The 456,478-nt window shown below is 64.8% G+C and carries 409 protein-coding genes, 4 tRNA genes, 1 other RNA gene, 9 pseudogenes and 1 riboswitch; of the genes and pseudogenes, 182 read left to right on the top strand and 241 right to left on the bottom strand.

Annotated elements, in window-relative coordinates; genetic code table 11:
• Window positions 1–80: 80 nt before the first annotated feature.
• Window positions 81–536, bottom strand: coding sequence for a cupin domain-containing protein (locus tag WHZ77_RS03450; RefSeq protein ID WP_375312398.1), 456 nt, complete (start codon window positions 534–536; stop codon window positions 81–83).
• A 238-nt stretch (window positions 537–774) separates the two neighbouring features.
• Here WHZ77_RS03450 and WHZ77_RS03445 point away from each other — a divergent pair, with 238 nt between their 5' ends.
• The gene (locus tag WHZ77_RS03445) at window positions 775–1,329 is read left to right on the top strand and encodes a hypothetical protein (RefSeq protein ID WP_375312397.1); all 555 of its coding nucleotides are present in this window, start codon (window positions 775–777) and stop codon (window positions 1,327–1,329) included.
• Between the two features lie 9 nt (window positions 1,330–1,338).
• On the opposite strand, the gene WHZ77_RS03440 is transcribed toward WHZ77_RS03445, so the two are convergent.
• On the bottom strand, window positions 1,339–2,595 hold the full coding sequence (locus tag WHZ77_RS03440) for an aminopeptidase (RefSeq protein WP_014439471.1): 1,257 nt from the start codon (window positions 2,593–2,595) through the stop codon (window positions 1,339–1,341).
• A gap of 112 nt (window positions 2,596–2,707) precedes the next feature.
• Window positions 2,708–4,069, bottom strand: coding sequence for a 3-carboxy-cis,cis-muconate cycloisomerase (gene pcaB / locus WHZ77_RS03435; RefSeq protein ID WP_375312396.1), 1,362 nt, complete (start codon window positions 4,067–4,069; stop codon window positions 2,708–2,710).
• A gap of 315 nt (window positions 4,070–4,384) precedes the next feature.
• On the opposite strand from pcaB, the gene WHZ77_RS03430 reads away from it, so the two are divergent.
• Window positions 4,385–5,941 carry a winged helix-turn-helix domain-containing tetratricopeptide repeat protein gene (locus tag WHZ77_RS03430; protein WP_375312395.1) on the top strand — a complete coding sequence of 519 codons (1,557 nt, stop codon included), beginning with the start codon at window positions 4,385–4,387 and terminating at the stop codon, window positions 5,939–5,941.
• 51 nt (window positions 5,942–5,992) lie between these two features.
• Here WHZ77_RS03430 and WHZ77_RS03425 read toward each other — a convergent pair whose 3' ends face one another.
• Window positions 5,993–6,415 carry a GFA family protein gene (locus WHZ77_RS03425; protein ID WP_014439467.1) on the bottom strand — a complete coding sequence of 141 codons (423 nt, stop codon included), beginning with the start codon at window positions 6,413–6,415 and terminating at the stop codon, window positions 5,993–5,995.
• Between the two features lie 206 nt (window positions 6,416–6,621).
• Window positions 6,622–7,410 carry a methanethiol S-methyltransferase gene (mddA, locus tag WHZ77_RS03420; protein ID WP_375312394.1) on the bottom strand — a complete coding sequence of 263 codons (789 nt, stop codon included), beginning with the start codon at window positions 7,408–7,410 and terminating at the stop codon, window positions 6,622–6,624.
• A 133-nt stretch (window positions 7,411–7,543) separates the two neighbouring features.
• On the opposite strand from mddA, the gene WHZ77_RS03415 reads away from it, so the two are divergent.
• Window positions 7,544–9,094 (top strand): winged helix-turn-helix domain-containing protein, encoded by a 1,551-nt coding sequence (locus tag WHZ77_RS03415; protein WP_375312393.1) that lies wholly within the window; start codon window positions 7,544–7,546, stop codon window positions 9,092–9,094.
• 18 nt (window positions 9,095–9,112) lie between these two features.
• On the opposite strand, the gene irr is transcribed toward WHZ77_RS03415, so the two are convergent.
• Window positions 9,113–9,592 carry a Fur family transcriptional regulator Irr gene (gene irr / locus WHZ77_RS03410; RefSeq protein WP_375312392.1) on the bottom strand — a complete coding sequence of 160 codons (480 nt, stop codon included), beginning with the start codon at window positions 9,590–9,592 and terminating at the stop codon, window positions 9,113–9,115.
• Between the two features lie 177 nt (window positions 9,593–9,769).
• On the opposite strand from irr, the gene WHZ77_RS03405 reads away from it, so the two are divergent.
• The gene (locus WHZ77_RS03405) at window positions 9,770–10,081 is read left to right on the top strand and encodes a hypothetical protein (RefSeq protein ID WP_014439463.1); all 312 of its coding nucleotides are present in this window, start codon (window positions 9,770–9,772) and stop codon (window positions 10,079–10,081) included.
• Window positions 10,082–10,286: 205 nt separating this feature from the next.
• Here WHZ77_RS03405 and WHZ77_RS03400 read toward each other — a convergent pair whose 3' ends face one another.
• Window positions 10,287–10,916 (bottom strand): TetR/AcrR family transcriptional regulator, encoded by a 630-nt coding sequence (locus tag WHZ77_RS03400; RefSeq protein WP_375312391.1) that lies wholly within the window; start codon window positions 10,914–10,916, stop codon window positions 10,287–10,289.
• 210 nt (window positions 10,917–11,126) lie between these two features.
• Here WHZ77_RS03400 and WHZ77_RS03395 point away from each other — a divergent pair, with 210 nt between their 5' ends.
• From WHZ77_RS03395 to WHZ77_RS03380, 4 genes and pseudogenes are all read left to right on the top strand, one after another.
• Complete coding sequence (locus WHZ77_RS03395; RefSeq protein WP_375312390.1) at window positions 11,127–12,677, top strand: ABC transporter substrate-binding protein; 1,551 nt, start codon at window positions 11,127–11,129, stop codon at window positions 12,675–12,677.
• Window positions 12,678–12,776: 99 nt separating this feature from the next.
• Window positions 12,777–13,748: an ABC transporter permease gene (locus WHZ77_RS03390; RefSeq protein WP_014439459.1), complete on the top strand. Its 972-nt coding sequence runs from the start codon at window positions 12,777–12,779 to the stop codon at window positions 13,746–13,748.
• Window positions 13,745–14,584, top strand: a complete 840-nt coding sequence (locus tag WHZ77_RS03385; RefSeq protein WP_375312389.1) for an ABC transporter permease — start codon at window positions 13,745–13,747, stop codon at window positions 14,582–14,584. The genes WHZ77_RS03390 and WHZ77_RS03385 overlap by 4 nt, the downstream gene beginning before the upstream one ends.
• 2 nt (window positions 14,585–14,586) lie before the next feature.
• Window positions 14,587–16,205 (top strand): annotated as a pseudogene (locus WHZ77_RS03380) (ABC transporter ATP-binding protein).
• A gap of 17 nt (window positions 16,206–16,222) precedes the next feature.
• On the opposite strand, the gene WHZ77_RS03375 reads toward WHZ77_RS03380, so the two are convergent.
• Complete coding sequence (locus WHZ77_RS03375) at window positions 16,223–16,492, bottom strand: hypothetical protein (protein ID WP_375312388.1); 270 nt, start codon at window positions 16,490–16,492, stop codon at window positions 16,223–16,225.
• A gap of 337 nt (window positions 16,493–16,829) precedes the next feature.
• On the opposite strand from WHZ77_RS03375, the gene WHZ77_RS03370 reads away from it, so the two are divergent.
• From WHZ77_RS03370 to WHZ77_RS03360, 3 genes are all read left to right on the top strand, one after another.
• Complete coding sequence (locus WHZ77_RS03370; RefSeq protein ID WP_375312387.1) at window positions 16,830–17,003, top strand: hypothetical protein; 174 nt, start codon at window positions 16,830–16,832, stop codon at window positions 17,001–17,003.
• Entirely contained in the window at window positions 17,000–17,209 is a 210-nt protein-coding gene (locus WHZ77_RS03365) for a hypothetical protein (RefSeq protein ID WP_375312386.1), read from the top strand. The genes WHZ77_RS03370 and WHZ77_RS03365 overlap by 4 nt, the downstream gene beginning before the upstream one ends.
• Before the next feature lie 124 nt (window positions 17,210–17,333).
• Window positions 17,334–17,843 carry a PaaI family thioesterase gene (locus tag WHZ77_RS03360; RefSeq protein WP_375312385.1) on the top strand — a complete coding sequence of 170 codons (510 nt, stop codon included), beginning with the start codon at window positions 17,334–17,336 and terminating at the stop codon, window positions 17,841–17,843.
• Window positions 17,844–17,862: 19 nt separating this feature from the next.
• Here the strand turns inward: WHZ77_RS03360 and WHZ77_RS03355 are convergent, their stop codons facing one another.
• Both WHZ77_RS03355 and WHZ77_RS03350 read right to left on the bottom strand, forming a co-directional pair.
• A complete protein-coding gene (locus WHZ77_RS03355) occupies window positions 17,863–18,150 on the bottom strand; it encodes a hypothetical protein (protein ID WP_375312384.1) in 288 nt (95 codons plus the stop codon).
• A gap of 121 nt (window positions 18,151–18,271) precedes the next feature.
• A complete protein-coding gene (locus tag WHZ77_RS03350) occupies window positions 18,272–18,619 on the bottom strand; it encodes a hypothetical protein (RefSeq protein WP_375312383.1) in 348 nt (115 codons plus the stop codon).
• Window positions 18,620–18,740: 121 nt separating this feature from the next.
• Between WHZ77_RS03350 and WHZ77_RS03345 the strand changes: the two genes are divergently transcribed.
• The 4 genes from WHZ77_RS03345 (at window position 18,741) to WHZ77_RS03330 (ending at window position 23,524) form a co-directional block, all read left to right on the top strand.
• Window positions 18,741–19,061 (top strand): hypothetical protein, encoded by a 321-nt coding sequence (locus tag WHZ77_RS03345; RefSeq protein ID WP_375312382.1) that lies wholly within the window; start codon window positions 18,741–18,743, stop codon window positions 19,059–19,061.
• Window positions 19,062–19,284: 223 nt separating this feature from the next.
• The gene (locus WHZ77_RS03340) at window positions 19,285–20,010 is read left to right on the top strand and encodes an outer membrane protein (protein WP_375312381.1); all 726 of its coding nucleotides are present in this window, start codon (window positions 19,285–19,287) and stop codon (window positions 20,008–20,010) included.
• 168 nt (window positions 20,011–20,178) lie between these two features.
• Complete coding sequence (locus WHZ77_RS03335) at window positions 20,179–22,329, top strand: methyl-accepting chemotaxis protein (RefSeq protein ID WP_375312380.1); 2,151 nt, start codon at window positions 20,179–20,181, stop codon at window positions 22,327–22,329.
• Window positions 22,330–22,462: 133 nt separating this feature from the next.
• Window positions 22,463–23,524, top strand: coding sequence for an MBL fold metallo-hydrolase (locus WHZ77_RS03330; RefSeq protein WP_014439448.1), 1,062 nt, complete (start codon window positions 22,463–22,465; stop codon window positions 23,522–23,524).
• Between the two features lie 55 nt (window positions 23,525–23,579).
• Here WHZ77_RS03330 and aroQ read toward each other — a convergent pair whose 3' ends face one another.
• The gene (aroQ, locus tag WHZ77_RS03325) at window positions 23,580–24,011 is read right to left on the bottom strand and encodes a type II 3-dehydroquinate dehydratase (RefSeq protein WP_375312379.1); all 432 of its coding nucleotides are present in this window, start codon (window positions 24,009–24,011) and stop codon (window positions 23,580–23,582) included.
• A gap of 271 nt (window positions 24,012–24,282) precedes the next feature.
• Between aroQ and hemA the strand changes: the two genes are divergently transcribed.
• Together hemA and WHZ77_RS03315 are read left to right on the top strand one after the other, a co-directional pair.
• Window positions 24,283–25,512, top strand: coding sequence for a 5-aminolevulinate synthase (gene hemA / locus WHZ77_RS03320; RefSeq protein WP_375312378.1), 1,230 nt, complete (start codon window positions 24,283–24,285; stop codon window positions 25,510–25,512).
• A gap of 341 nt (window positions 25,513–25,853) precedes the next feature.
• Window positions 25,854–29,363, top strand: coding sequence for a NahK/ErcS family hybrid sensor histidine kinase/response regulator (locus WHZ77_RS03315; protein ID WP_375312377.1), 3,510 nt, complete (start codon window positions 25,854–25,856; stop codon window positions 29,361–29,363).
• Between the two features lie 121 nt (window positions 29,364–29,484).
• Here the strand turns inward: WHZ77_RS03315 and WHZ77_RS03310 are convergent, their stop codons facing one another.
• Window positions 29,485–30,156 (bottom strand): response regulator, encoded by a 672-nt coding sequence (locus WHZ77_RS03310; protein ID WP_375312376.1) that lies wholly within the window; start codon window positions 30,154–30,156, stop codon window positions 29,485–29,487.
• Window positions 30,157–30,498: 342 nt separating this feature from the next.
• Here WHZ77_RS03310 and WHZ77_RS03305 point away from each other — a divergent pair, with 342 nt between their 5' ends.
• Complete coding sequence (locus tag WHZ77_RS03305; protein ID WP_375312375.1) at window positions 30,499–32,124, top strand: MFS transporter; 1,626 nt, start codon at window positions 30,499–30,501, stop codon at window positions 32,122–32,124.
• A 73-nt stretch (window positions 32,125–32,197) separates the two neighbouring features.
• Here the strand turns inward: WHZ77_RS03305 and WHZ77_RS03300 are convergent, their stop codons facing one another.
• The 3 genes from WHZ77_RS03300 to WHZ77_RS03290 form a co-directional block, all read right to left on the bottom strand.
• Window positions 32,198–32,671, bottom strand: coding sequence for a secondary thiamine-phosphate synthase enzyme YjbQ (locus WHZ77_RS03300; protein WP_375312374.1), 474 nt, complete (start codon window positions 32,669–32,671; stop codon window positions 32,198–32,200).
• Window positions 32,672–32,804: 133 nt separating this feature from the next.
• On the bottom strand, window positions 32,805–33,326 hold the full coding sequence (locus WHZ77_RS03295) for a hypothetical protein (protein ID WP_375312373.1): 522 nt from the start codon (window positions 33,324–33,326) through the stop codon (window positions 32,805–32,807).
• Window positions 33,327–33,367: 41 nt separating this feature from the next.
• A complete protein-coding gene (locus WHZ77_RS03290; protein WP_375312372.1) occupies window positions 33,368–33,610 on the bottom strand; it encodes a hypothetical protein in 243 nt (80 codons plus the stop codon).
• Between the two features lie 75 nt (window positions 33,611–33,685).
• On the opposite strand from WHZ77_RS03290, the gene WHZ77_RS03285 reads away from it, so the two are divergent.
• From WHZ77_RS03285 to WHZ77_RS03265, 5 genes are all read left to right on the top strand, one after another.
• On the top strand, window positions 33,686–34,060 hold the full coding sequence (locus WHZ77_RS03285; protein ID WP_375312371.1) for an AtpZ/AtpI family protein: 375 nt from the start codon (window positions 33,686–33,688) through the stop codon (window positions 34,058–34,060).
• A gap of 110 nt (window positions 34,061–34,170) precedes the next feature.
• The gene (locus tag WHZ77_RS03280) at window positions 34,171–34,920 is read left to right on the top strand and encodes a F0F1 ATP synthase subunit A (RefSeq protein ID WP_041748016.1); all 750 of its coding nucleotides are present in this window, start codon (window positions 34,171–34,173) and stop codon (window positions 34,918–34,920) included.
• Between the two features lie 53 nt (window positions 34,921–34,973).
• Window positions 34,974–35,204 (top strand): F0F1 ATP synthase subunit C, encoded by a 231-nt coding sequence (locus WHZ77_RS03275; protein WP_007599451.1) that lies wholly within the window; start codon window positions 34,974–34,976, stop codon window positions 35,202–35,204.
• Between the two features lie 62 nt (window positions 35,205–35,266).
• Window positions 35,267–35,833 carry a F0F1 ATP synthase subunit B' gene (locus WHZ77_RS03270; protein ID WP_375312370.1) on the top strand — a complete coding sequence of 189 codons (567 nt, stop codon included), beginning with the start codon at window positions 35,267–35,269 and terminating at the stop codon, window positions 35,831–35,833.
• A gap of 5 nt (window positions 35,834–35,838) precedes the next feature.
• A complete protein-coding gene (locus WHZ77_RS03265; RefSeq protein WP_375312369.1) occupies window positions 35,839–36,324 on the top strand; it encodes an ATP F0F1 synthase subunit B in 486 nt (161 codons plus the stop codon).
• 251 nt (window positions 36,325–36,575) lie between these two features.
• On the opposite strand, the gene rnhA is transcribed toward WHZ77_RS03265, so the two are convergent.
• The 3 genes from rnhA to ispH are packed head-to-tail and all read right to left on the bottom strand — an operon-like array spanning window position 36,576 to window position 38,983.
• Window positions 36,576–37,028, bottom strand: a complete 453-nt coding sequence (rnhA, locus tag WHZ77_RS03260) for a ribonuclease HI (RefSeq protein ID WP_375312368.1) — start codon at window positions 37,026–37,028, stop codon at window positions 36,576–36,578.
• Entirely contained in the window at window positions 37,025–38,008 is a 984-nt protein-coding gene (locus WHZ77_RS03255; protein WP_375312367.1) for a homoserine kinase, read from the bottom strand. Before WHZ77_RS03255 ends, rnhA begins: the two co-directional genes overlap by 4 nt.
• Before the next feature lie 6 nt (window positions 38,009–38,014).
• Window positions 38,015–38,983: a 4-hydroxy-3-methylbut-2-enyl diphosphate reductase gene (gene ispH / locus WHZ77_RS03250; RefSeq protein WP_143843069.1), complete on the bottom strand. Its 969-nt coding sequence runs from the start codon at window positions 38,981–38,983 to the stop codon at window positions 38,015–38,017.
• A gap of 253 nt (window positions 38,984–39,236) precedes the next feature.
• Between ispH and WHZ77_RS03245 the strand changes: the two genes are divergently transcribed.
• A complete protein-coding gene (locus WHZ77_RS03245) occupies window positions 39,237–39,932 on the top strand; it encodes a DUF1013 domain-containing protein (RefSeq protein WP_375312366.1) in 696 nt (231 codons plus the stop codon).
• Window positions 39,933–40,044: 112 nt separating this feature from the next.
• On the opposite strand, the gene WHZ77_RS03240 is transcribed toward WHZ77_RS03245, so the two are convergent.
• The 6 genes from WHZ77_RS03240 to WHZ77_RS03215 form a co-directional block, all read right to left on the bottom strand.
• A protein-coding gene (locus WHZ77_RS03240) for an IS630 family transposase (RefSeq protein ID WP_375309229.1) occupies window positions 40,045–40,993 on the bottom strand; the annotation gives its coding sequence in 2 pieces (ribosomal slippage) (window positions 40,045–40,656 and window positions 40,658–40,993; 948 coding nt in all).
• Between the two features lie 90 nt (window positions 40,994–41,083).
• Window positions 41,084–41,830: an OmpW family protein gene (locus WHZ77_RS03235; RefSeq protein ID WP_375312365.1), complete on the bottom strand. Its 747-nt coding sequence runs from the start codon at window positions 41,828–41,830 to the stop codon at window positions 41,084–41,086.
• Window positions 41,831–42,013: 183 nt separating this feature from the next.
• A complete protein-coding gene (locus WHZ77_RS03230; RefSeq protein WP_375312364.1) occupies window positions 42,014–42,280 on the bottom strand; it encodes a hypothetical protein in 267 nt (88 codons plus the stop codon).
• Window positions 42,281–42,403: 123 nt separating this feature from the next.
• Entirely contained in the window at window positions 42,404–44,326 is a 1,923-nt protein-coding gene (locus WHZ77_RS03225) for a propionyl-CoA synthetase (protein ID WP_375312363.1), read from the bottom strand.
• A gap of 222 nt (window positions 44,327–44,548) precedes the next feature.
• Window positions 44,549–45,934 (bottom strand): tetratricopeptide repeat protein, encoded by a 1,386-nt coding sequence (locus WHZ77_RS03220; protein WP_375312362.1) that lies wholly within the window; start codon window positions 45,932–45,934, stop codon window positions 44,549–44,551.
• A gap of 98 nt (window positions 45,935–46,032) precedes the next feature.
• Complete coding sequence (locus tag WHZ77_RS03215; RefSeq protein ID WP_375312361.1) at window positions 46,033–46,809, bottom strand: tetratricopeptide repeat protein; 777 nt, start codon at window positions 46,807–46,809, stop codon at window positions 46,033–46,035.
• Window positions 46,810–46,890: 81 nt separating this feature from the next.
• On the opposite strand from WHZ77_RS03215, the gene WHZ77_RS03210 reads away from it, so the two are divergent.
• A complete protein-coding gene (locus WHZ77_RS03210) occupies window positions 46,891–48,468 on the top strand; it encodes a cation:proton antiporter (RefSeq protein WP_375312360.1) in 1,578 nt (525 codons plus the stop codon).
• A 65-nt stretch (window positions 48,469–48,533) separates the two neighbouring features.
• The gene (locus WHZ77_RS03205) at window positions 48,534–49,304 is read left to right on the top strand and encodes a hypothetical protein (RefSeq protein WP_375312359.1); all 771 of its coding nucleotides are present in this window, start codon (window positions 48,534–48,536) and stop codon (window positions 49,302–49,304) included.
• 69 nt (window positions 49,305–49,373) lie between these two features.
• Here WHZ77_RS03205 and WHZ77_RS03200 read toward each other — a convergent pair whose 3' ends face one another.
• The 5 genes from WHZ77_RS03200 to WHZ77_RS03180 all read right to left on the bottom strand — a co-directional run bounded on the left by WHZ77_RS03200 (window position 49,374) and on the right by WHZ77_RS03180 (window position 54,530).
• Window positions 49,374–50,180: an SDR family NAD(P)-dependent oxidoreductase gene (locus WHZ77_RS03200; protein ID WP_375312358.1), complete on the bottom strand. Its 807-nt coding sequence runs from the start codon at window positions 50,178–50,180 to the stop codon at window positions 49,374–49,376.
• A 49-nt stretch (window positions 50,181–50,229) separates the two neighbouring features.
• Window positions 50,230–50,607, bottom strand: coding sequence for a DUF1850 domain-containing protein (locus tag WHZ77_RS03195; RefSeq protein WP_375312357.1), 378 nt, complete (start codon window positions 50,605–50,607; stop codon window positions 50,230–50,232).
• Window positions 50,604–52,712, bottom strand: a complete 2,109-nt coding sequence (locus WHZ77_RS03190; protein ID WP_375312356.1) for a TRAP transporter permease — start codon at window positions 52,710–52,712, stop codon at window positions 50,604–50,606. Before WHZ77_RS03190 ends, WHZ77_RS03195 begins: the two co-directional genes overlap by 4 nt.
• Before the next feature lie 112 nt (window positions 52,713–52,824).
• Window positions 52,825–53,772 (bottom strand): TAXI family TRAP transporter solute-binding subunit, encoded by a 948-nt coding sequence (locus tag WHZ77_RS03185; RefSeq protein ID WP_375312355.1) that lies wholly within the window; start codon window positions 53,770–53,772, stop codon window positions 52,825–52,827.
• Window positions 53,773–54,050: 278 nt separating this feature from the next.
• Window positions 54,051–54,530 carry a hypothetical protein gene (locus tag WHZ77_RS03180; protein WP_375312354.1) on the bottom strand — a complete coding sequence of 160 codons (480 nt, stop codon included), beginning with the start codon at window positions 54,528–54,530 and terminating at the stop codon, window positions 54,051–54,053.
• A gap of 193 nt (window positions 54,531–54,723) precedes the next feature.
• On the opposite strand from WHZ77_RS03180, the gene WHZ77_RS03175 reads away from it, so the two are divergent.
• Complete coding sequence (locus tag WHZ77_RS03175; RefSeq protein ID WP_375312353.1) at window positions 54,724–55,041, top strand: hypothetical protein; 318 nt, start codon at window positions 54,724–54,726, stop codon at window positions 55,039–55,041.
• A 128-nt stretch (window positions 55,042–55,169) separates the two neighbouring features.
• Here the strand turns inward: WHZ77_RS03175 and WHZ77_RS03170 are convergent, their stop codons facing one another.
• Window positions 55,170–56,399, bottom strand: coding sequence for a hypothetical protein (locus WHZ77_RS03170; protein WP_375312352.1), 1,230 nt, complete (start codon window positions 56,397–56,399; stop codon window positions 55,170–55,172).
• Window positions 56,400–56,455: 56 nt separating this feature from the next.
• Window positions 56,456–57,085: an NUDIX hydrolase gene (locus WHZ77_RS03165; protein WP_375314652.1), complete on the bottom strand. Its 630-nt coding sequence runs from the start codon at window positions 57,083–57,085 to the stop codon at window positions 56,456–56,458.
• A 69-nt stretch (window positions 57,086–57,154) separates the two neighbouring features.
• Between WHZ77_RS03165 and WHZ77_RS03160 the strand changes: the two genes are divergently transcribed.
• From WHZ77_RS03160 to WHZ77_RS03145, 4 genes are all read left to right on the top strand, one after another.
• Entirely contained in the window at window positions 57,155–57,580 is a 426-nt protein-coding gene (locus WHZ77_RS03160; protein WP_375312351.1) for a PaaI family thioesterase, read from the top strand.
• A gap of 213 nt (window positions 57,581–57,793) precedes the next feature.
• A complete protein-coding gene (locus WHZ77_RS03155) occupies window positions 57,794–58,804 on the top strand; it encodes an aldo/keto reductase (protein ID WP_375312350.1) in 1,011 nt (336 codons plus the stop codon).
• A 13-nt stretch (window positions 58,805–58,817) separates the two neighbouring features.
• Entirely contained in the window at window positions 58,818–60,131 is a 1,314-nt protein-coding gene (locus WHZ77_RS03150; RefSeq protein ID WP_375312349.1) for a tetratricopeptide repeat protein, read from the top strand.
• A 204-nt stretch (window positions 60,132–60,335) separates the two neighbouring features.
• A complete protein-coding gene (locus WHZ77_RS03145) occupies window positions 60,336–60,917 on the top strand; it encodes a hypothetical protein (protein WP_375312348.1) in 582 nt (193 codons plus the stop codon).
• A gap of 35 nt (window positions 60,918–60,952) precedes the next feature.
• On the opposite strand, the pseudogene WHZ77_RS03140 reads toward WHZ77_RS03145, so the two are convergent.
• A pseudogene (locus WHZ77_RS03140) lies at window positions 60,953–62,500 on the bottom strand (oleate hydratase); the annotation flags it as partial.
• Between the two features lie 94 nt (window positions 62,501–62,594).
• Window positions 62,595–64,430 (bottom strand): AMP-dependent synthetase/ligase, encoded by a 1,836-nt coding sequence (locus WHZ77_RS03135; RefSeq protein WP_375312347.1) that lies wholly within the window; start codon window positions 64,428–64,430, stop codon window positions 62,595–62,597.
• Between the two features lie 329 nt (window positions 64,431–64,759).
• On the opposite strand from WHZ77_RS03135, the gene WHZ77_RS03130 reads away from it, so the two are divergent.
• Together WHZ77_RS03130 and WHZ77_RS03125 are read left to right on the top strand one after the other, a co-directional pair.
• Window positions 64,760–65,335: a cysteine hydrolase family protein gene (locus WHZ77_RS03130; protein ID WP_375312346.1), complete on the top strand. Its 576-nt coding sequence runs from the start codon at window positions 64,760–64,762 to the stop codon at window positions 65,333–65,335.
• A 127-nt stretch (window positions 65,336–65,462) separates the two neighbouring features.
• On the top strand, window positions 65,463–65,780 hold the full coding sequence (locus WHZ77_RS03125; RefSeq protein ID WP_375312345.1) for a hypothetical protein: 318 nt from the start codon (window positions 65,463–65,465) through the stop codon (window positions 65,778–65,780).
• A 31-nt stretch (window positions 65,781–65,811) separates the two neighbouring features.
• Here WHZ77_RS03125 and WHZ77_RS03120 read toward each other — a convergent pair whose 3' ends face one another.
• The 3 genes from WHZ77_RS03120 to WHZ77_RS03110 are packed head-to-tail and all read right to left on the bottom strand — an operon-like array spanning window position 65,812 to window position 68,478.
• Complete coding sequence (locus tag WHZ77_RS03120) at window positions 65,812–67,083, bottom strand: flavin monoamine oxidase family protein (RefSeq protein ID WP_375312344.1); 1,272 nt, start codon at window positions 67,081–67,083, stop codon at window positions 65,812–65,814.
• Between the two features lie 8 nt (window positions 67,084–67,091).
• A complete protein-coding gene (locus WHZ77_RS03115; RefSeq protein ID WP_375312343.1) occupies window positions 67,092–67,793 on the bottom strand; it encodes a RibD family protein in 702 nt (233 codons plus the stop codon).
• A 22-nt stretch (window positions 67,794–67,815) separates the two neighbouring features.
• The gene (locus WHZ77_RS03110) at window positions 67,816–68,478 is read right to left on the bottom strand and encodes an FABP family protein (protein ID WP_375312342.1); all 663 of its coding nucleotides are present in this window, start codon (window positions 68,476–68,478) and stop codon (window positions 67,816–67,818) included.
• Window positions 68,479–68,730: 252 nt separating this feature from the next.
• Between WHZ77_RS03110 and WHZ77_RS03105 the strand changes: the two genes are divergently transcribed.
• The gene (locus tag WHZ77_RS03105) at window positions 68,731–70,755 is read left to right on the top strand and encodes an ATP-binding protein (protein WP_375312341.1); all 2,025 of its coding nucleotides are present in this window, start codon (window positions 68,731–68,733) and stop codon (window positions 70,753–70,755) included.
• A gap of 309 nt (window positions 70,756–71,064) precedes the next feature.
• Window positions 71,065–72,207: a helix-turn-helix transcriptional regulator gene (locus WHZ77_RS03100; RefSeq protein WP_375312340.1), complete on the top strand. Its 1,143-nt coding sequence runs from the start codon at window positions 71,065–71,067 to the stop codon at window positions 72,205–72,207.
• Window positions 72,208–72,220: 13 nt separating this feature from the next.
• On the opposite strand, the gene WHZ77_RS03095 is transcribed toward WHZ77_RS03100, so the two are convergent.
• Window positions 72,221–72,499, bottom strand: a complete 279-nt coding sequence (locus WHZ77_RS03095) for a hypothetical protein (RefSeq protein ID WP_375312339.1) — start codon at window positions 72,497–72,499, stop codon at window positions 72,221–72,223.
• Between the two features lie 306 nt (window positions 72,500–72,805).
• Here WHZ77_RS03095 and WHZ77_RS03090 point away from each other — a divergent pair, with 306 nt between their 5' ends.
• Window positions 72,806–74,671, top strand: a complete 1,866-nt coding sequence (locus WHZ77_RS03090; RefSeq protein ID WP_375312338.1) for an asparagine synthetase B family protein — start codon at window positions 72,806–72,808, stop codon at window positions 74,669–74,671.
• A gap of 6 nt (window positions 74,672–74,677) precedes the next feature.
• Here the strand turns inward: WHZ77_RS03090 and WHZ77_RS03085 are convergent, their stop codons facing one another.
• The 7 genes from WHZ77_RS03085 to WHZ77_RS03055 all read right to left on the bottom strand — a co-directional run bounded on the left by WHZ77_RS03085 (window position 74,678) and on the right by WHZ77_RS03055 (window position 78,639).
• Window positions 74,678–74,938: a hypothetical protein gene (locus WHZ77_RS03085; protein ID WP_375312337.1), complete on the bottom strand. Its 261-nt coding sequence runs from the start codon at window positions 74,936–74,938 to the stop codon at window positions 74,678–74,680.
• The gene (locus tag WHZ77_RS03080) at window positions 74,913–75,323 is read right to left on the bottom strand and encodes a lasso peptide biosynthesis B2 protein (protein WP_375312336.1); all 411 of its coding nucleotides are present in this window, start codon (window positions 75,321–75,323) and stop codon (window positions 74,913–74,915) included. Before WHZ77_RS03080 ends, WHZ77_RS03085 begins: the two co-directional genes overlap by 26 nt.
• A 282-nt stretch (window positions 75,324–75,605) precedes the next feature.
• Window positions 75,606–75,884 carry a hypothetical protein gene (locus WHZ77_RS03075; RefSeq protein WP_375312335.1) on the bottom strand — a complete coding sequence of 93 codons (279 nt, stop codon included), beginning with the start codon at window positions 75,882–75,884 and terminating at the stop codon, window positions 75,606–75,608.
• Complete coding sequence (locus WHZ77_RS03070; RefSeq protein WP_375312334.1) at window positions 75,881–76,714, bottom strand: sulfotransferase domain-containing protein; 834 nt, start codon at window positions 76,712–76,714, stop codon at window positions 75,881–75,883. Before WHZ77_RS03070 ends, WHZ77_RS03075 begins: the two co-directional genes overlap by 4 nt.
• Window positions 76,711–77,667, bottom strand: coding sequence for an HPr kinase/phosphorylase (locus WHZ77_RS03065; protein ID WP_375312333.1), 957 nt, complete (start codon window positions 77,665–77,667; stop codon window positions 76,711–76,713). The genes WHZ77_RS03070 and WHZ77_RS03065 overlap by 4 nt, the downstream gene beginning before the upstream one ends.
• Window positions 77,657–77,962 carry a PqqD family protein gene (locus WHZ77_RS03060; RefSeq protein ID WP_375312332.1) on the bottom strand — a complete coding sequence of 102 codons (306 nt, stop codon included), beginning with the start codon at window positions 77,960–77,962 and terminating at the stop codon, window positions 77,657–77,659. Before WHZ77_RS03060 ends, WHZ77_RS03065 begins: the two co-directional genes overlap by 11 nt.
• Before the next feature lie 122 nt (window positions 77,963–78,084).
• Complete coding sequence (locus tag WHZ77_RS03055) at window positions 78,085–78,639, bottom strand: 2OG-Fe(II) oxygenase (protein WP_375312331.1); 555 nt, start codon at window positions 78,637–78,639, stop codon at window positions 78,085–78,087.
• 269 nt (window positions 78,640–78,908) lie between these two features.
• Between WHZ77_RS03055 and WHZ77_RS03050 the strand changes: the two genes are divergently transcribed.
• The 4 genes from WHZ77_RS03050 to WHZ77_RS03035 all read left to right on the top strand — a co-directional run bounded on the left by WHZ77_RS03050 (window position 78,909) and on the right by WHZ77_RS03035 (window position 84,257).
• Window positions 78,909–79,697, top strand: a complete 789-nt coding sequence (locus tag WHZ77_RS03050; RefSeq protein ID WP_375312330.1) for a class I SAM-dependent methyltransferase — start codon at window positions 78,909–78,911, stop codon at window positions 79,695–79,697.
• Entirely contained in the window at window positions 79,694–81,496 is a 1,803-nt protein-coding gene (locus WHZ77_RS03045; RefSeq protein ID WP_375312329.1) for an ABC transporter ATP-binding protein, read from the top strand. The genes WHZ77_RS03050 and WHZ77_RS03045 overlap by 4 nt, the downstream gene beginning before the upstream one ends.
• Window positions 81,497–81,754: 258 nt before the next feature.
• Window positions 81,755–82,954: a UDP-N-acetylglucosamine 2-epimerase gene (locus WHZ77_RS03040; protein ID WP_375312328.1), complete on the top strand. Its 1,200-nt coding sequence runs from the start codon at window positions 81,755–81,757 to the stop codon at window positions 82,952–82,954.
• 16 nt (window positions 82,955–82,970) lie between these two features.
• A complete protein-coding gene (locus WHZ77_RS03035; protein ID WP_375312327.1) occupies window positions 82,971–84,257 on the top strand; it encodes a hypothetical protein in 1,287 nt (428 codons plus the stop codon).
• A 20-nt stretch (window positions 84,258–84,277) separates the two neighbouring features.
• Here WHZ77_RS03035 and WHZ77_RS03030 read toward each other — a convergent pair whose 3' ends face one another.
• From WHZ77_RS03030 to WHZ77_RS02995, 8 genes are all read right to left on the bottom strand, one after another.
• Window positions 84,278–85,171, bottom strand: a complete 894-nt coding sequence (locus WHZ77_RS03030) for an NAD-dependent epimerase/dehydratase family protein (RefSeq protein WP_375314651.1) — start codon at window positions 85,169–85,171, stop codon at window positions 84,278–84,280.
• A 26-nt stretch (window positions 85,172–85,197) separates the two neighbouring features.
• Window positions 85,198–86,472, bottom strand: a complete 1,275-nt coding sequence (locus WHZ77_RS03025; RefSeq protein WP_375312326.1) for an O-antigen ligase family protein — start codon at window positions 86,470–86,472, stop codon at window positions 85,198–85,200.
• Window positions 86,473–86,521: 49 nt separating this feature from the next.
• The gene (locus WHZ77_RS03020) at window positions 86,522–88,345 is read right to left on the bottom strand and encodes a WecB/TagA/CpsF family glycosyltransferase (RefSeq protein ID WP_375312325.1); all 1,824 of its coding nucleotides are present in this window, start codon (window positions 88,343–88,345) and stop codon (window positions 86,522–86,524) included.
• Window positions 88,346–88,404: 59 nt separating this feature from the next.
• Window positions 88,405–89,712, bottom strand: coding sequence for a hypothetical protein (locus tag WHZ77_RS03015; protein ID WP_375312324.1), 1,308 nt, complete (start codon window positions 89,710–89,712; stop codon window positions 88,405–88,407).
• Entirely contained in the window at window positions 89,709–90,962 is a 1,254-nt protein-coding gene (locus WHZ77_RS03010) for a hypothetical protein (RefSeq protein ID WP_375312323.1), read from the bottom strand. The genes WHZ77_RS03015 and WHZ77_RS03010 overlap by 4 nt, the downstream gene beginning before the upstream one ends.
• Window positions 90,963–90,965: 3 nt before the next feature.
• On the bottom strand, window positions 90,966–92,003 hold the full coding sequence (locus tag WHZ77_RS03005; RefSeq protein WP_375312322.1) for a class I SAM-dependent methyltransferase: 1,038 nt from the start codon (window positions 92,001–92,003) through the stop codon (window positions 90,966–90,968).
• Window positions 91,996–93,789, bottom strand: coding sequence for an asparagine synthase (glutamine-hydrolyzing) (asnB, locus tag WHZ77_RS03000; RefSeq protein ID WP_375312321.1), 1,794 nt, complete (start codon window positions 93,787–93,789; stop codon window positions 91,996–91,998). Before asnB ends, WHZ77_RS03005 begins: the two co-directional genes overlap by 8 nt.
• A 94-nt stretch (window positions 93,790–93,883) precedes the next feature.
• Window positions 93,884–95,308 (bottom strand): hypothetical protein, encoded by a 1,425-nt coding sequence (locus WHZ77_RS02995; RefSeq protein WP_375312320.1) that lies wholly within the window; start codon window positions 95,306–95,308, stop codon window positions 93,884–93,886.
• A gap of 380 nt (window positions 95,309–95,688) precedes the next feature.
• On the opposite strand from WHZ77_RS02995, the gene WHZ77_RS02990 reads away from it, so the two are divergent.
• From WHZ77_RS02990 to WHZ77_RS02980, 3 genes are read left to right on the top strand one after another with little or no spacing between them, the layout of a single operon-like run.
• The gene (locus WHZ77_RS02990; protein ID WP_375312319.1) at window positions 95,689–96,921 is read left to right on the top strand and encodes a nucleotidyltransferase family protein; all 1,233 of its coding nucleotides are present in this window, start codon (window positions 95,689–95,691) and stop codon (window positions 96,919–96,921) included.
• Window positions 96,918–98,054: a glycosyltransferase family 4 protein gene (locus tag WHZ77_RS02985; protein ID WP_375312318.1), complete on the top strand. Its 1,137-nt coding sequence runs from the start codon at window positions 96,918–96,920 to the stop codon at window positions 98,052–98,054. Before WHZ77_RS02990 ends, WHZ77_RS02985 begins: the two co-directional genes overlap by 4 nt.
• Before the next feature lie 16 nt (window positions 98,055–98,070).
• Entirely contained in the window at window positions 98,071–99,192 is a 1,122-nt protein-coding gene (locus tag WHZ77_RS02980; protein ID WP_375312317.1) for a glycosyltransferase, read from the top strand.
• 1 nt (window position 99,193) lies between these two features.
• Here the strand turns inward: WHZ77_RS02980 and WHZ77_RS02975 are convergent, their stop codons facing one another.
• The gene (locus WHZ77_RS02975; RefSeq protein WP_375312316.1) at window positions 99,194–100,168 is read right to left on the bottom strand and encodes a class I SAM-dependent methyltransferase; all 975 of its coding nucleotides are present in this window, start codon (window positions 100,166–100,168) and stop codon (window positions 99,194–99,196) included.
• Window positions 100,169–100,618: 450 nt separating this feature from the next.
• On the opposite strand from WHZ77_RS02975, the gene WHZ77_RS02970 reads away from it, so the two are divergent.
• Window positions 100,619–101,020, top strand: a complete 402-nt coding sequence (locus WHZ77_RS02970) for a hypothetical protein (protein WP_375312315.1) — start codon at window positions 100,619–100,621, stop codon at window positions 101,018–101,020.
• Window positions 101,021–101,394: 374 nt separating this feature from the next.
• On the opposite strand, the gene WHZ77_RS02965 is transcribed toward WHZ77_RS02970, so the two are convergent.
• The 9 genes from WHZ77_RS02965 to WHZ77_RS02925 all read right to left on the bottom strand — a co-directional run bounded on the left by WHZ77_RS02965 (window position 101,395) and on the right by WHZ77_RS02925 (window position 107,361).
• Window positions 101,395–101,470, bottom strand: a tRNA-Phe gene (locus WHZ77_RS02965).
• 197 nt (window positions 101,471–101,667) lie between these two features.
• The gene (yacG, locus tag WHZ77_RS02960) at window positions 101,668–101,850 is read right to left on the bottom strand and encodes a DNA gyrase inhibitor YacG (RefSeq protein ID WP_375312314.1); all 183 of its coding nucleotides are present in this window, start codon (window positions 101,848–101,850) and stop codon (window positions 101,668–101,670) included.
• Between the two features lie 144 nt (window positions 101,851–101,994).
• On the bottom strand, window positions 101,995–102,624 hold the full coding sequence (locus WHZ77_RS02955; protein WP_015688969.1) for a Maf-like protein: 630 nt from the start codon (window positions 102,622–102,624) through the stop codon (window positions 101,995–101,997).
• A 146-nt stretch (window positions 102,625–102,770) separates the two neighbouring features.
• Window positions 102,771–103,238, bottom strand: coding sequence for a low molecular weight phosphatase family protein (locus tag WHZ77_RS02950; protein ID WP_375312313.1), 468 nt, complete (start codon window positions 103,236–103,238; stop codon window positions 102,771–102,773).
• A 5-nt stretch (window positions 103,239–103,243) separates the two neighbouring features.
• On the bottom strand, window positions 103,244–103,741 hold the full coding sequence (locus WHZ77_RS02945) for a UPF0262 family protein (RefSeq protein WP_151644879.1): 498 nt from the start codon (window positions 103,739–103,741) through the stop codon (window positions 103,244–103,246).
• A complete protein-coding gene (gene hisD / locus WHZ77_RS02940; RefSeq protein WP_375312312.1) occupies window positions 103,738–105,033 on the bottom strand; it encodes a histidinol dehydrogenase in 1,296 nt (431 codons plus the stop codon). The genes WHZ77_RS02945 and hisD overlap by 4 nt, the downstream gene beginning before the upstream one ends.
• Before the next feature lie 171 nt (window positions 105,034–105,204).
• A complete protein-coding gene (locus WHZ77_RS02935) occupies window positions 105,205–105,654 on the bottom strand; it encodes a DUF2948 family protein (protein ID WP_375312311.1) in 450 nt (149 codons plus the stop codon).
• A gap of 82 nt (window positions 105,655–105,736) precedes the next feature.
• Complete coding sequence (locus WHZ77_RS02930) at window positions 105,737–106,396, bottom strand: NAD(P)H-binding protein (RefSeq protein WP_375312310.1); 660 nt, start codon at window positions 106,394–106,396, stop codon at window positions 105,737–105,739.
• Window positions 106,397–106,422: 26 nt separating this feature from the next.
• On the bottom strand, window positions 106,423–107,361 hold the full coding sequence (locus tag WHZ77_RS02925) for an SDR family oxidoreductase (protein WP_375312309.1): 939 nt from the start codon (window positions 107,359–107,361) through the stop codon (window positions 106,423–106,425).
• Between the two features lie 82 nt (window positions 107,362–107,443).
• Here WHZ77_RS02925 and WHZ77_RS02920 point away from each other — a divergent pair, with 82 nt between their 5' ends.
• Window positions 107,444–108,097, top strand: a complete 654-nt coding sequence (locus WHZ77_RS02920; protein WP_375312308.1) for a TetR/AcrR family transcriptional regulator — start codon at window positions 107,444–107,446, stop codon at window positions 108,095–108,097.
• Window positions 108,098–108,109: 12 nt separating this feature from the next.
• On the opposite strand, the gene WHZ77_RS02915 is transcribed toward WHZ77_RS02920, so the two are convergent.
• The 5 genes from WHZ77_RS02915 to WHZ77_RS02895 form a co-directional block, all read right to left on the bottom strand.
• Window positions 108,110–108,934, bottom strand: coding sequence for an alpha/beta fold hydrolase (locus WHZ77_RS02915; protein WP_375312307.1), 825 nt, complete (start codon window positions 108,932–108,934; stop codon window positions 108,110–108,112).
• 123 nt (window positions 108,935–109,057) lie between these two features.
• The gene (locus WHZ77_RS02910; protein WP_375312306.1) at window positions 109,058–109,567 is read right to left on the bottom strand and encodes a hypothetical protein; all 510 of its coding nucleotides are present in this window, start codon (window positions 109,565–109,567) and stop codon (window positions 109,058–109,060) included.
• A 203-nt stretch (window positions 109,568–109,770) separates the two neighbouring features.
• Window positions 109,771–110,079: an EthD family reductase gene (locus WHZ77_RS02905; protein ID WP_375312305.1), complete on the bottom strand. Its 309-nt coding sequence runs from the start codon at window positions 110,077–110,079 to the stop codon at window positions 109,771–109,773.
• A gap of 213 nt (window positions 110,080–110,292) precedes the next feature.
• A complete protein-coding gene (locus tag WHZ77_RS02900) occupies window positions 110,293–112,011 on the bottom strand; it encodes an FAD-dependent oxidoreductase (RefSeq protein WP_375312304.1) in 1,719 nt (572 codons plus the stop codon).
• A 27-nt stretch (window positions 112,012–112,038) separates the two neighbouring features.
• Complete coding sequence (locus WHZ77_RS02895; RefSeq protein WP_375312303.1) at window positions 112,039–112,239, bottom strand: hypothetical protein; 201 nt, start codon at window positions 112,237–112,239, stop codon at window positions 112,039–112,041.
• A gap of 329 nt (window positions 112,240–112,568) precedes the next feature.
• Between WHZ77_RS02895 and WHZ77_RS02890 the strand changes: the two genes are divergently transcribed.
• Window positions 112,569–112,643: transfer RNA gene (locus WHZ77_RS02890), tRNA-Thr, on the top strand.
• Between the two features lie 818 nt (window positions 112,644–113,461).
• Here the strand turns inward: WHZ77_RS02890 and WHZ77_RS02885 are convergent.
• The 5 genes and pseudogenes from WHZ77_RS02885 to WHZ77_RS02865 all read right to left on the bottom strand — a co-directional run.
• Window positions 113,462–114,748 carry an MgtC/SapB family protein gene (locus WHZ77_RS02885; RefSeq protein ID WP_375312302.1) on the bottom strand — a complete coding sequence of 429 codons (1,287 nt, stop codon included), beginning with the start codon at window positions 114,746–114,748 and terminating at the stop codon, window positions 113,462–113,464.
• 10 nt (window positions 114,749–114,758) lie between these two features.
• A complete protein-coding gene (locus tag WHZ77_RS02880) occupies window positions 114,759–115,223 on the bottom strand; it encodes a cupin domain-containing protein (protein WP_375312301.1) in 465 nt (154 codons plus the stop codon).
• A 171-nt stretch (window positions 115,224–115,394) separates the two neighbouring features.
• On the bottom strand, window positions 115,395–117,302 hold the full coding sequence (locus WHZ77_RS02875) for an ATP-binding protein (RefSeq protein ID WP_375312300.1): 1,908 nt from the start codon (window positions 117,300–117,302) through the stop codon (window positions 115,395–115,397).
• A gap of 233 nt (window positions 117,303–117,535) precedes the next feature.
• Window positions 117,536–117,685, bottom strand: a complete 150-nt coding sequence (locus WHZ77_RS02870) for a cytochrome c peroxidase (RefSeq protein WP_375312299.1) — start codon at window positions 117,683–117,685, stop codon at window positions 117,536–117,538.
• Between the two features lie 169 nt (window positions 117,686–117,854).
• Window positions 117,855–118,121, bottom strand: a pseudogene (locus WHZ77_RS02865) (transposase); the annotation flags it as partial.
• A 122-nt stretch (window positions 118,122–118,243) separates the two neighbouring features.
• Between WHZ77_RS02865 and WHZ77_RS02860 the strand changes: the two are divergent.
• Complete coding sequence (locus tag WHZ77_RS02860) at window positions 118,244–118,759, top strand: bleomycin resistance protein (protein ID WP_375312298.1); 516 nt, start codon at window positions 118,244–118,246, stop codon at window positions 118,757–118,759.
• A 104-nt stretch (window positions 118,760–118,863) separates the two neighbouring features.
• On the opposite strand, the gene WHZ77_RS02855 is transcribed toward WHZ77_RS02860, so the two are convergent.
• From WHZ77_RS02855 to WHZ77_RS02840, 4 genes are all read right to left on the bottom strand, one after another.
• Window positions 118,864–120,303: an IS1182 family transposase gene (locus WHZ77_RS02855; RefSeq protein ID WP_375311387.1), complete on the bottom strand. Its 1,440-nt coding sequence runs from the start codon at window positions 120,301–120,303 to the stop codon at window positions 118,864–118,866.
• Window positions 120,304–120,402: 99 nt separating this feature from the next.
• On the bottom strand, window positions 120,403–120,915 hold the full coding sequence (locus WHZ77_RS02850) for a Crp/Fnr family transcriptional regulator (RefSeq protein ID WP_375312297.1): 513 nt from the start codon (window positions 120,913–120,915) through the stop codon (window positions 120,403–120,405).
• Between the two features lie 194 nt (window positions 120,916–121,109).
• A complete protein-coding gene (locus WHZ77_RS02845) occupies window positions 121,110–121,532 on the bottom strand; it encodes an MgtC/SapB family protein (protein WP_375312296.1) in 423 nt (140 codons plus the stop codon).
• Between the two features lie 179 nt (window positions 121,533–121,711).
• Window positions 121,712–122,875, bottom strand: a complete 1,164-nt coding sequence (locus tag WHZ77_RS02840; RefSeq protein ID WP_375312295.1) for a mandelate racemase/muconate lactonizing enzyme family protein — start codon at window positions 122,873–122,875, stop codon at window positions 121,712–121,714.
• Window positions 122,876–123,097: 222 nt separating this feature from the next.
• Between WHZ77_RS02840 and WHZ77_RS02835 the strand changes: the two genes are divergently transcribed.
• Window positions 123,098–124,105, top strand: a complete 1,008-nt coding sequence (locus WHZ77_RS02835) for an LLM class flavin-dependent oxidoreductase (protein ID WP_375312294.1) — start codon at window positions 123,098–123,100, stop codon at window positions 124,103–124,105.
• Here WHZ77_RS02835 and WHZ77_RS02830 read toward each other — a convergent pair whose 3' ends face one another.
• The 7 genes from WHZ77_RS02830 to WHZ77_RS02800 all read right to left on the bottom strand — a co-directional run bounded on the left by WHZ77_RS02830 (window position 124,106) and on the right by WHZ77_RS02800 (window position 129,345).
• The gene (locus tag WHZ77_RS02830; RefSeq protein ID WP_375312293.1) at window positions 124,106–124,651 is read right to left on the bottom strand and encodes a hypothetical protein; all 546 of its coding nucleotides are present in this window, start codon (window positions 124,649–124,651) and stop codon (window positions 124,106–124,108) included. It abuts the gene before it with no gap.
• An 80-nt stretch (window positions 124,652–124,731) separates the two neighbouring features.
• On the bottom strand, window positions 124,732–125,607 hold the full coding sequence (locus WHZ77_RS02825; protein ID WP_375312292.1) for an amidohydrolase family protein: 876 nt from the start codon (window positions 125,605–125,607) through the stop codon (window positions 124,732–124,734).
• 12 nt (window positions 125,608–125,619) lie between these two features.
• Window positions 125,620–126,012: a RidA family protein gene (locus tag WHZ77_RS02820; RefSeq protein ID WP_375312291.1), complete on the bottom strand. Its 393-nt coding sequence runs from the start codon at window positions 126,010–126,012 to the stop codon at window positions 125,620–125,622.
• A 26-nt stretch (window positions 126,013–126,038) separates the two neighbouring features.
• A complete protein-coding gene (hpaH, locus tag WHZ77_RS02815; protein ID WP_375312290.1) occupies window positions 126,039–126,842 on the bottom strand; it encodes a 2-oxo-hept-4-ene-1,7-dioate hydratase in 804 nt (267 codons plus the stop codon).
• Window positions 126,843–126,844: 2 nt separating this feature from the next.
• Window positions 126,845–127,705, bottom strand: a complete 861-nt coding sequence (locus WHZ77_RS02810) for a fumarylacetoacetate hydrolase family protein (RefSeq protein ID WP_375312289.1) — start codon at window positions 127,703–127,705, stop codon at window positions 126,845–126,847.
• A gap of 54 nt (window positions 127,706–127,759) precedes the next feature.
• The gene (locus tag WHZ77_RS02805; RefSeq protein WP_015688993.1) at window positions 127,760–128,377 is read right to left on the bottom strand and encodes a flavin reductase family protein; all 618 of its coding nucleotides are present in this window, start codon (window positions 128,375–128,377) and stop codon (window positions 127,760–127,762) included.
• 2 nt (window positions 128,378–128,379) lie between these two features.
• Complete coding sequence (locus tag WHZ77_RS02800) at window positions 128,380–129,345, bottom strand: Bug family tripartite tricarboxylate transporter substrate binding protein (RefSeq protein ID WP_375312288.1); 966 nt, start codon at window positions 129,343–129,345, stop codon at window positions 128,380–128,382.
• Window positions 129,346–129,475: 130 nt separating this feature from the next.
• Between WHZ77_RS02800 and WHZ77_RS02795 the strand changes: the two genes are divergently transcribed.
• From WHZ77_RS02795 to WHZ77_RS02785, 3 genes are all read left to right on the top strand, one after another.
• Complete coding sequence (locus WHZ77_RS02795) at window positions 129,476–130,267, top strand: IclR family transcriptional regulator (RefSeq protein WP_375312287.1); 792 nt, start codon at window positions 129,476–129,478, stop codon at window positions 130,265–130,267.
• Window positions 130,268–130,383: 116 nt separating this feature from the next.
• Complete coding sequence (locus tag WHZ77_RS02790) at window positions 130,384–131,679, top strand: O-acetylhomoserine aminocarboxypropyltransferase (protein ID WP_375312286.1); 1,296 nt, start codon at window positions 130,384–130,386, stop codon at window positions 131,677–131,679.
• Between the two features lie 4 nt (window positions 131,680–131,683).
• Window positions 131,684–132,466 (top strand): alpha/beta fold hydrolase, encoded by a 783-nt coding sequence (locus WHZ77_RS02785; RefSeq protein WP_143843014.1) that lies wholly within the window; start codon window positions 131,684–131,686, stop codon window positions 132,464–132,466.
• Window positions 132,467–132,472: 6 nt separating this feature from the next.
• On the opposite strand, the gene WHZ77_RS02780 is transcribed toward WHZ77_RS02785, so the two are convergent.
• Both WHZ77_RS02780 and WHZ77_RS02775 read right to left on the bottom strand, forming a co-directional pair.
• Complete coding sequence (locus WHZ77_RS02780; RefSeq protein ID WP_375312285.1) at window positions 132,473–133,426, bottom strand: aliphatic sulfonate ABC transporter substrate-binding protein; 954 nt, start codon at window positions 133,424–133,426, stop codon at window positions 132,473–132,475.
• A 21-nt stretch (window positions 133,427–133,447) separates the two neighbouring features.
• Window positions 133,448–133,663 carry a hypothetical protein gene (locus WHZ77_RS02775; protein WP_375312284.1) on the bottom strand — a complete coding sequence of 72 codons (216 nt, stop codon included), beginning with the start codon at window positions 133,661–133,663 and terminating at the stop codon, window positions 133,448–133,450.
• A gap of 391 nt (window positions 133,664–134,054) precedes the next feature.
• Here WHZ77_RS02775 and WHZ77_RS02770 point away from each other — a divergent pair, with 391 nt between their 5' ends.
• Complete coding sequence (locus WHZ77_RS02770) at window positions 134,055–134,786, top strand: SDR family NAD(P)-dependent oxidoreductase (RefSeq protein WP_375312283.1); 732 nt, start codon at window positions 134,055–134,057, stop codon at window positions 134,784–134,786.
• 163 nt (window positions 134,787–134,949) lie between these two features.
• Here the strand turns inward: WHZ77_RS02770 and WHZ77_RS02765 are convergent, their stop codons facing one another.
• Genes WHZ77_RS02765 through phnG form a run of 9 tightly spaced genes read right to left on the bottom strand, consistent with a single transcriptional unit; the run spans window position 134,950 to window position 141,931 of the window.
• Window positions 134,950–135,561, bottom strand: coding sequence for a pyridoxamine 5'-phosphate oxidase family protein (locus WHZ77_RS02765; RefSeq protein WP_375312282.1), 612 nt, complete (start codon window positions 135,559–135,561; stop codon window positions 134,950–134,952).
• A gap of 22 nt (window positions 135,562–135,583) precedes the next feature.
• Window positions 135,584–136,180 (bottom strand): phosphonate metabolism protein/1,5-bisphosphokinase (PRPP-forming) PhnN, encoded by a 597-nt coding sequence (gene phnN, locus WHZ77_RS02760; protein WP_375312281.1) that lies wholly within the window; start codon window positions 136,178–136,180, stop codon window positions 135,584–135,586.
• Entirely contained in the window at window positions 136,177–137,334 is a 1,158-nt protein-coding gene (locus WHZ77_RS02755; protein WP_375312280.1) for an alpha-D-ribose 1-methylphosphonate 5-triphosphate diphosphatase, read from the bottom strand. The genes phnN and WHZ77_RS02755 overlap by 4 nt, the downstream gene beginning before the upstream one ends.
• Window positions 137,335–137,345: 11 nt before the next feature.
• On the bottom strand, window positions 137,346–138,044 hold the full coding sequence (gene phnL, locus WHZ77_RS02750; protein WP_375312279.1) for a phosphonate C-P lyase system protein PhnL: 699 nt from the start codon (window positions 138,042–138,044) through the stop codon (window positions 137,346–137,348).
• A gap of 8 nt (window positions 138,045–138,052) precedes the next feature.
• The gene (phnK, locus tag WHZ77_RS02745) at window positions 138,053–138,850 is read right to left on the bottom strand and encodes a phosphonate C-P lyase system protein PhnK (RefSeq protein ID WP_375312278.1); all 798 of its coding nucleotides are present in this window, start codon (window positions 138,848–138,850) and stop codon (window positions 138,053–138,055) included.
• Window positions 138,843–139,751, bottom strand: a complete 909-nt coding sequence (locus WHZ77_RS02740; RefSeq protein WP_375312277.1) for an alpha-D-ribose 1-methylphosphonate 5-phosphate C-P-lyase PhnJ — start codon at window positions 139,749–139,751, stop codon at window positions 138,843–138,845. Before WHZ77_RS02740 ends, phnK begins: the two co-directional genes overlap by 8 nt.
• Window positions 139,748–140,851, bottom strand: coding sequence for a carbon-phosphorus lyase complex subunit PhnI (locus tag WHZ77_RS02735; protein WP_375312276.1), 1,104 nt, complete (start codon window positions 140,849–140,851; stop codon window positions 139,748–139,750). Before WHZ77_RS02735 ends, WHZ77_RS02740 begins: the two co-directional genes overlap by 4 nt.
• Before the next feature lie 2 nt (window positions 140,852–140,853).
• Window positions 140,854–141,462, bottom strand: coding sequence for a phosphonate C-P lyase system protein PhnH (gene phnH / locus WHZ77_RS02730; RefSeq protein ID WP_375312275.1), 609 nt, complete (start codon window positions 141,460–141,462; stop codon window positions 140,854–140,856).
• A gap of 4 nt (window positions 141,463–141,466) precedes the next feature.
• A complete protein-coding gene (gene phnG, locus WHZ77_RS02725; RefSeq protein ID WP_375312274.1) occupies window positions 141,467–141,931 on the bottom strand; it encodes a phosphonate C-P lyase system protein PhnG in 465 nt (154 codons plus the stop codon).
• 119 nt (window positions 141,932–142,050) lie between these two features.
• Between phnG and phnF the strand changes: the two genes are divergently transcribed.
• Window positions 142,051–142,779 (top strand): phosphonate metabolism transcriptional regulator PhnF, encoded by a 729-nt coding sequence (gene phnF / locus WHZ77_RS02720; protein WP_375312273.1) that lies wholly within the window; start codon window positions 142,051–142,053, stop codon window positions 142,777–142,779.
• Between the two features lie 102 nt (window positions 142,780–142,881).
• On the opposite strand, the gene phnE (WHZ77_RS02715) is transcribed toward phnF, so the two are convergent.
• From phnE (WHZ77_RS02715) to phnC, 4 genes are all read right to left on the bottom strand, one after another.
• Entirely contained in the window at window positions 142,882–143,730 is an 849-nt protein-coding gene (phnE, locus tag WHZ77_RS02715; RefSeq protein WP_375312272.1) for a phosphonate ABC transporter, permease protein PhnE, read from the bottom strand.
• The gene (phnE, locus tag WHZ77_RS02710) at window positions 143,727–144,611 is read right to left on the bottom strand and encodes a phosphonate ABC transporter, permease protein PhnE (RefSeq protein ID WP_375312271.1); all 885 of its coding nucleotides are present in this window, start codon (window positions 144,609–144,611) and stop codon (window positions 143,727–143,729) included. Before phnE (WHZ77_RS02710) ends, phnE (WHZ77_RS02715) begins: the two co-directional genes overlap by 4 nt.
• Window positions 144,612–144,685: 74 nt before the next feature.
• Window positions 144,686–145,621, bottom strand: coding sequence for a phosphonate ABC transporter substrate-binding protein (phnD, locus tag WHZ77_RS02705; protein ID WP_375312270.1), 936 nt, complete (start codon window positions 145,619–145,621; stop codon window positions 144,686–144,688).
• A 63-nt stretch (window positions 145,622–145,684) separates the two neighbouring features.
• Window positions 145,685–146,494, bottom strand: a complete 810-nt coding sequence (phnC, locus tag WHZ77_RS02700; RefSeq protein WP_375312269.1) for a phosphonate ABC transporter ATP-binding protein — start codon at window positions 146,492–146,494, stop codon at window positions 145,685–145,687.
• 174 nt (window positions 146,495–146,668) lie between these two features.
• Here phnC and WHZ77_RS02695 point away from each other — a divergent pair, with 174 nt between their 5' ends.
• The 3 genes from WHZ77_RS02695 to WHZ77_RS02685 are packed head-to-tail and all read left to right on the top strand — an operon-like array spanning window position 146,669 to window position 149,235.
• Window positions 146,669–147,328 carry a chloramphenicol acetyltransferase gene (locus WHZ77_RS02695; RefSeq protein ID WP_375312268.1) on the top strand — a complete coding sequence of 220 codons (660 nt, stop codon included), beginning with the start codon at window positions 146,669–146,671 and terminating at the stop codon, window positions 147,326–147,328.
• Complete coding sequence (locus tag WHZ77_RS02690) at window positions 147,325–148,518, top strand: alpha-D-ribose 1-methylphosphonate 5-triphosphate diphosphatase (RefSeq protein WP_375312267.1); 1,194 nt, start codon at window positions 147,325–147,327, stop codon at window positions 148,516–148,518. The genes WHZ77_RS02695 and WHZ77_RS02690 overlap by 4 nt, the downstream gene beginning before the upstream one ends.
• An 18-nt stretch (window positions 148,519–148,536) precedes the next feature.
• Complete coding sequence (locus tag WHZ77_RS02685; RefSeq protein ID WP_375312266.1) at window positions 148,537–149,235, top strand: DUF1045 domain-containing protein; 699 nt, start codon at window positions 148,537–148,539, stop codon at window positions 149,233–149,235.
• 194 nt (window positions 149,236–149,429) lie between these two features.
• Here the strand turns inward: WHZ77_RS02685 and WHZ77_RS02680 are convergent, their stop codons facing one another.
• The 5 genes from WHZ77_RS02680 to WHZ77_RS02660 all read right to left on the bottom strand — a co-directional run bounded on the left by WHZ77_RS02680 (window position 149,430) and on the right by WHZ77_RS02660 (window position 154,592).
• Window positions 149,430–150,368, bottom strand: a complete 939-nt coding sequence (locus WHZ77_RS02680) for a dihydrodipicolinate synthase family protein (protein ID WP_375312265.1) — start codon at window positions 150,366–150,368, stop codon at window positions 149,430–149,432.
• Window positions 150,369–150,491: 123 nt separating this feature from the next.
• Window positions 150,492–152,573 (bottom strand): methyl-accepting chemotaxis protein, encoded by a 2,082-nt coding sequence (locus WHZ77_RS02675; RefSeq protein ID WP_375312264.1) that lies wholly within the window; start codon window positions 152,571–152,573, stop codon window positions 150,492–150,494.
• A 122-nt stretch (window positions 152,574–152,695) separates the two neighbouring features.
• The gene (locus WHZ77_RS02670) at window positions 152,696–153,466 is read right to left on the bottom strand and encodes an enoyl-CoA hydratase (protein WP_015689021.1); all 771 of its coding nucleotides are present in this window, start codon (window positions 153,464–153,466) and stop codon (window positions 152,696–152,698) included.
• An 11-nt stretch (window positions 153,467–153,477) separates the two neighbouring features.
• On the bottom strand, window positions 153,478–153,939 hold the full coding sequence (locus WHZ77_RS02665) for a MarR family winged helix-turn-helix transcriptional regulator (protein WP_375312263.1): 462 nt from the start codon (window positions 153,937–153,939) through the stop codon (window positions 153,478–153,480).
• 44 nt (window positions 153,940–153,983) lie between these two features.
• Entirely contained in the window at window positions 153,984–154,592 is a 609-nt protein-coding gene (locus WHZ77_RS02660; protein WP_375312262.1) for a TetR/AcrR family transcriptional regulator, read from the bottom strand.
• A 142-nt stretch (window positions 154,593–154,734) separates the two neighbouring features.
• Between WHZ77_RS02660 and WHZ77_RS02655 the strand changes: the two genes are divergently transcribed.
• Window positions 154,735–155,982: an HlyD family secretion protein gene (locus WHZ77_RS02655; RefSeq protein ID WP_375312261.1), complete on the top strand. Its 1,248-nt coding sequence runs from the start codon at window positions 154,735–154,737 to the stop codon at window positions 155,980–155,982.
• The gene (locus tag WHZ77_RS02650; RefSeq protein WP_375312260.1) at window positions 155,930–157,543 is read left to right on the top strand and encodes a DHA2 family efflux MFS transporter permease subunit; all 1,614 of its coding nucleotides are present in this window, start codon (window positions 155,930–155,932) and stop codon (window positions 157,541–157,543) included. The genes WHZ77_RS02655 and WHZ77_RS02650 overlap by 53 nt, the downstream gene beginning before the upstream one ends.
• A 57-nt stretch (window positions 157,544–157,600) precedes the next feature.
• On the opposite strand, the gene WHZ77_RS02645 is transcribed toward WHZ77_RS02650, so the two are convergent.
• The 8 genes and pseudogenes from WHZ77_RS02645 to WHZ77_RS02610 all read right to left on the bottom strand — a co-directional run bounded on the left by WHZ77_RS02645 (window position 157,601) and on the right by WHZ77_RS02610 (window position 169,408).
• Window positions 157,601–159,262 (bottom strand): tannase/feruloyl esterase family alpha/beta hydrolase, encoded by a 1,662-nt coding sequence (locus tag WHZ77_RS02645; protein WP_375312259.1) that lies wholly within the window; start codon window positions 159,260–159,262, stop codon window positions 157,601–157,603.
• An 88-nt stretch (window positions 159,263–159,350) separates the two neighbouring features.
• Window positions 159,351–160,800 (bottom strand): annotated as a pseudogene (locus WHZ77_RS02640) (GntP family permease).
• Between the two features lie 3 nt (window positions 160,801–160,803).
• Entirely contained in the window at window positions 160,804–161,823 is a 1,020-nt protein-coding gene (locus tag WHZ77_RS02635) for a patatin-like phospholipase family protein (protein WP_375312258.1), read from the bottom strand.
• Between the two features lie 110 nt (window positions 161,824–161,933).
• Window positions 161,934–163,178 (bottom strand): phosphoglycerate dehydrogenase, encoded by a 1,245-nt coding sequence (gene serA / locus WHZ77_RS02630; RefSeq protein ID WP_375312257.1) that lies wholly within the window; start codon window positions 163,176–163,178, stop codon window positions 161,934–161,936.
• Window positions 163,179–163,455: 277 nt separating this feature from the next.
• Window positions 163,456–164,688, bottom strand: a complete 1,233-nt coding sequence (locus WHZ77_RS02625; protein ID WP_375312256.1) for a rhodanese-like domain-containing protein — start codon at window positions 164,686–164,688, stop codon at window positions 163,456–163,458.
• Between the two features lie 72 nt (window positions 164,689–164,760).
• The gene (locus WHZ77_RS02620; protein ID WP_375312255.1) at window positions 164,761–165,942 is read right to left on the bottom strand and encodes a PepSY-associated TM helix domain-containing protein; all 1,182 of its coding nucleotides are present in this window, start codon (window positions 165,940–165,942) and stop codon (window positions 164,761–164,763) included.
• 63 nt (window positions 165,943–166,005) lie between these two features.
• Window positions 166,006–168,243 carry a TonB-dependent siderophore receptor gene (locus WHZ77_RS02615; protein ID WP_375312254.1) on the bottom strand — a complete coding sequence of 746 codons (2,238 nt, stop codon included), beginning with the start codon at window positions 168,241–168,243 and terminating at the stop codon, window positions 166,006–166,008.
• Window positions 168,244–168,523: 280 nt separating this feature from the next.
• A complete protein-coding gene (locus WHZ77_RS02610; protein WP_375312253.1) occupies window positions 168,524–169,408 on the bottom strand; it encodes a dihydrodipicolinate synthase family protein in 885 nt (294 codons plus the stop codon).
• A 179-nt stretch (window positions 169,409–169,587) separates the two neighbouring features.
• Here WHZ77_RS02610 and WHZ77_RS02605 point away from each other — a divergent pair, with 179 nt between their 5' ends.
• Together WHZ77_RS02605 and WHZ77_RS02600 are read left to right on the top strand one after the other, a co-directional pair.
• Window positions 169,588–171,000 carry an FAD-binding oxidoreductase gene (locus WHZ77_RS02605; RefSeq protein ID WP_375312252.1) on the top strand — a complete coding sequence of 471 codons (1,413 nt, stop codon included), beginning with the start codon at window positions 169,588–169,590 and terminating at the stop codon, window positions 170,998–171,000.
• 6 nt (window positions 171,001–171,006) lie between these two features.
• On the top strand, window positions 171,007–171,672 hold the full coding sequence (locus tag WHZ77_RS02600) for a GntR family transcriptional regulator (protein WP_375312251.1): 666 nt from the start codon (window positions 171,007–171,009) through the stop codon (window positions 171,670–171,672).
• Window positions 171,673–171,720: 48 nt separating this feature from the next.
• On the opposite strand, the gene WHZ77_RS02595 is transcribed toward WHZ77_RS02600, so the two are convergent.
• Complete coding sequence (locus WHZ77_RS02595) at window positions 171,721–172,020, bottom strand: hypothetical protein (RefSeq protein ID WP_375312250.1); 300 nt, start codon at window positions 172,018–172,020, stop codon at window positions 171,721–171,723.
• 143 nt (window positions 172,021–172,163) lie between these two features.
• Here WHZ77_RS02595 and WHZ77_RS02590 point away from each other — a divergent pair, with 143 nt between their 5' ends.
• The 5 genes from WHZ77_RS02590 (at window position 172,164) to WHZ77_RS02570 (ending at window position 177,241) form a co-directional block, all read left to right on the top strand.
• Entirely contained in the window at window positions 172,164–173,030 is an 867-nt protein-coding gene (locus WHZ77_RS02590) for a 3-keto-5-aminohexanoate cleavage protein (RefSeq protein WP_375312249.1), read from the top strand.
• Between the two features lie 95 nt (window positions 173,031–173,125).
• Window positions 173,126–175,147 (top strand): YgiQ family radical SAM protein, encoded by a 2,022-nt coding sequence (locus tag WHZ77_RS02585; RefSeq protein ID WP_375314650.1) that lies wholly within the window; start codon window positions 173,126–173,128, stop codon window positions 175,145–175,147.
• Window positions 175,148–175,380: 233 nt separating this feature from the next.
• Window positions 175,381–175,800, top strand: coding sequence for a type II toxin-antitoxin system HigA family antitoxin (locus WHZ77_RS02580; protein ID WP_375312248.1), 420 nt, complete (start codon window positions 175,381–175,383; stop codon window positions 175,798–175,800).
• A gap of 272 nt (window positions 175,801–176,072) precedes the next feature.
• Window positions 176,073–176,531, top strand: a complete 459-nt coding sequence (locus WHZ77_RS02575) for an Rrf2 family transcriptional regulator (protein ID WP_375312247.1) — start codon at window positions 176,073–176,075, stop codon at window positions 176,529–176,531.
• Complete coding sequence (locus WHZ77_RS02570; RefSeq protein WP_375314649.1) at window positions 176,531–177,241, top strand: class I SAM-dependent methyltransferase; 711 nt, start codon at window positions 176,531–176,533, stop codon at window positions 177,239–177,241. The genes WHZ77_RS02575 and WHZ77_RS02570 overlap by 1 nt, the downstream gene beginning before the upstream one ends.
• A 7-nt stretch (window positions 177,242–177,248) precedes the next feature.
• Here WHZ77_RS02570 and styB read toward each other — a convergent pair whose 3' ends face one another.
• Together styB and styA are read right to left on the bottom strand one after the other, a co-directional pair.
• Complete coding sequence (gene styB, locus WHZ77_RS02565) at window positions 177,249–177,734, bottom strand: styrene monooxygenase NADH-dependent flavin reductase subunit StyB (protein WP_375312246.1); 486 nt, start codon at window positions 177,732–177,734, stop codon at window positions 177,249–177,251.
• Between the two features lie 24 nt (window positions 177,735–177,758).
• A complete protein-coding gene (gene styA, locus WHZ77_RS02560; RefSeq protein ID WP_375312245.1) occupies window positions 177,759–179,009 on the bottom strand; it encodes a styrene monooxygenase subunit StyA in 1,251 nt (416 codons plus the stop codon).
• A 106-nt stretch (window positions 179,010–179,115) separates the two neighbouring features.
• Here styA and WHZ77_RS02555 point away from each other — a divergent pair, with 106 nt between their 5' ends.
• The 4 genes from WHZ77_RS02555 (at window position 179,116) to WHZ77_RS02540 (ending at window position 182,761) form a co-directional block, all read left to right on the top strand.
• Window positions 179,116–180,045, top strand: a complete 930-nt coding sequence (locus WHZ77_RS02555; RefSeq protein ID WP_375312244.1) for a LysR substrate-binding domain-containing protein — start codon at window positions 179,116–179,118, stop codon at window positions 180,043–180,045.
• Window positions 180,046–180,075: 30 nt separating this feature from the next.
• Window positions 180,076–181,098, top strand: coding sequence for an LLM class flavin-dependent oxidoreductase (locus WHZ77_RS02550; RefSeq protein ID WP_375312243.1), 1,023 nt, complete (start codon window positions 180,076–180,078; stop codon window positions 181,096–181,098).
• Window positions 181,099–181,222: 124 nt separating this feature from the next.
• Window positions 181,223–181,657 carry a DUF2846 domain-containing protein gene (locus tag WHZ77_RS02545; RefSeq protein ID WP_375312242.1) on the top strand — a complete coding sequence of 145 codons (435 nt, stop codon included), beginning with the start codon at window positions 181,223–181,225 and terminating at the stop codon, window positions 181,655–181,657.
• A 27-nt stretch (window positions 181,658–181,684) separates the two neighbouring features.
• Window positions 181,685–182,761, top strand: coding sequence for a M48 family metallopeptidase (locus tag WHZ77_RS02540; RefSeq protein ID WP_375312241.1), 1,077 nt, complete (start codon window positions 181,685–181,687; stop codon window positions 182,759–182,761).
• Window positions 182,762–182,772: 11 nt separating this feature from the next.
• Here the strand turns inward: WHZ77_RS02540 and WHZ77_RS02535 are convergent, their stop codons facing one another.
• The 7 genes from WHZ77_RS02535 to WHZ77_RS02505 form a co-directional block, all read right to left on the bottom strand.
• Window positions 182,773–184,290 carry a hypothetical protein gene (locus tag WHZ77_RS02535; protein WP_375312240.1) on the bottom strand — a complete coding sequence of 506 codons (1,518 nt, stop codon included), beginning with the start codon at window positions 184,288–184,290 and terminating at the stop codon, window positions 182,773–182,775.
• 123 nt (window positions 184,291–184,413) lie between these two features.
• Window positions 184,414–185,559 (bottom strand): glycoside hydrolase family 5 protein, encoded by a 1,146-nt coding sequence (locus tag WHZ77_RS02530; RefSeq protein WP_375312239.1) that lies wholly within the window; start codon window positions 185,557–185,559, stop codon window positions 184,414–184,416.
• Between the two features lie 2 nt (window positions 185,560–185,561).
• A complete protein-coding gene (locus tag WHZ77_RS02525; protein ID WP_375312238.1) occupies window positions 185,562–187,715 on the bottom strand; it encodes a GumC family protein in 2,154 nt (717 codons plus the stop codon).
• Window positions 187,716–187,838: 123 nt separating this feature from the next.
• Window positions 187,839–192,107, bottom strand: coding sequence for an autotransporter domain-containing protein (locus WHZ77_RS02520; protein ID WP_375312237.1), 4,269 nt, complete (start codon window positions 192,105–192,107; stop codon window positions 187,839–187,841).
• A gap of 363 nt (window positions 192,108–192,470) precedes the next feature.
• Complete coding sequence (locus WHZ77_RS02515; protein ID WP_375312236.1) at window positions 192,471–193,505, bottom strand: tripartite tricarboxylate transporter substrate binding protein; 1,035 nt, start codon at window positions 193,503–193,505, stop codon at window positions 192,471–192,473.
• Between the two features lie 22 nt (window positions 193,506–193,527).
• Window positions 193,528–195,615 (bottom strand): acetate--CoA ligase family protein, encoded by a 2,088-nt coding sequence (locus WHZ77_RS02510; protein ID WP_375312235.1) that lies wholly within the window; start codon window positions 195,613–195,615, stop codon window positions 193,528–193,530.
• Window positions 195,616–195,618: 3 nt separating this feature from the next.
• On the bottom strand, window positions 195,619–196,410 hold the full coding sequence (locus tag WHZ77_RS02505; RefSeq protein ID WP_375312234.1) for an enoyl-CoA hydratase/isomerase family protein: 792 nt from the start codon (window positions 196,408–196,410) through the stop codon (window positions 195,619–195,621).
• Window positions 196,411–196,590: 180 nt separating this feature from the next.
• Between WHZ77_RS02505 and WHZ77_RS02500 the strand changes: the two genes are divergently transcribed.
• Window positions 196,591–197,367 (top strand): IclR family transcriptional regulator, encoded by a 777-nt coding sequence (locus WHZ77_RS02500; protein ID WP_375312233.1) that lies wholly within the window; start codon window positions 196,591–196,593, stop codon window positions 197,365–197,367.
• A 74-nt stretch (window positions 197,368–197,441) separates the two neighbouring features.
• On the opposite strand, the gene WHZ77_RS02495 is transcribed toward WHZ77_RS02500, so the two are convergent.
• The 5 genes from WHZ77_RS02495 to WHZ77_RS02475 form a co-directional block, all read right to left on the bottom strand.
• Window positions 197,442–199,274: a heavy metal translocating P-type ATPase gene (locus WHZ77_RS02495; protein ID WP_375312232.1), complete on the bottom strand. Its 1,833-nt coding sequence runs from the start codon at window positions 199,272–199,274 to the stop codon at window positions 197,442–197,444.
• A 115-nt stretch (window positions 199,275–199,389) separates the two neighbouring features.
• Window positions 199,390–200,091, bottom strand: coding sequence for a VIT family protein (locus tag WHZ77_RS02490; protein ID WP_375312231.1), 702 nt, complete (start codon window positions 200,089–200,091; stop codon window positions 199,390–199,392).
• Window positions 200,092–200,130: 39 nt separating this feature from the next.
• A complete protein-coding gene (locus WHZ77_RS02485) occupies window positions 200,131–200,697 on the bottom strand; it encodes a cytochrome b (RefSeq protein WP_375314648.1) in 567 nt (188 codons plus the stop codon).
• A 177-nt stretch (window positions 200,698–200,874) separates the two neighbouring features.
• A tRNA-Arg gene (locus WHZ77_RS02480) sits at window positions 200,875–200,951 on the bottom strand.
• Window positions 200,952–201,195: 244 nt separating this feature from the next.
• Window positions 201,196–202,695 (bottom strand): ATP-binding protein, encoded by a 1,500-nt coding sequence (locus WHZ77_RS02475; protein WP_375312230.1) that lies wholly within the window; start codon window positions 202,693–202,695, stop codon window positions 201,196–201,198.
• A gap of 349 nt (window positions 202,696–203,044) precedes the next feature.
• On the opposite strand from WHZ77_RS02475, the gene rpmH reads away from it, so the two are divergent.
• The 11 genes from rpmH to dapE all read left to right on the top strand — a co-directional run bounded on the left by rpmH (window position 203,045) and on the right by dapE (window position 212,633).
• Window positions 203,045–203,179 carry a 50S ribosomal protein L34 gene (gene rpmH, locus WHZ77_RS02470; RefSeq protein ID WP_008542748.1) on the top strand — a complete coding sequence of 45 codons (135 nt, stop codon included), beginning with the start codon at window positions 203,045–203,047 and terminating at the stop codon, window positions 203,177–203,179.
• A 27-nt stretch (window positions 203,180–203,206) separates the two neighbouring features.
• The gene (rnpA, locus tag WHZ77_RS02465; RefSeq protein WP_375312229.1) at window positions 203,207–203,659 is read left to right on the top strand and encodes a ribonuclease P protein component; all 453 of its coding nucleotides are present in this window, start codon (window positions 203,207–203,209) and stop codon (window positions 203,657–203,659) included.
• 17 nt (window positions 203,660–203,676) lie between these two features.
• Window positions 203,677–205,527 (top strand): membrane protein insertase YidC, encoded by a 1,851-nt coding sequence (yidC, locus tag WHZ77_RS02460; protein ID WP_375314647.1) that lies wholly within the window; start codon window positions 203,677–203,679, stop codon window positions 205,525–205,527.
• A gap of 136 nt (window positions 205,528–205,663) precedes the next feature.
• The gene (yihA, locus tag WHZ77_RS02455; RefSeq protein WP_375312228.1) at window positions 205,664–206,317 is read left to right on the top strand and encodes a ribosome biogenesis GTP-binding protein YihA/YsxC; all 654 of its coding nucleotides are present in this window, start codon (window positions 205,664–205,666) and stop codon (window positions 206,315–206,317) included.
• On the top strand, window positions 206,317–206,676 hold the full coding sequence (locus tag WHZ77_RS02450; RefSeq protein WP_375312227.1) for a DUF423 domain-containing protein: 360 nt from the start codon (window positions 206,317–206,319) through the stop codon (window positions 206,674–206,676). The genes yihA and WHZ77_RS02450 overlap by 1 nt, the downstream gene beginning before the upstream one ends.
• Before the next feature lie 113 nt (window positions 206,677–206,789).
• On the top strand, window positions 206,790–207,677 hold the full coding sequence (gene argB, locus WHZ77_RS02445; RefSeq protein WP_375312226.1) for an acetylglutamate kinase: 888 nt from the start codon (window positions 206,790–206,792) through the stop codon (window positions 207,675–207,677).
• A gap of 155 nt (window positions 207,678–207,832) precedes the next feature.
• Window positions 207,833–208,819, top strand: coding sequence for a DUF1036 domain-containing protein (locus WHZ77_RS02440; RefSeq protein WP_375314646.1), 987 nt, complete (start codon window positions 207,833–207,835; stop codon window positions 208,817–208,819).
• A 14-nt stretch (window positions 208,820–208,833) separates the two neighbouring features.
• Window positions 208,834–209,523, top strand: a complete 690-nt coding sequence (locus tag WHZ77_RS02435) for a pyrimidine 5'-nucleotidase (protein WP_375312225.1) — start codon at window positions 208,834–208,836, stop codon at window positions 209,521–209,523.
• 227 nt (window positions 209,524–209,750) lie between these two features.
• The gene (gene dapD / locus WHZ77_RS02430; RefSeq protein ID WP_375312224.1) at window positions 209,751–210,596 is read left to right on the top strand and encodes a 2,3,4,5-tetrahydropyridine-2,6-dicarboxylate N-succinyltransferase; all 846 of its coding nucleotides are present in this window, start codon (window positions 209,751–209,753) and stop codon (window positions 210,594–210,596) included.
• A 229-nt stretch (window positions 210,597–210,825) separates the two neighbouring features.
• Window positions 210,826–211,470: a DUF805 domain-containing protein gene (locus WHZ77_RS02425; protein ID WP_375314645.1), complete on the top strand. Its 645-nt coding sequence runs from the start codon at window positions 210,826–210,828 to the stop codon at window positions 211,468–211,470.
• The gene (gene dapE, locus WHZ77_RS02420) at window positions 211,467–212,633 is read left to right on the top strand and encodes a succinyl-diaminopimelate desuccinylase (RefSeq protein ID WP_375312223.1); all 1,167 of its coding nucleotides are present in this window, start codon (window positions 211,467–211,469) and stop codon (window positions 212,631–212,633) included. The genes WHZ77_RS02425 and dapE overlap by 4 nt, the downstream gene beginning before the upstream one ends.
• A 75-nt stretch (window positions 212,634–212,708) precedes the next feature.
• Here the strand turns inward: dapE and truA are convergent, their stop codons facing one another.
• From truA to def, 3 genes are all read right to left on the bottom strand, one after another.
• Window positions 212,709–213,446 carry a tRNA pseudouridine(38-40) synthase TruA gene (truA, locus tag WHZ77_RS02415; RefSeq protein ID WP_375312222.1) on the bottom strand — a complete coding sequence of 246 codons (738 nt, stop codon included), beginning with the start codon at window positions 213,444–213,446 and terminating at the stop codon, window positions 212,709–212,711.
• Window positions 213,446–214,381, bottom strand: coding sequence for a methionyl-tRNA formyltransferase (gene fmt, locus WHZ77_RS02410; protein ID WP_375312221.1), 936 nt, complete (start codon window positions 214,379–214,381; stop codon window positions 213,446–213,448). The genes truA and fmt overlap by 1 nt, the downstream gene beginning before the upstream one ends.
• Before the next feature lie 207 nt (window positions 214,382–214,588).
• Window positions 214,589–215,113, bottom strand: coding sequence for a peptide deformylase (def, locus tag WHZ77_RS02405; RefSeq protein ID WP_375312220.1), 525 nt, complete (start codon window positions 215,111–215,113; stop codon window positions 214,589–214,591).
• A 173-nt stretch (window positions 215,114–215,286) separates the two neighbouring features.
• Here def and WHZ77_RS02400 point away from each other — a divergent pair, with 173 nt between their 5' ends.
• Together WHZ77_RS02400 and WHZ77_RS02395 are read left to right on the top strand one after the other, a co-directional pair.
• Window positions 215,287–216,486, top strand: coding sequence for a DNA recombination protein RmuC (locus tag WHZ77_RS02400; RefSeq protein ID WP_375312219.1), 1,200 nt, complete (start codon window positions 215,287–215,289; stop codon window positions 216,484–216,486).
• Window positions 216,487–216,681: 195 nt separating this feature from the next.
• The gene (locus tag WHZ77_RS02395; protein WP_375312218.1) at window positions 216,682–218,046 is read left to right on the top strand and encodes an MFS transporter; all 1,365 of its coding nucleotides are present in this window, start codon (window positions 216,682–216,684) and stop codon (window positions 218,044–218,046) included.
• 81 nt (window positions 218,047–218,127) lie between these two features.
• Here WHZ77_RS02395 and WHZ77_RS02390 read toward each other — a convergent pair whose 3' ends face one another.
• The 5 genes from WHZ77_RS02390 to ffs form a co-directional block, all read right to left on the bottom strand.
• Window positions 218,128–218,562 carry a hypothetical protein gene (locus WHZ77_RS02390; protein ID WP_375312217.1) on the bottom strand — a complete coding sequence of 145 codons (435 nt, stop codon included), beginning with the start codon at window positions 218,560–218,562 and terminating at the stop codon, window positions 218,128–218,130.
• A 26-nt stretch (window positions 218,563–218,588) separates the two neighbouring features.
• Window positions 218,589–219,191 (bottom strand): recombination mediator RecR, encoded by a 603-nt coding sequence (recR, locus tag WHZ77_RS02385; protein WP_375312216.1) that lies wholly within the window; start codon window positions 219,189–219,191, stop codon window positions 218,589–218,591.
• Between the two features lies 1 nt (window position 219,192).
• Window positions 219,193–219,522, bottom strand: a complete 330-nt coding sequence (locus tag WHZ77_RS02380) for a YbaB/EbfC family nucleoid-associated protein (protein WP_151645054.1) — start codon at window positions 219,520–219,522, stop codon at window positions 219,193–219,195.
• A 24-nt stretch (window positions 219,523–219,546) separates the two neighbouring features.
• Window positions 219,547–221,364 (bottom strand): DNA polymerase III subunit gamma/tau, encoded by a 1,818-nt coding sequence (locus WHZ77_RS02375; RefSeq protein ID WP_375312215.1) that lies wholly within the window; start codon window positions 221,362–221,364, stop codon window positions 219,547–219,549.
• Window positions 221,365–221,459: 95 nt separating this feature from the next.
• Window positions 221,460–221,556, bottom strand: an RNA gene (ffs, locus tag WHZ77_RS02370) — signal recognition particle sRNA small type.
• 183 nt (window positions 221,557–221,739) lie between these two features.
• Between ffs and WHZ77_RS02365 the strand changes: the two genes are divergently transcribed.
• The 11 genes from WHZ77_RS02365 (at window position 221,740) to WHZ77_RS02315 (ending at window position 231,121) form a co-directional block, all read left to right on the top strand.
• The gene (locus WHZ77_RS02365) at window positions 221,740–222,594 is read left to right on the top strand and encodes a transporter substrate-binding domain-containing protein (protein ID WP_375312214.1); all 855 of its coding nucleotides are present in this window, start codon (window positions 221,740–221,742) and stop codon (window positions 222,592–222,594) included.
• Between the two features lie 122 nt (window positions 222,595–222,716).
• Window positions 222,717–223,379: an amino acid ABC transporter permease gene (locus WHZ77_RS02360; RefSeq protein WP_375312213.1), complete on the top strand. Its 663-nt coding sequence runs from the start codon at window positions 222,717–222,719 to the stop codon at window positions 223,377–223,379.
• Entirely contained in the window at window positions 223,376–224,182 is an 807-nt protein-coding gene (locus WHZ77_RS02355; protein WP_375312212.1) for an amino acid ABC transporter ATP-binding protein, read from the top strand. The genes WHZ77_RS02360 and WHZ77_RS02355 overlap by 4 nt, the downstream gene beginning before the upstream one ends.
• Window positions 224,182–224,937: an SDR family NAD(P)-dependent oxidoreductase gene (locus tag WHZ77_RS02350; protein WP_375312211.1), complete on the top strand. Its 756-nt coding sequence runs from the start codon at window positions 224,182–224,184 to the stop codon at window positions 224,935–224,937. The genes WHZ77_RS02355 and WHZ77_RS02350 overlap by 1 nt, the downstream gene beginning before the upstream one ends.
• Window positions 224,934–226,061, top strand: a complete 1,128-nt coding sequence (locus WHZ77_RS02345) for a muconate cycloisomerase family protein (RefSeq protein WP_375312210.1) — start codon at window positions 224,934–224,936, stop codon at window positions 226,059–226,061. Before WHZ77_RS02350 ends, WHZ77_RS02345 begins: the two co-directional genes overlap by 4 nt.
• Window positions 226,062–226,246: 185 nt before the next feature.
• On the top strand, window positions 226,247–226,666 hold the full coding sequence (locus WHZ77_RS02340) for an HIT domain-containing protein (protein ID WP_015689085.1): 420 nt from the start codon (window positions 226,247–226,249) through the stop codon (window positions 226,664–226,666).
• Window positions 226,667–226,676: 10 nt separating this feature from the next.
• On the top strand, window positions 226,677–227,621 hold the full coding sequence (gene nudC, locus WHZ77_RS02335) for an NAD(+) diphosphatase (protein ID WP_375312209.1): 945 nt from the start codon (window positions 226,677–226,679) through the stop codon (window positions 227,619–227,621).
• A 13-nt stretch (window positions 227,622–227,634) separates the two neighbouring features.
• Window positions 227,635–228,582: a sugar kinase gene (locus tag WHZ77_RS02330; RefSeq protein WP_375312208.1), complete on the top strand. Its 948-nt coding sequence runs from the start codon at window positions 227,635–227,637 to the stop codon at window positions 228,580–228,582.
• Between the two features lie 67 nt (window positions 228,583–228,649).
• Window positions 228,650–229,159: an Lrp/AsnC family transcriptional regulator gene (locus tag WHZ77_RS02325; RefSeq protein ID WP_375312207.1), complete on the top strand. Its 510-nt coding sequence runs from the start codon at window positions 228,650–228,652 to the stop codon at window positions 229,157–229,159.
• 143 nt (window positions 229,160–229,302) lie between these two features.
• Window positions 229,303–229,635: a hypothetical protein gene (locus tag WHZ77_RS02320; protein WP_375312206.1), complete on the top strand. Its 333-nt coding sequence runs from the start codon at window positions 229,303–229,305 to the stop codon at window positions 229,633–229,635.
• 16 nt (window positions 229,636–229,651) lie between these two features.
• Entirely contained in the window at window positions 229,652–231,121 is a 1,470-nt protein-coding gene (locus WHZ77_RS02315) for a methyl-accepting chemotaxis protein (RefSeq protein ID WP_375312205.1), read from the top strand.
• Between the two features lie 83 nt (window positions 231,122–231,204).
• Here the strand turns inward: WHZ77_RS02315 and WHZ77_RS02310 are convergent, their stop codons facing one another.
• From WHZ77_RS02310 to WHZ77_RS02295, 4 genes are all read right to left on the bottom strand, one after another.
• Window positions 231,205–232,704 (bottom strand): phosphomannomutase/phosphoglucomutase, encoded by a 1,500-nt coding sequence (locus WHZ77_RS02310; protein ID WP_375312204.1) that lies wholly within the window; start codon window positions 232,702–232,704, stop codon window positions 231,205–231,207.
• 188 nt (window positions 232,705–232,892) lie between these two features.
• Window positions 232,893–233,399 (bottom strand): TIGR02281 family clan AA aspartic protease, encoded by a 507-nt coding sequence (locus WHZ77_RS02305; RefSeq protein ID WP_375312203.1) that lies wholly within the window; start codon window positions 233,397–233,399, stop codon window positions 232,893–232,895.
• A 128-nt stretch (window positions 233,400–233,527) separates the two neighbouring features.
• The gene (gene hrpB, locus WHZ77_RS02300; protein ID WP_375314882.1) at window positions 233,528–236,002 is read right to left on the bottom strand and encodes an ATP-dependent helicase HrpB; all 2,475 of its coding nucleotides are present in this window, start codon (window positions 236,000–236,002) and stop codon (window positions 233,528–233,530) included.
• A gap of 142 nt (window positions 236,003–236,144) precedes the next feature.
• Window positions 236,145–237,461 (bottom strand): UDP-glucose dehydrogenase family protein, encoded by a 1,317-nt coding sequence (locus WHZ77_RS02295; protein WP_375312202.1) that lies wholly within the window; start codon window positions 237,459–237,461, stop codon window positions 236,145–236,147.
• Window positions 237,462–237,654: 193 nt separating this feature from the next.
• Here WHZ77_RS02295 and WHZ77_RS02290 point away from each other — a divergent pair, with 193 nt between their 5' ends.
• Complete coding sequence (locus WHZ77_RS02290; RefSeq protein ID WP_375312201.1) at window positions 237,655–238,722, top strand: acyltransferase family protein; 1,068 nt, start codon at window positions 237,655–237,657, stop codon at window positions 238,720–238,722.
• A gap of 46 nt (window positions 238,723–238,768) precedes the next feature.
• Here WHZ77_RS02290 and WHZ77_RS02285 read toward each other — a convergent pair whose 3' ends face one another.
• Window positions 238,769–239,362: a hypothetical protein gene (locus WHZ77_RS02285; RefSeq protein WP_375312200.1), complete on the bottom strand. Its 594-nt coding sequence runs from the start codon at window positions 239,360–239,362 to the stop codon at window positions 238,769–238,771.
• A 145-nt stretch (window positions 239,363–239,507) separates the two neighbouring features.
• Here WHZ77_RS02285 and polA point away from each other — a divergent pair, with 145 nt between their 5' ends.
• Window positions 239,508–242,549, top strand: coding sequence for a DNA polymerase I (gene polA / locus WHZ77_RS02280; protein WP_375312199.1), 3,042 nt, complete (start codon window positions 239,508–239,510; stop codon window positions 242,547–242,549).
• 146 nt (window positions 242,550–242,695) lie between these two features.
• Window positions 242,696–243,331 (top strand): LysE family translocator, encoded by a 636-nt coding sequence (locus WHZ77_RS02275; RefSeq protein ID WP_375312198.1) that lies wholly within the window; start codon window positions 242,696–242,698, stop codon window positions 243,329–243,331.
• Window positions 243,332–243,472: 141 nt separating this feature from the next.
• Here the strand turns inward: WHZ77_RS02275 and WHZ77_RS02270 are convergent, their stop codons facing one another.
• Window positions 243,473–244,099, bottom strand: coding sequence for a glutathione S-transferase family protein (locus tag WHZ77_RS02270; protein ID WP_375312197.1), 627 nt, complete (start codon window positions 244,097–244,099; stop codon window positions 243,473–243,475).
• Window positions 244,100–244,284: 185 nt separating this feature from the next.
• Here WHZ77_RS02270 and pyrE point away from each other — a divergent pair, with 185 nt between their 5' ends.
• Window positions 244,285–244,848: an orotate phosphoribosyltransferase gene (gene pyrE / locus WHZ77_RS02265; protein WP_375312196.1), complete on the top strand. Its 564-nt coding sequence runs from the start codon at window positions 244,285–244,287 to the stop codon at window positions 244,846–244,848.
• A gap of 258 nt (window positions 244,849–245,106) precedes the next feature.
• Window positions 245,107–245,886, top strand: coding sequence for a DUF2865 domain-containing protein (locus WHZ77_RS02260; RefSeq protein WP_375312195.1), 780 nt, complete (start codon window positions 245,107–245,109; stop codon window positions 245,884–245,886).
• 35 nt (window positions 245,887–245,921) lie between these two features.
• Here WHZ77_RS02260 and WHZ77_RS02255 read toward each other — a convergent pair whose 3' ends face one another.
• The 5 genes from WHZ77_RS02255 to WHZ77_RS02235 all read right to left on the bottom strand — a co-directional run bounded on the left by WHZ77_RS02255 (window position 245,922) and on the right by WHZ77_RS02235 (window position 252,166).
• Window positions 245,922–246,353: a hypothetical protein gene (locus WHZ77_RS02255; protein ID WP_151645098.1), complete on the bottom strand. Its 432-nt coding sequence runs from the start codon at window positions 246,351–246,353 to the stop codon at window positions 245,922–245,924.
• A gap of 118 nt (window positions 246,354–246,471) precedes the next feature.
• The gene (gene pdeM, locus WHZ77_RS02250; RefSeq protein WP_375312194.1) at window positions 246,472–247,143 is read right to left on the bottom strand and encodes a ligase-associated DNA damage response endonuclease PdeM; all 672 of its coding nucleotides are present in this window, start codon (window positions 247,141–247,143) and stop codon (window positions 246,472–246,474) included.
• 52 nt (window positions 247,144–247,195) lie between these two features.
• Window positions 247,196–249,772, bottom strand: coding sequence for a ligase-associated DNA damage response DEXH box helicase (locus tag WHZ77_RS02245; protein WP_375312193.1), 2,577 nt, complete (start codon window positions 249,770–249,772; stop codon window positions 247,196–247,198).
• A gap of 120 nt (window positions 249,773–249,892) precedes the next feature.
• Window positions 249,893–251,122, bottom strand: coding sequence for an ABC transporter substrate-binding protein (locus tag WHZ77_RS02240; protein WP_143842926.1), 1,230 nt, complete (start codon window positions 251,120–251,122; stop codon window positions 249,893–249,895).
• 117 nt (window positions 251,123–251,239) lie between these two features.
• A complete protein-coding gene (locus WHZ77_RS02235; protein WP_375312192.1) occupies window positions 251,240–252,166 on the bottom strand; it encodes a methyltransferase domain-containing protein in 927 nt (308 codons plus the stop codon).
• Between the two features lie 65 nt (window positions 252,167–252,231).
• Here WHZ77_RS02235 and WHZ77_RS02230 point away from each other — a divergent pair, with 65 nt between their 5' ends.
• The 4 genes from WHZ77_RS02230 to WHZ77_RS02215 all read left to right on the top strand — a co-directional run bounded on the left by WHZ77_RS02230 (window position 252,232) and on the right by WHZ77_RS02215 (window position 256,716).
• Window positions 252,232–253,269, top strand: coding sequence for a ligase-associated DNA damage response exonuclease (locus tag WHZ77_RS02230; protein ID WP_375312191.1), 1,038 nt, complete (start codon window positions 252,232–252,234; stop codon window positions 253,267–253,269).
• Window positions 253,266–254,951, top strand: a complete 1,686-nt coding sequence (locus WHZ77_RS02225; RefSeq protein WP_375312190.1) for a cisplatin damage response ATP-dependent DNA ligase — start codon at window positions 253,266–253,268, stop codon at window positions 254,949–254,951. The genes WHZ77_RS02230 and WHZ77_RS02225 overlap by 4 nt, the downstream gene beginning before the upstream one ends.
• Window positions 254,952–255,026: 75 nt before the next feature.
• Window positions 255,027–255,332, top strand: coding sequence for a DUF6460 domain-containing protein (locus tag WHZ77_RS02220; protein WP_375312189.1), 306 nt, complete (start codon window positions 255,027–255,029; stop codon window positions 255,330–255,332).
• A 34-nt stretch (window positions 255,333–255,366) separates the two neighbouring features.
• Window positions 255,367–256,716: an MATE family efflux transporter gene (locus tag WHZ77_RS02215; RefSeq protein WP_375312188.1), complete on the top strand. Its 1,350-nt coding sequence runs from the start codon at window positions 255,367–255,369 to the stop codon at window positions 256,714–256,716.
• A gap of 6 nt (window positions 256,717–256,722) precedes the next feature.
• On the opposite strand, the gene WHZ77_RS02210 is transcribed toward WHZ77_RS02215, so the two are convergent.
• Window positions 256,723–257,820 carry a quinone-dependent dihydroorotate dehydrogenase gene (locus WHZ77_RS02210; protein ID WP_375312187.1) on the bottom strand — a complete coding sequence of 366 codons (1,098 nt, stop codon included), beginning with the start codon at window positions 257,818–257,820 and terminating at the stop codon, window positions 256,723–256,725.
• On the bottom strand, window positions 257,817–258,161 hold the full coding sequence (locus tag WHZ77_RS02205; protein WP_375312186.1) for a DUF952 domain-containing protein: 345 nt from the start codon (window positions 258,159–258,161) through the stop codon (window positions 257,817–257,819). Before WHZ77_RS02205 ends, WHZ77_RS02210 begins: the two co-directional genes overlap by 4 nt.
• A gap of 180 nt (window positions 258,162–258,341) precedes the next feature.
• Here WHZ77_RS02205 and WHZ77_RS02200 point away from each other — a divergent pair, with 180 nt between their 5' ends.
• Both WHZ77_RS02200 and WHZ77_RS02195 read left to right on the top strand, forming a co-directional pair.
• Window positions 258,342–258,995 carry a helix-turn-helix transcriptional regulator gene (locus WHZ77_RS02200; RefSeq protein ID WP_375312185.1) on the top strand — a complete coding sequence of 218 codons (654 nt, stop codon included), beginning with the start codon at window positions 258,342–258,344 and terminating at the stop codon, window positions 258,993–258,995.
• A 130-nt stretch (window positions 258,996–259,125) separates the two neighbouring features.
• Window positions 259,126–259,878 carry a carbonic anhydrase gene (locus WHZ77_RS02195; RefSeq protein WP_375312184.1) on the top strand — a complete coding sequence of 251 codons (753 nt, stop codon included), beginning with the start codon at window positions 259,126–259,128 and terminating at the stop codon, window positions 259,876–259,878.
• Between the two features lie 16 nt (window positions 259,879–259,894).
• On the opposite strand, the gene WHZ77_RS02190 is transcribed toward WHZ77_RS02195, so the two are convergent.
• The 5 genes and pseudogenes from WHZ77_RS02190 to WHZ77_RS02170 form a co-directional block, all read right to left on the bottom strand.
• Window positions 259,895–261,538 (bottom strand): lysine--tRNA ligase, encoded by a 1,644-nt coding sequence (locus WHZ77_RS02190; RefSeq protein ID WP_375312183.1) that lies wholly within the window; start codon window positions 261,536–261,538, stop codon window positions 259,895–259,897.
• 149 nt (window positions 261,539–261,687) lie between these two features.
• Window positions 261,688–262,597, bottom strand: a pseudogene (locus WHZ77_RS02185) (transporter substrate-binding domain-containing protein).
• 92 nt (window positions 262,598–262,689) lie between these two features.
• The gene (locus WHZ77_RS02180) at window positions 262,690–263,280 is read right to left on the bottom strand and encodes an SCO family protein (protein ID WP_375312182.1); all 591 of its coding nucleotides are present in this window, start codon (window positions 263,278–263,280) and stop codon (window positions 262,690–262,692) included.
• Between the two features lie 24 nt (window positions 263,281–263,304).
• Window positions 263,305–263,499: a hypothetical protein gene (locus WHZ77_RS02175; RefSeq protein WP_015689122.1), complete on the bottom strand. Its 195-nt coding sequence runs from the start codon at window positions 263,497–263,499 to the stop codon at window positions 263,305–263,307.
• 106 nt (window positions 263,500–263,605) lie between these two features.
• Entirely contained in the window at window positions 263,606–264,130 is a 525-nt protein-coding gene (locus WHZ77_RS02170) for a hypothetical protein (RefSeq protein WP_375312181.1), read from the bottom strand.
• A gap of 266 nt (window positions 264,131–264,396) precedes the next feature.
• On the opposite strand from WHZ77_RS02170, the gene WHZ77_RS02165 reads away from it, so the two are divergent.
• The 3 genes from WHZ77_RS02165 (at window position 264,397) to WHZ77_RS02155 (ending at window position 267,113) form a co-directional block, all read left to right on the top strand.
• Window positions 264,397–266,055 (top strand): FAD-binding dehydrogenase, encoded by a 1,659-nt coding sequence (locus tag WHZ77_RS02165; RefSeq protein WP_375312180.1) that lies wholly within the window; start codon window positions 264,397–264,399, stop codon window positions 266,053–266,055.
• 136 nt (window positions 266,056–266,191) lie between these two features.
• Window positions 266,192–266,542, top strand: coding sequence for a RidA family protein (locus WHZ77_RS02160; RefSeq protein ID WP_015689125.1), 351 nt, complete (start codon window positions 266,192–266,194; stop codon window positions 266,540–266,542).
• A 205-nt stretch (window positions 266,543–266,747) separates the two neighbouring features.
• Window positions 266,748–267,113, top strand: a complete 366-nt coding sequence (locus WHZ77_RS02155) for a nuclear transport factor 2 family protein (RefSeq protein ID WP_375312179.1) — start codon at window positions 266,748–266,750, stop codon at window positions 267,111–267,113.
• Window positions 267,114–267,174: 61 nt separating this feature from the next.
• Here the strand turns inward: WHZ77_RS02155 and WHZ77_RS02150 are convergent, their stop codons facing one another.
• The 4 genes from WHZ77_RS02150 to WHZ77_RS02135 all read right to left on the bottom strand — a co-directional run bounded on the left by WHZ77_RS02150 (window position 267,175) and on the right by WHZ77_RS02135 (window position 269,776).
• Entirely contained in the window at window positions 267,175–268,026 is an 852-nt protein-coding gene (locus tag WHZ77_RS02150) for an amidohydrolase family protein (RefSeq protein WP_375312178.1), read from the bottom strand.
• 3 nt (window positions 268,027–268,029) lie between these two features.
• Entirely contained in the window at window positions 268,030–269,010 is a 981-nt protein-coding gene (locus WHZ77_RS02145) for an aldo/keto reductase (RefSeq protein ID WP_375314881.1), read from the bottom strand.
• A gap of 65 nt (window positions 269,011–269,075) precedes the next feature.
• Window positions 269,076–269,537, bottom strand: a complete 462-nt coding sequence (locus WHZ77_RS02140; RefSeq protein WP_375314880.1) for a GNAT family N-acetyltransferase — start codon at window positions 269,535–269,537, stop codon at window positions 269,076–269,078.
• 165 nt (window positions 269,538–269,702) lie between these two features.
• A tRNA-Gly gene (locus WHZ77_RS02135) sits at window positions 269,703–269,776 on the bottom strand.
• A gap of 173 nt (window positions 269,777–269,949) precedes the next feature.
• Here WHZ77_RS02135 and WHZ77_RS02130 point away from each other — a divergent pair.
• The 5 genes from WHZ77_RS02130 to WHZ77_RS02110 all read left to right on the top strand — a co-directional run bounded on the left by WHZ77_RS02130 (window position 269,950) and on the right by WHZ77_RS02110 (window position 272,879).
• Entirely contained in the window at window positions 269,950–270,528 is a 579-nt protein-coding gene (locus tag WHZ77_RS02130; protein ID WP_375312177.1) for a methylated-DNA--[protein]-cysteine S-methyltransferase, read from the top strand.
• Between the two features lie 9 nt (window positions 270,529–270,537).
• Window positions 270,538–271,377 carry a helix-turn-helix transcriptional regulator gene (locus WHZ77_RS02125; protein ID WP_375312176.1) on the top strand — a complete coding sequence of 280 codons (840 nt, stop codon included), beginning with the start codon at window positions 270,538–270,540 and terminating at the stop codon, window positions 271,375–271,377.
• A 55-nt stretch (window positions 271,378–271,432) separates the two neighbouring features.
• On the top strand, window positions 271,433–271,792 hold the full coding sequence (locus WHZ77_RS02120) for a VOC family protein (protein ID WP_375312175.1): 360 nt from the start codon (window positions 271,433–271,435) through the stop codon (window positions 271,790–271,792).
• Window positions 271,793–271,879: 87 nt separating this feature from the next.
• The gene (locus tag WHZ77_RS02115; protein ID WP_375312174.1) at window positions 271,880–272,275 is read left to right on the top strand and encodes an SRPBCC family protein; all 396 of its coding nucleotides are present in this window, start codon (window positions 271,880–271,882) and stop codon (window positions 272,273–272,275) included.
• A gap of 100 nt (window positions 272,276–272,375) precedes the next feature.
• Window positions 272,376–272,879, top strand: coding sequence for a hypothetical protein (locus tag WHZ77_RS02110; RefSeq protein ID WP_375312173.1), 504 nt, complete (start codon window positions 272,376–272,378; stop codon window positions 272,877–272,879).
• Between the two features lie 99 nt (window positions 272,880–272,978).
• Here WHZ77_RS02110 and WHZ77_RS02105 read toward each other — a convergent pair whose 3' ends face one another.
• The 5 genes from WHZ77_RS02105 to WHZ77_RS02085 form a co-directional block, all read right to left on the bottom strand.
• The gene (locus WHZ77_RS02105; protein WP_375312172.1) at window positions 272,979–273,683 is read right to left on the bottom strand and encodes a hypothetical protein; all 705 of its coding nucleotides are present in this window, start codon (window positions 273,681–273,683) and stop codon (window positions 272,979–272,981) included.
• Window positions 273,684–273,828: 145 nt separating this feature from the next.
• Window positions 273,829–274,595, bottom strand: a protein-coding gene (locus WHZ77_RS02100; RefSeq protein WP_339026611.1) for an IS5 family transposase whose coding sequence is annotated in 2 segments (ribosomal slippage) — window positions 273,829–274,271 and window positions 274,271–274,595 — 768 coding nt in all. Because the reading frame shifts where the segments join, the coding sequence is not laid out codon by codon here.
• A gap of 67 nt (window positions 274,596–274,662) precedes the next feature.
• Complete coding sequence (locus WHZ77_RS02095) at window positions 274,663–276,108, bottom strand: MATE family efflux transporter (RefSeq protein WP_375312171.1); 1,446 nt, start codon at window positions 276,106–276,108, stop codon at window positions 274,663–274,665.
• Between the two features lie 165 nt (window positions 276,109–276,273).
• Window positions 276,274–277,326 carry a hypothetical protein gene (locus WHZ77_RS02090; RefSeq protein WP_375312170.1) on the bottom strand — a complete coding sequence of 351 codons (1,053 nt, stop codon included), beginning with the start codon at window positions 277,324–277,326 and terminating at the stop codon, window positions 276,274–276,276.
• Window positions 277,327–277,516: 190 nt separating this feature from the next.
• Window positions 277,517–278,575 (bottom strand): 2'-deoxycytidine 5'-triphosphate deaminase, encoded by a 1,059-nt coding sequence (locus WHZ77_RS02085; protein ID WP_375314879.1) that lies wholly within the window; start codon window positions 278,573–278,575, stop codon window positions 277,517–277,519.
• A 157-nt stretch (window positions 278,576–278,732) separates the two neighbouring features.
• Window positions 278,733–278,812: riboswitch (SAM riboswitch) on the top strand.
• Between the two features lie 71 nt (window positions 278,813–278,883).
• Between WHZ77_RS02085 and WHZ77_RS02080 the strand changes: the two genes are divergently transcribed.
• Window positions 278,884–280,080: an O-succinylhomoserine sulfhydrylase gene (locus tag WHZ77_RS02080; RefSeq protein WP_375312169.1), complete on the top strand. Its 1,197-nt coding sequence runs from the start codon at window positions 278,884–278,886 to the stop codon at window positions 280,078–280,080.
• Window positions 280,081–280,222: 142 nt separating this feature from the next.
• Here WHZ77_RS02080 and WHZ77_RS02075 read toward each other — a convergent pair whose 3' ends face one another.
• The 3 genes from WHZ77_RS02075 to WHZ77_RS02065 are packed head-to-tail and all read right to left on the bottom strand — an operon-like array spanning window position 280,223 to window position 283,281.
• On the bottom strand, window positions 280,223–281,224 hold the full coding sequence (locus WHZ77_RS02075) for an SGNH/GDSL hydrolase family protein (protein ID WP_375312168.1): 1,002 nt from the start codon (window positions 281,222–281,224) through the stop codon (window positions 280,223–280,225).
• A gap of 12 nt (window positions 281,225–281,236) precedes the next feature.
• Entirely contained in the window at window positions 281,237–282,016 is a 780-nt protein-coding gene (locus WHZ77_RS02070) for an SGNH/GDSL hydrolase family protein (RefSeq protein WP_375312167.1), read from the bottom strand.
• The gene (locus WHZ77_RS02065; protein WP_375312166.1) at window positions 282,016–283,281 is read right to left on the bottom strand and encodes an OpgC domain-containing protein; all 1,266 of its coding nucleotides are present in this window, start codon (window positions 283,279–283,281) and stop codon (window positions 282,016–282,018) included. Before WHZ77_RS02065 ends, WHZ77_RS02070 begins: the two co-directional genes overlap by 1 nt.
• A gap of 196 nt (window positions 283,282–283,477) precedes the next feature.
• On the opposite strand from WHZ77_RS02065, the gene apaG reads away from it, so the two are divergent.
• The gene (gene apaG, locus WHZ77_RS02060; RefSeq protein WP_375314878.1) at window positions 283,478–283,870 is read left to right on the top strand and encodes a Co2+/Mg2+ efflux protein ApaG; all 393 of its coding nucleotides are present in this window, start codon (window positions 283,478–283,480) and stop codon (window positions 283,868–283,870) included.
• A gap of 813 nt (window positions 283,871–284,683) precedes the next feature.
• Here the strand turns inward: apaG and WHZ77_RS02055 are convergent.
• The 3 genes from WHZ77_RS02055 to WHZ77_RS02045 all read right to left on the bottom strand — a co-directional run bounded on the left by WHZ77_RS02055 (window position 284,684) and on the right by WHZ77_RS02045 (window position 288,073).
• Complete coding sequence (locus WHZ77_RS02055; protein WP_375312165.1) at window positions 284,684–285,691, bottom strand: Hsp33 family molecular chaperone; 1,008 nt, start codon at window positions 285,689–285,691, stop codon at window positions 284,684–284,686.
• A 250-nt stretch (window positions 285,692–285,941) separates the two neighbouring features.
• Entirely contained in the window at window positions 285,942–286,865 is a 924-nt protein-coding gene (gene argF, locus WHZ77_RS02050; protein WP_375312164.1) for an ornithine carbamoyltransferase, read from the bottom strand.
• Window positions 286,865–288,073: an aspartate aminotransferase family protein gene (locus tag WHZ77_RS02045; RefSeq protein WP_375312163.1), complete on the bottom strand. Its 1,209-nt coding sequence runs from the start codon at window positions 288,071–288,073 to the stop codon at window positions 286,865–286,867. Before WHZ77_RS02045 ends, argF begins: the two co-directional genes overlap by 1 nt.
• 451 nt (window positions 288,074–288,524) lie before the next feature.
• Between WHZ77_RS02045 and WHZ77_RS02040 the strand changes: the two genes are divergently transcribed.
• Entirely contained in the window at window positions 288,525–289,037 is a 513-nt protein-coding gene (locus WHZ77_RS02040; protein WP_015689154.1) for a GcrA family cell cycle regulator, read from the top strand.
• Between the two features lie 267 nt (window positions 289,038–289,304).
• On the opposite strand, the gene phoB is transcribed toward WHZ77_RS02040, so the two are convergent.
• The 10 genes from phoB to WHZ77_RS01990 form a co-directional block, all read right to left on the bottom strand.
• Window positions 289,305–290,012: a phosphate regulon transcriptional regulator PhoB gene (gene phoB / locus WHZ77_RS02035; RefSeq protein WP_008143479.1), complete on the bottom strand. Its 708-nt coding sequence runs from the start codon at window positions 290,010–290,012 to the stop codon at window positions 289,305–289,307.
• A gap of 22 nt (window positions 290,013–290,034) precedes the next feature.
• Window positions 290,035–290,751, bottom strand: coding sequence for a phosphate signaling complex protein PhoU (phoU, locus tag WHZ77_RS02030; protein ID WP_015689155.1), 717 nt, complete (start codon window positions 290,749–290,751; stop codon window positions 290,035–290,037).
• Window positions 290,752–290,762: 11 nt separating this feature from the next.
• Window positions 290,763–291,584, bottom strand: a complete 822-nt coding sequence (gene pstB, locus WHZ77_RS02025; RefSeq protein WP_015689156.1) for a phosphate ABC transporter ATP-binding protein PstB — start codon at window positions 291,582–291,584, stop codon at window positions 290,763–290,765.
• Complete coding sequence (pstA, locus tag WHZ77_RS02020) at window positions 291,581–292,426, bottom strand: phosphate ABC transporter permease PstA (RefSeq protein ID WP_375312162.1); 846 nt, start codon at window positions 292,424–292,426, stop codon at window positions 291,581–291,583. Before pstA ends, pstB begins: the two co-directional genes overlap by 4 nt.
• Window positions 292,427–292,430: 4 nt before the next feature.
• Window positions 292,431–293,420: a phosphate ABC transporter permease subunit PstC gene (pstC, locus tag WHZ77_RS02015; RefSeq protein WP_375314877.1), complete on the bottom strand. Its 990-nt coding sequence runs from the start codon at window positions 293,418–293,420 to the stop codon at window positions 292,431–292,433.
• A gap of 130 nt (window positions 293,421–293,550) precedes the next feature.
• Entirely contained in the window at window positions 293,551–294,564 is a 1,014-nt protein-coding gene (gene pstS, locus WHZ77_RS02010) for a phosphate ABC transporter substrate-binding protein PstS (protein WP_375312161.1), read from the bottom strand.
• A 144-nt stretch (window positions 294,565–294,708) separates the two neighbouring features.
• Window positions 294,709–296,007 carry an ATP-binding protein gene (locus WHZ77_RS02005; protein WP_375312160.1) on the bottom strand — a complete coding sequence of 433 codons (1,299 nt, stop codon included), beginning with the start codon at window positions 296,005–296,007 and terminating at the stop codon, window positions 294,709–294,711.
• 32 nt (window positions 296,008–296,039) lie between these two features.
• Complete coding sequence (locus WHZ77_RS02000; RefSeq protein WP_375312159.1) at window positions 296,040–297,095, bottom strand: lysylphosphatidylglycerol synthase domain-containing protein; 1,056 nt, start codon at window positions 297,093–297,095, stop codon at window positions 296,040–296,042.
• A gap of 423 nt (window positions 297,096–297,518) precedes the next feature.
• Window positions 297,519–297,821 carry a hypothetical protein gene (locus WHZ77_RS01995; protein WP_375312158.1) on the bottom strand — a complete coding sequence of 101 codons (303 nt, stop codon included), beginning with the start codon at window positions 297,819–297,821 and terminating at the stop codon, window positions 297,519–297,521.
• Between the two features lie 2 nt (window positions 297,822–297,823).
• Entirely contained in the window at window positions 297,824–299,218 is a 1,395-nt protein-coding gene (locus WHZ77_RS01990; protein ID WP_375312157.1) for an OmpA family protein, read from the bottom strand.
• A 166-nt stretch (window positions 299,219–299,384) separates the two neighbouring features.
• On the opposite strand from WHZ77_RS01990, the gene WHZ77_RS01985 reads away from it, so the two are divergent.
• Complete coding sequence (locus WHZ77_RS01985; RefSeq protein ID WP_375312156.1) at window positions 299,385–300,443, top strand: polysaccharide deacetylase family protein; 1,059 nt, start codon at window positions 299,385–299,387, stop codon at window positions 300,441–300,443.
• Between the two features lie 70 nt (window positions 300,444–300,513).
• Complete coding sequence (locus WHZ77_RS01980; RefSeq protein WP_375312155.1) at window positions 300,514–301,323, top strand: SDR family oxidoreductase; 810 nt, start codon at window positions 300,514–300,516, stop codon at window positions 301,321–301,323.
• A 235-nt stretch (window positions 301,324–301,558) separates the two neighbouring features.
• Here the strand turns inward: WHZ77_RS01980 and boxB are convergent, their stop codons facing one another.
• The 5 genes from boxB to WHZ77_RS01955 all read right to left on the bottom strand — a co-directional run bounded on the left by boxB (window position 301,559) and on the right by WHZ77_RS01955 (window position 307,830).
• The gene (gene boxB / locus WHZ77_RS01975) at window positions 301,559–303,010 is read right to left on the bottom strand and encodes a benzoyl-CoA 2,3-epoxidase subunit BoxB (RefSeq protein WP_375312154.1); all 1,452 of its coding nucleotides are present in this window, start codon (window positions 303,008–303,010) and stop codon (window positions 301,559–301,561) included.
• Between the two features lie 14 nt (window positions 303,011–303,024).
• A complete protein-coding gene (gene boxC / locus WHZ77_RS01970) occupies window positions 303,025–304,713 on the bottom strand; it encodes a 2,3-epoxybenzoyl-CoA dihydrolase (protein ID WP_375312153.1) in 1,689 nt (562 codons plus the stop codon).
• Between the two features lie 103 nt (window positions 304,714–304,816).
• Window positions 304,817–305,341 carry a DUF309 domain-containing protein gene (locus tag WHZ77_RS01965; RefSeq protein WP_375312152.1) on the bottom strand — a complete coding sequence of 175 codons (525 nt, stop codon included), beginning with the start codon at window positions 305,339–305,341 and terminating at the stop codon, window positions 304,817–304,819.
• A gap of 18 nt (window positions 305,342–305,359) precedes the next feature.
• Entirely contained in the window at window positions 305,360–306,178 is an 819-nt protein-coding gene (locus WHZ77_RS01960; RefSeq protein ID WP_375314876.1) for an alpha/beta fold hydrolase, read from the bottom strand.
• 110 nt (window positions 306,179–306,288) lie between these two features.
• Window positions 306,289–307,830 carry a benzoate-CoA ligase family protein gene (locus WHZ77_RS01955; protein ID WP_375312151.1) on the bottom strand — a complete coding sequence of 514 codons (1,542 nt, stop codon included), beginning with the start codon at window positions 307,828–307,830 and terminating at the stop codon, window positions 306,289–306,291.
• Between the two features lie 139 nt (window positions 307,831–307,969).
• On the opposite strand from WHZ77_RS01955, the gene WHZ77_RS01950 reads away from it, so the two are divergent.
• Together WHZ77_RS01950 and WHZ77_RS01945 are read left to right on the top strand one after the other, a co-directional pair.
• Complete coding sequence (locus WHZ77_RS01950; protein WP_375312150.1) at window positions 307,970–308,878, top strand: helix-turn-helix transcriptional regulator; 909 nt, start codon at window positions 307,970–307,972, stop codon at window positions 308,876–308,878.
• A 188-nt stretch (window positions 308,879–309,066) separates the two neighbouring features.
• Window positions 309,067–309,462, top strand: coding sequence for a group II truncated hemoglobin (locus tag WHZ77_RS01945; RefSeq protein WP_375312149.1), 396 nt, complete (start codon window positions 309,067–309,069; stop codon window positions 309,460–309,462).
• Between the two features lie 17 nt (window positions 309,463–309,479).
• On the opposite strand, the gene ybaL is transcribed toward WHZ77_RS01945, so the two are convergent.
• Window positions 309,480–311,210, bottom strand: coding sequence for a YbaL family putative K(+) efflux transporter (gene ybaL, locus WHZ77_RS01940; RefSeq protein WP_375312148.1), 1,731 nt, complete (start codon window positions 311,208–311,210; stop codon window positions 309,480–309,482).
• 62 nt (window positions 311,211–311,272) lie between these two features.
• Complete coding sequence (locus tag WHZ77_RS01935; RefSeq protein WP_375312147.1) at window positions 311,273–312,058, bottom strand: IclR family transcriptional regulator C-terminal domain-containing protein; 786 nt, start codon at window positions 312,056–312,058, stop codon at window positions 311,273–311,275.
• Between the two features lie 289 nt (window positions 312,059–312,347).
• Between WHZ77_RS01935 and WHZ77_RS01930 the strand changes: the two genes are divergently transcribed.
• Both WHZ77_RS01930 and WHZ77_RS01925 read left to right on the top strand, forming a co-directional pair.
• Complete coding sequence (locus WHZ77_RS01930) at window positions 312,348–313,706, top strand: Rieske 2Fe-2S domain-containing protein (RefSeq protein ID WP_375312146.1); 1,359 nt, start codon at window positions 312,348–312,350, stop codon at window positions 313,704–313,706.
• A gap of 193 nt (window positions 313,707–313,899) precedes the next feature.
• On the top strand, window positions 313,900–315,336 hold the full coding sequence (locus WHZ77_RS01925; RefSeq protein ID WP_375312145.1) for a glutamine synthetase family protein: 1,437 nt from the start codon (window positions 313,900–313,902) through the stop codon (window positions 315,334–315,336).
• A 75-nt stretch (window positions 315,337–315,411) separates the two neighbouring features.
• Here WHZ77_RS01925 and WHZ77_RS01920 read toward each other — a convergent pair whose 3' ends face one another.
• The 7 genes and pseudogenes from WHZ77_RS01920 to WHZ77_RS01890 all read right to left on the bottom strand — a co-directional run bounded on the left by WHZ77_RS01920 (window position 315,412) and on the right by WHZ77_RS01890 (window position 320,775).
• Entirely contained in the window at window positions 315,412–316,140 is a 729-nt protein-coding gene (locus WHZ77_RS01920) for an ABC transporter ATP-binding protein (protein WP_375312144.1), read from the bottom strand.
• A complete protein-coding gene (locus tag WHZ77_RS01915; RefSeq protein WP_375312143.1) occupies window positions 316,133–316,900 on the bottom strand; it encodes an ABC transporter ATP-binding protein in 768 nt (255 codons plus the stop codon). Before WHZ77_RS01915 ends, WHZ77_RS01920 begins: the two co-directional genes overlap by 8 nt.
• Window positions 316,893–317,837, bottom strand: a complete 945-nt coding sequence (locus WHZ77_RS01910) for a branched-chain amino acid ABC transporter permease (protein ID WP_375312142.1) — start codon at window positions 317,835–317,837, stop codon at window positions 316,893–316,895. The genes WHZ77_RS01915 and WHZ77_RS01910 overlap by 8 nt, the downstream gene beginning before the upstream one ends.
• The gene (locus tag WHZ77_RS01905) at window positions 317,834–318,751 is read right to left on the bottom strand and encodes a branched-chain amino acid ABC transporter permease (RefSeq protein ID WP_375312141.1); all 918 of its coding nucleotides are present in this window, start codon (window positions 318,749–318,751) and stop codon (window positions 317,834–317,836) included. Before WHZ77_RS01905 ends, WHZ77_RS01910 begins: the two co-directional genes overlap by 4 nt.
• 333 nt (window positions 318,752–319,084) lie before the next feature.
• Window positions 319,085–319,303: a hypothetical protein gene (locus tag WHZ77_RS01900; protein WP_375312140.1), complete on the bottom strand. Its 219-nt coding sequence runs from the start codon at window positions 319,301–319,303 to the stop codon at window positions 319,085–319,087.
• Window position 319,304: 1 nt separating this feature from the next.
• The gene (locus WHZ77_RS01895) at window positions 319,305–319,964 is read right to left on the bottom strand and encodes an acyl-homoserine-lactone synthase (RefSeq protein ID WP_375312139.1); all 660 of its coding nucleotides are present in this window, start codon (window positions 319,962–319,964) and stop codon (window positions 319,305–319,307) included.
• A gap of 83 nt (window positions 319,965–320,047) precedes the next feature.
• A pseudogene (locus WHZ77_RS01890) lies at window positions 320,048–320,775 on the bottom strand (LuxR family transcriptional regulator).
• 167 nt (window positions 320,776–320,942) lie between these two features.
• Between WHZ77_RS01890 and WHZ77_RS01885 the strand changes: the two are divergent.
• Window positions 320,943–321,119, top strand: a complete 177-nt coding sequence (locus WHZ77_RS01885) for a hypothetical protein (RefSeq protein WP_015689184.1) — start codon at window positions 320,943–320,945, stop codon at window positions 321,117–321,119.
• A gap of 269 nt (window positions 321,120–321,388) precedes the next feature.
• Window positions 321,389–322,267, top strand: coding sequence for a shikimate dehydrogenase (locus tag WHZ77_RS01880; RefSeq protein WP_375312138.1), 879 nt, complete (start codon window positions 321,389–321,391; stop codon window positions 322,265–322,267).
• Window positions 322,268–322,462: 195 nt separating this feature from the next.
• On the opposite strand, the gene WHZ77_RS01875 is transcribed toward WHZ77_RS01880, so the two are convergent.
• Entirely contained in the window at window positions 322,463–323,635 is a 1,173-nt protein-coding gene (locus WHZ77_RS01875; protein WP_375312137.1) for an ABC transporter substrate-binding protein, read from the bottom strand.
• Window positions 323,636–323,939: 304 nt separating this feature from the next.
• Here WHZ77_RS01875 and WHZ77_RS01870 point away from each other — a divergent pair, with 304 nt between their 5' ends.
• On the top strand, window positions 323,940–325,202 hold the full coding sequence (locus WHZ77_RS01870) for an NAD(P)/FAD-dependent oxidoreductase (RefSeq protein ID WP_375312136.1): 1,263 nt from the start codon (window positions 323,940–323,942) through the stop codon (window positions 325,200–325,202).
• 137 nt (window positions 325,203–325,339) lie between these two features.
• Here the strand turns inward: WHZ77_RS01870 and WHZ77_RS01865 are convergent, their stop codons facing one another.
• Window positions 325,340–326,551 carry an ABC transporter substrate-binding protein gene (locus tag WHZ77_RS01865; protein ID WP_375312135.1) on the bottom strand — a complete coding sequence of 404 codons (1,212 nt, stop codon included), beginning with the start codon at window positions 326,549–326,551 and terminating at the stop codon, window positions 325,340–325,342.
• Window positions 326,552–326,588: 37 nt separating this feature from the next.
• Entirely contained in the window at window positions 326,589–327,797 is a 1,209-nt protein-coding gene (locus WHZ77_RS01860; protein ID WP_375312134.1) for a cytochrome P450, read from the bottom strand.
• 83 nt (window positions 327,798–327,880) lie between these two features.
• On the opposite strand from WHZ77_RS01860, the gene WHZ77_RS01855 reads away from it, so the two are divergent.
• Complete coding sequence (locus tag WHZ77_RS01855; protein WP_375312133.1) at window positions 327,881–328,387, top strand: MarR family winged helix-turn-helix transcriptional regulator; 507 nt, start codon at window positions 327,881–327,883, stop codon at window positions 328,385–328,387.
• A gap of 367 nt (window positions 328,388–328,754) precedes the next feature.
• Here the strand turns inward: WHZ77_RS01855 and WHZ77_RS01850 are convergent, their stop codons facing one another.
• On the bottom strand, window positions 328,755–330,614 hold the full coding sequence (locus WHZ77_RS01850) for a feruloyl-CoA synthase (RefSeq protein ID WP_375312132.1): 1,860 nt from the start codon (window positions 330,612–330,614) through the stop codon (window positions 328,755–328,757).
• A 148-nt stretch (window positions 330,615–330,762) separates the two neighbouring features.
• On the opposite strand from WHZ77_RS01850, the gene WHZ77_RS01845 reads away from it, so the two are divergent.
• Together WHZ77_RS01845 and atzF are read left to right on the top strand one after the other, a co-directional pair.
• The gene (locus WHZ77_RS01845; protein ID WP_375312131.1) at window positions 330,763–331,269 is read left to right on the top strand and encodes a MarR family winged helix-turn-helix transcriptional regulator; all 507 of its coding nucleotides are present in this window, start codon (window positions 330,763–330,765) and stop codon (window positions 331,267–331,269) included.
• A gap of 193 nt (window positions 331,270–331,462) precedes the next feature.
• Complete coding sequence (atzF, locus tag WHZ77_RS01840) at window positions 331,463–333,268, top strand: allophanate hydrolase (RefSeq protein WP_375312130.1); 1,806 nt, start codon at window positions 331,463–331,465, stop codon at window positions 333,266–333,268.
• A gap of 191 nt (window positions 333,269–333,459) precedes the next feature.
• Here atzF and WHZ77_RS01835 read toward each other — a convergent pair whose 3' ends face one another.
• From WHZ77_RS01835 to ugpB, 10 genes are all read right to left on the bottom strand, one after another.
• Window positions 333,460–334,182, bottom strand: a complete 723-nt coding sequence (locus tag WHZ77_RS01835) for a GntR family transcriptional regulator (RefSeq protein ID WP_168213431.1) — start codon at window positions 334,180–334,182, stop codon at window positions 333,460–333,462.
• Window positions 334,183–334,186: 4 nt separating this feature from the next.
• Window positions 334,187–334,579: an oxalurate catabolism protein HpxZ gene (gene hpxZ, locus WHZ77_RS01830; RefSeq protein WP_375312129.1), complete on the bottom strand. Its 393-nt coding sequence runs from the start codon at window positions 334,577–334,579 to the stop codon at window positions 334,187–334,189.
• A gap of 12 nt (window positions 334,580–334,591) precedes the next feature.
• Window positions 334,592–335,986, bottom strand: coding sequence for an AtzE family amidohydrolase (locus WHZ77_RS01825; RefSeq protein ID WP_375312128.1), 1,395 nt, complete (start codon window positions 335,984–335,986; stop codon window positions 334,592–334,594).
• A 7-nt stretch (window positions 335,987–335,993) separates the two neighbouring features.
• A complete protein-coding gene (locus tag WHZ77_RS01820) occupies window positions 335,994–336,173 on the bottom strand; it encodes a DUF4089 domain-containing protein (protein ID WP_015689197.1) in 180 nt (59 codons plus the stop codon).
• Between the two features lie 26 nt (window positions 336,174–336,199).
• Window positions 336,200–337,969 (bottom strand): dipeptide ABC transporter ATP-binding protein, encoded by a 1,770-nt coding sequence (locus WHZ77_RS01815; protein ID WP_375312127.1) that lies wholly within the window; start codon window positions 337,967–337,969, stop codon window positions 336,200–336,202.
• Window positions 337,970–338,255: 286 nt separating this feature from the next.
• Window positions 338,256–339,155, bottom strand: a complete 900-nt coding sequence (locus tag WHZ77_RS01810; protein WP_375312126.1) for an ABC transporter permease — start codon at window positions 339,153–339,155, stop codon at window positions 338,256–338,258.
• Between the two features lie 9 nt (window positions 339,156–339,164).
• The gene (locus WHZ77_RS01805; protein WP_375312125.1) at window positions 339,165–340,178 is read right to left on the bottom strand and encodes an ABC transporter permease; all 1,014 of its coding nucleotides are present in this window, start codon (window positions 340,176–340,178) and stop codon (window positions 339,165–339,167) included.
• A 225-nt stretch (window positions 340,179–340,403) separates the two neighbouring features.
• Window positions 340,404–342,026 carry an ABC transporter substrate-binding protein gene (locus WHZ77_RS01800; RefSeq protein WP_375312124.1) on the bottom strand — a complete coding sequence of 541 codons (1,623 nt, stop codon included), beginning with the start codon at window positions 342,024–342,026 and terminating at the stop codon, window positions 340,404–340,406.
• A gap of 229 nt (window positions 342,027–342,255) precedes the next feature.
• Window positions 342,256–343,203: an aminoglycoside phosphotransferase family protein gene (locus tag WHZ77_RS01795; RefSeq protein ID WP_375312123.1), complete on the bottom strand. Its 948-nt coding sequence runs from the start codon at window positions 343,201–343,203 to the stop codon at window positions 342,256–342,258.
• A gap of 153 nt (window positions 343,204–343,356) precedes the next feature.
• Window positions 343,357–344,679 carry a sn-glycerol-3-phosphate ABC transporter substrate-binding protein UgpB gene (gene ugpB, locus WHZ77_RS01790; RefSeq protein ID WP_375314875.1) on the bottom strand — a complete coding sequence of 441 codons (1,323 nt, stop codon included), beginning with the start codon at window positions 344,677–344,679 and terminating at the stop codon, window positions 343,357–343,359.
• A 369-nt stretch (window positions 344,680–345,048) separates the two neighbouring features.
• Here ugpB and WHZ77_RS01785 point away from each other — a divergent pair, with 369 nt between their 5' ends.
• The 11 genes and pseudogenes from WHZ77_RS01785 (at window position 345,049) to WHZ77_RS01735 (ending at window position 357,906) form a co-directional block, all read left to right on the top strand.
• Entirely contained in the window at window positions 345,049–347,079 is a 2,031-nt protein-coding gene (locus WHZ77_RS01785; RefSeq protein ID WP_375314874.1) for an ATP-binding protein, read from the top strand.
• Window positions 347,049–348,793 (top strand): annotated as a pseudogene (locus tag WHZ77_RS01780) (DUF3369 domain-containing protein). The gene WHZ77_RS01785 and the pseudogene WHZ77_RS01780 overlap by 31 nt, the downstream one beginning before the upstream one ends.
• A 10-nt stretch (window positions 348,794–348,803) precedes the next feature.
• Window positions 348,804–349,541, top strand: coding sequence for a response regulator (locus WHZ77_RS01775; RefSeq protein WP_143842847.1), 738 nt, complete (start codon window positions 348,804–348,806; stop codon window positions 349,539–349,541).
• A gap of 329 nt (window positions 349,542–349,870) precedes the next feature.
• Entirely contained in the window at window positions 349,871–350,482 is a 612-nt protein-coding gene (locus WHZ77_RS01770) for a sigma-70 family RNA polymerase sigma factor (protein ID WP_015689209.1), read from the top strand.
• 309 nt (window positions 350,483–350,791) lie between these two features.
• Window positions 350,792–351,477 (top strand): annotated as a pseudogene (locus WHZ77_RS01765) (cytochrome c biogenesis CcdA family protein).
• A 30-nt stretch (window positions 351,478–351,507) separates the two neighbouring features.
• Entirely contained in the window at window positions 351,508–352,071 is a 564-nt protein-coding gene (locus WHZ77_RS01760; RefSeq protein WP_375312122.1) for a redoxin domain-containing protein, read from the top strand.
• 143 nt (window positions 352,072–352,214) lie between these two features.
• Window positions 352,215–353,624 (top strand): cytochrome ubiquinol oxidase subunit I, encoded by a 1,410-nt coding sequence (locus WHZ77_RS01755; protein ID WP_375312121.1) that lies wholly within the window; start codon window positions 352,215–352,217, stop codon window positions 353,622–353,624.
• Window positions 353,621–354,631, top strand: a complete 1,011-nt coding sequence (gene cydB, locus WHZ77_RS01750) for a cytochrome d ubiquinol oxidase subunit II (RefSeq protein ID WP_375312120.1) — start codon at window positions 353,621–353,623, stop codon at window positions 354,629–354,631. Before WHZ77_RS01755 ends, cydB begins: the two co-directional genes overlap by 4 nt.
• A gap of 271 nt (window positions 354,632–354,902) precedes the next feature.
• Window positions 354,903–355,877, top strand: coding sequence for a hypothetical protein (locus WHZ77_RS01745; RefSeq protein WP_375312119.1), 975 nt, complete (start codon window positions 354,903–354,905; stop codon window positions 355,875–355,877).
• A gap of 311 nt (window positions 355,878–356,188) precedes the next feature.
• Window positions 356,189–356,782 carry a L,D-transpeptidase gene (locus tag WHZ77_RS01740; RefSeq protein ID WP_375312118.1) on the top strand — a complete coding sequence of 198 codons (594 nt, stop codon included), beginning with the start codon at window positions 356,189–356,191 and terminating at the stop codon, window positions 356,780–356,782.
• A gap of 86 nt (window positions 356,783–356,868) precedes the next feature.
• The gene (locus WHZ77_RS01735) at window positions 356,869–357,906 is read left to right on the top strand and encodes an amino acid ABC transporter substrate-binding protein (RefSeq protein WP_375314873.1); all 1,038 of its coding nucleotides are present in this window, start codon (window positions 356,869–356,871) and stop codon (window positions 357,904–357,906) included.
• A 174-nt stretch (window positions 357,907–358,080) separates the two neighbouring features.
• Here the strand turns inward: WHZ77_RS01735 and WHZ77_RS01730 are convergent, their stop codons facing one another.
• Both WHZ77_RS01730 and WHZ77_RS01725 read right to left on the bottom strand, forming a co-directional pair.
• Window positions 358,081–359,220, bottom strand: a complete 1,140-nt coding sequence (locus tag WHZ77_RS01730; RefSeq protein WP_375312117.1) for an acyl-CoA dehydrogenase family protein — start codon at window positions 359,218–359,220, stop codon at window positions 358,081–358,083.
• 153 nt (window positions 359,221–359,373) lie between these two features.
• Entirely contained in the window at window positions 359,374–360,573 is a 1,200-nt protein-coding gene (locus WHZ77_RS01725) for an acyl-CoA dehydrogenase family protein (protein WP_375312116.1), read from the bottom strand.
• Between the two features lie 131 nt (window positions 360,574–360,704).
• Between WHZ77_RS01725 and WHZ77_RS01720 the strand changes: the two genes are divergently transcribed.
• Window positions 360,705–361,250 carry a carboxymuconolactone decarboxylase family protein gene (locus tag WHZ77_RS01720; RefSeq protein ID WP_375312115.1) on the top strand — a complete coding sequence of 182 codons (546 nt, stop codon included), beginning with the start codon at window positions 360,705–360,707 and terminating at the stop codon, window positions 361,248–361,250.
• Window positions 361,251–361,340: 90 nt separating this feature from the next.
• The gene (locus tag WHZ77_RS01715) at window positions 361,341–361,835 is read left to right on the top strand and encodes a VOC family protein (protein WP_375312114.1); all 495 of its coding nucleotides are present in this window, start codon (window positions 361,341–361,343) and stop codon (window positions 361,833–361,835) included.
• Between the two features lie 95 nt (window positions 361,836–361,930).
• Here WHZ77_RS01715 and WHZ77_RS01710 read toward each other — a convergent pair whose 3' ends face one another.
• Both WHZ77_RS01710 and WHZ77_RS01705 read right to left on the bottom strand, forming a co-directional pair.
• The gene (locus WHZ77_RS01710; RefSeq protein WP_375312113.1) at window positions 361,931–363,163 is read right to left on the bottom strand and encodes an MFS transporter; all 1,233 of its coding nucleotides are present in this window, start codon (window positions 363,161–363,163) and stop codon (window positions 361,931–361,933) included.
• Window positions 363,164–363,284: 121 nt separating this feature from the next.
• On the bottom strand, window positions 363,285–364,532 hold the full coding sequence (locus WHZ77_RS01705; protein WP_375312112.1) for an MFS transporter: 1,248 nt from the start codon (window positions 364,530–364,532) through the stop codon (window positions 363,285–363,287).
• A gap of 197 nt (window positions 364,533–364,729) precedes the next feature.
• On the opposite strand from WHZ77_RS01705, the gene WHZ77_RS01700 reads away from it, so the two are divergent.
• On the top strand, window positions 364,730–366,799 hold the full coding sequence (locus tag WHZ77_RS01700) for a prolyl oligopeptidase family protein (RefSeq protein WP_375312111.1): 2,070 nt from the start codon (window positions 364,730–364,732) through the stop codon (window positions 366,797–366,799).
• 202 nt (window positions 366,800–367,001) lie between these two features.
• On the opposite strand, the gene WHZ77_RS01695 is transcribed toward WHZ77_RS01700, so the two are convergent.
• On the bottom strand, window positions 367,002–367,682 hold the full coding sequence (locus WHZ77_RS01695; protein WP_375312110.1) for a DUF938 domain-containing protein: 681 nt from the start codon (window positions 367,680–367,682) through the stop codon (window positions 367,002–367,004).
• Between the two features lie 245 nt (window positions 367,683–367,927).
• On the opposite strand from WHZ77_RS01695, the gene soxX reads away from it, so the two are divergent.
• The 11 genes from soxX to WHZ77_RS01640 all read left to right on the top strand — a co-directional run bounded on the left by soxX (window position 367,928) and on the right by WHZ77_RS01640 (window position 378,204).
• Complete coding sequence (soxX, locus tag WHZ77_RS01690; RefSeq protein ID WP_375312109.1) at window positions 367,928–368,284, top strand: sulfur oxidation c-type cytochrome SoxX; 357 nt, start codon at window positions 367,928–367,930, stop codon at window positions 368,282–368,284.
• Between the two features lie 25 nt (window positions 368,285–368,309).
• On the top strand, window positions 368,310–368,789 hold the full coding sequence (soxY, locus tag WHZ77_RS01685; RefSeq protein ID WP_375312108.1) for a thiosulfate oxidation carrier protein SoxY: 480 nt from the start codon (window positions 368,310–368,312) through the stop codon (window positions 368,787–368,789).
• A 13-nt stretch (window positions 368,790–368,802) separates the two neighbouring features.
• Window positions 368,803–369,114, top strand: coding sequence for a thiosulfate oxidation carrier complex protein SoxZ (soxZ, locus tag WHZ77_RS01680; protein WP_375312107.1), 312 nt, complete (start codon window positions 368,803–368,805; stop codon window positions 369,112–369,114).
• On the top strand, window positions 369,114–369,977 hold the full coding sequence (gene soxA, locus WHZ77_RS01675) for a sulfur oxidation c-type cytochrome SoxA (protein ID WP_375312106.1): 864 nt from the start codon (window positions 369,114–369,116) through the stop codon (window positions 369,975–369,977). The genes soxZ and soxA overlap by 1 nt, the downstream gene beginning before the upstream one ends.
• Window positions 369,974–370,279 carry a hypothetical protein gene (locus tag WHZ77_RS01670; RefSeq protein WP_375312105.1) on the top strand — a complete coding sequence of 102 codons (306 nt, stop codon included), beginning with the start codon at window positions 369,974–369,976 and terminating at the stop codon, window positions 370,277–370,279. The genes soxA and WHZ77_RS01670 overlap by 4 nt, the downstream gene beginning before the upstream one ends.
• A gap of 54 nt (window positions 370,280–370,333) precedes the next feature.
• Complete coding sequence (gene soxB / locus WHZ77_RS01665; RefSeq protein ID WP_375312104.1) at window positions 370,334–372,079, top strand: thiosulfohydrolase SoxB; 1,746 nt, start codon at window positions 370,334–370,336, stop codon at window positions 372,077–372,079.
• A gap of 228 nt (window positions 372,080–372,307) precedes the next feature.
• Window positions 372,308–373,348 (top strand): MBL fold metallo-hydrolase, encoded by a 1,041-nt coding sequence (locus WHZ77_RS01660; RefSeq protein WP_375312103.1) that lies wholly within the window; start codon window positions 372,308–372,310, stop codon window positions 373,346–373,348.
• An 85-nt stretch (window positions 373,349–373,433) separates the two neighbouring features.
• The gene (locus tag WHZ77_RS01655; RefSeq protein ID WP_375312102.1) at window positions 373,434–373,592 is read left to right on the top strand and encodes a hypothetical protein; all 159 of its coding nucleotides are present in this window, start codon (window positions 373,434–373,436) and stop codon (window positions 373,590–373,592) included.
• A 140-nt stretch (window positions 373,593–373,732) separates the two neighbouring features.
• Window positions 373,733–374,941, top strand: a complete 1,209-nt coding sequence (locus WHZ77_RS01650; protein WP_375312101.1) for an MFS transporter — start codon at window positions 373,733–373,735, stop codon at window positions 374,939–374,941.
• A gap of 206 nt (window positions 374,942–375,147) precedes the next feature.
• Entirely contained in the window at window positions 375,148–376,863 is a 1,716-nt protein-coding gene (locus WHZ77_RS01645; RefSeq protein ID WP_375312100.1) for an amidohydrolase family protein, read from the top strand.
• 258 nt (window positions 376,864–377,121) lie between these two features.
• Complete coding sequence (locus tag WHZ77_RS01640; protein WP_375312099.1) at window positions 377,122–378,204, top strand: ISAs1 family transposase; 1,083 nt, start codon at window positions 377,122–377,124, stop codon at window positions 378,202–378,204.
• Window positions 378,205–378,236: 32 nt separating this feature from the next.
• On the opposite strand, the gene WHZ77_RS01635 is transcribed toward WHZ77_RS01640, so the two are convergent.
• Window positions 378,237–379,586 carry an MFS transporter gene (locus WHZ77_RS01635; protein WP_375312098.1) on the bottom strand — a complete coding sequence of 450 codons (1,350 nt, stop codon included), beginning with the start codon at window positions 379,584–379,586 and terminating at the stop codon, window positions 378,237–378,239.
• A gap of 145 nt (window positions 379,587–379,731) precedes the next feature.
• Between WHZ77_RS01635 and WHZ77_RS01630 the strand changes: the two genes are divergently transcribed.
• The 4 genes from WHZ77_RS01630 to WHZ77_RS01615 are packed head-to-tail and all read left to right on the top strand — an operon-like array spanning window position 379,732 to window position 384,330.
• Window positions 379,732–380,385 carry an ABC transporter ATP-binding protein gene (locus WHZ77_RS01630; RefSeq protein WP_375312097.1) on the top strand — a complete coding sequence of 218 codons (654 nt, stop codon included), beginning with the start codon at window positions 379,732–379,734 and terminating at the stop codon, window positions 380,383–380,385.
• Window positions 380,382–382,844 (top strand): ABC transporter permease, encoded by a 2,463-nt coding sequence (locus WHZ77_RS01625; RefSeq protein WP_375312096.1) that lies wholly within the window; start codon window positions 380,382–380,384, stop codon window positions 382,842–382,844. The genes WHZ77_RS01630 and WHZ77_RS01625 overlap by 4 nt, the downstream gene beginning before the upstream one ends.
• Window positions 382,834–383,916: a lipocalin-like domain-containing protein gene (locus tag WHZ77_RS01620; protein ID WP_375312095.1), complete on the top strand. Its 1,083-nt coding sequence runs from the start codon at window positions 382,834–382,836 to the stop codon at window positions 383,914–383,916. The genes WHZ77_RS01625 and WHZ77_RS01620 overlap by 11 nt, the downstream gene beginning before the upstream one ends.
• 27 nt (window positions 383,917–383,943) lie before the next feature.
• Entirely contained in the window at window positions 383,944–384,330 is a 387-nt protein-coding gene (locus WHZ77_RS01615; protein ID WP_375312094.1) for an MAPEG family protein, read from the top strand.
• Window positions 384,331–384,420: 90 nt separating this feature from the next.
• On the opposite strand, the gene WHZ77_RS01610 is transcribed toward WHZ77_RS01615, so the two are convergent.
• From WHZ77_RS01610 to WHZ77_RS01600, 3 genes are all read right to left on the bottom strand, one after another.
• Window positions 384,421–385,614 carry an ABC transporter substrate-binding protein gene (locus tag WHZ77_RS01610; RefSeq protein WP_375312093.1) on the bottom strand — a complete coding sequence of 398 codons (1,194 nt, stop codon included), beginning with the start codon at window positions 385,612–385,614 and terminating at the stop codon, window positions 384,421–384,423.
• 293 nt (window positions 385,615–385,907) lie between these two features.
• Window positions 385,908–389,072, bottom strand: coding sequence for an efflux RND transporter permease subunit (locus WHZ77_RS01605; protein WP_375312092.1), 3,165 nt, complete (start codon window positions 389,070–389,072; stop codon window positions 385,908–385,910).
• Entirely contained in the window at window positions 389,069–390,280 is a 1,212-nt protein-coding gene (locus WHZ77_RS01600; RefSeq protein ID WP_375312091.1) for an efflux RND transporter periplasmic adaptor subunit, read from the bottom strand. Before WHZ77_RS01600 ends, WHZ77_RS01605 begins: the two co-directional genes overlap by 4 nt.
• A 238-nt stretch (window positions 390,281–390,518) precedes the next feature.
• Between WHZ77_RS01600 and WHZ77_RS01595 the strand changes: the two genes are divergently transcribed.
• From WHZ77_RS01595 to WHZ77_RS01565, 7 genes are all read left to right on the top strand, one after another.
• The gene (locus tag WHZ77_RS01595) at window positions 390,519–391,673 is read left to right on the top strand and encodes an iron-containing alcohol dehydrogenase (RefSeq protein ID WP_375312090.1); all 1,155 of its coding nucleotides are present in this window, start codon (window positions 390,519–390,521) and stop codon (window positions 391,671–391,673) included.
• 19 nt (window positions 391,674–391,692) lie between these two features.
• A complete protein-coding gene (locus WHZ77_RS01590) occupies window positions 391,693–393,243 on the top strand; it encodes an AMP-binding protein (protein ID WP_375312089.1) in 1,551 nt (516 codons plus the stop codon).
• A 393-nt stretch (window positions 393,244–393,636) separates the two neighbouring features.
• Window positions 393,637–395,235, top strand: a complete 1,599-nt coding sequence (locus WHZ77_RS01585) for an ABC transporter substrate-binding protein (RefSeq protein ID WP_375312088.1) — start codon at window positions 393,637–393,639, stop codon at window positions 395,233–395,235.
• A 30-nt stretch (window positions 395,236–395,265) separates the two neighbouring features.
• The gene (locus WHZ77_RS01580) at window positions 395,266–396,213 is read left to right on the top strand and encodes an ABC transporter permease (protein ID WP_375312087.1); all 948 of its coding nucleotides are present in this window, start codon (window positions 395,266–395,268) and stop codon (window positions 396,211–396,213) included.
• Window positions 396,214–396,222: 9 nt separating this feature from the next.
• Window positions 396,223–397,116 carry an ABC transporter permease gene (locus WHZ77_RS01575; protein ID WP_375312086.1) on the top strand — a complete coding sequence of 298 codons (894 nt, stop codon included), beginning with the start codon at window positions 396,223–396,225 and terminating at the stop codon, window positions 397,114–397,116.
• Window positions 397,116–398,123, top strand: coding sequence for an ABC transporter ATP-binding protein (locus tag WHZ77_RS01570; RefSeq protein WP_375312085.1), 1,008 nt, complete (start codon window positions 397,116–397,118; stop codon window positions 398,121–398,123). The genes WHZ77_RS01575 and WHZ77_RS01570 overlap by 1 nt, the downstream gene beginning before the upstream one ends.
• Window positions 398,120–399,115, top strand: a complete 996-nt coding sequence (locus WHZ77_RS01565; protein WP_375312084.1) for an ABC transporter ATP-binding protein — start codon at window positions 398,120–398,122, stop codon at window positions 399,113–399,115. Before WHZ77_RS01570 ends, WHZ77_RS01565 begins: the two co-directional genes overlap by 4 nt.
• 105 nt (window positions 399,116–399,220) lie before the next feature.
• Here the strand turns inward: WHZ77_RS01565 and WHZ77_RS01560 are convergent, their stop codons facing one another.
• From WHZ77_RS01560 to WHZ77_RS01530, 7 genes are all read right to left on the bottom strand, one after another.
• Window positions 399,221–401,197: an acetyl-CoA carboxylase biotin carboxylase subunit gene (locus WHZ77_RS01560; protein ID WP_375312083.1), complete on the bottom strand. Its 1,977-nt coding sequence runs from the start codon at window positions 401,195–401,197 to the stop codon at window positions 399,221–399,223.
• Complete coding sequence (locus tag WHZ77_RS01555; protein ID WP_375312082.1) at window positions 401,194–402,810, bottom strand: acyl-CoA carboxylase subunit beta; 1,617 nt, start codon at window positions 402,808–402,810, stop codon at window positions 401,194–401,196. Before WHZ77_RS01555 ends, WHZ77_RS01560 begins: the two co-directional genes overlap by 4 nt.
• Before the next feature lie 142 nt (window positions 402,811–402,952).
• The gene (locus WHZ77_RS01550; RefSeq protein WP_375312081.1) at window positions 402,953–403,819 is read right to left on the bottom strand and encodes a 3-keto-5-aminohexanoate cleavage protein; all 867 of its coding nucleotides are present in this window, start codon (window positions 403,817–403,819) and stop codon (window positions 402,953–402,955) included.
• Window positions 403,820–403,974: 155 nt separating this feature from the next.
• The gene (locus WHZ77_RS01545) at window positions 403,975–404,775 is read right to left on the bottom strand and encodes a helix-turn-helix domain-containing protein (protein WP_375312080.1); all 801 of its coding nucleotides are present in this window, start codon (window positions 404,773–404,775) and stop codon (window positions 403,975–403,977) included.
• Between the two features lie 173 nt (window positions 404,776–404,948).
• Window positions 404,949–405,605, bottom strand: a complete 657-nt coding sequence (locus tag WHZ77_RS01540) for a glutathione S-transferase family protein (protein ID WP_375312079.1) — start codon at window positions 405,603–405,605, stop codon at window positions 404,949–404,951.
• On the bottom strand, window positions 405,605–406,768 hold the full coding sequence (locus tag WHZ77_RS01535; RefSeq protein ID WP_375312078.1) for an acyl-CoA dehydrogenase family protein: 1,164 nt from the start codon (window positions 406,766–406,768) through the stop codon (window positions 405,605–405,607). Before WHZ77_RS01535 ends, WHZ77_RS01540 begins: the two co-directional genes overlap by 1 nt.
• Before the next feature lie 123 nt (window positions 406,769–406,891).
• Window positions 406,892–408,028 carry an acyl-CoA dehydrogenase family protein gene (locus tag WHZ77_RS01530; RefSeq protein WP_375312077.1) on the bottom strand — a complete coding sequence of 379 codons (1,137 nt, stop codon included), beginning with the start codon at window positions 408,026–408,028 and terminating at the stop codon, window positions 406,892–406,894.
• 278 nt (window positions 408,029–408,306) lie between these two features.
• Between WHZ77_RS01530 and WHZ77_RS01525 the strand changes: the two genes are divergently transcribed.
• Window positions 408,307–409,857: a long-chain fatty acid--CoA ligase gene (locus WHZ77_RS01525; RefSeq protein ID WP_375312076.1), complete on the top strand. Its 1,551-nt coding sequence runs from the start codon at window positions 408,307–408,309 to the stop codon at window positions 409,855–409,857.
• Window positions 409,858–409,943: 86 nt separating this feature from the next.
• On the top strand, window positions 409,944–411,164 hold the full coding sequence (locus WHZ77_RS01520; RefSeq protein ID WP_375312075.1) for an ABC transporter substrate-binding protein: 1,221 nt from the start codon (window positions 409,944–409,946) through the stop codon (window positions 411,162–411,164).
• Window positions 411,165–411,170: 6 nt separating this feature from the next.
• On the opposite strand, the gene WHZ77_RS01515 is transcribed toward WHZ77_RS01520, so the two are convergent.
• Both WHZ77_RS01515 and WHZ77_RS01510 read right to left on the bottom strand, forming a co-directional pair.
• A protein-coding gene (locus WHZ77_RS01515) for an IS630 family transposase (protein WP_375309229.1) occupies window positions 411,171–412,119 on the bottom strand; the annotation gives its coding sequence in 2 pieces (ribosomal slippage) (window positions 411,171–411,782 and window positions 411,784–412,119; 948 coding nt in all).
• Window positions 412,120–412,293: 174 nt separating this feature from the next.
• Complete coding sequence (locus tag WHZ77_RS01510) at window positions 412,294–413,064, bottom strand: multiprotein-bridging factor 1 family protein (protein WP_375312074.1); 771 nt, start codon at window positions 413,062–413,064, stop codon at window positions 412,294–412,296.
• A 184-nt stretch (window positions 413,065–413,248) separates the two neighbouring features.
• Between WHZ77_RS01510 and WHZ77_RS01505 the strand changes: the two genes are divergently transcribed.
• From WHZ77_RS01505 to WHZ77_RS01485, 5 genes are all read left to right on the top strand, one after another.
• A complete protein-coding gene (locus tag WHZ77_RS01505; protein WP_375312073.1) occupies window positions 413,249–415,513 on the top strand; it encodes a marine proteobacterial sortase target protein in 2,265 nt (754 codons plus the stop codon).
• A 113-nt stretch (window positions 415,514–415,626) separates the two neighbouring features.
• A complete protein-coding gene (locus WHZ77_RS01500) occupies window positions 415,627–416,196 on the top strand; it encodes a class GN sortase (protein WP_375312072.1) in 570 nt (189 codons plus the stop codon).
• Window positions 416,197–416,348: 152 nt separating this feature from the next.
• Entirely contained in the window at window positions 416,349–417,329 is a 981-nt protein-coding gene (locus WHZ77_RS01495) for a glycosyltransferase family 2 protein (protein ID WP_375312071.1), read from the top strand.
• Window positions 417,330–417,677: 348 nt separating this feature from the next.
• Window positions 417,678–419,894, top strand: coding sequence for an acetate--CoA ligase family protein (locus WHZ77_RS01490; RefSeq protein WP_375312070.1), 2,217 nt, complete (start codon window positions 417,678–417,680; stop codon window positions 419,892–419,894).
• A gap of 135 nt (window positions 419,895–420,029) precedes the next feature.
• Window positions 420,030–420,860 carry an MlaD family protein gene (locus WHZ77_RS01485; protein WP_375312069.1) on the top strand — a complete coding sequence of 277 codons (831 nt, stop codon included), beginning with the start codon at window positions 420,030–420,032 and terminating at the stop codon, window positions 420,858–420,860.
• 2 nt (window positions 420,861–420,862) lie between these two features.
• Here WHZ77_RS01485 and WHZ77_RS01480 read toward each other — a convergent pair whose 3' ends face one another.
• The 9 genes from WHZ77_RS01480 to urtA form a co-directional block, all read right to left on the bottom strand.
• Window positions 420,863–423,844 (bottom strand): autotransporter domain-containing protein, encoded by a 2,982-nt coding sequence (locus tag WHZ77_RS01480; RefSeq protein ID WP_375312068.1) that lies wholly within the window; start codon window positions 423,842–423,844, stop codon window positions 420,863–420,865.
• A 373-nt stretch (window positions 423,845–424,217) separates the two neighbouring features.
• On the bottom strand, window positions 424,218–425,258 hold the full coding sequence (locus WHZ77_RS01475) for an aliphatic amidase (protein ID WP_015689269.1): 1,041 nt from the start codon (window positions 425,256–425,258) through the stop codon (window positions 424,218–424,220).
• A 55-nt stretch (window positions 425,259–425,313) separates the two neighbouring features.
• A complete protein-coding gene (locus WHZ77_RS01470; protein ID WP_375312067.1) occupies window positions 425,314–425,688 on the bottom strand; it encodes a zinc ribbon domain-containing protein in 375 nt (124 codons plus the stop codon).
• Window positions 425,689–425,780: 92 nt separating this feature from the next.
• A complete protein-coding gene (gene fmdA, locus WHZ77_RS01465; RefSeq protein WP_375312066.1) occupies window positions 425,781–427,010 on the bottom strand; it encodes a formamidase in 1,230 nt (409 codons plus the stop codon).
• Between the two features lie 27 nt (window positions 427,011–427,037).
• The gene (gene urtE, locus WHZ77_RS01460) at window positions 427,038–427,727 is read right to left on the bottom strand and encodes an urea ABC transporter ATP-binding subunit UrtE (RefSeq protein ID WP_375312065.1); all 690 of its coding nucleotides are present in this window, start codon (window positions 427,725–427,727) and stop codon (window positions 427,038–427,040) included.
• A 12-nt stretch (window positions 427,728–427,739) separates the two neighbouring features.
• A complete protein-coding gene (gene urtD, locus WHZ77_RS01455; protein ID WP_143842796.1) occupies window positions 427,740–428,495 on the bottom strand; it encodes an urea ABC transporter ATP-binding protein UrtD in 756 nt (251 codons plus the stop codon).
• 118 nt (window positions 428,496–428,613) lie between these two features.
• The gene (gene urtC / locus WHZ77_RS01450; RefSeq protein ID WP_375312064.1) at window positions 428,614–429,756 is read right to left on the bottom strand and encodes an urea ABC transporter permease subunit UrtC; all 1,143 of its coding nucleotides are present in this window, start codon (window positions 429,754–429,756) and stop codon (window positions 428,614–428,616) included.
• Window positions 429,757–429,775: 19 nt separating this feature from the next.
• Window positions 429,776–430,702, bottom strand: coding sequence for an urea ABC transporter permease subunit UrtB (gene urtB / locus WHZ77_RS01445; protein WP_375312063.1), 927 nt, complete (start codon window positions 430,700–430,702; stop codon window positions 429,776–429,778).
• Between the two features lie 132 nt (window positions 430,703–430,834).
• Window positions 430,835–432,094, bottom strand: coding sequence for an urea ABC transporter substrate-binding protein (urtA, locus tag WHZ77_RS01440; RefSeq protein ID WP_028149118.1), 1,260 nt, complete (start codon window positions 432,092–432,094; stop codon window positions 430,835–430,837).
• 168 nt (window positions 432,095–432,262) lie between these two features.
• Here urtA and WHZ77_RS01435 point away from each other — a divergent pair, with 168 nt between their 5' ends.
• Window positions 432,263–435,634: an ATP-binding protein gene (locus WHZ77_RS01435; protein WP_375312062.1), complete on the top strand. Its 3,372-nt coding sequence runs from the start codon at window positions 432,263–432,265 to the stop codon at window positions 435,632–435,634.
• Window positions 435,618–436,547, top strand: a complete 930-nt coding sequence (locus WHZ77_RS01430; protein ID WP_375312061.1) for a response regulator — start codon at window positions 435,618–435,620, stop codon at window positions 436,545–436,547. Before WHZ77_RS01435 ends, WHZ77_RS01430 begins: the two co-directional genes overlap by 17 nt.
• A 234-nt stretch (window positions 436,548–436,781) precedes the next feature.
• Here the strand turns inward: WHZ77_RS01430 and WHZ77_RS01425 are convergent, their stop codons facing one another.
• Together WHZ77_RS01425 and WHZ77_RS01420 are read right to left on the bottom strand one after the other, a co-directional pair.
• On the bottom strand, window positions 436,782–438,284 hold the full coding sequence (locus tag WHZ77_RS01425) for a flavin-containing monooxygenase (RefSeq protein ID WP_375312060.1): 1,503 nt from the start codon (window positions 438,282–438,284) through the stop codon (window positions 436,782–436,784).
• 125 nt (window positions 438,285–438,409) lie between these two features.
• Complete coding sequence (locus WHZ77_RS01420) at window positions 438,410–439,168, bottom strand: trypsin-like serine protease (protein ID WP_375312059.1); 759 nt, start codon at window positions 439,166–439,168, stop codon at window positions 438,410–438,412.
• Between the two features lie 109 nt (window positions 439,169–439,277).
• Between WHZ77_RS01420 and WHZ77_RS01415 the strand changes: the two genes are divergently transcribed.
• Window positions 439,278–439,913, top strand: coding sequence for an HAD-IA family hydrolase (locus tag WHZ77_RS01415; RefSeq protein ID WP_375312058.1), 636 nt, complete (start codon window positions 439,278–439,280; stop codon window positions 439,911–439,913).
• Window positions 439,914–440,017: 104 nt separating this feature from the next.
• On the opposite strand, the gene mtnA is transcribed toward WHZ77_RS01415, so the two are convergent.
• The 3 genes and pseudogenes from mtnA to WHZ77_RS01400 all read right to left on the bottom strand — a co-directional run bounded on the left by mtnA (window position 440,018) and on the right by WHZ77_RS01400 (window position 442,390).
• A complete protein-coding gene (gene mtnA / locus WHZ77_RS01410) occupies window positions 440,018–441,121 on the bottom strand; it encodes an S-methyl-5-thioribose-1-phosphate isomerase (RefSeq protein WP_375312057.1) in 1,104 nt (367 codons plus the stop codon).
• A gap of 18 nt (window positions 441,122–441,139) precedes the next feature.
• Window positions 441,140–442,014: pseudogene (locus tag WHZ77_RS01405) on the bottom strand (S-methyl-5'-thioadenosine phosphorylase).
• 103 nt (window positions 442,015–442,117) lie between these two features.
• Window positions 442,118–442,390 (bottom strand): phosphopantetheine-binding protein, encoded by a 273-nt coding sequence (locus WHZ77_RS01400; RefSeq protein WP_015689285.1) that lies wholly within the window; start codon window positions 442,388–442,390, stop codon window positions 442,118–442,120.
• A gap of 337 nt (window positions 442,391–442,727) precedes the next feature.
• Here WHZ77_RS01400 and WHZ77_RS01395 point away from each other — a divergent pair, with 337 nt between their 5' ends.
• The 7 genes from WHZ77_RS01395 to WHZ77_RS01365 all read left to right on the top strand — a co-directional run bounded on the left by WHZ77_RS01395 (window position 442,728) and on the right by WHZ77_RS01365 (window position 452,297).
• Window positions 442,728–443,945, top strand: a complete 1,218-nt coding sequence (locus WHZ77_RS01395) for an acyl-CoA dehydrogenase family protein (RefSeq protein ID WP_375312056.1) — start codon at window positions 442,728–442,730, stop codon at window positions 443,943–443,945.
• 40 nt (window positions 443,946–443,985) lie between these two features.
• Window positions 443,986–444,966 (top strand): amino acid--[acyl-carrier-protein] ligase, encoded by a 981-nt coding sequence (locus tag WHZ77_RS01390; protein WP_375312055.1) that lies wholly within the window; start codon window positions 443,986–443,988, stop codon window positions 444,964–444,966.
• Window positions 444,967–445,003: 37 nt separating this feature from the next.
• Window positions 445,004–445,879 (top strand): acyl-CoA acyltransferase, encoded by an 876-nt coding sequence (locus WHZ77_RS01385; RefSeq protein ID WP_375312054.1) that lies wholly within the window; start codon window positions 445,004–445,006, stop codon window positions 445,877–445,879.
• Window positions 445,880–446,076: 197 nt separating this feature from the next.
• Window positions 446,077–448,944 (top strand): PAS-domain containing protein, encoded by a 2,868-nt coding sequence (locus tag WHZ77_RS01380; protein WP_375312053.1) that lies wholly within the window; start codon window positions 446,077–446,079, stop codon window positions 448,942–448,944.
• Window positions 448,945–449,146: 202 nt separating this feature from the next.
• Window positions 449,147–450,124, top strand: coding sequence for a tripartite tricarboxylate transporter substrate binding protein (locus WHZ77_RS01375; RefSeq protein ID WP_375312052.1), 978 nt, complete (start codon window positions 449,147–449,149; stop codon window positions 450,122–450,124).
• 174 nt (window positions 450,125–450,298) lie between these two features.
• Window positions 450,299–450,784 carry a tripartite tricarboxylate transporter TctB family protein gene (locus WHZ77_RS01370; RefSeq protein ID WP_375312051.1) on the top strand — a complete coding sequence of 162 codons (486 nt, stop codon included), beginning with the start codon at window positions 450,299–450,301 and terminating at the stop codon, window positions 450,782–450,784.
• A gap of 4 nt (window positions 450,785–450,788) precedes the next feature.
• On the top strand, window positions 450,789–452,297 hold the full coding sequence (locus WHZ77_RS01365) for a tripartite tricarboxylate transporter permease (RefSeq protein ID WP_375312050.1): 1,509 nt from the start codon (window positions 450,789–450,791) through the stop codon (window positions 452,295–452,297).
• Window positions 452,298–452,383: 86 nt separating this feature from the next.
• Here the strand turns inward: WHZ77_RS01365 and WHZ77_RS01360 are convergent, their stop codons facing one another.
• The gene (locus WHZ77_RS01360) at window positions 452,384–454,078 is read right to left on the bottom strand and encodes an EAL domain-containing protein (RefSeq protein ID WP_375312049.1); all 1,695 of its coding nucleotides are present in this window, start codon (window positions 454,076–454,078) and stop codon (window positions 452,384–452,386) included.
• A 221-nt stretch (window positions 454,079–454,299) separates the two neighbouring features.
• Between WHZ77_RS01360 and WHZ77_RS01355 the strand changes: the two genes are divergently transcribed.
• Window positions 454,300–454,560, top strand: coding sequence for a hypothetical protein (locus WHZ77_RS01355; RefSeq protein ID WP_375312048.1), 261 nt, complete (start codon window positions 454,300–454,302; stop codon window positions 454,558–454,560).
• Between the two features lie 6 nt (window positions 454,561–454,566).
• Here the strand turns inward: WHZ77_RS01355 and WHZ77_RS01350 are convergent, their stop codons facing one another.
• The 3 genes from WHZ77_RS01350 to mtgA form a co-directional block, all read right to left on the bottom strand.
• Entirely contained in the window at window positions 454,567–455,214 is a 648-nt protein-coding gene (locus WHZ77_RS01350) for a hypothetical protein (RefSeq protein ID WP_375312047.1), read from the bottom strand.
• Window positions 455,215–455,370: 156 nt separating this feature from the next.
• Window positions 455,371–455,553 carry a 50S ribosomal protein L32 gene (gene rpmF, locus WHZ77_RS01345; protein WP_007598106.1) on the bottom strand — a complete coding sequence of 61 codons (183 nt, stop codon included), beginning with the start codon at window positions 455,551–455,553 and terminating at the stop codon, window positions 455,371–455,373.
• Window positions 455,554–455,715: 162 nt separating this feature from the next.
• Window positions 455,716–456,390, bottom strand: a complete 675-nt coding sequence (gene mtgA, locus WHZ77_RS01340; RefSeq protein WP_375312046.1) for a monofunctional biosynthetic peptidoglycan transglycosylase — start codon at window positions 456,388–456,390, stop codon at window positions 455,716–455,718.
• Between the last annotated feature and the right edge of the window lie 88 nt (window positions 456,391–456,478).

The following is a 456,478-nucleotide window of genomic DNA, read 5'->3' as shown; positions in this document are numbered from 1 at the left end:
CGAGAAGAGGGGCCGGGATGTTGATCCCGCCCCCTCTTCGTCGTAGCCCGCTGGGAAGCGTCCTTGAAACCTGAAAACGACTAGCCTGCGCCAAGCAGCGAGGCCGGGCGGCGCTCGCCGGCGGAGACGAACATCCGCTTGAGCCTGTTGACGACGCGGATCATGAAGCCGATCACGACGGGATTGGTCTTGCGGCAGAAAGCGATCTTCTTGACGTGGCCTTCGACATGCCATTTGGCATGCGCGCCGTCGCGGAAGAAAATGACGTCGCCGGGTCCGTAGCGCTTCGGCGGCATGCCGTCGCTCTCGAGCACGATCGATCCTTCCATGATCATGATCGTCTCGTCGATGTCGTAATACCAGTTGAAGCGACCCTCGGTGCACTGCCAGATGATGGTCGAGGCGGTGCCGTCATCGCTGGTGGACAGGATGTGCGAGCGCGATACCGGGTTGCCCTCGATGATCCAGGACGGTTCGATCGGCCGCAGCTCCAGGTCCACATTGCAGCTACCGATTTCAATCAATGCGCGCGACATCTACTTCCCCAGGAAATATAATATGACTGACCGGGTCTCGGCCCGGATTGTTCAAAAGATGTTGGGAACGCTAGTAGCCGGTTTTTAATTCTTTCTTACGCAGGCCCCGACAATCAGCCGCAAGTTGCAGATGCGAAGCGGTTAACGTCGCGATTCCCCTGCAAATTCGCGCACATGAACCCATCTTTTCCGGGGTGCGACAAAGTGCGCGGACGTGACCATCGAAGGAGCCATGCCGATGCCCCTTACCCCAGAGGTTCTGGCAGCCAATGACGAGGTCGTCGCCTGGCTCGGCAGCCTCGACGTAACTTTCGCGCCGGACGAGGAGCCCTGGTTCACCATCGACGGCGTCGAGAGCCCCCGGCAGATCGGCAGTGACGGCGCCGGCGGCGCGTTCGTGCTGCTGCCGTCGCAGAATGTGCTCTACGTCTCATCGGAAGGCCGCGCAGGCATTATCGCCGATACGTTCGAGGCGTTCGTTCAGCTCGTCGCAGCCCGTCCCTATTGGCTGGATATTCTCAAATTCTCCGCCGGAGGCGATCTTGAGGAAATGCGGCGCGCAGCGAATGCGCTGGAGGCGACACTCGACGACGAGGACGAGGTCAACGAGGCCCGCGAGGAAATCCGCAGGGGTCTCGACCTGCCGGAGGCGGACGATCCCGTCCGTGCGCTTTATGAGGCGGTCGCCGCGTCCGACGCCATCGTGCGGGCGACCGACGGCTGCCCGTTCACGACGCTGTTCAACCGCTTCAGCGTCGACAACAATCCGATGCTGCGCAACGCAGCGGCGTGAGAGAGAATTCTACTTTGCCCACTCGCCCTTGCGGAACACCGGCACCTTGCTGCCGTCGGCCAGAATGCCGTCGATGTCGGTCTCGGACGAGCCGATCATCCAGTCGATATGGATCAGGCTCTGGTTGCCGCCTTGGGCCGCGATCTGTTGCGGCGTCAGCTGGGCGCCGTTGACGAAGCACTTCGAATAGCACTGACCGAGCGCAATGTGCGAGGCCGCGTTCTCGTCGAACAGCGTGTTGTAGAACAACAGCCCGCTCTGCGAGATCGGCGAGGAATGCGGTACCAGCGCCACTTCGCCGAGCCGCCGCGCGCCCTCGTCGGTGTCGAGCACCTTGTTCAGCACCTCCGCGCCGCGCGAGGCCTTGGCATCGACGATCCTGCCGTCCTCGAAGCGCACCGCGATGTTGTCGATCAGCGTGCCCTGGTAGGACAGCGGCTTCGAACTTACGACATGTCCGTAGACGCGCCGGCAATGCGGCGTGGTGAAGACCTCTTCGGTCGGGATGTTGGCGTTGCAGCTGATACCGTTCTTGGACAGCGAGGCGCCGCCTTCCCATTCATGGCCGTCGGCGAGCCCGATGGTGAGGTCGGTCCCCGGTCCCGAGTACTGCAGCGCGCGGAAACGCTGGCCGTTGAGCCAGTTGGTGCGCTCGCGCAGCACCGCATTGTGACTCGCCCAATTGGCCGTGGCGTCCTCGCGATCGACGCGGGACGCGGCGAAAATCGCGTCCGCGAGCTTGCCGATCGCGACCTCTTCCTGATCGTTGGGAAACACCAGCTTGGCCCACGCTGCGCTCGGATAGGCGATGATGTTCCAGTTGGTATCGAAATTGACAATCTTCTCCAACGCCGGCTGATAGGCGATGGAATTTGCCTTGCTGGCGCGCGCGACCTTGGAAGCATCTTCACCCGACAACAGCATCGGATTGTCGCCGACGATCGCAAGCCGCGCGGTATTGTTCGAGAACGCTTTCGCCATGCCCTCGTAGAGCCAGTTGGCGGCCCGATCAAAGCTGTCGTCGTGGCCGTGGCGATAGCGCGCCAGCGTCATCTCCTCATCCGACAGGATCGGCGTCACGATGCCGGCGCCGGCCTTGTAGGCGTGAACGGCGATCCGCCGCACCAGCGGCAGCGCGATGGCGGGCGCCGTCAAGAGCAGATCCTGTCCCGGCCGCAAGCCCAGGCCCACCTTCACCGCGACCTCAGCCAGCCGGTCGAGTTTCACGGGATCAATGGGAGTGGCGGAATTGCGGTGGTCAGTCATGCGGGATCCTCTGCCGAAATCTTCCGTTCAATCTAAGTCTAGCATCGCGAGACACAAGTGCGCGAGCACCTTGCGAAATATGAAAGATACGCAATTTCGCGCATTTTGGTTTTCAACGCGTTGCCGATTTCAGCACCCGATCGACCATGGCGGGCGCAAGGCCGAGGTAATTTTTCGGTGAAGTCAGCGCATCGATCGTGGCGCGGTCGATGCGGGTCGAAACGCGGGAGTCGGACGAGAGCGCGTCCGCCAGCGTCAGACCTTTCTCGTTGGCGAGCCGGCAGGCATCATAGACCACGTCATGCGCCTCCTGCCGCCCGATCTGGGGCGCCAGCCCCATCATGACCGCCTCGGCCACGATCAGGCCGCGGCTGATGCCGAGATTGTCGTTCATCTTCGCCTCGTCCACGATGAGGCCGGCGAGCGCGAACTTCGCCTGGTGCAGCGCGCCGGCGGAGAGCACGAAGCTTTCGGGGATCGCCATCCATTCGGCGTGCCAGGGTCCGGTGGCGCGCTCGAAATCCTGCACCATGGCATCCAGCATCAGGCCGGCGTGCTGGCGCACCGCCTTGCTTGCTGCGAGCATCAACTCCGAGGAGATCGGGTTGCGCTTCTGCGGCATGGTCGAGGACGCGCCGCGGCCCTTGACGAAGGGCTCGTAGACCTCGGCGAACTCGGTGGAGGCCATGATCATGATGTCGAGCGCGATCTTGCCGAGCGAGCCGGTGACGAGCGCGAGAAAATTGACCGCCTCGGCGAAGCCGTCGCGGGCGACGTGCCAGGTCGAGGCGGGAACGCCGAGCTTCAGCTCGGCGCAAAGCGCCTCCTGCACCTCGAACCCCTTGTTGCCGAGCGAGGCGAGCGTACCGGCGGCGCCGGCGAACTGGCCGACCAGAACGCGCGGCTTCAATTGCGCCAGACGCTCGGCATGGCGATCGAACATCGCGAGCCAGATCGCGGTCTTGTAACCGAAGGTCACCGGCAGCGCCTGCTGGAGATGAGTGCGGCCGGCCATCGGCGTGTCGCGATAGCGCTTCGAGAGGTCCGCGAGGACTTTTCGCAGCTCGCTGATGTCGCGCTCGACGAGTTCGAGCCCCGCGCGCAATTGCAGGACCACCGCGGTATCCATGATGTCCTGCGTGGTCGCGCCCCAATGCACGTAGCGGCCGGCCTCGCCGCATTGCTTCACCATCTGATGCACCAAAGGAAGGATCGGATAGCCGACGATGTCGGTCTCCTGCCGCAACAGGTCGAAATCGAGCGCGGAGACGTCCGTCCGCGCCGCGATCTGCTCGGCGGCGTCCTGCGGGATCACACCGCACCTTGCTTCCGCCTTCGCCAGCGCGACCTCGACCTCGGCATAGCGCCCGACCAGCGCGACGTCGGAAAACACCGCGCGCATCTCGGGCGTACCGAATGCGTCGCGGAACAGCATGGAGTCGATCACGGTGGTCGAGGCGGGAAAAGCGGGCATGGGCGTTTCTTTGTGGTTGGCGTTTTTATGTGGGCGCAGCTTACGCAAGCGACGGTGTTCGGCAATGGACAAAGCCCGTTACTCCCGTCATTCCGGGGCGCGCCATTTGGCGCGAGCCCGGAATGACGAGGCAAATAATCCGCCTCACATCGTCGCATTCTCGCCGAGGTTGTATTCCTCCCCGAAAACGGCATGGCTGCCATCACGCGATCGTGGTGAACCCGGTCGACCGCTCGGTGGACTCACAGACTACAAGTCAAAGACCATTTTGATTTCATCATTGCCTGATGTCGTTGTGAGGACTGAGTTTTCGACGTGCAGTTCATGTTCCGGGACCACCTTCTCGATACCGATCGGCGCGAGCTGAGCCGCGAGCAGGTTCCCGTGGCCGTAGAGCCGCAGGTTTTCGACCTGGTCGTCCACCTCATGGAAAACCGCGACCGGGTGGTCAGCAAGGACGAGCTGATCGACAAGATCTGGCACGGACGCAGCGTCTCGGAATCCACCCTCACCAGCCGGATCAACGCGGCGCGCAAGGCGATCGGCGACAATGGCGCGAACCAGGCGCTGATCCGCACCATCGCACGCAAGGGCTTTCGCTTCGTCGGCGATGTCCAGACGCAGCTCGGCGCGGTGCCACCGGAGCTCGGCCGCCTCGCCCAGGCGCCGCAGGCGCTCGCGCTGCCGGACCGGCCTGCGATCGCGGTGCTGCCCTTCACCAATATGAGCGGCGACCGCGAGCAGGACTATTTCTCCGACGGCATCAGCGAGGACATCATTACCGCGCTGTCGAAGCTGCGCTGGTTCTTCGTCGTCGCGCGCAACTCCTCCTTCATCTACAAGGGGCGCGCGGTGCACATCCACGAGGTCGCGCGCGAGCTCGGCGTTCGCTATGTGCTCGAAGGCAGCGTGCGACGGAGCGGCGATCGCGTGCGCATCTCGGCCCAACTCAACGACGTCTCGACCGGCAGCCATCTCTGGGCCGAGCGCTACGACCGCGAGCTCGCCGACATCTTTGCCGTGCAGGACGAGATCACCGAAGCGATCATCGCCGCGATCGAGCCGCAGCTCTACGCCGCCGAAAGCTTTCGCGCCCAGCAGAAGCCTCCCGGCAGCCTGGATGCCTGGGACCTGGTGATGCGCGCGCTGTCGCATTACTGGCGTATCACGCGCGAGGACAATGCCGCCGCGCAGGCATTGCTCGAACAGGCGACCGCGATCGATCCGGCCTATGGCAAGGCGCTGGGCCTGCTCGCGACCAGCCATATCTTCGGCGCGCATATGGGCTGGGCCGACATGGCCGCGACCGTACCGGTCGCCGAACGGGCAGCGCTTGCGGCGGTGGAGGCCGATCGCGAGGACGCCTGGGCCCATCACGGCCTCGCCTATACCTATCTATTCCGCCGCCGCTTCGACGACGCGCTGGCGGAGTTCGAACTGACGCTGACGCTCAATCCGAATTTTGCGATGGCGCACGCCTTCTATGGCGTGACGCTGTGCTACGCGGGACGATGGCAGGACGGCGATGTGGCCGCGCGCCGCGCGCTGCGGCTCAGCCCGCGCGATCCGCTCGCGGCGATCTATTGCGGTGTTGCGGCCTATGCGCAGTTCATCGGCCGCAATTACGAGGCGAGCGTGCAGATGGCGCGTGAATCGATGCGGCAGCGCGCCGATTTCGTGGGCGCCCACCGCGTGCTGACCGCCGCCGCCGGCATGTTGGGAGATCCTGAACTGGCGGCGTCCGCACTGCAAGGCCTGCAACGTACCCAGCCCGGCCTCTCGCTCGCCTGGCTCACGCGCGAACTGCCGATGCTGCGCGCCGAGGATCGCGCGCATTATCTCGAAGGGTTTCGGCGCGCGGGCATGAGGTGAAGACTGTCTCCCTCTCCCCGCTGGCGGGGAGAGGGAAGAACGTAGTGTATGCTACTCCTGCATCATCTCGCCGCTGCCGCCGAACTCGGCCGGAAAATCCTTCAACTTCGGCAGGCCGTCGCGCATCGGCAGCACCGTCTCGGAATAGTTGACGTGGACGCCGGGCGTGAAGGCGAGCGTGGGGATGGTGGCGGAGAAGACGTCGATCAGGTCGAGCGGCGGATGGTTGGTCATGAGATGACCGCCGCACTTCTTGCAGTATTTGCGCTGGCTGAGCGGCGTCTTGGCGAAGGTCTCGACGTGCTGGGCACCCTCGGTGATGCGCACGGCTTCGGGCTTCCACAGGCTGAAGGCGTTCACCGGTCCGCCCGACCACGAACGGCAGGAACGGCAATGGCAATAGCCCATCGCCGCCGGCTCGCCCGTGACCTCGATCGTGACCGCGCCACAGAAGCAGTTTCCGACATGTTTCATTTGGTCGTCTCCGTTGATGAGGGTTGGAATTCCTCTCCCCGCTCCTGTTCGCCGAAATCGCGGCGACGAGGGATGCGGGGAGAGGCTTCGGGGTGAGGGGGAATCACCCCGATAAACGATGGAGGAGGAATCCGGCAAGATCAGTTACGCGCCTCAACGCCGCCGCGCGTCCTCCTTTCGGCGGACGCGACGGAAAGACGCGCGAACTATACTGACCTGCGCCAGGGAATAAGCATCGACACCCGTTGTTTGTACTGCCGGTACTCGTCGCCGAAAAGTTCGACGAGGTCGTGCTCCTCCAGCGCGATGCCGACGAAGATGTAGATCGTGGTCACGGTCGCGAACAGCAGATGGCCCGCGGTCATGACCGGCGCGGCCCAGAACGCGATGATGAAGCCGAGATAGATCGGGTGACGCACGAAATTGTAGAGCATCGGCGTCTTGAAGCGTGTCGGCGCCGCCTCCTTGCCGATGAGATGGTTGGTCACCTGATGCAGGCCGAACAACTCGAAGTGGTTGATCATGTAGGACGAGGTGAACACCAGCACCCAGCCCGCGAAGGAGAGCGTGACCAGCGTCACGGCGAGATCGGGGTTTCCGACATCCCATATGACCGTGGGCATCGGGCGCCACTGCCAGAACAGGAGCAGCAATGACAGGCTCGCGAACAGCACATAGGTGCTCCGCTCGACCGGCTTGGGCACGAACTGCGTCCACCACGCCTTGAAGCGCTGGCGCGCCATCACGCTGTGCTGAACGGCGAACAGCGTCATCAGCAGCAGATTGACGATGACGGCTTCAGCCGCCGGCGTGTCGGTTCCGGTGTCGATGGTCTTCGGCACCACCAGCCCCATGACGAAGCCGATGGCGTAGAGAATGGTGACGAAAAACACGAGATATGCCGCAATTCCGTACAGAAAGGCGATGAACTTGAAAATACGAGAGCCCGCAACCTCCGGGCCGATGGAATGAACATGGTGATCAAGTTGGGTCATAAGACGCTCCGTTGTGCCGAGGCATCGGCACTGTTTGGTCTTCGCACCATGCCGGATCGGACGGCCCCAGGCTTTCGCGGACGGTTGATTTTCGCCTGAGACGACTTTGATTTTTGCTTGAGACGACGGAAACGTGCGATTTCTCTTTGAAAACAACGTGCTCGACGGCGACCTGCGGGAGCTCACCTGCGGCGGCGCAGCCGTGCCGTTGCAGCCGCAAGTGTTCGATCTCCTGCTCTATCTGGTCGCGCAGCGCGCCCGAGTGGTCAGCAAGGATGACCTGATCAGCCAGATCTGGAGCGATCGCATCGTCTCGGATTCAGCGCTGAACAGCCGGATCAACGCGGCGCGCAAGGCGCTCGGCGACGACGGCGCGACTCAGCGGCTGATCAAGACCATCCCGCGCAAGGGCTTTCGTTTCGTCGGCGACGTCCGGGAGGAAGCGGCCCTCACGCTCGCGCCAGCCGAACCCGCCCCTCCCCCGGCGCGCATCGCGACGGACCGCCCGGGAATCGCAGTGCTCGCCTTCGAAAACATGAGCGGCGATCCCGCGCAGGAATATTTCGGCGACGGGATCAGCGAAGACATCCTCACCGCGCTGTCCAAGCAGCGCTGGTTCATGGTGATCGCCCGCAACTCGTCCTTCACCTACAAGGGACGCGCGGTCCACATCAGGCAGATCGCCGAGGAGCTCGGGGTCCGCTACGTCGTCGAGGGCAGCGTGCGCAAGGCCGACAACCGCGTGCGCATCACCGCGCAGCTCAACGACGCTACCACCGGCGGCCATCTCTGGGCCGAACGCTACGACCGCGAACTCGTCGACGTCTTCGCCGTGCAGGACGAGATCACCAACGCGATCGCCGCGGCAATTGAGCCGCAGATCCATGCGGCGGAGAATTTCCGCAGCCATCGCAAGCCACCCGCGAGCCTCGACGCGTGGGACCTGCTGATGCGCGCGCTGTCGCACTACTGGCGCGTGACGCGGCAGGATCATGGAGCGGCGCAAGCGCTGCTCGAGCGCGCCATCGCGATCGATCCGGACTACGGCCAGGCGCTGGCGGTGCTGGCGGCGAATCACATGTTCGGCGTGCATCTCGGCTGGGCCGAGCTTGCCGCGATCGCGCCGGTGGCGGAGGCCGCCGCGCTCGCCGCGGTGCGCTGCGACCACGAAGATGCCTGGGCGCATGCCGCGCTCGGCAGCGTCTGCTTTTCGACGCGCAGGCTTGCGGACGCGCTCTCCGAGTTCGAGCAGGCGCTCGCGCTCAACCCGAACTTCTCGCTGGCGCAGGGCTATTACGCGCTGGCGCTGTCCTATGCCGGACGATCCGCAGAATCGTTCGAGGCGGCACAACGGGCGATCCGGCTCTCGCCGCGCGATCCGTCGCTGGCGATCTATCACGGCATCGCCGGCTATGCGCGCTTCACCGAGCAGCGCTACCTCGAAGCGATCGCGCTGGCGCGCGAGGCGATCCGCCACCGCGGCGACCTCACCGGCGCCTATCGCGTGCTTGCGGTGTCCGCCGGCATGACCGGCGACAGCCTGCTCGCGGAGACGGCGCTGGGCGAACTCCGTCGCACCCAGCCCAACATCTCGCTGCACTGGATCGCGACGCAGCTGCCGTGGGCCAATGAAGCCGATCGCGAGCACTATCTGGAGGGGTTCCGGCGCGCGGGGTTGCGGTAGACGACCGTCATGCCCCGGCTACATCAGGCGCTTCCGCCGCAAATGGACGATGACGTCGAGCCGCGTGATCTCGTGTCCGGGAAGCGCGGCCGGCACCTTGGTGAAGGCGAGCCCGCCGGCGACGTCGACCAGGATATCCTCACCCTCCAGATAGAAGTGCGGATGCACCGATGTATCGGTGTCGAAGAACGACTTGATCCCGTCGGCGGCGATCCGGCGCAGCAGACCAGCATCGGTGAACTGGTTCAGCGTGTTGTAGACGGTCGCGAGCGACAGTCGCAGATTGGCGGCCATCGCCTCGTCATAGAGGCCTTCCGCGGTGACGTGACGGTGATCGCCGAGCAGCAGCATCCGGGCGAGCGCCAGACGATGACGCGTGGGCCGGAGGCCGGCATCGCGAAGCAGTTGCGCACAGCGCGCCGCGGCCTCGTCCGCGGGGGGGATGGCGAGGTCGTCTGAATCTGAATCCGTTTCGGGGAGGCTGGAAAGGACATCCATCGCCGACGCACTCGCACTTGACCGGGAACGCGAAGCTTGACGCGTTTCAACATCAGATCGCAGCAGCGGCGGCCAGGCTTTGATCCGGATCAAACTCGTAGCGGATCCGCCTCTGACCTATCGCAAGGCGGCCCGGCTCTTTCCCGGCCAGAATGACGTGATATTGATGAGGCTGACATGTCCAAGCCGGTTCCCGACAAGGCAGAGATCGCGCTCGAATATCCCGACAAGTTCTATGTCGGCACGTTCGAGCATTCATCGCGGTTCGAGGCGCGTCTCGACGGCAGCGGCGTTGCGCTGGTGCTGCAGCACCCGGGCGCGACAGACGAACGCAAATCGGTGCATCTGCACCTCAATTTCGGCCTGCTCGCCGGCATCCTGCGCGAGCTCGCGGGCAGCGTCGCCGCCCTCCCCAAGGACGACATCGCGCACCGTGAGCAACTCGTCGAGGCGCTTGCCGAATTGCAGCGGGCGCTGCGGACGTCCTGAAGCCGCGCCCTACTTCGCTTTCGCCTGCATCGGCTTCGGGGCCGCTGCAAGGCGTCGTCCGGCGCGATGTCAGAAGCCTCGGGCCGTCAGTGCCTCCGCTTGTAAACCAACTAGACGGTTTGTAAAATACGAAAATGGCCCCGTGGCGCATTTGGCCGCAGGCGCGGATTTGGGCAGTCGCTGGCAGGAATTCGTTAACGATGAATCAGCTGCGCTTGCGCGGGGGCGCGGCCTTCGCTGCGCCCGATTTCGCGGCGCGCGGGTCAGCCGGCTGTTCGAGGCCGGTCCACTGCTTGTCGTCGAGCAGACGCGAAAACAGCCGATCATGCTCCCCCTTGCTGAGCGGAGACATGCCGAACAGGCCGCTCAGCAGCAGGCCCCTCGCCGCCGCCCAGCGCAACAGCGCCAGATCGGGATCGGCCGCCTCGGCCTTGATCGCCGCAACACGCTTCATCTCGCGCTCGCGCGGCAGCGACATCAACTCCGGATTTTCGACCATGGCCGCAACCAGCGCCAGCGCCGCCGAATTCGGCGCACTGGCGGCTTCCCGCACGGTCGCAAGCTGGGTGGCAAGTTCGGGGTTCACAGACGTCGCGCCCACTTTGGCGTGATAATCGTTCGAAAACTCCTCGAAATGCGCCATCTGCCGATCGAGCAACGCCTTGAGCACCGCCTCCTTGGTGCGGAACTGATGCATCACGCCGCCCTTGCTCAGGCCGCTCTCGCGCGCGATCGCATCGAGCGTCAACCGGCCGGGCCCGTCACGCGCGATGATCGCGATCGCCGCCTCGAGCGCGGCGTTGCGGGACCGTTCGGAGCGTGTGGCATTGTCCATGGCCGACTTGTCTCCGCGGCAAGATCATGAATCAAGGGAAAACAGGACGCGCTGTACATTTTTTGTGCGAACGCTGTCGAGACTTTCATCTTGCGGCGTCGAATGAGACTGTGTGAGCCTCGATATCGGACGGGGACTGGGCCTGCCGTAGCTTTGCGCGCCATGACGTGCGAAGCGTTTGCGGCTGGTCTCGCTTGAGAAAGATACGACATGTCAAAACGAGTGTTGCTTGGTGTCCTTCTGGCTTGCGGCCTCACGGCCTCGGCACTGGCGCAAGAGCCGAAAACAGGGGGTGTGATCAACGCGGTGATCCAGCCCGAGCCGCCCGGCCTGATGCTTGCGATGATCCAGAACGGTCCGACCCAGATGGTGTCAGGCAACATCTTCGAGGGCCTGCTTCGCTACAGCCCCAAGCTCGAGCCGCAGCCGGAGCTCGCCGAGAGCTGGAGCGTCAGCGAGGACGCCAGGACCTATACTTTCAAGCTCAGGAAGGGCGTCACCTGGCATGACGGCAAGCCCTTCACCGCCGCGGACGTGCTGTTCTCGATCGAGATGCTGAAGCAGACCCACGCCCGCGCCCGCACCAACCTCGCGCAGGTCGACAAGGTCGAGGCGCCGGACGACTACACGGTGGTGTTCACGCTGAAGCAGCCGTTCGGCCCGTTCCTCGGCATCTTCGAAGTGGGCTCGATGCCGATGGTGCCGAAGCATCTCTATGAAGGCACCGACTTCAAGACCAACCCTTACAACAACGCGCCGGTCGGCACCGGCCCCTTCATGTTCAAGGAATGGCAGAAGGGCTCGTTCATCCGCTTGGTCAAGAACCCGAACTATTACGAGAAGGGCAAGCCCTATATCGACGAGATCTACTGGCAGATCATCCCCGACGCTGCCGCGCGCTCGGTGGCCTACGAGACCGGCAAAGTCGACGTGCTGCCCGGTGGCTCGGTCGAGAACTTCGACGTGCCGCGGCTGTCCAAGCTGAAGGACACCTGCGTCACCGGTGCCGGCTGGGAGTTCTTCTCGCCGCTGGCCTGGCTGTGGTTGAACAACCGCCAGGGTCCGCTCGCGGACAAGCGGGTGCGGCAGGCGATCATGTATGCGATCGACCGTGACTTCGCCAAGGACGTGATCTGGAACGGGCTCGGCAAGGTTGCGACCGGCCCTTCATCTTCGGCCATCAAATACTACACCGCCGACGTGCCGAAATATCCGTATGATCCGGCCAAGGCCAAGGCCCTGCTGAAGGAAGCCGGCTACAAGGGCGAGAAGATCCGCCTGTTGCCGCTCGCCTATGGCGAGACCTGGCAGCGCTGGGGTGAAGCGGTGAAGCAGAACCTCATGGACGTCGGCATGAACATCGAGACCATCGCCACCGACGTTGCCGGCGGCAACCAGAAGATCGGCGACTGGGACTATGACATCGCCTTCACCTATCTCTACCAGTACGGCGACCCCGCGCTCGGCGTCGGCCGCAACTACATCTCCAGCAACATCGCCAAGGGCCAGGTGTTCAACAACGTCGAGGGTTACTCCAACCCCGAGATCGACAAGCTCTTTGCCGATGGCGCCGTCGCGACGCCGGACTCCAAGCGCAAGGAGATCTACGAGAAGGCGCAGAAGATTCTCGTCGAGGACGTGCCGGTGGCCTGGATGCTCGAGCTGCAATTCCCGACCATCACCCGCTGCAAGGTCAAGAACCTGATCACCACCGGGATCGGCGTCAATGACGGCTTCAAGGACGCATGGCTCGACAAGTGAGCCCTGCTCTTTCACCTCTCCCCGCCCGCGGGAAGAGGTGCTCTAAGAGCACCCTCGCCTCCGCGGCTGCAGGTCACCCCACCGGTATGACTCTCTAATATGCTCTCCTTCGTCGCTCAGCGTGTCGTGAAGGGCGTGATCGTCCTGCTCGCGATCGTCGTCCTCAATTTCTTCCTGATCCGCCTTGCGCCAGGCGACCCCGCAGTCGTGATGGCTGGCGAGGCCGGCGCCAGTGACCAAGTCTTCGTCAAGCAACTGCGGGAAAAGTTCGGTCTCGACAAGCCGCTGCCCGAGCAGCTCTTCATTTACGTCAAGGGCGTCGTCACCCTCGACCTCGGTTTCTCCTTCCGTCAGCAGGCGCCGGTCGTGAAGCTGATCGCCGAGCGGCTGCCGGCGACGCTGCTGCTGACGCTGACGGCGTTCGCGATCTCGCTGATGCTCGGCGTGCTGTTCGGAACCTTTGCCGCGCGCTTTGCCGGAACGTTTCTCGATACCGCCATCACCGTCTTTGCGCTGATCTTCTACGCCATGCCGATCTTCTGGGTGGCGCTGATGGGCATCCTGCTGTTCTCGGTCACGATGGATTGGCTGCCGAGCTTCGGCTACGAGACCGTCGGCGCCAACCTCACCGGCTTCGCGCACGCGCTCGACGTCGGTGCGCACCTGATCATGCCGGCAATGACGCTCGGCCTGTTCTTCATGGCGACTTACACCCGCATGACGCGCGCCTCGATGCTGGAGGTCAAGCGGCTCGACTTCGTCAAGACCGCGCGTGCAAAGGGCCTCACCGATGCAGTGATCCAGCGCCGCCACGTGCTGCGAAACGCGCTGCTGCCTGTCGTGACGCTCGCCGGCGTGCATTCGGGCACGCTGATCGGCGGCGCCGTCATCACCGAGACCGTGTTCGCCTGGCCCGGCATCGGGCGTCTGATGTACGACGCACTGCTGCAGCGGGACTACAATCTGTTGCTCGGCGTCTTCGTGATCTGTTCGGCGATGGTCCTGATCTTCAACCTCATCACCGACCTGGTCTATCGCCTGGTCGATCCGCGCATCGAATTCGCCTCATGAAACAGTTCTGGAAATCGATGCTGAAGAGCCCGAGCGGCGTCATCGGGCTCATCATTCTCCTGCTCGCGATCTCGGTCGCGGTGTTCGGGCCGATGCTGTTCCCGAACTCGCCCTGGCGCATGGTGCAGCGGCCGTTCCTGCCGCCCTTCACGCTCTCGACCGTGCCGCTCGGCACCGATGCGCTCGGCCGCGACGTGTTCGCCGGCATGATTTTTGGCGCACGCGTGTCGCTGCTTGTGGGCTTGGTCTCCACACTGGTGGCGCTGGTCGTCGGCGTGCCGATCGGCGCCATGGCCGGCTATTTCGGCGGCAAGGTCGACGACGCCCTGATGCGCTTCACCGAGTTCTTCCAGACCATTCCGAGCTTCGCGCTGGCGATCGTGCTGGTCGCGATCCTGCAGCCGTCGATCTACTCCATCGTCGCCTCGATCGCGGTGGTCAGCTGGCCGCCGGTCGCCCGCCTCGTCCGCGGCGAGGTGCTGTCGCTGCGCACGCGCGAATACGTCCAGGCCGCCGTCGTCACCGGCCAGAGCAACACCTGGATCATCCTGCGTGAGATCCTGCCCAACGCGCTGTCGCCGGTAATCGTGCTGGCCTCGCTGATGGTGGCGACCGCGATCCTGCTGGAATCCTCGCTGGCCTTCCTCGGCCTCGGCGATCCCAATCTGATCTCCTGGGGCTACATGGTCGGCGCCGGCCGCACCGTGATCCGCCAGGCCTGGTGGATCACCGTGTTTCCCGGCGTCGCCATCCTGATCTCGGTGCTCGGCCTCAACCTGATCGGCGAGGGCCTCAACGACGCGCTCAATCCGCGCCTGTCGCGCGAGGGGCGTTGACCATGGCCGCGCCAGCCACCGTTTCAATCAAAAATCTGCAGATCGCGCTGCCCAGGGGTGCCGAACGTCCCTTCGCGGTCGACGGCATCTCGCTCGACCTGAGGGCCGGCAAGATCGTCTGCGTCGTCGGCGAGTCCGGTTCCGGCAAATCGATGTGCGCGCATGCGCTGATGGGCCTGTTGCCCGACACGGTCTCCACCACCTCCGGCGAGATCATGTTCGAGGGCCGCGACCTGCTCAAGCTCGACGAGGACGGCTGGCGCGATTTGCGTGGCCGCAGGCTCGCGATGATCTTCCAGGAGCCGATGACCGCGCTCAATCCGTTGATGCGGATCGGCGACCAGATGGCGGAAATGTTCGAGGCCCACGGCCTGCTGACGCCGAGAGAGCGGCGCGCCAAGGCATTGTCGCTGGCGCGCGAGGTCGGCCTGCCCGACCCTGAACGAATCGTTCGCGCCTATCCGCACCAGCTGTCCGGCGGCCAGCGCCAGCGCGCCATGATCGCGATGGCGCTCGCACTCGAGCCGGCCGTATTGGTCGCGGACGAGCCGACCACCGCGCTCGATGTCACCACGCAGGCGCAGATCCTCAAGCTGATCCGCAACCTGCAGCGCAACCGCAACATGGCGGTGATGTTCATCACCCATGATTTCGGGGTCGTCGCAGACATCGCCGACCAGGTCGTGGTGCTCCGCCATGGCAAGGTCGTGGAGGAAGGCCCCGCCGCGACCGTCTTCAACAACCCGCAGCACGACTACACCAAGGCGCTCCTCGCCGCCGTGCCATCGATAGACCCGCCGGCACGCCAGCCGCTAGACGACCAGGCCAGGGCCGTCGAGGTCATCGGGCTGGACAAGACCTACGTCACCTCAGGCGGCTGGTTTCGCAAGGACCGCCGCGTCGATGCCGCGCGCGAGGTCAATTTCAACATCCTCAAGGGCGAGACGCTCGGCCTCGTCGGCGAATCAGGCTCCGGCAAATCGTCGGTGGCGCGTCTGGTGATGCGGCTGATCGAGGCCGACCGCGGCACGGTGCGGATCGGCGAGACCGATCTCACCTCACTCTCGGCAAGGCGCTGCGCGCCGAACGTCATCGTATCCAGATGATCTTCCAGGACCCGTTCGCCTCGCTCAACCCGCGGCGCAAGGTCGGTCACATCATCGCCGACGGTCCGATCGCGGCCGGCACCGACCCGAAGGTCGCCTTCGACCGCGCCCGCGATCTCCTGAAGATGGTTGGCCTGGACGCCGGCGCGCTCGACCGCTACCCGCACGAATTCTCCGGCGGCCAGCGCCAGCGCATCGGCATCGCGCGCGCTCTCGCGCTCGAGCCCGAGATCATCGTCGCCGACGAAGCCGTCTCCGCGCTCGACGTCTCCGTCCAGGCACAGGTCCTGAGGCTGCTCGAGGATCTCAAGGCGCGCCTTGGCCTCTCGATGCTGTTCATCACCCACGATCTGCGCGTCGCCGCCCAAATCTGCGACCGCATCGCAGTGATGCAGCGCGGCGTAATCGTCGAACTGAAGCCGACCGCGCAGCTGTTCGCCGCGCCGGAGCACGCCTATACGCGCGAGTTGCTGGCTGCAGTGCCGGGACGCAAGGAACGCGCGCCGGCGGCGTGAGCAAGTAATCGCGGCCGCTACCTGGCCGGTGGATTGGTGTTATTCCAGGTGGGGACTGAGTTGGTGACGCCGACAGATGGCTGAGTAGACGTTCCGACCGACGGCGCCGTCACCGTCCCGACAGTCTGCCCGGAACTCCCGATCGTGCCTTGTTGTACCGGCGCTCCGAGGGGGCTGTGCGTGCTGTTTTGTGCGCCCGTTCCCGATGTCTGCGCGCTTGCGGCGAACGGTGATGCCGCTAATCCGATGGCGATGAGCGCGGCAATAGAACGTTTCGTTCTCGTCATGGCTAGTCCTTTCGAGGCGGTCCCTCGATTGCGTCGGCGGTTCGGTTGTCGAACGGCTCGAGCAATGAGCAATTCAATAACTTCACACAGGCGAGAATGTGCCGCATCGGGGCCTGGCTGCCGGTCTCAACACTCCGTTACGATGCCGCAACGGCACGCACCGGCCGTAGGAGGATGGCGCATCTGCGCGGTGTTCATTCCACCCGTAGTCGTACGGTCACGGGCATTTTATCCCTTGTGACTGCCTGAGCGGCGGCAAACGCGAAGCCCGCACCCCATATGCTAATAGATGATTTCCGTCATTTGATGATGGATCTGCCGATCTATTGGAGCCGACATGGGCCAGGTTATTCAGTTTGTCTCGAAGTCCGAACGCGAGCGTGTTCGCCTCATCAAGGAGGCACGCGCGATCTATGACAGCATCTTTCCGCCGGCTGACCCGGCCGGCGAACGGCGGGATACGGCGTCGATCGGCCGCGCGGGCGGCGGCGACGTGGGAAATCTGGCGTGATCAAGATCGTCGCGGTGCTGTGCAGCCTTTCCTCGCCAGCGAATTGTCACGAGCAGATCGTCACCACGTCGGAGTTCGCGAACGTTTCGATGCAGTCCTGCCTGATGGGCGCGCCGCAGCTCGCCGAGTGGATGAACCAGCATCCGGCCGAGCGCCTGGCTGGATGGCGCTGCGTGTTCGGTCAACAGACCGGCAGGGGCGCCTGAGCCCGGAGATCGTTCGACGGAAACAGCGCGCGATCCGGTTGGTCGCGCCGAGAGCTGCCTTTTGACTCCTTCGCCACCCTCATCATATGATCTTTGTCATCTTATCGAGAGTCTGGGGCGAGCGATGATTGACGACACATCCGGCAAGGCCATCGAGTACGGTGTCGTGCCCATCGACGTCATGGCATCGATGCCGGGGCTTGATTTCGTCCGCGCGATCTTCGCGCGGCAATTGCCCGAGCCGCCGATCATGCAGACGGTCGAGCCGTTCGACTGCACGGCCGAGCCCGGAATTGTCGTGATCCATAGCGTGCCGGGCCTGCGTCATTACAATCCGATCGGCTCGGTGCACGGTGGCTATGCCGCGATCCTGCTGGATTCAGCGATGGGGCTTGCGGTGCAGACCACGCTGCCGGCGGGCACCGGCTACACGACGCTGGAATTCAAGATCTCGTTCGTGCGCGGCATGAGCGAGGCCAGCGGCACGATCCGCACCGAAGGTCGCGTACTGAACGCCGGCCGCCGGGTCGCCACCGCCGAAGCGCGCATCACCGATACGAAGGGCCGGCTGCTCGCGCACGCGACGACGACCTGCCTCGTGTTCGGGATCGAGAAGGGCGGCGCGGAAGGCTGACGAGCGGCGCGATCGCTCATCATCGCGGATTGGTGTTGCTCCAGGTCGGGACCGCGTTGGTCACGCCCACCGACGGCCAATTGTACGTTCCGATCGATGGCGCCGTGACCGTACCGACCGTCTGTCCGGATGACCCGTAAGCGGGCCTCCCCTGCGTCGTCGCCGATCCGGCACTCCCATCGGCCGGGGCCACCGCACTCGTGTTGTAATATCGACCCGACCGGTGCTTCTTCGCATCCGCCGCGTAGGGCGCGGCAAGCAGTCCGGTCGTAATGAGTGCGGCAATGGCGAGTTTGATGCTTGTCATGCCTGATCCTTCCGTCGTTAAGGCCCCTTACGACATCTGTTCATTCGCCAGAAGACTTCCAGAGGCCTCCCGTTCATAACTCCGTGCACGCGCGAATATCCCAAGGCGACGCCTTACGCGTTCATCCCCGCTTCGGCCGGCGAGCATGGCGATCATGCCGCTCCTTCACGGTCGCGACCGAATGCATGAGCTCCTTGAAGGCGACGATCGCCCTGTCCTCTCCGAGCGCGCAATCGGTGCCGGATTCGAGATGCTCGATCACGGCCAGCAGCGCATCTCCGATCTGGCCGATCTGCTTGCCATAGCTGCCGACGTCGGACAGCAAATCCTTCTCGACCTCGGGCGCCGAGGATTGCCCGACGGTAATGTTGACGAGGCCGAACTGGCCGCCGGTTGGGCTGAAGAACGACGTGATCGGGCTGATGGACTGCACGACGTCCCCCGACAAGGGCAGCTTGAACACGGGCATGGGATGTCCCCTCGCTGACGCTGAACCGGCAGCGCGAGACTAGCACGGTCATGCCCGCCTTCGGATGGACCCGAATCAGCGCTAGTGCATTCACCTCAGCGACTTCGCGTATCGAGGTGACATGACGGGCCCTGAACTGAAGCAATTGCGCGCCGACCTGTCCGAGGTGCTCGGCCGGGAGCTCACCGTCGCCGACATGGCCAAATTGTGCGGCCTGCCGGCGGCGAGTGGTGCCGTCACGGTCAGGCGCTGGGAGGTCAGCGGCCCGACCGTCGAGGCGACCAAGGTGTTGCGCGTGCTGGCCATGGCCAGCGAGCGCTATCCGATCCTGGAGAAGTTTGACATCTTCGATCGTCACGACGTGCGCGAGGAAGACCGGCCCGCCAAGCGCGCAGCCTTCCGCGAGCAGATGCGCGATGAGGCGCGGCGGCGTCTTGGTTAACGAAAGGCGCGCACAAGTTACCCGAAGCTTGCGAAGTTAAGCCTTCCTTCACCACTTCTTAAGCCGACATTAAGTACAAAAACCATTTACAGCCCAATAAGTTAGGTTGGCTGTCGCTGTGCCACGGATGTGACAGCATTTTCGTCAAAAGCGAGCTATCTGCAAAACCAATGACGGCGCGGACGGCGCCTTCCGGGGACCTAGAGTGTTGGAGTTGAAGACCATGAAGAAGATTCTGTTTGCGACCGTCGCGCTGCTCGTGGTGGGCGCTGCTGCGCCGGCGATCGGTGCCGATCTCGGCAACCGCAACTACTACAAGGCGCCCGCGCCGGCCTATGCCGCGCCGATCTACAACTGGACCGGCTTCTACCTCGGTGCGCATCTCGGCGGTGCGTTCTCCAGCGACAACAATTTCAACGGCCTCTCCACCGGCAACAACGGCAACGGCCGTTTCCTCGGCGGCGTGCAGGTCGGTGCGGACTGGCAGTTCAACCCGAACTTCGTGGTCGGCGTCGAAGGCCAGTATTCCTGGCTTTCCGGCAGCGTCGGCGCGGTGTTCCCGGGCGGCGTCGCCTACACCAACGACCAGCGTGGCCTCGGCTCGATCACCGGCCGCGTCGGCTACACCTGGGGTCCCGGCCTGCTCTACGTGAAGGGCGGCTACGCCTATTCCGACAACAACGAGAAGGTGACCGTCGGCGGCGTGCCGACCGGCTTCATCATCGATGGCGACCACCGCAATGGCTACACCGTCGGCGCCGGCCTCGAATACATGTTCGCCCCGAACTGGTCGGCCAAGGCCGAGTACCAGTACTACAATTTCGGCGACGCGCATTTCACCGCGGGCCCGCTGGCCGGCACCGGCAACTTCACCACCGACGACCACACCATCAAGGCGGGCGTCAACTACCGCTTCAACTGGGCCAACTCGGCGGTCGCGCGCTACTGATCGCGCCTGACGAAAATCTCCTGCATCATCAAGGGCCGGCAATTCTGCCGGCCCTTTCTTTTTCGCTGTGCGGAACAGATGCAACCGATTGTGCAACTTGCGATTTTTTAACCCGAGCTGAGGATACTCCGCCGCGAAAATATAAAGATCACGAGTGGGGGAATTCCGATGGCGATCCGTATTGGTGGCCTTCTTGGCCGTCTCAAGCCTCGTTTCAAGATGCCAAGGTGGGGCGTGCGCGGCAGCCTGTTCGCCGCTTTCGCATTGATCGCGGGCATGGGCCTCGTGATCGCAGCCGGCGCCGGCTTCGTCTTCAATCATCTCGGCGCGACCATGATGGATCTGAGCGGCCGCGACATCCCGCGCCTCTCCGCCAGCCTCCAGCTCGCCTCGCAGAGCGCAACGCTCGCAGCCCAAGGCCCGGGCCTGCTGGCATCGCCATCCGATGAGGCGCTGAACGAGCGCACCAAGAGCGTGAAGGACATCCAGCAGCTCGCCATGGCCAAGCTCGGCGAGATCATCGAGCTCGGCGCCGACAAGCAGACCGCGACCGCGCTGCAAGACACCGCCAAGAGCATCGACGAGGCGACCCAGAGCCTGGTCTCGGCGGCCCGCGAACGGCTCGACACCGGCGCACTGCACGACAAGCAATACGAAGCGCTGCGCAAGGCCCAGCTCGCCTTCGTCGGCGCGGCGGGTCCGGCGATGCTGGACGCCCAGACGCGCCTCAACGCGATCCTCGGCGCGGCAGAAGTCTCCGCTGACGATGCCACCGAAGCCGCCCGCTCCGTCGCCCAAATATCGATGGTCTCCGCCAACGGCAATTTGATGGCCGCCGACATGATGGCGGCGCTCTCGGCCAACAACAGCGACACGCTGGAAGTGATCGAGAAGGAATTCAAGGCGACGCGCGACCGCGTCAAGTCGAACCTCGAGGACCTGCCCAAGGTGGCCTCGATGCAGGCGATGCGTGACGCCGTGCAGAAGCTGTTCGCCTTCGGCGAAGGCAAGACCGGCGTGTTCAAGATCCGCCAGAAGGAGCTCGACTCCATCGACTACGGCCAGACCATCCTGGACGAGACCCGCAAGCTCAATGTCGGCCTCGGCATCAGCGTGCAGCAGCTCGTCGAGGGTGTGCAGAAGGAGACCAACGCGTCGACCTTCCAGGCGCGTCAGGAAATCTCGTTCGCCACCACGGCCATGCTGGCGCTGGGCGCCTTGATGCTGGTCGGCTCGGCGCTGTTCGTCTGGCTTTATGTCGGCCGCAACATCCTGCGCCGGATCGGCGCGCTGCATCAATCCATGCAGCTGCTCGCGAACGGCGACCTCGAGACCGAAACCTACCGCTCCAAGAACCACAACGACGAAATCTCGGTGATGGCGAACACGCTGCAGGTGTTCCGCGAGAGCATGATCGAGGCCCGCGCGATGTCCAGCGAGCAGGACAAGGACCGCGCGGCCAAGGCCGAGCGTGCCGCGCGCATGGAAGCCAGGATCGCAGAGTTCGAGAGCACGGTGCGCAATGCGCTCGACAATCTCGCGCAGTCGGCCAATTCGATGCAGTCGACCGCGCAGAGCATGTCGAACACCGCGGACCAGTCCAACGCATTGGTGAACGCGGTCGCTTCCGCCGCGGAGGAGACCTCGGTCAACGTGCAGACGGTGTCGGCCGGCACCGAGCAATTGTCGTCCTCGATCGCCGAGATCAGCCGCCAGGTGGTCACCTCGGCGGAGATCGCCAAGAAGGCGGTCGACGAGGCCGGCGCGACCGACGCCACGGTGCAGAGCCTCGCCGACGGCGCGAGCCGCATCAGCGTCGTCGTCGACCTGATCCAGACCATCGCCTCGCAGACCAATCTGCTCGCACTCAACGCCACCATCGAGGCGGCGCGCGCGGGCGAGGCCGGCCGCGGTTTCGCGGTGGTCGCGTCCGAGGTGAAGAGCCTCGCGAGCCAGACCGCGAAGGCAACGGAAGAGATCCGCACCCAGATCGCCAGCATGCAGTCGGTCACGACCTCGGCAGTCGGCGCCATCCAGGGCATTGGCCGGATCATCGGCGAGATCAACGATGTCACGACGACGATCGCGGCCGCCGTCGAGGAACAGGGCGCGGCCACCCGCGAGATCGCCCGCAACATCCAGCATGCCGCCGGCGGCACCAGCGAGGTTTCGAGCAACATCGTGGGCGTCTCCACGGCATCCGCCGAGGCCGGTACTGCGGCGAGCCAGGTGCTGGGTGCCTCCGACGCACTCCGCCGCGAAGCCGACCTGCTGCGCGGGGAGATCGATGCGTTCCTCAACAACATGCGGGCGGCGTAGGCCGCCGCCCGCAGCCCGGGTGCCGAACGCAATCCGGGCTACGGAAAACGGCCCGGGAATGACCGCTATGCGGGCAGCGCCTCGCGTCCTTTTTCGGCTGGCGCGCCGCGCGCGGTGGGTTTAAGCCGATAGCATGAACGCGAAAACCGACACCGCGCAGTCCTCGGCCGAGGCACTGCGTTACCCCTGGGACCAGCATCCCGGCCCAGAAGAGGTCGTGGAGGTCAGGCCCGGCGTGCTGTGGGCGCGGCTGAAATTGCCGTTCCGCCTCAACCACGTGAACATCTACCTGCTCGCCGATGGCGACGGCTATGCGATGATCGACGCCGGCTTCGGCAACGAGGAGACCATCGAGGCCTGGACCAGGCTGTTCGAGGGACCGCTGAAGGGCGTCAACATCACGCGCCTGATCGTCACGCACTCGCACCCTGATCACGTCGGCCTTGCGGGCTGGATCGTCGACCGCTTCAACTGCCCGCTGGTGATGTCGCAGGTCGAATATCTGCAATCGGTCTATCACCAGAATCGCGGCACCGAAGAGCGGCGCGAGGCGCAGCGGCTGTTCTTCCGCCGCCACGGCATGGACGAGTCGCTCACCGAAAAACTGCTCGGCCGCGGCCAGGATTATCTCAAGCGTGTCTCGGTGCTGCCGCCGTCCTACCGCCGCATCTCGCATGGCGACGAGGTCGTGATCGGCACGCGCCGCTTCAAGGTGATCACCGGGGGCGGCCACGCGCTCGACCAGGTGATGCTGTATTGCGCCGACGACAAGCTGTTCCTCTCCGCCGATCAGGTGCTCAGCAAGATCTCGCCGAATGTCAGCGTGTGGGCGGTCGAGCCCGACCAGAACTCGCTCGGCGAATATCTGGCCTCGCTCGCAAGCCTCACCACCACCCTGCCCTATGACCTGCTCGTACTGCCCGGCCACGGCGTGCCGTTCTACGGATTGAAGACCCGCATCAAGCAGCTCGCCGATCATCACGAGGAGCGCTGCAGCCTGATCGCGGAAGCCTGCCGCGAGGTGCCGCAGACCTCGCGCGCCCTGGTGCCTGTCGTGTTCAACAAGCACGTGCTGGACGAGCACCAGATGGGTTTTGCCGCCGGCGAGCTCGTCGCCCACGTCAACTACATGATCGTCGAGGGCCGGCTGACGGCCGAGACGAAGGACGGCGTGCTCCAGTTCAGGACGACATGAGCGGTGGCGCCAATGGCCGGGCTTGTCCCGGCCATGACGATGTTGTGGAGCCAGCTCACTTCATGTTCGCGATCGCGTGCAGGGCCGCGATGTAGCCGAACGGCCCCAGTCCGCAGATCACGCCTGACGCCACGAACGAGATCTTCGAATGGCGGTGATATTCGTCTCTGGCGTGAATGTTGGAGATGTGGACCTCGAGCACAGGACCTTCGAACGTCTTGATCGCGTCCATGATCGAGACCGAGGTGAAGGACAGGCCAGCCGGATTGATGATGATGGCATCGGCGTCCTGCCGCGCAGACTGGATCAAATCGACCAGCACGCCCTCGTGGTTGGACTGATGGAAGGGGACCTTGAGCCCGAGCTTCGCGGCGGTTTCCTCGCAGCTCGCATTGACCTGCTGGAGCGTCGTCGTGCCGTAGATGTGCGGCTCGCGTATGCCGAGCATATTGAGGTTGGGACCGTTGAGAATCATCACGCGCTTCATAGAACGCTCCTTTCGAATGATAGTCTGCTGATTTGTCTGGCCGGGCCCACGGCAGGATGAGGCCACTACATCGCCCCTCGCGACACATACCGCATAGCAGCATGGCATAAGCCCGTGAGCTCTTTGATCGGGATCAAGTTTCAAATCGCACGATAGGGCATTTTGCCCAAATGCCCCTCGTGGCCAAATGTGGGATAGCGCATAGACATTGGAGCTGAAAACGCTCTAAAAGATGCGGCCCCTTGGTCCGGTTCCGTTGCAGGTTTTGCCGATGGATTACGCCCAGTTCTTCAATTCCGCCCTCGATCGTCTCCACTCCGAACGGCGCTATCGCGTGTTCGCCGACCTCGAACGTATCGCCGGCCGGTTCCCGCATGCGCTCTGGCATTCGCCCAAGGGCAAGCGCGACGTCGTGATCTGGTGCTCCAACGATTATCTCGGCATGGGCCAGCACCCGAAGGTGGTCGGCGCCATGGTCGAGACCGCGACGCGCGTCGGCACCGGCGCAGGCGGCACCCGCAACATCGCCGGCACGCATCATCCGCTGGTGCAGCTCGAGGCCGAGCTGGCCGATCTCCACGGCAAGGAAGCCGCGCTGCTGTTCACCTCGGGCTATGTCTCGAACCAGACCGGCATCGCGACCATCGCAAAGCTCATTCCGAACTGTCTGATCGTGTCGGACGAGCTCAACCACAATTCGATGATCGAAGGCATCCGCCAGTCCGGCTGCGAGCGCGTCGTGTTCCGCCACAACGACCTCGCCGACCTCGAAGAGAAGCTGAAGGCTGCCGGCCCGAACCGGCCGAAGCTGATCGCCTGCGAGAGCCTCTATTCCATGGACGGCGACGTCGCCCCGCTCGCGAAGATCTGCGATCTCGCGGAGAAGTACAATGCGATGACCTATGTCGACGAAGTTCATGCCGTCGGCATGTACGGACCGCGCGGCGGCGGCATCGCCGAGCGTGACGGCGTCATGCATCGCATCGACATTCTCGAAGGCACGCTGGCCAAGGCGTTCGGCTGCCTCGGCGGCTACATCGCCGCCAACGGCCAGATCATCGACGCCGTGCGCTCCTATGCGCCGGGCTTCATCTTCACCACCGCGCTGCCGCCGGCGATCTGCTCGGCCGCGACCGCGGCGATCAAGCACCTGAAGACCTCGAACTGGGAGCGCGAGCGCCACCAGGACCGCGCCGCGCGCGTCAAGGCGATCCTCAACGCCGCCGGCCTGCCGGTGATGTCGAGCGACACCCACATCGTGCCGCTGTTCATCGGCGATGCCGAGAAGTGCAAGCAGGCCTCCGATCTGCTGCTCGAAGAGCACGGCATCTACATCCAGCCGATCAATTATCCGACGGTCGCCAAGGGCACCGAACGGCTGCGCATCACGCCCTCGCCCTATCACGACGACGGCCTGATCGATCGGCTCGCCGAAGCCCTGCTGCAAGTGTGGGACCGACTCGGCCTGCAGCTCCGCGAAAAATCGTTGGCAGCGGAGTAGGCTTTTCTTTCGCCTCGCCCCGCTTGCGGGGAGAGGCCGGATCGCATCGCCAGATGCAATCCGGGTGAGGGGGGTCTCCGCGAGTCCAGCTATCACCGTCTCCGCGGAGAGCCCCCCTCACCCCACCCTCTCCCCGCAAGCGGGGCGAGGGAGCACAGGCAGCTCGCCCCCCCCCCGCTTAACGACAACCCCAGTTCCCGCCTCGGCACGGCATTTCGCTGTCGCTTGCGTGCGCCCAACGCGCTAGATTTGCTCGGAAATTTACTTGGAAAATGAGGTCGGGCGCTAGCGCGCCTTGAGAAGATCGGGCGCTACCGCGCCTTGGGAGAAGCACGCTCGCCATGCTGCACGACTGGGGCGTGATCGCCGCCGCCTTCGGCTATATCGGCTTCCTGTTCCTGGTGGCGAGCCATGGCGACCGCCGCTCGCCAGCCGGGCGAGGCCGCGCGTCCGGGTTGATCTATCCGCTGTCGCTGGCGATCTACTGCACCTCCTGGACCTTCTTCGGCTCGGTCGGCTTCGCCACTCGCACCTCGACCGACTTCCTGGCGATCTATGTCGGCCCGATCCTGATGATCGGCCTCGGCGCCGGCGTGCTCCGCCGCGTGATCCAGCTCGCCAAGGCCCACAACATCACCTCGATCGCCGACTTCATCGGCGCGCGCTATGGCAAGAGCCAGGCGGTGGCGGCGACCGTGGCGCTGATCGCGATCATCGGCTCGGTGCCCTACATCGCGCTCCAGCTGAAGGCGGTCGCGTCCTCGCTCGAAACCATCCTGAGCGAGGACCAGGCCTTCTCCCACATCCCGATCGTCGGCGACGTCGCACTGATGGTGACGCTGGCGATGGCAGCCTTCGCCGTGCTGTTCGGCACCCGGCAGACCGACGCCACCGAGCACCAGCACGGCCTGATGCTGGCGGTCGCGACCGAATCCATCATCAAGCTGGTCGCCTTCCTCACCGCCGGTATCTTCGTCACCTTCTGGATGTTCTCGCCGCACGAGCTGATCGAGCGCGCGATGAAGACGCCGGAGGCGGTGCGTGCCATCAACTATTCGCCGTCGATCGGCAACTTCCTCACGATGACGCTGCTGTCGCTGTGCGCGATCATGCTGCTGCCGCGCCAGTTCCACGTCAGCGTCGTCGAGAATTCCAGCGATGCCGAGGTCGGCCGCGCGCGCTGGCTGTTTCCGCTCTATCTCGTTGCCATCAACCTGTTCGTGATCCCGATCGCGATCGCCGGCCTCGTCAGCTTTCCGTTCGGCGCGGCGGACCCCGACATGTACGTGCTGGCGCTGCCGATGGAGGGCGGCGCGGATCTGCTCAGCGTCGCCGTGTTCGTCGGCGGCCTGTCGGCGGCGACCGCGATGGTGATCGTCGAATGCGTCGCGCTCTCCATCATGGTCTCGAACGACCTGATCGTGCCGCTGGTGCTGCAACGACGGCCGGAGGGACGCACCGGCGGCGCCGATTTCAGCGACTTCCTGCTGCGCTCGCGGCGGCTTGCGATCTTCGCCATCATGGTGATGGCCTATTTCTACTACCGCGCGCTCGGCAACACCCAGCTTGCCGCGATCGGCCTGCTCTCTTTTGCCGCCATCGCACAGCTTGCACCGAGCTTCTTCGGCGGGCTGCTGTGGCGGCGGGCGACCGCGCGCGGCGCCATCGGCGGCATGCTGGTCGGCTTCGCGGTGTGGCTCTACACGCTGTTCATCCCGAGCTTCATGGACACCTCGACGGCGGGCATCCTGCTGCTCCAGCACGGCCCGTTCGGGATCGAGGCGCTGCGGCCGCAGGCGCTGTTCGGCGCCGATTTGCCGCCGCTGATGCACGGCGTGATCTGGTCGCTGTCGCTCAACATCCTCACCTATGTGCTGCTGTCGTTGGCGCGCCGGCCGTCGTCGATCGAGCTCGTGCAGGCCGATCTGTTCGTGCCTAACACGCTTGCGCCGATCTCGCCGAGCTTCCGGCGCTGGCGCACCACTGTCACGGTGCAAGACATCCAGACCACGGTCGCGCAATATCTCGGGCCCGACCGCGCGCGGCATTCGTTCGAGGCCTTCTCCGCGCGGCGCAATGTGCGACTGGAGTCCGGGGCGCCGGCCGATTTCGAGCTGCTGCAGCACGCCGAGCACCTGATCGCCTCTTCGATCGGGGCCGCGTCCTCGCGCCTCGTGATGTCGCTGCTGCTGCGCAAGCGGACGGTGTCGGCGAAAGCCGCGCTGAAACTGCTCGACGATTCCCACGCGGCGCTGCACTTCAACCGCGAGATCCTCCAGACCGCGCTCAACCACGTCCGGCAGGGCATCGCGGTGTTCGACGCCGATCTGCAGCTGATCTGCTCCAACCGGCAGTTCGGCGACCTCCTCAACGTGCCCCCGCATTTCATTCAGTTCGGCACGCCCTTGCGCGAGATCCTGGAATTCATGGGCGTGAGCGATCCGGACGATCCGGCCGGGCGCGAAGCGATGATCGAACGGCGGCTCGCCGCCTACACCACCGAGGGCGAGCCCTATCTCGAACGCCTGCCGGAGCGCCACATGGTGATCGAGGTGCTCACCAACCGCATGCCCGGCAGCGGCTTCGTCATTACCTTCACCGACGTTACGCCCACCTTCGAGGCGGCCGAAGCGCTGGAACGCGCCAACGCAACGCTGGAAAAGCGCGTGCGGGACCGCACCGAGGAACTGACGCGGCTGAACTCCGAACTCGCATTGGCCAAGAGCGCCGCGGAAGACGCCAGCATCTCCAAGACGCGCTTCCTCGCCGCCGCCAGCCACGACATTCTCCAGCCGCTGAACGCGGCGCGGCTCTACGTCACGAGCCTGGTCGAGCGCCAGCACAGCGGCGAGGAAACACGGCTGGTCGAGAACATCGACGAATCGCTCCAGGCGATCGAAGAGATCCTCGGCGCGCTGCTCGACATCTCCCGGCTCGACGCCGGCGCGATGACGACCTCGATCTCGAGCTTCAAGATGGCCGATCTGATGCGCTCGCTGGAGATCGAGTTCGCACCGATCGCGCGCGCCAAGAATCTGGAGCTCGCTTTCGTGCCCTGCTCGCTGCCGGTCGAGTCCGATCGCCTGCTGCTGCGGCGCCTGCTTCAGAACCTGATCTCCAACGCGATCAAATATACCCCGCGCGGGCGCGTGCTGGTCGGCTGCCGCCGCCAGGGTCCCTCGCTCAAGATCTGCGTCTACGACACCGGCGTCGGCATCCCCTTGGTCAAGCGCGGCGAGATCTTCAAGGAATTCCACCGCCTGGAGCAGGGCGCGCGGATCGCGCGCGGTCTCGGGCTTGGGTTGTCGATCGTCGAGCGGCTGGCGCGCGTGCTCAACCACGGCATCGCCATCGACTCCAATACAGGCGGCGGCTCGGTATTCTCGGTGACGGTGCCGACGGCAAAGGCGATCACCCACACCGCCGCGGTGACCAGCGCGACGCCGCTGGCGCGCACGCCGATCTCGGGCGCCTTGATCGTCTGCATCGAGAACGACGCCGCGATCCTCGACGGCATGCGCACGCTGATGAAGGCGTGGGACGCCGAGGTGATCGCGGTCACGGATCCCGAAGGCGCGATCGCGGCCATGGAGGCCGCCGGCCGCCGCGTCACCGGCCTGCTCGTCGACTATCATCTCGACCGTGGCAACGGCATCGCCGCAATCCGCGACATTCGCCGCCGCTTCGGCGACACCATCCCCGCGATCCTGATCACCGCCGACCGCAGCCCCGCCGTGCAGGTCGCCGCGCGCGACGAGAGGATCGCGGTTCTCAATAAGCCGGTGAAGCCGGCCTCGTTGCGGGCGCTGCTGGGGCAATGGCGGACGCAGCAGATGGTGGCGGCGGAGTGAGGACGCAGACGCGCTTGACTGCCTGCTCCCGCATGATCCGTCATCCTGAGGCGTGAGTCGTGTGGTGCGACGCACCGCGGCATGCCTAGAAGGATGACTGGGGATTGGGAGCGGCCCGCCGCTACCCCGTCGGGGTGCCCTGCTTCCACTGTCCGCCCGCGATCTTCGCCGCGGCAATCACCGCCTGGGTGCGGCTCTCGACGCCGAGCTTTTGCAGGATCGCGGAGACGTGCGCCTTGATGGTGGCCTCGGAGACGCCGAGCTCATAGGCGATCTGCTTGTTGAGCAGTCCTTCCGACAGCATCATCAGGACCCGCACCTGCTGCGGCGTCAGCGTGACCAGGCGGTCGCGCAGGCGGGTCATATCGGGATCGGCGGCCGCCGTCAGGTCGATGTCGGCGGGAACCCAGACGTCACCGTCCATGACCTTGAGAATGGCGTCGCGCAGCGTCTCGACGCCGTATCGCTTGGGAATGAAACCGGAGGCGCCGAAGTCGAGCGAGCGGCGGATCGTGGCACCGTCGTCTGAGGCAGAGACGATCACCACCGGGATCGCCGGATATTGCGCGCGCAGATAGATCAGGCCGGAAAAGCCGGAGATGCCGGGCATCGAGAGGTCGAGCAGGATCAGATCGACGTCGGATGTCTGTTCCAGCAGCCGGGTCAGATCCTCGAACGATCCGGCCTCGTCGATCCTGGCCGACGTCAGGACGCCCGCTACGGCCTGCCGCAACGCATCGCGGAACAGCGGGTGGTCATCGGCAATGACGAGATGGGTCGAAGGAGCGTTCATCGTTCTCTTGCTGTGGTTCGCGACCGGCCGGCGAGTCGATGCCGCGGCGGGTCAATTCTTCCCTGACCGGCCGTGGCATGCAAGTACCGATTATCCCTTTGCCGCAAAGGGGTTAATCCCCAGCCTTCGCGGATGAGACCGGTGCCCGATACCGCACGTTCAGCTACGCGTCAGTGCGCAAGGCCGAAAGTCGTATTGGGGCGGGTTTCACGCCGATGTTACTTTGCGGTCAAGACCCAGGTTGATCCGGCATGCCCGGACATCTGGGGCGCGAGGAAACGATCTTTCGGGGAGCGACTCAATATGTCGACAATTGCTGTGTCTGAAACACGCGCGGGAGGGATGACGAAGGACGAACGGTTCGTCATTCTCGCCTCCTCGCTCGGTACCGTCTTCGAGTGGTACGACTTCTATCTCTACGGTTCGCTGGCCGGCATCATCGGCGCGCAGTTCTTTTCGGCCTATCCGCCGGCGACCCGCGACATCTTCGCGCTGCTGGCCTTTGCCGCGGGCTTCCTGGTGCGCCCGTTCGGCGCGATCGTGTTCGGCCGTGTCGGCGACATCGTCGGCCGCAAATACACCTTCCTCGTCACCATCCTGATCATGGGTCTGTCGACCTTCATCGTCGGCCTGCTGCCCAGTGCGGCGACCATCGGCATCGCGGCCCCGATCATCCTGATCGCGCTGCGCCTCGCCCAGGGCCTGGCGCTCGGCGGTGAATACGGCGGTGCGGCGACTTACGTCGCGGAGCACGCGCCGAACGGCAAGCGCGGCTATTACACCTCCTTCATCCAGACGACCGCCACGCTCGGCCTGTTCCTGTCGCTGCTGGTGATCCTGTTCACCCGCAGCGCGCTCGGCGAAGCCGAGTTCGCGGCCTGGGGCTGGCGCATTCCGTTCCTGGTCTCGGTGCTGCTGCTCGGCGTCTCGGTCTGGATCCGGTTGCGGCTGAATGAATCGCCGATCTTCCAGAAGATGAAGGACGAGGGGAAGAGCTCGAAGGCCCCGCTGACAGAAGCCTTCGGCAACTGGCAGAACGGCAAGCTTGTGCTGCTCGCGCTGCTCGGCGGCGTGATGGGCCAGGGCGTGGTCTGGTACACCGGCCAGTTCTACGCGCTGTTCTTCCTGCAATCGATCCTGAAGGTCGACGGTTACACCGCCAACCTCCTGATCGCCTGGTCACTGCTGCTCGGCACCGGCTTCTTCATCGTGTTCGGCATGCTCTCCGACAAGATCGGCCGCAAGCCGATCATCCTCGGCGGCTGCCTGATCGCGGCGCTGACCTTCTTCCCGATCTTCAAGATGATCACCAGCAACGCCAACCCGGCGCTGGAAAAGGCCATCGAGCAGACCAAGGTCGAGGTGGTGGCGGATCCCGCAGGTTGCGGCGACCTGTTCAACCCGGTCGGCACCCGCGTCTTCACCGCGCCTTGCGACACCGCGCGTGCCTACCTGGCCCAGTCGTCGGTCAAGTACACGACCTCTTCCGGCGCGGCCGGTTCGGGCGTGAAGGTGGTGGTCAACGGCAAGGACGTTGCCTACCCCAACGCCAAGGACGGCAACGCGGCGGTCCTCGCCGCCGTGCAGGCGGCCGGCTATCCGAAGACCGGCGACGCGGGCATCGTGAAGATGGCGCATCCGTTCGACATCTTCCGTCCGCAGGTGGCCGCGACCATCGGGCTGTTGTTCATCCTGGTAATCTTCGTCACCATGGTGTACGGCCCGATCGCCGCGATGCTGGTCGAATTGTTCCCGACCCGCATCCGCTACACATCGATGTCGCTGCCTTACCACATCGGTAACGGCTGGTTCGGCGGGCTCTTGCCTGCGACCGCCTTCGCCATCGTGGCCTCGACCGGCGATATCTATGCGGGCCTCTGGTATCCGGTCATCTTCGCGTCCATCACGGTCGTGATCGGCCTCTTCTTCCTGCCTGAGACCAAGGACGTCGACATCAAGGCGACCTGATCGACAGCAACGATCGACAACCCAACCGGCCGCGATCTCCGCGGCCGGTTTCGTTTTGGGCACTAGAGAAACATTACTGATTGCTGCCGATGAACTGCAGCACCACCTCGCGCCGGTGTGGGCGCATGCGGTGCTCGATCAGATAGATCGCCTGCCATGTCCCGAGTACGAGCTTGCCATTCAGCACCGGGATCTGAAGCGAGGTCCCCGTCAACATGGTCTTGACGTGGGCCGGCATGTCGTCCGGTCCTTCCGTGTCGTGCGTCCAGCCGGCATTCTCGGGCGCGAGCCGCGACAGCGCCGTGGTGAGATCGGCGAGCACGGACGGATCGGCGTTCTCCTGGATCGTCAGCGAAGCCGAGGTGTGACGGATGAACAGCGTCAGCGCGCCGTCGCGCGCGTGAACGTCCTTGATGAACTTCGTGGCTTCCGCGGTGAGATCGACGAAGTCCCGCCCGGGCGCCGAGACTGTCAGCAGAGACGAAGCGATGGTAGTGGCCTGCACCGACGATGGCGCCGAGCGGGTTACGGTTTTGCCTGATGCCATGAAAAGTCTTGCCTGATCAAAAGTTGCCGTCGGGTGGGCAAAGCGCAGCGTGCCCACCAATCAGTCTGTATTATGGATAGGTGGTGGGCACGGCGCTTTGCGCCTTTGCCCACCCTACGACATCTCGTACGTCCTAGATCTTCCCCGACACGTCCTTCTGCACGCGGTTGGCCATGTCGATCAGCCGGCGCCAGGCCTTTTCCAGGAACGACATCACGCGATCGACGTCCTGGTCGCTCGGCAGCGGAATCTCGATCTTGCGATCGCCCTCGGCGACCTTCGGCTCCGCCTTCTTCAGCGGGTCGGATTTCGGCATGGGCTCGTCGATCTTGCCCGACACGGTCGGTCCCGCCGCGAGTTGCCCCTTCAGCTTCTCGACCTCGGCCTGAAGCCGGCCGATCTCGGCGTCGAGCGCGGTACGTTCGTCCGGCACGGCATAGCAGGCCCAGCCGGCGTCATTCCTGGTGCAGGTCGACACCGTTCCGGTGCGGGTGTCGAGCCGCAGCACGCCTTCGGGGATGGGCGTCATGCTGTAGCGGCCGTTTTCGCTATCGGGGGCCGATTGCGCGGCCACGAGATCGCCGCTGGTTGCCATCAACGCGGCAAGCGCGGCTGCCGCAAGCCATGATGCTGTGGATGGTGTCGCAAGTCTCATCGCGCTCTCCGCCACGACGCGCAGGTGGCACGCCCGCTCTTCTACACCCCGGCGAGGCAATCCGCCGCCAAAAACGCGCATGTGAGATCAACCATCGCGGTGGCCTGTTTGATCCAGACAGCACGGCGAAATAGCGGCCGCATTTGCCGATCATGAGCAGAGCTGCTGCGGTGCGGCGTCACGCTGTGTGCAGTGCTGCCGCACACGCCAATATCGTCAAGAAAATCAGTCACATAATAGAAGGCGACGCAATCGTGACTTGGCTTGACTTGATTATGGGCCATCAGTATGGTCCGCGCGGCTTTTGAGGGTGGCGGGCGTAATTTCCATTCAGCCGCGGCGTTTCGGGTCTTCGTTGCATGACACAGGGCACGGGACACGGCGGGAATGGAGATCGCGATAGATCATCCGAGGAAGCTGCGCTTTCCGAACGGCTCGGAAATCTTGATCAGCGGTTGTCCGAATTACGCGACCGCCATATCAAGACCGAGCAACCCGCAGGTGACGGTGGAGACAGAGCGGCCAGAGCCTCGGCGATGGCGCTTGGTTTTCGGTTATCCTCCGAGTTGGTCGCCGGGGTCGTTGTCGGAGCGGGGATCGGCTGGGGTTTCGACCGTTTGCTGTCGACGTCGCCTTTCGGGTTTATCGTGTTCCTGCTGCTGGGCTTCGTGGCCGGCGTGGTGAATGTGGTGAGAACGGCGGGCGCGGGTCAAAACAGGCGCGGTGGTTCTTAGGCGATCCGCACAGGAGAGGAATGATCGTACCGGCCTCGCCGGTACGGGCCGGCCCGGCCGGCAGACCGAGACCCGCCGGCATTGCCCGGCAGACAAGAGATGCCGCGCTGATGAAAATCGACCCGATCCACCAGTTCAACATCGAGCCTCTCTTCACCCTGGGCCATATCGGCAATCAAACGATCGCCTTCACCAATTCATCGCTCTACATGCTGATCGCGGTGGCGATCATCTCGCTCCTGATGCTGGCGAGCGGCTCACAGCTGGTTCCCGGGCGCCTCCAGTCGGTCGCCGAAATCTCCTACGAGTTCGTGGCCTCGACCATCCGTTCGACCGCCGGCTCGGAAGGCATGAAGTTCTTCCCGCTGATCTTCTCGCTGTTCATGTTCATCTGCGTCTCGAACCTGATCGGCATCATTCCCTACACCTTCACGATCTCGAGCCATCTGATCGTGACGGCGGCCCTGGCGCTTCTGGTCTTCTTCACGGTCCTGATCTACGGCGTTGCCAAGAACGGCGTGAAATTCTTCTCGATTTTCGTGCCTCATGGTGTCCCCGGCTACATCCTGCCGCTGGTGATGTTCATCGAGATCCTGTCGTTCTTCCTGCGGCCGGTCTCCCACAGCGTCCGTCTATTCGCCAACATGCTGGCCGGCCACATCGCGTTGAAGGTGTTCGCTGGCTTCGTCGCCATGCTCGGCTTCTCGCTCGGCGCCCTCGGCTGGGTCGGCGGCGTGCTGCCGCTGGCGCTCACGGTCGCGCTGTACGCCCTCGAGATTCTGGTCGCGTTCCTGCAGGCTTACGTGTTTGCGATCCTGACCTGTATCTACCTCAACGACGCCATTCATCCGGGACACTGAGCGGTCCGGGGAATTTCCACCCAAAACCCAATCTTTCTTCCAAGGAGACTAAAATGGATCCGGCAGCAGCAAAACTTATCGGCGCGGGCATCGCATGCATCGGCATGGGCGGCGCGGGCGTCGGCGTCGGCGTGATCTTCGGCAACTACCTCGCCGCGGCCGTTCGCAACCCCTCGGCCGCTCAGGGCCAGTTCGGCAACCTGATCTTCGGCTTCGCCGTGACCGAAGCGCTCGGCATTTTCTCGCTGCTGATCGCGCTGCTGCTGCTGTTCGTTCCGCTCTGAGGACGACGTTCTTCGCGCCGCTTCGACCGAAGCGGCGCGCCTGACAGCAACAGGAGTACTCCATGGCTGAGAGTCATGGCGGGGCGAAGGGTCCAGCGGCGGGCGCCCATACCGAGGCTGACGGTGGTCACCACGGTGGCGGCTTTCCGCCGTTCGAGAGCAGCACCTATGCTTCGCAGCTGGTGTCGCTCGCGATCTTCTTCGTCGTGCTTTACGTGGTCGTGTCCAAGCTCGCTCTGCCGAAGGTCGGCGGTGCGATCGAGGCGCGTCAGAACAAGATTGAGGGCGACCTCGCCGAAGCGCAGAAGCTGAAGGATCAGTCCGAAGCGGCGCTGAAGGCCTACGAAAGCGAGCTCGCTGCGGCGCGCACGCGTGCGCAGGCGATCGGCAATGAATCCCGCGACAAGGCGAATGCGCAGGCGGACGCCGAGCGCAAGACGCTGGAAGAACAGCTGGCGGCCAAGCTCGCCGGGGCGGAAAAGACCATCGCCTCGACTCGCGCCAGCGCCATGAGCAACGTCCGCGCCATCGCGGCCGATTCGGCAGGCCAGATCGTGCAGCAACTCACGGGCGTCGTTCCGGATGCAGCGTCGGTCAATGCCGCCGTTGATGCGTCCTTGAAGGGTTAGTCGATATGTTCTTCGATCCTGAAACCTGGGTCGCCATCGCCTTCGTGATCCTGATGGTCCTGTTCGGCTATCTCGGGGTCTTCAAGAAAGCGATGACGGCGCTCGACCATCGCGCCGACCGCATCAAAGCCGAACTGGACGACGCGACGCGCCTCAAGCAGGAGGCTGCCAAGGTGCTCGCCGACTACAAGGCGCGCACCGCGTCGGCCGAACGTGAAGCTGCCGACATCATTGCCAACGCCAGGTCCGAAGCCGAGCGCATCGCGACCGAGGCCAAGGCGAAGATGGAAGACTTTGTCGCCCGCAGAACCAAGACCGCGGAGAGCAAGATCGCGCTCGCCGAGGCCCAGGCGCTGGCCGATGTCCGCGCCGCAGCCGCGGAAGCCGCCGTCCAGGCTGCCTCCACGATCCTGTCGCAGTCGGTCAAAGGCCAGGTCGCCGACGACCTGCTCGCCAAGGGCATCACCGAGGTTCGGCAGAAGCTGAACTGAGGGCGTAGGCCTCACCAATCAAAAAGCCGGCGCGATGAGCGTCGGCTTTTTTGTTTGCCGGTCCGGGCGTCGGAAAGTCGGTGTCATGCCTCGCGAAGGCGGGGCATCCAGTATGCCGCGACCTTTCTGTCGACCACTGACGTCTCTGGAATACTGGATCGCCCGCCCCAGTGCGCAAATGCGCACAAGGCGGGTGATGACAGCTGAGAATGAAGCGGCGTCCGCGACACGTCGACGCCCTACTCCGCCACCTACGTCTTCAACCTCGCCATCGCGACGCCATCCCGCGCCAGCTGATCCGCGCGCTCGTTCTCGGGATGGCCGGCGTGACCCTTGACCCAGTGCCAGCGCACCTCATGCGCCTTCAGCGCAGCGTCGAGGCGCTGCCATAGCTCGACATTCTTGACCGGCTTCTTGTCGGCGGTGCGCCAGCCGTTGCGCTTCCAGCCGTGGATCCAGCCGGTGATGCCCTGCCGCACATACTGGCTGTCGGTGTAGAGATCGACGGTGCACGGCTTCTTCAGCGCTTCCAGCGCGGAGATCGCCGCCATCAACTCCATCTGGTTGTTGGTGGTGTGGCGCTCGCCGCCGTTCAGCTCTTTCTCCTTGTCGCCGAACTTCAGGATCGCACCCCAACCGCCGGGCCCCGGATTTCCCGAGCAGGCGCCGTCGGTATAAATCGTCACATTGGGAAGCTCGCTCACGCGACAAGTCCCGACGGCATCAGCCCGTAGTCGCGCGCGCTGGAAACGCTCTGGTGGAAGCGCAGCTTGCGGACATATTCCAGCGGATCCTTCGGCTTGACCAGCGCGCCCTCGGGCACGTTGAGCCAGTCGACCAGCCGCGTCAGCAGGAAGCGGATCGCGGCGCCGCGCGCCAGCAGCGGCAGCGCGGCCTGCTCGGCGTCAGTCAGCTTTCGCACCCGGCCGTAAGCATTGAGGAAGGCGCGCGCCTTGGTGACGTTGAAGGAGTGATCCGGCTCGAAGCACCAGGCGTTGAGGCAGATCGCGACGTCATAAGCCAGCATGTCGTTGCAGGCAAAGGTGAAGTCGATGATGCCCGAAAGCTTGTCGCCCAGGAAGAAGACGTTGTCGTTGAAGAGATCGGCGTGGATCACGCCCTCGGGCAGATTGCTCGGCCAGATACCGCTCGAGAGATGATCGAGCTCATGGCCGAGAAACGCGCGCAGGCCCGGCTGCACCTCGTCGGCGCGATGTGAGGCTGCATCGAACAGCGGCCGCCAGCCCGCGACCGAGAGCGCATTGGCGCGCTTGATCGCGAAATTGGCACCGGCCAGATGCATCCTGGCCAGCCCTTCGCCGACGCCGGCACAATGCGCCGCATTCGGCTTGCGCGGCCAGACGCCTTCGAGAAAGGTGATGATCACGGCCGGCCGGCCCGATAATTCGCGCAGCGCCTCGCCGTCTTTCGCCTTCACCGGCAGCGGGCAATTGACGCCGTGCTCGGCCAGATGCGTCATCAGCGCGAGGAAGAACGGCAGATCGTTCTTCGCCACGCGCTTCTCGTAGAGCGTGAGAATGAACGATCCCTTGGTGGTGTGCAGCAGGAAGTTGGAATTCTCGACGCCCTCGGCGATGCCCTTGTAGGAGAGCAGGTCGCCGAGATCGTATTGCTTCAGGAAATCCGCAAGCTCGTCGGCGGCAACGTCGGTGTAGACCGCCATGAAGATTTACTCGGCGGCAGCTTCAGGGCGCACCTGGCGCGGCAGCGGGAAGAACTCGTTCTCTTCAGCGGCCGAGACCGTCTCCACGTGCAGCGTGTAGCGCTCGGCGAACGCATCCATGATCTCCTCGACGATCACTTCCGGCGCCGAGGCGCCCGCGGTGATGCCGAGGCTCGAGATGTTGCTGAACCGTTCCCAGTCGAGATCGGCGGCGCGCTGCGCCAGCACCGCGATCTTGCAGCCTTCGCGCTCGGCAACCTCGCGCAGGCGCTGCGAGTTGGACGAATTGGGAGCACCAACAACAATGAGCGCGTCCACTACCGGCGCCACCTTCTTCACTGCGAGCTGGCGGTTGGTGGTGGCGTAGCAGATGTCTTCCTTGTGCGGCCCGTTGATGTTCGGGAAGCGCTCCTTGAGCAGCGCCACGATCTCCGCGGTGTCATCGATCGACAGCGTGGTCTGGGTCACGAAGGCGAGGTTGTTCGGATCCTTCGGCGAAATCGTCTTGGCGTCCTCGGCGGTCTCGATCAGGGTCACGGCGCCGACCGGAAGCTGGCCGAGCGTGCCGACCACCTCGGGGTGATGGGAGTGACCGATCAGGAAGATCTCGCGGCCGCGCTTGAAATGGATCGCGGCCTCGCGGTGCACCTTGGTCACCAGCGGGCAGGTCGCATCCAGCGAAAACAGGTTGCGGGACGAGGCGTCGGCCGGGACGGACTTCGGCACGCCATGGGCCGAGAACACCACCGGGGCGGTGGTATTTTCCGGGATCTCGGCGAGCTCCTCGACGAAGATCGCGCCTTTCTTCTTCAACCCGTCGACGACGTATTTGTTGTGCACAATCTCGTGGCGAACATAGACGGGGGCGCCGTATTTATCGAGCGCCCGTTCCACGGTGTCGATCGCCCGGACCACCCCGGCGCAGAAGCCGCGGGGAGAACAAAGCACGATCTTGAGGTCTGGTTTGGCTGACATTGAGCGATCTCGGGACCGAATCACCTCGCCAGACAGGCGGGAAGCGGCCTTGGGATGAACAGGGCTTAGGTACGGGCTTACAGCGACTTCAGAGGGAATTGGGCCCCCTTTCGGGCGCTGTCAAGGCACTATCTATAGCAGAACCATTGCGTGGCTACCCCCTCCGGGCTTATATAGCGCGAATTCCCAGTCATCGCTGATGACCACCGGCTTCGCCTCCAGAGGGGTGGGCGAAGCACAAAGGAGATTTGCCATGAGCAACGCACCTCTGATGCCCAAGGCGACCGCCGTCTGGCTGCTCGACAACACCGCGCTGACCTTCGACCAGGTCGCCGACTTCACCAAGATGCACCCCCTCGAGGTGCGCGCGATCGCCGACGGCGACGCCGCCCAGGGCATCAAGGGCATGGACCCCCTCTCCAACGGCCAGTTGACCCGCGAGGAGATCGAGAAGGGCGAGAAGAGCCCTGACTATCGGCTCCGCCTGCAGGAGAGCAAGGTGGTGCTGCCGCCCCAGCCCAAGCGCAAGGGCCCGCGCTACACGCCGGTGTCGCGCCGCCACGAGCGCCCGAGCGCCATCCTCTGGCTGCTGCGCAGCCACCCGGAGCTCAAGGACGCCCAGGTCATGCGCCTGGTCGGCACCACCAAGAGCACGATCGCGAGTGTGCGCGACCGCACCCACTGGAACACCTCCCAGCTGACCCCGATCGACCCGGTCACCCTCGGTCTCTGCTCGCAGATCGAGCTCGATTTCGAGGTCGCGCGCGCGGCCAAGGAGAAGCCGATCGACACGGCCTATGGCGGCGCTACCCTGCTGCCGGCTTCCGAGACCACCAAGAAGGATGAGTACGAGCCGGCCGAACGCTCGAGCGACGACCTCAACGTCGACGCCGTGTTCGCCAAGCTCAAGACGCTCGGCGGCAAGAAGCACGAGGACGAGGAGGAATAAGACCCTCTCTTCCGGCTTGCTTTCGAATGCAAATGAAACGCGGCGGGCCACCCCGCCGCGTTTTTGTTTTGTGTCAGCACACCGGAGACGACACCGGTGAGACTAGAGCGTTTCATTTTTTGATAGAAGCGTATCCGGCATTAACGAAGTAGTTGCTGCATTCGCTGGGCAGAACGCTTCTGACGAGGTTGCCGATGTGGTCGCAGGCGTCGTCGATCGTGCGCTTCTGTGCGATGCGCATCCAGTGCTTGATCTTGGCGAAGACTTGCTCGATCGGGTTGAGGTCGGGTGAGTACGGCGGCAGGTACCACAGTCTTGCGCCGGCTTTCCGGATCATCTGCCGGACGGTCGGGGACTTGTGGCTACCGAGATTATCCATGACGACGATGTCGCCCGGTTTGAGCACTTTGACGAGTTGCTGTTCGACATAGGCGCGGAAGCTTTCGCCGTTGATCGGTCCGTCGAACACGCAAGGCGCAGTGAGCTGGTCAGAGCGTAGGGCACCGAGGAAGGTCAGGGTTCGCCAGTGACCGTGCGGCGCAAAGCCGCGCAACCGCTCGCCCTTGGATCCCCAGCCGCGCAACGGGGCCATGTTGGTCTTGATCCAGGTCTCGTCGATGAACACCAGGCGGCTTGGATCGAGGCGATCCTGCAAGCTGCGCCAGCGCTGCCGCCGCCGCGCGACGTCGGCGCGACCCTGCTCAAGGGCGAACAGTGTTTTTTTTGAAGCTGAGACCTTCGCGTCGCAGGAAGGTCCATACCGCATGGTGTGAGACTTTCACGCCTCGCGCGGCAAGCTCGTCCTTCAGCCCGTGCAGCGTTAGATGTGGCGTCTGCCTGATCCGCTCCACGATGAACGCTCGATGCGGCCCCAGAACCGGCTTACGGTGACCGCCCATCTTGCCCGGCGCCACCGAACCCGTCGCGCGATAGCGCTGCCTCCACTTCACGACGGACGACACTGCAACATCGAACCGGGCCGCCACAGCATGGCAACTCTCGCCGGATTCCACCGCCTTCACGGCTCGTTCACGAAGATCATTCGAAAGAGGTCGGACCATCTGATGCTGGCCTCCGATCCAGCCAGCATCTTGAATCACAAACCGCCGCCCGACGGAATCCCTCCCGATTCAATCAATCGATGAACCGCTCTAGAACTTGTAGGTCACACCGCCACCGACCAGCCACGGATCGATATGCGCATTGCCGGTAACCGGCAGGCCGCTGACGGTCGCGCTGTAGTCCGGACGCAGCCAGAGCTTCTTGACGTCGACGTTGAGACCCCAGTGCCGGTCGAGCATGTAGTCGAAGCCGAACTGCACGGCGCCGCCCCAGGCGTTGCTGACATGCAGATTCGTTGTGGTGGCAACGATCGCGGGCGGCCCGACGATGGCGGCCGGTGAATTGGCGGCGGAGTTGTTGAAGAACACCGTGTAGTTCACGCCGGCGCCGATATACGGCTTGAACGCACCGAAATTGTCGAAGTGATATTGCAAGGTCAGCGTCGGCGGCAGCAGCGTGGTCTTGCCGATCGGCAGGTTCGCCAGCGAGCCGGTGCCGCTGATCGAATGCCGCGTCACGCCCAGGATCAATTCGGCCGCGATGTTCTTGGTGAAGAAATAGCTGATGTCGAGCTCGGGCACGACCTGGTCGCTGATCGACAGCCCGGAGTTCGGCGACGACAGCGAGGGCACGCCGGCGACATTGACGGTTGAGCCGCCTGCATCCGGCAAGACGCCGAGCACGCGCAGGCGCACCATCCAGGGATTGAAGCTCTCAACCGGCGGCGGCGCCTTCTTGTAAACCGGCAAATCGGCAGCCTGCGCCGAGGCAAGAGCCCCCGCGAGCATCGCGCCAACCGTCGCAAGCCGCGCCAGCGTTCCTGTCTTTCCACTCATTGAATTCCCCTTCAGCCATCTCTCGCGCGCGTCGTTGCGCAACATCAGCGTCAGAGCAGAAGGGGGGCGATGAAGGATTTGACGCCGATCAAATCAGGACTGACGCGACACGATTTGGCTGCCGCGTTGCAGATGTGTCACGAAACACGAGAACGAATGCGCAGGATAATACCGTAGCCGGCGTCAGGGCCGCTCGGGATGGTTCAGCATATACTCGCCAAGATCGCGCTGGCGGCGGTCGGCGCGGGCAGTGGCGGCATTGCGCTGGACGTCACGATCCTTGCGGCAAGCCACGTATTCGGGCGTCCCCTGCGCATAGCCGCGGCTCTGGCACACCGCATCGTCATCGTCTCCGCCCATCGCCACCGGCGTCTGGTAGCGCGCGGAGCAGGCGGAGAGAGCGATGGCGAGCAGGCAGATGACTCCATACGGCGCAAGTCTGGCTGACATTGATCGGTCCCGTCTCATTCGTCATTGCCGGGCTTGACCCGGCAATCCATCGAAATCAAGGCAATTGCTTGCCCATTGATGGATGCCCGGGTCAAGCCCGGGCATGACGGCCGGAGGGTCAACTCACACCCGGCCCTTCAGCGCGTCGCCGATCTCGTCCAGCGCCTTGGGGTCCTCGATCGTGGCCGGCATTGTCCAGGTCTCGCCGTCGGCGATCTTCTTGATGGTGCCGCGCAGGATCTTGCCGGAGCGCGTCTTGGGCAGGCGGCCGACGGTGATGGCGAGCTTGAAGGCCGCGACGGGGCCGAGCTTGTCGCGCACCAGTGCGACGATCTCCTTCTCGATCTCGGCGGGCGGACGCTTCACGCCGGCCTTGAGCACCAGGAAACCGCAGGGCACCTCGCCCTTGATGGCATCCTTGACGCCGAGCACGGCACATTCCGCGACATCAGGATGCGAGGCCAGAATCTCCTCCATGCCGCCGGTGGAGAGACGATGGCCGGCGACATTGATGATGTCGTCGGTGCGGCCCATGACGAAGACATATCCGTCCTCGTCCTTGTAGCCGGCGTCCGACGTCTTGTAGTAGCCGGGGAATTCGCTGAGATAGGCTTCCTTGAAGCGTTGATCCTGATTCCACAGCGTGGGCAGGCAGCCCGGCGGCATCGGCAGCTTGATGACGATCGAGCCCATGGTGTTCGGGCCGACCGGCTTGGCCGCCTCATCCACCACATCGACCTGATATCCCGGCATCGGCACCGTCGGCGAGCCGTGCTTGACCGGAAGCAGGCCCAGGCCCACCGGATTGCCGGCGATGCACCAGCCGGTCTCGGTCTGCCACCAATGGTCGATCACCGGCACCTTCAACTGCTGCTCCGCCCATTCCACCGTCGGCGGATCGGCGCGTTCGCCGGCGAGGAACAGCGTGCGGAATTTCGACAGGTCATACTGCCGGATGAACTTTCCTTCCGGATCCTCTTTCCGGATCGCGCGGAACGCGGTCGGCGCGGTGAACAAGGCGACCGCCTTGTGCTCACTGATCACGCGCCAGAACGCGCCTGCATCGGGCGTTCCGACTGGCTTGCCCTCGTACATGATCGAGGTCGCACCGTGCAGCAGCGGTCCGTAGATGATGTAGCTGTGCCCGACCACCCAACCGATGTCGGAGCCGCACCACCAGACCTCGCCGGGCTTGACGCCATAGAGGTTGAACATCGACCACTTCAACGCGACCAGGTGTCCGCCATTGTCGCGCACCACGCCCTTGGGAATGCCCGTAGTGCCCGACGTGTAGAGGATGTAAAGCGGATCGGTGGCGGCGACCGGCACGCAAGGGGCCTTCTTGTCGTCGTTCATCGCCTTGCGGCGCAGGCTCGCCCAATCGTAATCGCGGCCGGGCGAGAGGTCGCAGACGAGCTGCGGACGCTGCAGCACGATGCAGGCCTTCGGCTTCACGCTCGCGAGCTTGATCGCCTCGTCGAGCAGCGGCTTGTACTGCACGATGCGACCGGGCTCGATGCCGCAGCTCGCGGACAGGATCAGTTTCGGCTGGGCATCGTCGATGCGGGTGGCCAGCTCTTTGGCGGCAAAGCCGCCGAACACCACGGAATGCACCGCGCCGATGCGCGCGCAGGCGAGCATCGCGACTACGGCTTCCGGCACCATCGGCATGTAGAGGACGACGCGGTCGCCCTTGGCGACGCCGAAATCCTGCATGATGGCGGCAAGCGCCTGCACCTCGGCCAGCAGTTCGGCATAGGTGAGCCTGGTGACCGAACTGGTCAGCGGCGAATCGTGGATCAGCGCGACCTGGTCGGCGCGGCCGCGTTCGACGTGGCGGTCGAGCGCGTTGTAGCAGGTATTGACCACGCCGCCGGTGAACCAGCGACCATAGACGCCCTGCGTGGCATCGAAGACCTTCTTCGGCGGCTCGATCCAGTCGATCTCCCTGGCCGCCTCGGCCCAAAACCCTTCCGGATCGGCCAGCGAGCGCGCGTGGACCTCGTGATAGAGACTCTTACCGTCGACGTTTCCCCGGACGTTCATGCAAGCGCTCCCGTTTCCCTTATTGCCTGGCCTTGACCTGACGGCAGGACAGGCGTCCCGCCATGACCCGGATCAAGTGCCAGCCTTGTTTGGGGGGTATTTTCCCGGGAACGGGCCGCGGTTCAAGCTGAAAAGGATAGCGCTTTTGGAGGAGTTCGCGGCTACCACCGCCTCGTCATGGCCCGGGCATGACGAATTCTGGGAGAGGTGAGACCGCCCGCTCTACCCATCCAGCGCATTCAGCCGCTGCAGCCGATCCTGCATGACCTTCCTCAGATCATAGCCCGGCCGGCCGAAGCTGGCGTTCCGGGTCGTGAGGAAATCGCGCTGAGTCTTGCGCAGGTCGCCAGCCGAGCGCTTGCTCGCGCCCTTCAACATGTGCTCATAGGTCTCGGCGATCTGGCGGTCGAGCACCCCGAGTTGCGGATCGGCGCAAATCACCTTCTCGACCTCGCGCCTGGCGGTGGCGCAATCGAACGACGGGCCGCTGCCGGAAACGGCATTCAGCGGACGCAGCGGCTCGGCGCCGAATTTCGTGATCTCCGCGATCATGGCGCGGCGGCCATTGGCCGCGTTGTCGTTCCCGGGATCGAGCCGCAGCGCCGTCTCGTAATCGGCCAGCGCCTTCCTGCGCTCGCCCATCTTCTTGTAGAGCACGGCGCGGTTGTTGTAGGTCTGCGCGAAATTCGGATCGAGCTTCAGCGCAGCCTCGTAGTCGCTGAGCGCCGCGCCGAGTTCGCCCTTGAGATGGTAGGAATCGCCACGGTTGGTGAAGAAGTTGGGCCTCGGCGCCAGCCGCAGGGCCTGGTCGTAGTGGGCAATCGCCTTGTCGTACTCGCCCATCGCGGCCAGCGACAGGGCGCGATTGTCGTAATATTCGGGGACCTTCGGATCGAGCCTGATCGCCTCGCCATCATCGGCGACCGCCTTGTCGAGCTGGCCGAGCTTCTTGTAGGCGGCACCGCGATTGGTGTAGCTGCGCGGCCGGTTTGGATCGAGCCGCAGCGCCTCGCTGAGATCGCGGACCGCCTTCTCGTTGTCGCCGCCGAGATAATAGGTCACGCCGCGGTCGGACCAGGCCTGCGCATCATCCGGCTTCAGCTTGATCGCATGGTCGTAATCGGCGAGCGCACGGTCGAGCCGGCGCTGATTGGTGTAGACGACGCCGCGCAGCTCGTAGGACTCGGCATCCTGCGGATCGAGCTCGATCGCCTTGCTGAGATCCGCCGCAGCGCGGTTGAGATCGCCGCCGGCCTCGCGCAGCAGGTCACCGCGCAGCCGCCAGGCCTTTGCATTCCTGCCGTCGAGTGCGATGGCGCGGTCGATGTCTCGCAGCGCCTGCGTCAGACCGCCCGAGGTCCGCGCATTGGCGTCGGCGCGCACCAGCAGCGCGGCAGCGCGATCGGAGGACAGATTTGAGGCCTGATCGATGATGGCGCCGCACGCCGGGATCAACTCGGCGGGAGCAGCCTTGCTGCCCATCACGCAATCGACGCCGGCCGAGGCCGGGGCGACAAGAACGAGGCTGATCGCCGCGCCGAGCAGGACGGCGCGAAACGGGATTTTGGCAAACGGGGAGGTTTGCGCGGAAGGACGCGTACCGCACATGGCGTAAGGCTCCGTGACGTCGGGTTTTCACCATTGTCGCGGCGGGCAAGGATCGGGTTCAATTCGGGCCTGTTGCGGACGAGAGGCGAACGTCGCCGCTAGTAGCCGTCCACCCCATTCAGCCGCCTCAAGCGGTCCTGCATCGCCTTCTTCAGGTCGTACCCGGGCCGCCCATATCCGGCATTGCGGCGCGCGATGAAATCGTCCTGTTCGCGCTGGAGCGCCCTCGCCTCTCCCGCGTTTTGCGCTTCCCGGATCACGCGCGCATGCGATGCAAATATCTCGCGGTCGAGATCGGCGAGCTCACGATTGCCGCAGATCGCCTTCTCCACGGCACGGGCCGCGCTCCTGCAATTGAAGCTCGGCTTGCCGGCAACCGCCATCTGCGCCCCGATCCGCTCCAGTTCGCGCGCCATCGCCTTGTGATTGGCCTTGGCCTTCTCGTGGTTCGGATCGATCTTCAGCGCCGCGCCGAAATCCTGCACGGCCTTCGGCTTGTCACCTTTCTTCAGCCAGAGTTCGCCGCGGGCGTTGAAGATGTCGGCAAGCGCAGGATCGAGCTGCAAGGCACGGCTGTCGTCGGCGATCGCGCGGTCGATCTGGTCGTGCCGCGCCAGCAGCGCACCGCGCGCGATCAGCGCCTTGATCAGGTCGGCCTTCGCCGTCTTCTCGTTGTCGATCACCGCTGCACAGGCGGAACTGGCCTTGTCCATGTCATCGGCAGAGGTCGCGGCGAGGCACGGCGCGATGTCGACCTGCGCGACGGCCGCCGGCTCGCCGCCGGTCGCGCCATAAACCGTGTCGTGGGCCGTGCTCAGCGAAAGCACCGAGAGCATCACGGCGCCCGACAAGTGAATGAGATTCTGAAAACGCATGCTTGTTGCAGTCGGAGCTCTTGCCTTGAGGCTTGCCTTGGGGCCGCACTATCCATCATACGGCCGGATAGGTGCTAGCTTGTGGCACAGCTCAAATCGGTTTCGGGGACTATCGTGTCGACATTCGAATGGATCATCGCGCTTCTGCTCGGCGCCGTTGCATTATCGGCGCTGGCGCGACGGATCAAGGTCCCCTACCCGACCTTTCTCGCCATCGGCGGCGCGCTGATCGCCTTCGTGCCGAACAGCCCGTCCTGGACGCTCGAACCCAACCTGGCATTGGCGCTTTTTGTCGCACCGGTACTGCTGGATGCCGCTTTCGACACCTCGCTGCGGGACCTGCGCAACAACTGGGTTCCGGTCTCGACCCTGGTGGTGGCCGCGGTCGGCCTGACCACGGTCGGCGTCGCCTATGTCGCGCACCGGATGATGCCTGACATGCCATGGGCCGCCGCGATCGCGCTCGGCGCCATCGTGGCACCGCCGGATGCCGCAGCCGCGGTCGCGATCCTGAGCCAGGTCAAGCTACCGCATCGCATGGTGAAGGTGCTGGAAGGCGAGAGCCTGCTCAATGACGCCAGCGCGCTCTTGATCTATCGCATCGCCGTCGGCGCGGTCGTCATGGAGCATCTGAAATGGAGCGAGGTCGCGCCGACGATTGCGCTCGCGCTGGTCGGCAGCGTCCTCGCCGGTCTTCTGGCAGGACGCATCATCCCGCTGCTCATGGAACGCGTGAAGGAAGCGCCCAGCGCCATCATCGTACAGTTCGCCACCACCTTCATGGTATGGATCGCCGCCGAGCATCTTGGCCTCTCCGGCATTCTCACCATCGTCGTCTACGCCATCACCATGGCGCGCACGGCGGGCGCGCGGATGCCGGCACGGCTCCGGGTGCCGTCCTTTGCGGTGTGGGAGACGATGGTGTTCGTGCTCAACGTGCTCGCCTTCATGCTGATCGGCATGCAGATGCGGCCGATCTGGGCACGGCTGGATGCCGATGTGCGCTGGGAGTATTGCGCCGCGGCAGGCTGGATCCTGCTCACGGTAGTCCTGGTCCGGCTGTTGTGGATCACCTTCTACCGCACCATACTCCGCGTGCTGATCGCGCACGATATCTATCACCCGAAGGATCCCAAGGCGGTTGCCTCGCCCAAGGGCGGCCTCGTCATCTCCTGGTGCGGCATGCGCGGCCTCGTCACGCTCGCCACCGCTTTTGCCCTGCCCGAGAACTTTCCTTATCGCGACTTCATCGTCTTCGTCGCCTTCGCGGTGGTGCTTGGATCGCTGGTGATCCAGGGACTGACGCTGCGGCCGCTGATCCTTGCGTTCGGCCTCAAGGACGACGATCCTGTCGGGATCGAGGTCGCGCGGGCGCGCACCGTCGCCTATCGCGCCGCGCTCGATGCCATCGAGGACGACCCGTCGGAGGAAGCCGAGATCCTGCGGCTCGAATACCGCGCCGTCCTGATGCAGGCGGACGACGATCCGAACGGCGGCATCACCAGCGGCGAACTGCCCGCCGATCCCCTGCGCCGCCGCGCCATCGAGGCCGCGCGAAAATCGATCTTCGACCTGCGCGCGACCGAGGTGATCGGCGACGACGCGTTTCATCGGATCGAGGAAGAGCTCGATCGCGCCGAATTGAGCGCGGGGGGATGATGTTTGCGAGCGCAAGCTCCGCCGGCGGGTTTGAACCAAATGCCGCCTCTCCAGACTCATCCCTCATGACGACCTTGACCGACGACCGTCGTGTCCGCGCGCGTGATGCGTCGCCTGCACGATATTTCTATCTCCATATGGCCCTGGCCTGTGCGGCCACCGCATTTCTCGGCTTTGCACCGACCTATTGGATGCCGCTCGCCAGCCGGACGTTGTCCGCGAGCCCCGTGATCCATTTTCACGGATTTTTGTTCTTCACCTGGTCCCTCTATTTCGTGATCCAGACCTGGCTCGCGGCCTCGGGCCGCGTGGTCAATCACCGCGCGCTCGGCATCGCCGGCGTCTCGCTCGCCACCGCAATGACGATCTTCGGCTTCCTCGCCTCTGTGACGTCGATGAAGCACGCGGCCGCGCTCGGGCAGGCCGACGCAGGCATCGCCTTCTCGATCGTTCCGATGAGCGGCATCGCGTTCTTCGCGTCGGTGTTCGTGCTCGCGATCATGAACACGCGCAGGCCCGAGATTCACAAGCGCCTGATGCTGCTCGCCGCCGTCTCGATCCTCGATGCCGCGATCGCGCGCTGGTTTCTCACCTTCCTCGCGCCTCCCGGACCACCCGGCCCGCCGCCGGTGCCGGTGACCATCGCGCCGGCCGTGGTCGCCTCGCTTCTGCTCGTCGTCGCCATGGTGCGCGACTGGCGCACCGAAGGCCGCGTGCACCCCGTCTACATCTACGGCACGCTCGCGATGCTGGCGGTGAAGGTGTTGAACTGGCCGGTCAGCGAGACCGCGGCGTGGCATTCGTTCGCCGGCGGGATTCTGGCGCTGGCGCAGTAGGCGGTCACAATCTCCGTTGTCGACCCGGACAAGCGAAGCGTAGATCCGGGACGACGGCGGAGATTGGAGCTACGCCCCCGCCTTGCATGTGATCCCGCCGTCCACCACCAGCTCGATCCCCGTCACATATTTCGATTCGTCCGATGCCAGGAACAGCGCCGCGTTGGCGACGTCCCAGGCCTCGCCCATGTGGCCCATCGGCACCTGCGCATCGCGCGCGCGCCACATCGCTTCGACGTCGCCTTTGGAGTAGCTGTTGGCAAGACCCGCCGAGTGCTCCACCATCGGCGTCTTCATCAGGCCGGGCAGGATCGCATTCACCCGCACATGGCTCTTCGCGAACTCGACCGCAGTGGAGCGCGTCAGCTGGTTCATCGCTGCTTTGCTGGCGTTGTAGCTGACATAGGAAATCCCGACATGGCGGATCGAGGCGATCGAGGAGATGTTGATGATCGAGCCGCCGCCCTGCTTCACCATCACGGGGATGACATGCTTCATGGCGAGATAGGCGCTCTTGAGGTTGACGGTGAAGACGCGGTCCCAGCTCTCCTCGGCGACCTCGACCACGCTGCCCATCTCGGCGATGCCGACATTGTTGTCGAGCACGTCGATGCGGCCGAAGGCCTTGAGGCAGGCCGCGACCATCGCTTCGATCTCGCTTGCGCGCGAGACGTCCGCCGTGAACGCCGTCGCCTTGCCGCCTTCGCCCGTGACGATTTTCGCGGTCTCTTCGGCCGCCGCGCCGTTACGATCGACGCAAAACACCTGCGCGCCCTCGCGCGCAAAAGTCACCGCGGTCGCTTTACCGTTGCCCCAGCCGGGCCCGATCGAGCCGGCACCCACGACCATCGCCACTTTGCCCTTGAGCCGATCCATCGCGTGTCTCCCGTGTTGTTGTTTTGTTGTAGCCTGGACTGCATCCAGGCTACGGATCGCTGCAGACCTTCATCGTCGTGACGTTAACACCGATGGGATGCCCGACAATCTCCGACAGCGTCCGGCACTTCCCCTCATGGCACAACCGCCATTCTCCCGCCGCGCCGGAATTGCCCAGCACCACCTCCTGCATCGGGGCGCGCTGCGGCTGCCATTGAAACCAGCCGTCGACGAGGCGCGCCTCCGGCGGCGGCTCCATGCCGGGGCCGGTGCCCTTGACGCGGGCCTGCACCAGTTCGAGACCGGCAGGGGTGACGCGCCAGTCTTCCTGCCAATCGACCTTCGCGATCGAATGCGTCCACACCAGCGTGAAGGCGGACAGCGCCAGCGCCTTCACGCCTCCGGCTGTTGCGAAGCAGAGGCTCACGCGGCTTCGACGACGGCCGGCGGGCGCTGCCGCCACTGCCACAGCACCAGCGCGGCGGCGAGCACGAAGCCCGCGGTGTCGCTGAAGGCGAATTCGCCGAGCAGGCACATCGCGGCGCCAAGCGCGACCAGACGTTCGAGCAGCGTCAGCCGCGTGAACAGGAAGCCGATTGCGACCATGCCGAACAGCGCGATTGCCACCAGCGCCTTGAAACTCGCCAGCGCCACCGCGCCGTAGAAGCCGAGCTTGGCCACCATGGGATCTCCGGCCTGCAGCATCAGCGCCGGCGAATAGACGAAGATGAAGGGGATGACATAGCCCGCGAGCGCGATGCGCATCGCCTCCCAGCCGATCTTGTCCGGGTTCTCCTTGGCGATCGGCGCCGCCGCGAGCGCAGCGAGCGCCACCGGCGGCGAGAGGTCGGCCATGATGCCGTAGTAGAATGCGAACATGTGGCTCGCGATCAGCGGCACGCCGAGCTTGGCCAGCGCAGGCGCTGCGAGCGCGGCGGTGATGATGTAGGTCGGGATGGTCGGAATGCCGGTGCCGAGCAGGATCGACAGCAGCATGGTCATGATCAGTGCCAGGAACAGGCTCTTCTCGCCGAGCCCAATCACCCAGCCGCCGAAGATGGTGCCAACGCCCGTCTGCGACATCATGCCGATGATGACGCCGACGATGGCGCAGGCCATGCCGACGGTGATCGCCGACTTCGCACTCTCTGCCAGCGCATCGCGACAATCGCGCAAGGCCTTGAACCCGCCGCGCACGAACGCCGTGATCACGATCAACCCGACGACGACGCTGGCGACCGGCACGATCTGCAGGCCGTCACGCGACAGCGCGGCGACGACGAGCGCAAGCCCGATCCAGAAGATGTAGCGGATCGCCACCGACGACGCGCCCGTCGTAATGGCGGTGCCGAGGATCAGCCCCACCGTCAGTGCGAGGCCCATGCTGCCGGCATAGAGCGGCGTAAAGCCTTCGAACAGCATGTAGACGAGGGCTGCAAGTGGCAGCACAAGATACCATCCCTTCACCAGCGCTTTCCACGCGCTCGGCGTCTCCGACTTCTTCATGCCGACGAGGCCGTACTTGCCGGCTTCCAGGTGCACCATCCAGAAGGCGGACGCGAAATAGAGGACGGCGGGGATCGCCGCCGCCTTGACGATTTCCGAGTACTGGACGCCGAGCGTCTCCGCCATGATGAAGGCGACCGCGCCCATCACCGGCGGCATGATCTGTCCGCCCATCGACGCCGTGGCCTCGACCCCGGCCGCGAACGCGCGGCGGTAGCCGAACCTGATCATCAGCGGGATCGTGAACTGGCCGACGGTGACGACATTGGCGACGCCCGAGCCGGAGATCGTTCCCATCATGCCCGAAGCAAACACTGCGACCTTGGCAGGTCCCCCGCGGGTACGGCCGAACAGGCCGAGCGAGACGTCGGTGAACAGCTGGATCATGCCGGCGCGCTCAAGGAACGAGCCGAACAGGATGAACAGGAAGATGTAGGTCGCCGACACGTAGATCGGCACGCCGTAGAAACCTTCGGTGCCGAAGGACAGATGCGTGACGATCTGGTCGAAATCATAGCCGCGATGGTTGAGCGGCGACGGCAGATATTGCCCGAAGAACCAGTAAAGCAGGCACGCGCCGCACATCAGCGGCAGCGCCGCGCCCATCAGCCGCCTTGTGCCCTCGAAGATCAGCACCGCCAGCAGCGTGCCGACCGCCAGATCGAGCTTCGTCGGATCGCCGTCGCGCGCGATCAGATCGGCATAGAATATCCACTGATAGAGACCGCAGAAGAAGCCAGCGCCGCCGATCACCCAGCCGAGCGCGCGGCCGGCGCCGCTCTTCGCGGTGAAATTGGCGATCAGGCCGAAGGTGAGCAGAACCAGGAAGCCGACATGGACGCCGCGCACCACCTGGCTCGGCAGATAGTTGAAGGCGGCGACATAGAGCTGGAAGGTCGCAAACGCGATGCCGATCCAATAGGCGAGCTGGCCCCACCGACCCGGACCGAAGCCTTCCGGAAAACCGTGCTCGAAATTGTCGAACTCGACTTTGATGGGCTCAGCGGAGCCCTCTGCCTGCAACATCGATAAGTCCCCGCGCCCTGAATACGTCATGCCCGGGCTTGACCCGGGCATCCATCGAAAGACGACTCTTTGAGAATGGATGGCCGGGTCGAGCCCGGCCATGACACCTGTATTACTTGATCAGCCCTTTTTCCTTGTAATAGCGGATCGCACCGGGGTGCAGCGGAACCGGGCTGCCGGTGGCGGCCGTCTCGAGCTTGATCTCCTTGCCCGCGGCATGGGCATTCTGCAATTCCGGCAGCGACTCGAAGATCAGCTTGGTCATCTGGTAGGCGAGATCGTCCGACACCGTCGAGTTGGTCACGAGGTAGTTGACCACGGCCGCGGTCGGGACGTCCTTGTCCTGGCCGGTATAGGTGTTGGCCGGAATGATCGTCGAGATGAAGGGCGGACCGATCTTGTCGACGGTCTCCTTCGGCACCGCGACCACCGTGATCGAGCTCGAGCTGGAGAGATCCTTCAGCGAGGCGACGCCAAGGCCGGCCGATTGAAGGGTCGCTCCCAGCTGACGGTTCTTCATGAGGTCGACCGATTCGGCGAACGGCAGATATTCGACCTTGCCGAGGTCCTTGTAGGTCATGCCGGCGGCGCTGAGGATCGCGCGGGAATTGAGCTCGGTGCCCGATTTGGGTGCGCCGACCGACAGGCTCTTGCCCTTGAGGTCCGCGAGGGTCTTGATGCCGGACTCGGCGGTCGCGACGATCTGGATGTAGTTCGGATAGATCGCGCCGATGGTCCTGAGCTTGTCGAGCTTGGTCTTGAAGCCCGCCTCCTCGTCGCCCTCCCAGGCCGCTTTCAGCGAGTCGCCCAGCGTGAACGCCAGCTCGCCACGGCCCTGCTGGAGCAGGATCAGGTTCTCGACCGACGCCTTGGTGGCCTGCACCTGCGTCTTCACGTTCGGAATCTTGTCGCCGTAGATCTTCCCGATCGCGACCCCAAGCGGGTAGTAGACGCCGGAGGTCCCCCCCGTCAGGACGTTGATGAAGGATTGCGCATGGGCGCAAGGTGCCGACGCCGCCAGAGCAAGAGCCGCGGCCACGCCAAAAATCGTCCGTTTCATGATTTTGTACTCCCCAAACCGGCGGGGAAGTTGGCCGGATGAGAGGTGCGGGTCAACCCATCCAAAAGACAAAACAGGACTGCGGTAAACGGCCGATCCGGCTCGACTTTTGGGAACCCGGCGGGTGCGGCGAGGTGGCGCAGCCGAGCGAACTTACGCGAGGATCAATCGCTCGCGCGGCAGGCTCGGTCACCCCTCCCGCTTGCCTGCGGGGGAGGTCGGCGCAACGCGCCGGGTGCACCCTCGCACAGTCGCTGGCAGGCTTTACCGGCAAGCCCTCACTGGAACGTCATGTCCAGGCACTTGGAGATGTCGGAACCGAGGCCGGAGGAGATGGTGATGCAGCCGCGGATCTTCTGCGCGGCCATGTCGGCGGCCCAGATCGAGTAGCCGCCGGGGCCGAAGAACGAGTTGGTGTTCGGCGGCTCGGTCTCGGTCGCGTCGAAATCATACTTGCCGTCGACCTCGAAGATGCGCGGCTTCTTGGTGCAGCCGCCGTCGGTCTGGACGTTGATGACTTCCTTATTGTCGCGGGTCAGCGCCAGCGAGACCTGGCAGCGGAAATATTCCGAGGTCTTGGTATTGAACAGATAAGTGTAGGACTTGCAGGTCGCGGTGTTCAGCTTGCCCGGAGCCAGGCCGCGGCTGCACGAAATCCGCTGGTTGTGGCTGAGCTGATAGTCATCGGCCCGGGCGGCCGGCACCAGCGCCGTCAGCAGCAGCGCGGCAGTCCCGCAAACTCTAATGACACGGCTCATTCGAATCATCCCCACCAATATTTTTCTCGAATTGCGTTCTAGACGGAAAGCGGAACATAGTCGCGCGGGGGCGAAGGGAAAATCACAAACTGCTGGCCAGGACGTGATGCGCTGCGGCGCTTTTGCGAATTGACCCGGAATTACCGTTCGTGATTTGTTCAAGCCGGCACCCCAATGACGGGGAGGATGGATGATGGCATTTTCAAAAAGGACATTTGCACTTGTTTCGATTGCACTCGCGGCCACGCTCGGCGCATTTGCCGCGCCAGCATGCGCGCAGGCACCGGCAACGCCGTGGGAGCTCAAGCCCGACATTGGCTACGCCTATGACAAGGACGGCAAGACCTTCTCCTACAAGATGGGCACCAGCAATGCCGGCGAACTCCTGAAGGGCGCGAAGAAGGTGCCGAAGGGTACGTTGTTCTTCATCGGCCACAACGGCCAGCTCTACATGCGCAGCGGCCCGTATCTCGAAGGCGATGGCAAGTTCAAGTTCGGGTCGGATCAGTAGGCGTTGGATCAGTAAGCGACGGAGCCTGTAGGGTGGGCAAAAGCGCGTTCGCACCGTGCCCACCATCTATCGGCGCGTCCGATTGAAGCCGTGGGGACGCTAGGCTTTGCCCACCTTACGGCAGCGCTCTAAAACGTAGCCGCCAATTCCCTTGCACCGGGTTTGCTGCTGTTGCTGTCCATCCGCGTATCCGTGATCGCGAGCAGCTTGGCCACCGTGTTGTGGCGGATCGCGACCGGGTTGCGCTCGTAGCCGCCGCGCTGGAAGAAATTCGAGGTCGGCACCTGCTCGCGCATGACCTGCGGCATCGTCACCATGTCGAGGCCGGTGCCGTCGCCGGTGAGGTTCATCATCTCGAGCTCGGCCGCGGTGAGCGGGCGGGTGTAACCCTTGGCGCGCGCGAACAGCACCGATGTCAGCAACTTGTGGGTCTGCAGCATCGGGCCGATGTCGATGTCGAGCACCATCGCATGCATGGCCCAGCCCTGCGCGGTATTGCCGATCTTCTCGTGCTCCGACCAGGTGTCGGGCACCGACTTCGCATGCGCCACCATCTTCTTCAGGACGGCGAGCTTGTGCTCGAGCGACTTGCGGGCCGGGCCTGAGGTCCGTGCCACCTTGTCGGAGAGCGCGCGAATGAATTCATGACCCTGCTCGGCGAGCAGCTCGACGCTGTTTGTGGTCAACAGCTGATTGTAGCCCATCGCGGTCGAGATCGCGCGTTTGCCGCCATGCTCGATGCCCGCTTGCACGTCGTAACTGCCGGTGCCGCCGGTCTCGAACGAATAAACCCGTACGGCCTGCTCGCGCGTCAACCCTGACGCCAGCGCGTAGCGCGCATAGACACGCTTGAACTCCAGCTCGGAGGCGGGCCGCTGCGGCGTGAACTGATAGAGCTCCTGCGCCGCGCGCAGCAGATCGGCCACCACGGGGATCGGCTTTCGGGCAGGTTTCTCCGGGGTTTCCTCCGGCTCCGGATTCACCGGGCGCTTCGGCCCGTTGTAGAGCGGCGGATGCTCCAGCACGTAATCATCCAGCGTCACCTGCTGTCCGCTGCGTCGCTTGGCGTTGCGGCCTTTCCGCTTCTCCGAGATCTGGCTCCAATAGGCGCCGGCCTCCTCGTCGAAAGCGGCGCGTGCGGCCTGATATTCCTGCAGCTTGCGGCGATATTCGAGCACCGCCGGCGAGGCGCCCCCGCCTTGCGCAAAAAACTGCGACAGCAGTTGGGCCTTGGCATCGCGAACGGCCGGCGGCAGCGCGTCGGTCCCGCCGCCGCGCGCGGCGGGCGCGAGCAGGAGGAGCGCGAGTGGAACCAGCGCCAAGGAAACTGTCAGGCCATTTCGAATCGATCGATGCATGCTGCCCTCTTAGCAGGCATCCGGTAACCGTCACGTTAACGCGCCGTTTACCATCGTCACTTCCAGGCGAACACCGGCTGTTCCAGCTCGGTGACGCGAGTGTGCCGGCCCGCGAGGACCTCGCGGAACTGGTAGATCAGCGCCGCCGTCGGCGCGTGAATCAGGCTCATCTGGTGATGGAAGCGGATCACGCGGCGCGCGCTTTCAGGGATGTCGGTGAAATCGAAGGCGTCGTCGTGCTCGATCGTCGCCAGAGCGATGCGGTGGACCGAAGCGACCTCATCCGGGTTGGGCTTGATCGCGACACTGTCCGCGGCCCAGACCACCACCGGCGTGATCAGGTAGCCGGAGCGGGTCGGATAATCGTCGAGCAGGCCAAGCACCGCATCGGTCGTGAGCTTGAGGCCGAGCTCCTCGTCGAATTCGCGCAGCGCCGCCTCGACCGGCGTCTCGCCGGCATCGCAACGCCCGCCCGGCAGCGCCCACTGGCCGCGATGGGCGCGCAGATGTGAAGCACGCTTGGTGAGCAGGAAGGCCGTATCGTCCCCGTCATTGGATTCAGTCAGCGCCAGCACCACTGCGGCACGCTTCAGCGCCGACGGCACAGCCGCGTCGGGCAGCCGTGCGAAGGCCGCACAGGCCTCTGCGATATTCCGTCTGGTGGCATCGCCGAAAGCTCTCATGATGCTTGACTACACCAGGACTGCATCTGATGAAACGAGGAGAGAGATACGCCTGCAGGAATGGACGGTGAGATGACGAACAAGGCCGCCGCAAGGCTGAAATCAGACGGCTGGACGATACTGGAGACCACCGGCTTCCTGCATCTGATCGGCCCCTTGTGGGAGCGCAAGTTCGACGGCCACTACGAATTCGCACTCGCGACCGAAGACAAGCACCACAATCGCCGCGGCATGGTCCAGGGCGGCGTCATGATGACCTTCGCCGATCGCACCTGTGGCATGGCCGCCCGCTACGTCTCGGGCAAGGAATACCTAGCGACGGTGCAGCTCGACACGCATTTCGTCGAGGCCGGCAAGATCGGCGACATCCTGATCTCACGCCCCCGCGTCGTGCGCACGACGCGCAGCCTGATCTTCATGAGCACAGAGGTCAGCGTGGACGATCGCTGCGTGGTGATGGCGAACGGGGTGTTCAAGATCTTGAAGGGGCCGGAGTAGGCTCCGCACCCACCGCTGTCATTCCCCGCGAAAGCGGGGAATCCAGTACGCCGCGGCCTCTCGGTTCAATCACTGCTGTCTCTGGAATACTGGATCGCCCGCGAAGCGGGCGATGACAGCTGAGAGGACGCATCTCTGGATTGCTTCGCTGCGCTCGCAATGACAGCGGTAGCTGGCTATGCTGTTCTCCATCAAGATATCGAGGACCCGCCCATGCAATACCGCCAGCTCGGCCGCAGCGGCCTGAAAGTGTCGCCGATCTGCCTGGGCACCATGATGTTCGGCGGCCCGACCGATGAGGCCACGTCAAGGCGGATCATCGCCAAGGCGCTCGATGCCGGCATCAATTTCATTGATACCGCGGACGCCTATTCCAAGGGTGGCTCGGAAGAGGTCGTCGGCCGCGCAATTGGCGACAACCGCCACGCCTGGGTGCTCGCCACAAAACTCGCCAATCCCATGGGGAAGGACCCGAACCGCGTCGGCCTGTCGCGGCGCTGGGTGTTGCAGGCCGCCGACGAAAGCCTGAAGCGACTCGGTACCGACCACATCGACATCTACTATCTGCACAAGGAAGACCACGCGACCCCTCTGGAAGAGACGGTGCGCGCAATGGGCGACCTGATCCGCGCGGGCAAGGTGCGCTATTTCGGCGTCTCGAACTATCGCGCCTGGCGCGTCGCCGAGATCTGCAACATCTGCGACCGGCTCGGCATCGACCGGCCCGCGGTGAGCCAGCCCTACTACAACGCCATGAACCGCATGCCCGAGGTCGAGCATTTTCCGGCCTGCTCCTATTACGGCCTCGGCATTGTGCCTTACAGCCCGCTGGCGCGCGGCGTGCTCACGGGCAAGTACAAGCCGGACACGGCTCCCGACAAGGAGACGCGCGCGGGCCGCAACGACACCCGCATGATGCAGACCGAATGGCGGCCGGAATCGCTGCGGCTCGCGCAGGAGATCAAGACCCACGCCGAGAAGAAGGGCATCACCGCCGGCCAGTTCGCGGTCGCCTGGGTGCTCAACTCCGCTTTCGTCTCATCGATCGTCGCCGGCCCCCGTACCGAGGAGCAATGGGACGGCTACATCAGTGCACTCGACTATCGCTTCACTGCGGATGACGAGGCCCTGATCGACCGGCTGGTCGTACCCGGCCATCCCTCGACGCCCGGCTACAACGACCCGGCCTATCCGATCGAGGGCCGCCGCGCGCGGACAGCTTGAGCCGGAGACGACGATGCCACTCGAAGACCGCTACGGCCTGCCGCTCTCGACCTCTTCGGATGAGGCCGCGAGCGCCTATCGCGAAGGTGTCGACCTCATGCTCTCGGGGTGGACCGGCACGGCCGAGACGCTGGAGCGCGCGATTGCTGCCGACCCCGATTTCGCCCTTCCCCATATCGCTCGCGCCCGCCTGCATGCGTTCTACCAGCAGGGCGATCTTGCTCGAGCCAAGGCGGCAACAGCGCGCGAGCTGGTCGGCAGGCGCGGCACCGAGCGCGAGCGCTCGCATGTCGAGACGCTGGCGCTCGCGATCGAGGGACGGCTACCGGAGGCGATCGCAGCGACGCTGAAGCACATCGACGCATGGCCCCGCGATGCCGTGGTCTTGTCGCTGCCGCTCGGCGCGTTCGGCCTGTTCGCCTTCTCCGGCATGGCCGATCACGACCGCGCGCGGCATGAGCTCTGCGAGCGCGTCGCACAGCACTATGGCGAGGACTGGTGGTTCCTCACGATGTCCGGCTGGGCCATGACCGAGAACGGCGACGTCGCGCGCGGCCGCGCCGTCACCGAGCGCGGCTTCAATCTGCGCCGGGCGAATGCCCACGCCGCGCACGCGGTGCTGCACGCGATGTTCGAGGACGGCTCGATCGAGGCGGCCGATCGTCTCGTCGACGAATGGATTCCGACTTACGACCGCGCCGGCATCCTGCACGGCCATATCCGCTGGCACCAGGCGCTTGGCGCACTCGAGCATGGCGATGCCGCGCGAGCGCTTGCGATCTATGCCGACGTGCTCCAGCCGGAGGCGACGCAGGCGCCGCCACTGAACATCATCACGGACGGCGCCTCGCTGCTCTGGCGTCTGTCGGCCTACGGCCACGCCGTGCCGAAGCCGCTCTGGCGCGAGGCCGATGCCGCCGCGCAAAAACTGTTTCCGAAGTCGAGCCTGCCCTTCGCCGACGTCCACATGGCGCTGTTCGCCGCGGCCACGCAGAATCGCGAAGCGCTCGCCGCGCGCCTTGCCGTGATCGAGCAACGCCTCGCTGACGGCAAGCTGCCGGCCGGCCCCGTGGTGCCGGCGATCTGCCGCGCGCTGGCGGCCTTCGCCGCCGACGAATACGCGGCGTGCGTGCGAACGCTCGCGCCTGTGCTCGCTGATGTCGTGCGCATCGGCGGTAGCCATGCCCAGCGCGAGCTGATCGAGGATACTTATCTCGTCGCCCTGATGCGCAGCGGCGAGCTGCCGCGCGCCCGCGCCATGCTGGATGCCCGCCTGCACCGGCGGCCGTCCCTCCGCGACACGCGCTGGCAGGCGGCGATGGGCTAGCGCTGCCACGAAAAAAACATCGGTTTGGCGGCAAGTGCCTGCTAAGGACGGGTTAGGGCGATCGGGGGCGAATCGCCGATGGGTGGTACCGTGGTATTGCAGGCTGGACCAGCAGCACGAACCGGATCTCAACCAATTTGCGGTTCGATGGTTGTCGGGCGGAACTTTCCCGCTTCCGTGGCCCCTTGGCATATGAGCCTGACGATGCGCCGCCTCAGCCGACCGGTACTGGTCGCCACCCTGATCGCGCTCGCAAGCCCTTGTTTTGCCGAGCCTTCCGCGCCGATCCCGGTCAACAATCCGCCCGCGCCGCAGAATTCCTTCATCGACCTGCTGGCGCTAATGTCCGGCCACTGCAAGACGCTGAAGGTGGCGGGGCGCGCGTTCGCCTGCAAGACGGTGGCCTACGCCCATGGCGACAAGGGCCGGGTCAATTTCGCCGTCGCCGTCGACGATCCCAGCGACGAAAATCACGTCGTCTCGTTCTCCGGCGAGAACGGCAAGCGCGCCGATGACAATTCCTACGAACTGCCGATCGACCGCATGCTGCTCAACTCCAAGGACCGCCCCAAGGTCGACGGCCTGCCGGTGCCGGCGGAGCAGGCCTCGACGGGTGTCTGCCGCCAAACAGGCAATTTCGCCGCCAAAAAGGTGAATGACGTCATCTGCTCCGCGACCGACAGCGAGGGCCGCAGCTACGAGCTGCTGTTCATCTCCGACGGCACGCCGGTGAGCGTGCGCCGCATCAGGCAGTCGTCACCGTCGATCCAGGATCCTTTCAAATAGCGCCCGTTCAAGTAGCGGCATCCATCACGCGAAGGCCTTTCCAGCGTCGCGAAAATCACCGAAAGCGACTTGTCGTGGCGGGTCACCGGCGGCACCGGGCGATCGACCTTCATGAGCTGATAGACCGCCGTCTGCGCCGCGCGCACCGAATATTCGACCGTGAACACGACGTCCTCAGGGATCTCGACGAACTGGCTGACGAAGGCGAGGTTCACCGAATTCGTGGGCACCGGCAACGGCCGGTCGGTGGCATTGCGCGGCATGAACATGCTGGTGATGTAGGGCATGCGGCAGGGAATGCAGATCGCGTTGTCGAACACGCCCGCATCGAAATTCAGGTGCCCGCACAGCTCCTTCAGGATATCCGCGCCGCCGCATTCGGACATCGGCTTGGCGACAAAATTGCCGATGCGGTCCGGATGCAGCGCGTAGCCCCAGAACACCTGCACGTCCTTCGGCTGGCCGGAGAAATGCGGCTGGTGATAGAGCACGACCGACAGCAGCCAGTTGGAATCCTTGAAGGTCACGAGGCCGCCGGTACCGGCTCTGTTGCCGGAAAACGCTTCCATCTTGTCGAAGAAGCGCGGATCGCGGCAGGTCACGGTGAACGACTGCCACCATGATTCAGGGATCGAGGTGTTGAACGCGTACGGATTGCCGAACTCGGGACGCCCCTTCGCGATGGTCTCCCAGAGCGCCCAGCCCTGACTGTCGGCCTTGGTCAGGCGTGGAGCCGGGTCGGTCATGGAGCCGAGGCTGGACGCATCGGTCATCGAGCCGTTCTGGAAGAACACGAGGTCGCCGTCATCGAGACGAACATTGGCGATGCGACTGTCGCGGTCGAGCACGAGATTGCGCACACGCACGCGACCGTTCTCGTCTTCGAGCGTCATGTCGGTGACGCGGGTGCCGCGCACGAACTGCACGCCCTGCCGCTTGAGCCAGTCGGCAAGCGGCCGCACGATCGAATCGTACTGATTGTAGACAGTGCGCTTGACGCCGGCGAGCGTCTCGATACGCGGGAATTCGCTCATGAAACGGTGCAGGTAGCGCTTCAACTCGACCGCACTGTGCCAGGGCTGGAAGGCGAAGGTGGTCTGCCACATGTACCAGAAATTCGACTCGAAGAATCCGGCCGACAGCCAGTCGGTGATGCGGCTATCGCCGAGCGTCTCCTCCGAGGCTTCGGTAAGCCGCAGCAGCTCGAGCCGGTCGCGTGCGGAAAAGCCCATATGCGAGACGTCGACCTTGAAGCGGTTGCGGTCGACCAGCCGCGCCTGCGAATGCGCCGGATTCTCCACGTTGAACGCGACGGTCTCGTCGCGCACGCTGAGGCCGGGACGTTCCAGCGAGGGAATATCCGACAGCAGGTCCCAGGTGCATTCGTAGTGATCAGTGGTCAGCATGCGCCCGCCACGCAGTGAATAGGCGCCGTTTTCAAGCTGCGCCCCGTCAAGGCTGCCGCCGACCAGCGGCTGCGCCTCGTAAATCACGATGTCGCGACCCGGCAGCTGTGCATCGCGAATCAGGAACGCCGCGCCCGCGAGCGATCCGATGCCACCACCGATGAAATACGCCTTCATGACTTGCCTCGATTGCAATTCGAATTTTCGCAGCGAGATTGCATGCGGGGCGGCGGCCGGGATTGCGCTGGATCAAGCGCCGTAGAAGCGGCGTTCAAGAGGACGTGAGCGGCTTCTTGGCGTAGATCTGCGCGATCTCGTCCGCAAAGCGATGTTCGAGCGCGGGGCGCTTGTTCTTCAGGGTCGGCGTGAGCAGGCCCGCCGCAATGGTCCAAGGGTCGAGCGTCCACCACACCGCGCGCGGCGTCGCGTAGGATGGATAGGCTTTCACCGCCGCCGCGATCCGCGCCAGCAGAGCCGCGCGCTCCGCTGCACCACCCTGCTTGCCGCTCGCCGCCAGCCTTTCTTTCTCCTGCACCCAGGCCTTTGCGTTGAGCACGACCAGAGCGGTGAGGAACGGCCGCTGCTCGCCGACCACCAGCGCCTGCTCGAACAGCGGATCGGCAAGGATCGCGGTCTCGAGGTCGACCGGCGCGATCTTCTCGCCGGTAGAGGTGACGAGGATGTCCTTGATGCGGCCGGTGATGGTGATGCGCCCGTTGTCGATGCGGGCCTGGTCGCCGGTGTGCAGCCAGCCGTGGGCGTCCTTGACGCGGCGCGTCTCGTCCGGCTTGTGCCAATAGCCGAGCATCACGCTGGGACCGCGCACCAGCAATTCGTCATTGTCGCCGAGCTTGACCTCGATGCCATCGAGCACATGGCCGACCGAGTGCGGATCGTTGTCCTCGATGGTGTTGACGGAGACCACCGGCGAGGTCTCGGTCATGCCGTAGCCCTGGAGCACGTCGAGCCCGAGTGACAGGAACAGGCGGATGACGGGCTCGGCGATCGGCGCGCCGCCGGAGACCGCGACCTTCAGGCGCCCCCCCAGCTGCGCCAGCACCTTGTCCGCGACGAGCCGCTTGAGCAGAGGCCAGGCCAGCCGGTCACGCAGCGACAGCGCGCCATGTCCCTGCCGCGCGTCAAAACGCCGGCCGCCAATGGCGAGCGTGAGATCGAGTAGCGCGCGCTCGACGGCGCCTGCCGTTGCGCGGTGCTGCATGATCAGCGCGTAGATGCGCTCATAGATTCGCGGCACCGAGATCAGGACCGTTGGCCGCACCTGCTTCAGATCCTCCGACAACAGCGGCACCGATCGCGCATAGGCGACGCAGGCACCGGCCGCGATCGGATAGTAGTAGCCGCCGGTGCGCTCGAACGTGTGCGAGAGCGGCAGGAAGGACAGGAAGACATCCTCGGGCGACGCCGCGATTCGATGCGCGATCGCCTTCACATTGGCGATGATGTTGTCATGCGACAGCATCACGCCTTTGGGCCGTCCGGTCGTTCCCGAGGTATAGACGATGGCGGCAAGATCGTCGGGATTCACCGCGACATCGGGCAGCGGCGGGGTCGCGCCCGGCGCTGCCGCGAGCCATTGGTCGAGCGCGACGATGCGCGCATCGGCCGCCGCGAGGCCAGCCGCATCCGCACAGACGATGCGCTTGAGATGGTCGAGGCGCTGGCCGGTGGCCACGATCGCCTGCCAGCGCGCCAGCGAATCCACGAACAGCAGCATCGCGCCGGAATCGGCGAGGATGTAGGCGACGCTGTCGGGATTGTCGACCGCATGCATCGGCACAGGCACCAGCCCGCGCGACAGCGCCGCCTGATCCATCGCGACATGCGGGATGCCGTTCGGCATCAGGATCGCCACCCGCTCGCCGGGCGCAAGGCTTTCCGCGGCCAGCGCCCGCCGCCAGAGTTCGAATTCGGCGTCGATCTCCTGCCAAGACTGGCCGACCCAGCGCCCCGCATCCGCGTCGAAATGGCGATAGGCCTCGGCCGCCGGAGTCGTCTTGATGCGCCAGCGCAACAGCTCCGGCAACGTCCTCACCCCCTCAAGCGCTTGTGCTTGACTGATCGGCGGTTGACTGAGTAGCGCTGGCATGACGTCCTTTCGCACTTGATCGATTCCCGGTGTATCTGGGACCTCGACCCTAGGCCAACCAGCCCTCGCTGCCTTGATCCTCAGCAAGGCCGCCATGCTTCGGAGCGTCATGGGCTTCCCGATCCGCATCCGTAAAGCACGGATATCCCGTAGCCAGGATGGAGTGCAGCGCAATCCGGGAAGGTCCATCCGGATGCCGCGGTCCCCGGATTGCGCTGCGCTCCAGCCGGACCACGAAGCTTTGTCGCGAAACGAGGGAAGATTGGCATTGTGCGCTTTCCCGGTCACCTCGCATACTGCCCGAGCAAGCAAGCCCGAAGGCCGCTCCCATGCCCAATCCCCTCCCCGCCCTCATCGTCGTCGACGTCCAGCGCGCGTTCGACGAGTGGGAGGCGGCGGGCAAGCGGCGCAACAATCCGGATGCGGTTAGGCGAATCGTCGATCTGCTGACCGCGTTCAGGGCGCACGGCGCGCCGATCTTCCACATCCGCCACGAAGGCACCAAGCCGAACTCGTCGTTCCTGCCGTCACGCTCCGGCTATGCGGTCAGGGACGAAGCTCGCGAAGCGCCTGATGAGGCAGTGATCGTCAAGCACGTCAACAGCGCCTTCATCGGCACCGATCTCGAAAGCCGGCTGCGTGCAGGCAATATCACCACGCTCGTGATCTGCGGCGCCACCACCAATCATTGCGTGGAGACGACGACACGGATGGCCGGCAATCTCGGCTTCGACGCAAGGCTGGTGCGCGATGCGACCTGGACCTTCGAGCGGACCGGGCCCGATGGCGACAAGCATTCGGCTGAAGATATCCACGCCATGACGCTGTCGAACCTCAACGGCGAGTTCGCGCGCATCGTCACCACCCATGAGGTGATCGCATCGCTCGACGCCGTGCGACAATAAATCGCGCGCCCTTCGATCATTCACACGGCGTTGATTGGAACTGATCTGCGTCGTTTCGACGCCCGCCTCAATCGGAACGTCAGCGACGCGATTCCGTTGTCACACCACATTCAACTGGAGTGATGACATGAAGTATCTTTTTGTCGCAATGGCTGTCGGTGCTGCGGCGCTCGCCGGCGGAACCACGGCCAATGCGGCGGACAAGGCCAGCGCGAAGCCAAACGCGTCAGCCGGCAAATCGACCGACATCAGCGCGCAGCACAGGCGCCACCACCATGGCCACCGCCATCATCACTGGCGCCAGCACTACGGCCATCATCGTCCGCACTACCGGAGCTATGGCCATTATCCGCGCCACCACGGCTACTATGGCGGCGGACCGTACGGCTATTACGGCGGCGGCGGTCCCGGCGTGACCTTCAGCTTCGGCGGCAGCCGCTGGTAGGAGATAAGGCCCGCAGAGATGCGGGTCTTTTTCATCCACGCAAGATCAGCCTCGCCGTCTCCAGCCCGCTCGCCAGTGCCGCTTCGACCGTGCCCATGTCGCTTCCGTGATAGAGCGCTTCGCCGGAGAACAGCACCGGGCCGTCGGCCCGCGCGAGGATCGTCTGCGCCGCACGCGTCCGCGGCGTCGCCCAGGAATAGGCGCCGCGTGCGAAAGGATCGTGCGCCCAGTTGGTCGCGGCAGCCGCCACGAGGTCGCGCGCGATCTCATCGCGCGGCAGGCCGAAGATGGCGGCGAGCGAGCCCAGCCCGGCATCGATCAGTTCTTGCGAATCGAGGCCGTTCAGATCCGCCGTCCGCGAGCCGCCGAACCAGCCGGTAAGAACGGGATGCTGATCCGGATACCGCGTCCACCACACCGGGATGGTCTGGTCCGACAGCAGGAAGGTCATGTCCGCGAGATCTTCCGGCCGCTCGCGCCACCATGGCCGCGTGAACCGCAGCAGGATCTTGATGACGCTGCCGAAACCGATGTCGTCCGCAGCCGCAGCTTTCGCGCGTGCGGCTGAGGGCAGGGCGATGTCGCGCAACAACGGCAGCGGCACGGTGAGGACGACGCGATCGCAGGCCCGCACGTCGCCGCCGGCGCAGCGGACCGCCAGCGCGCCCCTCTCCTCTGTGATCGCCAACACCACGCTGCCAAGGCGGATCGCAACGCCGTGCCTGCGGCATTCCTCCGCCAGAAAATCGATCAGCGCGCCATAGCCGCCGACGATGCGCGCCTGGGTATGGTGCCCGCCGTCCATCCATTCCGCGCGCAGCGCCAGCGTCGAGGCGCGCTCCGGGTCGGCGGCGTCGTAGCCCTCGACCATCCGCTCGATCGAATAGCGCAGCCGCGCATAGTCGTCGCCGGCAAAATGGCGGCGCAGGAAATCGGCGACGGTAAGGTCGTCCTTCAGCTGCCCGAGCACGGCATGCAACTCGGCCTCGTGCGGATCGTGGCGATCCTCACGCGCCAACATGGCGCCGTCGAAGCTCCATTGCTGGCCTTCGATCAGCTGCGACGACAACCCCGCCTCGCGCAGCAACGCGCGCGTGACGGGCGCATCGCCATGGATGAATTCGGCGCCGGCGTCGGCGGGGTAGCCGAATTCCGATGCCGGCAGCGGATGGATACGCCCACCGCAGCGCTCGCGCGCCTCCAGGATCGTCACCGATTTGCCCGCACGCGCCAGCGCGCGCGCCGTCATCAGCCCGGCCGCGCCGGCACCGACGATGACAATGTGCTCGGATTGCCCCGACATGCCGATGACTACTTGCTCACGTCGTTCTGGATAAGGTATCGCAGCAGCAAGACGCCGCCGCCAAGATCGCGCGTGCTCTCCAGCGTCATCGCGGTCAGCGGCGCGCGCTGCTCGCTGTCGGCTTCGGTCGAATCGAACACGAAGGGTGCGCCCCTGGCCCCATCGATCGCGGGGCTGAGGATCAGGTTGAATTCGTCGATCAGGCCGGCGCGCAGGAACGCGCCATTGGCGACGCCGCCGCCCTCGACCAGCAGGCGCTTTACACCGAGCTCGCGGTTGAGGATGTCCAGCGTCAGGGCCAGATCGATCTCGGACTTGCCGGCAAAGATATAGGACACGCCTTCGGAGCGGAGCCCGGCCAGATGCGCATCCGGCACGCTCTCGGTCAGCACCACGACGATCGGATCGCCGCCGATGTCCGAGCGGCCCCAGCCGATCTTGCCGTGCGCATCGAGCACGACGCCATAAGTCTTCGCATCGCGCCGCGCGATCCAGTTTTCGCGCGGAAACTCTTCGCGCGACGTCTCGGGATACGGCTTGCCCTTGGCGAATTCCGAGCCGGTGACGCGGCCGATCACCCAGGCATCGCCACCAAGCTCGTCATGGATCTTCTCGAACCAGTCGCCGCCAACGCCCTTCGGACGCCAGCGGCTGGGATGCGTGCGCCCATCCAGGCTGCAGGCCATCAGGCAGATGACGTAGGGCTTCATGCGAAATCTCCGGAATTCGTTTTCACGCGGCCGGCCCACCGCCTTTGGCGCGATCGTTCACGATCGCCGCGAGCGGATTGAGCTTCGGCGGCGCGACCATCTTGAGCGTGTTGCTGTCGTGATGATTGAACGGCGCGCCGCGGACGAACAACTCGGTCTGGATCAGATAGGTCCAGCTGCCGTCATCGTTGAAGGTGATGTCGCAGCGGTAAGAGTCCGTGCGGAAAGCCTGTTCGAGAAAATCGGTCGAGCAGATCCCGTAGGCGGTGTCGCCGCGCTTCGCCGTGACCGCGATCTTTCGATCGTCCGGCTTGGCGTTGCCGAACGCGAGCAGCACCTGCGCGCGCGGGATCGCCAGCGTCTGCATGATCAGCCCGGTCGCGGGCTCCCACAGCCAGTAGCCGACCTGGTCGTGGAAGGTGATGTCTTCCTCGGGCGTGTTGATGTGAATGTGATAGCGCAGCCCGTAGAGCAGCTGCGGCCCGTTGGCCTGCGGATCGATCGGGTCCATCCGGATGTGCTCGATGAAGGTACGGCGCTCCGGCCCCTCCGCCTTTGGATTGACGTCGATGCCCTTGTCCGCCTGCCAGACGCCGGCAAGACGGCGGAGCGGGCCGAGATTGGCGAGGCCGTCGGGCGAGACGTCCTCGGGTTCGGTGAAGATGTCGGCGGGAATGGGGAGCATGGGGGCCTCGCGTCGTTGCGGGGAGCAGCAATAGCACAAGGATGGCGCGAATCGACTGCAATGGAACCAGATTCCGCCCGGTGCGTTATCGGCCCTTGAGTAAGAGTCCTTGAATTGGGGCTCGATTGGGCAGGATGTTCAAGGGCACCTGCCTATGGTCACGCGTCGCGAGGGGGTCCGGTGCTGTCTGAGAGAGCTGCTCGGCAGTCAACTGATATGGGCTTCCTCGTTGAAGGGGGCGAGCTTGGCGCCATGATGCGCGCTCTCGACTGGTCGGCTTCGCCGCTCGGTCATCCCCGCCAATGGTCCCAGGCCCTGAAGACGACGGTCGGTATGCTGCTGGCAGCCCAGGCCCAGATCGTCCTGTTCTGGGGGCCCGATTACGTGGCGCTGTACAATGACGCCTACGCGCCGGGCATCGGCGCCAATCACCCCCGCGCCCTCGGCCGCCCCGCGATCGAGAACTGGGGCGAACTGTGGGACGATCTCGAACCGCTCCTTGCCGGCGTCCGCCAAACGAGAAGGACATTCGCCGCCAAGGATCGTCCGTTCTACGTCGAGCGCCATGGCTATGGCGAGACGAGTTACTGGGACGTCTCCTACTCTGCGGTGGCGGATGACGATGGCTCGGTCGGCGGTGTGCTCTGCATCGTTTCCGAGACCACCGAACGTGTTCTTGGCGAGAAGCAGTTGCGGGCGAGCGAAGCGCGCTACAGGGAGCTCAATGCCACGCTCGAGCAGCGCGTGACCGAACGGACCGCCGAGCGGCACCTGCTTGCCACGATCGTGGAAACCACCGACGGGCAGATTCAGGCCCTCGACCTCAACTATCGCTGGCTCGCCATCAACACGGCCTGCGCCGAGGCTTATGAGCGCATCTACGGCAAGCGGCCGAAGGTCGGCGATTCCTTGCATGAATTCCTCGCCGACCGGCCCGAGCATCTCGCTGCGACAACCGCGATCTGGACCCGCGCGCTGGGCGGCGAAGCCTTCACAAACATCGATGAGTTCGGCGATCCCAGGTTCGACCGCCGGGTGTTCGAAATGAAGTTCGAAACGCTGCGCGCGCCCGACGGTACGCGAATCGGCGCGTTCCTGACCGGGACGGACGTAACCGACCGCCTGGAGGAGCAGGCACGGCTCGCGCAGGCTGAGGAGGCGCTGCGACAGGCGCAGAAGATGGAGGCCATGGGCCAGCTGACCGGCGGCGTTGCGCACGACTTCAACAATCTGCTGACGCCGATCGTCGGCCTGCTCGACATGTTTCAGCGCAAGGGCATCGGCGGCGAGCGCGAGCATCGCCTGATCGCCGGCGCGGCACAGGCAGCCGAGCGTGCCAAGACGCTGGTCCAGCGCCTTCTTGCTTTCGCGCGCCGGCAACCGCTCCAGGCTGTTCCGGTCAACATCGGCCAGCTCGTTGCCGACATGGGAGATCTGATCTCGAGCACGACCGGGCCGCAAATCCAGGTGACGGTGGACACACCGGAAGGCCTTCCCGAAGCCATGGCCGATCCCAACCAGATCGAGATGGCCATCCTGAACCTCAGCGTGAATGCCCGCGACGCCATGCCCGACGGCGGCGGATTGCGCATCTCCGCCAAGGCACGGACCGTTGCCAGCGAGAACAAATCGGGCCTGGCACCCGGTGCCTATATCTGCATCTCGGTCGCCGATACCGGCATCGGCATGGACGAAACGACACTGGCCCATGCCGTCGAACCGTTCTTCTCGACCAAGGGTGTCGGACAAGGCACCGGCCTCGGCCTCTCGATGGTCCACGGCCTCGCATCGCAGCTCGGCGGCGCGCTGACGATCAGGAGCGCCGTGGGCGCGGGAACGACGGTGGAGTTGTGGCTGCCGGTCAGCCACGCGGCCGCGGCCGCGGTCGACACGGCCCCGCAACCCAAACTGCGGCCGCTCCCCGTCGGCACGGCGCTGCTGGTGGATGACGAGCCTCTGGTGCGCATGAGCACCGCCGAGATGCTGAGCGAGCTTGGCTACAGGGTCGTCGAGGCCGCCTCCGCCGAGGACGCGCTTCAGCGCGTTAGCGACGGACTGCGGCCGAACCTGCTCGTCACCGACCATCTGATGCCGGGCATGAGCGGGACGGACCTCGGCCTCGCGCTGCGCAATCGATATCCCGAACTGCAGATCCTCGTCGTCTCAGGCTACGCCAACAACGAAGGCATCACGCCGGACCTCTCGCGGCTGACCAAGCCGTTCCGGAGCGACGAGCTGGCGGCGAGTTTGGCGAATTTGGCGAAGGTGGGACGGTAGGGAATAAGCAGCCCGCTTGAGCGATCGTGTACAGCGCGGCTAGAGGAGCGAAAGCTACATCGCGTCTGCCACAATTTTAATCAGCCTCGCGCAGAACGCGTACTGGAATCGCGCATTCCGCGCGCGGCACGCCATCCGAGAAAATCATGCCAGGCGCGACAAGAGCTCGTGCTCGGGGTTCCCGCTTGCTCCGCGGAATCGCAGTGATAAGACCATGGTCTCAGGATTGTGAAATTCGCCATAGGCGATGAAGCCGCTCCGACTATAGCTTTCAAGTGACGTCAGTGATTTTCAAGCGAGTGGTTTGGAATGCAGCAGGCTTCGGTCGAAAAATTCTCGGATCTCATCGGCGGTATCTATGATTGTGTGATCACGCCTGAACGCTGGACCGGAATTCTGGACGACATCTGCACCGAGTTCGGTTTTGCCACCGGCGCGCTCTCGGTCGCCAGCCTCACCAATATGAAGGCCGTCGTCAACGCGGTCTCCGGGAGCGACCTTGCCCAGATGTCGCAGAACGGTATCGGCTACGGCGCCGACATCATCGCGCTCTGGGGCGGCGCCGAGCGCATTCAGCAATATCCGCTGGGGGAGCCGATCGTTCAATCCCAGGCCGTCCGACAGGACGTGATCGCCGGCAATCGCTATTATCGCGAATGGGCCCTGCCCAGGGGCCTGTTCGACGCAGTTGCCGTCGGCCTCGTTCGCGACAAGGCGATGGTCGGCAATGCGATCTTCAGCCAGCATGAATCGGCCGGATCCATTGACGATGCGCAGGTCGGCGGATTGCGCCTTCTGGCGCCTCACATCCGCCGGGCGGTGACGATCAGCCACTTCTTCGACATGAAGGCCGTGGAAGCCGCGACGTTTGCGGCAACAGTCGAGGCCCTGACGGTCGGAGTCATCCTGGCGGACGAAGATTCGAGGATCGTTCACGCCAACGCCGCAGCCACTTCCATGCTCGCGGCCGGTGACCCGATCGTCGATCGACAGGGCCGGATCGCCGTTCAATCCACGGCGACCACCGGCGCATTGCAATCCGCCGTCGCGCAGGCCGCGAAGGACGAGGCGACGCTCGGCCAGAGCGGCATCGGCATCCCGATCCCGCGCCCGAGTGGCGACCCCTTTGTCATTCACGTTCTGCCGCTGCGACGCAGCCACATGCGATCCGGCCTAATCCAGCGCGCCGCCGCCGCTCTGTTCGTGGCGTCCGCCTCCGGGCCGCCGCGAATGCCTCACGATGCGCTCAACCAGCTCTACGACCTGACGCCGGCCGAGATTCGCATCTTCGAGCTCATTTGCGAGGGACAGACGCGCGCCGCAATCGGTGAATTGCTCGGCATTTCCCTCAGCACCGTGAAGAGCCACCTGTTTCATGTCTTCGAGAAGACAGGGTGCCGGCGCCAGGTCGATCTGGTCAGGCTGGCGAAGTCGCTGACGTTTCCGGTGTAGCCGAAGACCGCTCTCAAGCCGCTTCGGACGCCGGTTTCGTACGTTGCTCGAGCACGCCGATCGTCGAGACCAGATTGTCGCGACGCGATCGAAGGTTGAGCGCGAGCAGCGGATATGTCGGCTCTCGCACGTCAAACACCCCGGCTCGGGCCTCTTCTTCGAGAATGTCGGTGTTCATGAGCCGGACACGCCACCACAAATCGGCGATCAGCGCATTGAGCTGGAGTTCTCCAGCCGCACCAGAACGGGACACTTTCTGCATCGTTTGCCTCAACCTGAAACGGCCCAGCATGTTGGGCGTGGGGTTGGCTCCAACTGAGCAAGCAGGATGCCAATGGCGGCACACGATCCGGTTCCGGAATTAACTGCACTCTCTCCACTATCCGCAGGCCAGACCCTTACGGACAAAGTCCCGATCTTTCCGTCCGCATGCAGCGTGGTGGGTTGACGGCAAGGCCGTGGAGATCCCATTGGCATCTGACCGAAGGCCCGCTACATCGAGCCGGGAAGCGGGACATCCCGGCGTCATGGATAACGTAGCAGGACACGCCTTGAGCCACTTCTTCGTCACCCCGTCCGGCCTTGATGGCTCCGCGGCATGACCATCGCGGGCGCGATCAATTTCACCAGTGATATGCCGGATCTGCCGCGCGTCCTGCGGGCCATGGCCCTCGGTCCAGCCAGGCCCCGCTGGCATCGCGAGACCGGTATCATGCTGGGAGTCTGCGACGACGCGGAGATTGCAGTCGCCGGGCCGATCGTCGCCCTGTTTCACGGCCGCCTCGACGACGTCACCGAGCCGGACGTCCCGCGCACCGGTCCGTCGGCTGCAAACATTGTCATTCACGCCTACCGACGCTGGGGGCTGGACTTTCCGCTGCGGCTGGTCGGCGATTTCGCCTGCGCCGTATGGGACGGCGAAACCAAACGCCTGCTGCTGGCGCGCGACGCGCTGGGATTCCAGCCGCTGCATTTTTGGCGTGACGGCAACCGGATCTTCTTCGCAACCGAGCCTCGGGGCCTTCTGACGCATTCGCAGATCGAGCGGCAAATCGACGAGCGCTGGGTCGCGCGCTCGCTGGCGCTGCTGCCGTATGACGGTGCGGGGACGCTGTATCGCGGCATCGACCGGGTGATCCCAGGGCATGTCGCTCTGTTCGAGCACGGCAACGCGCGACAATTGCGCTACTGGCGGCCGGAAGAATTGCGTCCCATCCGGCTCCCGCGTGACGAGGACTATGCCGAAGCCATCCGCGCGCTGCTGGACCAGGCCATCCGCTGCCGGATCGCAGGCGCCGCCACGGTCGGCAGCCATTTGAGCGCGGGCCTCGACAGCTCCAGCGTCACGGCACTCGCAGCGCGTCAGCTCGACGAGCGTGGGCTGCGGCTGTCGGCCTTTACTGCCGTTCCAATCCCGGGCTTCGATGGCAGCGCCTATCGCGATCGCATCTGGGACGAAGGCCCGCTGGCGGCGCGGGTGGCGGAGGCCTATCCCAATATCGATCATGTGCTGGTGCCCAACGAGGGGCCGGCCCTGTTCGATGTCCTCGATCAGATCGGCGATGCCTCCGGCGTCCCCGCCGTGAACGCGATGAATCAGATCTGGATCCATGCGCTCGGCGAGGCAGCCAAACGCCGCGGCGTCACAGTGATGCTCAGCGGGGACAAAGGCAACATGACGATCAGCTATGACGGCTTCGGCTACCTCACCCGGCTGGCGCGCGAACGCGATTGGATCACGCTTGCCGGGCATCTGCGGACGCTCCATCGCACCGGGACGTCGTGGCCTTCGCTCGGCAACCGGGTGATCGCGCCCTTGCTGCCGCCAGGCTTGCGCCGATTCCTGCGCCGGCTGTTTGGCCGGCCGGAACGAGGACTGCGGGAGCACTCAGCGCTACGGTCCGATTTCGCCGACCGCCTGGGCGTCCTGGAGGAAGCACAAGCCATGGCCTGCAATGTCAGCAATTCGGCCCTGGGCCGGCAAGATGTGCGACTCGCGGTTTTCGGGCGGACCGACGGCGCGATGGTTTGGCGATCTTACAAGCGCAAATTCGGCTTCACCCATTGTGATCCAACCGGCGACCGACGCCTGATCGAATTCTGCCTTGCCATTCCAGCCGAACAATTTCTGCTTCAGGGAGAGAGCCGTTCGTTGATCCGTCGCACGATGCAGGGAATTCTGCCCGACATCGTCAGGCTCGAGCGGCGCAAGGGGCTGCAAGCAGCGGATTGGTCGCGTCATCTGATCGCGGCACGGCCGGAGATCGAGGCTGAGATCGAAAGGCTGGAACGAAGCCCCCTGGCCAAAGCCAGTCTCGATCTGCCGCGCCTTCGCAGTCTGCTTGATAACTGGCCCGACGGTGGATGGCACCGGGCCAAGGTCGCCTACGACTACCGGCTGGCGCTGGCACGAGGATTGGCGACGGGGCGCTTCCTCCGCCGCTTCGAGGGCGGCAACGAGTGATCCCTTTCAGGAAAAATCGATTCCAGCATCGGGAAAGCCGCCAGGAAGGTTTTCCGCGTTGCTCGCAGGAGCGATGGTCAGTACAGGCTTGTGCCAATCCTTAACAGGGGCGTCGGCGCTCGGAACCTGAGCTTCGCAGTCCTGAATATTTTCGGGCTCTTGCACGGCAGTTCCCTCAAGGCAATTCGTGATCGCGACTTTACCACACCTCATGGGCGGCACCAACTGGATCGCACGCGCTTCAATCTTCCGGCGGAACGATGACATCGTCCTGCCCGGACCGGAAGAGAGCAATGGGCCGAAACAGCCCGGCCTGCTCGCCGCCGACCACGGTCCATCCGTCAGCAAGACGTAACCAGACATGCGCGTCCAGGCCCTGCTCCGATTTCCGGACGCCATAGACCAGATCGGCGGCGACACCTCGCCGCCCCAACATGCGCTGCGCGGCGATTGCCTGCTCGAAGCAGACCGAGCGCCACGGCACGCGTCTGGACGCGGCCAGAACAGCCCAGCGCACCCGCTTCGACAGCAGGTCTGGATCGCCGACCACCGCCGAACCGGCGGGGCGGGTGAGATCACGCGCAACGCGGGCGAAGGGTCGTAGCTTCAGGGTGACGGCAGCGAGGGCAAGTTCGCGGACGGCCTCGGCCAAAAGCAGAATTTCGCGGCGGTGAGCCCAGACTCTGGAGCGGACCGGGCGTCGCCCAATTGTCATAGCCCGGCTTCCGCACGGCCAAACCGTGATCGCAATTGATACGCTTGGCCTGCCGGCCGGGCCAAGGGCCCGCCGACGGCAACGGCAACGGTATCGATCACACACATATCGTCCGACACCAGCTCTTGGCCGCGCCGTATCAGGAAGTCAATTTCAAGCGCCGCCAGACGTCGCTGCCCATCTCGTCCAGCAGGACGCCACAGAGCGCGCCGCAACAGGTTACGAGTAAAAAACGCCCGCATCCGGCCAACCGCCCGGACTGTTTTCAGCGCTGTTGGCTTGCAAGATGATCATGACCGGCCTGTGCCATTCCAAAACGGGCACCTCCACAGCGGGTTGCTGTTCTGCCGCGCTATCAGGCTCCTGCATCGATTCATCCTCGTAAGACAAAGCTCCCTCTACGATATTATCATCGCCGGGAAAACAAAATTTGAAAAGCGGATCCGCGGCTCTGGCCATGCGGTACCCGAAGAAGGCGACGGGAAAAATCTCACTCAATCTTCGTAGCCGAGATCCCGCATCATGGAGCCATGATCCCGCAGAATGCGGTTCGCTTGCGCTGCCGTCAGCCGCTGACGCCACCCGCCGGCGGTACCTGCGCCGAAAAAGCGGTTCGGCGCTTCGGGCGAAGACTCACGAAAGCCTTCACGGATCTCGGCAGCCTGCAGCCTGTCAAAACGACCGGCGTCGATTGCCGAGGCCAGCAGCTCCGGCGGCGCGGATTGGCCGAAAGCCCGCGCGATGGCCGCAAATGTCGGCAATGGAGCGGCGAGCAAGTCCTCGTAACGCACGCGCGTGAGATTGAGCCCTGAATCGAGCCAGCTTGCGGTATGAGCGCTCCAGCTGGAGACGAGTTGCGGCAATTGCGGTCTCAAGCCCTGCGTGCTGTTGCCAATCGACAATCCGGGTTTCGCCATCCATGCAATCGCCTCGTCGACCGTGATCCCGTAATAGGTCGCGAACGACGGCGCGACGTCGCGGGGATCGCGGATGATCAGGACCACGGCCCCTACGGCCTCCCGCGGAAACGGTGGCTCGGCAGCCCCCGGCGCCGGCAGCCACGCGTCATGTGTCTTGATCGGAAATGATCGTCCCTGCGGCGAGACCGCCCGATGGGCAAGCGGTCGCAATCGGCGTTGCTCATCGGGCAGCAAATCGGACGTTTCGACTTCAAGCGCATTGTCGAAAAACGAGCGATCGGAGGCGATCGGTCCCTCCAGCGCGTTGATATTGAGCGAGCCATCGCCTCGCATGAGGGCCGTCAACAACGCCCGCACCCAAGTGTTGCCCGATCTCGGATAGGACGCGATCAGGTGCAACCCGCTCATGACACCGCGTCGTCCTCGATGCTCCGCAGCAACGAATCGAGCTCGGAAAAATCGGTCCGGCGGTTCAAGCGATAAATGTCGGCGGCACTCACAATCTGTCCAATGGCTTTGAAGAGTTCGCCGTCCCGTCCCCAGATGGCGGCCGTCCGCTTTCGATAGATCTGATCGTTCAGCCCGGCGACCGCGGTCATCGGAGACAGCTTTTCGATATCGGCTTGACCGCTGAGAGCCACATTCTGAGCGCGGAGCAGATAAACCGCTTTCAACGGCACCGGCGCGGTCTGGAAGTCGGCAGCTCCGGCGAAGCGCAGGTAATATTTGCGCTGACCGAAGCGGTTCGCCTCCAGGCCGTCCGATCCCAGACCCATGGCCTCCAGGGAATCCTGCCATAGTTTGACGCGCGGGAACGCCGGTCTCACGACCGGCCCTCCAGGAGCGCCGGTATCGATCACGCAGATATCGTCCGACACCAGCGTGTGGCCGCGCCGCGTCAGGGCGGCTGCCAGCGTGGATTTGCCGGCGCCCGACACGCCGGAAATCGCAATCCCCTTGCCACCGATCCGGATGCACGATGCGTGGAGGGGAACGAGACCACGGCGGTGCACGAGAAGGCCGAGAACAGTGCCGAACAGGAACGTGCGGATGTCGGGGGACTCCACGGCAATTTGCGGATCGACGACAATCTCGTGCGAACTGCGCAGCCAATAGCTCGCGACGCCGTCGATGGACAGGCGGGCCTGCCTCTGCGAATTGACCTGCAACAGCGGCGAGACATCGCGCGCGTCATCGAGCCTCGCCGGGACGGCGCCGATCCGAATCGTCAGATCCGGCTTCCGGTCGTCTCCGCTCCACGTCGCCAGTTCGGGAAGCACGAGGTCGGAGCGGACACGCCAGCCGCACAAGAACAGATCGCCGCCCGGCGCGGCCGTCGCTCTGACCGGCTCAGCCGACATTGATCAGCCGCTGATCGCGCATGGAGCCGAGCAGATCGAGAACGTCGGCTGTAATCTGCTCGCGATCGCCGCGGTAGTTCGCCGCCATGGCCTGGCAGAGCGTTTCGACGGTCACTGGCCGCTCCAGGCGGCGCCAGATGTCGCTGCCGATCTCGTCCAGCCCGCAATATACTCCAGCCTCGATACTCATCAGGATGAAATTGCCGTCAACTTCAGTGGCGAGGTGCTTCTGCGCCCGGGATATTGTGTCGGTAAGGCTCAAGGTGTTCGGCATACGAGAAACGCTGACTTTCACGGCATCGACAAAAACTGAGGACCCTTACCGTCTTCGTGCTGCAGATACAAATCTGGATTCGGCACACCAGCCAGAACCAGGCGAGCCTGACATCAACGGGTTGAGCCAGCCTTCGCGGCCTCTCATTGCGCCCATTGGTGGCGGTACCAGCAATTGATGGCAAAGCGGCTGTCCAGAAACGCACCGGACGGGCAGGACACCCGTTGCACCTCATGCGGTGCCCATGACGGAAACAGGAGGAGCGTATCCGGGCCCGGCGGCAGATCGACGAAACGTCGTTCGCCGTCCGCGGCGGGCGCCATCGCATACAGCCTCAGATCGCCGCCGCTAAATCCCTTGGGCCGACGGTGAAAATAATAGACGCCCGTCAAAGCCCGCGCCGAACGCGCGTGAGGGTCGTCCGTTGCGGTATCAATATGCTCCGAAAAGAAGGCGCCGTCGCCATGGGCCACCAGTTCAAGTTCCAGCGGGGCAAGATTGACCGCGGAGAGGCCGAGATCCCGGATGGCCCATTCGACGACACCGAGGAAACGCGCCTCGATCTCCGGACGTAGGTCACCAAAGTCCCTGAGCATGCGCGAGAGCCGAATGGTTTCGTTCACCCTGCCCTTGCTGATGCGTGTCGACACGAAATCGTTTTCGCGACGTGCTGCGTAAGCCAGCAACCGTTCGACCAACGCCTCTCCCATAAACGACTCGACTCGTCTGTAGGGCGGCGGCTGCTCGATAGCCCTTTGAAGTGCGATCAATTGCGACGGTCCCGACTGGTTGATGGCTGCCGCACATTGTGCTGAACCGCCTGTTCCGCCATCGCGGCGTCGCGTGCTCTCGTGGTTTTCGTCATTCGGCTTGGTCGGAGTTGAACGCCCGTGGTGTCTTCAATATCCACACACCCGCTTGCGTATCAATCCCGATCTGCCGATAGTCGGCTCGCGCGAGGGCAGGAATGTCGAAAAACACCGGACCTGACGGAGGGCCAAACGCAGCCCAAAAGCCGGGACTGCTTGCGTCCTTGCAGAGTTACGTTGCAGACCGGTCGCGACGAAGCCGAGCCAGGCTTTTCTTCCAGACCCTCGTTCCGCAGGACGATGCCCGCGTGCTGGATCTCGGCGGCGGCCGGGGACTGCATTTGGCACGTTACTATGGCCGCCTGAATAACGTCTGGATCGGCGATCACAGCCGGTCAAGCCTCGAACGGGCTCATCGGGATTTTGGCTATCGAACGATTTTGCTGGACGGTACGACGACGCTGCCGCTGGACGACAACGCGTTTGACATCATTTTCTGCTCGTCGGTCATCGAACACGTGACCGGCCCGAGGCATGAGGCGCTGGCGCTTTTCAAGACCGACGGCGCGCGGTTCGCAGCAGAAGCCTTCTCCTATCAAAAGCGGTTTGCGCATGAAATTCGCCGTTGCGCGACCCAGTATTTCGTCCAGACCCCCTATCGCTATTTCCCGATCGAGGTCCACTGCTGGATCCCTCTTGTCAGCCTGCTGCCAACGCATTGGCAATGGCGGGTGATCGATTTTTTCAACAAATTCTGGCCGAGAAAGCAAATGAGACCGGACTGGGCCCTGTTGGACGAGCGGCAGATGCGCGCGCTTTTTCCCGATGGAGAAATCCACCGCGAAAAATTCCTGATCTTCACGAAATCCCTCATTGCGATCCGGCGAGCACGCCCGGCCTCCGTCGCCACGACTGAGCACTCTCGCAACGCCTCCAGCGGCCCATGATCGCCATGCCTGCTTTTCTGCGCCTGATGGCGACGGTGCCGCGCGGTCGCCTCATCTCGCTTCTCGTCCTGATGGCCCTCAGCGGCATCAGTGAAGGCGTGGGCTTGATCCTGCTCGTTCCCCTGCTTGATCTTCTCGGATCGGCGGCGGCGACCGGAGCGACGCATGGCTTGGGCCGCCTGCTCGCGACTTCCGGCATACCCCTGACGTTGCAGAGCGTCCTGACACTCTTCGTCGGTGTGGTGATGGCCCGAAGCGGAATTCAGTTTGCGCGCGAACGGCTGGCGGCGCGTGTGCAGTTTGAGTTCGTCGACGCACTGCGCTGCGACTGCCTCGATGCGATACTCGATGCCGACTGGCGCTGGATCGTCGGGCAGCGGCAGGCGGATCACGCCAGCCTTCTGCTCACGGACATCAACCGTGTCGGCCTGGGCCTCAACGCCGGGCTGAGTTTCCTGGCCGGAAGCGCAATTGCGCTGGCCTGTCTTTCCACCGCGATCCTGCTGTCGTGGAAGATCAGCGCGCTCGCGATCGTCAGCGGCGGCGGCATTTTCCTCGTTCTCGCGCGTCACCGCCGTGCCGCACTGCACCTCGGCCAGACCCTGGGCCAGGCCAGCCGCGCCCTGCACGCGGACGTTCAACAAAGTCTCTCCGGCATCAAGCTCGCCAAGATTCTTGGAGCCGAGCGCCTCCAGGCCGAGGCCATTCTTTCCACCAGCCGGAACCTGCGGACCTCGCAATTGGCATTCAGCTCCGGTGCGAGCTTATCGCGGGCGCTGTTCCAGACCGCAGGCGCGGCGCTCGTGGCCGTCTATATCTATATCGGCCTGACCATCTGGCAGGTGCCGATGGCGGAGATCCTGACGCTGGTTGTCGTCTTCGCGCGGCTGATCCCGATGTTCGGCAATCTTCAGCAACAATCGCATCTATGGCTGCACGCCCTGCCCGCCTATGCCGAGGCCGAGCGATTGATCGCGGAATGCAAACGGGTCGGACGGCCGAGGGGCGGTCGCGACGACCCGGCGCTGCCGCTGCAGCGGGAGATCCGGCTCGACAGCGTGACGCTGTGCCATGATGGGCGCACGGAGGCCGCACTGACCGAGGTCTCGCTGCGGTTCGCGGTCGGAACCACGACAGCGATCGTCGGGCCATCAGGTGCGGGCAAGAGCACGCTGGTGGACCTCCTGGCGGGGCTTCTCGGTCCGGACCGTGGCACAGTGTCGGTGGACGGCGTCGAACTGACCGGAGCCTTGCAAGCGCGCTGGCGCAAGACCGTCGGTTATGTTCCGCAGGAACTGTTCCTTTTCAACGACACCATCTGCGCCAACCTGCTCTGGGCTCGGCCGACCGCGAGCGACGACGATCTGCGGCACGCGCTGAAACAGGCCGCCGCCGGATTCGTCCTGCAGCTTCCCCGGGGCCTCGATACGATGATCGGCGATGCCGGAGCACGTTTGTCCGGGGGCGAACGCCAGCGGATTGCGCTTGCCCGAGCGCTCCTGACGCGACCGGACGTGCTGATCCTCGACGAGGCGACCAGCGCCCTCGATTTCGACAGCGAGCGGCAGGTCCAGGCGGCGCTCGACGCCCTCCATGGGCGCATGACGATCTTCATCATCGGTCACAGACTGCTCGACCTCGACCGTGCCGACATGGTGGTGATGCTCAGCGGCGGCCGCGTCGTTGCCGCCGGACCTTGGAGCAGTGTCGTGCGCTCATCTGTCGCGCCTGGGCCGGACGCCGAATGCGACCCCGGCGGTGCATCGGCACCGGCATCTGTCGATCCTCCGACCAGATAGCTCCCCACGGCGAGCCGCCGTTCGAAACGACCTCAAGGCCGGACGCCGCACGTCCGCCTTTGTACCTGGCCTGTGGACATCGCCTTGGCCGCGTCCCGCTGACAAGGCCTGCATGACAATTTCCCGGCGGCGAGGGTCGCCGGACAGACCTCGCTATGCTAGCAACGACAAAACCCACTACGACTTGGCGATATTTACCACTTTGCCTCGGAATCAGCTGCGCTCATTATGCCCCTTGTGACTTTCATAGTCGGGACGGTGCCCGACATCATCAAGTCAATCGATGTTGCGCGAGAGTTGGCGACGAACGGGCTCAGCGTCTCGATCTACGATACGCTTCAGAACAGATCGGACGAATTCGAGCGGCATCGTGATGTCCGGATCATCCGGAGCAGCGTGGTGCGCGCCGAATGTCGTGACGATCTGGACTGGGTGGCCAGCTGTGCAGGCGAGATCGCCGAGCTCTGCGGCGATCTCGTCGTGGTCCAAGGCGATACTTACAGCGCCCTGGCCGGTGCCCACGGCGCCGTCAGGGCCGGCGCGGCGCTCGCTCATATCGAAGCGGGACTCCGCAGCCATGACCCGCTGAGTCCGTTCCCCGAAGAGATGAACCGCGTGTTCATTGATACGCAGAGCGACCTGCTGTTCTGCGCAACCCGGACCGATCTTGACGACCTCTGCGCGACCGCAAGCGTCGTCGACAAGAAAAGCTTTGTCGTCGGCAACACGGTCTGCGACCCGATCTTCCAGCACCGCGACCATCTGGCTTCGGCCGCGACGCGGCCGAACGGCGTTCTCGTCTCACTCCACAGGCGCGAGAACTACCGACATCGCGAGCAGATCCTGAAATCACTCTCCAGGCTCATCGCGAGCTTTCCCGAGACTGAATTTCGTCTGTTGAAGCGCGGTCTGCTGGCGACAAGCGAGGCTGCGGACTTCGGCGTCAACGCCACCATGATCGGCTTGACGGAACATCTGCATTTTCTCGAAATGCTGACTGGATCCCAGATCGTGATCTGCGATTCCGGTGGAATTCTGGAGGAGGCGGTGACGCTGGGCGTGCCGGTCGTCTGCCTGCGCCGGACGCTGGAGCGCGGTCGGTTGGTCGAGGGTGTCGACTGCATCGATCCGGCTGCAGTGGAAGGTCCGCAGCTGCCGCTGATGATCGAGCGCCTGCTGTCGCGGCAGCACGCCGATCGCGGCCCGCTGCGCGAAACATTTGGCGACGGCCAGAGTGCCAAGCGAATCGCGACACTCATTCTCGACCACCTCAACGACAGCATCGTTCGTGACGAAGGAGGCCGCACCGATCCGGATCGCGGCCAACAGGGGGTCCTCGTTCCGTTCACCCGTTCCAGGTCGGCGGAAAATCCGGGCCTCGCCAAGGAGCTTCGGACCGACCAGCGATCCCGCCGCTTCACCGCGACCGCCTCGGGAGCCGATGTGTGCGATTCCTGACGCCGGACGCCTGACCATGACCCATGATGGACAGCGCAAGACCGCCAACGAGGACGTCCTGCTCTCGGAGCTGGGGCGATCGGTGCTGCGCTTTTATCTGGACTTCGCAGCGCTGCTGGTTCCGCTCGCGTTGCTGGCGGCGCTGACTGCGGCGATCTACGTCCACGCAAAGCCGGTCTACGACGCCACCGGCCTGCTCGATGCACCGAAACTGTCGCTCGACGAATGGCGCCATCTCGGCCCACTGCTTCCAGACTCTCGCCTCATCAGCGGGACGTTCGGGCAACTCGGATGGCTCAACGGCGATGGCTCGGAAGCGACGCCGCATGCGGTGGCGGTGCGCAGGCGATTCGCGTCTCGGACTTTCTGGGACGGCAGCCTTCAGTACCGCAGCGCGTTGCGGCGCGAGGACGTGCGCGACGCGCCCGGCTCCGATCCGAAGGCCTCCACGACACTAGGCATCGATGTCGCGTTGCGGGCCCCCGGCCGCGAGATCGCGACCGAGCTGATGAGCGCGATCGCCCGCCACGTCGGTCAAGTCCTGTCCTGGTCGATGCTCGACACGTTCCTGCGCGATCGAAGGGATGCCACGGTTAGCCGGAAGGCGGAGCTGGAGGTCATGCTGACGAAGCTGAACTTCGCCGTCACGCAGACCGAGGCGCGCATCCAGGACATGCGCCAGCTCGTCGATGCGTTCCCTGATCTGAGGGACGTCGGTGGCAACACCATCGTCTCGCCGGAGAACGGCGGCGGCCGCTATCTGTCTCCGGCGGCCCAACTCGTCGCACTCAAATCGACGCAGATAGATCAGCGAGGGCAGATCACGACCGTACAACGCGAGCTCGATATCCTTCGGTGGTACGAGCAGTTCTTCGCGCATGCGGCTGCGCCGCCGGATGACGTTCGTTCCGGTTCGCGCCTCGCCGACTGGCTCGACGGCAAACGCAAGGCGTTCTTTTCCGCGCCGGCCGGCGCGGCGATCCAGGTCGACCAGGAGATCGCGTTCGCCATCGCCGAGGCGCGCACCCGCGGCGATCGGATCGTCTACGGCGCTGCGCCGATCGTCGACCCCCGGCCGGTCGCGACCCGGTCGCCGCTGCCGGTGGCGGGCGGCGTGTTCATTGCGGCGATGTTGCTGTTCGGACTGCTCTTGCTCATCTATCGCAGCGCAAGGCAGTTCGACGGCCCCTCCCGGACAGCGCCTTGGCTGGCCTCGAAGGACCCGCTCTTTGCATGGCTGCCGCGGCGACTGCGCGGCGTCCTGTTCCGCTACGAGCGGCGGTACCGAGACAGTGCACCCTAGCCAGGTCAGATGGTCGGCGTTCAGGCAGGCGCCATCTCCGCCAGCAAACGGTTCAAGATGCCCTGCAGGCCGAGCTGGGCGCGCCAGCCGAGCAGGGCGTAGGCCTTGGTGGGATCGCCCAATTGACTGGCACGATCGAAGCGGCGGCGGCGCTTTTCGTCGATCTCGATGCGGATGGATCGCCCCAGGCATGTGGCGAGACAGTTCACCAGACGCTCCACCGAGTGCTCCTCGCCCGAGCATAGATTGAAGACGTCGAGCGGCTCGGGCCGTGTATCCGCCAGGATCGCAAGCAATCCGCCGGCCACCTCATCGGCATGCAAATAGTCGCGGCGCGAGTCGAGATTGCCGAGTCTTACGAGATCCGCGTCCGCGTGTTCCAGCTGGGCAAGGAGATCGGGAAGCAGATGCGCATTCGGGTCGTCATTGCCGATCGTGTTGAATATCCGCGCGATGCGGCCGGTCGCCGCACTGCGCTCGCACCACAGCCGCAGCTGGCTTTCGTTGGAGAGTTTGGACAGGGCGTAATTGTCCATCGCCTGCGTCGGTGACGTCTCTTCCTGAAGCGGGCCGTCCGCCCATCGGTAGACCGCGCCGCTGGACGCCAGAACGACGCGTGCGACCCGGGCTTCGGACGCGGCAAGGAGCACGGTTTCCGTTCCCAGGACGTTGACGTCGAGGCATCGCCGCCGGTCGATCTCGCAGGTCGGAATATGATGGAGCGCCGCCAGATGCACGATCCCATCCGGTCGAAAATCGCCCATCAACGCCAGCATCTCGCGCTCCTCGCGGATGTCGCAGCGGTGCGCGACCGCTGCGTCGGCCGGCATCGGCAGCCCGCTGCTGAGGTCATCGACGATCGCGACGATATGGCCCAGGCCGGCGAGGCGGGAAACGAGGCGTCGCCCGATCATGCCGGCGCCCCCCGTCACGCACACCCTCATGATTGCGCCTCCCATGTGATCCCGGCAGCGCTTCCATCAGCACCGGGCTCGCTTGCCGGAGCAGAAAAGACCAAAGCTGCCGCCACCGAGATATGTAGCGCGAACCCGTAGAACGGCAGATAGAAATCAAACAGCCCGAGACCAAATACGACGACGAACCAAGTCAGCGCCCATCGGCGGCCTGTGTTGCCGGTCCTGCCGGACAGAGCGGGCAAGCCAAGCGTCATGAAAAGTGCGGTCATGGCGATGAGCCCCATCATTCCGGTTTCCGAGAGAATTCCAAGAACGAGATTGTGCGCATGCAGCTCACCACGCAGGAATCGTCCTCCGGTAAAATCCGGCGTCAGGAACTGAAACACGCCTGGGCCCAGCCCCCACCAGGGCCGCTCCGTCCAGGCCTCAAAGGCGCCTTGCCAGATGTATGTCCGGCCAAGCGAGAACATGGTGGCAAAACCTTCGCGAGATGCGCTCGTCAGTTCCTCATAGCGAAGCCAGATCGTTGCCGCGACCAGTCCGGCCAGCAGCGCCAGCACGGCAAGGGCGAGCCAGCGCTGGCGGCCCCGTCTCGTGACGGCGAACGCCGCCGCCAGCATGAGAAGCGGCACAATCGGATTGCGTGCCTCGGTCAGCAGCAATGTCGCCGCCGCGCCTGAAATCGCCGCGGCCAGATCCGGCATGCCGATCGCGCCTTCCGCGCGTAGCTGCGCCGCCATGACGGCCACGACCACCGCGATCGCGCCGAAGGTTGCGGGATGCTCGTAGAGTCCGATGATGCGCGGCATGTATTTGAGTGCATCGGAGCCGTGAAACAGGACGCCCAGCCGCGCGATCCAGTCGATGCCATAGCGATCGCCCAGCCCGACCGCGAGTCCGATCCAGAGCGCAATGATCAGCGCGCGGCCGGCTGCGGCCCGCAGATGTGGATAGAGCAGCAGGAAATTGAGGATGCACCAGAGCATCAAGAGCTGGGTCGCGTAGCGTACGGCAAATTTTGCCGCAATCGGGCGATGATCGGAGAGCGCGGTCGAGATGACGAGGACGCAGAGGCAGACAACGATCGCGACGAACGGAGCCCGCAGCCGGCTCGCGATGCCGTGCTCCCTGACGAGGAAGAAGACCGTCGAACAGAGCGCGACGAGACGAAGCGCCGTTGATCCGAGCGACAGCCCCTGCCCCTCCTCGAATGCGTTACCGATCACGACGTGCTGCAGGCAGAACAGCAGGTACAGAAGCGCAAGACCAACGGTCGCGGTGGTCTGTGGCACCATCATGGATGCGACTTTGGCTCTCGTGTCCGGCGCCATGTTCGAGAAGACCATTTCAGAGCAGCCTGGCCTTGGTCGCGGCAATTCGCTTTTCGAACCATGCGCGTGCCAGCAACGAGGCATAGATCACATTGGTGCGGAGATAGCGCATCGCCAGCCGTCGCGGCTCCAGGCACAGCCTGAACAGCCATTCCATTCCGATCTTCTGCACCGCGCGTGGCGCGCGCGGGAGCCGGCCCGACACGACGTCGAACGCGCCGCCGACCCCCATCGCAACGGGAACGGTGAGGTCCTCCCAGTTCTCGCGCAGGAATATCTCCTTTCTCGGCGAGCTGATGCCGATGAAAAGGAAAGCCGCGCCCGAGGCGTTGATCGCATCGACGACGGCGGCCTCTTCGTGCTGCTCGAAATAGCCGTCGCGCGAACCCGCAATCAGGAGCGAGGGCCAGCGCTGGTGCAGCCGCTGCGCCGCCGCATTGACGACCTCCGGCCGGGCGCCAAGGAGGTAGATCGATAGACCAAGCTTGGATGCCTGCGCACAGGCATCCAGCATCAGATCAATCCCGGCATAACGCTCGCCTTTGATTCCGAGAGCGGCGAGACCGAGCGCGATGCCCTTGCCATCGACATGAACGAGCTCCGCATCCCGGAGCGCCTGAGACAGATCCGGATTGCCGCGCGCGTCCACGAGCTTGGCGACATTCAAACCCTCGATCCGCATGCGCGGCCCTTGTCCCCGGCCGGCCGTTTCGGCGCGGCGCAGCAGCTCCGCGCTGTCGAGCAGATCGACCGGGCAGCCGAGAAACCAGACCCTCTCGTGCAGCGGGGCATCCGGCCTTCCGGCGACCGCCGGCACGCTCCCGGACTGGCCGCGCCGAAGGTGCGTTCCGTAGAGTTCGAGAATGAGTGACGTCCGGCGCTCCCATGTGAAGGCCTCCCTGGCGCGCTCGGTCACGTCTGACGGCATGCGTCGCCCCGCGATGTCCTTCACCGTCGCGGCCAATGCTTCGACGTCGCCCAATGGATAGAGCCCTTCGGTCCAGCCCGCGGCGGCAAGAATCGCCCGATTGGCCGGAATGTCGCTGGCGACCACATTGCAGCCCATCAGCAGCATCTCGATCAGGACCGTCGGGCCGCCTTCGGCCGCGGACGGCAGCACGAAACAGTTCGCACCCGCCGCCATCGCGGCGACCTCCACGTCGGGCACAAAACCGTGGAACCGAACACGTTCCGCGACGCCTGCTTGCGTTGCCAGCTTCCGAAGACGATCGCGATCCGGACCGCGGCCGACGATATGCAGCACCGCCTGCGTCAGGCCCTCGCGGGACAGCGCCAGGATGGCATCGTCGAGACGCTTCACCCGATCGAGACGCCCGACATACAGCAGCGACGGATCACCCTCCAGGCGCCGCGGCGGCGCCACCCGCGACAACACCGCCGTATCCAGCACGCAGTTCGGCAGAATGACCGGCGAACTCGCGGCCAGCGCACGGCTCCGCAACTCGTCGATCCAGAACTGCGCGAGCAGAACGACGGCGTGGCTTCGCGCAAGCAGGCGGCGTTCGACCGTGCGGTCCCAGAGCCATTTTGCGGCCTGCTTCAGCCCAGCGTCGTCATCGTAATAGCAATGCGGGGTGTAGACGAGGCGCTTGCCGCGCAGCCGCGCCATCGCCGCCGCAACTCCTGCAATGGGATTGCGGGAGCCGTGAACATGGACGATGTCGGCCCAGCCGACATGATGCCAAAGGCCGCCGAAAGCATCGGTCCTCACCTCATAACCCGGCTCTGCCTCCGCGGGGAATGCCCCCGGCGCAACGATGCGAACGTCGAAACCAAGCTTTGCGGCGGTGGTGGCAAGGCCGTGAATGTGCCGTGCCACGCCGCCTCCGCCTTGATGCGGAGCGAAGTCGCGATGGACGTGCAGCAGACGTGGGCCTCTCATGCCGCGGCCTCGGCAGCTGCATCCGGGCGCTCCTGCGCGCGCGACAGCAAGCGCATGGCGCCGCCGGTCAGCAACCAGAGCGAAGCCGACCCGGACACCGACAGCATATGATCGGAGGTGACCAGCGTCGTCGCGAACCCGATCATCAACCAGAAAACCGCCAAAGCGAGATGCGCCTGGTGCTCGCGATCGGCCCGCCAGAGGCGCCTCAGACAGACGGCATAGAAGATCAGCAAGGCGAGTGCGGCCAGCACTCCGCTTTGGTAAGCGACCGAGAAAACCGCGCCTTCCCCGCCTCCGACATTGGTGATGGCAGCCTGTGCGGCCACCGGCCCCTGCCTGCCGATGCCGTAGCCCAGAGCGGGGATCTGAAAAAGGCCGTCGATGTTGCGCTGGAACGCAGCCCAGTGTCCCGGGCTCGATCCATCCGTCTGATTGATCGTTGCGTCCACGACGTCTCGTGTCGCAAGGCCGATGACCAGCACCACGGCCGCGGCCGCGATCAACCTCGCCAGCGGATGACGCCTCGAGGCGCGACTCGTCAGGAGATAACCGGTCAAGGCGATCGTTCCGGCGAGCATCGCGCCACGGGTGCCGGACATCCAGACGCCGGCGCACAGTCCGAGCAGGATCAAGAGAAATATCAACACGCGCGACGCAGTGAGCCGGGCGGGCCCCGCCGCGACGACCAAGACCCCGGCAACGGCGAGAACCATGCCTTGCGCCAACGGCGCCGCGAGAAGCCCGGCGGCCCGGCGCGTCTGATCGAGATCGATGAAGAAATTATAGGGCAGGCCGGTCTCCGGTTCGGCTCCATAGACCATCCCCTTCACGTCGGCCATGTAGGCGGGAAACTGGATCGTCTGCGTCCAGAACTCGGTGTGATGGATGTCCCATGCCCCGAAAATGGCGCTGAGGCAGGCAATGATCACGAGACAGGCGACCAGGGCCTGGATGTCCGCGGGATCCCGGACGCAGTAATATCCGACGAGAAAGAACAGCATCGGGATCAATAGCGTGCCGAACGATCCGACCAGAACGCCAATTGGAACGCCGCTCTTTGCGCTCGTTGCCAGTGAAAGGAAAATGAGCAGGCCGTAGATCAGAAACGGCAGCAGCAGCGAGCGCGCGATCCGCACCGTCGCCAGGCACAGACATGCGGCGAGAATCACGGTCATGTCGCGGACCACACGGGCCCAGCCCACCTCCGGCAAGGCTCCGCCCTGATAGACCCACGCCGCGGCGAAATCCCCGAGATGAATCCACACGACGAGAACCAGAAGGTAAGCCCGTTTAACGCTCACGCCGTGACCTCCGGCAACCAGTCGTCACCGTAAGTGAAAGTGCGGTCAAGCCAGGCTTGCTGGGTCCTCATCAGCGAGGCCCGTTCGGCCGGATCGGCAAGCAGTCGCTCGATCAGGTCGCAGAGTTGATCCGGATTGTCGGCCACGACCGCGGGACGGCCCACCGACAAAGCTGCGTGTGAGGCTGCGACGGGCCAGTTCATCCCGATCACGAGATGCCCGTGCTGAGCCGCCTTGATGAGCGCGGTCGAGCAGAATCCCACCAGAATGGACGACGGCCCGGATTCGGCGCCGAACTCGCGATGCGGCGGCGGCCGGCACAGACCGGCGAGCCGCGTTCCCGCAAAGGGATGGCCGAGCCTGACCTCCTCCGGATGCAGCAGGATCGCAAAATGGCCGCGCCCGGACATGCGGTCCGCCAGACGTTCCGCCAGTTCGAGGAAATCGCGCGCCAGCGAGCGGCCGAAGACAGGCGTATGGGTCTGCGACACCAGCGCAACCGCGGCGGACATCTTCGTGCCCGGTCGCATGGCCGGTGACGGAAACGGACCAAAGCTGATGGCATCGGGCGCGGTGCCCTGAGCCACATAGGCCGCGCGGCTGCGGTCGCCCCAGACGACCTGGCGCGGGGCACGCGTCGGAAAGAACTCGTCCGTCGGCAGCCCGTGCTGGATGCAGACGCCGCGCCATCGGCCCGCCGCTGCATTTAGCGCGGCGACGCAGAACAGTTCGAAGTCGTTGTGCAGAACAAGTACACCGCCCGGTCTGCCAGCCAGGGCCCGCGACCAAGCCCCCTGCCAGAGCCGCAGCCGAAACAAGCAACAGCGGACCACGAATGCACGCTGGTCGGGACGGGTGAAGGAGATCCGGAACGCCTGACAGGCGTGGAGCCACGCTCGCGGCAAGGGGCGCTGCGGGCCGGAAGCTCCTGCCACGACAGCGCGAAGCCGTGGATGGACCATCGTACGATAGTCGATCCGACGCCGATCGAGATCGTCCATGAAGGGCTGCAGCGCGTCGAGGCCGCTGGACCCCGGCCGGCTGGCGATCACAATAACTGACGTGGACACGAACGCCTGCGCCTCGAGACCCAGGCACAGGACAGCATCGCGGAGCGCAGCCAGTGCCGCCCGCGCGGCCGGCCAGAGCCGTGATGGCCGCTCGCACGTAAAGAAGATCTCATGGCGGGCGCTTGAGGCTTCCTCGCCATAGCGATCCCGAAGCTCATCGACGAAATCGGCAAACCGCATCTTTCAAGTCCAGCCGACCCGGCGCAGCTCCCGCCACTGCCGAAAGCGCTGCAGCTCTCCGACCATCCCCGGACCGAACGTGGCCAGTGCGAGATGCTTTGCGGTGCGCCGCCAATGCCTCGCCGATGACGCCCGCCAGTCGACCCCATCGAGCCGTGCGTCGACCGCTCCGATCTCCTCCTGCATCGCGGCAAGCGCGGGCGCAGCAACGGCGGCGGTCGGCAGCTTCTCAATCTCGAGCCAGATGTTCTCCGCAAGGATTCCGCCATCGGGATGTGGACCGACATGCACGATCCGAAAGCCCGCCGCGCCGGCCAGCCGTGACAATGTCGAAACCGTGAAATAGCTGAGGTGAGCGGGATGGACGTAACTCGCGGAGAGCAATCCCTGCATCAGGTCCGGCACTTCGACGAAGGCCCGTCCTCCGACTTTCAGCGCGGTGTGGACGTCCTTGAGGGACGCAAGCGGGTCGGCCAGATGCTCCAGCACGTGGAACGCGACGACGACATCGATGCTGCCCGGAGACACGGCCTCGATGCCGGGCACGAAGTCCACGTTCGCGCTTTCCAGCAGCCGCCTCCGGTTGGCGACGTCGGGCTCGACGGCGGAAAGCCGGACGCCCTGCAGCGTCGCGGCGGCCCCGAGGAAAGCACCGAAGCCGGAACCTATCTCCAGCAGATGAGCCCCGTCCGGCAGATGCGGCGCGATTCTCGCGAGCCGAATTTCGGCAACCGGGCGATCACCCCGCCAGGCGAAGAAACGTCGTTCGCTGCGCCAGATCGTCTCGGACGGAAACAGCCGTCGATAATGCTCTCGATAGAAGAGGTCGAGGCTCTCGGGCGTGAAATCGGGCGCCAGGTAGACTGCTGCGCAGATGCCGCAGCGACGCAGCGTCTGGCCTCCACCGACATATGATTCCCGGCAGACGGTTCGCTGCAGGTCGATCGCTCCGCACGACCGGCACCGGCCGGTATCCATCGCCAGCGCGAGCCGCGCGGGGGAGACCAGACGAGATGACACGCGACGGAAGAGCTCAGACATAGACGCTTCGATACCAAAGGGCGACCGACACGGCCAGCCAGAACGTCGTGTGCAGATCGCCTGCGGCAGCGTCGCGCCGCAGCCGCGCGATATCGAGATAGGCACTGATGCTCTCCGGCACGTCATCGAGCATGTCGCGTATCGGCATGCGCGACACCAGGAACTGCTCGGCATGGCCAAAGCCCGTGGTCTTGTGCTGCCACACCACGCGGTCAGGAAGGTCGCGCGCAAAGGCCTGCCTCAACAGGACCTTGCCGTGCGTGTCACCCATCAGTCGCTGCACCGGCGTCACCAGCGCGCGCTCGACGAGGCGGTAGTCGAGAAAGGGCGAGCGCACTTCCACGCCGAACCGCATCGAATTCCGGTCGGTCATGCGAAGAATTTGGGGAAGACTGGTCGTCAATACATCGCGACGAAGCCTCTCCCGGACGCTGGAGCGCATGTCGTCCTGGAGTGCGGCAAGCCGTCTCCGTGACGCAGCCCATAGTGCATCCGAGATCAGGCCGACACTCGGGCGCCGCCGCCGCAAGAGCTTCGCCAGCGCGGGCAGAGGCAGATCCCAGGCCAACCTGTTGGCAACGAGCGAGGCTTCGATGCTGCTCCGAGCCAGCAGGCGCAACGCGGTCGGCAATCGCCCGGCCCGCAGCGCCTCGCGAATGGCGAAGGCCTGATAGCGCGACGGATAGCCACCGAACGTCTCGTCCGATCCTTCGCCTGAAATCACCACCTTATAGCCCGCTTCGCGCACCGCCCGGTATGTGCGGTAGCTGGCCAGGATCGATGGTGTGCTGAACGGCTCCTCCTGGACCCGGACGAGATCGTCAAGCTCTTCGGTCTCCGGAAGCGCCCGAACCTTGCGGACGTGATGGCGGTCCGCCGCTCCGAGCTCGCGCATCAACTCGGCCGCTGAAGCCGTCTCATCGAAGCGCGCGAACTCTTCGTCCCCATAGCCATACGTGAATGCACCGGCGAATGCGACGCGCGGCCGGCCATCGCAGGCGAGCCCGGTCGCCGTCAGAACCGAGCTATCGAGCCCACCCGACAGCAGCGTCACGGTCGGAACGTCGGAGCGAAGCCGCAACGCCGTCGCGTCACGCACCAGCTCACGCACATCCTTCGCCTCGAGCGAAGGCGCCTCGCCCGCACCCGGCCAGCGGTGATATGGCCAGGTCGTGATCGCACCATCCTGCGCGATGCGCCACACCTGTCCCGGCGTCACGGCGTCAATCCCCTGGAAGAACGTCTGCGACGTATGCTCCGACCGGCCGAGCGTCATGAAATCGAAGATGGCGTCCGGATTCGGCTCCGGATAGCCGCCTCGCATCGCGGCGATGGCCCGGATCTCGCTCGCCAGCATCAAGCCGTCCCGGGTCCGATGGACATAGAGCGGCTTCACGCCAAGCCTGTCCCGGCAGACGATCATGTCGCCGGAGGCGCGCTCCCAGATTGCAAGCGCCCACATGCCATTGCAACGCGCGAACAGGTCGCGGCCCCAGACGCGCCACCCGGCGAGAAGGACTTCCGTATCGCCATTGCCATAGAAGCAATGGCCCTTCGCCTCCAATTGCTCGCGGAGCTCGAGGAAATTGTAGATCTCGCCGTTGAAGACGATGATGTTGCCGGTCTCGGGGCAGATCATGGGCTGCGCCGCCGCCTGACTGAGGTCGAGGATCGACAGCCGGCGATGTCCGAACACCGTCACGGCATCTCTGTCACAAGCATGCAGGCCCTCGCCATCCGGGCCGCGATGCGCAATCGCATCCAGCCCACGCCGGGCAACGATCATTGCGGCTTCGCGGTGGTGGCCGCGGACTGCGATCAACCCGCACATCGGTTCCCCCGCACGGCAGGGACCGGATGCTTCCGCGCGCGGTCTCGCGTCACGGCAAAGGCTCCACGACAAGCGCCGACTGGCGGCGAAGCAGCGGTCGATCGCACGCCATGGCAATCACGACACCGACGAGCAGCAACGTGCTGCCGAGCCATGCCAGCTGATTCATGACGCCAAGTGCGGCGGACAGCAGTGAACCGCAAAGGGCCCAACCCGGCGCTTCCGGCATGATCCCGCAGCTTCTGAAGCAAGCCGCCGCAATCCCGGCCACGCCGATTACACGCGCCCAGAGTACACCATCGGCGGATGATTGAATTGCCCCCAGGAGCTGCAAGGCGGTGCTGATGGCAATACCGGTGAGGATGATCCTGGTCAATTGCCTCTCGAGGTGCCGCCCGATCAGCTCCGTCGCCAGCACGCTACCCACGAATGAAATGCATCCGGCCATCAGCGAGGGCAGCAGCAGGCTCGGATGAAATGCGACGCCGCCATCGGCGCGCGCCATCACGGCAAGCCACGGCAGTTGACATGCAACGGCGACGCCAATCGATATCAGCGCGAGCAGACGGCACGACCACGCGAGGCCCTCGCGTGTGCCCAGATGCGGCAACAGCAGCCTGTTGACCTGCATGAGGACGCCGGAGGCCCCATTGATGGCATGACCGAGCAGCAGCATCGCCGGCAGGAAATCCGGCGCGAGCCTCGCGACGAGAAAGGGCGTCAGGCGATCATGCAGCGCGCCGGCCACGCCCATCACCGACAGCCTCAGAGCTGCGGTCAACATCGCGCTGCCGGCACCGAAGGCTGGAAGCAGCAGCCGTGCCCGCCCGCCAAGACACAGCGCCACGACGGGCTGGACCAGAAAGCCGGCACTGACGATCAGACCCGCGCGAGCCGCCGAGCCGTCGGCACCGCCGACGACCCACCAGATGAGAAGCGCCGCCGGCCAAGGCATCTGCTGTACGATCAGTGACGGAATGCGCCGTCCTTGCGCCAGCAGCACGGACGTGAGGCTGGCAAGGCCAATGAGGCCCGCCGGAACAGTCGCTGCGAGATAATCGAACCCCTCGCCACCACGCCCATACAGGACGCTCCAGCCGGTGAGAGTGACCGCGTAGAGCGCAGCCGTCACCATGAGCCTGTGACCAAGCGCGAGCCGCCATTGGCGCTCCCAGCCCGCCGCGCCGGGCCTCTCACGCAGAAACAACGTGCTGTAACCGAGATCGCCGACGAAGGCGACAAGCAGGAAAACGAGATGCGAGAGCCCGATCCGGCCATAGCCCTCTGCTCCAAAATGCCGCAGCAGAAGCAGCTGGAACAATAAATTGCAGCACTGGCCTGTCGCGTAGATCGCGGCGCAAGCGGCAAACTCGCCCGCGCTCCGCAACGGCGGCAGGAAAGCCGGCCGCTGCCCGGCAGGCCCGAAGCGTTCCGCCAAGGGCTTCGCCGGGAAATCTGACTTGGACGCGTGCATCGATATTCCAGCTCTATCTTCGAACCTTTGGACAGACGCATCAAGAAACGAAATTCGGGCTGCAGCAGCAATGCAAACTGCCCGCGAACTGAGTTTCGCGAACGGACTGCCTTGCTTGTGTCGCGTCCGGCCTTGCCCTATGAAATGGCCTTGCGCAAGCGCACTTTCCCGTATGCGGCTTCGCGGGAACACGGAAAGTGCTTGCTTGCGACCTTCTGTGGAAGGTTCTTTCGATTTGCGGCTCGTGATGTGGCGTTGATGACCAGGAGATTGCAAAGGCCGGTCGTCGCCGGGAAGGCTGCCGCTGCGGACGCATCCTGCCGCAAGGGCTTTGGGCTGCAGATCCGCGCCACGGCGCGGGTTCCTCGAGCCTCCGCGGCATGACCCTCGTAACGATCCCGTCGTCCCAGCGCGCCGCATTCGATCTGGTGCTGTCCTGCGCACGCGCGCCAAATCGTCCGACGACCGCGCAAGCCGTCGACCAGGCAGCGCGTCGTGTCGAGGACTGGCATCAAGTGCTGCGCGTGACCCGTCGTCACCGCATCGCCGGTCTGGCACACCAGGCCTTGGCCGCGAGCGCGGCGCCCGTCCCCGATTTCGTGCGCGAGACTCTCGCCCGCCGGGCCGGCGCGATCGCCCGGGCCGGCCTGATGCTGGCGAATGAATCGATCAAGCTGGACGCGGCGTTCCGCGCCGCCGGCATCGAGGTCGGCTTTCTCAAGGGACCGGTGCTCTCGATGCAGCTGTACGGCGACATCGGAAGACGCCACAGCCGCGACCTCGATTTATTCGTCGATCCCGCAGACCTCACTGCTGCGACCGGCGTCTTGCAGCGCCTCGGCTACCGCGCGGCCGGCGGCATGGCCGTGGACGGCGTCAGCGACTGGGTTCAGCGCCTCAACCAGTGGGACTTCCGGCACGACGAGAACGGAACGCTGATCGAACTGCATTGGCGGCTTTGCCCCAATGCCGAGCTGGCCGGCCCGCTCGCCGCCACGCTCGTGTGGACCGATGCCGACATCGGCAGCGGTCGGACCATTCGCACGCTGAGCGCCGAACCGCTGGCCGCCTATCTCTGCCTGCATGGCGGGCTTCACGCCTGGAGCCGCCTGAAATGGCTGGCGGACATCGATGTCCTGATGAGCGTCGATCCGGGGGCGCCGCAGCGCCTGCTCGCACTGGCGGACCGGGTCGGCCTGCAGCGGCCGGTCGGACAGGCGCTTTGGCTGGCGTCGGAATTGCTCGATATGCCGCTCGACGCGGTCACGCGCGACGCGCTCGCCAACGACCGTACGGTGCGCAAGCTCGGCGAGGTTGCGCTCGATACGATCACGACCGGAGATGGCGCAACCGAACTGGAAGAGACCGCGCTGGGGACGACGCGGGTCCGGCTGTCCCATTTCGCGCTCGGCCGCGGCTGGCGCCATTGGCGGGCGCAGGCCCTCCTCGCGCTCGCGAGCGGCGAAGATCTCAAGCTGATCCGGCTGCCGAAACATCTGGCCTTCGTCTATGCATTGTTGCGCCCCGTGTTCTGGGCCATTCGCAAGGCAACGGCGCTCAAGGCCGGAGGCGCCCGGCCGGCCGCACGCCAGGACGAGCGAGCTGTCAGGTGAAGGTCATTCTCTCTGTCGATGCGATCAGGCAACCGCTGACCGGCGTCGGTCGCTACACGCTCGAGCTTGCCCGCCATCTCGCAGCCATTCCCGAACTCGACCTCACCTTCCTGCAAGGCGACGCCCTTCTCGACACGCTTCCCGCAGCGGCATCGGGCCATCCGCTCGTCCCTGTCGTACGGGACATGCTGTCCGGCTTCAGCCTGCCCACATCGATCTATCGCCGCTATCAGGGATACCGCCGAGCCCGCGCCTTGCGAGGTGAAACCAGCGCGCTGCTGCACGGAACCAACTACTATTTGCCTGCCTTTCCCGGGCGGAGCATCGTCACGATCCACGACGTCTCCGTGTTCACGAGTCCGGAATACCATCGGCCGGATCGGGTCCGCTACATGCACAAGGAAGTCGCCCTGTCCCTGCAGCGCGCCGAACTCGTCGTCACGGTCTCACAGTTCTCGAAGGCCGAGATCACGCGTGTCCTGGGGGTCGATGCCGATCGCATCAGGGTGATCCCGCTCGGCATTGGCGTGGATTTCCATCCTCGTGAACCAGCCGAGGTGGCCAAGGAGCTGAGCGCGTTCGCCCTGCAGCCCGACAAGTACTGCCTCTATGTCGGCACGATCGAGCCGCGCAAGAATTTGCGGACGCTGCTGGACGCTTTCGAGCAACTGCCTGCTCGGCGGCGCCTGCGATATCCGCTGGTCCTCGCCGGCTATCGCGGCTGGGAGAGCGCGGAGCTGCATGCACGGATTGCAAAGGCTGCGCGCGAGGGGTGGCTGACCTATCTCGGCTACGTCCCGGAACGGCAGCTTCCGGCGCTGATCGCCGGCGCGCGCCTGTTCGTCTATCCGTCGCTTTATGAGGGCTTCGGCCTGCCACCGCTCGAGGCCATGGCCTCCGGCGTTCCCGTGGTCTGCTCGGACGCCGCGGCACTCATGGAAGCGGTTGACGATGTCGCGCAGACCGCACCGGCGCACGACGCCGATGCGCTTGCGCGCGCGATTGAACGCGCGCTCGACGACGAAACCTGGCGTTCCCAGGCGAAATTGCGCGGCCCGGCCCGTGCCGCCGGCTTCCGCTGGGACCGCTGTGCGCAAAGGACGTGCGCGGTCTATCGGGAGCTGGCCGCATGATGACGGCCTATCTGCCGTGAAGGTCCTGCACTTCTACAAGACCTGCCTCCCCGACACGTTCGGAGGTGTTCAGCTCTGCATCGACCAGCTCGCGACGGGCCTCGCCCGCCGCGGCGTCGACGTCGATCTGCTGGCGCTGTCGACGAAACCCGGCGAGCTGAAGCCACTGGATCGAAACGGCTACCGCATTCACCGGGTCCGCCAAAGCTTCGAGATCGCCTCCACCGGTTTCTCGCAGGCCGCCGCGCGCAGCTTTCTGCATTTGATGCAAGACGCCGACATCGTGCACTTTCACTATCCGTGGCCGTTCATGGATATGATCCATTTGCTGCTTTCGCAGGGCAAGCCGAGCGTCGTCACCTATCACTCCGACATCATCCGTCAGAAGTACCTGCTCAAGATCTACAGGCCACTCGCCGACCGCTTCCTCCGGAAGGTCGATCGCATCGTCGCAACCTCGCCGGACTATCTGCAGACGAGCGCGGTGCTGCAGCGATATGCGGACAAGGTCCGCGTGATTCCAATCGGAATCGATCCGCAATCCTATCCCTCTCCCACGCCGCAGGCCGTGCAAGCGTGGCGGGAGCGGCTTGGTGAGGGCTTCTTCCTCTTCATCGGCGTGCTCCGATATTACAAAGGCCTCGAGTTCCTGATCGAGGCGGCGAAACTGACCGGACTTCCAACCGTGATCGCGGGATCCGGGCCGATGGAGTCTCGCCTGCGGCAGCAAGCTCAAGGCGGATCTCCCATCGTCTTTCTCGGGAGCCTGTCCGAAGAGGACAAGGCGGCCGTCCTGTCGCTCTGCGGCGCGCTGGTGCTTCCCTCTCACCTGCGCGCCGAAGCGTTTGGCGTCGCGCTGCTCGAAGGCGGGTTGCATGCAAAGCCCTTGATAACGACGGCGATCGGCACCGGCACGAGCCACATCAACCAGGCCGACATCACCGGCCTCGTGGTGCCACCTGCCGATTCGCAGGCGCTCGCCGCCGCCATGCGGCGTCTCAAGGACGATCCGCCCCTTGCGGCGCAGATGAGCCAACGTGCTCTCGAGCGTTGCCGCACGCTGTTCGGAGCGGAGGCGATGGCCGACGCCTATATCGATCTCTACCGCGACGTGCTCGCCGAGCGGGCCAACGCATGATCTAAGGCGTAATCGGCGGCGGGTTCAGCCCCCCCGCGATGGCCAGCTTTCCGAGCCGCCATGCCGATTTTGGGTAACCGTCGGTGAGCCGCCACGGTCGCATCTGCTGGCGTATCTGCTGGCGCAACCGAACCACATCGGGAGGCCGGGGAAGGCCGGGATCGGCGTCGCCAACGCGTGCGAAAACCCTGAGATTGGTCGGGTGAATGCCGTAGAGCTCCCGTTGCAGGGCGTGCACGCGGAAGCCATGCCGCGCCAGCAGCGCGGTCAATGTCGCACCCGTGAAATAGCTGCGATGCGACACATGCGCATATTGCAGTCCGATCTGCGACCAATCCTCCAGATCGGGAACCTCGATCACGAGCCAGCCATCGCGCGGCAGCCAGCCGGCGATCACATCGAGCGTTGCGCCGGGTTGCTCAAGATGTTCGAGGACGTGGAACATGGTGACCATCTGCGGCTGAAATGGCGCAGCGGCCGGCGATGCGAAATCGCCGGCAAGGATGCGGCCGCGCAGGCCGAGATTGTCTTCGCCATAACGTCGCTGCAGCGGGCCGGGCTCGACGCCCCAATAATTCCTGCTGCCGGCGTCGCGGCAGGCTGCCAGGAAGAAGCCATGACCGGCGCCGATATCGACGATGTCGTCGACCACACCCGCGACGCTGCGAATGGCATTGACGCGATAACCCGCCGCAAGGCGCGACTGGCCGAGCACGGGAGCCGAATAGGCTCCCACGCCCATCAGCCGCGGATAGAGATTGGCGTAGAAGCGAGTTGCGATGTCGCCCGAGAGCCCCCGTGCCAGATAGATCGCCCCGCAGTCCTCGCAAATCGACAGGTCGACGCGCAGGAGATATCGATCGCGGCGCAGCACGCGCAGCGGCTTGCGCGCGTTGCAGACAGGACAGGGCAGTGGCTGCAGCTGCCTGTCGAGGCGATACAGATCCGGCAGGAGGGAAAACGCTGGCTGACGCATGAATCTGGCGAGTGATTGGGCCCGCTACCGACCGGAACCCGCTCAGCGGCAGCTCTCGCCCAATAGAGTCCGCATCTCTTATCCGGTCGGCACGAGAAGCGCCACCGCGCCGCCTTGCTTTGCACTGGCCGGCGTCAGGAAGGTCACAAGGGCGGGGATGGAAGTCATGGTGCCCAGGGGCCGACCATAACTGATCCCCTAACGCATTGACACCACAGTCTATTTCAGACGCAAGAAAATTACCTACCCAGCTTCCTACCCAACAGGGTGTGGGCTGCCACGGTGCACTATGAAACAAATCGATACGAGATCGGGCCGCGCTCGTTTCGGCGATTCGGCGCGCGATAAACGACCTTCAATTCGAGCGTGTATTGAGTGCATTGCCGCCGCGGTACGCTATACATCAAAAAATGCGACCCGTTTCGCAAGACTTCTGACAGCGAGTACACGATGCACCGAATAGCCCTAAAGGGTGTTGCGATCGGAAACATCACCGACATCGTAGCAACGTACGTCGTGATGTTACCTTTGATGGTCTACTTCGCGATCTCGTCGGGATTACCTCCCGCCGAAATCCTCAAGGAAAGCACCGTCCTTTATGTCTCGTACGCCATCTTGGGCGGAGTTTGCTCCGTACTCGGCGGTTACGTTTCAGCCCGCATTGCTAAGCATGACGAACTGCTGAACGGGGCGCTTTCGTCGATCCTCTGCGTTGGCGGCGGAATGTACGCTGTGATCAGCGGAGGCGCGGCGGACGATTTATGGATGCATCTCGTTTTCTTGCCGCTGAGCCCAGCGCTAGGGGCCCTCGGCGGCTACCTGCGGTCGCGGCAAGCTGCGCGTATCGCTTGATCAAACGTGGCGCTGAGCGGAATGGCGCCTAGCACAAAAACCCGCCTCTGAAGCAAGTCCGGCGGGTGATGCGGCTCAAACGGCTGATTGACGTCGCGAAGAGCAAGCCTTTCGTCGGATGCACACGGTCTCGGAGTTTCCCCGCTGCTCGTGCAATCCTTAGGGTCTTCACTTGCAATTGAATCACAAAGCGGCGGCCCCGCAAGGGACCCTGTGCGAAAGGCGTCGAACCGGGAATCGAACCACCGCCCAGTCCTACCCAGACGATTTACAGGTGCTACCCAGATTCCTACCCACGATTGATCGCGCTGTGGCTTGTCATGGGCGCGCATAGCGCCCCTAAATCAGACGAACTGGGAATCGAACCAAGGACATGGTGCCCAGGGGCGGGATCGAACCACCGACACTGCGATTTTCAGTCGCATGCTCTACCAACTGAGCTACCTGGGCGTGCTCCAAGAGAGGGACCAAGAGAAGGTCAAGACCCATCGAGCGGGCGGTTTATAGTGGGGCGAAGGCTGCCTGTCCACCCGGCTTCGCCAAGAGGCTTCGCCGGGCGCAGCCCGGCTGTGCACAAGATGGGGCGGCCTCGCCGCGGCCGATGCCAGGACCGTCGGACCATCAATTAATGTATTGATATTGCTTATTTATTCTTCGCCATCGGCTTCGTCGTCGCGGCCTGGGATGACGTAGGAGCCCTTCAGCCAGCGGTTCAGATCGACGTCCCGGCAGCGCGGGGAGCAGAACGGACGGGTGGCCTCGGCCTGCGGCTTGCCGCAGATCGGGCAGGTTTTGTGGGGCCCGGCGGGCTTTTTGACGTGGTCGTCCATGGTCGCGGCAGCCTACACGAGGTGATCAGGTTCAAGGGCCTATCGGCAAACGGGTTCCCGCAGCGGACGCGCAAGCTGGCCGCCGGCCGATTCTACTGTGCATGGGGTTGTTTTCGAGACTTTTGTCCGGCGCGGCTGGCGCGCTCATATGGCTGTGGCGTTGAGCCAGCCGAAGCGGATCGGAAACCCCTCGCCGCCGAGCAGGGTCGTGGTCTCGTAGAGCGGCAGGCCAACGACATTGGTGTAGGACCCCACCATCTTCACCACGAAGGAGCCGGCTATGCCCTGCACGGCATAGCCGCCGGCTTTGCCGCGCCATTCGCCGGAGCCGATATAGGCCTGGATGTCGTCCTCCGACAGGCGCTTGAAACGGACGCGGGTCTCGACCAGGCGCTGGCGGAAGGCCTCGCGCGGCGTCACCAGACAGATGGCGGTGTAGACGCGGTGGTTGCGGCCCGACAGCAGCCGCAGGCACTGCGCGGCTTCGTCCACGAGGTTGGCCTTGGGCAGGATGCGGCGGCCCACCGCCACAACCGTATCGGCGGCGAGGATGAAGGCCCCGCGCAGCTCGTCGTCGAGCTGCACCGATTTCAGCGCCGCATCGGCCTTGGCGCGGGCGAGGCGATTGGCGCAGGCGCGCGGCAGCTCGCCCCGCTTCGGCGTCTCGTCGACGTCGGCCGGCCGGAGCGCGTCCGGCTCGATGCCGGCCTGGTTGAGCAGCGACAGGCGTCGCGGCGAACCGGAGGCAAGTACGAATTTGGGGCGGCCGAGCATCAGGTGATTTGGGGGATGAAGCAGGGGGTGAATTGCGCGCGGAACCTATCGGAAGGGGGCTGATTTCACAACCCGGGAACCCGAGGTTTGGTGATTCGAGGTTTCCGACACGCCTGTGCCCTCAGTCTGTGACGCCGGTGTTACGGCTACCCGCTCGCCGCGCCCGCCTTCGCAAAACGCTTGCGGATGCGCATCAGGAGCTGGTCGCAGACGTCGCGGTAGGCGGCGAGCTTCTGGTCGCGGGTGCCTTCGATGATGGTGGGATCCTGCGTCGGCCAGTATTCGACGTCCGCGGCGAGCGTGCGGGTCAGCTCCAGCGCCTTGTGGTGCGCCTCCGGCGAGAGCGTGATGATGAGGTCGAAATTCAGCCCCTCCCAATCCTCCAGTTCCTCGAAGGTCTGCGGCTTGTGGGCGGAGATGTCTTGTCCCAGCTCGTCCATCACCGCGACCGCGAACGGATCGAGCTCGCCGCGCCGCGCGCCGGCCGACTTCACGTAGAGGCCCTGCGGAAACATGTGCCGCAGCAGGCTCTCGGCCATCGGCGAGCGCACGCTGTTCATGGCGCAGGCGAACAGCACCGATTGCGGATTGCTTGCGCGTGGCGAACCCGCCATCGCGCTTAACCCTTCCAGTGCAGGACGGTAATGAGCGTGAACAGCCGTCGCGAGGTCTCGAAATCGACCCGCACCTTGCCCTTCAGCCGCTCCTGCAGCGTGCGCGAGCCCTCGTCATGGATGCCGCGGCGGCCCATGTCGATGGCCTCGATCTTGTCCGGCGTCGCGGTGCGGATCGCCTGGTAGTAGCTGTCGCAGATCATGAAATAGTCCTTCACGATCCGTCGGAACGGCGTCAGCGAGAGCAGATGCGCGACCACGGGCGTGCCGTCCTCGCGGCGGATGTCGAACATCAGGCGGTTGCCGGTGATGCCGATATGCAGCGTGAACGGACCTTTCCCGTCCGCGCCATCGGGCGCGAACAGGTTCTGCTCGATCAGGTCGTAGATCGCGATCGCGCGCTCATGCTCGATGTCGGGCCCGGAACGGCCGATCGATTCCTCGTCGAGGGTGACCGCGACGATGCGATTGGTCGAGTCGTCCTGTTCGGGCGGCTGGGTCATGACAGGTTGAGGCGCAATCCAATCGAGCGCGAATGGGCATCCAGCCCCTCCGCTTGTCCGAGCGTCATCGCGGCCGGACCCAGCGCACGCAGCTGGTCCGGACCGCATTTCAGGATCGAGGTGCGCTTGATGAAATCGTGCACCGACAGGCCTGAGGAGAACCGCGCCGAGCGCGCCGTCGGCAGCACGTGGTTGGAGCCGCCGACATAATCGCCGATCGCTTCGGGCGTATGCGCACCGAGGAACACCGCACCGGCGTTGCGGATCTTTGCGGCGAGCGCATCGGGATCTTGAGTCATGATCTCGAGATGCTCGGCGGCGATCGCATCCGCCAGCGGGATCGCCTCGCTCATGTTCTTCACCATGATGATCGCGCCGAAATCGGCCCAGGAGGCGCTGGCGATCACGGCACGCGGCAGCGTCGTCAACTGCGCCGCGACGGCCTTTTCGACATCGGCGGCAAGGCGCGAGGAATCGGTGATCAGGATCGATTGCGCGCTGGCATCGTGCTCGGCCTGCGCCAGGAGATCCGCGGCGATCCAGTCGGCATTGCCGGTGTCGTCGGCGATCACCAGCACCTCGGAGGGACCGGCGATCATGTCGATGCCGACCTTGCCGAACACCAGTCGTTTTGCAGCGGCGACATAGGCATTGCCGGGGCCGACGATCTTGGCGACCGGCGCGATCGTCGCGGTGCCGTGCGCGAGCGCGGCCACGGCCTGCGCGCCGCCGACGCGGTAGATCTCGCTGACGCCGCCGAGCCTGGCGGCGGCCAGCACCAGCGGGTTGAGCTTGCCGTCCGGCGACGGCACCACCATCACCAGGCGCGAGACGCCGGCGACCTTGGCAGGCACCGCGTTCATCAGCACCGAGGACGGATAGGCAGCGGTGCCGCCGGGTACGTAAAGGCCGGCGGATTCGATCGCGGTGTAGCGCCAGCCCAGTTCGACGCCGAGCGGATCTGTGAAGCGCTCGTCCTTCGGAAGCTGGCGGCGATGGTAGGTCTCGATGCGGTCGCGCGCGAGCCTCAGCGCGTCCATGGTCGCGACGTCGCAAGCCTTCACCGCGGCCTCGATCTCGGCGGCGGTGACGCGAAGGCCGGATGCATCCAGCGACAGCCGGTCGAACTTTGCCGTGGCCTCCAGCAGGGCGGCGTCGCCACGTTTGGCCACATCGTCCACGATGGCGCGCACGGTGGCCTCGACGTCGGCCGAGACCTCGCGTTTGGCAGCAAGGAAGGCCGCGAATCGCTGGTCAAAATCGGCGCTGCTGCGGTCGAGACGAACGGGCATCTTGGCTTGGCTTCTGCTGGTTTTGGGGGCGCGGCTTGGCTCACCGGGCCCCCTGCTCAATGGCGCGGCGGGGAAGCTGCGTCAACCCTTGGCGGTCAACCTCTGACAGCCCCCCTGGAAGGCAGCGTTCCGGCAACGGCTTGGGCCGGTCTGATTGGTATACTGGTCATCTCACCCTTCCCCCTCGATCCCCACTCCCGCCCCCAGCTCGTCCGCCCCGAGGTCCGTCAGCTCGCATTCCAGGCATTCGACGTCGAGGCGGATGGCGCCGCCCTGGGCGAACAACAGCAGAGCGCTACCGCCGGGCTCTTCGTCGCGGCCCTCCCGGGGGTGAAACTCGATGCCGACGAGGTCCAGAACCTCGTTCGAAGCGCCGAGGTCGATGTTGCGCGACTTGCAGGCGAGCACGCGGTCGAAGCGGAGCGCGGCAACCAGCCGGCGCGGCGCGGCCTCGCCGTCCAGCGTCTGCTCCCAGTCCAGCCGGCTCATGCCGACCACCAAACGCTTCTCGCTCTGCCGCCAGATGATATCGGCGGGCTGGACGCGGGCGTCCTGCACATGGGTCGAGATCACGGCGAGATCATCGGCATCGAGCGCGATCAGCTTGAGCTGGGGAGACATCAACGACACTTCTCCTCTGGGGCGGATACGGCTCAACGCGCGCCGACGCCGAAATTTCCGCGCAAACTAACGGGCCGGCGGATCAGAGGCTATTAATATCCTCCATCTCCAGCACCTTCCGGGGATAACCGGCCCGGGCTACATGGATCATGGCGCGGCCCATCTGCTCGGTCGAGGTGACGAGACGCGGCGAAATCCGGCGCAGCACCGACCAGAGCGGCCAGGTTGCGGTATAGACCGCCTGCACCCAGGCGGTCTTGGAGCGGATGCCGTGCAGAGGCTGGATCGCGCCGGGCCGGAACATAAAGGCCGCCTTGAACGGCAGCTCGAGCAGATCATTCTCGGTCTTGCCCTTGACCCGTGCCCACATCCGCGAGCCCTGCTCGGTGGAATCGGTGCCGGCACCGGTGACATAGGTGAAGGTCATCTGCGGATTGAGCCGCGCCAGCGTAGTCGCAGCGGCGAGCGTGAGGTCATAGGTGAGATGGCGATAGCGCTCTTCGCTCATACCGATCGAGGAGACGCCGAGACAGAAGAAGCAGGCATCGAAGCCTGTCAACTGCGACTCGATCGCCGAATAGTCCCAGAAATCGCCGTGCGTGATCTCGGTGAGCTTGGCGTTGCGCACGCCGGTCGGGCTGCGGCCCACCGCAACCACGCGCGCGATTCCGGGATCGATCAGGCACTCGCGCAGCACACCCTGCCCGACCATGCCGGTCGCGCCGAAGATGATGACTTGCATCGGGACGCCCCCAACGGTGTCGCGGCTCATGCGGCTGCCGCGATCTCGTCGAAGGATACACCGGTCAAGGTTGCCGAGACATCCCACAGCATGGCGGCGGCGGCAAAATCCTTCGCCTGCGACATGATCCTCGCCGCCGTGGGTGCCCCCTTCAATTCGTAGAACCAGTTCGGACCGTAATAGCCGCCGGGCTCTGCAGCCGGTGAGGTCGCCGCGAACAGGGTGGGCAGCGCGCCTTCGGCGGCAGACTGGCTGATGAAGGGTTGCAGCCACCGGCTCACGCGCCACTGGAACGTGTTGACGCCCGGCCCGTTCGAAATGAGATCGGTCCGCGCATAGCCGGGATGGGCGGCAAGGCTGGTCAGGCCCCAGCCGGCGGCGAGGCTGCGGCGCTGCAATTCTAGTGCGAACATCAGCATCGCCAGTTTGGACTGGCAGTACGCCCGCCACGGACGATAGGAATGTTTGCTCTGCAGATCGTCGAAATTGATGGCGCCGGAGCGGTGCGCGAGACTGGAGAGATTGACGACACGCGCACCCTTTGCGCGGCGAAGCTGCGGCAGCAGGTGCGCCGTCAGCACATAATGGCCGAGATAATTGGTGCCGAGCTGCATCTCGAAACCGTCCTCGGTCTGCTGCCGTTTCGGCAGCGCCATCACGCCGGCATTGTTGACGAGGAGGTCGAGTTGCTCGTTACTGGCGGCAAAGCGCCGGGCGAAATCGGCGACGGAGGCAAGGCTTGCGAGGTCGAGATGCTCATAGGCAATCAGGGCGTTGGGAAACCGCTCGCAAATGCCCTCGATGGCCCGCAGGCCCTTTGCGTCGCTGCGCCCGGTGAGTATGACAATGGCGCCGGCGCCCGCCAGCGCCATCGCCGTCTCGTAGCCGAGGCCGCCCGTCGCTCCGGTCACGACGGCGGTCTTGCCACTGAGAGAGGGGATGTCTGCCGTCGTCCAGTCGGTCATGCCATAACTCCGTTCGGCCTGGAAAAGGCCCGCGACCGGTCTAAATGTGCACTGAGTGCAATTTTGCAAGAGGTGAAACAATTTGAAGGTTTCGAAGCCCGCCGCGAAATCGGTCAGGAAGAGCGCTAAGCCCTTGCCGGCAGGAGTAAAAACCCCTGACGCCCCCGGCCTGCGCCAGCGCAAGCTGCAGGAGACCCGCGAGCGGCTGACCCGGGGGGCGGTGGCGCTGTTCCTGGAGCGCGGCTTCGAGGCCACGACCATCGACGACATCGCGGCCTCCGCGGACGTGTCTCGACGTAGCTTCTTCCACTATTTCGCCTCCAAGGAAGACGTGGTCGCGGCCTGGCAGGAGGGCGCGGCAAGCGCATTGATCGCCGAGATCGTCACGCGGCCCGCGGGCGAATCCATGCTGACGGCGGCCGAGAATGCGATTGCGGCAGCGCTCAAGCGGATCGACCCGGCGGAGGCTGCGGCGATGTCGCGGCTCAAGCGCGACAATCCCGCGCTTCAGGCCCGCGACCAACTGAAATACGAGAAGCTCGAGCGGGCACTCGCCGAAGGGCTCGCGCAGCGCGCCAGGACGAAAGCGGACAGGTTGAAGGCACGGCTCGTCGCGATGATCGCCACCGGCGCGATGCGCGTCGGCGGCGAGAGCTGGATTGGCGAAGGTGCGCGCGAGAAGCCGGACGTCTTCGTCAAGCGCACCTTCGATGCGATCAGGACGATCTTGACGTGAGGCGCTCTACCCTCACGCCTTGAAGAACGCGAGCAGGTCCGCGTTGATAGTCTCGGCGTGCGTGGTCGGCATGCCGTGCGGGAAACCCTTGTAGGTCTTCAGCGTGCCGTTCTTGAGCAGCTTGGCCGACAGCGGCGCTGAGTCGGCGTAAGGCACGATCTGGTCGTCGTCGCCGTGCAGCACCAGCACCGGAACGGTGATCTTCCTGAGGTCCTCGGTGAAGTCGGTCTGCGAGAACGCGACGACGCCATCATAGTGCGCCTTGGCGCCGCCCATCATGCCCTGGCGCCACCAGTTCTGGATCACCGCTTCCGAAGGCTTTGCGCCGGGACGGTTGTAGCCATAGAACGGGCCGGAGGCGAGGTCGCGGTAGAATCCGGTGCGGCTGGCGGCGAGTTGGGCCTGCAGACCGTCGAACACGCTCTTCGGCAGGCCGCCCGGATTGGCCGCCGTCTGCACCATCAGCGGCGGCACGGCCGAGAGAATCGCGGCCTTCGCCACCCGGCTCTCGCCGTGGCGCGCAATGTAATGCACGACCTCGCCGCCGCCGGTGGAATGGCCGACGTGAATCGCGTTCTTCAGGTCGAGATGCGCCGTCACGGCCGCGAGATCGTCGGCGTAGTGGTCCATGTCGTGACCGTCGGAGACCTGCGACGAGCGGCCGTGGCCGCGGCGGTCATGGGCGATGACGCGGTAGCCGTGGTTGGCGAAGAAGATCATCTGCGTGTCCCAGTCGTCGGCCGACAGCGGCCAGCCATGGCTGAACACGATCGGCTGCCCTGCCCCCCAATCCTTGAAAAAGATCTCGACGCCGTCCTTGGTGGTGATGGTGGGCATAAATGGCTCCTTCAGTGAAAATCGTGCCGGGGCCCGCGAACAGCGAGCCGGCAACATTGAGATGGGTGTGCGATGTCCGGAGTGCGATGCCGCGCACCGCCCGGGACGATGACAATCGGGCGATCAGGCAAACGCCATCGGCTTGAAGCGGCGCCAGGCGCCGATGGTCAGCACCACGAAGAACACGAGCACGATGCCCTGCACCGCGGCGAACACAGGACCTCCCGGTGGATTCGGCGGCACTGCGGGGGCGAGCGCGGCGAGGGCCGGCACCTTCAGGAACGACTGGATCACCAGCACGAAGACGTTGAAATAGAGCGAGATCATCGCGGTTACGATGTAGACCGGACGCCAGACGCCTCCAAGCTTCATGCCGTAGAGCGCGAAGCAGGCGATCGCGAGCAGCACCAGCGAGATGGTGCCGATGATGTGCGACGGCAGCAGTTCCTTGAACGGAAACAGGAAGCCGGTGGCGCTGGTGAGGATCGTGAACAGCAGGAAGATCGCGGTGAGGCCGGGCATCGGCTTCGAGCCGAGCAGGCCGAACATCACGACGAGGCCGGCGGCGATGGCGATCAGGCTGATGATGACATGGACCATCGTGAAGGCGGGCAGGCTCAATCCAAGCATCACGGCATCTCTCCTACTCTCAATGTTGAGATCGGAGGATTAGTATTACGGTCCTCATTGAATGGCTACATACGCAATGTCACAGGCTCGTGCGCAGCCATGCGTCGTCGTGCGAATCGACAAACGCATGGCTGAATTTTTTGCAGCGCTGTCACAAACGAGAGCAGTTTGTAGCGCGGGCGCTCAGGCCTTAGACGAAAGCTGGATCAGACTTCCTTGGTGTCGAAGATCAGCAGGTCGGCGCCGCCGCTGGCGAACTTCGGCACGTCGCCCGCCGCGGCCTTGCCCGCTTCGCTGCCGAAGGCCGCCTGGATGTCCGCCACGCTGTTGAAGGTGAGGACGGCGACCAGGTGGATGCCGGACGGCCCGGCAGGGGAACCGACCGGCCCGGTGCTGACGGCGTATTTCTTCAGACCCGGCAATTTCTTGGCGAGCGGAATGTGGGTCTCGGCATAATGCTTGTCGAAGGCGGCAGCGTCCTTGGGCGTCTTGTAGAGCACGACGAGTTCGGCCATTGAGTCCTCCCGTTTAGCGTTTTGTTTGTAGATCCTCATGGTGAGGAGCGTGCGAAGCACGCGTCTCGAACCATGCAGGCCCGGCTGTTGCAGCTGGGCCTCGATCCTTCGAGACGCCGCTGTCGCGGCTCCTCAGGATGAGGGGGATAGTCTGCATCAAGCGGCAAGATGGCAAGCCAAAATCCGCTTGCCATCTGCTTGTCTTGTTCTTGACTAGAGCGCCGGCTTTGCGGCGTCGCCGAGATAGCCGTGCAGGGAAGCCACGACCTGTGCGCCTTCGCCGATGGCGCCGCCGACGCGCTTGACCGAGCCGGAGCGGACGTCGCCGACGGCGTAGACGCCGGGCACTGAAGTTTCGAGCGGCGCGACGAGTCGCCCCTGGTTCTGCTCGGACTGCGCGCCTGTCACGACGAAGCCGCCGCGATCGAGCGTAACGCCGCAGCCGTCGAGCCAGGTGGTGGCGGGATCGGCGCCGACGAACAGGAAGAGATTGCTGATGTCGGCAAAATCCTCGTCATCAGACAGCCGGCTCTTCCAGCGGATGCGCCGCAGCAGCGAGGCCTCGTCACCCTCGAGCGATGATATCTCGGTGTTGAACAGCAGCTCGATGTTCGGCGTCGCCTCGATGCGCTCGATGAGATAGCGCGACATGCTGGCACCGAGACCGCCGCCGCGGATGATCATCAGCACCTTCTTGGCGTGACCCGACAGGAACACGGCCGCCTGCCCCGCCGAATTGCCGGCGCCGACCAGGGCAACTTCCTCGCCTGCGCACAGCTTCGCCTCGACCGGGGACGCCCAGTACCAGACGCCGCGCCCCTCGAACTTGGCGAGGTTCTCGATCTCCGGCCGGCGATAGCGCGCACCGCTCGCGACCACCACCGCGCGCGAGCGCAGGGGATCGCTGCCGTCGAGCGCCACTGAAAACGCGCCGTCCGTGCGCGTGCAGTCGAGCGACTTCACCGTGACGGGGATCATGATGTCGGCGCCGAATTTCTGCGCCTGGTTGAAGGCGCGCGCGGTGAGGGCCTGGCCGGAGATGCCGGTCGGAAAGCCGAGATAGTTCTCGATGCGCGCGCTGGCGCCGGCCTGGCCGCCGAAGGCGCGGGTGTCGAGCACGGCGACCGAAAGTCCTTCCGAGGCGGCATAGACCGCGGTGGCGAGCCCCGCCGGTCCGGACCCGACGATCGCGACGTCGTAGATGCGGTCGTTGCGCGGGCCACCGATCATGCCGATCGCGCGCGCGATTTCGGTTTCGCCGGGATTGCGCAGCACCGCACCGTCGGGGGTTACGACCAGCGGCCAGTCTTCCGGCTTGGGCGAATAACGTGCGATGACGTCGGCGGCGTCGCGGTCGCGCTCGGGATCGAGCAGATGATGCGGCTGGCCGTTGCGGGTGAGGAAGCTCTGCAGCCGCACCACGCCGGCCGAATGCGAAGGACCAATCAGAACGATACCGCCAACGCCGGCCTGGAGCAGATTGACCCGGCGCAGGATCAGCGCGCGCATGATGCGCTCGCCGAGCTCGGCCTCGGCGACCAGCAGCGCACGCAGGCGCTCCGGCGGCAGCAACAGCGTCTCGACCTCGCCTTCGGCGCGGCCGTCGACCAGCGCCGGCCGGCCGGAGAGCTGGCTGAGCTCGGCCAGAAACTGCCCCGGCCCCTGATCAATCAGCGGGGTGACATTGCCGAGCCCGTCGCGCTGGGTGATGGCGACATGGCCCTTCAGCACGACGAACATGCCCGGCCCCGGCTTGCCGGTCTCGAACAGCCACTCACCGTCAGCGTAACTGCGGACCTCGCCGAAATGGCGCATCCGCTCGATCTCGGCCGATGTCAGCGTCGGAAAGGTCTGTTCGGGGCGGGTGAACCGCGCCATCTGCGCGTCACTGTCAGCTCGTTGCGAATAGTCCTGCCCGCTTGCCACGTCCATGCACTCCAAAAATTCCAGCTGCCGGTTTCAAGCGCCGGTTTTGCCGGCGGCCCCCTCATTTAGGGAATCATCGTCGTTCTGCGAGGGGCCGTCGGCTGCGGAGCGTTCACGCGCCTGCAGCTTCCGCCGCTTCAGGTTTTCGCGCAGCGCCAATTTCAGGCGATCGTCCCGGGACGCTCTCGCCTGTCTCGATTCCGGTCTCGCGCTCTTGTCGTTCTCGTCAGCCATCACGGGTCCATACAGCGATCCGCGATAACTTGCCCAGGGAATGCGGCAGCTCAAGAGGCTCACGCCAATCCGATCGTGCGAAACTCAAAATGGGCCAGCTCCGGGACATCAGCCAACTGGCCAGATGGCGGGGGACACCGGAACCGAAATCAGCGGCAAAATCAGCCAAAAGTCGGTCGTTTCGCGCCAAAACGGGCGTTTTGGACCTGATATCACCCCGATTTTCTCGTTTGGTCGGGGCCAGCAAGCTTGCACAGGAGGGGGGCTTGTGGCAGATATCGGCCCGCTTGGTAGGCCCCCTGTGGCGGCCGATTCTCATCCCAGCACATGCTGCCGTAGCTCAGTGGTAGAGCACTCCATTGGTAATGGAGAGGTCGACAGTTCAATCCTGTCTGGCAGCACCATCCATCCTGTTAGGAACATTGATTTTATTGAAATTTCGGTCCTGAGCACCACACAAAAGTGCCACACAGACCAATGGTTTCTCTGAAGTTCTCAATGTCCCAACGTGCCGGCTCGACCGTTCCCCAATCCGAATTCGTGTTCCCACCAAGATCGTCGATCGACTACGCGGCAAGCGCGTGTTGCTCAACATCAGCACACCCGACGACTATCCATTCGTCCGGACGGTGACGATCGGAAGCGACGTAGCGTTTAGCCTCGGGATGGCCGACAGGACTATTGCGGAGGCGCGACAGGCCAACGCTCTGGATCATCTTCGCCGGTTGTTCGATCTGACCGAAGCGCTTCGTAGCTGACTCGGGGAGACGGCCCGCTGTTCGCGAGAAGTAGCTAAAAACGTGTTCTTGATTTTGTTCGAACGGTGGTAACCGACGAACGGGTCCAGCCGAATCACGCATGGCGGCACCGCCTCAAGTCAGTCAGTCAGTCGTAACCTTGGATTCGATCCGCGTGTCGTCGACGCCATTCAGGGCCACGCGGCCCGAACATCTGGCGAGGACTATGGCGACGTGTCTGTGCTCGCCATGGCCCGTGTGATCAACGCCATCCCCCGGATTGCAAAAGCGCCCCCGGCCTGAGTGGCTGAGGACGTTGATGGCCCGGATAGGCCAATTATGGCTTTACTCATAAGCGCCCCAAGCGGGCAGCGCTGATCTCTGCTCTACGCTCGACAGCGGCGGAATAGCGGACGTCCCTCAACCGGCGCTTTGGGACATGAACAGACATGCCACGCTCATGACACAGCAAATGGCTTGAGAACTCAGAGGCCGATCATGGCAGAGAGGGCGCCCACCCAGGCCGCCAGCGCGACCAATATCAATCCGGGGATCACGCGGACGGCAAAAGAGCCGCCACCACTGGTGCTGGCAAGGACCAGCTTGCTCATCGTGTTGGTCGATAGTGCGGTCAGGATCGGCAGAACTGCGTCGGCCGCGGTCAGCTTTCCTGATGCGACGAGCGAAGCCACCGAGATGGCTGCTGAATGCGTATCGACGAAGCCGGCAAGCGCGGCGGCCAGAACAATGCCATTCTTGCCGAACCACTCCTGCAGCGCGGCCGAGGCAACCATGATGCAGGAAAGGGTCAGGGCGAAAACGAGAGCGGTAATGAGATTAAAAGCGCGCCCGCCTTCTGCCTCGCCGCCGCCGGCTTCCTGCCGTAACGCGCGAACTGTAAAAATTGTCCCGTAGATGACTGCCATCAGGCCGGCGCTTGCGAGAGAAATGGAAAGAGCTCGGAGGGTCGGCCAGCTTGTGGCACCGAGGACAATCGCCATTTGCGCGATCGTTGCAATCGTCGATAGTACCGCACCGGCAACCGCGGCCGTCATAACAACGGCCGTAGCTCTAACTCGTGTGCCCATTGCGGCTATTGTAGCAGTGCTTGAGATGAACCCTGATGCGAGCCCCGCGATAGGTAGGCCAAATCTGGTCCCGAGCATGCGAACTGCGATGTAACCGGCGCCGCTGATCGCCATGACGAGTACTACCAGAATCCAGATTGAATGCGGATTGAGCGCACCGAACGGCCCCATCGAACGATCTGGAACAAGCGGCAGGACGACAAGCGTCGCACCGGCGAAGATTAGGATGTCATTGAGTTCCTCTTCGGTCAGGACCGCGCGGACAAAGCGGTGAAGCCGGGTTCGCGAGGCGAGCAGAACGGCCGCAGTAACGGCGAGCCCGCCAGCCAGCGCCGGCTGTTGCGTTGAAAGCCCGCCCAGTAGAACGGTCAGGATCAGGGCGATTTCCGTCGTCAAGCCGGGATCGTCATTGGTGCCTCGCCAATAACCGATCGCGGTCAACGCGATGACACCGGCAGTCGCGACCGCAAGCAACCCCTCGGATCCGACGATGAGGCTGATCGCACCGACAAGTGACGCAACAGTGAACGTTCGTATCCCCGCCGGAGAACGCGCCGGTCCCTCGCCTTTGCGGCGTTCCCGTTCGGCGCCGATCAGCAGGCCAATCCCAAGTGCCACGACAAGGTTGAGGATCACGGGTGAGACTATGTTTGTAGGAGACTCGGTTTCGATCTGGGTGGTCAACGTGATTTCATCACCCGTGTTTATCGGGCGCACGTTTTGGCTGCACTGACCAAGTTGCCGGCTCGTCGTCTTTGTCCGCCTCAGCCGCCGCCGCCGTCGCCTGCACCTTGCCGGGCTTGTGATGAGCGGGCGCATAGATCGCATAGACCTGCATCGGAGTCGTGCCTATATTGGTGATATTGTGCCAAGTCCCCGACGGAACGAGGACGCACCAGCCGTCCGTTACTTCCCTTTCAAAAGTCAGTTTGTCTTTCGCGGCTCCCATCTGCACCCGGCCACGGCCGGCGTCGAGGCGCAGGAACTGATCCGTCTCTGTATGTGCTTCAAGGCCAATATCCCCGCCGACAGGGATCGACATCAGCGTCACTTGCAGATAGCGCCCGCTCCAAGCGACGGAGCGATAATCAGTGTTTTCCTTCGTCGCGTGTTCAATGTTGAACGATTGCGGCTGTGGGCCGATGTCCTTGATTGTCATTTTAGCCTCCAATCTGACCCTGCCACGATAATTCGCGAACTGAGGGTAGATAATCTGCGTCTTCGGCGAAGCCATTGCGGCAGATCAACGGAGCCGAAGGCGAAGGTCCGCAGAGAGTCGGCTCATCTCCACGGTTCGCTCCGTCACCCTTCAAATGATTCACTTTTCAGCTTAGCTCGTTTGTGACGTCCCCGGGTGTCCAGATCCCTGGTCGGCGGAATGGCCAAGTCGAGAGTCGCCGATTTCAGTCGTTGCGTCTCTGCGCGCACGCGGCAGATAGATCGTGACCGTGGTTCCCTTGCGGAGCTCGCTCTCGATCACCGCGACACCGCCGCATTGTTTGGCTAACCTATAGACGCTGGCGAGACCGAGCCCGGTGCCTTTGCCCGGCTCTTTGGTCGTGAACAAGGGCTCGAATGCGACCGCGAGGATTTCGGGCGGCATGCCCGAGCCTGTGTCGGAGACCGCGACTGCCACGTAATCGCCCGAGAGATTGTTGTGCTCGCCGTGCAGCGTCCGATTCATCGTCGATATTTGTACAGTGCCTTCCGCGGTCATGGCATCGCGCGCATTGACGACCAGGTTGATAATCGCCATCTCCAGTTGGCTCGCGTCGCCGCGTGCGGGCCAAGCCTCCGTTGCGAGGTTGAAACTCAGCTTGCCGATTGTGCCCAGCGACTGCTCCAGCACTCCCTCCATGGCAAGGATCGCCTGATTGACGTCGATGATCGTCACTGCCGACGGCTCCTGGCGTGCGAAGGCCATAAGGGAGCGGACGAGCTGCTGGCCCCGTTTGGCACTAGCCAGGGCAGTATTGATACGCAATCGCGAGCGGGGATCATCGATCCGCTTCTCGAGCATATCCAGGTTTCCCAGGATCGGGGTGAGCAGATTTCCGAAATCGTGGGCCATGGTGGCGGCCATCTGGCCAAGCGCTTCCAGCTTCTGTGATCGCCGGAGCGACTCCTCGATTTGTGCTTTTTGGTGCTGCGCCTCGTCGCGCTCGACCTCGCGCTGGTTGATCAATTGGGAAGCCGTTGTCAGAGCTTGGCCTAGCTCGTTCACCTCTCGAATTTCGACCATCGGGACATCAATCTTCCTGGACAGTCCCAGCGCGAGCGCCGGAGTAGTCATCGCGCGGATCGAGCGGACGATTCGCCTGCTGATGCTTGACGCCAACAACGCGCCGAGCAACAGCACGAGGACCGCTGTAGCGCTCTGGATCATCAGTGCCCATCGCAGACCCGTCGTAAAGACGCTCTTGGGAACGCCGAATGCGATCATCCAGCCCGTGACCGACGACCGGTGGTATCCGCCGATGACTGCGATGCCTTCCAGCGTCGGGGTCTCGTATATGCCCTCCTGCGCCCTAGAGGTTTGGCGTTGGAATTCAGGCGTTCCCTGCTGGCCGATGAACAGTTCCGGATCCTTGGTCCGGGCGACGATTGTCCCGCCGGTGTCGAGGATCGCCACGATCCAGCCCTCCGGTATCTTCTGCCGCTCCAAGATTACGGCAAGAGTCGCGGGAAGGATGCCCATCACAAGCGCATACGCAACCTTCCCGTCCCGAAACACGGGCACACCGACGGCGATTTGAGGCTGTCTCGATGTGGCTCCGATATAAAAATCGGAAATCGCAGGACGGGCGGACTCGAAGACGGTGCGGACCATGCCTGGGATGCTGGTCCTGTGCAACGACTGTCCGTAGGGTACCATCGTGCTGACGAGGAGTTGTCCGGCCGGGTCCGCCAAGCCAATTACATGGCCTGCCAGCCCCTGCAGCAGTTCGCGCGAAAGCTCTTGAAAGGCGGCAAGATCACCGGACTGGAGGTAGGGTGACGTTGCAAGCACCCGCAAGCTCGACTGGGCGCTGAGCAGTTCGCCGTCGACCGCCTGCATCAGCGCGCGTGTCGTGGCCAGAGTATTGCGTTCGGCATTGGCGCGTGCCGCAATATACGAGTCGGTGATCAGGTAGCCGGCGACCACCATTGCCGGAACCGTGCAGATCACGAGGAGCAATCCCAACCAGAACCGTATGGATCGACCACGGTTTTCGACAGGAAGTACGCGCCCGGACATGAACTCTTCCCCGATAGAGCTTTTGGGCGAACCGCGCGACAGCCCGCGAAACGTGGGACTATATGAGCCTAAGGCGGGCGGGTTCTTTTTGATGTGGGTCAAGGCCTGCGACGAGAACCCGGACCAACGCCTCCAGGTGGGGGACCGGGAAATTTCTGCCGCCTCATGCCTGCCCTCAAGCTGAGAAAAGGCCATCGTGTCGGTTCAAAGCAGGACTCCGGAAGGGACCTTCGCTACTGTAACGTGGGATGCTGGCCAAATGTCTCAGGTGGGTCACAAGCGTCGGTGGTGGGTTCGGCGTCAGCACCGCCGAACCCGATGCTATGACATGGGCTGCAACTGATGGCATGACTCGCAGAGAGCCTGGGGTCGAAGTACAGCATCTTGCCGAGTTCGACCTTATCGGGGGGTCGCCACGTTAGCCGGCAGATCTGGCGGAGCAGTCGGGATCGGCTCGAACTGCTGCTTCGCGTTCGCCAGCAGATCGTCCTGTGCCAAAGCGGGGGATGCAAAGAGGCAACTGACGATAGCAATGCGACGGCGTATCTGATCATGAGCCAAATCAAGGTGAACCTCATCGCACAGGCGCCGCTCTAACCGGATGCCGAAGCAGTAACCGATCAGCAGCATCCGGATCATGAGCTCCGGATCGATCGATGGCCGACCGATGCTGCTGTAGAAGGTTGCCAGGTCTCGCTTGATCTCTTGAAGGTCGACAAACCTATCGATCGACGTGAGCAGGTGATCGGTGGGAACATGCTTCTCAAGCGAGAACTCGTAGAACAAAGCGGCCTGATCGACTTGCCGATACCCCATCATGATCTTCAATCACTGATCTATCTGCGCCGCAACAGCCGCCTTTTTCAACAGAATCGGCCATAAGCCGACACCGCGTCCACGCGCCTATGTCTATATGCTGGAGCGTCATCCCCAACGCTGCGATGATCGCCTTGATTGCGTATCCACAATATGAAATTGCGAAATCTGCCGCGGGCACAAAACGAGCGAGGACTTTGCAGGCTATGGCTGTGTCAGAAGATAGATTGCCCACTGGCGGCTTTGCTCACCTGGTCCCGGAATTGGACGTGTTTGACCTGCATCGGAGCATAACGTTCTGGTGTGATATCCTCGGCTTCCGGATCGCTTATCAGCGGCCTGAAAGTCGATTTGTGTACTTGGAGTTTCAGGGTGCGCAGGTCATGCTCAGACAGCACAGTGGTCATTGGCAAACTGGTGTTTTAGAACGACCACTGGGGCGCGGTATCAACTTCCAAATCTTTGTCGGCTCCGTCGCGCCACTTCTCGACGCTTTAAAAAATGCAGGATGGCCGCTCTACAGGGAATGTCACGATGCCTGGTATCGGATCGCCGGTGAGGAGCGAGGCAACAGGCAGTTTTTGGTGCAGGACCCCGACGGCTACCTTCTGCGCTTCGCGCAAGACTTGGGAAAAAGATAGCTTTTCGACCCAGCAATCCCACTTCGAGATTGTGCGCCTAGGGTCTTGGCCGTGTAAAAACTCCATCCCGGGAAAGCCGGGGAGAAAGCCGGACCGGTTCGGCGTCAGGCCACGATCGCGGCCATCAACGGCTTGGTCCCAACGATGTTCATAACCCGGGTCAGATTGTAGGCCAGAACCGAGAGGGCCATTTCGGCGGCTACTTTTGGGAGGGTTTTGGTCAGGAAGTGGGTCGCACCCATGCGCGCCTTCATGGTGCCGAACGGATGCTCGACGGTCTCGCGACGTAGTCGCATGGCGAGCGGGTTCGCATCGAGCCGCTGCTGCACGGCGTCGAGCAGATGCTCGTGTTCCCATCGCGTGATCCGTCGCTCGGACCCGGGCGTGCACTGGGTTTTGATCGAACAATTCTTGCAGGCGTTGGTCCAGTAGCGCCGCAGCATCTTGTCGGCTTCTTCGTTTGTATAGCGATACGGCAACCGCTCCCCGGCCGGACAACGATAGGCGTCGTCCTCCGGCAAATAGACAAAGTCCTGCTTGCCGAAGCGTCCGTCCGACTTGGCGCCCGAAGTCATCGGCTTGGGCAGGGTTACCGTGATGCCGGCCTCGTGGCAGGCAAGGATCTCCGGGCTGCTGAAGTAGCCGCGGTCGGCAACGGCCTCGAGGGTCTCGGTCTGCAGTACAGTCTTTGCCTGCCTGGCCATATTGGCGAGTTGCGCCCGATCCGAGCCGCTGTTCGTCACCTCATGGGTAATGATCAGGTGATGATCGGTATCCACAGCGACCTGCACGTTGTAGCCGACGACGCCCGAGCCGCGGCCGCTGGTTGCCATCGAGCGGCTGTCGGGATCTGTCAGAGATATCTGCTGGTCGGGCGAAGCCAGCATCTGCTTCTCGTAGACGGCAAGCTTGCCCATTTGCTCTTTCACCTTCGCCAGCTTCTCCTTGAGCCTTGTCACCTTCGCGGCCAGCGCTTCGGTCGGCTCCTGCCGGTCGGTGGTGTCAAGCTGGCTCAGATAGCGGGCGACGCTCTCCTCCAGTTGGGCACGCCGCCGCTCCACCTTTGCCCGCGTGAAGTTCCTGTCCCGGTTGTTAACGGCCTTGAACTTGCTGCCATCGATGGCAACACTCGCCGTCGCGAGAAGGCCCATCTCACGACAAAGCTCAACGAAGCGCGCACATACCTTGCGTAGCCCCAGGCTGTTGTCCTTGCGGAAGTCCGCGATCGTCTTGTGATCAGGCACGAGCCGGCCCAGCAACCACATCACCTCGACATTGCGGCCGGCCTCTCGCTCCAACCGCCGGCTCGACTGAACCCGGTTTAGATAACCGTAGATGTAAAGCTTCAGGAGCACCGAAGGATGGTACGACGGCCGTCCGGTCGCCGCCGGGGCCACCCCATCGAAGCCCATTTCCGCCAAATCGAGCGCATCGACAAACACGTCGATCACGCGAACCGGGTTGCCTTCGTCAATGAAATCATCGAGGCATTCGGGCAGCAGCGTCGACTGCCCACGATCCGCCTCTTCAATGAAGCGCCTCATCAATTCTCTCCCGAGAATCATCGAGAGAATCATAGCAGCGCAATGGCGTTTTCACACAGCCAGGGTCACTTGCGAACATCGCGCGAGCGAGAGCTACGGTCAGATTGGGCCAGGAGTTACAGCGCACTCACCCGCAGGAGCCTCATCTTTACCCACCTGATGCCCAGCGAACCGATCGTCTGCCCGGCGCAAGCGTCGGCAAAGCTCGCGGTTGATATTCTGCAGGACGATCACGTAGGCGTGGATATCGGCCTTGTAGCAGGCGTAGAGCTTTTGGGCGGTTAGCTCATACAGCACCGTCGGGCTCTCCGCGACCACCGTGGCGGAGCGGTTTTGCATTTCGATCAGCGTCATCTCGCCGAAGAAGTCGCCGGGCTCCAGAACGGAAATCGGAATGACGCTCCCCGCATCCGCCCGTTTGCTCACCGCCAGCCGGCCGGACTTGACGATGAACATCGAGCGTCCCGGCTCGTCTTCCGCTACGACGGTCGCGCCGGCAAAGCGGCACTCGACCAGCATCGAAATCAGCAGGTCGAGACTTGGGTCCGGGAGACCGCCGAAGAACGGCGTCGCGAGCAGGAACGCTTTCATATCAGAGGCACTGACAACCATCGCGCGAGGATACGCTCCATCGCCATCTGCGGCAAGCAGAGCGGATGTCGCACTGACAGCGCCCAATGTGCTCGAACAAGAGGGCCAGCAGGAGTCTCGTAGGATGGGGTCAGCGCAAGCGAGACCCACTAATTCCACAAGAGCGATGGGTTTCGCTTTTCGCTCTACCGATCCTGCGCTCGCTGAACATGCGGTCAGAGGTCAGCCTCTTCCTTGGCCAGCGTCAGCAAGCGAAGAGTCAGAAATGTGAACACCGCGACCGTCACCGCGACGTCGTAGGCACCGAGCCCGACGGAGACGCCGATGGCGCCGGTGGCCCACAGGCTTGCGGCCGTCGCGGTGCCCTGCACCGAATTGCCTTGCTTGAGGATCGCACCGCCGCCGATGAAGCCGATGCCGGTGATGAGGCCCTCGATCACCTTGGCCATGCCGTCAGGCGAATGCACCAGCAGGCTTTCGCTGGCCTGCACGAAGCCGCAGCTTGCCAGCGCGACCAGCGGAAAGGTGCGCAGGCCCGCGCTTCGCGCCCGCTTCTCACGGTCCCACCCGATCGGGACGGCGAGCGCAAACGCTGCCGCCAGCGCGACGACATGAACGCCGATGTTGAATCTGTCCAAAGCAAATCCCCGAACCAAAGCAGCCACCAAAATCAAGCCGGCCTGCAACGCGGACGGGCTGCGGATGGTTTCAGGACGGGCGGATTTGCCGCATGCGTCAGTTCGGGCGTTGTAGGGTGGGTTACGCCTTGCGGTTTGCGCTTCGCGCAACCCCCAAGGCTAACCCGCCCTACGCGTCCCTACTCCGCCAACTCCCGCATCACCTTGATCAGGTCCGACTTGCCCTCGAAGCCGATCCCTGGAAGCTCGGGCATGACGATGTGGCCGGCTTCGACCTTCACGCCGTCAGGGAAGCCGCCATAGGGCTGGAACAGATCGGGATAGCTCTCATTGCCGCCGAGGCCGAGGCCCGCGGCGATGTTGAGCGACATCTGGTGGCCGCCGTGCGGGATGCAGCGCGAGGGCGACCAGCCGAACTGATGCAGCACGTCGAGGGTGCGCAGATATTCGACCAGGCCATAGGACAGCGCGCAGTCGAACTGCAGCCAGTCGCGGTCCGGCCGCATGCCGCCGTAGCGCAGGAGGTTGCGCGCATCCTGATGCGAGAACAGGTTCTCGCCGGTGGCCATCGGGCCGGGATAGAATTCCGAGAGCGCGGCCTGAAGTGCGTAATCGAGGGGATCGCCGACCTCCTCGTACCAGAACAGCGGATATTGCCGGAGCATCTTCGCATAGGCGATGCCGGTCTCCAGATCAAAGCGGCCGTTCGCGTCGACGGCGAGCTGCGCCTGCGACCCGATCTCGGACAGCACCGCCTCGATGCGGCGCTGATCGTCGTCGAGGGAAGCGCCGCCGATCTTCATCTTGACGACGTTGTAGCCGCGATCGAGATAGCCGCGCATCTCGGCGCGCAGCGCGGTGTTGTCCTTGCCGGGATAATAGTAGCCACCGGCCGCATAGACGAACACGCGCGGATTGGCCTCAAGCCCCTTCTGCTCGGCAAGCAGGCGGAACAGCGGCTTTCTCGCGATCTTGGCCGCGGCGTCCCAGATCGCCATGTCGAGCGTGCCGACCGCAACCGAGCGCTCGCCGTGGCCGCCGGGCTTCTCGTTGCTCATCATCGCCGCCCAGAGCTTGTGCGGATCGAGATTGTCGCCGGCCTCGTTGAGGACGCTGTTGGGATCGGCTTCGAGGATGCGATTGCGGAACCGCTCGCGGATCAGCCCGCCCTGGCCGTAGCGGCCGTTGGAGTTGAAGCCGTAACCAACCACGCGCCGGCCGTCGCGCTCGACGTCGGTGACGACGGCGACGAGGCTCGCCGTCATCTTCGAGAAGTCGATATAGGCGTTCCTGATCGGGGACGCGATCGGCTTGGTGATCTCGCGGACGTCGACGATGCGCATGGGGGGTCTCCTGGCTTCGTGATAAGGCTGCATTGTCTATCGCGGCCACGCAGGCGCTGTCATTCATCTTCTTTCCAGGAAGGATCCGGAACATCTTCGATTCGAGGCTCCAGCGGTCCTCAGCCTGATTTCGGATGGCATGGGCCAGATGCACTACCATTTTGATAGCCGGCGCCTACATGTGAAGTCCGCGCTCCAACGCCCTCCATCCGGACCCCTCGCATGATCCCCTTCTCCGTGCTCGACCTCGCTCCAATCCGTCAGGGCAGCAATGCGGCGCAGGCGTTTGCCAATTCGCTCGATCTCGCCCGGCATGCCGAGGCCTGGGGTTACAAGCGGTTCTGGCTGGCCGAGCATCATAACATGACGGGGATCGCAAGCGCCGCGACGTCGGTGGTGATCGGACATGTCGCGGGCGGCACCAAGACGATCCGCGTCGGCTCCGGCGGCGTGATGCTGCCGAACCATTCGCCGCTGGTCATCGCCGAGCAGTTCGGTACGCTGGAATCGCTCTATCCCGGGCGGATCGATCTCGGGCTCGGGCGGGCGCCGGGCACCGACCAGTTCACCGCACGGGCGATGCGGCGCGATCTTGCAACGGCTTCCGAGAATTTTCCGCATGACGTGCTGGAGTTGCAGGCGCTGCTCGGCGATGTGGAGCCGAACCAGGCGATCCGCGCCGTGCCCGGCATGGGAACGAAGGTGCCGCTCTGGATCCTAGGATCGAGTACGTTTGGCGCGCAGCTTGCGGGCATGCTCGGCCTGCCCTTCGCGTTCGCGTCGCATTTCGCGCCGCAGATGATGATGCCGGCGCTGCGCGAGTATCGGTCGCGCTTCGCGCCGTCGGCGCAGCTCGACAAGCCCTATGCGATGGTCGGCGTCAACGTGTTTGCCGCCGACAGCGACGTCGAGGCGCAGCGCATGTTCACCTCGCTGCAGCAGCAGTTCATCAACCTGCGCCGCGGCACGCCGGGCCAGCTGCCGCCGCCGGTCGACGACATGGACGCGCTGTGGTCGCCGGCCGAGAAAGCCGGCGTCGGCCAGTCGCTGTCCTGCTCCGCGGTTGGCTCGCCGGATGTCGTCGAAGAGAAATTGAAGGCGCTGATCGCCGAGACCGGCGCGGACGAGCTGATGACCACGGGGCAGATCTACGACCACGCCGCGCGGCTGCGCTCGTTCGAGATCGCCGCCGAGGTGCGGGACCGGCTGGCGAAGCAGCCGGCGGCGTGATCACTGGCCGAACGCGTTACCCTGGCGGACCTGGCAAGTGGTGTTGGTCACCTCGATGCGGATAAGCTCGATCGGCCGATGCGACGTCAATCCGGGATAGCGGATGGGCGCGCTGCCTTCCTTGCCGTGAACGACGCGAAGCGAGCAGGAGGACGCATCGTCACTGAACGAGACGACGATACGCCGCGCGCCCGAACCGGCAAACTTCTGGTCGGCGGCAACGCTGCGACCTTCAAGGCGCCAGTTCAGCACCGACTTTCCCTCGCCGGAGACGGCCGCGTTGACAAGGCGGTTGTTATTACCCTTCGCGACCCTGTTGAAGCGGCTGAAGAAGCGGCCCTGCTCGCTGATGTAGAGCAGGACCTGGGACGTCTGGTAGCCAGGCTTTTCCTCGCCGGTATCCAGGAATTTCTCCGTCCGGCTGTCCGTCCACGACAGATCGACGGAGATGCCGCGCAGCGGTGCCGGAGCAGCCGACACGGATCCCGGAGGCAGCACCGGCAGAAGGAGCAGTGCAACAATCAGCCGCGTGGTCCATCCCTGCATGGTTGCCGCTCCGCCCCTGACGCATCCGTTGCGAATTTCTAGCGAGGATTGAGCGTATCGCCTAGGACGTCGTGCTGGTTCTAATCCGGAAAGCCGAACAGCTTGGCCGGATTGTGCACAAGAATCTTCTCCAGCTCCGCTTGATCCGCCGCGAAGCGGAACATCAGTTCGAGCAGGTCGGCGTCGTTGGGCGGCTGCTTGACGGAGACCGGATGCGGCCAGTCGCTGGCCCAGACGCAGCGGTCGAGTGCGGCCTCGATATAGCTGCGCGCGATCGGGATCACGTCGTCATAGGGCGGGCCGGCCTGCGAGGTCTTCTCGCCGAGCGACAGCATCACCCAGAAATTGCCCTTCTTGAGCAGCTCCAGCATCTTGCGCAGGTTCGGATCGTCCTTGCCGTTCGACGGCACGGGCCGCGCCATGTGGTCGATCAGTACCGGCACGTCGAGATTCTCGTATTTGGCGACGCTGGAGACGATGCCGTCCTTCTCCGGCTGGATCTTGACGTACCAGCCGAGCTCGCGGATGCGTGCGATGGCGCGGGCGAAATCGGCATCCGACAGCACGGCACCGAGCTCCTGGCGGAAGCTGAAGCGCGCGCCGCGCACGCCGGCGTCGTGCAGCTTGGCGAGATAGGAATCGTTCGCCTCCGCGAACACCAGCGCGTTGGCGCAGCCGCGATAGTTCGGGCCCATCGCGGCGAGGCCGTCGAGCACGACGGAATGGTCCGCGCCATAGGTCGTGGTCTGCACGATGATGCCGCGCTCGATGCCGAGCGTCTTGTGCACGCGCAGCGCCGCTTCCCAGGTCGCGCTCGGCATCCGGTAGGCGGCACCGGGACGCTCCGGATATTTGTCGATGGGACCGAGCACGTGAAACTGGCTGTCGACGGTCTTCGGCGGCGGCGCCTTGACCGGACGGCGGGGATTCGGATCGAACGGCAGATAGGTCGGCATGCGGATGCTCCCTCAGTCGATCATTGCGGTGAAGTCGCACTGCACCAGCGCGCCGCCGTCCATGTTGTCCATCGGCAGCGCGTGGCGCGCCGGGCGCGAATGCTCGTCCGGAAACATCTTGAGCCATTCGACATTGACCGGACCGCGCTGCGTGCGGTCCTTCAACCACACCGTCATCTTGATGATGTCGTCCGTGGTGCCGCCGGCGGCCTCGACCGTCGCCTTCATATGCGCGAACATGTTGGCGCATTGGGCGTCGAGACTCTCCGGCATCACACCGGCCGCGTCGCGGCCGAGGATGACGCCGGACATCACGAGACCGCCGATACGGCAGGCGTTCGGAATCGGATTGGCGTGCTTGAAGCCGCCGATATGAATGCTCTTGCGCCGCGATCCACCCGTCATGGTGCGCTCCCTCTTTGTTTATTGGTTCAGACGAACTGGCACGACACCGAGCCGAAGCTGCCGTAGTCGGCATGGAAGGTGTCGCCGCGGCGGATATCGACCGGACGCGTGAACGATCCCGCCAGCACCACTTCGCCGGCCGCGAGATGTTCGTCGTGCGGCGAGAGGCGGTTGGCGAGCCAGGCGATGCCGTTGGCGGGATGGTTGAGCACGCCGGCGGCAAGCCCGGTCTCCTCGACCTCGCCGTTGCGGAACAACAGGGCGCCGATCCAGCGCAAATCCGCGTCCATCGGGCGGAACGGCCGGCCGCCGAGCACCAGCGCGGCGTTGGCGGCGTTGTCCGAGATCGTATCCATCACCTTGCGCAGCTTGCCCGTTTCGGGATCGACGCGGTGCATGCGCGTCTCCAGGATTTCCAGCGCCGGCGTGACATAGTCGGTGGCGTTGAGCACGTCGAAGATGGTGCAGTCGGGCCCGCGCAGCGGTGTCTTCAGCACGAAGGCGAGCTCGACCTCGATGCGCGGCGCGTGGAAACGATCGAACGGGATCGGCGTGGCATCGGCATAGAACATGTCGGCGAACAGCACGCCGTAATCGGGCTCGGAGATGCCGACCGCGTTCTGCATCGCCTTCGAGGTCAGGCCGATCTTGTGGCCCTTGATGACGCGGCCGCGGCCGAGCTGGAGCTTGGTCCAGGCGCGCTGAACGGCATAGGCATCCTCGATGCTGAAATCGGGATATTCCTTGGTGAACATCGGGATCAGCGCCTTGGTGCGCTCGGCCTCATCGAGCCGCGCGGCGAGACGTTCGATCGTGGTGGTATCGAGCATGATCACTGCTCCGCGGCGACGGTGTTGCGCAGCACACCGATACGGCTCGACTCGACCTCGACGACGTCGCCAACCCTGAGCCAGCGCGGCGGATCGAAGCGGGCGCCCGCCCCGGTCGGGGTGCCCGTGACGATCATGTCGCCGGGCTTCAGGGTGGCGAAGGTGGAGAGATAGGAGATCAGGAAATCGAACGGGAACATCAGCCGTTCGGTCGTGTCCTGCTGGCGCACCTCGCCGTTGACGCGCGTGATGATGTCGTGGGGACCGCGCGGATCGAGCTCGTCCGCCGTGACGATCCACGGGCCGATGCTGCCGGAGCGATCGAAATTCTTGCCTTGCGTGACGTTGAACTTGCCGTGACGCAGCCAGTCGCGGACCGTGCCCTCGTTGCACAGGGTCATGCCGAAGATGTGCGACCAGGCTTTCTCGCGCGGGATGTGGCGACCGCCCTGCCCGATCACGATGACGAGCTCGCCCTCGTAGTCGAGCTGCTCGGACACATCAGGCTTCTCGAGCGGTTGGCCGGAGCCTGTCATCGAGGACATGCTGCGCACGAACAGGCTGGGATATTTGGGCAGGTCGGAGCTGTCCTTATATTCCGCGTTGCGCTCGGCGTAGTTGACGCCGATGCACCAGAGCTTTTCGGGAGTGAGCACCGGCGGCAGCAGGACGAGCTTGTCCAGCGCGTGGTCGGGCTTCTGCCCGGCCGCCGCCTCCTGCGCATCGGCCAGCGCGTTGGCCGCGATCAGCGCCTTCACGTCGGAGAAGTCGCGGCCGATCCGCTTCGTCAGATCAACCACACCGCCTTCGACGGCGGCGCCGTAGCGTGGCTCTCCGTCCAAGAGATAGCTTACGAGTCGCATGTCGGTTTCTCCAATGGACTTCAGGCACCGAGGGCAGCGCGATGCGCCGTTCGCTCAGTCTTTCGATTTGGGCGTCTGGAAGACGGTGTTCAGCGTCACGATCTCGCCGAGGCTGGCGTAGCGCGGTCCGCCGATACGCGCGATCGGGTCGAGCGCCTTGGTCTCGACCTTGCCGTCGTTCACGAGACCGTCGCGCAGATGGAACATCACGACCTCGCCGACGATCAGCCGGCTCTTGGCATCGCCGAATTCGAGGCATTGCCGGAAGCGGCACTCCATCGCGACGGGCGCCGCAGCCAACCGCGGCACCTTGATGCGCTCGCTCGCGAGCGTCTCCAGCCCGAGATGCTCGACCTCGCTGACTTCAGGGGGATGCTCGACGGAGCTGTCGTGCACCGCGGACATCAGCGGGGTATCGGCGATGTGGATCACGTATTCCTCGGTATCGAGGATGTTGTGCGCGGTGTCCTTGTAGTTTGCGCCCTTGCGGCCGACGCTGATGGCAAGCATCGGCGGCTTCTGCGAGACGAAGGTGAAGGCGCTGAACGGCGCGAGGTTGAGCACGCCGGAGCGCGACAGGCTCGTCACCCAGGCGATCGGGCGCGGCACCACGATGCCGGTCATCAGCCGGTAGATGCGCTCCGCGCCGAGCTCGGTGGGGTCGATCCGCATGCTCAGTCAGCCTTGATGTTGGCCTTGCGCACGACAGGAATCCATTTGGCGTCCTCGCGCTCGAGATAGGCCCTGAACTCGTCCGGCGTCATCGCGACGGCTTCGCCGCCGAGTTTTTCGAATTTGTCGACCACGCCGGGGTCTTTCAAGATGGCGGTCAGCGTCTCGTTCAGCTTGTCGATCACGGGCGCCGGCGTGCCGGCCGGCGCGAACAGGCCGGTAAAGGTCTGGCCGTCGAAATCCTTGTAGCCGAGCTCGATGAAGGTCGGCACGTCGGGCAGCGACTTCAGGCGATGCGGGCTGGTGACCGCGAGCGCACGGAACAGGCCGGCCTTGATGTGCTGGAGGCTGACCGTGAGCTGGTCGAACGCGAACTGCACCTGGCCGCCGAGCAGATCGTTGATCGCAGGCGCGTTGCCGCGGTAGTGCGCAGTGACCCATTGCAGATCGAGGCTCGACTGCATCAGCTCGCTGAGCAGATGGTTGGTGGTGCCGGGACCGGGCGAGGCCATGGTCAGCTTGCCAGGGTCGCGCTTGGCGAGCTCGATGAATTCCTTGAAAGTGTTGGCCTGCACCGACGGATGGACCTCGAGCACCAGCGGCGTCATCGAGATCGTCGAGATCGGCATGAAGTCCTTCTTCCAGCTATAGGCCTCACGCTTGTTGATCTCGGTCGCGAACAGCACCGGGCCGTTGGCGCCGACGAACAGCGTGTAGCCGTCGGGCGCCGACTTGGCGAAGGCTTCGCCCGCGATCATGCCGCCGGCACCGGCCTTGTTCTCGATGATGAAGGGCTGGCCGAGTTTTTCCTGGAGCTTGTCGGCGACGATGCGCGCGGCACTGTCGACATTGCCGCCGGCCGGATAAGGCACGATCAGCTTGACGTTGCGCGCCGGCCATTGCTGGGCCGAAGCGGACCCAGCCAGCATCGCAGTGACAGCAGCGATGGCAATCCAGATTAATCTCATGTTAACCTCCCGACGGCGCTTCCAATTTCCATGCGAGTGCCCCGACGTCGTGCAGGGCATCCCAACGGAAGCGCAATCTCCAGATGCGGGCTTTACCTGTCGAGTGAATTGTGGCGTTCTCGTCCATATTATGGACAAGAGAGCTTTGTCAAAATCCGCGATCGAACCGCGACAAGGCGCGCAGGCAATCCGACGCGCGCTCGCGGTGCTGCGCATTCTTGCCGCAGGCCGCGAAGATGGTGTGCCATTGGCCGAGGTCGTACGCGCCACCGGCCTCACCCGTCCGACCGTGCATCGCATCGTCCACGTGCTGATCGAGGAAGGCATCGTCGAACGGCACGACAGAACCGGCCGCTACGCGATCGGCAACCAGGTGCCTGAGCTGGCGCTTGCGCGGGCGCGGCCGTCGCGGCTGCTGGTCGCAGCCAGTCCGTCGCTGCGGCGCGCCTCCACCGAGATCGGCGACACGCTGTTTCTGACGATGCGGACCGGCAACGACACGCTGTGCGTCGATCGCAGGATCGGCATCTATCCGATCCAGGTGCTGTCGATCGAGGTCGGTGCGCGCCGGCCGCTCGGCGTCAGCAGCGCCGGCGTCGCCATCCTCGCCGCGATGCCGGTGCCGGATGCGCGAAAAATCGTCGCAGCCAACGAGAAGAGATTCGAAGCCTACCAGACCGACGCTGCGTCGGTGATGAGCCAGGTCACGACGGCGCGGAAGCGTGGATACAATATGAGGGAAATCGGCCTCGTGCAGGGCACCAAGTCGATCTCCACCTGGATCAAGAGCCCGGATGGGCAGCCGGCCGCGGCGATGACCGTCTCCGCCGTTCGGACGAGGCTCGGGCCAAGGCGCGAGCAGGAGGTCGCCGAGATCCTGCTGCGCGAGGCGCAGATCATCGAGCAGGCCATTCGCGGCTAGCTTCCCCGAAAGGCAGAGCGAGGGAGCGCACCGTCTCCGGCGCTGTCAATGGCTGACTTGGCACACCATTTTGTGGCACAAGGGCCGCCATCGTCGACCGACCCACGAGGCCAAGCATGCCCGCGCCGAAACCGCCTGCCTTCGAGACCCTGAGCCTGCATGCGGGCCAGCATCCGGATCCCGCGACCGGCGCCCGCGCGGTGCCGATCTACCAGACCACGTCCTACGTGTTCCAGGATTCCGACCACGCCGCCGCGCTGTTCAACCTGGAGCGCGCCGGCCACATCTACACGCGCATCTCGAACCCGACCACCGGCGTGCTGGAGGAGCGGCTCGCGGCGCTGGAGGGCGGCGTCGGCGCGATCTGCACCGCAAGCGGCATGGCCGCGCTGCATCTGGCCATCGCGACGTTGCTCAATGCCGGCGATCACATCGTGGCATCGAGCTCGCTCTATGGCGGCACCATCAACCTCCTGGCACACACGCTGCCGCGCTTCGGCATCACCACCACCTTCGTGAAGCCGCGCGACCACGACGCGTTCCGCGCGGCGATCAAGCCGAACACGAAGCTGGTGATCGGCGAGACCATCGGCAATCCTGGGCTCGAGGTGCTCGACATCCCCAAGGTCGCAGCGATCGCGCATGACGCGAAGATTCCGCTGCTGATCGACAACACCTTCGCCACGCCCTATCTCAGCCGCCCGATCGAGCTGGGGGCCGACATCGTGATGCACTCGGCGACCAAATGGATCGGCGGCCACGGCATCGCGATCGGCGGCGCCCTCATCGACGGCGGCCGCTTCGACTGGCGTGCGTCCGGAAAGTTCGGCGTGCTGACCGAGCCCTATGGCGGCTATCACGGCATCGTCTTCGACGAGCAGTTCGGCACCGCCGCCTTCATCATGCGTGCGCGCACCGAAGGCCTGCGCGATTTCGGCGCCTGCCTGTCGCCGACCAACGCATTCCAGCTGTTGCAGGGCGTCGAGACGCTGGGCGTGCGCATGGACCGCCACATCCAAAATACGCACCTCGTGCTGGAAGCCCTGAAGTCGAACAAGGCCGTCGACTGGGTGCTGCATCCCTCGCTGGAGGACCACGCGGACTATCAGCTGGCAAAGCAATTGCTGCCGCGCGGCGCCGGCTCGATCGTCTCCTTCGGCATCAAGGGTGGGCGGCCCGCGGGACGCAAGTTCATCGAATCGCTGCGCATGATCAGCCATCTTGCCAATGTCGGCGACGCCAAGACGCTGGTGATCCACCCCGCCTCGACCACACATCAGCAGATGGACGCCGAGCAGCTCAAGGCGGCCGGCATCGGCGAGGAACTGGTGCGGCTGTCGGTCGGCATCGAGACGGCCTCCGACATCATCGACGATCTCTCCCAGGCGCTGCGCATCTCGCAAAAGGTTTGAGACCATGAAGCTCTCCGTCAACGGCGCCGAGGTGTTTGTCGCAACCGGCGGCCGCGAATTCGACAAGTCCCTGCCCGCAGTGGTCTTCATCCACGGCGCCGGCTTCGACCGTTCGACCTGGGCGCTGCATACGCGCTGGTTCGCCCATCACGGCTTTGGCGTGCTGGCGCCCGATATGCCCGGCCACGGCCGCTCGGCCGGGCCTTCGCTGTCATCCATCGCGGAGATGGCCGACTGGACCGCGGCATTGCTCGATGCCGCCGGCGTGGCGAAAGCACACCTGATCGGCCACTCCATGGGATCGCTGATCTCGCTGGAGACCGCCGCGCGCCATCCCGGCAAGGTCTCCGCACTGAGCCTGATCGGCACGGCCGCGACCATGACGGTCGGCCCCGACCTGCTGAAGGCCGCCGAGGCTAACTCGCAGGATGCGAACGACATGGTCTCGATCTGGGGCCTCGGCTTCAATGCGGAGCTCGGCGGCAGCCTTGCACCGGGCTTGTGGATGCATGGCGGCGCACAGGCGGTGCTGAAGCATTGCGAGCCGGGTGTCCTGTTCAAGGATCTGTCCGCCTGCAACGCCTACGCGAATGCGCTGACTGCTGCCGCGAGCGTGAAGGTGCCGACCACGCTCATCCTCGGTGAACGCGACATGATGACTCCGGCGAAGGCGGGCAAGGCGCTTGCGGCCGCGATCCCGCATGCGAAGACCGTCGTCGTGCCAGGCGCCGGCCACATGATCATGGCCGAGCGCCCGGATGAATTACTGGCGGCGCTGCGGGGCTGAGTTCGCTCAGGAGCCCGGGGTCCACTTCCAGACGATGTCGGAGACGTTGACCGGCTTCGGGATCAGGCCGAGCTTTGCAAAACGGTCGGCCACGGCCTGCTGGCTCTTGATCACCTCGGCGTCGAGCGGCACCACGCGATAGCTCGAGCGGTTGACGAAGCGCCTGATCGCCTCGATGTCGACGCCGGTCGCTTCGGCCTGCGCCTTGGCGACCTCCTCATGATGAGCGTCCGCCCACACGCCCTCGGAGGCGAAGGTCGTGTTGAGCTTGGCCACCAGCGACGGATATTTCTCAACGAAGTCGGTGTTGGCGATGTAATAGGCGTTCGGCTTGTGCACGTCCTTGTCGAAGACCAGAACGCGGGCGTGCTCCTTCAATTCGGCGAGCGCGAGATACGGATCCCAGATCGACCAGGCGTCGACCGATCCCTTCACGAAGGCCGCCGTTGCATCGGCCGGCGCGAGCGGCGCCGGCGTGATGTCGGACCAGGACAGCCCGGCCTTCTCCAGCGAGGCGACCAGCAGATTGTGCGCGCTCGAACCCTTGCCGAACGCGACGCGCTTGCCCTTGAGATCGGCCAGCGTCTTGATGGCGGAATCCTTGGGCACGATGATCGCCTGGTTGTCGCCCTCAGACTTCACGGCCGCGACGTATTTGATCTTCGCGCCGCCGGCTTGCGCGAAGATCGGCGGCGTGTCGCCGACGAAACCGAAATCGACGCTGCCGACATTGATGGCCTCCAGTAGCGGCGGACCGAACTGGAAGTCGATCCACTTGATCTCGATGCCGAGCGGCTTGAACGCGTTTTCGAGCGTCTGACGCTGGCGTACCGCGGGGAAGAAGCCGCCCTTTTGCGTGCCGATGCGGATTTCCGCCGGCTTGTCCTCAGCGTGCGCGGGAGCGGCCACGGCGGTCGCGAGCAGAAGCGTCGTTGCAAGAATGTGTCGTCGGGTGATCATGATGTTGCCCTTTCGGTGAGATCAGTTGGCAAAAAATTGAGAGTTCGCGCGCCCGCTCCGCTCGGCGAACACGGCGCGGGCGGCGCGCTCGGCCTCGCGCGCAGAGCGGAACTGACGGCCTTCGAGACTGTCGAACAGGCGCTCGGAGGAGAAGAAGCGGAAGCCGCGCTCAGCTCTCGTGATGATGCCGGCGGCGCGATCGTGAATTTCAATGATATAGGCGTTGGACTGGGGCATGGCTGCTCGTTCGCCGGGAGATCGGCGCTTCCTGTATCTGATCTGCGATGTGGGATTGCTGTCAGGACGCGGTCAGCAACAACAACAGGCGCCGGTGGCCGCCGAGAAACAGCGTCGGGTCATGCATGCGTGCATGTCACCGGGATTACGCTGGTGATCGGTTCTCATGTTGCGGCTTCACGCTCGAGGAGCAGTTTCGATGCTTCAAATATCGAGCGGTTGGCGCGATTGGTCAATGAAATGGCTATCCATATTTGGCAGCGGAGCGCTCGGGCGCTTCTCCCGCAGCAAGCACCGACAGGCAGATTCATCTCGCAATGAATTCAACACGGGCGCGCGGCCGGCATGGTACGCTCCGCGGGCGCAGGCCAGAGGATTGGGAGGTTCAGGCATGGCGGACGATCTGAAGGGGCGCACGGCGCTCGTCACCGGAGGCTCGCGTGGGATCGGCGCAGCCGTCTGCCGCGCGCTGGCGGAAGCAGGCGCAGCCGTGGCGATCAATTGCCATGAGCGGATCGGGCAGGCCGAGCAGCTGGCGGACGAGATCAACAAGCGCGGTGGCCGTGCGGTGGCCATTGCCGCCGATGTGTCACAGCGCGAGGCCGTGACCGGCATGGTCGCACGCATCGCGGCGGAACTCGGGCCGATCGACATTCTCATCAACAACGCCGGCATCGCCATCACCCGCGGCGTCGACGATCTCACCGAGGACGATTTCGACCGGACGATTCTGGTCAATCTGAAATCCGTCTTCCTGTGCACGCAGGCGGTGCTGCCGTCGATGCGCGCCAAAAAGTGGGGCCGCATCGTCAACATCTCCTCCGGTGCCGCGCGCGGCGCCGGGTCGATCGGCCCGCACTACAATGCATCCAAGGCCGGCATGGAGGGCCTCACCCGCGGCTATGCGGCGCGGCTGGTGAAGGAAAGCATCACGGTCAACGCGGTGGCGCCGTCGCTGATCGAGACCGACATGATGAGCGGCCAGCCCCAACTCGTCAGCCGCATCCCGCTCGGCCGCTTCGGTACGGCGGAGGAGGTGGCGAAAGCCGTGATGCTGCTGGTCGACAATGCCTACATGACCGGGCAGACGATCGCACTGAGCGGCGGGATGGCGTTTAATTAGGAGGCGGGCAGCGCTCCTCTTCACCTCGCCCCGCTTGCGGGGAGAGGTCTGATCGCTCTTGCGATCCGGGTGAGGGGGTACAGGTCCCACGACAGTCTCACGAGCCGAGAGAGGCCCCTCTCCCCGCAAGCGCGGGGCGAGGAAGACGAGGGAGCGCGGACCATCACCACATCGTCGCGGCGGCGCGCTCCGGCCAGATGCGGTCGTATTCCGCGCCGCCGACCTTGTTCTCGCTCATCTCGGCGAGGATCTGGCCCGGCGTCGGCAGCGTCTTCGGATCGATGCGCTTGTCGGGATTCCAGAGGTCGGAGCGGACGATGGCGCGGGCGCACTGGAAGTAGATTTCTTCCACGTTCATCACCATGACGCTGCGCGGCGCCTTGCCCTCGACCCTGAACGAGGCCAGCAGCTCCGGATCGACCGAAAGATGGGCGCGGCCGTTGGCGCGGACCGCGTTGCCGGAGCCGGGGATCAGGAACATCAACGACACCCTGGGATCGCGGACGATGTTGCGTAGGGAATCGACCCGGTTGTTGCCGTGCCGGTCCGGCAGCATCAGTGTCCTGGGATCATGAATGCGGACGAAGCCGGGCAGATCGCCGCGCGGCGAGCAGTCGATCCCCTCCGGCCCGATGGTGGCGAGCGCCGCGAACGGCGCCTTCTCGATGAAGATGCGGTAGAGCGGCGTGACATGGTCGGCGACTTTCACGGTCGAGGCATCACCAACTGCACCGTAGATGGCCTCCAGCTGTTCGACCGTTTCAATCACCGACATTCCAGTCTCCTTGTTGTACTGGCTATTCGTGCCAGCCTTCATTCCTGATCGCCCGCACGAGCTGGCGGCTGTGATAGTCCGCACTGCCCGCATTGAGGATGGTGACATCGGCATTGGCCGATGCGTCACCGACGCTGCGCGCGAGGCGGTCCCCGATATTGCCGTCGCTGTGCCGGGCGCGGGCGGCGAGCCGCTGTGCCAGCACGTCCGGCGGCGCGGTGATCGCGACGACGATGACGTTGGCGTAGGCCTTGCGCAGTTCGCCGATCACCGTACGCGAGACATTGGCGACGACGGCTCGGCCGGCCCGGATATCGTCATTGATGCCGAGCGGCAGCGCATAGGAATGCCCGTGCGCGTCCCAATGCACGGCGAAATCGCCGCGCTCCTGCGAGCGGCGGAATTCTTCGGGACTGACCGCGATATTGTCCTCGTCCCCGGAGGACTCGCGCGTGACGACACGGCGCGGGAAGACGATGTCGCGGTCGTCGACGCAGGCCGCCTGCGCCAGCCGCAGCAAGGTGTCCTTGCCGGCCCCGCTCGGGCCGACCACGAGCACGAGCCGGCCGGGGCCGATCATACCCGCCTCGCCCTGCGTCATGGTCGTGGTCTCGCTCATGCGACACGGCTTCCTTCGCGCCAGACGCTGCGAACCACCGGAACGCTGCCGGCAACGTGCACGCGGATCAGATCGGCACGCTTGCCGGTTGCGACCTCGCCGCGATCGGACAGGCCGACCGCCTCGGCGGGGGCCTTGGTCACGGTACGAACCGCTGCCGGAAGGCTGATCGCGGGCACATGCTCGGGCAGTTGCAGCGCGGCCATCAGCAGGCTCGACGGTATGTAGTCCGACGACAGGATGTCGAGCAGGCCTTCACGGGCAAGATCGACCGCGGCGATATTGCCGGAATGCGAGCCGCCCCGCACGACGTTCGGCGCCCCCATCAGGATGTCGATGCCGGCCTGATGCAGTCCGCGCGCGGCTTCCAGCGTGGTCGGAAACTCGGCCACCGACACGCGATCGCGCACGGCGTCCACGACGTTCTCCTCGGTGGTGTCGTCGTGGCTCGCGAGCGGAATGTTGTACTTGTGCGCCAGCGACACGATCTCGCGCATGTTGGTCGCGGCATATTTCTTCTGATATTCGAAGCGCTTTGCGAACAGCTCGTCGAGCTCGGCGTCTGTCTTGCCGCCGCCCTTGCCGCGGTAATAGTCGCGCAGCTTGACCTCGTCGCGGAACTGGCGCTGGCCGGGCGTGTGGTCCATCAGCGACATCAGCCGCACGTCGGGACGGTCGATCAGCTCCTTGGCTTCCTCGACCACGCTCGGCATCGGAATTTCGCAGCGCAGATGCAGGAAGTGGTCGGCACGCAGCAGGTCGGCATCGCGCGCGGTGGTGATCGCGGCGGCAAGCACGCCGGCGCGGCCATCGACTTCCTCGGCGCCGTCCTCGCGCCAGACCCGGAGCGAATCGAACACGGTGGTGATGCCAGAGGTGGCGAGCTGGCCGTCATAGGAGATCACGGCCGCGACCGGATTCCAGAACACCTTCGGGCGCGGCACGTAATGCGCTTCGAGATGGTCGGTATGCAGCTCGATCAGGCCGGGCATGATGAGGTCACCGCCGGCGTCCTCAGCGCCGGCCGGGGCCCTGCCCTCGCCGATCTCGGCAATGCGTCCGTCGGCAAGAGCGAGCCAGCCCTGCTCGATCACCCGGTCGGCCAGCACGATCCTGGCGTTGGCGATCAATGTGTCCTTCGGCTTGGCGTTCATTTCCATGTCCTTCAGGCCGCGGCGGCAAAGCTGGTGACGTCAACGATGCGGTCGGCAATCAAATGGCGGATTTCGTCGTCATGGACAATGGCGACCATGGCGACGCCCTGGCGCTTCTTCTCGGCCACCAGCTCGACCACGACGGCGCGGTTGGCGGCATCGAGCGAGGCGGTCGGCTCGTCGAGCAGCAGGATCGGCAGCTCCGAGATGAAGCCGCGCGCGATGTTGACGCGCTGCTGCTCGCCGCCGGAGAAGGTCGCGGGCGGAAGCTGCCAGAGTCGCTCGGGGATGTTGAGGCGATGCAGCAGCTGGCCGGCGCGCGCCTGCGCCTCGGCGCGGGCCATGCCGTTCACGATCAAGGGCTCGGCGACGACGTCGATGGTCGCAACGCGCGGCACCGCGCGCAGGAACTGGCTGACATAGCCGATGGTCGCACGGCGGACGTTGAGGATCTGCCGCGGCTCGGCAGTGGTGAGATCGATCACGGCGCCGCGATGGCGGATGCCGATGCGGCCGGAGTCGCAGCGGTAATTGCCGAAGATCATTTTCAGGATCGACGATTTGCCGGCGCCCGACGGCCCGGACAGCACGACGCATTCGCTCGCGTCGAGTTGGAAGGTCACGCCGCTCACGACGGGCAATTCGATGCCGCCCTGCAGGTGCATCGTAAAGGTCTTGTTGGCGTTGGCGACGTCGATCATGGCGGTCATCGGGGGGCTCATGGCGGCAGAATCGAGGAGACGAGAAGCTGCGTATAGGGCTCGCGCGGATCGTCGAGCACCTGGTCGGTGAGGCCGGTCTCGATGACACGGCCGCCCTTCATCACCATCACGCGGTGCGAAAGCAATCGCGCGACGGCGAGATCGTGCGTGACGATGACGACCGCGAGGCCCAGCTCGGAGACGAGACTGCGCACGAGGTCGAGCAGGCGCGCCTGCACGGACACGTCGAGGCCGCCGGTCGGCTCGTCCATGAACACCAGCCGCGGCTCGGTGACGAGGTTGCGGGCGATCTGGAGACGCTGGCGCATGCCGCCGGAATAGGTCCGCGGTGCATCGTCGATGCGAGCGATGTCGATCTCGACGCGGGTCAGCCAGTCTGACGCGGTGTCGCGGATGCGGCCGTAGTGATTCCAGCCCACCGCCATCAGCCGCTCGCCGACATTGGCGCCGGCCGACACCGCCATGCGCAGGCCCTGCGCGGGATCCTGATGCACGAACCCCCAATCGGTACGGAACAGGAAGCGCCGCTCGGCCTCGCCGAGCGTGGCGAGATCGCGGGTGACGCCGTCGCGCATCCGGTAGGACACATGGCCGCTGCTGGCCGCGAGCTGGCCCGACAGCAGTTGCAGCAGCGTCGATTTGCCCGAACCGGATTCGCCGACGATCGCCAGCACCTCGCCGGGATAGAGCGAGAACGACACGTCACGGCACGCGGCGATGCGGCCGTAGGATTTGCTGAGGCCTTCGGCGATCAGCAACGGATCATCGTTCTCGAGCATATCGCGATCAGCCATGTGAGCCCTCATGTGAGTCCCTTGGCGCCTTCTCCTTGTACGGCGCAGCGCTCTCGCTGCCGTGATGGCCGGCGGCCTGGCGTGCCTCGCAATAGTCGGTGTCCGAACAGACGAACATCCGCCCACCCTTGTCGTCGGTGACGATCTCGTCGAGATAGGAATTTTCGGCCGCGCACAGCGCACAGGGCGCGTTGAAGCGATAGGGCTCGAACGGGTGATCCTCGAAATCGAGCGACACCACCTGTGTATAGGGCGGGATCGCGTAGATGCGCTTCTCCCGGCCGGCGCCGAACAGTTGCAGCGCCGGGCAATTGTCCATCTTCGGATTGTCGAATTTCGGCGTCGGCGACGGGTCCATCACGTAACGCGCATTCACCTTCACCGGATAGGCGTAGGCGGTCGCGATGTGGCCGAAGCGGGCGATGTCCTCGTAGAGCTTCACATGCATCAGGCCATATTCGGCGAGCGCGTGCATGCGCCGCGTCTCGGTCTCGCGCGGCTCGAGGAAGCGCAGCGGCTCCGGGATCGGCACCTGATAGACCAGCACCTGGTTCTGTTGCAGCGCCGTCTCCGGGATACGGTGACGGGTCTGGATCACGGTCGCCTCATTCGTCGCCGTGGTCGTCGCAACGCCCGCGGTCTTGGCGAAGAATTTGCGGATCGAGATCGCGTTGGTGGTGTCGTCGGAGCCCTGGTCGATGACCTTCAGCACGTCCTGGGGGCCAAGAATCGCCGCAGTCACCTGTACGCCGCCGGTGCCCCAGCCATAGGGCATCGGCATCTCGCGGCTGGCGAACGGCACCTGATAGCCGGGGATCGCGATCGCCTTGAGGATCGCGCGGCGGATCATCCGCTTGGTCTGCTCGTCGAGATAGGCGAAATTGTAGGCGGGCGCGTTCATTCCGCGGCCTCCTTCATGACGTCGGGCGCACTGGCTTCCGCGAACTCCTTGCGCAGCTTGCGGAGCAGGCCGAGCTCGGACTGGAAGTCGACATAATGCGGCAGCTTAAGATGCTCGACGAAGCCGGTCGCCTGGACGTTGTCCGAATGCGACATCACGAATTCTTCATCTTGCGCCGGGGCGAGGGCCTCCTCACCCAGCTCGCGGGCACGCAGCGCGCGATCGACCAGCGCCATCGACATGGTCTTGCGCTCGCTCTGGCCGAAGGCGAGGCCATAGCCGCGGGTGAAGCACGGTGCCTCGGTCGCGGAACCCTTGAACTGGTTGACCATCTGACACTCGGTGAGCTCGATCGAGCCGAGCGGCACGGCGAAGCCGACGTCCTCCGCCGCGAATTCGACCTCGACCTCGCCGAAGCGAATCTCGCCGGCGAACGGATGGTTGCGGCCATAGCCGCGCTGGGTGGAGTAGCCCATCGCCAGCAGAAAGCCTTCGTCGCCGCGCGCGAGGTTTTGCAGGCGCAGGTCGCGATCAGCCGGGAAGTTCAGCGGCTCGCGGGTAAGATCGCCGACGCTGGCGCCTTCCTCCGCTTGCGGTGAGGACTCGATCAGCCCGTCGCGGCCCAGAATGTCGGTCACGCGCGGCGTCGGCGCGGTCGAAGCTTCCGCCGTCGCGGGCGCTTCGGGCACAAAGCCCTGGCCAAGCGAAGGATCAAGCAGGCGATGCGTGTAGTCGAAGGTCGGCCCGAGAATCTGGCCGCCCGGAATGTCCTTGAAGGTCGAGGACACCCGCCGCTGCACGCGCATCGCGCCGGTGTCGACCGGCTCGCTGGCGCCGAAGCGCGGCAACGTGGCGCGGAAGGCGCGCACCAGGAAGATCGCCTCGATCAGATCGCCGCGTGCCTGCTTGATCGCGAGCGCCGCCAGCTCGCGATCATAGAGCGAGCCTTCGCTCATGACGCGATCCACGGCGAGGCCGAGCTGATCCGAGATCTGGTCGAGGGAGACTTCCGCGACGCTCTGGTCGCCACGCCGCGCATTGGCGAGCAGGCGATGGGCATTCTCGATGGCGCGCTCGCCGCCCTTGACTGCGACATACATGCTTAGCTTCCCTTAACTACGACACGCGTTGTCCGCGGGATCGCCACCACGGCATCATCGGCGACCAGCACCAGATCGATGCCGCGCGGAAACAATGCCTCGTTGAGATGCAGGCGCTCGAACAGATCGGCGGGCTTGATCGTCGCCTTGAGCGTGGCGACGCCGTCGATGCCCGGGCCGCGCAGCTCGAAGCTGCGGCCCGTATCCAGGCTCTCGACCTGGACGATCACGGTGGTCGAACGGTCGGGGTACTCGCTGGTGCCGAGCGCGAAGCGCTCGAGCGCCGGAAGCAAGCCGCCGTCGCTGATCAGCGCGAAGCTCGCGATCGAGGAGTCCTGCACCACCGGCGCGCCGGTATGGAATTTCAGCCACTTCACCACGTCGGAGCTTTCCGACATCCGCGCATCCAGCCAGAGCGGCGTGTCGTGGTCGAACAGCGTCAGCGCGATCGCGGCGGTGCCGCGCATCATCGTATCGGGCGCTCCCGCCATCGGCACGATGCGCTGGACCGAGCCCGGCTGCGCCATCGCGTCCATGACCGAACGGAAGGTCGACTGCGCCGACAGCACCTTGTCGGCGAAACCCGGCGGCAATTCCGCAATCGTCGTCATGGCCTCACCCCTCACCGCGCACCATGGTGTAGAAATCAACCTTCGTCGCTGCGGTCTCCGCCGCCGCCTGCTTGCGACGCATCGCAAGCTGCGCGCGCAACGGCGCGATAATGTCCCGCTCGACCGATGCGCCGAAATCCCGCGATTGCACCAGTGCGTCGCACAACGCGATCAGCCGCGCCTTCTCGCCATCGCGCCCAAGTGTGTAGCCGAAGCCGACCTCGCCGCTCGCAAGCCGCACCGCGGCGCGCGACACCGTGGCTTCGCCGAGATTGAACGGCGCGCCGTCGCCGCCGACCCGGCCACGCAGCATGACGAGGCCGTTTTCCGGCGCGCGCAGATCCTGATGGGGTGGAAGCGCGAAGTTGCGGAGGCGGGCGGCGATCTCGCCCGCCTCCGCATGCGCCAGCACGGCCATTGCGGCCTGGCGCTGGGCTTGCTGGGTATTGTGCTGGGTCACCAAATCCACCGAGCTCTCTTGCGAAACTTGCCGAATCCAAGTTGTCTATGATAATAGACAACTTGATACGCAAGCGCCATGACTGTTTCGTGACAAAGGTGTGATTTCTGGAGTAGGTTGCCGGCGACATGAGCATGCAGGACACCGCCTCCTCGGGCGTCGCGCTGTGGCGCCTCGTTGCCGACGGCATCGAGCGCGGCATCGCCGACGGCCGCTTTGCGGCCGGCGACAAGCTGCCGGGCGAGATGGAGATCGCCGAAACCTATCGGGTGAACCGCCACACCGTGCGGCGCGCACTGGCAGCCCTTGCCGAGCGCGGCATCGTGCGTGCCGAGCGCGGCAGCGGAACCTATGTCGAGGCGCAGCGCCTCGCTTATCCCTTGCGCTCGCGCACACGCTTTTCCGAGATCGTCGGTGCCGACGGCCGCGAGCCGCATGGCCGATTGATCGAAGCGACCGACGACGTAGCCACCCGCGAGCTGGCGCGGGAACTGGGATTGAAGCCCGGCGCGCCGCTGATGCGCATCGAGGCGATCCGACTAGCCGACCGCACGCCGATTTGTGTCTCGACCACTTGGCTGTCAGCGGAATTGTTTCCGGGCGCAGGCGAGGTGTTCGCCGCGACGCGTTCGATGACGAAATTGCTCGAGCACTATGGCGTGCGCGACTATCGCCGCGGCGCGACGAGGATCACGGCCGGCATCGTGGATGCGACCGACGCTGCACGGCTGGATCTGCCGCTGGGCCGGCCGATCCTGGTGGTCGACGCGACCGATCACGATCTTGACGGCAAGCCGCTGGTGACCAAGCACTCGCGGTTCGCTGCGGAGCGGGTGGAGTTTTTGGTAGAACAGTAGGGTGGGCAAAGGCGCGCTCTTCGCGCCGTCCCCACCATCTGTTCTAAGCGTCAGATGAACGCGGTGGCACGCTTCGCTTTGCCCACCCTACGGCAGTGACGACTAGGCCACCGCCCTTGGTCCAATAATCGCAAACCGCAACTTGCTCGAAATGAAATCGATCGCAGCGACAGCGACCAGGATCATCAGGATCAGGAACGAGACCTTCTGCCATTCCAGCACGCGGATCTGCTCGGCGAGCTGGAGGCCGATGCCGCCGGCGCCGACGATGCCGATGATGGTGGCCGAGCGCGTGTTCGACTCGATGAAATAGAGCACCTGGCCGGCGATGACAGGCAGCACCTGCGGCAGCAGGCCGAAGCGGATCTCGTGCAGCGGGCTGCCGCCGGAGGCACGGATGCCTTCGACCTGTTTCTGGTCGGCGCCCTCGATCGCCTCGGAGAACAGCTTGCCGAAGGCGCCGAAATCCGACACGGCGATCGCGAGCACGCCGGCGAACGGGCCGAGCCCGACCACGTTGATCCACACCAGCGCCCAGATCAGCGTGTCGACGCCGCGGATCGAATCCAGGAAGCGCCTGATGGGGAAGCGCAGGATCTTTGACGGCACGATGTTGCGTGCAGCAAACAGGCTGACCGGGAGCGCAAACACCGCGGCCAGCGTCGTGCCGAGTAGCGCGATCGAGAGCGTCTCGCCGAGCGCCTTCAGGTAGATCGGCAGCGAAGAACCGGGATCCGGCGGGATCATCATCATGCTGATCCAGCCGAGCTGGCTGAGGCCGTTGAAGAACCGCGACGGCGAGAAATCAAGATCGACCAGCCCGTACACAAAGACCGCGAGCGCCGCGGCGATCATCGCCGGCATTGCGAGCCGCGCCGAGGTCGGCCGATCGAACACATCGGGGTAGCGCGCGCGAATCTGCGCGGTGTCGATCTGCTGCGGTCTCGTCACGCCCGCGCCTCCTTGCCGAACAGGCGGCTGCGCAGCCAGCCGGTGGCGATGTCGATGATGAAGACCGTGACGATGATGGTGAGCAGGATAGCGCTGACGTCCGAATAGTAGAATTTGCGGATGGCGACGACGAGCTCCTGGCCGATGCCGCCGGCGCCGACGAAGCCCATCACCGAGGCCTCGCGGACGTTGATCTCGAAGCGCAGCAGCGCGTAGCTGGCGTAGCCCGCGGTGACTTGCGGCACGATCGCAAAGCGCATGCAGGAGAGCCAACTCGCGCCGGTCGAACGGATGCCTTCGACAGGCTTCATGTCGGCATTCTCGACGATCTCCGAGAACAGCTTCCCGAGCGCGCCGGTGGAGTGGATCGCGATCGCCAGCACGCCGGCCATCGGTCCGAGCCCAAACGCAATCACGAAGATCAGCGCGAAGACGATGCCTGGCACGGTGCGCGCGAATTCGAGCAGGCGCCGCACCACGAAACGCAGCCAGGGTGCAGGAGAAGTATTTTCCGCGGCGAAGAAGTTCAGTGCAAACGCGAAGACTGCGCCGGTCAGCGTACCGACATAGCTGATCAGCAGGGTCTCGCCGAGCATCTTCAGCCATTTGCGCCAGCCCCAGAACCACTCGCCGAGATCGGTCCAGACACGCTGACCACTATCAAGGGTAAAGATGCGGTCGAAATAGCTGACGAAATTGCCGAAATAGGTGAAGAGCGTGCGCAGATTCACTTCCGCGCCGATCGCGGCGAGAAGCAGCGCGGCGGCGAACACCGCAGCTCCGAACAGGAGACGCCATCGCCTGCGCGCGACCGCCTGGCCATAGGCGGCGTTCAGCGCAGCCAGCTGCTGCTCGGGCAGGATCGAAACCGCGATGGTCATTGGTCTAGAGGGGACCCGTCAAAAGAGAAAGAGCCGGGTCCATCGACCCGGCTCAAGTAGCTCGTCCCGAAAACTCAGGACGCCTTCTTCTTACGCAGTGCATCGACGAACTTGATCAGCTCGATCGTGCCATCCCAGTCCTTGGTGGTAGCGGGATGGAAACCCTTCTTCTGGCCGTCGGAGAGGCGGTCGAACGCGGCCTTGTCCTTGGTCGGCGCGTCGAAGAACGCCTTGGCGATCGCCGCCTTCGCGTCCTCCGGCAGTTCGGAGTTGTAGGCATAGGGGCCATTGATGATCGGCGCCGACTTGTGGATGATGCGGAAATCGTCCTTCTTCATCGCCGAGCCGTCGGCATTCTTCAGCATGTTCTTGGTCAGCATTTGCGCCAGCGTCGAATCGTCGTCGCTGGTCCACTGGTTGGCGGCGACATCGACGGTGCCCTGCGCCAGCGCGAGGATCGCGTTCTCATGGCTGCCGGTGAAGACGACCTTGCCGAAATAGCTGTCGGCGTCCGCGATACCCATCTTGTCGAGCTCGAAACGAGGCACGTTGTTGCCGGAGGTCGAGTTCGGGTCGACCAGGCCGAGGTTCTTGCCCTTGAGCTGATCGACGCTCTTGTAGGGGCTGCTCGCCTTGACGAAGAACACCGAGTAATAGCCGGTCGAGCCGTCGGCGTTGATGTCGTTGGCGAAGGCGTCGGTCTTGACGCCGGTCAGGCGGGCGCGGGCGAACGACGCCGAGCCGTAGCTGGCGATGTGGATGTTGCCGGCGCGCTGGCCTTCGATGACCGCGGCGTAGTCGTTGGCGATGCGCAGCGTGACCTTCACACCCAGTTCCTTGGAGAGATAGCTCACGAACGGCGCCCAGCGCTCGGTGACGCCGGAGGCGTTCTCGGCCGGAACGACTGCGAAGGTCAGTTCGGGATACTTGGCCTTCCAGTCCGCTGCGGAGGCGGAAGCGGTGAAGGCGAGCGCGGCGGCGCCGGCAAGAATGAGTCTGCGAGTGATCATGATACCCTCTTCATCGGTTGGGTCGGTTGACGCAAGAATTGGCAACTAGGCAGGTAGCGTGGCTCAGGCGGCCGCGGCCGTTCCGAGCGCCGGGACAGCCTCGGGCGGCGGCGCAGACGCACCACCCATGACATCGGCGGCTTCGAGATCGTAGAGCTCGCGCGCGACGTGATTTGTGAGCGCGGCCGGCGCGCCGTCGAACACCACGCGGCCCTGGGCCATGCCGATCAGGCGGTCGCAATAGCTGCGGGCCAAGTCGAGCGAATGCAGGTTGCAGAGCACGGTGATGCCGAAATGCTTATTGATGCGCAGCAGCGCATCCATGACGATCTTGGTGTTGCGCGGATCGAGCGAGGCGATCGGCTCGTCGGCGAGAATGATGTCGGGCTGCTGCACCAGGGCGCGGGCGATGGCCACGCGCTGCTGCTGGCCGCCGGACAACTGGTCGGCGCGCTGGGCGGCAAGCGAGGCGATGTCAAACTGCTCGAGCGCGGACATCGCCAGCGCCTTGTCTTGCTCGGGCCATGTCTGAGTCAGCGAGCGCCAGGCCGGCATCGTCGCAAGGCGTCCCATCAGGACATTGGTCAGCACGTCAAGCCGCCCGACCAGGTTGAATTGCTGAAAGATCATGGCCGAACGCGCCCGCCACTGCCGCAGCTCCTTGCCGCGCAGCGCGGTGACGTCGAGGCCGTCGAACAGGATGCGGCCCTGTGTCGGCGTCGCGAGGCGATTGATGGTTCGCAGCAGCGTCGACTTGCCGGCGCCGGAGCGCCCGATCACACCGACGAAGCCGCCAGGGGAGATTTTGAACGAAGCGTCGTCCACCGCGGCTTTTGCGCCGAAGCGGCAGGTCAGACCTTCAACCACCAGCATAGAGGGCTCCAGAGTAGCTGGGGCCCACCGCTAACGCCGGCGCTTGACACTTGTGTGACACGCGCGCTGCAATGCGGCGATGCTACGCACTTCGTCCCCTGTCATCGCTATGTCATGACATTGTCATCAACCCACTCGAAGAGAAACACCCGCCCTCAAACCCTCGGATGCAACATGGCCGGCAAGGTGCTTTCGGTTCAACCGACCATTGACGCGTCCGCGAAGCTGCAAGAAACCAAGCTCGGCGCCTATACCGAGGTCGGCGCGCGCACGATCCTCACCGAAGTCACGATGGGCGATTACTCCTATGTCGTGAACGACGCGCAGATCACCTACACCACCATCGGCAAATTCTGCTCGATCGCGGCGATGACGCGCGTTAATCCTGGCAATCATCCGATGCAGCGCGCCACGCAGGCCCATTTCACCTACCGCTCCAGCGCCTACTTTCCGGGCGAGAGCGACGACGCGGAATTCTTCGACTGGCGGCGCCAGCATCACGTCCATATCGGCCATGACGTCTGGATCGGTCACGGCGCGGTCGTGCTGCCGGGCCGCAACATCGGCACCGGCGCGGTGATCGCGGCGGGGGCCATCGTCACCAAGGACGTGCCGGCCTACACCATCGTCGCCGGCAATCCGGCGCGCATCGTACGGCGGCGGTTCTCGGAAGAAGTCGCCGGCCGGCTCGCCAAGCTGGCCTGGTGGGATTGGGATCACGACAAATTGCGTGAGGCCCTGCCCGATTTCCGCAAGCTCGGGATTGAAGATTTTCTCTCCACATATGAAGCACGGGCACACTCCCCTGCCAGCAAACGAAGCGCGGTCGCGTGACAGACATCTTCCTTGAAGGCGGCCGGGCGCTGATCGGCGCCGGGTTCGTCGAAACCTCGCTTGGCGTGTCCGGAACGGATATTGCGCAGGTCGATGCTTCTCGCGGCCGCGCGCGGCTGGCGATCGACGCACGCGATCTGCTGGTCCTGCCCGGCATCGTCGACCTGCACGGCGACGCCTTCGAGCGGCAGATGATGCCGCGTGCCGGCGTCGACTTCCCGATCGACGTCGCGCTCGCCGACAGCGACCGCCAGGCGATCAGCAACGGCATCACCACGGTGTTTCACGCCACGACCTGCTCGTGGGAACCGGGCCTGCGGAGTGCCGACAATGCGCGGGAGCTGATGGAGGCGATCGAGCGGCAGCGCCCGCAATTCGCCGCCGACACCCGCTTTCACCTGCGGCACGAGACCTACAATCTCGATGCCGAGGCCGAGATCACCCAATGGCTCGCCGAAGGGCGCGTCGACCTGTTCGCCTTCAACGACCACATGGACGGCACCGTCGCCGACATGGCCAAGCCCCGCAAACGCAACCGCATGGTGGAGCGGACCGGGCTGACGAGCGAGGATTTCGACGGACTGGTCGCGCGTATCGTCTCGCGCGCAGCCGACGTGCCTGCTTCCGTGTCGCGGCTGGCCGCGGTGGCCCGCGCCGCCGGGGTGCGGATGCTCTCGCATGACGATGCGACGCCGGCGATGCGTCGGGAATTTCGCCAACTGGGCGCTGACATCGCGGAGTTTCCGATCAACGAGGAGACGGCGCGGGCGGCAGCCAGCCACGGCGACGCCATCGTCTACGGCGCGCCCAACGTCGTGCGCGGCGGGAGCCATACCGGCTGGACCAAGGCGTCCGACATGATCGCCAAAGGGCTCTGCTCGGTGCTGGCGTCGGACTATTACTATCCCGCGCAGCTGCTCGCCGCATTCCGCCTGGCCGCCGATGGCGTGCTGCCGCTGGCGAAGGCCTGGGATCTGGTCTCCGCCGGGCCCGCGCGCGCGACCGGCCTTGCCGATCGCGGCGTCATCGCCGAAGGACGCCGCGCCGACATTCTGCTGGTCGACGACACCATAGCGCTGCGGCCGCGGCTGATCGCGGTGATCGCAGGCGGCAAGCTTGTGCATCTCACCGATGCGACGCGGCTGCTCAGCGCGGTGGCGACGCCGCGCGAGGCTGTCGTTGCGGCATAAATTGGTTATGCTGAAGCCATGACCGGTTTCCCCCGCTACGCGATCTATTTTGCCGCAGGCAGCAACAGCGCCCTCTCCCGCTTCGGCGCCGAGCTGCTTGGCTACGATGCCTATACCGATCAAGAGGTGCCCTTCCCCGCTGACGCTTTGCGAATCGCTCCGGACTGGCGCGACATCACCGCCGATCCCCGCAAGTACGGTTTTCACGGCACGCTGAAGGCGCCGATGGCGCTCGCGGCGGAGAAGACCGAAGCGGAGCTCATGGCGGCATGTGCCGAATTCGCCGGCAAAGCGCGGCCGATCCCGGCGATCCGGCCCGTCGTCGATGCCATCAGCGGCTTCATTGCGGTCATTCCGGCCGAGTCGGTCGACGCGCTGCAACAGCTCGCCGCCGATTGCGTCCGCGGTTTCGATTCGTTTCGTGCCGTCCTGACGGTGGAAGACCGCGCGCGGCGGAAACCCGAGAAGCTCAGCGAGCGCCAGCGCGATTATCTCGATCGCTGGGGCTATCCGTACGTGATGGAGGAGTTCCGCTTCCACATGACGCTGACGGGACGGCTGGACGCAGAGCGGCGCGGGCCGGTTCTGGAGATGCTGCGGGAACGGTTCGCGGGGCTTGGTCTTGAAGCGCTGGCCATCGACCGCGTTGCGCTGTTCAGGCAGGATGATGCGAAAGCACGGTTTCACGTTGTCGGCGAGTGGACGCTGGCCAGGTAGCCGAAAGCTCACGCGTCACACTCGGTGTCGCCCGGCGAAGGCCGGGACCCATAGCCACAAGATATCGTTTTACGAAAACTCGGAGTGACCAGCTTGCCCCGAAACCACTCCCTGTGGTTATGGGTCCCGGGCTCGCGCTTTGCGCGCCCCGGGACGAACAGCGGAGATGTCTAGCGACAGCGGAGAACGTCGCGCTACTTCCCCCACCTTAGCGCCAGCGCATCGCGCTCCCGAGCCAGCTCCAGCAACCCTGCCCGCGTCGCCGGATGCAGCGGCTGGAGCGGATGGCGCACGGCGTCGGACTTGATGACGCCGCCGGCCTGCATCATGACCTTGCAGGCGATCAGGCCGCATTGGCGGTTCTCGTAGTTGATCAGCGGCAACCAGCGCTCGTAGGCGGCCTTCGCCTCCTCGCGCTTGCCGGCAAAATAAGGATCGATGATCTGACGAATGCCGTCGGGATAGCCACCGCCGGTCATGGCGCCGGTGGCACCGGCATCGAGATCGGCGAGCAGCGTGATCGCCTCCTCGCCGTCCCAGGGGCCTTCGATGTCCTTGCCGCCCGCCTCGATCAGGCTGCGCAGCTTTGATGCAGCGCCGGGCACCTCGATCTTGAAGTAACGGATGTTGGAGAAGTCGCGCGACAGCCGCGCCAGCAGTTCCACTGACAGCGGCGTGCCCGCCACCGGCGCGTCCTGGATCATGATGGGAATGGTGATGGCGTCCGAGAGCACATTGAAGAATTCGACGATGCCTTTTTCGGGCACGCGAAAGGTTGCGCCGTGATAGGGCGGCATCACCATCACCATGGCCGCGCCGGCCGCTTCAGCCTGCCTGCTGCGCGCGGCGCAGACGGCCGAGCTAAAATGGGTGGTGGTGACGATCACGGGCACGCGGCCCGCGACATGCTCCAGCACCGCATGCATCACGGTCTCGCGCTCGGCGTCGGTGAGCACGAACTGCTCGGAGAAATTGGCGAGGATGCAGAGGCCGTGCGAACCGGCATCGATCATGAAGTCGACGCAGCGGCGCTGGCCTTCCAGGTCCAGTTCGCCGCGCTCGTCGAAGATGGTGGGCACGACCGGGAACACGCCGCGATAGGGGCGCTGGGCCTTGTGTGGGGTGACCGGCATCGAACTCTCCGTCCCTGATGTTCTTGTCGTCCGTCGCCGCGCTGGCGCGGCGCCACAGATGTACCCGGCGCACGGATCGGCGGCAATGCCGGCCCGCGCGCCGTGGGAACAGGGGACAGAGCGTCAGGCCGATTTCACCGCGCCAAGGAAGCCCTCGACCGCGGTGCGGAGACGATCGGCGTCGGCCGACATCTTCTTCACGGAATCGGTGAGCACCGTGCCGGCGTTGCCTGTCTCCTGGTTGAGCTTGGCGACGCCGCCGATAGTATCGGTGACCTCGCGGGTGCCCTGCGCCGCCTGCTGGAAGTTGCGCGAGATCTCGGTGGTCGCGGCGCGCTGCTCCTCCACAGCCGCTGCAATCGCGGTCATCTTCTCGTCGATGCCGCTGATGGCGCCGCCGATGGAGCGGATCGCGGCGACGGCCTGCCCCGTCGCCCCCTGGATCTCCTCGACCTGCCGCGAGATCTCTTCCGTTGCGTTTGCTGTCTGCGCCGCGAGGCTCTTGACCTCGCCCGCGACCACGGCAAAGCCGCGGCCGGCCTCTCCGGCGCGCGCGGCCTCGATGGTCGCGTTCAGCGCCAGCAGATTGGTCTGGCCGGCGATGGCGTGGATCATCTTCACGACCTCGCCGATGCGGCTCGCGGTCTGATCGAGGATTTCGACGGTCGCGTTGGTCTGCTCGACCTGCGCGACAGCTTCACGGGCCTCGCGCGCGCTGGACTGCACCTGTGCGGAGATCTCGCCGACGGACGCCGAGAGCTCCTCGGTCGCAGCCGCGATGGTTTCGAGATTGTTGGTGGCCTGCTCGGCCGCGGAGGAGACCGCCGCGGTCTGGCTGCTGGATTCGGCAACCAGCGAGCGCACGCCCGTGGCCGTCCCATCGAGCTCCCGCGCCGATGCCGCGACGCTGTGAATGACGGCCTGCACTGTGTCGTCGAAGCTGCGGCACGCGGCATCCACGGTGCCGGAGCGCGCGAGCTGCAGCGCCTGCTGCGATTCGCGTTCCTGGCCCAGGCGCTCCGCGGTCGCAGCGCTCTCACGCAGGCTTTCGAGCGCCGCGGCCATCGTGCCGAATTCGTCGGGATAAGCGGATTGCGGAACCGGCGTTGCATAGTCGCGCGCACTGATCCGGGCGATCGCATCGAGGATGGCCCGCACCGGGCGCATCAGGCGGTTGCGGACCACATATACTCCGGCCAGCGTCACGGCGAGCGCGACCAGGAATGCGAGCGATTGCAGGACGAGATTGGTGAGCGCCTTGGCCTGAACGGCCTCGGCGCGGGCGATCGACTGGTCCAGCGCTTTGGTCGCGACGCCGACGATGAGCGGGAACGGCGACTGGCAGAGCGTATTCCACTCGGAGGCGGGCATCGCGGGCTTGCCGCTACCGTCGAAGTTCTTCGTGAGCTCGCCGATCTGCTTCAGCACGCCGTCGGTCTTGGCCTGCGCGTCCTTGGCCGCGGTGACCAGGTCAGCAGTGACGTCAGGCGCGGCCAGCAACTCGGCCATGCCGGCCCAGCCCGAGGCGATGGTTCCGTCCCATTGCGCCAGTTGGCGCTTCTGGTTGTCGTCCAGTGGCTTGCTGCTGTTGACGTTCGAGCGCAGCATCGAGCAATGGATTCCATAGCGATCACGCACCTGCCAGGCGAGGCGACGGACCTGAATCATGCGGGCGATGAAGGGATCGTTCATCCACGCTCGGTTCGACACCGCGGTGGAGGCGAGGTTCGCCGTGTCGATCACCTTGGTGACGGAATCGTACCAGGGCATGGTTCGCTCGATCTTGCGCTCGGCGCGCGGGCGCTTGGCTTCGTTGTAGAATAACTGAAATTGCGGCGCGGCGTCGTTCCAGCGCTGCTTCAACGTGCCGGCGAGCTCGTCACGGCGAGCGAATTCGACGGTTGAGAGCGCCGTGCCAATGGCGTCATAACCGGCCTGCTCGGCCTTCTCGGCGGCCTCGAGCTTCGCACGCGGCTCGTCTTCGCCGAGGATCGCGCTCTGGGCGTCGCCGCGATTGTTGCGCAAGGACAGGACGCCCTGGAAAATCGCCTTGTCGGCGGCAGCAAGCCGCTCGGTCTCGAGACTCTCGCTGTAGCGACCGAACGCTCCGACCATCTGGATGGCCGTCGCGGCCAGCGCACCGGCCGCCAGCAGAGCCATCAAGGTCAGAAGAAGCGAGCTTACCGATTTCTTAAATATTGCCATGGGGTCAAGGGGCCTACTCTGCAAGAGAGGCCACCTTGCACCGCGACATGCCAATGTTCCGTTAAGGTTTTAGTTGAATCGAGGCGGTTGCGCCTGCACGCTTTCGGGCGCCCTTTGGCCCTCTACGCGACCCTGGTGAAATCCGGCGGGCGGCGCTCGGCGAACGCGGTGAATGCCTCGCGCGCCTCGGCCGTGCGCAGCCGCTGTGCGAACTGCTCGCCTTCCGCCTGCATCTGCGCCAGCAACATCTCGCCATTGCGCATCAGCTTCTTGGTGGCGGTGAGCGCGCCGGCCGGCTGGCGGGCAAGCCGCTGGGCGAGCGCAAGCGCCTCGGCATCGAGCTTGTCGAGCGGCACGACGCGGTTGGCGAGGCCCCATTCGAGCGCGGCCTTGGCCGGCACGGTCTCGCCGAGCGCAAACATCTCATAGGCGCGGGCGTAGCCGATGCGCGCCGGCATCAGCAGGCTGGAGGCTGCCTCCGGCACCAGCGCCAGGCTGACAAAGGGCGTCGACAATTGCGCATTGTCGGCGAGCACCACGAGGTCGCAATGCAGCAGCATCGTGGTGCCGACGCCGACGGCGCGGCCCTGCACGGCTGCGACCAACGGGCGCGTGCAGCGCGCCAGCGACTGGATGAAGCGCACGACGTTGCGGCTGCCCTCCGACTTGCCCGCCGCGACGGCCGCGAACTCGCCGACGTCGTTGCCGGCGGTGAACATGTCGCCCTCGCCGCGGATCAGGATCACGCGGGCGGAGGGATCGAACTCGGCGGATTCGATGGTGTCGGCGAGCTTGCCGTACATCGCGTCCGTCAGCGCGTTCTTCTTGTCGGGGCGCGCCAGCGTGAGGGTGAGAATTCCGCCGTTGTTCTCGATCCGGACCAGATCAGTCATTTGTTGGCTCCTTATTCCTCTGAATCTCGCGAAGGGTCTCTTGGAAATTTGTCCTGAATGCTCGTCAGCCAGCGCGCGACGATGTCGATCTCCGCGCTGGAAAATCCTTCCGTCAATGCCGCATTGATCCCGGCCGCATCGGTCTTCGCCTGCGCCAGCGCGGTTCGCCCCTTCGGCGTCAGCCACACGCGCCAGGCGCGGCCGTCCCCGCGGTCGGCCCGCCGCTCGACCAGCCTTGCCGCAACACTGCGATCGACGAGACCGGAAATCCCGGCCGGCCCCATATCGAGCGCCGCGCCCGCCTCGCCCATCAGCATGCCGTCCTGCTTGCCGAGGATGAACAGCAGCCCCGCCTGCGCCGGCGTCACCTCGCTCGAGGGCTGCGCCGCCATCCAGCGCTGCAACCGGCGTTGTGCGACACTCAGCAGATAGATCAGCCGGTGATGCCTCGCCGCGGCGCCTTTGTTTCGCATGCGAAGTATCTACTCGGGGCGAGCCACGTTGTCAAACGCTGCCGCTAGGGCGAGTTGGCGCGGCAGCCGTCGAGGAACAGGGCCGCGCAGATATGGACCCGGCGCTCGATCTGCTTCCGTGACGGCAATGGTATGCCGCCATAGATCGCCGCGCGCTGCGGCGCCGAGGCGACCATGCCGATCAGCATGCCCGCGGCCTCATCGGCATCGTCGAGCGCGATGAGGTTCTTCTTCACCTGGACGCGCAACCAGCCGGCAAGGGCCTTGACCGTACGCGAGATGCCGTTCCTGTAGAAGTTCGCGGCAAGTTCCGGGAACGCAGCCGATTCCTGCAGCACCATGCGCTGCAACGCCACGACCTCCGGATCGAGCGCAAGATCGGCACAGGCCAGCAGCGCGGCGCGCAGGCCGGTTTCGATGTCGACCTCGTCGCTGGCCTGCAGATCGACGGCGGAGAGCAACCGCTCGAGCCTGTCGGCACACATCGCCTCGAACAGTACGGCCTTGCCGGGAAACAGACGATACAGCGTCTTGGTCGAGATGCCGGCACTGCGCGCCAGCTCCTCGGTGCTCGTCGCGGCATAGCCGTCGCCAGCAAAGGCGTGCCGCGCGGCCTCGATGACGATCGCCTTCGTCTCCTCGTCGCTGCGCACCGGCGGTCGTCCGCGCGGGCGGCACTCTCCTGACGGTTTTGCCTGAGCCATGTCTTTAAATGATGCCTGTCATTCCATTGACAATTCCCAAGCTAGTCTCATTTTGGAAATTATCAAGTTTCCTATTTCAGGGGAGCCGGCCATGACCGTCCACACCACCCCATCCGCTGCCGCCCAAACCGCCCTTCCCGCCACCGCGCTGGAGGGTGTCCTGCCGGCCGCACCAGCCGGCGTGGGCCGACAAAAGCTCAATCTACGCAAGCTGTTGCTGACAGGTGCCGCGTTTATCGCACTGGCCGGCACAGGCTGGTATGGCTACGACTACTGGACGGTCGGGCAGTACCTCGTCTCCACCGACGATGCCTATGTGAAGGCCGACAACACCACCATCGCGCCGAAGGTGAGCGGCTATCTCAACCGGGTCCTAGTCGCCGATAACGAGCATGTGAAAGCCGGCCAGGTGCTGGCGAGGATCGACGACCGCGACTTCCGCGTCGCGCTCGACCAGGCCCGTGCCGACGTGCAGGCGGCGAACGCGACCATCGCCAGCAAGGAAGCGCAGCTCGACGTGCAGCAGGCCGTGATCAAGGCCGCGCGTGCCACGCTCGACGTCGACCAGGCCAACCTCACCTTCGCCGCGCAGGACAATAAGCGCTACACCGATCTTGCCGCCAGCGGCTCCGGTAGTCTTCAGAACGCGCAGCAGGCGCAGTCGCGCATCGCCTCGGCGCAGGCAACGCTCGAGCGCGACAATGCCAACCTCGCCTCCGCCCTCAAGCAGATCGACCTGCTCAAGGCCGAGATCGTGCAGGCCAGGGCGGCCGCCGCCCGCAGCGAGGCCGTGCAACACCAGGCCGAGTTGAACCTCGGCTACACCAGCGTGGTCTCGCCGATCGACGGCGTGGTCGGCAACCGCTCCTTGCGTGTCGGCCAGTTCGTGCAGGCGGGCACGCAATTGATGTCGATCGTGCCGGCCGAAGGCGCCTATGTCGTCGCCAATTTCAAGGAGACGCAGCTCACCCACGTGAAGGCCGGACAAGCCGTCGATATCGAGGTCGACATGTTCCCCGGTCAAATCGTGCGCGGTCACGTCGATTCCATCGCGCCGGCCAGCGGCCAGGAATTCGCGCTGCTGCCGCCCGACAACGCCACCGGCAATTTCACCAAGGTGGTGCAGCGCATCCCGGTCAAGATCGCGCTCGATGCCGCGCACGGACCCGTGATTGCGCTTCGTCCCGGCATGTCCGTGATCCCGACCATTGCAACACGTTCGGCCGCGCCGGCCGCGAATGCCGCGGCAGCGCCCAAAGCAAAGCTCGTTTCCGGAGGGTCGTGCCATGTCAAGCAGCCTGTCAATTTCGACGCAGGCAACACCGGCCTCGACGCCTGATCGCGCCGTCGCCGATCCCAATCGCGCGAGTGCTGCGACCTGGATCGCCGTGCTCGCCGCCATGATCGGTTCGTTCATGGCGATCCTGAACATCCAGATCACCAACGCCTCGCTGCTCAACATCGAGGGCGGTATCGGCACCGGCGCGGACAACGGCTCCTGGATCTCGACCTCATACCTGATCGGCGAGATCATCGTGATTCCGCTGACCGACTATCTCAGCCGGGTGTTCTCGTTCCGCCGCTACATGCTGGCGAGCGCGGCGCTGTTCGCCGCCTTTTCGGTGGCCTGCGCCTTCGCAAACGATTTGCCGTCGATGATCGCGATGCGCGGCCTGCAGGGCTTTGCCGGCGGCGTCCTGATTCCGATGGCGTTCACGCTGGTGCTAACCAAACTGCCGAAGCCGCAGCAGCCGGTCGGGCTTGCGATCTTCGCATTGTCCGTCACCTTCGCCCCCGCGATCGGGCCGACCATCGGCGGCTATCTCACCGAAAACTATGGCTGGCGCACCATCTTCTTCGTCAACGTGATTCCGACCGCAATCATGGTGACCGCGCTCTATCTGACGCTGGAGAAGCAGAAGATGCAGCTCGGCCTTCTGAAGGAGGGCGACTGGGCCGGCATGTTCACCATGGCGATCGGTCTGTCGGCGCTGCAGGCCGTGCTCGAGGAAGGCAACAAGGACGACTGGTTCTCCTCTCCCTTCATCGTCAGGCTGGCGATCATCGCGGCCGTGAGCCTCATGCTGTTCGTCGTGATCGAGCTATCTATCGAGAAGCCGCTGATCCGGCTCCGCCTGCTGACGCAGCGCAATTTCGGCTTCGGCACCATCGCCATGACCATGGTCGGCTTCGCGCTGTTCGGCTCGGTCTACATGCTGCCGGCCTATCTCGGCCAGGCGCAGGGCTACAATGCCGAGCAGATCGGCAACGTGCTGGCCTGGACCGGCCTGCCGCAGCTGGTGCTGATCCCGCTGATCCCGAAGCTGATGCAGCGCTTCGACACCCGCTACATCGCGGTCACCGGACTTCTGATCTTCGCCTATAGCTGCTTCATGAATACGGCGATGTCGCCGGACTATGCCGGCGACCAGCTCTGGATCCCGAACATCGTGCGCGCCGTGGGCCAGGCCATGGTGCTGACGCCGCTGACCTCGGTGCTGACGGGCGGCATCCCGCCGCAGGACGCGGCCGCAGCCTCCGGCATCAGCAACATGTTCCGCAACCTCGGCGGCGCGATCGGCACGGCGACGCTCGCGACCATCATCACCAAGCGCGAGCAATTCCACTCCAACATCATCGGTCAATCGGTCACGCTCGGCCGCGAGGAGGTGCGCACCCGCATCGCGCAGATGACGGACTACTTCATGGCCCACGGAGTGCCCGACCCCAACGCCGCAAGCGAGCAGGCCATCATCGCGCTCGGCAAGACGGTAAAGCGCCAGGCGCTGGTGATGGGCTATTCCGACACCTTTGCGGTCATCGGCGCGGTGCTGGTGCTCGCCGCGATCGCAGTGTTGCTGACGCGACAGGTGAAGGCGGCGGGCGGGCCGGCGCATTAGCAAGAGATCGTCATACCCGGGCTTGTCGGCCGTGACGCTATGGCGACAGTCGATGTCTCACGGCGCGCAAGTAAAGCTCGACGCCTCCGCCACCGGTCCCGACTTGTAGTGCGGCCAGGACGGCCAGCGGCACAGGGGCATCGCGCGCAACACCACGAACGACGGCGCCTCGACCTTCTGTTCGCTGACTTCGAGGTCGCCGGGCGCTTTGCCCTTCTCGACCCAATCGACCAGCACACTCAGCATGTCGACATTGGCCGGTGCGCCGGAGCCGACATGGTCGACGCCGGGCGCGGTGTAGAGCCGTGCGAATTCCGCGGTCTCGGCCTTGCCGAGCTTGCGCTCGACGCTCTCGAAATAGCGGATGCCGGCGTAGGGGCTCTGCGCATAGTCAGCCATGTGCTCAAGCATGATCAGCCGGCCGCCGCGGCCGCGAAAACGGCTGAGATCCGGATCGGTCGAATCCATCAGGCGGGAGACTTCGAGCAGGCGCGCCTTGTGGTCCTCGGGCTTGTAGGTGGTGACGTCGAGCTTGGGATCGCGCGCGAACACATATTGAATGCCGCCGGCGCCATAGATCCAGGCGATGCCGTTATTGGGCGCAGGCGGCTGCGCGGGCGGCGCCGTGCCGAGCCACCACGCGACCCAGCCGCCGGTCGGGCCGATCGCCGGCGTATCCTCGCCCGACACGCCCCAGCCCGGATAATCGTCGAGACCGTTGGCGAGCGCGAACGGGAATTTGTAGGTCGCATGAAGCGTATTCACGGCCTTGATCTGTGCGTCGGTGAGACACTGATCGCCCGTCTTGCCGGACTCGCAGCGCAGCATCTCGACCTTGAACGCCGCCTTGCAGGCGACGGGATCCTGCACCAGCGCATCATCGGAGCCGTCGGCCTTGTCGCAGGCCGCCCGCACGGCGTCACCGACGAGCTTGACCTGCGCCGGATTGATCCAGCCCTCGCCCATGGTCGCGAGGCCAGAGCGTGTGCCGGCATGCTGCAAGCCGACCCAGTTGATCACGGGCACGCGGGCGAAGATGCCGTCAAAATCGTCGGGATAGCGCTGCGCCATGGTGAGGCCTTCGCGGCCGCCCTCGGACGATCCCAGGAAGTACATCTTCTCCGGCCTCTTGCCGTAGGCGCGCTCCATCAGCGTAACGGCGGCGTCGCGCACCTTCTTGTAGGCGCGATGGGCGAAATTCTCGAAGGCTTCGTCGTTGAGCGCGAAGACCTGCGGCGGCTCGCCTTGCTTGGTCTCGTGGCCTGAGTCAGTGCCGTAGGTGACGAAGCCCCGCGCCAGCGGCGACGGCTTGTCGAAAGGATAGGCCGGCGGCAACCCGAGGCCCGTGATCAGCACACCATTGAAGCCGCCGCCGCCATATTGCACCGAACGCCCATTCCATTCGACCGGCAGGTTGACCTGAAACTTGATCGGCGGCGCCTTGGGATCGGTGGGGTCGATATGGCCGAGCAGCTTACAGAACGCGGGATTGGCGGGCGTGACACGCCCTGATGGCGTCGGTCCACGCTCGGCAATCGCGAGAGGCGACGGTGCCAGCAGCGTCGCGGAATCGATCTTCACGGCATTGGCGCCGCCGACTAGGCTTTTGCAGACCGTGTCCGCATCCTCCGCCAGCGTGACGGCGGTGGCGGTGCTCGCGCTGAGCGCAGCCACCGAGCCCACAAACCATGCACACAGCTTCGCACTCACTCGCATCATCGCTTCCAGCCGGCTTGTTGCGTTCGACAGTTGGCCGCATTGAATGCAACCTTCGCCCCTCCGTCAATCGCTCATGCCGGAATTCCGTTCAGAACGATCCCAACGCGCCGCCCAATGCGATGACGGCCACCAGCGCCAGCAGCGAGGTCACAATGCCCATCACGATGTCGAAATAGCTGTCGCGATGCGTCAGCCCGCAGATCGCGAGCAGGCTCACCACCGCGCCATTATGCGGCAGGATGTCCAGCGTCCCCGAGCCGATCACTGCAACGCGGTGCATCAGGGAGAGATCGACGCCGGTGCGCCCGGCAAGCTCGACATAGGTTGGTCCGAGAGCGTCGAGCGCGATCGTCAGGCCGCCGGATGCCGAGCCGGTCAGCGCGGCCAGGATGCTGGTCGCGACCGCGAGCGAGACCAGCGGACCGCCTTCGATCGCGAGCACCCAATCGCGCACCGTTTCGAAAGCCGGCAGCGCCGCGATGACCGCGCCGAATCCGACCAGGCTTGCGACGCTGAGTGCGGGCAGGACCGATGCATTGGCGCCGGCGTCCATGGTCTGCCGCAGCGAGGGCGGCCGGGTCCAGTTCAGCGCGATGGTCGTGACGATGGCCGCGCCAAGTGCGACGCTGACCGACCACACACCGGCGACAGCCGCCAAAGATGTAGCGCCGAAGCGCTGCTCGCTCAGATACGAGACATCGAGCCGCGGCAACACCAGGAGTGACATCACGAGATTGACGGCCACGACGACGGCCAGTGGGAGGATGGCACTCGCCACCGGAGATCCCCCTTCGCTGCGGCGACCATGGCGGATCTCGGCCGGATCGAACTCGCGTGCGGTCGTCGCGCGTTCGCGGACCAACTCGTCATCGGCAGCACGTTCGGCCGCACCCTGCACGTCCTCGCCATAACCTTCCCCGGCACGGCGGGCGGCGGCCTCTGCCTGCCGCAGCCACCACAGGCCTGCGCCGAGCATTATGATGGACGCGACGACACCGAGGCCCGGCGCTGCAAACGGCGTGGTGCCGAAGAACGGCATCGGGATCGCATTCTGGATCGACGACGTGCCGGGCAGCGCCGACATGGTGAAGGTCGATGTGCCAGCATGATCGCGGCCGGGATCAGCCGGCGTGGAATCGCGGCCGCGCGGAACAGCGACTGGGCCATCGGAACGATGACGAAGAATGCGACGAACAGGCTCACCCCGCCATAAGTCACCAGCGCGCCGGCCAGCACGACCGCGAGAATCACGCGCCGCTCGCCGAGGCAGTGCGCCATGAAGCCGCCACCGCCCTCACCGCGCCGCTGTCGTCCATCAGCTTGCCGAAGACGGCGCCGAGCAGGAAGATCGGAAAGAATTGCGCCAGAAATCCCGCCGCATTCACCATGAAGATCTGGGTCAGGTTCGCGAGCAGAGGCTCGCCCCCGAACAGCGCGGCAACCAGTGCGGCGAACGGCGCGAGCGGCAGGACGCTCCAGCCGCGGAAGGCAAAGAGAACGAGCAGCCCGAGCCCGACGAGAATGCCGAGAAGACCCACGTCTCAACACTCCGCGAGGAGGACGTCGAGATCGGCCGTCGAGCTCCGGCCTATATCCGTACCGTGCTCACTGAGAAACGTCTCGGCCGCCTGACGTCCTTCGGAACGCAGCATCGAGACGAACTCCCATTCGGCGTTGAGCTTGGATGACGCGCCGAACTTCGCCAGCATGTCGCTCTTGACGCGATGGGTCCGCATCTTCGCCCAGCGCGCGCCCTCGCCGCTGCCGGGGTCGGCGGCCTGGCGCAGCAACGCGATCATGCGCAGCTCCTTCATCAGCGGCGAATTGAACGAGATCTCGTTCAGCCGGTTGAGAATCTCCGCAGCCGTCCGCGGCTCTTCGAGCGTTTCGGTCGGATTGATCTGCACCAGGATGGTGTCGTGCGCGTCGCTTTCGCGAATGAGCGGCGTGATCGTGGGATTGCCGGCAAAGCCGCCGTCCCAATAGGGCTCACCGTCGATCTCGACCGCCCGGAACATGGTCGGGAGGCAGGCCGATGCCAGCAGCACGTCCGCCGTGATCTCGGCATTGCGGAAGATCCGTCCTCGGCCGGTGCGCACCCGCGTCGCGGTGATGAACAGTTTGATTGGCGAACTCGCGAGCCGCTCGAAATCGATGCTCTCGGCCAGCACCGTGCGCAACGGATTGTAACCGGTCGGATTGAGATTGTAGGGCGACAGCACCCGCGACATCAAATCGGTGAAGATGTAGAATGGCGAGGTATCGAGCGTCCAGCGGCCCATCAATCGGTCGATCGGCGAGCGCTGGAGCGGGCTGAAGGCAGCAGCCGTCGAAACGCGGCGCCAGTATCGTTCGAGCGCGTCGCGCGCGCCTTCGGCGCCGCCCGCGATCCAGCCATCCGCGAGCACCGCCGCATTCATCGCGCCTGCGGATGTTCCGGAGATCGCGGCGATGGTGAGCCACCTCTCTTCCAGGAGGCGGTCCAGGACACCCCAGGTGAAGGCGCCGTGCGAACCGCCGCCCTGAAGTGCGAGATCAATCAGTACGGCGTCGCGTTCCATGGCAGACACTCGCGCAACTGAAGCTCAAATTCGATGTGATTTGGGACACGTCGAATTCGACCGCAGTCTGGGAGCAACGGCCGCAAGATGCAACCGGAGTGTGGGGTGCTTTAGTGCTCGAATACCAGCCGTGCGCCAACCGTGCCCTCGAGGCCGCGGATCTGCGCAAGCAATGCGGCCGAGTCCTGCCCCGCCAGGTCGGCGTCGAGCACGACGTAGCCGAGGTCGCCGGCGGTCTCCAGATATTGCGCGATGATATTGATGTCGCGCTGGAGGAAGACTTCGTTCAGCCGCCGCAGCATGCCCGGCACGTTGCGATGGACATGGCTGAAACGCGCGCCAGCGGGACGCAGATGCAGCTGCACCTCCGGGAAATTCACCGCGCCCATGGTCGAGCCGGTGATGAAATAGTCGACCAGCTTGCGCGCCACCTCGCCGCCGATGCGCTCCTGCGCTTCCTCGGTCGAGCCGCCGATATGCGGGGTGAGGATGACGTTGCCGAGGCCCTGCAGCGGACTCTTGAAGCGATCGGAATTCGAGGACGGCTCGACCGGAAACACGTCGACGGCCGCGCCCGCCAGGTGTCCATCGCGCAAGGCGCCCGCGAGCGCGTCGAGATCGACCACGGTGCCACGGCTGTTGTTGATCAGGAACGAGCCCGGCTTCATCGCCCGCAGCTCTTTTTCGCCGATCATGCCTGATGTCTCCGGCGTCTCCGGCACGTGCAGGCTGACGACGTCGCTCTGCGCCAGCAGCTCCTCCAGCTTTTCGACCGGCTCGGTGTTGCCGTGGCGGAGCTTGTCGGTGCGGTCGAAATAGATCACGCGCATGCCGATGGCTTCGGCCAGAGTCGAGAGCTGCGAGCCGATATTGCCGTAGCCGATGATGCCGAGGGTGCGGCCGCGGACCTCGCGGCTGCCGGTCGCCGACTTGTCCCAGCCGCCCTCATGAGCCGATACCGAACGCGGGAAGATGCGCCGCAGCAGCATCACGATCTCGCCGATCACGAGCTCGGCAACACTGCGCGTATTGGAGAACGGCGCGTTGAACACGGGAATGCCGCGCTTGCGCGCCGCCAGGAGATCGACCTGATTGGTGCCGACGCTGAAGCAGCCGACCGCGAGAAGCTGGTCGGCCGCGGCGAGCACGTCATCGGTGATCTGGGTGCGCGAGCGGATGCCGAGCAGCGACACGCCCTTGAGCGCCCGCCGCAGATCCTCGCCGTCCAGCGCCTTGGTCAGCCGCTCGACATTGGTGAAACCCGCGCTCCTGAACAGGTCCACGGCGCTGTCGTTGACGCCTTCAAGCAGCAGCGCCTTCGCGCTCCGCTCAGGGCTTTGGCCTGGGGCTGACATCGAATCTCCGTAGGTAGCGGCTTTGCCCGCAGCTCATAGACCGCGGACGAGACGCAGCACAATAGGGTTGGGATATGGGGAGAAGATGGTGGTATCGACGCCATTACACTATTACCCCCGTCATCCTGAGGCGCGAGTGGCGCGATGCCAGGCATCGCGCCGGGAGCCTCGAAGGATGCACGGCCACGACGCAGCCAGGCCGCCGCCCTTCGAGGGCCGCTAAAGAAGCGGTCACCTCCAGCGACAACGGCTTCGCCGTTGCGCGGGGGTGACGGATTTAGATCACATAGAACCCATGCGTGCCGTCGAGCCGGAGCTGCTCGACCAATCCGTATTCCCAGTCGAGATAGGCCTGCATCGCACGCTCGGCCACGTCGGTGCCTTCGTAGGGGCGGCGGTAGCGGTGCGCCGGGTCGGGCTTCGGCAGCACCCGCGACGGGCCGACCTCGAGCGTGCCGTCATAGCCGCCTTCGAGCACATAAACCTCCCAGCCCATCTGCGCGAGCCAGGATGCAGTCATGTCGGCGCGCACGCCCTTGTCGTCGGTCAGGACAATGCGTGCGCCGCGCACCGGCGCGGCCATGTCGGTCTCCTGGACGAGTTGGCCGCCCGGATAATGGCGGAAGCCGGGGAGATGGCCGGCCGCATATTCGTCCGCATCGCGCACGTCGAAGCGATACAGCGTGCGCTCGGTCTGCGCAGCAAGCGCCGCCATCTCGCTCGCGCCGATATGGCGGACGCCGGCGCGATAGGCGACGTCGCGGGCATTGGCCGGGCCGCCCTCGAACGATCCGATCGCGCCGCGCCGGTCAGCGCCGTGGTTGAGGCTGTGCCGCGCCAGCGTCCAGCCGATGGTGCCGTTGCGCAGCGCCCGCACCTTGTTGGGCACGCCGGCATTGATCAGCGACTGGGTGCCGATGATCGATCGGGTGCGGCCGGCACAATTGACGATGATGGTGGTGTCCGGATCGGGCGCGGCCTGCCCCGCCCGCAGCACCAGCTCCGCACCGGGCACGCTGACCGAGCCTGGAATGTTCATGGTCGCATATTCATCGAAGCGGCGGACGTCGAGGATGGCGATGTTGGCCTTGTCCGCGATCAGTTTTGCCACCTCGTCGGCGCTGAACGAGGGCGTATGCCTGCGCGATTCGACCAGCTCGCCGAACGCCTTGGAATAGGAATTGACGTCCTCGAACACCTGATTGCCCGCAGCGAGCCAGGCCTTCAGCCCGCCATCGAGCGCACTGACGTTGGTGTAGCCGAGCGCGGCAAGGCGTTCGGCGCCCGTGGCGACGAGGCCCTCGCCGTCATCATAGAGTACGATTCCCACGTCCTTGCGCGGCAGCCGCACCTCGGCTTCGATGGCGATCCGGTCCGCGGCCATGTTGGCGGCAAACAGCGGATGGCCGGTGGCAAAGCCGGCCTCATGCCTGAGATCGAGCAGCGCGATCTCCTCGCGGAGCAGCAGCGCACAGCGGATATCGGCAGGTGTGACGGTCGGAAGCTTCATGGCGCGAACCTTGACGAGAACAGGCCAAGGCTTTTGAACGATTAGGCGCGCGTTGGCTAGTCTTTGTCGCCGTCACTCGCCGGGAACGAGCCGCCCGAGCGGCGGCTGGGCAGGACGCCGCAGCTTGCCGCGCGACAGATAGAGCAGGAGTCCGGTGACCGAAAACAGCGGCATCAAGGCCGCGGCGATCATGAACGCGAGCTTGCCGGGCCAGCCCAGGATTGCGCCGCGATGGATGTCGAGCACGTTGGCGATCATCTTCTGGCCGAAGGTCTTGTCGGCGTAGCGCTCCGCCGAGACCAACTGACCGGTGATCGCATCGACGCGGAATTCATCGCGCGTGGTGTCGAGCGTGGAGTCCTTCCCCCATGACCGGATACGGATCACCGCGCCCGGCCCTGCGGGCAGCGTCAGCAAGGCCCTGGAGAAACGCCCGCCCTCCTCCTGCCGGAACGTGGACCATGCGCGATCGAAGCCCACCGGCTGGGCCGGCTCGGAACGACCGGGGGCGCGCGGCTGTTTCGGCTGCATCTTCGCGGCGGCGACATGCGGGCGCGACAACAGCCAGACCACGCCGTCCTTGTACCAGTCGAACGAGTACCACAGCCCCGTGAGCGTCATCACCAGATAGATCGGGAGGACCCAGGTGCCGATCACGGCGTGCAGCGACCGATGCAGACCGCGGCCGCTGAGCCCGAGATTGGGTTTCAGCCACATCTTCACATTGCTAGCGCGGCGCGGCCAGCGCAGCACGAGGCCGGAGATGAGCATGACGACGAGGCCAAGCGCGGCGATGCCGGTGATCTGGCGCCCCCAGCCCTTGGCATCGCCGGGAATGAGCAGCCAGCGATGCAGCCGGCGGACGGTCGCGAAAAATTCCTCGCCGCGCGGTGAACCCAGCACGCGGGCATCATAGGGGTCGACATAGAGCGAGGTGCGCCGCGCGCCCTGCTCGTCGCGACCGAAGCGGACACGCACCGCCGCGGACGGATCGCTCGACAGCGTGACCGCGGCGACCTTCCCGGCAACCTGCGCCGCCTCCAGCCGCGCGACCAGCTCATCCGGCATCAAGGGTGGCGCCTGACGCGGCGCGACCTGCATGATGCCGCTGTTCAGATGCTCGACGATCTCGTCCTCGAAGCTCATGACCGAGCCAGTCAGCCCGATCAGGGCAAGCAGCAGCGCGAGCACGAGGCCCGCGACGGAATGGACCTGGAGCAGCCCGGCCTTGATCGCGCGCCACGGCTCACGCATCGAAGCCGACCTTCTGGAACAGGATTGTTGGGCATTCGATGGGTTTGCGGCGCATCTCCATGCCTAGAACTTCACGGCGGCAGCCAGCGAGAAACGCCGCGCATCACCCACCGCGACGTTCAGGTTGCTCACGGCGGAGGGATAGTAGACGGTGTCGAACAGGTTCTTGACGTTGAACTGGTAGATCACCGGCAGGTTCTGGTATTTGGTCTCGTAGGTGGCGAAGATATCGGCGACCACGTAGGGCGGCAGCACGAACGTGTTCAAGGCATCGCCGGGCCGGTCGCCGACATAGCGCGGACCACCGCCGACGCGGAGCTGGCCGGGCAAGACCGTGCCGAAATCGTAGACGAGGAACAGCGAGGCCGTGTTCATCGCGACGTTCTGCAATTGCTTGCCGGCATAGGTCGGATCCTCGGTCACTCGCGCATCCGTATAACCATAGCTTGCTATCATGCTCCAATTGTCGGAGAGGCGGCCGGTGACGTCGAGTTCGACACCGCGCGAACGCACCCTGCCGGCCGCCGTATAGACATTCAGGCCCGTCGCGGTGTTGAGCTGGTTGACCAGCACGTTCTGCTTCTGGATGTCATAGACAGCGAGCGTGCCTGACAGACGCTTGTCGAGATCGAATTTCAGGCCGGTCTCGTACTGCGTCCCCTCTTCGGGAGCGATGTTCGAGCCGAGCACGACGCCGCCACCATTACTCAGCGGCGCAATCGTCGAATTCGGCTTCAGCGACTGCGTGTAGCTCGCATACAGCGAGAGCTGATCAGTCAGCTTGAAAATGGCACCGCCGAGCGGAAGCACCTTGTCCGCAGACACATCGGTGTTGGTGATGAACGGCTTTCCGCGTCCGGCGATCTGGTCATAATCCATGTAGCGGACGCCGCCGACCAGCGCAAAGCGCTCGGTCAGGTGCAGCGTGTCCTGGAAGAACAGCGACCATTGGCCGAGCTTGTCGGTCTGGGCGCTGTCGGTGTTCGACACTGTGGTGCCGGGTCCGATCAGCCCATAGACGGGATTGTAGACGTTGAAGGACGGCGTCGACTGCCGGATCAGATTGTCGCGATAGATGGTGCGATACTGGGCGTCGCCGCCGAACAGCACCTCGTTGCGCATGTTGCCGAGCCAGAAGCCGCCCGACATATAGGACGTTCCGTAGCTGACATTGCTGAGCGAGCCCTGGGTGCCGTCATTGCTGCGGGTCTCGACACCAGTCGTGAAATTGATGCCGGTGATGCGGAGCTGGTTGGCGCTGAAAGTCTCGGTGTTGTAGCTGTATCCGGCGTAAAGCTTCCAGTCCTGGTTGAGGCGGTGCTCGACCGACGCCTGGATCAGGTCCGACGTTCCCCACGTGTTGTTGAAGGGCTCGTCGAGCCGGCGCGTCGCAGGAACCGCCAGCGGCGCTTTCGTCACCGGATTGAACGCGGTGCCGCGGTCGAACGGATAGATGAACTCCCGGTGCTCGTAGTTGAGCTGGACCGTGGTGTCCTGGCCGTACCAGGCCAGCGACGGCGCGATCAGCATCTCGCGGTGGCGTCCGAAGTTTCGCCAGTAGTCCTCACTGACCCCGTAGCCGATGAAGCGATAGGCAAGGCCCTGGTCCCCGATCGGACCGGTGATGTCGACGGTGCCGTCGGCGCCGCTGCGGTTGTTGGCGTAGGTCGAGCCGAGCAGCGTGACCGAGCCGTGCTGGTAAAGCTCGGGCCGCTTGCTGATGGTGTTGACGATGCCACCGGGATCCATGATGCCGTAGAGCATCGTGGCCGGCCCCTTCAACACCTCGACGCTGTCGACGGCTGGATTGAGGCTGCGGCCCTGCACCAGCGGCATGCCGTTGCGCATGATCGAACCGTCGCGGTTGTCGCCGAAGCCGCGGCGGATGACCGCGTCCTGGCTGCCGGCCAGCGTATTGGTCTGGGTAATGCCGGAGACGTTGCCGAGCGCATCGTCGATGTTGCGCGGCAGTTGATCCTTCAGCACCTGCGCGGGCACGAAGTTGACGGCCTGCGACGTATTGAGCGGCGAGGCGCCGCTGCGCAGCGTGGTCGAGCTCGGCATCGCACGATAGCCGAGCTTGGCGGCCTGTTGCGCGGCTGCTCGCTCCGACAATGTCGGCGCTGCGGGAGCAGCGGCATTCCGGTTGCGCTGACCTGCGGCCGCTTGCGTGCGGCGTTGCGACGATTCCGACGCCCGTGCAGGCTTCGGCCGTTGCACCGGAGCATCCACCGTCACCGGTGGCAAGGCGGATTGCGCCTGCGCGATCGTCGTATTGGAGGGGAGCTCGGCGAGCAGCACGGCTGCTCCAATGAGAAGACCTGCACGGATCTTGCCGGCCCGATGACCCCGGATCAGGTCATCCGCATTGACACGCACTTTCGCCCCACTTCAATTCTGCAACAACTACGAAGCTTGCGCGTCTAGCAATCGCAGCGAATGAAGAGAACCGTAGGCGGAGTTGAATCGCTCTAGTGTTGAATCGTTCTAGACAGTGATGGGCGCCAATCGGCAATCACGAATTGCCGTGATGACACGTTGCGCGCGAATTCGCGGCATCGTGTCGCGGCGTCGTGCGATCTCACACGGTGGCCGGCGTGATGAGCTCGTCGAGCTTTCGCTTGAGCGCGGCGCCGTCGGACAGGGCGCGCAGCGGCGGCCGCACACGCAACCAGGCTGCATCGCCCGTCTGCGCGGCGAGAATGGCCTTCAGCGTCGCGAGGAAGGATGGCGACTTCACCACGATGTCGACCGCGGCCTGCATGCGCGCTTCGACGTCCTTGCCGTCGATCATCGCTTTAACCAGCTCCGGCGCGATGTTGGCCATGCCGCAGATCGTGCCGGCACCACCGCCAGCAATCGCGCGGGCGATGTCGGTCTCATTGCCGACGGTGATGGCGAGCTCGGGGCTAGCTGCGCGAAACGCCTGGAACTGCTTGAAGTCGCCGCTGGAGTCTTTCAGGCCCGCAACCACCTTGCCGTAACGCTTGCGCAAATTCGCAGCAACGCTGGTCGGGATCGCAACGCCGGAGACCTGGGGGATGTGGTAGAGATAGGCGCGCAGGCGATCGTCGGCGACGCCATCGAAGATCGTGGCGAAAGCATCCTCGATGCCTTCGGGCGATACGCTGCGATCGAAGTAAGGCGGCAGGTACAGCACGTGGCGCAGGCCGAGGCCGAGCACCGCGCGCGTCAGCGCGATGCTGTCGCTGATGGCGGGAAAGCCGCCGCCGATGCCGATGCGCTCCGCCGCGACGCCGGCCTCGAGCAGCGCTTCGATGGTCGCGACGCGTTCACCCACATTGAACGAGGTGCCCTCGCCGGTCGTGCCGAACAGGACGACGCCGTCGACACCCTTACTGAAGAGCTGCCGGGCGTGGGCGGCGAGCTTGGCGGAATCGGCGCTGCCGTCCGTTGCCAGCGGTGTCGCCGACGCCACCCAGAACCCGCGAATTGCCTCCGTCATCATACCGCCCCTTGCTGCGACCCCGGACCAAGCCTCTGATCTGCGACGATCCTGGGAAGCCCGCTGACGCCCTGTTTTTGCTTTACTTTCTAGCTTGTACCTTACATACAAGAGGAGCGCAAATCCTTTCCGCCTTCGTGGCGAACAAGAGACGCAGCCAGATCCCAAGGAGGTCTTGCATGAACATGGTGGCTCCCATTGAGCGCCCCGACCAGATGCTCGGCGCGCTGCGCGACAAGCTCGGCGCGGCCGCGGTGCTGATCGGCACCGACGTCCCTGCGCGCAACTGCAACGACTGGAGCGCGAGCCTGCCGCAGGCACCGCTCGCGGTGATCCGCCCCGTCGATGCGCGAGGTGTTGCGGATGCGATTCTGACCTGCCGACAGGCGCACCTGCCGTTCGTGCCGCAGGGGGGGTTGACCGGGCTCTGTCGCGGTGCCTCGCCCGAGCTGGGCTGGGTCGCGATCTCGCTCGAGCGCATGACCGGCATCGAGGAGATCGACCGCGCCTCGATGACGATGACGGTGAAAGCAGGCACGCCGCTGGAGACGATCCAGAAAGCCGCTGATGAAGCCGGCTTCTTCTTTCCGCTCGATCTCGGCTCGCGCGGCTCCTGCGCGATCGGCGGCAATCTCTCCACCAATGCCGGCGGCAACCGCGTGATCCGCTACGGCATGACGCGCGAACTGGTGCTCGGCCTGGAGGTGGTGCTGCCCGACGGCACCATCCTCACCAATCTCAACAAGCTGATGAAGAACAATGCCGGCTATGACCTCAAGCATCTCTTCATCGGCTCGGAAGGCACGCTCGGCATCATCACCCGCGTGGTGCTGAAATTGTTCCCGAAGCCGCGCTCGACCATGGCTGCGCTGTGCGCGCTGAAGGATTATGCGGCGGTGATCGCGCTGCTGGATGCGGCGCGATCCGGACTCGGCCCTCTGCTGTCGGCCTTCGAGGTAATGTGGCCGGATTATTGGGACGTGATCACGACGCGCGCGGGCGTCAAGCCGCCGGTCGCCGCTGGCGACAGCCTTTATGTGCTGGTGGAAGCGCAAGGCACCGACGAAAGCCTGGATGCGCCGCGCTTCCAGAGCTGGCTCGAAGAGCTGATGGAGCGGGGGCTGCTGGTCGATGCCGCCGTCGCGCAATCGCTGGCGCAGGCGCAAGGCTTCTGGCGCGTCCGTGACATCTGCGCCGAGTTCGGCCAGGTGCTGGGGCCGCATATCTCCTACGACATCGGGCTTGCGGTGGCGCGGATGGACGAGTTCGTCGGGCGCTGCAAGGCGGCTCTCGCCGGGGGCATCGAGGGCTGCGAGAGCGTCTATTACGGCCATATCGGCGACGGCAATCTGCATCTCGTCTCCTGGGTCACGGGGCTCACCGTCGAGCAGCAGCCGAAGGAGGCGATGGACGCGATCATCTACGGCCTCGTCCGCGAGATGGGCGGCAGCGTCTCCGCCGAGCACGGCATCGGCACGCTGAAGAAGAAGTGGCTGGGTCACGCCCGCAGCGAAGCCGAGATCGCGCTGATGCGGACGCTGAAGGCCGCGCTCGATCCCGATCATCTGCTCAATCCCGGCAAGGTATTCTGAGATCCCATGCGATCGCTCAAGCTCGATACGCCGAAATCGCTGTCGCAGCGGGTGATGCAGCGGCTGCGGCAGGCCATCATCGACGGCGAGTTCGCGCTGGGCGCCGCCATCTCCGAAGAGATGGTGGCCAATTCCTTCGGCGTCAGCCGCACGCCGGTACGCGAGGCGATGGGACAGCTGCAGGCGCAGGGCCTCGTGGTGATCCGGCCACAGGTCGGCAGCTTCGTGTTCACGCCGAGCGCCGACGACATTGAAGCACTCTGCACTTTCCGCATCGCGCTCGAGCCCAAGGCCGCCGAGCTCGCCTTCCGCCACGACCGCGACGGCGCGGTCGCAACGCTGAGCGAGGCGATCGCGGCGATGGAGCCGGCGGTCGCGGCCAAAGACAACATCGCCTATGGCCGCGCCGATGCCGCCTTTCACGAAGGCCTGTTCGCACATTGCGGCAACCGCTATCTCGTCGAGTCCTACCAGCTCGCATCGAGCCGCGTTGCAGCACTCCGCACCAATCTGACCTCGCCGATCGACGTACGCACCCGTTCGTCGTTCGACGAGCATCGCAAGCTGCTCGATCTGTTCGCGCACGGCGAGTTCGCGGCCTTCGAAGCGTTGATGACCACGCACATCACCAATTCTGGCGTGGTCTATGCCAAAGCGCTGACGGTGGACTGAGCGCTTCGAGCGGCCTCTGTCGATGCCGCGCCGGCTTCACCGCTGTCGTCAGAAGTTTCCTTGCCCGTTTCCTTGCCCATGGAGCAATCGCATATCCGATGTCGGCCGCGACGAGAGCCCTGAGGACGGGTCGCTGAGGTGCATATGCGGCACGCGCACCATTCCAGGGGGTGAAGCAATGCTCGCCAGCAGCACCGGCGCAACCGAGGTGCGAGTGATCGAGACCGAGAACATCGCCAGCAGCGCGCAGAGCATGCAAAGCCTCATCCGTACTGTCCTGCGATCGGAGATCGGCAGGAACAGGAAAAACAACATCGCCAGGATCAGCAGCGCATCGACCAGAAACATGGATCTCTCCCTTTGAAACTGGAGGGAGGATGGCGCGACGGCGACCGCTGGTATGTGGACAGCATCACACACCTGGCGGCACTGACCGCGCGCGGCAGGCGTGATACGGTTGGTCAAAACAAGCACCGCAACGGAGGCGCGTCATGCACAAGGTCTGGATCGAGGTGGCATTGAACGGGCCGTGGAGCCGTGCGCTTCAACCCGGCATTCCCGACACGGTGGAAGCGATCATCGCAGAGGGCATCGCCTGCGCCCGTGCAGGCGCAGCGATCATTCACACCCACGCCTATGACGGCGGCGGACCGCAGACGTTCGACTGGCAGATCTATGCACGCATCATCGAGGGCATTCGGGCCAAGGTTGACGTGCCCGTGTATCCCTCCATCCCTGGCCTCGATAAGCGCGGCAATGTCGCCGACCCCAAAGCGCGCTTCGCCCATATCGAGGCGCTGGCCGAACGCAGCCTGCTCGAATTCGCGGTGGTCGATCCCGGCAGCGTCAATTTCACACTGACCGCGACCAATGCGGAGGCAAAGCCGGCCGAGACCTATCTCAATCCGGAGACCCATATAAGGCACGGGCTCGGCGTTGCCGCACGCCACGGCATCCATCCGGCCTTCGCCATCTATGAGCCGGGCTTCATCCGTGCCGGCGCGGCGCTGGCGCGCGCGAGTGGCGTCAAGACGCCGATCTACCGCTTCATGTTCTCGCAGCAATTTGCGTTCTGCTTTCCGCCAAAGCCTTACGGCCTCGCCGCACTGGTCACGCTGGCCGAGGAGGAAGCGGCCGGCGCGCCCTGGATGGTCTCCGGCCTCGGCGTCGACATCACGCCGCTGATCGGAGATGCGATCGCCCGCCGCGGGCATATCCGCGTCGGGCTCGAGGATGCGCTGCTGGGCTCGACGACAACCAATCTTCGCCTCGTCGAGGACGCGGTGCGGATGGTCCGCGCGCACGGTGGCGAGCCGGCCACGACGGCCGAGGTCCGGCAGGCGCTCGCGAACGGTTAACGCGGGCGCGCCCGCCGGATAGCTCCCGGCGGAACCGCAAATCTTCACGTGCCCGTCGGTTGTATTCGCGGGCCCGGAGTCCTATGGCTGTGCGCATGGACACCCAGATCATTGCCGCCGAAAAGCCCCTGATGGCCGGGGCGCAGCCGCGCAAGCCGGCGCCGTTCCTCCCCATGAGCCGCGCCGAGATGGACACGCTCGGCTGGGACGCCTGCGACGTCGTGCTGGTGACCGGGGACGCCTATGTCGACCATCCGAGCTTCGGCATGGCGATCATCGGCCGGCTGCTGGAGGCGCAGGGATTCCGGGTCGGCATCATCTCGCAGCCCGACTGGCATTCGGCCGAGCCGTTCAAGGCGCTCGGCAAGCCGAAGGTGTTCTTCGGCGTAACCGGCGGCAACATGGATTCGATGGTGAACCGCTACACCGCGGACCGCCGCATCCGCAGCGATGACGCCTACACGGCGGGCGGCGAAGGCGGCAAGCGGCCGGACCGCTGCACCGTTGTCTACGCGCAGCGCTGCCGCGAGGCATTCAAGGATGTGCCGATCGTGCTCGGCGGCATCGAGGCCTCGCTGCGCCGGATCGCGCATTACGATTACTGGTCCGACAAGGTGCGCCGCTCGGTGCTGGCCGACGCCAAGGCCGACCTGTTGCTCTACGGCAATGCCGAGCGCGCCGTCGTCGAGGTGGCCAACCGCCTTGCCGCCGGCGAAGCCCCGCGCGAGCTCAAGGACATCAGAGGCGTCGCGCTGTTCCGCCGCGTGCCCGAGGACTATTCGGAGCTGCATGCCGACGATCTCGACTCCGCCGACGAAGGCGCAACGCGCCAGAAGGGCGCAACCGTGATCCGGCTGCCGGCGCTGGAGCAGGTCGAGCAGGACAAGGAAGCCTATGCGCGCGCCTCACGCGTGCTGCACCGGGAGAGCAATCCCGGCAATGCGCGGCCGCTGGTGCAGCGTCACGGCGACCGCGATCTCTGGCTCAATCCGCCGCCGATCCCGCTGACCTCCGAGGAGATGGACGCGGTCTACGATCTTCCTTACGCGCGCGCGCCGCACCCGTCCTACGGCGACGCAAAAATCCCCGCCTGGGACATGATCAAGTTCTCGGTGACGATCATGCGCGGCTGCTTTGGCGGCTGCACTTTCTGCTCGATCACCGAGCATGAGGGACGCATCATCCAGAATCGCTCCGAGGGGTCGATCCTGCGCGAGATCGAGAAGATCCGCGACAAGACACCGGGCTTCACCGGCGTCATCTCCGACATCGGCGGCCCCACCGCCAACATGTACCGGATGGCGTGCAAGGACCCGAAGGTCGAGGCCGCGTGCCGGCGCCCGTCCTGCGTCTTCCCCGAGATCTGCCCGAACCTCAACACCTCGCATGACGATCTGATCCGGCTCTATCGCAAGGTGCGCGAGACCAAGGGCATCAAGAAGGTGATGGTCGCCTCCGGTGTCCGCTACGACCTCGCGGTCGAGAGCCCCGAATACATCAAGGAGCTCGTCACTCATCACGTCGGCGGCTACCTCAAGATCGCGCCCGAGCATACCGAGCGCGGTCCGCTCGACAAGATGATGAAGCCGGGCATCGGCGCCTACAACCAGTTCAAGCGGATGTTCGATGCTGCGGCCGAACAGGCCGGCAAGAAATATTACCTGATCCCTTATTTCATCGCGGCGCATCCGGGCACGACCGACGAGGACATGATGAACCTCGCGCTCTGGCTGAAGAAGAACCGCTATCGCGCCGACCAGGTGCAGACCTTCCTGCCCTCGCCGATGGCGACGGCAACCGCGATGTACCACACCGGCGTCAACCCGCTGCGCGGCGTGCGCCATGGCGGCAGCGACAAGGTCGAGGCGATCAAGGGCCTGCGCCAGCGCCGTCTACACAAGGCCTTCCTGCGCTACCACGACCCCGACAACTGGCCGGTGCTGCGCGAAGCGCTGAAGGAAATGGGCCGCGCCGATCTGATCGGCTCCCGCCCCGACCAGCTCGTCCCCGCGCACCAGCCGCCCGGCACTGGCAAGGCCGCCGGCACGCGGCGACCCGTGCGCCCCGGCGGCAAGACGCAGCGGTTCACGACCAAGGGTCTGCGGGTGATGAAGTAGCGGGCGGGAGCCAAGATTCGCCTAATGCTTTCCTGCCTTCGAAGCAAAACTCGAAAACAACCCCATGCACAGTAGCCGGTGATAACAAAATCAACGGCTTGAATCGCCGTGAGACCGGGATGATCGGTTATTGCGCCTGCGCCCCCATTCGAGCGCGCAATTTCCGAAAAACCGCAAAACGCTTGACGCGTCGGGCAAAACAGGTGCATGATGGCACTGTTGGACGTATGAGGTTGAGCAAGCCCGCGGCGCAACTCCGTATCAATATCTTCAAGCTTCACACCGCGGCCCGCACGCAGGCTGTGTGCGCTGACGTGCTGCAGGAAGCGAGGTCATGGTCCAAACTACGACCGCATCGACCCGGAGACTGTCTCATGCCCAAGAGAATGATCCGTCCGCTTCGCTCCGAAAGCGACTACGATTCTGCACTCGAAGAGATCGAGCGCTATTTCGAAAGCGAACCAAAGCCAGGCACGCCTGAGGGCGATCGTTTCGACCTTCTCGCACTGGTCATCGAAGACTATGAGCGCAAGCACTGGCCGATCGATCCGCCCGATGCGGTCGACGCGATCCGTTATCGGATGGAAACCGGGCAACACACTCAGGCGGACCTCGGCCGCCTGCTCGGCTCGCGCCAGCGCGCGACGTCCTGACGCGCAAACGCCCGCTCACGATGAAGATGGCCTGGCGGCTGCACCGCGAATGGGGAATTCCAGCGGAAGCGCTAATTGCCCCGCCGCAAGTCCGTGGGCGAAGATCGGCGGCATAACCGCACCGCTGGTGATTGAGGGCCAACCGTAACGCTATCCCGGCCGGCTACATAGACCTGACGAGTTTAGCGGACTGCACACGGCTATCGCCGGCGTGGCTCGCCAAGCGTTGCCGACGGCTTGACGTTTGCTTCTTATGTAACTTATAAAGTTACATGAAACGAGATAGTCGCTTATCGGGCGTGCTGCACGTGCTGTTGCACATGGCGCAGCAGCCCGGACCCTTCACGTCCGAGACCCTGGCTAAGGCCATGGACACCAACCCGGTGGTGATCCGCCGCATCATGGCGGGCCTGCGGGACCTCAATTACGTCCGCTCCGAGAAGGGGCACGGCGGCGGCTGGACGCTGGCTTGCGATCTTTCAAAGGTGACGTTGCGCGACGTCTACACTGCGCTCGGCAGTCCCTCGCTTCTGGCCATGGGCAACCGGACGGAGACGCCGGGCTGCCTCGTCGAGCAGGCCGTCAATACCGCGCTCGATCAGGCCTTTGACGATGCAGAGGCGTTGCTGCTGTCGCGCCTCGGCGAAGTCACGCTGGCGATGCTGGGCGACGATCTGCGCAAACGCCTCGGGTCGCGCAAGCTTCAAGGCATGGGCGCGCATCACGCGTGATGAACTCTAGTCAGCAGGACGACATCGTGACCGACATTCAAACCGCGTTCTCCGATCCGCAAATGGTGGCGAACTACACGCAAGGGCCACCGCGGTTCGTTCCAGGCTACAATTCCATGCTGTCCATGGCGGCCATCCTTCTGGCCGAGCGGGCACATGAAGACGCACGAATACTCGTGCTTGGCGCGGGCGGCGGTCTTGAATTGCAGGCCTTTGCGCAGGCCCGGCCGCGCTGGATCTTCGATGGCGTGGATCCATCCGCAGCGATGCTCGATCTTGCGAAGCAAACGCTGGGGCCGCTTGCGTCGCGTGCGCGTCTACACCAAGGCTATATCGACGATGCACCCGCCGGGCCGTTCGACGGCGCGACGTGCCTGTTGACCCTGCATTTCGTCGATGTCGAGGAACGGCGTCGCATAGCGTCCGAAATCCGCCGCCGCCTCAAGCCTGGCGCGCCGTTCGTGACGGCCCATTTCAGCATCCCCGGCGGCGACGTTGAACGGCCGCTCTGGCTGTCGCGATATTCCGCCTTTCTCGCCGCATCGGGAGTCGAGCCCGACAAGGCGGCCGCCGCGCGAAAGGCAGTCGACGGGCAGTTGAGCATTCTGGCGCCGGAGCAGGACGAAGTGATCTTGCGCGACGCTGGCTTCTCCGACCCAACCCTGTTCTACACCGGCTTCACTTTTCGCGGCTGGGTGGCCTACGCCTGAGGTACGCTCACCGATCCACCGGCACACCCGGCCCGAGATGATACCGGCTGGAGAAGAACACCAGCGGCGTGGTGTCGCGATAGTCGCAGGTCGAGACTTCGGCGATGATCAGCGTGTGATCGCTGACGTCGACGTGACGCGTGACCTCGCAGGCGAACCAGGCGATGCAGCCCGAGAGACGTGGCAGGCCATCCACGATTTCATAATCAGGACTTGCACCACTGTTCGGCTGGCTGGCGAAGTGCCGCGACAGGTCCCTTCCGTGGTCCGGAAGGACGTTGACGCAGTAGCGGCCGGTCGCCGAGATCGCGCGGTGCATGCGGCCGGGCATGACGGAGACCAGCACGGTCGGCGGCGACAGGCTGACGGTGACAAAGCTGTTTGCGGTCATGCCGCAGACGCGGCCGTGCTCGTCCAGAGCGGTCAGCACCGCGACGCCGGTCGCAAAGCGCGATGCCGCTTCGCGGAATGACGCCGGATTGGCGCGCTGCATGTCAGTCTCCGCTCGCATCTGAAATCACGCAATCGCCCTGCCGGGCTCTGGCGGCGCCGACATGCGTTCGATCCAGGCCTGGATGCGCTGTGGCGTGGAGATGCGATCCCACTGCCGGTCCGGGTAGTTGAAGTTCTCGGTGAACTCGTTCGCCAGCGCAGGATTCTGGCTCATCGCGCCGATCAGCATGCCCAGCGCTTCCGTTGGCGGCTGCAGCATCACATTGGTCCAGCGCGAGGCCGCCAGCACGCGGTCCTGCCGCTTCAGGTCGATTGTCTCGCAGAGGCGCGCATCGCACGCGTCGGCGTTGACGATCTCCTCGCCCAGCACGAAGGCCGCATAGGAGGCGACATTGGCGCCCTGCCCCATCATGGGATCGACGATGGCATGGACGTCGCCGAGCGCGATCGCGCATTTGCCGTCGTCGAACTCGACCATGGTGTTGCGCACGGTCGGGACGACGCCGCCCTGCAGGAGATCCTGCGGCTGCGCCAGATCGAAGCGCGCGGTGTCGATGCGGTCGTAGGTGGTCGGGTGATGCTTCTCGAGCTTGCCGAGCAGAACTTTAAGGAAGTGCTTCGGGTTGTCGTCGTAGCTGAGCGTCGCCAGTTCCTCCATGTCGCCGCCCGGCACGTTCTCCATCAGCAGCGCGTTGGCGATACCGCCGAAGGTAACGGTCGGGATCACGATCATCTCGCCATGGCCGGGCGAGACCGAGAGCGTGACGTTCATCGGATCCGGCTGCCTCACGCCGGTGTAGAGCCCGACGCAGAGGCGCCGCTGCGGCTGCTGATAGGGGGAGTGCTCGGGACGATAGGTGAAGAGCTGGCCCAGCGGCCCCTTGCCGGTCGAGACGACCAACAGGTCGAAGCGCGCGACCAGCGGACGGATGTCGCGCTCCTCGATGCGGCGGTATTCGATCTTGCCACCGCGCTTCGTAAAATCCTGCATCAGCGCGGGAAGATACAGCCGGTAGTCGACGGCGCGACTTGCCTTCGAGAAGTCACCGCGAAAGCGCAGCGGCTCGGGGAAATTGAAGACATGATCGTGGTAGTAATAATGATCCTTCGGATCGGTCCAGTGATTGACGCCGAGATAGTCCTCGCGTGCGATCGTCACGTGATGATGCGCGACGGTGTTGAGCAGCCGGATGTTGCGATAGTCCTCGGGCGGCCGGTCGGTAATGATGGTGGCGTCGACGCCGTGCTTCTGCAGATAGAGCGCGAGATGCAGGCCTGCGATTCCCGCGCCGACAATTCCGATATGGCGTGCCACGTGGTCCCCTCCCCTGTGATTGCTTGTTTTGAGGCAGCCTAGCGACCCGCGATGTTGCGTACTACGGAATAAATGGGATATGATTTATTCTAAGACGGAATGAATTATGGATCGGATCGATTGCCTGCGCGCTTTCGTTCGCACCCTCGAGGGTGGCAGCTTTTCGGCTGCGGCCAAGGAGCTCGGCATCGGCCAGCCCGCGATCAGCAAGCGCATAGCGATGCTGGAAAGCGAGTTCGGCACGCAGCTGTTCTTGCGCACGACGCGCACGCTGAAGCCGACGGCCGAGGCGCACAGGATCTACGATCTCGCGCGGCAGATCCTCGACAGTTTCGACATGGCGCGAGCGAGCGTCGACAAGGCAGCGCCCCGCCCCACCGGCACGCTGCGGATCGGTGTGCCGTCGTCGTTCGGGCGGCGCTACATGATGCCCGTGATCGCCGAGTACGTGCGGAATTATCCGGAGGTGCGGGTCGATATCCGCTTCAGCGAACGGTTCGTCAATCTGGTGGAAGAAGGCATCGAGCTGGCGCTGCGGATCGGAAACCTGGAGGCGAGCACGCTGGTCGCCCGCCGGCTTGGCACCGTGCAGCGTTATCTGGTCGCGACGCCGACCTATCTGCATGGCCGACCGCTGCCGCGCACGCCTGACGATCTCGGCTCGCACCAGTGCATCGTCTATTCCAGGATGTCGCCGGCGCACCAATGGGCCTTCGAGTCCGAGCATGGTCGCCACGTCGCGTCGATCAACGGCCCCATTCATGTCGACGACGCCGATGCGATGCAGGAGGCGACGATGCAGCATCTCGGCATCGCCATCCTGCCCGACTGGAATGCCGCGGGCGGTCTTCGCAGCGGCGAGCTCGAGCATGTGCTGCCGGACTACAGCATCGCCGCGCTGCCCTTGCACGCGGTCTATCCCGAGACGCACTGGATGTCGCTGCGTGCGCGCAGCTTCCTGGATCTCCTGGTCGAGCGCGCCGGGCATTTTGCGTCGGCCTCGACGCAGAGCCCCGTTGCGAGTGCGGGCGGTTGACGCCGTCGCTGCCGCCATTAAATGACGCCCATGAAAAAGATCGGATTTCTGTCCTTCGGACACTGGACGCCCTCGCCGCAATCGCAGACCCGCTCGGCGGCGGATACGCTGCTGCAATCGATCGAGCTTGCCGTGGCCGCGGAACAGTTAGGGGCCGACGGCGCCTATTTTCGCGTGCATCATTTCGCCCGCCAGCTCGCCTCGCCCTTCCCGCTGCTCGCGGCCGTCGGCGCCAGGACCAGCACGATCGAGATCGGCACGGCCGTGATCGACATGCGCTACGAGAACCCGCTCTACATGGTGGAGGACGCAGGCAGCGCCGACCTCATCGCCGGCGGGCGGCTCCAGCTCGGCATCAGCCGCGGCTCGCCCGAGCAGGTGATCGACGGCTGGCGCTATTTTGGTTATCGCCCGGCCGAGGGCCAGAACGACGCCGACATGGGCCGGCGCCATGCGGAAGTGTTCCTCGACCTGTTGCGCGGCGAGGGTTTTGCGGAGCCGAATCCGCAGCCGATGTTTCCGAACCCACCGGGCCTCTTGCGCCTCGAGCCGCATGCCGCGGGCTTGCGTGAACGGATCTGGTGGGGCGCCGGCTCGAACGCCACGGCGGTGTGGGCGGCAAAGCACGGCATGAATTTGCAGAGCTCGACGCTGAAGAACGACGAGACCGGCGAAGCTTTTCACGTGCAGCAGGCCGCCCAGATCCGTGCCTATCGCGCCGCCTGGAAGGAGGCCGGCCACAGCCGCGAGCCGCGCATCTCCGTCAGCCGTAGCATCTTCGCGCTGATGAACGACCGCGACCGCGCCTATTTCGGCGGCGAGCGCGGCGGCGAAGACCAGATCGGCTTCATCGATCCGCAGACGCGCGCGATCTTCGGCCGGAGTTATGCGGCCGAGCCGGATGCGCTGATCGCGCAGCTGCGCCAGGACGAGGCGATCGCCGAAGCGGACACGCTGCTGCTGACGATCCCGAACCAGTTGGGCGTCGACTATTGCGCGCATACGATCGAGGCGATCCTGAAGCACGTCGCGCCGGCGCTGGGGTGGCGGTGAGCGTGCAACGCTGCACGACCTTTGGTCGTGATTGACTTGAGCCACCACCCTGTCCAATATTGTCCCCGGGGACGATTGGAATCAATTTGGGGCTGGAATGCGCGGGTTGGTGGGAATCTTTGCCGTGGCCACGTTGCTTGCGGGGTGCGCATCGGGGCAGTTGGGTGACGCGGCTCTGACTGACAACGTCAAGTCAAATACTGCACGCTTGGTGGTCTATCGCTCGTCGGCCCTGGGATTTGCGGTCATGCCCAATTACGCCGTCGACGGACGCGTGATTGGCGGCAGCCAGGCCGCGGGGTTCGTCTCGTGCGACCTGCCTCCGGGCCGCCACGAGGTCGCCGTCAACAATCTTCCTCTGAGCACCAATCTGTTCGGGCAAGGAAGCGAGAAGGTGAGCCTCGAGCTGCGCGCCGGCAGCACCACCTATCTTTCCGCCCAGCCGCAGATGGGAATTGTGACGCCTGGCGCGGTCACGCTGATTCAGGTCACCGAAGGCCAGGGCCGCGCCGACGTCGCCAGCCTTCGTCAGAGCAGCGCCTCGTGCGGCAAGGCCTGACCGGGCCAGTCCACCGTCAAAACGCGGATGAAGCGGCTTGTCCTGAAAATCATCCTGTGTCTCGGCCGCTACGCCGTGCTTCCGGCCGTCGCACTGGCCTGCGTGATCATGGCTATTTGGCTGATGGCGATGGATCGCTACACGATCACCGCGCTGGTCACGGCACCGGTCGTGTTCTCAATCTTCCTGGGCGCATTGGCACTTGCGATCGGCCTCCTGCTTCTGCCCTCGCGCAAGCATGGGAATTTTGAGGCCAACGAGGAGATCGCTCCGGGCCTTTGGGCCATGTGGAAGGAGCTCGATCGCAGTTTCGTCCGATCCCGGCGCACCCTGCTGATCAACACCGACTTCAATGCCTCGATTGGCGAAGTGAGCCGATATGCCGGGCTGTTTGGGCAACACGTCACGATGACCGTCGGGTTGCCGATGCTCATCGTCCTGGACGAGCGCGCGGTTCGTGCCGTCGTTGCCCACGAGGTGGCACACGCCCGGCTTCGGCACACCTCGGGAAGCATCAAACTTGCGGATTTCATCGCGGCTTCCGAGAATGTCTTTCTCTACGCCAATCCGGAATGGACCATCACCGGGCGCGTCATACGGGCGCTGCTCCATTCCATGCTCGAATGGCTCGAGAAGGAGTATCGCGCGCTGTCGCGGGAGAACGAGCTTCATGCCGATCTCGGCGCGGCCGAGCAGGTTGGCCGCGCCGAGACGGCCCGCGCCCTCGTGCTGGTCGAAGCTTGCGGAACACGCCTCACCGATCTGGTGTTCGCTCCTCTCGAGAAAGAGATACTGGGCGCGATCCATGCACCACGCCCGCCCATCGAGCGGATCGTCAAGCAGCTCGCGGATATCCGGGCGCCAGGACCGATGATCGCCGCTGCTGCTGCGGGTTTGAGTCGTGAGCACGATCCCGATTCGACGCATCCGCCTTTCGCCAAGCGGCTCGCCAACCTCGGATATGCCGACATTCCCGAGATCGACGAGGTCGGGATCTCGACCATCGAACAGCTATTCTCGCGCGACGCAGCCACGGACCTCGCCGCACGTTTCGACAGGGAATGGCGGAAAAAGGCGCAGGACTGGGTCACCATCGGCAGGTGAGCTGATGCGCGCTACGTCGCCGGCTGGTAGCGCGTGAGCGCCTCCGGCTCTTGCTCCGGCACGACCACCGTCTGCATCCTGATCTGGCTTCCGATCACGAGCCCCGTCAGCGAGAGCATCAGACCCAGCGCCGGCGGCGCGAACAGGGCCTCCTCCTGAAACAGGCCGTTGAGCAGCACGACCATGACGCCGAAGCCGGCGAGGCCCTGGGTCAGAAATCCCGAGGATGCGTAGAGGCGCCAGGCCTTGAGCGCCATGGCGAAATAGAAACCGAGCGGCACGAGGGCGGCGATGCCCATCTGGTAGATCAGCACGCCGATCGCGCTTTCGACCGCGCCGTCGATCGTTCCGGCCGCCTGCGCCGCGCTCCAGTCGATCGAGAAATAGCCGTCGGACAAATTGCCGCCGATGCCGAGACCGCGGCCGAACGGCTTTTCAAGGAAGCCGTTCAAGCCGCCCATCAGGCCGATGACGTGATAGTCGCCGATCTGCAAGCCGACACGGATCGCGACGGCCGCGAACACCATCAGGGCCAGCAGGCCGAGCACCAGCGTCACCACCGCGCCGAGGATGCGGGTCGAGATCCAGGCCGCGACCACGAACACCACCGTGATGAGCGCGCCCTTGACGCTGCACAGGATCAAGAGAGGCAGCGCCGCGAGCGCCAGGAAGGGGCGTCCGACCGAAAACAGGAACAGCCCGAAGAAGGCGATGCCGTAGCCGAAGCTGATCGCACTCATGTTCGGCCCGTGGATGCGCAGGATCTTCGACAGGCCGAAACCTTCGAGCAGGGGCGTGTTCAGGAAGTCGAAGCTGAAGCGATCCTTGAGGTCGACCGGCACGTTTCCGGTGGCCCGCATCTGCGCTTCCCAGACGCCCGAATGGGTCGCCTTCAGCTCGTCGAAGCCCCAGAACGTGTAGCCGTTGGTAATGGCCAGCCAGACGTCGCGGAACGCAAACTCGACATAGCCGCAGATGACGAGAATGACCGCGAGCGTCACCAGGAACGGCGTGGCGCGCACCTCGAAGGTCGCTGCGGTCAGCAGCGAGAGTTGAAACAGGAACAGCGGCAGCACGATGTTGCGCAAATAGACCGATGCCGCCTGCCCGTTCTGGACGAAGCCGATCGCGAAATACAGCGCGACCACGGCGAGGGTGAGGACACCCCATCGCATGATCCTGATAATTTCGGCCGACTGTCTCCGCTGGCCGAACACGTAGAAGCCGAACGTCGTCAGCCACATCACGGAGCAGACGAGGAAATTATAGCCCTTGATGAAGTCCAGTTCGGACGGGATCGACACCAGCGGCGACAGGATCGAGACGAACAGGTTCTGGAAGAACAGGACGAAGATCGCAATCAGCGGCGCGTAGGTCGGAACCGCCAGCACAATGGCGATTGCGACGAGGACTTCGACGGTGAGGGACAGCACCGGGCTCGCCACGTGCAGAAGCGGAACGAAGCCGATCGTCGCAACTGCAATCAGAAGCGTCGGGACCGCATCGCGCAAAGGCGATGGCTCGGACATGCCGGCCTGCACGGTCTGATATCGCAGTGAGGTCCCGCCACTCATAACTCGTCCTTTGGCGTAGCGCGGGGGCCACGATAGCTATGGGATGTGTAAGGATTCGTTAACGATAGCGAACCGGCATCATCGCTTGCCCGGCTTGCTCGCCCCGAGCAGCGCCCGCATCACGCCGGGATCGGGCTTGCCGGTGCTGCTGTCGACGAGGCCGAATCCCTGCGCCAGCTCCCAATGCGTCCAGCCCCAGCAATGCGCCCTGGCATAGGCGGTGACCGATGCCAGCCAGCGCAGGCGGCTGTCGCGGGGCGCGCCGGCTTTCAGCACGCCGAACTCGTTGACGATGAGCGGCCGCGCAAATTGCTGCTGCCATGCGACCGCGGGCTCAAGCCATTGATCGACGCTCGGCTTGTCCCTGGCAATGGCAATCGCGGTGTCGAGCATGCCGAGCGCCTTGGTCGCGCCCCTCGCCTGCAAGTCGTGGCGGAGCATCTGGACGGCGGGATCGCTCGCGCTGATCGGATAGGGCAAATCGATGATGTCGTGCAGCGGATCCTGCGCATCCCAGTGGCCCTGATGGGTGAACACCATGGGATCGTAGACGTGGATGGCGTAGACGACGTTCGGATCCGGCAACGGGCGAAATTGCGGAAGCGAGTCCGCGCGCTGCCAGTTGACCGGCCCGACGACGAGCGTGGTCGCGGGGAGCAATTGGCGAACGAAGGCGGCGAGCGCTTCGACCTCCTTTTGCCACCGGCTCGCTTCGACATCGGGCTCATTGAGCAGCTCGGCGAAGACGCGATCGGCGGGATAGGCCCGAATGATGTCGGCGAGCCCGCTCCACGCATCCTTCATCTCGCGCAGCGCCGCGTCGGGAGCGTCCTTGTGCAGGCGATTGAAGCGCTCGCCCGGATGCAGATCGACCGAGACGGAGTAGCCGAGCGCTGTCAGCTGCTTCGACGCCGTGTCGAGCACACGCAGCGTCTCGTCGCGTTCGGCCTTTGCAGCAAAGCGGAGCATCACGCGCTCCGCGGGCACCGGCAGCCGGACATGGCTCATGCCCGCCTTGCGGAGCTGCATCAGCAGTTCGCGGCCGGGAGGCGCGGATCGTTCGCCGTTGATCCAGCCGTCGGCATTGAAACCGCGCGACAAGGCGGCGAGCCTGTCCGGCGCAACCGTCTGCGGCACAGGCACGCAAGTGTCGGCCGATGCCAGTGGCATGGATAGCGAAAGCAATATCGCGGCAAGGAGCAGACGACCGCGCGAGGTCGTCATTGTCAGATCGCCCGGCTCAATGCGCCGCCGTCGGGATGAGGAACCGCAGAGCCCGCGGGCGCATGATTGACGACGAGGCCGGTCGGCACGGTGTTGTACCTCGCCAGCGCCGCGGTGACCCGCCGCATCGCCGCCGACCCGAGCTCGCCGGCGCGCGCGACCGGGATGATCAGATCCGCATGCGCCGCCAGCGCGATGGCGTCGGGTTGCAAGGCGAGGTTGCCCGCATGGACGATGATGAGATCGAATTCCGAGCGAATGTCGTCCTCCGGTCGCGCATCGGCCTTGCGGCCGGCGCTCAGCAGCTCGTCGATCGACTGAAGTCCTGCCGTGGTCGAGCCATCCTGCCATTCGGTGACAGGAGGCTGGGCGCCGGCGAATTCCGGCTGCAGCCGGATCAGCACGCTCATCATGCCGCGATTGACCGCCGCACGATTGAGGGAGCGCGCAACGGTGTTGCCGCCGGCGCTCTTGCCGACCGACAGCACAAGGGCGACCTTGCAGCCGCGCACCGGCGCACGATCGATCCGTTCAAGCAGCGGACGCAGGTAAGCGCCAAGATCGAGCTCGGCCGTGGCGGTGGCAGGTCGTTGCCAGACAGTGCCTGGAGCGACGCCGGACGCCAGATCGGGAATGCGGGCCCAGACAGGGAGATTCGGCATCGCCTCGGGCTGGCGCGCGGCGGGCGCCGAGGGCGAAGCTTGCCGATGGGGCACGCTGATCACTTCCGCTCGTGCGGGCGTTTGAACAGGCGCCTCCGCAGGCTCGGCCCCGTCAGGCATGCTTCCCATCGCCGCAACGGCGGCGGTCGAGGTCAACAGCGAGCCGATCGCGAGCGCGGCAAGCAGCAAAGCGAGCGGCGGACGGGTCGAGCGCAGCGGCGGAATCGCGGGCGACGCGACCTTGGTCTGCGAGCTCTGCAGCTGACGCTGCTCGTTGGTGGTCTTGAACCGCGACAGAAACTGCTCGTAGATGTTCTTGTTGGCGTCGGCATCGCGCTGCAGCTCCTGCAGCTTCACCAGCGCCTGGCCGTCGACCAGCATCTGCGTCTCGATGGCCTTGAGCTGCTTCTCCAGCGCGTTCTGCTGCTCCAGCTGCGATTCGTATTCGGACTTCGCGGTGTCGATGTTCTTCTTCCGCTCGACCTCGATCTGCCTGTTGATGTCGGCCAGCTGGCTGTAGGAGATCGCAAGATCAGGGTGGCGGTCGCCGTACACCGCCTTCTTCTGCGCGATCTGGTCATTCAGGGTCGAGCGCTGCGCGCGCAGCATGCTCAACAGGTCCTGCTTCACGGGCCCTTCGACATTGGCCTTGAGATCGCGCTGCACCTGCTCGTAACGCGCCTTGGCTTCCTCGGTGCGCGCGCGCGCGGCGGAGACCTGCTGGTTGATGTCCGTCACCCGCAATTGCTGGGTGGTGGAATCCTTGCCGGCATTGAGGATCTTGTGCTCGAGCCGGAAGGCCGCGACGGCATCTTCCGACGCACGCAGGCGCTCGTTCAATGCCTTCAGCCGGTCCTTGAGCCAGTCGGCCGCCTCGTCCGTGGCCTCGGTGCGGACGCGGCCCTGGCTCGCGGCGAACGCCTCAGCGATGGCATTGGCATAGTAGGCGGCGCGGTCCGCGCTGTTCGAGGTGAACGAGATGGCGATGACGTAGGTAAGCCCACGGCGCGAGATGTCGAGGCGGCTGCGGAATTTCTCGAGCAGGCGCGTCATGTCGGTATGACCGCCCGCGATGTCCTCGTCGTCCGCGATCTTGAGCTTCTCGATCAAGGGCCGGAGAAAGCCGTCGGATTTGGCGATCTCGATCTGGCTCTGAAGCGCCGCGGCATCCTGGCCGATGCCCGGCAGCACGTCCTGATCCGAGGTCACGCGCAGCTCGCGCGGATCAACGACGACCAGGGCCGTTGCGGCATACCGGACCGGAAGAACCATAAGGATAATGACGCCGAGCGCGAACAGCGCCAGCGCCAGCGTGAGGATGCGGCGGCCGTTGTCGCGCAGGAACGCGAGCGCGCCGGAGAGGGTCAGCGATCCCTTGATCAGCGCGGGGCCATTGCCGTCGGGCATGTCCATCGCAGCCCGCGGCGCTTCCCACGAAGCCGCAGGCTCCGTCGGGGCGATGCTTCGCGGAGATGCGCTTCGACCGAACGCCATGGATTTGGACTCAAAATCAACTGACAGCCCCGGTTCAGAGGCTTGATACACCGTAAATATCCATGGTTAACCGGCGGTTACGGCGGCCGGAGGCGCGGGCGCGGGAATATGACCGGGCCGGTGCTAGAACGAGACCGCGAGGCTGCCCTTGAGGCTCTGGTCGGTGGCGTGATGGCCGAACTGTCCGCCATAGGAGATGCCGAACGTGGCGTTCCGCCCCATGGCGACGTCAAGTCCGGCATCGAGCACCAGCGCATCCCGGGCGATCGGCACGCCTGAGACCGTGAAGGATGAACCGCCGGCGAAGATGAGGGTCGACAGCGGCACCGTGTCGCCGAAGCCATGACGCCAGCCGGGCGTGGCGCGCGCGGTCAGGTTCATGCCGCCCAGCCTGAGGTCGGTCGAGGCGCGAAGACCCAGGGTGCTGAAGGTGACGGCGGTGCTGCTGCCGTTGCCGCTCAGCGCCGCCGCGCCGCCCGTCTCGGCAAAGCCGTCGGTGCGCAGGTTCACGTAAGCCAGATTGACGAAGGGCTCGACGCCGGATCTGCCGGCGCGGATGCCGTAGCCGAGCTCACCGAACAGTTGCGCCGTTCCGGCCCGGTAGCCAGCCTTCAGGCTGTCGCTGAAGCCGGGGAGCGCCACGGAGCGGCCGGTCGAGATGTCGTGCCAGGTATAGGCCGCACCCGCGCGGAGACCGACATTGCCCCATTGCGTGCCGCCATAGAGCCCGAGATGGCAATTGTCGCTCGCGCCCGACGAGGCGCGATCCCTCACGTCGAAGGAGGTGCGGCTGTAGCCGGCCATCATGCCGAGGCGCGAGGTTTCGAGGATTGGCGCGTCGCCACCGGCGACGAAGCCGCCGGTCGAGCGGTTGAGGCGGGCCGCATTGCCGTCGCCGCCGGTATGGCCCCAGCCACCAAAGCCCTGTCCCCACAGCGCGAAGCGCTCGGTGGTCGCAGGCACGGCTGTGTTCGCGGCCGCCTTGGGCTCGATCGACGCGTAGGCCATTGCCGGATCGGCCAAGGCCATGACGGGCGCGCGCGATGCACCGATGGCACCGAAGGCCGCGCGGATGCGGTTCGTGGCGCTGTCGCGAACGAAGCCGCTGCCCTCGACCAGCGCCGTGCCGACCGACGCGTGCAACTCGCCCGAGAGCCCATCGAAGGCGTTGCGGGCCGACGGCGTATCAAGCTGCGCAACGGCGTTCACCAGCGCGCTCGACAGCGGCAGGCTGTCGAGCCCGCCAGCCGTGGCAATCTGGTTCCGCGTCTGACCAACCGACGCGAAGGACACGGCGTTACGCGTCACATCCAGATAGACGGCATTCGGATCGTAGCTCAGGCCGAAGGCGAGGAACGGCGCCCATCGAGTCGACGGCGCCGTCAGGCTTGCGAACGTACCCGAGACACCGCCGCTAGCCGTTACGATGGTGTAGCGGGCGCCAAGCCCATAGGAACCCGCCACATTGGCAATCTGCACCGTGCCGCCATTGATCGCGGCTGAACCGGTGGCGTCGACGCGGTCGGATTGCCCAGCCACATTCAGCTCGACCTTGTAGGTCGAGCCAGCGTTGAAGGTGACGTTGCCGGCCACATGCAGCGTGCCGATCGAATTGCCGGGCGTAACCGTGCCCGAGACGACAGTGTCGCCGACGGTGCCGTTGCCGCCAAGCGAAGCCCCGCTCGCGACGGTGACGGCGGAATTGGCGAGCGATCCGTTGATCGACAACAGGCCGGCATCGACGATTGTCGTGCCGGTGAAGGCGGAGGAATTGCCGGTCAGGTTGAGCGCGCCTGAGCCGCCTTTGTGGAAGCTGCCTTGTCCCGACAACGCACCGGCATAGGACGCATTGGCGGTCTGGTCGAAGGTCAGGGACGCGCCCGCGCCAATCGCCGCGTTGCCGCCGAAGCGGTCCGCCGCCGTCACCAGCCCGCCTGCCGTGATTGTCCAGTCGAGCGCGGAGATGCCGCCCAGCGTCAGCACGCCGGCGCCTTGCTTGACCATGCTGCCGCGCAAGCCGTTCAGCGCCTGGATGTCGCCGGCAAAACTCGCATCGGCGGCTTGCTGGAAAACGACCGTGCCGGCATTGCCGATATGGCCGGAGATCGAGCCCGCATGGCCGATCAGCGTGCCGGCCTGAACCAGCGTGTTGCCGTAGGCGTTGGCGGCATTGTCGAGCCGCAACGTGCCGGCGCCGAGCTTGATCAGGTCTCCGCTGCCGGTCATCGCTCCGGTCAGGCCGAGCGTGGTTGCGGCGGCGACGTCGAAGCGGCCGGCCTGCGGCAGCGACACCGTTCGAGCGGTGTCGAAGCTGCCGGTGGTGACCAGCGTGCCGCCGGTGAAGGTGAGTGCGCCGGAGGCCCCGCCGAGATTGGCATCGGCCGCGACCGAGAGGGCGCCGGCCGCGATCGTCGTACCGCCGGTGTAGGTGTTCGCACCCGTCAGCGTCAGCGTGCCCGCGCCGATCTTCACCAGCGAACCGCCGCTGGCGCCGCCACCCGCGGAATTGCCGTCGGAGATCAGGCCGCTGACGGTGGTCGATGTGCCGCTTCCGCCGACGGCGAACTCGCGGTTGCCGAGAAAGAAATGGCCGGCGCCCGCGATCGATCCCACCGCGAGCTTGCCGTCACCGGCAGGACCAGTACTGCCGCTGAAATCGACCTTGCCATTGGTGCCGTTGCTGATCGCCGTATGGCCGGCGCTGGCGTTGCCGAGAAAGCGCGTGACCCCGTCATTGGCGATGGTGGTGATGCCGGCAGTGTCGGCGTTGACGAGATCGAGCCCGCCGGCCGCATTGACCGTGACGGCCCCGGGGATCGAGGCGACATGGGTCGCATCGCCGATCTGCAGAATGCCGGCCTGGATCGTCGTGCCGCCGGTATAGCTATGCGTTCCCGTCAGCGTCACGGTGCCGGTGCCGACCTTGGTGAAGGTGCCGTCTCCGGAAATGGTGCCGCCATAGGTCCCAGCAAAATTCTGATCGAAGGTGACGCTGCGGCTGCCCGCGCCGCTGGCGAAGGTCACGTGTCCCGCGAGGCTGCTGGTGTCGCCCCTCAGCACGCCCGATGTGACCGACCAGTTCTGGTTGCCGGCGCCGAACAGCGTCCAGGTGCCCGATCCCGTTTTCTCGAAGGTGTCGAAGCCGCGATATTGCTTCGTGGCGCCGATCTGCGAGACGTCGAAATCGGCATCGACGGCGCCGCCGAGCGCCAGGACGTTGTTGGTGCCGCCGCCGGACACCGCGACGTTACCGGTAAAGAGGCTGGCGCCGAAGATCGGGTGCGCCTGCACTTCCACGCGGTTGTTGTCGCCGAACAGCGAGATGGCGTTGGCGCGCGTCACGCCGTCGCCACCAAGGCCGCCGATGACGAAACCGCCCTTGACCGAGACGGAGGTGTTGCCACCGGCACCGCCGACGATCCCCGCGCCGCCGGCGCCTCCTTGCGCGCCCGCACCGCCGGCGCCGCCACGAATGAACATCCCGTTGTCGATGATCAGGCTGCCGCCCTGCTCCAGGACAATGCCTGCGCCACCACCGCCGCCGCCGCCAACTCCGGCCCCGCCATTACCGCCGACAGCGCCGCCGGTGCCCGTGCCGCCGGTGCCGCCGGTGCCGATGCTTCCGCCAATCCCGCCGGCGCCGCCCGCACCGCCGGTCACGTTGTGGAAGATCTCGAGAGTGCCCGGGTCCAGGAACACTACGCCCGCGCCGCCGCCACCCCCGCCGCCGCCGCTGGCAAGGGTGGCTGCTCCGCCATTGCCCCCGTTGCCGCCGAAGCGCTGGGTCAGGATGAAGGTCACGCCGCCGAAGGACCCGAACCGTGATGCATCGCCGCCCGCGCCGCCACCGCCTCCGCCGCTGGACACGATACCACCGTTGACGCCAGCGCCGCCGACGCCGCCATCACCGCCAATCGACGTGAATGGGGTGCCCGGGTCCGGGAACGGACCATTGGCGCCGCCTCCGCCGCCGCCGGCACCAGCCCCGCCGAAACTCGCCTCACCGGGGCCGCCGGTGCCACCGTTGGGAGATCCAGATGTTCCGGCCGAGCCTCCGAGGCCACCGAAGCCGAAGCCGTTTTGGCCGGCAGTGCCGGCCGCGCCGCCACTCCCGCCCGTGACGTCGACGTTGCTGGTGCTGAAACCCGTACCCCCGGTACCGCCGGTCGCCGATTGCGCCTGAGCCTTCGCCGTCGTCAAGACGGCGATCACGAACGAGAGGGCCAGCGCGGCAATCGACACCGAGCCGAGCACAACTCGCGCGTGCCGACGCTGAATTGCGATCCGCTGCGCCCGATCAGCCGTCACGCTGGAATGATCGACGCTGGACAACCCCTCACCGCTGTCCCGCTCGAGTCCGGTGGCCGCCCAACCGGCCGCTGTCGTCGTCATCGGTGCCCCTTCGGCAACTTGGACGGCACCGCGGCCGCAAAATCAGTTCAATTCAGGCAATGGCGCCCGATCGCGCCCAGTCACGTTCCACCCGGCCAAGCGGAGCACACCGGAGACGGAAAAAGCGCCCCGCATGATGCGATGCAATTATCGCTCAGCGCCTGATCCGCTGCCTATCGCGCCAGGCGCAAGCATGTTGCGCGCGATGCAAGTCGCGGCTTGCTCCGTTCGCGAACCGGAGCAGTGGGACGGCCGACGAAGATGGCCCTGCTGCATCTCCGTAGCGCGTCCCACTGCCGCCAGCAGAGAGAAATAACGAGACAGCAAATTGACGCTGTCCGCATGTGGAGTGTCGAACGGAGCCTATTGCACCTCGATATTCGCGTCCTTGACCAGCTTGCGCCAGCGCTCCTCTTCCTGCCCGACATAGCGATCGAGCTGTTCCGGGGAGCCCCCCACCATGATGAGGCCTTCGTTCGCCTCGAGCTGCTTGAAACCACCGGACTGAACAGCCTTTGCGACCGCCCGATTCAAGCGTGCAATCACGGGAGCGGGCGTCTTGGCCGGCGCGTACAATCCGTACCACGACTCGGCAGCGTAGCCGGGCACCCCCGCCTCCGCGACGGTCGGCAACTGCGGAAACGCGGTCGAACGCTCGGCGGATGTGACCGCCAGCGCCCGGAGCTGGCCCGCGGACACCAGCGAGGCCGCGCTCGCCACGGTGGTGAACATCACGTCGATCTGCCCGCCCAGGAGATCGCTGATCGCAGGCGCCGCGCCCTTGTAGGGCACCGCCGTCATCTTGACCTTCGCCATCGCATTGAACAGCTCGCCTGCGAGATGGGCCGAAGTACCGGTGCCGAACGTCCCGAAATTGAGCTTGCCCGGATTGGCCTTGGCTTCAGCGATCAGATCGGAGATCGAGTTGATCTTGGATGCAGGGTTGACGACGACGATGTTGAAGGATCGCGCAATCAGCGAGACCGCCGCGAAATCCTTGTGCGGGTCGAACGGCAATTTGTTGTACAGGCTCGGGTTGACCGCGTGGGCGAAGGTCGCCATCAGCAGCGAATAGCCGTCGGGCTCGCTCGTGGCGACCGTCTGGGTGCCGATGATGGTCCCGGCGCCGGGCTTGTTCTCGATGATGACGGCTTTGCCGAGGTCCGTTTGGATTTCCTGCGCGGTCGTTCGCGCGATGATGTCGGTGCCGCCGCCCGCGGCGAAGGGCACCACGATCTTGACGATCTTCTCGGGATATTCGGCGCGCGCCGGCGCTACGCCAAGCCCCGTGACCATTGGCATGACTGCGCCGACGAGGATGGCGAGGCTCAGCCAGCGCCGCACGGCAAAACCCGTCCCGCAAGCGCCGTCGTGATTGATGATTCCGCCAATGGCCATCTGGAGCTCCATCCGATTTTGTTCAGTCATTGAGAACAACCAATCCGTCCGCCGCCTTCACGCCCTGGCCCGCCGGCAGCACGAAAACCGGATTGATTTCAGCCTCGGCGAGGCGGTCGCCGAGTTGCGCAACCATGCGAGAGAAAGCGACGATCGTTTCCGCGAGGGCTTCGACATCGCATTTCGGCCGGCCACGAAAACCGTCCAGCAACGGCCACATGACGAGATCGCGCGCCATCGCGCGAGCCTCGGACAAGCCGAGGCCGCCTTCCGGTGGAAGCAGACGCATCGTCGTGTCCTTGAACAGTTCGGCGGAGACGCCGCCCATTCCGAGAAGGATCGCTGTCCCCAAGGGATCGCGATGCATCCCGAGAATGATTTCTACGCCGCCTGAGATCATTTCCTGAACCAGGAAGCGTTCGGCTCGCTTGCCCGTCCTGGCCTCGACCTCGTCCGCCATCAAGGTCAGGCGGCCGCCAATCGTATCAGTGGTCAGGTTGACCGCGACGCCGCCGACATCGCTCTTGTGCGCGATCTCGCGCGAGAGAATCTTGAGCACGACCCGGCCACCGAGGTCGCGCGCCGCCTGCTCCGCTTCGCTTGACGTTGCGACCACCTTCTCGACCACGATGGGAACGCCGAAACGGGCGAACAGCGCCTTGGCCTGTGCTTCATCCAGCGATCCCGCCGGGAAGTCGCTGATATCGGCCGCCGGCTCGATCGAGCCGGATGTCCGGACCTGTTCCGGCACTCCGGCCTGCAAGAGCCCGTCGAGCGCACCAGCGCAGCTCTCGGCGGACGTATAGGCCGGAACGCCTCGCCGGGTGAGGACGGAGACCACGTCGGGCGCGTAGGGACTGACATAGGCAATGACGGGCTTGTCGCTCATCGGCAGGCAGTCGTGGATGGCATCGGCCATCAAAGTTGGCGATCCCACGGCTGAAGAGCCGACAATAATGGTCAGCGCGTCGTAGGAGGGACTTGCGAGCAGGATGCGGATTGCGGCGCGGAGCAGATCCGGCTGCAAACCGGCCAAGGTCACGTCGATCGGATTGCGATCGAGCGTGGCGTGCGATCCCGACTGAAGGCTACGCAATTGCGCTGACGTCTCGGTGTCGGGCGCGGGCGTTGCAAAGCCGGCCACGCCGAGACTATCGGACACGATCGTGCCGGCGCCGCCGGTCGAGGTGAGAATCGCCACACGCCTGCCGGACAGCTTGCGCCCCGCCGCAAGGGCCGCGGGAATGTCGAGCAGGTCATCAAACGTCTTGGCGCGGATCACGCCGAGTTGCCTGAACAAGGCGTCGTACATGCGGTCGGAACCCGCAAGCGCCCCGGTGTGCGAGACGGCGGCCTTTGCACCCGCCTCCGATCGCCCGATCTTGAAGGCGACGACGGGTTTGCCGGCGCGGCGCGCCCTGAGGACCGCCTGGCGAAAGCGAGCCGGATTGCGGATCGCCTCGATATAGAGCGCAATGACTCTGGTCGCACTGTCGTCGGCGAGAAAGTCGATGAAATCCGCGAGCTCGAGATCGGCTTCGTTGCTGGTCGACACCAGCTTGGACAGCCCGACCCCGCGCGCCGCGGCGCGCGACAACAAGGCGCCGAGAATGCCCCCGCTTTGCGAGACCAGCCCGATCGCACCTAGCGGGAAGTGATCCATCGCCAGGGCGCCGGATGCCGAAAGCACGATATTGTCGGTGAGATTGACGAGGCCGATCGTGTTCGGCCCGAGAAGGCGCATGGATCCGGCGGCTTCCATCAGCTGCTTCTGGCGCTCGGCGCCGTCCGCGCCGGCCTCGGTGTAGCCGCTGGCAAGAACGATCGCCGCCGCAGCGCCTCGCTCGGACAATTGGCGCACCGCGATATGCGCGCGCTCCGCGCCAAGCAGGACAATGCCGACATCAGGCACTTCAGGCAGCGAAGCGATGTCGGCGTAACAAGCCAGACCGCCGATGTCCGCGACCTTCGGATTGACGGGATAGATCTTGCCCGCAAAGCCGTGCTTCTGGAGATAGGAGACCGGCCGCCCCGCCGTCTTGCTCGGGTCTGCCGACGCGCCGATGATTGCGACGCTGCGCGGCCGGATCAGGCGTTCGATCGCATCCATCGCTCAATCCTTTGACGCGGATTGCGCGAGGAACGCCGTCACGGCGTCCCGATGCTCTGCGCTGGTGTAGCAGATGGCCTGGGCCTGGCTGCCGAGACTGAAGATGTCATGTGCGGAACGCTCGAAGGTCTCGTTCAGGATCTTCTTGCCCAGCGCCAGCGCCGTGGGAGATCCCTGAGCCAGTTCGGCTGCCCAGGCCTGCGCTGCCGGGAGCAGTTCAGCCGAGGCCACCTTGCGATCGACGATGCCGAGCGACAGCGCTTCGTCGGCCTCGATCATGCGCCCGGTGAAGATCAGCTCCTTGGCCTTGGGAAGCCCGACCCGGCGCGGCAGGAAATACAGGCCGCCGCCATCGGGTATCAGGCCTCGCTTGATATACGACCAGGTGAATTTCGATCGTTCCGTTCCCATGACGAAGTCGCAGGCAAGCGCGGTGTCCGCACCGAGGCCCGCCGCGGCACCGTTGACGGCGGCAATCGTCGGTTTCGGCAGGCCGAGCAGGAACGACTGCACATGGTGCACGCCCTGCTGACGGCTCCATCCGTTGAATGCGACTTCGCCCTGCGGCGACTCGAGCCGCCGCTTCATCCCGCTGATGTCGCCGCCGGCACAGAAGGCATTGCCGCGCCCGGTCAGCACCAGGGCCTTGATCGCCTTGTCGCGGGCGACGGTCTCGAGCGCATTGACGAACTCGGCGCGCATCTCGTCGCTCATGGCGTTGCGCCGTTCCGGCCGGTTGAAGGCGATCGTCGCGACACCGGCTTCTGCGGAAAATTCGATGAGCTGATAGGCCATGGCAAGCTCCGTGGTTGGAGTCGGCTCCCGAATGCCGTTCAGGCCGTGCCATTTCCTCAATGAGCCGTGCGCGGCCGGGCATTCTTCTTGCCCGTGCCTATATCGGCTTGCGCCATCAGGCACATCCCCCTAATTCCACTTAGTGGAAATGGCTTAGCGGGAATTCCTGGGAGGCTGGAGATGGCGCAGGCGCGCAGATATGCGGGCGGGGTTGATGGCAACCGGTCGCTCGAAAGGGGCGTCGAAATCCTGAGGGCCTTCCGGCCCGGCGTCGACACGCTGGGCAACGGCGAGATTGCGGAGCGAACCGGTTTGCCGCGATCGACGGTCAGCCGGCTGACACGAACGCTGGTCAACTCCGGGATGCTCGACGAAGTCCGCGCTGAGCGAACCTACCGCCTTGCCGCATCCGTCATCAGTATCGGCCACGCGATGCGGACGGGATCACCCGCGCTCAACGCGATCGGGGCCATGATGCGGGCGGAATCCGCGAAGCGCCGGCTGAACGTGGGGTTAGCGACCGCTGACAGAACCGTGATGGTCTATCTTGAATCGATCCGCTACAGCCCCCGCGCGGCGCTGCGCAACGTGGTCGCCGGGCAGCAGGTGCCGATGGAGTTGACGTCGCTCGGTCGCGCCTATCTGGCGGGCATTGCGGAAACCGAGCGCGAGCGATTGCTAAAACTGTTCAAACGGCGCAGCGCTGCGGCCACGAAGGCGCTGCTCGCGGACGTCAGGACATCGATCAGCGCCGTCGAACGCGACGGCTATTGCGCGGTGTCGTGGCAGCCAGCCGTTTTTGCCGTCGCAACGCCCATCGTGCTCGACGGGCTTCCGGTCTACGCATTGAACATGAGCCTGCAAAATGTCGATCGATCCGATGCGCTGGCGAGCGAGATCGGCTCATACCTCAATGCCTTCGCGGCCAAGTGCAAGGAGGTGCTGGCGGGCCGTTGATGGCAACGATGCCGCTGCGCCCCGGTCCTCGAACCAGGCGCGCCATTCAGAATGGACCACGAGGGGTGCCTTCGTTAGCGGCCGCCGAGCGCCCGAAGCGCATTCACGATCACCGCAACGTCGATCGCCTCTTGTATCAAGGCCCCTTGTACCGGCGTCAGGTAACCCAGCGCGGCGGCCACCATTCCGATGACCGAGAGCCCCATTCCGGCAAAGACACCCTCCAAAGCGATGAAACGGGAACGTCGGGCGATCTCGATCGCCGGCACGATGCGGTCGAGATGATCCACCAGAATGACGACGTCGGCGGCCTCGGCGGATGCAGTAGCGCCCCTGGCTCCCATGGCCACGCCGACGTCGGCCGCGGCAAGCGCGGGCGCGTCGTTGACGCCGTCGCCAACCATCATGACGGGGCCGTTTTTCCGCTCTGAGAGCACGACCAGGACCTTCTGATCCGGCGTCAGCCCCGCACGAACCGAATCGATGTCCAGACCGGCAGTGATCGCCTCGGCCACCTCGCGGCGATCTCCCGTTGCCAGAACGATCCGCTGGACTCCCAGGGTTCTCAAACGCTGAAGGAGAAATTGTGTGCCGGACCGCAGCTCGTCGGCCAGCCTGATCTCGCCCGCCATATGACCGTCGATTGCAACGGCAACAGTGGCGGCGCCGGCATCCCTTGACGGCTGGACGGAATTCTCCACGGCTTGCGTCAATTTCGAGGTTACGAACCTGACACCACCGACCGCGACGGATTGCCCTTCCACGACGCCCTGGACGCCCTCGCCCGGCGTTTCGGCGACGCTGGATGGGATGGTGAGCTTGAGCTGACGGCTCTGAGCCTCGGCAACGATGGTCTGGGCGATGATGTGCTTGGACGCTTGATCAAGCGAGGCTGCGAGGCGCAACACATCGTCGGGATCGGCATTGGCCGATACGTTGACGGCCACGACCTTCGCCCTGCCGTCGGTGAGAGTGCCGGTCTTGTCGAGGACCAGCGAATTGATGCGCGCGAGCGCTTCGATCGCCTTGCCTCCCTTGATCAGAATGCCATGTCTCGCCGCCCGGGACAGGCCGGACACGATGGCAACCGGCACAGCGAGAATGAGGGGACACGGCGTCGCAATGACGAGAACGGCGACCGCACGGACCGGATCGCCGGTGAAGAACCAGGCGGCGGCCGCGATCAGCACGGTCATCGCGAGGAACACCATCGCAAAGCGATCGGCAAGCCGCGACATCGGCGCCTTGGAGCGCTGCGCGCCTTCGACCAGGCGCACGATGCTGGCATAAGTGCTTTCGGCGGCACGGCGCGATACGACGAGATCGAATGCGTCGCCGGCGTTGGTCGATCCGCTCATCGCCTCGTCGCCGGCATGTTGCTGGACCGGGATCGGCTCTCCCGTGAGCGCGGATTGATCCAACACCGCGAGGGTGCTGGCCACCACGCCGTCGACCGGGACGACATCGCCCTGCCGGATCAACAGACGGTCGCCCGGCGCAATCAGGTCCAGCGCCACCTCTTCCAGTCCGCCGTCCCGATACTGAACGGCCGTTCGAGGCACCCGCGCCAGCAGCGCCGTCATCTCGCCGCGCGCGTGGCGTTCGGCAAAGGCTTCGAGAAATTGCCCACCGGCATACATCAGGGCAACGACGATCGCCGCCAGCTCCTCCCCCACGACGAGGGCGGCAACCATCGACAAGGCTGCAACGATATCGAGGCCGACTTCACCGCGTCGCAGGCTCGTGACGATGTCGTACACGAGCACGATCAGAACCGGAATCGTGAACATCGCCCAGACACCATCCTGCCACGCGGCCTGTCCGAGCAGCGGAATGGCAAAGCCAAAGGCAAGACCGAACGCCGGCAACACGACCAGCAGGGCTCGAACCAGGAAGCCGGCAAGCATTCAATCGACCTCGTTGCGCGACCAAAATCGGGACGGCTGTCGCCAGATTGCCCACGCGGAGCGTCCCGGATTCAATCGCTGTCGGCGCTCTCGAGACGGGCGCCCGGCCGGAATTCTACACCACCGTACCAAACAATTTTCCGATACCGGCGGTCAGCGCCAGAGCAAACGCGCCCCAAAACGTCACTCGAGTGGTGGCGCGCAGGACGTTGGCGCCGCCGGCCTTTGCGCCGATCGCCCCCAGCACGGCGAGAAAGGCCAGCGATGCCGCGGATACGACCGGCACCAGCGCGTTGACCGGGGATATGGCGACCATCAGCAAGGGCATGGCGGCGCCCACCGAGAACATGGCCGCCGACGCGAGCGCGGCCTGGATGGGCCGGGCTGCGGTGACTTCCGAGATTCCCAATTCGTCGCGTGCATGGGCCTTCAATGCGTCCTTGGCCATCAACTGCTCGGCCACCTGCCGCGCCAAGTGCCCGTCGACGCCGCGCTTGACGTAGATGTCGGCAAGTTCGTCGAGTTCAAACGCCGGGTTCTCGCTCAATTCCCTGGCTTCCCGCGCAAGATCGGCCTGCTCGGTATCCGACTGCGAACTGACGGAAACATATTCGCCGGCTGCCATCGACATGGCACCGGCCACCAATCCCGCAATTCCCGCGATCAAGACGTCGTTTCGCGTTGCGGCTGCCGCGGCAACGCCGACAATCAGACTCGCGGTGGAGATGATGCCGTCATTGGCTCCGAGAACGGCGGCTCTCAACCATCCGATCCTATCGACCAGATGATTTTCGGGATGCGCGCGAAGGCGGCTCATGTCCAAATAATCCCTGAAGCGCCTAGAATGCCGCCCGCGCTATCTGTCGGAGTGAGGCAGCATTCGCACGAGCGTGCGATCGCGAAATATCCAGTGATGGACCAGCGCGGCGGCAGCGTGGAAGGCTGCGAGAATCACCAGTGCATGGGCGAGAATTTCGTGCACCTCCTTCACATTCCGGGCGAAGGCACGATCATTCAGCCAAGGCGAAGGAATCTCGGCCAGACCAAACAGCGGCAGGGCATCGCCGCGCGCAAACTGAAGCACGATGCCGACGACGGGAACCGCGACCAGCAACACATAGAGGCTGTAGTGCGCGATCCGGGCGGCAGGATCCAGCCACTGTCCCATCCAGTCGCCAAATTCGGTCGCTTCCGACTGTGGAGACGGATCAACCAACCGCCAGGTCAGGCGCGCGACGAGAAGGGCGAGCACGGCTATTCCCGCAGAAACGTGAACGAACAGTCCGGATTCACGCGGCCCTCCTTTGGGCAGCACATCGCCAAAAATCCCGAGCGCCCAGGCGAGAGCAACAAGGAACACTGTCAGCCAATGCAGCGCCTGCGCAACCGCACCGTAGTCCTTCGTTGAATTGAATAGCTGCATGTTCAAAGGATATTCCCGCACGGCTGAGATGCATTGAGGTGGATCAACCTGATCGCTCCGCGGCGGCAAGGCGCGCTTGTTCAGGCGGAGCGGCTCACGCGCGCCGCAAACGGCTTGATGCGCCGCTTGCCCGCAGCAGGGCATGAGATCTTGGCGGGATTGTCGATCGTCGAGAAATGGCGCGCCCGGAACGATTCGAACGTCCGACCCTCAGATTCGTAGTCTGATGCTCTATCCAGCTGAGCTACGGGCGCGTTTTTCGCGAACAGTGCGAGCCTGAGCCCGCAGGCAGCCTCCGGACAACGCCGGAGGGGTGCGAAAGAGCGCTCTGACTAACCGCTCTTGCCGCGATTGGCAAGCGCCGGGATGGGGAGATTTTGCAGGGGGATGACAGTTGCCTCGTCATTCCGGGATGGCCCGCAGGGCCAGGCCCGGAATGACGGAAGATAGTCGGGAACGGCCCCTGAAAATGAAGACGCAACTCGGCCTCTGGCCGACTTACGCCCGCGCCCGCTCGTTGCGGATGGAGAGGAGTTCCACCGGGCGGTCGGGAATGACGATCCGGAAGGTGGCACCAATGGTGCCTTCGACCAAATGGATGTCGCCGCCATGGGCGCGGACGAGTTCGGCGGCGATGGCGAGGCCGAGACCGCTGCCGCCGGGGCGGCCGGAGGTCTGGAACGCCTCGAACAGGTGATCCCGGGTCCTTTGGGGCACGCCGGGGCCGGTGTCGGAGACTTCCAGAATGGCAACCGCGCCTTCGCGCTTGCCGGTGATCCGGATTTGCTGCGCGCTGCCCTCGCCCGCCGAATGGCTCTCGAGCGCCTGCGCCGCGTTGCGAACGAGGTTGAGCAGCACGCGGAACAACTGGTCGGGATCGGCGTCGACCGCAAGCCCGCGCTCGATCGCGGCGACCCAGACGATTCCAGCATCGGAGGCGAGGCCCGCGGTCTCGCGCACCTCCAGCACCACCGGCTCGATCGGGATCATCCGCCGGTCGGGCGCCGCCTCCTGGGCGCGGCCGTAGGACAGCGTCGACTGGCAAAAGGCGATGGCGCGCTCGAGCGAACGCACGAGCTTGGGCGCAAAGCGCTGCACCCGCGGATCCGGCACGCTGGCGAGCTGGTCGGACAGAAGCTGGGCCGAAGCCAGCAGATTGCGCAGATCGTGGTTGATCTTGGACACCGCGAGGCCGAGCGCGGCAAGCCGGCTCTTCTGATGCAACATCGACATCAGATCGCGCTGCATGTCCGACAATTCGCGCTCGGCGACCCCGATCTCGTCGCTGCGCTGGCTCGGGACGATGATGCGCGCCGAACTCTCCGGATTTTCGTGGAAGCCGACCAGGCTCGCGGTCAGCCGCCGCATCGGCCGCACGAACAGGTAATGCAGCACGAGATAGACGAGGCCCGCGGTCAGCACCGCGATGATCAGCGCGACCACCACGACGTTGCGGGAGAAGCGGTACATCTGCTGCCGCAGCGGCAATTCGTCGGTGACGATCTCGACGAACTGGGCATTGCCGACGCCGGGCCCGACGATGCGGATGGCCTGGTTGCCGGTCTCCAGCATCATCTGGAACGAGCCGGTGATCGCCTCCCAGGCGGTCATGTCGCGCAGGTCGACGTCATGCTCGATCGCGGCCGGCAGATTGTCGCTGGCGAGCAGCCGGCGCTGCTGACCCATCTTGATCGCGACCGCGCGGGCATTGATGCTCTTGAGGATCTCGCGGGACAACGAATCGGGAACCATGCCGAGCGGGGCGGCGTCGAGCACGAGGGCGGCCGTGTTGGCCGCCGCGACCCGGTCGTTGAGCCGGTTCACCCAGAAGTTGGCGATCGCAGGCACATAGAGCAGGCTGGCCGCGATCATCACGAGGGGGACGGTGAGCAGCAGCAGCTTGCCGGACAGGCCGAGCCCGGCCGCCCCACGCGGCCGCGTCGCCGGCTGGTCCGGCTGATCCAGATCCTGGACCGGCTGGCGATCTGTCGCTGCCACGAAATTCGCCCCTGTTGGCCTTGGGTGATGGAGGATGCGACCCGCCCCGGTGTCCGGTCAAATTACGGATCGCTAATCTGCCAAGGTGGGATGTAAGCGTTGATATGGCGAGTCGCCACCTCAAGGGTTAAAAACCCCGCGCGAGCAGCGATATTCACCGGAATCGCGCGCTCTTGCGGCGTTGACGAAAACAAGCCGCTCGCATATAAGCCGCGCAATTGTCCGCGATGACCCGGTGTGACGCCGGGAGCGGCTCTCTTGGGGCCGAAAAAGGCTCGTTTTGGGCAGCATCTTCCGGGCTTTATCATCAATTCTACAGGCAAATTGCCCGGTCAGCGGAGAAAAACCCGTGAAGCGGACTTATCAACCCAGCAAACTGGTGCGCAAGCGCCGTCACGGTTTCCGTGCCCGTCTCGCCACAGCCGGCGGCCGCAAGGTCCTCGCCGCTCGCCGCGCCCGCGGCCGCAAGCGTCTGAGCGCCTGAGCCAGACCCCCTTTTTGGGATTTCATCATGGATCGGCTGAGGCAGCGGGCGGATTTCCTCGCCGTTGCCAATGGCGCGCGGGTGAACAGTCCCGCGTTCGTCCTGCAAAGCCTTGACCGCCGCCAGAATCTTGGCCGCGACGACAGCGGCCCGATCCGGATCGGCTTTACCGTCACCAAAAAGAACGGCAACGCCCCCGAGCGCAATCGCATCCGGCGCCGGCTTCGCGAAATGGTGAAGCGGCTCGACCCGGTGTCGATGCAGCCCCATCATGATTATGTGCTGGTCGGCCGGAGGGACGCGCTCTCGCGTGACTTCGCCACCATGCTCGACGATCTCCGAACGGCGCTCACGAAGCCCTCGCGGCAGGCGTACAAGGGACGCGGTCCAAGGCCGGGTTCAAGCCGAGTTCCTTCAAGGCCAGATCCTTCAAGGCCAGATCCTGGCCCCGCTGCAGCCGCCAGCCGCAAACCCGATTGATGACGAGACATTAGATGATGACCGACAATCGCAATACCATCCTCGCCGTCATTCTATCGGGCCTGGTGCTGATCGCCTGGCAGTATTTCTACAACGTGCCGGCGATGGAGAAGCAGCGCGCCCAGCAGCAGGCGACCGAGCTCCAGAAGGGCACGCCGCAGCCGACGGCGTCGGCGACGCCGGGCGCAGCCCCGCAGCCCGGCGCTCCCGCACAGCCGTCGACCCCGGGCGCGACCCAGCCCGGCCAGCCAGTCGTTGCCCGCGACACCGCGATCGCTTCCAGCCCGCGCGTGAAGATCGACACGCCGCGGCTTTCCGGCAGCGTGTCGCTGAAGGGCGGCCGCATCGACGACATCGCGCTGCTGCAGTTCCGCGAGACGGTGGACCCGAAATCGCCGCCGATCATCCTCTATTCGCCCTCGGGCACAGCTGAGCCCTATTACGCCGAGTTCGGCTGGGTCGCGGCGACCGGTGTCACGGCGAAGATGCCCGATGCGCAGACCGTCTGGCAGCAGGAGGGGTCCGGCAGCCTGACGCCGCCCACGCCCGTGGTGTTGAAGTGGGACAATGGGGATGGCCTCACTTTCCGCCGCACCATCGCGGTCGACGACCACTATCTGTTCACGATCAAGGACGAGGTGAGCAATGTCGGCAATGCGCCGGTCACGCTCTATCCGTTCGCGCTGATCTCGCGTCACGGCGCCCCGCAGGTCTCGGGCTATTACATCCTGCACGAAGGCCTGATCGGCTATCTCGGCGACGAGAAGCTGCAGGAATACGCCTACAAGAAAGTCGACGAAGCCAAGACGGTGAACTTCAACAATGTCACCAACGGCTGGCTCGGCATCACCGACAAATACTGGGCTTCGGCGCTGCTGCCCGACACCGGTGCACGGCTGCAGGCGCGGTTCTCATCGAACCCGGTCGGCAACGTCCACACCTACCAGACCGACTATCTGCTCGACCCCGTCACTGTCGCAATCGGCGGCACTGCGACCGCGAATGCGCGGCTGTTCGCGGGCGCCAAGGAAGCCGGCGTCGTCGGCGTGTTCCCGTTCGCCGGCCTCGGCGGCTACAACAAGGAGCTCGGCCTCAACCATTTCGATCTCTTGATCGACTGGGGCTGGTTCTACTTCATCACCAAGCCGATGTTCCTCGGCCTCGACTTCTTCTACCGCTTCTTCGGCAATTTCGGCATCTCGATCCTGCTCGTGACCGTGATCGTGAAGCTCTTGTTCTTCCCGCTGGCGAACAAGTCCTACGCCTCGATGGCGAAGATGAAGTCGGTGCAGCCGCAGCTTGCGGCGCTGAAAGAGCGCTATCCCGACGACAAGGTGAAGCAGCAGCAGGAGATGATGGAGATCTACCGCAAGGAGAAGATCAATCCGGTCGCCGGCTGTCTTCCCGTGGTGATCCAGATTCCGGTGTTCTTCTCGCTCTACAAGGTGCTGTTCGTCACCATCGAGATGCGGCACGCGCCGTTCTTCGGCTGGATCAAGGACCTCTCCGCGCCGGATCCGACCAATCTGTTCACCCTGTTCGGCCTGATCCCGTTCGACCCGACCACGCTGCCGCTGTTCGGCCACTACCTCGCGCTCGGCATCTGGCCGATCATCATGGGCATCACGATGTGGTTCCAGATGAAGCTGAACCCGACGCCGCCGGATCCGACCCAGCAGATGATCTTCAACTGGATGCCGCTGATCTTCACCTTCATGCTGGCGGGCTTCCCGGCAGGCCTCGTGATCTACTGGGCCTGGAACAACACGCTTTCGGTGCTGCAGCAGAGCTTCATCATGCGCCGCAACGGCGTGAAGGTGGAATTGTTCGACAATCTCAAGGCGACGTTCGCGAAGAAGGCGACGTAGCGATACTTCGACCCTCATCCTGAGGAGCGGCCGCAAGGCCGCGTCTCGAAGGATGGCCACGGGCACCGGGGCCTTCATGGTTCGAGACGGCGCTTACGCGCCTCCTCACCATGAGGGATCAACAGAAAGCCTTCGCATGACCGACGACAAAGATGCGAAGCTGACCGAGGCCGGGCGAAAACTGTTCACCCGCGACTGGCAGTTCATCTGGGCCTCGCCCTCGGTCCAGACGCTGCCGCCGATGGACGGGCTGGAGATCGCCTTTGCCGGCCGCTCCAATGTCGGCAAGTCCAGCCTGATCAACGCGCTCACGGGGCGCAACGCGCTTGCGCGCACCTCGCATACGCCGGGCCGCACCCAGGAACTGATCTTCTTCGAGGTCCCCGGGAAAAAAGACCTGCGCCTCGTCGACATGCCCGGCTATGGCTACGCCAAGGCGCCCAAGAGCCAGGTCGCGTCCTGGACCGAGCTGATCCACAAATTCCTGCTGGGACGCGCCAGCCTCGCGCGCGTCTACGTGCTGGTCGACGCGCGGCACGGGCTCAAGGACGTCGATCTCGAAATCCTTGGGACGCTCGACCGCTCCGCCGTCAGCTACCAGATCGTGCTGACCAAGGCCGACCAGGTGAAGGCGTCCGAGCTTCAGACCTGTATCGCCGAGACGGAGGCGGCGCTGGCCAAGCATCCGGCCGCGTTCCCAAACGTGCTGGCGACCTCGTCACGCAGCTCGACCGGCATGGCCGAACTGCGCGCCGCGATCGCCAAGCTGCTGGAGGAGCGGAGCTCGTGATGGCGCGCCTGCTCATTGGGCTTGCCGGTTTGATGGGCGCCGCCGGCGTCGCGCTGGCCGCCGCCTCCGCCCACGGCGCCGATGCCGGCCGCCTCGCTTCGGCCAGCGCCATGCTGCTGTTTCATGCAACGGCCATACTCACCGCGGTCGCGCTGCTCGCGCGCGGACTTCTGCACGGCGGAATTGGCCTCATTGCCGCGTTCGGCTTCGTGATTGGCGCTGTGCTGTTCGCGGGCGACCTCACCTTGCGGCAATATGCCGGCCATTCGCTGTTTCCCTATGCGGCGCCGACCGGCGGAACGGTGATGATTGCGAGCTGGCTGGCGGTGACGCTGGCGGCGGTGGTGGCGAGGAAGTGACGCGCGATCGACCCTCCCCGTCCAAGGGAGGGTAAGTGCGAACACCCGCTTTGCGCCTCGCCCACCAATCGGATAGAACGCGGCCCGACAGTCCCGCCAGCGAGATCCGCGACATGACCGACATCTCCCCGCTCGACCAGGCCCGTATCCTGTCCGAAGCGCTGCCGCACATGCAGCAGTATGACGAGGAAACCATCGTCATCAAATATGGCGGCCATGCCATGGGCGACGAGGAGACCGCGAAGAACTTCGCCCGCGACATCGTGCTGCTGGAGCAGACCGCGATCAATCCGGTGGTGGTGCACGGCGGCGGGCCGCAGATCGCGACCATGCTCAAGCGCCTCGGCATCGTCTCGGAATTCGCAGCCGGCCTGCGCATCACCGACGCCGCGACCATCGAGATCGTCGAGATGGTGCTGGCGGGCTCCGTCAACAAGCAGATCGTCGGCTACATCAACGAAGCCGGCGGCAAGGCCGTGGGCCTGTCGGGCAAGGACGCCAACATGGTGAAGGCGTCGAAGACGACGCGCACCATCATCGATCCGGACTCGCACATCGAGAGGGCGGTCGATCTCGGCTTCGTCGGCGACCCCGAGAAGGTCGACCTCACGCTGCTCAACCAGCTGATCGGCTATGAGCTGATCCCGGTGCTGGCGCCGCTCGCGACCTCCAAGGACGGCCAGACGCTGAACGTCAACGCCGACACCTTTGCCGGTGCGGTCGCCGGCGCGCTGAAGGCCAAGCGCCTGCTGCTGCTCACCGACGTGCCGGGCGTGCTCGACAAGTCGAAGAAGCTGATTCCGCAATTGTCGGTGAAGGACGCGCGCAAGCTGATCGCCGACGGCACCATTTCCGGCGGCATGATCCCAAAGGTCGAGACCTGCATCTACGCGCTCGAACAGGGCGTGGAGGGCGTCGTCATCATCGACGGCAAGATGCAGCACGCGGTGCTGCTCGAGCTCTTCACCAACCAAGGTACGGGAACGCTGATACACAAGTGATGAGCAAGCGGACAAAGAAAGCCGTCATGGCCGGGCTTGTCCCGGCCATCCACGATCTTTCGACCCGCGCCAAGAACGTGGATGCCCGGGACAAGCCCGGGCATGACGAGGTGAGAGTTCAGAGGCACCGTCGCTCTACCTTCACCCGCGTCCTGATGACCCTGCCCGCCGCGGCCGTCTCGTTCGTCTTCTCTTCCGCGCCGGCCTTTGCCGACCTGAAAATCTGCAACCGCATGTCCTATGTCGTCGAGGCCGCGATCGGAATCGACGACAAGGCGGCGACCGCGACGCGGGGCTGGTTCAGGATCGATCCCGCCACCTGCCGCGTGGTGGTGCAGGGCACGCTCTCCGCCGACCGCATCCTGCTCAACGCCCGCGCACTCGGCGTCTATGGCGCCTCGCCGATCCCGCAGAGCGGCAGCGACACGCTGTGCGTGGCGCAGGACAATTTCGTCATCGCGGCCGCGCGGCAATGCCGCAGCGGCCAGACCCAGGCCGCCTTCACGCAAGTGACGCCGACGCAGGGCGACGACGGCAATCTGGTGACGTATCTCGCCGAGGATTCCGAATATGACGACGAGCAGGCGCGGCTCGCCGGCATCCAGCGGCTGCTGGTGATCATCGGCTACGACGTCGGCGCGATCGACGGCGTCGACGGACCGAAGACGCAAGCCGCGCTGGCCGCGTTCCTGAAGAGTCGCGGGCTGCCGTCCGACGCCGTATCGTCGCCGAATTTCTTCAAGACCATGGTCGATGCGACGCAGACCCCGTCCGCGAGCGGCCTGACCTGGTGCAACGACACGCCGCACAAGGTGATGGCGGCGATCGCCACCGACGACGGCAAGTCCGTGACCAGCCGCGGCTGGTATCGCCTCGATCCCAAGGCCTGCCTGCACCCCGACGTGACCGGCCAGCCGAAACAGATCTTCAGCTTCGCGGAAGCCATCGACGCCGACAACCGCGTCATCAAGCTGAAGGACAAGCCGCTGAACTGGGGCGGCGACAGGCAGCTCTGCACCCGCGAGACCAAGTTCGAGACCAACGAGCAGACCGATTGCGGCACGCGCGGTTTCGCGGCGACGGGATTTGGCGCGGTGGATATGAGCAGCGGCGGCAAGACGCTGCGGTTTGCGATGCCGTGATTGAGAGAGTTCTGATGAAATCCCCCCGCGCCTTCAGCCATGTCGATACATGGGTGTTCGACCTCGACAACACGCTCTACCCGCATCACGTCAATCTGTGGCAGCAGGTCGATGCGCGGATCGGTGAGTTCGTGTGCAACTGGCTGAACGTGAGTCCTGCGGAAGCGCGCAATATCCAGAAGGACTATTACCGGCGCTTCGGCACCACCATGCGCGGCATGATGACCCTGCATGGCGTGCGCGCCGACGACTACCTCGCCTACGTCCACAAGATCGACCACTCGCCGCTGGAGCCGAACCCGGCGCTCGGCGAAGCGATCGCGAGCCTGTCGGGACGCAAGCTGATTCTGACCAACGGCTCGGTCGATCATGTCGACGCCGTGCTGGCGCGGCTCGGATTGGCGGCGCATTTCGACGGCGTGTTCGACATCATCGCGGCCGGCTTCGAGCCAAAGCCGGCGCCGCAGACCTACCGGAAATTCCTCGAGGACCATGCGGTCGACCCGGCCCGCGCCGCGATGTTCGAGGACCTCGCCCGCAACCTCACCGTCCCGCACGAGCTCGGCATGACGACGGTGCTGGTGGTGCCCGACGGCACCAAAGAAGTGGTGCGCGAGGACTGGGAACTGGAGGGCCGCGATGCGGCCCATGTCGACCACGTCACGGATGATCTGACGGGGTTCTTGGGCGGGTTGTCACGATAATAGCCGCCGTCGTCCCGGGGCGCGAAGCGAGCCCGGGACCCAGCCACAGGACGTGGTTGTGGCACAACTCCGAGTCCTCGCAAAACCACCGTCTGTGGCTATGGATCCCGGGCTCGCGCTTCGCGCGCCCCGGGATGACAGCGGAGTATGCCTTGACTCTCCCGGCCCAAATCCCGAAAAAGCCCACCAATCCATCACAATTCCCGTCTGCCTCTGAGGAAATCCCGATGTCCCTCCAAGCCCTCGAATCCACCCTCAACAGCGCCTTCGACGCGCGTGACGGCATCTCGACCACGACCAAGGGCGAGGTGCGCGAGGCCGTGGACCAGGCGCTGGAAATTCTGGACAAGGGCGAGGCGCGCGTCGCCGAGCGCGGCGCCGACGGCAAGTGGAAGGTCAATCAATGGCTGAAGAAGGCCGTGCTGCTGTCGTTCCGCCTGAACGACATGGGCGTCATTCCCGGCGGATCCGGCAAGGCAACCTGGTGGGACAAGGTGCCTTCGAAGTTCGAAGGCTGGGGCGAGAACCGGTTTCGCGATGCCGGCTTCCGCGCGGTGCCTGGTTCGATCGTGCGCCGCTCGGCCTTCATCGCCAAGAACGTCGTGCTGATGCCGTCCTTCGTCAATCTCGGCGCCTATGTCGATGAGAGCACCATGGTCGACACCTGGGCGACCGTCGGCTCCTGCGCGCAGATCGGCAAGCGCGTGCACATTTCAGGCGGCGTCGGCATCGGCGGCGTGCTCGAGCCGCTGCAGGCCGAGCCCGTCATCATCGAGGACGATTGCTTCATCGGCGCGCGCTCCGAGGTCGCCGAAGGCGTGATCGTGCGCAAGGGCGCGGTGCTGTCCATGGGCGTGTTCCTGGGTGCCTCGACCAAGATCGTCGACCGCGAGACCGGCGAGATCTTCATGGGCGAAGTGCCCGAATATTCGGTGGTGGTGCCCGGCGCCCTGCCCGGCAAGCCCATGAAGAACGGCGAGCCCGGCCCGAGTCTGGCCTGCGCCGTCATCGTCAAGCGCGTCGACGAGCGCACGCGCGCGAAGACCAGCATCAACGAGCTGCTGCGGGATTGATCGGCGCGGCAAGCGCCATTCCCTCACCGTCACCCTGAGGTGGCCGCTTCTTCAGCGGCCCTCGAAGGGCGACGGCCCCGCTCTCGGCCGCTCATCCTTCGAGGCTCCCCCTGCGGTGCTCTGCACCGCAGGCCTCGCACCTCAGGATGACGGGTCTGGCTTGGAATCGAACCGCATCACCCCTCAACACGACCAATCTTCGGGCGGCCACCCGCCCGGAGCCATTCGCATGGACTGGACCTGGTATCTCTTCCGCTTCGACGGCCGCATCAACCGTGCCTTGCTGTGGCAGGCGCTGCTGATCGTCGCGTTGCTGGCAGCCCTGCTCGGGATGATCGATCAGGCGATCCACGTCGCGAACGGCCAGACATCATTCAAATATTCCTTGGAGTTCGATTTCGGGCTCGACGACCTCTTCCGGGCGGTCGACCCCCGCGCCTATCCGCTGCTGCCGTCCGCCGACCGCCCGACCTTGATGCTGAAGGTCCTCGGCACTTCGCTGTTCTTCTGGATCTACCTCGCGACAGCGATCAAACGGCTGCACGATCGCGACCGCAGCGGCTGGTGGATCGTCCCTTTCTTCTTCGTCCCAAGACTGCCGTTTCATTTCTGGGACCTGCTGCCCGACTCCAGCTGGTTTGCTCCGTTCGACTGGGCCGTCCACGCGCTGTGGCTGTGGGGCCTCGTCGAAATGTTCATCGTGCCGGGCACTTCGGGCCACAACCGGTTCGGCCCCGATCCACTCGCCGCGGTCGAGGACGGCTCCGCATCCGCCTCGTCCCCTGCAAAAAGCTGGGACCAGCAAAGCGAGCTCGAATTCGTGCCGCCCAGCGCTAGCCCTCCCGGCGGCATGCATGTTAAGCGGGGCGCATGACCGATGCTCTCTCGATTGCCCGCGATCTCATCCGCTGCCCCTCGGTAACTCCGGCTGACGCCGGTGCACTCGGAGTGCTTGAACAAGCGCTCACCGCCGCCGGCTTCACCTGCCACCGTGTGACGTTCTCCGAGCCCGGCACCGCCGACGTCGACAATCTCTATGCGCGCATCGGCACTGAAGCCCCGCACATCACCTTTGCCGGCCACACCGACGTGGTGCCTCCGGGCGACGAGAGCGCCTGGAGCGTCGGCGCATTCTCCGGCGAGGTGAAGGACGGCTTCCTGCACGGTCGCGGCGCGGTCGACATGAAGGGCGGCATCGCCTGTTCGGTCGCCGCTGTGCTGGAGCATCTCGCCGCCCATGACGGCAAGCCGCGCGCGGACGACAAGGGTTCGATTTCCTTCCTGATCACCGGCGACGAGGAAGACGTCTCCATCAACGGCACCATCAAGCTGCTGAAATGGGCCGCCGAGCGCGGCGAGACATTCGACCATTGCGTGCTCGGCGAGCCCTCCAATGTCGAGACGCTCGGCGACACCATCAAGGTCGGCCGCCGCGGCTCGCAATCCGGCACGCTCTATGTCGACGGTGTGCAGGGCCATGTCGCCTATCCGCACCGCGCCTCCAATCCGGTGCCGGATATCTCGCGATTGATCGTTGCGATTAGCGACGAGCCGCTCGATCATGGCAGCGCGCAGTTCCAGGCCTCCAATCTCGAATTCACCTCGGTCGACGTCGGGAACAAGGCCAACAACGTCATCCCCGGCGAGGCCCGTGCAAAGTTCAACATCCGCTACAACGACAACCACACCCAGGCGAGCCTGCGCGAGCTGGTCGAGACGCGGCTGACGAAAGCCTGCGGCAATCGCATCAAGGCCCGCATCGTCTGGGAGCCGTCGAACTCCAACGTGTTCGTCACGAAGCCCGGCCCGTTCACTGATCTCGCGGTCTCCGCGATCGAGGAGGTGACAGGCCGCAAGCCGGAGCTGTCGACCTCGGGCGGCACCTCGGATGCGCGCTTCATCTCCAGCTATTGCCCAGTGATCGAGTTCGGCCTGGTCGGCCAAACCATGCATCAGGTCGACGAGCGCGTGCCGGTCAAGGATCTGGAGACGCTGACGAAGGTGTATCGGGGGATACTGACGCGGTATTTTGGGTAGGCGCTAATCGCCGCCAGCCGCTCCGCCGTCATGCCCGGGCTTGTCCCGGCCATGACGCTGTGGCGGCGTCAGGTTCTAATAATCCACCTTCACCAGGTACAGCCCGTCCGGCGGAGCAACGATACCGCAGGCGGCGCGGTTGCGGGCGACGAGCGCTGCCGAGAGATCGTCCGCGGTCCAGCGTCCCTCGCCGACCCACACCAGCGATCCCACCATCGAGCGCACCTGGCTGTGCAGGAACGACCGCGCCGAGGTGAGAATCGTGATCTCGCGGCCGTCGCGCAGCACGTCGAGCTGGTCGAGCGTCTTCTCCGGCGATTTGGCCTGGCACTCGGTGTCGCGGAACGTCGTGAAATCGTGCTTGCCGAGCAGACGCTGTGCCGCCGCATGCATCGCATCGGCATCGAGCTTGCGCGGCACGCGCCAGGCGTGGCCGATGTCGAGGGCGAGATTGGCGCGGGTGTTGACGATGCGGTAGCGGTAGTGGCGCTTGATGGCGGAGAAGCGCGCCTCGAAGCTGTCAGGCACGATCTCGGCCTCCAGCACCGCGATCGGATGCGGGCGCAGATGGGCATTGAGACCGTCGCGAAATCGGCCGGGCGGAAACTGCTTCTCGATGTCGACATGCGCGACCTGGCCGCGCGCATGCACGCCCGCATCGGTGCGGCCGGCGCCGTGCACGCGCAGATCCGCACCGGTCATCGCCTTCACCGCCGCCTCCAGCGCGCCCTGCACCGACGGTAGCGTGTCCTGCACCTGCCAGCCGAAGAACGGCGCGCCGTCATATTCGATGGTGAGCTTGTAGCGGGGCATCAGGCCAGCCGCATCGGCGGCTTCAGCGGCACCCCGCGCAAGAAGTCTGTGGCCTGCATCCGCGCCTTGCCTTCGCGCTGCAGCTCGATGATGCGGATTGCGCCCTCGCCGCAGGCGATGGTGAACTGATCATCGAGCACATCGCCCGGCGCGCCCGTGCCTTTCGCCAGCTCGCAGCGCAGGATCTTGATACGCGCATTTTCGCCCACGCCCGTAAGCTCGGCCCAGGCGCCGGGAAACGGCGACAGGCCGTGGATGTGGCGCAGCACGGCGTGCGCCGGCCTGGTCCAGTCAATCCGCGCTTCGGCCTTGTCGATCTTGGCGGCATAGGTGATGCCGTCTTCGCCCTGCTTCCTGAGCTGAAGGCCGCCGCGTGCGAGCGCGGCCATCGCCCGCACCATCAGATCGGCGCCGAGGCGCGAGAGGCGATCGTGCAGATCGGCCGCCGTCATGGTGTCGGTGATGGCAAGGCGTTCGGCCATGGCGACGTCGCCGGTGTCGAGCCCGACATCCATCTTCATCACCATCACGCCGCTCTCGGCGTCCCCAGCCATGATGGCGCGGTTGATGGGCGCGGCACCGCGCCAGCGCGGCAGCAGCGAGGCGTGCAGATTGTAACAGCCGAGTTTTGGCGCATCGAGGATCGCCTGCGGCAGGATCATGCCATAGGCGACCACGACGGCCGCATCGGCATCGAAGGCGCGAAATTCGTCGAGCGCTTCCGGCGTCTTCAGCGTCTTCGGCGTCAGCACGGGAACGCCGAGCTTTCGCGCGGCTTCTTCAACCGGGGTCGGCTGCAATTGCAGGCCGCGCCGTCCGCCCGGCTTCGGCGCGCGGGTGTAGACGGCGACGATCTCGTGGCCGTGCCCGACCAGCTCGAGCAGCGTCGGCACGGAAAAATCGGGCGTGCCCATGAAGATCAGGCGGAGGGGCATGACAAGGACTCGATGCGTTCCCTCCCCCCTTGTGGGGGAGGGCTAGGGAGAGGGGTGCCACACGACGCGCTGTTTCGGCACAAGCGTTCGCGGCACGCACTCGATTCAGATGACGGATAGACTTCTGCCTAGGCTACCCCTCTCCCCCGCCCTCCCCCACAAGGGGGGAGGGAGCGCAGCGGAGTACTGGGCAGCCTTCACACTACCTTACTCCGCGCGCTTGGCGGCTTTCTCGAACTTCTTGATGACGCGGTCGCGCTTGAGCTTCGACAGATAGTCGACGAACAAGACGCCGTTGAGATGGTCGATCTCGTGCTGGATGCAGGTGGCATAGAGGCCTTCGGCATCCTCCTCGTGCACCTTGCCGTCCAAATCAGTGAAGCGCACGCGCACCTTGGCGGGCCGTTCGACCTCCTCGTAATATTCTGGGATCGACAGACAGCCTTCCTCGTAGACGGAGAGCTCCTCGGACGAGGCAATGACCTCCGGATTGATGAAGACGCGCGGCTCGGGCTTGGTCTCGCCGTTCTCGTCGCGCTTGGCGAGGTCCATGGTGATCAGCCGCAAAGGCTGCGCGATCTGGATCGCCGCCAACCCGATACCGGGCGCGTCGTACATGGTCTCGAACATGTCGTCGGCAAGCTTGCGAATCTCGGCCGTGACCTTCTCGATCGGCTTGGAGACCAGACGCAGCTGCTTGTCGGGCAGGATGATGATTTCTCTGAGGGCCATGGCCGCGATTTAAGCCGCGCGCCGGATGCGGTCAATGCGGCTGGGGAACCCCGTTAACCCTACGCTAACCATAAAACTTCAGGTTTCGTTAACCATGAAAATTAACGGGGCATTTACCCCGAAATGTTCGCTATTCGTTCGTGCGACCCGCCGAATCGGCTAGAAGGACAGGCATGAACGAGATCATTTTCGTGGCTGGCGACTGGCCGGTGCGCGCCATCGATGCGCTGATCGGCTTCGGCGCCCTTGTCCTCATCCTGCTGGTGGCGATCACCGTCGTGATCGCGCGCTCGGGACGGCGCGGCGCGGAACTCGCCATGGCGCATGCCATCCGCGCCGACGAGCTCGAGGAGCGCCTGAGCCAAGTGCTGCATGCCCAGAGCGAGGCCTCGGGCCGGGTCGACGCCATGAGCCAGGCGCTGGCCGGACGCCAAGCCGACATGGCGCGGGCGGTCAACGAGCGGCTGGATTCGGTGACCCATCGCGTCGGCCAGTCCATGGAAAACACCACCCGCAACACCATGGAGAGCCTGCGCGCGCTGCACGAGCGGCTCGGCATCATCGACAACGCGCACAAGAACCTCACCGACCTCACCACGCAGGTGACGACCTTGCGCGACGTGCTCGCCAACAAGCAGTCGCGCGGCGCCTTCGGCCAGGCGCGGATGGAGGCGATCGTCCAGGATGGTCTTCCAAAGGGCGCCTACGAATTCCAGTTCACGCTTTCGACGGGCAAGCGGCCCGATTGCGTGGTGTTCCTGCCCGACCAGCGCCCGCTTTGCATCGACGCGAAATTCCCGCTGGAGGCGATGACCGCGCTGCACGACGCCCGCAGCGACGAGGAGAAGCGGATCGCCACGCAGCGGCTGCGCAGCGACGTGATGAAGCATGTCAGCGACATCGCCGAAAAATATCTCGTCACCGGCGAGACCCAGGAGATGGCGCTGATGTTCGTGCCGTCGGAATCGGTCTACGCCGAGATCCACGACGGCTTCGACGACATCATCCAGAAGGCCTATCGCGCCCGCGTCGTGCTGGTGTCGCCCTCGCTGCTGATGCTGGCGATCCAGGTGATGCAGCAGATCATGAAGGACGCGCGCATGCGCGACGCCGCCGACCAGATCCGCACCGAGGTGATCAAGCTCGGCGACGACCTGGGACGCCTGCGCGACCGCGTGACGAAGCTGCAGAAGCACTTCGCCGACGCCAACGAGGATGTCCGCCAGATCCTGATCTCCGCCGACAAGATCGAGAAGCGCGCCGGGCGAATCGAGGAGCTCGATTTCAGCAAGACGGATGCGCCGGAGGGCCCGCATCTGGTGGCGACCGGTGCGCCGGAGCTGTTTCCGCGGAAGCTCCAGGCGGGGGAGTGAGATTTAGGGCACACTGTCATGCCCCGCGCAGGCGTGACATCCAGTACGCCGCGGCGATCGCGATTGAACCGAGTTGCCGGCGATTACTGGATCGTCCGCCTTCGCGCACGATGACAGCGACAGGGCGTTGAGAGCTCCCGCCCCACGGACTTGGGCGAGAGAGTCTTTTCAGCCAGAATCTGCTAACACCTCTTCATGAACGCACCCGACGCGACCTCCCCTGCCATCACCGACACGCCCGCCACGTCCTGGCGCGACAGTCTGGCCGTTTACCTGCAGCAGCGCGTGCTGATCGTGCTGTTCCTCGGCTTCTCCTCTGGGCTGCCACTGGCGTTGTCGGGCTCGACGCTGCTGGTGTGGATGCGGGAGGCCGGGGTCGATCTCGGGACGATCGGGCTGTTCGCGCTGGTCGGCACGCCCTACACGCTGAAATTCCTCTGGGCGCCGCTGGTGGATGCGCTGCATGTGCCGCTGTTCACGCGCGCGTTCGGGCGGCGACGCGGCTGGCTGCTGTTCTCGCAACTGCTGCTGATCATCGCGATCCTGCTGCTGGCGCTGACCGATCCCGCGCGCTCGCCGTTCTACGTCGCGCTCGGCGCGCTGCTGGTGGCGACGACGTCGTCGACGCAGGACATCGTGGTCGACGCCTTCCGCGTCGAAAGCCTCCCCGAGAGCGAGCAGGCCGCCGGCATGGCGTCCTATGTCGCAGCCTATCGCATCGGCATGCTGGTCTCGACCGCGGGCGCGCTGTTCATCGTCTCGGGCTTCGAGGACACCGGCATCCCGCGCACATCGGCCTGGATGTGGGGCTATGTGGTGATGGCGGCGATGGTGCTGATCGGCACGGTCACCGCGCTGGCCGCGACCGAGCCCGAGCAATCGGCGCGGGCCGAGGCGGCGACGCAAACCGAGACCGCGTTCGCGCGCGTGCTGCACGCCGCGATCGGTGCCTTCTCGGAATTTCTGGCGCGCAAGGACGCGCTCGCCGCGCTCGCCTTCGTCGTGCTGTTCAAGTTCACCGACGCGTTTTCCGGCACCATGACCGCGCCGTTCGTGATCGACCTCGGCTTCTCCCGCAACGACTATGCGGCGATCGTGAAGGGCGTGGGCCTCGCCGCAACGCTGATCGGCGGCTTTGCCGGCGGCTTCCTGGCCCGGCGCTACCCGCTGGCGACGTGCCTGTGGATCGGCGGCGTGTTGCAGGCCCTCGCGAACCTGTCGTTCTCGTGGCTTGCGTTCGTCGGCACCAGTCAGTGGGCGCTCGCCTTCGCCATTACTTGCGAGAACTTCACCAGCGCCATCGGCACCGTGATCTTCGTCGCCTACCTCTCCGCGCTTTGCCAGAACCCGCTGCACACGGCGACGCAATATGCGCTGCTCACCGCGCTCGCGGCCGTGGGGCGCACTTATCTCTCGTCCGTGGCCGGCTATGTCGCCAAGGCGACCGGCTGGCCGCTGTTTTTTGTGATCTGCGTACTGGTGGCGATCCCGAGCCTGATCCTGCTGACATGGCTGCAGAAGCGCAGGCATTTTGAGTCGCTGGGGCCGGTGAGGGTTTAGCGCGACCCCGTCATGGCCGGGCTTGTCCCGGCCATGACGAAAACAGATCGGTCCCTCTCTGCGGCGAGCGAAGCGAGTGCGCTACTGCTTCTTGATCAGGCTCCACTTCGTGACCACGGCTTCGCTCATCTGGCCGGGATCGCTGGCGCAGGCGACTTCGTCGACCTTGATCGAGATCTCCTTGCCGGTGAACGTCTTCAGCTGCGCGGCCTGGGCATCGCCGCTCGGAACGAGCTGGAAGGTCTCGGGGCCGGTCTCGAGATTGCAGAGCCCGCTCGGCGGCGGCAGGCGGCGCGGCTCGGAGGTGATCTGGTAGGTCGCGATTCGCTTGCCGGCGTTCTTGACGTCTCGCACCTTCATTGCGTTCAACTCGCCCGAGAGCACGTCTCCGGTGTTGATCGGCTTGCCGGGCTTTGACGGCGGCGGAGCTTCGTCGCCCTGCGCCGAGAGCGCCGGGGTCGCCAGCATCGTCATCGTCGCGACCAAAGCCAATCGTGTGGCGAATCGTTTCGTCATGTCGTCCGTTCCGTAGGTCTGGATGGCTAGAACAAGGTTCGCTGCCGCATCGCGGCCGATAGCGTACCTTCGTCGAGATAATCAAGCTCGCCACCGACCGGCACACCGTGCGCTAACCGGGTTACTTTTACGTTGGCGTCCTGAAGCAGGTCGGTGATGTAATGCGCCGTGGTCTGGCCGTCGACCGTGGCATTCAGCGCCAGGATGATTTCGTGCACCTCGGCCGCATGTGCACGCGCGACCAGCGCGTCGATGGTGAGGTCCTGCGGACCGACGCCGTCGAGCGGCGACAAGGTCGCGCCCAGCACATGGTAGCGCCCCTGGGTCGCATTGGCCCGCTCCAGCGCCCAGAGATCGGCGACGTCGGCGACGACGACGATGATGGCGGGATCGCGCCGCGGATCGGCGCAGACCGTGCAGGGATTCTGCGTGTCGATGTTGCCGCAGGTTTTGCAGACCTGGACCTTGTCGAGCGCGACCTGCAGGGCGGACGTCAGCGGCATCATCAGCGCTTCGCGCTTCTTGATCAGATGCAGCGCCGCACGCCGCGCGGAGCGCGGGCCGAGGCCCGGCAGCCGTGCGAGAAGCTGGACCAGCCGCTCGATTTCGGGACCCGCAACAGCGCCCATATTACTGGCCGAACAGCCCCGACAGTCCCGGCGGCAGGCCGAGCCCACCGGTGAGCGACTGCATCTTCTCCTGCACCGCCGTCTCCGCCTTGCGGCGGGCATCGCCAAGCGCGGTGACGAGCAGGTCCTCCAGCACCTCGCGCTCTTCCGCCTTCATCAGCGAGGGATCGATCTTGATGCCCTTCACGTCCATCTTCGCGGTCATGCGCACGGCGACGAGACCGCCGCCGGAGATGCCTTCGACTTCCACGTTCGCCAGCGCGTCCTGCATCTCCTGCATCTTGGATTGCAGCTGCTGCGCCTGCTTCATCATGCCGAAAATATCGACCATCGGTGCTGTCCTTGGAAAATCGGCTCAGAGATCGTCGCCGTCGGAACCGTCGGGCGGATCGTCACTGCCATAGTCGGCGTTAATATTGGATTCCGGCGTCTCCGGGGCAAGCCTGCGGACCTCGACGACCTTCGCACCGGGGAAGCGCGACAGCACCTCCTGCACGCGCGGATCGGCCTCCGCCGTGCGCGCATGCTCCTGCTTGGCGGCCTGGTTCACCGATCGCAGCGTCGGCTGGCCCTGCTCGTTGGAGACGATCACGGTCCAGCGCCGGCCGGTCCACAACTCGAACTTGCGCGCGAGCTCGGTGATCATGGTCTTGGACGCATTGGGCTCGAGCGCGACTTCCAGCCGGCCCTCCTCGAAACGAACGAGGCGCATGTCGGATTCGAGCGCGCTCTTGGTCATGAGGTCGCGCCTCTGCCCGGCGAGCGCGACGAGCTGGGTAAAGCTCGTGACGCGGAGTACGGGCGCGGTGGCCTGCGGATCCGGCGCGGGCGCCGCCATCTGCGGCCGGGCGCCGCCGCCGCCGAACGAAGACGGCGACGAGGTCGGCATGCGAACCGGCGCCGCGGACGCAACGGGCGCCGACGGCGCGCTGCGCGCGGCACTGCCGCCGCTCACGACCGGCGAGCCGCCACCATTCTGCTCCAGCATCCTGAGGGCTTCATCCGGCGTCGGCAGATCGGCGACATAGGCGATGCGGACCAGCACCATCTCGGCCGCCGCCGCGGGGCGCGTCGCGGCCTGCACTTCGGTGATGCCCTTGAGCAGCATCTGCCACATCCGCGACAGCACGCGCATCGAGATTTTCGAGGCAAAATCCCGTGCGCGAACCCGTTCGGTCTCGCCATAGGCGACGTTGTCGGCGGTCGCCGGCACGATCTTCACGCGTGTGACGAAATTGACGAATTCGGCAAGGTCGGAGAGCACGACGATCGGATCGGCGCCGACATCGTACTGGTCGCGAAACTCCTTGAACGCGGACGCGATGTCACCGCGCGCCAGCGAATCGAACAGGTCGATGACGCGCGTACGATCCGCGAGCCCCAGCATCTGCCTGACGGCATCGGCCTTCACGGCGCCCGCCGCATGCGCGATCGCCTGGTCGAGCAGCGACAGCGAGTCGCGCACGGAGCCTTCGGCGGCGCGCGCGATGATGCCGAGTGCCTCAGCCTCGATCTCGACGTTTTCCTTGGCTGCGATGTTGGCGAGGTGCTTCATCAACACGTCGGCCTCGACGCGGCGCAGGTCAAAGCGCTGGCAGCGCGACAGCACCGTGACCGGAACCTTCCGGATCTCGGTCGTCGCGAACACGAACTTGGCGTGCTCCGGCGGCTCCTCCAGCGTCTTCAGGAAGGCGTTGAACGCCGCCGTCGACAGCATGTGGACTTCGTCGATGATGTAGACCTTGTAGCGGGCGCTGGCCGGCGCATAGCGCACGCTGTCATTGATCTGGCGGACGTCGTCGACGCCGGTGTGCGAGGCCGCGTCCATCTCCAGCACGTCCATGTGCCGGCTTTCCATGATTGCCTGGCAATGCACGCCGAGCGTCGGCATGTGGATGGTCGGGCCCTTCACCGAGCCGTCCGGCATCTCGTAGTTGAGCGCACGGGCGAGGATGCGCGCGGTGGTGGTCTTGCCGACGCCGCGGACGCCGGTGAGGATCCAGGCCTGCGGAATCCGCCCGGTCTCGAACGCATTGGAGACGGTGCGGACCACGGCCTCCTGGCCGATCAGGTCGTCGAAGGAGGACGGGCGGTATTTGCGCGCCAGCACCCGGTACGGCGTGCCAGCCTGGCTGGCGCTGTCAGGATTGGAAGGGGCGCCAGCGTCGGTCATCGGTCGATCCGCAATGGAAGTGTCTCTCGCCGGCTCTTGCGGAAAGGAGCGCGCTGACGGCTCGAGCCGCCGGCGCAATTCGCTCGGAAAAACAAGTAGGAGACTGACGAGCGACCCGATCCGGACCTCGTTAGGGCTGCTTCCTTCCGGACCTGACCCGGTTGGCGAGTGGCTCGTCCACCGCCAATCTCCCGGTCCCTATTTGGGGCCAAAAGGGCGGGAAAGCAAGCGGGGATCGGCTTGAACCGCTTGATCTTGCCCAGCATCCGGGCAATTCCGGGCCTGCCCAGCCGATAGGCTGTGCTTTCGCTGATAGGGCCGCCTTGGTATGAACGCTGCCGGAACTCCATCCAACCAGAAAAGCGATTGATCCCAATGGTTACACGTCGTGATGTTGCATCGATTGTCGGACTTGGCGCCATTGGCGCGGTGACCGCGAGCGCGCTGGCCTCGCCGGCCGTGGCCCAGGCGGCCGATCCCAACGAATCGACCTTCGCCCGCATCCGCCGCACCAAGAAGATGCGGATCGGCGCCGTTGGCGGCGGCGCGCCCTATTACATGAAGGACCTTTCCAGCGGCCAGTGGAAAGGCTTTTACGTCGACATCGCCAAGGCGCTCGCCGACGACATGGAGGCCGAGCTCGAGATCACCGAAACCACCTGGGGCAATTCGGTGCTGGATCTGCAGTCCAACAAGATCGACATCTTCTTCGGCCTCAACCCGACCCCGAAGCGCGCGCTGGTGGTGGACTTCTCCGTCCCGGTCTTCAACAACGCCTTCGGCATCCTCTGCAAGAAGGACTTCAAGCCGAAGAGCTGGGCCGAGCTGAACTCGCCTGACATCAAGATCGCGGTGGACCAGGGTTCGTCGCACGACCAGGTCGTCAGCCGCCTGACGCCGAAGGCGCAGATCTCGCGGCTCAAGACCGCGGACGATGCCACCGCCGCGCTGCAGACCGGCCGCGTCGATGCGCAGTGCCTGATCACCATGCTGTCGCTGACCGTGCTGAAGAAGAATCCCTCGCTCGGCCAGTTCGTGCTGCCGACGCCGATCTTCGCGACCACGTCGAATGCCGGCTTCCGCCGCGAGACCGACAAGACCTGGCGCGACTACGTCAACACCTGGATCGACTTCAACAAGGGCCTCGGATTCATCCGCAACGCCATCATCACCAACATGGAGCTGGTCGGCGTGACGGAGGCGGACATTCCGCCCGGCGTTTCGCTGTAGGCTTTCACACTGTCATTCCGGGGCGATGCGAAGCATCGAGCCCGGAATCTCGAGATTCCGGGCTCGCCCTTCGGGCGCCCCGGAATGACGGGGCCAACGGCACCCACGACGAGTAAACACGCATGTATCAGTGGGACTTCGGCATCCTCTGGAGCTATCGCTGGCTCTTTCTCAACGGGCTCGGCGTCACCGTCGGCTTCACCGTGGTCATCGTCGTGCTCGGTCTGGTGTTCGGCCTGTTCGGCGCGTTCGGCAGCCTGTCGCGCTTCAAGGCAGTGCGCATGCTGGCCCTCACCTTCATCGAGGCGTTCCGCTGCACGCCGATCCTGGTGCAGCTGATCTGGTTCTACTACGCACTGCCGATCCTGGCCGGTATCGACATGACGCCGATCACCGCCTCGGCGCTGGCGCTGTCGCTTTACGGCGGCTCGTTCTATTCGGAGATCATCCGTGGCGGCATCATCTCGATCGACAAGGGGCAGTCGGAAGCCGGCGCGGCGCTCGGCATGACGCCCGGCCAGAGCATGCGGCGCATAGTGCTGCCGCAGGCGATCAAGCGCATGATCCCGGCGCTGATGAACCAGTCGATTATCCAGTTCAAGAACACCTCGCTGGTCTCGGTGCTGGCGGTGCCTGATCTGGTCTATCAGAGCCAGGTCGCCGCCCATGACAGCTACCGGCCGCTGGAGACCTACACCGCGGTCGCGGTCGCCTATGCGGCGATCCTGATTCCGCTCACCATCATCGTCCGCCGCGGCGAGAAGCGACTGGCGGTCAGCGAATGAGCGACACGTCCAAGAACACTTCGAAGATCGAGATCCGGGCCCTGCGCAAGAGCTTTGGCAGCAACGAGGTCCTGAAGAACATCAGCCTCGACGTCGCCAAAGGCGGCGTCGTGGCGCTGATCGGACCGTCAGGCTCGGGCAAATCGACGCTGCTCCGCTGCATCAATCTGCTGGTCGTTCCCGACGGCGGCAGCGTCCGCGTCGGCGATACTCGCTTTTCGTTCGGCGACGGTTCGACGCTGCCGAACGTGAGGACGCTGGCAAGATTCCGCGCCACCACCGGCATGGTGTTCCAGCATTTCAACCTGTTCCCGCACATGACGACGCTCCAGAACGTCATGGAGGGACCGGTCACGGTGCGACGCATGGCCAAGGCCGACGCCGAGAAGCTCGCGCGGGCGCAGCTCGCCAAGGTCGGCCTCGCCGAGAAGGCCGACCAATATCCAGCGACGCTCTCCGGCGGCCAGAAGCAGCGCGTCGCGATCGCACGCGCGCTGGCGATGGAGCCTGACGTCATGCTGTTCGACGAGGCGACCTCGGCACTCGATCCCGAACTCGTCGGCGAGGTGCTTGCCGTGATCCAGCAACTGGCGTCCGAGGGCATGACCATGGTGATCGTGACCCACGAGATCGCCTTTGCCCGCGAGGTCGCCGACCGCCTGATCTTCATGCGCGACGGCATCGTGGTCGAGGAAGGCCCGGCGCGGCAGGTGATCGACAATCCGCAGGAAGCGGCGACGCGCGCCTTCCTCAGCCATTTCCACCGCACCGGCGCATTGCCACCGGCCAACGCAGCAACCTGATGCCTGATATCAACCGTGCCTATCTCGTGACCGGTGCCGCCAGCGGCATCGGCCGCGCCACTGCAAAGCTGCTCGCCGCGCCCGGCATCGCTTTGCTGCTGCATACCCGCTCGAACGCGGCCGGCCTCGACGCCACTGCGGCAGAGGCCGAGGCGAAGGGCGCCGTCGTCGCGAAATGCCTCGGCGATCTCGCCGAGGAGACCGCGGTCACCGATGCCGTCGCGGCAACGCAACGCGCCTTCGGCCGGCTCGACGGATTGATCCTGGTCGGCGGCCATGCCCGCCGCGGCAGCGCGATCGGCACGCCGGCGGATCAGTTCCGCCAGGCGATGGACGAATCCGCACTGGCCTTCACGCGGCTCGTCGAGGCCGCGCTGCCGCTGCTGCGCGCCGGGGCCGACGCGCGGATCGTTGCCGTGTCGTCGTTCGTCGCGCACGCGATCCGGCCCGAATTCACGCCCTTCGCAGCGACGGCTGCCAGCCGCGCCGCACTGGAAGCGCTGGTGCGGCTGTCCGCGGTCGAACTTGCGAAAGACGGGATCACCGTCAACGCGGTCGCGCCGGGCCTCATCATCAAGGACAAGCCGAGCGAGAGCCGGCTGTCACCCGAACAGATCGCCGCCACCGAGGCGCTGATCCCGATGCGCCGCCGCGGGCGGCCGGAAGAGGTGGCCGAGATCATCGCCTTCCTCGCCTCGCCAAAAGCATCCTACGTCACCGGCCAGGTCTGGCACGTCAATGGAGGCCTGACATGACCGAAGCGACCGTCGAACGTCTCAGGCTGTTCCTTATCGAAAGCCCGATCAAGATGGCCCGCCTCCAGGGCGTCGGCAACGTCAAGGGCACGGTGAAACGTGTCCTGCTCGAGCTCACGTCCAGCGACGGCATCGTCGGCTGGGGTGAAGCCGCGCCGTGGGAGGTGTTCACGGGAACGCCGGAAGCGGCATTCTCAGCGCTCGACATTTATCTGCGGCCCATCGTGCTCGGCAAACCGGTGCGCCGCATCCGCGCGCTGATGGCCGAGCTCGACCGCGCATTGGTCGGGCACGCGGAAGCGAAAGTCGCGATCGAGATGGCTTTGCTCGACATCGTCGGCAAGTCTTCTGGACTATCGGTCGCCGACCTGCTCGGCGGCCGGGTGCGCGACACGATTCCCCTTTCTTTCTCGATCGCCGATCCGGACTTTGCCGCCGATCTCGAACGCATGCGGAAAATGGTTCCGGACGGGAACGTGATCTACAAGGTCAAGACCGGCGTGAAGCCGCATCGCGAGGACCTCGAGCATCTCGAGGCGATCCGCAACGAGTTCGGCGACACGGTCGACCTTCGCGTCGACTACAATCAAGCGCTGGCTCCGTTCGGCGCCATCAAGATTTTGCGCGACGTCGGGCAGTTCGCGCCGACCTTCATCGAGCAGCCGGTGCCGCGCAACTTTCTCGACGTGATGGCGCAGCTCACCGTGGCACTGGAAACGCCCGTGCTCGCCGACGAGAGCTGCTTCGATCGCCGCGACATGATGGAGGTGGTGCGCCGCGAGGCGGCCGACGCCGTCTCGATCAAGCTGATGAAGGCCGGCGGCCTGTTCGAGGCCCAGGCGATCATGGCGATCGCCGACGTCGCCGGACTGCCCGGCTATGGCGGCACGCTGTGGGAGGGCGGCATCGGGCTGGCCGCCGGCACGCAGCTGATCGCGGCGACGCCGGGAATCTCGCTCGGCTGCGAGTTCTACATGCCGCATCACGTGCTGACCGAGGACGTGCTGGAAGAGCGAATCGCCAACCGCGCCGGTCACGTCGTGGTGCCGGATGGGCCCGGCCTCGGCATCCGCGTCAGCGAAGCCTCGATTCGCGCCAATGCGCGGGTGCTGACGGAGGCGTAGTTTCGTCATTCGGGGGCGCGCACAGCGTGAGCCCGTCCGGGATCTGCGCTCCGCTTCGCTGCGCTTGTCCGGGACGACGACCGCGTATGCAGAGACAGCGGAGCGCCCATCCTTCCCCAATCAGAATCGGTATCGTATGGTTGGACCAAACAAGCCCGAACCCATCGGGCCATCCGGAAACGCATATGTCCGAACCCGCATGGTCGCTGCACTCCCGCCTGAAAGAGGACACCATCGACATCGGCGATTTGCCGCTGTCGAAGGTGCTGGTCATCAAGGACGCGCATTATCCCTGGCTGCTGCTGGTGCCGCGGCGCCCCGATGCAGTCGAGATCATCGATCTCGACGAGGTCCAGCAGGCGCAACTGATGACGGAAATTTCCCGCGTCTCGCGCGCGCTGAAGGAGATCACCAGATGCGACAAGCTGAACATCGCGGCGCTCGGCAACCTCGTGCCGCAGCTTCACGTGCACATCATCGCGCGCCGCACCGGTGACGCCGCCTGGCCGCGGCCGGTCTGGGGCGTGATGCAGCCTCTGGCCCATGATGCCACTGAGGTGCAGAATTTCATCAGCGCGCTTCGCAAGAAAATCTGGTTGGGTTGAAAGAACAATAATGTCAGCATTCGAGTCGTTTCCGCTGGGACAGCCGGCCTTCGTCACCAACATCCTCGATCGCGCCGCGCATCTGCGCCGCGACGAGGAAAAGCTGTTCGCGATGGAGCAGAAGCCGTCGTCGCGCGCCTATGTCGTCTACCGCGACTCGCTGCTGGTGAAGCGCGAGGGCGAAAAAGTGCGCGCATTGCTGGGAATCGACGAGGCGCTGAAATGCGGCGCCAATCCCGGCACGATCTTCCTGGGATTGCGCGACGGCGCCGCGATGTTCGGCATGGGCCTGTCGCAGGCCGCTGCCGAGAAACTGGTCGGGCGCGAGGACTACATCGTCACCGAGCTGCGCGGCATGGCGATGCAGGGCGCGATCCCCCCACATGAGCTTTCGGCAGTCGCGATGGCGAAGTCGATGGTGAGCTGGCATCAGCGCCACGGCTATTGCGCCAATTGCGGCAGCCGCAGCGCGATGAAGGAAGGCGGCTGGAAGCGCGAATGCCCGACCTGCAAGGCCGAGCATTTTCCCCGCACCGACCCGGTGGTGATCATGCATGTCGCCTCCGGCGAGAAGTGCCTGCTCGGCCGCCAGAAGCAGTTTCCGCCGGGCATGTATTCCTGCCTCGCCGGCTTCGTCGAGGCCGCCGAGACCATCGAGGACGCGGTGCGCCGCGAAATCCTCGAAGAGTCCGGCATCAGTTGCACCGACGTGCAGTATTACATGACCCAGCCGTGGCCCTACCCGTCATCGCTGATGATCGGCTGCAGCGCGCGGGCGCTGAACGAAGACATCGTCGTCGATCATTCCGAGCTGGAGGATGCGCGCTGGTTCACGCGCGAGGAAGCGGCCCTGATGCTGACGCGGACGCACCCGGACGGGCTCGCCGGCCCGCATCCCTTCGCGATCGCCCATCATCTGCTCGGCCGCTGGGTGCACGACAAGAGCGGTTCCTGAGCTGAGACCGCCGATGGCCGGGATCGCGCCGCGCAGCCTCTGCGTCGGCATTCCCGTGCGCGACCTTACCTTTCGTGTCGAGGCCGTGCCCGAACGCGGCAGCAAAGCCAACGCCGGCCATTTCACAGAGATATGCGGCGGCAATGCGCTCAATGCCGCGATCGCGATCGCCCGGCTCGGCGGCCGCGTCTCGTTCGCCGGACCGATGGGCGACGTAGGGGAAACATCGAGCACCTTCATTCTCGAGCGGATGGCGCAGGAGGGCATCGAGACCACGCACATCGTGCGCATGCCGGGTCTCGCGACGCCGGTCTCCGCGATCATGATCGAGCCCTCCGGAGAACGGACACTCACGATCTATCGCGATCCCGGCCTTTGGAGCGTGAGGCTGCCCGATGCCCGCGAGCTGCTGGCCGATTGCCAGGCGGTTCTGGTCGAGAGCCGCTGCGCTGCGTTCTGCACCGAGCTCTGTGTCGAAGCACGCCGCCGCGGCATTGCAGTCGTCGTCGGCGTCGACCGCGCGATGGCACTGACCGATGGCCTGCTCACAGCCGCTTCGCACCTGCTGTTCGCCAGTGCGCAGCTGCAGGAGACCACCGGCGTGTCCGCTGACGGCGAAGCCTTGCGCCATCTGTCGCGGCTGACGCCGGCCTTTCTGGCCGCCACGCGCGGCCCGCGCGGCACCATCTGGTTGAACGAAACGGGCGAGCTGGACGAGACACCGGCGTTTCCGGTCGAAGCCATCGATACACTTGGCGCCGGAGACGTCTTCCACGGCGCTTTCACGCTGCGCCTCTCCGAAGGCGGCGATGTGCGGGAGGCGCTGCGATTCGCCGCGGCGGCCGCAGCGCTGAAATGCACCCGCCATGGCGGCGGACTCGCCGCCCCGCATCGCTTTGAAATTGAAGAGCTTTTATCCGATTACCGAGGACTAACCTTAAATTCGCCGCCAAGATTATAGACTTGCGATAGAAGATTTTTCTATATATGAGAGAAGGCAAGCGCAATAATGGAACAAAATTCTTAAAATGACTGACGCCGCCCTTCCGATTCCCGAGACCAGCCGTCGCCTGGACGCAATCGACCGCAAGATTCTGATGGTCCTCCAGGACGATGCCTCCCTGTCAGTCGCCGAGATCGGCGACCGCGTCGGGCTGTCGTCGACCCCCTGCTGGAAGCGCATCCAGCGGCTCGAGGCGGATGGCGTGATCATCAAACGGGTGGCCCTGGTCGATCAGAACAAGATCGGGCTCGGCATCTCCGTGTTCGTGTCGGTGGAGAGCGCCGACCATTCGGACGCCTGGCTGAAGAAGTTCGCCGAGGCCGTCAGCGCGATGCCGGAAGTGATGGAATTCTACCGCATGGCCGGCGACGTCGACTACATGCTGCGCGTCGTGGTCGCGGACATGCAGGCGTATGACATATTCTACAAGAAGCTGATCAGCGCGGTGCCGCTGAAGAATGTCACTTCGCGCTTTGCGATGGAAAAGATCAAGTCCGTGACCACGCTGCCGATACCGGCGGTGGTCGTGGCGTGAGTTCAGCCTGGGCCCATCGCATATGAATTGAAATCGGCGGCAAGTCGCCGCTGATCCCTGTACCGCTCCGGCCCTCGCCCTGATTGCGCATCTCCGTAAGGAGAATTTACCGGGAATTAGCTCCGATCGCCTAGATTTCGATCATGGAGGGGAAAACGGCGATTCCGTCCCGGCGGTGGCCTGCCTGGGCGAATGCGGCGGCGTTGCTGCTCGCAGGCTGGATCGCAGTTGCTATCCTCACCTTACAGGTTCGTCCGGGCGCGACAATTGTCGCAGTTGCGTTTCCGCCGTGGTGGAGCACGCAGCAGGTTTTTCAGGCTGCGGGATCGGCACAAGCCGCGATCGTTGGGGCAACCGCCCTTCCCACTCTCCTCGTCGTCCGCCCGGATGACCATGACGGACTCGCTCGCCTGCACGAGGCGGGCGCCTGGTTCGTGATGGACGCGCAAGCGGTTTCGGCATGCTTTGGCAGATAGCTCTGGGAAAGAAGACATGATTGTCGAGAACGACGGACTGGAATCGCTGCGGCAGACGACCAGCAAGATCCTCGTCGCAGCGCTTTGGCTGCATGTGCCGATCAGCGTGACGATCGGGCTGGCGCTCGGCAAGCCATGGCTCGTCCCCGCGATGTTTATGGCGATCTTCGCGCTCGCCGCGACCCTGTCCTGGCGCCTGTCCGGCAATGGCCTGTCCACACGCCTCGTGTTCTCCGTCGCATTGATGAGCGGCGTGTCGATGTTCACCTACCAGTTCGAGGGAAACCCCTGGCAGATCGACATGCACATGTACTTCTTCGCGGCGCTGGCCTGCATCGTTGCTTACTGCGATTATCGTGCAATTGCCGCGGCGACGGTTGCGGTGGCGCTGCATCACATCGCGCTGAACTTCCTGCTGCCCGCGGCGATCTATCCCGGCGGCTCCGATTTCGGCCGCGTCGTGCTGCATGCGGTCATCTTGCTGATCGAGGCCGGCGTGCTGATCGCGCTATCCCACAAGCTCCAGGAGCTGTTCGAGACCACGGCCATGAAGACAGCCGAGGCACAGGCCGCGATGGCGGCGGAAGCGCGCGCGAACAACGAGCGTAGCGAGGTCGAACAGCGCGCCAAGGACGAGCGCGAGGCGGCCAAACAGCGTCTGGCCAGCAATTTCGAACGCAGCATCGGCGGCATCGTGCAGGCGGTGGCGGTTGCCGCCAGTGAAGTCCAGAAGCTGTCATCCGCGATGAGCAACAACAGCGCCGACACCGCGCGCCAGACCGCCGCCGCGGCTTCGGCGTCGAACCACGCCTCGAGCAACGTCGAGACGGTCGCGGCTGCGACCGAGGAGCTCACCGCATCGGTCGGCAGCATTACCCAGCAGGTCGCCCGTTCCGCGGAAATCGCGGCCAAGGCCGCCGACGAGGCCCGCCGCACCAATGAAGTGGTCGAAGGCCTTGCCAGCGGCACGCAGAAGATCGGCGAGGTCGTCACCCTGATCCAGAACATCGCGAGCCAGACAAATCTGCTCGCGCTGAACGCCACCATCGAGGCCGCCCGCGCCGGCGAACACGGCAGAGGATTTGCGGTGGTCGCGAGCGAGGTCAAAGCGCTGGCGAACCAGACAGCAAAAGCCACCGAAGAGATCTCGGCGCAGATCCAGAGCATCCAGGGCGCGACCAGCAATGCCGTCAACGCCATCCAGGCGATCGGCGCGACGATCGCCGAGATCGACGAGATTTCCGGCCAGATATCGACCGCGGTCGATCAGCAAGGCCTGGCGACGCGCGAGATTGCCGGCAGCCTGCAACAGGCCGCCACCGGCACGCGGGAAGTGAATGACAACATCGTCGGCGTCAGCAAGGCGTCCGAACAGGCGGGCGCCGCCGCCTCGAAGATGCACCAGGCTGCCGCCGGACTGTCGTCGCAGTCCGAGCGTCTCAAGGCCGAGGTCGACGGATTCCTGGGGTCGCTGCGGACGGCGTAAACTGCCGCTCGAACGCGGTCATCGCCAGCCTTCGCGGGTGATGACAGCCTTGGATGCGGCAAGCGCAGGCTCTCCGGCTTGGCTCAGATCTTCTGATTGTACTCGCCGACTTCGGGATGCGTGCGCAGCACGCTGTTCACCATCTCGAACATGTCATGCATGCGCTGCTCGGAGACGGGGCTCTCGACCACGACCACGAGCTCGGGCTTGTTCGAGGAGGCTCGCACCAGGCCCCAGCTGCCGTCCTCGACCGTGACGCGCACGCCGTTGACGGTGACGAGATCGCGGATCGCCTGGCCGCCGATCTTCGCACCCTTCGCCTGTAAATCCTCGAAATGCTTCACGACCTGATCGATGACGCCGTATTTGACCTCGTCGGCGCAATGCGGCGACATCGTCGGCGATGACCAGGTTTTTGGCAGCGCGTTCTTCAGATCGGCCATCGACTTGCCGGGCGCACGGTCGAGCATGTCGCAGATCGCGAGCGCCGAGACGAGACCGTCGTCATAGCCGCGTCCATATGGCTTGTTGAAAAAGAAGTGGCCGGACTTCTCGAAGCCGGCGAGCGCGCCCGTCTCGTGGGTGCGGCGCTTCATGTAGGAATGACCGGTCTTCCAATAGGTGGTCTTGGCGCCCTGCTTCTGCAACACCGGATCGGTGATGAACAGGCCGGTCGACTTCACGTCGACGATGAACTGTGCGTCCTTGTGGATCGCCGACATGTCGCGCGCCAGCATCACGCCGACCTTGTCGGCGAAGATTTCCTCGCCGGTGTTGTCGACGACGCCGCAGCGGTCGCCGTCACCGTCGAAGCCGAGGCCGACATCGGCCTTGTGCTGCAGCACCGCATCGCGGATCGCGTGCAGCATTTCCATGTCTTCAGGGTTCGGATTGTATTTCGGGAAGGTGTAGTCGAGCTCGGTGTCGAGCGGGATCACCTCGCAGCCGATCGCTTCCAGCACCTGCGGCGCGAATGCGCCGGCGGTGCCGTTGCCACAGGCCGCGACGACCTTGAGCTTGCGCGTCAGCTTCGGACGGCTGGTGAGATCGGCGATGTAACGCGCCGGATAGTTTTCGTGGAACTGGTAGGAGCCGCCGGCCTTGTTCTTGAAATCGGCGTTGAGCACGATCTCCTTCAGCCTCGTCATCTCGTCGGGGCCGAAGGTCAGCGGGCGGTTGGCACCCATCTTCACGCCGGTCCAGCCATTGTCGTTGTGCGAAGCGGTGACCATGGCGCAGCAGGGCACGTCGAGATCGAACTGCGCGAAATAGGCCATCGGCGTCACCGCAAGCCCGATGTCGTGCACCTTGCAGCCCGCTGCCATCAGGCCGGAGATCAGCGCGTATTTGATCGAGGCCGAATAGCCACGGAAATCATGGCCGGTGACGATCTCCTGCCTGACGCCGAGCTCCGCGATCAGCGCGCCCAGCCCCATGCCGAGCGCCTGGATCCCCATCAGGTTGATTTCCTTCTGGAACAACCAGCGCGCGTCGTATTCGCGAAAGCCGGTCGCCTTCACCATCGGCTCGGATTCGAAGGCGTAGGTGTTGGGCAACAATACGGATTTCGGCTTGGGAAACATTGAGGCGGTCTCGTGAAAATGGCGGGAATTGGTGCAGCCTTAGCGAATGCCGGGCCGCAGCGGAAGGCGGGAATGGCAGCTTATGGATGATAATTGCGGCAGTTTGGTAACGGGGGAGATCTGACCGCGGGAGCAGTCAAAACAGAGGCGTTTTTGAAATATACGGTCGCAGGAGCCTCTGGAGACCCCTACTGCTCCAGCACCATCTGGCCGTTGGCGTATTCGAAGCGCTTGAGGCGTGACAGGAAGGACAGGCCGAGCAGGTTCTCGGAGAGCGCCTCGTCGGGCAGCACCATGGCGTCGACGTCGCGCACGATCAGGCCGCCGACGTCAAGCATGGCGATGCGGGTGCGGGCGGCCTTGATGGTGCCGTTGGCGGTGGAGACGGTGGCGTTGTACTCGCCGCGCGAGGGCCGCAGGCCGAAGCGGGCGGCGGAGGTCTCGTTCAGCGCCACCACGGAAGCGCCGGTGTCGATCATGAAGCCGATGCGCTGGCCGTCGATCCGGCCTTCGGTCTGGAAATGACCGCGACCGTCGCGGGGGATATTGAGGCTGCGGCCACCGGCCGTGGCCGCGACGGCGACCGTCGTCCGCGGTGCTGACGTCGCGGAGGCGGAACTCATCCTGTCCGCCATCTGCGCCATGTACGTGCCGAGACCGATCAGAACGGCCGCGATGATCATAATGTTACGCATCACACCACTTCCGAGCCGAAAGCCCGATTTCACCACGCTCCGCGCCGGTCCGCGAGCGACGCCGCGGCATGGCCGGTGTCATTTTGACGAAAAGGATGAGCGAACGGTTAATGCGCGTTCGTGGCTTCTCACGTCCCGCGCGGCTTCACCCGCCGGGTCGGCAGCGCACTTGCCGGATCCTCCGGCCAGGGATGGCGCGGATAGCGGCCACGCAGGTCGGAGCGGACGGCGGCGTAACTGCCGCGCCAGAAACCGGGGAGATCGCGCGTCACCTGCACCGGGCGCTGCGCCGGCGACAGCAATTCCAGCACCAGCGGCACCTTGCCGGCGGCGATCGACGGATGGGTGTTGAGGCCGAACAATTCCTGCAGCCGCACCGCGATAGTCGGCCCCTGCTCGGCCTCGTAGTCGATCGCAAGCACGGTGCCGGTCGGCGCCTCGAAATGCGTCGGCGCCTCGCGGTCGAGCCGCGCGCGCATCTCCCAGGGTACCAGCGTCATCAGCGCATCTGAGAGATCTCCGGCCGAGATGTCCTTAAGCGCGATCTTGTCGTAGAGCGCCGGCACCAGCCAATCGTCACGCCGCGCGATCAGCCCGACGTCCGACAGGTCAGGCCAGCTGTCGCCCTCGGCTTTGCGCAGGAACATGACGCGATCTCGCCATTGTTTTGCAGCCTTCGACCAGGGCAACCGATCGAGGCCCGCTGCGATCAGACCGTCGGCAAAGATCCGCGCGGTGTCCTCCGACGGCGAGACCGCAAGCGTCGCCTCGGAGAGCGTGATCGCGTGCAGCATCCGCTTGCGCCGCGCCCGCAGCGCCATCGCGCTACGATCGAAGGAAATGTCGTCGACGGCTTCGATATGCTCGGCGAAGTGCCGCTCGATCTCGTCCTGCGTGATTTGCGCGGCCAGCAATATGCGGCCGCTCGCCGCCGTTCCCGTCATTTCGCCGATCGCGATATAGGGCGCGCGGGCGAGCGATGAGGTCTGCTCGACGGCCGCGCCGCGGCCATTGGCGAGCACGAAACTGCCGTTGCCGCGGTTGCGCGCGACGCGATCCGGGAAGGCGTAGGCGAGCATCAGGCCGGTAGAGAGATCCTCCTGCGCCCCCGCTTTTTCCGACGCCGCGACCTGGGAGGCCCAGCGCCGGGCCAAATCGCGCGCGCTGGCGGCCCGCGGCGAACGGTCACGGCGGAACTGGTCGCGCCGGTGCTCGAGATCGGCGCTGTCGCCCCCTAACCCGCGTTCGGTGAGAATGGCGGCGATCTCGGCGGCGGCTTCGCCCTCGCCTGCGCGATGTGAATCCACGATCATGCGCGCCAGCCGTGGCGGCAACGCCAGCGCGCGCAGGCTCTTGCCTTCTGCGGTGATGCGGCCATCGCCGTCGAGCGCGTTGAGCTCGGAAAGCAGGCTTTTCGCCTCCTTCCAGGCCGGTTGCGGCGGCGGATCAAGGAACGACAGCGCGGCAGGATCGGAGACTCCCCATTGCGCGAGATCGAGCACCAGCGAGGACAGGTCGGCGCTGAGGATTTCCGGTTGGGTGTAGGGCGCGAGCGAGGCGGTCTGCGGCTCGTCCCAGAGCCTGTAGCAGATGCCCGGCTCGGTACGGCCGGCACGCCCGCGGCGCTGATCCGCCGCTGCGCGCGAAACGCGTACAGTCTCGAGCCGGGTCAGGCCGATATCCGGTTCGTAGCGCGGCACACGGGCGAGACCGGAATCGACCACGATGCGGACGCCTTCGATGGTAAGTGAGGTTTCCGCGATCGAGGTCGCCAGCACCACCTTGCGCGTGCCCCTCGGCGGAGGTGAGATAGCGCGGTCCTGCACAGCGGCGTCGAGCGCCCCAAACAGCGGCACAATCTCGATGCTGGCATCCTGAACGCGCTCGGCCAGAAAATTCTGGGTGCGGCGGATTTCGGCGGCGCCCGGCAGGAACGCCAGCACGGAGCCGCCATCGGCGCGCAGAGCCGAGGCGATCGCATCCGCCATCTGCCGCTCGATCGGCGCATCGGCCTTGCGGCCGAGATAGCGCGTCTCGACCGGAAAAGCGCGGCCTTCACTCTCGACGACAGGCGCGTCGCCCAGCAGCTTTGCGACGCGCACGCCGTCGAGCGTCGCCGACATCACCAGGATGCGCAGATCCTCGCGCAGGCCGGTTTGGGCATCGCGTGCCAGCGCGAGGCCCATATCGGCATCGAGCGAGCGCTCGTGGAATTCGTCGAACAGGATTGCGGCAATGCCCGAGAGTTCGGGATCGTCGAGAATCTGGCGGGTGAAGATGCCCTCGGTCACCACCTCGATGCGGGTCGCGCGCGAGATTTTCGAGCCGAAGCGGACGCGGTAACCGACGGTTTCGCCGGCGCGTTCATGAAGCGACTTGGCCATGCGATCGGCGCTGGCGCGCGCAGCGATACGGCGCGGCTCCAGGACGATGATCTTCTTGCCCCTGGCCCAGGGCGCATCGAGCAGCGCCAGCGGCACACGGGTGGTTTTGCCCGCGCCCGGAGGGGCTACAAGCACGGCGGCGTTATGCGCCTCCAGCGTGCGCGAGAGGTCGTCGAGCACGGCATCGATTGGGAGGGGCGTGTCGAAGCTGCGGGGCAAGTATTTGGGTCCCGTCATCACCCGCTTTGTGCGCAATTGCGCACTGGGGCGGGTGATCCAGTAAACAGAGGTCCCAATCCTCACGAAGATCGGGATTACTGGATACCCCGCCTTCGCGGGGGATGACAATCATATGTCGCGATCAGCCCTGCGCCGACGGGCGGCCGACGCTTTCGTAGGTGAAGCCGGCCGCACGCATGTCTTCGGGGCTATAGATGTTGCGGAGGTCGACGACGACGGGTTGAGCCATGGTCGCCTTCAGCCGGTCCAGATCGAGGCCGCGGAACTGCACCCATTCGGTGACGACGACGAGCGCGTCGGCGCCTTGCGCGCAGGAATAGGCATCCTCACAATAGGTGATGTTGGGGAGTTCACCCTTGGCCTGCTCCATGCCGACGGGGTCGAACGCCCTCACCTTCGCGCCCATGTCGATCAGGCCGGTGACGAGCGGGATCGACGGCGCGTCGCGCATGTCGTCGGTGTCGGGCTTGAAGGTGAGGCCGAGCACGGCGACGGTCTTGCCGCGCAGCGAGCCGCCGAGCGCCTGGCTGACCTTGCGCGCCATCGCGCGCTTGCGGTTCTCGTTGACCGCCAGCACGGATTCGACGATGCGCAAGGAGACGTCGTAGTCCTGCGCGATCTTGATCAGCGCCTTGGTGTCCTTCGGGAAGCACGAGCCGCCGAAGCCGGGACCCGCGTGCAGGAACTTGGTGCCGATGCGGTTGTCCAGGCCAATGCCGCGCGCGACCTCCTGGACGTTGGCGCCGACTTTCTCGGAGAGGTCCGCGATCTCGTTGATGAAGGTGATCTTGGTCGCGAGGAACGCGTTCGCGGCGTATTTGATCATCTCGGCGGTGCGCCGTTCCGTGAACATCAGCGGCGCCTGATTCAGCGACAGCGGACGGTAGATGTCGCCCATCACCTTGCGGCCGCGCTCATCGGAGGTGCCGACCACGACGCGGTCGGGAAACTTGAAGTCGCGGATCGCAGCGCCTTCGCGCAGGAACTCAGGGTTCGAGGCGACGACGACGTCGGCCTTGGGATTGGTCTCGCGGATGATGCGCTCGACCTCGTCACCGGTGCCGACCGGCACGGTCGACTTCGTCACCACCACGGTGAATCCGGACAGCGACTGCGCGATCTCTTTCGCGGCGGCGTAGACATAGGACAGATCGGCGTGACCATCGCCGCGGCGCGAGGGCGTACCGACCGCGATGAACACCGCGTCGGCATCCGCCACCGGCTTCGACAGGTCGGTGGTGAAGTCCAGACGCTTGGCCTTGACGTTGGTCGCGACCAGTTCGTCGAGGCCGGGCTCGTAGATCGGGATCTCGCCGCGATGAAGCGCAGCGATCTTCTTCTCGTCCTTGTCGACGCAGGTGACGTCGTGACCGAAATCCGCAAAGCAGGCTCCGGACACCAGTCCCACATAGCCCGTTCCGATCATCGCGATGCGCATGAAAAACCCTGTCTTGGCTTGGTTAACGAAACCCCAATGCGGGGCGGTTTAGCACTTTCCCGGCCTGAGGGAACAGTCGGCACACAAAAACCGGCATGCGAATTGTACCGGTAAAGAAATCGTAAACCGCAAGGCCCCACACTGCTTCACGCCCGCACAGAACCGGGCGGAGCACGCCTCGAAAAGGGACACCATGGCAGCAATCGGCACAATCGCCGCCAGCAGAGGCGTCAACGCCCCGGCTACCGCGCGTATTGACTGGATCGACTACGCCAAGGGCATCTGCATCGTGATGGTCGTGATGATGCATTCGGTCCTGGGGGTCGAGCTCGCCGCCGGCGAGGCCGGTTTCATGCATGTCTTGGTGGCCTTCGCAAAGCCGTTCCGGATGCCGGATTTTTTCCTGATTTCGGGCCTGTTCCTGCCCTTGGTGATCGATCGCGACTGGCGAACCTATCTTGACCGCAAGGTGGTGCATTTCGCCTATTTCTATGTCGTCTGGGTGACAATCCAATTCGGCTTCAAGGCGCCGGCCTTCGCAGCGGAGACAAGCTGGCGGGACGTCGGCCTGCTGTATCTGGAATCCTTCATCGAGCCGTTCGGCACGCTCTGGTTCATCTATCTGCTGCCAATCTTCTTCGTCGTCACAAAATTGACACGGCGATTCCCGCCGCCGGCGATCTGGCTCATCGCCGCTGCGCTGGAGACGGCGCGCATCTCGACAGGCTGGACCGCGATCGACGAGTTCTGCGCGCGCTTCGTCTATTTCTACTCGGGCTATCTGTTCGCGCCTTACGTGTTCGCCCTGTCGGATCGCGCACGCAGCCATCCTCCGTCGGCACTGGCCGCGCTCGCGACATGGGCACTGGTCAATGCCGGCCTCGTCGAGGCCGGGGCCAGCGAATGGAAGATCGTCTCGCTCGTGCTCGGCTTTGCCGGCGCCTGCGCCATCATCATCATGGGCACGCTGCTCGCTCGCGCCCAGTGGTTGAATTTTTTCCGCTTCTGCGGCGAGCATTCGATCGTGATCTATCTCGCCTTCTTCCTGCCGATGGCAGCGACGCGGACGCTGCTGCTGCGCACGGGTATCATCCCCGATATCGGCACAGTATCGCTGATCGTCACCATTGTCGGCGTGATCGGAGCGCTGGCGATCTGGCAGGTCGCGCTGCGGTTCGGTGCCGGTTTCCTGTTCGAGCGCCCGGCTGCGTTCTGGATCGCGCCGAAGAAAGCGGGACCGATGTTGCAGGCGGCGGAATAGTCCCGCCACATTATCCGCGCGGACGGGCGGAAAAGCGGCACCCCGCTTAGATCGCGCCCTGGATCTTCACGCCATTCTTGAGCGCCTCAAGCTTGCCGCGAAAACCCTCGGCATCACCAAAATCCGCGAAGCCCTGGTAGTAAGGGTGCGGCCCCAGCATCCGACGGGCATGTTTGATCGGGCACCAATAGATCTCGGTGCGAGCCGCCACCTCGCGGACAAAGGCGACCATGCCGTTGGCGTAGGAGCAGTAGGCGCAATTGAGCTTCTCGATCGCGTTCAGATAGGCAAGATGGTGGCGATCGAACACCAGGTAGTCGCGGCGCCGCACCTTGGGAATCCCATAGACCGGAAAGCAGAACGACTGATAAAGCTGCACGGTGAGATCGAGGACCACGATCGGAACGAACATCGAGTAGATCACCGGCGCTGTCAGTACGCTCAGGGGATGGGCGTCGAGAAGATAGCGCGACAACCGCGTCTTGATCGCCCGTTGAGCCTCCAGCACCTCCCGCTCGAAGATGATCCTCTGGTTTTCGACCCGGAAGCGCAATTCCTCCCGCCGTTTAGCCATTTCGACCTCGATCTCGGCCTCGACGGATCGCAGCTTCTCCATCAGCGTATCGAGTTGCGAAGTCATGGCTTGTCCTCTCGGTTGGCCCGGCACAGGGACATGGAATGGCCGCCCACGCAATCAAATCCGCGTTCCGCGAACGGGCGCAAAAATCGTGACACATTTCTCACGGCGGGCTGTCAATCTGCGCAAAAATTCATACAGTGCGGCCATGCCCAAAACCGCCCCGAAGACCGCCGCCAAAGCCGACACCAAACCCGCTGCTGACAAGCCTGCTGCCAAACCGGTCGCAGCGAGAGCGGCCGGCAAGGGCGACCACATCTTCCTGGTCGACGGTTCCGGCTACATCTTCCGCGCCTATCACGCGCTGCCGCCGCTCAACCGCAAGTCCGACGGCTTGCAGGTCAATGCCGTGCTCGGCTTCTGCAACATGCTGTGGAAGCTGCTGCGCGACATGCCTGCCGACAATCGGCCGACGCATCTCGCCATCGTGTTCGACAAGTCCGAGGTCACCTTCCGCAACAAGATCTATCCCGAATACAAGGCGCACCGGCCGCCGGCGCCTGACGATCTGATCCCGCAATTCGCGCTGATCCGCGAGGCCGTGCGCGCCTTCGACCTGCCCTGCCTGGAACAGGGCGGCTTCGAGGCCGACGATCTGATCGCGACCTATGCGCGGCAGGCCAGCGACCGCGGCGCCACCACGACCATCGTGTCCTCCGACAAGGATTTGATGCAGCTCGTCAACGACAAGATCACGATGTACGACACCATGAAGGATCGGCGCATCGGCATCCCCGAGGTGATCGAGAAGTTCGGCGTGCCGCCGGAGAAGGTGGTCGAGGTGCAGGCGCTCGCCGGCGATTCCACCGACAACGTGCCTGGCGTGCCCGGCATCGGCATCAAGACCGCGGCGCAGCTGATCGTGGAATATGGCGACCTCGAGCAGCTGCTGTTCCGGGCCACGGAGATCAAGCAGCCGAAGCGGCGCGAGGCTCTGATCGAGAATGCCGAGAAGGCGCGGATCTCGCGCCAGCTGGTGCTGCTCGACGACAAGGTCGAGCTGGAGGTACCGCTCGACGATCTCGCCGTTCACGAGCCCGACGCACGAAAGCTGATTGCCTTCCTGAAGGCGATGGAATTCACGACGCTGACGCGCCGCGTCGCCGATTATTCGCAGATCGATCCAGCCAATGTCGACGCCGACGTGGCGAACAGCAGCGAGGCGCGCGGCGGCGACAGTGCGGCCAAGACAACATCGTCCGGAACATCAGGCGACCTCTTCGCAACCCCTGCCGCAACGGCCAAGGGCGGCGACAAGGGCGACAAGGCCGCGAGCCTCAAGGGCGCGCCGATCTCGCTGGCTGCGGCGCGCGAGGAAGCGTTGCGCAAGCTTCCGGTCGATCGCGGCAAATATCAGACGATCAAGACGCTCGCCGAACTGAACGCCTTCATCGCGCGCATCCGCGATGCCGGCCATGTCGCGATCGAGATCCGTGCGAACTCCATCGACCCGATGCAGGCCGATTTCTGCGGCATCGCGCTGGCGCTGGCGCCGAACGAGGCCTGCTACCTGCCGCTGGCGCACAAGCAGTCCGGCGGCGGCGCCGGTCTGTTCGACGCCGGTCTCGCGCCCGATCAGGTCAGGCATGACGACGCGATCGAAGCGCTGCGGCCGGTGCTGGAAGCATCAGGCATCCTCAAGATCGGCTTCGACGTCAAATTCACCGCCGTGATGCTGGCGCAACACGGCATCACATTGCGCAATACCGACGATGCGCAATTGATCTCCTATGTGCTCGATGCCGGCCGCGGTTCGCACGGGCTGGAAGCGCTCGCCGAGCGCTGGTTCGGGCATGCCATGCTGAAGGTGAGCGAGCTACTCGGCAGCGGCAAGGGCAAGATCACCTTCGACCAGGTACCGATCGACAAGGCCGCGCCGCTGTCCGCCGAAGGCGCCGACATGGCCCTGCGCGTCTGGCGCGTGCTCAAGCCGCGTCTTGTTGCCGAGCACATGACAACGGTCTACGAGACGCTGGAGCGGCCGCTGGTGTCGGTGCTCGCACGCATGGAGCGGCGCGGCATCTCGATCGACCGTCAGGTGCTGTCGCGGCTGTCCGGCGATTTCGCCCAGACCGCGGCCCGCGTCGAAGCCGAGATCCAGGAGATCGCTGGCGAGCCGGTCAATGTCGGCAGCCCCAAGCAGATCGGCGACATCCTGTTCGGCAAGATGGGATTGTCCGGCGGCACCAAGACCAAGACCGGCGCGTGGTCGACCACCGCGCAGGTGCTGGACGAGCTCGCGGAGCAGGGCCATGACCTCCCGAGGAAGATTCTGGAGTGGCGCCAGGTCTCGAAGCTGAAATCGACCTACACCGACGCGCTGCCAACCTACGTCAATCCGCAGACCCATCGCGTGCACACCACCTACGCGCTGGCCGCGACCACGACGGGCCGACTGTCGTCGAACGAGCCGAACCTGCAGAACATTCCGGTTCGCACCGAGGACGGCCGCAAGATCCGCCGCGCCTTCATCGCCAGCCCCGGCCACAAGCTGGTCTCCGCCGACTATTCGCAGATCGAGTTGCGGCTGCTGGCGGAGATTGCCGACATTCCCGTGCTCAAGCAGGCGTTCAAGGACGGCCTCGACATTCACGCCATGACGGCCTCCGAAATGTTCGGTGTGCCGATCGAGGGCATGCCGAGCGAAGTCCGCCGCCGCGCCAAGGCGATCAATTTCGGCATCATCTACGGCATCTCGGCGTTCGGCCTTGCCAACCAGCTCGGTATCGCGCGCGAGGAAGCATCCGCCTACATCAAGAAGTACTTCGAGCGCTTCCCCGGCATCCGCGCCTATATGGACGAGACGCGCGACTTCTGCCGGAGCCACGGCTACGTCACCACGCTGTTCGGCCGGAAGATGCACTATCCCGACATCAAGGCCTCCAACGCCTCGGTGCGCGCCTTCAACGAGCGCGCCGCGATCAACGCGCGGCTGCAGGGCACCGCCGCCGACATCATCCGCCGCGCCATGACGCGGGTGGAGGACGCGCTCGCCGAGAAGAAGCTCTCGGCGCAGATGCTGCTCCAGGTGCACGACGAACTGATCTTCGAGGTGCCGGACGCCGAGGTCGCGGCGACCCTGCCGGTGGTGCAGCATGTGATGCAGGACGCGCCGTTCCCGGCGGTGCTGCTGTCCGTGCCGCTGCACGTCGATGCCCGCGCGGCGAATAATTGGGACGAGGCGCATTGAGGCTTTCTTCACTTCTCCCCGTAAGAACGGGGCGAGGGAGCACTCCGAGTTCGACGCACCACTCGAATTGTCCTCCGAGCAATTGCACGATGGCGACGCGATCCCTCGCATATTAGAATCGAACCATCTCCCGCACCGGTTCGCTCATGCCCCACACCTCCGCCCTGCTCGGCTTCGCCCTCGTCTCTCTCGGTCTCGTGCTGACGCCCGGGCCGAACATGATCTATCTGATCTCGCGCTCGATCACGCAGGGGCCGGCGGCGGGCATCATCTCGCTCGGCGGGGTGGCGCTGGGCTTCGTGTTCTACATGCTGTGCGCGGCGTTCGGCATCACGGCGCTGTTGCTCGCCATCCCCTTCGCTTATGACGCGCTGCGCTTTGCCGGCGCGGGCTACATGCTGTGGCTAGCGTGGCAGGCGGTGAAGCCGGGCGGACGCTCGCCGTTCCAGGTGAAGCAGCTCGCGATCGACAGCCCGCGCAAATTATTCACGATGGGCTTCGTCACCAACCTGCTCAATCCTAAGATCGCGATGCTGTATCTGGCGCTGCTGCCACAGTTCATCGACCCCACAGCCGGCAGCGTGCTGGCGCAGTCGGTGATGCTGGGAGCGATCCAGATCGCGATCAGCGTCAGCGTCAACGCCATGATCGCGCTCGCGGCCGGATCGATCGCGCTGTTCCTGGCGAGCCGGCCGAGCTGGATGCTGGTGCAGCGCTGGCTGATGGGCACGGTCCTGGCCGGGCTTGCGATCAGGATGGCGGTCGAGGCGCGGAAGGTGTGAGGCGGGACGCTGTCACGCCCCGCGCAGGCGGGGCATCCAGTACCCCGCGGGTTCTCGGCTCAATCACTGGCGTCACGGAGTACTGGGTCACCCGCCCCAGTGTGCAAGTGCGCACAAGGCGGGTGACGACAGCATCCAACCTCAATCCAGCTTCGCTTCCATGCCCCGCTTCACCGCCGGCCTCGCCATCAGGGCGTTGTACCAGCGCTTGACGTTGGGGAAATCGGCCAGATCAACCTTGTGGCGAGGGTGGCGCCAGGCCCAACCAAGGATCGCGAAATCAGCGACCGAAAGGTCGCCGGCGACAAAGTCGTGGTCCGCCAACCGGCGGTCCAGCACGCCGTAGAGCCGGCGGGTCTCGGCCATGTAGCGCTTCAGGCCGTAGGCGCGGTCCTGCTCGTTCTCGAGTGCGATGAAATGATGCACCTGGCCGGGCATCGGCCCAAAGCCACCCATCTGCCACATCAGCCATTCGTAGACGGGAATGCGGCCCGAGAGCGATTTCGGCAGGAATTTGCCGGTCTTCTCCCCGAGATAGAGCAGGATCGCGCCGGATTCGAAGATGCTGACGGGCTTGCCGTCGGGGCCCTCGGGGTCGACGATCGCTGGAATCTTGTTGTTCGGGGACAGCTTCAGGAAGTCCGGCGCCATCTGCTCGCCCTTGGTGATATTCACCGGGACCACTTTGTAGGGCAGCCCCATTTCCTCCAGCGCGACCGAGATCTTGCGGCCGTTCGGCGTGTTCCAGGTGTGGAGTTCGATGGTCATGCCCTGTTTCCTTGCCCAATAGGATTGGGCCCTCCACTACTCCGGAAGGCTGTCCCCCCACAACCGGCGGACCGGGATGGCCGACCGTCGGCCGATCCCTGTTGACTGGACCTGTCCCCTCTGGAATGTCGCGACCGTCGCGGATAAATTCCGCCACCTTCAAAAAACGCTCCCGAGGGACCGCCGTGTCGAAATCAGCCTCCCGCGCCCGCCTGTTCGAAATCATCCGCCGGCGCTCCTTCGGCCGCGGTGACGTCACGCTGGCGTCAGGTCGCAAGAGCGATTTCTACTTCAACCTCAAGCCGACCATGCTCGACCCGGAGGGCGCGACCCTGCTCGCCGAGTTGACCTATGAGACGCTGAAGGACGACAAGCTCGACTTCATCGGCGGCCTCGAGATGGGCGCGGTGCCGCTCGCCGGCGCGCTGGCGCAGATCTCCTGGATCAAGGGCCATCCGATCGCGGCGTTCTTCGTGCGCAAGAAGCCGAAGGAGCATGGCGCCAAGCTCGCGATCGAGGGGCTGCCCAGGGGCGAGACGCTTGCCGGCAAGCGCGTGGTGATCGTCGAGGACGTCACCACCACCGGCGGCTCGGCGATGAAGGCGGTGGAATCCGTGCGCGAGACCGGGGCCGAAGTGGTGCTGGTGCTGACCATGGTCGACCGCGAGGAAGGCGCCACCGACACGTTCGGTGCAGCCGGCCTGCCGTTCCGCTCGCTGTACAAGGCGTCTGAATTCTTGAAAGCCTGAGGCGGCGAAACTTTCTCCGCCGTCATGCCCGGGCCTGAGCCGGGCATCCACGTCTTCGCCGCGCAAAGGATCGTGGATGGCCGGGTCAAGCCCGGCCATGACGAGCTTTGTGGTTCAGCCCCCTCAACCCCTCATTTACCATCCCGCTTTATGGTGAATCACGTGCCAAGGCCTCGCTGGTCGCGGCCGGTTCGGTAGCGTCGGGTGGAGTCAGCGTTGCGTATAGTCATGTCCCATGCGCGCCGGCGACGTCGCGCGATGCTTGTGGCCGCCACCCTCGCAGCCCCGCTGCTTGCGGCTCCCGCCCCGGTTTCGGCCGAAGGCCTGTTCGACTTCTTCTTCGGCGGCGTGCAGCAGAAGCGGCCACAGCGTGAGGTGCCGCAGCAGGCGAGCTCCTACGCCGATCCCTTCACCGGCCAGCAGAATGCGCCCCCGCAATACGTGCCGCCGACGCGTTCGGCTGCCGCCGGCGGCTCCGGCCCGGCCTTCTGCGTGCGCAGCTGCGACGGCAAGTATTTTCCGCTGATGCGCGGCCTCGCCTCGCCCGCGCAGATGTGCCAGGCGTTCTGTCCTGCCAGCACGACCAAGGTCTATTTCGGCTCGTCGATCGACGGCGCCGCCTCACAGACCGGCGAGCGTTACACCGACAGCGAGAACGCGTTCGCCTATCGCAAGGCGCTGCGTTCGGACTGCACATGCAACGGCCGCGAGCCGGTCGGCCTCGCCCCGGTCGATCTCGGGCTGGACCCTTCGTTGAAAGCCGGCGACGTGATCGCCACCACCGACGGTCTCGTCGCCTATACCGGCATCCGCGTCGGCAACGACCAGGCGCCGGATTTCACCCCGGTCGCCTCCTATCCCGGCCTCACCGCGCAGATTCGCGCGCGCCTTGGCGAGATGAAGGTGGCTCCGGTACGGGCAGAGACGGTCGCGGCGGATGCACCGGCGTCGGTCGAGATCGTGCGTGAGGCGCTGCCTGATGTGACGGTGCCGAAGGCGACGGCGCAGAAATCGGCGAAGCGGGCGGGATTGGAGTAAGCCCCGCCTGCAATCACGCCGTCATTGCGGAGGCACTATCTCCCGATGATCACCCCGATCACATTCGGTGCCGCCAGGTATTTCTCCTCGATCGCCGCGCGGGCGGCGGCGCGGTTGTCCGCCGTCAGCAGGCCACGCTTTTCGGCCAGGATCATCCAGCAGAAGCCCCACCAGTCGGTCAGCATGCCCTGATCGTCGACGAGGTCATAACCCTGCTCGGCCGCGAAAATGCGTGCCTGCGCTTCGTCGAGCGTGTCGAGGAACAGATGGTCGTCGGGCGAGAACAGATCGTCGCTGACATCGTCGATGGTGTAGCCCCAGATCGACTGGCACACCGCGTTGAACTCGCGGTCGAACTGGTCGTCATCGACCGCGTAGCGCCGCGCCGCCTGGTGCAGCCGCGACAGCGAACGCGCAAAATCGGCGATCCGGGTGAGCGCGAATTGATCGAAGGCAATGGTGGACATGTAGTCCTCGCAAAGTCTGACAGACGCTAGATATTGTGTCGGCAACGCGCCGAATCACAATGATATATCAAAGACTTGCTAAAGTGTTCTTAATTTGTTCCGAAGCGTTACCAAAGTCTCAATAGCAGCGCGACGCCGCAATGGCGTGGACCCGGCGGTCGCCGAGCAGATGAGCGACGAAGCCGTTCTTCGGGAAGATTCTTGCGAAAGCCGCATCGCGGATGCTGAGGCCGCCGGCATAAGCGCCGAAAGCCGGCATCACGGCGCGCATCCCATCGCTGGCGAAGCACCGGCGCTCCATCGACCGCCCGCGCGCGGAGACACGGGCTTTGGGGTGCAGATGGCCGGCGATCTCGCCGCGCGCGCCGGTTGGCTCATGGCGGAAGGTGATCGGGCCGATCGCGACTTCGTCGGCGACGGTGCCGCCGAGATCGCGCGGCAGCTCGGGATCGTGATTGCCCGAGATCCAGATCCAGTCGCGGCCGGCCTGAAGCGCTGCCACGGCGTCGCAGTCGCCCACCGACAAGCGTCCATGCGCGGTGCGATCGTGAAAGCTGTCGCCGAGTGCGATGACCACGCGCGGATCATGGCGGGAAATGACTGCAGCGAGACGGCCGAGCGTCGCGATCGTATCGTAAGGCGGCAGCAGCACGCCGCGCTTGGCGAAGCTGGAGCCTTTCTCCAGATGCAGGTCGGAGACGACGAGCAGGCGCTGCTCTTCCCAGAACAATGCGCCAGAGAGATCGGCTGCGAACGTCACATCGCTGATGGTGACTTTCGAAACACGCATGTCCTCGACATCCCCTGAAACCAGCGCGCCTGCCGTCACGTCCCGCCTTCTCTTATCCCATCGCCTCTTTGACCAGCTCGTCGGCGGCTTCAGCCAGGAGCTCGTCTGCAGCTTCGCCATAGACTGACTCGCGGCCGATTTCCAGCATCACGGGGACGGCGAGCGGGGAGACACGATCGAGTTCCCGGTGGGTGATGCGGCCCTGGATGCGGGTGAGCATGTCGCTGAGACGGCGCAGATCGAGCAGACCTGTGGCCGCATCGGCGCGCGCGGCACGGAGCAGCACGTGATCAGCCTGGTGCTTGCGCAGGACGTCGTAGACGAGATCGGTCGAGAACAACACCTGGCGGCGGCTTTTCTCTTCGCCTGTGTGGCGGCGGGCAATCAGGCCGGAGATGATCGCGCAATTGCGGAACGTCCGCTTCATCAGCGCGGACTCGGCGAGCCATGCCTCGAGGTCGTCGCCGAGCATGTCGGGGTCGAACAGCGCGTTGAGGTCGAGCTTGCCGTTTCGGATCATGAATGACATGTCGCCGAGCGCCCAGATCGCCACCGCATATTCGTTGGCGACGAAGCCGAGCGGCCGCGCGCGGGCCCGCTCCAGCCGGCGCGTCAAGAGCATGCCGAGTGTCTGGTGCGCGAGGCGTCCCTCGAAGGGGTAGAAGACGATGTAATGCTTGTCCGCGCGCGGAAAGCTTTCGACCAGCAGCTCGCGCACCGCCGGCACGCGCGACACATCCTTTTGCAGCGACAGCCAGTCGCGCACCTGCTCCGGCAGGCCGTTCCACGCACGGCTGTCATCCAGCAGCCGGCGCACCCGCTCGGCGAGATAGGTCGAGAGCGGGAACTTGCCGCCCATATAGGACGGCACCTTCGGGTCCTTGTCATGCGCGCGCGAAACGTAGACCTGATCCTCGACCAGAGTTTCGTAGCGCACGACCTCGCCGCTGAACACGAAGGTGTCGCCCGGGCTCAAGCCCTCGATGAAGGCCTCCTCGATCTCGCCGAGCAACCTGCCGCCGCGCGCGATCACCCCTGTCGAGCCGCCCGCTTTTCCCTGACCGCCGCCGCGCGAACGCACCAGCCGCACCTTCAGCATGTCGTCCTCGACGATGGTGCCGACATTCATGCGGTAGCTCTGCCGCACTTTCGGATTGGCGACGCGCCAGCGGCCCTGCTTGTCCTGCTTGATGCGGGCGAAGCGCTCATAGGTTTTCAGCGCGTAGCCGCCGGAGGCGACGAAATCGACGACATCGTCGAAATCCTGGCGCGTCAGATCCGCGTAGGGCGCTGCGGTGCGCACCTCGTCGTAGAGCTCATCAGACAGAAATGGTTCGCCGCAAGCGCAGCCGAGGACGTGCTGGGCCAGCACGTCCAAGGCGCCAGTGCGCAGTGGCGGCGTGTCCTGCGCATTCTCGGCGATGGCGTCGATGGCAACGCGGCACTCCAGCACCTCGAAACGGTTCGCCGGCACCAGCACCGCGCGAGAGGCTTCGTCGAGGCGATGATTGGCACGGCCGATCCGCTGCATCAGGCGCGAGGAGCCCTTGGGGGCGCCGATATTGACGACGAGATCGACATCACCCCAGTCGACGCCGAGGTCGAGCGAGGAGGTACAGACCACGCCGCGCAGTTTGCCGGCCGACATCGCGTCTTCGACCTTGCGGCGCTGGGCGACGTCGAGCGAACCGTGATGCAGCGCGATGGCAAGGTTGTCGTCGTTCATGCTCCAGAGATTCTGGAACAGCATCTCGGCCTGGCTGCGGGTGTTGACGAAGACGAGCGTGGTCTTGTTCTGCTTGATCAGCTGGTAGATTTCGGGGAGCGCATGGCGCGCACTGTGGCCGGCCCAGGGCAGCCGCTCGCGCGTGTCGAGCATCTCGACCAGTGGCGGCGCGGCGCCGCCGGCGATGACGATATCGGCCGATTCCGCCTTGTCCTTCGGTTGCGGCACCAGGAAGCGCGCCAGCGATTCCGGCTCTGCCACAGTCGCCGACAGACCGATCGCGCGCATCTGCGGCGCCAGCCGCCACAGCCGCGCCAGCCCGAGCGACAGCAGATCGCCGCGCTTGGAGGTCACCAGCGCGTGCAGCTCGTCGAGCACGATGCGCTTGAGCGAGGAGAACAGGAACGGCGCGTCATCGGAAGAGAGCAAGAGTGCGAGCTGCTCCGGCGTGGTCAGCAAGATATCCGGCGGATAGCGCCGCTGCCGCTGCCGCCGCGACGTCGGCGTGTCGCCGGTGCGGGTCTCGATCCTGATCGGCAGCCCCATCTCGGCGACCGGCCGCTCCAGATTGCGAGCGATGTCGACGGCGAGCGCCTTCAGCGGCGAGATGTAGAGGGTATGGAGGCCGCCGCTGCGTTGGACGCTGCGGCCGGTGGAGATCACGGACTTCACCGCGGCGGGGGGGACGGAACTCAGCTCCACCAGCGTCGGCAGAAATCCCGCCAGCGTCTTGCCGGCGCCGGTCGGCGCTATCAGGAGCGCGCTAGCGTCCTCACGCGCCTTCTCCAGCAGCGCCAATTGATGCGTGCGCGGCGACCAGCCGCGGGCCGCGAACCACGCGCTGAAGCGGTCGGGCAGCAGCGCGGCCGGCTCGGCCGGGATTTTGAGGATACGGGGCGGCACGGCACCACAGGTAAGCCGTGGAGCTGGGTTCGTCGAGGGGGCAGCTACTTCACAAGCTCCGGTAGGGTGGGCAAAGCGAAGCGTGCCCACCCTACCGCTTTCGCGATTGCAGAGAGAGTCCTACTCCGACATCGGCTTGTCGGAGATGTCCCAGTCCTTGCCGGTGAAGGTGGAGATGAAGAGGGTCTTCATCGGCGTGTAGTCGTCGGGCGTGTAGCTGTAATTCACGCCGTCGAGGAAGTAGGGCGAGTGGAAGCCGTTGAGGTTCGACGCCTGCTTCAGCACGTTGGCGCGGGTGAGATCGTCGCCGCAGCGGCGCAGGATCTCGCCCATGGTCACGGCCTGGCCGTAGCCGGCGAACGCGATCGTGTTGTCCTGATCGATCGCCGGCGTGTACTTCTTGCGCAGCTCCTCGAACGCCATCACGTCGGGGTCCTTCTCCCATTTGGGCAGGCCGACTTCCTTGTTGTAGCGGATGGCGACGATGCCGGTGGCGTTTTCGAGACCCGCGGCGTTGAGGATCGAGCGGCCGGTGGAGCCTGCCGACAAGAGTTGCAGCGGCTTCCAGCCGAGCTCGACGACCTTGCGGATCGACTGCGACGTCGCCTTGCCGGTGGTGATGTTGTAGAAGACATCGGCGCCCGACTTCGAGAGGTTGATGAGCTGGGAATCGACGGTCGGCTCGGTGAGATCATAGGTCTGCTCCATGATCACCTTGGCGGTACCACCGGCGTCTTCCAGGACCTTTTTGAAGGGCCCGAGGAAGTCGCGGCCGAAATCGTCGTTCTGGTAGAGGATGCCGATCTTGGCGTTCGGCTTCACGCTCACGACGTGCCGCGCCAGGATGCGCGCCTCGGTCGGATAGAGCGGCAGGCCGGCCATGGTCCATTTGAACTCTTTCGGGTTGTTCCACTTCGACGCGCCGGTGTTGAGCAGCAGCTGCGGCACGCCCTTGGAGTTCAGGTATTTGTGCACGGAGGTCTGCGGCGCGGTGCCGAGCGAGCCGTAGAGCGCGAGCACCTCTTCCTGCTCGACCAGACGCCGTGTCGCCTCGACGCATTTCGGCGCGCTGTAGGCGTCGTCCATGGTGAGGAACTTGACCTTGCGTCCGTTGATGCCGCCCTTCTCGTTCAGCATCTGGAAATAGGCCTCACCGATGCGGCCAAGCACGCCGTAGAGCGAGCCGGGACCGGAATGCGGCACGGTCTGCCCGATCTTGATCTCGGTGTCGCTCGCACCCGCATCGTATTTCTTCTCGGCGGCCCAGACGTAAGGCGCGGGCAATGTGGATGCAGCGATGGTTGCGAGCGCGCCGGCGCTGAAATCGCGCCGCGATGGATTCTTCGTCATTGTTTTGTTTCTCCCTAGTGCGCGCATTGTGCTGGCATCGCAGCTCCGCTCGCAAGTGGGAAGTCGTCGCTTTGCGGCGCAATGACGCTCAAATTGCAGAGTGTTTAGCGCCTAGACTCAAGTTTTCTCGACGACGACAACGAGACCGCTGACCGGCTCGTTGTTCTCGACGCGCGGCGAGGCCGGCTCCAGTGTCAACAGCTTGAGGCCGGCCATCGCAATCGCAGCGCGTGCATATTCCGCCGAATGGGCATAGCGCAGGCCTTCGCCAAGAACGATGCCGTTGCCACCATGCGTCTCCAGCGTGAAGGCGAGCACGCCACCGGATGCGAGCACTCGCTGTGCTTCGCTCAGCACCGGCGCGAGATCGGAAAGATAGACGAAGGCATCCGCGGCGACGACGAGGTTCGCGCTCGCATCGTCCTTTCCGCGCAGGCCTTCGATCATGTCGGCGACTTCGAGCTCGGCATAAAGACCGGTGGCGCGTGCCTGCTTGATCATGCCGGGCGACAGATCGATGCCGACGAAATGATCGACTTGTTTTGCGAAGGCGGCGGCCGCAAGCCCGGTGCCGCAGCCGAGATCGATGGCGCGCTTGAACAAAGCGGGCTTCTTCGCAGCGACGCGGGCGGCCACCACCGCCTTGAAGATCAGCGACGGCGCGCGATAATCGAGATCGTTGACCAGGACATGCTCGAAGCGCGGCGCATATTGATCGAACAGGGCCTGCACATAGGCCCTGGGCATCTCGGACAATTGCTCGTCGCCAAGCCGTATCAGATGCAAATGGGCGCCATGCTGGTCGTCGGGATCGGACTCGCGCGATTTTCGAAACGCCGCGATCGCCTTGTCGCGCTCGCCGAGCTGGGCGCGGATTTCGCCGAGCGTGAACCAGGCCGAGGTAAAATTCGGCGCGAGCTCGATGGCCTGCTCGATGAGGTCGGCGGCGGCGGGCAGATCGCCCTTGAGCTGGAGGTCGCGCGCGAACTCGAAACGACGGTCGGCCATGAGATCGCCGGAGGAGTGGAACAGGCGCAGGGGCATTGGGAACCAGGAAGCGAAGCGGGCGGATGACTCGAAGACGCGGGGTCGCAACCTATATAACAGGCATGCGTCCGCAAGACATCCTGTTGCCAGCTGCTGCCGGCCTGTGCTGCAAGCCCGGCGGCTTCCATATCGACCCTGTTCGCCCGGTCGAACGGGCCGTGATCACCCACGGCCATTCCGACCATGCCCGCGCTGGCCATGGCGCGGTGCTGGCGACGCAGGAGACGCTGGACATGATGCGTCTGCGCTACGGCGAGAACTTTGCCGGATCGACGCAGCCGATCGGTTACGGCGAGGAGATCCGGCTCGGCGATGTCAGGGTGAAATTTCATCCAGCCGGTCATGTGCTTGGCTCGGCGCAGATCGCGGTGACCTGCAAGGACACCTGCATCGTCGCCTCCGGCGACTACAAGGATGCGCCCGACCCGACCTGCACGCCGTTCGAGCTGGTGCCCTGCGACGTCTTCATCACCGAGGCCACTTTTGGTCTGCCGGTGTTCCGGCACGGCGATGCCGCCGACGAGGTCGAGAAGCTGCTCGCCTCCGTCGCGCTGTTTCCCGAGCGCGCGCATCTCGTTGGCGCCTATTCGCTCGGCAAGGCGCAGCGGGTGATCGCGCTGCTGCGGCAGGCCGGCTACGACGCGCCGGTCTATCTGCATGGCGCGATGGAGAAGATCACGCATTACTATCAGAGCCGCGGGATTCCGCTCGGCGAGCTCAGGCCGGTGATCGGCGTGAAGAAGGCGGCGCTTGCCGGCACCATCACGCTGGCGCCGCCTTCGGCGACATCGGACGTCTGGACGCGCCGCTTTCCCGATCCCGTCACAGCCTTCGCATCGGGATGGATGCGGGTGCGCGCCCGGGCGCGGCAGCGCGGCATCGAGCTGCCGCTGGTGATCTCCGATCATGCCGACTGGGACGGCCTCACCGCCACCATCGCCGCGACCGGCGCCGGCGAGATCTGGGTCACCCACGGCCAGGAAGACGCGCTGGTGCACTGGTGCAAGTCGCAAGGCCTGCGGGCGCAGCCGCTCGACCTCGTCGGTTATGGCGACGAGGAGGAAAGCGGGACGCCGCTTGCCGACGAGGCCGACGCATGAACCGCTTCGCCGAACTTCTGGACCGCCTCGCCTACGAGCCCGGCCGCAACAACAAGCTGCGGCTGATCACCGGCTATTTCCGCGAGGTCGGCGATCCCGACCGCGGCTACGCGCTGGCGGCGCTCACAGGCGCGCTCAGCTTCAAGCACGCCAAGCCTGCCCTGATTCGCGACCTGATCGCATCGCGCACCGATCCGGTGCTGTTCGGATTGAGTTACGACTATGTCGGCGATCTCTCGGAGACGGTGGCGCTGATGTGGCCGACGGCGGTGGGCGTCCATAACAACCCACCTCCCCCCACCCTCACCGAGGTCGTCACCACGCTGCGCACCCTCGGCAAGACCGAGCTGCCGAAGCAGCTCGAACGCTGGCTCGACGAACTCGACGAAACCGGCCGCTGGGCATTGCTGAAACTCGTCACCGGGGCATTGCGCATCGGCATTTCCGCTCGGCTGGCGAAGACCGCGGCCGCAGCACTCGGCGACAAGGATCCACACGAGGTCGAGCTGATCTGGCCGGGCCTCAGCGCCCCCTATCTCGACCTGTTCGCCTGGCTGGAGGGCCGCGCCGAAAAGCCGATCAATCGCGATCCTGCGCCGTTCCGGCCGGTGATGCTGGCGCATGCGATCGAGGACAGTGATTTCGCGAGCCTCGATCCCGCCGACTACATCGCCGAATGGAAATGGGACGGCATCCGCGTGCAGGCGGTGGCTGGCCGCGACGAGCGCGGCCAAATCACGGCGCGGCTCTATTCGCGCACCGGCGAGGACATCACGGGAAGCTTTCCGGACCTCGTGCCGTCGCTGCGACTGGCAGGCGCGATCGACGGCGAACTGCTGATCCTGCGCGAAGGCCGCGTGCAGAGCTTCAACGTCCTGCAGCAGCGGCTCAACCGCAAGCTCGTCTCGCCGAAGCTGATCAAGGAGTTTCCGATTCACCTGCGCGCCTACGATCTGCTCGGCGACGACGAGAACGATCTGCGCGAGCTGTCTTTCGCGGGGCGGCGTGAACGGCTGGAGACGTTCGTCGCGAAGCTTGGGGATCCCCGCATTGATCTGTCTCCCACCGTCCCCTTCGCAAGCTGGGACGCATTGACTGCCGCGCGCGCCGACCCCGCGAGTGCAGGCGCGGGCGAGGATGCCGACGCCGTCGAGGGCGTGATGCTGAAACGGCGTGATGCGCCGTACCTGCCCGGGCGGCCGAAGGGGCAATGGTGGAAGTGGAAGCGCGATCCGCACATCATCGATGCCGTCCTGATGTATGCGCAGCGCGGCCACGGCAAGCGCTCGTCCTATTATTCCGATTACACCTTCGGTGTTTGGACCGAGACCGAGGTCGGCGAGGAGCTGGTGCCGGTTGGAAAGGCCTATTTCGGCTTCACCGACGAAGAGCTGTTGCAGATCGACCGCTTCGTCCGCCGCAACACCACCGAAAAATTCGGCCCCGTCCGCCATGTCGTGCACGAGGGCGACAAAGGGCTGGTGCTGGAGGTCGCCTTCGAAGGCCTGCAGCGGTCGCCGCGGCACAAATCCGGCGTCGCCATGCGCTTTCCCCGCATCAGCCGCCTGCGCTGGGACAAGCCGCCGCGCGAGGCGGACCGGCTGGAAACGCTGGAAAAGATGCTGAAGACGGACGAATCCCTTCCAACAATTAAGGTTGCGGCATCTGCCGACAGCCATTGAAGAGGGAATGCGGGTTCCCCATGTGCCCCGCCGTGCCCTATAATGGGGTCGAATCCCCGCGAGGAGTTTTTTGAGATGGTCCAAGACGTCAGAGATTTGCCGGCCGGCCGCAGCGATGGGCTGAACCGCTTTCTCGGCGGCTCGCCGCTGGCGGTCGCGTTTCGCCTGGTCCTGCTCTCGATCCTGGTCGGCGTCGTGCTCGCCGCGATCGGCTTCGATCCCTGGAACATCCTCTCCAGCATCCGCCTGCTGTTCCAGCGCCTGTGGGATCTCGGCTTCGACACGGTGAACTGGCTGTGGCGCTACTTCCTGCTCGGCGCCGTCATCGTGATCCCGGTCTGGCTGCTGATGCGCGTGTTCGGCGCACCGCGCGGCCGGTAAGCCCGACCGGGCGATGGGTCGGTAGACGCAACTGATGCACGCGCCCGTTCATCCCAGGGTCGGCTCACGCCAGGTCTTCGCCATCGCCGGTCCCGCGATGGTCGCGAACCTGACCACGCCGCTGATCGGCGTGGTCTCGACCACCGCGATCGGAAGGCTGGACGATGCCGCGCTGCTCGGCGGCGTCGCGATGGCGTCGGTGATCTTCGACTGCCTGTTCTGGCTGTTCGGTTTCCTGCGCATGAGCACGCTCGCCTTCACCGCGCAGGCGCTGGGTGCCGGCGAGACCCGCGAGCTGACCGCGATCCTGATGCGCGGCTTCATCGTCGCCGGCCTGATTGGCGCTGCGTTGATCGTATTGCAACTGCCGCTCGCCACCGCGCTGTTCGACCTGATGGGCGGCAGCGAAGGCGTCACGCGCGCCGCCAAGTCCTATTTCATGATCCGGATCTGGTCGGCGCCACTCGCCCTCGCCAACTACGTCATACTCGGCTGGCTGATCGGCCAGGCCCGCGCCAATCCGGCGCTGTTGCTCCAGGTCGCCATCAACCTCGTCAACATGGTGGCGACGATTCTGCTGGTGCTGGTCTACGACACCGGCATCGCAGGTGCGGCAGTCGCCGCGCTGCTATCGGAGACGATCGGTTTCATGCTCGGTGTGATCGTGTGCCGGCACTTTGCGGATGGCGGGCTTGCCATTCCTCGCGCGACGCTGTTCGACCGGGACAAGCTGATGCGGCTGCTGTCGGTGAACTCCGACATCTTGATCCGCACCGCGGCGCTGATCGCCGTCTTCCTGTTCTTCACCGCCAAGGGGGCCCGCGCCGGCGACGTCACGCTGGCCGCAAACTCCGTGCTCAACAATTTCCTGCTGGTCAGCGCCTTCTTCCTCGACGGCCTTGCCAACGCAGCCCAGCAGCTTTGCGGCCGAACTTTTGGCGCGCGCGATGCCAGGGGCTTCGCGGATTCGACCCGGCTCGTGCTGCTGTGGGGACTCGGCTTCGCGCTGGTGGTCGCGGCGCTGTTCGCCCTGTTCGGGCCGGCCCTGATCGATTTCATGACGGCGAGCGAAGCCGTCCGGCGAGCTGCGCGCGAGTTCCTGCCGTTCGTCGTATTCGCGCCCCTGCCCGGCGTTTTCGCCTTCGGCTTCGATGGCATCTATATCGGCGCGACCTGGGCGCGCGAGATGCGAAATCTGATGCTGGCCGCGCTCGCAATCTTCCTGGCCACCTGGTGGGCGCTGCAATCGTTCGGCAATGCCGGGCTGTGGTGGGCGTTGATCGCGTCCTACGTCGCGCGCGGCGGCTTGCAGGCGGCCCGCTATCCGGCGCAGTTCAGGGCGACGTTCGCCCCTCCCTCGCCCCGCTTGCAGGTAGAGGCATAGGAGGACTCACATCCCCGGCCAGTCTTCCGCCGTCAGCGTCGCCGCATCCGCGCCGACGATCTCCGACAGGGAATCGCGTCCCGTGCGCAGCAGCGTCGAGGTCAGGTCGCGCTTGATCTCGTCGACGAGACCGAGGCCCTTGTAGACCAGCGACGAATAGAGCTGGATCAGGCTCGCGCCCGCACGAATCTTCGTCAACGCAGCGCCGCCGGAATCGACGCCGCCGACGCCGATCAGGGGGAATGCGCCTTCGACGCGTACATAGGTCTCTGCAACCATGCGCGTCGACAGGCGGAACAGCGGCCGGCCGGACAGGCCGCCCTGCTCCTTGGCGCGCGTGTCCTCGCGCAGCGTGCTCGGCCGCGCGATGGTCGTGTTGGAGACGATCATGCCGTCGACCCGGCGCGACCGCGCCACCTGCACGACGTCGTCGAGCTGGGCGAGGCTCAGATCCGGCGCGATCTTGAGCAGCACCGGCGTGTCGCCGGCCTTCTGGCGCACCCGCTCGCGTGCGTCGATCACGCGCCCGAGGAGATCGTCGAGCAGCGCGCCTTCCTGCAGATTGCGCAGGCCCGGCGTGTTCGGCGAGGAGACGTTGACGGTGAAGTAGCTCGCCACCGGCGCAAAGGTCTCGATCAGCCTGACGTAGTCGGCGACACGATCGGCTGAATCCTTGTTGGCGCCGACATTGACGCCGACGATGCCGCCGTGCTGCGCGCGCGCGGCAAGCCGGCGCAGCACCACTTCGGCGCCGTCATTGTTGAAGCCCATGCGGTTGATGACGGCCTCGTCGCGCTCGAGGCGAAACAGCCGCGGCCGCGGATTGCCGGCCTGCGGCTTCGGCGTCACCGAGCCGATCTCGACGAAGCCGAAACCGAGCCGCAGCAGCGCGTCCGGCACCTCCGCGCTCTTGTCGAAACCCGCGGCCATGCCGATTGGATTGGGGAAGTTGAGCCCGAAGGCGCGCACCGCGAGCTTGGGGTCGTCGGCGCGCGGCTTGCCCGGCGGCAGGAAGCGCAGGCCCTGGATCGCGAGGCGATGCGCATCCTCCGGATCGAGCCAGCGCAGCACCGGAAGCGAAAAAGCGTCGAAGGCGCGGATCACGGCAGAAGCTCCGGAATGTCGTGGCCGCCATCGGAGCGCATGTTGAGGTTCATCACCGAGAGCACCGCGCCAAGATCGAGCTCGCCATAGAGATGCGGAAACAGCTCCTCGTTGCGCGAGCGCTCCCAGCGCAATTCGCCGCCAAGCGCATCGCCGTCGACCTCGACCAGGAACAGCGCCCGCTGGCCGAAATAATGCTTGCGCAAGGTCTCTGGAACCTGAGCGGCGGTCGACAAGTGGATGAAACCGTCGCGCGAATCGTCCTCGCTGCCGAGGTAAACACCCTGCCGTTCCGCCTCGCGCCAGGCCGAGGCCGGACAGATTTTGTAGATCTTGACCACCGCTTGCGGAGCCCTTTGAATTTCCCGGGTTTTTTCGTCTCTTGCGGGTCTTGAAACCCGGGCGCGACCGTAAAGGCGGCTCCCCCTGAACTCAAGAGTTAGAGCCGCCCCTTGCACGGGAAACGGAAAACCGGTTGATTTGAGGACAGTTTTCCTGAGTTGCGACGGGCTGGACCTTTCATGGTCAGGCAGGCCAAAGCGCAGAGGATACTCTCTCACGACCAGATCTGGGTCGCGCTGGATCGGCTGGCGGAGCGTGCCGGCCTGTCGCCGTCCGGTCTTGCCAGGCGCGCCGGGCTCGATCCCACTACTTTCAACCGATCCAAGCGCGTCACCGCCGACGGCCGCGAGCGCTGGCCTTCCACCGAATCGATCGCCAAGGCGCTGGCGGCGACCGGCGACGCGCTCGACACCTTTGCCAGACTGGTCGGCGACGATTCAGGCGACGGCCGTTCGCTGCCGCTGCTCGACTTCGCGCTGGCCGGCGCGAGCGGCGCCTTCGACGAGCAAGGCCGTCCCTCCGGCAAGGGCTGGACCGAGACTGCGCTTCCCACCGACGAGGACAGCCACATCTTTGCGCTGGAGATCTCCGGCGACGCGCTCGCGCCGGTGTATCGCAGCGGCGACATCATCCTGGTCTCGCCCCGCGCGCCGATCCGCAAAGGGGATCGCGTGGTGGTGAAGACCAAAGCGGGCGAAGTCACGATCGCGACGTTGAAGCGACGCACCGCCAAGGTGCTGGAATTGCAGCCGCTCGAAGCGGCGCAGTCCGGGCGCACGATCGCGGCGAACGACGTCGGCTGGATCGCGCGCATCGTGTGGGCAAGCCAGTGATTGCAGCGTAGCCGGAGCATGACACTGCCGGCCGCGCGACATCTCGCCCCGGCGACCTTGCGACTCACCAGCCCCCTCGCCTAGGTTGCGCGCGCGCATTGCCGATCAAATTCATCGCAGGGGGAAAATGATGAATCGCCGTCACGCATTGAAAGCCCTCGCGGGCCTCGCCCTTTGCCCAGTTTGCAAGCCGGCCTTTGCCGCCGAAGGCGCGCATTGGAGCTATGAGGGCGCCGGCGCCCCGGCCAAATGGGGCGATCTCGATGCGGCCAACAAGGCCTGCGCGGTCGGCCTGCAGCAATCGCCGATCGACATCGAAGCGGCGGTCAAATCGCAATTGCCCGCGCTGAAGCTGAGCTGGGGCAAGAGCGCCGACACCATCGTCAACAACGGGCATACCATCCAGCTCAACTTCGCCGAAGGCAGCACGCTCACGCTCGGCGACGTCAAGTACAAGCTGCTGCAGGTGCACTTCCATCGGCCGAGCGAGCACATGATCGGCGGCAGGAATTTTCCGATGGAGGCGCATTTCGTCCATCGCAACGATGCCGGCGGTCTCGCGGTGGTCGGCGTACTGATGGCCGAGGGCAGGCCGAACGCGGCCTTCAGCAAGATCGTCAAGACCATGCCGGCGGCCGAAGGGCCCGCGGTGAAAGCCGACGCGGGCATCGATCTCCACGGCATGCTGCCCACGAGGCTCAGCTACTTCCGCTATCCCGGCTCGCTGACCACGCCGCCCTGCTCCGAAGTGGTCGAATGGCTGCTGCTGACCACCCCGGTCCAGGTGTCGGCGGCCGACGTCGCGGCGTTCGCAAAACTCTATCCGATGAACGCGCGCCCGGTGCAGAAGGACAACCGGCGCTACGTGCTGCGCTCGATCTGAGCGGCCGCAGCAGATCCTACGCGCTCCGCGCCAGCGCGCCGTCGATCATGTTCACCGCGTTCTGGACGCCGTACACCGCCACGAAGGAGCCGAAACGCGGCCCCTTCTCCTGGCCGAGCAGCACCTGGTAGAGCATGTTGAACCAGTCGAGCGTCACGCCCGGCCGGCCGTCCTTGCCCTTCTTGACTTGATCGAGGAACGGCTCACGGCGACCGATCTCGTAGACCACGTTCTGGATGTCCTCTGGCGTTGCGTCTTGCGGCAGCTGCGACAGCGCATCGCGCAGATCCTGCAACGCGGCGCGCTCGACCTCGGTCGGTTCGCGGAATTGCTTCGTCGGCGCGACGAAGTCGCGGTAATAGTTGATGGCGTAGCCGACCATCGCATCGAGCTTTGGATGCGTCTGCGGGCTCACGCCGGGGCGGTAGCGACCGATGAAGCCCCACAGCGTCTCGGCATTCTCCGCGTTCGACGACGACACCAGCGTGAGCAGGAGCTGGAAGGTGACGGGCATGTCGCCCTTCGGCGGATGGCCGCTGTGGACGTGCCAGACCGGATTGCCGAGCTGCTGCTTGCCGTCCTGCTTGGCGAAGCCGTCGATGAACTGCTGGTAGTCGTCGACGTTGCGCGGGATGACGTCGAAATACAGCCGCTTGGCCGCCTTCGGCTCGCGATACATGAACAGCGACAGCGATTCCGGCGAGGCGTAGCGCAGCCATTCGTCGATGGTGAGGCCATTGCCCTTCGACTTCGAGATCTTCTGGCCCTTCTCGTCGAGGAAGAGCTCGTAGTTGAAGCCTTCGGGCGGCGTGCCGCCGAGCGCCCTGGCGATCGCACCGGACAGCTTCACGGAGTCGATCAGATCCTTGCCGGCCATCTCGTAGTCGACGCCGAGCGCGACCCAGCGCATCGCCCAGTCGGCCTTCCACTGGCACTTGACGTTGCCGCCGGTCACCGGGGTCTCGACCTCCTGGTTGGTGTCAGGATCGACATAGGTCACCGTGCCGGCTGCGACGTCGCGACGGATCATCGGCACCTGCAGCACGACACCCGTGGTCTTGCTGATGGGCAGGAACGGCGAATAGGTCGCACGGCGATCCGGACCGAGCGTCGGCAGGATGATCGCCATCACCTTGTCGTAGGCAGCTAACATCTTCAGCAGCGTCGCGTCGAAGCGGCCGGACGTATAATAGTCGGTCGAGCTCGCGAACTCGTAGTCGAAGCCGAAATGATCGAGGAAGGCGCGCAGGCGCGCATTGTTGTGCGCGCCGAACGACGGATACTCGTTGGAGAACGGGTCCGGCACCCGCGTCAGCGGCTTGCCAAGATGCGCGGCCAGCATCTCCTTGTTGGGAACGTTGTCGGGCACTTTCCGAAACCCGTCCATGTCGTCGGAGAAGGCAAGCAGGCGCGTCTTGATCTTGTCTTCGGTCAGCACGCGGAAGGCGTGGCGCACCATCGAGGTGCGCGCGACCTCGCCGAACGTGCCGATATGCGGCAGGCCGGACGGACCGTAGCCGGTCTCGAACAGCACCTCGTCCTTGGGGCTTTTCTTCAGCCGCGCGACAATGGCCTTCGCCTGCTCGAACGGCCAGGCGTTGGATTGTTCGGCGAGCGCACGAAGGTCGCTCGGGCTAGCGGCAAGATCGAGTACGGACATCAGGGCCTCCGGGCCGCGGAAAATAGCGATTTCCGGGCAGAATGCAAAAATGGTTCTGATCGTCATTCCGGGGTGATGCGTGAGCGTCGAACCCGGAATCTCGAGATTCCGGGTTTGCGCTTCGCGCGCCCCGGAATGACGATCGATGGTTAGAACGGGCTCACCGAGAAATACCGCAGCCACAGATCGGTGTAGCGGCCTTTTTCCCAGACGCGGAACAGGGCCCAGTTCAGGGCCTGGCGCAGCACGTCGTTGCCCTTGCGGACGGCGATGCCGATGCCTTCGCCGAAGAAGCGGCTCTCGACGAACGGGCCGCCGGAGAAGGCGCAGCAATCGCCGGAATCCGTGCCGTTGATCCAGAACGCCAGCGAGATGGCGTCGCCGAAGATGAAATCGACCTCGCCCTTGCGCAAAGCGCTCCGGAGCGCGTCGTCATTGGGATAGCCGTGCAACTCGGCGTCGGTGAACATCGCCTTCAGATAGGCCTCATGTGCGGAGCCGGCGATCGCCCCGACTTTCTTGCCTTCGAGATATTCGGGCCGGATCTCCGGCATCACGGCGTCCTTGCGCGAGGCGAAGCGCGCCGGCACGCGGTAATAGGGATCGGTGAAGTCGACGCGGGCGCGGAGCTGCGGGCTCACCGCCATCGAGGCGATGATGGCATCGCCCCGGTTGGAGCTGAGCGCATCGACCAGCGTCTCGAAGCGGCGCATCTGCACCGTGCAGGTGACCTTGATCTCCTCGCACAACGCGCGGGCCAGATCGACGGAATCCGGCCGGATTGCCGTCGGCGCCCGTGTAGTTGAACGGCGGATAGTCGGTCTCGGTCAGGAAGCGGATCACGGTCAGCCGCGACAGGTCCGGCCGCTCCGGCCGCCGACGTGGGTCCCAGAAGCCGGGCACCGCCTGCGGCGCGGCCTGGGGAGCCGCCGGAGGCTGCCTGGCCGGGGCCTGGGCCTCGGCGGCGGGCAGTCCCGAAAGCAGGCAAGCGCCGGCGGCCAGGCTGAGCATGACGCGGCGCACGGTTTTGGTCGATTTTGCCTGTCGCGACGGGGCCATCGGCGGGAAATGAACGAATTTCGTTGGGATCGGAGGGCGTTATAGACCATCCGCCCGGGAACGCGAGCGCCGATTGCGGCTAAGGGTGGGGCCTAGAGATACCGCTTCAGGTCTGCCGCCGCCTCTTCCGGCGTCCGCTTCAGGTTGAACGGCGAGACGAACCGGCCGTCGCGGTCCATCAAATAGATCAGCGCGGTGTGGTCCATGGTGTAGTCGCCGTCCTTGGTCGGGACCTTCTTGGCGTAGACCCGGTAGGACTTGATGACGTTGGCGATCGCATCGGGATCGCCGCTAAGGCCTTCGAGATGCGGGTCGAAGCTCGACAGATAGTCCTTCATCGCGGCCTGTGTATCGCGCTCGGGGTCAACCGAGATGAAGACGGCATTGACCTTGTCGGCGTCCTTGCCCATCGCGCGCAGCACCTCCGAGATCTCGAACAGCGAGGTCGGGCAGACGTCGGGGCAATGGGTGTAGCCGAAGAAGATCAGGGTCGGCTTGCCCTTCAGGTTCTTGTCGGTGACGGTCTTGCCGTGCTGGTCGGTGAGCTGGAACGGTCCCCCGATCGCGGCCGGCTGCGCCACTTTGCTGACCCCGCCCATGGTCCAGAACACGAGCAGCAGCCCGACGATGAGGCTTGCGGCGAAGGCGGTCGCGATCACCAGCGGACGGGCGGCTGAACTCATGAGCGGAAAACTTCCTGTCGCGGGTCAGAAGCAGGCGGCAAAGCCGGTCCTGATCATTTCGAAGAACACCTGGCTGCCATAGTGGAACCACAGCGCCAGTGCGCCGAGCACGACCAGCCCACCGACTCCAGCGCCAGCCGACAGCAGCACGAGCGGCAGCCGGCCGGCAGTGGGCGAATTGTCCTGTACCGGATGGGTGGGGTGCAGTGGTTGAGCCATGACAATTATCGGGGCGAAGGCCGCGGTTCCTGCCCTTCAAATAGGCTTCAGCCCGCCCGCGGGCAAGCGCCACGGGCGGACCAGGGATCACGTCATGCTGACAGTCTCAGCGAAGCAACTGGCCCCGAGCGGACTCCAGCTCTTCCACTTTCGGAGCAGGCCGGGGCGAGGCGGGCTTGTTGGCCGAGGCCTGCGCGTCCAGGTAGCAGGGCTTGTACATGGCCTGAAGCTGCTTGCCCTTCAGGAACAGCATGTGCGGGGTGAGGCCGCCGCGCTGGTTGATCCACCGTTTCACCTGCGACGGGTACATCGCATAGAGCATCTGCGTCGCCTCGGTGTTGGTGACGGCGCGGCCGTTGGTGCCGAAGTCCCAGGCGGCGTGGAAGCCCAGCGTCGCGTGCGAGGTCACACAGATGCGGTCGTGCGGGATGGCGCCGAGGACGATGGTGCAGGCCGAGGCGCAGAGTCCGTCGATGATGACGGTGTCACCGGACTGGCGCAGGTCCTGGTACTTGTCGACGTAGGTTCCGATCCGGCCGCCGCGGTCATCCGCGATCCGAACCACCGCCTGAGAAGTCCCCATGCCCACGATCAGGAGAACCGCCGCGAGCAACCCCGTCAGAACCTTCATTGTCCCCCGCCCCAGTCGAATTCGAATCTGCGTGTCAGGTGGTGATGCCCTGCTAGGGTCTGTCGTAACCGCGGTTTTGTCTAGGCGCGCCGGCTCGCTCAAAACAAATTCAAATCCAGTGTTGCGTCCGCGCTGCACTCCGTCCGTTCCGGTCCCAAACTGGAACAAGTTAACGGTGTGTTACGCACCGCACTCTTGATCTCAATTGCAACCGCTGGCTTCAATCCCGGGCAACTGCGGGGGGAACCATGAAGGGGGAAACGCGCATGGCTGAAGAGACTGATGTCATCGTCGTCGGTGCAGGCCTGTCGGGACTGGTGGCCGCGACTGAGATCACTGATGCCGGCAAGCGCGCGGTCGTGGTCGACCAGGAAGGCGAACAGTCGCTGGGCGGCCAGGCCTTCTGGTCGTTCGGCGGATTGTTCCTGGTCAATTCGCCGGAGCAGCGCCGGCTCGGCATCAAGGACTCCTACGATCTCGCGATGCAGGACTGGCTCGGCACCGCCGGCTTCGACCGCGACGAGGATTTCTGGCCGCGCCAATGGGCCGAGGCCTATGTGGCGTTCGCCGCCGGCGAGAAGCGCGACTGGCTGCGCGCGATGGGCCATCGCATCTTCCCCGTGGTCGGCTGGGCCGAGCGCGGCGGCTATGACGCGATGGGCCACGGCAACTCGGTGCCGCGTTTTCACGTCACCTGGGGAACCGGGCCCGGCATCGTCGAGCCGTTCGAGCGCCGCGCGCGCGAGGCTATGAAGAGCGGCCGCCTGACCTTCAAGTTCCGCCATCGCGTCGATGCCCTCTCCATCACCAATGGCACGGTGGATGGCGTCAGCGGCGCCGTCCTCGCGCCTGACCCGATCGAGCGCGGCAAGAGCTCGTCGCGCAATGTCGTCGGCGAATTTGCGTTGAAGGCGCAGGCGGTGGTCGTGGCGTCCGGCGGCATCGGCGGCAATCACGAGCTGGTGCGGCAAAACTGGCCGAAGCGGCTCGGCGAGCCGCCAAAGCTCATGATCTCCGGCGTGCCCGAGCATGTCGACGGCCGCATGATCGGCATCACCGAAAAATCAGGCGCCCGGCTGATCAACCGCGACCGCATGTGGCATTATGTCGAAGGCATCCAGAACTGGAATCCGATCTGGCCGCGCCACGGCATCCGCATCCTGCCAGGTCCATCCTCGATGTGGTTCGACGCCACGGGCACGCGATTGCCGGCGCCGCTGTTCCCCGGCTCCGACACGCTCGGCCAGCTCCAGTACATCATGTCGACCGGCTACGATTATTCCTGGTTCATCCTGACCCAGAGCATCATCAAGAAGGAATTTGCACTGTCGGGATCGGAGCAAAATCCCGACCTGACCGGCAAGAGCTGGCGCATGACCTTGCGCCGCGCCACCAACAAGGGCGCACCGGCGCCGGTGGAGGCCTTCAAGAGCCATGGTGTCGACTTCATCGTGCGGGACAACATCGACGATCTCGTCGCCGCCATGAACAAGCTCGCCGGGAGCGACCTCCTCAAGCTCGAGCACATCAGAATGCAGATCGAGGCGCGCGACCGCGAGATCGCCAACCCCTACGTCAAGGATGCGCAGGTGATGAACATCCACAATGCGCGGCGCTATATCGGCGACAAGCTGATCCGCACCGCCGCGCCGCACCGCATCCTCGATCCCGCGCAGGGACCGCTGATCGCGGTCAAGCTCAACATCCTCACCCGCAAGACGCTGGGCGGCTTCGAGACCGATCTCGACTCGCGCGTGTTCGGCAGCGAGGGCAGCGTCATTCCCGGCCTCTATGCGGTTGGCGAAGCCGCGGGCTTCGGCGGCGGCGGCGTGCACGGCTATCGCTCGCTGGAAGGCACCTTCCTCGGCGGCTGCCTGTTCTCCGGCCGCAATGCGGGCCGCGCGGCGGCGAAAGCGGTGGGGTGAGGCGTGCGGCAATGTGGCCCCCTCCAGCCGATTTCAGTAAGCGACGCATGCATGCCCGGGCACGCATGCGTGCCCGGGGTGGCAGAGCGCGGAGCACTGGGCTAGACAGGGCCGCCATTCCACCAGGAGATCCCAAATGAGCATTCAGCGTTTCGAAACCGGCCCGCGCATGAGCCAGGCCGTCGTGCACGGCAACACCGTCTATCTCGCCGGCGTCGTCGCCAACAAGGCGGCCGGCGAAAGCGTGACGAAGCAGACCCAGGACATCCTGGCGACCATCGACAGCCATCTCGCCAAGGCCGGCACCGACAAGTCGAAGCTGCTCTCTGCCACGATCTACATCACCGACATGAAGACCTTCGGCGAGATGAACGCGGTGTGGGACGCCTGGGTCTCGCCCGGCAACACCCCGGCCCGTGCCACCGTCGAAGCCAAGCTGGCCGCGGCGCAGTACACCGTCGAGATCATGGTCACCGCGGCGAAGTAATTTTGCGCAAAGCTATTCACGCGCATCTGAAGCGCGATGAAATATCATTGCGCTTCAGATTTTCTTGTTGTCGCATGATCTTGTCGGGAAACGCTGCACACTTTCCCGGATCATGCGCATGACCTCCGAGGTAATCGATCAGCGCGCGTGAACCTTCGATAGTGACGGTCAGCCGAACATCACGGCGCCATCGAAGGAGCACCCCATGACCGACCACATCACCATCGCCCACCGCTACATCGACCTCTGGAACGAGCGTGCAGCCGGCCGCCGCCGCGAGCTGCTGAGTGAAACCTGGACCGCTGATGCGAGCTATGTCGATCCCCTGATGAAGGGCGACGGCCCGGACGGCATCGACGCGCTGATCGCGGGCGTCCAGCAGCGCTTTCCCGACTTCAGGTTCAAGCTGATCGGCGAGCCCAACGGCTACGGCGACCATGTGCGCTTCAGTTGGGGTCTCGGTCCCGATGGTGTCGACAGCCCGATCAAGGGGACGGATTTTGCCGTGCTGAAGGACGGACGTATCAGGAGCGTGACGGGATTCCTGGACCAGGTGCCCGCCGGCGCGTGAGGTCCTTACCCTCCCCTGGAGGGCCCTCCAGGGGAGGGTAAGACCAGTCCGTCGCCTCGCGTTAACTTGCCATCGCCAGCCGATACGCAGCCTGCGCATTCGCACCAAACGCCTTCTCGCGCACCTGCGCACCCAGTTTCGCCAGACACGCCTCCAGCGCATCCTTGATCTCGCAATAGCTTCCCGCCAAAAGGCAAACCGGCCAGTCCGAGCCGAAGATCAGGCGATCCTCGCCGAAACATTGCGCGGCATGCGCGACGAACGGAAACAGCCGCTCCGCATCCCAATCATTCCATTTCGCTTCCGTCGCGAGCCCCGAGATTTTGCACCAGACGTTGCCGCAGGCAGCTAACGCCGCGATGCGGTCGGACCATTCGACGCTTCCGCCATCGGCGATCGGTGGTTTGGCGACGTGGTCGAGCACGAAACGCGCTTGCGGAAAGGCTTGCGCCGTTGCGATCGCGGCGGGCAGCTCCCGAGAGCGCACGAGGAAATCGTAGGTGAGATCGCGGGCGAGTACCGCCGTGAGGCCGCGCTGCACATCCGGACGCAACAGCCAATCGGGATCGGCCTCGTCGTGGACCTGATGACGGATGCCGACGAGCTTGTCGCCGCCGGGCGAGGCCCGCAATCGATCGAGCGTATCTCCGAGCGCGCCATCGGTCAGATCGACCCAGCCGACAACCCCGATGACGGAGGGCGTCGCATGCGCGATGCGCAAAAATTCCTCGGTCTCCTCCAGCGAGGAACGGCACTGCACCACGATGCTGGCGTCGATGCCGTTCGCTTTGAGGAGCGGCGTGAGATCGACGGGACCGAAGCTGCGGCGGATCGGCGCCAGCTCGGGCGCATCCATCCAGGGATAGTCGGCGCGCGCGGGGTCCCAGAAATGCTGGTGGCCGTCGATGATCATGGCTTATGCCCCGCCCGGCAGCGGCGCGCGTGCGTCGACGAGGTTTCGCGCACGCAGTTCCTGCCAGAAGGCTTGCGGCACCGTCGTCTGCGACATCGCGATGTTGTCGGCGATTTCGGCGACGTTGCGCGCGCCCATAACGGCGACCGTGACTGCCGGATGGGCCATGCCAAACTGGAGCGCGGCGGCCTTCAGCTCGTTGCCGTGCCTGCGGCAGAGCTCATCCAGTTCGAGCGCCCGCGCGATCAGCGTCGCATCGGCGTCCTGATAGTTGAACTTCGCACCCGTGTGCGGATTGGCCAGGATGCCGCTGTTGTAGATGCCGCCGAGCAGGATGCCGATGTGCTTCGCCGTGCAGACCGGAAACAGCGCATCCAGCGCGCCCTGGTCGAGCAGCGTGTAGCGGCCGGCGAGCAGGAAGCAGTCGACCGGCACAGTCTCGGCAAATCGGACCGGCATCTCCGACTGGTTCATGCCGGCGCCGATCGCCTTGACCGTGCCGTCATCGCGCAGACGCTGCAGCGCGCGGAAGGCGCCGCCAACGGCGTCGTCATAGTAGTCGTCGGGATCGTGCACGAGCAGGACGTCGACGCGGTCGAGCCCGAGACGGCCCAGGCTTTCGTCCACCGAACGCATCACACCGTCATAGCTAAAGTCGAACACGGGCCGCTCGCGCTGCCCGCTCTTGTAATAATCGTCTTCGGCCGCCGCACCATCGGGCGCGCGCAGCAGGCGGCCGACCTTGGTAGAGATGGCATAGGAATCGCGCGGCTGCTGCCGCAGGAAAGTCCCCAGCCGCCGTTCGGCCAGGCCGAAGCCGTAGAGCGGCGCGGTGTCGTAGAAGCGAATGCCCGCCGTCCACGCCCGTTCGATGGTCGCTTCCGCGTCGGCATCGCTGACAGGGGTGAACAATCCGCCGAGCGGTGCGGAGCCGAGGCCGATCGCTGTGACGTCGAGCCCATTCGCGAGCCGCGCGCGTTTCATTCCCATGGTCCTTTCTTCAAGCCATTTCGCGCGAACATAGCACCGTCACGACGACGAGCGCGAGTTCAGCTGCTAAGGTCGAGCGTCAGGAACAGGCTGTTGAGATCCTCGACATAGCCCTGGAACGGCCCGCAGGGGACGAAGCCATGGGCCCGATAGAGCGCATGAGCGGGCTTGAAATATTCCCACGAGCCGGTCTCCAGGCTGAGCCGCGACATGCCGCGCGCGCGAGCCTCAGCGATGATATGACGGAGCATCTGGCCACCGAAGCCGCGCCGCCGCGTGGTCTGCAGCGTGTGCATCGACTTCACCTCGCCATGATCGGCCGAAAGCGTCTTCAGTGCGCCGGTGGCGACCAGCGTCTCGCCGTCCCATCCCGTCCAGAACGCGATGTCGGGCGCGCGCAGGCCGGCCAGATCGAGCGCATGCGCGCTGCCCGGCGCCGTCTGCGCGCGCGCAGCCGTGACGTGATGTTCGAGCAGCGCAATGACGCGCGGATCGAAGGTATCGCCGGTGCGGATCTGCATCGTCACGGCTTCACTTCGGGGTTTCGGTCGGCGTCCCGCACGACCAGCGGAAGATGTGCCGCGCCGAACGCCGGGAGCCAGAAGCCAATATATTGGAAATCTGGCCTCGCAAACCAGCGGGAAGCGAGCGTAGCTCGGATGCAGCGATCGGGATTTTGAGAGCCTTGGAGCGGGCGAAGGGAATCGAACCCTCGTATGCAGCTTGGGAAGCTGCCGTTCTACCATTGAACTACGCCCGCGGATGCGCGGCTCACGCTCGTCCTGATTAGCCGAGACGGCGTCGCGCGCCAAGCGGTTTGGCGCCCCCGGCCGGACAGTTGTTAACGTCCCGGTAAGATTTTGGGTGCGCCGGATTGTGGCGGTGTTATGATCGCATGTCTGGGGAGAAACGTGCACTGAGTGGGGCGTGTGCATGGTGGGGCACGGGTACGCGATATTCGACACGGCCATAGGGCGCTGCGGCATCATCTGGAGCAGCACCGGCATCGTCGCCGTGCAATTGCCGGAGGCGCGGGAAATCGACACCCGCCGGCGGATCTTCGCGGTTCATCCCGAGGCGCGCGAGCAGCCCCCTTCCGCGAATGCCGAGCTTGCGATCGAGGGCATCACAGGCTTGCTGCAAGGCGGCGATCCCGATTTTTCCGATGTCAGCCTGGATGCCGGCCGCGTACCCGGTTTCCACCGGCGCGTCTATGAGGCGGCCTGCGCCATTCCGCGCGGGGAAACGAGGACTTATCACGAGATCGCCAGGACGCTGGGCGCCTCCGGCGCCACGCATTCGGTGGCGCAGGCGATCGGGAAGAATCCCTACATGCTGATCGTGCCCTGCCACAGGGTGCTGGAGACTGGCAATTACACCGACCGGCTCTCGCCCTATGGCGGGGTGATCTCCAAGCGGCGGCTGCTCGCGCTCGAAGGCGCCCATCCGATCGCCAGCAAGACGCTGTTCGAAGTGCTGCTGCCCGTTGCCCCGCCGCCGCCGTCCACCTAGATAGGTGGCATGGACGCAACCACGCTGCTGACAACGCGCTCGATGACCGTCTCCGAGTTTCGCTGCGACGCGGGCCCGGACGACACGCCGTTCGCGGAATGCCGCACCGGCCATTCCATTGCCTATGTCCGCTCGGGCAGCTTTGGCTGCCGGTGCCGCGCCGGCTTCTTCGAACTGGTGGCTGGCTCGATGCTGGTCGGCGCGCCCGGCGAGGAATACACCTGCACGCATGAGCATGTCAGCGGCGACGTCTGCCTGTCGTTCTTCCTCAGCGAGGACCTCGTCGATGCCCTCGGCGGACGCCGGGAGGCCTGGCAGGTCGGCGCAACGCCGCCACTGTCCGAACTGATGGTGCTGGGCGAGCTCGCCCGGACGGCAGCGGATGGCAACTGCGACCTCGGACTCGACGAGATCGGCCAGATCCTGGCCGGCCGCTTTATCGACATCGTTTCGGACAAGGCGCGCAGGCAGGCCACGCCGACCGCGCGCGATCGTCGTCGCGCCGTCGAAGCAGCATTGTGGATCGACGAGAACTCACATGCCGAGGTCGATCTCGAGCAGGCCGCACGGCAGGCGGGTCTCAGTCCGTTCCATTTCCTGCGACTGTTCTCCAGCGTGCTCGGCGTGACGCCGCATCAATATCTGGTGCGCTCGCGGCTGCGGCACGCGGCGCGGCTGCTGACAGACGATGACATCGCGGTCACCGACATCGCCTATGAAGTCGGCTTTGGCGACCTCTCCAACTTCGTCCGCACCTTCCATCGCGCCGCCGGGGTGTCGCCGACGAAATTCCGGCAGGCGTCCCGCGGGCAGCGCAAGATTCTCCAAGAGCCGCTCGCCCTCAACTGACTAGGTTCGTCTCCGGTGCGCGCCAGTTGCGGCGCGCTTTGCAATGGAGACGACCATGTACGACCATATCGGATTGCGCGTTGCCGACCTCGACGCCGCCACGCGCTTCTACACCGCGGTGCTGGCGCCGCTCGGCCATGTCCTGTGCTCCAGCGGCGACGGCTATGCCGGCTTCGGGCCGAAGGGCAAGCCGGCGCTGTGGCTGCATTTGAACAAGGGGCGCAAGGCCGACGGCGCGCATATCGCGTTTCGCGCCGCGGATCATGACGCGGTCAAGGCGTTTCACAGCGAGGGCCTGAAGAGCGGCGGCCGCGACAATGGCGGCGCCGGTCCGCGCAAGGATTACAGCCCGACTTACTATTCGGCGTTCCTGATCGATCCTGATGGCAACAATGTCGAGGCGGTTTGCGTGTGATCCACGACGACGCCGACCAAGTACGTCGTCATTCCGGGTTTGCGCTCCGCGCGCCCCGGAATGACCCTATCCAAATGGACACCTTCCATGGCCTCCATCCACAACGACATCCCCCTCCCCGCCCCAGCCGCCAAAGTCTGGGACGCCGTCCGCGATTTCGGCGCGCTGCCTCAGCGGCTGGCGCCGGGCTTCGTCACGGAATGCACGCTCGATGGCGATGCGCGCATCGTCACCTTCGCCAATGGCTCGGTCGCGCGCGAGGTGCTGGTCGATTGCGACGATGCACGGCAACGGCTGGTCTATGCGATCGACAACGAACGGCTGAAGCACTACAGCGCCTCGGTGCAGGTGATCGCCGAGGGCGACAAGGCGTGCCGCCTGGTCTGGATCATCGACATGCTGCCCAACGAGCTTGCGGCTTACGTCCAGGGACAGACCAGGGAAGCGGTGGCCGCGATCCGCCGGGCGTTCCCGCCTGCGTGACCTTTCTCACAGAGCTTCTCCCTGCTCGGCCGTAACCATGGCCGCGTGCGTCCGGTTGGCTCTGCTTTCCTGGCGGAGCCACGCACGCGAGGAGCAGGCCATGAGAGGTGCGGACAAGGTGATCTGCCAGGCAGCCGCGGTGCTGCTGCTGTTTTCGATCTCGAGCGCGCCGGCAAGGGCGCAGTTCCTCGGCGGCGGAGGCGCCGGCGGCGAGGACATGATGACCCAGATGGCGCCGATGCTGGAAATGATGAAGGCGAAGATGGGCAAGCGCCGCTTCGCCATGCTGATGCAGACCATGGGCCCGATGATGAGCCGCATGATGGAGAATGGCGGCGGGATCGGCGGCATGACGGGCGGCGGCTTCGGCGGCGGCCTGGGCGCCGGCAATTTTGGCGGCGGCTTCGGTGCGCCGAACTACGGCGGCTACACGCCGATGAGCGGAGGCGGTTACATACCGGCCGGGCTCGGCGGCATCGGTGGCGGCGATATCATGGGCATGATGGGCGGCGCCGGCGGCGGCGACATGATGGCGATGATTCCGCAACTGATGCGGCTCGCCAATGTCGGCGGCGGGGGCCATCGCCGCCACAAGCATCGTTAGGGCGCGCCCGGCGCATGGCGAGTTCGAACACGAGGCAACCACCCTTCGCGGGGCACGAAGGATGGTTGCGCCGGGCCGGCGGTTGGGGGGCCGCCGGTATCAGATCCGATCGTTGATCAGGACGCCGGACATCGACGGATCGCTTGCCTTGGTCTCGTTGCTCGATTGCTTCGCGCTGTAGGTCGAATCCGCGAGCGAGTTCTTCAGCGACTGAAGGAATTGTTCAAGCAGGTCCGTCGCCGAGCTGCCGCTCGACGAACTATCCGTGGCGGCGGTCGAGGACGTTCCGCTCGCATCCGTCGTATCGCTTGATCCCGTCGTGCCGGTCGAGGTCTGCTCCGTCAGCAGGCTCTTCAGCGAGTCGAGGAGTTGCTGAAGCAGGTCCACAACCGAATTGCCGCTCGACGAACTGTCCATGCCGCCTGCGGGGGGAGGCCCGCCGGGCGGTGGTCCGCCTGCTCCACCGGGGCCACCTGCCCCGCCCGGTCGCTGGGAGAACGCCGCCTTGAAAATTCCCTGCAACTCGGTGGCCTGCTCGTCGGTCAGCTTGCCCGCCGAAACTTCCCTCTTGATGAGATCATCGATCTTCGACGTGAATGCGTCGGGCGATGATCCATTCCCGCTGGACTGATCGCTCGCACTGCTTGATTGCAAGGCGGTGTCGATGTCGCTGAGTGCGGATGACAGCGCCGACTGATCGGATGCATTGATCGCGCCAGAACTGACTTCCGCCTGCAGTTCATCCTGGAGTCGTTTCAACGGTGATGCGTGTTGGTGGGAGGAGAACGCCGAAATCGAGGTCATGATGGCCTTCCGTGCTTCTGGTGAACTCGCAGCGAAATTGTCCCCAGGAGCTGGCGCGAAGCCTTCGGCAAGGTGCAGAACCGGTTGCTCGATATTGCCACGCAACGGTCGGAAATATTCAGAAACAAAAATCCGGCGAGCGCGCCTAGGTCGTGGACTCATAAGCTCGGAGCCAAAGTCTCGTTGATGCCAGCAGAACGGCGGCGAGGAAGTTTCTAGCGAGTTTGTCGAAGCGCGTAGCGACGCGGCGGAAGTGTTTGAGTTTGCAGAAGAAGCGCTCGATCATATTGCGCTGGCGATAAAGACCCGGATCGACCGAGCGCTGAACTTTACGGTCCCGCTGGGTCGGGATGTGCGCCTCGCTGCCGCGCTGGCGAACCAGTTCGACGATGGCCTGAGCGTCGTAGCCGCGATCGGCAATGAGCGCGCGGGCCGGCGGCAGTCCCTCAAGCAGGGCTGCCACGGCGGCCTTGTCAGATGCCTGTCCGGCGGAGAGCACGATCCGCAATGGAAGGCCATTCTCATCCACGACGGCGTTGATCTTGGTGCTCAGTCCTCCACGAGAACGGCCAATGGCGTGATCCGGGCCCCCTTTTTACCGCCGGCTGCATGCTGGTGAGCGCGAATGATCGAAGAGTCTATGAGGTGCAGGGATCCGGGTGATTGCGCCGCAAGTGTCTCGAAAATCCGCAGCCAGACGCCAGCCTTCGACCAGCGGTTATAGCGATTATAGGCGGTCGTATAAGGCCCGTAGCGACTGGGCAGATCGCGCCAGGGCGAGCCCGTCCTCAAAACATAAAAGATCGCATTGATGATGCGTCGGTCGTCCACCCGTGCCACGCCCCGCGGTTTGTTGGGCAGCAGCGGTGCGATCAAACGCCACTCGGTCTCCGAAACATCGTACCGGGCCATGATCAAGGTCCTCCTGGGACCTTGAATCACGACAAACCCAAACGCTCAATGGTTATGGGTACAGAACCTAGTCCACCGCGGCCGACAGAGCCGGCCTGATCGCGCCCCTGCTCTCGCGCGGCCCCCAGCGGGTCAACACGACGCTGGAGCAGGAGAGCAGGCCGAGCACGACCATCGAGCTCGCCGCCAGCCAGAAGAAGCTCTGCGCGGTGGCGTCGTGCGTCGACAGCCACCAGCCGAGCGCCGCGATGTAGATCAGCCGCGCGGTCTGCGCCAGCACCGGCCCGATCACCTTGGCCGCGCCCTGCGAGGAGAAGTACATCGTCGAGGCAAGCCCGATGAAGGCGTAGAACGGCGCTACCGTCGACAGATATTGGTGGCTGGCGGCGCGCACCATCGCACTGTCGGTGAAGATGTTGACCCAGAGATCGGGGAAGGTCGCCACTAGGCAGGCCGGCGCGCCGACGGCGACGAATGCGCTCGCGCCCGCGATCCAGGCGATGCGCCGGGCGCGCGCGATGCGCCCGGCGCCGACTGCCATGCCGATCATAGGCACCGAGGCGATGCCGAACGAGAACGCGATCGAGGTCAGCAGGAATTCCAGCCGTGCGCCGATGCCGTAGCCGGCGAGGATCGCGGTGCCGAACTTCGCCAGCATGTGGGTGAAGATCGAGATCGTCAGCACCGATTGCAGCGGCGAGAAGCAGGCGATGGCGCCGACCTTCAGGATATCGAAGAACATCACCCATTGAATGCGAAGGCCGCGCAGTTTTGGAACGACGCGGGCGCGGCCGGAGAACAGGTACCAGCCCATCACGCCGATGTTCATGGAATAGGCGATCAGCGCGCCGGCGGCGACGCCGCGCATGCCGAGTTGCGGCATCGGCCCGAGCCCGAGACCCAGCGTGCCGCCGAGCACGATCTGCCAGACCGCGGAGTTCAGGATCAGCAGCGATGGCAGCTTCATGTTGCCGGTGCCGCGCAGCACGCCGGCCATGGTGTTGAGCAGCCAGGGCAGCACGGCACCGCCGAAGAACACCTGCGTGTAGGCGATCGCATGGGTCAGCACATCGCCGCGGCCGCCGAGCATCTCGAGCACCCTCGGCCCGAAGATCAGCATGCCCAGCATGAAGACGAGGCCGAAGCTGAGGCCGATCAGCAGCGCATGCGCGGCCAGCGTGCCGGCGCGCTCGCGATCTCCCGCGCCGAGCGCGCGTGCGATGGCGGAGGCCACCGCGCCGCCCATGGCGCCGCCGGACATCGTCATGGTCAGGATCACTGTCGGAAACACCAGCGCCATCGCGGCCAGCGCTTCCACACCAAGACGTCCGATATAGGAGGTCTCCGCGATCACCACGCAGGTGCCGGCCGACAGCGCCACCACGTTGGGCCAGGCCAGCCCGAGCAGCGTGCGCAGGATCGGCCCGTCCGTCAGCGCGCTCTTCACGGGACGCGGAGGCGGCGGCAACGGGCGTTCTTGCTCATCGACCGGGATTTCGGCGATGTCGGACATGTCCTCTCCCGGGCACGAGCGCCTTCTGCGGCGCGGCAATCACTTGGTGTGCCAATAACTTTTCTCGCGCGTAAGGCGCGGCGAGGCTTGTTAGCACGGTGGCCGCCGATTCCTCCTGCGCCTGATGCAGGCGTGCCCTGCGGCAGCGCATTTCAACGGGTGGAATTACCCGATCGTCCAGACCAGCGGCGGCCGGCCGCCCGCCGTCGGGCGCAGGTGCACGCCGATATGCCGGCCGCATCCCGCGGCCAGCCCTTCAAACAGTCCTTCGAGCACCTTGGCGCCGGCGCGGTGATGATCCGTAACATCATCCATCAGCTTCCAGCTCTGCTGGCGGATTTCGAAGGTGCCTTCGGATTGCGAGGTCTCGGCAACGTCATCCTGCGCGGCGAACAGCGCGTTGAGGAATGACGCAAACTCCACGGCGCCACCACGCTTCATCGCGAGCGCCGCGGCGACCTCGTCGAAATATTGCATGCCGATCAGCTTGCCGGTGAGATGCAGGAGATAGCCTGCGTCTTCCGGACCGAACAATTGCACCATCACGGGCGCGGCGGTGCGGACATATTCCATGGCGTAGTTGCGATAGGCTTTTTCGAGCCGCGGCTTTGGCCAGCTCGCAACGGGCAGCGCCGGCGCGGTCTTGGCGTCGAACAGCGGCGCTTCGAGATGGCGCGCGAACACCAGGCGCTGGTCGAGTTCGAGCGGGTGGTCGTACTGGTGATAGTAGCCTTCGAGCCCGTCCTGGCCGTCGACGCTCTGCTTGGTGCAGACGAAGCCCAGCCTGAGATCGCCAAGCGCAACGCCGTTGTTGGCGTGCCAGCCGCGCAGCATCGCGCGGCTCACCTCGCCCGGCACGCCGCAGATCGCGGTGCCCTTCCAGATCCAGCGCGGCGGCGGATAGCGGATCCACGCCTTGGTATCGCTCTCATACATGTATTCGACATGCACACCGCCGATCCAGTTGGAGAGATAGTGATACTGCGCGGCAGCCACCGCCGGTGGCAGATGGTCGAGCCCGAGCTTCTTCAGCCCCGGCAGGAAGCGCTCCTGCTGCTGGCGGCGGAAGACGCGGAAGACGAATTCCGCAGCGTGGGCCGTGCCGCGCCGGGTGACGACGGTGAGGATGAGGCCGGTGAAGTAAGCATGGTAGAGATCGGCCACCGCGCGCCAGCGTTTCCATTGGGCTTCCTGCGCGGTGTCTGCTGCGGCGGTCATGTTTGCTCCCGGCTTGTTGTTTTGCGGGAGTGTGTCATTGCGGATGGAGTGACGCAACCAACTACATTCGCTGTCATCGCGCGCGGGCGGCGATCCAGTATTCCAGAGACGGTTGTGATTGAATCGAGAGGCCGCGGCATACTGGATTCCCCGCCTTCGCGGGGAATGACAGCAGAAATTAGGGCTAGCACTACACCCGGAAGTGCTTGCTCAGCTTCAACCCCTGCGCCTGGTAGTTGGAGCCGATGCGCTGGCCGTACATCGCGTCGGGGCGTGCCAGCATCTTCTCGTAGACGAGGCGGCCGACGATCTGGCCGTGCTCGAGGATGAAAGGCACTTCGCGCGAGCGCACTTCGAGCACCGCGCGCGATCCCTGCCCGCCGGCGCCGGCATAGCCGAAGCCGGGATCGAAGAATCCGGCATAGTGCACGCGGAATTCGCCGACCAGCGGATCGAACGGCACCATCTCCGCAGCGTAGTCGGGCGGCACCTGCACCGCTTCTTTGGAGGCGAGGATGTAGAACTCGCCGGGATCGAGGATGAGGCTGCCGTCGGGGCGGGCCGAGATCGGCTCCCAGAACTCCCCGACCGCATAGCCGGAGCGGCGGTCGACATCGACAACGCCGGTGTGGCGCTTGGCACGGTAGCCGACAAAGCCGCTTCCCTTCTCGCCGGCGAGATCGACGGAGACGGCGACACCGCCGGACAGATCCGCATCGTCGATGTCGACGAGACGCTCGGCGGCATGCAAGGTTTCGAGCGCGTCGGCATTGAGGATGGCGTCACCGGCGCGGAAACGAACCTGCGACAGGCGCGAGCCCTCGCGCACCAGCACCGGAAACGTCTTCGGGCTGATCTCGGCATAGAGCGGACCGTGATAGCCGGCGCCGATCATGTCGAAGCGGCGGGTACCGTCGGCGATCACGCGGGTGAAGACGTCGAGCCGGCCGGTGGAGCTCTTCGGGTTCGCGGCCGCGACGATCTCCGGCGGCAGAGCGAGGCTTTCGAGCAGCGGCACGATATAGACGCAGTTGGTCTCCAGCACCGCGCCGTCGGCGAGGCTGAACTCGTGCAGCTTCAGTTCGTCGATGCGCTCGGCGACGGTGGCGCCGGGGCCGGGCAGGAAGCTGGCGCGGACACGATAAGCGATGTCGCCGAGGCGAAGGTCGAGGCTCGCCGGCTGGATCTGGCTTTCGACGAAGTCGTAAGCGGGCAGGATGAGGCCCGCTTCCGCCATCGCCGCGATCATGCGGTCGGGCAGGATACCATTGGCGTCGGCGGCGACCGTGAACGTCAAACCGGGGTCCTCGTCAGGGGGTAAATGTATCCGGACATGCGGAAAATACAGCTTTTTACGGCTATCCGATGCACGCCTTGACGAAAAGGGCATTGCGGAATATGAGCATGACTTATCCCGTGGTGATTTGAGCCGGCCGGCTTGCAGCCACGTTAAATAAGTCGCTAAACAGGCCGGGGACCTCTGTGATCCCGGCCCGTGGAAGTTATCCAGGCCGGTTTTTTTGTGACCATTTTCGATGGTCACGCAGAGGAGATCCTATGTCGAAGTCCCCGGCGTCCACCACGCAATATCGTCCCGAAACCCGTCTGGTCCATTCCGGCACCCTGCGCTCGCAATATGGCGAGACGTCGGAGTCGCTGTTCCTGACCCAGGGCTATGTCTACGACACCGCCGAGCAATGCGAAGCGCGGTTCAAGGGCGAGGACCCCGGCTTCATTTATTCGCGCTACTCCAACCCCACCATCTCGATGTTCGAGCGCCGCATGATCGAGCTCGAAGGCGCTGAAGCGGCGCGCTCGGCGGCGACCGGCATGGCCGCTGTGACGACCGCGATCCTCGCGCCGCTGAAGGCCGGCGATCACGTCGTCGCCTCGCGCGCGCTGTTCGGCTCGTGCCTCTACGTCATCCAGGACCTGTTGCCGCGCTACGGCATCGAGACCACGCTGGTCGACGGCTCCGACCTCGACCAATGGCAGCGTGCGCTGAAGCCGAACACCAAGACGTTCTTCCTGGAGAGCCCGACCAATCCGACGCTCGACGTGCTCGACATTCCCGGCATCGCCGAGATCGCGCATAGTGGGGGAGCGCGGCTCGTCGTCGACAACGTGTTCGCGACCCCGATCTGGCAGAGCCCGCTCGCGCTCGGCGCCGATGTCGTGGTCTATTCCGCAACCAAGCACATCGACGGCCAGGGCCGGTGTCTGGGCGGCATCATCCTGTCGTCGGAAGCGTTCGTTGCCGAGCACCTCCACAATTTCATGCGCCAGACCGGCCCGTCGATCTCGCCGTTCAACGCCTGGATCCTGCTCAAGGGCCTGGAGACGCTGGCCGTGCGCGTGCGCGCGCAGACCGAGTCGGCGGCGCGCATCGCGGACGTGCTGGCGAGCCATCCCAAGATTTCGCGGCTGGTCTATCCCGGCCGCGCCGATCATCCGCAGGCAGCGCTCGTGAAGAAGCAGATGCGCGGCGGCTCGACGCTGGTCGGCTTCGAGGTGAAGGGCGGCAAGGCAGGCGCCTTCCGCGTGCTCAACGCGCTCAAGCTTGCGAGGATCTCGAACAATCTCGGCGACGCCAAGAGTCTCGTCACGCATCCGGCGACCACGACGCATCAGCGCCTGAAGCCGGAAGACCGCGCCGCGCTCGGCATCAGCGAGGGATTCATCCGCTTCTCCGCGGGGCTCGAGCATGCGGATGATCTGATCGAGGATCTGACGGCGGCGCTGGAGAAGGCGTAAGGGGGACGGTGGTCTCGTAGGGTGGGCAAAACGAAGCGTGCCCACCATTCGCGATCTCGGTGCCGATAAATGGTGGGCACGGCGCTTTGCGCCTTTGCCCACCCTACGGCACTGCAGGGCTAACCCACCCCAAGCACCCGAACTACATCGGCCGATACGCGCGCACGTCTCCAGGCACGTTCACCCCGAGCTTGATCTGGCCGACCGAGCGGATGATGTCGTCGCCGAGGAGTTGGGCGAAGCAGGCGTAGCCCCAATCGTTCATGTGCAGTCCGTCGGCGATGACGAAGCTCTCGACCGGGATCGATTGGTTCTCGTGCCAGTCGCGCATCACCTCGAAGCGCGGGAAGATGCCGACGTGACGGAGCTCGGCGACCTTGCCGAGCAGCTTCACCATCTTGCCGGCGCTCTCCTTGCGCTGGTTGACGGCCGGCGAATATTGCGGATCGACCAGCACGATGTCTGCATCGCCTGCGGCCTGAATGCTGGCGATGCCGTTCTCGACGAGCTTGGCGGTATCGCCGGGATCAAGGTTGCGCAGCACGGCGTTGGTACCGACTTGCCAGATCACCAGATCGGGATGCACGTCGATCACCTCGGTCTGGAGACGCTTCATCATCTCGGGCGCATCCTCGCCGCCAACGCCGGCATTGACGACGGTGATGTCGGCGGTCGGATACTGCCGGCGCAGCTGTGCGGCGAGACGATTCGGATAATTGAAATCGGGCGAGCTTGCGCCATAACCGGCGGTCGACGACGAGCCGAACGCGACGATCACGACAGGCTTGCCGGCGATGAGCTTGTTCGCGACATGCGGCAGCGAGCCCATCGTCTTCGAGCCGCCCTTCGGCGCGAGACACGGCACGCGGTTGAAGATGTCGCCGGCGGATTTGGCGACCTGCTTCACCCTGTCGATCGCGCGCCCGGTGATGCTGCGCTGCTCCGCGGAGGGGTGGGTGGCCGCAATTGTGGTCTGGGAAGGCGAGGCGGGCGCGGGATTAGCGGACTGCGTCGGCGCGGACGGTGCCTGCGCGGCTTGGGCTTGAGCCTGCGCAGGCGCCTGCATAACCGGCGTCAGCAACAGCAGGGCCGCGGCGGGTGCAGCCAGCCATGCCGTCAGGCGAAAAGGGTGGAGAGAACTCATTAACGCTAGACCTCAATTTTGCTGCTGGGTCGGCCCCAGATGGGCTGCGTCGATCACAAATTGTGCCAACGCCCGACCAAGGCAATCGTGGACCTGCTTCGCCAGCTCGGGCCCGCGGGACGGGCTGAACAGATCGAACTGACCCTGATCATTCCACTGCCGCATGATCGCGAAACGATCGAACAGCGGGACATCATGCTCCTGCGCCACCACGCGCATATTATCGAGATAGGGCGGTACCGAGATCATGGTCTCGGTACGCGGGCTGTACTGCAAGTTCATCAACACGACGTCAGCCCCTGCATTTTGCAGCGCGGCAACCCCATCGGTTACAGCGCCGCGAAAATCCTCGGGATCGATGGCTCGGATAGCATCCACGGTCCCGGTCTGCCAGATGACCAAAGTAGGCCTTTTTGCTTCCATCAGCTTAACGAAGCTGGCAGCCGCCTCCTCAGCCGTTTTCTTGCTCTGTATTTCTACGGAGACGTTCACTGCCTCCGACGGCGGCAGCTTGTCCTTCAAAATGGCCTGCATGCGCGCTGGATATGAGGCGTCCTCGGAGGCCGGAATCGTGGTCGAGCGGCTGCCGATGACGAGGATTTCGAGCGGCTTGCCGGCCTTGATGGCATCGGCGACCTTGGGAAGCTGGCTCTCGCTGGTGAGCAGATAGGACGGCAATTCGCAGGCGGGGGGCCCGTCCGGGGTAGAAGGCGCAGCATCGCCCGCGCGCGCCAAAGGCGCGGCGAGGTTACCGCATAGCAGGACCAGGCTCAGGAGAACCTTCGCCTTCATCAGCCCCCTCCCGCCATATCGGCGCTGCCGATGGCGTTTTTGGTCTTCGCACCACTCTTGTCAGCCACGCGTTTGTACCACGAAATCACCCACGCCACGCCCCACATGATCAGGATTCCCGAGAGACTAATTAGCGCATGCATGAACGGCCCGCCGGAGACTTCGGCCAGGATGAAATGGCCGGCAAAGGCGAGGAAGACGCCGAGGCAGAAGATCTCGAGGGAATGCGACCCGCACAGGATCAGCGGCCGCAGCCAGGGCGATTTCAAACCCGACCAGTCCCGCGGCAGGAAACGCACGGTGAGGGCGGCCAGCGCCAGGAAATGCGTGAAACGCAGCACGTCAAGGTTGGTCTTGTCGATTGGATACATCCATTGCTCGAGCCGCTTCGGCATCAGGTGGGGCACCTGCGGCACATACCAGGTCAGCGTCACGTAGAACGCCGCCACAAGATAGGCGATCGAGATCCACATCGTTACCCGTGACGCCAGAATACGCGACATGCGCCGCGCGCCTCCGAGCGCGCACCAGGCGCCGAACACGAACAGCAATTGCCAGGCAAAGGGATTGAACGCCCAGAACCCGTTCGGATAGGCCGACAGATAGAGGTCGTACTCCCAGGTCACCGCGTAGAGCACGACCGAAAGGCCGAGCGTGACGTCTGGCCTCCACTTCATCGACCACAGGATCAAAGGCAGTGCCAGCATCAGCACGATGTAGAGCGGCAGCACGTCCATGTTGACGGGACGGAAGCGGAGCAGCAGCGCCTGCACGATGGTGACATCGGGCTGCTTGAGGAAATCCATGATGCCCATCTCTTCGGTGTAGAGCGGGTTCTCGAAGCTGGTCGCGACGTAGGAGATTTCAGCGAGGAAGATCGTGAACAGGAAGACGTGGGCGACGTAGATCTGCCAGACGCGCCGCAGGATGCGCGCGGTGGCGATGACGACACCCGACTCCAGCATCGCCCGACCATAGACAAAGGCCGCGGTGTAGCCGGAGATGAAGATGAAGATCTCGGTGGCGTCGCTGAAGCCGTAATTGCGGATCGTGAACCAGGTCAGCAGGCTCGGCGGCAGATGGTCGATGAAGATCAGCCACAGCGCGAGACCACGGAACAGGTCGAGCCTGAGCTCGCGCTCGCCGATGGCGGGCAATGAGATGGCCGACGCGGCGGCGCGCGGCCTGACCTCCGCAGGCCTGGCCTCCACGGCTGTGGCGGTCCCTGCGATCGTCGATCCCGTCACTTGGTCGGCAATGGTCATCGGGGCCCGAAACCCTCACGCAAATCGCGACGTTGAAATGGAGTGTACCGGTCCGGCCGTCGTCTCGCAAAGCGGCCGGATCACATCAGGGTGTATTTCCCCGGGGGGGTACTTCCTCGCAAATTCGGGCGGGACGATGTCGCCAAAGCCGCCTGCGGCGTTTGGTTCCCGAGCGGATTTCGGTATGATGGCAGCCATGTACCGCGCCGTGACCCGCCAGATCGAAGTGACCGTCGAGCCGAATTTTGTTCCGGAGCAGTCGTCGGCCGACCGTTCCCGCTTTTTCTGGTCCTACACCATCGTCATCACCAATTCCGGCGAGGAGACCGTGCAGCTCAAGACGCGGCACTGGATCATCACCGACGCCACCGGCCGGCAGCAGGAGGTGAAGGGCGAAGGGGTGGTGGGCGAGCAGCCGACGCTGGCCCCCGGCGAGCACTTCGAATACACCTCCGGCGTCCCGCTCACGACCGCTTCCGGCTTCATGACCGGCCGCTACCAGATGGTCAGCGAAAGCGGCGAACGCTTCGAGATCGACGTGCCGACATTCTCGCTGGACAGCCCGGACAACAAGCGGGTGTTGAATTAGCGCGGTGCCGTAGAGTGGGCAAAGGTACAAAGCGCCGTGCCCACGAGTTCGGTCTCGGTGCAAGGAACGGTGGGCACGCTTCGCTTTGCCCACCCTACGAGACCCGAGTGTTTGGCACGCTCTCTCCCCACCGTCATTGCGACGGAGTATGAGGCAATGGCGTCGCTCTTTCGGTTCGCACTTTGAATCTCAGACACGCCTTCTCATTCTCGCGGCGCGTTTCGCCCGAGCTTTGCTTGATCTCTCCACCCTCCAATCCAAGAGGGCGCAGGGAAGGCCGGGCGCCGACAGGCACCCGCGGTCCGCTGCGCGAAGATGTAGCGCAAAAGAACCGCACAGCAGCATACAGGTGTCGCCGATCACTCGGCCTTCCCTGCGCGATGGTTGGACGGCTTATGCCGTGCTCTCCCGGGAGCCGAACTTTCCTTCTGGCCTCCCTCGCCCCGCGAATTGACGATGCCGTCTACCCGGTTGGGCTCGCGCGCATCTCCGCGACAGGCTTGACCGTAGCAACGACGGCCAGGACCACACGGTTTTGCCGTACGCGCTCAGCGCCGCTCGTCCGCACGAAGCCTCGGGCTCACAGGGACTACCCGCCCTGCCCTTAGCCTCTCGCGCACGACGCTGCCGCGTCCACCGCAGGCCCGGCTCGCATATCGCGACGACGTACGATCGCCCCTCAAGGATGAGCCGGGATGGGCGACATATACGACAATTCCGAATTTCGGTAAAGTGGAATATTTTCGACGGAAGGGATTGACGGCAATTCAGGTGTTTTGCCCGTCGGGTCGCGAGGGCCCGTCGACCGAGTGCTTACGCGTCCTCCACGCCCGCCTCATCCGGCGTGAACTCGTACACCGACGAGCAGAATTCGCAGGTCACGACGACCTTGTCGTCCTTGATCATGTCGGCGCGGTCTTCGGCCGAGAAGCTCTTCAGCATCGCACCGACCGCATCGCGCGAGCAGGAGCATTGCGCCTTGAGGACCAGCGGATTGAACACGCGCACGCCGCGTTCGTGGAACAGACGGTACAGTAGCCGCTCGCCGGAGAGATCCGGATCGATCAGCTCGACGTCTTCGACGGTCTCGATCAGCGAGCGTGCCTCGACCCAGGCGTCGTCTTCAGCGACCGCGTGCACCTCGACGCCCTCGGGGGCATCGCCGGGATGCAGATCGGCCTGCCGCGCGCGCTCCGGCGCCTTGGGCAGGAACTGCATCAGCATGCCGCCGGCGCGCCAGCGATGCTTGCCGCCGTCGTTGGAACGCCACTCCTCGCCGACCGCAAGACGCACGCGCGTCGGGATCTGCTCGGAGCGCAGGAAATATTCGTGGGCGGCATCTTCCAGGCTGCCGCCGTCGAGCGCGACGAGGCCCTGGTAGCGGCTCATGTCGGGGCCTTGATCGATGGTCATGGCGAGATGACCGCGGCCGAGCAGCGTGCCGGAATCCCTGATATCGCCGAGACGCTCAGCATCAAAACGCGCATAAGCGCGCAGGCGATCCGGCGCCTGGTAGTCGACGACCAGGAACGACACCGGCCCGTCGGTCTGGGCCTGCAGGATGAAGCGGCCCTCGAATTTCAGCGCCGAGCCGAGCAGCGTCGTCAGCACGATGGCCTCGCCGAGCAGCTTGCCCACCGCGGCGGGATAATCGTGCTTGGTCAGGATCTCGTCGAGCGCCGGGCCAAGCCGCACCAGCCGCCCGCGCACGTCGAGCGCGTCGACCTCGTAGGGCAGCACCGCATCGTCGATCGGAACCGCCGATGGTGCGCGAACCGGGCCCTCTAGCCCGGTTTTCATGTCAGGGGATTGGGAAACCATGGCGCATTATCTGGGGTCGGAGGGCGGAAATGGAAGGGGTGCGGGGTGGCACAAACTCGGTGTCGTCCCGGGGCGCGCGGAGCGCGAGCCCGGGATCCATAACCACAGGATGACGTGATGGCGCGAGATGACAACTCGGAGTCCTCGCCAAATTACGTCCTGTGGTTATGGATCCCGGATCTGCGCGCCGCTGTGCGGCGCTTGTCCAGTATGACAGCGAAGGGTGGCGCAGCCGCCCGCGCCACAGCCGCTATTTCACCGCGTCGAAGCACCAGGCCAGAATGCCCTTCTGCGCGTGCAGGCGGTTTTCGGCCTCGTCGAACACGACCGATTGCGGACCGTCGATCACGTCGTCCGTGACTTCCTCGCCGCGATGGGCGGGCAGGCAGTGCATGAACAGCGCGTCGGGCTTGGCCAGCGACATCAGCTTCGCGTTGACCTGGTAGGGCTTGAGCACGTTGTGGCGATGTTCGCCTTCCTTGTCGCCCATCGACACCCAGGTGTCGGTGACGACGCAGTCGGCGCCCTTCACGGCGGCTTCCGGATCGGTGCCGAGCGCGATCGGCGCGCCGGTCGCCTTGATGAAATCGCGCATGACTTTCTTCGGCGCGAGCTCCGGCGGGGTTGCGACGTTGAGCTGGAACTTGAAGCGCTCGGCGGCGTGGGCCCACGAGGCCAGCACGTTGTTGTCGTCGCCGGTCCAGGCCACCGTCCGGCCCTCGATCGGGCCGCGATGCTCCTCAAAGGTCATGAGATCGGCCATCACCTGGCAAGGGTGCGAGCGGCGCGTCAGGCCGTTGATGACGGGCACCGTCGCATATTCGGCAAGCTCGAGCAGCGCATCGTGGTTGAGGATGCGGATCATGATGGCGTCGACATAGCGCGACAGCACGCGCGCGGTGTCGGCGATGGTCTCGCCGCGGCCGAGCTGCATCTCGGCACCGGTGAGCATGATGGGCTCGCCGCCGAGCTGGCGCATGGCGACATCGAACGATACCCGGGTGCGGGTCGAGGGACGCTCGAAGATCATCGCCAGGGTCTTGCCTTCGAGCGGCCTGACCGGCTGATGCGCCTTCTGCTTCGCCTTCATGGCGGAGGATGCGGCGAGCATGCTCTTGAGCTCCGCCAGCGGCAACTCGTTGATATCGAGGAAGTGTTTTGGCGACTTGCTCATCAGCTTGCCGCCCGCTTGGTCTTGCTCGACGAGATCGCGGCGCAGGCACGCTCTAACCGCCCGACACTGTCCTCGATTTCGGCTTCGGTGACGATCAAAGGCGGCAGGAAGCGCACGACATTGTCGCCGGCGCCGACCGTGAGCAGTTTTTCGCTCCGCAACGCCGCGACGAGATCGCCGGATGGCACCACGGCCTTGATACCGATCAGGAGGCCCTCGCCGCGCACTTCGCTGACCACGTCGGGATGGCGGTCGATCACGGAGGCGAGCTTCTGCTTGAGCAGCAGCGACATCCGCTGGACGTGGTCGAAGAAGCCGGGCTTGAGCATGACGTCGAGCACGGCATTCGCCGCCGCGATCGCGAGCGGGTTGCCGCCGAAGGTCGAGCCGTGCGAGCCGGGGCCCATGCCGGAAGCTGCGTCCGCGGTCGCCAACACCGCGCCGATCGGGAAGCCGCCGCCGAGCGCTTTCGCCAGCGACATCACGTCAGGTGTGACGCCGGTGCGGCGATGCGCGAACAGATCGCCGGTGCGGCCCATGCCGGTCTGCACCTCGTCGAACGCCAGCAGCAGCCCCTTGTCGTCGCAGAGCTGGCGCAATGCCCGGAGGAAGGCAGGCGTCGCCGAACGCACACCACCCTCGCCCTGGATCGGCTCGATCAGGATGCCGGCGGTCTGCGGACCGATCGCCTTCTTCACGGCCTCGATGTCACCGTGCGGGACCTGGTCGAAACCGTCCATCGGCGGACCGAACCCTTCGAGATATTTCGCGGATCCTGTCGCCGCCAGCGTCGCCAGCGTGCGGCCGTGGAAGGCGCCCTCGAAGGTGATGATGCGGTAGCGCTCCGGATGCCCCTTGGAGAAGTGGTGATGGCGGACCAGCTTGATCACACCCTCCAACGCCTCGGCGCCGGAATTGCAGAAGAACACGAAGTCCGCGAAGCTTTCATTGCACAGGCGTGCGGCGAGCTTCTCGCCGTCCGGGCTCTGGAACAGGTTCGACATGTGCCAGAGCTTGGTCGCCTGCTCCTGCAACGCCTTGACCAGCGCGGGATGGGCATGGCCGAGCGCATTCACCGCCACGCCGGAAGTAAAATCGAGATAGCGCTCGCCATTGGTCGCGATCAGCCAGCAGCCTTCGCCGCGCTCGAAACCGAGGTCGGACCTGGCGAAAACGGGGAGCAAATGCGGCGCTGCGCTGTTAGTCATGACTGTCACTTGAATGTTGCGGACGGTGAGCGTGCATTACGCAACGCACCATTCACCGGCCCGGAAAACGAAACGTGCCGCCTTTTAAGGGCGGCACGCGGGACTATCTTATGCTTGGTGAAACGGGTGTCAATGCCGCCCGGAAAGCCTCGCGAAACGCTGAATCCGTAGTCTTGCGGTGGCGATTTTGCGGGATTTCGCCACGGAACATGTGGAAGCGAGTCGGCGGACTCTTGCGCGTGAGTCACGCCATATTGTAGCGTTTGGCTTGTCAGATACGACATCTCGTGCGGCAGTTCTGATCTCTAAGTCCTCATGTACCGGCGTAAACGTTCGGGCGGCTCTCGGTGCCCGGCGAGCCTTAAGGGATTCTGACGGCACGGGTTTTTCGAGGCTTAGGCATTCGCAGTGCAGCCCCAGGATGGAGGCGCGCGGCGAAGGAAAGGGTGCAATGACGGTTTTGACCTGGTCGGATGATCGCGTCGAGCAACTGAAGAAGCTCTGGGAGGCCGGGTTGTCGGCCAGCCAGATCGCGGCAGAGCTCGGTAATGTCACCCGCAACGCCGTGATCGGCAAGGTGCACAGGCTCGGCCTGTCCGGCCGCGCCAAGAGCCCTTCATCCGCTGCGCCGCGGCCGCGCAAGGCGCGTCCCGCCCAGCACATGATGCGGGTGAGCCGGCCCATCGCGCGCGGCAACACCGCGCTGGCACAGGCCTTCGAGGTCGAGGTCGAGGCCGAACCGGTCACCTACGACAACGTGGTGCCGATGAGCCAGCGGCTGTCGCTGCTGGAGCTCAACGAGGCGACCTGCCACTGGCCGGTCGGCGATCCCTCGAGCCCGGATTTCTTCTTCTGCGGCGGCAAGGCGCTCTCCGGCCTGCCCTATTGCGCCCAGCACTCGCGGGTTGCGTATCAGCCGGCAGCGGATCGCCGGCGCGCGCCGGCGAAGCCGGGTCCGCGCTGAGGTAGCGGAATTCTCTGATCGTCAACGCGGCGGCCGTCACACGATGACGGCTCCAATTCCTCGGTGTCATCCCCGCCTAGTGCGCAATTGCGCGCGGGGCGCGGGTATCCATAACCACAGGGCGCAATTGTTGCGCGCGATGGTCGCTCCGAGTCTTCGCCAAACCACGTCCTGTGGTTATGGATCCCGGGCTCGCGCTGCGCGCACCCGGGGATGACGACGGAAATTGTTGCCGCAGCTCGCTAAGCCAACAGCCGCTAAACCGCCTTACGTCTGCTCGGCCTTCGCAAAGCGATCGTCGAGCGCATAGCCGGCGCCGCGGACGGTGCGGATCGGGTCCTGCTCGCGGCCGAGATTGAGCAGCTTGCGCAGGCGGCCGATATGCACGTCGACGGTGCGTTCGTCGATGTAGATGTCGCGGCCCCAGACGCTGTCGAGCAGTTGCTCGCGCGAGAACACGCGGCCGGGATGCTCCAGGAAGAACTCCAGCAGGCGATATTCGGTCGGGCCGAGGTCGATCGGCCGGCCCGAGCGCGCCACGCGGCGCTTGTCACGATCGAGCTCGATGTCGCCGTAGGCCAGCACGGTGGCGAGCCGCTCCGGGCTGGCGCGGCGCAGCAGGCCCTTCACGCGCGCCAGGAGCTCCGGCACCGAGAACGGCTTGACGATGTAGTCGTCGGCACCGGTCGCAAGGCCCCGCACCCGCTCGCTCTCCTCGCCGCGCGCGGTGAGCATGATGATCGGCAGCTGCTTGGTCTCCGGCCGGGTGCGAAGCCGCCGGCACAATTCGATGCCGGACAGCCCCGGCAGCATCCAGTCGAGCACGATCAGATCGGGAATGTGCTCCTTGAGACGGGTGTCGGCGTCGTCGCCACGCATCACCGTCTCGACGTCATAGCCGTCGCCTTCGAGGTTGTAGCGAAGCAGCTCGGTGAGAGCTTCCTCGTCTTCAACCACCATAATGCGTGCGCCCATCGGGTCGTGGCTCCTCAAGTCGTCAGGTATTCGGGACCGTCGTGGCGAAGGTCGTCATGTCGCCCTTCGGCCGCTTGTCGGTGATCGCCTGACCTTCGATCATGTAGAACACGGTCTCGGCGACGTTGGTGGCGTGATCGCCGATACGCTCGATGTTCTTGGCGCAGAACATCAGATGGATGCAGAACGAGATGTTGCGCGGATCCTCCATCATGTAGGTCAGGAGCTCGCGGAACAGCGAGGTGCAGATGGCGTCGACTTCCTCGTCGCCCTTCCACACCGCCATCGCCGCCGGCAGGTCGTGCGCGGCGTAGGCGTCCAGCACCGACTTGACCTGCTGCTGCACGAGGTCGGTCATGTGCTCGAGGCCGCGGAACAGCTTGAGCGGATGGAAATCCGTCTCCAGCGCCGCGACGCGCTTGCCCATGTTCTTGGCGAGGTCGCCGATGCGCTCGAGATCGGTCGCAACCCGCATGGCGCCGACGATCTCGCGCAGATCGACCGCCATCGGCTGGCGGCGCGCGATGGTGAGAACGGCGCGCTCCTCGATCTTCTTCTGCAGCGCGTCCAGCTCGGCGTCGATGGCGACGACGCGCTGACCGAGCGCGACGTCGCGGCGGATCAGCGCGTCGACGGAATCGACGATCATGCGCTCGGCGATGCCGCCCATTTCCGCGACCAGCCGGGTGAGTTCCTGCAGGTCGGTGTCGAAGGCCTTTGCGGTATGTTCAGTGCCCATGTCCCGTCTCCTCAACCGAACCGGCCGGTGATGTAATCCTGGGTGCGCCGATCGGTCGGCGACGTGAAGATCTTGCTGGTGTCGTCGAACTCGATCAACTCGCCGAGATACATGAAGGCGGTCTTGTCGGAGACGCGCGCAGCCTGCTGCATGTTGTGGGTGACGATCGCGATCGTGTAGTTCTCGGACAGCTCCTGGATCAGCTCCTCGACCTTGGCGGTCGAGATCGGATCGAGCGCCGAGCACGGCTCGTCGAACAGGATCACTTCCGGCCGCACCGCGACGGTGCGGGCGATGCAGAGGCGCTGCTGCTGGCCGCCCGAGAGCGAAAGGCCCGACGCGTTGAGCTTGTCCTTGACCTCGTTCCACAGCGCGCCGCCGCGCAGCGCCTTCTCGACGCGGTCGTCCATCTCGGACTTCGAGATCTTCTCATAGAGACGGATGCCGAAGGCGATGTTCTCGTAGATCGTCATCGGGAACGGCGTCGGCTTCTGGAACACCATGCCGACGCGGGCGCGCAGCAGGTTGAGGTCCAGCCTGGGGTCCAGGATGTTGGTCTGGTCGAGCATGAGCTGGCCGGTGGCGCGCTGGCCCGGATAGAGGTCGTACATCCGGTTGAAGATACGCAGCAGGGTCGACTTGCCGCAGCCCGACGGGCCGATGAACGCCGTGACGCGGTTGGTGCCGAGCGCGAGGTTGATGTTCTTCAGCGCGTGGTGTTCGCCGTAATAAAAGTTCAGGTTGCGCACCGTCACCTTGGCCGGGGCCTCGGGCAGCACCGGCGCCTGGGGCAACCCACCGGCCGCGCTCATCGATACGGAAAGCTCACTCATTTTGCGGTCCTCTCGGCGCCAAGGATGCGCGCACCAATATTCAGGGCAAGAACAGTCAGGGTGATGAGCAGGGCCCCGCTCCACGCCAGCTGCTTCCAGTAGGCGTAGGGGCTCTGCACGAAGTTGTTGATGGTGACCGGCAGGTTCGCCATCGTCTTGGTCAGGTCCAGGCTGAAGAACTGGTTCGACAGCGCGGTGAAGAGCAGCGGCGCGGTCTCGCCGGCGACGCGTGCGGTGGCGAGCAGTACGCCGGTGATGAGGCCGGCGCGGGCCGAGCGATAGGCGATCCGCTTGATCACCAGCGAGCGCGGCAGGCCGAGCGCCGAGGCCGCCTCGCGCAGCGCGTTCGGCACCAGCAGCAGCATGTCCTCGGTCGTACGCAGCACCACCGGGATGACGATGACGGCCAGCGCGAGCGCGCCCGCGATCGCCGAGAAGCCGCGCATCGGCACCACCACCGCGCCGTAGATGAACAGGCCGATGATGATCGAGGGCGCCGAGAGCAGAATGTCGTTGATGAAGCGGATCACCGAGGTCAGGCGATCGTTGCGGCCGTATTCGGCGAGGTAGGTGCCGGCGAACATGCCGAGCGGCGCACCGATGCCGACGCCGATCACGGTCATCATCAGTGAGCCGACGATGGCATTGAGCAGGCCACCCTCGTTGGATCCGGGCGGCGGCGTGTTCTCGGTGAACAGCTGAACGTTCAGGCCCGCAAGGCCGTTGTACAGCAGCGTGATCAGGATCAGCGCTAGCCAGGTGACGCCGAAGGCGGCAGCCGCGAAGCAAAGACCGCGGACGATGAAATCCTTGCGGCGGCGACGTGAATAGATCGGGTTCATGGCGCTAGTTCCCCGCCTTCTTTTCCAGGCGCATCAGCATCAGCCGGGCGGCTGCGAGCACGAAGAACGTCAACACGAACAGCAAGAGGCCAAGCAGGATCAGGCCGGACTGGTGCAGGCCGTCGCTTTCGGCGAACTCGGATGCGATCGCCGCCGAGATCGTGGTGCCCGGCGCGAAGATCGACCCGGAGATGCGGAACGAGTTGCCGATGATGAAGGTCACCGCCATGGTCTCGCCGAGCGCGCGTCCGAGCGCCAGCATGACGCCGCCGATGACGCCGACGCGGGTGTAGGGGATGACGACGCTGCGGACGACTTCCCAAGTGGTGCAGCCGACGCCGTAGGCCGCTTCCTTCAGCACCGGGGGCACCGTCTTGAACACGTCGACCGAGATCGAGGTGATGAAGGGCAGCACCATGATGGCGAGGATCAGCGCGGCGTTGAAGAGGCTGAGATAGGACGGCGGGCCGGCGAAGATCGCACCCAGCACGGGAACGCCGTCGAAGATCTTGATCATGAAGGGCTGGAAGCTGTTGGCCAGGAACGGGCCCAGCACGAAGAAGCCCCACATGCCGTAGATGATCGAGGGAATGCCGGCGAGCAGCTCGATGGCCATGCCGATCGGACGGCGCAGCCATTGCGGGCAGAGCTCGGTCAGGAAGATCGCAATGCCGATCCCGACGGGAATGGCGATCAGCATCGCGATGAAGGAGGTGACGAGCGTGCCGTAGATCGGGCCGAGCGCGCCGAGCACGGGCGGATCAGCCGACGGCGCCCAGCGCTGCGTCCACAGGAAGGAGAGGCCGAACTCCTTCATCGCCGGGAAGGCGCCGACGATCAGCGACAGGATGATGCCGCCGAGGATCAGCAGCACGGAGATCGCGCTCAGGCGCGTGATCCAGTAAAAGGTGACATCCCCGAGCTTGAACGCGCTCAACGCCTTGGCGCGGTCATAAGGTCCGGCGGCATCAACTACATTGCTCTCGACAGCCATCTCAGCCACGCCGATCCCCTGTACCCGTTTTATATACGCTTGTTGTCGGTCTTGCGCTCCGGATACGGCGCGAAGCCGATCCGGAGCGGACGTCTTGCGGATCCCGGCACCGCGTCCGGGACAAGAGCGCTCAGCTCTTGATGTCGGAGGACCAGGTCTTCTCGATCAGCTTCACGACGCTGTCGGGCATCGGGATGTAGTCGAGCTCTTCGGCCATCTTGTCGCCGCTCTTGAACGCCCAGGCGAAGAACTTGAGGGCTTCCTTCGAGGCCGCCTTGTCGGTGGCATCCTTGTGCATCAGGATGAAGGTCGCCGCCGTGATCGGCCAGGACTTCTCGCCGGGCTGGTCGGTCAGGATGACGTAGTAGCCGGGAGCCTTGGCCCAGTCGGCATTGGACGCGGCCGCCTGGAAGGCTTCGACCGTCGGCTGCACGGTCTTGCCGGCCTTGTTGACGAGACCGGTGTAGGTCAGCTTGTTCTGCTTGGCGTAGGCGTACTCGACGTAGCCGATCGAGTTCTTGGTCTGGCCGATGTTGCCCGACACGCCTTCGTTGCCCTTGGCGCCAACGCCGACCGGCCACTCGACCGCGGTGCCCTCACCGACCTTGCTCTTCCAGTCGGCGCTGGCCTTGGAGAGATAGTTGGTGAAGTTGAAGGTGGTGCCCGACCCGTCCGAACGGCGGACGACCGTGATCGCGTCCGACGGCAGCTTCACGTTCGGATTGAGCTTCTTGATGGCAGCGTCGTCCCACTTGGTGATCTTGCCGAGATAGACGTTGGCAAGCGTCTCGCCGTCGAACACCAGCTCGCCCGGCTTGACACCCTCGAGGTTGACGACGGGAACGATGGCACCCATCACCATCGGCCACTGAACGAGGCCATCCTTCTCGAGCTGCTCGGCCTTGAGCGGGGCATCGGTCGCGCCGAAGGTCACGGTCTTGGCCTGGATCTGCTTGATGCCGCCGCCGGAGCCGATCGACTGATAGTTCAGACCGTTGCCGGTCTCTTTCTTGTAGGCGTCAGCCCACTTCGAATAGATCGGGAACGGGAAGGTCGCGCCGGCGCCCGTGATGTCGGCAGCAAAGGCCACCGTCGTCGATGCGGCGACCAAGCCGGCAGCGACGATAGTCTTGAGGAAATTCATGCTGGTCTCCATACAGGGGAGCGAAGCGCCATCCGCGCCCGATCGCGCTCCCCGTGCCGCCCCTTTAGGAGCGGTCGGCTGTGCTTTTACGAAGGTTTCGTGACAGTCGGATGACAGGCGCAACCAGCTGAAATAACTTGGATTTCAGGCTGACGCCGGAGTCCTGACCTGGGGAAAACAAGCGGTGAAAGTGGCGCCCTGCTTGGGCACGCTTTCAATCAAAAGCCGGCCGCGATGACGGTTAAGGATATGTTTCACCAGCGATAATCCGAGCCCGGTGCCGCCCTGCGAGCGGCTGTCGCCGACGTCCACCCGGTAGAACCGCTCGGTCAGCCGCGGCAGGTGCTCGGGCGCGATGCCGGGGCCGAAATCGCGGACCAGGACCCGGATTTCCGGAGTTCCATCAGGGGCCGCGGCGGAATTCATCGACACGATGACGCGTCCGCCCGAGGCACCGTATTTGAGCGCGTTCTCGATCAAATTCTCGAACAGGCGGAGCAGCTCCTCGCGGTCGCCCGCGATCATCACTGGCGCTTCCGGCAGGCTGGTCTCGATCTCGACCTGGCGTTCCCGGGCCAGCGGCTCGAGCCCGTCGGCGACCTGGAAGATGATCGGCAGCAAGTCGACCAGGGTGTCGGGCCGCACATGGGCCGACAGCTCGACCCGCGACAGCGACAGCAGATCGTCGATCAGGCGCGCCATCCGCGTCGCCTGATTGTGCATGATGCCGAGGAAGCGCTCGCGCGCCTTGGGATCGTCCTTGGCCTGGCCCTGGAGCGTGTCGATGAAGCCCGACAGCGCGGCGAGCGGCGTGCGCAGCTCGTGGCTGGCGTTGGCGACGAAGTCGGCGCGCATCTCCTCGACCCGGCGCAGCGGCGTCTGGTCGTGAAAGGTCATCAGCATGCATTTGTCGGCGCCGCCAAAACTGGTGGGCACCGGCACCGGCGTGATGATCAGCTCCATCCAGCGATCGACCGGGACGTGGTCGAGATAGGTGGCGCGCCGCGGTTCGGTGGTCGCGATCGACTCGCGCAGCGCCGTGATGATCTCCGGCGAGCGCAGCGCGAACTGGGCGAGCTCGTTCCTGCGCAGCGCGGGCGCCAGCTGGGCGGCAGCGGCGTTGAGATGGATGACGCGGCCGGCACGGTCGAGCAGCACGGCCGGATCCGGCATGCCGGCGACGACCGCCGCCACCGCCGCGCTCTCAACCGGGTTGACGCGCCGCGTGTCGTCGCGGGAAGCGGCGGTATCGTGCAGCCGCCAGGGGATCAGCGCCGCAGCCGCGATGCACAGCAATACCGCCACCGCCCGCATGACCGACAATTCGCCGAGCGCGACCAGCACCGACAGCGCCAGCGCCGCGGCGATCAGGATGATCGTCGAGTGCCGCAGCCGGTCGGACCATGGCTGTGCGGAGGGAGAAGATGGGGCGTCGATCGCCATCGGGGCAGGCTTCTCCTTGGGGGCAGTGCCGGTCAGGCGCCGCCGTCGCTACGCTCTCGCACATAGGCGGCTTCAGGCGCCGGGCCGGGGTCGAGCTTGAGCGCCGCCTGTTGCAGTCGCTTCGATCGCGCGCCGATGATAACCTCGCGAAACGTCAGCAAGATTACAGAGATGACGAAGGGAGACAGATAATAGAGGACGCGGAACAGGAGCATGCCGCCGAGCAGCTCCTCGCGGTCCATCTGCCAGAGGCCGACCAGCATGGCGGCGTCGAATACGCCGAGGCCCCCGGGCGAATGGCTGGCAAAGCCGAGCAGCGTCGCCGAGACGAAGATCACGGCGACCACGACGAAGCCGAGATTGGGCTCGTCCGGGACCAGCACGTACATCGCGAGCGCGCAGAAGCCGAGATCGATGATGCCGATCGCGATCTGGAGCAGCGTCAGCGGACCACCCGGCAGCACCACGGTCCAGGGGCCGCGGCCGACCACGCGCGGATGGGTCCAGACCCAGACCACGTAGGCGACCAGCCCCGCGATGATCATCATCGCCAGGGTCCGGTTCAACCAGGGCGGCAGCTGGTCGATCGAGGCGGCGGCTTCCGGATGGTAGGTGATGCCGAGGCCGAGCACCGCGGCATTGCCGAGCCAGAAGGTCAGGCCGGCGAGAAAGCAGATCTTTGCGACGTCGATCGCGTTCAGGCCATAGGCCGAATAGATGCGGTAGCGCACCGCGCCGCCGGTGAAGACGCTGGCGCCGACATTGTGGCCGATCGAGTAGCTGGTGAAGGCGGCGAGCGCGTTGATGCGGTAAGGCACATGCCTGTGGCCGATCGCACGCACCGCGAACAGATCGTAGAAGGTCAGGGTGAAATAGCCCGCGGCCACGAACAGCGCCGCCATCGCGATCTGGCGCGGCTCGGTGCTCTTGATCGCCTCGATCACCTCGTTCATGTCGATGCCGCGCAGCATGTGGTAGAGCACATAGCAAGCGATGCCGATGACCGCGACGCTGATCACAACTCCAAGCTTATGCAGGACTTGCTTCTGGCGCAGAAACGTCGTCGCCCTGCGTATGGCTTCCAGCATCTAGACCTCGAAAAACGCTTCAGCGGCCAAGGTGGCCGGCGGACAGGCGGACGACGCACAGGCACTCAACGAACCCTCGCCACCGGCTCCGGCATCGCGCATGCCCCCTGCCTCTCCACTAGCGCGTTTTCGGGCGCAGTGGAATTCGCCAATTCGAACAAAAACTCGTGCCTTCAATATTTTAGGCAGGATTGCGGACCCCTGATGCACGGTTTGGCGCTTTCGGCGGCAAGACTGACGCGAATCTCCGTGGCAATCCTGCGCAGGTGCCATGAAGTTTTGATGATTTCGGCCGTACAATGTTCCGTCATGGCTTAAGCCGACGTCAATCTATGGGCCGCGCCCGCCTGTTGAAAGAGGGGGCGACCGGTGCGTCTGATCACGGTTTCCGTGTGCCCCAAGCGACCAGGGTGCACGGCAACATCACGGAGCGGCCGCAGGCTGGCTCCGCGAGACCACCCGGTCGCGCAGCAAGGCGCCGATGGTGCAGCCGACGAGGTAGCAGGCGAACATGACCAGGGCGAGGTCGAGCCAGTAACCGAAGCGGCCGGGGACCACATGCGCGAAGGAGGCTGCGACCAGGGCGACGGCGAGCGCCGCGAGCCAGTATGCGGTCACCTTCGAAGTGCCGTTGCCGCGCTGGACCACCGAGATCCAGCCCATGCAGAAGCCGAGCAGCAGCGAGCCGATCAGCCAGCCCATATGGAACGAGACGAGATAGGGCATCGTCACCTCACCAGAAATTCGATGCGGCGGTTCTGCGCCTTGCCGTCGTCAGTGTCGTTGCCCGCAACGGGTTGCGTGCTGCCATAGCCGACCGCGGTGAAGCGGCTGGCGGGCAGACCGGCCTTGACCAGATAGTCGATCACTGCCTGGGCGCGCTTCTCCGAGAGAGCTTGATTGACGGAGTCCTCGCCATCGGCATCGGTATGCCCGGCAACCTCGATATTGGTGGTGGGACAGCGCAATGCCGTCTCGATGAGATGATCGAGAATGCCGGCGGAATCCGGATCGATGTCGGCGCGCCTCGTTGCGAAGCGGATCTTGCCCTTGTTCAACAGCTCCGAGAACAATTGCTGGCAGACGGTGCCGTCGACCGGGCCCGCCGCGGGTTTCACCGTGATCTCCGGCTTGTACTGCCAGTTCCTGGGAAAATCCTTGCCGAGGCCTGCGCGGATGTCGTTCGCGGCGCTCTCGTAGAGCGCATCGCCCGACAGCTTCACCTCGCGATCGGAGACGACGAGCGTACCGGTCGACAGCCGCGACAGTGCGCCAAGGGCTGCGACCACCGCGATGTTGAAAGAGCCGGGGGCTCCGATGCTGGCCTTGAGATTGTCGACGACTTTCTCGGTGAAGAACTTTCGCGAAGCACTCGTTGCGATGGCTGCGTGCAGATTGTTGTCGGGCACGTAGCCGGTCAGCGTCACGGTCGCGGCGACCGGGTCCTTGTAGGCCTGGAAGATATAGGGCGGCGCCTTGATCTCGTTGGCGGCGATCGAAAAGCCCTCGGGCAGGTTCTTGAGCGCAGCCGCAATCGCCTCGCGGCCGCCGAGATCACGCGCCATGCCGGAGAGATTGACCTTGGTGTCGGTGATCGTGATCTTGCCGTCCTTCAGCCTGCCGATCTGGTCGAGCAGCAGCATCGCGGCCGCCTCGAACCGCGGCGGCGCACCGCGCGCCAGACCCATCTGATCGGCGACTTCGACGCCGCCGACCTCCTTGCGAGCCGCCTCGGTCAGCCGGCCCTTCATCGACGGCAGCGGCGCGGAGCCCGACAGCGTCACCCGCACCACGTCACGTTCGGCATTCCAGACGAAGGGTTTTGCCTCGGGAACAAGGCGGGTCCGGTCGTCGACCACGCGCACACCGGGCACAGCCTCGACCGCCATCACGGCGTCGCGGCGCCCTTCCTCGGAAAAGGCGTCCGCGGCCAGGCTGACGTCGCGGCCGTCCACCGTGATACGGGTCTTGTCCAGGACGGTGTCCTTGAGGGCGGCCGAGCTGCGGGCGGAGAGGTCCGCCTCGACCGGCAAAGTGTTATTCCAGGCCGCAAATCCCCACATGACGGCCAGGGGGATCAGCCCTGGCCACCATTTGCTGGCCCACCTGAAAAGCTTTTGCATTCGACGACCTGAAATCTGGAACCGGAGACAAAACAAACCCTTGGCAGGCTGTCAAACCTGAAATGGCGGCCCTCCCAAGGCTCTGCATGGACAATTGGAATAACTTTTTCTTCAAGGGTCACACCCTAAGTTGAGGGCGGAATGCCCAGGGGTCCACCAGCCTGCAATGAAACAACTCCGCAATAACGTCATCCGCGCCGGGCTGGGGGCGCTCTATTTCAGTGGGGCGCACCACTTGCTGCGCCCATTGCTATCGGGCGTGGGCGCCATTTTCATGCTGCACCACGTGCGGCCGGCCCGCGAGGCTGCGTTTCAGCCGAACCGGCATCTCGAGGTCACCCCGGAATTCCTGCGCGCCACTCTGAGCCATTTGCGCTCGCGCGAGATCGACATCGTCAGCATGGACGAGCTGCATGAGCGGCTGGTGCAGGGCCGGTTCGCCCGCCGCTTCGCCGCCTTCGCCCTGGACGACGGCTATCGCGACAATCTCGACCATGCGCTGCCGGTGCTGCGCGAATTTGACGCGCCTCTTACCGTCTACGTCGCGAGCGATTTCGCCGAGGGCACCGGACGTCTGTGGTGGACCGCGCTGGAGGCCGTGATCGCCAAGGCCGAGCAGGTCGATGTGCAGATCGGCAATTCCGCGCTGCGGCTCGATGCGACGACGCCTGCCGCAAAGCAGGCGGCATTCGATCGCCTGCACGACTGGCTCCGCGCGCTGCCGGGCGACTATGATCTCAAGCGCGAGATCGAGGCGCTATGCGCCAGATACGACGTCGACATGGCCGCGTTGTGCCGCAGCCTCTGCCTGAGCTGGGACGAGGTAAGGACATTTGCCGCCGATCCGCTGGTCACGATCGGCGCCCACAGCGTCAGCCATTGCAATCTCGCCAAGCAGAGCGAGGAGATCGCCGCGCAGGAGATGGCGATGAGCCGCGCGCGGATCGAGCAGGCGCTGGAGCGTCCCGTGCTGCATTTCGCCTATCCCTATGGCGACCGCGAGGCGGCGAGCGAGCGTGAATTCGCGCTTGCTGCGGCCGCCGGCTTCAAGACCGCGGTGACGACGCGGCCCGGCATGCTGTTCGCCGAGAACGCCGACCACATGACCGCGCTGCCGCGCGTCTCGCTCAACGGCAACTACCAGGACGCGCGCATTCTGCCGGTGCTGACCTCGGGCGCCGCGACCGCGATGTGGAACGGCTTTCGCAGGATCGCGGCAGCGTAGGCTTCGTCCTGCGCCTTCCTTGACTCCCCTCTCCTCCCCGCTCAAAACGTCGCCAACCAAGGGAGGCACCATGTTCAACGATCTGTTCTCACTCAAGGGCCGCATTGCGCTGGTGACCGGCGGCTCGCGCGGCATCGGCAAGATGATCGCGGCGGGATTTCTCAGCGCCGGCGCCGCTAAGGTCTACATCACCGCGCGCAAGGCGGGGCCGTGCGAGGCGACGGCCAAGGAGCTCACCGTGCAATATGGCGGCGAGTGCATCGCGCTGCCGATCGACATCTCCACACTCGCCGGCTGTGAGCTGCTGGCGAGCGAGTTCAGGAAGCACGAGCAGAAGCTCGACATCCTCGTCAACAATGCGGGCGCGGCCTGGGGCGCGGAGTTCGACGAGTTTCCGGAGAGCGGCTGGGACAAGGTGATGAACCTCAACGTCAAGGCGCCGTTCTTCCTGACCAAGGCGCTGGCGCCGACGCTGCGCGCATCGGCAAGCGCGGAGCGGCCGGCCAAGGTGATCAACATCGCCTCGATCGACGGCATCTTCGTCAATCCCGGCGAGACCTATTCCTACGCGGCGAGCAAGGCCGGCCTGATCCATTTGACGCGGCGCATGGCGGTCAAGCTCATCCCCGACCACATCGTGGTCACCGCGATCGCGCCCGGCCCGTTCAAGTCCGACATGAACCGCGCGGCACGCGATCATGCCGACGAGGTCTCGACCCGCGTGCCGGTGGGCCGCATCGGCACCGACGAGGACATGGCGGGCGCGGCGATCTATCTCGCCTCGCGCGCGGGAGATTATGTGGTGGGCGCGACCATCGCGGTGGACGGCGGGATTGTCTACGCCAACCCGGGGATCAAGGGGAGCGGGTGGGATAGCTGAGGGGGACGACGTTGCGCTCGCCCCACATTCCGCTGTCATCCCGGACAAGCGAAGCGCAGAGCCGGGATCCATAACCACAGGAAGTCATTGGGCGAAGACTCGCAACTTCGATCTCGTTCCACAACTCCTCCCTGGGAGTACGGGTCCCGGATCTGCACAAAGACCTGACAACGCGATGCGTTGCCAGGTCTTTGCTTGTCCGGGACGGCACCGAGTGTGAGGCGGCGCCTCAGCCTTACGTCTCGATCTTCACATACTCGAAATCGCCCGGCTTGTTGTCGATGCCCACCTTCGGCGGCGAGATCCAGGAGGCGTACTTGCCGGTCTCGGTGACGGGCTGCATCAGCGAGGTGATGAAGTCGCCGTCGGCGATCGAGGGTAGCCACTCGTCCTTGCGCTTGGCCCAGGTGGGGTCGTCGATCAAGAGACCATCCGGCGTCGCGTGCACGTCCTTGAACTCGCCGATGTGGCGGTGGAAAGCGACGTTGGGCAGCTTGAGCTGGAAGTCGTAGCCCGCGGTCGAGATCACCTTGTTCCAGCGCAGCAGGCCCTTGACGCAATCCTGGCTGTAATCGTCGCGCAGGCGCATGTTGAGCGCGGTGAGCGCCGGCTCGTCGACCAGCTTGATCTGGCCGTCGATGAACTTGAGCACCGGGTAGGTCGCGTTCTTGAGCTGGTGGTCGTCGTCGATCTGGGTCTCGTGATAGCGGCCCTTGATGCCGGTGTTGAAGGCGTTGGCCGCGTTGGTCGAGACTTCCGAGCCAAACAGATCAAGCGACAGCGTGTAGTGCAGGTTCAGCTTCTTCTGGATGGTCGGAAGATCGATCACCCCGAGCGCGCGGACCTTTGCGATGTCGGTGGGATCGGTGATGCCGGCTTCGCGCATCGCATCACAGGTGCGCTGCACGACGCGGGTGATGCCGGTCTCGCCGACGAACATGTGGTGCGCTTCCTCGGTCAGCATGAAGCGGCAGGTGCGCGACAGGGGATCGAAGCCCGACTGCGCAAGGCTGTGCAGCTGCATCTTGCCGTCGCGGTCGGTGAAGTAGGTGAACATGAAGAAGGACAGCCAGTCCGGCGTCGCCTCGTTGAAGGCGCCCAGCATGCGCGGCGCGTCGGCATCGCCGGAGCGGCGGCGCAGCAAATCGTCGGCCTCTTCACGACCGTCGCGGCCAAAGTACTTTTGCAGCAGGTAGACCATCGCCCAGAGGTGACGGCCCTCCTCGACATTGACCTGGAACAGATTGCGCATGTCGTAGAGCGAAGGCGCGGTCTTGCCGAGATGGCGCTGCTGCTCGACCGAGGCCGGCTCGGTGTCGCCCTGGATCACGATCAGGCGGCGCAGCAAGGCGCGATACTCGCCGGGGACTTCCTGCCAGGCCGGCTCGCCATAGTGCTCGCCGAACGGCACGACGCGGTTTTCTTCCTGGGGCGCAAGCAGGATTCCCCAGCGATAGTCGGGCATGCGGACGTAATCGAACTTGGCCCAGCCGCGTGGATCGACCGAATAGGCGGTGCGCAAATACACCAGGGACTCCTGAAAGCCTTCCGGCCCCATGTCGCTCCACCAGTCCATGTAGCCGGGATGCCAGCCTTCGAGCGCCTTCAGCACCTGGCGGTCTTCGGCGAGATTGACGTTGTTCGGAATCTTGGTCGAGTAGTCGACGTTCATGATGTTCACGTTCATGGCCGTGCTTCTCCCTAAACTCTTGTCATATCGAATTTCGGCTTCTGGCCGCTGCCGTAGCGGCGCAGCGCGCCTTCCTCGCCGACGGCGTTGGGGCGCTGGAAGATCCAGTTCTGCCACGCGGTCAGGCGCGAGAAGATTTTCGATTCCATCGTCTCCGGGCCGACGAAGCGAAGGTTCGCTTCCATGCCGGTGAGGCTGTCGGGCGAGAAGCTGGCGCGCTCCTCGAGGAACACCCGGACCTCGTCGTCCCAGTCGATGTCGTCGAGCGCGAAGGTGACGAGGCCGAGCTCTTCGGCCTGCTCGGCATCGAGTGTCGTGCCGAGCGTGGCTTCCGCCCGCTCCACGTCGGAGGGATCGGCCTGGAAGCGCGACTGCAGCCGCGTCAGGCCATGGCTCATCGGATACGGGCCGAAATTCATCGCCGAGAGTTCGATCGACGGCGGCGGGCGATTGTCGCCCTGGCGCGTGCCGATCAGCATGTAGGAGCGGTCGGCGGCGAAGACGAGCTCGGCGAGGGTGCCGGCAAAGCACGAACCAGGCTCGACAAGCGTCACCAGCGTGCGCGAGGTGACGTCGATGCGCTTCAGCACACGCTTCCAGTAATGCCTGATCTCGTTGACCAGCCAGTGCGCCTTGTTGGCTTCGAGGAAGGCGTCGGACGCGAGCACATGGCCGCGGTCGCCATGGCTCTTGAACACCAGCATCGCGATCTCGAGCTCGTTGATGCGCAGATGCAGGATGGCGTCGTCGAGCTCGCGCGCCACTTGCAGCGGCCAGAACGATGCACCCTGCGCCATCATGCCGTCGATGTCGGCGGGCGGCGCGGTTTCAGGCGCCTTGATCGAGATGGTGGCGATGCGGGCCGTGCGGTCGATATCGACGGTGACGAAGCCGTAGCGGATGCTGGTCTGGTCGATCACGCGCGCCAGCGGCGTGAGCGCGATGCCCTTGCCGCTGCCCTTGCGCTTGGAGGCGGCCGCGAATTCCCTGGCGCGCTCGGCGAGTTTGGCTTCGAGCTTCGAGTTCGGTGCGATCTCGTCGACGAGGCGCCACTGCACGGCGCGCTTGCCCTTCACGCCTTCCTCGATGGTGCAGAAGAAATCGGCGTGGTCGCGGCGCACCTTGCGCTTGTCGACGACGCGGGTAAGGCCACCGGTGCCCGGCAGCACCGCGAGCAGCGGCACCTCGGGCAGCGCGACGGCAGAGGCGCCATCATCGGCGAGGATGATGTAATCGGTCGCAAGCGCCAGCTCATAGCCGCCGCCGGCGGCCGAGCCGTTCACCACCGTGATGAAGCGCTGGCCGGAATTCTCCGAGGAGTCCTCCATGCCGTTGCGGGTCTCGTTGGTGAACTTGCAGAAATTGACCTTGTGGGCGTGGGTGGAGCCCGCGAGCATGCGGATGTTGGCGCCGGCGCAGAACACGCGGTTCTTGGCCGAACGGATCACCACGACCTTCACCTCGGGGTGCTCGAAGCGCAGGCGCTGGACCACGTCGGCGAGCTCGATGTCGACGCCGAGATCGTAGGAATTCAGCTTGAGCAGATAGCCCTCGAACAGACCCCCGTTCTCGTCGACATCCATGGTCAGCGTCGCGACGTCACCGTCGACCGCGAGCTTCCAGTGCCGGTAACGGGACGGCTCGGTCTGGAAATCGATGAATGTCGCGCCGCCTGCGAGGCGCCGATCTTCCCCGGCCATGGGCCATCCCTATGCTGTCTTGGTTTTATCTCAGATGCACAATAATGCATCTTCCTAGACGCGTCTAGTCCATTTCTGTCGATACATGCACTTTGCTTCATGCTCAGGACCGCACAATGGCGCTGATCGCGATCCAGTCGGCCTTGGAGAGCTGGGGACGGCCGAGCTTGGCTTGAAGCAGGGCCGTCAATGCTGGAATCGGAAAGCTCTCGACGAAGCCATCGCCGGCCGGCGCCGCCTTGCGCGAGGTGAGCGCCCGCAGCTCTGCCAGAGCATCGCCAAACAGGCGTGCGGCCGAGTGCGCCTTCTGCATCCGCAGCCGCAAATTCGCGTTGGCGATCTGGATGCAGGCGCGCAGCAGGATGCGCTCGCGGCCGCCCTGCGGGGCCGCGGCCCACACCGCCTCCAGCACCTCCTGCGATTCCCAGAAATAGCCGCGGTCGTTGAGCGCGAGCCCGTAGCGCAGCGCCGGATGGCGCGCCGGCACGTAGCCGCGAAACGCCGGCGGCACCAGCGCCTTGGCGAGGTCGAGCGTGACGTAATCGGCGTCCAGCCCGGCGGCATCGCCCGGCACATAGGCCCATTGCGGCCACGGCAAATGGCCGCCCGCCTGGGGCGGCACATTCATGGATGTGCCCCCGCAAGATCATGCGGCGCGTCCCTGAAGTCCCTGATCGTCGCGCAGGGCCGCTTTTGCAAATTGCTCAATAGCGTCAAGCGTCGCCCCCGGCGCTTCACGATGCGGGGAATGGCCCGCGTCTGAAATAATTTTCAAATCTACCGGACAGTAACACTCTTCCTGCGCAATTTCGACCTGCCGCAGTGTCCCATATTGGTCATCTACACCTTGCAGGATCAAAATGGGAACGCGGATGTAAGCCAGATATTCCGAGATGTCCCAGCCACGGAAATTCGGATCGAGCCAGGCGCCGTTCCAGCCGTAGAAGGCGTTGTCGACGTCCTTGTGCCAGCGCCCGAGCCTGGCCTTGAGATCCGTTGTCTCGAAGCTGGTCTTGATCGCAGCGATGGACTGCACCGAAATGTCCTCGACGATGAAATGCGGCGCCATCAGCACGAGGCCCTGCAGCCGGTGATCCTGATGGGCTCCGGCATAGATCGTCGCGATCGAAGCGCCGTCGGAATGACCGAGCAGCAGGCCGCGCTTGAAGCCAATCACGTCGAGGATCTCAGGCAGCACGCCCAGCGCCTCGCGCTGCATGTAGTCGAGCGGCCGCGGCAGGGTGACCGGGCTCGACTGGCCGTAGCCCGCGCGCGCGTAGACGAAGATGCCGGCACCGGTGGCCTGTTGAAGCTTTTCGGGAAAGTCGCCCCATAGCCCGACGGAGCCGAGGCCTTCGTGCAGCATGACGATGGTCGGCGCATCGGCTGATTGCGGCGCGAGCCATTTGTACTCGAGGCTGGCGTTGCCGATGCCGAGGAAACCAGTGGGGGTGAGGTTGGTCATGCTGTTACTCTTCTCTCGGTCGTCATGCCCGGGCTTGACCCAGGCATCCACGTCTTTGCCGCGCGAAAGATCGTAGATGGCCGGGACAAGCCCGGCCACGACGGCTATGGCTAATTCGCGCCCTCGCGCAGCTTGAAGCGCTGGATCTTTCCCGTCGCCGTCTTCGGCAAGGACTCCACCACGTCGATCCAGCGCGGATATTTCCACGGGCCGATCTTCTGCTTGACGTGCTCCTTCAGCATCTCCTGCAGGCCCGCCGTCGTCGCGCCCGGGCGCAGGACGACGAAGGCCTTCGGTTTCAGCAATCCTTCCGGATCGGCTTCGGGCACGACGGCGGCTTCCAGCACGGCGGGATGGGTGATCAGCGCGCTCTCGACCTCGAACGGCGAGACCCAGATACCGGAGACCTTGAACATGTCGTCGGCGCGGCCGCAGAAGGTGTAGCGGCCATCAGTGTCGCGGACATATTTGTCGCCGGTGCGGGTCCACGGGCCTTCAAACGTGCGGCGGCTCTTGTGGCGCTGGTTCCAGTAGCCCTCGCCGGCGGAGGGCGCATCGACCAGGAGCTCGCCGACCTCGCCGTCGGCGACGTCCTGGCCGACCTCGTTGACGAGCCGCACCGCATAGCCCGGCACCGGCTTGCCTGATGACCCGTACCTGATGTCGCCGGGCGCGTTCGACAGGAAGATGTGCAGGAGCTCGGTCGAGCCGACGCCGTCGAGGATGTCGACGCCGAAGCGCGCCTTCCAGCTGTTGCCGACCGATTCCGGCAGCGCCTCGCCGGCCGAGGTGCAGATGCGCAAGCTCCTGCCGCCCCGCTCGGCCTTCATCGTCTCGTCGTTGAGCATCGCCGCGAACAACGTCGGCACGCCGTAGAAGATCGACGGGTTGTATCGGTTCATCAGGTCGAACATGCGCGCCGGCGTCGGACGCTCGCTGTTGAGAATCACGGTGGCGCCGACCGACATCGGAAAGGTCAGCGCATTGCCGAGGCCGTAGGCGAAGAACAGTTTTGCCGCGGAGAGACAGACGTCGGTCTCGCGGATGCCGAGCACCTGCCTGGCGTAGGTGTCAGCGGTCGCCTGCAGGTTCGAATGGATGTGGCGCACGCCCTTGGGCATGCCGGTCGAGCCCGACGAATACAGCCAGAACGCCGGCTCGTCCGGATGCGTCGCCGCGGTGGTGAACTGGTCACTCTCGCCAGCGAGCTCTTCGGCCAGCTGCTTGTGTCCGTTCTGCTTGACGCCGGAGACCACGACATGCTCGAGATCGGGCATGCGGCCGACGACATCCTTGATGACGGGGTAGAGTGCTTCGGAGACGAACAGCACGCGGGCGCGGCAGTCGGCGAGGATGTAGGCATATTGGTCCGCGGTCAGGAGCGTGTTGAGCGGCACCGGCACGATGCCGGCGCGGATCGCGCCGAGGAACAGCAGCGGGAAATCGACCGTATCCAGCATGATCATCGCCACGCGCTCTTCGCGGCGCACACCGAGACGGCGCAGCATGTTGGCGACACGACGCGTCTGCTGCTGAAGCTCGCCATAGGTGAGCCGGGCGACGGTGTCGTCGAACGCGAGCTTGCCTCCCCTGCCCTCCTCGACGTTGCGGTCGAGCAGCCAGGTCACCGCGTTATAGGATCCCTCGCTCACGGACTTCTCCCCCGATTTTTAGAATTATAATTCATAGAAAGACACTGCAGCGGCTTGCTGTCAATGTTAGCAGGCATTATGTTTCATTAAAATGCGCCGCAGGAGCTTTTTCAAGGACGGCATCCGTTAGAGAAGGCTCATGACCGACAGTCCCGACGCCGAATTCCGATTTCTCGAACAGCTCGGCCAGCGCGTGCGCACCATGCGCGCGCTGCGTGGCATGTCGCGAAAAGTGCTCGCCAAGGTCTCCGGAATTTCGGAGCGCTACATCGCGCAGCTCGAGAGCGGCAAGGGCAACGTCTCCATCGTGCTCTTGCGCCGCGTCTCCGACGCGATGGGCGCGCATCTGGAAGACCTGCTTCTCTCGACCGATCCGACGCCGGACTGGCAGATGTTTCGTGACCTCTTGCGCAAGGCGACGCCGGCGCAGATCGCACAGGCAAAAGACCTGCTCGCCGGCGGCAGCGCGTCCGCGCCGCGGCGCGCGCCGTTCTGCGGCATCGCGCTGATCGGCCTGCGCGGCGCCGGAAAATCCACGCTCGGCCGGATGCTGGCCAAGAAGATCGGCTGGAGCTTTGTCGAGCTCAACAAGGAGATCGAGCAGCAGAACGGACTTTCGGTCGCCGAGATCATCGCGCTCTACGGCCAGGAAGGCTTTCGCCGCATGGAGCAGGCGGCGTTGCAGCAGTTGCTCGCACGCAACGAACTGATGGTGCTGGCGACCGGCGGCGGTATCGTCTCGGAGCCTCTGACCTTCGACCAGATCCTGTCGTCGTTCTACACGATCTGGCTGAAGGCCGAGCCCGAGGAGCATATGGCGCGCGTGCGGCGCCAAGGCGACCTCCGCCCGATGGCGGACGACCGCTCGGCCATGGCGGAGTTGCGCAACATTTTGCTGAGCCGCGAGCCGCTGTACGCGCGCGCGACAGCGGTGGTGGACACGGCAGGGCTGTCGGTCGACGCGGCGGCGGCACGGCTGATCGATGCGGTCCGCCCGGTGCTGCAGAACGAAGCCCGCAGCTTCGGGCTGCGAAGCGTAGCGCTGTAAAGTGCCCCGCTGTCGTCCCTGCGAACGCAGGGACCCATACAGCGTGATCCATCGATTGCGCGCGCGGCTAATCCCGAACTACCAATCTTCGCCAAACTACGCCCTGTGGTTATGGACGGCAGCGGAGATTTGCGCACAACCTTCGCTGACCATATATCCGATCGCAGCCGTAAACATCAGGACCCACGATGACCGATAGCGACGCCGCAATCTCCATGTTCGAGCGGATCGGCGGCAGCGCCACGATCGACCGGATGGTCGATCGCTTCTACGACCGGATGGATACGCTGCCGGAGGCGAAGGTGATCCGCACCATGCATGCGGACGACCTCGGCCTGATCAGGGACGTGCTGAAGCGCTATCTCACCGAATGGACCGGCGGCCCAAAGCTCTATTCCGTCGAGAAGGGCCATCCGCGACTGCGGCAGCGGCACCTCGGCTTTGCGATCGGCGATTCCGAGCGCGACGCCTGGCTGCTCTGCATGCGCGGCGCACTGGAGGAGACGGTCACGGACGCCGCCGCACGGCAGGACCTCGATCGCGCGATATCGGGCCTTGCCGACTGGATGCGCAACCGGCAGTGAGCGGCGCGAGATGCGTCTTACGACACGCTGACGGCGCGCATGCGGGGATCTTCGGCAGCATCCGGATTTCTCCGCTCCAGCTCCTCGATCATGCCGCGCGCGATCTCCCGCTCGCCCATGATGACGACATCCGCCCCCAGTCCCTTCAAATGATCGACCTCGGCATCCGCATGCGCCCGCGCGATGATGCGGATATCCGGATTGGCCGCGCGCGCCTGCTGCACGATCTGTCCCGCCTCGAACGCTTCGGGGATCGCGATCACCAGATGCCGCGCCCGTGAGGGATTTGTGGCCTCGAGAATTTCCGGCTGCGCGGCATTGCCCATGATGGTCTCGATGCCGTCCTGCTTCAGCTTCGCCAATATGCTCTCTCCGACCTCAGCAACGAGGAACGGCAGCTGCCGCTGCTTCAACGCGTCGCCGACGAGCGCACCGACGCGGCCATAGCCGATCACGATGGTATGATCCGTCAGCTCCGTGGTTCGGATCGCCTCGGTGACCGCGGCCGGGACCGCAGGCTCTTCGCGCCGCGGGTCGAGACGCGGCGCAAGCCAGGTGGCGGCGGCGAACATCAACGGGTTGAGCATGATGGAGAGGATCGCGCCCGCCATGATCAGGTCGCGGCCCTCCTTGGGCAAGATCTGCGAGGCGACGCCGAGCTCCGCCAGGATGAAGGAGAACTCACCGATCTGCGACAGGCTCGCCGAGATCGTCAGCGCCGTGGCGACAGGGTGGCGGAATATGACGACGATCAAATAGGCCGCGAGCGATTTGCCCAGCATGATGATCGCGAGCGTCGCGAGCAGCGGCCAGGGCTCGCGGACCACGCTCATCGGATCGAACATCATGCCGACCGAGACGAAGAACAGCACGGCGAAGGCGTCGCGCAGCGGCAGTGATTCCTGCGCGGCACGCGCGCTGAGCGGCGATTCCCGCAGCATCATGCCGGCGAAGAAGGCGCCGAGCGCCAGCGAGACGTCGAACAGCTTGGTCGCCCCGAAGGCGACGCACAGCGCAATCGCGAGCACGGCGAGGCGGAACAATTCGCGCGAGCCGGTATGGGCGATATAGTGCAGGATCCACGGGATCACCCGGCGCCCCACGACAAGCATCAAGCCGATGAACACGACGATCTTGACGAGGGTCAGCATCACGATTCCGGCAAGCCCGAAGCCGGCCTGCGCGGCGAGCGGCTCGAACGCGGGTTTGCCCCCGGCGCCGCCCTGAAGGCTCGCGATCGCGGGAAACAGCACCAGCACGAGCACCATCGCGAGATCCTCGACGATCAGCCAGCCGACGGCGATGCGGCCGCGATCGGTCTCCATCAGGCGCCGCTCCTGCAACGCGCGAAGCAGCACGACGGTGCTCGCGACCGACAGCGCCAGTCCGAACACCAGCCCCGCTGCGATGCCCCAGCCCATCAGCCATGCAAGGCCGAGCCCCATCAATGTCGCAGCTGCGATCTGCACGACGGCGCCGGGCACCGCGATCTTTCGCACCGAAAGCAGGTCCTGCAGCGAGAAATGCAAGCCGACGCCGAACATCAGCAGGATGATACCGAGCTCGGCGAGCTCGGTGGCAAGCGCCTGATCGGCGACGAAGCCCGGCGTGAACGGACCGACCGCGACGCCAGCCAAGAGGTAGCCGACGAGCGGCGGTATGCGGAACCGCTGTGCGATCGTTCCGAAGACGAAGGCTAGTCCAAGTCCGACGACGATGGTGGCGATGAGAGGTGTTTCATGCGGCATTTTTGCCTTGTGACACAGCGAGCACGCTGGCGCACCGCGACCTGTGCGCGCGGGTTGCAGGCTCACAGCAATTGCGAGCGCACGGATTCCGCGCCATCGCGCAGCAGCGGCAGGAAACGGTCGATCAATTCCTGCGCCGGCACGCGGTCGACATGGGCGCCCATGTTGATGGCGGCGACGATCACATTGTCGTAACGACGCACCGGAACCGAGATCGAGCGGAAATGCGGCTCGGCCTCGCGATCGACCAGCGAATAGCCCTGCGCGCGATCGGCAAGGATGCGCGCGAGCAACGCCTTGGGCTCGGTCACTGTCTGCGGCGTCAGCGCTTCGCGCCTCATCGCTTTCAGGCGCGCGGCGAGATCGGCATCGTCGAGCTGGCCGAGCATGGCGCGGCCGACCGAGGTGCAGAAGGCGGGCAGCCGGTAGCCGATTTCGAGACCGCCGGAAAACATCCGCGCCGGACTGCTGCGCGCGACGAACACGACATCGTCACCGTCCGGCACCGCGAGCGAGGAGATTTCATTCGCCGCGATCGCGACACGATCGAGCAGTGGTTGCAGGACCGTGACGAGCTGGTTGGAGCGCAGATAGGACGCCGCGAGCGTCAGCACATGCGGCGTCAGCGAGAACAGCTTTCCGTCACCGGAGACGAAGCCGCCGCGCTGGAGCGTGAACAGCATGCGCCGGGTGGTGGCGCGCGGCAGATCGGCGGCGCGGGCGAGATCGCTCAGCGTCATCGGACCCTTCGTCGCTCCGAAGCATTGAAGCAGACGCAGGCCACGATCGAGGCTCTCGACGAAATCCGTCGCGCGCTCGTCGGTCTCGCTTCGTTTCAGCTTGGGCATGGTCCTCCGGACAGTCCTGCAAAATAATGCTTGCCGCCAATCCAAGGCATGTCATAATTCGCCCATTCGTTCAATAGACGAACACATTTCGTCAAGCAGGCACGCTTGCGGGGACAGGGTGGGGTGAGGGGGAGTCTCCACGGGGACGGTGACAGTCAGACTTACGGAGAGCCCCCCTCACCCGGATTGCATCTTCGATGCAATCCGGCCTCTCCCCGCACGCGGGGGAGAGGCGAAGACCCCGCCGGCTCTCGACTTGCATGTTCGAACAAAAGAGGACGCGACTGCCATGATGAGCCAGGAGCAGAACGACCTGATCACCCGCACCGGGCCGAAGGATCCCTGCGGCAAGCTGATGCGCAGCTACTGGCAGCCGGCGGCGCTGGTTGACGAGCTGGAGGGCGACCGTCCGATCCGTCCCGTCAAATTGCTCGGCGAGAACCTGGTGCTGTTCCGCGACGAGCTAGGGCGCTACGGCCTGATCGACCGCCTGTGCGCCCATCGCGGCGCCGACCTCGCCTTCGGACGGCTCGAGCATGGCGGATTGCGCTGCGCCTTCCACGGATGGCTGTTCGACGCGACCGGCCAGTGCATCGAGACCCCGGCCGAGCCGAAAGATTCGAAGCTCTGCCAGAACATCCGCCAGCGCTCATACCCGGTGGTGGAGAAGAGCGGCATCCTCTGGGCTTATCTTGGCGAGGGCCAACCGCCGGCATTCCCGGAGATCGACTGCTTCGTCGCGCCCGGCACACACACCTTTGCGTTCAAGGGCCACATGGCCTGCAACTGGTTGCAGGCACTGGAAGTCGGCATCGACCCCGCGCACGCGTCCTATCTGCATCGCTTCTTCGAGGACGAGGACACGTCCACGGCCTATGGCAAGCAGTTCCGCGGCGCCTCCGCCGGAAGCGACCTGCCGATGACCAAGATCCTGCGCGAATACGACCGCCCGATCATCAATGTCGAGCATACCGAGTATGGCCTCAGGCTGATCGCGCTGCGCGAGATCGACGAAGAACGCACCCATGTGCGCGTCACCAACCAGCTGTTTCCGCACGCTTTCGTCATCCCCATGAGCACGGAGATGACGATCACGCAGTGGCACGTGCCGGTCGACGACGAGAACTGCTACTGGTACGCGATCTTCACCAGCTATGCCGCGCCGGTCGATAAAAAGAAGATGCGTGACCAGCGGCTCGAGCTCTACGAGCTACCCGACTACAAATCACGCAAGAACAGGGGCAACGATTACGGCTTCGATCCGCACGAGCAGCAGACCGCGACCTATACCGGCATGGGCAACGACATCAACGTCCACGACCAGTGGGCGGTGGAATCGATGGGCGCGATCCAGGATCGCACCAAGGAGCATCTTGGCTCGAGCGACAAGGCGATCGTGCAATATCGCCGCCTGCTGCGGCAGGAGATCGAGAAGGTCGGCGGCGGCGAGAGGCCGATACTGTTTCTCGACGAGGCCAATGCACGTTCGATCCAGGGGCCGGCAACGATGGACGGTATCGGGCCGACCCGGGGCTGGGAGACCTACTGGATGGAAGTCGACGTCAAGCGCCGCCGCGGCGCGCCTTGGACGGCCCCCGTGCCGAAGGAGATCGCGGATAATATACATCGGTTGACGGCGGCGGAGTGACGATGCCATTCGGCGCCAGCGGGTCGCGACGGCGGCTCTACGTTCTCCGCTGTCATGCTCCGCGAAAGCGGGGCATCCAGTACGCCGCGACCTCTCGTGGATACATGACTGTCTCTGGAATACTGGATCGTCGGCTTTCGCGGACGATGACACCGTGGGGTATGCTGGCGTCGAGCATCAAGGAGGGACAGCAGTGACTTTCGTTGCGCGTCATGCGCTGTGGTCGGACGAGCAGAAGGACGCCGTAGCGCGCATGCGCCGTCTCGTCGAGGACAAGAACCTCGAAGTAATCCGCCTCGCCTTCCCCGACCAGCACGGCATTCTGCGCGGCAAGACCATCATCGCCGCCGAAGCCATTGCCTCGCTGGAGAGTGGCTGCTCCATCACCACCACCATGCTCGCCAAGGACACCTCGCACCGCACGGTGTTCCCGGTGTTCACCGCTGGCGGCGGTTTCGGCATGAAGGAGATGGAGGGCGCCGCCGACGTGCTGATGGTCGCCGACCCCACCACCTTTCGCGTGCTGCCGTGGGCACCGACGACCGGCTGGGTGTTGTGCGACCTGCATTTCCAGGACGGCCGTCCCGTGCCGTTCGCGACGCGCGGACTCTATCGCAAGGTACTCGACGAGCTCGGCAGTCGCGGCCACGACTTCGTCGCGGGGCTCGAGGTCGAATTCCACATCTTCAAGCTCGACGATCCGCATATGCGGCCCGAGGACGCCGGCCAGCCCGGCACGCCGCCCTCGGTGAGCCTGCTCAGCCACGGCTACCAATATCTCACCGAGCAGCGCTTCGATCAGATGGAGCCGGTGCTGGAGATCCTGCGTCGCGACATCGTCGCGCTCGGGCTGCCATTGCGCTCGGTCGAGGTCGAGTTCGGGCCAAGCCAGTGCGAGTTCACCTTCGCGCCGAAGAACGGCCTGGAGCCCGCCGACAACATGGTGCTGTTCCGTTCTGCCGTGAAGCAGATCGCGCGCCGCCACGGCTATCACGCCACCTTCATGTGCCGGCCGAAACTGCCGAATTTGTTCGCGAGCGGCTGGCACCTGCATCAGTCGATCGTCTCGCGCGCGACTGGCGAAAACCAGTTTATGACCAAGGACGGCGACGAGCCGCTCAGCGCGTTCGGCCGCGGCTACCTGGCCGGCCTGCTCGACCACGCCCGCGCATCCACATTGTTCACCACGCCGACCATCAACGGCTACAAGCGCTACCGCTCCTATTCGCTGGCGCCGGATCGCGCGATCTGGGGACGCGACAATCGCGGCGTGATGATCCGCGTGCTCGGCGGCGCCAATGACGCCGCCACGCGCCTCGAGAACCGCATCGGCGAGCCCGCCGCCAATCCCTACCTCTACATGGCCTCGCAGATTCTCTCAGGCCTCGACGGCGTCGACCGCAAGCTCGATCCGGGCCCGTCGGCCGACACGCCCTACGAGACCAAGGCACCGCTGCTGCCGAAGTCGCTGCGCGATGCGGTCTCTGCGCTGAAGGACGACCCGTTCTTCCGCGAAAAACTGGGGGCGGAGTTCGTCGACTACTACACCCACATCAAGAACGCCGAGATCGACCGGTTCCTGGCCGAGGTGACCGACTGGGAGCATCGCGAGTATTTCGAGGTGTTTTGATTGCAGCTCTCTCCCAATGTCGTCCCGGCGTTCGCCGGGACGATACCGTCTCCGAGGCATGAGCCTCCCGTCTCTCTAAATCCCCAGATATTTGTGCTGCAGATCCGGCTCGGCCATCAGCTGGTCGGACGTGCCGCTCCACACCGTCTTGCCGCGCTCGATGATGTAGTGGCGGTCGCAGATGCGGGCGAGGTGGTCGACGTTCTTGTCGACGACCAGGATCGACTGTCCGCGGCTCTTGAGCAGCGACAGGCAGCTCCAGATTTCTTCGCGGATCAGCGGGGCGAGGCCTTCGGTCGCTTCGTCCAGGATCAGCAGCTTCGGATTGGTCATCAGCGCGCGGCCGATCGCGAGCATCTGCTGCTCGCCGCCGGAGAGCTGGTTGCCCATGTTGGAGGCGCGCTCGGCGAGCCGCGGGAACATCACGTAGATGGCGGCGAGCGTCCAGGGATTGGCGCGGCCGAAGCGATCGGCGGCGGCCGCAACCAGGTTTTCGCGCACGGTGAGATTCGGGAAGATCTGGCGTCCCTCGGGGACGAGGCCGACGCCGAGCTTGGCGATTCGGTAGGACGGCTGCGTCCGCACCTCCGTGCCGGCAAAACGGATGCTGCCCGCGCGCGCCGGCGTCAGGCCCATGATGGAGCGGATGGTGGTGGTCTTGCCCATGCCGTTGCGGCCCATCAGTGAGACCATCTCGCCCGATTTGATCGACAGCGACAGGCCGAACAGGACCTGGCTGAGGCCGTAGCAGGTCTCGATGCCGTCGACGTCGAGCAGCGCGTCAGCCATCATGTTTTCAGCCATGGTGCGTCACCACGTGCTGGTCGCCGAGATAGGCGCGCTTGACCTCGTCGTTGGCACGGATCGCGGCCGGATCGCCCGAGGCGATGACGCGGCCATAGACCAGCACCGTGATGCGGTCGGCCAGCGCGAACACCGCGGGCATGTCGTGCTCGACGAGGACGATCGAGACCTCCTTGCGCAGCTCCTGCAGCAGCTTGACCATGCTCTGGGATTCGGTGACGCCGAGGCCCGCCATCGGCTCGTCGAGCAGCAGCAATTTCGGCTTGCTCGCGAGCGCGACCGCAAGCTCGATCTGGCGACGCTCGCCATGGCTGAGCCTGGACACCAGGATATCGGCACGATGTAGCAGCCCGACGCGGTCGAGCGCGGCATGGGCGGCATCGCGCAGGCCCTTTTCCTTGCGGGCATTGGCGAAGAAACGGAACGAGTGGCCTGCATGCGCCTGGGCCGCCAGCGCGACATTGTCGGCCGCAGTGAAATCCAGCAGCAGCGAGGTGATCTGGAACGAGCGGGCAAGGCCCAGCGCGCAGCGGCGATAGGCCGGCAGATAGGTGATGTCGCGGCCGCCGAGCGAGACGCTGCCGGAATGCGGTTCGAGATGTCCGGTGAGCTGGCTGATCAGCGTGGTCTTTCCGGCGCCGTTCGGGCCGATGATGGCATGCAACTCGCCGGCCGCGACGTCGAGCGAGACGTGATCTGTCGCGATGATGCCGCCGAAGCGGCGCACCAGCTTGTCGACGCGGAGCAGAGGTTCAGCCACGATTGAGCCTCCCGAGCAGGCCCATGATGCCGCCGCGGCCGAACAGCACGATCAGCAGCAGCATCGGCCCCATGATCAGCGCCCAATATTCGGTGAGCTGCGACAGGAATTCCTCCAGCAGCAGATACACCACGGCGCCCATGACGGGGCCGAACAACGTGCCCATGCCGCCGAGGATCACCATCACCATGAGATCGCCGGACCGGGTCCAGTACATCACGGCGGGGCTGATGAAATCGGTGTTGTTGGCGAGCAGCGCGCCGGCGAGGCCGCACATCATGCCGGAGATGACGAAGCAGACGAGCTGGTAGCGTTTGGCCGGGAAGCCGATCGCCTGCATGCGCTGCTCATTGGAGCGCAGTCCCTGCACGACCAGGCCGAAGCGCGAATTGGCGATGCGCCAGATCAGGAAGATGACACTGAGGAGGCAGGCGAGGCAGAGATAGTAGAACTGCGTGCGATTGCCGAGATTGATCAGCCCGGAGAAGTCGCTGCGCTTGTAGACGGTGAGGCCGTCGTCGCCGCCGTAGCGCGCCAGGCCCGAGGCGACGTAATAGGCCATCTGCGCGAAGGCGAGCGTGATCATGATGAAATAGACGCCGCGGGTGCGCAAGCTCAGCGCGCCGATCACCAGCGCATAGAGCGCGGAGGCCGCAAGCGCGACCGGAAACTGGATGAAGCCGGAGCCGACGCCTTCCTGCGCGAGCATGCCGACGGCATAGCCGCCGATGCCGAGATAGGCGGCGTGGCCGAAGCTCATCATGCCGCCATAGCCCATGATGAGGTTGAGGCTCGCGGCCGCCAGCGCCAGGATGACGATGCGGGTGAACAGCGTCAGGATGAAGACGTTGCCGGATGCTTGCGAATACAGCGGCAGCAGCACAAGGCCGGCCAGCATCAGGGCCGTGACGGCCTTGCTCACCGTGAAGGCCTTCATCGACGGTTGGCCGGAAACAGCCCCTCCGGCCGCACCACCAGCACGATCGCCATCACCAGGTAGATCAACATGGAGGACAGCGCGGGCGCGGCGGTGGAAGCCGCAGCGCCGCTCAGCACCTGCCGCAACAAATTGGGCAGGAAGGCGCGGCCGAGCGTGTCGATCATGCCGACGAAGATCGCGGCGAGGAACGCACCGCGGATCGAGCCGATGCCGCCGATCACGATGATGACGAAGGCGAGGATCAGGATGTTCTCGCCCATCCCGATCTGCACGGTGAGGATCGGCGCCTGCATCAGGCCGGCGAGGCCGGCGAGCGCGGCTCCAAGGCCGAACACCAGCGTGTAGAGCAGCTTGATGTTGATGCCGAGCGCGCCGATCATCTCGCGGTTGGAGGCGCCGGCGCGGATCAGCATGCCGATGCGGGTGCGCATCACGCCGAGATAGAGCAGCAGCGCGACCAGCAGCGCCACCACGATGATGGCGAGGCGATAGGCCGGATAGTGAATGCCGGGCAGGATCGGCACCGGCACGGTGAGCCAGGCGGGCAGCGGCAGCGCGAGGCCGGCCGGGCCCCAGATCAGGCGCACCGCTTCATTAAAGAACAGGATCAGGCCGAACGTGGCGAGCACGTGGTCGAGATGGTCGCGGCCATAGAGATGCCGCAGCGCACTCATCTCCAGCACGATGCCCAGCAGAAGCGTGGCGCCGAGCGCCAGCAGTGCACCGAGCAGGAAGCTTCCGGTCCAGGCCGCGAAGGTCGCCGCGAAATAGGCGCCCATCATGTAGAGCGAGCCGTGCGCGAGGTTGACGAGATCCATGATCCCGAACACCAGCGTCAGGCCCGCGGCGAGCAGGAACAGCAGCAGGCCAAACTGCAATCCGTTCAGGAACTGTTCGACGACAAGCAGCATCAGAACTCTTTCAGGCGCACGCGGTGTCGCGCCGACGTTCGAACACGGTCGCCATCAGTGAAAGAGCTCCCCCTGCCGCTACAAGGCGGAAAAATGGGTAATGGCAGTATCGTTCCGAGGCAAGAGCGATTCCGCGCCAGACATGCACTTTGTTGCATCCGGGCGCGCGTGGTCGAACACGCCTTGCCCAAGCCCTCAACCAGGTCCTTGCAACCAAGTCCCGGCAAGAAAGCTGCCGAGCGGCGTGGGGCAACCTGCCGCACCTAAACGATCACCCTCCCCGCGGCAGGCCGTGGGGAGGATGTGAATTCGCCGGAGTGACGAAGAGGACGTCTAATGCGACGTGATCTCCCGGGAATGGTCGTCCCGTTCTGGATGCATGCTGTCTGCCGTCGAGGCCTCCAGGGCCGCCATCCGGAACAGATAGGCGAGCGTCGCCAATCCGGAGTCTTCCGCCATTTGCGCGAGCTCGAGCGCCATGTCGGACATGTAGCCGAGATTCTCGTCCCTGGTCTGCGCCATGGTCTGGGTGTCCCGCATCATGTTCGTCATCTCAGGCGCTCTTTCGTTGCGCGGCAGCGAGGCCGCAGAGGTTGGCACGGGCAACGGCGTCCAGACGCGGGCCGTCATGTCGCACGATCGACGCGACGCCGATGCGATCATGCAGGGCGTCTGCCGTCTCGCGGCGAATGTCGATGGTTGCCGCCATGGTCCAGGCGTTCTCCACCAGAGCCGGCAGTCCAAGCGGGGTCACGACGAAGCCAGCCTCGTGGAAGCGCGGCAGCCACCAGGTCTCCATGATCGCGCTGACCTGCGCGATGCCCTGATGGAGGCAGAACTCCTGCACCGCCGCCATCATCTGCAGGTTGAGTGGGCCGTCGCGGCGATCACGGACGACGAAGTAGCGCGACCATTCCCAGACCAGCGGGTCAGCCGGGCAGCCGCGCACCGCGGCCAGATGCGGAAAGACCTCGCTCATCATCGAGGGCTTGGTCGTCGGGTAGAGCCGGTGACCGCCAATGACGCGGCGCCCCTCCAGCGCGAGCAGATAAACCGTATCCTCGTTGTCATAGGAATCGATCTCGCGGCTATCCGGCTTGCGCAGCGTGTCCCAGTGCCGCTCCTCGACGAAGATGTCGTGGCGCAACCGGAAATGCTGCTCGATAACGTCTTCGTAAAGGTGGCGATTGACCGCAGAAATTGCATGAATCATGAAAACCCCCATTCAGCCTCAATGGGAGTCAGCCTCTGTGAAAAGAGGCAGGCTCGATACTGGGAAATTTCCCAGTGTGTCGCTCAGGGATTGATGATCTTGTTGCGAATCGCCAGCGCGACCGCATGCGTGCGGTTGACGGCGCCCAACTTGCGCGCAGCGGTTGCGAGATGTTCTTCGGCGGTGCGCTGCGTGATGTGCAGGATCTCGCCAATTTCCCAGGCCGACTTGCCCTGCGAGGCCCACGCGATCACCTCGCGCTCGCGCGGGGTGAGACGCGCCGGGGGATACGGCACCGGCTGGAGCAGGCGGCGGATGTGGTCGAAGCCATACATCGCCATCAGGTGCAGCGCCGGCTTGCTGCGGGGATTGAGATCGAGGTGGACGCCGCCGAGCGACACCGCGGCCTCGTGGCCGGTCAGCCCGTGGATCGGCACGATGAAACCGCGCGACATGCGAAAATCGCCGGCGCGGTTCATCACCTCGGCCGCATCCGGTTCCAGGTCGGCGTCATACGGCGCTTCCGCCCATTCGAACGGGTTCACCGATTGCCGGCACAACCGTACCACCGGATCGACACGGTCGTAGTTGTTCTGGGTGTAGAGACTGAACCATTCCGCCGGCCAGCGCTTGGCCAGCACCATCTGCGCAAACCGTTGATCGGGATTCGGCAATCCCGTCACGATGATGGTTTCGAAGCCGAAGCGGCCGAACGCGTTTCGAGCGCATTCATGGCGTCCGGGACCTTGCGATAGGTCCCGAGGCCCTCGATGAAGTCGAGCGCCTCCCGGCCATAGTCTACGGCGGACATCGGTGCGTTTCCTGACCCACGCCTTCCCGTATAGCACGTATTCGCGGGCTGCCTCAATTCGCTGCTCCCGTAGTTTTGCGGCCCCCCGCTCGATCCGAGAATTTAATCTACTTGTGGAAGAAATAATGCCAAGTTACACCTATGACGTCTAAAGCGGGAAAACCACGATGGAAGACGAGGACATCGCCCTCAACAGCGTGCTCGGCCTTGAACTGAACCGCGTGTTTTTCGCCGTCCACGAAACGGCAAACAAGCAGAAGATCATCGAGTTCGCGCGCGAGGTGCTGCAAAGCGAGCACACGGAGCGGCCCGGCAGCGTGTCGCCGGAAGGACCGGCGAGCTAGAGCGCAGTCGCAGCAAATGCGACGCCGATGAAACAGATCGCGCGCCGATGCTCCGTCATTCAAACGGGCTGATTAAGTCGAAACAATCCGATCTCGAAGCTGGCTCTTCCTTCTCCGTTCGTGGAAGAAGGCTGATGAGCTTGGCCGCGCTCCCCGTGCCTCGTCATTGTGTAAGGCAAGGGAAAGACTATCGTCGCACGAAAGCGCCTTGAAAGCCCTCTTGAAAGTCCCCTTGGAATTGCGCGGATCCAGCGAGACGATAGAAAGCCATGTCCAAGCGCGGATACGCCGCCAGCAAGAAGCTCCTCACCGGCCTGATCGGCGCGCCGATCGCGCATTCCGCATCACCCGCCATGCACGAGCGCGCCGCCGAGGCGCTCGGCCTGCGCTGTCACTACCAGCTCATCGAAGTCGCCGGCGCCGACGCGGCCGGGCTCGCCATGATGCTCGAAGGCGTGCGGCGCCTTGGCTTCGCCGGCGTCAATGTCACGTTCCCTTATAAGGAGGCGGTGGTGCCGCTGCTCGACGCGCTGGCGTCGGGCGCCGCCGCCATGCGCGCCGTCAACACCGTCGTCGTCAAGGACGGACGGTTGACCGGCCACAACACCGATACCACCGGCTTTGCGCGCGCGGTGGCGCCGCTGCTGGCGCCGTCCGGCAACGCGGTCGCCGTGATCGGCGCGGGCGGCGTCGGCAAGGCGATCGCCTTTGCGCTGGCGAGCCTTGACGTGACCGACATCCGCATTTTCGACAGCGAGCTTGCGCGCGCCGCGACGCTGGTCTCCCTGCTTGCCCCGCGGGGCGGCGCGAGGGTGGCCGCAAGCGTCGAGGATGCACTGCATGGCGCGACCGGTCTCGTCAACGGCACGCCGGTCGGCATGTCGCCGAACCGGGACATCCCCGTTGCGGCCACGCTGCTGCACGACAGATTGTGGGTGGCGGACGCGGTGTATTCGCCGCTGATCACGCCGCTGCTGGCCGCGGCGCAGGAGCGCGGCGCGCGGATCATGACCGGACGCGAGCTCGCGATCTACCAGGCCGCCGACGCTTTCGAGCTGTTCACCGGTCTCGCCCCATCGACGGACGTGATGGGAGAGGCTTTCGACGCGGTGATGGCGGCGCGAAGTTCGGCCTATCACGCAGCGTAATCGAAGCGGCCGGACACAAGGCCGCGAACGACAGGAAGAATCGGGGGAGGAAATGGCCGCCAAACGTAATTTGCGGGTTGGCTACAAGGCGCCGGCCTGGGGATTGAATTTGCTTCGCGGAGATACCCCTCATCCGGCGCTTCGCGCCACCTTCTCCCGAAAGGGAGAAGGTGCAGCTTGCTTGTGGCTACAAACTCACTTCATCGCGCACTTGTCGTGGAAACGATCCTGGTCGTTCTCCACGATCGTCGCGACCGTCTTCAGCGAGAGCTGGCCTTCGCCGTCCTTGACCACGTCCTGGAGATAGAAGCTCTGCACCGGGATGTGGTTCTTGCCGTACTTGAAGGGGCCGCGCAGCGACTTGAAGTTGGCCTTCTCCATCTCGGCCTTCATCGCGTCCTTCTTGCTGGTGTCGCCCTTCACCGCGACGACGGCGCTGTTGATCAGCTGGGCCGCGTCATAGGCTTGCGCGCCGTAATAGGTCGGACGGAGGCCGGTGTACTTCTTGCGGTAGTCGGCGACGAAGCGCTTGTTCTGCTCGTTCGGCAGGTCGTTGACCCATTCCTGCGCACCGGGAACGCCGAGCGCATTTTCCTTCTGCAGCGGCAGCGACAGCTCGTCGACGGTAAACGCCGTGTAGAGCGGCATCGTGCTCTTCAGGCCGGCCTGCACATATTGATTGAGGAACTGCACGCCGGCGGCACCGGGATAGAACACGAAGATCGATTCCGCGCCTGAGGCACGCGCCTTGGAGAGCTCTGCGGAGAAGTCGAGCTGGCTCGGCCAGACCGTGTACTCCTCGCCCTTGACCTCGCCCTTGAAGGTACTCTTCACGCCCGCGAGCATGTCCTTGCCCGCCGCGTAGTTCGGGCCGATCAGGAACACGCTCTTGACGCCCTTCTGGTTCATGTAGAGGCCCATGGCGGCCGGCGTCTGGTCGTTCTGCCATGAGGTCGAGAACACGTAAGGGCTGCACAGCTCGCCGGCGAGCTGCGACGGGCCGGCATTGGCCGAGATCAGGAAGGTCTGCGAGTCCACCGCGGTCTTGAGCGAGGCCAGCAGCACGTTCGACCAGATGTAGCCGACGATGAAATCGACCTTGTCGGACTGCACCAGCTTCTCGGTCTTCTGCTTGCCGACATCGGGCTTCTGCCCGTCGTCCTCGTAGATCACCTCGACCGGCTTGCCGTCCATCTTGCGGCCGATGTGGTCGAGCGCCAGCTCGAAGGAGTTGCGCATGTCGTTGCCGATCACGGCGGTCGGGCCGCTGAAGGTCGAAACGAAGCCGATCTTGATGGTGTCGCCGGCGAATGCCGGGCCTGCCAGCGTGAGCGCAGCCGCACCCGCCAGCCAGAATGCCGTCCTCATAGCAACTCCCCTCCTTATTATTGATCCCGGCAGCGGGGTGATCGCCGCCCCGGGTCGTCTCTATTGAACGCAAAATCTGTCGAGCCGCCAATGGCTCAGCGCCTGTCTCTGCACCATATTTCGCCCCAAATGGGTATGGCAAGAAATATAATTCTACTTACTTCGACCAAAGCTGCGGCGCTTTTTCACAGACGTCGGTCGATACACCCGCCCTATTACCCGATTGATGACGGCTATTGGACTGTAGCGCCCAATCAGCACTTAAATGGTGGGAGCAGAGGGCAGCGAGATTCGAGGACGCATCATGACCACGACTCCGCATCGCGTCGTCATCGTCGGGGCCGGCTTCGGCGGGCTCGAGGCGACCCACCGGCTTGCTGGCGCGCCGGTCGAGATCACGCTGATTGACCGCCGCAACCATCATCTGTTCCAGCCGCTGCTCTACCAGGTCGCGACCGCCTCGCTCGCGACCAGCGAGATCGCCTGGCCGATCCGCCACCTGATGCGCGACCGGCGCGAGGTGACGACGCTGTTTGCGACCGTCAGCGGCGTCGATGCCGACAGGCGCTGCGTGCTGATCGACGACGGCAGCGAAGTGCCCTACGACACGCTGGTGCTCGCCACCGGCGCACGCCATGCCTATTTCGGCCATGACGAATGGGAGCAGTTCGCGCCCGGCCTGAAGACGCTGGAGGATGCGACCACGCTGCGCCGTCATATCCTGCTGGCATTCGAGCGCGCCGAGCGCGAGACCGATCCGGCCAGGCGCGCGGCGCGGCTGACCTTCGTCATCGTCGGTGCCGGTCCCACCGGCGTCGAGCTCGCCGGCACCATCGCCGAGATGGCACATCACACCCTGCCCGGCGATTTCCGCAACATCGACACGACCAAGGCGCGCGTGGTGCTGATCGAGGCGGGGCCGCGCGTGCTGGCCGGATTTCCCGACGATCTCTCGGCCTATGCGCAGGCATCGCTCGAAAGAATCGGCGTCGAGGTCGTGCTGGGCCAGGCGGTCACCGAGATCAATCGCGAGGGCGTGGTGTTCGGCGGCAAGCTGCTTGAGGCAAAGACACGAATCTGGGCCGCCGGCGTGCGCGCCTCGCCCGCCGCCGAATGGCTGGGCGCACCAAGCGATCGCGCCGGGCGGGTTCAGGTCGAGGCCGACCTGACCATCCCCGGCCATCCCGAGATCTTTGCGATCGGCGACACCGTGAGTATCGACGCCTGGGACGGCAAGCCGGTACCCGGCATCGCGCCGGCGGCGAAGCAGCAGGGCAAGCATGTTGCCGAAACCATCAAGGCGCGGTTGCGCAGCGCGGCGACGGGCCCATTCCGCTACAAGCACGCCGGCAGCCTCGCGCAGATCGGCAAGCGGATCGCGGTCATCGACTTCGGCCGCATCAAACTGCGCGGCACGATCGCGTGGTGGATCTGGGGCATCGCCCACATCTACTTCCTGATCGGGCTCCGCCACCGCCTCAGCGTCGCGCTCAGCTGGCTCTGGATCTACGCGCGCGATCAACGGGCGGCGCGGCTGATCACGCAGGGCAGCAGCAAGGTGGTGTAGGCGCTCTTCTCGTGTCCCGGACGCGGCGCGGCATGAAATGACGCGACGCAGAGCCGGGACCCATGGCGCTTCAGCAAGAATAGGCCCCGGCTCTGCAGCGGAGCGCTACGCGCCGCACTGCGTCCGGGGCACGAGACTTACTTCACCAATTCGCAGCCACCCTCCGCCAGCGGCCGGAACGCCTGCTCCGCCGGAATGGTCGAAACCAGCTTGTAGTAGTCGTACGGATATTTCGACTCCTCCGGCTTCTTCACCTCGAACAGATACATGGGATGCACGACGCGGCCGTCCTGGCGGATCGCGGTGTCGCCGAACAGTTTGTCCTTGCCTTTGAACTTCTTCATCTGCGGCACCACATCCTTGGCGTTGTCGCTGCCGGTCGCGGCGACCGCGTTGAGATAGGCGAGCGTGGAGGCGTAGACGCCGGCCTGGTTGCCGCTTGGCATCTTGCCGTTCATGCCGGGTCGCGCGGCGAAACGCTTGGCGAAGGCGCGAGTGTCGTCGTTCATGTCCCAGTAGAAGGCCTCCATGAGCTGGAGGCCCTGCGCGACCTTGATGCCCATGCCGTGCACGTCGTTGATGAAGAGCAGGAACGCGACGAGCTTCTGCCCGTTCAGCTGCACCCCGAACTCGGCCGCTTGCTTCACCGCGTTGATGGTGTCGCCGCCGGCATTGGCAAGGCCGATCACCCGCGCCTTCGAGCTCTGTGCCTGCAACAGAAAGGAAGCGAAATCGGAGGTGCCGAGCGGGTGCTTCGAGGAGCCGAGCACCTTGCCGCCGTGCCCCTCGATGTATTTCTGCGCTTCCGCCTCGATGCCCTTGCCGAGGGCATAGTCGACCGTGAGGAAATACCAGTCCTTGCCACCGCGCGACATCATCGCGGCCGCCGTGGTATTGCCGGTGGCCCAGGTGTCGTTGACCCATTGGATCGTGTTGGGCGAGCACGCCTTGCCGGTGAGATCGGAGCTTGCGGTCGACGACGCCAGGAAGGTCATGCGGCTGTCGCGCAGCAGCGTGTTGATGGAGAGGCCGACGGCCGAATTCGGCACGTCGACGATGGCATCGACGCCCTCGACATCGAGCCATTTGCGCGCGATGGCATTGCCGACATCGGCCTTGTTCTGGTGGTCGGCATAGACGATCTCGACCCTGATGCCCTTAGCCCCGCCGTTGAAATCCTCGGCCGCCATGCGCGCGGCTTCCACCGAGCCCATGCCGTTGGTATCCTGGAAGATGCCGGAGATGTCGTTGAGCACGCCGACGCGCACGACGTTGTCGGAGATCTCGGCGCTCGCCACGCCGCTGATCAGGCTCGCGGCCAGCGCGAGCGTCCATTTCAGATTCTTCATTATTCCCTCCCCCATTGATTGTTTTCGCCGCCGGTCGTCAGGCGGGCGTGATCGTCACCGGCAGGCTGTCGAGCCCGCGCAGCGTGTTGTTGAAGCGGCGCTTCGGCTCGCCCGTGATCTCGATGCTGGCGACACGGCGGGCCAGGGCCGACAGCATGGTCTCGCCTTCGAGCCGCGCCACCAGCTGGCCGACGCACATGTGAATGCCGGAGCCGTAGCCGACATGGCCGGAGGTGCGGCGGGTGATGTCGTAGCTGTCGGGCTTGTCCCAGCGGCGGGGATCGCGATTGGCCGCCGCAAGGAACATCAGCACCTTCTCGCCCTCGCCGATCGTTGCGCCGGAGAGTTCGACCTCACGCGTGGTGGTGCGGAAGAACGTCTGCACCGGGCTTTCGAACCGCACCGCTTCTTCGAAAGCGTTGCGCGCGAGCGTGAGGTCGCCACGCAGCCGCTGCCATTGCTCCGGAAAACGCGCGAGGCAATAGACCGCGGCGCCGATGCCGTTGACGGTGGTGTCGAGACCAGCCGACAGGAGCGAGCGCACCAGCAACGGCGCCTCGGTCGCCGTGATCGCGCCCTCGTCGACATGGGCATGGATGCAGGCGCCGATGCCGCCGGGCGTCAGGTTGTCACGCTGGCATTGATCGGTGACGTAAGCCTGGTGCGGTGCCGAACGCGCGATGGCCTCCTGGCGCAGCTGGTTCGGCGGGCCGAAGGCGTTGAACACGACGCTCGCGTAAGGGATGAGATGCTCACGTCCCTCCGGCTTCAGACCGAGCGCATCCGGGAAGATCGAGAGCGGATAGGCTTCGGCAAGGTCCGTGATGGCGTCAAAGCTGCGCTTGTCGAGCAGCGCGTCGACTCGCTGCTCTGCGACGGCGGCAAAGCGGTCACGCAACCCCTTCATCACGGTCGGCGACAGCACCTTCGACAGCACCGCACGGGTGCGAGTGTGCTCGGGCGGATCGGCCTCCAGGATCAGGCTCGGCGGCCGCCACGGCGTCTCCTTCTTGAAGTCGGAAAGGCCGACGCCGCGGCTGGAGCAGAAGGTCGCGGGATCGTTCAGGACGGCATGGACCTCGGCATAGCGCGCCACGCCATAGAGCTTCCACTTGTCGAGATAGACGACAGGGCCGGTCTCGCGCAGCAGCTCGTGCGCGGGGTAGGGATCGGCAAAAAAATTCATGTCGAAGGGATCAACGTCGACATGCGGGACGCCTGATGTCGCGGAGCCGGGTGCGCTCATGAAACTCCTCCCTCATTTTGATCTTGTGAAAGGACCGCGCTTGCCCTTAGGTCGGCGAGCACGCAGCGAGTCAGAAAAACCCTATGCCGCCGTCTTCGACCAGAGCCCGCCAGAAGTCCGCGCCCATGGAGGCGGGACCGGCGCTCGATCTCGATCGCTACGTTCCGGCGTTCATCACCTTCATCGCCAACAAGCTCTCGAACAGCGCGACGGCGTTCTATCAGAAGCAGTTCGGCGTCAACGTCACGGAATGGCGGATCATGTCGCTGCTGGCGATCGAGCCGGGCATCCCGGCCTCGCGCATCTGCCACGTGATCGGTTTCGACAAGGGCCCGGTGAGCCGCACGCTCGCGGGCCTGGAGAAACGCGGGCTGGTCTCGATCCGCACCGATCCGAACGACGGCCGCACCCATTCGATCTCGCTCACGGCAAGGGGCCGCAGCACCCATGACAAGGTGATCGTTGCCGCGTTCGAGCGCGAACGACGGCTGTTGTCGTGCCTGAGCAAGGACGAGCGCGAGGTGCTGATCGATCTGCTGCGCCGGCTGCACGAGAATCTCGGTGCGGTGACCGGCGGCAGCGACGCCTGACGAACCGCGCGCCGGGCGCGATCCCCCGTCAAGTCCAGGCATACGCCGGCATTTGCCCGCGGCACCCCTTCTGCCGAGCATCGTTTCCTCCGTGACAGGCGCAGCGGTTCCCCCGCCGTCATCCTTGTCGGAAACGGTTCGCACAAATTAGTTGCTTCGGCAACAAAAGAATCATGCAGGATATTGCGGCAGGATGGCTGGCGTGTTTGAGCGCTGCCTCACTCCCAGCTCGTCATTCCGGGGCGCGCGTGGCGCGAACCCGGAATCCATCGAGCAACAGCTTCTGCCGCGAAATGGATTCTCAGGTGCGCAATTGCGCACCAAAGCTCGCGCCAAGAGGCGCGCCTGACAGCGGGATGCGCCTTCGCTAACTCGGTCGCAGCCCAACCCACTCCGCCGACGCATCGTCGTTCAGCCGCATCACCGCATCCGCCCGCCGCGTCAGCACCGCGCGCTGGTTGATGTAGCCCTTGTCGGTGATCTCGCCGCCGTCGACGGATGGCGGCTCGACAAGCAGCAGCGCCCGCGTCGCATGGCCGGAGGAGTTGGCGCCCTGCTGCTTCAGTTGGGCGAGGCCTTGCGCGATCGCGGTCCTGACCTTGGCATGCGCAAGCAAATCGTTGACATCCGCCGTCTCGGGTAGACCGGCACAGGCGCGGCAGGCAGCGATGTTCGGGAACACCAGGAAGCGCACCTCGTCGCCGCCATGACCTGCCACCACGATGTCCTGCGCGAGCGGTGCGAGCGCGGCGATGCCGGCGACGCGCAGGGTGCCGACATTGACCCAGGTGCCGGAATTGAGCTTGAAGTCTTCCGCGACCCGGCCATCGAAGAACAGGCCGCGCTCGGGCCGAGCTGCATCGGCCAGCTTCACGGCATCGCCGATGAGATAAAAACCCTCTTCGTCGAACGCCTGCTTAGTCAGCTCGGGCGCCTTCCAATAGCCCGGCGTGACGTTGGGGCCGCGCACGCGCACCTCCAGCTTGTCGCCGGACGCAACGAGCTTCAACTCGGTGCCGGGAATCGGCACGCCGATATTGCCGGAGCGGTCTGCGAGGAAATGGCAATCGGTCGCCAGCGGCGAGGTCTCGGTCGAGCCCCAAGCCGAGACCATCGGCAGCGGGCGGCCGACGGTTTCGATGGAGAGCTGTTCGAGTGCATCCCAGAGATTCTGCGGCAGCGCCGCCCCGGCATAGAAGGCGAATTTCACCTCGCTGAAGAAGCGGCGGCGCAGCCTCTCGTCGCCGCGCAGCGCCGCGATCAGCATGTCGAAGCCGCGCGGCACGTTGAAATAGACCGTCGGCATCACACTTCTAAGATTGGCGAGCGACGTCGTGAACAGGCCGGGCGCGGGCTTGCCGCCGTCGATATAGAGTGAGCCGCCATTGCGTAGCACCAGGTTGAAATTGTGGTTAGCGCCGAAGGTATGGCTCCAGGGCAGCCAGTCGAGGATGACGAGATCGCCGCCGCCCTGCTCGAGAAAAGTCCAGGTCTGCGCCTTGGCCTGCTGGCTCGAGGTCAGCATACGCTGGGTGTTGATCACGGCCTTGGGGGTGCCGGTCGAGCCCGATGTGAACAGGAATTTTGCGATCGTGTCCGGCGTCACCGCGGCGAAGGCTGTCGCGACATTGCCCTTTTCAGGCGTTGCCGCGATGTCACGGAAGGCCATCGCATCGGCATCGCCGGATTTGCCGCTGATGATCTGCGCTTCGTGCAGCGGCTTGATCGCGGCCAGCGCCGCTGCAAACGGCTTGGTCGCGGAGACATAGATCGCACCCGGCTGAAGCAGCGAGATCATGCTCTTGAGCTTGTCGAAATCTCTGGACATCAACGAATAGGCCGGCGAGATCGCGGCCGAGGGCACGCCGACATGCTGGGCGGCGAGCGCGAGCAGCGCATGGTCGATGCTGTTGTCGGAGAGAATGACGACGGGTCGCTCTGCGCTGAGCCCCTGCGCCAGGATCCAGGACGCCGCCGCGCGGACCCTCCGCAGGGCACCCGCGTAGGTCATGGTGGCCCAGGGCGTATCGGCGCTGTCACGCTCGGCAAGGAAGATCGTGTCGGGCGTCTGCCGCGCAAAATGTTCCAGCCAGTCGCCGATGCAGCGCGCGCTCTCGCGAAGAGGCTCAGGCGAACGCAACACGATGCTGCCGTCCGGGCGACGCTCGGCGACGGTCTTTGGTGTTGCGAACAGGCTCGCAGCGTCACCGCGTGTGGCGGCTGTCATGGTTTCCTCCTCGCCCGTACCGGTGATGGGCCGCGGCCTCGTTCCGGGCTGCTTTGGCCATAATGTTGGGCATGGTAATTGTTGTCGTCAACAACAATCTTCCAGCCGACCAGCGAAGAGGCTAAGGTCGCACGGCAGGAGACATGATGTGACAGCCAGCGCAGCCCGAGCCGAGCGCCGCCTCTCCCCACGCAAGCGCGCCGGCAACGGCGCGGCGCGGCAACACGACGCGGACGAGATCGGCCTCGACGCACTGGTCGGGCACGCCGGCTACGCCGTGCGGCGCTTCCAGATCTGGATTTTCCAGGACTTCATCAAAACGCTTGGCGACGTCGATATCCGGCCGACGCAATATTCGGTGCTGACCGTGATCGGCGCCAATCCGGGGCTCTCGCAGATGGCGGTGGCAAAGCGCCTCGGCATCGAGCGCGCCCGGCTGGTGCACCTGCTCGACAGCCTCGAGCAGCGCAAGCTCGTGAAGCGCGTCAAATCGAAGACGGACCGGCGCTCCCACGCGCTGCATCTCACCGCGCCGGGAGAGACGGCGCTGGCGAAGTTCAAGCGCCTCGCTGCCGAGCACGAGCGGCATGTCGAGCGGAAGATCGGCAAGGCGAATCGGGAGCGGCTGCTCCAGATCCTCGCTGGCTTCACTTGATCACGACTGCTCATGATTTGTGCAAATGCCCGGAACGGGGCGCTGGCACGGCGGCTCAATCAATCATCGAAATATCACCCAAGCCACTGATCTGACGATAATATCCACAGGAGCCATCCTGCCCGGATTCTGTACACAATGGCACATCGCTTGCTTCAATCCGGGTGAGACCTGTTGCCGGAGTTTTGTCACCATGGGGGCTGAGCAGCCTGAAACGATTGCCGCGATTGTGGCCGCGCATCGCGCGGGCACGGTCACGCCGGCGCAGACGATCGCGCGGACCTACCAGCGCATCCGCGACCACAACGATCCCGCATTGTTCATCAGCCTGCGCGACGAGAAGGACGCGATCGCGGAGGCCGAGAAGCTGGCCGCGAAGGATGCCGCCGGCCTGCCGCTCTACGGCATCCCGGTTGCGGTAAAGGACAATATCGACGCGCTGGGATTTCCGACCACGGCCGCCTGCCCGGCCTTCTCCTACACGCCAACCCATGACTCGACCGCGGTCGAGCGCCTTCGCGCGGCCGGGGCAATCGTCATCGGCAAGACCAATCTCGACCAGTTCGCGACCGGCCTCGTCGGCGTGCGCTCACCTTACGGCATTCCCAGAAATTCGATCCGCGAGAATCTCATTCCCGGCGGCTCGAGCTCGGGATCGTCCACCGCCGTCGGCGCCGGCCTGGTGCCGCTGTCGCTCGGCACCGACACCGCCGGCAGCGGCCGCGTGCCGGCGATGCTCAATAACATCGTCGGGCTGAAGCCAAGTCTCGGCATGATCTCGACCGCGGGTCTCGTGCCGGCGTGCCGCACGCTCGACTGCATCTCGGTGTTCGCGCTGACCGTGGACGATGCCGCGCTCGCGCTGTCAGTGATGGCCGGGCCCGACCAGGCCGATCCGTTCTCGCGCGACCGGCCGCTTGGGGCGCTCACGCCGTTTCCGTCCAACATGCGCCTCGGCGTGCCGCGCAGCGGCCAGCTGATCTTCTTCGGCGACAAGAAAGCGGAAGCGGCTTACGCCGATGCATTGAAACGCTGGACGTCACTTGGCGCAACGCTGGTCGAGTTCGACCTCGAGCCGTTCTACGAGACGGCGCGGCTGCTCTATGAGGGTCCCTGGGTCGCCGAGCGCTATCTCGTGATCAAGAATCTGCTGGCGTCCGCGCCCGATGCGATCCATCCCGTCACGCGCGAGATCACCGCGGCCGGGGCACGGCTCACGGCGGCAGACACCTTCTCCGCGCTCTATCGCCTGCAGGGCCTGCGCAAGATCGCCGAGCGGACGTTTGCCAATATCGACGCGCTGGTGCTGCCGACGGCGCCGACCGCGTATACGACCGCGCAGGTGCTGGCCAATCCGATCGAGCTCAACAGCCGGCTCGGCACCTACACCAATTTCGTCAATCTGCTAGACCTCTGCGGTCTCGCGGTGCCCGCGGCGATGCGCGCCGACGGCATTCCATTCGGCATCACGCTGCTGGCGCCCGCGGGACGTGACGCACTGCTCGCGAGCATCGGGCGTGTCTTCCATGCGGATACGAAATTGACCTTGGGTGCGAAGGGCGTGCCGCAAGCACCGCTCGCGCCGCTTCGAGCAGATGGCGGCGACGAGATTCCGATCGCGGTCGTCGGCGCGCATCTTTCCGGCATGGCGCTGAACGGTGAATTGAAGGCGTTGAACGGAAAGCTGATCGAGGCGACCAGGACCACGCCGGACTACAAGCTCTATGCGCTCCAGACCACGCCGCCGAAGCCCGGCATGCTGCGCGTCGAGGCCGGCAAGGGCGCGTCGATCGAGCTGGAGATCTGGTCGCTGTCGTCGTCCGCCTTCGGCAAGTTCGTCAATGCGATTCCGGCGCCGATGGCGATTGGCACGGTGCGCCTCGCAGATGGCCGCTGCGTGAAGGGATTTCTCGTCGAGCCGGAGGTACTGGGCGAAGCGCGCGATATCACCAGCTATGGCGGCTGGCGCAAGTTTGTGGCGGAATCCGCGACGGGGTAGCTAGCGTGAACGGTGCGAGCCTCACAAAGGCTGTCGTCCCGGACAAGCGCAGCGCAGATCCGGGACCCATAACCACAGGGAGACGTTTGGCGAAGGCTCTGAGTTAAGAGCTTCGCACAATAACCACTCCCTGTGGTTATGGGTCCCCGCCTTCGCGGGGACGACACCGAATATGTAGCATATGCCGTCGGCTACACCGACACCGCGTAAATCTCATACTCCCCGCGCACCAGCTCGATATGCGCGCGCATGGCGGCGGCAGCGCCCTGCTTGTCGCCGCGCATGATGGCGACGACGACGCGGTCGTGCTCGGCTTGCGACTTGGCGAGACGGCCGAGGTTGCGGAACTGGGCGCGGCGGAACGGCTGCACGCGAACGCGGGTGGCCAGCGTGATCTCGGCGATGTAGCCGTTCTGCGATCCCGCATAGATCGCGTTGTGGAAGCGTTCGTTGACCTCGTGGAAGCGATCGGGATTGCCGGCGTAGCTCAACACCCGCAGCTCTTCGTGCACCGCCTCCAGACCGTGGCGCTCGACGGCCGACATGCGCTCGGCGGCAAGGCCGGCGCACATCGCCTCGAGCTCCGCCATCGCCTCGAACATGCTCTTCAGCCGCTCGATCGAGGGCTGCGCCACCACCGCGCCGCGATGCGGCCGTGCCTCGACCAGACCGCTGGCCACGAGTTGGCGCAGCGCCTCGCGCACCGGGGTCCGCGACACGCTGAAGCGCCGCGCGATGTCGGTCTCGTCCAGCGGCGAACCGGGAGCCAGGGCTCCACGCACGATCTCGTCGGCAAGCTGCAGACGCAGTTCCTCGGCACGCGTGACCTTCTGTAGCGACGGCAGCGCCCGGTCGACGCGCGGCACCACCGGCTCGGCCGGCAGTGTTCCCTGCGGAAGATCATCAAGCGTCATAAGGTCAGGTCTCTTTCGACTCGTCGATGATGCTGACATGGGCGGCGACGACACGCCAGCCCTCCGGGAAGCGAATCCAGGTCTGCATCTGCCGGCCGACCTTGCCGGGAGCCGTGTCGCGATAGAACAGGGTGGAAGCGACCGCCGTGTCGCGCCCGTAGCTGGTGATCACGGTCTTGGCGGTACGGCGGTTGAGGCCAACCGGCGAGCGGCCGGCGCGAAAGCCGGAGATCGCCGCGTAGCCATAGAGGTTCTCTCCGATGCCGTAGCGTAGCGTGCGAAGATCGTTGCGGAACAGCTCGCCAAGCACGGCGACGTCGTTGGTGATCAGCGCCTGCTCATAACGATCGAACGCGGCTTTGACTTCCGCGATCACGTCGGGGAGATCGATCTCCATGTCAGATTCCTCTCAAAGTCCCCTTGGCGCGGGCGCGGCGACGACGCCCATCTTCTCCAATGCATACGCGACGCGCAGCGCGATGTCCTCGCGCCAGGGCGCGGCGATGATCTGCACGCCGATCGGCAGCGGCTCGAGCGGCACGGGAACCGCGACCACCGGCAGGCCGATGAACGAGATCGGCTGGGTGTGAATGCCGATATTGGCGCGCACCGGCAGCTCGACGCCATCGAGATTGAAATTCACCTGACCGAGCTTCGGCGCGGTACAGGGCGTCGCGGGCGCGATCAGCACGTCGACCGACCTGAACAGCTCGGCAAGCTGCGCGCGGTACCAGCGGCGGAATTTTTGCGCGCGATCGACCAGCGGCGCGGGCACCATGGCGCCCGCGATCAACCGGTCGCGCACGGCGGGATCGAAATCGTTCGGACGCTTGCGGAGGCGATCGAGATGCAACGAGGCGCCTTCGGTGGTGCTGATGACGTAAGCCGCCGCGCGGGCCCGCGCGGCTTCAGGGACCTCCACCCCGCGCGTCGCGCCGAGCGCCTTGGCGACTCGGCTGACGGCTTCGACAGCCTCCGGAAACACGTTCTTCTGGAAGTAGCCGCCGGCGATCGCGATGCGCAGGTCCGACACCGGATTGGCGAGCAGCGGCGTCGTCGGCTCCAGACCGCGCGTGGTGCAGGCGGCATCGTCGGCATCCGGTCCCTGCATCGCGTCATAGGCGAGCGCGAGATCGGTGACGGAGCGCGCGAACGGACCGAGATGATCGAAACTCGCGACGAACGGAAAAGACCGCGCGCGCGACAGCCGGCCATAGGTCGGCTTCAGGCCAAAGATGCCGCAGAACGACGACGGCACGCGGATCGACCCATTGGTGTCAGAGCCCAGCGCGATCGGCACCAGTGCGCCGCCGACGGCGCTGCCAGAACCGCCGGACGAGCCGCCGCTCATCCGCGTGGTGTCGTGCGGATTGCGCGAGGGACCGTCGTGGATGTTCTCGCCGGTGAAGTCGTAGGCGTATTCGCCCATGTTGAGCGCGCCGACGAGAACTGCACCGGCGGCTTCCATCCGCTCGATCAGCGTGGCGTCACGCTTGGCCGGTGCGCGATCGCGATTGATCTTCGAGCCGGCGCGGGTGGGAAGACCCGCAACATCGAACAGGTTCTTCACCGCGAATGGCACGCCGGCGAGCGGGCCGACATCCTTGCCGGCCGCTATGTCGGCATCGATTGCGCGCGCTTTGGCACGGGCGCGATCGGCGGTGACATCCGTGAAGGCGTTGAGGGCGCCGTCGTGCTGCTTGATGCGCGCGAGCGCAGCCTCGGTCGCATCGAGCGCGGACAGTTTGCCGCCGGCCACCGCCTTGGCGATGTCGGCAGCGCTCAAATCTGGCTTGGCTGTCATGGCGGCGTCAGACGGCGAAGATGGGCGCCGGCTCGGTCTCATCCGGCAGCGCGAATTCATCGACCAGGCGGGCGAGCCGCAACGAGACCTCGAGATTGGCGCGCACCGCCGGCCTCCAGGCATCCTCGACCGGCAGCGCCAGCGCTTTGGAAACGGCGTCGATATAATCGTCCAGCGGCTCGGCCATCACTCTCTCAAACTCTCTAACGTTCGTCAGTGAGCCGGCAACGGCGGATGCGGGATCGCCGTCAGCAGCTCCTTGGTGTAGTCGTCCTGCGGGTCGCTCAAAACCCTCTCGGAAGAGCCTTCCTCGACGATTCGACCCGACCGCATGACAATGACACGATCGCACAACAGGCGCACCACATTCAAATCATGCGAGACGAACAGATAACTCATACCTAGCCGGGCCTTGAGATCCTGGAGCAGGTTCAGCACCACGGCCTGGACCGACACGTCCAGCGCCGCGGTCGGCTCGTCGAGGATGACCAGCTTCGGATGCAGGGCGATGGCGCGGGCGATGCCGACGCGGGCCTTCTGGCCGCCGGACAGTTGGTGCGGGAAGCGATCCAGCAGATTGTGCGGCAGGCCGACCATGGTGGCCAGCTCCTCGCAGCGGTCACGGAGCGCATCGCGGCCCCTGATGTCGCCGAGTTGCATGATCGGATCGGCTATCGCGCGCGCGGCGGTAAAGCGCGGGTTGAGGCTGTCGGTCGGGTCCTGGAACACCATCTGGATGCGGCTGCGCTGCGGCAACCGGGCGAAGGAGGCAGGCGCGATGGCGCCGATGTCCTCGCCGTCGAACTGGATCAGGCCCGAGGTCTGGTCGAGCAGCCGCATCACCATCATCGAGGTGGTCGATTTGCCGCAGCCGGATTCGCCGACGAGGCCGACGCTCTCGCCATGGCCGATGGAGAAGCTGATGCCGTCGACGGCGCGGAAGACATCCGGTTCCACTGGCGGCTTGCGGCCGAACAGCTTTCCGAGCGTCGCGGTCGCGCCCTGGCGGGGGTACTCCTTGACGAGCTTTTCAATGAGCAGGAGGCGTTTTGCATTCTCGTCACCCCCGGGCTTGACCCGGGGGTCCATCGCCGGAGACGAATTTTGCGACGTGTGATGGATGGCCGGGTCAAGCCCGGCCATGACAGCGGAACCCTCCTCTTCCGGCAGCAGATCGCGCAGGCTCACGCCGAGCCGCGGCGTCGCGCGCATCAGCTTCTTGGTGTAGGGGTGCTGCGGGTTGGCGAAGATGTCGGCAGCTTTCGCTGTCTCGACCACCCGGCCCTTCTCCATCACCACGACGCGGTCGCAATAGGCCGCGGCCAGGCCAAGATCATGCGTGATCAGGATGGTCGACATCGCCTTGCGTTTCGTGAGTTCGACGATCAGGTCCATCACCGCCTTCTGCGTGGTGACGTCGAGGCCGGTGGTCGGCTCGTCCGCGATCAGCAGCTGCGGATTGCAGGCCAGCGCGAGCGCGATGACGACGCGCTGGCACATGCCGCCGGACAGCTCGAACGGATAGGCGTGATAGCGCTCGCGCGGGCGGGCGATCTTGACCTGCTCCAGTGCCTCGATCGCCCTTTCACCTCGATCAGCGACCGGGGCCTGCTGCACATGGGTGCGCAGCACATCCTCGATCTGGTCGCCGACCTTTCGGATCGGGTTGAGCGCGGCACGCGGGTTCTGGAAGATCATCGAGACTTCGCGGCCGCGCAGGTCGCGCATCTGGTCTTCGGTCGCGGCCTTGACGTCGATGCCGGAGAACATCACCGAGCCCTCGGCGATCTTGCCCGCGCGGTCGAGGATGCGCATCACCGCATAGGACGTCACCGATTTGCCGGAGCCGGACTCGCCGACGATGGCGAGCGTCTCGCCCTTGGCGACGGAGATGTTGACGTGCTGCACGGCTTTGACGATGCCGCGGCGGGTGGAGAATTCGACGGTGAGGTCCTGGACGTCGAGCAGGGGCTGGGCGGTCATCAACGGCTCCCGTCGCTCAGAAGGTCGAAAACAACCCCATGCACAGTAGAACGGGAACTGGAATCATTGAAGAATTCTGGCGATGAGTTTCGGCGTGAGGCCGGCAACGCTGTCTCGCTCCCTCCCCCCTTGTGGGGGAGGGTTGGGGAGGGGGGTGGCCCCGGGAGAGGTCGGAGTTCGTGGCTACCCCCCTCCCTGCCCCTCCCCCACAAGGGGGGAGGGAATGAAAGGGCGGTGCCCTCTTCACTTGCTGCCGTGACACATCTCGCCCCACACTTGACCATCATCACGTCCTCCGCTGGGGATCGACGATGTCACGGAGGCCGTCGCCGAGGAGGTTGAAGCAGAACACGGCGATCATCAGCGCGAGGCCCGGGAATAGCGCGATCCACCATTCGCCGGAGACCATGAAGCCCGCGCCCTCGGCGACCATGATGCCCCACTCCGCCGTCGGCGGACGGACGCCGAGGCCGATGAAGGACAGGCCGGCGGCATTGAGGATGGCGTAGCCCATGGTCAGCGACATCTGCACGATCATGATCGGCATGATGTTCGGCAGGATGTGCACCAGCAGGATGCGGAATTCGCCGTTGCCCGACAGTCGCGCCGCCTGCACGAAGCCGGCATTGCGGCGGACATTGGCCTCGGCGCGCGCGACGCGGGCGTAGAGCGGGAAGTTCACGATGGCCGTGGCCAGGATGATGTTCTGCACGGTGTTGCCGAGCGCAGCCACGATGCCCATCGCCAGCACGAACAGCGGGAAGGCCATGATGGTGTCGGCGATGCGGCCGACGATGCGGTCGGTCCAGCCGCCGAAATAGCCTGCCGCGATGCCGGCGAGGCCACCCATCAGGAACACCAGAACGACCGAGGCGACCGCGATGAACGTATCGAGCCGGGTCGCCACGATGACGCGGCTGAAGATGTCGCGCCCCAATTGATCGGTGCCGAACCAGTGCGCCATCGACGGCGGCTTCAGCGCGGCGGCTGTATCCGAAGCGAGTGGGTCGTAGGGCACCACATAGGGGCCGAAGATCGCGGCAATGAGGATCAGCACCAGCAGCGCGAAGGCAAAGCCCGTGACCTTGTTCTCGCCGAGAACGTAGCGGGTCTGTTCGAGGATCGCGACCAGTCCCGAGGTGCGCGCGGGACCGACGGGTTCAACAGCAGGCGCAACGGAGCTCATCTTTCACCCCTAACCTTCCAGCCTGACACGCGGATCGATCACGCCATAGAGAATATCGATCACGAGATTGAGCAGCACGTACATGACCGCCATGGTCAGCACGAAGCCTTGCACCGGCGCGAAGTCCGACGAGATCAGCGCTTCCACCGCGTAGGAGCCGATGCCGGGCCAGGCGAACACTTTTTCCACCAGCACGTTGGCGCCCAGCAGGAACGAGAACACCATGCTGAGCGTGGTGATGACGGGCAGCATCGCGTTGCGGAACGCGTAGGTGACGATGACGGTCGCCGGCGACAGGCCGCTGGCGCGCGCGGTGCGGACGAACTCCGACGACAACACCGCCAGCATTGAGGCGCGCGTCATGCGCGCGATCGGGGCCAGCGAGAAGATCGCGAGCGTCGCCGCCGGCAACAACAGCTGGCTCAGCGCCGAACGGAACGCCTCGAAGTCGCGCGCGATCAGCGTGTCGATCAAATAGAAGCCGGTGATGGTCGGCGGGGCGCTGTAGAACACGTCGAGCCGTCCGAGCGGTGCCGGAGACCATCCAAGGCGGAAATAGAAGACGTAGACCAGCACGAGGCCGGTGAAAAACACCGGCAGCGAGACGCCGGCCGTCGTCGTCACCCGGCACAGATGGTCGACCCATGATCCCGGTCGCGTCGCTGCCAGCACGCCGAGCGGAATCGCAATCACGATCGAAACGATGAGTCCGATCAGCGTCAGTTCGGCGGAGGCCGGCAGGCGATTGCGGATTTCGGCCGCGACCGGCTGTCCCGTGGTGAGCGAGTTGCCGAAATCGCCGTGCGCGAGATCGTTGGTGTAGCGGAAGAACTGCTCGATCAGCGGCTTGTCGAGGCCGAGCTTCTTGCGGATCTGCTCGACGGCTTCCTTGGTTGCGGCGGGACCGGCGAAGTACGCGGCGGGATCACCGGGCAATGCGCGCGTCAGCAGGAAGGTGACGATGACGACGCCGATCAGCGACGGGATCGCGAACATCAGGCGCTTGCCGATCATGGTCAGCATGGGAGCGCTCTCCTTCTGCTTGGCAATTGAGGGCTGACTCGCGCCGCGCGCGCCGCTGCGTTCCCTCCCCCCTTGTGGGGGAGGACTAGGGAGGGGGGTGGCCCCGGGAGAGGTCGGAGTTCGTGGCTACCCCCCTCCCTGCCCTCGAGAGCGAGCTTCGCTCGCCTCGGACCCCACAAGGGGGGAGGGAGTGAGAGAGCGGTGCTCACCTCACCCATCACGCCCTCACCCCTTCGCCAGCGCGCGATAATCCAGGCGGCGGTGGAACCAGTATTGGTAGCCGCTGATGTTCTTCTGCATCGCGACGTTGACGAAGGGCTGGTACAGCGGAATGCGCGGGATGTCGGTGAAGGCGAGGTCGACGAAGCCTTTCACATCCTTGTCGTAGGTCGCGGTGTCGCCGGTCGCGGCGGCATTGCGTGCGCCGTCGATCAGCTTGTCCATCTCCGCCGACTTGTAGCTCATGGTGTTGAAGACGGAATTGTTGCCGTGATAGCACCAGTAGAAGAAGTATTCGGGGTAATCGAGCCAGCCCGAGAACACGTTGGTGAAGAGCGGCATTTCCTTCTTGTTCAACTCGGTGCGCCAGTTGGCGCCTGGCACCTTGTTGATCGTGGTCTTGATGCCGATCTGCGCGAGAGACTCCTGCACCAGCACGCAGAGCGGCTCATTGACACCGGCAAAGTTCAGGTCGAATGAGATCGTGGTCTCAAACCCGTTGGCGAGGCCTGCTTCCGCCATCAGCGCCTTCGCCTTCTCGATATCGGTGTTGTATTTGTGCGGCTGCGGCCAGGCGACTTCGGTCGGCTTGTCCTTCGCGGCACCGAACATCGGGTTGGCGAGGCCGAACATCACCGCGTCCATGATCTTCTGATAGGGCAGCGCGTAGGCGACGGCCTGACGCACCTTGGGATTGTCGAATGGCGGCTTGGTGACGTTCATGCCGATGTACTGGATGCCGTTGGAGAACGGCAGCGACACGACGTTGAGCTTGCCGCTCGCCTTCATCTCCTGGAAATCCTTGTTCGGCAGCTCGTAGGAGATGTCGGCATCGCCGCGCTCCAGCAGCGCGCGGCGGTTCCCGGCCTGCGGCACCATGCGCCAGATCACGCGCTTGATCTTCGGCAGCGGACCGCAGACCCAATCCTCGTTGCGCTCCATGATCACTTCGGTGCCGGCAGTCCACTTCGTCACCTTGTAGGCGCCGGAGCCCGCGGTCTGCTGCTTGGTGAATTCGAGACCCCAGGGATCCTTCTCGCTGGCGTTCTTCTTCACCAGCTCGGAGTTGACAATGCAGGGAACGATCACCGCGAGATCGGGAATCGTCAGCCTGTCCTTCTTGAGGAAGTCGACGCGCACGGTGTAGTCGTCGATCACGACGAACTGCTCCGGCTTGGTCAGCGAGCCCGCGCTCATCTGGAAGGTCGGGAAACCGCCGACGCTGACGGCGCGGTCGAGCGACCATTTCACGTCCTTGGCGGTAACAGGCGTGCCGTCGTGGAATTTGGCGTTCTTGCGCAGCTTGAAAGTGACCGACATGTCGTCGATCTTCATCTCCTCGGCGAGCTCGGGCTTGAACTTGTCGCGGTCGTAATAGGGCACGCCGCCAGGGCCGACCTTCATCTCGTGGCTGATCAGGCGGTCGTAGCAATTCCACGACACCTCGTAGCCGGGCACGTTGGTGCCGACGCCATGGATGTCGAGATTGTTGGGGCCGCCCTCCGACACGATCAGCAGTGTCTCCGACCGCGCATCGGCGTAGGCGGACGAGATCACGGTCGGGGTGGCCGGAAGCGCCGCGCCAGCGGCCAATCCGGAAACGGACTTGAGGAAATCGCGGCGCTTCATGGCAATTGCTCCAACTCAGAAGTTTCTGGTTGGAACTGGATTCGCAAGGTTCGTGCCAGAGCTTAACGAGGCATTACTTTGTATTCAACCCACTGATTTAACGAACAAATAGCGGATTTCAGGCCATTGACCATTCTCTAGGCAACGAGCCTAATTGCATACAAAGATGCAATTATGCTGTCAAATTAGGCTGAATTTATGGGCGCCGACGAATTGAGCAAGCCGGTCCTCAACCCGCCCAGATCAGCTCCTGCAATTCGACCAAATCGTTCGCCTTCTCCTGCCAGCCTTCGATGCAAACGTGGCTGTTGAGGTCGCTGGCGCGGTGCAACAGCATCAGCGCCATCAGGCGGCGCTTGAGCGCGAAGTCCGGCTTGGCATAGCCAAAACCTTCGAGCAGGCTGCGCACCCTCCCCGGCCGGCCCGCCGCCATGAAGGCGCTGGGACCGAGCAGATCGTAGTCGCGCCATCCCGCCAGCACATCGCCGAAGTCGAACAGGCCGGCGAGCGACCATTCGCCGTCATCGCAGGCGAGCAGAAAATTCTCAGGAATATATTCGCCGATCAGGATCACCGGCGGCGCGTCCATCGGGATCAGTCTTGCCGCGTCACGCAGGAGATCGTCGAGACCGGCGAGGAATTTCGGCGCAAGGCCGAGCCGCGTGTGCCGTGCCTTGCAGCCCTGCATTTGCCTGCGCATGAAGTCGCCCCAGCGCGGCTCGATTTGCGCGAGCGGTCCAAGCGGCGCGGCTTGAACGGCGGCGATGGCCTCGCCGATCTGGCGCAGCACGCGCTCCTTCTGCTGCTCCGGGAGCGAGGGCCACACCTCCGCGCCGAGCGTGCCGGCCAGGCGGGTGATGACGAGGTAAGGCCAGCCGTCACGCTCCCCCTCTGCGATGATCTCGGGGATCGGCAGGGAAAGACGGCCGGCCAGTTGCGTCAGCGACCCGCGCTCGGAGACGAATTGCGCGTGCAGCAGCGGCGGGAAGACTTTCAGGATCAGCCTGTCACTGAGCCCGACCACGAGATTGGTGCCGGTCGCAAACACCTGCGGCGCGGCGACGTCGAGACCATGGCTGCGCGCGATGTCGATTGCAACGGGCAACCATCGCGGCTGATCGGAGCGGAAGGCGCGAAAGCTGTCCGCGTCGGTGAACTGAGGCAGTGCCATAGACATCGCAACCTAATTGCATTTGAGTTCGTCATGCCCGGGCTTGTCCCGGGCATCCACGTTCTTCGTGCTGCGGCCAAGGCGTGGATGGCCGGGACAAGCCCGGCCATGACGCTGTGGAAAGGACTTGCGCTCTAGCGCCGAGCTTCCATCCCGCCGCTACCGGTCGGGACTTGCGCGCTCGAACTGGCGCAGGATCTTGTTGCCGCGCTCGACCGCGGCATCGAGCGCGCCTTGCGCGCTCTTCTGGCCAGCAAAGGCATGCTCCAGTTCGTCCTCGATCGCGCCGCGGATCAGCACGAAGGAGCCGAGCCGGATGCCCTTCGAGTTCTCCGTCGGCGGATGCAGCGTGATCTCCTCGAACGAGATCGCCGTGCCCGGATTGCGCCCGTAGAAGCCCTGCGCGCGCGTCAGCTCGAAGGCGGCGCGGGTCACAGGCAGATACCCGGTGTTCTGGTGCCAGGCGGCCTGCACGCCGGGCTGCGACAGATAGGCGAAGAACCGCGCCACGCCCTTGTATTCCTCGCGCGGCCGGTCGCGCAGCACCCAGAGCGTGGCGCCGCCGATGATCGAGTTCTGCGGCGCGTCCTTCACGTCCGGCCAATACGGCATCATGCCGTAGCCGGTCTCGAACTTCGAGTTCGCCTTGATGTCAGCGCGCGTCGCCGAGGAGCCGATGAAGATGCCGCATTCGCCGTTCTGGAAACGCGGCTCGGCCGACTGCCCGCGGCCGCTGTAGTCGAACAGTTTCGTCTTCTGCCATTCGGCGAGCTGGGCGACGTGCTTGACGACAACAGGATTGTTGATGGTCAGCTCCGCATCGAGCCCGGCAAAACCATTGGCGCGGGTCGCCAGCGGCAAATTGTGGAAGGCGGAGAAATTCTCGATGTGGATCCAGGACGGCCAGGACGTGGTGAAGCCGCACACGGCGCCGCGATCGCGCAGGCGTTTTGCGGCAAGCCCGAGCTCCGGCCAGGTCTTCGGCGGCGTCTCCGGATCGAGGCCCGCGTCACGGAACATGGCCTTGTTGTAGTACAGGATCGGCGTCGACGAATTGAATGGGAACGACAGGAGATTGCCAGCCGCGTCGGTATAGTAGCCGGAGACCGCGGGGAGATAATCGGCCAGCGAGAACGGCTCGTTCATGTCGCGCATCAACGTGAACACCGGATAGATCGCGCCCTTGGCCGCGGTCATGGTGGCGGTGGCGACCTCGTTGACCTGGACGATCGCCGGCTGGCTGCGCGAGCGGAAGGCGAAGATCGCGGCCGTCACGGTCTCGGTGTAATTGCCCTTGTAGGTGGGCACGATGCGGTAATCGGATTGCGAGGCGTTGAAGTCGGAGGCGAGCTTTTCCAGTTGCCGGCCGAGCTCGCCGGACATGGCATGCCACCACGCAATGTCGGTTGCGGCATGAACCTGCGAGGGGAGCGCGAGGGCCGCGGAGGCGGCAACGATCTGCAAGAGGCGCCATGCTGACATCACGACCGATGATCCTGTCTCGCGAACAAAAGGCGACCTTTGCCCGACACCTGCATAAAGCGCCGCCTCTGCGGATTCAATCAAGAATGAAACTCGGTCGCGTCGCACGATCAGACGACGCCTCGCGGGGCCGCCGCAGGATAGCCTTCTCTTAACCTTCTGCTAGATTGCGTTGAACCTTTTGGTCCCGCCATGGACTCCACCACTGAGGGGTTGAGTGTGCCAGTGTTGAACCGTGCCGAACTCACGCGGAGCGGGGTGGTTTTCGTCGCGCTGCTGATCGCCATCCGCTCTGCCGGCAGCAAGGTGGAGTGAGGCCGCTTGGCAGCACCCGGACACAGCGAGCACGCAGACCGGCTGCCCGGCCCGATCGGACGGCTGCGCGTGCGTCTGGTCGGCGTGCTGCGCGCGGTGCCGATCCGCTGGCGCATCCTGTCGATCGCGGCGCTGAACTCCGCCGTTGTGGTGGTGCTGGTGGCGCTGATCTGGAACGGCTCGCAGGTGCTGGGCTCGGCCTGGGACGACGTGCGCCAGGTGCGCGAGTCCGACCGGATCCTGGCGCTGCTCGAAAGCGAGACCGGGCGGCTGCAGAACCTGATCCACCGCTACATCAACCAGCCTAGCCCGGACCTGTTCGCCGAAATCCTGCTGCTGCGCGAGGCCGTGCTGGGCACGCTGACCAACCGCGCCGCCAAGGACCCGATGCTGGCAGGCTCGGTGGAGGAGCTGGAGCGCACCACCGACCGCTTCCTCAACGGCTTTGGCGAGCTGCGCGCCGTGCAGGCCACCATCGCCAGGACCTATGAGGAGCAGGTGCAGGGTCCGGCCCGGGACATGGCCGGGCTCTATTCCATCATCGAGGGCGCCACCGGCCATCGCGACGCGCTGATCTGGCCTTCGCTCGGCAAGTCGCGCGAGGCCTTCACCGCGATGCTGGTCGCGGCCAATTCCTATTATCTGTCGCTGTCGCCGGGCGCCGCCGACGACGCCCGCCGCAACACCGAGACGATCGAGAAGACGATCCCGGTCATGATCGACCTCGCCGACAACGATCTGCAGCGCATGGCGCTGCAAAAGCTCGGGGCCCGCACCATGGCTTTGCGCGAGGGCTTTGCCAAACTCTCCGAGCAGCTGGCGAGCCGCACCGAGCTCTTGCGCAACACCATCGATGCCAGCCAGGCCGAGGCGATCGGCGCCATCGACGATCTCTCCACCAAGATGCGCCGGCGCGAGCAGAAGGCGCAAGAGACCTTCGACCGCACGCTCGCGGATATCTCGCGGCGGGTGCTGTCGATCGCGGTGATCTTCCTCGGCATCATCCTCACCGCCGGCGTGCTGATCGCGCTGTCGATCCGGCTGCCGCTGCAGCAGATCATGACCGCGATGCGCGCGATCGCGCTGGGCGACCTCGACCGCGAGGTGCAGGGCACCAAGGCCCGCGACGAGGTCGGCGCCATGGCGCGCGCCGTGGAGGTGTTCCGCGAGAACGCGATCGCCAAGCGCCAGACCGAGGACGAGCTGCGCGCATCCAAGGAGAAGGCCGAGAGCGCGCTGCTCGAGCTCAATACCGCGCAGCAGAATCTGATCGACGCCGAACGGCTCGCAGCGCTAGGCGGCCTCGTCGCCGGCGTCGCCCACGAGGTCAACAACCCGATCGGCATCAGCCTGACCGTGGCCTCCAGCCTTGCCCGGCGCAGCGAGATCTTCGAGGCCCAGCTCAAGGGCGACGGGGCCTTGCGCCGCTCGCAGCTGGAAGAATTCGTGCAGTCCTCACGCGATGCCTCGCAGCAGCTCGTCGCCAACCTCACGCGCGCCGGCGAGCTGATCCAGTCGTTCAAGCAGGTCGCGGTCGACCGATCGCATGCCGAGCGGCGCCAGTTCTCACTCAGCGAAGCCACCGACCAGATCATCGCCAGCCTGAAGCCGGTGCTGAAGCGCTCGCCGATCACGCTCCAGGTCGACGTGCCCGAGGGACTGCTGCTCGACGGCTATCCCGGCTCCTACGGCCAGATCCTGACCAACCTCTTCCTCAACGCCGCCAACCACGCCTTCGCCGACGGGCGCGCCGGCACCATCACGATCTCGGCGAGGCCGCGCGGGAGCGACGACATCGAGATCATCTTCGCCGACGACGGGGCCGGCATGACCCCCGACGTGCAGCGCCAGGCCTTTGACCCGTTCTTTACCACGCGGCGCAATGAAGGTGGCACGGGACTCGGGCTCCATATCGTCTATAACCTCGTCACCCAGCAGCTCGGCGGGCGCATGATGCTGGAATCCAAGCTGGGACAAGGCACTACTTTTCGCATTATCATGCCCCGGGTCGCCAAGGGCGGCGCGCAAAGCACAGAGACTGACGGGACTGCTCAATGGCCGAACAGGACGATGTCCTCCACCTGATCGACGACACCGGTACCGCGCCGGAGGACCAGAACGTCCGGAAATGAAGATCGCCGTCATCGACGACGATCCGGCCGTGCATGACGGCACCCGCTTCGCGCTGTCCGATTACAGCCTCAACGGCCAGGGCCTGGAGATCCTCTCGGCGCATTCCGCGGCCGAAGGTCGCAAGCTGATGGCCGCGCATCCCGATATCGCCGCCGTGCTGCTCGACGTCATCATGGAGACCGACGTCGCCGGGCTGGAGCTGGTCGAATTCATCCGCAACGAGCTTCAGAACGAGACCGTGCGCATCATCCTGCGCACCGGACAGCCAGGCCAGGCGCCCGAGCGGCGCGTGATCGTGCAGTACGACATCAACGACTACAAGGCCAAGACCGAGCTGACCGCCGACAAGCTGTTCACCTCGCTGACCGCGGCGCTGCGCTCCTATCAGCAGCTCGAGCGCATGGTGCAGACGCGGCGCGGGCTCGAGATCATCATCGATGCCGCCTCGACGCTGTACGACTTCAAGTCGATGCAGCGGCTCGCCGAGGGCGTGCTGACCCAGCTCGCCTCGCTGCTCAACGTCGATTGCGCCGGCATACTGGTTCTGCGCGACAATGGCGGTATCGATCCCGAGCTCTCGGTGCTCGCCGGCAGCGGCTGCTACAGCCGCTTCATCGGCACGACGTCCTCGCGCGCGCTTGATCCCGATCTGCGCGAGATGGTCGAGGCCGCATTCTCGCGCCGCAAGAACGAATTCGCCGACCATCGCAGCGTGATCTATCTGCGCACCGGAAGCGGCCGCGAGGTGGTGGTGCTGCTGCAGGCCGAGCGCGAGCTGTCGGAGACCGACCGCTCGCTGGTCGAGATCTTCTCCAGCCGGCTCTCGATCGCGTTCGACAACGTCATCCTCTACCAGCAGCTCCAGGACGCCAACACCCAGCTGGAAGACCGCGTCGCCCAGCGCACCCGCGCCCTGATGCAGGCCAACCGCCGGCTCTCGGCGCAATGGCTGCGGCTGCAGCGCGCCAACGGCTTCAAGAACGAGATCCTCGGCACCGTCGCGCATGACCTGAAGAATCCGCTCGGCGTCATTCTCGGCCGCACCGAGATGCTGAAGGAGCTGATCTCGACCGGCGCCTCGGCGAGCGGCGTCGCCGCCCAGGTCGACCACATCCGAGACGCCACCAAGCGCCTGACCACGATGGTCGATCATTTGATCTCGGACGCGATGGCCGACGCCTTCGACATCACCATCCGCCGCGAGCCGGTCGACATCGCAGCCCTGGTCAAGGAGGTCGCGGAGGCCAACCAGCCGCTGGCAGTCAATAAGCAGCAGGCGATCAACGTCACCGCGCCGACGAACATCGTCACCATGTGCGACACCGACCGCATCCGCGAGGCGATCGACAACCTCATCAGCAACGCCATCAAATACTCACCGATCGGCGGCAAGATCACCGTCGCGGTCACCCATGAAGGCAGCGAGACCGTCGTCCGCGTCAACGACGAGGGCGCCGGCCTGTCGCCGGAGGATCTCGGTCGCCTGTTCGGCCGGTTCCAGCGGCTGTCGGCCAAACCGACCGCCGGCGAGAGCTCGACGGGGCTTGGGCTTTCCATCGTCAAGCGTATTATCGACATGCATGGCGGCGAGGTGACGGCCGAGAGCGAAGGCCCCGGCAAGGGCGCGACCTTCACCATCACCCTGCCCGCGACCGAAATGCCGTGATCCAGAGACCATGACCCAAAGCCAGCACATCATGATCGTCGACGACGAGGCCCCGGCCCGGGAGATGGTCGGCGATTACCTCAAGATGCACGGCTTCACCGTGACGCTGTGCGACGGCGGCAAGTCCTTGCGCGCCGCGATCGACGGCGGCATGCCCGATCTCGTCGTGCTCGATCTCAACATGCCCGAGGAAGACGGCCTTTCGATCATCCGCGACCTCAAGAGCCGCATCAACGTGCCTGTCATCATGCTCACGGCAACCGCGAGCCCGATCGACCGCGTGGTCGGCCTCGAGCTTGGCGCCGACGACTACGTCGCCAAGCCTTGCGAGCTGCGCGAGCTGATGGCGCGTATCCGCTCGGTGCTGCGGCGGAGCACGCCGGCAAAGGCCGCCGCGGCCGAGGCCGCGCCCGCCAAATCGGACAAGGATCAGCTGGTGCGCTTCGGCACCAAATGGCTCGATCTCGAAGCCCAGGCCTTGCGCGACGACGAGGGCAACGAGCATCCGCTGACCGCATCCGAGTTCGGGCTCTTGAAAGTGTTCGCGGCCAATCCGAAGCGCGTGCTGTCGCGCGAGCGCCTGCTGGAGCTGGCCAATGCGCGCGATGCCGAAGCCTTCGACCGCGCCGTGGACCTCCGCATCATGCGCATCCGCCGCAAGATCGAGCCCGATCCGACCAAGCCCGCCGTGATCCGCACCATCCGCGGCGGCGGCTACCTGTTCTCGCCGGCGGGCGAGAAGGCGTAGGGGGCGGGCGGCACCCGCCGCCGTCATCCCGGGGCGCGCGCAGCGCGAGCCCGGGACGACATCCGTGTCTGGCGCAACCGAACGCAAAAGCCGGAAATACGTTCCCGGCGGCTCGGAGCTACACCACACGCACCTCCCCGTATTTTCCGTACATTGAAATTACACGCTTTTTTGCCTCGAATGTTTCGTCATCCCCTCTCCGACGAAACAATTTTGCGGCGCACGAAACCATTTTCCCCTTTTCGTGCAGACGTCCCGAAACGTTGGCTCATTAACACTTTGACCCAAGGAAACGCCGCTCGGTTGCGGCGCTACGGGGAGCCAAGTCAATGCCGAACGTCATCGCCATCAACGCCCAGGCCAGTCAGAGCATCATTGCCGCTCAGGCGACTTCGGACGATATGCTTCTCGAGAGCATTGCCGACGGCAATCGGACGTCTATGCACATCCTTTATTGCCGTCACAACGTGCGCGTTTATCGCTTCATCCTGCGCATCGTGCGTGATGCCACCACCGCCGAAGACCTCGTGAGCCAGGTGTTTCTCGACGTTTGGCGCACCGCCGGCCAGTTCCAGGGCCGCTCGCAGGTCTCGACGTGGCTGCTGTCGATCGCCCGTTTCAAGGCGCTGACCGCGATGCGCCAGCGCCGCTTCGAGGACATCGACCAGGAAGACGTGCGCGAGATTCCGGACGGAGCCGATACGCCGGAGACCTCACTCGACCGCAGCGACACCAGCGCCATCCTGCGCGCCTGTGTTCAGAAGCTGTCGCCCGCGCATCGCGAGATCATCACGCTGGTCTACTACCATGAGAAGTCGGTGGAGGAGGTCGGGCAGATCATCGGCATCCCCCAGAGCACGGTGAAGACCCGGATGTTCTATGCCCGCAAGCAGCTGGCCGATTTGCTTAAGGGCGCCGGCGTCGACCGCTTCGCCGCCTAAGTCCAATGATTTCAACGGGATAGGGCCGCTCATGCGGCCCTATCCCGGGACACGGAAGTGTTACCGCCGACGAAACAATTGAAACAAAGCACAACATCAGGCGGAAAAACTTCCCTCCTATAAAGCTCACATACGGTTTTCGTTAAACCTCCCAAGACCTCCAGCGACCCGGACGATGCCCCCGTCCGGGTCGTTTTGTATTTGGGTTTGCGGTGGCCACCGCGGGCTCCCGTCACGAAGGTGTGACGCCGCGTAACGACTGGCCCTCCCATCGCGAACTGCCCTCGTGACCCCCATCACGAGGGCCCCATGCTCGAACTTCTCTTCGCTCTCCTCGCCGGCATCCTCACCATCGCCGCGCCCTGCACGCTGCCGATGCTGCCGATCCTGCTCGGCGCTTCGATCGGGCGCACGGGGCATTTGCGGCCGGCGATGATCGCGCTCGGCTTCGTCGTCTCGTTCTCCGCGACCGCGCTGCTGCTCGGTGCCATCACGCAGGCATTCGATTTCGATCCGAACGTGCTGCGCGAGGCGGCGTCGATCCTGCTGCTCGGCTTCGGGCTGCTGATGCTGTGGCCGGCGCCGTTCGAGTGGCTGTCGATCCGGCTCAATGGCTGGCTCGATCTCGGCAATTCCAGCGCCACACAGCGCGAGGGCGCGCTCGGCGGGCTGGTGCTCGGCTGGTCTGGACGCCCTGCGCCGGCCCCGTGCTCGGCTCGATCCTGACGCTGGTCGCGACGACGAAGAACGCGAGCTGGGCCGGCACGCTGCTGGTCGCCTACGCCATCGGCGCCGCCATCCCGATGCTGGCGATCGCCTATGGCGGACAGGCCGCGACCACGCGCGTGCGCAGCCTCGCGCGGATCTCGCCGCGGCTGCAGCAGGGTTTTGGCGTCGTCGTGATCGGCTTCGCGGTCGCCGCCTATTTCCAATACGACACGCTGATCGTGGCGTGGCTCACCGGATTCTATCCCACCGGCCAGATCGGCCTGTGATCGCTTCCCATCTCAACGGAGGACGCTTCCATGACCCTGAAACTGCTCGCCGTGTCTGCCTCGCTGATCGGCTTCGCCCTGACCGGCACCGCCATCCCCGGCATCTGTGACGAGGCAGCGCCCGCAAAGCCGATCACCGTCGCGGCCGCCAGCCAGGGGAGCGCGCCCGATTTCACCGGCATCACCAACTGGTTCAACTCGAAACCGCTTGGCATCGCCGACCTGCGCGGCAAGGTCGTGCTGGTCGACTTCTGGACCTATGGCTGCGTCAACTGCGTCAACACGCTGCCGCACGTCACCGACCTCTATGCCAAATACAAGGACAAGGGCCTCGTCGTGATCGGCGTGCACACGCCGGAATTTCCGTTCGAGCGCTCCGCGTCCAACGTCCAGGCCGCGCTGAAGCGCCACGGCATCACCTATCCGGTGGCGCAGGACAATGAGTCCAGGACCTGGAACGCCTACCGGAACCAGTATTGGCCGGCGCAATACATCATCGACCAGAACGGCAGGATCGTATTTCAGCACGCGGGCGAAGGCCGCTACGATGAGATCGACCGCACCGTGGCGCGGCTGCTGAATGCGAATGGCTGATGTCGTACAGGTTAGACAAAGAGTCCTATAGGACAAGAGCCCGGCGTGAGTCATCATGCATAGGCCGGGCGCGATGGTATAGCTGAGCAGCCAGATCGGCGCCCCCGCAGCCCACAACTTGTCGCGTTGTGACGGGAGCGCCGATGCTATCGAACCTTGATCCCATCGTGCTCGCACGAGCGCAATTTGCCTTCACGATGTCGTTCCACATCGTGTTTCCGGCGTTCTCGATCGGCCTTGCAAGTTATCTTGCGGTGCTGGAGGCCCTCTGGCTGTGGACCGGCCGCGAGGTCTTCATCAACCTGTTCCACTATTGGCTGAAGATCTTCGCGATCGCATTCGGCATGGGCGTGGTGTCGGGCATCGTGATGTCCTACCAGTTCGGGACCAACTGGTCGGCATTTGCCGACAAGACCGGACCGGTCATCGGCCCCCTGATGGCCTACGAGGTGCTGACCGCATTCTTCCTCGAGGCCGGCTTCCTCGGCGTCATGCTGTTCGGTCTCGAACGCGTCGGCCCGCGGCTGCACTTTTTCGCAACGTTGATGGTCGCGATCGGCACGCTGATTTCGGCGTTCTGGATTCTCTCCGCCAATTCGTGGATGCAGACCCCGACGGGCTACGCCGTCAATGCCGATGGCCAGTTCGTGGTCGCCGACTGGTTCAAGGTGATCTTCAATCCGTCCTTCCCCTACCGGCTCGTGCATATGGTGCTCGCCGCCTACCTGACGACGTCGCTCGTGGTCGGCGCGGTCGGCGCCTATCACCTGCTTCGCGACCCGCATCTGCCCGGTCCCCGGGTGATGTTCTCGATGGCGATGTGGATGGCGGCGCTGGTCGCGCCGATCCAGATCCTGGCCGGCGACCAGCACGGGCTCAACACGCTCGAGCATCAACCGGCAAAGGTCATGGCGATGGAAGGGCACTACCAGAGCCACAAGGACGGTGCGCCGCTGATTCTGTTCGGCCTGCCGGATCAGGCCACCGGCCGGGTCGACTACGCGATCCAGATTCCGAAACTGTCCTCTCTGATCCTGAAACATTCGCTCGATGCGCCGCTCGCGGGCCTCGACACCGTGCCGCGCGAAAACTGGCCGCCGGTCCCGATCACCTTCTGGTCGTTCCGCATCATGATCGCGCTGGGCTTCCTGATCTTCGGGCTCGGGCTGTTCAGCCTGTGGACGCGCTGGCGCCGCACCCTGTTCGATTCCCGGCCGCTGCACATCTTCGCGCTGACGATGGGGCCGGCGGGTTTCATCGCCGTGCTTGCGGGCTGGATCACGACAGAGACCGGCCGGCAGCCTTTCACGGTCTACGGCCTGTTGCGAACCGCGGACGCCGCCTCCCCACTGGCCGCGCCCGCTGTGGGCTCGTCACTGCTGGCCTTCGTCATCGTCTATTTCATCGTGTTCGCGGCGGGGGCCATTTACATTCTGCGCCTGATGGCGGCTTCGCCCCATCAGGGCGAGCAGGGGCCAAGCGGCGACATGCCCGCGCGCGCTGCTGGCATCACCCCGGCCTCGGGCGTGGCGGGACAGGGGGCGTTGTCATGATCGCCGCCATCGACCTCACCACCCTCTGGGCGTTCATCATCGCCTTCGCGGTGTTCGTCTATGTCGTGATGGACGGATTCGATCTCGGCCTCGGCATGCTGTTTCCCCTGTTTCCCGCCAAGGCCGATCGTGACGTCATGATGAACAGCGTGGCGCCGGTCTGGGATGGCAACGAGACCTGGCTGGTGCTGGGCGGCGGCGGCCTGATGGCGGCCTTTCCGCTCGCCTATGCGGTGCTGATGCCGGCGCTCTATACACCGATGATCGCGATGCTGATCGGGCTGGTCTTCCGCGGTGTCGCCTTCGAATTCCGCTGGCGCACCACCGCGGCACGAAACCGCTGGGACGTTGCCTTTGCCTTGGGATCGTTGCTGGCCACGCTGGCGCAGGGCGTCGCCCTCGGCGCCATCCTGCAGGGCGTGCAGGTCGAGGGGCGTCACTATGCCGGCGGCTGGTGGGACTGGCTGACGCCGTTCAGCCTGCTGACGGGAGTTGCCCTGGTGATCGGCTATTCCTTGCTGGGCGCCACCTGGCTCATCCTGAAGACCGAGGGCGCGCTGCGCGAGAAGGCCTACCGGCTGAGCTGGGTTCTGCTGTTCGCGATGCTTGCGGCGATCGCACTGGTCAGCATCGCCACGCCGTTTCTCAGCATTCAATACGCGCAGCGTTGGTTCGCCTGGCCGAACGTCGCCCTGGCCGCGCCGGTGCCGATCGCGGTCGCCGCCGTCACCGCACTCCTGATGCGCAGCCTCGGGCAAAAGCAGGACTCCCGGCCGTTCTTTCTCGTGCTGGCATTGTTCGCGCTGTCCTATGCCGGGCTGGGCATCAGCATGTATCCCTTCATCGTGCCGCAGAGCATCACGATCTGGCAGGCGTCCGCGCCGCAGAACAGCCAGATCTTCATGCTCGTCGGCGTGGCCGGGCTGGTGCCGCTGATTCTCGGCTACACCGGCTGGGCCTATTGGGTGTTCCGCGGCAAGGTCCGGGCCGGGAGCGGTTATCACTGATGCCGCGCGAAGCTGAGGCAAGGCAGCTGGGGCGACGGCTGATATGGTTCGCCGTTCTCTGGCTCGGGGGCGTGGGCGCCGTCACCGTGATTTCATTCGGTCTCAGACTGTGGCTTGCGCCGAAATGATCGGCCCTGTCGCCAGCCGGATCGTTTCCGGCACGACGACGAGGGCGGAACGACGAGAGCAACCAGGTCGTGATGCCGCCGTTGTTGCTTGACTCCGCGGACCCGTCCGTGGAGTTTCGCGACCTCGAAATCAGCCGCCCGCAATGGACGACACGACCACCAGCACCGACATTCGCCTTCGTGAAGGCGCCTCGATCGCGCAGCGGCTGGTCATGTCCGGCTTTGCGGCCGCCGTCGCGCTGTGCTTCACGCCGGGCCTGTTCACGCACGACACCCTGGAAATCGTCATCTCCGTGGTCGCGCTGCTGGTGGGAGCGGGATTCGTCGTCGGCATCATGCTGGCGCCGGCGGTGGTGTGGATCATCACACCAAACGAAATCCTGATCGGGCAACAAAGTCCGTTCGGGAAGCTCCGCACGCGGATCGTCGCGAAGGACGACATCAGCGGATTGCAGGTTCCTGGCAGCAGGCGGGTGAAGGCCCGCTTTCAGCTCGTCTTCACGCTTGTCTCGGGGGAGCGCCTGACGTCGCCGCCGATCTCCGACGTCACCCATGTTCGTGACACCGTGGCCCGGATCGCCGCGCAGTTCGACGTCCCCAATGTCGAGGAGCCGGTCAATCCGCTCGATGCCAGCAATGCCGAGATGCATCTCGGCGAGCCGCTCGAAGCATTTTCCGCGCGGGACATCAGGATCGTCGCGCTGATCGCAGTCGCGCTGTGCGCCGTGCCCTACGCCTACAAGCTCTGGCGCGGATGGCCGCCCAGCCATGTCGATCTCCTGCTGCTGCCGCTCGGCGCGCTCGCCGCGTTCGCGGTTTACAGATACGCCAACCTCGTCACCGGCGCGTTCTGGATCATCCGCGAGGGCGATATCCGCGTCGAACGCCTGTGGGGCGACGGCACGCCGCGCGCAGACCATATCGAGGGGAACCAGGTGAAGACGATCTCAGTCGACCGCCGCGGCCGGTCCGAGGACGAGCACTGCATCGTCACGATCCGATTGCGCTCGGGGCGACGCTTTCGCAGCCCTCGGATCGGGTCGAGGATCGAGGCTCGTGCCGTCGGGACGGAGATCGTGCGGCGGCTGGGGATTGCGCGCGAGAGCAACAAGATTTAGCCCCGACTGGCTCCACGCCGTCATGGCATTCGTCCCGGCCATCCACGTCTCTGCCACGCCGCGCGAAGAACGTGGATGCCCGGGACAAGCCCGGGCATGACGGATGCAGATTCGACAGGGCATCCCCGGAGGAATGTCGCCGACACTGCTTTTCGCGCCATCCCCTGTTTGTGGCATTGCGAAGGGCCGGTCAAAAAACCAAAGCATTCTCGTGACATATCATCTAACAGTGCCTTGAACTTGCCATGAAGATGGCCCTGAGATTTGATGGTTCCAGATGATTTTGGCCTTGGCCGCGGGGAGAACTTGAAATGACGGATTTTCGTCGCCTGACCGGGATGTTTGTGGTTGCGATCGGCCTGATGCTGGCCGCGCCCCATGCTTACGCCCAGCAGCCCGACCGCGGCGACGAGCCAGGCCTGGTCGCTGACGACGCCTATGAGCTCGATCCGGAATGGCAGAAGCAGGTCGTCTACTTCCGCACCACCGAAGCGCCCGGCACGCTCATCATCTCGACCGCCGAACGGCATCTCTATCTGGTCCAGCCCGGCGGCCGCGCGATCCGCTACGGCATCGGCGTCGGCCGCGACGGCTTCCAGTGGCAGGGCCTGGTGAACATCACCAACAAGAAGGAATGGCCGGACTGGACGCCGCCGCCGGAGATGATCCAGCGCCAGCCCTATCTGCCGCGCTTCATGGCCGGCGGCCCCGGCAATCCGCTCGGCGCCCGCGCCATGTATTTGGGCACCACGGTCTACCGCATCCACGGCACCAATCGGCCCGACACGATCGGCACCAAGGTGTCCTCGGGCTGCTTCCGACTGGTCAACCGGGACGTCGCCGATCTCTACGATCGCGTCCCCGTCGGCACCAAGGTGGTGATCCGGCAGAAGCCCGAACTCTGAGGCTTTTGATCCGAGCATGATCCTCCGGATCATGCTCGTCGCCTTCTTCCCAATTCCTTTTCCCGATTTTTCGAGAGAGCAACATGATGCGCACTTTTCGAGGCGGCCTGCTGATCGGGCTCGCGGTCGCCGTGCTGGTCGCCGTTCTGGCCATCATCTACGAATTCTACGATACCCGCACCCTGAAGCGCACCGTTCGCCGCGGCGAAGTGCTGTGCGGCGTCAACAAGGGCTTGCCGGGCTTCTCGATTCCCGACGACAAGGGCAACTGGACCGGCTTCGACGTCGATTTCTGCCGTGCGGTCGCCTCGGCGATCTTCAACGATCCGGGCAAGGCGAAGTTCGTTCCGCTCGACGCCGGCGAGCGCTTCAAGGAACTGCAGAGCCGGAAGGTGGACATCCTCTCGCGCAACTCGACCTGGAGCATGGCGCGTGAGCTCGATTACGACCTCTATTTCCCGGCGGTCGCCTATTACGACGGCGCAGGCTTCATGCTGCCGCGCGCGCGCAACAAGGAGACCTCGCTGGACCTGACCGACAGCAAGGTCTGCGTCCAGTCCGGCACCACGACGGCACTCAATGTCGCCGACTACTTCCGTGCCAATAACATGAAGTACGAAGAGGTGAAGTTCGACAAGCTCGACGACGTAGTGAAAGCCTACGACACCGGCAAGTGCGACACGCTCTCCGCCGACGTCTCCCAGCTCTACGCGCTGCGGCTGAACCTGTCGAAGCCCGGCGACCACATGATCCTGCCGGACATGATCTCCAAGGAGCCGCTTGCCCCGGTCGTGCGCCAGCGCGACGACGACTGGATGATGATCGTGAAGTGGACGCTCTACGCGATGATCAACGCCGAAGAGCTCGGCGTCACCTCGGAGAACATCGACGAAGCCCTGAAGTCGAAAAAGCCGGACGTGATGCGGCTGGTCGGCACCGAGGGCAATTACGGCGAGCAGCTCGGCCTCACCAAGGACTGGGTCGTCCGCATCATCCGCCATGTCGGAAACTACGGCGAGATGTACGAGCGCAACATCGGCGAGAAGTCCAAGCTGAAGATCCCGCGCGGAATGAACCAGCTGTGGAATGCGGGTGGCGTGCAGTACGCGCCGCCGATGCGGTAAGTCTTTCGCTCGACGAAAGCTGCATTCTCCAACGTCATGCCCGGGCTTGTCCCGGGCATCCACGTTTCTGAGGCCGCTAAGAACGTGGATGGCCGGGACAAGCCCGGCCATGACGGCTTACCCTGCTGGCGTAGCCCGCATGAGCGAAGCGATATGCGGGGGCCGCCGCCCGCCTCAATACCCCCGCGCCCGCGCCAGCTGCTCGGTGTGGTAGTTCGCATCGCCGAACAATTCCTCGCAGACCCGCGCGCGCTTCATGAAGAAGCCGATGTCGAACTGGTCGGTCATGCCCATGCCGCCATGCATCTGCACGCCTTCCTGCACCGCGCGGGTGGCGGTGGTGCCGGCGCGGGCCTTGGCGACCGCGACGGCTGAGGCGGCCTTGGCGACATCGGCATCCAGCGCCTGCAGCGCCTTCATGGTGGCGGCGCGGGTGATCTCGATGTCGACATAGAGCTCGGCGGCACGGTGCTGCAGCGCCTGGAATTCGCCGATCAGCTTGCCGAACTGTTTTCTGTTCTTGAGGTACTCGACGGTGCGGTTGAACACCTCTTCGCTGAGGCCGACCATTTCGGCTGCGACTGCGCCGCGACCGATGTCGAGCACGCCGTCGAGCAGGGCGGAGCCCTGGTCGACCTCGCCGAGCACGCTGTCGGCATTGACCTCGACATTGGCAAGCTCGATCCGCGCCGCATTGTGCGCGTCGACCATGATGGTGCGCTCGATCGAAACACCCTTGGCCCTGGGATTGACCAGGAACAGCGTCAGGCCGTCGCGCTCGCCGGCGGAGCCCGCGGTGCGCGCGGCGACGATGACGAGATCGGCGACGTGGCCGTCAACGACCAGCGCCTTGGCGCCCGAGAGCTTGAAGCCGTTGCCGGCGCGCACGGCCTGAAGGCTGGTCTGGAGCGGGCGATGCTTTGCGCCCTCGTCGATCGCAAGCGTCGCGAGCAGTGAGCCGTTGGAAACCTTCGGCAAGTACTCCGACCTCTGCGCGGCGTTGCCGCCGCGGTTCAGCGCCGATGCCGCGACCACGCTGGTGGCGAGGAAGGGCGACGGCATCAAGGTGCGCCCGATTTCCTCCATGACGATTCCGGCTTCCATGAAGCCGAGACCGCTGCCGCCGAACTCCTCCGGCACGAGCAGGCCGGCAAAGCCCATCTCGGCGAAGGAGTGCCACAACTCCTTGGAGAAACCGGTAGGATCCTTGGAGTCGCGCAGGGATCGCAAATGCGAGACCGGCGCCTTGTCGCTGATCAGCCCGCGCGCTGAGTCGCGGAGCATCGATTGTTCTTCGGTGAGGACGAGGGCCATGTGCGTGTTTCCGATGAGAAATCTAATTGGTCGTCGTCATTCCGGGATGGCCCGCAGGGCCAGGCCCGGAATCCATAATCCCGATTCGTGGTTATGGATTCCGGGCTCGCCGCTTTCGCGGCGCCCCGGAATGACGGGTGGTGAGAGCGCGGCTCACGCCCCCGGCAGATCCAAAATGCGCTTGGCGACGATGCCGAGCATCACCTCCGTGGTGCCGCCCTCGATCGAGTTGGCCTTGGTGCGCAGCCAGGCGCGCGGGCGGGCACCCTGCTTCGAACGCTCACTCTCCCATTCCAGCGCATCGACACCGCCGGCGGACATCAGGATCTCGTAGCGGCGCTTGTTGAGCTCGGTGCCGTAGTACTTCATCGCCGACGAGAACGCCGGATGCGCCTGCCCGGCCTTGGCGAGATCGACGGCCCGCTCGGCGCAGGCGGCAAGAGCGGCTTCATCAACGTCGAAGCTGGCGATCTTGCCGCGCAGCATCGCATCATCGAGCTTGCCTTGCCCATCGGAGCCGACGGAGTCGGCGGCGATCTGGCCGAGCGGGCGGCCGACGCCGCGCTCGCCCATCCCGGAGATCATCGCGCGCTCGTGCTGGAGCAGATATTTCGCGACGTCCCAACCGCGATTGACGGTACCGACCACATGCGATTTCGGCACGCGGACACCGTCGAAGAAGGTTTCGCAGAACGGCGAATAGCCCGAGATCAGCAGGATCGGCTTGGTCGTCACGCCCTTCGAGGTCATGTCGAACAGGATGAAGCTGATGCCGTCGTGCTTCTTGGCGGCGGGATCGGTGCGGACGAGGCAGAAGATCCAGTCGGCGTAGTTGGCGTAGGAGGTCCATATCTTCTGGCCGGTGATGACGAAATCGTCGCCGTCGCTTTCGGCGCGGGTCTGCAGTGAGGCGAGATCGGAGCCGGCGTTCGGCTCGGAATAGCCCTGGCACCAGCGGATCAGGCCCGCCGCGATTTTCGGCAGGTGCTCTTTCTTCTGCGCCTCGTTGCCGTATTTCAGCAGCGCCGGCCCGAGCATCCAGATGCCGAAACTCGACAGCGGCGGACGCGCGCCGATTCGTCCCATCTCGGCGCGCAGCACCTTGTGCTCGGCGGCGCTGAGGCCACCGCCGCCGTATTCCCTGGGCCAGTCCGGCACGGTCCAGCCCTTGTCGCGCATACGCTCGAACCAGATGCGCTGCGGCTCGGAGGCGAATTTCGTGTTGCGTCCGCCCCAGAACACGTCGGCGTCGGATGTTGCGGGCTTGCGCATCTCCGGCGGGCAATTGGCTTCCAGCCAGGCACGCGTCTCGTTGCGGAATTTCTCGAGATCGGCGGTCTCGGTGTCGCTCATGGTCGTTTCCATCATCACAACTTGTTGGGTGCGACTCTGAGCCATCGCCCCGTGGAATTCAACCACTTCCGCAGGCTGCATTCGGCTATAGTCGCGGCGACGGCGAGCTTGAAAACAAAGAGGAAACAACAATGCGCCTGAAGCTTCTTTCGCCTGGCGAAATGAACGAGAGCCAGCGGCAGACCTATGACGAATCGATTGCCGGCAAGCGCGGCAAGCCGCCGGCGCCGATGATGGCCTGGCTCAACAGCCCCGACATGGCCCGTCACGCCACGCGGCTCGGCGAGGTGCTGCGCTACGACACGATTTTCCCGGCCAAGCTTTCGGAGATCGCGATCCTGGTGACCGCGCGGCACTGGACCGCGCATTACGAATGGTATGCGCACAAGCGCCTCGCGCTGGCCGGCGGCATGAAGCCAGAGATTATCGACGCGATCCGCGACCGACGCACGCCGGCGTTCGACGATCCCAAGGGCAAGATGATCTACGATCTCGCAAAATCGCTGCACGAGGGCCACGGCGTCGAGAAGGGGCTCTACGACGAGGCGGTGAAGCTGCTCGGCGAACGCGGCGTGGTCGAGGTGATCGGGCTGTGCGGCTATTACACGATGGTGTCGATGACGCTGAACACGTTCGCGTTCGAGCTGCCGGAGGGAGAGGTGCCGGAGCTGTCCTAGTTTCGTATCCGGAAACGATGGGTTTCGGGATAGGCTGGTAGCGCCGTCCCGAAGCCGGGCCTATGTGGAGTTCGTCAACGGAGCACCACCATGTCGCAGAACCCAGCCGTCGCCGCCGGCACCAGGATCGGCCACGTCCACCTCAAGGTCGCCGATCTCGATCGTGCGCTCGGCTTCTATTGCGGCGTGCTCGGCTTCGAGCTGATGCAGCGGATGGGCTCGGGCGCGGCCTTCATCTCCGCCGGAGGCTATCATCACCACATCGGGCTCAACACCTGGGAGAGCAAGGGCGGCTCGCCGCCACCGCCCGGCACGACGGGGCTGTTCCACACCGCGATCCTCTATCCGACGCGGCCCGCGTTGGCGGATGCGCTGCATCGGGTGCTGTCGGCAGGCATCGCACTCGACGGCGCGAGCGACCACGGCGTGTCCGAGGCGTTGTATTTGCGCGATCCTGACGAGAATGGCGTGGAGCTGTATTGGGACAAGCCCAGGGAGCAGTGGCCGTTCGGGGCGGATGGCAAGCTCGCGATGTTTACGAAGAGGCTGGATGTCGAGGGGTTGTTGAAGCAGCGGCAGGGTTAGTCTCGTAGGGTGGGCAAAGCGAAGCGTGCCCACCATCCTCTCAGCACGAACGGAGAATGAGATGGTAGGCACGGCGCTGCGCGCCTTTGCCCACCCTACGAGAGCTTCGCTTTGCCGCGCACCATGATCAGCCCCGCCGCTACCACCTCCAGCGCAACGCACAGATAGAACGGCAGCGAATAGCCGCCGGACCAATCGCGCAGGAAGCCGACGACGCCAGGGCCGAACGCGTAGGTCACCTGGTTGATCGCCGTATTCAGGCTGATCAGCACGCCGAACGAGGCACTGTCGAACTCCCGCTGCACGATCAGCGAGGGCAGCGTGATGAGGTTGCCGACCGAGAAGCCGAACACCGCGCAGGCCGCGATCAGCACATAGTCGTTGTGCAGGTTGATGACGACGAGAAGCGCCGCCGCCTGGCTCAGGAACGACAGCGCCGAGGCCAGCCGCTGGTTGAGGCGGTCGATCACCATCGAGAACAACACGCGGCCGACCACCGCCATCGCAGTCAGCACGGCGACCGCGACTGCGGCGCGCTCGCGGCCGATCACCGGATCGAGGAACGAGATCAGGTGCACGATGAAGCCGACCTGCGCGAACAACACCAAGGCAAAGGCGATGGTCACCGTGAGAAAGCCGACGTCGCGCAGCGCCCATGCGCGGATCTGCGCCGACGATTGCGGCTTTGGTCTCGCCGCCGCATGCCAGCCGTGAAGATCGGGCGGGCGGCCGACGAGAAAGAGGATCACCGGCAGCAGCAGCACCAGCATGGCGCCGGCGGCGGCGTACATTGCGCCGGCGAAGCCGATATGGCCGATCAGCACCACCAGCAGCGGCACGCCGACGATGCCGCCAAAGCTGGCGCCATTCAGCGCCAGACTGATCGCCATGCCGCGCTTCTGGTCGAACCACAGGCTGATGGTGTTGGTGATCATGGCGAGACTGGTGCCGGCCCAGCCGAAGGCGAGCACGGCGTTCGCGAGATAGAGCTGCCAGGGCTCGCGCACCGCGCCGATCGCGACCGCCGCCGCGGCCATCGCCAGCGTGCCGGCAATCAGGCAGATGCGCGGGCCATATGTCCGGACGGCTTCGCCGACGAAGACGACGAGCAGCGCACCGAACAAGTAAAAGAACGTGGTGCCGGAGGAGATCAGCGACGTCGGCCAACCCCGCGCGCGCTGCAGCTCGGCGACATAGACACTCTGGCCGTAGAAGCCGAGCCCCCAGCCGAAGGTCGCGAGCAGGAAGCAGACCGCGACGATGCGCCAGCCTTCGTAGCGGCGGGAGGATTCGTCGATGCGAGGGTCCTGCCGGGGATTGTCGAGCATTTGCGCTTTTCCTTCGCTGTCCCCGCGCCGGGTCCATGACGAGCATCATGTAACGGTGCGGGACCAGAAAATCACTTCGACAGCGATCGAAGTATCAACGCTGCTGACAGCCTCCCGCCAATCAGATCGCGTCCGGGAACTCGCCCATCGCGGCCTCAAGCCGCGCCTTGCGACGGCGCGCATACGAGACGAGCGAGAGCACGACGAGGCCGAGCACCACGGGCGGGAACACCACCATGTTCACCGCGGACCAGCCGTAATTGGCAAGCAGCTGCCCGGAAGAGAACGAGCCGATCGCCATCATGCCGAACACGAGGAAATCGTTGAAGGCCTGCACCTTGTTGCGCTCCTGCGGGCGGTGCGTCTCCAGCACCAGCGCGGAGGCGCCGATGAAGGAGAAATTCCAGCCGACGCCGAGCACGATCAGCGTGGCCCAGAAATGCATCGCAGTGATGCCGGAGAGGCCGATCGTGGCGGCGCCGGCCTCGAGCAGAAGGCCGGCGGCGACGATCTTCGGCGCGCCGACGCGGGCGATCAGCGCACCGGTGAAGAAGCTCGGACCGTACATCGCGACGATGTGCCACTGAATGCCGAAATTGGAATCGGACACGCTGAGGCCGCACAGCTTCATGGCGAGCGGCGCCGAGGTCATCACCAGGTTCATCATGGGATAGGAGACGATGCCGCACAGTGCCGCCGCGATGAAGCGCGGCTGGGTCACGATGGTGAGAAGCGGCCGTCCGCCATGCAGGTCGGCCGGTGCCGGCTTCGGCATGTCGACGCCGGCGACGATGCCCATCGCGATCAGCGCGACCGCAGCCTGCACCAGGAAGCTAAAAGCGAACAGATAAGGCTGCCAGACATCCATGGTCCATTGCACGAGCTGCGGACCGAGCACGCCGGCAAACACGCCGCCGGCCATCACCCAGGACACCGCTTTCGGCCGGTAGGCCGCGCTGGCGCCATCGGCTGCGGCGAAGCGATAGGACTGCGCGACCGCGCCGTAGAGGCCGCCGAGAAAGGTCGCAAGACAAAACAGCGCGAACGAGTCGTGCAGGATCGCAAACGAGCCGAGCAGGCCGGTGAGCGCGCCCAAAGCGGTGCCGATGACGAAGGCAACGCGGCGGCCGAAACGGCGCGAGATCGCGCCGGTCGGCAACGTGCCGGCGGCGAGGCCCACCACGTACATCGAGATCGGCACGGTCGCGAACGACATGTCGGGCGCGAGCGTGGCGCCGACGATCGCGCCCGTGGCGAAGATCACCGCCGAGTTGGCGCCGGTCAGCGCCTGCGCCGCGGCGAGGCGCACCACATTGGCACGCACGCGCGCGTCGGCGTCGATCTCATTGGCTGAAGTCACGTCCAACATCGGCATTTCCGCCCGAAGGTCTTTAAAGGGGTTCTGTTGATTCCCGGCACTATGGAGCGGTGCGGGAGGGCGGGCAACCGGCGCAAACGGGCGCGGGCCATGCCCCTGACGCAATCAGCGGGATGATAGCCGGCCGCGCTCTTGACGGCTTGCGCTCGATCAAATCCTATCCGCCGCATTCTTTCGGAGTTTCGTTCATGTCCGTCGACGACAGGCCCACGCTCAGCGCTCCCGACGACGATCCCTGGTTGTGGCTGGAGGAGATCGAAGGCGAGCGCGCACTCGCCTTCGTCGAACGGCAGAACCGGCTGACGCTCGACGCGTTTGGTGGAAAGGCCTTCGAGCGCGACCGCGACATCCTCGCGGCGATCTACGACCGGCCGGATAACATTCCCTATGTCAGCCGGCGCGGCGATGGTTTGCACAATCTCTGGAAGGACGCCGTCAACCCGCGCGGCCTGTGGCGGCGCACCACGCTGGCGGAGTTTCGCAAAGCCGAGCCGGCGTGGGAGACCATGCTGGATATCGACCAGCTCGCTACACGCGAGGACGAGGACTGGCTGCTGAGCTCCATCACCACGATGCCGGGAAGCTCGCGGGCCATCCTGGGCCTGTCACGCGGCGGCAGTGATGCCGTGACGTTGCGGGAGTTCGACCTCGACACCAAGAACTTCGTTGCAGAAGGCTTTGTGCTGCCGGAAGCCAAGGGCGGCGCCGACTGGCTCGATGCCGACACGCTGCTGCTGTCCAGCGCCCATGGCGAGGGCATGGCGACGAGCTCCGGCTATTCGCGAACCGTTCGGCTGTGGCGGCGCGGCCAGCCGGTCGACCAGGCGGAGGTGATCCTCGAGACCACCGCAGATCACATGGCGCTCTCCGGCATGGCCGACGACACCGGCTCGGCGCCGCGGGTCTGGATCATCGACCAGATCGACTTCTTCAACCACACCATCTGGCTGCGCGATGCGCTTGGTGCGACGACGAAGCTCGACCTGCCGACCGGCGTCTGGATGCAGGCCCATGGCGACTGGTTCGCGATGAAGCTGCGCGCGGACTGGGCGGTCGAAGGCCGAAGCTATGCCACCGACACCGTGCTCGGCATGTCGCTCTCGGCGTTCCTCGCCGGCAGCCGCGATTTTGTGGTCCTGTTCGAACCTGAACCGCGGCGCGCCTTGCAAGGCCTGTTCTGGGCGGGCGGCAGGCTGGTGCTGTCGATCCTCGACGAACTCAAGCCGCAATTCGAGATCTGCACGCCATCCCCTCACGGCTGGAGCCGCGAGTCGCTTCCCGGCCTCCCGCAGATCGGCGTCGTCGACATCTGGCCGCTCGATCGCCATCCCTCCGAAAGCAACGGCGATCTGCTCGCCAATGTGCAGGACCCGCTGACGCCGCCGTCGCTGCTGTTGATCGAGCGCGGCGTAGCAAGCCCGACCGTGCTGAAGCAGGCGCCCAAGACGTTCACAGCGGATGGTCTCGTGGTGACGCAGCACGAGGCGATCTCGATCGACTGCGAACGCATTCCCTATGTGCAGACCGGACCCGCGCGGGAGACCGGCGATGCGCCGGTCTACATGAGTGCCTATGGCGGCTTCGCCCATTCGGTGAAGCCGTACTACAATCCGTCGCTCGGCAAGCTGTGGCTGGAGCGCGGCGGCACCACGGTACAGGCGAATTTGCGCGGCGGCGGCGAGTTCGGCACGCGCTGGCATGATGCCGGCCGGCTCGCCGGCAAGAAATTGTCGCACGACGATTTCGCCGCCGTGGCCGCCGATCTCGTGCGCCGCGGCGTGACTAGGCCGAAGCGCATCGCGGCGCAAGGCGGGTCGAACGGCGGCATCCTCATCACCAACATGCTGGTGCGATACCCCGAGCGCTTCGGTGCGCTTTTCTGCACCATCCCGCTGATCGACATGCGCCGCTACACCAAGCTGCTCGCGGGCGCGAGCTGGATCGCGGAATATGGCGATCCCGACAAGCCGGATGAATGGGAGTGGCTGAAGACCTACTCGGCCTATCACAACGTCAAAGCCGGCCTGCCCTATCCGCCGATCCTGATCGCCACCACACGCCGCGACGACCGCGTCCATCCCGGCCACGCGCGCAAGATGGCGGCAAAGCTCCAGGCGATGGGCTACGAGGCCTGGTTCTACGAGCCGGCGGCGGGCGGCCACGGCTACGGCAAGGACAACAAGGAGCGCGCGGGGTTTGAGGTGATCGGTTTCCGGTTCTTGAAGGACAAGATCGGGTGGCGGGACGGCGAGGTGTAGCGGCCCCGTCGGCTTGATCAGCGCGAGCCCAGCAGGTGGTGCACCTCTCCTGCTTGCTTGCGGGAAAGGTCGACGTGCTCGGCAGCGCACTTGCGCGCCTGAGCACCGCGGGTGAGGGCTTTCTCCTCTAAGGGAGGATTGCCCCGTTGTGGAGACACCCTCTCCCCAACCCTCCCCCGCAAGCGTGGGAGGGAGCGCACCGTCATCGCGGTTGGCGCGAAAACACCAGCGTCAGATTGTTCGCGGGCATGTCGATCGTATCGACCAGACCCAGGCGCGCGCCGCGCGCGAGCGTCTCGACGTCGCTGATATCGCGCACGCCCCAGTCGGGGTTGCCCTCACGCAAGGAGGTGTCGAACACGGCGTTGCTGAGCGCGGTGTGCTTGCCGTCGCGCTTGAACGGACCGTAGAGCAACAGCTTGCCGTCGGCGCGCAGATAGCGGCCGGCGCCGGCGAACAGGCCTTCGGCCACGCTCCACGGCGCGATGTGGATGACGTTGGCGCAGAACAATGCGGCGAAGCTGGTCGGCACCTGGCCGTTTTTCAGCTCCGGACACCAGTCGGGATCGGCGAGGTCGATCCGCAAGGGACTGCGGATGTTCTGCAGGCCCGAATGAACGCGCCAGGCTTCGATGCTCCTGAGGTGGCGCTGGTTGAGGTCGCTCGGCCACCAGATCAGGCCGGGGGTGTGCCGCGCGAAATGGACCACGTGCTGTCCGGTTCCGCTGCCGAGCTCGACCACGTTGCCAGTCAGGCCGGCGAGATGCTTTTCCAGCGCCGCCCAGAGCGATTCGTGATTGCGATGAAATGCAGGCGCATCGAGCCGCCCGTCCGACTCGACCCGTCCGCCGTCCCTGCCAAATTCGACGACATATTCAGCCAATTGTGGTCCCCTTGAAAACGAGAACGAGATAAAAACAGCATGAGTGCCCAAACGCCCTGAAAACAGCCGGCCCGCGCCCCGGGGCCTGAATCCGCCGAACAAATAATCTCTTTAGTTGCAATGCGGAAGATATTAACTCCATTTTGCCGCCTGCATAGTCTTGATTGTCAGGCGGTGCCCTTTGTGCTTTGGAGCACTATATTTCCGTAAACGAGATCATCGACATAACGCCTTGGAATGCCGCCTTGACCGCCTTTCCCCGGACGCCCGTCCTTTACGTCCTGCTGGCCATCGCCGCCGGCCTTGCCGGAAGCTCCGCGCGGGCGCAATCCGCCGTGACTGACGGCCAGAGGCTCGCCTTCGACCGCGGCAAGGGCAACTGCCTGACCTGCCATGCAATCAAGGGCGGCGACCTGCCGGGTACGATCGGTCCGGAGCTGAAGGACATCAAATCAAAATACCCTGATCGCAACGAACTGGTCGCGATCGTCTTCGACGAGACCAAACGCAATCCGCAGACCATGATGCCGCCGTTCGGCCGGAACAGGATTTTGACCGAACAGGAGATCAGCGCGATCGTTGATTTCCTGCAGACCCTGTGATTTCAGGCACGCCAGGAGACTCGAGATGACCCCACGCCCCCTCGCAACGCGACGCCTGATCCTTCAGGGCGCGGCCTCGGTCGCGCTGCTTGGCCTCGGCAACCTGCCGTTCGCGCCCGCGCGTGCGGCGGCCAACGACAAATACCCGGAGCAAGCGTTCAAGCAGAAGGGCGAGGCGGACGCGATCAAGGCGCTCTATGGCAGGACCGCCGAGCCCTCCGACAAGGTCAAGCTGGATGCGCCCGAGATCGCCGAGAATGGTGGCGTCGTGCCGATCTCGGTGACGACGACGCTCGACAAGGTGACCTCGATCTCGTTCTTCGTGGCCGAAAACCCGAGCGCGCTCGCAGCGTCCTACAGGATTCCGGACGGCACGATCCCTGGTGTCGCCAACCGCCTGAAGATGGCCAAGACCACCAAATTGACCGCGATCGTGGAAGCCGACGGCAAGCTCTACAGCGCGACCAAGGAAGTGAAAGTCACTGTCGGCGGCTGCGGCGGCTAGGAGGATCGGTCCGATGGCATCAAGCATTCGCGTGCGCGCAACATCCAACGGCGACATCACCGAGGTGCAGGCGCTGATCCAGCATCCCATGGACACCGGCTTCGTCAAGGACGCCAAGGGCGAACTGATCCCAGCGCATTTCATCCAGGAGCTGAAGTTCGAATGTAACGGCAAGGACGTCTTCGTCGCCGATTGGGGCACCGCGGTCTCCAAGGACCCCTACGTCAAGTTCAGCTTCAAGGGCGCCAGGAAGGGCGACGACCTCAAGATCAGCTGGACCGACAACAAGGGCGGGTCGGATACGATCACCGCGAAGATCGCGTGATGAAGGCCCGCATCGCCCTCGTGCTCGGCTCGGTGAGCGCCGCGCTGGTCGCGCTCACCCTCGCCTCGCCGCGCGTGATCGCGGCCGACAAGGTCGATCCCGCGGCCGACGCCAAGGTGTTCCAGAACTTCTTCTTCCAGAAATTCCCCGATGTGAAGCGCGAGGATTTCGTCAACGGTCCGTATTCGATGAACGCGGACATGAAGCGGCAGTGGCAGGAGAAGGAAGAATTCCCGCCTTACGAGTTCGCGCTCGACGCCGGCAAGGAAATGTTCGCGACGCCGTTCAAGAACGGCAAGAGCTACGCCGACTGCTTCCCGAACGGCGGCATCGGCATTCGCCAGAACTATCCCTATTTCGACGAGAAGGAAGGCAAGGTCGTCACGCTGGAGCTCGCGCTCAACCGCTGCCGCGAGGCCAATGGCGAGGCGCCCTATTCCTACGTCAAGGACGAGATGGCCTCGCTGACCGCCTACATGGCTTTCACTTCACGCGGCAAGCCGATGGACATCAGAATTCCCGACGATCCCCGCGCGCTCGCGGCGTTCGAGAACGGCAAGCGCTATTTCTACACGCGGCGCGGTCAGATGAACTTCTCCTGCGCGAGCTGCCATGTGCAGAGCCCGGGCGAGCGCATCCGCGCCGAGATCCTGGCGCCCGCCCTCGGCATTCTGAACGCGATGCCGATCTATCGCTCCGAATGGAGCGGCATGGGCACGACCAGCCGCCGCTTCGTCACCTGCAACAGCCAGACCCGCGCGGTTCCGCTGGAGCCGCAGGCGGACGAATATCGCGACGTCGAATACTTCCTCTCCTACGTCGCCAACGGCCTGCCGATCTCGGGGCCGGGAGCACGGCCATGAAGCGGTCACTTCCCCTCGCCATGTTGCTCGCCTTGAGCCTCGCGCCTGCCGCGAGCGCGGCAAACGAGGCGGATTACAAAGCGGCCTATGCTGCTGCCGAAGCCGCCTCCAGGGAGGCGGCCGGCATGCGCAACCAGTGGACCGTGACCGTATCGGCGCTGGCGGCGGCGAAGCGCGCCGCGGACGGCCGCGATTTCGACCGCGCGACGACCGCTGCGAAGGAGGCCGAGGCGCTGGCGAAGGCGTCGATCTTCCAGGCCATGTCTGAAAAAGAAGCGTGGAAGGCGATGGAAATCCGCTAAGCTCAGATCTTGTGGAACCGTCGAACTGCCGAGAAGAGGCGCGGAGAATCTGGGATGGCGATCCGCCGCCGCGATTTCCTTAAGAATGCAGGCATAGTCGCAGCATCGCTGAGCCTGCCGAGACCGGCGCGTAGCGCCGAGACCGCGAGCATTTACGACCTCGAACGGTTCGGCAATGCGCGCATCCTGCACACCACCGACACCCATGCGCAGCTCAACCCGGTTTATGTCCGCGAGCCCAGCGTCAATATCGGCGTCGGCGAGATGGCGGGCCGGCCGCCGCATCTGGTCGGCCGCGCCTTTCTGGAGCGGTTCGGGGTCCGGGCCGACAGTGCCGATGCCTATGCCTACACCTTCCTTGAGTTCGAGAAGTCAGCGGCGCGCTTCGGCAAGCTCGGCGGCTTCGCCCATCTGAAGACGCTGATCGATCGGCTGCGCGGCGACGCCGGCGAAGGACGTTCGCTGCTGGTTGACGGCGGCGATCTCTGGCAGGGCACGGGGCTTGCCAACATCATGCAGGGGCGCGACATGGTCGAGGTCGCCAACCTGCTCGGCATCGAGGCGATGACCGGGCATTGGGAATTCACCTATGGCGAGCAGGCGCTGCGCGACAATCTCGAGCGCTTCAAGGGCGAGTTTCTGGCGCAGAACGTCTTCCTGACCGAGGAAGCCGCGTTCAACGATGCCCCCGCCTTCGACAAGGCGAGCGGGCGCGTGTTCAAGCCGTCCGTGATCAGGGAGCTCGGCGGCCATCGCGTCGCGATCGTCGGCCAGGCTTTTCCCTACGTGCCGATCGCGCATCCCAAGCGGTTCACGCCGGACTGGACCTTTGGCATCCGCGAGGAGGAGCTGCAGAAGCACGTCGATGCCTTGCGCGGCAACGGCAAGGTCGATGCCGTCATCCTGCTGTCGCACAATGGCATGGATGTCGACCTCAAGCTCGCAAGCCGCGTCTCCGGCATCGACGTCATCCTCGGCGGCCATACCCATGACGCGATCCCGCAGCCGGTCGCGGTGAAGAACGCGGGTGGTACGACGCTCGTGACCAATGCCGGCTCCAACGGGAAGTTCTTGGGAGTGCTCGATCTCGCACTCGACAAGGGCAAGGTCAGCGACGTCAGATATCGTCTGCTGCCGGTCTATTCCGAGCTGCTGAAACCCGATCCTGCCATGGCCGAGTTGATCGGTCGGGTCCGCGCGCCGCACATGGCCGACTGGTCGGACAGGATCGCAACGCCTGACCGCCTGCTCTATCGCCGCGACAATTTCGCCGGCCCCATCGACGAGCTGATCTGCGCCGCGCTGCGCACCGAGCTCGACGCCGAGATCGCGCTGTCGCCGGGCTTCCGCTGGGGCGTCACCGCGCTGCCAGGCCAACCGCTGACGATGGAGGATTTGCTCGCGGAGACCGCGATCACCTATCCCGAGACCTATGTGCAGGAGATGACCGGCGCAGAGATCAAGGACGTGCTGGAAGACATCTGCGACAATCTCTTCAATGCCGATCCCTATTACCAGCAAGGCGGCGACATGGTGCGCGCCGGCGGGCTCGGCTACACCTGCACGCCGAATGCCGCTATCGGCAGCCGCATCTCCGATGTGAGGCTCAACGGCGGCAAGGCGCTGAGCGCAAGCCATCGCTACAAGGTCGCGGGCTGGGCCTCGGTGAACGGCCAGCAGGGCGCGCCGGTATGGGACGTGGTGGCCAAATATCTGCGCTCGGGCCGGATGTTTCAGGAGCGGCTCGGCTCAGGCGTCACGCTGAAGGGCGTCGACGGCAATCCGGGCATCGCAGGATAGTGTTAGGGCGGTCGGCGCTGCCGGCGCGACACCCTCCGCTGTCGTCCCTGCCTCGTGCGCAATTGCGCACGGGGCGCAGGGACCACAGTGAATCTGTGGACCGGCCATCCCCCACCCCTTCCTCCGGAATAAAATCTTCCAAATTTTTCCGTCTACACAGTGAATTACTTCTCTTTATAATCGCCAGCGTAGTAGGATTTCGAAATCAGTTTCACGCCGGGCCTTGCCATGATCTTCCGCCAGCTCTTCGACAGCGTTTCGGGCACCTACAGTTACGTCCTCGCCAGCCGCCCCGGCGGCGAGGCGCTGATCCTCGATCCTGTGCTGGAGAAGGTCGACCGCTATTGCCAGCTGCTGCGCGAGCTCGACCTCAAGCTGGTGAAGGCGGTCGATACCCATCTGCACGCCGATCACGTCACCGGCCTCGGCGAGCTGCGCGACCGCACCCATTGCATGACCGTGATGGGCGACCAGACCAAGGCCGACGTGGTGGCGATGCGGGTTGCTGACGGCGACAAGGTGACCATCGAGGGCCTGTCGCTCGACGTGATGTACACGCCGGGCCACACCGACGATTCCTATTCCTACCTGATGGGCGACCGCGTCTTCACCGGCGACACGCTGCTGATCCGCGGCACCGGCCGCACCGATTTCCAGAACGGCTCGTCGCGTGCGCAATACGATTCGATCTTCAACCGCCTGCTCAGGCTGCCGGACGAGACCATGGTGTTCCCGGCGCATGACTACAAGGGCGACACCGTCTCCACCATCGGCGAGGAGCGTCGCTACAATCCGCGCCTCCAGGTGCGCTCGGTCGATGAATATATCGAGCTGATGGCCAATTTGAAGCTGCCCAATCCGAAGATGATGGACGTGGCGGTGCCCGCCAACATGCATGTCGGCCTGCATCAGGAGGAGCTGGAGAAGGAGGGCCGCGCGCTGAGCGCGGTCGAGGCGATCCGCGTCCTCGGCCGGCCCGATATCCTGCTGGTCGATCTGCGCGAGAGCAACGAGCGGATGAAGCACGGCATGCTCGAGGGCGCGCTGCACACGCCCTATCCGAGCGTCGAGGAAAGTCTGAAGCCCGGCGGCATGCTGCGCGAGGTCGCGGCCGCCACCGGCCGCCGCGTGGTGTTCTTCTGCGCCTTCGGCGAGCGCTCGGCGATGGCGGTGGCCGCAGCGAAGCAAGCCGGATTGTCCAACACGGCGCACATCGCCGGCGGCATCGACGCCTGGAAGAAGGCGGGCGGACCGATCGTGCACGGCTGAGGGCCAGCCGAGGCTTGAGATAAGTCAGGAACCGCACATATTTTGCGCGTAGAAGCGGATGACGCATCACCATCCGGGAACGACAATGGCCAAGACCGCCAAACCAAGCGAGCCGCCAAAGACAGTCGACGACAAGGCGAAAAAGCCTCCGCCGCCGCGCGCGACCGACGACGACGATTACGAAGACGGCGATATCGCCACACCGAAGCACGATAGATACGGCGCTGATGACGAGCCATTGTGAGGGGTTGCGGGATTGATCCGACGCTAGTGCCACACTCTCCGCTGTCCCACCCGCGCTACCTGCCATGCGCCTGCGTTCATGGACAAATAACCGCTGTCCCCGATAGTTTGCGCTCCCATCGGGAGTGAAACGGAACTGCAATGGTCGATGTTCTCGCTGCACCGCAGCAAGGCAAGGCGGACAGCGCGCTGCGCACGCTGACCGGGATTTCGATCGCGCATTGGGTCAGCCATTTCCATCTGCTGGTCCTGCCGATGCTGTTTCCGTTCCTGAAGGGTCAACTCGGCGTCGGCTATGTCGAGCTCGGGTTTGCGCTCACGGTCTCCGCGGTCGTGTCCGGGCTGACGCAGGCGCCCACCGGCTATCTCGTCGACCATTTCGGCGCGCGCCGGATCCTGCTGGGCGGACTGACGCTGGGAGGGCTCGCGCTGATCCTGCTCGGGCTGCATCTGAGTTACGCTTCGCTGATCGCCTGCGCCGTGCTGCTTGGCCTTGCCAACAGCGTCTACCACCCCGCCGATTACGCCATCCTGGCAGAGCACATGGATGAGGCGCGGATGGGCCGCGCGTTCTCGATCCACACGTTCGCCGGCTATCTCGGCGGCGCGGTTGCGCCGGCGATCGTTGCTGCACTCGTCACCGTGTCCGGCGGCACAGGTGCGCTGATCGCGGCGGGTGCGATCGGCGTGCTGGTGGCGCTGCTGCTCGTGACGATGAGCATCCCCGATGCCGGCGCGCACAAGACAAAGCCCGGCAGCGAGCGCACGCCGAAGCAGGCGGTGATCACGCCGGCGCTGATCACGCTCACCGTGCTGTTCACGCTGCTCAGCCTGTCGGTTGCCGGCATCAACAATTTCGGCGTGGTGGCGCTGATGAGCGGTTATGGCGCGTCCTACTCCGCCGCCAACGTCGCGCTGACCGCGTTCCTCGCCTCGAGCGCCGTCGGCGTGCTCGCGGGCGGCTTCCTTGCCGACCACACCGAGCGCCACGGCTATGTCGCCGCCGCCTGCTTTGCCGCCAACGCGGCAATCGTGCTGCTGATCGCGCTGGTCACACTGCCGGGCTGGGCGCTGACCGCAACGATGGCAACCGCAGGATTTCTCTCCGGCGTGATCGCGCCCTCGCGCGACATGCTAGTGCGCAACGCCGCGCCTCCCGGCGCCGCCGGCCGCGCCTTCGGCATCGTCTCCACCGGCTTCAATCTCGGCGGCATCGTCAGCCCGCTGCTGTTCGGCTGGATCATGGACCAGAGCGCGCCGCACTGGGTGTTCGGGGCGTCGGTGATCTTCATGCTGGCGACGGTGGTGCTGTCGCCGTTCACGGAGCGGAAGCCGGCGAAGGCAAATTGAGCCGTTGGTATCGCTACGAATTCAACTGTCGTCCCTGCGAACGCACGGACCCATAACCACAGGGAGAAGTAATAAGGCAAGACTGGTAGCCCTGAGTCTTCGCAAAATTACTCCCTGTGGCTATGGGGCCCGGATCTGCGCTCCGCTTCGCTGCGCTTGTCCGGGACGACGAAAAGAAACAACAAAACAAAACGGGAAGAAACACCATGAGCACCCCTGATCTCGTGATCCGCGGCGGCACCGTTGCGGATGGAAGCGGCGGCGAGTTGTTCGAGGCCGACATTGCCATCACCGGCGGCAGGATCAGCGAGGTCGGTAAGGTTTCGGCCAAGGGCAAAGAAGAAATCGACGCGCGCGGCAAGCTGGTGACGCCAGGCTTCGTCGACGTGCACACCCATTACGACGGCCAGGTGACTTGGAGCCAGGACATCACGCCGTCGTCTCAGAACGGCGTCACCACCGCGATCATGGGCAATTGCGGCGTTGGTTTTGCGCCCTGCAAGCCCGCCGACCACACCCGCCTGATCCAGCTCATGGAAGGCGTCGAGGACATTCCCGAGCCGGTGCTGAGCGCGGGCATTCCATGGGCGTGGGAAAGCTTCCCCGACTACATGAACTGGCTTTCGAAGCGCGATTTCGACATCGACGTCGGCGCGCAGCTGCCGCACGCGGCGCTGCGGGTCTATGTGATGGGCGAGCGCGGCGCGCGCCGCGATCCCTCCACTGCCGAGGACAACGCGGCGATGGCAAAACTCGCGGGCGAAGCGGTGCGTTCCGGCGCGCTCGGCTTCTCGACCTCGCGCACGCTCAACCACCGCACCTCGACTGGCGACTTCACGCCGACGCTGAAGGCGGGCGAAGACGAGCTCACGGCGATTGCGGGTGCGATGCACAGCCAAGGCCGCAGCGTGCTGCAATTCGTGCTCGATCTCTCCACCATCCACGAAGATCTGCCGATGATGCTGAGGGTGGCCGACGCCACGAAGTGCCCGATCTCGTTCTCGATCACGCAGAACGACAAGGCGCCCAACCGTTGGCGCCAGACGCTGGACGAGATCAACGCGGCGGCCAAGCGCGGCCTCTCCATCACCGCGCAGATCGCGGCGCGGCCCGTGGGCTTGCTGCTCGGACTCGAGCTGTCGCGCAACCCGTTCCAGACCCATCCGAGCTACAAGGCGATCGCGCATCTGCCGCTGCAGGAACGGCTGGCACGGCTGCATCAATCCGAGGTCCGCAAGGCGATCCTCAGCGAGACAGCGACCGCGACCGACGATCCGCTGTTCTTCCGGCCCAACTACGACAAGATGTTCCTGCTCGGCGATCCCCCCGACTACGAGCAGCCTCCGGAGAGCGCGCTGGGTCCGCAGGCGCGCCAGCAGGGCCGGCAGCCGGAAGAGCTGGCCTATGACGCCATGCTGTCGGACGACGGCAAGGGCATGCTCTACGTGCCGTTCCTCAACTACGCCGACGGCAATCTCGATGCGACGCGCGAGATGCTGATCGATCCGCAATCGGTGCCGGGCCTGTCCGACGGCGGCGCACATTGCGGCATCATCTGCGATGCCAGCTTCCCGACCTATCTGCTGACGCACTGGACGCGTGACCGCAAGCGCGGCGAGAAGCTCTCGATCCCGTTCGTGGTGGCCGCGCAGTCGCGCAAGACCGCGCTGTCGGTCGGCCTCACCGATCGCGGGCTTCTTGCCCCGGGCTACAAGGCCGACGTCAACGTCATCGACTACGACCGGCTGCATTTGCATCCGCCGAAGGTGCATTACGATCTGCCCGTCGGCGGGCGGCGGCTGTTGCAGGATGTCGACGGCTACGAGGCGACGATCGTGTCGGGCGTGGTGACGCGGCGGCAGGGTGAGGCGACGGGACGCCGGCCGGGGAAGCTGATTCGGGGCGCGCAGGGGATGCAGTAGGGAAGGCTGCCGCTTACCCTCCCCTGGAGGGGGAGGGTTGGCTCACATGGAGCGCAGCGAAATGTGAGACGGGGTGGGGTGACAGTCTCTCCACCTCAAACGTTGCCCGCGTGGAGAGATCACCCCACCCCGCTCGCGCTGCGCGCGATCGACCCTCCCCCTCCAGGGTAGGGGAATCGCATATGACGCTAACGGCGTGTTGCAAAGGGGTTGGAACTGGATTCTTTGGGTGTCTCTCGCTTCCCGAGGGAGACCGGAATGCGCAAACTCAGGCGCCTGCTTCGACCGCTTAAGGATCCTCGCGCCGACAACACACGGCACGATCTGGCCGAGATTCTCATCATCGCTTTGGCGGCAACGCTGGCTGGCGCCAAGACCTGTACCGAGTTCGAGTTCTTCGGCAGAGGCCGAGAGGAGCTGTTGCGAGGGTTCCTGGAGCTTCGACACGGCATTCCCAGCCACGATACGTTCAGCACGGTTTTCCGCGCGCTGGACCCGAAGGGGCTGGAAGCGGTTTTGCGTAAGTTCAGCAAGGGCTTCGGCATCAAGGGCGTGGTCAGTATTGACGGGAAGGCCTTGCGAGGAGCCTTCACACGTGGCCGGCGGGCCATGCCGCTGCATATGGTCAATGTCTGGGCGGCAGGCACACGCATGGCGCTGGCTCAGAGCAAGGCCCCCAATCGCAACGAGGTTGCCGGCGTTCTCAAAGTCCTCGCTCTGCTCGATCTGGACGGCGCTCTTGTCACCGCCGACGCCTTGCATTGCCGGCCCGACACGGCGCAGGCCATACGCAAGCGGAAGGGCCACTACGTGTTGGCCATCAAGAGCAATCGCGGTCGGCTCTTCAAAGCCGCGAAGGCGCTCATCGACACCGCCCGAAAGCCCACGCGAGCGAGCCAGCGGAGGACATCCGCCCACGGCCGCACGGAGCGCCGGCAGGCCATCGTTACCCCGGCACCGCAATTGGCGGAGCAATTCGGCTTCCCCGCCATCGCCGCCGTTGGCCGCATCGACAGTTGGAGAGCCAATACCGGCAAAGCCGCCAAGCACACGGCACGATACTTTCTGGCATCGCGTCCGCTCCCGGCCAAGAAGCTGCTTGAGGTCGTGCGCGCCCATTGGGGCATCGAGAACAACTTGCACTGGGTTCTCGACGTTCTGTTCGATGAGGACGCATGCCGTAGCCGCAAGGGCCATGCTGCCGAGAACCTCGCAGCTATCCGCAAACTCGCCATCAACACATTGCAGGCGACACCAGGCCCTGTGCGCACAAGCCACAAAATGCTCGAAGCCAGATGGAATAACGATTTCCTTCTCCGCGCCCTTACCCATATGCGATAGCCCTACCCTCCAGGGGAGGGTAAAAGCGCATCTTACGTCGGTGACACCGCACCCTTCAGTGCCGCCGGCTGCGCCGCCGCACCGCGTGTCAGCCTGGCCTTCTCCGTGTTCGGCCACAGCAGCAGCAGGCCGATCACACCGGAGCCGACCATCACCACCGCGTTGATGGTGAAGCCGGTCATGTAGCCGTCGATCATGTTGCCGGCGCGCTGGATCACGGTACCCATGACGCTCGGTGCGATGATGCCCGAGAGCGTGTAGAGCGCGCCGTAGATCGCGATGACCGCGCCGCGCTGCGACGACGGCGTGAATTCGCCGAGCATCGGCGGGCAGACGACGTAGATCGCGCCGCACAGTCCCGAGCCGACGACAAGCAGCGCGATCTGCAAGCCCGCACCCTGCGCATGCGGCATCATCGCCAGGATCAGGCCGCCGAGGATCAGCGGCACTGAGCCGAGCACGCCGCGCGAGATGCGCGTGGTGTAGCCGCGCGCCGTCATCACCTGCGAGATCCAGCCGGTGAGGATGACGATGGTGGCGCCGAACACCCAGGGCAGGATCGAGACGAAGCCGGCCTGGCTCTGCGAGAATCCGAGGCCCTTGACGATGAACGGCGTGAACCAGGTGAGACCGAGCGACAGCGCCCAATAGGCGCCGAAGGTCGCGATCACGCAGCCGAGGAAGGTGCGCGAGGTCAGCAGCTGGACATAGGGGATTTTTGGCTCGTTGGCCGCGAAGGCCTGCGTGTCCTCCAGCGGGCCTTCCTTGCCGAACGTCAGCCAGGCGCAGACCCAGATCAGGCCGACCACGCCGAGCGCGCCAAAGGCGTAGTGCCAGGAGTGATTGACGATGACCCAATTCAGCGCCGGCACGGCCAGGATGACGCCGAAGGCCGAGCCCTGCGACAGGATCGCGGTCGGCAGCGTGCGCTTCTCGTCCGGGAACCATTTGTAGATCGCGTGCGCGGCGACCGAGAAGGCCGGGCCTTCGCCCGCGCCCAGCACGATGCGGCAGATCAGCAGCGTGGTGAAGGAGACGGTGCCGACCATCGGGAACTGCGCCAGCGCCCAGATCACCGCCAGCGTCAGCAGCACCCAGCGCGTCGGAACCTTATTGACGATGAAGCCGACCACGATGGCCGAGATCGAGAACAGGAAGAAGAACGACGAGCCGAGCAGGCCGAATTGCTCGGCGTCGAGCTTCAAGTCGGTCATGATCGGCACGCCGGCGAGACCGACGACGATCTTGTCGGCGAAGTTCACGACCATGAAGAGAAAGAGGAGAAACGTGACGGTCCAGGCGCCCTTCGGCGTTGGCTTTGCCAAACCCTTGGATATCCCTGCCGTCTTACCCGCCGCGGACGGCGTTCCCTGAGCGCTCATTATTCTCCCCGTATTTCTTTTTGGCACTTTTATGATTTGGCCGTTGTCGAAGCTAACAACGGCTTGAACGGCAACGCAACCCCGGCATTTCCGCAGCAGGTGTGCTACGCAGCATTTCCGCTAATTCCGTCCGGCGCCATTGATCGTGCTGAGCATCCGAAATCTCTCAAAGACGTTCGCCTCGGCCGACGAGCCGGTCCATGTGCTGCGTGGCATCGACCTCGATCTCAGGGCGGGCGAACGCGTCGCACTCACCGGCGAATCCGGCAGCGGCAAGAGCACGCTGCTGCACCTGATCGCCGGGCTGGACGCCGCCGATGGCGGCACGATCCGGCTCGAGGACATCGAGGTCACGGAGCTCTCCGATGCAGGTCGCGCAAAGCTCCGGCGCGACCGGATCGGCCTGGTCTTTCAGCAGTTCAATCTCATCCCCAGCCTGTCGGTCGCGGACAATCTCGCCTTCCAGGCGCGGATCGCCGGCCGGCACGATGCGGCCTGGTCCAAGGAGCTGACCGAGCGGCTCGGGCTCGGAAATCTGCTCAAGCGTTATCCCGAACAATTATCAGGCGGCCAGCAGCAACGGGTCGCAATCGGCCGGGCGCTGGCGATCAAACCCTCGCTGCTGCTGGCGGACGAGCCGACCGGCAATCTGGACGAGGACACCGCCGAGGACGTGCTGGCGCTGACGCGCGACCTCGTCGCGCGCACCGGCTGCGGCTTCCTGATGGTGACGCACAGCCTGCATCTGGCCGGCACGCTCGATCGCCATCTCACCCTGCATGCAGGACGGATCGCATGAGGCGCGCGCTGTGGGTGCTCGCGGTGCTCCTGAGCCATTGGCGGCGGCACAAGATGCAGTTCGCGACGCTCCTGATCGGGTTGATCGCCGCGACCGCGTTGTGGAGCGGCGTGCAGGCGATCAACCAGCAGGCCCGCAATGCCTATGACCGTGCCGCCGCAACCTTCGGCGGCGTACGCACCGCGATGCTGGTCGCGCCTGACGCGGCGACCTTTCCTCAGGACCTTTTCGTCAAGCTCCGCCGCGCGGGCTGGCCGGTCTCGCCGGTGCTGGAGGGACGGGTCCAGGTCAACGGCCGCCCGGTGCGGCTGCTCGGCATCGAGCCGGTGACGCTGCCGGCCGATGTCGGCAATGCGCCGCGCCTGGGCGCAGCGGATTTGAACAGCTTCGTCGCCCCACCCGGCCAGACGCTGGTGGCAAAGGAGACGCTGAGCGATCTACAGGCGCAGGAAGGCGCAGCGCTGCCGATCAGCAACGGCGCAAAGCTGCCGCCGCTGCGCGTGCTGCCGCAGCTCGTGCCCGACGTGCTCGTGGTCGACATCGGCGTGGCGCAGCTTCTGCTGAACAAGCCGGACCAGGTGTCGCGGCTTCTGATCGGCAAGCCGAAGGGCAAGCCCGCGCCGCTTCAAGACGTCGTCGGCGAGGCGTTGCAGCGGGTCGAACCGAACGCGGAGACGGAACTCGAGCGTCTCACCGATAGCTTTCACCTGAACCTCACCGCCTTCGGTCTGCTGTCGTTCTTCGTCGGACTGTTCATCGTCAACTCCGCCGTCGGACTTGCCTTCGAGCAGCGGCTGCCGATGCTGCGCACGTTGCGGGCCTGCGGCGCGTCGGCGCGACTGGTCAACACGGTGCTGGTGGTCGAGCTGGTCGCGCTGGCGCTGGTCGCCGGCCTGATCGGGCTGGTCTGCGGATATTTCATCGCGGCGGCGCTGCTGCCGGATGTGGCGGCATCGCTGCGCGGGCTCTATGGCGCGCAGATCCCGGGGCAACTCACGCTGCAGCCCGAATGGTGGTTTGCCGGCATCGGCATCAGCGTCGCCGGTGCGATCGTCGCGGCGGCGACCAGCCTGATCAAGGCAATCAGGATGCCGGTGCTGGCGACCGCGCAACCGTACGCCTGGCAGCAGCGGCAGCGCCGCTGGCTGATCCTGCAGAGCTTCGCGGCCTGCGCGGTGTTCGCGGTCGCGCTGCTGCTGCTTCACTACGGGCAATCGCTGATCGCGGGCTTTGGCGTGCTGGCGGCGCTGATGCTCGGCGCGGCGCTGATCCTGCCGGCCTTCCTCGAGATCATCCTGCTCACTGGCCAGCGCACCGCGCGCGGGCCGCTTTCGTTGTGGTTCTGGGCGGACAGCCGTCAACAGCTCTCGGGATTGTCGCTCGCGCTGATGGCGCTACTGCTCGCGCTCTCCGTCAATGTCGGAGTGTCCACCATGGTGGAAACCTTCAGCCGCACCTTCATCGGCTGGCTCAACGGGCGGCTCGCGGCCGACGTCTACATCAGCGCCTCCGACAATGCGCAAGGCGTTGCGATCCGCAACTGGCTGAAGCAGCGCAGCGAGGTTCAGGCCATCCTGTCAGGCGGCCGCGCCGAGACGCAGCTGAAGGGTCAGCCGGTGGAATTGCTCGGCCTGCCCGATCATGCGCTCTATCGCGAACGCTGGCCGCTGCTGGAGACTGCGCCGCGCGCCTGGAGCCAGCTGGTGCCTGGCAATGCCGCCTTCATCAGCGAACAGTTGAGCCGGCGGCTGAATGTGCGCGTCGGCGACGTCATCGAGGTGCCAACGCCCGGCGGGAGCTGGGAGCTCGACATCGCCGGCATCTATGCCGATTACGGCAATCCCAGGGGACAGCTGACCGTGAACGTCGCGGCCCTGATCCGACATTTCCCGCAGACGCCGCAGACGCGGATCGGGCTGATTGTCGCCAGGGAGAATATCTCCGGCCTGATCGCGGCGTTGCAAAAGCAGTTCGCGCTCGACGATCGCAGCGTCGCAGACCAGGCGACGGTGAAGGCGGAATCGATCCGGATCTTCAACCGCACCTTTGCGGTGACATCGGCGCTGAACGCGTTCACGCTCGGCGTCGCCGGCATTGCGCTCCTGACCAGCCTGCTGACGCTGGCGAATTCGCGGCTGCCGCAGCTCGCGCCGCTGTGGGCGATCGGCATCACCCGGCCGCGCCTTGCCGCGATCGAGCTGACCAAGACGCTGTCGGTTGCGCTGTTCACCTCGCTGCTGGCCGTGCCGCTCGGGCTGCTGGTGGCGTGGTGCCTGATCGCGATCGTCAATGTGAAGGCGTTCGGCTGGCGGCTGCCGTTCCATGTGTTCCCGCTGCAACTGGTCGAGCTGGTCGCTGTTGCGCTGTTCGCATCGTTGATTGCCGCACTGCTGCCGATGATCCGGCTGGCGCGGATGCAGCCGGCGAGCCTCGTCAAGGTGTTTGCCAATGAGCGCTGACAGGATTTCGCGGCGCGCCTTCGCCGGCGGCATTGCCGCGCTCTCCCTCGCACGACGTGCGGGCGCGCAAGGCTATGCCGGGCTCGGCGAGAGCGCCGATGGCTTTGCGAAGGTGGCGCCGGGAAGGACTTTCACCTTCCCCGCCGATCACGGCCCGCATCCAGAATCTCGCATCGAATGGTGGTATCTCACGGCGAATCTGGTCGACAGCAGCGATGCGGCGTGCGGCCTGCAATGGACGCTGTTCCGCCAGGCGGCGCAGCCGGGGCCGCAAGGCGAAGGCTGGGCCAATCAGCAGATCTGGATGGCGCATGCCGCGGTCACGCGCGCGGATACCCACCGTTTCAACGAAGCCTTTTCGCGCGGCGGGGTCGGGCAGGCCGGCGTCACGGCAAAGCCGTTCGCGGCGTGGATCGACGATTGGGAGATGAAGGGTTTTGAGCGCACCGACGATCGCACCCTGTCGCCACTCACACTGAAAGCCGCCGGCACCGACTTCAGCTACGCGCTCACGTTGGAGGCCGATCGTCCGGTCGTCTTGCAGGGCGACCAGGGCTACAGCCGCAAGTCCGAGCGCGGGCAAGCCTCCTACTATTACAGCCAGCCGTTCTACCGCGCGCGCGGCACGCTCACCATCGACGACAAGGCGGTCGATGTGTCAGGTAAGGCCTGGATGGACCGCGAATGGAGCAGCCAGCCGCTCGATGCCGACCAGACCGGCTGGGACTGGCTGTCGCTGCATCTTTCATCCGGCGACAAGCTGATGCTGTACCGGCTGCGCCAGAAGGACGGCAGGGATTATCCGTTCGGCAACTGGATCAGTGCGTCGGGCAACACGCAGATGATTGCCGGCGGCGATATCCAGATGACACCGAAGGCGACCGCGGACGTCGCGGGACGCAAGCTGCCGGTGGAATGGCAGATCGCGATTCCCTCGCGCGCCTTCTCGGTCTCCTGCAAGCCGCTCAACCCAAAAGCCTGGATGGGGACCGGCTTCTCCTATTGGGAGGGGCCGATCAGCTTCGCCGGCACGCATGACGGCGTTGGCTATCTCGAGCTAACCGGCTATTGAGGCGCAACTCGTTTGAAGGGATTGGCAATGTATCATCTCACCGCTCTCGTCACGCTGCTGGCGATTGCATTTTATCTCTTCGTCTGCATCAACGTCTCGCGCGTGCGGGAAAAGACCGGCGTCAAGGTACCCGCGACGTCGGGTCATCCCGATTTCGAGCGCGCCTTCCGCATCCAGATGAACACGCTGGAATGGATGCCGGTCTTTCTGCCGGCGCTCTGGCTGTTCGCGATCTATATCGGCGACGCCATTGCGGCCGGGATCGGCGCGGTCTGGATCATCGGCCGCATCGTCTATTTCATCGGCTATTCGAAGGCGGCAGCCAAGCGCGGCCCCGGCTTTGCGATCCAGGGAATCGCGGCCCTTGCGCTGTGGGCGGGAGCGCTGGGCGCGGTGGTGCTGCGGCTGGTGTGAGGGTCGATACGCGCCCCACATTCCGCTGTCGTCCCGGACAAGCGCAGCGCAGATCGGGGACGACACCGAGGGTGTAGCGCGAGCGTTGGCTCACTTCGTCAGCGGGCAGCCGCTTTCCTTGGCGGTGAAGAAGGCCTTGTCGCCGGGGACGACCGCGAGCTGCTTGTAATAGTCCCAGGGCTTCTTCGACTCGGACGGCTTCTTGACCTCGAACAGATACATGTCGTGAACCATGCGGCCGTTCTCGAGCACCTTGCCGCCTTGCGCGAAATCGTCGTCGATCGGCAGCTCCTTCAGCTTCTTGGCAACCGCGTCCGGATCCTTGGTGCCGGCGGCCTTGACCGCCTTGAGATAGCTCAGCGTCGCCGAATAGGTGCCGGCCTGGATCATGTTCGGCATCCGCCCGGTGCGCTTGAGGAAGCGTTCGCCGAGATTGCGGGTGCGGTCGTTGACGTCCCAGTAATAGCCTTCGGTCAGCACGAGGCCCTGCGCGGCCTGCAAGCCGAGGCCGTTGACCTCGGCGAGCGTCATCAGGAGCCCGGCGAGCTTCTGGCCGCCGGCGACGATGCCGAACTCCGAGGCCTGCTTGATCGAGTTGGTGGTGTCGAGGCCGGCATTGGCGAGACCCACGATCTTCGCCTTGGAGCTCTGCGCCTGCAGCAGGAAGGAGGAGAAGTCCGAGGAGTTGAGCGGCACGCGCACCGAACCGACCACCTTGCCGCCATTGGCGGTGACGATCTCGCTGGTGTCCTTCTCCAGCGCGTAGCCGAAGGCATAGTCGGCGGTGAGGAAGAACCAGGTGTCGCCGCCGGCCTTGGTCAGCGCACCGCCGGTGCCGACACCGAGCGCGCGGGTGTCATAGGCCCAGTGGAAGCCGTAGGGCTGGCAGGCATCGCCGGTGAGGCGCGAGGTCGCGGCACCGACGACGATGTCGATCTTCTTCTTTTCCTTGGAGAGCTCGTGGATCGCGAGCGCGACCGAGGAGGTCGTCAGCTCCGTAATCATGTCGACGTTCTCGACGTCGTACCAGCGCCGCGCAATGGAGGTCGCAAGATCAGGCTTGTTCTGGTGGTCGGCCGTGACCAGCTCGACCTTCTGGCCCAATACCTCGCCGCCGAAATCCTCGATCGCCATCTTGGCGGCTTCCACCGACCATTTGCCGCCGTAATCGGCGTAGACGCCGGACTGGTCGTTGAGGATGCCGATCTTGACGCCTTGCGCCGTGGCCGGCGCCGCCAGCATCAGGGCCGAAATTGCGACAGCGGCCAAAAGTCCTGATTTCATGTGTTAGCTCCCAACAGTTTTCTGTTTTGAAATCGCGCGGATAGTAGTGAAGAACCCCGGCGCTGCCCATCCATTTCATGTTGATCGTTAGTATGGGATTCTGCGCACCAAACAACCGCTGTCGTCCCGGGGGCGCGCAGCGCGAGCCCGGGATCCATAGCCTCAGGGAGAAGTTTGGCGACGGCTCGGAGTTACGAGCTTCGCGCCAAACTTCTCCCTGTGGTTATGGATCCCCGCCTTCGCGGGGATGACACTGGCGATGCTGGAAAGCGGTCGGCTCCAACGACTACGCATCAGGCCGCCACCTTCGGCTTCCCCTCGTTCCGCCCCTCCGCCAGGTTCCGCACCATGACATAGAAGATCGGCGTGAACAGAAGACCGAACAGGGTGACGCCGATCATGCCGAAGAACACGGCGACGCCGACGGCTTGACGCATCTCCGAACCGGAACCAGACGAAATCACCAGCGGCAAGACGCCGAGGATGAAGGCGAACGACGTCATCAGGATCGGCCGCAGGCGCAGGCGGCAGGCGTCGATCACGGCCTCCAGCCGCGGCTTGCCTTCATTCTCGATGTCGCGTGCGAACTCGACGATCAGGATCGCGTTCTTCGCCGCAAGCCCCACCAGAACGACGAATCCGATCTGGGTGAGGATGTTGACGTCCTGCCCCATGATGCGCACGCCGATGGTGGCGGCGAGCAGGCACATCGGCACGATGAGGATCACCGCGAACGGCAGCGTCCAACTGCCATATTGCGCGGCGAGCACGAGATAGACGAACAGCACGCAGATCGGGAACACGTAGAGGCCGGCATTGCCTCCGGTGACCTGCTGATAGGACAGGTCAGTCCACTCGAAGGTGAAGCCACTCGGCAGGGTGTCGTCCGCGAGCTTCTTGATGGTGTCGAGCGCGGTGGTCGAGCTGGTGCCCGGCGCCGGCTCACCCTGCAGTTCGGAGGCCGCATAGAGATTGTAGCGCGCGACACGGTCGGGACCCGACATGTCCTTGAACTCGACCACGCTGCCGAGCATCACCATGTCGCCGGAAGCGTTGCGCGTGCGCAGGCGCGCAAGATCACTCGGTTCTTTTCGGAACGGGAAGTCCGCCTGCGCCGTGACGTGATAGGTGCGGCCGAACAGGTTGAAGTCGTTGACATAGGTCGATCCGAAATAGGTCTGGATGGTATCGTTGATGTTGGCGATCGGCACGCCGAGCTTCTGCGCCTTGATGCGGTCGATATCGACGAAGAGCTGCGGCGTGTTGGCCGAGAACGGCGAGAACACCGTCGGAGCGAGCAGCGAGGGCGATTTGCGCGCCGCGGCGACGAGCTCGTCGGTGGCCGCGGCGAGCAGCTCGGGCCCGCGACCCTGGCGGTCCTGGATGCGGATGGTGAAGCCGCCGCCGGTGCCGATGCCGGGCACGGCCGGCGGCGGAATCACGATGATGAAGGCGCCCTGGATCGCGGCCAGGCGCTTGCGCAGCTCCACAGTGATGGCGTTCGCGGACAATCCCTTCTTCATCCGGGCCTCGGGCTCGTCGAACACCGGAAACAGCGCCGCTGCGTTGCCGGCCTGCGTGCGCGTGGCGCCCGAGAAACCTGCGAAGGCAGCAACGCGGATGATGCCCGGCGTATCCAGCGATATTCGCTCGATCTCGCGTACGACCTCGGTGGTGCGCGCGAGCGAGGCTGCGCCCGGCAATTGCACCGATATGATGACGTAGCCGCGATCCTGCGCCGGAATGAAGCCCTGCGGCGTGGTCGCGATCAGCCAGCCGGCGCTGCCGATCAGCACGACGTAGGCCAGGATCATCACGACCGAATGCCGGATCACGAAATTGGCGACACCGGCATAGCCATGCGCGAGCCGGTCGAACACACGGTTGAAGGCGCCAGTGAAGGCGTTCCAGCCGCGCGCGATGAGATTCCAGGCGGCCGGCGGTTTCTTCTCCTCGTGCGGGACCAGAATCAGCGAGGCCAGCGCCGGCGACAGCGTCAGCGAGCAGAAGCAGGAGATCGCGGTCGCCACCGCAATGGTGACGGCGAACTGCTGGAAGAACTGACCAGAAATGCCCCCTATGAATGCGGTGGGCACGAACACCGCACACAGCACCAACGCGATCGAGACCAGCGCGCCGCCGACCTCCTCCATGGTCTTGAGCGCGGCATCACGCCGGCTCAGGCCGTGTTCGAGATGCCGTTCGACATTCTCGACCACCACGATGGCGTCGTCGACCACGATGCCGACGGCGAGAACGAGACCGAACAGGGTGAGATTGTTGATGGAGAAGCCGAGCGCCGCCATCACCGCAAACGTGCCGACCAGCGAGACGGGTATCGCGATGATCGGGATGATCGCGGGCCGCCATCCCTGCAGGAACACCAGCACCACGATGACCACGAGCAGCATGGCCTCGTAGATGGTCTTGATCAGTTCGTGGACGGACTGAGCGATGAACTCGGTCGGGTTGTAGCCAATATTGTAGTCGAGACCTTTGGGAAAGCTCCCCTTCAGCTTCGCCATGGTGTCGGAGATGTTCTTCGCGGTCGCGAGAGCATTCGATCCCGGCCGCTGCGTCACCAGCATGGCGACCGCCGACTTGCGCAGCAGAAAACTGTTGGTCGTGTATGAGAGAGCACCGAGCTCGATGCGGGCGACGTCGCGCAGGCGCACGGTGCGCCCGTCGGAGCCGGCCTTGATCAGGATGTCCTCGAACTGCTTCTGGTCCTTCAGGCGCCCTGTGAATGTGAGGTTCGGCTGGAAGGCGCGATCCGCAATCGGCGGCTCTGCGATCTGGCCCCCGGCGATCTGCACGTTCTGGGCGCGGATCGCGGCCAGCACCTCGGTCGAAGTGAGGCCGAGATTCGCGATGCGGTCAGGGTCGAGCCAGAGCCGCATCGAATAGTCGCGCGCGCCGAAGATCTGGATGTCGCCGACGCCGTCGATGCGCAGCAGCTGGTCGCGGACCTGGAGCAGCGCGTAGTTGGAGATGTACAGCTGGTCGAAGGTGTCGTCGGGCGAGAGCATGAACGCGACCATCAGGATGTCGGGCGAGTTCTTGCGGGTGACGACGCCGTTGCGCTGCACCTCGTCGGGCAGTTGCGGCTGCGCGATCGCGACGCGGTTCTGCACCAGCACCTGCGCCTTGTCGAGGTCGGTCCCGAGCTTGAAGGTGACGGTGATCGTCAACTGGCCGTTCGAGGTCGCCTGGCTGTAGAGATACAGCATGTCCTCGACGCCGTTGATCTGCTGCTCGATCGGAGCTGCGACCGTGTCGGACACGGTTTGCGCGGAAGCGCCGGGATATTGCGTGGTGACCACGACGGTCGGCGGCACCACCTGGGGATATTCGGAGACCGGCAGCGTGGTGTAGGCGAGCGCGCCGACGATCAGGAGCACGATCGACAGCACCATCGCCAGGATGGGCTGATTGATGGAGAGACGGCCCAGATTCATGACTTGTCACCAGGCTTGCCACCGGCTGGCGCTGTCTGCGGAGCAACCTTGGCGCCGACACGGGCGCGCTGGATTCCGTTGACGATGACGCGATCGTCCGGCTTCAGGCCTTCGCGGATCACCCGCAGGCCTTCGTCCAGCGGACCGAGCACCACGGGGCGCGCTTCGACGGTGTCATCAGGCTTGACCACGAACACGATCTTGCGGGACTGGTCGGTTGCGATCGCAGCGTCCGGAATCAGCAGAGCGTCATAGGGCGCGCTGCCGATCAGCCTGATACGGCCGAACTGACCGGGCAGGATCGACAGATCGGTGTTCTTGATCACGGCCCGGCTGCGCAGGGTTCCGGTCGAAACATCGAGGCGGTTGTCGAGGAAGTTGATGGAGCCTTCATGCGAAGACTTGGTCTCGCCGGCCAGCGTCACCTGCACCGGGTTCGCCGTATCGCGCGAGCTCGGGCGCCGGCCTTCGAACCAGAGCTTGCTGTATTTGATGAAGGTCGCTTCATCCATGTCGAAATAGACGTAGATCGGGTCGAGCGTCACGATCGAGGTCAGCAGCGTCGAAGAACCGTTGTCGCTGCCCTGCACGAGATTGCCGGGGCTGACGAGATGGCGGCCGACGCGGCCGGTGAGCGGTGCGGTGACATGCGTGAATTCGATGTTGAGCCTGGCGGCCTTCAGCACGCCCTCGGCCTGCGTCACTGCGGCATGCGCGGCTTGCAACGCCTGGCGGCGCTGATCGACGACCTGCTCGGAGACCGCACTCGTCTGGACCAGGTTGAGGCCGCGGTCGAGCTCGCGCTTGGCAAGCTCCACCTTGGCGCGCGCGTCGGAGAGCTGCCCCTCCGCCTGCTCCGCCACCGCCTCGAACGGACGCGGATCGATGACGTAGAGCAGATCGCCCTGATGCACGATCGCGCCGTCCTGGAATTCGACGGAGTTGACGAAGCCGCCGACGCGGGGGCGCACCTGCACTTCCTCAACCGCTTCGAAGCGGCCGGTGAACTCATCCCAATCGGTGACGGTGCGCTTGACCGGCTGGGCGACGGTCACCGGCGCGGGCGGCGGCGCGCCCGCCTGCGAGGTCGGCTGCCCGCATCCGGTGAGCGCGAACGCCACGGCGAGAAGGCCTGCGATGGCACTGTGCCGCGGCTGAACGAAATCGTGCTTTTTGACAAATCGCTCGCTTCCGTCCGGTCCAGTCATCCCAGGTCCTCGCATAAAAGCCGCCGAAATTGCAGGGTACGCGCGTACCCGCGGGCGCCACAAGATGGGTAACGACGATGAACTCTTCAAGACCAATGCCAGCACAATGCCACCCTTCCCTGGAGGGACCCTGGAGGGGGAGGGTAAGAAAGCACAGCGTCTTCGCACATGACGGGCGCGGCAGCCTCCGCTAGACTTGCCCTAACAAAACAAAGACGAATTGTCCGGGGAGGACGGCGTGCACCAGGGACGTGTCGTTTACGGCGCGATCGAGGAGGTCGTGTTCGGCCATCCGGCGGCCGAGGCCATCGTCGCGCAGATGGACCGGCTGGGGACACGCCGCGCCTTCCTGATGGTCTCCGGCACGCTGAACCGGCAGACCAACGAAATCGAGAAAATCGAACAGGCGCTTGGCGCGCGCTGCGCCGGGCTGTTCGACGCCATGCCGGCGCACACGCCGCGCGAGGCCGTGATCGCGGCCACCATTGCGGCGCGCGAGGCAGGCGCCGATTTGATCGTCACTGTCGGCGGTGGCTCGATCACCGACGGCGCCAAGGCGGTGCAGCTTTGTCTTGCCAACGGCGTCGACGATGTCGACGGCATCGATCGCATCCGCGTGCACAAGGGCGTCGCACCCGAGATGACGGCGCCGACGGTGCGCCAGATCAGCGTGCCGACCACGATCGCCGGCGGCGAGTTCAGCTCAATTGCGGGCGTGACCGACCGCGCCACGCACGTGAAGCAGATGCTGCGGCACCCACTCGCGGTGCCGCGCGCGACCATCCTCGATCCCGCCGTCACCGTGCACACGCCGGAATGGCTGTTCCTCTCCACCGGCATCCGCGCCGTCGATCACTGCGTCGAGGCGATCTGCTCGCGCGAGACGCACCCTTATGCCGACGCGCAATCGGTGAAGGGTCTCGCCATGCTCGCCGACGCACTGCCGCGGGTGAAGGCGGACCCTGCCGATCTCGACGCGCGGATGGACGCGCAGATCGGCACCTGGCTGTCGATGGGCGCGCTCGCCGCCGGCGTGCCGATGGGCGCGAGCCACGGCATCGGCTACGTGCTGGGGGCGGCGTTCGACGTGCCGCATGGCTACACCTCCTGCATCATGCTGCCGGCGGTGATGCGCTGGAATGCGCGCGACAATGCCGAGCGCCAGATGATCGTCGCGGCCGCGATGGGCTTTCCCGGCCACAACGCCGCCGACGTGCTCGACGCCTTCATCCGCTCGCTCGGCATGCCGCGCAGCCTCGCGGACGTGCGCGTCTCGCCGGAGCATTTCGACGCCATCGCCGAACAGGCGATGCGCACGAACTGGATCCCGCGCAACCCGCGCAAGATCGGCGATGCCGCCGAATTGCGCGAAATCCTGCTTCTGGCCGCATAGCGCTAACGACGGAGGACTGATGTACACAGGCACGCACGCCCGCTTACGCCCGCTGCAGCCCGCCTTCATCATGGCGGCAACCGGCGAGGCCGTCACCTATCGCGAGCTGGAAGCGCGCAGCAACAGGCTGGCGCATCTGTTCCGCAAGCACGGATTGAGGCGTCTCGACCACTACTCGATCTTCATGGAAAACAATTCGCGCTATCTCGAAGCCTGCGGCGCGGGCGAGCGGTCCGGGCTGTACTATACCTGCATCAATTCGTTCCTCACTGCGGGGGAGCTGGCCTATCTCCTGACCAACAGCCAGTCCAGGATTCTGATCACGTCGATGGCGAAGCTCGACATCGCGCGCGAGGCGATCAGCACATGTCCCGACGTCGAGCTCTGCATCGTCGCCGACGGCCCCGGCGAGAGCGACCGCATTGTCGGTCTTGCGGACGTCACCGCCGACCTGCCGAAGACGCCGATTGCGGACGAACGGCTCGGCACTGCCATGCTGTATTCGTCGGGCACGACAGGACGGCCGAAAGGCATCCTGCGGCCGCTGCCGGAAGAGCCGCCGAAGCACAATCTGCCGCTGTTCGATTTCCTGACCAAGCTTTGGCACTACCGCGAGGGCATGGTCTATCTGTCGCCGGCGCCGCTCTATCACTCGGCGCCGCAGGCCGCGGTCAATCTCACGATCCGCATGGGCGGCACCGTGATCATCATGGAGAATTTCGATCCCGAGCGCTATCTCCAGCTCGTCGAGCAATGGGGCATCACCCACACCCAGCTGGTGCCGACGATGTTCTCGCGCATGCTGAAGCTGCCGGAGGAGGTGCGCAGACGCTACGACCTCTCATCGCTGGAGATCGCGATCCATGCCGCGGCGCCCTGCCCGGCGCTGGTCAAGGACGACATCATCAAATGGTGGGGCCCCATCATCCACGAATATTACGGCGCGACCGAGGGCCTCGGCTTCACCGCCTGCAACAGCGAGGAATGGCTTAGCCACCGCGGCACCGTCGGCAAGGTACTGCTGGGTGACTTGCACATTCTCGACGAAGACATGAAGCCGTGCCCGACAGGCACGCCCGGCCAAGTGTGGTTCAAGACGGGATCGCCGTTCGAATATTTCAACGATCCGGAGAAGACCCGGGAGGCGCGCTCGGCCGACGGCAGCATGAGCACGGTCGGCGACGTCGGCTATGTCGACGAGGATCGCTTCCTCTACCTCACCGACCGCGCGACGTTCATGATCATCTCGGGCGGCGTGAACATCTATCCGCAGGAATGCGAGAATTTGCTGATCACCCATCCGAAGGTCGCGGATGCCGCGGTGTTCGGCGTGCCCAATCCCGATCTCGGCGAAGAGGTGAAGGCGGTGGTGCAGCCGATGCCCGGCGTGGTGCCGGGGCCGGCGCTCGCCGAAGAGCTGATCGCCTTCTGCGGCGCATCGCTGTCGCGACAGAAGGTGCCGCGCTCGGTCGATTTCGAGAAGGAACTGCCGAGGCTGCCGACGGGGAAGCTGTACAAGCGGCTGCTGCGGGACCGCTATTGGGGGAACAAGACGTCAAGGATCGTGTGAGGTCGTTGCATACGCGAGCAATCGCTACAGACTCCGCCGTCGTCCCGGGGCACGATGAAGTCGCGAGCCCGGGATCCATAACCGCAGGGAGTAGTTGCCGCGCAGGATCGCAACTCCTGGTCTTCGCCAAACTGCTTCCTGTGGTTATGGATCCCGGATCTTCGCTGCGCTCGTCCGGGACGACGGCTGAGATTGTTGGATCGGCTGCGCGCTACATCTGCACTGGAATCACTCCTTCGCACTCGCACTCTCACATTGCGAGGGAAACGCTCTGTGGCTTTCCGTCATCCGAATTGTCGAGGCCACCGCTAGCCTTGCCGGTTGCTTCGCTGCGCGCGCGTCGCTATCGTCTGACAAACAGGTCGCAAAGGCCGTTATCCAGGGAGGATGAGAATGCGGAGCGTGTGGGCGCTCGCCGCAATAGCGGCGTTATCTGTGCTGACGGCCTCGACCACCACGCTCGCCGGCGAGCCCAAACAGGGCGGAATCCTGCGGATGTATCACCGCGACAGCCCGGGCAACGCCTCGATCCACGAGGGCGCGACCTACTCGCTCAATGTTCCCTTCATGCCCGTGTTCAACAACCTCGTCATCTACAAGCAGGACGTGGCGCAGAACAGCATGGACACCATCGTGCCCGAGCTCGCCGAGAGCTGGGCCTGGATCAACGACAACAAGACGCTGGCCTTCAAGCTCCGCCAGGGCGTGAAATGGCACGACGGCAAGCCGTTCACGGCGGCGGACGTCAAATGCACCTTCGACATGCTGATGGGCAAGTCGCAGCAGAAGTTCCGACAGAACCCACGCAAATCCTGGTACAATGAGGTCAACGACATCTCGACCAATGGCGACTTCGAGGTCTCGTTCAACCTGAAGCGGCCGCAGCCGTCGCTGCTGGCGCTGCTCGCCTCGGGTTACACACCCGTGTATCCGTGCCACGTCTCGCCCGGCGACATGCGCACGCATCCGATCGGTACCGGCCCGTTCAAGTTCGTCGAGTTCAAGGCCAACGAATCGATCAAGCTGACCCGCAATCCCGACTATTGGCGCAAGGGCCGGCCCTATCTCGACGGCATCGAGTTCACCATCATCCCGAACCGCTCGACCGCGATCCTGGCCTTTGTCGCCGGCAAGTTCGACATGGCGTTCCCGACCGAGGTGAGCATTCCGCTGCTGAAAGACGTGAAATCGCAAGCGCCGAACGCGGTCTGCGTGGTGGAGCCGAACAACGTATCGACGAACATCATCGTCAATTCGTCCGCACCGCCGTTCGACAATATCGACATCCGCAAGGCCATGGCGCTGTCGCTCGACCGCAAGGCGTTCGTCTCGATCCTGTTCGAAGGCCAGGCCGACGTCGGCGGAACCATGCTGCCGCCGCCGACCGGGCTCTGGGGCATGCCGAAGGAGATGCTTGAGACGATTCCGGGCTATGGCCCCGACATCAATGCCAATCGCGAAGAAGCGAAGAAGCTGATGCAGAAGGCCGGCTACGGTCCGGACAAGCATCTGGCCGTGAAGGTCTCGACCCGCAACATCCCGGTCTATCGCGATCCCGCGGTGATCCTGATCGACCAGCTCAAGAGCATCTATATCGACGGCGAGCTCGATGTGGTCGAGACCGCGAACTGGTTCCCGAAGATCGCGCGCAAGGACTACATGCTCGGGCTCAATTTGACTGGCAACGCCGTCGACGATCCCGACCAGTCCTTCTACGAGAACTATTCCTGCGGCTCCGAGCGCAACTACACCAATTACTGCAACAAGGAGATCGAAAAGCTGTTCGACGTGCAATCGCAGGAGACCGACCTCGCCAAACGCAAGAAGCTGGTGTGGGACATCGACAAGAAGTTGCAGGAGGACGTCGCGCGACCGATCATCTTCCACGCACGCACCGGCTCTTGCTGGCAGCCCTATGTCAAGGGCGTGACCGTCATGTCGAACAGCTCCTATAATGGCTACCGGTACGAAGACGTCTGGATGGACAAGTAGCGCGCTGACGGCCGGGCGGGAGGGCGCGGAATGTTTGCCTATCTGGTGCGGCGCCTGTTCCTGATGCTCGTGACCCTGTTCGGGATCTCGGTCGTCATCTTCTTCCTGTTGCGCATCGTGCCCGGCAACATCGTCGATATCCTGTTCGCCGCGGCCGGCTACGTCGATCCCGCCGACAAGGCCAATTTGGAGAAGGAACTCGGCATCGACCAGCCGCTGATCGTGCAATATTGGCACTGGATCAGCGGCTTTCTGCGCGGCGACTTTGGCTACTCCTATGTCTCGGAGAAGCCGGCGCTTCAGGAGATTTTGCCGCGAATCCCCATCACGGCGCGGCTCGCCGGCCTGGCGCTGCTGTTCTCGGCCTCGATCGGCATTCCGCTCGGCGTCGTCAGCGCGGTGAAGCAGGGCACGCGGCTTGATTATGCGCTGCGCGTGGTCAGCCTCAGCGGATTGTCGCTGCCCTCGTTCTGGCTCGGCCTGCTGATCCTCACCGCATCGGTCGCGATGTTCAACCAGATGCCGATTTTCAATCCCAGTCCCGCGACTTGGCTGGAAGCGTTCGCAACCTACGCCGTGCCGGCCGCCGCCGTCGGCTTCCGCAGCGCGGCGCTGACGATGCGCATTACCCGCTCATCGATGCTCGAGGTGCTCCGGCAGGACTATATCCGAACCGCCCGGGCCAAAGGCGCATCGGACGCCGCGGTCAACTACAAGCATGCACTGAAGAACGCCATCCTGCCCGTCATCACCGTGATCGGCATCGAGGCGGCATTCCTGATCGGCGGCCTCATCGTGACGGAGACCGTGTTCAACATCCCCGGCGTCGCACGCTTCCTGGTCGAGGCGATCCGCTGGCGCGATTATCCGATCGTGCAGAACCTCGTGATGCTGATTGCGGTGGTGGTGGTGAGCGCGAATTTCATCGTCGACATGCTGTACGCGGTGTTCGACCCGCGCATCCGGTACACGGATTAGGAGAGCTGTTTGACTGCGATCGACTATGACGTTGAACTGAGACGCGCCGGCGCGTATGCGACCGGCGGCTGGCGGCGCGTGCTGTTTCTGGCGCAGCGGCATGTGCTGGGCGCAGCCGGTCTCATCATCATGACGCTTTTCGTGCTCACGGCGATCTTCGCGGACTTCATCGCGCGCTACGATCCGCTGACGATCGATTCGACCCGCGCGCTGATGCGCCCGAGCCTCGCACACTGGATGGGCACGGATTCGTTCGGCCGCGACGTCTTCAGCCGCATCATCCACGGTGCGCGCATTTCGCTCGCGGTCGGCATCGGCTCAACCGCGCTCGGCGGCACGATCGGCGTCATCGTCGGGCTGACATCCGGCTATCTCTCCGGCTGGGTCGACCTCGTATTCCAGCGTGTCTCCGATATCCTTCAGGCGCTGCCGCTGCTGGTGCTGGCCCTGATCATGACGGCGGCACTCGGCCCGTCGCTGCCGAACGTCATCATCGCCATCGCCATTCCGTTGATCCCGACCGTGTCGCGTGTCGTCCGCGCCAACACGCTGGCGCTGCGCGAACTGCCCTTTGTCGAAGCCGCCAAGTCGATCGGCATGAGCGAGGTGCGGATCGCGCTGCGCCACGTGCTGCCGAACACGCTGGCGCCGCTGATCGTGCTCGCTACCGCGCAGCTCGGCTCCACGATTCTCACCGAGGCCTCGCTTTCCTTCCTGGGCCTCGGCATTCCCGAGCCTTATCCATCATGGGGCCGCATGCTGTCGGAATCGGCCGCCGAATATGTCCGCACCGCACCGTGGCTGGTGATCTTCCCGGGCATTGCCATCAGCCTCGCCGTGTTCGGCGCCAATCTGTTCGGCGACGCCCTGCGCGACATCCTCGATCCCCGGCAGCGCGGCTGATGGCGAACAAATCCGATCTCGTGCTCGAGGTGAAGAACCTGAAGACGTTGTTCTTCACCAATTCGGGGCTGTTCAAGGCCGTTGACGACCTCTCCTTCACCGTCAGGCGAGGCGAGACGCTGGCGATCGTCGGCGAGTCCGGCTGCGGCAAGAGCGTCACCGCGCTGTCGCTGATGCGGCTGGTGCCCGATCCGCCCGGCCGCATCGTCGGCGGCTCCGTCACGCTTGAAGGCACCGATCTGCTTGCGCTCGATGAAGCGCAAATGCGCGCTATCAGGGGCAACCGCATCTCGATGATCTTCCAGGAGCCGATGACCTCGCTCAATCCGGTGATGCGGATCGGCGACCAGATCGCCGAGGCGGTACGGCTGCATCGCGCGATGCCGGCCAGAGAGGCCCGTGACATCGCAGTCGAGATGCTGCGGCTGGTGCGTATCCCCGAGCCGGCGCGGCGCGCGCGGGAATATCCGCATCAACTCTCCGGCGGCATGCGCCAACGCGCGATGATCGCGATGGCATTGACGTGCCGGCCGGCGCTGCTCATCGCGGACGAGCCGACCACCGCGCTGGACGTCACCATCCAGGCGCAGATCCTGGCGCTGATCCTCGATCTTCAGAAGGAGCTCGGCACCGGGCTCGTGCTGATCACGCATGATCTCGGCGTTGTCGCGCAAACCGCACAGCGCGTCATCGTGATGTATGCGGGCCGGAAGGTGGAGGAAGCCAGCGTCGAGGCGCTGTTCGCCGCGCCAAAGCATCCCTACACGCGCGGGCTGATGGCCTCGATCCCGGCGGTCCCCGCGTCCGGCGTTCCCGCGCAGGCGCGGCTGAACGAGATTCCCGGCACCGTGCCGTCGCTGGTGCGGCTGCCGCCGGGCTGCGCCTTCGCGCCGCGCTGCAAGCTCGCGATCAAGCGCTGCGAGGTCGAATATCCGCCGCTTGCGGACTGGGGCGGCGGCCATCTCGCCGCCTGCTGGCGCGCGGCTGACGTGGCGGAGGTGGCATGACCGAGGCCCTGCTCGAAGTCACCGACCTGACAAAGCACTATCCGGTGCGCGCCGGCGTTTTGCGCCGGCAAGTCGGCACCGTGCACGCGGTCGACGGCGTCTCGTTCTCGGTTGGCGTTGGCGAAACGTTGGGGCTGGTTGGCGAATCCGGCTGCGGCAAATCGACGGTCGCGCGCAGCGTGCTGAGACTGGTCGAGCCGACCTCGGGCCAGATTCGCCTCGACGGTGAGGACATCACGCATCTGTCCAAGACCGCGCTGCGGCCGCATCGCCGTTCGATGCAGATCGTGTTCCAGGACCCGTTCGCCTCGCTCAATCCGCGCATGACCGCGGGCGACATCGTCGGAGAGCCGCTGGCCGTACATGGCCTCGCCAGCGGCAAGGCGCTGGAAGCGCGTACCGCAAAACTGTTCGAGCAGGTCGGCTTGCGGCCCGACCAGATGCGCAACTTCCCGCATCAATTCTCGGGCGGTCAGCGCCAGCGCATCTGCATCGCACGGGCGCTGGCGCTCGGGCCGCGACTGATCGTCTGCGACGAGCCGGTCTCCGCGCTCGACGTCTCGATCCAGGCGCAGGTGATCAACCTGCTGATCGATTTGCAACGCGAGCACGGCTTCTCCTACCTCTTCATCGCCCACGACCTCGCCGTGGTCGCCCATATCAGCCACCGCGTGGCCGTGATGTATCTCGGCCGCATCGTCGAGATATCAGACAAGGACGAGCTGTTCCGCAACCCTCGCCATCCCTACACGCAGGCGCTGCTCGCCTCGGTGCCGATCGCCAACCCGCTGGCGAAGAAGCTCGCGCCACTGGTCGACGGCGACGTGCCAAGCCCGGTCAATCCGCCGTCAGGTTGCGCGTTTCACACGCGCTGCCGATTTGCGATGGAGCGGTGCAAGACCGAGCGGCCGGCGCTGGTGGATGCCGGCGACGGGCACCAGGTGGCGTGCTTGCTCAATGAGGGGACGGGGCGCAGCAACACGGTCCCGTAGGGTGGGCAAAGAGCAGCGTGCCCACCATTTCAAACGACATCGCGGCACGATGGTGGGCACGGCGCTTTGCGCCTTTGCCCACCCTACGATATTGCGTCCGCCGCGCTACCCCGCCCCGATCTCCGCCACGATCCTGCCCGTCGTCACCTGCTCGCCCTCGGCGACGTCGATCGCCGCGATGACGCCATCGATGCCGGCCTTGTGGACATGCTCCATTTTCATCGCTTCCAGCGTCAGTACCGGCTGACCGGCGGTGACGCGGTCACCCGGCTTGACCAGGACGGCGACGACGCGGCCGTTCATGGCGGCGCGGACTTTGCCGTCACCGCCGTTGCTTGCGGCGGCCTTTGGCGCGGCGAGGGTGAGATCGGTGACCGCGAGCGGGACGCCGCGGTGCTGGAGATAGAGCCGGTCGCCGTCGCGCAGGAACTTTGCGCTGTCCATCACACCGTCGTGGTGGAAGCGAATGGCGGCGGGATCGAGCTGGTCGATCTCGAATTTGTCCTGGCGTCCGTCTTTGGCGACGGTGTAGCTGCCGTCGCGCTCGCGCGTAACCTCGAGCTCGTGCGTATGGCCAGAGATCTCCACTTTCGCCGGCAACGGGAACGTTGCCGCAAGGCTCCGGCCGCTACGCCAAGGGAGCGCCTGCGGATTGGTCACGTACAGCAAAAGGCTGGCGAGCGCTGCGCCGAATGCGCTGTTTGCAGGCGGCGCCAACAGCTCGTCGCGATGCGCGCCGATGAAGGCCGTAGTCGCCTCGCCCTTGGCGAAGCCGGGATGTCGCAGGCAGGACAGCAGGAACGCCTGATTGGTCGTCACGCCGAGCGCAACGAGTTGCTCCAGGCCGAGGATCAATCTCCCCCGGGCCTCCTCGCGCGTGGCGCCATGGCCGATCACCTTGGCGATCATGGAATCGTAGAACGGTGCGATCTCCGACCCCGATTGCAGCGCGTGCTCGACGCGAATGCCATCAGGCACCTGCCAGCACGCCATCCGACCGGACTGCGGCATGAAATCATGCGCCGCATCTTCGGAGCAGAGCCGCACCTCGATAGCGTGGCCCGAGAAGCGGATGTCCTGCTGCTTCAGCGGCAACGGCTCGCCGCGCGCGACGCGCAGCTGCAGCTCGACGAGATCGAGCCCGGTGATCGCCTCGGTGACGGGATGCTCGACCTGGAGGCGCGTGTTCATCTCCATGAAGTAGAATTCGCCGCTCGCGTCGAGCAGGAACTCCAGCGTACCGGCGCCCTCGTAACGCAGTGCCTTCACCGCGGCGACGGCGACCTCGCCCATCTTCGCGCGCAGCTCCGGCGTGACCGCGGGCGATGGCGCCTCCTCGATCAGCTTCTGATGCCGCCGCTGCACCGAACAATCGCGCTCGCCGAGATGGATGGCGTTGCCGTGGCTATCGCCGAACACCTGGATCTCGATGTGGCGGGGATTCTGGATGGCCCGTTCGAGAATGACAGTGGGGTCGCCGAATGCCGCCTTCGCCTCCGACCGTGCACTGCGCAGCGCATCCGGGAAGGAGGCCGCATCGGTGACGAGCCGCATGCCGCGGCCGCCGCCACCGGCGACCGCCTTGATCATGACGGGGAAGCCGATCTTTTTGGCCTCCGCGAGCATGACCTCGTCGCCCTGGTCGGCGCCTTGATAGCCGGGCACGCAGGGCACGCCGGCCTTCTTCATGATCTCCTTGGCGCCGGCCTTGTTGCCCATCGCCAAAATCGCCTGCGGCGACGGGCCGATGAAAGCCAGCCCGGCATCCCTGCAGGCCCGCGCAAAATCCTCGTTTTCGGCGAGGAAGCCGTAGCCAGGATGCACGGCATCCGCACCGCTGGCTTTTGCCGCAGCAATGATGGCGGGGATGTTGAGATAGGATTGCGCGGGCAAGGCTTCGCCGATGCGCACGGCCTGGTCGGCCTGCTTGACGTGGAGCGCGTCGCGATCGGCGTCCGAATAGACCGCGACGACGCCGAGGCCGAGCCGCCGCGCACTGCGCATCACGCGCAGTGCGATCTCGCCGCGATTGGCGATCAGGACCTTGAAGAACGGCCGGTGCTGCACTGATCCGTTCCTCATGGGCGGGCCACCGAGAACTGCATGCGCTGAGGCGTGCGTGCGTCGCCCTCGCGGCAGATCGCCAGCACTTCGGACAGTACCGCGCGGGTGTCGCGCGGATCGATGACGCCGTCGTCGAGCACGCGCGCGCTGGTCGAGAAAACATCCATCTGGCCGTCGAACACGCCGATGATCTGCGCCTTCATCGCCTCCAGCTTTTCCTTCTCGACCGGCTTGCCGCGACGGGCTGCGGCAGCCTCGGTCACGATCGCCATGGTTTCGGCGGCCTGCTCGCCGCCCATCACCGCGGTCCTGGCGTTCGGCCATGAGAAGCAGAAGCGCGGATGGAAGCCACGGCCGCACATGCCGTAATTGCCGGCGCCGAACGAGGCACCGCAATAGATCGTGATCTGCGGCACCGTCGCCGACGTCACCGCCTGGATCATCTTCGAGCCGTGCTTGATCATGCCGGCTTCTTCATAGGCCTTGCCGACCATGTAGCCGGTGGTGTTGTTGAGATAGAGGATCGGCGTGCGGGTCTGGCAGCAGGCCTGAATGAAATGCGTCGCCTTGTTGGCGCCGGCGGGATCGAGCGGGCCATTGTTGGTGACGATGCCGATCGCCTGGCCCTCGATGCGGGCATGGCCGCAGACGGTGGCAGGACCGTAGTTCGGTGCCATCTCGGTGAAATCGGAATCGTCGACGATGCGCGCGATCACCTGCTTCATATCGACGGGACGTTTGTGGTCCATCGGCATGATGCCGAGCAATTCGTCCTGGTCGTAACGCGGTGGCTTGAATTCCGCGCTCCCCCTGCCCGGCCGCTCCCATTCCAGCGCCGCCATGATCTCGCGCGCGATGCGAAGCGCGTCGCGGTCGTCCTCGGCGAGGTAATCACCGAGGCCGGACACTTGCGTGTGCATCTCGGCGCCGCCGAGCTCTTCCTCGGTCGCGATCTCGCCGGTCGCGGCCTTCAGCAGCGGCGGCCCGGCAAGAAAGGCGCGGGTGCGGCCGCGGACCATGACGATGTAGTCCGACAGGCCCGTCTGGTAGGCGCCGCCTGCGGTGGACGAACCGTGCGTAACTGTGACGACCGGAAGCCCCGCTGCGGAAAGGCGCGCGAGATTGCGAAAGATGTTGCCGCCGCGGACAAAATCCTCGACGCGGTAGCGCAACAGGTTGGCGCCGGCGCTCTCGACGAGCTGGACGTAAGGCAGCTTGTTCTCCAGCGCGAGCTCCTGCACGCGGATCGTCTTGTCGAGGCCGTAGGGCTGCAGCGCGCCGGCGTCGATGCCGGCGTCGTTGGCGCTGACCATGCAGCGGATACCCGAGACGAAGCCGATGCCGGCGATGACGCCGCCACCGGGCACGCTCTTGTTCGCGTCCGGCACGTCGAACATGTAGCCGGCGAGCGTCGACAGCTCGATGAAGGGCGCGCCGGGATCGAGCACCAGCGCGACGCGCTCGCGCGGCAGCAATTGCCCGCGCTTGTGGAAGCGGTCCTTTGCCGCGGCCGACGCGGCGCGCGTGCGCTCTTCCAGAGCGCGCATGCGGTCGATCAGGCCGAACATGCCGTCGCGATTGGCCTGATAGGCGGCACTGCCGGGGGAAATGGTGTTTTCGAGAATGGACATCAAAGCTCCTGCTCGTCATTCCGGGACGCGCGTAGCGCGAGCTACGATGCGCACTTGCGCATCTGAGAATCCATAACCACGATCGGGAGTATGGATTCCGGGCGTGGCCCTTCGGGCCATCCCGGAATGACGGAGTGTGTGACTACCTGTTCGTCCCAAAGATCTTCCGCGCCTCGGCGGGGCTCGCGATGTCGCGGCCGGCACGGCGGGCGCAGGCGGCGATGGCCTCGATCAGCTGGCCGTTCGACGTCACCTTCTTGCCGTCAGCGAGATAGAAGGCATCCTCGAGCCCGGTGCGCAGATGGCCGCCGAGCTCGGCGCAGCGCTGGTGCAGCGGCCAGATCTCTTCGCGTCCGATCGCGGTGACCTGAAAATGCGCTTCGGGCCGCTTCAGCTTGATCAGGATCGGCAGCAGATCGGGATCTGACGGCATGCCGGACGCCACGCCCATCACGAAATTATATTCGAGCGGACCGCTGTACATGCCGACCTGATGGTACATGCCGACGCAGCGAACGATGCCGACATCGAAGCATTCGAACTCGGGAATGGTGCCGACCGCGTTCATGACATCGAGATAGTCCTTCACCTTCTCGACCGCGTTGTCGAACATCATCGGCGGCCAGGCCCAGGTGTTGTCCGCCTTGACCTTCAGATAATTCAGCGAGCCGGCGTTACAGGCGGCGATCTCAGGCTTGGTCTCGCGGATGCAGTCCAGCGCGCCGCTGTAGTTCGGCCCTGATACGCCCGACGTGTGGTTGATGATCACACCGGGGCAGGCCTCGCGGATCGCCTGCTGGATCTCCCTGCTGACACTGACCTCCCAGGACGGCAGATGCCCCTTGCCCGGCGCCTGCTGGCGCAGATGGATGTGCATGACGCTGGCGCCGGCGTCGAACGCAGCCCTGGCCTCGCGCGCCATCTGCTCGGGCGTAACGGGAACATTGTGCTGCTTCGGGTCGGTGAGCACGCCGTTCAGCGCGCAGGTGATGACGGCCTTGTCGCTCATGCCACTAATGTCTCGCACGTTGAGAATTCAACGCTTGCGATCATGTGACGCGCGGCATGCTGCTTCTTGCGCGGAGAAGCTGGAAAAAGGAGCGAGTTGAGGGGTGGGTTAGCCGAAGGCGTAACCCACCCTGCGAAGGACTACGAAGACCGGCGCTAACTCGCCTCCGCCAGCCTCACCGTCTCGGTGCTGCGATAGATCGCAAGGTCGCGCGAGCCGACGAAGATCGCGCGCGGCTTGAGGCCGTAGAAGCGGCGGATCGAATGGCTGAAGTGGGTCGAGTCGGGATAGCCGATGTCCTGCGCGAGATGGGCGAGGTTGAGGTCCTGGTTGGCGAAGTGCAGCAAATGCCGCGCGCGCTTCCAGGCGCGGAAGGAACGGAAGGAGATGCCGGTCTCCTCCTTGAACAGGTGCAGGAAGCGCGAGGCGGAGAGACCCGCGTCCGCGGCACATGTATCCGCGGTCACGGGCTCGCCCGTGAAGCGGCCGATGCGGGCGACGGCACGCATCACGCGCGGGTCGAGCACACGGCGCGGCAGCGCCTCGCCAAAGCACATCTCGTCGAATTCGGCGGTGGTGATGTCGCCATAGCGGCGCTGGCGCAGCAGCTCGTAGGCGGCGAGGATCTTGCGGGCGTAGAGCGCCCTGTCGGGCCCTGTCAGCCGCTGGGCCAAGGCCTCGATCACGCCATCCGGCATGCTTTCCGGCTCGAGCGTCACGCTGATTGCAGTGCGGTAGTCGCTGGCAATGGAATGCCGCTGGTTCGGCATGGTGACGAACAGCTCACCGGTAGCGAGGGCGTCGTCGATCGTCAGATGCAGGTTGCCCTTCACGGCCACATAGACGTGGCAGCAGCCGGGGGTCCGCTTGCGAGGGCGGCCGAGCAGACCGGCATAGAAGACCCGCTCGGGTGTGATCAGCATCAGGTGGTCGGATTCGCGACCGATAGCTTCCATTGGGATCCTCCTCGCGCGGCTCTGTGGCCGCTGCGGACGGAGGTCACCTTAGCGGAAATTCGGGCGCTGTCACGACGGGATAGCGCTATCATGGAGCGCAAAACATCATCATTCCGGGACGTCCAGAGGATGAAACCGGAACTGGCAAGCAGCAACTTCATCAGCCGACGAAGCTACGCCCTCGCACGCGGCGCAACATTCTGTTCGGCGCCGGCCTTTTGCTCCGCAGCAACCGCGCGCTTGAAGCCATCGCGCTGCTGCAATCGTGCCCAATAGGCTGCGACATTTGGCCCAAAGTCCTTCGCCAGGCCAATGTTATCGGCGAGGCAGAGTGCGTAGCCGATCACGATGTCGGCGGCGGTGAAGCGGCCGGCGCACAAGGTTTCAGCACTCGCGGTCGCTGCCTCGACGGCGCGCAGCCTCCCTAAGAACCATTTTGCATAATCGCCGGCGACTTGCGGATTGCGGCGCTCCTCCGGCTCGAGCTGGGTGTACCGGAGCACCAGCGTCTGCGGGAAGGTTAACGTGGCGTCGCTGAAATACATCCAGTTCAGGAAGGCGCCATAGGCGGGATCGTCGGGTCCGACCATCAGCGGCGTCGGCCCATGCTTGATTCCGAGATAGTGGCAGATGCCGGAGGATTCGGTCATCCTGGTCTCGCCGTCGACCATGAAGGGAATGGTGCCCAGCGGATTGAGCGCAAGGTATTCCTTGGCGAAGACGCGCGGCGGGAACGGCAGCATCTTCAATTCGTAGGGAAGGCCCATCTCTTCCAGCATCCAGAGCGGACGGAACGAGCGCGCGGCGTCGCAGTGATAGAGCGTGATCATCAGGCGTTCCCCTTACTACCCGGCAGCGTGCCCATCATCTTGCACAGAACCATCAGCATGACCTCGTCGGCGCCGCCGCCGATCGAGGTCAGGCGGCTGTCGCGATAGGCACGGCTGACCGGCGTCTCGTTGGTAAAGCCCATTCCACCCCAATATTGCAAGCAGGCGTCAGTGAGCTCGCGCCCGAGTCGGCCGGCCTTCAGCTTGGCCATGGTCGCAAGCCGCGTCACATCCTCTCCGGCCACCAGCGCTTCGGCCGCGCGATAAATCAGTGCGCGCAGCAGCTCGACCTCGGTCTGCATCTCCGCAAGCTTGAAGTGCACGACCTGGTTGTCGAGGATGCTCTGGCCGAACGCCTTGCGGTTGCGGGTATATTCGATGGTCTGGTCGATGATGTATTCATGCGACTTCAGGCAGGCGGCCGCGCCCCAGAGCCGTTCCTCCTGGAACTGGATCATCTGGTAGGTGAAGCCCTTGCCCTCCTCGCCGATCCGGTTGCGCTTGGGCACACGGACATCGTCGAAGAAGATCTGCGCAGTGTCGGAGGAGCGCATCCCCATCTTGTCGAGCTTTCGGGCGACGTTGACGCCCTTGCTCTTCATGGGGACGCAGATCAGCGACTTGTTGCGGTGAACAGGCCCATCGCCGGTGTTGGCGAGCAGGCAGATCCAGTCGGCCTGGGTGCCGTTGGTGATCCACATCTTGCCGCCGTTGATGACGTAGTCGTCGCCGTCCGAGCGCGCATTGGTCTTGATCGAAGCGACGTCGGAGCCGGCACCGGGCTCGGAGACGCCGATGCAGGCGACGAAGTCGCCCGAGATCGAGGGGCTGAGAAACTCGCGCCGCACCTCGTCCGAGCCGAACCGCGCCAGCGCCGGCGTCGCCATGTCGGTCTGCACCCCGATCGCCATCGGCACGCCGCCGCAGGTGATGGCGCCAAGTTCCTCCGCCATCATCAGCGCGTAGGAGTAGTCGAGGCCCGAGCCGCCGAACTCGACCGGCTTGTTCAATCCGAGGAAGCCGAGACTGCCCATCTTCTTGAACAGCTCGTGCGCCGGGAAGATGTCGGCCTTCTCCCATTCATCGACATGAGGATTGATCTCGGCGGCAATGAATTTCTGCAGGGACCGGCGGATATCGTCGTGGTCGGCGGTAAACAGCATCTCTTTCCTCTCGTCATTCCGGGGCGGCGCATAGCGCCGAACCCGGAATCCATTTCTCCACGCGTACTGCGGTACGATGGATTCCGGGCTCGCGCTACGCGCGCCCCGGAATGACGGTATCCGTCACAACCCCATCTGCCGTGACGCCAGATCTTTCATGATCTCCTCGGTGCCGCCGCCGATGGCGTTGACCTTGACCTCGCGGTAGATGCGCTCGGCCTTGATGCCACGCATGAAGCCGGCGCCGCCAAAAATCTGCACTGCTTCCGAGGCGCAGAACGCCATGGTCTGCGTCGCCTGGTTCTTCATCATGCATATTTCCGCAACCGGGCTCTCACCCTGCTCCAGCCGCCAGGCCAGCATCTCCAGCATGGCCTGCGACGCGGCAACTTTCTGCGCCATGTCGACGATCTTGTGGCGGATGACCTGGTGCTGGGCGAGCGGCTTGCCGAAGGTCTTGCGCTCCCTTGCGTAGCCGATCGCCTCATCGAGGCAAACCCGCGCGAAGGCCGTGCAGCCTGCTGCCATGCCCATGCGCTCGCTGTTGAAGTTCTGCATGATGATCTTGAAGCCCTGGCCCTCTTCTCCGATCAGATTTTCGGCCGGCACGCGGCATTCGTCGAAATGCAGCGTCGCGGTGTCGGAGGCCCACCAGCCCATCTTCTTCAGCTTGATGCGCGACAGGCCGGGGGTGTCGCCCTCGATCAGGAGCAGGCTGACGCCGCCGGCGCCCTCGCCGCCAGTGCGCACCGCAACGGTCAGATAATCGGCGCGGATGCCCGAGGTGATGAAGGTCTTTTCCCCGCTCACGACGTAGTGATTGCCGTCACGCCGCGCCTTGGTACGGAGGCCCGCGACATCAGAACCGCCGCCCGGCTCGGTGATCGCGAGCGCGGAGATCTTCTCGCCGGCGAGCACCTGCGGCAGCACACGTGCCTTGACCTCGGGGCGCGCCGCACGCGCGATCGGCGGCGAGCCGATGGTGTGGCTCATCAGGCTGGCGCTGATGCCGCCGGCGCCCGCCCGCGCCAGCTCCTGGCTCGCCACGATCTTCATGAACTGGTCGGCGGCGATCCCGCCATATTCCTCAGGGAATCCCAGCCCCAACAGCCCGATCTCGGCCGCCTTGCGATAGAGCACGCGGGGGAATTCCCCGGCCTCGTCCCATTCATGGGCGAACGGCGCGATCTCCTTGTCGACGAAGCGCCGCATCACGTCGCGGAAGGCATCGTGCTCGGCGGTATAGAACGGGCTCTTCATCGCGCTCGCCTCGCTGGCGGATTCGTCCCGTCCACAATGGCCGGAACGATAGCGGTTCACTTGCGCCGAGTGGCTGGCCACAGAGCCGTTTGGAGACTGACTATCGCACTAGCAACTCAACGCAAGACGATTTTCGTCCCCCGCAGGCCAACTCCAGATCAAAGAACAAGTCAAAAAGAAGTGCTGCACAAAACTCCGGCTGGCCCCCCAGGGCCATGCCGGGCATGGTGCATGACAATAAAAATGCAGGCGGCACCAGACCGCCGAGGGAGGAATTTGTGGCCGTTCGTTACTACGACTGGATCGCTCATCATGGCCGCCGCACACCCAACAAGGTCGCGGTCATCGACCTCGCCAGCGAGCGCCGCTTCACCTATTCGCAGTTCGATGCGCGTATCGCGCGCCTGGCCGGCTTCCTCCGCGACACGCTGAAGGTCTCGCGTGGCGACCGCGTTGCGGTGCTGGCGCTCAACACGACCGATACGCTGGAAGTGCAGTTCGCATGCGGGCGGCTGGGCGCGATCTTCGTACCGCTGAACACCCGCCTCACCGTTCCCGAGCTTCAGTTCATCACTGGCGATTGCGCGCCGAAGGTGATGATCCACGATACTGATCTGGCCGAAACCGCGCTCGCCGTCGCGAAGCTCTGCAACGTCGCAACGAGCCTGCTGCTCGGCCCCGGCGGCACCTATGAGGCCGGCATCGCCGCCGCCAAGCCTCTCGACCGTGCCGAAGAGGTCACGCTCGATGACGTCTCGACCATCATGTACACGTCGGGCACCACGGGACATCCGAAGGGCGCGACCATTACCCATGGCATGACCTTCTGGAATTGCGTCAATCTCGGCGGCCCCGCCTGCATCGGGCCGGCCTCGGTGCTGCTTACCGTGCTGCCGCTGTTCCACACCGGCGGGCTGAATTGCTACACCAATCCGGTGCTGCATGCCGGCGGCACCGTGCAAATCATGCGTGCCTTCGATCCCGGTGTCGCGCTCGGCCTGATCGACGATCCCGCGCAGGGCATCAACGTGTTCTTCGGCGTGCCGGCGATCTACCAGTTCATGGCACAGCATCCGGCCTTCGCGACCACCAATCTTGGCCGGCTGATCGTCGGCGGTGTCGGCGGCGCGCCGATGCCGGTGCCGCTGCTGAAAGTCTGGGAGGCTCGCGGCGTCGCGCTTCAGCAAGGCTACGGCATGACCGAGACGTCGCCCGCCGTGCTGGTACTCGACCGCGAGGACGCGGCGCGAAAAGCCGGCTCCGCCGGCAAGCCGGTGCTTCACACGGAGGTGCGGATCGTCCGCCCCGACGGCAGCGATGCCGATGTCGGCGAACTCGGCGAGCTCCGGGTTCGGGGGCCGAACATCACGCCCGGCTACTGGAACAGGCCGGAAGCGAACAAGACGTCCTTCACCGACGGCTGGCTGCACACCGGCGACGCGACGCGCATCGACGACGAAGGCTTCTACTACATCGTCGACCGCTGGAAGGACATGTACATCTCCGGTGGAGAAAACGTCTATCCGGCGGAGGTCGAGAACGTCCTGCACCAGCTCAATGCGATCGCGGAAGCGGCCGTGATCGGCATTCCCGACGCGCAATGGGGCGAGGTGGGTCTCGCCATCGTCGCGGTCAAGCCCGGCCAGCGGCTGACCGAGGCCGATGTCTTCGCGCACTGCGCGGCGAATCTGGCGCGGTTCAAATGTCCGCGCCAGGTCCGCTTCGTCGATGCGCTGCCGCGCAACGCGACCGGCAAGATCCACAAGCCGACCTTGCGCAAGGACTTTTCCGTCGCCTCGGAAGTCGACAGGAAGGTCGCCAGCGCCTGATCAAAGCGCCCGTTTCGGGCGCTTTTCTTTTCGAGACGTGCCTGCCCAACCAGAAGAAGCCTCAAAGAAAACCCCAAGGAATTTTCATGAACAAGAAACTCTCCCTGCTCGCCGCGGCAACCGCGCTGACGTTGCTCACGACCCAGGGCGCTTACGCGCAGAAGAAATACGACACGGGTGCCAGCGACGCCGAGATCAAGATCGGCAATGTCGAGGCCTATTCCGGCCCCGCTTCCGCCTACGGCATCATCGGCAAGACTGAAGACGCCTATTTCAAGATGATCAATGACCAGGGCGGCATCAACGGCCGCAAGATCAATTTCATCTCCTACGACGACGGCTACTCGCCGCCGAAGACGGTGGAGCAGGTCCGCAAGCTGATCGAGAGCGACGAAGTCTTTCTCGTCTTCAACGCGCTGGGCACACCGACCCAGACCGCCGTGCAAAAATATCACAACGCCAAGAAGGTTCCGCAGCTCTTCCTCGCCACCGGCGCCAGCAAGTGGAACGATCCGAAGGCCTTCCCGTGGACCATGGGCTTCCAGCCCAGCTACCGGGTCGAGGCGCGAATCTTCGCGAAGTACATCATGAAGGCAAAGCCCGATGCCAAGGTCGCGATCTTCTATGCCAATGATGATTTCGGCAAGGATTACGTCGCCGGCATCAAGGAGATCTTCGGCGAGAAGGCGTCCTCGCTGATCGTCGCCGAAGAGAGCTATGAGACCACCGAGCCCTCGATCGATTCCCACATCGTCAAGCTGAAGGGCACCGGCGCCAACGTCTTCGTCAACATCGCGACGCCGAAATTCGCGGCGCAGGCGATCAAGAAGATCGCCGAACTCGAGTGGAAGCCGATGCACGTGATGACGGACGTCTCGATCTCGATCGGCGCGGTGATGCAGCCGGCCGGCCTGCAGGCCTCCGAGGGCGTGCTGTCGGCGGGCTACCTGAAGGACGCCGCCGACCCGCAATGGAAGGACGACGAAGGCATGAAGAAGTTCCTGGCCTTCGTGAACAAGTACATGCCAGGCGCCGATATCACCGACACCAACCTGGTCTACGGCTATGCCGCGGCGCAGACTCTGGTGCAGACGTTGAAGCAGTGCGGCGACGATCTGACCCGGGAGAACGTGATGAAGCAGGCTGCGAGCCTTAAGGATTTCGCACCCGACACGCTGATACCCGGCATCAAGATCAACACCGGCTCCGGCGACTTCGCCCCGATCGAGCAGCTCAAGATGATGCAGTTCAAGGGCGGCAAGTGGGACCTGTTCGGCGACATCATCAGCGCCGAAACGGGCGGCTAGAGCGTTTCATTTTTTGATAGAAGCGTATCCGGCATTAACGAAGTAGTTGCTGCATTCGCTGGGCAGAACGCTTCTGACGAGGTTGCCGATGTGGTCGCAGGCGTCGTCGATCGTGCGCTTCTGTGCGATGCGCATCCAGTGCTTGATCTTGGCGAAGACTTGCTCGATCGGGTTGAGGTCGGGTGAGTACGGCGGCAGGTACCACAGTCTTGCGCCGGCTTTCCGGATCATCTGCCGGACGGTCGGGGACTTGTGGCTACCGAGATTATCCATGACGACGATGTCGCCCGGTTTGAGCACTTTGACGAGTTGCTGTTCGACATAGGCGCGGAAGCTTTCGCCGTTGATCGGTCCGTCGAACACGCAAGGCGCAGTGAGCTGGTCAGAGCGTAGGGCACCGAGGAAGGTCAGGGTTCGCCAGTGACCGTGCGGCGCAAAGCCGCGCAACCGCTCGCCCTTGGATCCCCAGCCGCGCAACGGGGCCATGTTGGTCTTGATCCAGGTCTCGTCGATGAACACCAGGCGGCTTGGATCGAGGCGATCCTGCAAGCTGCGCCAGCGCTGCCGCCGCCGCGCGACGTCGGCGCGACCCTGCTCAAGGGCGAACAGTGTTTTTTTTGAAGCTGAGACCTTCGCGTCGCAGGAAGGTCCATACCGCATGGTGTGAGACTTTCACGCCTCGCGCGGCAAGCTCGTCCTTCAGCCCGTGCAGCGTTAGATGTGGCGTCTGCCTGATCCGCTCCACGATGAACGCTCGATGCGGCCCCAGAACCGGCTTACGGTGACCGCCCATCTTGCCCGGCGCCACCGAACCCGTCGCGCGATAGCGCTGCCTCCACTTCACGACGGACGACACTGCAACATCGAACCGGGCCGCCACAGCATGGCAACTCTCGCCGGATTCCACCGCCTTCACGGCTCGTTCACGAAGATCATTCGAAAGAGGTCGGACCATCTGATGCTGGCCTCCGATCCAGCCAGCATCTTGAATCACAAACCGCCGCCCGACGGAATCCCTCCCGATTCAATCAATCGATGAACCGCTCTAGTTCGCTAGCGGCCAGGCCTGCCTCAACGAAATAGCGGCCGCAGGGCCGCTATTTTTTTCGCTCGCACAGTCCAGGCGGATCTATGCCGGAAGAAACAGCGCAAACGATTCGTCGACTGTGCGGCGCAGATGTTTACGGTACAATTCATGGTTGGGGTTGTCGGGCGCGACCCGGCCAAGGGATGGTTGCGGAATATTCCGGAGCGGTACATAGGCGATCGGCGCTGCAATCGGCGTCAGTTGTGAGCCGGGGCCGGCACGGAGAGTCGAGATGATGCCGTACATTTCGCCGGCTACCGTCGGCCGCGACACCGTGATCACGCGATGCTGGCCGTGCTTGATGATGACAAGATAGATGAAGCCGGACTGATGCGGCACGGCGACCTCGCCGGTGTGCTCATAGGCCGCATCGGTCCGCTCGCCCTCGCGGAACACCAGTGCAGAGACCTTCGGTTCCCAGAAGATTTCGGTGCGATAGGCGAAGATCGCGTCCTTGTCGCCGAACGACGGCCGCAACGTGATGTAGACGTCCTCGAGCCAGGTCACGGCGCGATGCGCATAGGAACCGAGGCTGTCGGGCGCGACATCGTTTGCGGCCGGAAGCGTCACCACGACGGCGCTTTTTCGCAAGGACACGCCGAGTGCCTGCTCCAGCCGCACGGTCGTCGCCAGCGTGAAAGGCCGGCGGCCGCCAAGCACCTTCTCCAGCGTCGACAGGCTGAGCTTGGCCTGCTCGGCCAGCGCCTGCCGGGAGATCCGGCGCCGGGCGAGCTCCTCGCGAATGGTCTCCGCGATCTCGCGGCACTGCTCGTCCGAAAGCTGCTTGTCGGTGAATTTATCCTGCGTCTGCATCTTGGCCCTGCCTTGGAAGCACCATTCTAGCAGGGCGGACAGACCGGCACAAAACCGCACATGGCCGCCTCGGCGCGGGCCCACCCGGGCCGCCCGCGGCGGAACATTGCCGATCGTTCTGCTCGCGAAGTCTCCCCTCCCGGCGGAAGCTGACCCCACCACACATCCTTTGGGAGCAGGTCAAATGGACACCTACGACGCAGCCGACCGCGACGAACATCCCATGCTGGGCCGGCTGATCAAGCTCGGATTGTTTCTTCTCGTGCAAGGCATCGCCGTGATGCTGGTCGCCTTCGTCGCGCTGCTGGTGAGCTTCGAGCCGGGCTGGTCGGCGACGACGGAGCAGGCCAGCCTGCTCCAGCCCAACGATGCCAGATCCGGATCCCTGCTGCTGAAGGAAGACGGCGCCTACATCGAAGCGATCCGCCTCGGCGTCGACGTCGACATCACGGTATCAGGCCCGACCCTGCGTGCCCGCGTCACCCAGATCTTCCGCAACCCGACCAAGGATTGGGTCGAGGCGACCTATGTTTATCCGCTCGCAGCCAACGGCGCCGTCGACACGCTGAAGATGGTGGTCGGCGATCGCGTCATCGTCGGCGACATCAAGGAGCGGCAGCAAGCCCGCGTGATCTACGAGCAGGCGCGCCGTGCCGGCCAGAAGGCGGCGCTCACCGAGCAGGAGCGTCCGAACATCTTCACCAATTCGGTCGCCAATATCGGCCCCGGCGAGACCGTGCTGGTGCAGATCGAATACCAGGAGCCTGTGCATCAGAGCGGCAACGAATATTCGCTGCGCCTGCCGCTGGTGGTCGGGCCGCGCTACAATCCTGCCCCGATCGTGCAGAGCGTCGATTTCCGCCAGGATGGCTCCGGCTGGGGCGCAACCAATTCGGATCCCGTGCCGGACCGCGACCGCATCTCGCCGCCGGTGCTGGATCCCGCGAAGAATGCGCCAGTCAATCCAACCAGCATCACGGTCCATCTGAAGGCCGGCTTTGCCCTGGGCGAGGTCAAGAGCCACCACCACAACGTCAAGGTCGAGAGCCCGGACAACACGACGCGAATCGTCACGCTCGCCGATGGCGCCGTGCCCGCCGACCGCGATTTCGAGCTGACCTGGAAGCCGGCCGCCGCGAAGGCGCCGTCGGTCGGCCTGTTCCGCGAGCGTGTCGGCGATGCCGACTATCTGCTCGCCTTCGTTACCCCGCCCAGCGCCGAGCAGGCGACGCAGAAGCCGCTGCCGCGCGAGGTCGTGTTCGTGATCGACAATTCCGGTTCGATGGGCGGCACGTCGATCGTGCAGGCCAAGGCCAGCCTGACTTACGCTCTCTCCCGGCTCCAGCCCAATGACCGCTTCAACGTCATCCGCTTCGACGACACGATGGACATGCTGTTCCCGACCTCCGTGCCGGCCGACGCCGCGCATGTCGACGAAGCCACCGCGTTCGTCAGCGCCCTGCAGGCGCGCGGCGGCACCGAGATGGTGCCGGCGATGCGCGCCGCACTGACCGACAAGCTCGGCGACACCAACACCGTTCGCCAGGTCGTGTTCCTGACCGACGGCGCGATCGGCAACGAACAGCAATTGTTCGAAGCGATCACGGCGATGCGCGGCCGCTCGCGCGTGTTCATGGTCGGCATCGGGTCCGCGCCCAACACCTATCTGATGACGCGCGCCTCCGAGCTCGGCCGTGGCGCCTTCACTCATATCGGTTCCGTCGAGCAGGTCGAGGAACGCATGCGCGGCCTGTTCGCCAAGCTGGAGAACCCGGCGGTGACCGGCCTCAGCGCGACGTTTTCCGAAGCCAAGGCCGACGTAACGCCGGGGATCATTCCCGACGTCTATCGCGACGAGCCGCTGGTGCTTGCGGCCAAGCTCGACAAGCTCGCCGGCTCGCTCGAGATCAGGGGCCGTGTCGGCGACCGTCCATGGTCGGTGACGCTGCCTCTGCAAGACGCGGCCGAGGGCAAGGGCCTGTCGAAGCTCTGGGCCAAGCGCAAGATCGGCGATGCCGAAGTGGCCCGCTCCCTGCGCGAGATGACGCCAGACGACTCCGACAAGGCGATCCTGGCGCTCGCGCTCGACCATCAGATCGTCACGCGGCTCACCAGCCTCGTCGCGGTCGACAAGACACCGAGCCGCCCCGAAGGCGCGCCGCTCAAGCTCAGCGAATTGCCAATCAACCTGCCGGCCGGCTGGGATTTCGAGAAGGTCTTTGGCGAACGGCCGCATTTGACGCCGACACAGTTGCGCGAGCGCCATGCCGACGCAGGCAACGAGCCGACGGCTCGACGGCCGGCACCCGCCGCACCCGATGCGATCCGCCTGCCCAAGACCGCAACTTCGGCCGAGCTGAAGATGATCGCAGGCCTGATCCTGATCGTGCTCGCCCTGATGCTGTTCGTGTTCAACCAGCGTCAGCCCTTGCTCGCTGACGCTGCTTGAGAGAGGAGCCCCCCGAACTCCTCTGCTTGGCGCGCGCGGCTGCCCGTCCCGCACCAACGGCCGCGCGCGCCCTTTTCTTGATGTCATTGCGAGCAGCGACGAATGTGGAAACAATGCCCCGCCTCATCTCCCCTCTGGCTCTGGCGCTCGTCGGCCTCATCCTGTTCGGCGACGGCGCCTACATTCATGCCAAGGCATGGCTCGCTCAGGTGCTACTCGAGCGCGCGTTCGACAGGAGCATTGCGACCGGCGAGGCGGTCAAGCCATGGTCGTGGGCCGACACCTGGCCGGTCGCGCGGATCGAGGTGAAGCGGATCGGCGCCAGCGCCATCGTGCTGGAAGGCACCAGCGGCCAGGCGCTCGCCTTCGGGCCTGGCCATCTCCACCGAACGGTTGATGCCGGAGGGCGCGGCGTTGCTGTATACGCTGCGCATCGCGACACTCATTTCCGTTTCTTGCGGAATGTTGCCATTGGTGACGTGATCGATGTCACACGCAGTGACGGCAAGCACTTTCGTTACCGGGCGGACTCCTCCGCAGTGGTTCGCTTCGATGAGTCTCTTATCGATCCCGCAACGCAGGCTGTCGAACTCGTGCTCGCGACCTGTTGGCCGTTCGACGCCATCACGCCCGGCCCCGAGCGTTACATTCTGCACGCGACCTTGATCGGAATCGGTGAATAGCAGTTCGCGATGGACCCTTCCGGGATCGGCAGAAGCCGCGCCGAACGGCCGGCGAACCGCCTGGCGACACCGCTGAACTGGCGTCATCGCCCGGAGACCTATGTGGATGGACGATTGATATTTTGACGCTACAATTTTCAGGACCACCAGTAATGGACGAGGAGCACAGGCAGCGCCTGGAGCAGCTCGAAAATCGCGTCGCGCTGCTGGAAAGAAATATGGACCTCGTTTCCGCCGGGCAAAGACGCTCATCCCTTCGCAGCCTGTGGCGACGCCCGCCGCTATGGACTTTCGAGCAGTATCAGCCGCGTCTGCTCAACCTGAACGCCTTCAGGCCTGCGCCTGCGATTCCCACCGATGCACCGCGAATCGCGATGGTCACGCCGAGCTATAATCATGCGCAATATCTCGGCGCCACGATCGCGAGCGTCACGAGCCAGGGCTATGCGAACCTGCACTATCACGTTCAGGACGGCGCCTCGATCGACGGGACGCTCGATCTCCTGAAGAGCCTCGGCGGAGGTTTCAGCTGGAAGAGCGAGCCGGACGCGGGACAGTCGAGCGCCATCAATCTCGGCTTCGCCGGCGTCGACTGCGAGATCATGGCCTACCTCAACAGCGACGACATGCTGCTGCCCGGAACGCTCGCCTATGTCGCCAACTACTTCACCTCGCACCCCGACGTCGACGTCGTCTACGGCCATCGCATCTTCATCGATCGCGATGGGCTCGAGGTCGGACGTGCCGTGCTGCCGCAGCACGACGGCGACGCGCTGCAATATGCCGACTATATTCCGCAGGAGACGATGTTCTGGCGCAAGCACGTGTGGGACAGGATCGGGCCGATCGACGAGAGCTTCCACTACGCGATGGATTGGGACTTCATCCTGAAGGCGCAAGCCGCGGGGTTCAAATTCGTGCGCCTGCCACGATTTCTCGCCTGCTTCCGCATCCACGATGCACAGAAGACGGCGTCAACCTACGCAGTCGGCGTCAGGGAGATGGGCGTCCTGCGGCGACGTGTTCTCGGCTTCGATCCGTCGCAGATGCAGATCCGGCGCGCCATCGCCCCCTATCTCACGAAGCAATTGGCGTATCATTACGCCCACAAGCTGAGCCTGCTGCGCTACTGATCAGGCGCGGATTCTGGATTGGCGCTGTTGTCCCAGAGGATGAACTCACAATCCGCTTCGACGGGCCGGCATGCCATGGTCGCAAGCGCGTGACGAAGCGTTGCAGGACGATCGAAAGTTGGCACCAGGACGGATAGCAACGGCATGATCACCATTGAGAGAACGAGCGTCGCGGCGTCCTGACACTTCGCCGGGTCGTTCGCACTTTCGCCAGAAGTCTGGTGATGCTAACCTTTGTCGCGAAGTCCGACCATTCCGCCACGCGGCATGGAGCTCGTCACGATCAATCCCGCCAGATGCCGGCGTATGGCAGCGCGCTGCAACAAAAACAATAGGTGAGGAAGCGCCATGGAAGCCCAAACGCCTGCGTCCGTCTCTCCCCGTCCATGGTCTCCCTCGCCCGACGCCAGCGACGTCGTCAAAGGCATCCACGCCATGCTGCACCCGCACAACATCGTGCTGGTGGGTGCCACCGACAAGCCCGGCAATTACGCCGAGCGCATCTGGAACAATCTGGTCAAGTACGGCTACGAGGGCGGGCTCTATCCGGTCAACGCCAAGCGGGAGACCATCTGGGGGGTGCCCTGCTTCAAGGACTTTGCGAGCCTCCCGGAAAAGCCCGACCACGTGCTGGTGCTGGTGCCGGCGCGTTCTGCGGTGCAGGTGATCCGAGATGCGGCGGCGGCCGGCGCGCGCTCGGCGACCATCGTCACCTCGGGCTTCAGCGAACTGCAGGATGAGGAAAGCCAAAAGCTTGCCGCCGAACTGCAAGCCGCGGTGCGCGAGACGGGCCTCGCGGTTACCGGCCCGAACTGCCTCGGCAATTTGAGCGCGGACGAAAAGCTCTTCACAAATATCGACGACCGCATCGTCACCATGGCGCAGGGCGCGGTGGCGATCGCCGGGCAGTCCGGCGCGATCGTCATGGCGATCCGCCAGGCGCTGGAGGATCGCGGCGTGGGCGTCGGCTACATGGTGACGACCGGCAACGAAGCAGGGCTCGAAACGCCGGACCTGATGCGCTATTTCGCCGAAGACCCGAGCATCAAGGTGATCGTGGTCTATCTCGAAGGCGTACGCAACACCCAAGCGTTTCGCGACGCCTGCAAGGCGGCCCGCGCCGCGAGCAAACCCGTGATCGCGCTCAAGCTCGGATCGTCGGAAGGCGGCCGTGCCGCGGCGATGGCGCATACCGGCGCACTCGCAGGCTCGATCGAGACCTTCGATGCCGTCGCAACGCGCGAGGGCGTGATCCGGGTCGGCGGCCTCGACGAGTTGATCGAGACAACCGAGTGCTTCGTCCATGCGGCAGCGCCCAAGGGCAGCCGGCTTGCCGCGGTCACGCTGTCCGGCGGCAAGCGCGGCATGCTGATCGACGCCTTCTATGCAGAAGGCCTGAACTTTGCGCCGCTGAGTTCCCATGTCAGCTCGGAACTGGCAAAGATGCTCGGGCCGGGCTCCATCGTCGGCAATCCGCTCGATGCCGGTTTCGCCGCAGTGGTAGATCCCTCCGTCTACATGAAATCGATCGAGCTGATGATCGATGATCCCGAGATCGACATCGTCATCATCGACGCGGAGCTGCCGAAGACGCCGCACGAGCTGCGTGAGCGCAACCTGCGCATTGTCGACGGGATGGCGAGCCGGGCCTCGAAACCCGTGATCTACGTCAGCGCGATGTCGATCGGCTTCACTGAATTCACCAAGGGTCTACGCAAATCCCTGCCTCATCTCGCCGTCATGCAGGGCATGGACCGCGCCGTGAAGGCGATCAAGTCGCTGCTCGACTATGCCAAGCTGCGCAAGGAGGTGCCCGACATCGTCTCGAGCTCCAGGCCTGCCGCGCGGGCCGTGCTGGATAAGGCGCTGAAATCGGCGAGCGGCGCCGCGCTCGACGAGGTCGCCTCGAAGAAGCTGCTGAATGCCTATGGCATTCCGATCTCGAAGGAGGCGATCGCGCAGACGGCGGCCGAGGCGGTGAAGATCGCCAAGCAGATCGGCTTTCCGGTCGTGGCAAAGGTCGTCAGCGCCGAGATCCTGCACAAATCCGATATCGGCGGCGTGGTGCTGAACCTCAACAGCGCGGCCGAGGTGAGGAAGGCATTCACCGACATCACCGCGCGCGTGGCGAAGCTGAAGGGCAAGCCGAAGCTCGACGGCATCCTGATCGCGCAGCAGGTCAAGGCCGACCTCGAGCTGGTGGTCGGCGCCTCGCTCGATGCCGAGATGGGGCCGGTGGTACTGTTCGGCACCGGCGGCATCGACATCGAGCTGATGAAGGACGTCGCGCTCGCCGGCGCGCCGCTGGACGAGGCCGAGGCACGACTCCTGATCGGCCGCACCAAGGCCGGCATCAAGATGCGCGGCTATCGGGGCAAGCCGGCCTTGCACGAGGCTTCGGCGGTCAAGGCGCTGGTCGGCCTGTCCAACCTGATCGCCGATGCCGGCGACCGGATCGCCTCGATCGACATCAACCCGTTCCTGATCAACGCCAGGACGGGCGTGGCCGTCGATGCTCTGATCGTGCTGAACAACGCTGCGGCAAAACGCGCGGCCGGGCACTGATGTCGCGTAAGGCGGGCTACGCTTCCGCCTTCGCTCGTCGAGCTACGGCGGACAAGTCGTTAACCCGCCCCCGCTAACATTGCGGCCATTCGAGCTCCTTCCAACTTGCCGGCTTTGGCCGTAAAATCGCACCTGATGGCACGCGCGAGCAATCTTGTGATCGGAACGGCGACGCTGACGGTGATCGCCGTGGCGTTCGGCGGCCTGCTCGGCGTGCAGAAATGGCGCACCGCCCAGAGCCGCAGCCAGTTGCGCGTGGTGTTCGAAGGCGGTTCCGCGAGCGGCCTGCGCCGCGGCGGCCCGGTCAATTTCGACGGCGTGCTCGCGGGCCAGATCCTGTCGATCAAGCTGGACAATCCCCGCAAGGTCGTGGCGCTGGTGATGCTCGATAACTCTGCGCCGATCCGCAAGGATACCGTGGCGGGAATCGAGTTCCAGGGTCTCACCGGCATCGCCGCGGTCTCCCTGATCGGCGGAGCGCCTTCCGCGCCGCCGGTGCCGCTGGATTCGGACGGCATTCCCGTGCTCACCGCCGATCTCAGCGACGTCGAATCCATCGTCGACACTCTGCATAGTGTCGACCGTACCATCGTCGGCAACGCGCCTGCGATCAAAGACGGCCTGCGCACGTTCGAGGGCAACACCGCCGATCTCAGGAGCAAGGGCGGCGAGATCGATTCCGTCATGGCCAAGGTCGACAACGCCTTCGCGGGATTCGACAAGGCGGTCACCAAGATCGAGAGCGTGATGCCCGGCTTCGCCGACGGCAAGGCCGACGAGCTGTTCGAGAAGATCAAAGGGCTGCACGAGCTTGCCGACACCATGAAGAAGAAATCGGCGAGCTTCCTCGAGGACACCCGCCGCTCGCTGCTCGACGTCAGCGAGGCCGCCAACAAGATGAGCGGGACGCCTTCGCCTGCCGCCGCCCCGCGCCCGCCGCGCAAGCCTCCGCAGAAGAAGCAGTAGGCTTACCACGCGTAGCGGACGATGCCCTTGCCGGCGTAGGAGCGGGTGACGTTCGAGAACTCGCCCTCGAAGGTCGCTGCCGCGGACCAGCCGTTCATCCAGCTCATCTGCACCGACGCCGTGGTCAGCGCGGAGTCGCGCGCCTGCGGGGCACCGTTCACGACGAACGCCGAGCCCGGCAAAGTCTGGAACACTGCACCAACGGTACGGTCGGGATTGTAGTCATGCGCCCAGGCGAGGCGGCCTCGCAGGGTCATCAGGCCGCCGGCCGCGGCAAAGGACCTGTCGGCGCGCAGGCCGAGCTCGGTGCGGGTGCTGGTGACATCCTTGGCAGCGTAGTTGAGCGCGAAGGTGTTGCTGCCGACCACCGCGAACTCCGAATAGCTCGGCAGGCTGAACAGGGTGGCCTGTGCCGCGGCATAGGGCGTCAGGCCGATCCATTGCGTGGCATAGCGGTAGCCGCCTTCGACACGGCCCGAGAAGGTGTTGGCGTTGAATTGCGCCCCCAGCTGATCGGTGCCCGCAGCGGTGACGATGCGGTTGGTCGTGACGTCCTGCCAGCCATAGGCCAGTGCGGCCGTAATATAGGCCGGCCCCGCCGTGTGGCGCACGAAGGCGCCGGCCTGGAACAGGTCGGAGCGGCCCCAGCCGAGGCCGTTGAAGTTGAAGCCGGTGCCGCCGCCGGCCAGCGCGAAGCCGGCGATCGTCGACGGCGAGAAGCGGTAGTCGAGGCCGACGGCAGTGCCATAGACATTGCTGCTGGTGCTGTTCGAACCGAGCACGGCGTTGCCGTTGGTGGTCTGCGAGCCACCATAGCCGGCCGCCCAGACATCCCAGCGCTGCTCGAACGTCGCAGCCGGTGCCTTGCGATAGACCGAGGCAAGGGCATCGCGCGCATCCTTGCCGCGCGCGCCCTTGCCGGTCGCGGCATAGGCATTCGCGCTCGTGTCGTCGGCGTAGGGCGTCGCACCAGGCGTGCCGCTGCGCCCAGAGCCGAACACGTCGGTCAACAGGCTGAGGAACAGGTTCATTGCGTTGAAGGTGGTCTGCTGCGAACCGGTGCCGGACTCGCCGGAGGCTTGCGTCAGGCCGTTGGGCCCGAGGCCTGCGAATCCGGCCTGCAGGAAGCCATGCGCGTTGAAGAAATTCTGAAGCGTCGTGGCAACGTTCTTCTGATTGACGTTGAGGGCGTATTTCGCCCCGTAGTCGAGTGTGAAATCGAGAAAAACCTCGCCCGATCCGACGGTAGTCGTGCCGATGAGGCCGCCAGGCGCGGCGACGCCGGCAAAATTTCCGGTGGCAGCACCAAAAAATTGCATGATCGAGTAATGCCGCATCACCGTGCTGCCGGGGTACAGCGAGACGCCGACCGTGCCATTCAGCGTGACATTGCCCGTGACGAGGGCATGACTCGTACTCGACCCGCTCCCGGCCTGAACGAGGTAGACCGCGCCAGGCTGGAGGGTGAGGTCACCTTGAACGAGCATGCCCGAACCCGGACCACCATCCCCAGGTGCATAAATGCCACTGTTGGCGATCATCGTGTTGCCGACAGTCCCGAAACCAAACAGCGCGCCGCCCGCATTGACGGTCGTCAGGCTCGATTGAGAGATGTCACCATCGACTCGCAGGATACCGCCATTCACCGTCGTCGTGCCGGTATAGAAGTTCGTGCCGGACAGGATAAGTGTTCCGCTACCGACTTTTTCAAGCGAGCCGGGGCCGGCGGGACCGCAACCACAGGGATCGAAATCGCCGATGACGCCGCTGACCTCCGTCGACAGATTGTTGCCGCCGACGACGAGCGTATTGCCGCCGCCGATGTAGTAGGTGCCGCTGCCTTCGATCGAGCCCGCGGTGATGCGGCCGTCGCTGTTCGGGCCGATGCTGCTCCCGAAATCGACGATGCCGGTGCCGGTGGTGATGAAGCGCGCGGTGCCACCGGTGGAATTGTCGAAGAACTCGGTCCTGCCGCCGTCCCTGGTCATGATCGTCGCATTGGCGGCCGTCGTGAACGCGTTGAAACTGGTGAGACCGTCGGCATCATTGGTGATCGTTGCGTTGCCAGCGGTCGCCGTGTCGGATCCGAACGGCGTGCCAAACAGGGTGGCACCGAAATCCTTGTTGACGATCGTGGCTGATCCGGCCGAGGATTGCTCAACGAAGGCAGTGCCTCCGTTATTCTGGTTGGTGATGTTGGCCGTGCCCGCGTTGGTATGACCGAAGAAGCCGGTAAAGCCGCCATCGTTGATGATCGTCGCCTTGCCGGCCGTGGCCGTGTCGGTCCCGCCGCCCAGCGAACTACCGAAGTACACCTGGCCGTTGTTGGTGATCGCGATCGAGCTGGCGGAAGTCGCGTTGAGGAACATCGCCGTGCCGGAGAAATCGTTCAGAAGCGTCGTGATGCCCGAATTGTCGGCATTGACGATACTGAAGAGGCCTTCGTTGGTAACGGCACCGACAATGCTGGCCATATGGGTCGCGTCACCAAGTTGCAGCGATCCGCAGGTGCAAACGAAGGTGCCGCCGGTATAGGTGTTGGCGCCGAGCAGCGCCAAGGTGCCAGCCCCCTGAACGTTGATCCCGTCGCTGCCGACGATGCGCGAGGCGATAATGGCCGACGGGGCGCTGGTGCCGATCACATCGTTGGTGATGAACGTGGTGCCGCCGGGAGCCAGCCTGAGGTCGCCGCCCTGGATCGTGTAGACCGAACCATCGGCGGTGAGGTCGAAACCCACGAGGCTGGTGAGCTCCACGCCACCCGGCACAACCGTCACCGTTCCGGCCGTCGCAGGCGTCGAGGGACCGCTGCTGCCGAACAGCGTGCCAGCCGACGCAGGATCATAGGCTGCGCTGATTGAGCCGAATAAATCCGTCCAGTTGGTCGTGGCGTTGTCCCAGACGCCGCCTCCGCCGTTGACGGCACCGTTCGGCGTGGTCTGCGAGCCGTTGAAGACCTGCTGGGCTCGGACAGGGCTCACCATGGCCGTCGCGCTCAAGGCGAGACCCGCCCAGAATGCCGCGCGAACTGCAGCGGCATTCCAGCGCGAGCCGCTCCGCCCGCTCCATGGTGATCGCAATTCCACCCCAACGCCCTTCGTTACCGGCGCTCTCAGCAGCACCGGCGGCAAACTAGGCGACCAGTTCTCCCCGTGAAACTACGGAATCGGCCATTGCGCTGACCGGGGCGCAACTTGCGTTGATTGAACCTGCGATGTTGCAACCGCGCCACGGTTTTGCGCGCCGATTCCCATTCCGCGCATGCGAACATGCGTCAGATTGTCCAGTCCCATGGACGAACGTTCACACCTGGTGTCGGCCGTTCAAGGCCTGCCTAAGACCGCTGGCAACGGCGGCCTAGTAATTGGAGGCCGCCGCCTCGTTCGGGATGCCGTCGATCGGGCACTCGTCGGTCCCCGGGGTCGAGCGGGTCATCGCCTCGACCATGTCGCGCGTTCCCTCCGGATCGGCGATCCAGTTCTTGTAGAAGTCATACGGGCAGGCCGCGACGCCGCGCGGGCTCTCGCCGGAATTGATCATGCCGGTGTAGCCGCGGTGGACCAGCTTGTAGAGATGGTTCTGCGACTGGCCGTTGCGCCGCGCATCGCGGATCAGGTGTTTCGAGAGCTGGGCGTACTGGATGCCGTAATCTTCCTCGCCGCACTCACCGAGTGTGCGGCCATCGAAGCCGATGATCGCGGAGTGACCGAAATACGAATAGACGCCGTCGAAGCCGGCAGCATTGGCGACCGCGACATAGACGTTGTTGGCCCACGCCATCGCCTTGGAAATCAGGATCTGCTGCTCCTTGGCCGGGTACATATAGCCCTGGCAGCGCACGATCAGCTCAGCGCCCTTCATGGCGCAGTCGCGCCAGATCTCCGGGAAGTTGCCGTCGTCGCAGATGATCAGGCTGACCTTCATCCCCTTCGGTCCGTCGGAGACGTAGGTGCAGTTGCCGGGATACCAGCCTTCGATCGGCACCCACGGCATGATCTTGCGATATTTTTGGACGATCTCGCCCTTGTCGTTCATCAGGATCAGGGTGTTGTAGGGCGCCTTGTTCGGATGCTCCTCGTGCCGCTCGCCCGTCAGCGAGAACACGCCCCACACCTTCGCCTTGCGACAGGCTTCCGCAAAAATCGCGGTCTCTTCACCCGGCACCGCAGAGGCGGTCTCGTACATCTCCTTGGAGTCGTACATGATGCCTTGCGTCGAATATTCCGGGAAGATCACGAGGTCCATGCCGGGCAGGCCGAGCTTCATGCCGACGATCATGTCGGCGATCTTGCGCGCATTGTCGAGCACCTCGGCCTTGGTGTGCAGGCGGGGCATCTTGTAGTTGACCACCGCGACGCCGACGGTGTCGTTGCTGCTGGAAATGTCACCGTGAAGCATTTTGAGCGCTCCTGTCTTCTATTCGTTTGAGGTTGCCGCCGATCGAGCGACCGCGTTAGTGGCTGATCATCCAGGGGCGTGCGGTGGGAAAGCCCTTGGCTCCACTCTTGGTCTTGGTCACCAGACGCGCCGGCTTTTTCTTGTCCGACGCGTCCCTGGACGAGCTCTTACTCGTGGAGCAGCAGCCGCAGCCTGGGCCATGCGAGGCCTTGTATTGCGCGAGCGTCTGCGGCGCGTGCGAGCTGCGCTCGTTGACGGCGTGCGCCTTGCGCTTCTCCGCCGGCATGCAGAAGAAATTCGGTGCGGTCAGGATCACGCGCGGCGCCATCGTCTGGCAGTGCGGACAGCTTTGCGGATCGTCGCATTCCGCCATCGGGCGCAGGTCCTTGAATGGCCCGCAATCGTCACAGAGATATTCATAGATCGGCATCGTTGATCCCTACGCATTTGGCGACCGCATGTGCGGAGACAGCCCCTCACCCCGACCCTCTCCCCGTGAGAACGGAGAGAGGGAGCGCGGCGTCATTTGTCCGGCGAGATCGGCATCTGGATATCGCCCTTGATGTGCTTGATGGGTCCTGCCGCCGACGGCATCACGTCGAAGTCGAAGATCTCGGTCGGCAGCCACAGCGTGGCGCAGGCGTTCGGCACGTCGACCACGCCGGAGATGTGGCCCTGAACCGGTGCGGTGCCAAGAATCGAATAGGCCTGGGCGCCGGAGTAGCCGAACTTCTTCAGATATTCGATCGCGTTCAGGCAAGCCTGGCGATAGGCGATGGTCACGTCGAGATAGTGCTGCTTGCCGGCTTCGTCGACCGAGACGCCTTCGAAGATCAGATAATCCTTGTAGTTCGGCGTGATCGGCGACGGCTTGAAGATCGGATTCTTGATGCCGTATTTCGCCATACCGTCCTTGATCACCTCGACCTTCAGGTGCAGCCAGCCGGCCATTTCGATGGCGCCGCAGAAGGTGATCTCGCCGTCGCCCTGGCTGAAGTGCAGATCGCCCATCGAGAGACCCGCGCCGGGCACGTAGACCGGGAAGTAGATTTTCGAGCCGCGGGAGAGATCCTTGATGTCGCAATTGCCGCCATGCTCGCGCGGCGGCACGGTGCGCGCGCCTTCGGCGCCGATCTTGTCCTTGACGTCGCCCTTGGCGCGGCCGCCGTGAGCGGTCGGCGCGAACGGCGGATTGGCGAGGCCGGGCACGCGCGTCGGGTTGGTCGAGATCAGCTCCGCCTCACGCTTGTTCCAGGTGTCCAGCATCTTCGGATCGGGCAGGCAGCCGATCAGGCCGGGATGGATCAGGCCCGCGAAATTGACGCCGGGAATATGGCGCGACGAGGTGTAGAGGCCCTTGATGTCCCAGATCGACTTCTGCGCCAGCGGGAAGTGGTCGGTGAGGAAACCGCCGCCGTTCTGCTTGGAGAAGAAGCCGTTGAAGCCCCACAGGCTCTCCTTGAGCGGGCCGACGTCGAGGAGGTCGACGACGAGGAGATCGCCGGGTTCGGCGCCCTTGACGCCGATCGGGCCGGACAGGAAGTGGACGATCGAGAGGTCGATGTCGCGCACATCATCGGCGGAATCGTTGTTCTTGATGAAGCCGCCGGTCCAATCATAGGTCTCGATGATGAAATCGTCGCCGGGATTGACCCAGGCCACGATCGGGATGTCGGGGTGCCAGCGGTTGTGCACCATGTCATTTTCGTAAGCCGACTTGGTGAGATCGACCTTGATCAGTGTCTCTGGCATCGAGATGCTCCCCTTTTACACGGTTGGTTAGACGGACAGATATTTCGAGACCTGCGCGGCATCGACGGCGTCGCGCGGATCGTCGCGCACGATTTCGCCGTTCTCGATCACCAGCACGCGGTCGGCGATATCGAGCGCAAAGCTCAGCACCTGCTCGGACACGACGATCGAGAGGCCCTTTTCATCGCGGATCCGCTTCAGGGTGCGCGCCATCTCCTTGATGATGGACGGCTGAATGCCTTCGGTCGGCTCGTCCAGCAGCAGCACTTTCGGCTTGGTCGCGAGCGCGCGGGCGATGGCGAGCTGCTGCTGTTGGCCGCCGGAAAGATTGCCGCCGCGGCGGCCCTTCATCTCCAGCAGCACCGGGAACAATTCGTAGATGTCGGCGGGGACCTCGGTCCCGCCGGAGACGACGAGGCCGGTCTCGATGTTCTCCTTCACCGTCATGGTGGAGAAGATCATGCGGCCCTGCGGCACATAGGCGAGGCCCTTGGCGACCCGCTCGTAGCTCGGCAGGCCGCCGAGTTCGGCACCGTCCATGCTGACAGAACCGCTCTTAGCGGGCAAAATACCCATCAGCGATTTCATCAGCGTGGTCTTGCCCATGCCGTTGCGGCCCATGATCGCAACGATCTCGTTGGGCGCGACCTTGACGTTGAGCCCGTGCAGCACCTCACTCTGGCCGTAGGCGACGTGGAGATCCGAAATAGCCAGCATCGTCGCGCCTCCTCAATGACCCAGATAGACTTCGATGACCTTGGGGTCGTTCTTGACCTTCTCCATGGTGCCCTCGGATAGGATCTGGCCCTGGTGAAGCACGGTGACCTTGTGCGCGATGTCCTCGACGAACTTCATGTCGTGCTCGATCACCAGAACCGAACGGTTCTTGATGATGCGGTTGAGCAGCTCGGCGGTCTTGGCGCGCTCGGACACGCTCATGCCGGCGACGGGCTCGTCGAGCATCAGCAGGTCCGGATCCTGGATCAGCAGCATGCCGATCTCGAGCCACTGTTTCTGGCCGTGGCTGAGCAGATCGGCGTTCACGTTCAGCCGGTCCTTCAGGAAGATCATCTCGGCGACCTCGTGCACCCGGTCGCGCACAGCGGCGTCGCGGGTGAACGTTAGCGCACCGAACACGGAACGACCGCGCGGATAGGAGATCTCGAGATTCTCGAATACGGTGAGATCGTCGTAGATCGACGGGTTCTGGAATTTGCGCCCGACCCCGGTCTTGACGATCTCGTTCTCCTTCATCCGGGTCAGCTCCTTGCCGCGGAACTGGATCGAGCCCGATGTCGCTTTGGTCTTGCCGCAGATCAGGTCGAGCACGGTGGTCTTGCCGGCGCCGTTCGGGCCGATGATGACGCGGATTTCGTTCTCGTCGACGTAGAAGGAGAGATCGTTGACCGCCTTGAACCCGTCGAACGACACGGTCAGTGCTTCGACGGCGAGCAGAAATTCCTTGGGCTGATGACCGACGAGCATGATCTATCTCCTCACTGCCAGCGCGGCATCGGCATCGTGATGACCGACGAGCATGATCTATCTCCTCACTGCCAGCGTGGCATCGGCATCGCGGTGACCTACGAGCATGATGATCTCCTCACTCCGCCGGGGCGCCGTCGGCGACCGAGCTTTCGGTCCAGCCTTCGGGTTTCGGTTTGCGCGACGAGATCAGGCGATCGATGCGCGGCTGCACATAGTCGCCCCAGATCCCGGCAAGCCCGTTCGGGAAGGCCAGCACCACGGCGATGAACAGGCCGCCGAGGCCGAACAGCCACAATTCGGGAAAGGTCTCCGACAGGCTGGTCTTGGCGAAGTTGACCAGCAGGGTGCCGTAGACCGCGCCGAGGATCGAAAGGCGGCCGCCGACCGCGGTGTAGATCACCATCTCGATCGACGGCACGATGCCGACGAAGGACGGCGACATGAAGCCGACATTGAGCGCGAACATGGCGCCGCCGATCGCAGCGAACACGGCGGCGATGCAGAAGGCGAAGATCTTGAAGTTCGCGACGCTGTAACCGGAGAAGCGGACCCGGTCTTCCTTCTCGCGCATCGCGACCAGGATGCGTCCGAGCTTGGAGTGCCGGACGAACTGCGCGATCATGATGCAGGCAAACAGGCACCCGACCTCGAAGAAGTACAGCACGACCTTGGCGTGATCAGGCCTGATATCCCAGCCCTTCAGTGTCCGCAGATCGGTCATGCCGTTGATGCCGCCGGTGTAGCCCTGCTGCCCGACGATCAGGATGGTGAGGATGGCCGCGACCGCCTGGGTAATGATCGCGAAGTAAGTGCCGCCGACCCGGCGCTTGAACATCGCGGTGCCGATGATCAGAGCGAAGATGCCGGGCACCAGAATGATGGCGGCGATGGTGAAGGTGAGGCTGTGAAAGGGCTTCCAGAACAGCGGCAGCGCGGTGATCTGATTCCAGTCCATGAAGTCGGGAATGCCGGGGGTCGACTGGATCTTGGTGTTCTCCACGCTCGAGGCCTCAAGCTTGAGGAACATCGCCATGCAGTAGCCGCCGAGGCCGAAGAACACGCCCTGGCCGAGGCTGAGAATGCCGCCATAGCCCCAGCAGATCACCAGCCCCAGCGCGACGAAGGCATAAGTCAGATATTTGGCGACCAGATTGAGCCTGAAGACATCGAGCGTGAGCGGGAGGACCACCACCAGGAAGACCGCGAGCAACAGAATTCCGATGAACTCCGATCGATTGAAGAAGCGATTCTCGGTCATTGCATCAGCCTTCCGTTTCTCACTTGCGGACCTTGAGGGCGAACAGCCCTTGCGGCCGCAGCATCAGGATTCCGACGACGGCGAGCAGCGTCAGCACCTTGGCCATCGAGCCCGACATGAAGAACTCGAGGGTGGATTGCGTCTGCGAGATCGAGAAGGCCGAGGCGATGGTGCCGATCAGGCTCGCAGCGCCGCCGAACACGACGACCAGGAATGTATCGACGATGTAGAGCTGACCGGACGTCGGCCCGGTGGAGCCGATCATGGTGAAGGCGCTCCCGGCGACCCCGGCGATGCCGCAGCCGAGGCCGAAGGTGTAGCGGTCGACCTTCTCGGTATTGATGCCGACGGCACCGGCCATGATGCGGTTCTGCACCACCGCACGGACCTGGCGGCCCCAGCGCGACTTGTACATCACATAGGCGACGGCGATGGTGATCAGCACGGTGAGACACATCACGAAGACGCCGTTGATCGGTACCTCGATGCTGTCGGTCACGTGCAGCGACCCGAGCATCCACTGCGGCAGCTCGACGCCGACCTCGCGCGCGCCGAACACGGACCGATAGGCCTGCTGCAGAATCAGGCTGAGACCCCAGGTGGCAAGCAGCGTATCAAGCGGACGCTTGTAGAGATGCCGTATCAGCACCCACTCCACCAGCATTCCCAGCGCACCCGATGCGACAAAGGCCAGGATCATCGCGAGGAAGAAGTAACCGCTGAACAGGCTCGGCAAATAGGTCTGGAAGAAATTCGAGGTCATCCAGGTGACGTAGGCCCCGAGGATCATGAACTCGCCATGGGCCATGTTGATGACGCCCATCTGGCCGAAGATGATGGCAAGACCCAGCGCCATCAGGACGTAGACCGAGAACAGGATCAGTCCTGCAAAGCCCTGCATGACGAAGATGGAGCCAAGGTCACCAAGCGAGTAGTCGCCGAACATCGATGTCCTCCGTCGGGGATAAGGTCCCGCGTCGCGAGCAGGTTCGCGACGCGGGGGGCTTGGGCGTGGATTTGCGGTCCACGCCAGGGAGAGGCTTTGTGTTTGAGGGAACGGCGATCGACGCCGCGTCTCTTACTGATAGCCCTTGGGGAACGGATCCGGCTCGACGAGATCGGCGGTCTCGTAGATCAGCTCGAACTGGCCATCGAGCTTGGCGCGTCCCACCCGGGTCTTCGACCAGAGGTGATGGTTTTCGTGGATGCGCACATAGCCTTCCGGAGCACCCTTGAATTCAACGCCCGGCGATGCCGCCGCGATCTTGTCGACGTCGAAGGAGCCGGCCTTCTCGACCGTCAATTTCCACAGCCACGGGCCGAGATAGGCAGCCTGGGTGACGTCTCCGATCACGGTCTTTTCGCCCCACATCTTCTTGAACGCGGGCACGAACGTCTTGTTGTTCGGATTGTCGAGCGACTGGAAGTACTTCATGCAGGCATAGGCGCCAGCGATATTCTCGCCGCCGATGCCATCGATCTCGTCTTCGGTCACCGAGATCGTCAGCAGGGCCTGTTTGGACAGGTCGATGCCGGCCGCCTTGAGCTGCTTGTAGAACGCGACGTTCGATCCTCCGACGACGTCGGTAAAGATCACGTCGGGCTTGGTCAGCTTGATCTTGTTGATGACCGAGTTGAACTGGGTGTTGCCGAGCGGATAATATTCTTCGCCGACGACCTTGCCCTTCAGCACGTTCTCGACGTGCTTGCGCGCGATCTTGTTCGACGTGCGCGGCCAGATGTAGTCGGAGCCGATGAAGAAGAACGACTTGGCGCCCTTTTCCTTGGCGATCCAGTTCAGACCGGCGAGAATTTGCTGGGTCGCCTCCTGGCCGGTGTAGATCACGTTCTTGGACTGCTCGAGACCTTCGTAGAAGGTCGGGTAGTAGAGCATGCCGTTGTACTGCTCCATGACCGGCAGCACGGCCTTGCGGGATGCCGAGGTCCAACAGCCCATGATCGCCGCGACCTTGTCGTTGACCAGCAGCTTCTTTGCCTTTTCGGCGAAGGTCGGCCAGTCGCTGGCGCCGTCCTCCTGGATGAACTTGATCTTGCGCCCAAGCACACCGCCCATGGCGTTGATCTGCTCGATGGCGAGCTTCTCGGCTTCGATCGAGCCGGTCTCGGAGATGGCCATGGTGCCGGTCGCCGAATGCAGGATGCCGACCGTCACCTCGGTGTCGGTAACCGCGAGGCCCGTGGTGTTGACCGCCGAGGTCGCCGGAGCCTGAGCGAAAGACGCCCGCGGCAACATCGTGATGGCCGGCACGGCGGCCATTCCCATCAATAGTTTGCGCCGTAGCGGCGACAACAGACCCTTGTTTGCTTCGTCTGACATGAGCACCCCACTTCTTGTTCGAGGACACGCGATTGGTGCCGTGAGGATGGCTCGAATTTGTGCAGCGCAAGCATACGCAAGATCGCGTATACTGCACCGCAAAATACCGACGTAGGCTTTTGGTACGGGATTTGCGAGGGATCGGAAGAGTTTTGGGAGTGGGGTTAAGTGGCAGGGCGGCAGCGAATAGACCGCGTCAGGCGCCAGTATAATCAATGGGTCGCCAACCAGACGCTGGAAGACTACGCGCTGCGCTTCACCGCCAAGAGCGCGCGGCGCTGGTCCGCCGCCCGCGTCGCCAACACTGCGATGGGCGCAATCTCCTTCCTGGTGCTCGAGGCGATCGGCGGCACCATCACCCTCAACTACGGCGTCACCAACGCCGCCGCCGCGATCCTCGTCGTCTCCACCATCATCTTCTTCTGCGGTGTCCCGATTGCCTATTATGCCGCCAAATGCGGCATCGACATTGACCTGCTCACCCGCGGTGCCGGCTTCGGCTACATCGGCTCGACCGTCACCTCGCTGATCTACGCTTCCTTCACTTTCATCTTTTTCGCGGTCGAGGCGGTAATCCTGGCGACTGCGCTGGAGATGTGCCTAGGGATTCCGCGCCCGATCGGCTACCTCATCAGCGCCGTCGCGATCATCCCGCTCGTGACCTACGGCATTACGCTGATCAGCCGCTTCCAGCTCTGGACGCAGCCGCTCTGGATCGTCCTTCACATCCTTCCCTTCGCCGCGATCGCATGGGCCAATCCCCATTCCTTCACGGAATGGCACAAATTCGCCGGCGAGCACGGCGACCTCGACGGTCATTTCGACTTGCTGCTGTTCGGTGTCGCATCCTCCGTGGTGTTCTCGCTGGTCGCGCAGATCGGCGAGCAGGTCGATTTCCTTCGCTTTTTGCCGCGCGACCGCCGCACTTCGAAAACGTCATGGTGGATTGCGCTGATGAGCGCAGGTCCGGGCTGGATCGTGCTCGGCGCATTGAAACTGCTGGCCGGCTCGTTCCTCGCTTTCTTTGCGCTCAGCCACGGCGTGCCGCCGGAAGAAGCCGCCGAGCCCGCGCATATGTATCTCGTGGCATTTCGATACGTGCTGTCGGATCCGGATCTCTCGCTGGCCCTCACCGGCGTCTTCGTGGTGCTGTCGCAGCTCAAGATCAACGTCACCAACGCCTATGCCGGCTCGATCGCCTGGTCGAATTTCTTCTCACGCCTGACACACAGCCATCCCGGGCGCGTCGTCTGGCTGGTGTTCAACGTGATGGTGGCGCTGTTGCTGATGGAGATCGGCGTCTACAAGGCCCTGGAGCAGACGCTCGCGCTTTACTCCAACGTCGCGATCGCCTGGGTCGGCGCGCTGGTGTCCGATCTCGTGGTCAACAAGCCGCTCGGCCTGCGTCCGCCGCAGATGGAGTTCAAGCGCGCGCATCTCTACGACATCAATCCCGTCGGCGTCGGCGCGATGACGCTCGCGATCATCGTCTCGATCGCAGCGTTCTACGGGTTGTTTGGCCCGACCATGAAGGCGCTCGCCGCCTTCGTCGCACTGACGGTTGCCTTCGTCACCGCCCCGATCATCGCGTGGCTGACCGGTGGCAAGTTCTACATCGCGCGCAAGCCGAAGCGGAGCTGGGCAAACATCGAGTCGATCCAGTGCTGCATCTGCGAGCACAGCTTCGAACCCGAGGACATGACGTCCTGCCCCGCCTATGCCGGCCCCATATGCTCGCTGTGCTGTTCCCTCGACGCTCGCTGCCACGACCTCTGCAAGCCTCACGCGCGCGCGCAGGTGCAGTTCGCCGATGCGCTCAGCAAGATTCTGCCGCAGCCGATCTATCAGCGGATCAACTCGCAGTTCGGCCACTACATTGGCGTGTTCGTCGTCTCGGCCGGCCTCGTCGCGCTGGTGCTCGGACTGATCTATCTCCAGACATCCGCGAGCGTGCATGGCGAGAACACGCTCGTCTCCAACGTGCTCTGGAAGGTGTTCTTCTCGCTCAGCATCATCATCGGCGTGGTCGCCTGGCTGTTCGTGCTGGCGCAGCAGAGTCGCCGTGCGGCAGAGGCTGAAACCAGACGGCAGACAACGCTCCTGATTCAGGAGATCGACGCACACAAGCGCACCGATGCCGAGCTCCAGCGCGCCAAGGAGGTCGCCGAATCCGCCAACCTCGCCAAGAGCCGCTATGTGGTGGGCCTCAGCCACGAGTTGCGTTCTCCGCTGAACGCGATCAGCGGCTATGCCCAGCTCCTCGAGCAGGATGCCTCGCTCCAGACCAAGCCGAAGGATCAGGTCCGCGTCGTCCGCCGCAGTGCCGATCATCTCTCCGGCCTGATCGACGGCATTCTGGACATCTCCAAGATCGAGGCGGGGCGGCTGTATCTGTCGCGCGACGAGGTGCGGCTTGGCGAATTCCTGGATCAGCTCGTCGGCATGTTCCGCCTTCAGGCCGCGGCCAAGGGCATCGACTTCGTATTCCGGCGGCCGATGCACCTGCCGGTCGTGGTCTACGCCGACGAGAAGCGGCTTCGCCAGGTGCTGATCAACCTGCTCTCCAACGCGATCAAGTTCACCCAGGCCGGCAGCGTGCAGTTCGTCGTGCACTATCGCAGCCCTGTGGCCGAGTTCGAGGTGATCGATACCGGCCCCGGCATCCAGGGTGACGATCTCGAACGCATCTTCGCGCCCTTCGAGCGCGGCGCGCTCGGCGTCTCACAGCCACAGACCGGGACCGGGCTCGGCCTCACCATCAGCCGGTTGCTCGCCGGAGTGATGGGCGGCGATATCAAGGTTACCAGCACGGTTGGCCGCGGCAGCACGTTCAAGGTGAAGATGCTGCTGTCCGAGGTCACCAATCCGCAGCGTATCGCGCCCGTGGAGGCCCCGGTCTCCGGCTATCACGGCGCGCGCAAGACCATCCTTATCACCGACGACGATCCCGTTCATCGCGACCTCTTGCGCGAGGTACTGACACCGCTCGGCTTCATCCTGCTCAGCGCGCCCGACGGGCCCGGTTGCCTCGCATTGGCGCAGCATTGCCGGCCCGATCTGTTTCTGCTCGACATTTCCATGCCGGGCATGGACGGCTGGACCGTCGCGGAGACGCTGCGTGCGAACGGCCATCATCAGGCACGCATCCTGATGGTGTCGGCCAGCGCCCTCGAAGCCCACGGCACGCCGCTGGCGCAACCCTTCCACGACGGCTATCTGATGAAGCCGATCGACATTCCGAGGCTGCTCGAGATCATCCGCCAGCTCCTCAAGATCGAATGGCAATACGGCTCGGACGAGATCGTCGTGCCGCTGTGGCGGCCGGAGAGCGGCTCGCGGCCGCCGGTTGAGCACATCGAGGCGCTGATCGGGCTCGGCCAGATCGGCTACGTCAAAGGCATCCAATTGAAGCTGGACGAGATCGGCAGCGAGCATCCCGAACATGCCGACTTCGTCGCTCAGATGCGATCCTTGGTCGAGCGCTTCGATCTCGACCAGTATATGGCCACATTGAAAACATTGCATGCGTATGAGCACTGAGCCGAAGAAGCGCGACGTCGCGCTGGTGGTCGACGACTCCCCGGAGACGCTGCGGTTGCTCACCGACGCGCTCGATGGCGCCGGGATGACGGTGATGGTGGCGCTCGACGGCACCGCGGCCATGCGCATCGTCGACCAGATCACGCCCGACATCGTGCTGCTCGACGCCGTGATGCCCGGCATGGACGGGTTCGAAACCTGCCGCCGCCTCAAGCGCGATGCCGGCCTTGCCAACGTGCCCGTGATCTTCATGACCGGCCTTGCCGAAACCGAGCACATCGTGCGCGGGCTGGATGCCGGTGGCGTCGACTATGTGACGAAGCCGATCGTGATCGAGGAGATGCTGGCGCGCATCCGCGTCCATCTCGGCAATGCGCGCCTGACTCAGAGCGCGCGAGCCGCGCTCGACGTCTCCGGCCGGTTCCTGTTCGCGGTCAACCGCCAGGGCAATTTGCTCTGGGCGACACCGCAGGCTCAGAAGCTGTTGGCCGATCACCAAGGTGCGCAGGCCGACGACGACTTCGTCCTGCCGCCGTCACTGCTGCAATGGCTGGAACAGGCCAAAGGCAAGGGCAGCTCGAAGTCTCAGACCGCCTCCCTGCCGGACAATCCGCAGCTCCGCTTCTATTACCTTGGCGAAACAGCGCCGAACGAATTCCTGCTGCGTTTGTCCAAGGAATCCGGCACCGCGCTGCCGCCGGAATTCACCAGCGAGCTCGGCCTCACCACCCGCGAGGGCGAGGTCCTGGCCTGGCTCAGCAAGGGCAAGACCAACCGCGACATTGCACAGATTTTGGGCCTCAGCCCGCGCACGGTCGACAAGCATCTGGAGCAGATCTACGCCAAGCTCGGAGTGGAGAACCGGACCGCGGCGGCGGCGATCGCGACGAACGCGACGCGAAGGAATTCGTAGTCACTATGCCGATGGGTTGGCACGCCCTTCACCCAACCAGCGGTGTCGTCCCGGACAAGCGAAGAGCAGATCCGGGATCCATAGCCACAGGGAGACGTTTGGCGAAGACTCGGAGTGACCTGTTCGCACTATAACCACGCCCTGGGAGTATGGGTCCCGGGCTCGCTTCGCGCCCCGGGACGACAGCGGAGTGTGGTGGTGATAGCTCTCGCCCCCCTTACACGAACATCCTCCTCACCCATACACGAACGCCTTGTCGTCCAGATCCGTCTTTGGGATCTCGTCCTTCTCGGTCCAGTAATCCTGGCTGTGCTGCCATTCCGGCTTGTCGCCGCGCTTGGGCAGCAAATTCATGTCGCGCATGATGTAGCCCGGGTTGAAGTTTTCCGGATCGATCCAGGGCAGGATCGGCATGTTGTGGTCTTCGGCGCGGAGCTTGACCTCGACCTTCTTCGCGCCCTTGGCCTTCATGTGGCCCAGCAGCCGGCAGACGAAATCGGCGACGAGGTCGACACGCAGCGTCCAGCTGGCGCGGAAATAGCCGAACACCCAGACCATGTTCGGCACGCCCGTGAACATCATGCCGCGATAGGTGACGGTGTCGCCGAAGGCGAGCGGCTTGCCGTCGATCTCGAAGGCGATGTCGCCGAGGGCCGAGAGGTGGAAGCCGGTAGCAGTGACGATGATATCGGCCTCGAGCAGCTTGCCGGATTTGAGCTGGATACCGTTTTCGACGAAGCATTCGATTTCGTCGGTGACGACGGAAGCCTTGCCGCTGGCGATGCCCTTGAACAGATCGGCGTCCGGCACGAAGGCGATACGCTGCCGCCACGGCCGATAGGTCGGCGTGAAATGCGTCTCGACGTCATAGTCCGGACCGAGCACCGCGCTGATCTGGCCGATCAGCTCCTTCTTCACCTGTTCGGGCTTGCTTATGCAGAGCTTCGTGAACGCATCCTGCTCGAACAAGATCTTGCGCCGGACGATCTCGTGGATCCAGGCCTCGTCGACCTGGAGCCTGCGAAGCTCCTCCGCAATCTCGATGGCGTTGCGGCCGAGACGGAAATAGGTCGGCGAACGCTGCAGCATGGTGACATGCGCGCACTTGTCCGCGATGTTCGGCACTAGCGTTGCTGCCGTCGCGCCCGAGCCGATCACGACAACCTTCTTGCCCGCGAGATCGATATCGTCAGGCCAGGTCTGTGGATGGACGATGCGGCCCTTGAAGCGGTCCGTGCCCTTCCATTCGGGCGTGTACCCCTCGGAATGGCGATAATAGCCCTGGCACATCCAGAGGAAGTTCGCGGTGAATGTTTTCGCCTCGCCGGTATCGGTCGTGACTGCTTCAATGGTCCAGAGATTGCTCTCGCTCGACCAGCTCGCGGAATTGATCTTGTGCTTGTAGCGGATGTGCCGGGCGATATCGTTGTCGTCGATCACCTCGTTCATGTAAGCGAGGATCTCCTCGGCGGTCGCGATCGGCGGGCCGACCCAGGGCTTGAAGCTGTAACCGAAGGTGTGGAGGTCGCTGTCCGAGCGGATGCCGGGATAACGATGCGTGCTCCAGGTGCCGCCAAACGTCGCCTGCGTTTCCAGGATGACGTAGCTCGTGCCCGGAAGCTGCTTTTCGATGTGATAGGCGCTGCCGATTCCGGAGATGCCGGCACCGACGATCAGCACATCGAAATGTTCAGAAGCCTGTTTGGCCGTGGCGTGACTGCGAACAGCGACATTCATTGTTGCTTCTATGCCTTGCTTGTTTTTGTGGCCGCCCTTGATTGGACGGCGCGTTTCCTCCGCGACAGGCATCGTCACCCATCGCGCTTCCACACCAAAATGACATAGATCAATTCGCGGTCAAATCACAGCGCCGCACCCCAGCTCCGCGCGGTCTGCAAGATCCAGTCGCGATAGAGCGTCAGCGGCGTGACGCCGGTCAATCCGCCGCAGCCGGCGGCACCGTTCGGTCCCGTGGACCAGCTGATGACGCCGACGAGCACGGGGCCGTTCGCCTTGTCCTCGAACACGGGCCCACCGGAATCGCCGGTACAGGCGCCAATTCCGTCGCGAACACCGTTGGTTACGGGATCGACTAGGCGAATTTGCAGCGTGCCGGGGTGCCCCGTGGCAACGAGGCCGGCGACCCGCGTCGTACCGCCGCTCTTGCCATCACCGCGCACAGTGACGCCGATCCCGGCGATCACGAAGCGGCTACCGACCTGGATTGGAATATTCGGTGCGCCGACCGCGACCGCCGATTTTCCTTTGAGTGGAATATCGAGCTGCAACAACGCCACATCGGCGGTCGCGCGATGCGCCTGCATCGCCCGCATGTTGAAGCTCGGATGGATCGCGACAGCTCGAACGTTCAGCAATTGCGGCGCACCGTCGGCGGCACGATCGACGACCTTGTAGTCTGCGCCGGGCTGCACGCAGTGGGCGACCGTGAGCACCAGCTTCGGCGCGATCAGGCTGCCGGTGCAAAAATTGCCGCGCGAGCCGACGATGGTGACGACAGCGCGCGCGACGCCACCGGTCTGCGGCGTACCGCCACCGACAATGGCGTAAGCGGGCGTAGCAAGCAGCAACGCCGCAATGATAAGAGTTGCAGGCTTCTTCATGGGAACACGCTTTGGCGGCGGCATCGGTGAGGCGGGTGATCGCTTCGGACTGGCCCTTGCCGATAGCGCATGCTAGCGCTCTTGGAAAGGAATTGACGAGGGCAGGATAGTGGCGATCGAGGCTGTGATCTTTGATTTTGGCGGCGTGCTGACGAGCTCGCCGTTCGAGGCATTTGCGCGATTCGAAGCGGAGCGCGGCCTGCCCATCGACATCATCCGGCGCACCAATGCCGCCAATCATCTTGAAAACGCCTGGGCCAGGTTCGAGCGCGCCGAGGTCGATGTCGACACCTTCGATCGCTTGTTCGCTGAGGAGTCACGCGCCCTCGGCGCGGAAGTGCGCGGCCGCGACGTGCTGCCGCTGCTCCAGGGCGATCTGCGCCCGGAAATGGTCGAGGCCTTGAAGCGCATCAAGGCGCAATTCAGGACCGGCTGCATCACCAACAATCTGCCCGCCAACGCGATCGGCAGCATGACCGGGCGCTCACTCTACGTCGCCGAGGTGATGGTGCTGTTCGACCATGTCATCGAATCCGCCAAGATCGGCCTGCGCAAGCCTGATCCGCGCATCTACCGGCTGATGGTCGAGACGCTGAAGGTCGATCCGAAGGCTTGCGTGTATCTCGACGATCTCGGCGTCAATCTGAAGCCCGCGCGCGAGATGGGCATGACCACGGTCAAGGTCACGAGCGGCGCCCAGGCGATCGCCGAGCTCGAGGCGGCGACGGGGCTGAAGCTGACTTAGTTCGCAACGGCCGTAGGGTTGGCAAAGCGAAGCGTGCCCACCAAGCTCTCGCGGCGCGGAATGCGGATGGTGGGCACGGCGCTTTCGCGCCTTTGCCCACCCTACTACATCACTGCCGCGATCCGCTCCGGAAACGCTGCTGCCAGCGAGGCGCGGTCGGGCTTCAGCACGCCACGCTCAGTGATCAGGCCGGTGACGAGCCGCGCCGGGGTCACGTCGAAAGCGTAGTTCGCGACCGGTGAACCTTCCGGCACGATCCGAACCGTCTCGAGCCGTCCATCGGCGGTACGGCCGGTCATGTCGGTGACCTCCGCTCCGCTGCGCTGCTCGATCGGAATGTCGCGAATGCCGTCATCGACGGCGAAGTCGATCGTCGGCGACGGCAGCGCGACGTAGAACGGCACGCCATTATCGTGCGCGGCCAGCGCCTTCAGGTAGGTCCCGATCTTGTTGCAGACGTCGCCGTTGGCTGCGACCCGGTCGGTGCCGACGATGGCGAGATCGACCATGCCGTGCTGCATCAGATGCCCGCCGGTGTTGTCGGGGATCACGGTGTGCGGCACGCCGTGATGGCCGAGCTCCCAGGCAGTGAGCGAGGCGCCCTGGTTGCGCGGGCGGGTCTCGTCGACCCAGACATGGACCTTGATGCCGCGCTCATGCGCCAGATAGATCGGCGCCGTCGCGGTGCCCCAGTCGACGGTGGCGAGCCAGCCGGCGTTGCAATGGGTCAGCAAATTAACGACCTCGCCCGGCTTCTTCGCTGCGATCGCCTCGATCAGCTTCAGGCCGTTGTCGGCAATGCCGCGGTTGATCTCGACGTCCTGTTCCGCGATCTCGTCGGCTCGCGAGTAGGCGGCCTCCGCGCGCTCCACCGGATCGATCGGCGCAAGCGCCGCGTGCATCTCGTCGAGCGCCCATTTCAGATTGATCGCGGTCGGCCGCGCCACAACAAGCGTGTCGTAGGCGCGCTTCAAGCCTGCATCCGAGGCATCCTCACGCATCGCGAGTGCCATGCCGTAAGCGGCGGTGGCGCCGATCAGCGGCGCACCGCGCACCAGCATGTCGCGGATCGCGACCGCTGCGTCCTCGCAGGAGGTCAGGCGCGCGACGACGAACTCGTGCGGCAGCCTGCGCTGGTCGATCGCGCCGATCGACCAGCCGTCACGCTCGCGCCAGATGCTGCGGAAATGCTTGCCGTCGACCTTCATGGCCTTCTGCCTTTCGTCTCAACCGCGCAGGATGCGCCCCGCCACCGCATCGAGCTTCTTCAGAAGCTCCGGGTCGCGGGCCTCGGGCGCCGTGATCAGCGCGGAGTCCAGCGCGCGGTCCGAGCCGATCGGGCACAGTTCATGCTCGCGCGGGAACTCCTTTGCCAGCCGCGCCACCAGCGCCTTCGCCTTGTCGGCGTTTGTGGTCAGCACACGGATGATGTCCTGCACGGTAACGGCGTCATGGTCGGGATGCCAGCAATCGAAATCAGTCACCATCGCGACGGTCGCGTAGCAAATCTCTGCTTCGCGGGCGAGTTTCGCCTCGGGCATGTTGGTCATGCCGATCACGGAATAGCCCAGCGTTTTGTAGGTCATGCTCTCCGCGTAAGTGGAGAATTGCGGCCCTTCCATGCAGACATAAGTTCCGCCGCGCGCAATCGCGATGCCTTCGGCTTCGGCGGCCGCCGCGAGATGGATGCGCAGCCGCGGCGAGACGGGATGCGCCATCGAGACATGCGCGACGCAACCCCGACCGAAGAATGAGCTTTCGCGCTTGTGGGTGCGGTCGACGAACTGGTCGACGAGAACGAAAGTGCCGGGCGGCATCTCCTCCTTGAACGAGCCGCAGGCCGACAGCGAAATCAGGTCGGTCACGCCTGCGCGCTTCAGAACGTCGATATTGGCGCGATAGTTGATATCGGAGGGCGACAGCCGGTGGCCCTTGTCATGCCGCGGCAGGAACACGATCGGCAGGCCGGCGATGGAGCCGCGGCGCAGGGGCGCCGACGGCTCACCCCAGGGGCTCTTGATCACCTCTTCGTGCGCGTCCTCGAGACCCGGCAGATCGTAGATGCCGGAGCCGCCGATATGCCCAATACCGCCTGCGTCATGCCTGCTCCACCCTGCTCGCCACGTGCGACACGGTTAAGCTATGCCAGCTTTACGGCGGCTTTGGAACGGGGGGCTCTTGCCGTCTGAAGAAATGCGCCCGACCTAGGCCGCGGTCGCAGGCTGCAACTGGGTGGCCACCATCCGCTCCAGCGTCTCCACGGACTGAAAATTCTCCGGCGTGATCTCGGACTGCGGAATGGTGAAGTCGAACTCGGCTTCGACGCCCAACATCAGATTGACCATGTCCATCGAGGTCAGACCTGCGTCGACGAGCTTCGCCGAAGGCGTGACGTCCGCAGTGAGCGAATTCTGCTCAAGGATGCCCTTCACCAGCTTGATGATGCGATTACGCACGTCGGTATCGAAGGCCTGCATTTGAAGCTTCCCGTGTTATTCTTGAGTGACCGCCTGTACGGCCCGCCAGTTCTGCGATTGGCACCACCCTAGCCTCATTCGCCTTAGCAAACGATGACTCACGTTGATTAAAATTAACGGCTCTTCCAATTTGCTAACGCGACCATCTGGATTTGCGAAGTCCAAACAACTCGGCCTTAACTGTCCATTTGGAATTGGACGGCGTTTACCCTGAATTTAATCGACTAATTTGAGTCAAATCCCTAGCCTCCCTTCAAACGTAAATGGGGTCGGATGGTCGTAAGCAGCATCAATGCCGATGCTTGACGATCTCGAACAGCGAACCGGAGGCGGACGAATGAACGTGCGTGAAGCAGTCCTCACTGTCGACGAAACGCAGACGAACTTTCTCGAGCAGGGTCCATCCCTCATCGAGCGCGCCGCCCGAACCGCCACCGTGGCCGCAGCCGACGCCGACTCCGTCGACCGCGACGCCCGCTTCCCCCACAAGGCTTTCGACGCCGCGCGCGAGCAGAAGCTGCTCGGCGTCATGATCCCCGTTGAGTACGGCGGCTTCGGTGCCTCGATCCACGACGTCACCGAAATTTGCTACACGCTCGGACGCGCCTGTGCCTCCACGGCGATGATCTACGCGATGCACCAGACCAAGGTCGCCTGCGTTGTCAGGCATGGTCATGGCATTCCCTGGATGGAGACCATGATGCGCCGCGTCGCCCGCGACCAGTGGCTGCTGGCCTCCTCGACCACCGAGGGCCAGAACGGCGGCAACATCCGCGCCAGCGCAGCCGCCGTCGACCACGCCGGCGACACCGTCTCGCTCGTGCGCGACGCCACCGTGATCTCCTATGGCGCCGAGGCCGACGGCCTCGTCACCATCGCCCGACGCGCCACCGATGCTTCCGCGTCCGATCAGGTGCTGCTGGCGCTCGCCAAGGACGATTATTCGCTGAAACGGACGCTGGGCTGGGAGACGCTCGGCATGCGCGGCACCTGCTCGACCGGTTTCGAGCTGAAGGTCGACTGCCCCGCCGACCGCGTCTTTCCGGAATCCTATGACAAGATCCACGCCCAGACCATGACGCCGTTCGCGCATCTCTGCTGGTCATCCGCATGGGCCGGCATCGCCGCGGCCGCGGTGACGCGTGCGCAGGCCTTCATCCGCAAGGCGGCCCGCACCTCCGGCGGCCAGATGCCGCCGGCCGCAGCGCATTTCACCGCCGCCAAGATGTCGCTGGCCAAGCTGCGCGCGCTGATTTCGGCCAATCTCGATGCCTTCGCCCGTGCCGAGCACGACGAGCGCGCGCTGAGCTCGCTCGACTTCCAGTCCTCGATCACGCTGTTGAAGGTGCAGGCCTCCGAGCTCGCGGTCGAAACCGTGATGCACGCGATGCGCACCGCCGGTCTTTCCGGTTACCGCAACGACGGCGAGTTCACCATGGGCCGTCACCTGCGAGACGTACTGTCGTCGCCGATCATGATCAACAACGACCGCATTCTTGCCAACGCCGCGACATCGACGCTGATGAGCGGCGTGCCGACGAGCCTCCGCGACTAAAATCAACAAGAACACTTCTGAGATAGCAGGATATCGAACCATGAACATTGCTGTTCTCCCCGATTCGCCCGAGACCGCGCCGCACATCGCCGATCCGCTCGATCATCTCGCCGACAAGCTGTTCCACCGCATGGGCGCGGACGGCGTCTATGCCCGCACCGCGCTCTATGAAGGCGTTGTCGAGAAGCTTGCCGCGCTGATCACGAACCATCGCGAGGCCGGCACCGAGGTGATGCGCTTCCCGCCGGTGATGAGCCGCACCCAGCTGGAGAAGTCCGGCTACCTCAAGAGCTTTCCGAACCTGCTCGGCTGCGTCTGCGGCCTGCACGGCACCGAACGCGAGATCAACGCCGCGGTGAGCCGCTTCGATGCCGGCGGCGACTGGACCAGCTCGCTGTCGCCGGCAGATCTCGTGCTGTCGCCGGCCGCCTGCTATCCTGTCTACCCGATTGCCGCGAGCCGCGGACAGCTGCCGAAGGGTGGCCTGCGCTTCGACGTCGCCGCCGACTGCTTCCGCCGCGAGCCGTCAAGACATCTCGACCGGCTGCAGTCGTTCCGGATGCGCGAATATGTCTGCATCGGCACACCCGACGACGTCGCCGAGTTCCGCGAGCGCTGGATGGTGCGCGCGCAAGCGATCGCGACCAACCTCGGCCTCACTTTCCGTGTCGACTATGCCAGCGATCCCTTCTTCGGCCGCGTCGGCCAGATGAAGGCGGTGAGCCAGAAACAGCAGCAGCTCAAGTTCGAGCTCCTGATCCCGTTGCGCTCGGAAGAGCAGCCGACCGCCTGCATGAGCTTCAACTATCATCGCGAACATTTCGGCACGACCTGGGGCATCCAGGACGCCAACGGTGAACCGGCCCACACCGGCTGCGTCGCCTTTGGCATGGACCGGCTCGCCGTCGCCATGTTCCATACCCACGGCACCGACCTTTCCGCCTGGCCCGCCAAGGTGCGGGATATCATGGGCATGCAGCCGCAAGTTGCGGCCGATGCCCATGGCGAGGGTTGGCGCTAACAGAACGAGGCCCCCCATTTCCACGGGTAAGACGAGCGTGATCCACACCAAGGTCCGATGCCGCGAGATCACCGAGGCCGACGTCGACGCGGTCGCGGAGCTGCTGACGCGCGGCTTCGTCGGCCGCTCGCGCGACTACTGGATCCAGGGCCTGCGCCGGCAGGCCTTCCGGCCCGTGCCCGAGGGCTATCCGCGCTTCGGCTACATGATCGACAATGACGGCACGCCCGTCGGCGTGCTGCTGCTGATCTACACGGCGCGGAAGGACGGCGATCAGACCGCGATCCAGTGCAATCTGTCGAGCTGGTACGTCGACCCTGCCTACCGCAACTACGCTCCGCTGTTGACCAAGATCGCGCAGCGACACAAGGACGTGACCTACCTCAACATCAGCCCGGCGCCGTGGACCTGGCCGATCATCGAGACGCAGGGCTTCCGGGCCTATTGCCAGGGAATCTTCTTCTCGGTGCCCGCGCTGGCACGCGCGCCGCGTTGGAGCAAGATCGAGGTCATCTCGCAGCACGCCAAGGCGATCGAGGGGCTGACCGACGAGGAGACGGAGCTGCTGACGCGGCATGCACGCTACAATTGCCTCAGCCTCGTCTGCCGCACGCCGAAAGGAACGTTTCCCTTCATCCTGCAACCGGTGCGCATCCGCCGCGGCTTCATCGCGCCGCCTGCGATGAAGCTGATCTACTGCCGCAACGTTGCCGAATACGCCGCCTGCGCCGGCCGCATCGGCCGGCTGCTGCTGAGGCTCGGCAAGATTTCGGTGGCGGTGGATTCCAACGCTCCGATTCCCGGTCTCGTCGGCATTTATACCGAGCGGCGCGGCCGGAAATATTTCAAGGGCCCGCACCGGCCGCAGCTTGCCGACCTCACCGATACCGAGCTCGTGCTGTACGGGCCATAGCGGAACGTCCGGGCCCCAATATCCGCTCTCGGCCAACTCTGGCTTGCGGGCACCTTGACGATACAGGCGTCTCTCCGCATCGCCGGTCACCCTCCGTAAACTACTGCGCTTAAGGGAATTTTCCGGCCTCCTCGCTAGGCTCGGCGGTTGAATGACGTTGCGTTAAGTCTATTGCCCGCCGAGGCACCGCCGATCCCATGACGTCGACCGACGATAACGAGCTTGGTGCACGCCGCGAAGAGGGCCCGCAGGCCCTGGTCGGGCTGAGCCAGCTTGCGCTCGACCACATGGAGCAGGGCGTCTGCGTCTACGACGCCGACAACCGGATCGTGCTGGTCAACCAGCGGTATCTGTCGCTGTTCAACATGTCCGCCGAGACCGTGCGGATCGGCACGAGCTACCGCGACGTGCTTGCTCACAGCGCATCACTCGGCAACTTCCCGGCAAGCGAGCTCGATGCGCTCTACACCAGGCGCGTGAAGCAGATCGCCGCCGGTCAGCCCTTCCGAACCGAGCAGACACTCGCAAGCGGCCTCGTCATGTCGCTCGAACTGAAGCCGCTCCCGGGGGGCGGCTGGATGACGATCTGCGACGACGTCAGCCGCCTCGCCCGGCTCGAGGCGGAGCTGCGCCTCCAGACCGAGCGCAGCCAGCACGCGCTCGCCAACATGTCGTACGGCCTCATCATGTATGACGCCGACAGCCGCATCGTCGTCTGCAACGAGCGCTTCCTGAATCTCTACGATCTCGATCCCAATATCGTGAAACCGGGTGTCGCGCACAGCACGGCCATCGACCACTGGCTGTCGCGAGGCAACAAAGCGGACATGTCTGGAGACAAATTCCGCGATTCACGGATGGACGACGTTCGGGCCAGGAGCCCGAAAGCGGTCCTTGTGACACGCTATGACGGCGGAAAAGTTCAGGCTGTGTCACGATTCATGCCTGACGGCGGCTGGGTGACGGTGCATGAAGACGTCACCGAGCGACTGCAATATGAAGAGACGCTGAAGCAGCAAAACATGATGCTGGATGCGGCCCTCGAAAACATGGCGCATGGTCTTGCCTTCTACGACAGCGACATGCGACTTCGGGTCTGCAACAACACGTACCGGCAGATCTACCGGCTGTCGCCGGAGCAGACGCGACCCGGCACGCATCTCTCCGAGCTGATCGAGCGCTCGATGCGGAACGGCGCCTTCGCTACCGAATACAGCCCGCAGGAGATCCTGGAAACCGCCCGCGAACGGCTCGCGCACCGCGACTCCTCACCGATGCGCCGGCGCATGGTCAACGACACCGTGATCTCGGTGCGTTACTGCGCGCTGGCTGAAGGCGGCTTCGTCGCCACCTATGAGGACATCACCGAGCGCGAGCACGCGGTCGAGGAGCTGAGCGAGCAGTATAGGCGCTTCGACGCGGCGCTGAACAACATGAGCCAGGGCCTGTGCATGCTCGATTCGAGCCTGCGCGTCATCGTCTGCAACCGTCGCTATATCGAGATGTACGGCCTGTCGACGGACATCGTGAAGCCGGGCGTCTCGATGCGCGAGATCATGGAGCATAGCTGCGAGATCGGCATCCATTCGAACACGACAGGTGCAAAGCTCTATGCCGACTACGTCGAAAGGCTGCGCGAAGGTGAGCACACGCTGCATCGCCATTTGAGCGACGGCCGCATCATCAAGCTCAATCACAAACGGATGGAGCATGGCGGCTGGGTCGTCACCTATGAGGACGTCACCGAGCGCCACAAGGCCCAGGCCCGCGTGGCGCACATGGCACGGCACGATTCGCTCACCGACCTGCCCAACCGGACGCTGTTCCATGAGAAGATGGGCGATGGACTGAATCAGGTGGCGACCGCCGGCGGCGCGATGGCCGTGCTGTGCTTCGACCTCGACAATTTCAAGACCGTCAACGACCGGTTCGGCCACGCCGCCGGCGATCGGTTGTTGCGCTGGGTAGCGACGCGGCTGAAGGAGAATGTCGGCGAGCACGACACCGTCGCCCGCCTCGGCGGCGACGAGTTCGCAATTCTGCAGCGCGGACCGCAACCGCAATCGGCAGAGAAACTCGCTAGCCGTCTGGTCGACATCATCGCTCAACCGCTGCAGCTGGAAAGCCAGTCGGTCCATGTCGGGGTCTCGGTCGGCATCGCAGTCGCCCCCGATCACGGGCTCGATGCCGACGAACTGATGAAATGCGCTGACCTCGCATTGTACCAGGCCAAGGCCAAGGGCCGCGGCGCCTATCAGCTGTTCGAGCCCGAGATGGAGGAAGAGGCACGCCGCCGGCACGCGCTGGAACACGATCTACGCGGCGCCTTGGAGGCCAACGAATTCCATCTGGTGTTCCAGCCGCAGGTGCGTCTCGACACCACAGAACTGACCGGCTTCGAGGCGCTGCTGCGCTGGAAACATCCTGCGCGCGGCCTGGTTTCGCCTGCCGAATTCATTCCGCTGGCGGAAGAGAACGGGCTGATCGTCCCGATCGGCGAGTGGGTGCTGCGCACGGCCTGTGCGACGGCGGCGCCCTGGGCGGATCTGACGGTCGCAGTCAATTTGTCGCCGGTGCAGTTCCGTTCCCGCGGGCTGGTGACGATGGTCACGAGCGCACTCGCGGAGGCCGGCCTGCCGCCGCGGCGGCTCGAGCTCGAGGTCACCGAAACGGCGCTGCTCGACGACAGCGAGGCGACGATCGAGATCCTGCACCAGCTCCGCGCGCTCGGCGTGCGCGTCAGCCTCGACGATTTCGGGGTCGGCTATTCCTCGCTCAGCTATCTGCGCAAGTTTCCGTTCGACCGCATCAAGATCGACCGCTCCTTCGTCGGCACGCTCGGCGAGAGCCCGGAGAGTGTCGCCATCGTCCGCACCATCGCGAGCCTCGGCTCCGTGCTCGGCGTCGAGACCACGGCGGAAGGCGTCGAGACGATCGAGCAACTCGATTTCGTCCGCGCGTGCGGCTGTACCGCGGTGCAAGGATATTATTTCGGCAGACCCTGCCCCGCAGCCGAGGTCGGACGCGCCATCGAGACGCTGAACGCGGTTCGCCGCGTGGCGTAAGGGCTCCGGCCCCCTCAAATTCCGTCTCTCGGCACACATCCGAACGACCAATTGTCGCACGTGACTTTTCGGCGGGATCGCCATCCCGATGGCGTGGGAGGGCCGCGCAATGCGCTTTTCTTCTCCCGTGATTTCGAGGACAATCCCGCCATAACAATGAGAAACGGCGGTCCAACGAGGCCGCCGCGAGGGAGGAGTTTCGATGTCGAGATTCGGGCTGAAGACGATTGCCTTTGCTGCCATGCTTGCAATCACGGGCGCGTTGCTCGCGACCGCCGCCGGTGCGCAGGATTATCCCATCAAGCCGATCACACTGATCGTGCCATGGCCGGCGGGCGGCTCGACCGACATCTCGATGCGCGCGATCGCCGACAGCGCCTCGAAGGTGCTGGGACAGCCCATCGTCGTCGACAACAAGGCCGGCGGCGGCGGCACGGTCGGGCCGGCGACCATGGCAGCGGCAGCGAAGCCCGACGGTTACACCATCTCGCAGATCCCGATCACCGTCTTCCGCCTGCCCCTGATGCAGGAAGTCTCATGGGATCCGGCCAAGGACTTTACCTATATCATTCACCTCACCGGCTACACGTTCGGCGTGACCACCAGCGCGGAGTCGCAGTTCAAGTCCTGGAAGGACGTGGTGGAGTTCGCCAAGGCGAATCCAGGCAAGGTGACCTATGCCACGCCGGGCACGGGCACCTCGCTGCATATCGGCATGGAGCAGATCGCGGCCATGTCGGGCATCAAGCTCACGCAGGTGCCGTTCAAGGGCGGCGCGGAGACCAATGCCGCGGTGCTCGGCCAGCATACCATGCTGCAGGCCGATTCCACGGGATGGCGACCGCTGGTCGACGCAGGCAAGCTGAAACTCCTGATGGTGTGGACCGGCGCGCGGTCGCCGAACTATCCCGACGTGCCGACGCTGAAGGAGCTCGGCTATCCCATGGTCTACGATTCCCCGTTCGGCGTTGCGGGCCCGAAGGGCCTGGACCCCAAGATCGTCGCCAAGCTGCACGATGCCTTCAAGAAGGCGGTCGAAGACCCCGCGGTGATCGCGACACTCGCCAAATACGACATGGTGCCGAACTACAAGAACACCGAGGACTACAGGAAATTCGTCGTCGAGATCACGGAATCCGAGCGCAAGGTGATCGATAGCCTCGGGCTTGCGAAGAAGTAGGACCGAGCCGCCGCAGATGCTGACGTCATCCTGAGGTGCGAGCCGCACTTGCGGCTCGCCTCGAAGGATGGATCGGGGCACCGCCGCCCTTCGAGGGCCGCTGAAGAAGCGGCCACTTCAGCGACAACGGCATCGCCGTTGCGCAGGGGTGACTGTGGTTAAGAGGTGTTTCACATGAACGACCAAACCAGCGTCAAACTCCGCCTCAACAACTCCGAACTCTGGGGCGGACTGATCGGGCTCGGGCTCGGCGGCTTCGTGATCTGGCAAGGCTTGAAGCTGAAGCTCGGCGCCATCAACGATCCCGGCTCCGGCTACGTGCTGTTCTACACGGGCATCCTGATGTGCGTGTTCGCGGGCTCCATCATCGTCTCGGCGGTGACCGAGGGCGGCCCGACGCTGGCTTCGCGATGGGAGAACGTGAGCTGGAGCAAGCCGCTTCTCGTCATCGTCTGCCTCATCGCGTTTTCGTTCGCCCTGGAGCCGTTGGGATTCCTGCTGTCGTCGATCCCGCTGCTGCTGCTGCTGTTGCGATTGATCGATCCCGTGCGCTGGGCACTCGCCATCCCGATCGCCGTGCTGGTGCCGTCAGGCATGTGGTGGGTGCTCAAGCGCCTGCTCTTGATCCAGCTGCCCTCGGGCCTGTTCGGGATCGGTTGACCTCATGGACACGCTCGTCAACGTCGCGCATGGGTTCGGTGTCGCGCTGCTTCCGATCAACCTGCTCTATTGCTTCATCGGCGTCTTCATCGGAACGCTGGTCGGCGTGCTGCCGGGCATCGGGCCGATTTCCGCGATGTCGCTGCTGCTGCCCGTGACGCTGTCCGGCACGCCGGAATCCGGCATCATCATGATGGCCGGCATCTATTACGGCTCGATGTATGGCGGCTCGACCACCTCGATCCTGGTCAACATCCCCGGCGAGGCGGCTTCCGTCGTCACCTGCATCGACGGCCACCAGATGGCGAAGCAAGGCCGTGCGGGCCCTGCGCTCGGCATTTCCGCCTTCGGCTCCTTCATCGCCGGCACGTTCGCGCTGCTTGCGCTCATGCTGGTGGCGCCGAGACTTGCCAGCATCGCGATCGCGTTCGGACCGGCCGAGTATTTCAGCCTGATGGTGCTCGGCCTCGTGGTGCTCACCTTCCTTACCCAGGGCTCGATGCCGAAGGCGCTTCTGATGGCCTGCATCGGCGTCGTGCTTGGGCTGATCGGGCTGGACAGCATCACGGCGCAGCCGCGGCTGACATTCGGCCGCATGGAGCTGATCGACGGCATCGGCCTCGTGCCTGTAGTGATGGGCCTGTTCGGCGTCGCCGAGGTGCTGCTCAACACCGAACAGGCGATCAAGCGCGACATCATCAATGCGAAGATCACGCAGCTCCTGCCCAACAAGGCCGACTGGCAAGCGAGCGCCGGCCCCGTCGCGCGCGGCACGCTGCTCGGATTCCTGCTCGGCATTCTGCCGGGCGGCGGCGCGGTGGTGGCCTCGTTTGCATCCTACGCGCTGGAGAAGCGACTGTCGAAGACGCCTGAGCGGTTCGGCCATGGCGCGATCGAAGGCGTTGCGGGCCCTGAATCCGCCAACAACGCGGCGGCCGGCGGGGCGTTCATTCCATTGATGACACTGGGCATCCCGCCGAACGTGGTGATGGCACTGCTGCTCGGCGCCTTCGTCATCCACGGCCTGCAGCCGGGGCCGCTGCTGATCACGCAAAACCCCGGCCTGTTCTGGGGCATCGTCGCCAGCATGTATATCGGCAACGTCATGCTGCTGATCCTGAACCTTCCGATGATCGGCATGTGGGTGCAGCTGCTGAAGCTGCCCTACAACATCCTTTTCCCCCTGATCATCCTGTTCACGATCCTGGGCGTCTACTGCTCGAGCAACAACGTGTTCGATGTCTACGTGATGATCGCGTTCGGCATCGTCGGCTATTTCATGCGCAAGCTCGGCTACGAGCCGGCACCTCTGGTGCTTGCCTTCGTGCTCGGGCCGATGCTGGAGAACAATCTGCGCAAGTCGCTGATCCTGTCGCAGGGCGATCTCTGGACCTTTGTGCAGCGGCCGATCTCGGCGGCCTGCCTTGCGCTCGCGCTGGCGCTCTTGGTCGCACCACTGTTGCCGTCGCTGCGCAAGAAGCGCGAGCTGGTGGCGCTGGACGAAGGCGCGTGAACGTTTTCCTTCGTAACCTTCGTCAAAACAACCCCATGCACAGTAGAAAGGGGTTGATTCCAAAGGGGAAATTTTGACGTGAAACGCTACCCCGCGGCAGGCAGCACGCTGTCCGGCGGCGCGCTCCAAGGGCGCTCGGCCGAGGCGAGCCCGATCAGGCGGCCCTGGATGTAGTCGCAGCCCCAGTCGCGCAGCATGTTAGCGGCGTCCTCGTCCTGCACCCATTCGGCCACCGTCTTGATGTCAAGGCGGCGGGCGAGGTCGATCAGGGTCTGCACGAAGGCGCGGTCGTCGGCGGAGTGGGTGATGTTCTGCACGAAGGCGCCGTCGATCTTGACGATGTCGACGCCGAGCTTGCGCAGGTTTCGGAACGAGGTGTAGCCGGCGCCGAAATCATCGATGGCAATGCGGCTGCCGAAGCTCTTCAGCCGTGTGACGAAGCCGCGGACGTCCTCGATGTCCTGGATCGCGACGGTTTCGGTGATCTCGACGATCAGCCGTTCGGCAACGCCGGGATGCGCGCGCATGAGCGATTCGATGCTGGCCCACCAGTCCGGATCCATCGTCGTATCCGGCGAGATGTTGAGGCTGAGGCAGATGTCGGGCGCGGCCGCGAGCTCGGCGACCACGAGCTCGAGCACGCGGTGATCGACGAGGCGGATCAGGCCGAGCCGCTCGGCGACCGGCACGATGTCGGGCGCAAGCAGCACCTGGCCGCCGCCCTGGTCCATCCGCACCAGGCATTCGTGGAACGCACGTTCGCGCGAGGCGGCCGACACGACCGGCTCATAGGCGAGCTTGATGCGGCGCTCGTTGAGCGCCGTGACGATCTCGTCGGTGACGCGGATGTTGACGCGGCGCTGTGCGTCGCGCGCGGCATCCGGACGCCATGCCGCGAACGAGCCGGCACGGCGGCGCTTGGCGGCGTCGAGCGTCTCATGGGCGCGATTGACGGCCTCGTCGGTGTTGCGAGCATAGCGCGGCATGCTGACCGCGCCGATCGAAGCGGTGACCGAGACCGGTCCGGATTTGGTCGGCACCACCTCGTCGCGAATGCCGGCAAGGAAACGCTCGGCGGCGACGTTCATGTCGTCGACGGTGCAGTTCTTCAGGATCAGGCCGAACTTGTTGCCTGAGAAGCGTCCGAGCACATCGCCGCCGCGCAGCCGCGCGCGAATACGCTTGGCAACGTCGAGGATGACGGCGTCGGCAACGTCGAAGCCGAAGGCGTCGTTGACTCGGGCGAGATGATCGATGCCGACCAGCATGAAGGCCGCGGTCGAGCGGAAGCGGGTCGTCTCCTCGATCGCCTCGGCCAGGGCCGCGATCAGGTGCGAGCGGTTGAGCTCGCCGGTCAGCGGATCGAGCCGGGCGAGCTTGGTCAATTCCTCGTCGCGGGCATGACGCTCGTTGTTGATGCGGACGGAGCCGATCGCGCGGACCGGGCGGCCGTCGGGACCGGCAAACCAGCGTCCGGTCTCCTCGATCCAGACCACGGGATCGGAGGCGCTCATGCGCACGCCGTACTCGACCCGATAGGGCGTGCCATCGGCACCATGCACCGCCGAGGTTTGCGCCAGCGCCGCGGTCCGCAGCGACTGCGCGGGCTCGATCAGCTTGGCGAATTCGGCGCCGGTCGCCAGGCGCTCGGCCGGGATGCCGGGGAAGATGGCACTGGCATGCTCACCCCAGACGATGACGTCGCTGGCGATATCCCAGGCGAACACGGCCTGACCGAGGGCGGCCAGGATGTCGGAGGCTTGCGGCAATGCAGGGGTCAAAATCGCCTCGTTTCGGGACAGCGGGGAGTCCTGGGCCGGGACAGAATACGGCCAGATTCGCTTCCAACCCTAGGCAAAGTTCATAAACAATTTGGAAACCACGTTTTGCAGCGCCTCGGAACCAAGCCGGCCCGGCCGGCATAGGCCTTGCGAGTACATGACACGCAGCGGTGCCAGCGTCTCGAAACGCAACAGGCTTCGCCGGATCACGGTGATTTGCGATGTTGAGTACTGATCGATCGGACCAGATGGACAACGGCCCGGGCACTGCCCTGGTGCCGCAACTGCCGATGTTGCAGTGGGTCAACAAGGCCCCGCTACCGCGCCCCGATCCGAGCTTTGTCGCCCAGCTGATTGCCAATGCCGAGCACCTGCCCCAGACCAGCCGGCTGCGCCGCGCCTCTTCCGAAGACGCGCAGATGGCCTATGGCAGCAAGCGACCGCTTCCGAGCGTCACCGCGCGCACGCGGCAGGTGGCTTAAAGGAGATCAGCGCGGCGGCACGTCGGAAGACGGCTGCGTGCCGCTGCCCGGCTGCAGATGCGGCGAGGGAATTTCCGGCGAAGGCGAGTTCACCGGCTTCGGCGCGGGGTGATCCATCAGGACGGATTCGGCAACCGACTGCGCCGAGGGCGCGGGCGTCTCAACCGCTGGCGGCGGCGCGTTCACCGGCTCGAACCTCGGATCGGCCACGGCCTCATCGGCCGGCACTGCGGCCTGACGCTTGGCCTTGCGCGGTGCCGGCACCGTCGTCTCGGCAATATAGGTGACGCGGCGGCGCGTGCGCTGGGCGATGCCGCCGAGGAAATCGGCCATCGCAAGCAGCACCAGCAGGAAATAGGTGGAGTTGCCGAATTTGGGCCACATCACGAATTCGGCGGCGGCGGCGCCGAACACGATCAGCGACAGCAGGTGATCCATCAGGAATTTGGAGCCGGGCCGGGCGCCTTTGACCACCTCCAACAGCAGCAGCACGATACCGAGCGCGAGCATCAAGTCGGCGAGCGTGACCGGCCAGGCTTCGCCCGTGATCATCGGCACCTTGAACAGCACGTCCGTAAAGGACACGCTCGGCATCAGGAAGGCGATGATGTTGTAGATCGCGAGCGGAATCAGGAGCAGCGGGAAACCGACCATCGGCGAAATGCCTTCTCGATCAAGATATCCAGACAGGACAATGCGGCGGCGGAGCATTGGCTCCGTCGCCGTCACTGTCATATCTCAAGGGTTGGCCGAAATCAGGCAGGCAAAATCATCCTGCCCAAGAAATCCCGCCCAAGGAAAAGTCCTGCCTCAGGACTCTTTCTTCTTCAGGACCTGACGGCCCTTGTACATGCCGGTCTTGAGGTCGAGATGGTGCGGACGACGGAGCTCGCCGGAGTCCTTGTCTTCCACATAGGTCGGCTTCTTGATGGCGTCTGCCGAGCGGCGCATGCCACGACGCGACGGCGAGGTTTTTCTTCTCGGAACGGCCATTTCAATATCCTCTAGGGATTGGTGTTTTCAGGGCATCGTCCGAGGGACGGCTCAGCACCCCAACGGGGCGAGCAAATGCCGATCAAGGCCGGGCTTATAGAGGAAGGCTGGTCGCAAAGCTAGGGTTCTGGGCCGGAAATTGCGCCCGAAAAGGGCTCAAAATCAGCGAGTATCCCGCCAGCAGGTCAAAAGTGAGCTGGCCTGCGCCCTTGCCACATAGGTCCCCGCCAGCCGCCGGACGCCCGGCCCCGGGGTCCTGGCGCTGCGTTTGACCGGATTCGGGAGGATCGAGGCCAGAAGTGCCGCCTCCCGGGGGGAGAGGTTCGCCGCCGACTTGCCGAAGGCATAGGCGCTGGCCGCCTCGACGCCAAACTGCCCCTGCGGCCCAAGCTCGGCGATGTTGAGGTAAATTTCCAGGATCCGCGCCTTGGGCAGGACCAAGTCGATCCACAGCGCCAGCGGGAATTCCAGCGCCTTGCGGACAAAATCCCGCCCCTGCCAGAGGAACAGGTTCTTGGCCACCTGCTGGGTGATGGTGGAGGCGCCGCGGAAGGCGGTGCCGTCTTCCTGCGCGTCGTCGATCGCCTCGCGCAGCGCGCCCCAGTCGATGCCGTGATGCTTGCAGAAATGGGCGTCCTCGGCCGCCACCACCGCCCGCGGCAGTGAGGGCGACATGGCCGCCAGGTCGATCCACTCCCGCTGCATCGGCGCGCCGCGGAGCGAACGCCAGGCCATCAGCGTCGAAACCGGATGGCCGGCGCGGTAGAACGGGGCGATCACATAGGGCGCGAGAGCTACGAGCGCGACCAGCAGGAGGAGGATTTTAACGATGCGCAAATCGACCTTTCCGGCGCAAAATAAACGCGGCCACGGATCCCGGCATTAAGTCTGTGATAATTCGGGCCTTTTCCAGCACTTTTTAGGC

The sequence above is a fragment of the Bradyrhizobium sp. A5 genome, assembly GCF_042076515.1.
GTDB classification, from domain to species: Bacteria; Pseudomonadota; Alphaproteobacteria; order Rhizobiales; family Xanthobacteraceae; genus Bradyrhizobium; species Bradyrhizobium cosmicum.
The sequence above is the reverse complement of the archived record's forward strand: the minus strand, read 5'-3'. Positions and strand labels throughout refer to the sequence as shown.

Excerpts from the sequence above, each read along its gene's own strand:
- WHZ77_RS03450 (WP_375312398.1), bottom strand. The coding sequence starts at position 536 with ATGTCGCGCGCATTGATTGAAATCGGTAGCTGCAATGTGGACCTGGAG.
- WHZ77_RS03445 (WP_375312397.1), top strand. The coding sequence starts at position 775 with ATGCCCCTTACCCCAGAGGTTCTGGCAGCCAATGACGAGGTCGTCGCC.
- WHZ77_RS03440 (WP_014439471.1), bottom strand. The coding sequence starts at position 2,595 with ATGACTGACCACCGCAATTCCGCCACTCCCATTGATCCCGTGAAACTC.
- pcaB (WP_375312396.1), bottom strand. The coding sequence starts at position 4,069 with ATGCCCGCTTTTCCCGCCTCGACCACCGTGATCGACTCCATGCTGTTC.
- WHZ77_RS03425 (WP_014439467.1), bottom strand. The coding sequence starts at position 6,415 with ATGAAACATGTCGGAAACTGCTTCTGTGGCGCGGTCACGATCGAGGTC.
- mddA (WP_375312394.1), bottom strand. The coding sequence starts at position 7,410 with ATGACCCAACTTGATCACCATGTTCATTCCATCGGCCCGGAGGTTGCG.
- irr (WP_375312392.1), bottom strand. The coding sequence starts at position 9,592 with ATGGATGTCCTTTCCAGCCTCCCCGAAACGGATTCAGATTCAGACGAC.
- WHZ77_RS03405 (WP_014439463.1), top strand. The coding sequence starts at position 9,770 with ATGTCCAAGCCGGTTCCCGACAAGGCAGAGATCGCGCTCGAATATCCC.
- WHZ77_RS03400 (WP_375312391.1), bottom strand. The coding sequence starts at position 10,916 with ATGGACAATGCCACACGCTCCGAACGGTCCCGCAACGCCGCGCTCGAG.
- WHZ77_RS03395 (WP_375312390.1), top strand. The coding sequence starts at position 11,127 with ATGTCAAAACGAGTGTTGCTTGGTGTCCTTCTGGCTTGCGGCCTCACG.
- WHZ77_RS03390 (WP_014439459.1), top strand. The coding sequence starts at position 12,777 with ATGCTCTCCTTCGTCGCTCAGCGTGTCGTGAAGGGCGTGATCGTCCTG.
- WHZ77_RS03385 (WP_375312389.1), top strand. The coding sequence starts at position 13,745 with ATGAAACAGTTCTGGAAATCGATGCTGAAGAGCCCGAGCGGCGTCATC.
- WHZ77_RS03375 (WP_375312388.1), bottom strand. The coding sequence starts at position 16,492 with ATGACGAGAACGAAACGTTCTATTGCCGCGCTCATCGCCATCGGATTA.
- WHZ77_RS03370 (WP_375312387.1), top strand. The coding sequence starts at position 16,830 with ATGGGCCAGGTTATTCAGTTTGTCTCGAAGTCCGAACGCGAGCGTGTT.
- WHZ77_RS03360 (WP_375312385.1), top strand. The coding sequence starts at position 17,334 with ATGATTGACGACACATCCGGCAAGGCCATCGAGTACGGTGTCGTGCCC.
- WHZ77_RS03355 (WP_375312384.1), bottom strand. The coding sequence starts at position 18,150 with ATGACAAGCATCAAACTCGCCATTGCCGCACTCATTACGACCGGACTG.
- WHZ77_RS03350 (WP_375312383.1), bottom strand. The coding sequence starts at position 18,619 with ATGCCCGTGTTCAAGCTGCCCTTGTCGGGGGACGTCGTGCAGTCCATC.
- WHZ77_RS03345 (WP_375312382.1), top strand. The coding sequence starts at position 18,741 with ATGACGGGCCCTGAACTGAAGCAATTGCGCGCCGACCTGTCCGAGGTG.
- WHZ77_RS03340 (WP_375312381.1), top strand. The coding sequence starts at position 19,285 with ATGAAGAAGATTCTGTTTGCGACCGTCGCGCTGCTCGTGGTGGGCGCT.
- WHZ77_RS03335 (WP_375312380.1), top strand. The coding sequence starts at position 20,179 with ATGGCGATCCGTATTGGTGGCCTTCTTGGCCGTCTCAAGCCTCGTTTC.
- WHZ77_RS03330 (WP_014439448.1), top strand. The coding sequence starts at position 22,463 with ATGAACGCGAAAACCGACACCGCGCAGTCCTCGGCCGAGGCACTGCGT.
- aroQ (WP_375312379.1), bottom strand. The coding sequence starts at position 24,011 with ATGAAGCGCGTGATGATTCTCAACGGTCCCAACCTCAATATGCTCGGC.
- hemA (WP_375312378.1), top strand. The coding sequence starts at position 24,283 with ATGGATTACGCCCAGTTCTTCAATTCCGCCCTCGATCGTCTCCACTCC.
- WHZ77_RS03315 (WP_375312377.1), top strand. The coding sequence starts at position 25,854 with ATGCTGCACGACTGGGGCGTGATCGCCGCCGCCTTCGGCTATATCGGC.
- WHZ77_RS03310 (WP_375312376.1), bottom strand. The coding sequence starts at position 30,156 with ATGAACGCTCCTTCGACCCATCTCGTCATTGCCGATGACCACCCGCTG.
- WHZ77_RS03305 (WP_375312375.1), top strand. The coding sequence starts at position 30,499 with ATGACGAAGGACGAACGGTTCGTCATTCTCGCCTCCTCGCTCGGTACC.
- WHZ77_RS03300 (WP_375312374.1), bottom strand. The coding sequence starts at position 32,671 with ATGGCATCAGGCAAAACCGTAACCCGCTCGGCGCCATCGTCGGTGCAG.
- WHZ77_RS03295 (WP_375312373.1), bottom strand. The coding sequence starts at position 33,326 with ATGAGACTTGCGACACCATCCACAGCATCATGGCTTGCGGCAGCCGCG.
- WHZ77_RS03290 (WP_375312372.1), bottom strand. The coding sequence starts at position 33,610 with ATGGCCCATAATCAAGTCAAGCCAAGTCACGATTGCGTCGCCTTCTAT.
- WHZ77_RS03285 (WP_375312371.1), top strand. The coding sequence starts at position 33,686 with ATGACACAGGGCACGGGACACGGCGGGAATGGAGATCGCGATAGATCA.
- WHZ77_RS03280 (WP_041748016.1), top strand. The coding sequence starts at position 34,171 with ATGAAAATCGACCCGATCCACCAGTTCAACATCGAGCCTCTCTTCACC.
- WHZ77_RS03275 (WP_007599451.1), top strand. The coding sequence starts at position 34,974 with ATGGATCCGGCAGCAGCAAAACTTATCGGCGCGGGCATCGCATGCATC.
- WHZ77_RS03270 (WP_375312370.1), top strand. The coding sequence starts at position 35,267 with ATGGCTGAGAGTCATGGCGGGGCGAAGGGTCCAGCGGCGGGCGCCCAT.
- WHZ77_RS03265 (WP_375312369.1), top strand. The coding sequence starts at position 35,839 with ATGTTCTTCGATCCTGAAACCTGGGTCGCCATCGCCTTCGTGATCCTG.
- WHZ77_RS03255 (WP_375312367.1), bottom strand. The coding sequence starts at position 38,008 with ATGGCGGTCTACACCGACGTTGCCGCCGACGAGCTTGCGGATTTCCTG.
- ispH (WP_143843069.1), bottom strand. The coding sequence starts at position 38,983 with ATGTCAGCCAAACCAGACCTCAAGATCGTGCTTTGTTCTCCCCGCGGC.
- WHZ77_RS03245 (WP_375312366.1), top strand. The coding sequence starts at position 39,237 with ATGAGCAACGCACCTCTGATGCCCAAGGCGACCGCCGTCTGGCTGCTC.
- WHZ77_RS03235 (WP_375312365.1), bottom strand. The coding sequence starts at position 41,830 with ATGAGTGGAAAGACAGGAACGCTGGCGCGGCTTGCGACGGTTGGCGCG.
- WHZ77_RS03230 (WP_375312364.1), bottom strand. The coding sequence starts at position 42,280 with ATGTCAGCCAGACTTGCGCCGTATGGAGTCATCTGCCTGCTCGCCATC.
- WHZ77_RS03225 (WP_375312363.1), bottom strand. The coding sequence starts at position 44,326 with ATGAACGTCCGGGGAAACGTCGACGGTAAGAGTCTCTATCACGAGGTC.
- WHZ77_RS03220 (WP_375312362.1), bottom strand. The coding sequence starts at position 45,934 with ATGTGCGGTACGCGTCCTTCCGCGCAAACCTCCCCGTTTGCCAAAATC.
- WHZ77_RS03215 (WP_375312361.1), bottom strand. The coding sequence starts at position 46,809 with ATGCGTTTTCAGAATCTCATTCACTTGTCGGGCGCCGTGATGCTCTCG.
- WHZ77_RS03205 (WP_375312359.1), top strand. The coding sequence starts at position 48,534 with ATGACGACCTTGACCGACGACCGTCGTGTCCGCGCGCGTGATGCGTCG.
- WHZ77_RS03200 (WP_375312358.1), bottom strand. The coding sequence starts at position 50,180 with ATGGATCGGCTCAAGGGCAAAGTGGCGATGGTCGTGGGTGCCGGCTCG.
- WHZ77_RS03190 (WP_375312356.1), bottom strand. The coding sequence starts at position 52,712 with ATGTTGCAGGCAGAGGGCTCCGCTGAGCCCATCAAAGTCGAGTTCGAC.
- WHZ77_RS03185 (WP_375312355.1), bottom strand. The coding sequence starts at position 53,772 with ATGAAACGGACGATTTTTGGCGTGGCCGCGGCTCTTGCTCTGGCGGCG.
- WHZ77_RS03180 (WP_375312354.1), bottom strand. The coding sequence starts at position 54,530 with ATGAGCCGTGTCATTAGAGTTTGCGGGACTGCCGCGCTGCTGCTGACG.
- WHZ77_RS03175 (WP_375312353.1), top strand. The coding sequence starts at position 54,724 with ATGGCATTTTCAAAAAGGACATTTGCACTTGTTTCGATTGCACTCGCG.
- WHZ77_RS03170 (WP_375312352.1), bottom strand. The coding sequence starts at position 56,399 with ATGCATCGATCGATTCGAAATGGCCTGACAGTTTCCTTGGCGCTGGTT.
- WHZ77_RS03160 (WP_375312351.1), top strand. The coding sequence starts at position 57,155 with ATGACGAACAAGGCCGCCGCAAGGCTGAAATCAGACGGCTGGACGATA.
- WHZ77_RS03155 (WP_375312350.1), top strand. The coding sequence starts at position 57,794 with ATGCAATACCGCCAGCTCGGCCGCAGCGGCCTGAAAGTGTCGCCGATC.
- WHZ77_RS03150 (WP_375312349.1), top strand. The coding sequence starts at position 58,818 with ATGCCACTCGAAGACCGCTACGGCCTGCCGCTCTCGACCTCTTCGGAT.
- WHZ77_RS03145 (WP_375312348.1), top strand. The coding sequence starts at position 60,336 with ATGCGCCGCCTCAGCCGACCGGTACTGGTCGCCACCCTGATCGCGCTC.
- WHZ77_RS03135 (WP_375312347.1), bottom strand. The coding sequence starts at position 64,430 with ATGCCAGCGCTACTCAGTCAACCGCCGATCAGTCAAGCACAAGCGCTT.
- WHZ77_RS03130 (WP_375312346.1), top strand. The coding sequence starts at position 64,760 with ATGCCCAATCCCCTCCCCGCCCTCATCGTCGTCGACGTCCAGCGCGCG.
- WHZ77_RS03125 (WP_375312345.1), top strand. The coding sequence starts at position 65,463 with ATGAAGTATCTTTTTGTCGCAATGGCTGTCGGTGCTGCGGCGCTCGCC.
- WHZ77_RS03120 (WP_375312344.1), bottom strand. The coding sequence starts at position 67,083 with ATGTCGGGGCAATCCGAGCACATTGTCATCGTCGGTGCCGGCGCGGCC.
- WHZ77_RS03115 (WP_375312343.1), bottom strand. The coding sequence starts at position 67,793 with ATGAAGCCCTACGTCATCTGCCTGATGGCCTGCAGCCTGGATGGGCGC.
- WHZ77_RS03110 (WP_375312342.1), bottom strand. The coding sequence starts at position 68,478 with ATGCTCCCCATTCCCGCCGACATCTTCACCGAACCCGAGGACGTCTCG.
- WHZ77_RS03105 (WP_375312341.1), top strand. The coding sequence starts at position 68,731 with ATGATGCGCGCTCTCGACTGGTCGGCTTCGCCGCTCGGTCATCCCCGC.
- WHZ77_RS03100 (WP_375312340.1), top strand. The coding sequence starts at position 71,065 with ATGCAGCAGGCTTCGGTCGAAAAATTCTCGGATCTCATCGGCGGTATC.
- WHZ77_RS03095 (WP_375312339.1), bottom strand. The coding sequence starts at position 72,499 with ATGCTGGGCCGTTTCAGGTTGAGGCAAACGATGCAGAAAGTGTCCCGT.
- WHZ77_RS03090 (WP_375312338.1), top strand. The coding sequence starts at position 72,806 with ATGACCATCGCGGGCGCGATCAATTTCACCAGTGATATGCCGGATCTG.
- WHZ77_RS03085 (WP_375312337.1), bottom strand. The coding sequence starts at position 74,938 with ATGTCATCGTTCCGCCGGAAGATTGAAGCGCGTGCGATCCAGTTGGTG.
- WHZ77_RS03070 (WP_375312334.1), bottom strand. The coding sequence starts at position 76,714 with ATGAGCGGGTTGCACCTGATCGCGTCCTATCCGAGATCGGGCAACACT.
- WHZ77_RS03065 (WP_375312333.1), bottom strand. The coding sequence starts at position 77,667 with ATGTCGGCTGAGCCGGTCAGAGCGACGGCCGCGCCGGGCGGCGATCTG.
- WHZ77_RS03050 (WP_375312330.1), top strand. The coding sequence starts at position 78,909 with ATGTCGAAAAACACCGGACCTGACGGAGGGCCAAACGCAGCCCAAAAG.
- WHZ77_RS03045 (WP_375312329.1), top strand. The coding sequence starts at position 79,694 with ATGATCGCCATGCCTGCTTTTCTGCGCCTGATGGCGACGGTGCCGCGC.
- WHZ77_RS03035 (WP_375312327.1), top strand. The coding sequence starts at position 82,971 with ATGACCCATGATGGACAGCGCAAGACCGCCAACGAGGACGTCCTGCTC.
- WHZ77_RS03030 (WP_375314651.1), bottom strand. The coding sequence starts at position 85,171 with ATGATCGGGCGACGCCTCGTTTCCCGCCTCGCCGGCCTGGGCCATATC.
- WHZ77_RS03025 (WP_375312326.1), bottom strand. The coding sequence starts at position 86,472 with ATGATGGTGCCACAGACCACCGCGACCGTTGGTCTTGCGCTTCTGTAC.
- WHZ77_RS03010 (WP_375312323.1), bottom strand. The coding sequence starts at position 90,962 with ATGCGGTTTGCCGATTTCGTCGATGAGCTTCGGGATCGCTATGGCGAG.
- WHZ77_RS03005 (WP_375312322.1), bottom strand. The coding sequence starts at position 92,003 with ATGTCTGAGCTCTTCCGTCGCGTGTCATCTCGTCTGGTCTCCCCCGCG.
- asnB (WP_375312321.1), bottom strand. The coding sequence starts at position 93,789 with ATGATCGTTGCCCGGCGTGGGCTGGATGCGATTGCGCATCGCGGCCCG.
- WHZ77_RS02995 (WP_375312320.1), bottom strand. The coding sequence starts at position 95,308 with ATGCACGCGTCCAAGTCAGATTTCCCGGCGAAGCCCTTGGCGGAACGC.
- WHZ77_RS02990 (WP_375312319.1), top strand. The coding sequence starts at position 95,689 with ATGACCCTCGTAACGATCCCGTCGTCCCAGCGCGCCGCATTCGATCTG.
- WHZ77_RS02975 (WP_375312316.1), bottom strand. The coding sequence starts at position 100,168 with ATGCGTCAGCCAGCGTTTTCCCTCCTGCCGGATCTGTATCGCCTCGAC.
- WHZ77_RS02970 (WP_375312315.1), top strand. The coding sequence starts at position 100,619 with ATGCACCGAATAGCCCTAAAGGGTGTTGCGATCGGAAACATCACCGAC.
- yacG (WP_375312314.1), bottom strand. The coding sequence starts at position 101,850 with ATGGACGACCACGTCAAAAAGCCCGCCGGGCCCCACAAAACCTGCCCG.
- WHZ77_RS02955 (WP_015688969.1), bottom strand. The coding sequence starts at position 102,624 with ATGCTCGGCCGCCCCAAATTCGTACTTGCCTCCGGTTCGCCGCGACGC.
- WHZ77_RS02950 (WP_375312313.1), bottom strand. The coding sequence starts at position 103,238 with ATGGCGGGTTCGCCACGCGCAAGCAATCCGCAATCGGTGCTGTTCGCC.
- WHZ77_RS02945 (WP_151644879.1), bottom strand. The coding sequence starts at position 103,741 with ATGACCCAGCCGCCCGAACAGGACGACTCGACCAATCGCATCGTCGCG.
- hisD (WP_375312312.1), bottom strand. The coding sequence starts at position 105,033 with ATGCCCGTTCGTCTCGACCGCAGCAGCGCCGATTTTGACCAGCGATTC.
- WHZ77_RS02935 (WP_375312311.1), bottom strand. The coding sequence starts at position 105,654 with ATGTCTCCCCAGCTCAAGCTGATCGCGCTCGATGCCGATGATCTCGCC.
- WHZ77_RS02930 (WP_375312310.1), bottom strand. The coding sequence starts at position 106,396 with ATGCAAGTCATCATCTTCGGCGCGACCGGCATGGTCGGGCAGGGTGTG.
- WHZ77_RS02925 (WP_375312309.1), bottom strand. The coding sequence starts at position 107,361 with ATGACCGACTGGACGACGGCAGACATCCCCTCTCTCAGTGGCAAGACC.
- WHZ77_RS02915 (WP_375312307.1), bottom strand. The coding sequence starts at position 108,934 with ATGCCCACCATCACCACCAAGGACGGCGTCGAGATCTTTTTCAAGGAT.
- WHZ77_RS02905 (WP_375312305.1), bottom strand. The coding sequence starts at position 110,079 with ATGGCCGAACTCGTCGTGCTCTACAAGACGCCCAAGGACGCTGCCGCC.
- WHZ77_RS02900 (WP_375312304.1), bottom strand. The coding sequence starts at position 112,011 with ATGGACGTGGCAAGCGGGCAGGACTATTCGCAACGAGCTGACAGTGAC.
- WHZ77_RS02895 (WP_375312303.1), bottom strand. The coding sequence starts at position 112,239 with ATGGCTGACGAGAACGACAAGAGCGCGAGACCGGAATCGAGACAGGCG.
- WHZ77_RS02880 (WP_375312301.1), bottom strand. The coding sequence starts at position 115,223 with ATGACAATCAAGGACATCGGCCCACAGCCGCAATCGTTCAACATTGAA.
- WHZ77_RS02875 (WP_375312300.1), bottom strand. The coding sequence starts at position 117,302 with ATGTCCGGGCGCGTACTTCCTGTCGAAAACCGTGGTCGATCCATACGG.
- WHZ77_RS02870 (WP_375312299.1), bottom strand. The coding sequence starts at position 117,685 with ATGCTGTACTTCGACCCCAGGCTCTCTGCGAGTCATGCCATCAGTTGC.
- WHZ77_RS02860 (WP_375312298.1), top strand. The coding sequence starts at position 118,244 with ATGATCGCCTTGATTGCGTATCCACAATATGAAATTGCGAAATCTGCC.
- WHZ77_RS02855 (WP_375311387.1), bottom strand. The coding sequence starts at position 120,303 with ATGAGGCGCTTCATTGAAGAGGCGGATCGTGGGCAGTCGACGCTGCTG.
- WHZ77_RS02850 (WP_375312297.1), bottom strand. The coding sequence starts at position 120,915 with ATGGTTGTCAGTGCCTCTGATATGAAAGCGTTCCTGCTCGCGACGCCG.
- WHZ77_RS02840 (WP_375312295.1), bottom strand. The coding sequence starts at position 122,875 with ATGCGCATCGTCGACGTCCGCGAGATCACCAAGCCGATCGCGTCCCCG.
- WHZ77_RS02835 (WP_375312294.1), top strand. The coding sequence starts at position 123,098 with ATGATCCCCTTCTCCGTGCTCGACCTCGCTCCAATCCGTCAGGGCAGC.
- WHZ77_RS02830 (WP_375312293.1), bottom strand. The coding sequence starts at position 124,651 with ATGCAGGGATGGACCACGCGGCTGATTGTTGCACTGCTCCTTCTGCCG.
- WHZ77_RS02825 (WP_375312292.1), bottom strand. The coding sequence starts at position 125,607 with ATGCCGACCTATCTGCCGTTCGATCCGAATCCCCGCCGTCCGGTCAAG.
- WHZ77_RS02820 (WP_375312291.1), bottom strand. The coding sequence starts at position 126,012 with ATGACGGGTGGATCGCGGCGCAAGAGCATTCATATCGGCGGCTTCAAG.
- hpaH (WP_375312290.1), bottom strand. The coding sequence starts at position 126,842 with ATGCTCGATACCACCACGATCGAACGTCTCGCCGCGCGGCTCGATGAG.
- WHZ77_RS02810 (WP_375312289.1), bottom strand. The coding sequence starts at position 127,705 with ATGCGACTCGTAAGCTATCTCTTGGACGGAGAGCCACGCTACGGCGCC.
- WHZ77_RS02805 (WP_015688993.1), bottom strand. The coding sequence starts at position 128,377 with ATGCGGATCGACCCCACCGAGCTCGGCGCGGAGCGCATCTACCGGCTG.
- WHZ77_RS02800 (WP_375312288.1), bottom strand. The coding sequence starts at position 129,345 with ATGAGATTAATCTGGATTGCCATCGCTGCTGTCACTGCGATGCTGGCT.
- WHZ77_RS02795 (WP_375312287.1), top strand. The coding sequence starts at position 129,476 with ATGGACAAGAGAGCTTTGTCAAAATCCGCGATCGAACCGCGACAAGGC.
- WHZ77_RS02790 (WP_375312286.1), top strand. The coding sequence starts at position 130,384 with ATGCCCGCGCCGAAACCGCCTGCCTTCGAGACCCTGAGCCTGCATGCG.
- WHZ77_RS02785 (WP_143843014.1), top strand. The coding sequence starts at position 131,684 with ATGAAGCTCTCCGTCAACGGCGCCGAGGTGTTTGTCGCAACCGGCGGC.
- WHZ77_RS02780 (WP_375312285.1), bottom strand. The coding sequence starts at position 133,426 with ATGATCACCCGACGACACATTCTTGCAACGACGCTTCTGCTCGCGACC.
- WHZ77_RS02775 (WP_375312284.1), bottom strand. The coding sequence starts at position 133,663 with ATGCCCCAGTCCAACGCCTATATCATTGAAATTCACGATCGCGCCGCC.
- WHZ77_RS02770 (WP_375312283.1), top strand. The coding sequence starts at position 134,055 with ATGGCGGACGATCTGAAGGGGCGCACGGCGCTCGTCACCGGAGGCTCG.
- WHZ77_RS02765 (WP_375312282.1), bottom strand. The coding sequence starts at position 135,561 with ATGTCGGTGATTGAAACGGTCGAACAGCTGGAGGCCATCTACGGTGCA.
- phnN (WP_375312281.1), bottom strand. The coding sequence starts at position 136,180 with ATGAGCGAGACCACGACCATGACGCAGGGCGAGGCGGGTATGATCGGC.
- WHZ77_RS02755 (WP_375312280.1), bottom strand. The coding sequence starts at position 137,334 with ATGAACGCCAAGCCGAAGGACACATTGATCGCCAACGCCAGGATCGTG.
- phnL (WP_375312279.1), bottom strand. The coding sequence starts at position 138,044 with ATGACCGCCATGATCGACGTCGCCAACGCCAACAAGACCTTTACGATG.
- phnK (WP_375312278.1), bottom strand. The coding sequence starts at position 138,850 with ATGGCTGATCGCGATATGCTCGAGAACGATGATCCGTTGCTGATCGCC.
- WHZ77_RS02740 (WP_375312277.1), bottom strand. The coding sequence starts at position 139,751 with ATGAACGCGCCCGCCTACAATTTCGCCTATCTCGACGAGCAGACCAAG.
- WHZ77_RS02735 (WP_375312276.1), bottom strand. The coding sequence starts at position 140,851 with ATGTATGTCGCAGTCAAGGGCGGCGAGCGCGCCATCGAGAATGCCCAT.
- phnH (WP_375312275.1), bottom strand. The coding sequence starts at position 141,462 with ATGACGACGATTGCGGAATTGCCGCCGGGTTTCGCCGACAAGGTGCTG.
- phnF (WP_375312273.1), top strand. The coding sequence starts at position 142,051 with ATGAGCATGCAGGACACCGCCTCCTCGGGCGTCGCGCTGTGGCGCCTC.
- phnE (WP_375312271.1), bottom strand. The coding sequence starts at position 144,611 with ATGACCATCGCGGTTTCGATCCTGCCCGAGCAGCAGCTGGCTGCGCTG.
- phnD (WP_375312270.1), bottom strand. The coding sequence starts at position 145,621 with ATGATCACTCGCAGACTCATTCTTGCCGGCGCCGCCGCGCTCGCCTTC.
- phnC (WP_375312269.1), bottom strand. The coding sequence starts at position 146,494 with ATGCTGGTGGTTGAAGGTCTGACCTGCCGCTTCGGCGCAAAAGCCGCG.
- WHZ77_RS02695 (WP_375312268.1), top strand. The coding sequence starts at position 146,669 with ATGGCCGGCAAGGTGCTTTCGGTTCAACCGACCATTGACGCGTCCGCG.
- WHZ77_RS02685 (WP_375312266.1), top strand. The coding sequence starts at position 148,537 with ATGACCGGTTTCCCCCGCTACGCGATCTATTTTGCCGCAGGCAGCAAC.
- WHZ77_RS02680 (WP_375312265.1), bottom strand. The coding sequence starts at position 150,368 with ATGCCGGTCACCCCACACAAGGCCCAGCGCCCCTATCGCGGCGTGTTC.
- WHZ77_RS02675 (WP_375312264.1), bottom strand. The coding sequence starts at position 152,573 with ATGGCAATATTTAAGAAATCGGTAAGCTCGCTTCTTCTGACCTTGATG.
- WHZ77_RS02670 (WP_015689021.1), bottom strand. The coding sequence starts at position 153,466 with ATGACTGATCTGGTCCGGATCGAGAACAACGGCGGAATTCTCACCCTC.
- WHZ77_RS02665 (WP_375312263.1), bottom strand. The coding sequence starts at position 153,939 with ATGCGAAACAAAGGCGCCGCGGCGAGGCATCACCGGCTGATCTATCTG.
- WHZ77_RS02655 (WP_375312261.1), top strand. The coding sequence starts at position 154,735 with ATGACCGTCCACACCACCCCATCCGCTGCCGCCCAAACCGCCCTTCCC.
- WHZ77_RS02650 (WP_375312260.1), top strand. The coding sequence starts at position 155,930 with ATGTCAAGCAGCCTGTCAATTTCGACGCAGGCAACACCGGCCTCGACG.
- WHZ77_RS02645 (WP_375312259.1), bottom strand. The coding sequence starts at position 159,262 with ATGATGCGAGTGAGTGCGAAGCTGTGTGCATGGTTTGTGGGCTCGGTG.
- WHZ77_RS02635 (WP_375312258.1), bottom strand. The coding sequence starts at position 161,823 with ATGGAACGCGACGCCGTACTGATTGATCTCGCACTTCAGGGCGGCGGT.
- serA (WP_375312257.1), bottom strand. The coding sequence starts at position 163,178 with ATGTCAGCCCCAGGCCAAAGCCCTGAGCGGAGCGCGAAGGCGCTGCTG.
- WHZ77_RS02625 (WP_375312256.1), bottom strand. The coding sequence starts at position 164,688 with ATGAAGCTTCCGACCGTCACACCTGCCGATATCCGCTGTGCGCTGCTG.
- WHZ77_RS02620 (WP_375312255.1), bottom strand. The coding sequence starts at position 165,942 with ATGCGTGAGCCGTGGCGCGCGATCAAGGCCGGGCTGCTCCAGGTCCAT.
- WHZ77_RS02610 (WP_375312253.1), bottom strand. The coding sequence starts at position 169,408 with ATGACGGAGGCAATTCGCGGGTTCTGGGTGGCGTCGGCGACACCGCTG.
- WHZ77_RS02605 (WP_375312252.1), top strand. The coding sequence starts at position 169,588 with ATGAACATGGTGGCTCCCATTGAGCGCCCCGACCAGATGCTCGGCGCG.
- WHZ77_RS02600 (WP_375312251.1), top strand. The coding sequence starts at position 171,007 with ATGCGATCGCTCAAGCTCGATACGCCGAAATCGCTGTCGCAGCGGGTG.
- WHZ77_RS02595 (WP_375312250.1), bottom strand. The coding sequence starts at position 172,020 with ATGTTTCTGGTCGATGCGCTGCTGATCCTGGCGATGTTGTTTTTCCTG.
- WHZ77_RS02590 (WP_375312249.1), top strand. The coding sequence starts at position 172,164 with ATGCACAAGGTCTGGATCGAGGTGGCATTGAACGGGCCGTGGAGCCGT.
- WHZ77_RS02585 (WP_375314650.1), top strand. The coding sequence starts at position 173,126 with ATGGACACCCAGATCATTGCCGCCGAAAAGCCCCTGATGGCCGGGGCG.
- WHZ77_RS02575 (WP_375312247.1), top strand. The coding sequence starts at position 176,073 with ATGAAACGAGATAGTCGCTTATCGGGCGTGCTGCACGTGCTGTTGCAC.
- WHZ77_RS02570 (WP_375314649.1), top strand. The coding sequence starts at position 176,531 with ATGAACTCTAGTCAGCAGGACGACATCGTGACCGACATTCAAACCGCG.
- styB (WP_375312246.1), bottom strand. The coding sequence starts at position 177,734 with ATGCAGCGCGCCAATCCGGCGTCATTCCGCGAAGCGGCATCGCGCTTT.
- WHZ77_RS02555 (WP_375312244.1), top strand. The coding sequence starts at position 179,116 with ATGGATCGGATCGATTGCCTGCGCGCTTTCGTTCGCACCCTCGAGGGT.
- WHZ77_RS02550 (WP_375312243.1), top strand. The coding sequence starts at position 180,076 with ATGAAAAAGATCGGATTTCTGTCCTTCGGACACTGGACGCCCTCGCCG.
- WHZ77_RS02540 (WP_375312241.1), top strand. The coding sequence starts at position 181,685 with ATGAAGCGGCTTGTCCTGAAAATCATCCTGTGTCTCGGCCGCTACGCC.
- WHZ77_RS02535 (WP_375312240.1), bottom strand. The coding sequence starts at position 184,290 with ATGTCCGAGCCATCGCCTTTGCGCGATGCGGTCCCGACGCTTCTGATT.
- WHZ77_RS02530 (WP_375312239.1), bottom strand. The coding sequence starts at position 185,559 with ATGACGACCTCGCGCGGTCGTCTGCTCCTTGCCGCGATATTGCTTTCG.
- WHZ77_RS02525 (WP_375312238.1), bottom strand. The coding sequence starts at position 187,715 with ATGGCGTTCGGTCGAAGCGCATCTCCGCGAAGCATCGCCCCGACGGAG.
- WHZ77_RS02520 (WP_375312237.1), bottom strand. The coding sequence starts at position 192,107 with ATGACGACGACAGCGGCCGGTTGGGCGGCCACCGGACTCGAGCGGGAC.
- WHZ77_RS02515 (WP_375312236.1), bottom strand. The coding sequence starts at position 193,505 with ATGGCCATTGGCGGAATCATCAATCACGACGGCGCTTGCGGGACGGGT.
- WHZ77_RS02510 (WP_375312235.1), bottom strand. The coding sequence starts at position 195,615 with ATGGATGCGATCGAACGCCTGATCCGGCCGCGCAGCGTCGCAATCATC.
- WHZ77_RS02505 (WP_375312234.1), bottom strand. The coding sequence starts at position 196,410 with ATGGCCTATCAGCTCATCGAATTTTCCGCAGAAGCCGGTGTCGCGACG.
- WHZ77_RS02500 (WP_375312233.1), top strand. The coding sequence starts at position 196,591 with ATGGCGCAGGCGCGCAGATATGCGGGCGGGGTTGATGGCAACCGGTCG.
- WHZ77_RS02495 (WP_375312232.1), bottom strand. The coding sequence starts at position 199,274 with ATGCTTGCCGGCTTCCTGGTTCGAGCCCTGCTGGTCGTGTTGCCGGCG.
- WHZ77_RS02490 (WP_375312231.1), bottom strand. The coding sequence starts at position 200,091 with ATGAGCCGCCTTCGCGCGCATCCCGAAAATCATCTGGTCGATAGGATC.
- WHZ77_RS02485 (WP_375314648.1), bottom strand. The coding sequence starts at position 200,697 with ATGCAGCTATTCAATTCAACGAAGGACTACGGTGCGGTTGCGCAGGCG.
- rnpA (WP_375312229.1), top strand. The coding sequence starts at position 203,207 with ATGGATCGGCTGAGGCAGCGGGCGGATTTCCTCGCCGTTGCCAATGGC.
- yidC (WP_375314647.1), top strand. The coding sequence starts at position 203,677 with ATGACCGACAATCGCAATACCATCCTCGCCGTCATTCTATCGGGCCTG.
- yihA (WP_375312228.1), top strand. The coding sequence starts at position 205,664 with ATGACCGACGACAAAGATGCGAAGCTGACCGAGGCCGGGCGAAAACTG.
- WHZ77_RS02450 (WP_375312227.1), top strand. The coding sequence starts at position 206,317 with ATGGCGCGCCTGCTCATTGGGCTTGCCGGTTTGATGGGCGCCGCCGGC.
- argB (WP_375312226.1), top strand. The coding sequence starts at position 206,790 with ATGACCGACATCTCCCCGCTCGACCAGGCCCGTATCCTGTCCGAAGCG.
- WHZ77_RS02440 (WP_375314646.1), top strand. The coding sequence starts at position 207,833 with ATGACCCTGCCCGCCGCGGCCGTCTCGTTCGTCTTCTCTTCCGCGCCG.
- WHZ77_RS02435 (WP_375312225.1), top strand. The coding sequence starts at position 208,834 with ATGAAATCCCCCCGCGCCTTCAGCCATGTCGATACATGGGTGTTCGAC.
- dapD (WP_375312224.1), top strand. The coding sequence starts at position 209,751 with ATGTCCCTCCAAGCCCTCGAATCCACCCTCAACAGCGCCTTCGACGCG.
- WHZ77_RS02425 (WP_375314645.1), top strand. The coding sequence starts at position 210,826 with ATGGACTGGACCTGGTATCTCTTCCGCTTCGACGGCCGCATCAACCGT.
- dapE (WP_375312223.1), top strand. The coding sequence starts at position 211,467 with ATGACCGATGCTCTCTCGATTGCCCGCGATCTCATCCGCTGCCCCTCG.
- truA (WP_375312222.1), bottom strand. The coding sequence starts at position 213,446 with ATGCCCCGCTACAAGCTCACCATCGAATATGACGGCGCGCCGTTCTTC.
- fmt (WP_375312221.1), bottom strand. The coding sequence starts at position 214,381 with ATGCCCCTCCGCCTGATCTTCATGGGCACGCCCGATTTTTCCGTGCCG.
- def (WP_375312220.1), bottom strand. The coding sequence starts at position 215,113 with ATGGCCCTCAGAGAAATCATCATCCTGCCCGACAAGCAGCTGCGTCTG.
- WHZ77_RS02400 (WP_375312219.1), top strand. The coding sequence starts at position 215,287 with ATGAACGAGATCATTTTCGTGGCTGGCGACTGGCCGGTGCGCGCCATC.
- WHZ77_RS02395 (WP_375312218.1), top strand. The coding sequence starts at position 216,682 with ATGAACGCACCCGACGCGACCTCCCCTGCCATCACCGACACGCCCGCC.
- WHZ77_RS02390 (WP_375312217.1), bottom strand. The coding sequence starts at position 218,562 with ATGACGAAACGATTCGCCACACGATTGGCTTTGGTCGCGACGATGACG.
- recR (WP_375312216.1), bottom strand. The coding sequence starts at position 219,191 with ATGGGCGCTGTTGCGGGTCCCGAAATCGAGCGGCTGGTCCAGCTTCTC.
- WHZ77_RS02380 (WP_151645054.1), bottom strand. The coding sequence starts at position 219,522 with ATGGTCGATATTTTCGGCATGATGAAGCAGGCGCAGCAGCTGCAATCC.
- WHZ77_RS02375 (WP_375312215.1), bottom strand. The coding sequence starts at position 221,364 with ATGACCGACGCTGGCGCCCCTTCCAATCCTGACAGCGCCAGCCAGGCT.
- WHZ77_RS02365 (WP_375312214.1), top strand. The coding sequence starts at position 221,740 with ATGGTTACACGTCGTGATGTTGCATCGATTGTCGGACTTGGCGCCATT.
- WHZ77_RS02360 (WP_375312213.1), top strand. The coding sequence starts at position 222,717 with ATGTATCAGTGGGACTTCGGCATCCTCTGGAGCTATCGCTGGCTCTTT.
- WHZ77_RS02355 (WP_375312212.1), top strand. The coding sequence starts at position 223,376 with ATGAGCGACACGTCCAAGAACACTTCGAAGATCGAGATCCGGGCCCTG.
- WHZ77_RS02350 (WP_375312211.1), top strand. The coding sequence starts at position 224,182 with ATGCCTGATATCAACCGTGCCTATCTCGTGACCGGTGCCGCCAGCGGC.
- WHZ77_RS02345 (WP_375312210.1), top strand. The coding sequence starts at position 224,934 with ATGACCGAAGCGACCGTCGAACGTCTCAGGCTGTTCCTTATCGAAAGC.
- WHZ77_RS02340 (WP_015689085.1), top strand. The coding sequence starts at position 226,247 with ATGTCCGAACCCGCATGGTCGCTGCACTCCCGCCTGAAAGAGGACACC.
- nudC (WP_375312209.1), top strand. The coding sequence starts at position 226,677 with ATGTCAGCATTCGAGTCGTTTCCGCTGGGACAGCCGGCCTTCGTCACC.
- WHZ77_RS02330 (WP_375312208.1), top strand. The coding sequence starts at position 227,635 with ATGGCCGGGATCGCGCCGCGCAGCCTCTGCGTCGGCATTCCCGTGCGC.
- WHZ77_RS02325 (WP_375312207.1), top strand. The coding sequence starts at position 228,650 with ATGACTGACGCCGCCCTTCCGATTCCCGAGACCAGCCGTCGCCTGGAC.
- WHZ77_RS02320 (WP_375312206.1), top strand. The coding sequence starts at position 229,303 with ATGGAGGGGAAAACGGCGATTCCGTCCCGGCGGTGGCCTGCCTGGGCG.
- WHZ77_RS02315 (WP_375312205.1), top strand. The coding sequence starts at position 229,652 with ATGATTGTCGAGAACGACGGACTGGAATCGCTGCGGCAGACGACCAGC.
- WHZ77_RS02310 (WP_375312204.1), bottom strand. The coding sequence starts at position 232,704 with ATGTTTCCCAAGCCGAAATCCGTATTGTTGCCCAACACCTACGCCTTC.
- WHZ77_RS02305 (WP_375312203.1), bottom strand. The coding sequence starts at position 233,399 with ATGCGTAACATTATGATCATCGCGGCCGTTCTGATCGGTCTCGGCACG.
- WHZ77_RS02295 (WP_375312202.1), bottom strand. The coding sequence starts at position 237,461 with ATGCGCATCGCGATGATCGGAACGGGCTATGTGGGACTGGTGTCCGGA.
- WHZ77_RS02290 (WP_375312201.1), top strand. The coding sequence starts at position 237,655 with ATGGCAGCAATCGGCACAATCGCCGCCAGCAGAGGCGTCAACGCCCCG.
- WHZ77_RS02285 (WP_375312200.1), bottom strand. The coding sequence starts at position 239,362 with ATGACTTCGCAACTCGATACGCTGATGGAGAAGCTGCGATCCGTCGAG.
- polA (WP_375312199.1), top strand. The coding sequence starts at position 239,508 with ATGCCCAAAACCGCCCCGAAGACCGCCGCCAAAGCCGACACCAAACCC.
- WHZ77_RS02275 (WP_375312198.1), top strand. The coding sequence starts at position 242,696 with ATGCCCCACACCTCCGCCCTGCTCGGCTTCGCCCTCGTCTCTCTCGGT.
- WHZ77_RS02270 (WP_375312197.1), bottom strand. The coding sequence starts at position 244,099 with ATGACCATCGAACTCCACACCTGGAACACGCCGAACGGCCGCAAGATC.
- WHZ77_RS02260 (WP_375312195.1), top strand. The coding sequence starts at position 245,107 with ATGCTTGTGGCCGCCACCCTCGCAGCCCCGCTGCTTGCGGCTCCCGCC.
- WHZ77_RS02255 (WP_151645098.1), bottom strand. The coding sequence starts at position 246,353 with ATGTCCACCATTGCCTTCGATCAATTCGCGCTCACCCGGATCGCCGAT.
- pdeM (WP_375312194.1), bottom strand. The coding sequence starts at position 247,143 with ATGCGTGTTTCGAAAGTCACCATCAGCGATGTGACGTTCGCAGCCGAT.
- WHZ77_RS02240 (WP_143842926.1), bottom strand. The coding sequence starts at position 251,122 with ATGACGAAGAATCCATCGCGGCGCGATTTCAGCGCCGGCGCGCTCGCA.
- WHZ77_RS02235 (WP_375312192.1), bottom strand. The coding sequence starts at position 252,166 with ATGCCCCTGCGCCTGTTCCACTCCTCCGGCGATCTCATGGCCGACCGT.
- WHZ77_RS02230 (WP_375312191.1), top strand. The coding sequence starts at position 252,232 with ATGCGTCCGCAAGACATCCTGTTGCCAGCTGCTGCCGGCCTGTGCTGC.
- WHZ77_RS02225 (WP_375312190.1), top strand. The coding sequence starts at position 253,266 with ATGAACCGCTTCGCCGAACTTCTGGACCGCCTCGCCTACGAGCCCGGC.
- WHZ77_RS02220 (WP_375312189.1), top strand. The coding sequence starts at position 255,027 with ATGGTCCAAGACGTCAGAGATTTGCCGGCCGGCCGCAGCGATGGGCTG.
- WHZ77_RS02215 (WP_375312188.1), top strand. The coding sequence starts at position 255,367 with ATGCACGCGCCCGTTCATCCCAGGGTCGGCTCACGCCAGGTCTTCGCC.
- WHZ77_RS02200 (WP_375312185.1), top strand. The coding sequence starts at position 258,342 with ATGGTCAGGCAGGCCAAAGCGCAGAGGATACTCTCTCACGACCAGATC.
- WHZ77_RS02195 (WP_375312184.1), top strand. The coding sequence starts at position 259,126 with ATGAATCGCCGTCACGCATTGAAAGCCCTCGCGGGCCTCGCCCTTTGC.
- WHZ77_RS02190 (WP_375312183.1), bottom strand. The coding sequence starts at position 261,538 with ATGTCCGTACTCGATCTTGCCGCTAGCCCGAGCGACCTTCGTGCGCTC.
- WHZ77_RS02180 (WP_375312182.1), bottom strand. The coding sequence starts at position 263,280 with ATGAGTTCAGCCGCCCGTCCGCTGGTGATCGCGACCGCCTTCGCCGCA.
- WHZ77_RS02175 (WP_015689122.1), bottom strand. The coding sequence starts at position 263,499 with ATGGCTCAACCACTGCACCCCACCCATCCGGTACAGGACAATTCGCCC.
- WHZ77_RS02170 (WP_375312181.1), bottom strand. The coding sequence starts at position 264,130 with ATGAAGGTTCTGACGGGGTTGCTCGCGGCGGTTCTCCTGATCGTGGGC.
- WHZ77_RS02165 (WP_375312180.1), top strand. The coding sequence starts at position 264,397 with ATGGCTGAAGAGACTGATGTCATCGTCGTCGGTGCAGGCCTGTCGGGA.
- WHZ77_RS02160 (WP_015689125.1), top strand. The coding sequence starts at position 266,192 with ATGAGCATTCAGCGTTTCGAAACCGGCCCGCGCATGAGCCAGGCCGTC.
- WHZ77_RS02155 (WP_375312179.1), top strand. The coding sequence starts at position 266,748 with ATGACCGACCACATCACCATCGCCCACCGCTACATCGACCTCTGGAAC.
- WHZ77_RS02150 (WP_375312178.1), bottom strand. The coding sequence starts at position 268,026 with ATGATCATCGACGGCCACCAGCATTTCTGGGACCCCGCGCGCGCCGAC.
- WHZ77_RS02145 (WP_375314881.1), bottom strand. The coding sequence starts at position 269,010 with ATGAAACGCGCGCGGCTCGCGAATGGGCTCGACGTCACAGCGATCGGC.
- WHZ77_RS02140 (WP_375314880.1), bottom strand. The coding sequence starts at position 269,537 with ATGCAGATCCGCACCGGCGATACCTTCGATCCGCGCGTCATTGCGCTG.
- WHZ77_RS02130 (WP_375312177.1), top strand. The coding sequence starts at position 269,950 with ATGGTGGGGCACGGGTACGCGATATTCGACACGGCCATAGGGCGCTGC.
- WHZ77_RS02125 (WP_375312176.1), top strand. The coding sequence starts at position 270,538 with ATGGACGCAACCACGCTGCTGACAACGCGCTCGATGACCGTCTCCGAG.
- WHZ77_RS02120 (WP_375312175.1), top strand. The coding sequence starts at position 271,433 with ATGTACGACCATATCGGATTGCGCGTTGCCGACCTCGACGCCGCCACG.
- WHZ77_RS02115 (WP_375312174.1), top strand. The coding sequence starts at position 271,880 with ATGGCCTCCATCCACAACGACATCCCCCTCCCCGCCCCAGCCGCCAAA.
- WHZ77_RS02110 (WP_375312173.1), top strand. The coding sequence starts at position 272,376 with ATGAGAGGTGCGGACAAGGTGATCTGCCAGGCAGCCGCGGTGCTGCTG.
- WHZ77_RS02105 (WP_375312172.1), bottom strand. The coding sequence starts at position 273,683 with ATGACCTCGATTTCGGCGTTCTCCTCCCACCAACACGCATCACCGTTG.
- WHZ77_RS02095 (WP_375312171.1), bottom strand. The coding sequence starts at position 276,108 with ATGTCCGACATCGCCGAAATCCCGGTCGATGAGCAAGAACGCCCGTTG.
- WHZ77_RS02090 (WP_375312170.1), bottom strand. The coding sequence starts at position 277,326 with ATGACCGCCGCAGCAGACACCGCGCAGGAAGCCCAATGGAAACGCTGG.
- WHZ77_RS02085 (WP_375314879.1), bottom strand. The coding sequence starts at position 278,575 with ATGATCGCGGCGATGGCGGAAGCGGGCCTCATCCTGCCCGCTTACGAC.
- WHZ77_RS02080 (WP_375312169.1), top strand. The coding sequence starts at position 278,884 with ATGTCGAAGTCCCCGGCGTCCACCACGCAATATCGTCCCGAAACCCGT.
- WHZ77_RS02075 (WP_375312168.1), bottom strand. The coding sequence starts at position 281,224 with ATGAGTTCTCTCCACCCTTTTCGCCTGACGGCATGGCTGGCTGCACCC.
- WHZ77_RS02070 (WP_375312167.1), bottom strand. The coding sequence starts at position 282,016 with ATGAAGGCGAAGGTTCTCCTGAGCCTGGTCCTGCTATGCGGTAACCTC.
- WHZ77_RS02065 (WP_375312166.1), bottom strand. The coding sequence starts at position 283,281 with ATGACCATTGCCGACCAAGTGACGGGATCGACGATCGCAGGGACCGCC.
- apaG (WP_375314878.1), top strand. The coding sequence starts at position 283,478 with ATGTACCGCGCCGTGACCCGCCAGATCGAAGTGACCGTCGAGCCGAAT.
- WHZ77_RS02055 (WP_375312165.1), bottom strand. The coding sequence starts at position 285,691 with ATGGTTTCCCAATCCCCTGACATGAAAACCGGGCTAGAGGGCCCGGTT.
- argF (WP_375312164.1), bottom strand. The coding sequence starts at position 286,865 with ATGAGCAAGTCGCCAAAACACTTCCTCGATATCAACGAGTTGCCGCTG.
- WHZ77_RS02045 (WP_375312163.1), bottom strand. The coding sequence starts at position 288,073 with ATGACTAACAGCGCAGCGCCGCATTTGCTCCCCGTTTTCGCCAGGTCC.
- WHZ77_RS02040 (WP_015689154.1), top strand. The coding sequence starts at position 288,525 with ATGACGGTTTTGACCTGGTCGGATGATCGCGTCGAGCAACTGAAGAAG.
- phoB (WP_008143479.1), bottom strand. The coding sequence starts at position 290,012 with ATGGGCGCACGCATTATGGTGGTTGAAGACGAGGAAGCTCTCACCGAG.
- phoU (WP_015689155.1), bottom strand. The coding sequence starts at position 290,751 with ATGGGCACTGAACATACCGCAAAGGCCTTCGACACCGACCTGCAGGAA.
- pstB (WP_015689156.1), bottom strand. The coding sequence starts at position 291,584 with ATGAGTGAGCTTTCCGTATCGATGAGCGCGGCCGGTGGGTTGCCCCAG.
- pstA (WP_375312162.1), bottom strand. The coding sequence starts at position 292,426 with ATGAACCCGATCTATTCACGTCGCCGCCGCAAGGATTTCATCGTCCGC.
- pstC (WP_375314877.1), bottom strand. The coding sequence starts at position 293,420 with ATGGCTGTCGAGAGCAATGTAGTTGATGCCGCCGGACCTTATGACCGC.
- pstS (WP_375312161.1), bottom strand. The coding sequence starts at position 294,564 with ATGAATTTCCTCAAGACTATCGTCGCTGCCGGCTTGGTCGCCGCATCG.
- WHZ77_RS02005 (WP_375312160.1), bottom strand. The coding sequence starts at position 296,007 with ATGGCGATCGACGCCCCATCTTCTCCCTCCGCACAGCCATGGTCCGAC.
- WHZ77_RS02000 (WP_375312159.1), bottom strand. The coding sequence starts at position 297,095 with ATGCTGGAAGCCATACGCAGGGCGACGACGTTTCTGCGCCAGAAGCAA.
- WHZ77_RS01995 (WP_375312158.1), bottom strand. The coding sequence starts at position 297,821 with ATGCCCTATCTCGTCTCGTTCCATATGGGCTGGCTGATCGGCTCGCTG.
- WHZ77_RS01990 (WP_375312157.1), bottom strand. The coding sequence starts at position 299,218 with ATGCAAAAGCTTTTCAGGTGGGCCAGCAAATGGTGGCCAGGGCTGATC.
- WHZ77_RS01985 (WP_375312156.1), top strand. The coding sequence starts at position 299,385 with ATGAAACAACTCCGCAATAACGTCATCCGCGCCGGGCTGGGGGCGCTC.
- WHZ77_RS01980 (WP_375312155.1), top strand. The coding sequence starts at position 300,514 with ATGTTCAACGATCTGTTCTCACTCAAGGGCCGCATTGCGCTGGTGACC.
- boxB (WP_375312154.1), bottom strand. The coding sequence starts at position 303,010 with ATGAACGTGAACATCATGAACGTCGACTACTCGACCAAGATTCCGAAC.
- boxC (WP_375312153.1), bottom strand. The coding sequence starts at position 304,713 with ATGGCCGGGGAAGATCGGCGCCTCGCAGGCGGCGCGACATTCATCGAT.
- WHZ77_RS01965 (WP_375312152.1), bottom strand. The coding sequence starts at position 305,341 with ATGAATGTGCCGCCCCAGGCGGGCGGCCATTTGCCGTGGCCGCAATGG.
- WHZ77_RS01960 (WP_375314876.1), bottom strand. The coding sequence starts at position 306,178 with ATGACCAACCTCACCCCCACTGGTTTCCTCGGCATCGGCAACGCCAGC.
- WHZ77_RS01950 (WP_375312150.1), top strand. The coding sequence starts at position 307,970 with ATGACCGACAGTCCCGACGCCGAATTCCGATTTCTCGAACAGCTCGGC.
- WHZ77_RS01945 (WP_375312149.1), top strand. The coding sequence starts at position 309,067 with ATGACCGATAGCGACGCCGCAATCTCCATGTTCGAGCGGATCGGCGGC.
- ybaL (WP_375312148.1), bottom strand. The coding sequence starts at position 311,210 with ATGCCGCATGAAACACCTCTCATCGCCACCATCGTCGTCGGACTTGGA.
- WHZ77_RS01935 (WP_375312147.1), bottom strand. The coding sequence starts at position 312,058 with ATGCCCAAGCTGAAACGAAGCGAGACCGACGAGCGCGCGACGGATTTC.
- WHZ77_RS01930 (WP_375312146.1), top strand. The coding sequence starts at position 312,348 with ATGATGAGCCAGGAGCAGAACGACCTGATCACCCGCACCGGGCCGAAG.
- WHZ77_RS01920 (WP_375312144.1), bottom strand. The coding sequence starts at position 316,140 with ATGGCTGAAAACATGATGGCTGACGCGCTGCTCGACGTCGACGGCATC.
- WHZ77_RS01910 (WP_375312142.1), bottom strand. The coding sequence starts at position 317,837 with ATGAAGGCCTTCACGGTGAGCAAGGCCGTCACGGCCCTGATGCTGGCC.
- WHZ77_RS01905 (WP_375312141.1), bottom strand. The coding sequence starts at position 318,751 with ATGCTGCTTGTCGTCGAACAGTTCCTGAACGGATTGCAGTTTGGCCTG.
- WHZ77_RS01900 (WP_375312140.1), bottom strand. The coding sequence starts at position 319,303 with ATGACGAACATGATGCGGGACACCCAGACCATGGCGCAGACCAGGGAC.
- WHZ77_RS01895 (WP_375312139.1), bottom strand. The coding sequence starts at position 319,964 with ATGATTCATGCAATTTCTGCGGTCAATCGCCACCTTTACGAAGACGTT.
- WHZ77_RS01885 (WP_015689184.1), top strand. The coding sequence starts at position 320,943 with ATGGAAGACGAGGACATCGCCCTCAACAGCGTGCTCGGCCTTGAACTG.
- WHZ77_RS01880 (WP_375312138.1), top strand. The coding sequence starts at position 321,389 with ATGTCCAAGCGCGGATACGCCGCCAGCAAGAAGCTCCTCACCGGCCTG.
- WHZ77_RS01875 (WP_375312137.1), bottom strand. The coding sequence starts at position 323,635 with ATGAGGACGGCATTCTGGCTGGCGGGTGCGGCTGCGCTCACGCTGGCA.
- WHZ77_RS01870 (WP_375312136.1), top strand. The coding sequence starts at position 323,940 with ATGACCACGACTCCGCATCGCGTCGTCATCGTCGGGGCCGGCTTCGGC.
- WHZ77_RS01865 (WP_375312135.1), bottom strand. The coding sequence starts at position 326,551 with ATGAAGAATCTGAAATGGACGCTCGCGCTGGCCGCGAGCCTGATCAGC.
- WHZ77_RS01860 (WP_375312134.1), bottom strand. The coding sequence starts at position 327,797 with ATGAGCGCACCCGGCTCCGCGACATCAGGCGTCCCGCATGTCGACGTT.
- WHZ77_RS01855 (WP_375312133.1), top strand. The coding sequence starts at position 327,881 with ATGCCGCCGTCTTCGACCAGAGCCCGCCAGAAGTCCGCGCCCATGGAG.
- WHZ77_RS01850 (WP_375312132.1), bottom strand. The coding sequence starts at position 330,614 with ATGACAGCCGCCACACGCGGTGACGCTGCGAGCCTGTTCGCAACACCA.
- atzF (WP_375312130.1), top strand. The coding sequence starts at position 331,463 with ATGGGGGCTGAGCAGCCTGAAACGATTGCCGCGATTGTGGCCGCGCAT.
- WHZ77_RS01835 (WP_168213431.1), bottom strand. The coding sequence starts at position 334,182 with ATGACGCTTGATGATCTTCCGCAGGGAACACTGCCGGCCGAGCCGGTG.
- hpxZ (WP_375312129.1), bottom strand. The coding sequence starts at position 334,579 with ATGGAGATCGATCTCCCCGACGTGATCGCGGAAGTCAAAGCCGCGTTC.
- WHZ77_RS01825 (WP_375312128.1), bottom strand. The coding sequence starts at position 335,986 with ATGACAGCCAAGCCAGATTTGAGCGCTGCCGACATCGCCAAGGCGGTG.
- WHZ77_RS01820 (WP_015689197.1), bottom strand. The coding sequence starts at position 336,173 with ATGGCCGAGCCGCTGGACGATTATATCGACGCCGTTTCCAAAGCGCTG.
- WHZ77_RS01815 (WP_375312127.1), bottom strand. The coding sequence starts at position 337,969 with ATGACCGCCCAGCCCCTGCTCGACGTCCAGGACCTCACCGTCGAATTC.
- WHZ77_RS01810 (WP_375312126.1), bottom strand. The coding sequence starts at position 339,155 with ATGAGCTCCGTTGCGCCTGCTGTTGAACCCGTCGGTCCCGCGCGCACC.
- WHZ77_RS01805 (WP_375312125.1), bottom strand. The coding sequence starts at position 340,178 with ATGCTGACCATGATCGGCAAGCGCCTGATGTTCGCGATCCCGTCGCTG.
- WHZ77_RS01800 (WP_375312124.1), bottom strand. The coding sequence starts at position 342,026 with ATGAAGCGCCGCGATTTCCTCAAGTCCGTTTCCGGATTGGCCGCTGGC.
- WHZ77_RS01795 (WP_375312123.1), bottom strand. The coding sequence starts at position 343,203 with ATGTCTATGGCACTGCCTCAGTTCACCGACGCGGACAGCTTTCGCGCC.
- ugpB (WP_375314875.1), bottom strand. The coding sequence starts at position 344,679 with ATGTCAGCATGGCGCCTCTTGCAGATCGTTGCCGCCTCCGCGGCCCTC.
- WHZ77_RS01775 (WP_143842847.1), top strand. The coding sequence starts at position 348,804 with ATGACCCAAAGCCAGCACATCATGATCGTCGACGACGAGGCCCCGGCC.
- WHZ77_RS01770 (WP_015689209.1), top strand. The coding sequence starts at position 349,871 with ATGCCGAACGTCATCGCCATCAACGCCCAGGCCAGTCAGAGCATCATT.
- WHZ77_RS01760 (WP_375312122.1), top strand. The coding sequence starts at position 351,508 with ATGACCCTGAAACTGCTCGCCGTGTCTGCCTCGCTGATCGGCTTCGCC.
- WHZ77_RS01755 (WP_375312121.1), top strand. The coding sequence starts at position 352,215 with ATGCTATCGAACCTTGATCCCATCGTGCTCGCACGAGCGCAATTTGCC.
- cydB (WP_375312120.1), top strand. The coding sequence starts at position 353,621 with ATGATCGCCGCCATCGACCTCACCACCCTCTGGGCGTTCATCATCGCC.
- WHZ77_RS01745 (WP_375312119.1), top strand. The coding sequence starts at position 354,903 with ATGGACGACACGACCACCAGCACCGACATTCGCCTTCGTGAAGGCGCC.
- WHZ77_RS01740 (WP_375312118.1), top strand. The coding sequence starts at position 356,189 with ATGACGGATTTTCGTCGCCTGACCGGGATGTTTGTGGTTGCGATCGGC.
- WHZ77_RS01735 (WP_375314873.1), top strand. The coding sequence starts at position 356,869 with ATGCGCACTTTTCGAGGCGGCCTGCTGATCGGGCTCGCGGTCGCCGTG.
- WHZ77_RS01730 (WP_375312117.1), bottom strand. The coding sequence starts at position 359,220 with ATGGCCCTCGTCCTCACCGAAGAACAATCGATGCTCCGCGACTCAGCG.
- WHZ77_RS01725 (WP_375312116.1), bottom strand. The coding sequence starts at position 360,573 with ATGAGCGACACCGAGACCGCCGATCTCGAGAAATTCCGCAACGAGACG.
- WHZ77_RS01720 (WP_375312115.1), top strand. The coding sequence starts at position 360,705 with ATGCGCCTGAAGCTTCTTTCGCCTGGCGAAATGAACGAGAGCCAGCGG.
- WHZ77_RS01715 (WP_375312114.1), top strand. The coding sequence starts at position 361,341 with ATGTCGCAGAACCCAGCCGTCGCCGCCGGCACCAGGATCGGCCACGTC.
- WHZ77_RS01710 (WP_375312113.1), bottom strand. The coding sequence starts at position 363,163 with ATGCTCGACAATCCCCGGCAGGACCCTCGCATCGACGAATCCTCCCGC.
- WHZ77_RS01705 (WP_375312112.1), bottom strand. The coding sequence starts at position 364,532 with ATGTTGGACGTGACTTCAGCCAATGAGATCGACGCCGACGCGCGCGTG.
- WHZ77_RS01700 (WP_375312111.1), top strand. The coding sequence starts at position 364,730 with ATGTCCGTCGACGACAGGCCCACGCTCAGCGCTCCCGACGACGATCCC.
- soxY (WP_375312108.1), top strand. The coding sequence starts at position 368,310 with ATGACCCCACGCCCCCTCGCAACGCGACGCCTGATCCTTCAGGGCGCG.
- soxZ (WP_375312107.1), top strand. The coding sequence starts at position 368,803 with ATGGCATCAAGCATTCGCGTGCGCGCAACATCCAACGGCGACATCACC.
- soxA (WP_375312106.1), top strand. The coding sequence starts at position 369,114 with ATGAAGGCCCGCATCGCCCTCGTGCTCGGCTCGGTGAGCGCCGCGCTG.
- WHZ77_RS01670 (WP_375312105.1), top strand. The coding sequence starts at position 369,974 with ATGAAGCGGTCACTTCCCCTCGCCATGTTGCTCGCCTTGAGCCTCGCG.
- soxB (WP_375312104.1), top strand. The coding sequence starts at position 370,334 with ATGGCGATCCGCCGCCGCGATTTCCTTAAGAATGCAGGCATAGTCGCA.
- WHZ77_RS01660 (WP_375312103.1), top strand. The coding sequence starts at position 372,308 with ATGATCTTCCGCCAGCTCTTCGACAGCGTTTCGGGCACCTACAGTTAC.
- WHZ77_RS01655 (WP_375312102.1), top strand. The coding sequence starts at position 373,434 with ATGGCCAAGACCGCCAAACCAAGCGAGCCGCCAAAGACAGTCGACGAC.
- WHZ77_RS01650 (WP_375312101.1), top strand. The coding sequence starts at position 373,733 with ATGGTCGATGTTCTCGCTGCACCGCAGCAAGGCAAGGCGGACAGCGCG.
- WHZ77_RS01645 (WP_375312100.1), top strand. The coding sequence starts at position 375,148 with ATGAGCACCCCTGATCTCGTGATCCGCGGCGGCACCGTTGCGGATGGA.
- WHZ77_RS01640 (WP_375312099.1), top strand. The coding sequence starts at position 377,122 with ATGCGCAAACTCAGGCGCCTGCTTCGACCGCTTAAGGATCCTCGCGCC.
- WHZ77_RS01635 (WP_375312098.1), bottom strand. The coding sequence starts at position 379,586 with ATGAGCGCTCAGGGAACGCCGTCCGCGGCGGGTAAGACGGCAGGGATA.
- WHZ77_RS01625 (WP_375312096.1), top strand. The coding sequence starts at position 380,382 with ATGAGGCGCGCGCTGTGGGTGCTCGCGGTGCTCCTGAGCCATTGGCGG.
- WHZ77_RS01620 (WP_375312095.1), top strand. The coding sequence starts at position 382,834 with ATGAGCGCTGACAGGATTTCGCGGCGCGCCTTCGCCGGCGGCATTGCC.
- WHZ77_RS01615 (WP_375312094.1), top strand. The coding sequence starts at position 383,944 with ATGTATCATCTCACCGCTCTCGTCACGCTGCTGGCGATTGCATTTTAT.
- WHZ77_RS01610 (WP_375312093.1), bottom strand. The coding sequence starts at position 385,614 with ATGAAATCAGGACTTTTGGCCGCTGTCGCAATTTCGGCCCTGATGCTG.
- WHZ77_RS01605 (WP_375312092.1), bottom strand. The coding sequence starts at position 389,072 with ATGAATCTGGGCCGTCTCTCCATCAATCAGCCCATCCTGGCGATGGTG.
- WHZ77_RS01600 (WP_375312091.1), bottom strand. The coding sequence starts at position 390,280 with ATGACTGGACCGGACGGAAGCGAGCGATTTGTCAAAAAGCACGATTTC.
- WHZ77_RS01590 (WP_375312089.1), top strand. The coding sequence starts at position 391,693 with ATGTACACAGGCACGCACGCCCGCTTACGCCCGCTGCAGCCCGCCTTC.
- WHZ77_RS01585 (WP_375312088.1), top strand. The coding sequence starts at position 393,637 with ATGCGGAGCGTGTGGGCGCTCGCCGCAATAGCGGCGTTATCTGTGCTG.
- WHZ77_RS01580 (WP_375312087.1), top strand. The coding sequence starts at position 395,266 with ATGTTTGCCTATCTGGTGCGGCGCCTGTTCCTGATGCTCGTGACCCTG.
- WHZ77_RS01570 (WP_375312085.1), top strand. The coding sequence starts at position 397,116 with ATGGCGAACAAATCCGATCTCGTGCTCGAGGTGAAGAACCTGAAGACG.
- WHZ77_RS01565 (WP_375312084.1), top strand. The coding sequence starts at position 398,120 with ATGACCGAGGCCCTGCTCGAAGTCACCGACCTGACAAAGCACTATCCG.
- WHZ77_RS01560 (WP_375312083.1), bottom strand. The coding sequence starts at position 401,197 with ATGAGGAACGGATCAGTGCAGCACCGGCCGTTCTTCAAGGTCCTGATC.
- WHZ77_RS01555 (WP_375312082.1), bottom strand. The coding sequence starts at position 402,810 with ATGTCCATTCTCGAAAACACCATTTCCCCCGGCAGTGCCGCCTATCAG.
- WHZ77_RS01550 (WP_375312081.1), bottom strand. The coding sequence starts at position 403,819 with ATGAGCGACAAGGCCGTCATCACCTGCGCGCTGAACGGCGTGCTCACC.
- WHZ77_RS01545 (WP_375312080.1), bottom strand. The coding sequence starts at position 404,775 with ATGGAAGCTATCGGTCGCGAATCCGACCACCTGATGCTGATCACACCC.
- WHZ77_RS01540 (WP_375312079.1), bottom strand. The coding sequence starts at position 405,605 with ATGATCACGCTCTATCACTGCGACGCCGCGCGCTCGTTCCGTCCGCTC.
- WHZ77_RS01535 (WP_375312078.1), bottom strand. The coding sequence starts at position 406,768 with ATGCTGTTTACCGCCGACCACGACGATATCCGCCGGTCCCTGCAGAAA.
- WHZ77_RS01530 (WP_375312077.1), bottom strand. The coding sequence starts at position 408,028 with ATGAAGAGCCCGTTCTATACCGCCGAGCACGATGCCTTCCGCGACGTG.
- WHZ77_RS01520 (WP_375312075.1), top strand. The coding sequence starts at position 409,944 with ATGAACAAGAAACTCTCCCTGCTCGCCGCGGCAACCGCGCTGACGTTG.
- WHZ77_RS01510 (WP_375312074.1), bottom strand. The coding sequence starts at position 413,064 with ATGCAGACGCAGGATAAATTCACCGACAAGCAGCTTTCGGACGAGCAG.
- WHZ77_RS01505 (WP_375312073.1), top strand. The coding sequence starts at position 413,249 with ATGGACACCTACGACGCAGCCGACCGCGACGAACATCCCATGCTGGGC.
- WHZ77_RS01500 (WP_375312072.1), top strand. The coding sequence starts at position 415,627 with ATGCCCCGCCTCATCTCCCCTCTGGCTCTGGCGCTCGTCGGCCTCATC.
- WHZ77_RS01495 (WP_375312071.1), top strand. The coding sequence starts at position 416,349 with ATGGACGAGGAGCACAGGCAGCGCCTGGAGCAGCTCGAAAATCGCGTC.
- WHZ77_RS01490 (WP_375312070.1), top strand. The coding sequence starts at position 417,678 with ATGGAAGCCCAAACGCCTGCGTCCGTCTCTCCCCGTCCATGGTCTCCC.
- WHZ77_RS01485 (WP_375312069.1), top strand. The coding sequence starts at position 420,030 with ATGGCACGCGCGAGCAATCTTGTGATCGGAACGGCGACGCTGACGGTG.
- WHZ77_RS01480 (WP_375312068.1), bottom strand. The coding sequence starts at position 423,844 with ATGGTGAGCCCTGTCCGAGCCCAGCAGGTCTTCAACGGCTCGCAGACC.
- WHZ77_RS01475 (WP_015689269.1), bottom strand. The coding sequence starts at position 425,258 with ATGCTTCACGGTGACATTTCCAGCAGCAACGACACCGTCGGCGTCGCG.
- WHZ77_RS01470 (WP_375312067.1), bottom strand. The coding sequence starts at position 425,688 with ATGCCGATCTATGAATATCTCTGTGACGATTGCGGGCCATTCAAGGAC.
- fmdA (WP_375312066.1), bottom strand. The coding sequence starts at position 427,010 with ATGCCAGAGACACTGATCAAGGTCGATCTCACCAAGTCGGCTTACGAA.
- urtE (WP_375312065.1), bottom strand. The coding sequence starts at position 427,727 with ATGCTGGCTATTTCGGATCTCCACGTCGCCTACGGCCAGAGTGAGGTG.
- urtD (WP_143842796.1), bottom strand. The coding sequence starts at position 428,495 with ATGCTCGTCGGTCATCAGCCCAAGGAATTTCTGCTCGCCGTCGAAGCA.
- urtC (WP_375312064.1), bottom strand. The coding sequence starts at position 429,756 with ATGACCGAGAATCGCTTCTTCAATCGATCGGAGTTCATCGGAATTCTG.
- urtB (WP_375312063.1), bottom strand. The coding sequence starts at position 430,702 with ATGTTCGGCGACTACTCGCTTGGTGACCTTGGCTCCATCTTCGTCATG.
- urtA (WP_028149118.1), bottom strand. The coding sequence starts at position 432,094 with ATGTCAGACGAAGCAAACAAGGGTCTGTTGTCGCCGCTACGGCGCAAA.
- WHZ77_RS01430 (WP_375312061.1), top strand. The coding sequence starts at position 435,618 with ATGCGTATGAGCACTGAGCCGAAGAAGCGCGACGTCGCGCTGGTGGTC.
- WHZ77_RS01425 (WP_375312060.1), bottom strand. The coding sequence starts at position 438,284 with ATGAATGTCGCTGTTCGCAGTCACGCCACGGCCAAACAGGCTTCTGAA.
- WHZ77_RS01420 (WP_375312059.1), bottom strand. The coding sequence starts at position 439,168 with ATGAAGAAGCCTGCAACTCTTATCATTGCGGCGTTGCTGCTTGCTACG.
- mtnA (WP_375312057.1), bottom strand. The coding sequence starts at position 441,121 with ATGAAGGTCGACGGCAAGCATTTCCGCAGCATCTGGCGCGAGCGTGAC.
- WHZ77_RS01400 (WP_015689285.1), bottom strand. The coding sequence starts at position 442,390 with ATGCAGGCCTTCGATACCGACGTGCGTAATCGCATCATCAAGCTGGTG.
- WHZ77_RS01395 (WP_375312056.1), top strand. The coding sequence starts at position 442,728 with ATGAACGTGCGTGAAGCAGTCCTCACTGTCGACGAAACGCAGACGAAC.
- WHZ77_RS01390 (WP_375312055.1), top strand. The coding sequence starts at position 443,986 with ATGAACATTGCTGTTCTCCCCGATTCGCCCGAGACCGCGCCGCACATC.
- WHZ77_RS01380 (WP_375312053.1), top strand. The coding sequence starts at position 446,077 with ATGACGTCGACCGACGATAACGAGCTTGGTGCACGCCGCGAAGAGGGC.
- WHZ77_RS01375 (WP_375312052.1), top strand. The coding sequence starts at position 449,147 with ATGTCGAGATTCGGGCTGAAGACGATTGCCTTTGCTGCCATGCTTGCA.
- WHZ77_RS01370 (WP_375312051.1), top strand. The coding sequence starts at position 450,299 with ATGAACGACCAAACCAGCGTCAAACTCCGCCTCAACAACTCCGAACTC.
- WHZ77_RS01365 (WP_375312050.1), top strand. The coding sequence starts at position 450,789 with ATGGACACGCTCGTCAACGTCGCGCATGGGTTCGGTGTCGCGCTGCTT.
- WHZ77_RS01355 (WP_375312048.1), top strand. The coding sequence starts at position 454,300 with ATGTTGAGTACTGATCGATCGGACCAGATGGACAACGGCCCGGGCACT.
- WHZ77_RS01350 (WP_375312047.1), bottom strand. The coding sequence starts at position 455,214 with ATGGTCGGTTTCCCGCTGCTCCTGATTCCGCTCGCGATCTACAACATC.
- rpmF (WP_007598106.1), bottom strand. The coding sequence starts at position 455,553 with ATGGCCGTTCCGAGAAGAAAAACCTCGCCGTCGCGTCGTGGCATGCGC.